General features: G+C 72.2%; 435 protein-coding genes, 4 tRNA genes and 2 pseudogenes (2 of these 441 cut by a window edge). 168 read left to right on the top strand and 273 right to left on the bottom strand.

All coding sequences use genetic code 11. The features are described 5' to 3' along the window. The 6 genes from HD601_RS14160 to HD601_RS14135 form a co-directional block, all read right to left on the bottom strand. A protein-coding gene (locus HD601_RS14160) for an ATP-binding cassette domain-containing protein (protein WP_184822829.1) crosses the window boundary here: on the bottom strand, window positions 1-1621 show its 5' portion. 56 nt of this gene lie to the left of the window's left edge; the window shows 1621 of its 1677 coding nt (coding positions 1-1621); it begins with the start codon at window positions 1619-1621; its stop codon lies beyond the left edge, outside the window. Between the two features lie 94 nt (window positions 1622-1715). Further along, a complete protein-coding gene (locus tag HD601_RS14155; protein ID WP_184822827.1) occupies window positions 1716-2831 on the bottom strand; it encodes a BMP family lipoprotein in 1116 nt (371 codons plus the stop codon). A 188-nt stretch (window positions 2832-3019) separates the two neighbouring features. After that, window positions 3020-4078 carry a hypothetical protein gene (locus HD601_RS14150; protein ID WP_184822825.1) on the bottom strand — a complete coding sequence of 353 codons (1059 nt, stop codon included), beginning with the start codon at window positions 4076-4078 and terminating at the stop codon, window positions 3020-3022. 87 nt (window positions 4079-4165) lie between these two features. Next, window positions 4166-4846, bottom strand: coding sequence for a hypothetical protein (locus HD601_RS14145; RefSeq protein WP_184822823.1), 681 nt, complete (start codon window positions 4844-4846; stop codon window positions 4166-4168). Window positions 4847-4917: 71 nt separating this feature from the next. Beyond that, the gene (locus HD601_RS14140; protein ID WP_184822821.1) at window positions 4918-6495 is read right to left on the bottom strand and encodes an acyl-CoA mutase large subunit family protein; all 1578 of its coding nucleotides are present in this window, start codon (window positions 6493-6495) and stop codon (window positions 4918-4920) included. A 130-nt stretch (window positions 6496-6625) separates the two neighbouring features. Then, the gene (locus tag HD601_RS14135; RefSeq protein WP_184822819.1) at window positions 6626-7201 is read right to left on the bottom strand and encodes a hypothetical protein; all 576 of its coding nucleotides are present in this window, start codon (window positions 7199-7201) and stop codon (window positions 6626-6628) included. A gap of 234 nt (window positions 7202-7435) precedes the next feature. On the opposite strand from HD601_RS14135, the gene HD601_RS14130 reads away from it, so the two are divergent. The 5 genes from HD601_RS14130 (at window position 7436) to HD601_RS14110 (ending at window position 12109) form a co-directional block, all read left to right on the top strand. Beyond that, a complete protein-coding gene (locus HD601_RS14130) occupies window positions 7436-8566 on the top strand; it encodes a glycosyltransferase family 4 protein (protein ID WP_184822817.1) in 1131 nt (376 codons plus the stop codon). Window positions 8567-8737: 171 nt separating this feature from the next. After that, window positions 8738-9115: a succinate dehydrogenase, cytochrome b556 subunit gene (gene sdhC / locus HD601_RS14125; RefSeq protein WP_184822815.1), complete on the top strand. Its 378-nt coding sequence runs from the start codon at window positions 8738-8740 to the stop codon at window positions 9113-9115. Window positions 9116-9119: 4 nt separating this feature from the next. Then, a complete protein-coding gene (locus tag HD601_RS14120; protein ID WP_131987843.1) occupies window positions 9120-9563 on the top strand; it encodes a succinate dehydrogenase hydrophobic membrane anchor subunit in 444 nt (147 codons plus the stop codon). A 33-nt stretch (window positions 9564-9596) separates the two neighbouring features. Then, window positions 9597-11348: a succinate dehydrogenase flavoprotein subunit gene (gene sdhA / locus HD601_RS14115; protein WP_184822812.1), complete on the top strand. Its 1752-nt coding sequence runs from the start codon at window positions 9597-9599 to the stop codon at window positions 11346-11348. Next, window positions 11348-12109 carry a succinate dehydrogenase iron-sulfur subunit gene (locus HD601_RS14110; RefSeq protein ID WP_184822810.1) on the top strand — a complete coding sequence of 254 codons (762 nt, stop codon included), beginning with the start codon at window positions 11348-11350 and terminating at the stop codon, window positions 12107-12109. The genes sdhA and HD601_RS14110 overlap by 1 nt, the downstream gene beginning before the upstream one ends. A gap of 174 nt (window positions 12110-12283) precedes the next feature. On the opposite strand, the gene HD601_RS14105 is transcribed toward HD601_RS14110, so the two are convergent. After that, on the bottom strand, window positions 12284-13225 hold the full coding sequence (locus HD601_RS14105) for a PDDEXK family nuclease (RefSeq protein WP_184822808.1): 942 nt from the start codon (window positions 13223-13225) through the stop codon (window positions 12284-12286). Window positions 13226-13357: 132 nt separating this feature from the next. Between HD601_RS14105 and HD601_RS14100 the strand changes: the two genes are divergently transcribed. Genes HD601_RS14100 through HD601_RS14090 form a run of 3 tightly spaced genes read left to right on the top strand, consistent with a single transcriptional unit; the run spans window position 13358 to window position 15188 of the window. Continuing rightward, window positions 13358-14032 (top strand): class I SAM-dependent methyltransferase, encoded by a 675-nt coding sequence (locus HD601_RS14100; RefSeq protein ID WP_184822806.1) that lies wholly within the window; start codon window positions 13358-13360, stop codon window positions 14030-14032. A 59-nt stretch (window positions 14033-14091) separates the two neighbouring features. Beyond that, entirely contained in the window at window positions 14092-14433 is a 342-nt protein-coding gene (locus HD601_RS14095) for a PadR family transcriptional regulator (protein ID WP_184822804.1), read from the top strand. A gap of 5 nt (window positions 14434-14438) precedes the next feature. Further along, entirely contained in the window at window positions 14439-15188 is a 750-nt protein-coding gene (locus tag HD601_RS14090) for a DUF1700 domain-containing protein (protein WP_184822802.1), read from the top strand. On the opposite strand, the gene pcrA is transcribed toward HD601_RS14090, so the two are convergent. The 6 genes from pcrA to HD601_RS14060 all read right to left on the bottom strand — a co-directional run bounded on the left by pcrA (window position 15164) and on the right by HD601_RS14060 (window position 21989). Continuing rightward, window positions 15164-17473 (bottom strand): DNA helicase PcrA, encoded by a 2310-nt coding sequence (gene pcrA, locus HD601_RS14085; protein WP_184822800.1) that lies wholly within the window; start codon window positions 17471-17473, stop codon window positions 15164-15166. The two genes, HD601_RS14090 and pcrA, sit on opposite strands and share 25 nt — an antisense overlap. Window positions 17474-17931: 458 nt before the next feature. Beyond that, a complete protein-coding gene (locus HD601_RS14080; RefSeq protein WP_184822798.1) occupies window positions 17932-18831 on the bottom strand; it encodes a hypothetical protein in 900 nt (299 codons plus the stop codon). A gap of 26 nt (window positions 18832-18857) precedes the next feature. Then, a complete protein-coding gene (locus HD601_RS14075) occupies window positions 18858-19280 on the bottom strand; it encodes a peptidase inhibitor family I36 protein (protein ID WP_184822796.1) in 423 nt (140 codons plus the stop codon). Window positions 19281-19355: 75 nt separating this feature from the next. After that, complete coding sequence (locus HD601_RS14070) at window positions 19356-19712, bottom strand: hypothetical protein (protein WP_184822794.1); 357 nt, start codon at window positions 19710-19712, stop codon at window positions 19356-19358. Between the two features lie 46 nt (window positions 19713-19758). Next, window positions 19759-20442, bottom strand: a complete 684-nt coding sequence (locus tag HD601_RS35695) for a LuxR C-terminal-related transcriptional regulator (RefSeq protein ID WP_343076413.1) — start codon at window positions 20440-20442, stop codon at window positions 19759-19761. After that, the gene (locus HD601_RS14060; RefSeq protein WP_184822792.1) at window positions 20439-21989 is read right to left on the bottom strand and encodes an ATP-binding protein; all 1551 of its coding nucleotides are present in this window, start codon (window positions 21987-21989) and stop codon (window positions 20439-20441) included. The genes HD601_RS35695 and HD601_RS14060 overlap by 4 nt, the downstream gene beginning before the upstream one ends. 124 nt (window positions 21990-22113) lie before the next feature. On the opposite strand from HD601_RS14060, the gene HD601_RS14055 reads away from it, so the two are divergent. Continuing rightward, window positions 22114-23445, top strand: coding sequence for a PspC domain-containing protein (locus HD601_RS14055; protein ID WP_184822790.1), 1332 nt, complete (start codon window positions 22114-22116; stop codon window positions 23443-23445). 79 nt (window positions 23446-23524) lie between these two features. On the opposite strand, the gene HD601_RS14050 is transcribed toward HD601_RS14055, so the two are convergent. Together HD601_RS14050 and guaA are read right to left on the bottom strand one after the other, a co-directional pair. Beyond that, window positions 23525-24646, bottom strand: coding sequence for a glycerophosphodiester phosphodiesterase family protein (locus HD601_RS14050; protein WP_184822787.1), 1122 nt, complete (start codon window positions 24644-24646; stop codon window positions 23525-23527). A gap of 179 nt (window positions 24647-24825) precedes the next feature. Beyond that, a complete protein-coding gene (gene guaA / locus HD601_RS14045; protein ID WP_184822785.1) occupies window positions 24826-26424 on the bottom strand; it encodes a glutamine-hydrolyzing GMP synthase in 1599 nt (532 codons plus the stop codon). Between the two features lie 114 nt (window positions 26425-26538). Here guaA and HD601_RS14040 point away from each other — a divergent pair, with 114 nt between their 5' ends. Together HD601_RS14040 and HD601_RS14035 are read left to right on the top strand one after the other, a co-directional pair. Next, window positions 26539-28260, top strand: a complete 1722-nt coding sequence (locus tag HD601_RS14040; protein ID WP_184822783.1) for an ABC transporter transmembrane domain-containing protein — start codon at window positions 26539-26541, stop codon at window positions 28258-28260. Beyond that, window positions 28257-30020, top strand: a complete 1764-nt coding sequence (locus HD601_RS14035) for an ABC transporter ATP-binding protein (RefSeq protein WP_184822781.1) — start codon at window positions 28257-28259, stop codon at window positions 30018-30020. Before HD601_RS14040 ends, HD601_RS14035 begins: the two co-directional genes overlap by 4 nt. A 43-nt stretch (window positions 30021-30063) precedes the next feature. Here HD601_RS14035 and HD601_RS14030 read toward each other — a convergent pair whose 3' ends face one another. The 4 genes from HD601_RS14030 to HD601_RS14015 all read right to left on the bottom strand — a co-directional run bounded on the left by HD601_RS14030 (window position 30064) and on the right by HD601_RS14015 (window position 35000). Next, window positions 30064-30813 (bottom strand): hypothetical protein, encoded by a 750-nt coding sequence (locus HD601_RS14030; protein ID WP_184822779.1) that lies wholly within the window; start codon window positions 30811-30813, stop codon window positions 30064-30066. A 348-nt stretch (window positions 30814-31161) separates the two neighbouring features. Further along, the gene (locus HD601_RS14025) at window positions 31162-32730 is read right to left on the bottom strand and encodes a succinic semialdehyde dehydrogenase (protein WP_184822777.1); all 1569 of its coding nucleotides are present in this window, start codon (window positions 32728-32730) and stop codon (window positions 31162-31164) included. A gap of 187 nt (window positions 32731-32917) precedes the next feature. After that, window positions 32918-34027 carry a GuaB3 family IMP dehydrogenase-related protein gene (locus HD601_RS14020; protein ID WP_184822775.1) on the bottom strand — a complete coding sequence of 370 codons (1110 nt, stop codon included), beginning with the start codon at window positions 34025-34027 and terminating at the stop codon, window positions 32918-32920. Between the two features lie 25 nt (window positions 34028-34052). Next, window positions 34053-35000 (bottom strand): NAD(P)-dependent alcohol dehydrogenase, encoded by a 948-nt coding sequence (locus tag HD601_RS14015; protein WP_184822773.1) that lies wholly within the window; start codon window positions 34998-35000, stop codon window positions 34053-34055. A gap of 86 nt (window positions 35001-35086) precedes the next feature. Here HD601_RS14015 and HD601_RS14010 point away from each other — a divergent pair, with 86 nt between their 5' ends. Next, on the top strand, window positions 35087-35746 hold the full coding sequence (locus tag HD601_RS14010) for a TetR/AcrR family transcriptional regulator (protein WP_184822771.1): 660 nt from the start codon (window positions 35087-35089) through the stop codon (window positions 35744-35746). Here the strand turns inward: HD601_RS14010 and guaB are convergent. Beyond that, window positions 35728-37227, bottom strand: a complete 1500-nt coding sequence (gene guaB, locus HD601_RS14005; protein ID WP_184822769.1) for an IMP dehydrogenase — start codon at window positions 37225-37227, stop codon at window positions 35728-35730. The genes HD601_RS14010 and guaB overlap by 19 nt on opposite strands. Before the next feature lie 181 nt (window positions 37228-37408). Here guaB and HD601_RS14000 point away from each other — a divergent pair, with 181 nt between their 5' ends. Next, window positions 37409-37960, top strand: a complete 552-nt coding sequence (locus HD601_RS14000) for a DUF2269 family protein (RefSeq protein ID WP_184822767.1) — start codon at window positions 37409-37411, stop codon at window positions 37958-37960. 40 nt (window positions 37961-38000) lie between these two features. Next, a complete protein-coding gene (locus HD601_RS13995) occupies window positions 38001-38507 on the top strand; it encodes a TetR/AcrR family transcriptional regulator (protein WP_184829844.1) in 507 nt (168 codons plus the stop codon). 16 nt (window positions 38508-38523) lie between these two features. On the opposite strand, the gene HD601_RS13990 is transcribed toward HD601_RS13995, so the two are convergent. Then, window positions 38524-39699: a pyridoxal phosphate-dependent aminotransferase gene (locus tag HD601_RS13990; RefSeq protein ID WP_221440969.1), complete on the bottom strand. Its 1176-nt coding sequence runs from the start codon at window positions 39697-39699 to the stop codon at window positions 38524-38526. Between the two features lie 19 nt (window positions 39700-39718). Between HD601_RS13990 and HD601_RS13985 the strand changes: the two genes are divergently transcribed. The 4 genes from HD601_RS13985 to HD601_RS13970 all read left to right on the top strand — a co-directional run bounded on the left by HD601_RS13985 (window position 39719) and on the right by HD601_RS13970 (window position 43613). Next, window positions 39719-40540 carry a nucleoside hydrolase gene (locus HD601_RS13985; protein ID WP_184822763.1) on the top strand — a complete coding sequence of 274 codons (822 nt, stop codon included), beginning with the start codon at window positions 39719-39721 and terminating at the stop codon, window positions 40538-40540. Between the two features lie 168 nt (window positions 40541-40708). Then, the gene (locus HD601_RS13980; RefSeq protein ID WP_184822761.1) at window positions 40709-41737 is read left to right on the top strand and encodes a putative F420-0 ABC transporter substrate-binding protein; all 1029 of its coding nucleotides are present in this window, start codon (window positions 40709-40711) and stop codon (window positions 41735-41737) included. Then, window positions 41734-42807, top strand: a complete 1074-nt coding sequence (locus HD601_RS13975; RefSeq protein ID WP_221440968.1) for a putative F420-0 ABC transporter permease subunit — start codon at window positions 41734-41736, stop codon at window positions 42805-42807. The genes HD601_RS13980 and HD601_RS13975 overlap by 4 nt, the downstream gene beginning before the upstream one ends. Then, window positions 42804-43613 carry an ABC transporter ATP-binding protein gene (locus tag HD601_RS13970; RefSeq protein ID WP_184822759.1) on the top strand — a complete coding sequence of 270 codons (810 nt, stop codon included), beginning with the start codon at window positions 42804-42806 and terminating at the stop codon, window positions 43611-43613. Before HD601_RS13975 ends, HD601_RS13970 begins: the two co-directional genes overlap by 4 nt. Before the next feature lie 109 nt (window positions 43614-43722). Here HD601_RS13970 and HD601_RS13965 read toward each other — a convergent pair whose 3' ends face one another. Genes HD601_RS13965 through HD601_RS13955 form a run of 4 tightly spaced genes read right to left on the bottom strand, consistent with a single transcriptional unit; the run spans window position 43723 to window position 47390 of the window. Continuing rightward, entirely contained in the window at window positions 43723-44712 is a 990-nt protein-coding gene (locus HD601_RS13965) for a TIGR03557 family F420-dependent LLM class oxidoreductase (RefSeq protein ID WP_184822758.1), read from the bottom strand. A 9-nt stretch (window positions 44713-44721) separates the two neighbouring features. Continuing rightward, window positions 44722-45543, bottom strand: a complete 822-nt coding sequence (locus tag HD601_RS13960; RefSeq protein ID WP_184822757.1) for a hypothetical protein — start codon at window positions 45541-45543, stop codon at window positions 44722-44724. A 12-nt stretch (window positions 45544-45555) separates the two neighbouring features. After that, the gene (locus HD601_RS33090) at window positions 45556-45837 is read right to left on the bottom strand and encodes a LamG-like jellyroll fold domain-containing protein (RefSeq protein WP_343076412.1); all 282 of its coding nucleotides are present in this window, start codon (window positions 45835-45837) and stop codon (window positions 45556-45558) included. Between the two features lie 38 nt (window positions 45838-45875). Next, window positions 45876-47390, bottom strand: coding sequence for a sialidase family protein (locus HD601_RS13955; RefSeq protein WP_221440966.1), 1515 nt, complete (start codon window positions 47388-47390; stop codon window positions 45876-45878). A 98-nt stretch (window positions 47391-47488) separates the two neighbouring features. Between HD601_RS13955 and HD601_RS13950 the strand changes: the two genes are divergently transcribed. Then, window positions 47489-48721 carry a galactose oxidase gene (locus HD601_RS13950; RefSeq protein ID WP_184822756.1) on the top strand — a complete coding sequence of 411 codons (1233 nt, stop codon included), beginning with the start codon at window positions 47489-47491 and terminating at the stop codon, window positions 48719-48721. Window positions 48722-48781: 60 nt separating this feature from the next. Here HD601_RS13950 and HD601_RS13945 read toward each other — a convergent pair whose 3' ends face one another. From HD601_RS13945 to groES, 5 genes are all read right to left on the bottom strand, one after another. Continuing rightward, window positions 48782-48949 carry a hypothetical protein gene (locus tag HD601_RS13945; RefSeq protein ID WP_184822755.1) on the bottom strand — a complete coding sequence of 56 codons (168 nt, stop codon included), beginning with the start codon at window positions 48947-48949 and terminating at the stop codon, window positions 48782-48784. Window positions 48950-49201: 252 nt separating this feature from the next. Continuing rightward, window positions 49202-50233 (bottom strand): DUF2891 domain-containing protein, encoded by a 1032-nt coding sequence (locus tag HD601_RS13940; protein ID WP_184822754.1) that lies wholly within the window; start codon window positions 50231-50233, stop codon window positions 49202-49204. Beyond that, the gene (locus HD601_RS13935; protein WP_184822753.1) at window positions 50230-50766 is read right to left on the bottom strand and encodes a hypothetical protein; all 537 of its coding nucleotides are present in this window, start codon (window positions 50764-50766) and stop codon (window positions 50230-50232) included. The genes HD601_RS13940 and HD601_RS13935 overlap by 4 nt, the downstream gene beginning before the upstream one ends. 78 nt (window positions 50767-50844) lie before the next feature. Further along, window positions 50845-52458, bottom strand: coding sequence for a chaperonin GroEL (groL, locus tag HD601_RS13930; protein WP_184822752.1), 1614 nt, complete (start codon window positions 52456-52458; stop codon window positions 50845-50847). A 97-nt stretch (window positions 52459-52555) separates the two neighbouring features. After that, window positions 52556-52855 carry a co-chaperone GroES gene (groES, locus tag HD601_RS13925; RefSeq protein WP_111255010.1) on the bottom strand — a complete coding sequence of 100 codons (300 nt, stop codon included), beginning with the start codon at window positions 52853-52855 and terminating at the stop codon, window positions 52556-52558. A 180-nt stretch (window positions 52856-53035) separates the two neighbouring features. On the opposite strand from groES, the gene HD601_RS35690 reads away from it, so the two are divergent. Next, entirely contained in the window at window positions 53036-54229 is a 1194-nt protein-coding gene (locus HD601_RS35690) for a THUMP-like domain-containing protein (RefSeq protein WP_184822750.1), read from the top strand. Between the two features lie 14 nt (window positions 54230-54243). Beyond that, window positions 54244-54708 (top strand): NUDIX hydrolase, encoded by a 465-nt coding sequence (locus HD601_RS13915; RefSeq protein WP_184822748.1) that lies wholly within the window; start codon window positions 54244-54246, stop codon window positions 54706-54708. Here the strand turns inward: HD601_RS13915 and HD601_RS13910 are convergent. After that, window positions 54701-55399 carry a glycerophosphodiester phosphodiesterase gene (locus HD601_RS13910; protein ID WP_184822746.1) on the bottom strand — a complete coding sequence of 233 codons (699 nt, stop codon included), beginning with the start codon at window positions 55397-55399 and terminating at the stop codon, window positions 54701-54703. The genes HD601_RS13915 and HD601_RS13910 overlap by 8 nt on opposite strands. Window positions 55400-55671: 272 nt before the next feature. On the opposite strand from HD601_RS13910, the gene HD601_RS13905 reads away from it, so the two are divergent. From HD601_RS13905 to HD601_RS13860, 10 genes are all read left to right on the top strand, one after another. Further along, entirely contained in the window at window positions 55672-56802 is a 1131-nt protein-coding gene (locus tag HD601_RS13905; protein ID WP_184822744.1) for a glutamate--cysteine ligase, read from the top strand. A gap of 4 nt (window positions 56803-56806) precedes the next feature. Beyond that, entirely contained in the window at window positions 56807-57979 is a 1173-nt protein-coding gene (locus HD601_RS13900; protein ID WP_221440964.1) for an amidohydrolase, read from the top strand. Window positions 57980-58073: 94 nt separating this feature from the next. Continuing rightward, window positions 58074-58769 (top strand): FadR/GntR family transcriptional regulator, encoded by a 696-nt coding sequence (locus HD601_RS13895; protein ID WP_184822742.1) that lies wholly within the window; start codon window positions 58074-58076, stop codon window positions 58767-58769. Window positions 58770-59245: 476 nt separating this feature from the next. Next, a complete protein-coding gene (locus HD601_RS13890) occupies window positions 59246-61402 on the top strand; it encodes a four-carbon acid sugar kinase family protein (RefSeq protein WP_184822740.1) in 2157 nt (718 codons plus the stop codon). A gap of 5 nt (window positions 61403-61407) precedes the next feature. Next, window positions 61408-62304 (top strand): NAD(P)-dependent oxidoreductase, encoded by an 897-nt coding sequence (locus HD601_RS13885; protein ID WP_184822738.1) that lies wholly within the window; start codon window positions 61408-61410, stop codon window positions 62302-62304. 2 nt (window positions 62305-62306) lie between these two features. Continuing rightward, complete coding sequence (locus HD601_RS13880) at window positions 62307-63341, top strand: aldo/keto reductase (RefSeq protein ID WP_184822736.1); 1035 nt, start codon at window positions 62307-62309, stop codon at window positions 63339-63341. Window positions 63342-63390: 49 nt separating this feature from the next. Continuing rightward, window positions 63391-64686 (top strand): ABC transporter substrate-binding protein, encoded by a 1296-nt coding sequence (locus tag HD601_RS13875; protein WP_184822734.1) that lies wholly within the window; start codon window positions 63391-63393, stop codon window positions 64684-64686. 121 nt (window positions 64687-64807) lie between these two features. Then, window positions 64808-65659, top strand: coding sequence for an ABC transporter permease subunit (locus HD601_RS13870; protein ID WP_221440963.1), 852 nt, complete (start codon window positions 64808-64810; stop codon window positions 65657-65659). 14 nt (window positions 65660-65673) lie between these two features. Continuing rightward, window positions 65674-66501: a carbohydrate ABC transporter permease gene (locus tag HD601_RS13865; protein WP_184822730.1), complete on the top strand. Its 828-nt coding sequence runs from the start codon at window positions 65674-65676 to the stop codon at window positions 66499-66501. A gap of 26 nt (window positions 66502-66527) precedes the next feature. Then, window positions 66528-68519, top strand: coding sequence for a beta-L-arabinofuranosidase domain-containing protein (locus HD601_RS13860; RefSeq protein WP_221440962.1), 1992 nt, complete (start codon window positions 66528-66530; stop codon window positions 68517-68519). 241 nt (window positions 68520-68760) lie between these two features. Here HD601_RS13860 and HD601_RS13855 read toward each other — a convergent pair whose 3' ends face one another. After that, window positions 68761-70398, bottom strand: a complete 1638-nt coding sequence (locus tag HD601_RS13855) for a glycoside hydrolase family 3 protein (RefSeq protein ID WP_221440961.1) — start codon at window positions 70396-70398, stop codon at window positions 68761-68763. 82 nt (window positions 70399-70480) lie between these two features. Here HD601_RS13855 and HD601_RS13850 point away from each other — a divergent pair, with 82 nt between their 5' ends. After that, the gene (locus HD601_RS13850; RefSeq protein ID WP_184822728.1) at window positions 70481-71821 is read left to right on the top strand and encodes a cytochrome P450; all 1341 of its coding nucleotides are present in this window, start codon (window positions 70481-70483) and stop codon (window positions 71819-71821) included. 21 nt (window positions 71822-71842) lie between these two features. Then, window positions 71843-72490, top strand: coding sequence for an HAD family hydrolase (locus tag HD601_RS13845; RefSeq protein WP_184822726.1), 648 nt, complete (start codon window positions 71843-71845; stop codon window positions 72488-72490). A 97-nt stretch (window positions 72491-72587) separates the two neighbouring features. On the opposite strand, the gene tsaD is transcribed toward HD601_RS13845, so the two are convergent. Genes tsaD through tsaB form a run of 3 tightly spaced genes read right to left on the bottom strand, consistent with a single transcriptional unit; the run spans window position 72588 to window position 74802 of the window. Next, window positions 72588-73637: a tRNA (adenosine(37)-N6)-threonylcarbamoyltransferase complex transferase subunit TsaD gene (tsaD, locus tag HD601_RS13840; RefSeq protein ID WP_184822724.1), complete on the bottom strand. Its 1050-nt coding sequence runs from the start codon at window positions 73635-73637 to the stop codon at window positions 72588-72590. Between the two features lie 8 nt (window positions 73638-73645). Continuing rightward, window positions 73646-74128 (bottom strand): ribosomal protein S18-alanine N-acetyltransferase, encoded by a 483-nt coding sequence (rimI, locus tag HD601_RS13835; RefSeq protein ID WP_221440960.1) that lies wholly within the window; start codon window positions 74126-74128, stop codon window positions 73646-73648. Next, complete coding sequence (tsaB, locus tag HD601_RS13830; protein ID WP_184822722.1) at window positions 74125-74802, bottom strand: tRNA (adenosine(37)-N6)-threonylcarbamoyltransferase complex dimerization subunit type 1 TsaB; 678 nt, start codon at window positions 74800-74802, stop codon at window positions 74125-74127. Before tsaB ends, rimI begins: the two co-directional genes overlap by 4 nt. A gap of 83 nt (window positions 74803-74885) precedes the next feature. Between tsaB and HD601_RS13825 the strand changes: the two genes are divergently transcribed. Then, window positions 74886-76469, top strand: coding sequence for an MFS transporter (locus HD601_RS13825; RefSeq protein WP_221440959.1), 1584 nt, complete (start codon window positions 74886-74888; stop codon window positions 76467-76469). Between the two features lie 19 nt (window positions 76470-76488). Beyond that, on the top strand, window positions 76489-77091 hold the full coding sequence (locus HD601_RS13820; RefSeq protein WP_221440958.1) for a Uma2 family endonuclease: 603 nt from the start codon (window positions 76489-76491) through the stop codon (window positions 77089-77091). 6 nt (window positions 77092-77097) lie between these two features. On the opposite strand, the gene HD601_RS13815 is transcribed toward HD601_RS13820, so the two are convergent. Genes HD601_RS13815 through HD601_RS34790 form a run of 6 tightly spaced genes read right to left on the bottom strand, consistent with a single transcriptional unit; the run spans window position 77098 to window position 82476 of the window. Then, window positions 77098-77832 carry a pentapeptide repeat-containing protein gene (locus HD601_RS13815; RefSeq protein ID WP_221440957.1) on the bottom strand — a complete coding sequence of 245 codons (735 nt, stop codon included), beginning with the start codon at window positions 77830-77832 and terminating at the stop codon, window positions 77098-77100. Next, window positions 77829-78341, bottom strand: a complete 513-nt coding sequence (gene tsaE / locus HD601_RS13810; protein WP_281386686.1) for a tRNA (adenosine(37)-N6)-threonylcarbamoyltransferase complex ATPase subunit type 1 TsaE — start codon at window positions 78339-78341, stop codon at window positions 77829-77831. Before tsaE ends, HD601_RS13815 begins: the two co-directional genes overlap by 4 nt. Next, window positions 78338-79468, bottom strand: a complete 1131-nt coding sequence (locus HD601_RS13805) for an alpha/beta fold hydrolase (protein ID WP_221440955.1) — start codon at window positions 79466-79468, stop codon at window positions 78338-78340. Before HD601_RS13805 ends, tsaE begins: the two co-directional genes overlap by 4 nt. Then, window positions 79465-80637 (bottom strand): alanine racemase, encoded by a 1173-nt coding sequence (gene alr / locus HD601_RS13800; protein WP_184829821.1) that lies wholly within the window; start codon window positions 80635-80637, stop codon window positions 79465-79467. The genes HD601_RS13805 and alr overlap by 4 nt, the downstream gene beginning before the upstream one ends. A gap of 16 nt (window positions 80638-80653) precedes the next feature. Further along, window positions 80654-82120 (bottom strand): NAD(P)H-hydrate dehydratase, encoded by a 1467-nt coding sequence (locus HD601_RS13795; RefSeq protein WP_184822719.1) that lies wholly within the window; start codon window positions 82118-82120, stop codon window positions 80654-80656. Beyond that, complete coding sequence (locus HD601_RS34790) at window positions 82117-82476, bottom strand: holo-ACP synthase (protein WP_184822717.1); 360 nt, start codon at window positions 82474-82476, stop codon at window positions 82117-82119. The genes HD601_RS13795 and HD601_RS34790 overlap by 4 nt, the downstream gene beginning before the upstream one ends. A 75-nt stretch (window positions 82477-82551) precedes the next feature. Between HD601_RS34790 and HD601_RS13785 the strand changes: the two genes are divergently transcribed. Next, window positions 82552-83043, top strand: a complete 492-nt coding sequence (locus HD601_RS13785; protein ID WP_184822715.1) for a GNAT family N-acetyltransferase — start codon at window positions 82552-82554, stop codon at window positions 83041-83043. Between the two features lie 211 nt (window positions 83044-83254). On the opposite strand, the gene glmS is transcribed toward HD601_RS13785, so the two are convergent. After that, window positions 83255-85102 carry a glutamine--fructose-6-phosphate transaminase (isomerizing) gene (glmS, locus tag HD601_RS13780; protein ID WP_184822713.1) on the bottom strand — a complete coding sequence of 616 codons (1848 nt, stop codon included), beginning with the start codon at window positions 85100-85102 and terminating at the stop codon, window positions 83255-83257. A 72-nt stretch (window positions 85103-85174) separates the two neighbouring features. Here glmS and coaA point away from each other — a divergent pair, with 72 nt between their 5' ends. Further along, window positions 85175-86122, top strand: coding sequence for a type I pantothenate kinase (gene coaA / locus HD601_RS13775; protein WP_221440950.1), 948 nt, complete (start codon window positions 85175-85177; stop codon window positions 86120-86122). A gap of 13 nt (window positions 86123-86135) precedes the next feature. Here coaA and HD601_RS13770 read toward each other — a convergent pair whose 3' ends face one another. The 6 genes from HD601_RS13770 to HD601_RS13745 all read right to left on the bottom strand — a co-directional run bounded on the left by HD601_RS13770 (window position 86136) and on the right by HD601_RS13745 (window position 91792). After that, window positions 86136-87134, bottom strand: coding sequence for a GNAT family N-acetyltransferase (locus tag HD601_RS13770; protein ID WP_184822708.1), 999 nt, complete (start codon window positions 87132-87134; stop codon window positions 86136-86138). Between the two features lie 19 nt (window positions 87135-87153). Continuing rightward, window positions 87154-88146, bottom strand: a complete 993-nt coding sequence (locus HD601_RS13765; protein WP_184822705.1) for a GNAT family N-acetyltransferase — start codon at window positions 88144-88146, stop codon at window positions 87154-87156. A 260-nt stretch (window positions 88147-88406) separates the two neighbouring features. After that, window positions 88407-89756 (bottom strand): phosphoglucosamine mutase, encoded by a 1350-nt coding sequence (glmM, locus tag HD601_RS13760; RefSeq protein WP_184822703.1) that lies wholly within the window; start codon window positions 89754-89756, stop codon window positions 88407-88409. A gap of 104 nt (window positions 89757-89860) precedes the next feature. Then, window positions 89861-90340, bottom strand: coding sequence for a 30S ribosomal protein S9 (gene rpsI / locus HD601_RS13755; protein ID WP_184822702.1), 480 nt, complete (start codon window positions 90338-90340; stop codon window positions 89861-89863). Between the two features lie 8 nt (window positions 90341-90348). Then, complete coding sequence (rplM, locus tag HD601_RS13750; RefSeq protein ID WP_184822701.1) at window positions 90349-90792, bottom strand: 50S ribosomal protein L13; 444 nt, start codon at window positions 90790-90792, stop codon at window positions 90349-90351. A gap of 109 nt (window positions 90793-90901) precedes the next feature. Next, the gene (locus HD601_RS13745) at window positions 90902-91792 is read right to left on the bottom strand and encodes a GNAT family N-acetyltransferase (protein WP_184822700.1); all 891 of its coding nucleotides are present in this window, start codon (window positions 91790-91792) and stop codon (window positions 90902-90904) included. Between the two features lie 75 nt (window positions 91793-91867). Here HD601_RS13745 and HD601_RS13740 point away from each other — a divergent pair, with 75 nt between their 5' ends. Both HD601_RS13740 and HD601_RS13735 read left to right on the top strand, forming a co-directional pair. Then, the gene (locus HD601_RS13740) at window positions 91868-93499 is read left to right on the top strand and encodes a helix-turn-helix transcriptional regulator (RefSeq protein WP_184822699.1); all 1632 of its coding nucleotides are present in this window, start codon (window positions 91868-91870) and stop codon (window positions 93497-93499) included. Window positions 93500-93840: 341 nt separating this feature from the next. Next, the gene (locus HD601_RS13735; protein WP_184822698.1) at window positions 93841-94965 is read left to right on the top strand and encodes a flavin-containing monooxygenase; all 1125 of its coding nucleotides are present in this window, start codon (window positions 93841-93843) and stop codon (window positions 94963-94965) included. Here HD601_RS13735 and pulA read toward each other — a convergent pair. Continuing rightward, window positions 94922-100693, bottom strand: coding sequence for a pullulanase-type alpha-1,6-glucosidase (pulA, locus tag HD601_RS13730; protein ID WP_184822697.1), 5772 nt, complete (start codon window positions 100691-100693; stop codon window positions 94922-94924). The two genes, HD601_RS13735 and pulA, sit on opposite strands and share 44 nt — an antisense overlap. A gap of 156 nt (window positions 100694-100849) precedes the next feature. Between pulA and HD601_RS13725 the strand changes: the two genes are divergently transcribed. Both HD601_RS13725 and HD601_RS13720 read left to right on the top strand, forming a co-directional pair. Next, a complete protein-coding gene (locus HD601_RS13725) occupies window positions 100850-101410 on the top strand; it encodes a hypothetical protein (protein ID WP_184822696.1) in 561 nt (186 codons plus the stop codon). Window positions 101411-101412: 2 nt separating this feature from the next. Then, window positions 101413-102309 carry a hypothetical protein gene (locus HD601_RS13720; RefSeq protein ID WP_184822694.1) on the top strand — a complete coding sequence of 299 codons (897 nt, stop codon included), beginning with the start codon at window positions 101413-101415 and terminating at the stop codon, window positions 102307-102309. Window positions 102310-102348: 39 nt separating this feature from the next. Here the strand turns inward: HD601_RS13720 and HD601_RS13715 are convergent, their stop codons facing one another. Continuing rightward, window positions 102349-103500: a citrate synthase/methylcitrate synthase gene (locus HD601_RS13715; protein WP_184822692.1), complete on the bottom strand. Its 1152-nt coding sequence runs from the start codon at window positions 103498-103500 to the stop codon at window positions 102349-102351. Window positions 103501-103579: 79 nt separating this feature from the next. On the opposite strand from HD601_RS13715, the gene HD601_RS13710 reads away from it, so the two are divergent. Next, on the top strand, window positions 103580-104863 hold the full coding sequence (locus HD601_RS13710; protein WP_221440947.1) for a citrate/2-methylcitrate synthase: 1284 nt from the start codon (window positions 103580-103582) through the stop codon (window positions 104861-104863). Here HD601_RS13710 and HD601_RS13705 read toward each other — a convergent pair. Further along, window positions 104852-105232, bottom strand: a complete 381-nt coding sequence (locus HD601_RS13705; RefSeq protein ID WP_184822688.1) for a winged helix-turn-helix transcriptional regulator — start codon at window positions 105230-105232, stop codon at window positions 104852-104854. The two genes, HD601_RS13710 and HD601_RS13705, sit on opposite strands and share 12 nt — an antisense overlap. An 88-nt stretch (window positions 105233-105320) precedes the next feature. Here HD601_RS13705 and HD601_RS13700 point away from each other — a divergent pair, with 88 nt between their 5' ends. The 3 genes from HD601_RS13700 (at window position 105321) to HD601_RS13690 (ending at window position 107141) form a co-directional block, all read left to right on the top strand. Continuing rightward, window positions 105321-106430 (top strand): FAD-dependent oxidoreductase, encoded by a 1110-nt coding sequence (locus HD601_RS13700; RefSeq protein ID WP_184822686.1) that lies wholly within the window; start codon window positions 105321-105323, stop codon window positions 106428-106430. A gap of 82 nt (window positions 106431-106512) precedes the next feature. Then, the gene (locus tag HD601_RS13695) at window positions 106513-106746 is read left to right on the top strand and encodes a hypothetical protein (protein WP_184822684.1); all 234 of its coding nucleotides are present in this window, start codon (window positions 106513-106515) and stop codon (window positions 106744-106746) included. Beyond that, the gene (locus HD601_RS13690; RefSeq protein ID WP_184822682.1) at window positions 106743-107141 is read left to right on the top strand and encodes a type II toxin-antitoxin system VapC family toxin; all 399 of its coding nucleotides are present in this window, start codon (window positions 106743-106745) and stop codon (window positions 107139-107141) included. The genes HD601_RS13695 and HD601_RS13690 overlap by 4 nt, the downstream gene beginning before the upstream one ends. Before the next feature lie 6 nt (window positions 107142-107147). On the opposite strand, the gene HD601_RS13685 is transcribed toward HD601_RS13690, so the two are convergent. The 12 genes from HD601_RS13685 to HD601_RS13630 all read right to left on the bottom strand — a co-directional run bounded on the left by HD601_RS13685 (window position 107148) and on the right by HD601_RS13630 (window position 125122). Then, a complete protein-coding gene (locus tag HD601_RS13685) occupies window positions 107148-108002 on the bottom strand; it encodes a GNAT family N-acetyltransferase (RefSeq protein WP_184822680.1) in 855 nt (284 codons plus the stop codon). Next, entirely contained in the window at window positions 108002-109678 is a 1677-nt protein-coding gene (locus HD601_RS35685) for an ATP-binding cassette domain-containing protein (protein WP_184822678.1), read from the bottom strand. The genes HD601_RS13685 and HD601_RS35685 overlap by 1 nt, the downstream gene beginning before the upstream one ends. Window positions 109679-109727: 49 nt before the next feature. Continuing rightward, the gene (locus HD601_RS13675) at window positions 109728-110147 is read right to left on the bottom strand and encodes a response regulator (RefSeq protein WP_184822676.1); all 420 of its coding nucleotides are present in this window, start codon (window positions 110145-110147) and stop codon (window positions 109728-109730) included. 618 nt (window positions 110148-110765) lie between these two features. Next, window positions 110766-111482 carry a response regulator transcription factor gene (locus tag HD601_RS13670; RefSeq protein ID WP_184822674.1) on the bottom strand — a complete coding sequence of 239 codons (717 nt, stop codon included), beginning with the start codon at window positions 111480-111482 and terminating at the stop codon, window positions 110766-110768. Beyond that, on the bottom strand, window positions 111479-113530 hold the full coding sequence (locus HD601_RS13665; protein WP_184822672.1) for a sensor histidine kinase: 2052 nt from the start codon (window positions 113528-113530) through the stop codon (window positions 111479-111481). Before HD601_RS13665 ends, HD601_RS13670 begins: the two co-directional genes overlap by 4 nt. Next, on the bottom strand, window positions 113527-115134 hold the full coding sequence (locus tag HD601_RS13660) for a sensor histidine kinase (protein ID WP_184822670.1): 1608 nt from the start codon (window positions 115132-115134) through the stop codon (window positions 113527-113529). The genes HD601_RS13665 and HD601_RS13660 overlap by 4 nt, the downstream gene beginning before the upstream one ends. Window positions 115135-115147: 13 nt before the next feature. Beyond that, on the bottom strand, window positions 115148-117532 hold the full coding sequence (locus tag HD601_RS13655) for an ABC transporter permease (RefSeq protein ID WP_184822668.1): 2385 nt from the start codon (window positions 117530-117532) through the stop codon (window positions 115148-115150). Further along, on the bottom strand, window positions 117532-119904 hold the full coding sequence (locus HD601_RS13650; protein WP_184822666.1) for an FtsX-like permease family protein: 2373 nt from the start codon (window positions 119902-119904) through the stop codon (window positions 117532-117534). Before HD601_RS13650 ends, HD601_RS13655 begins: the two co-directional genes overlap by 1 nt. Further along, window positions 119904-122357 (bottom strand): ABC transporter permease, encoded by a 2454-nt coding sequence (locus HD601_RS13645; RefSeq protein ID WP_184822664.1) that lies wholly within the window; start codon window positions 122355-122357, stop codon window positions 119904-119906. The genes HD601_RS13650 and HD601_RS13645 overlap by 1 nt, the downstream gene beginning before the upstream one ends. Next, window positions 122354-123091 carry an ABC transporter ATP-binding protein gene (locus tag HD601_RS13640; protein ID WP_184822662.1) on the bottom strand — a complete coding sequence of 246 codons (738 nt, stop codon included), beginning with the start codon at window positions 123089-123091 and terminating at the stop codon, window positions 122354-122356. Before HD601_RS13640 ends, HD601_RS13645 begins: the two co-directional genes overlap by 4 nt. Further along, window positions 123088-124443, bottom strand: coding sequence for an adenylate/guanylate cyclase domain-containing protein (locus HD601_RS13635; RefSeq protein ID WP_184822660.1), 1356 nt, complete (start codon window positions 124441-124443; stop codon window positions 123088-123090). Before HD601_RS13635 ends, HD601_RS13640 begins: the two co-directional genes overlap by 4 nt. 196 nt (window positions 124444-124639) lie before the next feature. After that, window positions 124640-125122 carry a hypothetical protein gene (locus HD601_RS13630; RefSeq protein WP_184822658.1) on the bottom strand — a complete coding sequence of 161 codons (483 nt, stop codon included), beginning with the start codon at window positions 125120-125122 and terminating at the stop codon, window positions 124640-124642. Between the two features lie 142 nt (window positions 125123-125264). Between HD601_RS13630 and HD601_RS13625 the strand changes: the two genes are divergently transcribed. Both HD601_RS13625 and HD601_RS13620 read left to right on the top strand, forming a co-directional pair. Beyond that, entirely contained in the window at window positions 125265-126287 is a 1023-nt protein-coding gene (locus HD601_RS13625) for a cyclic nucleotide-binding domain-containing protein (protein ID WP_184822655.1), read from the top strand. Then, complete coding sequence (locus tag HD601_RS13620) at window positions 126284-127114, top strand: MBL fold metallo-hydrolase (protein WP_184822653.1); 831 nt, start codon at window positions 126284-126286, stop codon at window positions 127112-127114. The genes HD601_RS13625 and HD601_RS13620 overlap by 4 nt, the downstream gene beginning before the upstream one ends. 268 nt (window positions 127115-127382) lie before the next feature. On the opposite strand, the gene HD601_RS13615 is transcribed toward HD601_RS13620, so the two are convergent. The 10 genes from HD601_RS13615 to HD601_RS13570 all read right to left on the bottom strand — a co-directional run bounded on the left by HD601_RS13615 (window position 127383) and on the right by HD601_RS13570 (window position 133531). Next, the gene (locus HD601_RS13615) at window positions 127383-127805 is read right to left on the bottom strand and encodes a hypothetical protein (RefSeq protein ID WP_184822651.1); all 423 of its coding nucleotides are present in this window, start codon (window positions 127803-127805) and stop codon (window positions 127383-127385) included. 320 nt (window positions 127806-128125) lie between these two features. Beyond that, a complete protein-coding gene (truA, locus tag HD601_RS13610; RefSeq protein WP_184822649.1) occupies window positions 128126-128995 on the bottom strand; it encodes a tRNA pseudouridine(38-40) synthase TruA in 870 nt (289 codons plus the stop codon). A 26-nt stretch (window positions 128996-129021) separates the two neighbouring features. Then, complete coding sequence (gene rplQ, locus HD601_RS35680) at window positions 129022-129621, bottom strand: 50S ribosomal protein L17 (RefSeq protein ID WP_184822647.1); 600 nt, start codon at window positions 129619-129621, stop codon at window positions 129022-129024. A gap of 46 nt (window positions 129622-129667) precedes the next feature. After that, a complete protein-coding gene (locus HD601_RS13600) occupies window positions 129668-130681 on the bottom strand; it encodes a DNA-directed RNA polymerase subunit alpha (RefSeq protein WP_184822645.1) in 1014 nt (337 codons plus the stop codon). A gap of 90 nt (window positions 130682-130771) precedes the next feature. Further along, a complete protein-coding gene (rpsD, locus tag HD601_RS13595; RefSeq protein WP_184822643.1) occupies window positions 130772-131377 on the bottom strand; it encodes a 30S ribosomal protein S4 in 606 nt (201 codons plus the stop codon). A 32-nt stretch (window positions 131378-131409) separates the two neighbouring features. Beyond that, window positions 131410-131808 (bottom strand): 30S ribosomal protein S11, encoded by a 399-nt coding sequence (rpsK, locus tag HD601_RS13590; RefSeq protein ID WP_026877472.1) that lies wholly within the window; start codon window positions 131806-131808, stop codon window positions 131410-131412. Window positions 131809-131888: 80 nt separating this feature from the next. Beyond that, window positions 131889-132266 (bottom strand): 30S ribosomal protein S13, encoded by a 378-nt coding sequence (rpsM, locus tag HD601_RS13585; RefSeq protein ID WP_069110663.1) that lies wholly within the window; start codon window positions 132264-132266, stop codon window positions 131889-131891. Between the two features lie 167 nt (window positions 132267-132433). Continuing rightward, window positions 132434-132547: a 50S ribosomal protein L36 gene (rpmJ, locus tag HD601_RS13580; protein WP_015883600.1), complete on the bottom strand. Its 114-nt coding sequence runs from the start codon at window positions 132545-132547 to the stop codon at window positions 132434-132436. 67 nt (window positions 132548-132614) lie between these two features. Then, window positions 132615-132836, bottom strand: coding sequence for a translation initiation factor IF-1 (infA, locus tag HD601_RS13575; RefSeq protein ID WP_026877474.1), 222 nt, complete (start codon window positions 132834-132836; stop codon window positions 132615-132617). A 221-nt stretch (window positions 132837-133057) separates the two neighbouring features. Next, window positions 133058-133531 (bottom strand): DUF1707 SHOCT-like domain-containing protein, encoded by a 474-nt coding sequence (locus tag HD601_RS13570; protein ID WP_221440941.1) that lies wholly within the window; start codon window positions 133529-133531, stop codon window positions 133058-133060. Window positions 133532-134077: 546 nt separating this feature from the next. Between HD601_RS13570 and HD601_RS13565 the strand changes: the two genes are divergently transcribed. Genes HD601_RS13565 through HD601_RS13540 form a run of 6 tightly spaced genes read left to right on the top strand, consistent with a single transcriptional unit; the run spans window position 134078 to window position 141160 of the window. Then, complete coding sequence (locus tag HD601_RS13565) at window positions 134078-135145, top strand: ABC transporter substrate-binding protein (RefSeq protein WP_184822641.1); 1068 nt, start codon at window positions 134078-134080, stop codon at window positions 135143-135145. A 50-nt stretch (window positions 135146-135195) separates the two neighbouring features. Then, window positions 135196-136251: a cupin domain-containing protein gene (locus HD601_RS13560; protein ID WP_184822639.1), complete on the top strand. Its 1056-nt coding sequence runs from the start codon at window positions 135196-135198 to the stop codon at window positions 136249-136251. 13 nt (window positions 136252-136264) lie between these two features. Next, a complete protein-coding gene (locus HD601_RS13555; RefSeq protein ID WP_184822637.1) occupies window positions 136265-137314 on the top strand; it encodes a cupin domain-containing protein in 1050 nt (349 codons plus the stop codon). Window positions 137315-137317: 3 nt separating this feature from the next. After that, window positions 137318-138181, top strand: a complete 864-nt coding sequence (locus HD601_RS13550) for an alpha/beta fold hydrolase (protein WP_184822635.1) — start codon at window positions 137318-137320, stop codon at window positions 138179-138181. Between the two features lie 10 nt (window positions 138182-138191). After that, window positions 138192-139412 carry an ABC transporter ATP-binding protein gene (locus tag HD601_RS13545; RefSeq protein WP_184822633.1) on the top strand — a complete coding sequence of 407 codons (1221 nt, stop codon included), beginning with the start codon at window positions 138192-138194 and terminating at the stop codon, window positions 139410-139412. Then, window positions 139409-141160 carry an ABC transporter permease gene (locus HD601_RS13540; RefSeq protein ID WP_184822630.1) on the top strand — a complete coding sequence of 584 codons (1752 nt, stop codon included), beginning with the start codon at window positions 139409-139411 and terminating at the stop codon, window positions 141158-141160. Before HD601_RS13545 ends, HD601_RS13540 begins: the two co-directional genes overlap by 4 nt. Window positions 141161-141336: 176 nt before the next feature. Here HD601_RS13540 and map read toward each other — a convergent pair whose 3' ends face one another. The 29 genes from map to HD601_RS13395 form a co-directional block, all read right to left on the bottom strand. After that, complete coding sequence (gene map / locus HD601_RS13535) at window positions 141337-142146, bottom strand: type I methionyl aminopeptidase (protein WP_184822628.1); 810 nt, start codon at window positions 142144-142146, stop codon at window positions 141337-141339. A 13-nt stretch (window positions 142147-142159) separates the two neighbouring features. Continuing rightward, window positions 142160-142741: an adenylate kinase gene (locus HD601_RS13530; protein ID WP_343076411.1), complete on the bottom strand. Its 582-nt coding sequence runs from the start codon at window positions 142739-142741 to the stop codon at window positions 142160-142162. Then, on the bottom strand, window positions 142738-144042 hold the full coding sequence (gene secY / locus HD601_RS13525; protein WP_184822626.1) for a preprotein translocase subunit SecY: 1305 nt from the start codon (window positions 144040-144042) through the stop codon (window positions 142738-142740). The genes HD601_RS13530 and secY overlap by 4 nt, the downstream gene beginning before the upstream one ends. A gap of 169 nt (window positions 144043-144211) precedes the next feature. Further along, entirely contained in the window at window positions 144212-144661 is a 450-nt protein-coding gene (rplO, locus tag HD601_RS13520; protein WP_184822625.1) for a 50S ribosomal protein L15, read from the bottom strand. Between the two features lie 3 nt (window positions 144662-144664). Next, on the bottom strand, window positions 144665-144847 hold the full coding sequence (rpmD, locus tag HD601_RS13515) for a 50S ribosomal protein L30 (RefSeq protein WP_184822623.1): 183 nt from the start codon (window positions 144845-144847) through the stop codon (window positions 144665-144667). Next, on the bottom strand, window positions 144844-145464 hold the full coding sequence (gene rpsE / locus HD601_RS13510) for a 30S ribosomal protein S5 (protein ID WP_184822621.1): 621 nt from the start codon (window positions 145462-145464) through the stop codon (window positions 144844-144846). The genes rpmD and rpsE overlap by 4 nt, the downstream gene beginning before the upstream one ends. 36 nt (window positions 145465-145500) lie before the next feature. Beyond that, a complete protein-coding gene (gene rplR, locus HD601_RS13505) occupies window positions 145501-145884 on the bottom strand; it encodes a 50S ribosomal protein L18 (RefSeq protein WP_184822619.1) in 384 nt (127 codons plus the stop codon). Between the two features lie 3 nt (window positions 145885-145887). Beyond that, window positions 145888-146427, bottom strand: a complete 540-nt coding sequence (gene rplF / locus HD601_RS13500; RefSeq protein ID WP_184822617.1) for a 50S ribosomal protein L6 — start codon at window positions 146425-146427, stop codon at window positions 145888-145890. Window positions 146428-146447: 20 nt separating this feature from the next. Beyond that, complete coding sequence (gene rpsH, locus HD601_RS13495) at window positions 146448-146855, bottom strand: 30S ribosomal protein S8 (RefSeq protein ID WP_184822615.1); 408 nt, start codon at window positions 146853-146855, stop codon at window positions 146448-146450. Window positions 146856-146932: 77 nt separating this feature from the next. Then, entirely contained in the window at window positions 146933-147118 is a 186-nt protein-coding gene (locus HD601_RS13490) for a type Z 30S ribosomal protein S14 (RefSeq protein ID WP_069110671.1), read from the bottom strand. 1 nt (window position 147119) lies between these two features. Continuing rightward, on the bottom strand, window positions 147120-147689 hold the full coding sequence (gene rplE / locus HD601_RS13485; protein ID WP_184822613.1) for a 50S ribosomal protein L5: 570 nt from the start codon (window positions 147687-147689) through the stop codon (window positions 147120-147122). Beyond that, window positions 147689-148033: a 50S ribosomal protein L24 gene (gene rplX / locus HD601_RS13480; protein WP_343076410.1), complete on the bottom strand. Its 345-nt coding sequence runs from the start codon at window positions 148031-148033 to the stop codon at window positions 147689-147691. Before rplX ends, rplE begins: the two co-directional genes overlap by 1 nt. After that, window positions 148030-148398, bottom strand: coding sequence for a 50S ribosomal protein L14 (rplN, locus tag HD601_RS13475; RefSeq protein WP_046772624.1), 369 nt, complete (start codon window positions 148396-148398; stop codon window positions 148030-148032). Before rplN ends, rplX begins: the two co-directional genes overlap by 4 nt. 7 nt (window positions 148399-148405) lie before the next feature. Continuing rightward, entirely contained in the window at window positions 148406-148723 is a 318-nt protein-coding gene (gene rpsQ, locus HD601_RS33085) for a 30S ribosomal protein S17 (RefSeq protein ID WP_184822609.1), read from the bottom strand. Next, window positions 148720-149145 carry a 50S ribosomal protein L29 gene (rpmC, locus tag HD601_RS35675; RefSeq protein WP_184822607.1) on the bottom strand — a complete coding sequence of 142 codons (426 nt, stop codon included), beginning with the start codon at window positions 149143-149145 and terminating at the stop codon, window positions 148720-148722. The genes rpsQ and rpmC overlap by 4 nt, the downstream gene beginning before the upstream one ends. After that, window positions 149145-149564, bottom strand: a complete 420-nt coding sequence (gene rplP, locus HD601_RS13460; RefSeq protein ID WP_184822605.1) for a 50S ribosomal protein L16 — start codon at window positions 149562-149564, stop codon at window positions 149145-149147. The genes rpmC and rplP overlap by 1 nt, the downstream gene beginning before the upstream one ends. Before the next feature lie 4 nt (window positions 149565-149568). Next, complete coding sequence (gene rpsC, locus HD601_RS13455) at window positions 149569-150432, bottom strand: 30S ribosomal protein S3 (RefSeq protein WP_184822604.1); 864 nt, start codon at window positions 150430-150432, stop codon at window positions 149569-149571. Continuing rightward, on the bottom strand, window positions 150432-150797 hold the full coding sequence (gene rplV, locus HD601_RS13450) for a 50S ribosomal protein L22 (RefSeq protein ID WP_184822602.1): 366 nt from the start codon (window positions 150795-150797) through the stop codon (window positions 150432-150434). Before rplV ends, rpsC begins: the two co-directional genes overlap by 1 nt. A 30-nt stretch (window positions 150798-150827) precedes the next feature. Further along, complete coding sequence (gene rpsS / locus HD601_RS13445) at window positions 150828-151109, bottom strand: 30S ribosomal protein S19 (RefSeq protein ID WP_046772620.1); 282 nt, start codon at window positions 151107-151109, stop codon at window positions 150828-150830. A 17-nt stretch (window positions 151110-151126) separates the two neighbouring features. After that, window positions 151127-151963, bottom strand: a complete 837-nt coding sequence (rplB, locus tag HD601_RS13440) for a 50S ribosomal protein L2 (protein ID WP_046772619.1) — start codon at window positions 151961-151963, stop codon at window positions 151127-151129. Window positions 151964-151998: 35 nt separating this feature from the next. Continuing rightward, the gene (gene rplW, locus HD601_RS13435) at window positions 151999-152304 is read right to left on the bottom strand and encodes a 50S ribosomal protein L23 (RefSeq protein ID WP_069110679.1); all 306 of its coding nucleotides are present in this window, start codon (window positions 152302-152304) and stop codon (window positions 151999-152001) included. Further along, the gene (gene rplD / locus HD601_RS13430; protein ID WP_184822600.1) at window positions 152301-152954 is read right to left on the bottom strand and encodes a 50S ribosomal protein L4; all 654 of its coding nucleotides are present in this window, start codon (window positions 152952-152954) and stop codon (window positions 152301-152303) included. The genes rplW and rplD overlap by 4 nt, the downstream gene beginning before the upstream one ends. Then, a complete protein-coding gene (gene rplC / locus HD601_RS13425; RefSeq protein ID WP_184822598.1) occupies window positions 152951-153625 on the bottom strand; it encodes a 50S ribosomal protein L3 in 675 nt (224 codons plus the stop codon). Before rplC ends, rplD begins: the two co-directional genes overlap by 4 nt. Before the next feature lie 13 nt (window positions 153626-153638). Continuing rightward, entirely contained in the window at window positions 153639-153947 is a 309-nt protein-coding gene (rpsJ, locus tag HD601_RS13420; RefSeq protein ID WP_026877498.1) for a 30S ribosomal protein S10, read from the bottom strand. A gap of 323 nt (window positions 153948-154270) precedes the next feature. Next, window positions 154271-155467 carry an elongation factor Tu gene (gene tuf / locus HD601_RS13415; protein ID WP_184822596.1) on the bottom strand — a complete coding sequence of 399 codons (1197 nt, stop codon included), beginning with the start codon at window positions 155465-155467 and terminating at the stop codon, window positions 154271-154273. Between the two features lie 118 nt (window positions 155468-155585). Further along, window positions 155586-157691 (bottom strand): elongation factor G, encoded by a 2106-nt coding sequence (fusA, locus tag HD601_RS13410; RefSeq protein ID WP_184822594.1) that lies wholly within the window; start codon window positions 157689-157691, stop codon window positions 155586-155588. A 48-nt stretch (window positions 157692-157739) separates the two neighbouring features. After that, window positions 157740-158210 carry a 30S ribosomal protein S7 gene (rpsG, locus tag HD601_RS13405; RefSeq protein ID WP_092614269.1) on the bottom strand — a complete coding sequence of 157 codons (471 nt, stop codon included), beginning with the start codon at window positions 158208-158210 and terminating at the stop codon, window positions 157740-157742. Beyond that, on the bottom strand, window positions 158210-158584 hold the full coding sequence (gene rpsL, locus HD601_RS13400) for a 30S ribosomal protein S12 (protein ID WP_026877502.1): 375 nt from the start codon (window positions 158582-158584) through the stop codon (window positions 158210-158212). The genes rpsG and rpsL overlap by 1 nt, the downstream gene beginning before the upstream one ends. Window positions 158585-158969: 385 nt before the next feature. Next, window positions 158970-159689: a hypothetical protein gene (locus HD601_RS13395; RefSeq protein WP_184822592.1), complete on the bottom strand. Its 720-nt coding sequence runs from the start codon at window positions 159687-159689 to the stop codon at window positions 158970-158972. Between the two features lie 58 nt (window positions 159690-159747). Here HD601_RS13395 and HD601_RS13390 point away from each other — a divergent pair, with 58 nt between their 5' ends. Both HD601_RS13390 and HD601_RS13385 read left to right on the top strand, forming a co-directional pair. Further along, a complete protein-coding gene (locus tag HD601_RS13390; RefSeq protein WP_184822590.1) occupies window positions 159748-160587 on the top strand; it encodes an ADP-ribosyltransferase domain-containing protein in 840 nt (279 codons plus the stop codon). Next, window positions 160554-160724 carry a hypothetical protein gene (locus HD601_RS13385; RefSeq protein ID WP_184822588.1) on the top strand — a complete coding sequence of 57 codons (171 nt, stop codon included), beginning with the start codon at window positions 160554-160556 and terminating at the stop codon, window positions 160722-160724. The genes HD601_RS13390 and HD601_RS13385 overlap by 34 nt, the downstream gene beginning before the upstream one ends. A gap of 58 nt (window positions 160725-160782) precedes the next feature. Here the strand turns inward: HD601_RS13385 and HD601_RS13380 are convergent, their stop codons facing one another. From HD601_RS13380 to HD601_RS13335, 10 genes are all read right to left on the bottom strand, one after another. Then, the gene (locus HD601_RS13380; protein WP_184822585.1) at window positions 160783-164694 is read right to left on the bottom strand and encodes a DNA-directed RNA polymerase subunit beta'; all 3912 of its coding nucleotides are present in this window, start codon (window positions 164692-164694) and stop codon (window positions 160783-160785) included. Between the two features lie 88 nt (window positions 164695-164782). Continuing rightward, window positions 164783-168253: a DNA-directed RNA polymerase subunit beta gene (gene rpoB, locus HD601_RS13375; protein WP_184829815.1), complete on the bottom strand. Its 3471-nt coding sequence runs from the start codon at window positions 168251-168253 to the stop codon at window positions 164783-164785. 645 nt (window positions 168254-168898) lie between these two features. After that, window positions 168899-169291 carry a 50S ribosomal protein L7/L12 gene (gene rplL, locus HD601_RS13370; protein WP_184822583.1) on the bottom strand — a complete coding sequence of 131 codons (393 nt, stop codon included), beginning with the start codon at window positions 169289-169291 and terminating at the stop codon, window positions 168899-168901. Window positions 169292-169369: 78 nt separating this feature from the next. Beyond that, window positions 169370-170050 (bottom strand): 50S ribosomal protein L10, encoded by a 681-nt coding sequence (gene rplJ / locus HD601_RS13365; RefSeq protein WP_184822581.1) that lies wholly within the window; start codon window positions 170048-170050, stop codon window positions 169370-169372. 246 nt (window positions 170051-170296) lie between these two features. After that, complete coding sequence (locus tag HD601_RS13360) at window positions 170297-171976, bottom strand: alpha/beta-hydrolase family protein (RefSeq protein ID WP_184822579.1); 1680 nt, start codon at window positions 171974-171976, stop codon at window positions 170297-170299. A 109-nt stretch (window positions 171977-172085) separates the two neighbouring features. Then, window positions 172086-172796 carry a 50S ribosomal protein L1 gene (rplA, locus tag HD601_RS13355; RefSeq protein ID WP_184822577.1) on the bottom strand — a complete coding sequence of 237 codons (711 nt, stop codon included), beginning with the start codon at window positions 172794-172796 and terminating at the stop codon, window positions 172086-172088. 89 nt (window positions 172797-172885) lie between these two features. Continuing rightward, window positions 172886-173317 (bottom strand): 50S ribosomal protein L11, encoded by a 432-nt coding sequence (gene rplK, locus HD601_RS13350; protein WP_184822575.1) that lies wholly within the window; start codon window positions 173315-173317, stop codon window positions 172886-172888. 66 nt (window positions 173318-173383) lie between these two features. Beyond that, on the bottom strand, window positions 173384-174139 hold the full coding sequence (gene nusG, locus HD601_RS33080) for a transcription termination/antitermination protein NusG (RefSeq protein WP_343076408.1): 756 nt from the start codon (window positions 174137-174139) through the stop codon (window positions 173384-173386). A 44-nt stretch (window positions 174140-174183) separates the two neighbouring features. After that, window positions 174184-174432: a preprotein translocase subunit SecE gene (gene secE, locus HD601_RS34775; RefSeq protein ID WP_184822573.1), complete on the bottom strand. Its 249-nt coding sequence runs from the start codon at window positions 174430-174432 to the stop codon at window positions 174184-174186. 54 nt (window positions 174433-174486) lie between these two features. After that, a tRNA-Trp gene (locus tag HD601_RS13335) sits at window positions 174487-174559 on the bottom strand. Between the two features lie 209 nt (window positions 174560-174768). Here HD601_RS13335 and HD601_RS13330 point away from each other — a divergent pair. From HD601_RS13330 to HD601_RS13315, 4 genes are all read left to right on the top strand, one after another. Next, complete coding sequence (locus HD601_RS13330) at window positions 174769-175242, top strand: hypothetical protein (protein WP_184822571.1); 474 nt, start codon at window positions 174769-174771, stop codon at window positions 175240-175242. 45 nt (window positions 175243-175287) lie between these two features. Continuing rightward, entirely contained in the window at window positions 175288-175923 is a 636-nt protein-coding gene (locus tag HD601_RS13325) for a hypothetical protein (protein ID WP_184822569.1), read from the top strand. 61 nt (window positions 175924-175984) lie between these two features. Continuing rightward, window positions 175985-177211: a pyridoxal phosphate-dependent aminotransferase gene (locus HD601_RS13320; protein WP_425503410.1), complete on the top strand. Its 1227-nt coding sequence runs from the start codon at window positions 175985-175987 to the stop codon at window positions 177209-177211. A 10-nt stretch (window positions 177212-177221) separates the two neighbouring features. Beyond that, window positions 177222-178250, top strand: coding sequence for an adenosine deaminase (locus tag HD601_RS13315; protein ID WP_184822565.1), 1029 nt, complete (start codon window positions 177222-177224; stop codon window positions 178248-178250). Window positions 178251-178402: 152 nt separating this feature from the next. On the opposite strand, the gene HD601_RS13310 is transcribed toward HD601_RS13315, so the two are convergent. Further along, complete coding sequence (locus HD601_RS13310; protein WP_184822563.1) at window positions 178403-179206, bottom strand: PIG-L deacetylase family protein; 804 nt, start codon at window positions 179204-179206, stop codon at window positions 178403-178405. A 196-nt stretch (window positions 179207-179402) separates the two neighbouring features. Then, window positions 179403-179846 (bottom strand): winged helix-turn-helix transcriptional regulator, encoded by a 444-nt coding sequence (locus tag HD601_RS13305; RefSeq protein ID WP_184822562.1) that lies wholly within the window; start codon window positions 179844-179846, stop codon window positions 179403-179405. Window positions 179847-179927: 81 nt separating this feature from the next. Between HD601_RS13305 and HD601_RS13300 the strand changes: the two genes are divergently transcribed. Next, window positions 179928-181343 carry an MFS transporter gene (locus tag HD601_RS13300; protein WP_184822560.1) on the top strand — a complete coding sequence of 472 codons (1416 nt, stop codon included), beginning with the start codon at window positions 179928-179930 and terminating at the stop codon, window positions 181341-181343. On the opposite strand, the gene HD601_RS13295 is transcribed toward HD601_RS13300, so the two are convergent. The 7 genes from HD601_RS13295 to HD601_RS13265 form a co-directional block, all read right to left on the bottom strand. Next, the gene (locus HD601_RS13295; RefSeq protein ID WP_184822557.1) at window positions 181340-182407 is read right to left on the bottom strand and encodes a UDP-N-acetylmuramate dehydrogenase; all 1068 of its coding nucleotides are present in this window, start codon (window positions 182405-182407) and stop codon (window positions 181340-181342) included. The two genes, HD601_RS13300 and HD601_RS13295, sit on opposite strands and share 4 nt — an antisense overlap. 17 nt (window positions 182408-182424) lie before the next feature. Beyond that, window positions 182425-182871: a MaoC/PaaZ C-terminal domain-containing protein gene (locus HD601_RS13290; protein WP_184822555.1), complete on the bottom strand. Its 447-nt coding sequence runs from the start codon at window positions 182869-182871 to the stop codon at window positions 182425-182427. Next, window positions 182864-183325: an FAS1-like dehydratase domain-containing protein gene (locus tag HD601_RS13285; protein ID WP_184822554.1), complete on the bottom strand. Its 462-nt coding sequence runs from the start codon at window positions 183323-183325 to the stop codon at window positions 182864-182866. Before HD601_RS13285 ends, HD601_RS13290 begins: the two co-directional genes overlap by 8 nt. Before the next feature lie 71 nt (window positions 183326-183396). Further along, window positions 183397-183567, bottom strand: coding sequence for a 50S ribosomal protein L33 (gene rpmG, locus HD601_RS13280; protein WP_026877526.1), 171 nt, complete (start codon window positions 183565-183567; stop codon window positions 183397-183399). Between the two features lie 100 nt (window positions 183568-183667). Next, window positions 183668-183744: transfer RNA gene (locus tag HD601_RS13275), tRNA-Met, on the bottom strand. Window positions 183745-183788: 44 nt separating this feature from the next. After that, window positions 183789-183861, bottom strand: a tRNA-Thr gene (locus HD601_RS13270). A 117-nt stretch (window positions 183862-183978) separates the two neighbouring features. Further along, a tRNA-Tyr gene (locus HD601_RS13265) sits at window positions 183979-184060 on the bottom strand. Window positions 184061-184158: 98 nt separating this feature from the next. Between HD601_RS13265 and HD601_RS13260 the strand changes: the two genes are divergently transcribed. The 3 genes from HD601_RS13260 to HD601_RS13250 all read left to right on the top strand — a co-directional run bounded on the left by HD601_RS13260 (window position 184159) and on the right by HD601_RS13250 (window position 187878). Then, window positions 184159-184653: a YajQ family cyclic di-GMP-binding protein gene (locus HD601_RS13260; RefSeq protein ID WP_184822552.1), complete on the top strand. Its 495-nt coding sequence runs from the start codon at window positions 184159-184161 to the stop codon at window positions 184651-184653. Window positions 184654-184812: 159 nt separating this feature from the next. Then, window positions 184813-185544 (top strand): dienelactone hydrolase family protein, encoded by a 732-nt coding sequence (locus HD601_RS13255; RefSeq protein WP_184822550.1) that lies wholly within the window; start codon window positions 184813-184815, stop codon window positions 185542-185544. A gap of 90 nt (window positions 185545-185634) precedes the next feature. Further along, window positions 185635-187878 carry an esterase-like activity of phytase family protein gene (locus tag HD601_RS13250; protein WP_184822548.1) on the top strand — a complete coding sequence of 748 codons (2244 nt, stop codon included), beginning with the start codon at window positions 185635-185637 and terminating at the stop codon, window positions 187876-187878. 531 nt (window positions 187879-188409) lie between these two features. Here the strand turns inward: HD601_RS13250 and HD601_RS13245 are convergent. The 4 genes from HD601_RS13245 to HD601_RS13230 form a co-directional block, all read right to left on the bottom strand. Next, window positions 188410-189123 (bottom strand): SDR family oxidoreductase, encoded by a 714-nt coding sequence (locus HD601_RS13245; protein ID WP_184822546.1) that lies wholly within the window; start codon window positions 189121-189123, stop codon window positions 188410-188412. Between the two features lie 38 nt (window positions 189124-189161). Continuing rightward, a complete protein-coding gene (locus HD601_RS13240) occupies window positions 189162-190010 on the bottom strand; it encodes a M48 family metalloprotease (protein WP_184829810.1) in 849 nt (282 codons plus the stop codon). A 96-nt stretch (window positions 190011-190106) separates the two neighbouring features. Continuing rightward, complete coding sequence (locus HD601_RS35670; protein WP_184822544.1) at window positions 190107-190310, bottom strand: CstA-like transporter-associated (seleno)protein; 204 nt, start codon at window positions 190308-190310, stop codon at window positions 190107-190109. Beyond that, window positions 190307-192493 carry a carbon starvation CstA family protein gene (locus tag HD601_RS13230; RefSeq protein ID WP_184822542.1) on the bottom strand — a complete coding sequence of 729 codons (2187 nt, stop codon included), beginning with the start codon at window positions 192491-192493 and terminating at the stop codon, window positions 190307-190309. The genes HD601_RS35670 and HD601_RS13230 overlap by 4 nt, the downstream gene beginning before the upstream one ends. Window positions 192494-192633: 140 nt before the next feature. On the opposite strand from HD601_RS13230, the gene HD601_RS13225 reads away from it, so the two are divergent. From HD601_RS13225 to rarD, 3 genes are read left to right on the top strand one after another with little or no spacing between them, the layout of a single operon-like run. Next, a complete protein-coding gene (locus tag HD601_RS13225) occupies window positions 192634-194562 on the top strand; it encodes a 2-oxoacid:acceptor oxidoreductase subunit alpha (protein WP_184822540.1) in 1929 nt (642 codons plus the stop codon). A 14-nt stretch (window positions 194563-194576) separates the two neighbouring features. Beyond that, window positions 194577-195617 carry a 2-oxoacid:ferredoxin oxidoreductase subunit beta gene (locus HD601_RS13220; RefSeq protein ID WP_221441587.1) on the top strand — a complete coding sequence of 347 codons (1041 nt, stop codon included), beginning with the start codon at window positions 194577-194579 and terminating at the stop codon, window positions 195615-195617. A 60-nt stretch (window positions 195618-195677) separates the two neighbouring features. Beyond that, window positions 195678-196604: an EamA family transporter RarD gene (rarD, locus tag HD601_RS13215; protein ID WP_221440921.1), complete on the top strand. Its 927-nt coding sequence runs from the start codon at window positions 195678-195680 to the stop codon at window positions 196602-196604. A gap of 32 nt (window positions 196605-196636) precedes the next feature. Here rarD and HD601_RS13210 read toward each other — a convergent pair whose 3' ends face one another. Further along, window positions 196637-196888 (bottom strand): GntR family transcriptional regulator, encoded by a 252-nt coding sequence (locus tag HD601_RS13210; RefSeq protein WP_184822536.1) that lies wholly within the window; start codon window positions 196886-196888, stop codon window positions 196637-196639. 82 nt (window positions 196889-196970) lie between these two features. Between HD601_RS13210 and HD601_RS13205 the strand changes: the two genes are divergently transcribed. Next, window positions 196971-197240, top strand: a complete 270-nt coding sequence (locus HD601_RS13205) for a hypothetical protein (RefSeq protein WP_184822534.1) — start codon at window positions 196971-196973, stop codon at window positions 197238-197240. 21 nt (window positions 197241-197261) lie between these two features. On the opposite strand, the gene HD601_RS13200 is transcribed toward HD601_RS13205, so the two are convergent. The 19 genes from HD601_RS13200 to HD601_RS13110 all read right to left on the bottom strand — a co-directional run bounded on the left by HD601_RS13200 (window position 197262) and on the right by HD601_RS13110 (window position 217910). Beyond that, window positions 197262-198302, bottom strand: coding sequence for a polyprenyl synthetase family protein (locus HD601_RS13200; RefSeq protein ID WP_184822532.1), 1041 nt, complete (start codon window positions 198300-198302; stop codon window positions 197262-197264). A 5-nt stretch (window positions 198303-198307) separates the two neighbouring features. After that, on the bottom strand, window positions 198308-199834 hold the full coding sequence (gene nuoN, locus HD601_RS13195) for an NADH-quinone oxidoreductase subunit NuoN (protein ID WP_184822530.1): 1527 nt from the start codon (window positions 199832-199834) through the stop codon (window positions 198308-198310). Further along, complete coding sequence (locus HD601_RS13190) at window positions 199831-201357, bottom strand: NADH-quinone oxidoreductase subunit M (RefSeq protein WP_221440918.1); 1527 nt, start codon at window positions 201355-201357, stop codon at window positions 199831-199833. The genes nuoN and HD601_RS13190 overlap by 4 nt, the downstream gene beginning before the upstream one ends. 11 nt (window positions 201358-201368) lie before the next feature. Then, entirely contained in the window at window positions 201369-203231 is a 1863-nt protein-coding gene (gene nuoL / locus HD601_RS13185; protein ID WP_184829806.1) for an NADH-quinone oxidoreductase subunit L, read from the bottom strand. 112 nt (window positions 203232-203343) lie between these two features. After that, a complete protein-coding gene (gene nuoK, locus HD601_RS13180) occupies window positions 203344-203643 on the bottom strand; it encodes an NADH-quinone oxidoreductase subunit NuoK (RefSeq protein ID WP_184822526.1) in 300 nt (99 codons plus the stop codon). Continuing rightward, window positions 203640-204464, bottom strand: a complete 825-nt coding sequence (locus tag HD601_RS13175) for an NADH-quinone oxidoreductase subunit J (RefSeq protein ID WP_184822524.1) — start codon at window positions 204462-204464, stop codon at window positions 203640-203642. The genes nuoK and HD601_RS13175 overlap by 4 nt, the downstream gene beginning before the upstream one ends. Next, on the bottom strand, window positions 204464-205018 hold the full coding sequence (nuoI, locus tag HD601_RS13170; protein ID WP_184829802.1) for an NADH-quinone oxidoreductase subunit NuoI: 555 nt from the start codon (window positions 205016-205018) through the stop codon (window positions 204464-204466). Before nuoI ends, HD601_RS13175 begins: the two co-directional genes overlap by 1 nt. Further along, the gene (nuoH, locus tag HD601_RS13165) at window positions 204984-206288 is read right to left on the bottom strand and encodes an NADH-quinone oxidoreductase subunit NuoH (protein ID WP_184829804.1); all 1305 of its coding nucleotides are present in this window, start codon (window positions 206286-206288) and stop codon (window positions 204984-204986) included. Before nuoH ends, nuoI begins: the two co-directional genes overlap by 35 nt. Window positions 206289-206293: 5 nt before the next feature. Continuing rightward, complete coding sequence (locus HD601_RS13160; protein ID WP_184822522.1) at window positions 206294-208750, bottom strand: NADH-quinone oxidoreductase subunit G; 2457 nt, start codon at window positions 208748-208750, stop codon at window positions 206294-206296. Next, complete coding sequence (nuoF, locus tag HD601_RS13155; protein WP_184822520.1) at window positions 208750-210060, bottom strand: NADH-quinone oxidoreductase subunit NuoF; 1311 nt, start codon at window positions 210058-210060, stop codon at window positions 208750-208752. Before nuoF ends, HD601_RS13160 begins: the two co-directional genes overlap by 1 nt. Beyond that, a complete protein-coding gene (gene nuoE, locus HD601_RS13150; protein ID WP_184822518.1) occupies window positions 210057-210761 on the bottom strand; it encodes an NADH-quinone oxidoreductase subunit NuoE in 705 nt (234 codons plus the stop codon). Before nuoE ends, nuoF begins: the two co-directional genes overlap by 4 nt. After that, a complete protein-coding gene (locus tag HD601_RS13145) occupies window positions 210758-212119 on the bottom strand; it encodes an NADH-quinone oxidoreductase subunit D (RefSeq protein ID WP_184822516.1) in 1362 nt (453 codons plus the stop codon). Before HD601_RS13145 ends, nuoE begins: the two co-directional genes overlap by 4 nt. Continuing rightward, entirely contained in the window at window positions 212119-213030 is a 912-nt protein-coding gene (locus tag HD601_RS13140) for an NADH-quinone oxidoreductase subunit C (protein ID WP_221440913.1), read from the bottom strand. The genes HD601_RS13145 and HD601_RS13140 overlap by 1 nt, the downstream gene beginning before the upstream one ends. Then, a complete protein-coding gene (locus HD601_RS13135; protein ID WP_184822514.1) occupies window positions 213027-213581 on the bottom strand; it encodes a NuoB/complex I 20 kDa subunit family protein in 555 nt (184 codons plus the stop codon). The genes HD601_RS13140 and HD601_RS13135 overlap by 4 nt, the downstream gene beginning before the upstream one ends. 9 nt (window positions 213582-213590) lie before the next feature. Beyond that, window positions 213591-213950, bottom strand: coding sequence for an NADH-quinone oxidoreductase subunit A (locus HD601_RS13130; RefSeq protein ID WP_131984514.1), 360 nt, complete (start codon window positions 213948-213950; stop codon window positions 213591-213593). A 49-nt stretch (window positions 213951-213999) separates the two neighbouring features. Next, entirely contained in the window at window positions 214000-215325 is a 1326-nt protein-coding gene (locus HD601_RS13125; RefSeq protein ID WP_184822512.1) for a geranylgeranyl reductase family protein, read from the bottom strand. Between the two features lie 175 nt (window positions 215326-215500). Next, the gene (locus HD601_RS13120; RefSeq protein ID WP_184822510.1) at window positions 215501-216376 is read right to left on the bottom strand and encodes a DUF1707 domain-containing protein; all 876 of its coding nucleotides are present in this window, start codon (window positions 216374-216376) and stop codon (window positions 215501-215503) included. Next, the gene (locus HD601_RS13115; protein ID WP_184822508.1) at window positions 216373-217197 is read right to left on the bottom strand and encodes a DUF1707 SHOCT-like domain-containing protein; all 825 of its coding nucleotides are present in this window, start codon (window positions 217195-217197) and stop codon (window positions 216373-216375) included. The genes HD601_RS13120 and HD601_RS13115 overlap by 4 nt, the downstream gene beginning before the upstream one ends. A gap of 20 nt (window positions 217198-217217) precedes the next feature. Beyond that, complete coding sequence (locus HD601_RS13110; protein WP_184822506.1) at window positions 217218-217910, bottom strand: demethylmenaquinone methyltransferase; 693 nt, start codon at window positions 217908-217910, stop codon at window positions 217218-217220. A 60-nt stretch (window positions 217911-217970) separates the two neighbouring features. Between HD601_RS13110 and HD601_RS13105 the strand changes: the two genes are divergently transcribed. Next, on the top strand, window positions 217971-219224 hold the full coding sequence (locus HD601_RS13105) for an isochorismate synthase (RefSeq protein ID WP_221440911.1): 1254 nt from the start codon (window positions 217971-217973) through the stop codon (window positions 219222-219224). A gap of 13 nt (window positions 219225-219237) precedes the next feature. On the opposite strand, the gene menD is transcribed toward HD601_RS13105, so the two are convergent. Together menD and HD601_RS13095 are read right to left on the bottom strand one after the other, a co-directional pair. Then, window positions 219238-220905 carry a 2-succinyl-5-enolpyruvyl-6-hydroxy-3-cyclohexene-1-carboxylic-acid synthase gene (gene menD, locus HD601_RS13100; protein ID WP_184822505.1) on the bottom strand — a complete coding sequence of 556 codons (1668 nt, stop codon included), beginning with the start codon at window positions 220903-220905 and terminating at the stop codon, window positions 219238-219240. Then, entirely contained in the window at window positions 220902-221465 is a 564-nt protein-coding gene (locus HD601_RS13095; protein ID WP_184822502.1) for a CGNR zinc finger domain-containing protein, read from the bottom strand. The genes menD and HD601_RS13095 overlap by 4 nt, the downstream gene beginning before the upstream one ends. Window positions 221466-221522: 57 nt before the next feature. Here HD601_RS13095 and HD601_RS13090 point away from each other — a divergent pair, with 57 nt between their 5' ends. Then, entirely contained in the window at window positions 221523-222815 is a 1293-nt protein-coding gene (locus HD601_RS13090; protein WP_184822500.1) for an MFS transporter, read from the top strand. Window positions 222816-222836: 21 nt separating this feature from the next. Here HD601_RS13090 and HD601_RS13085 read toward each other — a convergent pair whose 3' ends face one another. The 4 genes from HD601_RS13085 to HD601_RS13070 all read right to left on the bottom strand — a co-directional run bounded on the left by HD601_RS13085 (window position 222837) and on the right by HD601_RS13070 (window position 226789). After that, window positions 222837-223976 carry a hypothetical protein gene (locus HD601_RS13085; RefSeq protein ID WP_184822498.1) on the bottom strand — a complete coding sequence of 380 codons (1140 nt, stop codon included), beginning with the start codon at window positions 223974-223976 and terminating at the stop codon, window positions 222837-222839. 97 nt (window positions 223977-224073) lie between these two features. Continuing rightward, window positions 224074-225129, bottom strand: a complete 1056-nt coding sequence (locus tag HD601_RS13080) for a hypothetical protein (protein ID WP_184822496.1) — start codon at window positions 225127-225129, stop codon at window positions 224074-224076. Window positions 225130-225158: 29 nt separating this feature from the next. Beyond that, complete coding sequence (locus HD601_RS13075) at window positions 225159-226169, bottom strand: hypothetical protein (RefSeq protein ID WP_184822494.1); 1011 nt, start codon at window positions 226167-226169, stop codon at window positions 225159-225161. Then, window positions 226166-226789 (bottom strand): hypothetical protein, encoded by a 624-nt coding sequence (locus tag HD601_RS13070; protein ID WP_184830332.1) that lies wholly within the window; start codon window positions 226787-226789, stop codon window positions 226166-226168. The genes HD601_RS13075 and HD601_RS13070 overlap by 4 nt, the downstream gene beginning before the upstream one ends. A gap of 145 nt (window positions 226790-226934) precedes the next feature. Here HD601_RS13070 and HD601_RS13065 point away from each other — a divergent pair, with 145 nt between their 5' ends. Next, a complete protein-coding gene (locus HD601_RS13065) occupies window positions 226935-227846 on the top strand; it encodes a 1,4-dihydroxy-2-naphthoyl-CoA synthase (protein ID WP_221440910.1) in 912 nt (303 codons plus the stop codon). 241 nt (window positions 227847-228087) lie between these two features. Here the strand turns inward: HD601_RS13065 and HD601_RS13060 are convergent, their stop codons facing one another. Both HD601_RS13060 and HD601_RS13055 read right to left on the bottom strand, forming a co-directional pair. Further along, a complete protein-coding gene (locus HD601_RS13060; RefSeq protein ID WP_184822492.1) occupies window positions 228088-228231 on the bottom strand; it encodes a hypothetical protein in 144 nt (47 codons plus the stop codon). A 15-nt stretch (window positions 228232-228246) separates the two neighbouring features. Next, window positions 228247-229290 (bottom strand): hypothetical protein, encoded by a 1044-nt coding sequence (locus HD601_RS13055; protein WP_184822491.1) that lies wholly within the window; start codon window positions 229288-229290, stop codon window positions 228247-228249. An 83-nt stretch (window positions 229291-229373) separates the two neighbouring features. Between HD601_RS13055 and menE the strand changes: the two genes are divergently transcribed. Together menE and HD601_RS13045 are read left to right on the top strand one after the other, a co-directional pair. Then, the gene (gene menE, locus HD601_RS13050; RefSeq protein WP_184822490.1) at window positions 229374-230582 is read left to right on the top strand and encodes an o-succinylbenzoate--CoA ligase; all 1209 of its coding nucleotides are present in this window, start codon (window positions 229374-229376) and stop codon (window positions 230580-230582) included. Beyond that, the gene (locus HD601_RS13045) at window positions 230582-231457 is read left to right on the top strand and encodes a 1,4-dihydroxy-2-naphthoate polyprenyltransferase (RefSeq protein WP_184822489.1); all 876 of its coding nucleotides are present in this window, start codon (window positions 230582-230584) and stop codon (window positions 231455-231457) included. The genes menE and HD601_RS13045 overlap by 1 nt, the downstream gene beginning before the upstream one ends. Before the next feature lie 123 nt (window positions 231458-231580). On the opposite strand, the gene HD601_RS13040 is transcribed toward HD601_RS13045, so the two are convergent. From HD601_RS13040 to HD601_RS13030, 3 genes are all read right to left on the bottom strand, one after another. Beyond that, a complete protein-coding gene (locus HD601_RS13040) occupies window positions 231581-231754 on the bottom strand; it encodes a hypothetical protein (RefSeq protein WP_184822488.1) in 174 nt (57 codons plus the stop codon). Window positions 231755-231860: 106 nt separating this feature from the next. Further along, a complete protein-coding gene (locus tag HD601_RS13035) occupies window positions 231861-232091 on the bottom strand; it encodes a hypothetical protein (protein WP_184822487.1) in 231 nt (76 codons plus the stop codon). Window positions 232092-232139: 48 nt separating this feature from the next. Next, window positions 232140-232409, bottom strand: coding sequence for a DUF4229 domain-containing protein (locus HD601_RS13030; RefSeq protein ID WP_184822486.1), 270 nt, complete (start codon window positions 232407-232409; stop codon window positions 232140-232142). A 298-nt stretch (window positions 232410-232707) separates the two neighbouring features. Between HD601_RS13030 and HD601_RS13025 the strand changes: the two genes are divergently transcribed. Genes HD601_RS13025 through HD601_RS13015 form a run of 3 tightly spaced genes read left to right on the top strand, consistent with a single transcriptional unit; the run spans window position 232708 to window position 234928 of the window. Next, the gene (locus tag HD601_RS13025; RefSeq protein WP_184822484.1) at window positions 232708-233331 is read left to right on the top strand and encodes a dihydrofolate reductase family protein; all 624 of its coding nucleotides are present in this window, start codon (window positions 232708-232710) and stop codon (window positions 233329-233331) included. A gap of 20 nt (window positions 233332-233351) precedes the next feature. Further along, window positions 233352-233681, top strand: a complete 330-nt coding sequence (locus HD601_RS13020; protein ID WP_184822482.1) for a YciI family protein — start codon at window positions 233352-233354, stop codon at window positions 233679-233681. Continuing rightward, the gene (locus HD601_RS13015; RefSeq protein WP_184822480.1) at window positions 233678-234928 is read left to right on the top strand and encodes a DUF6596 domain-containing protein; all 1251 of its coding nucleotides are present in this window, start codon (window positions 233678-233680) and stop codon (window positions 234926-234928) included. The genes HD601_RS13020 and HD601_RS13015 overlap by 4 nt, the downstream gene beginning before the upstream one ends. Window positions 234929-234935: 7 nt before the next feature. Here the strand turns inward: HD601_RS13015 and HD601_RS13010 are convergent, their stop codons facing one another. From HD601_RS13010 to HD601_RS13000, 3 genes are read right to left on the bottom strand one after another with little or no spacing between them, the layout of a single operon-like run. Further along, window positions 234936-235343, bottom strand: a complete 408-nt coding sequence (locus HD601_RS13010; RefSeq protein ID WP_221440909.1) for a cytidine deaminase family protein — start codon at window positions 235341-235343, stop codon at window positions 234936-234938. Further along, on the bottom strand, window positions 235340-235801 hold the full coding sequence (locus HD601_RS13005; protein ID WP_184822478.1) for a DUF3806 domain-containing protein: 462 nt from the start codon (window positions 235799-235801) through the stop codon (window positions 235340-235342). Before HD601_RS13005 ends, HD601_RS13010 begins: the two co-directional genes overlap by 4 nt. Before the next feature lie 55 nt (window positions 235802-235856). Continuing rightward, a complete protein-coding gene (locus HD601_RS13000) occupies window positions 235857-236081 on the bottom strand; it encodes a hypothetical protein (protein WP_184822476.1) in 225 nt (74 codons plus the stop codon). 273 nt (window positions 236082-236354) lie between these two features. On the opposite strand from HD601_RS13000, the gene HD601_RS12995 reads away from it, so the two are divergent. The 4 genes from HD601_RS12995 (at window position 236355) to HD601_RS12980 (ending at window position 239054) form a co-directional block, all read left to right on the top strand. Then, entirely contained in the window at window positions 236355-236600 is a 246-nt protein-coding gene (locus HD601_RS12995) for a hypothetical protein (protein WP_184829792.1), read from the top strand. After that, window positions 236597-237100 carry a DUF6879 family protein gene (locus HD601_RS12990; protein WP_184822474.1) on the top strand — a complete coding sequence of 168 codons (504 nt, stop codon included), beginning with the start codon at window positions 236597-236599 and terminating at the stop codon, window positions 237098-237100. Before HD601_RS12995 ends, HD601_RS12990 begins: the two co-directional genes overlap by 4 nt. 3 nt (window positions 237101-237103) lie before the next feature. Next, window positions 237104-237967, top strand: coding sequence for a helix-turn-helix domain-containing protein (locus HD601_RS12985; protein ID WP_184822472.1), 864 nt, complete (start codon window positions 237104-237106; stop codon window positions 237965-237967). 64 nt (window positions 237968-238031) lie between these two features. Beyond that, window positions 238032-239054, top strand: coding sequence for a TIGR03560 family F420-dependent LLM class oxidoreductase (locus tag HD601_RS12980; RefSeq protein ID WP_184829790.1), 1023 nt, complete (start codon window positions 238032-238034; stop codon window positions 239052-239054). 2 nt (window positions 239055-239056) lie between these two features. Here HD601_RS12980 and HD601_RS12975 read toward each other — a convergent pair whose 3' ends face one another. Both HD601_RS12975 and HD601_RS35665 read right to left on the bottom strand, forming a co-directional pair. After that, on the bottom strand, window positions 239057-239986 hold the full coding sequence (locus HD601_RS12975; RefSeq protein ID WP_184822471.1) for a TIGR04222 domain-containing membrane protein: 930 nt from the start codon (window positions 239984-239986) through the stop codon (window positions 239057-239059). Between the two features lie 17 nt (window positions 239987-240003). Further along, window positions 240004-240468: a winged helix-turn-helix transcriptional regulator gene (locus HD601_RS35665; protein WP_184822469.1), complete on the bottom strand. Its 465-nt coding sequence runs from the start codon at window positions 240466-240468 to the stop codon at window positions 240004-240006. A gap of 93 nt (window positions 240469-240561) precedes the next feature. On the opposite strand from HD601_RS35665, the gene HD601_RS12965 reads away from it, so the two are divergent. After that, complete coding sequence (locus HD601_RS12965) at window positions 240562-240954, top strand: rhodanese-like domain-containing protein (RefSeq protein ID WP_184822467.1); 393 nt, start codon at window positions 240562-240564, stop codon at window positions 240952-240954. Here the strand turns inward: HD601_RS12965 and HD601_RS12960 are convergent. Both HD601_RS12960 and HD601_RS12955 read right to left on the bottom strand, forming a co-directional pair. Further along, window positions 240935-241894 (bottom strand): threonine ammonia-lyase, encoded by a 960-nt coding sequence (locus tag HD601_RS12960; protein WP_184822465.1) that lies wholly within the window; start codon window positions 241892-241894, stop codon window positions 240935-240937. The two genes, HD601_RS12965 and HD601_RS12960, sit on opposite strands and share 20 nt — an antisense overlap. Continuing rightward, window positions 241894-242361, bottom strand: a complete 468-nt coding sequence (locus tag HD601_RS12955; protein ID WP_184822463.1) for an Lrp/AsnC family transcriptional regulator — start codon at window positions 242359-242361, stop codon at window positions 241894-241896. The genes HD601_RS12960 and HD601_RS12955 overlap by 1 nt, the downstream gene beginning before the upstream one ends. A gap of 487 nt (window positions 242362-242848) precedes the next feature. On the opposite strand from HD601_RS12955, the gene HD601_RS12950 reads away from it, so the two are divergent. Beyond that, complete coding sequence (locus HD601_RS12950) at window positions 242849-243286, top strand: PLDc N-terminal domain-containing protein (RefSeq protein ID WP_221440906.1); 438 nt, start codon at window positions 242849-242851, stop codon at window positions 243284-243286. A 145-nt stretch (window positions 243287-243431) separates the two neighbouring features. Here the strand turns inward: HD601_RS12950 and ccsB are convergent, their stop codons facing one another. The 17 genes from ccsB to HD601_RS12865 all read right to left on the bottom strand — a co-directional run bounded on the left by ccsB (window position 243432) and on the right by HD601_RS12865 (window position 260900). Next, window positions 243432-244451, bottom strand: a complete 1020-nt coding sequence (gene ccsB / locus HD601_RS12945; protein WP_184822460.1) for a c-type cytochrome biogenesis protein CcsB — start codon at window positions 244449-244451, stop codon at window positions 243432-243434. Further along, window positions 244451-246070: a cytochrome c biogenesis protein ResB gene (gene resB / locus HD601_RS12940; RefSeq protein WP_184822459.1), complete on the bottom strand. Its 1620-nt coding sequence runs from the start codon at window positions 246068-246070 to the stop codon at window positions 244451-244453. Before resB ends, ccsB begins: the two co-directional genes overlap by 1 nt. A 13-nt stretch (window positions 246071-246083) precedes the next feature. Further along, on the bottom strand, window positions 246084-246830 hold the full coding sequence (locus HD601_RS12935; protein ID WP_425503481.1) for a cytochrome c biogenesis CcdA family protein: 747 nt from the start codon (window positions 246828-246830) through the stop codon (window positions 246084-246086). Then, window positions 246824-247387: a redoxin domain-containing protein gene (locus HD601_RS12930; RefSeq protein ID WP_221440905.1), complete on the bottom strand. Its 564-nt coding sequence runs from the start codon at window positions 247385-247387 to the stop codon at window positions 246824-246826. Before HD601_RS12930 ends, HD601_RS12935 begins: the two co-directional genes overlap by 7 nt. A gap of 26 nt (window positions 247388-247413) precedes the next feature. Further along, the gene (locus HD601_RS12925; protein WP_221440904.1) at window positions 247414-248061 is read right to left on the bottom strand and encodes a histidine phosphatase family protein; all 648 of its coding nucleotides are present in this window, start codon (window positions 248059-248061) and stop codon (window positions 247414-247416) included. Continuing rightward, window positions 248058-249380 carry a glutamate-1-semialdehyde 2,1-aminomutase gene (gene hemL, locus HD601_RS12920; RefSeq protein ID WP_184822453.1) on the bottom strand — a complete coding sequence of 441 codons (1323 nt, stop codon included), beginning with the start codon at window positions 249378-249380 and terminating at the stop codon, window positions 248058-248060. Before hemL ends, HD601_RS12925 begins: the two co-directional genes overlap by 4 nt. 78 nt (window positions 249381-249458) lie before the next feature. Further along, complete coding sequence (locus tag HD601_RS12915; RefSeq protein ID WP_184822451.1) at window positions 249459-250994, bottom strand: M28 family peptidase; 1536 nt, start codon at window positions 250992-250994, stop codon at window positions 249459-249461. 138 nt (window positions 250995-251132) lie between these two features. Next, on the bottom strand, window positions 251133-252581 hold the full coding sequence (locus HD601_RS12910; RefSeq protein ID WP_184822449.1) for a catalase: 1449 nt from the start codon (window positions 252579-252581) through the stop codon (window positions 251133-251135). Between the two features lie 58 nt (window positions 252582-252639). Next, window positions 252640-253065: a Fur family transcriptional regulator gene (locus HD601_RS12905; protein WP_343076406.1), complete on the bottom strand. Its 426-nt coding sequence runs from the start codon at window positions 253063-253065 to the stop codon at window positions 252640-252642. Between the two features lie 67 nt (window positions 253066-253132). Then, window positions 253133-253252: a methionine/alanine import family NSS transporter small subunit gene (locus HD601_RS12900; RefSeq protein WP_184822447.1), complete on the bottom strand. Its 120-nt coding sequence runs from the start codon at window positions 253250-253252 to the stop codon at window positions 253133-253135. Beyond that, window positions 253249-254778: a sodium-dependent transporter gene (locus HD601_RS12895; RefSeq protein WP_184822444.1), complete on the bottom strand. Its 1530-nt coding sequence runs from the start codon at window positions 254776-254778 to the stop codon at window positions 253249-253251. Before HD601_RS12895 ends, HD601_RS12900 begins: the two co-directional genes overlap by 4 nt. A gap of 60 nt (window positions 254779-254838) precedes the next feature. Beyond that, complete coding sequence (hemB, locus tag HD601_RS12890; protein WP_184822443.1) at window positions 254839-255822, bottom strand: porphobilinogen synthase; 984 nt, start codon at window positions 255820-255822, stop codon at window positions 254839-254841. Window positions 255823-255835: 13 nt separating this feature from the next. Further along, the gene (locus HD601_RS35660) at window positions 255836-257446 is read right to left on the bottom strand and encodes a uroporphyrinogen-III synthase (RefSeq protein WP_184822441.1); all 1611 of its coding nucleotides are present in this window, start codon (window positions 257444-257446) and stop codon (window positions 255836-255838) included. A gap of 4 nt (window positions 257447-257450) precedes the next feature. Further along, entirely contained in the window at window positions 257451-258404 is a 954-nt protein-coding gene (gene hemC, locus HD601_RS12880) for a hydroxymethylbilane synthase (RefSeq protein WP_184822439.1), read from the bottom strand. Next, window positions 258401-259765 (bottom strand): glutamyl-tRNA reductase, encoded by a 1365-nt coding sequence (locus tag HD601_RS12875; RefSeq protein ID WP_184822437.1) that lies wholly within the window; start codon window positions 259763-259765, stop codon window positions 258401-258403. The genes hemC and HD601_RS12875 overlap by 4 nt, the downstream gene beginning before the upstream one ends. Beyond that, window positions 259762-260496, bottom strand: coding sequence for a redox-sensing transcriptional repressor Rex (locus HD601_RS12870; RefSeq protein ID WP_131987134.1), 735 nt, complete (start codon window positions 260494-260496; stop codon window positions 259762-259764). The genes HD601_RS12875 and HD601_RS12870 overlap by 4 nt, the downstream gene beginning before the upstream one ends. Before the next feature lie 137 nt (window positions 260497-260633). Continuing rightward, the gene (locus tag HD601_RS12865) at window positions 260634-260900 is read right to left on the bottom strand and encodes a glutaredoxin family protein (protein WP_221440903.1); all 267 of its coding nucleotides are present in this window, start codon (window positions 260898-260900) and stop codon (window positions 260634-260636) included. A 46-nt stretch (window positions 260901-260946) separates the two neighbouring features. Here HD601_RS12865 and HD601_RS12860 point away from each other — a divergent pair, with 46 nt between their 5' ends. After that, a complete protein-coding gene (locus HD601_RS12860) occupies window positions 260947-261816 on the top strand; it encodes an HAD family hydrolase (RefSeq protein ID WP_184822433.1) in 870 nt (289 codons plus the stop codon). Between the two features lie 15 nt (window positions 261817-261831). Here HD601_RS12860 and HD601_RS12855 read toward each other — a convergent pair whose 3' ends face one another. From HD601_RS12855 to HD601_RS12810, 10 genes are all read right to left on the bottom strand, one after another. Beyond that, a complete protein-coding gene (locus HD601_RS12855) occupies window positions 261832-262689 on the bottom strand; it encodes a lysophospholipid acyltransferase family protein (protein ID WP_425503480.1) in 858 nt (285 codons plus the stop codon). A gap of 46 nt (window positions 262690-262735) precedes the next feature. Beyond that, the gene (locus tag HD601_RS12850; RefSeq protein WP_221440901.1) at window positions 262736-263770 is read right to left on the bottom strand and encodes an NAD-dependent epimerase/dehydratase family protein; all 1035 of its coding nucleotides are present in this window, start codon (window positions 263768-263770) and stop codon (window positions 262736-262738) included. 68 nt (window positions 263771-263838) lie between these two features. Continuing rightward, window positions 263839-263940, bottom strand: a complete 102-nt coding sequence (locus HD601_RS12845) for a 30S ribosomal protein bS22 (protein WP_074946526.1) — start codon at window positions 263938-263940, stop codon at window positions 263839-263841. A 105-nt stretch (window positions 263941-264045) separates the two neighbouring features. After that, window positions 264046-264264 carry a helix-turn-helix domain-containing protein gene (locus tag HD601_RS12840; protein ID WP_026874627.1) on the bottom strand — a complete coding sequence of 73 codons (219 nt, stop codon included), beginning with the start codon at window positions 264262-264264 and terminating at the stop codon, window positions 264046-264048. A 222-nt stretch (window positions 264265-264486) separates the two neighbouring features. After that, the gene (locus HD601_RS12835; protein ID WP_184822429.1) at window positions 264487-265665 is read right to left on the bottom strand and encodes an acetoin utilization protein AcuC; all 1179 of its coding nucleotides are present in this window, start codon (window positions 265663-265665) and stop codon (window positions 264487-264489) included. A gap of 9 nt (window positions 265666-265674) precedes the next feature. Further along, window positions 265675-266481 (bottom strand): pyrroline-5-carboxylate reductase, encoded by an 807-nt coding sequence (gene proC / locus HD601_RS12830; protein WP_184822427.1) that lies wholly within the window; start codon window positions 266479-266481, stop codon window positions 265675-265677. Beyond that, the gene (locus HD601_RS12825; protein WP_184829780.1) at window positions 266478-267407 is read right to left on the bottom strand and encodes a proline dehydrogenase family protein; all 930 of its coding nucleotides are present in this window, start codon (window positions 267405-267407) and stop codon (window positions 266478-266480) included. Before HD601_RS12825 ends, proC begins: the two co-directional genes overlap by 4 nt. Window positions 267408-267520: 113 nt before the next feature. Next, entirely contained in the window at window positions 267521-268249 is a 729-nt protein-coding gene (locus HD601_RS12820) for an ABC transporter permease (RefSeq protein WP_184822425.1), read from the bottom strand. After that, window positions 268246-268998: an ABC transporter ATP-binding protein gene (locus HD601_RS12815; RefSeq protein WP_184822423.1), complete on the bottom strand. Its 753-nt coding sequence runs from the start codon at window positions 268996-268998 to the stop codon at window positions 268246-268248. Before HD601_RS12815 ends, HD601_RS12820 begins: the two co-directional genes overlap by 4 nt. 58 nt (window positions 268999-269056) lie before the next feature. Beyond that, window positions 269057-269653 (bottom strand): TetR/AcrR family transcriptional regulator, encoded by a 597-nt coding sequence (locus tag HD601_RS12810; protein WP_184829778.1) that lies wholly within the window; start codon window positions 269651-269653, stop codon window positions 269057-269059. A 316-nt stretch (window positions 269654-269969) separates the two neighbouring features. Here HD601_RS12810 and HD601_RS12805 point away from each other — a divergent pair, with 316 nt between their 5' ends. Then, window positions 269970-270446, top strand: a complete 477-nt coding sequence (locus HD601_RS12805; RefSeq protein WP_184822421.1) for a hypothetical protein — start codon at window positions 269970-269972, stop codon at window positions 270444-270446. A gap of 179 nt (window positions 270447-270625) precedes the next feature. On the opposite strand, the gene HD601_RS12800 is transcribed toward HD601_RS12805, so the two are convergent. The 3 genes from HD601_RS12800 to HD601_RS12790 all read right to left on the bottom strand — a co-directional run bounded on the left by HD601_RS12800 (window position 270626) and on the right by HD601_RS12790 (window position 273399). Continuing rightward, on the bottom strand, window positions 270626-271519 hold the full coding sequence (locus tag HD601_RS12800) for a TIM barrel protein (RefSeq protein WP_221440896.1): 894 nt from the start codon (window positions 271517-271519) through the stop codon (window positions 270626-270628). Between the two features lie 41 nt (window positions 271520-271560). Next, the gene (locus HD601_RS12795) at window positions 271561-272307 is read right to left on the bottom strand and encodes a M15 family metallopeptidase (RefSeq protein WP_221440895.1); all 747 of its coding nucleotides are present in this window, start codon (window positions 272305-272307) and stop codon (window positions 271561-271563) included. A 132-nt stretch (window positions 272308-272439) separates the two neighbouring features. Beyond that, window positions 272440-273399, bottom strand: a complete 960-nt coding sequence (locus tag HD601_RS12790) for a Ppx/GppA phosphatase family protein (protein ID WP_184822419.1) — start codon at window positions 273397-273399, stop codon at window positions 272440-272442. On the opposite strand from HD601_RS12790, the gene HD601_RS12785 reads away from it, so the two are divergent. Then, window positions 273337-274176 carry a DUF3109 family protein gene (locus HD601_RS12785; protein ID WP_425503409.1) on the top strand — a complete coding sequence of 280 codons (840 nt, stop codon included), beginning with the start codon at window positions 273337-273339 and terminating at the stop codon, window positions 274174-274176. The genes HD601_RS12790 and HD601_RS12785 overlap by 63 nt on opposite strands. Before the next feature lie 79 nt (window positions 274177-274255). Here HD601_RS12785 and HD601_RS36255 read toward each other — a convergent pair whose 3' ends face one another. Then, window positions 274256-274363, bottom strand: coding sequence for an LPXTG cell wall anchor domain-containing protein (locus tag HD601_RS36255; RefSeq protein ID WP_425503479.1), 108 nt, complete (start codon window positions 274361-274363; stop codon window positions 274256-274258). Between HD601_RS36255 and HD601_RS36250 the strand changes: the two genes are divergently transcribed. From HD601_RS36250 to disA, 4 genes are all read left to right on the top strand, one after another. After that, on the top strand, window positions 274337-275932 hold the full coding sequence (locus HD601_RS36250; RefSeq protein ID WP_425503478.1) for a pentapeptide repeat-containing protein: 1596 nt from the start codon (window positions 274337-274339) through the stop codon (window positions 275930-275932). The genes HD601_RS36255 and HD601_RS36250 overlap by 27 nt on opposite strands. Window positions 275933-276003: 71 nt before the next feature. Further along, window positions 276004-276708: a methyltransferase domain-containing protein gene (locus HD601_RS12775; protein WP_221440894.1), complete on the top strand. Its 705-nt coding sequence runs from the start codon at window positions 276004-276006 to the stop codon at window positions 276706-276708. Window positions 276709-276754: 46 nt separating this feature from the next. Continuing rightward, window positions 276755-278158 carry a DNA repair protein RadA gene (gene radA / locus HD601_RS12770; RefSeq protein WP_184822413.1) on the top strand — a complete coding sequence of 468 codons (1404 nt, stop codon included), beginning with the start codon at window positions 276755-276757 and terminating at the stop codon, window positions 278156-278158. A gap of 157 nt (window positions 278159-278315) precedes the next feature. Then, window positions 278316-279410 carry a DNA integrity scanning diadenylate cyclase DisA gene (disA, locus tag HD601_RS12765; protein ID WP_141711408.1) on the top strand — a complete coding sequence of 365 codons (1095 nt, stop codon included), beginning with the start codon at window positions 278316-278318 and terminating at the stop codon, window positions 279408-279410. 756 nt (window positions 279411-280166) lie between these two features. Here the strand turns inward: disA and HD601_RS12760 are convergent. Beyond that, window positions 280167-281396, bottom strand: coding sequence for a hypothetical protein (locus tag HD601_RS12760; protein WP_184822410.1), 1230 nt, complete (start codon window positions 281394-281396; stop codon window positions 280167-280169). Between the two features lie 234 nt (window positions 281397-281630). Between HD601_RS12760 and HD601_RS12755 the strand changes: the two genes are divergently transcribed. The 4 genes from HD601_RS12755 to HD601_RS12740 all read left to right on the top strand — a co-directional run bounded on the left by HD601_RS12755 (window position 281631) and on the right by HD601_RS12740 (window position 287484). After that, window positions 281631-282500, top strand: a complete 870-nt coding sequence (locus HD601_RS12755) for an HhH-GPD family protein (RefSeq protein ID WP_221440893.1) — start codon at window positions 281631-281633, stop codon at window positions 282498-282500. A gap of 90 nt (window positions 282501-282590) precedes the next feature. Next, a complete protein-coding gene (locus HD601_RS12750) occupies window positions 282591-284411 on the top strand; it encodes a glycoside hydrolase family 3 protein (protein ID WP_184822409.1) in 1821 nt (606 codons plus the stop codon). Window positions 284412-284440: 29 nt separating this feature from the next. After that, window positions 284441-285748, top strand: a complete 1308-nt coding sequence (locus HD601_RS12745; RefSeq protein WP_184822407.1) for an exo-beta-N-acetylmuramidase NamZ family protein — start codon at window positions 284441-284443, stop codon at window positions 285746-285748. A 20-nt stretch (window positions 285749-285768) separates the two neighbouring features. Beyond that, entirely contained in the window at window positions 285769-287484 is a 1716-nt protein-coding gene (locus tag HD601_RS12740; RefSeq protein WP_221440892.1) for a serine hydrolase, read from the top strand. Here HD601_RS12740 and HD601_RS12735 read toward each other — a convergent pair. Further along, window positions 287468-288208, bottom strand: a complete 741-nt coding sequence (locus HD601_RS12735) for an HAD-IIA family hydrolase (RefSeq protein ID WP_184829768.1) — start codon at window positions 288206-288208, stop codon at window positions 287468-287470. The genes HD601_RS12740 and HD601_RS12735 overlap by 17 nt on opposite strands. A gap of 163 nt (window positions 288209-288371) precedes the next feature. Here HD601_RS12735 and HD601_RS12730 point away from each other — a divergent pair, with 163 nt between their 5' ends. Then, window positions 288372-288743, top strand: a complete 372-nt coding sequence (locus HD601_RS12730; protein ID WP_184822403.1) for a hypothetical protein — start codon at window positions 288372-288374, stop codon at window positions 288741-288743. Window positions 288744-288808: 65 nt separating this feature from the next. Here HD601_RS12730 and HD601_RS12725 read toward each other — a convergent pair whose 3' ends face one another. After that, window positions 288809-291355 carry an ATP-dependent Clp protease ATP-binding subunit gene (locus HD601_RS12725; protein WP_184822401.1) on the bottom strand — a complete coding sequence of 849 codons (2547 nt, stop codon included), beginning with the start codon at window positions 291353-291355 and terminating at the stop codon, window positions 288809-288811. 237 nt (window positions 291356-291592) lie between these two features. Here HD601_RS12725 and HD601_RS12720 point away from each other — a divergent pair, with 237 nt between their 5' ends. Continuing rightward, on the top strand, window positions 291593-292684 hold the full coding sequence (locus HD601_RS12720; protein WP_184822399.1) for a serine hydrolase: 1092 nt from the start codon (window positions 291593-291595) through the stop codon (window positions 292682-292684). Here HD601_RS12720 and HD601_RS12715 read toward each other — a convergent pair. The 4 genes from HD601_RS12715 to HD601_RS12700 form a co-directional block, all read right to left on the bottom strand. Then, entirely contained in the window at window positions 292669-293007 is a 339-nt protein-coding gene (locus HD601_RS12715; RefSeq protein ID WP_184822397.1) for a DUF2516 family protein, read from the bottom strand. The genes HD601_RS12720 and HD601_RS12715 overlap by 16 nt on opposite strands. Window positions 293008-293078: 71 nt before the next feature. Further along, window positions 293079-293558, bottom strand: a complete 480-nt coding sequence (locus HD601_RS12710) for a hypothetical protein (protein ID WP_184822395.1) — start codon at window positions 293556-293558, stop codon at window positions 293079-293081. Window positions 293559-293563: 5 nt separating this feature from the next. After that, window positions 293564-293923 (bottom strand): helix-turn-helix domain-containing protein, encoded by a 360-nt coding sequence (locus HD601_RS12705; RefSeq protein ID WP_184822393.1) that lies wholly within the window; start codon window positions 293921-293923, stop codon window positions 293564-293566. Window positions 293924-294333: 410 nt separating this feature from the next. Further along, a complete protein-coding gene (locus HD601_RS12700; protein ID WP_184822391.1) occupies window positions 294334-295653 on the bottom strand; it encodes a glycoside hydrolase family 15 protein in 1320 nt (439 codons plus the stop codon). A gap of 104 nt (window positions 295654-295757) precedes the next feature. Between HD601_RS12700 and HD601_RS12695 the strand changes: the two genes are divergently transcribed. Continuing rightward, complete coding sequence (locus HD601_RS12695) at window positions 295758-297020, top strand: APC family permease (RefSeq protein ID WP_343076404.1); 1263 nt, start codon at window positions 295758-295760, stop codon at window positions 297018-297020. A gap of 94 nt (window positions 297021-297114) precedes the next feature. Here the strand turns inward: HD601_RS12695 and HD601_RS12690 are convergent, their stop codons facing one another. From HD601_RS12690 to HD601_RS12680, 3 genes are all read right to left on the bottom strand, one after another. Beyond that, on the bottom strand, window positions 297115-297423 hold the full coding sequence (locus tag HD601_RS12690) for a DUF6247 family protein (protein WP_184822389.1): 309 nt from the start codon (window positions 297421-297423) through the stop codon (window positions 297115-297117). Window positions 297424-297479: 56 nt separating this feature from the next. Beyond that, window positions 297480-298439 (bottom strand): asparaginase, encoded by a 960-nt coding sequence (locus HD601_RS12685; RefSeq protein WP_184822387.1) that lies wholly within the window; start codon window positions 298437-298439, stop codon window positions 297480-297482. Between the two features lie 70 nt (window positions 298440-298509). Then, window positions 298510-299265, bottom strand: a complete 756-nt coding sequence (locus HD601_RS12680; protein ID WP_184822386.1) for an SDR family NAD(P)-dependent oxidoreductase — start codon at window positions 299263-299265, stop codon at window positions 298510-298512. Between the two features lie 89 nt (window positions 299266-299354). On the opposite strand from HD601_RS12680, the gene dtd reads away from it, so the two are divergent. Beyond that, window positions 299355-299801: a D-aminoacyl-tRNA deacylase gene (gene dtd, locus HD601_RS12675; protein WP_184822385.1), complete on the top strand. Its 447-nt coding sequence runs from the start codon at window positions 299355-299357 to the stop codon at window positions 299799-299801. A gap of 19 nt (window positions 299802-299820) precedes the next feature. Further along, on the top strand, window positions 299821-300666 hold the full coding sequence (locus tag HD601_RS12670; RefSeq protein ID WP_184822384.1) for an NAD-dependent epimerase/dehydratase family protein: 846 nt from the start codon (window positions 299821-299823) through the stop codon (window positions 300664-300666). A gap of 10 nt (window positions 300667-300676) precedes the next feature. On the opposite strand, the gene ygfZ is transcribed toward HD601_RS12670, so the two are convergent. The 3 genes from ygfZ to HD601_RS12655 form a co-directional block, all read right to left on the bottom strand. Then, window positions 300677-301657 carry a CAF17-like 4Fe-4S cluster assembly/insertion protein YgfZ gene (ygfZ, locus tag HD601_RS12665; RefSeq protein WP_184822383.1) on the bottom strand — a complete coding sequence of 327 codons (981 nt, stop codon included), beginning with the start codon at window positions 301655-301657 and terminating at the stop codon, window positions 300677-300679. Window positions 301658-301686: 29 nt separating this feature from the next. Further along, window positions 301687-302205: a heme-binding beta-barrel domain-containing protein gene (locus tag HD601_RS12660; RefSeq protein ID WP_184822382.1), complete on the bottom strand. Its 519-nt coding sequence runs from the start codon at window positions 302203-302205 to the stop codon at window positions 301687-301689. Window positions 302206-302323: 118 nt separating this feature from the next. Continuing rightward, entirely contained in the window at window positions 302324-302752 is a 429-nt protein-coding gene (locus HD601_RS12655) for a YybH family protein (RefSeq protein ID WP_184822381.1), read from the bottom strand. Window positions 302753-302795: 43 nt separating this feature from the next. Here HD601_RS12655 and HD601_RS12650 point away from each other — a divergent pair, with 43 nt between their 5' ends. Continuing rightward, the gene (locus HD601_RS12650) at window positions 302796-303158 is read left to right on the top strand and encodes a DsrE family protein (RefSeq protein ID WP_184822378.1); all 363 of its coding nucleotides are present in this window, start codon (window positions 302796-302798) and stop codon (window positions 303156-303158) included. 198 nt (window positions 303159-303356) lie between these two features. Here the strand turns inward: HD601_RS12650 and HD601_RS12645 are convergent, their stop codons facing one another. The 5 genes from HD601_RS12645 to HD601_RS12625 form a co-directional block, all read right to left on the bottom strand. Then, window positions 303357-303653 carry a DUF1416 domain-containing protein gene (locus HD601_RS12645; RefSeq protein ID WP_184822376.1) on the bottom strand — a complete coding sequence of 99 codons (297 nt, stop codon included), beginning with the start codon at window positions 303651-303653 and terminating at the stop codon, window positions 303357-303359. 6 nt (window positions 303654-303659) lie between these two features. Next, window positions 303660-304508 (bottom strand): sulfurtransferase, encoded by an 849-nt coding sequence (locus HD601_RS12640; RefSeq protein ID WP_184822374.1) that lies wholly within the window; start codon window positions 304506-304508, stop codon window positions 303660-303662. Further along, complete coding sequence (locus HD601_RS12635) at window positions 304505-304948, bottom strand: DUF4395 domain-containing protein (RefSeq protein ID WP_184822372.1); 444 nt, start codon at window positions 304946-304948, stop codon at window positions 304505-304507. The genes HD601_RS12640 and HD601_RS12635 overlap by 4 nt, the downstream gene beginning before the upstream one ends. Window positions 304949-305221: 273 nt before the next feature. Further along, entirely contained in the window at window positions 305222-305626 is a 405-nt protein-coding gene (locus HD601_RS12630) for a thioredoxin domain-containing protein (protein ID WP_184822369.1), read from the bottom strand. A 53-nt stretch (window positions 305627-305679) separates the two neighbouring features. Then, a complete protein-coding gene (locus tag HD601_RS12625; RefSeq protein WP_184822367.1) occupies window positions 305680-306522 on the bottom strand; it encodes a hypothetical protein in 843 nt (280 codons plus the stop codon). 193 nt (window positions 306523-306715) lie between these two features. On the opposite strand from HD601_RS12625, the gene HD601_RS12620 reads away from it, so the two are divergent. Then, complete coding sequence (locus HD601_RS12620) at window positions 306716-308131, top strand: PQQ-binding-like beta-propeller repeat protein (protein ID WP_184822365.1); 1416 nt, start codon at window positions 306716-306718, stop codon at window positions 308129-308131. A gap of 4 nt (window positions 308132-308135) precedes the next feature. Here the strand turns inward: HD601_RS12620 and HD601_RS12615 are convergent, their stop codons facing one another. Continuing rightward, the gene (locus HD601_RS12615; protein ID WP_184822363.1) at window positions 308136-308408 is read right to left on the bottom strand and encodes a MoaD/ThiS family protein; all 273 of its coding nucleotides are present in this window, start codon (window positions 308406-308408) and stop codon (window positions 308136-308138) included. Window positions 308409-308415: 7 nt separating this feature from the next. Then, on the bottom strand, window positions 308416-309258 hold the full coding sequence (locus tag HD601_RS12610; protein WP_221440891.1) for an alpha/beta hydrolase: 843 nt from the start codon (window positions 309256-309258) through the stop codon (window positions 308416-308418). A gap of 93 nt (window positions 309259-309351) precedes the next feature. Between HD601_RS12610 and HD601_RS12605 the strand changes: the two genes are divergently transcribed. From HD601_RS12605 to mshD, 3 genes are read left to right on the top strand one after another with little or no spacing between them, the layout of a single operon-like run. After that, entirely contained in the window at window positions 309352-310134 is a 783-nt protein-coding gene (locus HD601_RS12605; protein WP_184822361.1) for a response regulator transcription factor, read from the top strand. A gap of 22 nt (window positions 310135-310156) precedes the next feature. Beyond that, window positions 310157-310930 carry an alpha/beta fold hydrolase gene (locus HD601_RS12600; protein WP_184822359.1) on the top strand — a complete coding sequence of 258 codons (774 nt, stop codon included), beginning with the start codon at window positions 310157-310159 and terminating at the stop codon, window positions 310928-310930. A 2-nt stretch (window positions 310931-310932) separates the two neighbouring features. Continuing rightward, window positions 310933-311844: a mycothiol synthase gene (gene mshD / locus HD601_RS12595; RefSeq protein ID WP_184822358.1), complete on the top strand. Its 912-nt coding sequence runs from the start codon at window positions 310933-310935 to the stop codon at window positions 311842-311844. 5 nt (window positions 311845-311849) lie between these two features. On the opposite strand, the gene HD601_RS12590 is transcribed toward mshD, so the two are convergent. Both HD601_RS12590 and HD601_RS12585 read right to left on the bottom strand, forming a co-directional pair. Then, window positions 311850-314390, bottom strand: a complete 2541-nt coding sequence (locus tag HD601_RS12590; RefSeq protein WP_184829761.1) for an ABC transporter permease — start codon at window positions 314388-314390, stop codon at window positions 311850-311852. 2 nt (window positions 314391-314392) lie between these two features. Beyond that, window positions 314393-315133 carry an ABC transporter ATP-binding protein gene (locus HD601_RS12585; protein WP_221440887.1) on the bottom strand — a complete coding sequence of 247 codons (741 nt, stop codon included), beginning with the start codon at window positions 315131-315133 and terminating at the stop codon, window positions 314393-314395. 132 nt (window positions 315134-315265) lie between these two features. Here HD601_RS12585 and HD601_RS12580 point away from each other — a divergent pair, with 132 nt between their 5' ends. From HD601_RS12580 to pstB, 9 genes are all read left to right on the top strand, one after another. Further along, window positions 315266-316525: a sensor histidine kinase gene (locus HD601_RS12580; RefSeq protein WP_184822355.1), complete on the top strand. Its 1260-nt coding sequence runs from the start codon at window positions 315266-315268 to the stop codon at window positions 316523-316525. Beyond that, complete coding sequence (locus HD601_RS12575) at window positions 316513-317157, top strand: response regulator (protein WP_184822353.1); 645 nt, start codon at window positions 316513-316515, stop codon at window positions 317155-317157. Before HD601_RS12580 ends, HD601_RS12575 begins: the two co-directional genes overlap by 13 nt. Window positions 317158-317207: 50 nt before the next feature. Beyond that, complete coding sequence (locus HD601_RS12570; protein ID WP_184822351.1) at window positions 317208-319286, top strand: RNA degradosome polyphosphate kinase; 2079 nt, start codon at window positions 317208-317210, stop codon at window positions 319284-319286. After that, window positions 319283-320920 (top strand): CHAD domain-containing protein, encoded by a 1638-nt coding sequence (locus tag HD601_RS12565; protein WP_184822349.1) that lies wholly within the window; start codon window positions 319283-319285, stop codon window positions 320918-320920. The genes HD601_RS12570 and HD601_RS12565 overlap by 4 nt, the downstream gene beginning before the upstream one ends. Next, complete coding sequence (locus tag HD601_RS12560; RefSeq protein ID WP_184822347.1) at window positions 320920-321837, top strand: NUDIX hydrolase; 918 nt, start codon at window positions 320920-320922, stop codon at window positions 321835-321837. Before HD601_RS12565 ends, HD601_RS12560 begins: the two co-directional genes overlap by 1 nt. Window positions 321838-322041: 204 nt before the next feature. After that, window positions 322042-323187, top strand: a complete 1146-nt coding sequence (gene pstS / locus HD601_RS12555) for a phosphate ABC transporter substrate-binding protein PstS (RefSeq protein ID WP_221440886.1) — start codon at window positions 322042-322044, stop codon at window positions 323185-323187. 210 nt (window positions 323188-323397) lie between these two features. Next, entirely contained in the window at window positions 323398-324276 is an 879-nt protein-coding gene (gene pstC, locus HD601_RS12550; RefSeq protein WP_343076500.1) for a phosphate ABC transporter permease subunit PstC, read from the top strand. Further along, window positions 324276-325388 carry a phosphate ABC transporter permease PstA gene (gene pstA / locus HD601_RS12545; protein WP_184822341.1) on the top strand — a complete coding sequence of 371 codons (1113 nt, stop codon included), beginning with the start codon at window positions 324276-324278 and terminating at the stop codon, window positions 325386-325388. Before pstC ends, pstA begins: the two co-directional genes overlap by 1 nt. A gap of 18 nt (window positions 325389-325406) precedes the next feature. Beyond that, the gene (gene pstB / locus HD601_RS12540) at window positions 325407-326186 is read left to right on the top strand and encodes a phosphate ABC transporter ATP-binding protein PstB (protein ID WP_184822338.1); all 780 of its coding nucleotides are present in this window, start codon (window positions 325407-325409) and stop codon (window positions 326184-326186) included. A 63-nt stretch (window positions 326187-326249) separates the two neighbouring features. Here the strand turns inward: pstB and HD601_RS12535 are convergent, their stop codons facing one another. The 4 genes from HD601_RS12535 to HD601_RS12520 form a co-directional block, all read right to left on the bottom strand. Beyond that, window positions 326250-330902 carry a ThuA domain-containing protein gene (locus tag HD601_RS12535; protein WP_184822336.1) on the bottom strand — a complete coding sequence of 1551 codons (4653 nt, stop codon included), beginning with the start codon at window positions 330900-330902 and terminating at the stop codon, window positions 326250-326252. A gap of 466 nt (window positions 330903-331368) precedes the next feature. Then, a complete protein-coding gene (locus HD601_RS12530; RefSeq protein ID WP_184822334.1) occupies window positions 331369-332376 on the bottom strand; it encodes an inorganic phosphate transporter in 1008 nt (335 codons plus the stop codon). Window positions 332377-332380: 4 nt separating this feature from the next. Continuing rightward, complete coding sequence (locus HD601_RS12525) at window positions 332381-332992, bottom strand: DUF47 family protein (RefSeq protein WP_184822332.1); 612 nt, start codon at window positions 332990-332992, stop codon at window positions 332381-332383. A gap of 93 nt (window positions 332993-333085) precedes the next feature. After that, window positions 333086-334810, bottom strand: coding sequence for a protein kinase domain-containing protein (locus tag HD601_RS12520; RefSeq protein ID WP_184822330.1), 1725 nt, complete (start codon window positions 334808-334810; stop codon window positions 333086-333088). 164 nt (window positions 334811-334974) lie between these two features. Between HD601_RS12520 and HD601_RS12515 the strand changes: the two genes are divergently transcribed. Beyond that, on the top strand, window positions 334975-335799 hold the full coding sequence (locus HD601_RS12515) for a helix-turn-helix transcriptional regulator (protein ID WP_184822328.1): 825 nt from the start codon (window positions 334975-334977) through the stop codon (window positions 335797-335799). A 7-nt stretch (window positions 335800-335806) separates the two neighbouring features. Here HD601_RS12515 and HD601_RS12510 read toward each other — a convergent pair whose 3' ends face one another. The 3 genes from HD601_RS12510 to HD601_RS12500 form a co-directional block, all read right to left on the bottom strand. After that, a complete protein-coding gene (locus HD601_RS12510; RefSeq protein ID WP_184822326.1) occupies window positions 335807-336181 on the bottom strand; it encodes a nuclear transport factor 2 family protein in 375 nt (124 codons plus the stop codon). Window positions 336182-336201: 20 nt separating this feature from the next. Then, window positions 336202-336807, bottom strand: a complete 606-nt coding sequence (locus HD601_RS12505) for an isochorismatase family protein (protein ID WP_184822324.1) — start codon at window positions 336805-336807, stop codon at window positions 336202-336204. Window positions 336808-336917: 110 nt separating this feature from the next. Next, complete coding sequence (locus HD601_RS12500) at window positions 336918-337970, bottom strand: IS110 family RNA-guided transposase (RefSeq protein WP_184822322.1); 1053 nt, start codon at window positions 337968-337970, stop codon at window positions 336918-336920. 403 nt (window positions 337971-338373) lie between these two features. On the opposite strand from HD601_RS12500, the gene HD601_RS35655 reads away from it, so the two are divergent. The 6 genes from HD601_RS35655 to HD601_RS12470 all read left to right on the top strand — a co-directional run bounded on the left by HD601_RS35655 (window position 338374) and on the right by HD601_RS12470 (window position 344326). After that, window positions 338374-339339, top strand: coding sequence for a DUF559 domain-containing protein (locus HD601_RS35655; protein ID WP_184822320.1), 966 nt, complete (start codon window positions 338374-338376; stop codon window positions 339337-339339). Window positions 339340-339375: 36 nt separating this feature from the next. Further along, window positions 339376-340977 carry a peptide chain release factor 3 gene (locus HD601_RS12490; RefSeq protein ID WP_184822318.1) on the top strand — a complete coding sequence of 534 codons (1602 nt, stop codon included), beginning with the start codon at window positions 339376-339378 and terminating at the stop codon, window positions 340975-340977. Window positions 340978-341031: 54 nt separating this feature from the next. Further along, on the top strand, window positions 341032-341709 hold the full coding sequence (locus HD601_RS12485) for a uracil-DNA glycosylase (RefSeq protein WP_184822316.1): 678 nt from the start codon (window positions 341032-341034) through the stop codon (window positions 341707-341709). Between the two features lie 261 nt (window positions 341710-341970). Continuing rightward, complete coding sequence (locus HD601_RS12480; RefSeq protein WP_069109710.1) at window positions 341971-342174, top strand: cold-shock protein; 204 nt, start codon at window positions 341971-341973, stop codon at window positions 342172-342174. 374 nt (window positions 342175-342548) lie between these two features. After that, entirely contained in the window at window positions 342549-343376 is an 828-nt protein-coding gene (locus tag HD601_RS12475; RefSeq protein ID WP_221440885.1) for a SigB/SigF/SigG family RNA polymerase sigma factor, read from the top strand. A gap of 95 nt (window positions 343377-343471) precedes the next feature. Further along, window positions 343472-344326 (top strand): aldo/keto reductase, encoded by an 855-nt coding sequence (locus HD601_RS12470; protein ID WP_184822314.1) that lies wholly within the window; start codon window positions 343472-343474, stop codon window positions 344324-344326. A gap of 399 nt (window positions 344327-344725) precedes the next feature. Here HD601_RS12470 and HD601_RS12465 read toward each other — a convergent pair whose 3' ends face one another. After that, complete coding sequence (locus HD601_RS12465; protein ID WP_184822312.1) at window positions 344726-345136, bottom strand: STAS domain-containing protein; 411 nt, start codon at window positions 345134-345136, stop codon at window positions 344726-344728. Between the two features lie 420 nt (window positions 345137-345556). On the opposite strand from HD601_RS12465, the gene HD601_RS12460 reads away from it, so the two are divergent. The 3 genes from HD601_RS12460 (at window position 345557) to HD601_RS12450 (ending at window position 348156) form a co-directional block, all read left to right on the top strand. Then, on the top strand, window positions 345557-346243 hold the full coding sequence (locus tag HD601_RS12460; protein WP_184822310.1) for a PadR family transcriptional regulator: 687 nt from the start codon (window positions 345557-345559) through the stop codon (window positions 346241-346243). 165 nt (window positions 346244-346408) lie between these two features. After that, complete coding sequence (locus HD601_RS12455) at window positions 346409-347389, top strand: ABC transporter ATP-binding protein (RefSeq protein ID WP_184822308.1); 981 nt, start codon at window positions 346409-346411, stop codon at window positions 347387-347389. Continuing rightward, window positions 347386-348156 carry an ABC transporter permease gene (locus tag HD601_RS12450; RefSeq protein WP_184822306.1) on the top strand — a complete coding sequence of 257 codons (771 nt, stop codon included), beginning with the start codon at window positions 347386-347388 and terminating at the stop codon, window positions 348154-348156. The genes HD601_RS12455 and HD601_RS12450 overlap by 4 nt, the downstream gene beginning before the upstream one ends. 3 nt (window positions 348157-348159) lie before the next feature. Here HD601_RS12450 and HD601_RS12445 read toward each other — a convergent pair whose 3' ends face one another. The 4 genes from HD601_RS12445 to HD601_RS12430 all read right to left on the bottom strand — a co-directional run bounded on the left by HD601_RS12445 (window position 348160) and on the right by HD601_RS12430 (window position 351825). Then, window positions 348160-349671, bottom strand: coding sequence for a CehA/McbA family metallohydrolase domain-containing protein (locus HD601_RS12445; RefSeq protein ID WP_184822304.1), 1512 nt, complete (start codon window positions 349669-349671; stop codon window positions 348160-348162). A gap of 119 nt (window positions 349672-349790) precedes the next feature. Continuing rightward, the gene (locus HD601_RS12440) at window positions 349791-350312 is read right to left on the bottom strand and encodes a hypothetical protein (protein WP_184822302.1); all 522 of its coding nucleotides are present in this window, start codon (window positions 350310-350312) and stop codon (window positions 349791-349793) included. 160 nt (window positions 350313-350472) lie between these two features. After that, on the bottom strand, window positions 350473-351273 hold the full coding sequence (locus HD601_RS12435; protein ID WP_184822300.1) for a prolipoprotein diacylglyceryl transferase: 801 nt from the start codon (window positions 351271-351273) through the stop codon (window positions 350473-350475). 42 nt (window positions 351274-351315) lie between these two features. After that, entirely contained in the window at window positions 351316-351825 is a 510-nt protein-coding gene (locus HD601_RS12430) for a sigma-70 family RNA polymerase sigma factor (RefSeq protein ID WP_184822298.1), read from the bottom strand. Between the two features lie 149 nt (window positions 351826-351974). Here HD601_RS12430 and HD601_RS12425 point away from each other — a divergent pair, with 149 nt between their 5' ends. Next, complete coding sequence (locus HD601_RS12425) at window positions 351975-352367, top strand: YjbQ family protein (protein WP_246401050.1); 393 nt, start codon at window positions 351975-351977, stop codon at window positions 352365-352367. A gap of 1 nt (window position 352368) precedes the next feature. Here HD601_RS12425 and HD601_RS12420 read toward each other — a convergent pair whose 3' ends face one another. Both HD601_RS12420 and HD601_RS12415 read right to left on the bottom strand, forming a co-directional pair. Further along, the gene (locus HD601_RS12420) at window positions 352369-352560 is read right to left on the bottom strand and encodes a hypothetical protein (protein WP_184822294.1); all 192 of its coding nucleotides are present in this window, start codon (window positions 352558-352560) and stop codon (window positions 352369-352371) included. Window positions 352561-352633: 73 nt separating this feature from the next. After that, entirely contained in the window at window positions 352634-353587 is a 954-nt protein-coding gene (locus HD601_RS12415; protein ID WP_221440883.1) for a sigma-70 family RNA polymerase sigma factor, read from the bottom strand. A gap of 267 nt (window positions 353588-353854) precedes the next feature. Between HD601_RS12415 and ligD the strand changes: the two genes are divergently transcribed. Together ligD and HD601_RS12405 are read left to right on the top strand one after the other, a co-directional pair. Further along, window positions 353855-355318, top strand: a complete 1464-nt coding sequence (gene ligD, locus HD601_RS12410) for a non-homologous end-joining DNA ligase (protein ID WP_184822290.1) — start codon at window positions 353855-353857, stop codon at window positions 355316-355318. Window positions 355319-355388: 70 nt separating this feature from the next. Further along, the gene (locus HD601_RS12405) at window positions 355389-355868 is read left to right on the top strand and encodes a hypothetical protein (RefSeq protein WP_184822288.1); all 480 of its coding nucleotides are present in this window, start codon (window positions 355389-355391) and stop codon (window positions 355866-355868) included. A gap of 14 nt (window positions 355869-355882) precedes the next feature. Here the strand turns inward: HD601_RS12405 and HD601_RS12400 are convergent, their stop codons facing one another. Beyond that, on the bottom strand, window positions 355883-356224 hold the full coding sequence (locus HD601_RS12400; RefSeq protein ID WP_184822286.1) for a WhiB family transcriptional regulator: 342 nt from the start codon (window positions 356222-356224) through the stop codon (window positions 355883-355885). A gap of 55 nt (window positions 356225-356279) precedes the next feature. Next, window positions 356280-356963, bottom strand: coding sequence for a GAF and ANTAR domain-containing protein (locus tag HD601_RS12395; RefSeq protein WP_184822284.1), 684 nt, complete (start codon window positions 356961-356963; stop codon window positions 356280-356282). Window positions 356964-357116: 153 nt separating this feature from the next. Between HD601_RS12395 and HD601_RS12390 the strand changes: the two genes are divergently transcribed. Together HD601_RS12390 and HD601_RS12385 are read left to right on the top strand one after the other, a co-directional pair. Further along, on the top strand, window positions 357117-358088 hold the full coding sequence (locus tag HD601_RS12390; RefSeq protein ID WP_184822282.1) for an NAD-dependent epimerase/dehydratase family protein: 972 nt from the start codon (window positions 357117-357119) through the stop codon (window positions 358086-358088). After that, entirely contained in the window at window positions 358081-358731 is a 651-nt protein-coding gene (locus tag HD601_RS12385) for a UdgX family uracil-DNA binding protein (protein ID WP_184822280.1), read from the top strand. The genes HD601_RS12390 and HD601_RS12385 overlap by 8 nt, the downstream gene beginning before the upstream one ends. Window positions 358732-358742: 11 nt before the next feature. Here the strand turns inward: HD601_RS12385 and HD601_RS12380 are convergent, their stop codons facing one another. Then, window positions 358743-359003 carry a GlsB/YeaQ/YmgE family stress response membrane protein gene (locus HD601_RS12380; protein ID WP_184822278.1) on the bottom strand — a complete coding sequence of 87 codons (261 nt, stop codon included), beginning with the start codon at window positions 359001-359003 and terminating at the stop codon, window positions 358743-358745. Window positions 359004-359137: 134 nt separating this feature from the next. On the opposite strand from HD601_RS12380, the gene HD601_RS12375 reads away from it, so the two are divergent. After that, window positions 359138-360154, top strand: a complete 1017-nt coding sequence (locus tag HD601_RS12375; RefSeq protein WP_184822276.1) for a 1-phosphofructokinase family hexose kinase — start codon at window positions 359138-359140, stop codon at window positions 360152-360154. Next, window positions 360151-360969, top strand: coding sequence for a 5'/3'-nucleotidase SurE (gene surE / locus HD601_RS12370; protein WP_184822274.1), 819 nt, complete (start codon window positions 360151-360153; stop codon window positions 360967-360969). The genes HD601_RS12375 and surE overlap by 4 nt, the downstream gene beginning before the upstream one ends. Here surE and HD601_RS12365 read toward each other — a convergent pair. Beyond that, window positions 360950-361687 carry a class I SAM-dependent methyltransferase gene (locus tag HD601_RS12365; protein ID WP_184822272.1) on the bottom strand — a complete coding sequence of 246 codons (738 nt, stop codon included), beginning with the start codon at window positions 361685-361687 and terminating at the stop codon, window positions 360950-360952. The two genes, surE and HD601_RS12365, sit on opposite strands and share 20 nt — an antisense overlap. A gap of 121 nt (window positions 361688-361808) precedes the next feature. Here HD601_RS12365 and HD601_RS12360 point away from each other — a divergent pair, with 121 nt between their 5' ends. Then, window positions 361809-364355 carry an FAD-dependent oxidoreductase gene (locus HD601_RS12360; protein WP_184822269.1) on the top strand — a complete coding sequence of 849 codons (2547 nt, stop codon included), beginning with the start codon at window positions 361809-361811 and terminating at the stop codon, window positions 364353-364355. Window positions 364356-364761: 406 nt separating this feature from the next. On the opposite strand, the gene HD601_RS12355 is transcribed toward HD601_RS12360, so the two are convergent. Beyond that, a complete protein-coding gene (locus tag HD601_RS12355) occupies window positions 364762-365712 on the bottom strand; it encodes an endonuclease/exonuclease/phosphatase family protein (RefSeq protein WP_184822267.1) in 951 nt (316 codons plus the stop codon). Window positions 365713-365831: 119 nt separating this feature from the next. Here HD601_RS12355 and HD601_RS12350 point away from each other — a divergent pair, with 119 nt between their 5' ends. Genes HD601_RS12350 through HD601_RS12325 form a run of 6 tightly spaced genes read left to right on the top strand, consistent with a single transcriptional unit; the run spans window position 365832 to window position 372925 of the window. Further along, window positions 365832-366077 (top strand): DUF2630 family protein, encoded by a 246-nt coding sequence (locus HD601_RS12350; RefSeq protein WP_184822264.1) that lies wholly within the window; start codon window positions 365832-365834, stop codon window positions 366075-366077. Between the two features lie 19 nt (window positions 366078-366096). Continuing rightward, window positions 366097-367038 carry a hypothetical protein gene (locus HD601_RS12345; RefSeq protein WP_184822262.1) on the top strand — a complete coding sequence of 314 codons (942 nt, stop codon included), beginning with the start codon at window positions 366097-366099 and terminating at the stop codon, window positions 367036-367038. 41 nt (window positions 367039-367079) lie between these two features. Continuing rightward, window positions 367080-368966, top strand: a complete 1887-nt coding sequence (nhaA, locus tag HD601_RS12340) for a Na+/H+ antiporter NhaA (protein ID WP_184822260.1) — start codon at window positions 367080-367082, stop codon at window positions 368964-368966. A gap of 31 nt (window positions 368967-368997) precedes the next feature. Next, window positions 368998-369798: an alpha/beta fold hydrolase gene (locus tag HD601_RS12335; protein WP_184822258.1), complete on the top strand. Its 801-nt coding sequence runs from the start codon at window positions 368998-369000 to the stop codon at window positions 369796-369798. A 47-nt stretch (window positions 369799-369845) separates the two neighbouring features. Then, window positions 369846-371507 (top strand): FAD-dependent oxidoreductase, encoded by a 1662-nt coding sequence (locus HD601_RS12330; protein WP_184822256.1) that lies wholly within the window; start codon window positions 369846-369848, stop codon window positions 371505-371507. After that, window positions 371504-372925, top strand: coding sequence for an ATP-binding protein (locus HD601_RS12325; protein WP_221440880.1), 1422 nt, complete (start codon window positions 371504-371506; stop codon window positions 372923-372925). The genes HD601_RS12330 and HD601_RS12325 overlap by 4 nt, the downstream gene beginning before the upstream one ends. Window positions 372926-372935: 10 nt before the next feature. Here HD601_RS12325 and HD601_RS12320 read toward each other — a convergent pair whose 3' ends face one another. After that, on the bottom strand, window positions 372936-373514 hold the full coding sequence (locus HD601_RS12320; RefSeq protein ID WP_184822254.1) for a dihydrofolate reductase family protein: 579 nt from the start codon (window positions 373512-373514) through the stop codon (window positions 372936-372938). Window positions 373515-373652: 138 nt separating this feature from the next. On the opposite strand from HD601_RS12320, the pseudogene HD601_RS35650 reads away from it, so the two are divergent. Further along, window positions 373653-373883, top strand: a pseudogene (locus tag HD601_RS35650) (PhoD-like phosphatase N-terminal domain-containing protein); the annotation flags it as partial. Between the two features lie 163 nt (window positions 373884-374046). Here HD601_RS35650 and HD601_RS12310 read toward each other — a convergent pair. The 3 genes from HD601_RS12310 to HD601_RS12300 all read right to left on the bottom strand — a co-directional run bounded on the left by HD601_RS12310 (window position 374047) and on the right by HD601_RS12300 (window position 379079). Then, on the bottom strand, window positions 374047-375312 hold the full coding sequence (locus tag HD601_RS12310) for an ATP-grasp domain-containing protein (RefSeq protein WP_184822251.1): 1266 nt from the start codon (window positions 375310-375312) through the stop codon (window positions 374047-374049). A gap of 1 nt (window position 375313) precedes the next feature. Then, window positions 375314-376183, bottom strand: a complete 870-nt coding sequence (locus HD601_RS12305; RefSeq protein ID WP_184822249.1) for a nicotianamine synthase family protein — start codon at window positions 376181-376183, stop codon at window positions 375314-375316. A gap of 130 nt (window positions 376184-376313) precedes the next feature. Further along, the gene (locus HD601_RS12300; RefSeq protein WP_184822247.1) at window positions 376314-379079 is read right to left on the bottom strand and encodes a DUF5107 domain-containing protein; all 2766 of its coding nucleotides are present in this window, start codon (window positions 379077-379079) and stop codon (window positions 376314-376316) included. A 170-nt stretch (window positions 379080-379249) separates the two neighbouring features. Here HD601_RS12300 and HD601_RS12295 point away from each other — a divergent pair, with 170 nt between their 5' ends. The 3 genes from HD601_RS12295 to HD601_RS12285 all read left to right on the top strand — a co-directional run bounded on the left by HD601_RS12295 (window position 379250) and on the right by HD601_RS12285 (window position 381926). Further along, window positions 379250-380014, top strand: a complete 765-nt coding sequence (locus HD601_RS12295) for an IclR family transcriptional regulator (protein ID WP_184822245.1) — start codon at window positions 379250-379252, stop codon at window positions 380012-380014. A gap of 186 nt (window positions 380015-380200) precedes the next feature. Then, window positions 380201-381301 carry an Ldh family oxidoreductase gene (locus tag HD601_RS12290; protein WP_184822243.1) on the top strand — a complete coding sequence of 367 codons (1101 nt, stop codon included), beginning with the start codon at window positions 380201-380203 and terminating at the stop codon, window positions 381299-381301. Between the two features lie 4 nt (window positions 381302-381305). Next, window positions 381306-381926, top strand: a complete 621-nt coding sequence (locus tag HD601_RS12285; RefSeq protein ID WP_184822242.1) for a DJ-1/PfpI family protein — start codon at window positions 381306-381308, stop codon at window positions 381924-381926. Window positions 381927-381930: 4 nt separating this feature from the next. Here HD601_RS12285 and HD601_RS12280 read toward each other — a convergent pair whose 3' ends face one another. Next, window positions 381931-382686, bottom strand: a complete 756-nt coding sequence (locus HD601_RS12280) for an SDR family oxidoreductase (RefSeq protein ID WP_184822240.1) — start codon at window positions 382684-382686, stop codon at window positions 381931-381933. A 115-nt stretch (window positions 382687-382801) separates the two neighbouring features. Between HD601_RS12280 and HD601_RS12275 the strand changes: the two genes are divergently transcribed. Beyond that, a complete protein-coding gene (locus HD601_RS12275; protein WP_184822238.1) occupies window positions 382802-383680 on the top strand; it encodes a helix-turn-helix transcriptional regulator in 879 nt (292 codons plus the stop codon). Window positions 383681-383683: 3 nt separating this feature from the next. On the opposite strand, the gene HD601_RS12270 is transcribed toward HD601_RS12275, so the two are convergent. From HD601_RS12270 to HD601_RS12255, 4 genes are all read right to left on the bottom strand, one after another. Then, window positions 383684-384664: an FKBP-type peptidyl-prolyl cis-trans isomerase gene (locus HD601_RS12270; protein ID WP_184822236.1), complete on the bottom strand. Its 981-nt coding sequence runs from the start codon at window positions 384662-384664 to the stop codon at window positions 383684-383686. A gap of 14 nt (window positions 384665-384678) precedes the next feature. Next, entirely contained in the window at window positions 384679-385626 is a 948-nt protein-coding gene (locus HD601_RS12265; protein ID WP_184822234.1) for an FKBP-type peptidyl-prolyl cis-trans isomerase, read from the bottom strand. A gap of 132 nt (window positions 385627-385758) precedes the next feature. Next, window positions 385759-387969 carry a COG1361 family protein gene (locus HD601_RS12260; RefSeq protein WP_184822232.1) on the bottom strand — a complete coding sequence of 737 codons (2211 nt, stop codon included), beginning with the start codon at window positions 387967-387969 and terminating at the stop codon, window positions 385759-385761. A 125-nt stretch (window positions 387970-388094) separates the two neighbouring features. After that, entirely contained in the window at window positions 388095-389309 is a 1215-nt protein-coding gene (locus HD601_RS12255; protein ID WP_184822230.1) for a sugar ABC transporter substrate-binding protein, read from the bottom strand. Window positions 389310-389471: 162 nt separating this feature from the next. Between HD601_RS12255 and HD601_RS12250 the strand changes: the two genes are divergently transcribed. Genes HD601_RS12250 through HD601_RS12230 form a run of 5 tightly spaced genes read left to right on the top strand, consistent with a single transcriptional unit; the run spans window position 389472 to window position 395156 of the window. Then, window positions 389472-390875 (top strand): aldehyde dehydrogenase family protein, encoded by a 1404-nt coding sequence (locus HD601_RS12250; RefSeq protein WP_184822228.1) that lies wholly within the window; start codon window positions 389472-389474, stop codon window positions 390873-390875. Continuing rightward, entirely contained in the window at window positions 390872-392359 is a 1488-nt protein-coding gene (locus HD601_RS12245) for an ATP-binding cassette domain-containing protein (protein WP_184822226.1), read from the top strand. Before HD601_RS12250 ends, HD601_RS12245 begins: the two co-directional genes overlap by 4 nt. After that, on the top strand, window positions 392356-393360 hold the full coding sequence (locus tag HD601_RS12240; RefSeq protein WP_184822224.1) for an ABC transporter permease: 1005 nt from the start codon (window positions 392356-392358) through the stop codon (window positions 393358-393360). The genes HD601_RS12245 and HD601_RS12240 overlap by 4 nt, the downstream gene beginning before the upstream one ends. Before the next feature lie 53 nt (window positions 393361-393413). After that, window positions 393414-394424, top strand: coding sequence for a substrate-binding domain-containing protein (locus tag HD601_RS12235; protein WP_184822223.1), 1011 nt, complete (start codon window positions 393414-393416; stop codon window positions 394422-394424). Window positions 394425-394466: 42 nt separating this feature from the next. Beyond that, window positions 394467-395156, top strand: a complete 690-nt coding sequence (locus HD601_RS12230; RefSeq protein ID WP_184822220.1) for a class I SAM-dependent methyltransferase — start codon at window positions 394467-394469, stop codon at window positions 395154-395156. Window positions 395157-395554: 398 nt separating this feature from the next. Here the strand turns inward: HD601_RS12230 and HD601_RS12225 are convergent, their stop codons facing one another. Genes HD601_RS12225 through HD601_RS12210 form a run of 4 tightly spaced genes read right to left on the bottom strand, consistent with a single transcriptional unit; the run spans window position 395555 to window position 398734 of the window. Next, on the bottom strand, window positions 395555-396463 hold the full coding sequence (locus tag HD601_RS12225) for a hypothetical protein (RefSeq protein ID WP_184822218.1): 909 nt from the start codon (window positions 396461-396463) through the stop codon (window positions 395555-395557). A 49-nt stretch (window positions 396464-396512) separates the two neighbouring features. After that, window positions 396513-397781, bottom strand: a complete 1269-nt coding sequence (locus tag HD601_RS12220; RefSeq protein ID WP_184822216.1) for an MFS transporter — start codon at window positions 397779-397781, stop codon at window positions 396513-396515. A 39-nt stretch (window positions 397782-397820) separates the two neighbouring features. Continuing rightward, window positions 397821-398084, bottom strand: a complete 264-nt coding sequence (locus HD601_RS12215; protein WP_221440879.1) for a zf-HC2 domain-containing protein — start codon at window positions 398082-398084, stop codon at window positions 397821-397823. Then, the gene (locus HD601_RS12210) at window positions 398081-398734 is read right to left on the bottom strand and encodes an RNA polymerase sigma factor (protein WP_343076403.1); all 654 of its coding nucleotides are present in this window, start codon (window positions 398732-398734) and stop codon (window positions 398081-398083) included. The genes HD601_RS12215 and HD601_RS12210 overlap by 4 nt, the downstream gene beginning before the upstream one ends. A gap of 84 nt (window positions 398735-398818) precedes the next feature. Here HD601_RS12210 and HD601_RS12205 point away from each other — a divergent pair, with 84 nt between their 5' ends. From HD601_RS12205 to HD601_RS12195, 3 genes are all read left to right on the top strand, one after another. Continuing rightward, a complete protein-coding gene (locus HD601_RS12205; RefSeq protein WP_184822214.1) occupies window positions 398819-399781 on the top strand; it encodes an ATP-binding cassette domain-containing protein in 963 nt (320 codons plus the stop codon). A gap of 77 nt (window positions 399782-399858) precedes the next feature. Next, a complete protein-coding gene (locus HD601_RS12200; protein ID WP_343076499.1) occupies window positions 399859-400623 on the top strand; it encodes an ABC transporter permease in 765 nt (254 codons plus the stop codon). Between the two features lie 130 nt (window positions 400624-400753). Next, on the top strand, window positions 400754-404503 hold the full coding sequence (locus tag HD601_RS12195) for a S8 family peptidase (protein ID WP_184822211.1): 3750 nt from the start codon (window positions 400754-400756) through the stop codon (window positions 404501-404503). 348 nt (window positions 404504-404851) lie between these two features. On the opposite strand, the gene HD601_RS12190 is transcribed toward HD601_RS12195, so the two are convergent. Both HD601_RS12190 and HD601_RS12185 read right to left on the bottom strand, forming a co-directional pair. Next, window positions 404852-405862, bottom strand: coding sequence for a helix-turn-helix transcriptional regulator (locus HD601_RS12190; RefSeq protein ID WP_184822209.1), 1011 nt, complete (start codon window positions 405860-405862; stop codon window positions 404852-404854). A 22-nt stretch (window positions 405863-405884) separates the two neighbouring features. After that, window positions 405885-406814, bottom strand: a complete 930-nt coding sequence (locus HD601_RS12185; protein WP_184822207.1) for a dihydrodipicolinate synthase family protein — start codon at window positions 406812-406814, stop codon at window positions 405885-405887. Between the two features lie 45 nt (window positions 406815-406859). Here HD601_RS12185 and HD601_RS12180 point away from each other — a divergent pair, with 45 nt between their 5' ends. Continuing rightward, window positions 406860-407825 (top strand): NAD-dependent epimerase/dehydratase family protein, encoded by a 966-nt coding sequence (locus tag HD601_RS12180; protein WP_184822205.1) that lies wholly within the window; start codon window positions 406860-406862, stop codon window positions 407823-407825. A 13-nt stretch (window positions 407826-407838) separates the two neighbouring features. Here HD601_RS12180 and HD601_RS12175 read toward each other — a convergent pair whose 3' ends face one another. Beyond that, window positions 407839-408324, bottom strand: coding sequence for an anthrone oxygenase family protein (locus HD601_RS12175; RefSeq protein ID WP_184822203.1), 486 nt, complete (start codon window positions 408322-408324; stop codon window positions 407839-407841). Between the two features lie 38 nt (window positions 408325-408362). Next, window positions 408363-409184, bottom strand: a complete 822-nt coding sequence (locus tag HD601_RS12170) for an NAD(P)H-binding protein (protein ID WP_184822201.1) — start codon at window positions 409182-409184, stop codon at window positions 408363-408365. Window positions 409185-409338: 154 nt separating this feature from the next. Between HD601_RS12170 and HD601_RS12165 the strand changes: the two genes are divergently transcribed. The 3 genes from HD601_RS12165 to HD601_RS12155 all read left to right on the top strand — a co-directional run bounded on the left by HD601_RS12165 (window position 409339) and on the right by HD601_RS12155 (window position 411119). Next, entirely contained in the window at window positions 409339-410313 is a 975-nt protein-coding gene (locus HD601_RS12165; protein ID WP_184829749.1) for an AraC family transcriptional regulator, read from the top strand. Between the two features lie 102 nt (window positions 410314-410415). After that, window positions 410416-410769 carry a type II toxin-antitoxin system RelE/ParE family toxin gene (locus HD601_RS12160; protein WP_221440875.1) on the top strand — a complete coding sequence of 118 codons (354 nt, stop codon included), beginning with the start codon at window positions 410416-410418 and terminating at the stop codon, window positions 410767-410769. After that, on the top strand, window positions 410766-411119 hold the full coding sequence (locus HD601_RS12155; protein WP_221440873.1) for a helix-turn-helix domain-containing protein: 354 nt from the start codon (window positions 410766-410768) through the stop codon (window positions 411117-411119). The genes HD601_RS12160 and HD601_RS12155 overlap by 4 nt, the downstream gene beginning before the upstream one ends. A 51-nt stretch (window positions 411120-411170) precedes the next feature. Here HD601_RS12155 and HD601_RS12150 read toward each other — a convergent pair whose 3' ends face one another. From HD601_RS12150 to HD601_RS12115, 8 genes are all read right to left on the bottom strand, one after another. After that, window positions 411171-413282, bottom strand: a complete 2112-nt coding sequence (locus HD601_RS12150; protein ID WP_184822199.1) for a right-handed parallel beta-helix repeat-containing protein — start codon at window positions 413280-413282, stop codon at window positions 411171-411173. A gap of 147 nt (window positions 413283-413429) precedes the next feature. Next, on the bottom strand, window positions 413430-414311 hold the full coding sequence (locus HD601_RS34745; RefSeq protein WP_184829743.1) for a carbohydrate ABC transporter permease: 882 nt from the start codon (window positions 414309-414311) through the stop codon (window positions 413430-413432). 56 nt (window positions 414312-414367) lie between these two features. After that, window positions 414368-415357, bottom strand: coding sequence for an ABC transporter permease (locus HD601_RS12140; RefSeq protein WP_184822197.1), 990 nt, complete (start codon window positions 415355-415357; stop codon window positions 414368-414370). Window positions 415358-415409: 52 nt separating this feature from the next. Next, entirely contained in the window at window positions 415410-417035 is a 1626-nt protein-coding gene (locus tag HD601_RS12135) for an extracellular solute-binding protein (protein ID WP_184822195.1), read from the bottom strand. Further along, on the bottom strand, window positions 417032-418369 hold the full coding sequence (locus tag HD601_RS12130) for a GDSL-type esterase/lipase family protein (protein WP_221440869.1): 1338 nt from the start codon (window positions 418367-418369) through the stop codon (window positions 417032-417034). Before HD601_RS12130 ends, HD601_RS12135 begins: the two co-directional genes overlap by 4 nt. Further along, window positions 418366-421803, bottom strand: a complete 3438-nt coding sequence (locus HD601_RS12125) for a glycoside hydrolase family 38 N-terminal domain-containing protein (RefSeq protein WP_184822193.1) — start codon at window positions 421801-421803, stop codon at window positions 418366-418368. Before HD601_RS12125 ends, HD601_RS12130 begins: the two co-directional genes overlap by 4 nt. Further along, window positions 421800-423392 carry an FAD-dependent oxidoreductase gene (locus HD601_RS12120; RefSeq protein WP_184822191.1) on the bottom strand — a complete coding sequence of 531 codons (1593 nt, stop codon included), beginning with the start codon at window positions 423390-423392 and terminating at the stop codon, window positions 421800-421802. Before HD601_RS12120 ends, HD601_RS12125 begins: the two co-directional genes overlap by 4 nt. Then, window positions 423385-425049: an FAD-dependent oxidoreductase gene (locus HD601_RS12115; RefSeq protein ID WP_184822189.1), complete on the bottom strand. Its 1665-nt coding sequence runs from the start codon at window positions 425047-425049 to the stop codon at window positions 423385-423387. Before HD601_RS12115 ends, HD601_RS12120 begins: the two co-directional genes overlap by 8 nt. Before the next feature lie 214 nt (window positions 425050-425263). Between HD601_RS12115 and HD601_RS12110 the strand changes: the two genes are divergently transcribed. From HD601_RS12110 to HD601_RS12100, 3 genes and pseudogenes are all read left to right on the top strand, one after another. Beyond that, a complete protein-coding gene (locus HD601_RS12110) occupies window positions 425264-426805 on the top strand; it encodes an FAD-dependent oxidoreductase (protein ID WP_184822187.1) in 1542 nt (513 codons plus the stop codon). 19 nt (window positions 426806-426824) lie between these two features. Beyond that, window positions 426825-427919, top strand: coding sequence for a substrate-binding domain-containing protein (locus HD601_RS12105; protein ID WP_184822185.1), 1095 nt, complete (start codon window positions 426825-426827; stop codon window positions 427917-427919). Window positions 427920-427946: 27 nt separating this feature from the next. Then, window positions 427947-429030 (top strand): annotated as a pseudogene (locus tag HD601_RS12100) (IS630 family transposase). Here the strand turns inward: HD601_RS12100 and HD601_RS12095 are convergent. Continuing rightward, window positions 429027-429599 carry a dihydrofolate reductase family protein gene (locus HD601_RS12095; protein WP_184822183.1) on the bottom strand — a complete coding sequence of 191 codons (573 nt, stop codon included), beginning with the start codon at window positions 429597-429599 and terminating at the stop codon, window positions 429027-429029. The pseudogene HD601_RS12100 and the gene HD601_RS12095 sit on opposite strands and share 4 nt — an antisense overlap. 59 nt (window positions 429600-429658) lie before the next feature. Here HD601_RS12095 and HD601_RS12090 point away from each other — a divergent pair, with 59 nt between their 5' ends. Further along, on the top strand, window positions 429659-429988 hold the full coding sequence (locus tag HD601_RS12090; RefSeq protein WP_184822180.1) for a TfoX/Sxy family protein: 330 nt from the start codon (window positions 429659-429661) through the stop codon (window positions 429986-429988). Between the two features lie 12 nt (window positions 429989-430000). Here the strand turns inward: HD601_RS12090 and HD601_RS12085 are convergent, their stop codons facing one another. From HD601_RS12085 to HD601_RS12060, 6 genes are read right to left on the bottom strand one after another with little or no spacing between them, the layout of a single operon-like run. Then, entirely contained in the window at window positions 430001-431305 is a 1305-nt protein-coding gene (locus tag HD601_RS12085; RefSeq protein ID WP_184822178.1) for a DegT/DnrJ/EryC1/StrS family aminotransferase, read from the bottom strand. Beyond that, entirely contained in the window at window positions 431302-432453 is a 1152-nt protein-coding gene (locus tag HD601_RS12080; protein ID WP_184822176.1) for a mandelate racemase/muconate lactonizing enzyme family protein, read from the bottom strand. The genes HD601_RS12085 and HD601_RS12080 overlap by 4 nt, the downstream gene beginning before the upstream one ends. Continuing rightward, entirely contained in the window at window positions 432440-435334 is a 2895-nt protein-coding gene (locus tag HD601_RS12075; RefSeq protein WP_184822174.1) for a neutral/alkaline non-lysosomal ceramidase N-terminal domain-containing protein, read from the bottom strand. The genes HD601_RS12080 and HD601_RS12075 overlap by 14 nt, the downstream gene beginning before the upstream one ends. Window positions 435335-435342: 8 nt before the next feature. Further along, a complete protein-coding gene (locus HD601_RS12070) occupies window positions 435343-436182 on the bottom strand; it encodes a carbohydrate ABC transporter permease (protein WP_184822172.1) in 840 nt (279 codons plus the stop codon). Beyond that, complete coding sequence (locus tag HD601_RS12065; RefSeq protein ID WP_184822170.1) at window positions 436182-437153, bottom strand: carbohydrate ABC transporter permease; 972 nt, start codon at window positions 437151-437153, stop codon at window positions 436182-436184. The genes HD601_RS12070 and HD601_RS12065 overlap by 1 nt, the downstream gene beginning before the upstream one ends. Then, window positions 437150-438514, bottom strand: coding sequence for an ABC transporter substrate-binding protein (locus HD601_RS12060; RefSeq protein ID WP_184822168.1), 1365 nt, complete (start codon window positions 438512-438514; stop codon window positions 437150-437152). Before HD601_RS12060 ends, HD601_RS12065 begins: the two co-directional genes overlap by 4 nt. Before the next feature lie 141 nt (window positions 438515-438655). On the opposite strand from HD601_RS12060, the gene HD601_RS12055 reads away from it, so the two are divergent. The 4 genes from HD601_RS12055 to HD601_RS12040 are packed head-to-tail and all read left to right on the top strand — an operon-like array spanning window position 438656 to window position 441403. Further along, on the top strand, window positions 438656-439330 hold the full coding sequence (locus HD601_RS12055; RefSeq protein WP_184822166.1) for a GntR family transcriptional regulator: 675 nt from the start codon (window positions 438656-438658) through the stop codon (window positions 439328-439330). Further along, on the top strand, window positions 439320-440093 hold the full coding sequence (locus HD601_RS12050) for an SDR family NAD(P)-dependent oxidoreductase (protein WP_184822164.1): 774 nt from the start codon (window positions 439320-439322) through the stop codon (window positions 440091-440093). The genes HD601_RS12055 and HD601_RS12050 overlap by 11 nt, the downstream gene beginning before the upstream one ends. A gap of 21 nt (window positions 440094-440114) precedes the next feature. After that, on the top strand, window positions 440115-440477 hold the full coding sequence (locus HD601_RS12045) for a sensory rhodopsin transducer (RefSeq protein ID WP_184822162.1): 363 nt from the start codon (window positions 440115-440117) through the stop codon (window positions 440475-440477). 5 nt (window positions 440478-440482) lie between these two features. Next, window positions 440483-441403, top strand: coding sequence for a zinc-binding dehydrogenase (locus HD601_RS12040; protein ID WP_184822160.1), 921 nt, complete (start codon window positions 440483-440485; stop codon window positions 441401-441403). Window positions 441404-441495: 92 nt separating this feature from the next. On the opposite strand, the gene HD601_RS12035 is transcribed toward HD601_RS12040, so the two are convergent. Further along, window positions 441496-442389 carry a LysR substrate-binding domain-containing protein gene (locus HD601_RS12035; RefSeq protein WP_184822158.1) on the bottom strand — a complete coding sequence of 298 codons (894 nt, stop codon included), beginning with the start codon at window positions 442387-442389 and terminating at the stop codon, window positions 441496-441498. 134 nt (window positions 442390-442523) lie between these two features. Here HD601_RS12035 and HD601_RS12030 point away from each other — a divergent pair, with 134 nt between their 5' ends. Next, the gene (locus HD601_RS12030; protein WP_184822156.1) at window positions 442524-444071 is read left to right on the top strand and encodes an MFS transporter; all 1548 of its coding nucleotides are present in this window, start codon (window positions 442524-442526) and stop codon (window positions 444069-444071) included. 21 nt (window positions 444072-444092) lie between these two features. On the opposite strand, the gene HD601_RS12025 is transcribed toward HD601_RS12030, so the two are convergent. The 3 genes from HD601_RS12025 to HD601_RS12015 form a co-directional block, all read right to left on the bottom strand. Continuing rightward, entirely contained in the window at window positions 444093-444743 is a 651-nt protein-coding gene (locus tag HD601_RS12025) for a G5 domain-containing protein (RefSeq protein WP_221440868.1), read from the bottom strand. Between the two features lie 75 nt (window positions 444744-444818). After that, window positions 444819-445196, bottom strand: coding sequence for a DUF1304 domain-containing protein (locus HD601_RS12020; RefSeq protein ID WP_184822154.1), 378 nt, complete (start codon window positions 445194-445196; stop codon window positions 444819-444821). Between the two features lie 97 nt (window positions 445197-445293). Then, window positions 445294-445620: a plasmid stabilization protein gene (locus tag HD601_RS12015; protein ID WP_184822152.1), complete on the bottom strand. Its 327-nt coding sequence runs from the start codon at window positions 445618-445620 to the stop codon at window positions 445294-445296. A 116-nt stretch (window positions 445621-445736) separates the two neighbouring features. Here HD601_RS12015 and HD601_RS12010 point away from each other — a divergent pair, with 116 nt between their 5' ends. Further along, entirely contained in the window at window positions 445737-445934 is a 198-nt protein-coding gene (locus HD601_RS12010; RefSeq protein WP_184822150.1) for a hypothetical protein, read from the top strand. Between the two features lie 30 nt (window positions 445935-445964). Here the strand turns inward: HD601_RS12010 and HD601_RS12005 are convergent, their stop codons facing one another. Next, window positions 445965-446642 (bottom strand): GAF and ANTAR domain-containing protein, encoded by a 678-nt coding sequence (locus HD601_RS12005; RefSeq protein ID WP_184822149.1) that lies wholly within the window; start codon window positions 446640-446642, stop codon window positions 445965-445967. 105 nt (window positions 446643-446747) lie between these two features. Between HD601_RS12005 and HD601_RS12000 the strand changes: the two genes are divergently transcribed. From HD601_RS12000 to HD601_RS11985, 4 genes are all read left to right on the top strand, one after another. Beyond that, window positions 446748-447329 carry a TetR/AcrR family transcriptional regulator gene (locus HD601_RS12000; protein ID WP_184822147.1) on the top strand — a complete coding sequence of 194 codons (582 nt, stop codon included), beginning with the start codon at window positions 446748-446750 and terminating at the stop codon, window positions 447327-447329. 40 nt (window positions 447330-447369) lie between these two features. Then, complete coding sequence (locus tag HD601_RS11995; RefSeq protein ID WP_221440866.1) at window positions 447370-448179, top strand: ANTAR domain-containing protein; 810 nt, start codon at window positions 447370-447372, stop codon at window positions 448177-448179. Window positions 448180-448361: 182 nt separating this feature from the next. Beyond that, window positions 448362-449168 carry a GAF and ANTAR domain-containing protein gene (locus HD601_RS11990; protein ID WP_184822145.1) on the top strand — a complete coding sequence of 269 codons (807 nt, stop codon included), beginning with the start codon at window positions 448362-448364 and terminating at the stop codon, window positions 449166-449168. Between the two features lie 100 nt (window positions 449169-449268). Next, window positions 449269-450000: an ANTAR domain-containing protein gene (locus tag HD601_RS11985; protein WP_184822143.1), complete on the top strand. Its 732-nt coding sequence runs from the start codon at window positions 449269-449271 to the stop codon at window positions 449998-450000. 187 nt (window positions 450001-450187) lie between these two features. Here HD601_RS11985 and HD601_RS11980 read toward each other — a convergent pair whose 3' ends face one another. Beyond that, window positions 450188-452962, bottom strand: a complete 2775-nt coding sequence (locus HD601_RS11980; protein ID WP_184822141.1) for an AAA family ATPase — start codon at window positions 452960-452962, stop codon at window positions 450188-450190. A gap of 198 nt (window positions 452963-453160) precedes the next feature. On the opposite strand from HD601_RS11980, the gene HD601_RS11975 reads away from it, so the two are divergent. Further along, window positions 453161-455668 carry a LuxR C-terminal-related transcriptional regulator gene (locus HD601_RS11975; RefSeq protein WP_184822139.1) on the top strand — a complete coding sequence of 836 codons (2508 nt, stop codon included), beginning with the start codon at window positions 453161-453163 and terminating at the stop codon, window positions 455666-455668. A gap of 99 nt (window positions 455669-455767) precedes the next feature. Beyond that, window positions 455768-455995, top strand: the 5' portion of a protein-coding gene (locus HD601_RS11970; RefSeq protein ID WP_184822137.1) for an RNA polymerase sigma factor. Its footprint extends 333 nt past the window's final position; 228 of the gene's 561 nt are visible here — the first part of the coding sequence; its start codon is at window positions 455768-455770; its stop codon lies beyond the right edge, outside the window.

The raw sequence follows: 455995 nt of genomic DNA, 5'->3' as shown, positions 1-455995 counted from the left end.
CGGCGTCAGCGGTGCGGTCCCCGACGGGGTCAGCAGTGCGGTCCTCGACGGGGTCGGCCGCCGCGCCGTCGCCCGCGAGCGTCACCTCCGTCGGGTGCGCCTCGGCCTCGGCGCGCGCCTCGCCCGGCGCGATGCCGGCCATCATGAGGCCCAGCACGTCGCGGTCGGTGTCGCCCGGGACGATGCCGACGATGTGGCCGCGGTACATGACGGCGATGCGGTCGGCCAGGGCGCTGATCTCGTCGAGCTCCGTGGAGACGATGATGACCGGCGTGCCGTTGTCGCGCTCGCGGACGATGCGCTTGTGCACGAACTCGATGGAGCCGACGTCGAGGCCGCGGGTGGGCTGGGCGGCGATGAACAGCTTCAGCGGGCGGGACAGCTCGCGGGCGACGACCACCTTCTGCTGGTTGCCGCCGGAGAGCGTGCCGGCCGGGGTCTCGATGCTGCTGGTGCGGATGTCGAACTCCTCGACCCGCTGCGTCGCGTTGCGCGCGAGCTCCGGCCCGCGCAGCGACAGCCCGCGGGCGAACGGCGCGCGCTTGTAGAGGTCGAGGACGAGGTTCTCGGCGACGGTGAAGCTGGAGACGATGCCGTCGACGGTGCGGTCCTCGGGCACGAACCCGACGCCGGACTCGAGCACCTCGTCGATGCTCCGGCCGAGCAGCTCTTTGCCGCCGAGCGTGACGGACCCGGTGACGTGCTCCTGTGCGCCGAGGATGGCCTCGACCAGCTCCGTCTGCCCGTTGCCCTGGACGCCGCCGACCGCGAGGATCTCGCCGGCGCGCACATCGAACGAGACGTGGTCGACGACGGCGGTGCCGCGCTCGTCGACCACGCTGAGGTCGGTGACGGAGAACTCGACGTCGCCGGGCTCGGCCGGCGCCTTGTCGACGGTGAGGCTGACGGCGCGGCCGACCATCATCGAGGCCAGGTCGGTCTCGGACGCGGACGGCGACGCCTCGCCGACGACGGCGCCGCGGCGGATGACCGTGATGCGGTCGGCGATGGCCTTGACCTCGCGCAGCTTGTGCGTGATGAAGACGATGGACGTGCCGTCGGCCTTGAGCTGGCGCATGATGGCGATCAGCTCGTCGGTCTCCTGCGGCGTCAGCACCGCGGTCGGCTCGTCGAGGATGAGCACGTCGGCCTTGCGGACCAGCGCCTTGATGATCTCGACCCGTTGCTGGACGCCGACAGCAAGGTCCTCGACGTAGGCGTCGGGGTCGACGTTGAAGCCGTAGCGGTCGGAGATCTCGCGGACGTCGCGGCGGGCGGCGTCCATGTCGAGCAGCCGGCCCCTGCCCACGTGCTCCTGGCCGAGCATGACGTTCTCGGCCACGGTGAACACCGGGACCAGCATGAAGTGCTGGTGGACCATGCCGATGCCGGCGGCCATGGCGTCGCCCGGTCCCGAGAAGGCGACCTTCTGGTCGTCGACGACGATCTGGCCGTCGTCGGGCTGGTACAGGCCATAGAGCACGTTCATGAGCGTGCTCTTGCCGGCGCCGTTCTCGCCGAGCAGGCAGTGGATCTCGCCCGGCTCGACCACCAGGTCGATGGAATCGTTGGCCACCAGGCTGCCGAAGCGCTTGGTGATGCCCCGCAGTTCGAGCTTCACCTTCGGGACCGCCTCCCTCGTACGAGCGAAGTGAGCACGACGGTACCCCGAACGGCCCGTGAACCGGGCCGTCCGGGGTACTCGTGACCAACTGTCAGGAGAAGGCCGCGTCAGACTCGACCGTCAGCTCACCGGAGATGATCTGCTCCTGGATGGCTGCCAGCTCGTCCTTCGTCTCCTGCGTGACCGTGGAGTCGAAGTCGTGGAACGGCGCGATGCCGACGCCGCCGTTCTCGAGCGTGCCGATGTACGGCTCGTTCGTGAACGCGCCGTCCGCGGCCTCCTGCGTCGCCGCGAGAACGGCCTGGTCCATGCCCTTGAGCACCGACGTCAGGATGACGTCGCCGTAGTCGGGCGCGGACTCGAAGCCGTCGGAGTCGGCCCACACGACCGCCACGTTGCCGGCCGCCTGAGCCGCGATGGCCGCGCTCTCGGCCAGCGGGCCGGCGACCGGGTGCAGCACGTCGGCGCCCTGGCTGATCAGGTTGTCGCTGATCTGGCGGGCCAGGCCCGTGTTGGCGAAGTCGCCGACGAACTGGCCCTCCTGGGTCGCCTTGTCCCAGCCGAGCACCTGGACCTGGGCGCCCTTCTGCTGGTTGTAGTACTGGACGCCGTCGTAGAAGCCGTCCATGAAGATGGTGACCGTCGGGATCTTCGCGCCGCCCCAGGTGCCGACGATGCCGGTCGTGGAGTGCGCGGCCGACGCGTAGCCGGCCAGGAACGCCGCCTCCTGCGTGTTGAACACCAGCGGCTTGACGTTGTCGATCGGCGTCGGCGCGCCGGTCTCGTCGGCGTACTGGAAGTCGACGATCGCGAAGTGCTCGTCCGGGTTGGCCTCGGCCGCCTCGCGGGTCGCGTCGGCCAGCAGGAAGCCGACCGTCACGATGATGCCGCAGTCGTCCTGGACCATGGCGTCGACGTTGGGGCCGTAGTCCGCGTCGGTCTGCGACTCGGCGAACTTCGGCTCCGGGATGATGCCCTCCTCCTGGGCGAGCACCAGACCGTTGTAGGACGTCTCGTTGAACGAGCGGTCGTTGATACCGCCCTGGTCAGAGACCATGCAGGCGGTGAAGTCGGCAGCGCCGTCGCCCCCCGCGGTCGACGTGCCGGTGGCGCCGTCGCCACCCTCCTCGTCGGGAGCCTCACCACAGGCCGCCACCGCGAGCGCGACCGCGCTCAGCGCAGCGGCGAGCCGAAACCTCTTGTTCATCTGCCCCTCCAGGCCCCAGATGCTTCATCGGCCGTGCCACTCGTATCCGGTGGGGCCGAAATCGGAACGAATCCAAGGCGTAGGCTAACTGCCGATATCGCCATTCGACCGCACGCTGAGCAGCCGAGATATACCTGTGACCAACTCGCTGTCGAACCGCCGCACAGGAAATCTTCCCGGAATGCCTCTCAGTTGCCGCCCTTGACGACGGTCTGGACCTCGGCCACCGGGACGTTCACCGGCCATTCCCGCTGCAGCGGATCGAGGTCCCCCCCGACCGCGGTTCCGTCCTCCTCCTGGCCCTCCCAGGTCGCGGTCCACGCCGTCGTCGCGGTGACGGGGTACCCCTCGGGATAGGCGACGGAGGCGCGGGTGAACTGGACGGTGCAGCCGTCGGCGTCGGAGGCGCCGGACGCCCACGCGACCTGCGCGCGCTCGGGGTCGCACTGCCGCGCGCCGTTGGGCGAGGCGATGGAGAGTCCGTCGGTGGTGGCCGTGACCTCGGCCCACACGTCCGAGCCCTCGACGTCGGCGCGGATGGTCCGGGTGCCGGTGTCGCCGCCGACCGTCTCGGGATCGACGACCCAGAACCAGGTGTGCAGGTTGACGAACGTCGCGTCGCCGAGGCCGGTCAGCTTCGGGTTGCGGTCGACGACGGGCTCGTCGATCTCCATGAGGTCGCGGGCCTCGACGGCGAGCGTCTCGGGGTCGACCGCCGGCGCCGGCGGGTCACCCGCCGCGAACGGCGCGTACCGCTGGGCGACCTCGCCGCCGTGCTCCTCGGGGACCTGGGTGATGTTCGGCGAGCAGACCTTGACGTCGGGCGAGTCGGTGGAGATGGCGTACCAGGTCATGTCGTTCCCCGCCTCTTCCTGGGCGATGGCCCAGAGGAAGACGTCCTCCGACGGGAACTCGTACCGGCCGGCCGTAGCGTGACCGCTGAGGAAGGGCCGGATCTCCTGGAACCACTCCCACACCGCCGCAGGATCGCCGCTGTCGACGGGCGAGCCGTCCATCATGGTCGGCGACACCGACTCCCACCAGCAGACGGGCGGGATGGACACCGTGACCGTGCCACCGCCGCCGGGTGCGCCGTCGCCGGTGAACGTCACCTCGACCCCGACCTCGTAGCCCGAGCCGGTCTCGTCGCCGCCGGAGCCGCCGCGCGCCGCCGCGGCATCGGGAACGGCCAGCACCAGGACGGCGCCGGCCGCGGCGACGAGCAGGCCCTTCACGACAGCCTTCATGACGCACTCACATCCGGTGGACATACATGGTCACAACGGTGGAAACGTGACCTTATCACCGGGTGGCGACGGCGTCAGCCGTCCGTCTCACGCGCAGGGCTCGGGGTCGGCCTGAGCGGTGTCGGAGGCCCGCCAGCCGTCGCCGTCGCGGGTCATGGTGAGCAGCAGCCGCTCGACCTCGGGCTGCGGCTCGGGCGTACCGCCGGTGTACTGCACCCAGTGGCGCATGACGGTGCAGATGTCGACCTCGGCGGTCTCTGCGGTGACGGAGACGCTGCGCAGTTCGATGACCGTCGGCTCGCCGACGATGACGCGCTGCTTCGAGACCGACTCGACCAGGTAGTTGAGCAGCCGGCCGAGCTGCGGTTCGACGGACGTGGCGAAGATGTCGGACTGCTCGTCGCCGGCGCCGAACAGGATGGCGTCCCAGCTGGCCATGAACCGGCCCGCCGCGACCAGCACCGCGCGCTCGTCGTCGGTGGCGTCGTCGGGCGGCTCGATGACCAGTTCGGCGGGGAGGTCGATGACGCTCTGCTCGTCCGGCGGCAGGAACGGCTGGGTGAACGTGGGGCTGGGCCGCGGCTCGTCCTGCGGTGCCGGCGAGGTGTCGGGATCGTCCGAGGGCGTCGGCTCGTCCGTCGCCCCGGCCGGGGCGGAAGCGGACGCCGTCGTCGCCGGCTCGGACAGCCCCTCGGGCGCGTCACCCCCGGCCGAGCAGCCGGCGAGCGCGGCCGTGGCGGCCACGAGCGCGAGCAGTCGGCGGCTCATGCGTCCCTCCATCGCCTCAATGGGTCCGCACATCGTACGATCCACCCCGACAGGGAGTTCCCCGGCTCGGGTCAGAAGCCCGCCGGAGGCGCGTACGTGCCCCAGACCTCGCGCAACGCGTCGCAGACCTCGCCGACGGTGGCCCGCCCGGCCAGGGCCGCGCGCATCGGGACCAGCACGTTGTCCGTCCCCGCGGCGGCCGCCCGCAGCTCGTCGAGGGCCCGGCCGACGGTGTCGCCGTCGCGCGCCGAGCGCAACGCCGTCAGTCGATCGGCCTGCGCCTCTTCGATGGCCGGGTCGACTCGCAGCGGCTCGTACGGCTCGTCGTCGTTCGTGACGTACCGGTTCACGCCGACGACGGTGCGCTCGCCGCCGTCGATCTGCTTGGCGACGTCGTAGGCGGAGTGCTCGATCTGGTCCTTCTGGAAGCCGCGCTCGATGGCCGCGACGGCGCCGCCCATGTCCTCGACCCGGGTCATCAGCTCGACGGCGGCCGCTTCCAGCTCGTCGGTCAGCGACTCGACGGCGTACGAGCCGGCGAACGGGTCGACGGTGCGGGTGACGTCGGTCTCGTAGGCGAGCACCTGCTGGGTGCGCAGCGCGAGCCGGGCCGCCTTCTCGGTCGGCAGCGCGATGGCCTCGTCGTAGGAGTTCGTGTGCAGCGACTGCGTGCCGCCCAGCACCGCGGCCAGCGCCTGCACGGCCACCCGGACCATGTTGACCTCGGGCTGCTGCGCCGTCAGCTGCACGCCGGCGGTCTGCGTGTGGAAGCGCAGCATCTGCGACTTCGGGTTCGTCGCGCCGAACTCGTCGCGCATGACGCGGGCCCAGATGCGCCGCGCCGCCCGGAACTTCGCGACCTCCTCGAGCAGCGTCGTCCGCGACACGAAGAAGAAGGACAGCCGCGGCGCGAACTCGTCGACGTCGAGCCCCGCGCTCAGGGCGGCGCGGACGTACTCGCGGGCGTTGGCCAGCGTGAACGCGACCTCCTGCACGGGCGTCGCGCCGGCCTCGGCCATGTGGTAGCCGGAGATCGAGATGGTGTTCCACCGCGGCAGCTCGCGCCGGCAGTAGCCGAAGATGTCGCTGGTCAGCCGCAGCGACTCCGCGGGCGGGTAGATGTAGGTGCCGCGGGCGATGTACTCCTTGAGGACGTCGTTCTGGATCGTCCCCGTGAGCCGCGTGCCGTCGACACCCTGCTCCTGGCCGACCAGCTGGTAGAGCAGCAACAGCAGCGACGCCGGCGCGTTGATCGTCATCGACGTCGACACCTCGCCCAGCGGGATGCCGTCGAACAGCACGCGCATGTCCTCGATGGAGTCGATGGCCACGCCCACCTTGCCGACCTCGCCCGCCGCCACCGGCGCGTCGGAGTCGTACCCCATCTGTGTCGGCAGGTCGAACGCGACCGACAGCCCGCCGGTGCCGGCCTCGACCAGCTGGTGGTAGCGCCGGTTCGACTCCGCCGCGGTGCCGAACCCGGCGTACTGCCGCATGGTCCACGGCCGGCCCGTGTACATGGTCGGGTAGACGCCGCGGGTGAACGGGTACCCGCCCGGCTCGCCCAGCCGCTCCTCCGCCGGCCAGCCGTCGAGCGCCTCGGACCCGTAGACGGGCTCGATGGGCAGCCCGGACTCCGTCGTGCTCATGGCCACGCCCCTCACCTCCGTCTGCTGGATCTCTTCACGGTAGTGACCCAGCAGGTGATGTGGGGGGTGACTTTGTCCACACGGTCCGGACGACGGCGACCCCTTGGCACGCCGGAGAGTTCGCCGTCGCTCAGCCGAGCGGGTGCACCGTCGTCTCATCGTCGGCCTCGACGACGAGGAAGCGCTCGCCGCGCCCGACCCGGCGGCCGAGTGGCAGCCGCTGCCGGCCGCGGTCGAGCGGGCCGGTGTAGACGTCGGTCTCGTGCACCCGGTACAGCGGGTCGAGGCGGTGAAGGGTGACGTCGAGGTGGGCGGGCCGGCGCAGGACCAGCACGATGCTGTTGTCGCCGGACTCGTAGGCGGCCGCGCCGACGACGCGGGTGTCGCGGTTGGGCGCCGTCACCACCTCGCGGATCTGCGCCAGGATGATCGACGGGATCGGGGCGAGGCCGTCGACCACTCGCAGGGCCGGGTTCGCGGCCTTCAGCGTCGCGATCATCCGGTCGCGCTTCGGCCCGGTGAAGGCCCGGCCGAGGGCGAGGATGTCGATGCTGGAGCCGTCGACGCCGTAACGGACGCGGTCGGCGTCGGTCTCCTCGCGGACGACCATGCCGGCTTCGCGCAACGCCCGGCCCAGCTCGTCGAGGACGCGAACCCGCTTCCCGACGAGCAACACGCGTGCAGGAGTTCCGATGTCGATCGTCACTCGCTACTCCCCAGTCGCCTGGCAGTACCGAGACACCCGAGCCCCGTCAGGCCCTTGGGCGCACCCGTAGTATCGATCTTGCTGGCTGTCATCACTCAGCGTCACCATGCGTCTCTCATAGTGAGAACCTTGTGCTGCGAACGGCCGCGTCACGCCTGACCGGACGCCAGAGCGTCAACCCCCGTTCATGCGGCCATCCCCCTTGCGCCACACGGCGCCCACATCGTTGCAGGCATGAGGGTAGCGATCGTCGCAGAGTCGTTCCTCCCCCAGATCAACGGCGTGACGAACTCCGTCTGCCGCGTGGTGGAGCATCTCACGCGGCACGGTCACACGGCGCTCGTGATCGCCCCCGGCGAGGGTGTGTCGGAGCACGACGGCCAGCAGGTGGTGCGGGTCCCGTCGTTCGCTCTGCCGGGCAACGACGACAGCATCGTCGGCATCTCCACCCGGCGGCGCATCAGCAGGATCCTGCGTGACTTCGACCCCGACGTGGTGCACCTGGCGGCGCCGGTGTGGCTGGGCAAGGCGGGCATGAACGCGGCGGCCCGGCTGGGCCTGCCGACGGTCGCCGTCTACCAGACCGACCTCGCCGGGTTCGCCCGCGGCTACCGGCTGTGGCGCACTCTCGGCGACGAGGCGATCTGGTCCTGGATGCGCCGCATCCACGACCAGGCCGACGTCACGCTGGCGCCGTCGACCGCGAGCATGCGGCAGCTGGCCGCGCACGGCTTCTCGCGGCTGGCCCGCTGGGGCCGCGGCGTCGACCTCGTCCGCTTCCACCCGGCCCACCGCGACGACGAGCTGCGCCGCGAGCTGGCGCCCAACGGAGAGGTCATCGTCGGCTACATCGGCCGGCTCGCGCCGGAGAAGCACGTCGCGTCGCTGACGGCGCTGGCCGGCCTGCCGGGCGTCAAGCTGGCCATCGTCGGCGGCGGGCCCAGCGAGCAGTCGCTGCGCGCCGCCCTGCCCGACGCCGCGTTCCTCGGCTTCCGCACCGGCCGAGAGCTGTCCAAGGCCTACGCCAGCCTCGACGTCTTCGTGCACACGGGCCCGGCCGAAACGTTCTGCCAGGCCGTCCAGGAGGCGCTGGCCTCGGGCGTCCCCGTCGTGGCCCCGAACTCCGGCGGCCCCATCGACCTCGTCGACCACGGCTGGTCCGGGTACCTCATCGACACCGGTGACGGCGAGCAGCTGCGCGCCGCCGTGGGCCGGATCGCCGCCGACCCGGTCCGCCGGGTCCGCATGGCCGCCGCCGCCCGCGAGTCGGTGTACGGGCGGTCCTGGGAGGCGATCTGCGACCAGCTGCTCGAGCACTACGCGACGGCGATCGTGCGACGGCGTCAGGCTGCGCCCGCGGCGTAGGATCTTCGGTGACTTAGGTTACCCTTAGTGAGAGATGTCACCGCCGAAACAGGGCTCTGAACAGGCCAGACGTGAGATTGGCCACGGATTTCCCGCCGCCTTCCGGATTAGCATGACCGACGGCCGAGCGCGTCGCCCGGCGTCCCCTCGCAATCGGAAGGCAGCACGTTCGTGCCCAAGGCGCCTGCTGGCACGCTCTATCGCGGCCGTGAAGGCATGTGGTCGTGGGTGGCCCATCGGGTCACCGGGATCGGCATCTTCTTCTTCCTCTTCGCGCACATCCTCGACACCGCGCTCGTCCGCGTGTCGCCGGAGGCGTACAACGAGGTCATCGCCACCTACAAGAACCCGATCGTCGGGATCATGGAGGTGGGGCTCGTCGGCGCGATCGTGTTCCACGCGTTCAACGGCCTGCGCATCGTCCTCGTCGACTTCTGGTCCAAGGGCCCGCGCTTCCAGAAGCAGATGTTCGCCGGCGTGCTGATCCTCTGGGTGCTGCTGATGGTGCCGTTCATGATCCGCCACCTCACCCACGTGTTCGGGGGCTGACGCGATGACCAGCACCATTCCCGCCCCGCGCACCCCGCGCCGGCTGCGTGGGCGCACCAACACCGAGCTGTACGCGTGGATGTTCATGCGTGCGTCCGGCGTGCTGCTGGTGGTCCTGATCTTCGGGCACCTGTTCGTCAACCTGGTCACCGGCGACGGCATCAACGCGCTCGACTTCGCCTTCGTCGCCGGCAAGTGGGCCGACCCGCTCTGGCAGGTGTGGGACCTGCTGATGCTGTGGCTGGCCATGCTCCACGGCACCAACGGGCTGCGCACCGTCATCAACGACTACGCCGAGCGCGACCAGCTGCGGCTGTGGCTGAAGGTCGGCCTCTACACGGCCACGACCATCACCATCGTGCTCGGGACGCTGGTGATCTTCACGTTCGACCCGTGCCCGCCGGACGCGGCAGCCGAGCTGCTGCCGTCGTTCTGCCCGGTGCCGTAGTACTTCGTTTCGAGAGGCAAGGCGAGATCTCCCATGCAGACCCACCAGTACGACGTGGTGATCGTCGGCGCCGGCGGCGCCGGGATGCGCGCGGCGCTCGAGTCCGGCGAGCGGGTCCGCACCGCGGTGCTGACCAAGCTCTACCCGACCCGGTCGCACACCGGCGCGGCCCAGGGCGGCATGTGCGCCGCGCTGGCCAACGTCGAGGAGGACAACTGGGAGTGGCACACCTTCGACACCGTCAAGGGCGGTGACTTCCTGGTCGACCAGGACGCCGCCGAGGTGATGGCGAAGGAGGCCATCGACGCCGTCCTCGACCTGGAGAAGATGGGGCTGCCGTTCAACCGGACCCCCGACGGCCTGATCGACCAGCGCCGCTTCGGCGGGCACACCCGCAAGCACGGCGAGGCCGCCGTCCGCCGGTCCTGCTACGCCGCCGACCGCACCGGCCACATGATCCTGCAGACGCTGTACCAGCAGTGCCTCAAGCGCGACGTCGAGTTCTTCAACGAGTTCTACGTGCTCGACCTGCTGTTCACCGAGGTCGACGGCGTTCGCAGGACCGCCGGTGTGGTCGCCTACGAGCTGGCCACCGGCGAGATCCACGTGTTCCGCGCCAAGGCCGTCGTGTTCGCGACCGGCGGCGCCGGCAAGGTCTACAAGACCACCTCGAACGCGCACACGCTGACCGGCGACGGCATGGCCATCGCCTTCCGGCGCGGGCTGCCGCTGGAGGACATGGAGTTCTTCCAGTTCCACCCGACGGGCCTGGCCGGCCTGGGCATCCTGCTGTCCGAGGCGGCCCGCGGCGAGGGCGCGATCCTGCGCAACAGCGAGGGCGAGCGGTTCATGGAGCGCTACGCCCCGACGCTGAAGGATCTCGCGCCGCGCGACGTCGTCGCCCGGGCCATGGCCAACGAGGTCCGCGAGGGCCGCGGCTCCGGCCCGAACAAGGACTACGTGCTGCTCGACCTCACCCACCTCGAGCCGGCGCACATCGACGCCAAGCTGCCCGACATCACCGAGTTCGCCCGCACCTACCTGGGCGTCGAGCCCTACACCGAGCCGGTGCCGGTCTTCCCGACGGCGCACTACGCCATGGGCGGCATGCCGACGACGATCGACGCCGAGGTGCTCGCCGACAACACCCACGTCCTGCCCGGGCTGTACGCCGCGGGCGAGGTGGCCTGCGTCAGCGTCCACGGCGCGAACCGGCTGGGCACGAACTCGCTGCTGGACATCAACGTGTTCGGCCGGCGGGCCGGCATCGCGGCGGCGGAGTTCGCCGCTCGTGCTCCACTGGTGGAGCTGCCGGCGGAACCGGAAGCTGCCACCGTCGCCCTGTTGGAGGAGATCCGCGACCGCGCCGACGGCGAGCGGGTCGCCGTCCTGCGCCGCGAGCTGCAGGAGACGATGGACGCCAACGCGCAGGTCTTCCGGTCCGAGGCGACGCTGAAGCAGGCGCTCTCGGACATCCACGCGCTGAAGGCCCGCTACGCGACGGTGTCGGTGCAGGACAAGGGCCGGCGGTTCAACACCGACCTGCTCGAGGCCGTCGAGCTCGGTTTCCTGCTCGACCTCGCCGAGGTCATCGTCGTTGGCGCGCTGGAGCGCAAGGAGTCGCGCGGCGGACACTTCCGCGAGGACTACCAGAACCGCGACGACGTCAACTACATGCGCCACACCATGGCGTACCGCTCGTCGGGCGACGACGAGGCCGGTGTGCGCCTCGATTTCAAGCCCGTCGTCGTCACCCGCTACCAGCCGATGGAGCGCAAGTTCTGATGACTGCTGCTGTTGCCGATGTCGCCGGCGCGCCGGCCGCCGGCGCCGTCCCGTCCTTCCAGGTCACGCTGCGGCTGCGCCGGTTCAACCCGGAGAACGACACCCAGCCGCGCTGGGAGGAGCACACGGTCACCATGCACGGCACCGACCGGGTGCTCGACGCGCTGCACAAGATCAAGTGGGAGATCGACGGGTCGCTGACGTTCCGCCGTTCGTGCGCCCACGGCATCTGCGGCTCCGACGCCATGCGCATCAACGGGCGCAACCGGCTGGCCTGCAAGACGCTGCTCAAGGACCTGCCGCTGGACAAGCCGGTCACCGTCGAGCCGATCAAGGGCCTGGCGGTGCTCAAGGACCTCGTGGTCGACATGGACCCGTTCTTCGAGGCCTACAAGTCGATCATGCCGTTCCTCATCACGACCGGCAACGACCCGTCCCGCGAGCGCCGTCAGTCCCCCGAGGACCGCGCCCGCTACGACGACACCACGAAGTGCATCATGTGCGCCGCCTGCACGTCGTCCTGCCCGGTCTACTGGTCCGACGGCCAGTATTTCGGCCCGCAGGCGATCGTCGGCGCGCACCGGTTCATCTTCGACTCCCGCGACGAAGGCGCCGAGCAGCGGCTCGAGATCCTCAACGACCGCGACGGCGTGTGGCGCTGCCGGACGACCTTCAACTGCACCGACGCCTGCCCGCGCGGCATCGAGGTGACGAAGGCGATCCAGGAGGTCAAGCGCGCCCTCCTCTTCCGCCGCGTCTGACAGGTTCTTTTGCGGCGGGCCCGCTTCGTCACCTGATCATCTTCCCGAAGACGATCAGGTGACGAAGCGGCCCGAGCGCCGGACGTTGTGTCACCTGATCATCTCCAGCATGCGGACAGTAAACGATCAGGTGACACAACGGGCGGGCTGGGGTGGCGTTGGGTCACCTGATCGTCAGACGGCGGTATGCCCGTCCCAGCCTCGGGCGATCAAGGCGCGCATCAGCGTCTCCCCCACCGAGTCGGGCCGGTGCCTGACGGCGTACGACGTGAAGCGGAGCAGGGTCCGGCCGTCGATCACGATGTCGTTGGCCCGATCCAGGTCGGAGTCCCAGGCGATGACGTCGAGGTGCCCGCGGCCGTCGACCTCGACCGCCAGGCCGAACTCCGCCCAGTCGGCGTCGAGGTAGTAGCGCCCGTCCGGTCGTTCAAGGATGCGCTGGCGCGCGGGTTCGGGCAGGTGGAAGGCCCGGACGATGAGGGCGAACTCACGCTCCGGCACCGACGCGATGCCGCCGGCGGCGTCGTCAATGGTCTCCGCGATCAGGGCATGGCGCAGGCACGGGCCGCGTCGGGACAGGGCGTCGTGCAGCTGATCGGGCGTCACCAAGCGCTGCTGCACCGCGGCGAGCACGATCGCTCGTGCTCGATCATCGCGGGACGCCCACGCCGCGGCGTCGACGATGCTCCGCGGCGGTCGGCACCGTCGCGGTGTCCTCAGCGGATGCACGTCGGCCTCGTCGAGGAACCTGGAGTAGTGCACGACGACACCGGGCAGTCGAGGATGACGGGTCCCGCAGGGCTGGGTCACGAAGATGTCGCTCGTCGAGAACCCCTGCAGTCCGTCGAGCTCCGCGGCGGTCGGCCCGGCGAGCGCCGAGCCGCGCGGCGATGCTTTCACCGCCGCCTGCAGCCGCTGACCGTAACCGAGCGCGCCGTTGTGGCTGACGAAGACGTCCCGCCCTACTCGCTGCCATCGACGAGCGTGCAGTTCACGGCGCACGTGGCGGATGAGCTCGGGCGGCACCTCGCTGCGGTGGAGGACACCCGCCTGCGATTCGAGCAGCCGCGTGAGCATCCCGCCGTCGCACGTCGCCGGCACCAGTTCCGCTGTCATGGTGACCAGCCCAGCCACCAATCGGGGCCGCCGCCAGCGCCGGAACCGGATTTGTGGACGACCACGGAAACGCGCACGGCCTGTGGATGACCACCTTGCCCGGAGCCGACGTGTATCCATTATCTTCGAGGTATGACGAACGACAGGGTGATCGCCTCGTGGTCGGAGTCCGGATACGCGGCTCAGTGGCAGCAGGCCGACGGGATGTCGGCGATGCTGCGCCTGCCGTGGGCCATCGCGACGACGCTGGTCGGGCAGGAACGTGAGCCGAAGCTCGTCGTCGATGTCGGGAGCGGGCCGGGGACGTTCCTCGCCGCACTGCTCGAGGCGTATCCGGAGGCGCGCGGAGTCTGGATCGACGCGTCGCCGGACATGAAGGAGCGCGCGGCCGAGACGCTGGCCCCGTACGCCGGCCGGGTCGAGTACGTCGTAGGCGACGCGGCCGAGCTCAGCACCATGGAGCCCGCCCGCAACGCCGACGTCGTGCTGAACTCGCGGGTCGCGCACCACTTCGACCGGCCGGGGCTCGAGGCGTTCTACCGCGACGCGGCCGGCCTGCTGGTGCCGGGCGGCTGGCTGGTGACGCTCGACCACATCCTGCCGCCGGGCGACTGGGACCGCCGCTACCGCGACGTGCTGCCGATCTTCGCCGGGCCGAACGCGGGCAAGCCGTCGCACCCGCACTACTTCCCGTTCCCGAGCATGACCGACCACCTCGACGCGCTGGCGGGAGCCGGACTGACCGACGCCGACCTGGCCTGGCGCGCGTTCTACACCTGCCTGTACGTCGCCCGTAAGGCGAGCTGACACCGTCGCCCCCGGAGGAGCCTTCCGAGGGCCTCGCGCGGGCTGGTATCTTGTCTCGCATGGTACCTGGCGAGGGTCAGATCATGACCAACCTCCGGCGCGGAGCGCTGGAGTACTGCATCCTCGCCCTGGTCCGCGACGGCGAGCGGTACGGGCTGGACATCGCCCGCGAGCTGACCGACGGCGTGCTCATGGCCGGCGAGGGCACGCTCTACCCGCTCCTCTCGCGGCTGCGCAAGGGCGGGCTGGTCGCGTCGTCGTGGCAGGAGTCCGAGTCCGGGCCGCCGCGGCGGTACTACCGGCTCACCCCGGACGGGCGGGCCGCACTGGACACGTTCGAGAAGACCTGGCAGCCGTTCCGCGACGCCGTCGACCGCGTCCTCGCGACCGGCCGAGGGTGACCGCCATGGAGGAGCCCATGCTCACCGCGACCCAGCACCTGCGCATCGACCGCTACCTGGGCGAGCTCGACGGCGCTCTCGGCGCGCTGCCCGAGACCGAGCGGGCCGACGTCGTCGCCGGGGTGCGCGAGCACATCCAGGCCGCCCTGGCCGACCGGGGCGAGGTCACCGACGCCGACGTCGACGAGGTGCTGCGCGCCCTCGGCGACCCGCTCACCATCGCGGCCGAGGCGACCGGCGACGACGGCGTCAGCGGCGGTCCCGCGGTGGCAGCGCCCGGGTCCGGCCCGCGTCAGCTGCCGCTGACCAGCAGGGACAGGACGCCCGGGCTGGTGGTCGCGCTGCTGGGGGCGGCGCCGGTGGTGCTGACGCTGTTCGCGATGCTCGGCGGCTTCTTCCTGCTGCCGGTCGCGCTGATCGGCGGCTGGACGCTGCTGTGGCTGTCGCCGCTGTGGGGCGTGGGCGAGAAGCTTGCCGGGACGTTCCTGCTGCCGTCGTTCGGCCTGGTGCTCTTCTCGTTCACGTTCCTGGTGACGGGCGGCGGCAGCGAGGTGTGCGTCAGCGACAGCCCGTCAGACGGCCCGGAGTCCGCGCCGGTGTGCACGAGCAACAACGACGCGATCCTGACCCCGCTGGCCGCGTGGATCATCCTGGGTGTGCTGGCGATCGCGGCCGTGGTCACCGCCGTCGTGCTGGTGCGTCACGGCCGGCGGCGGTCGGCGGAGCTGGCTCAGAGCTTCTCGACCGGGGCGTAGCGCAGCAGCAGCGTCTTCAGGCCGTTGTCGCCGAAGTCGACGGTGGCCTTGGCGTGCTCGCCCTGCCCCGCGGTGGCGACGACGGTGCCCAGGCCGAACGCGTCGTGGGTGACGCGGTCGCCGGCGGACAGCGCGATGACCGGGCGGTTGCCCGCACCCGCGGGCCGGCCGCTGACCGGCTGCCGGCGCGGGGGCGGCGGGGTGTTCCACTTGACCTGGTCGGCCTCGGTGCGGCGCCAGTCGATGAGCTCGTCGGGGATCTCGGCGAGGAACCGCGAGGCCGGGTTGTGCGCCGGCGACCCCCACGCGCTGCGCAGCAACGCCCGCGACAGGTAGAGCCGCTCGCGCGCCCGGGTGATGCCGACGTAGGCGAGCCGGCGCTCCTCCTCGAGCTCCTGCGAGTTGCCGCCGAGCGAGCGCTGGTGCGGGAAGACGCCGTCCTCGAGGCCGGTGAGGAACACGACCGGGAACTCGAGGCCCTTGGCGGTGTGCAGGGTCATGAGCGTGACCATGCCGTCGTGGTCGTCGCCTTCGGGGATCTCGTCGGCGTCGGCGACCAGGCTGACCTGCTCGAGGAACCCGGACAGCGAGCCGTCGGAGTCTTCGCCCGCCTCGTACTCGCCGGCGACGGCGACCAGCTCGCGCAGGTTGTCGAGGCGGGTCTCGTCCTGCGGGTCCTCGGACTCGGACAGCTCGGCGACGTAGCCGGTGCGGTCGAGTGTCGCCTCGAGGATGGCCGCCGGGCCGACGCCGTCGTCGATGAGGGCCCGAAGCTCGTCGGTGAGCGTGACGAACCCCTCGATGGAGTTGACCGAGCGGGTCGCGATACCGGGGGCGTCGGCGGCGTGGCGCAGTGCCTGGAAGAACGTGCTGCGCTCGCGCTGGGCCAGCGCCTCGACCATGGCCTCGGCGCGGTCGCCGATGCCGCGCTTGGGGACGTTGAGGATGCGCCGCAGCGACACGGAGTCTTCGGGATTGGCCAGGAACCGCAGGTAGGCCAGGGCGTCGCGGATCTCGCGCCGCTCGTAGAACCGGGTGCCGCCGACGACGCGGTACGGCAGGCCGACCCGGACGAAGATCTCTTCCAGCACACGGGACTGGGCGTTGGTGCGGTAGAACACCGCGACGTCGCCGGTGCGGGCCGCCCCTTCGTCGGAGAGGCGGTCGATCTCGTCGGCGACGAACTGCGCCTCGGCGTGCTCGTCGTCGGCGACGTACCCGACGATCTTGGCGCCGTCGCCGCTGTCGCTCCACAACCGCTTCGGCTTGCGGCCGGAGTTGCGGGCGATGACGGCGTTGGCCGCGGACAGAATGGTCTGCGTGGAGCGGTAGTTCTGCTCGAGCAGGATGACCCGGGTGTCGGGGTAGTCCTCTTCGAACTGCAGGATGTTGCGGATGGTGGCGCCGCGGAAGGCATAGATGGACTGGTCGGCGTCGCCCACCACACACAGCTCGGCCGGCGGCACGGCGGGCTCGTCCTCGCCGGAGATGACGCCGGTGCCGACGAGCTCGCGCACCAGCACGTACTGGGCGTGGTTGGTGTCCTGGTACTCGTCGACCAGGATGTGCCGGAACCGGCGGCGGTAGGTCTCGGCGACGTCCGGGAACGCCTGCAGCAGGTGCACCGTCGTCATGATGAGGTCGTCGAAGTCGAACGCGTTGGCCTCGGTGAGCCGGCGCTGGTACAGCTCGTACGCCTCGGCGACCATCTTCTCCTGATGGGTGTCGGCCCGGGCGAGCGCGGTCTCGTAGTCGATGAGCTCGTTCTTGAAGTTGCTGACGGTGTAGCTGAACTGCCGCGGCTGGTAGCGGCGCGGGTCGAGGTCGAGCTCGCGGCAGACCATGGCCATGAGCCGGTGGGAGTCGGCCTGGTCGTAGATGGAGAACGACGACGTGTAGCCGAAGACCTTGGCCTCGCGGCGCAGGATGCGCACGCACGCCGCGTGGAACGTGGACACCCACATGATGTCCGACCGCTTCCCGACGAGGTCGGCGACGCGCTCCTTCATCTCGCCGGCGGCCTTGTTGGTGAACGTGATGGCCAGAATGGAGCCCGGGTGCGCGTTGCGCTCGCCCAGCAGATAGGCGATGCGCCGCGTCAGCACCCTCGTCTTCCCCGACCCCGCGCCCGCGACGATGAGCAGCGGCGCCCCCTGATGAGTGACGGCGTCGCGCTGCGGCCCGTTGAGGCCGTCGAGCAGCGCCTCGGGGTCGCGCGAACGCCGCTTGGCCTTCTGCGGAGCGGCCGCCGCGGTCAGGGTGAGGTCGTCGAAAAGGGCACTCATTGCCGGCGGGTCACACTCGCCTTCTCACTCGCTTGGCGCTGGCGGACCCAGCCTATGCCCGTCCGCCGACAGACTCCGCCCGAACACGCTTACGAACGCCCGTTCGATGGTTCTGAGGTTCTGATGGGGGGATGAGGTCAACGATCCCCTACACCACCACGATTACCCGAGCCCCAACACGATTGCAGGCGTGTCGAGGCTCGGGTAATCGTGGTGGCGGCCCAGCAACACCCCGAAAGGTGCGGGCCCGCCGACCACCCACCCGTCGCCAGACTCCCCCCGTCCCCCTGATAGCTGCCCGTTCTTAGGCCGCGAGCGGGCGGGTCAAGTACGCGCGCCCCACCTCGACGGCACCCAAACACAGAGCGCGCGGACTTGAGGCGACCGTTCGCGGCTAAGAGAATGGGCAGCAGGGGGACGGGAGAATCCCGCACAACCACACGGGCCCCCGCCGAACCTCAACCCGCGAAGCGGGCCGCCTCAGCCACCTGCTCATCGAGCACCACACGGTACGCATCCAACTCAGCCTGGTGCGCCGCGATCAGCGTCTCCTGGTGCTCGGCCTCGACGGCGGACCAGACCGGGATGAGCCCGGTGGACTGCTTGCAGGCGACGTCGGCCACGGCCGTCTCGATCTCCAGCGGCCCGGCCACCTCCGACGTCCACCAGCGCGGATCGTCGTTGGCCTCCATGGGTGCGGCGTAGTCGAATCCGGCGGCAGCCAGGCAGGAGGACCACGCCGCGAACGCGTCGACCACGCGAGGGTCGGCCATGGCGGCGTGCCAGGCGCTCGCCTGGACCTCCGACACCAGCTCCGCACCCGAGACCGAGGCCGAGCCCGCAGCCGACGAGACCGCCGCCGCCTCGCTCAGGCACCCGACCAGGACCTCGAGCTCCGCGTCGGTGTGCGCCTCGTAGAACTCGCGGCGGACATCTGCGGTGACCGGCGGGTGGTAGCCGTACGTGGCCGCGACCTCGGGGTCGGCGACGGAGTAGCGACGGTCGTGGCGGGCGGCGACGGCGGCGGACGACTCGGCCGCGGTGCCGAACGGGAGCGGATCGATCTGGTCCTCGGTGAGGCCGGCCGCGGCGGCGCACTCGCGCACCTGGTCCTCGGCGGCCCGGCCGAGCGCCCGGTCCTCGGCGGCGCTCAACGCATAGGCGTCGAGCGGCAGGGTCAGGCCGCCGGTCCGCGGCGCCACGGATCCCGCCGACCGCACCTGCACCCCGTCGGCACCGGCGCCGGAACCAGAGGACGAGACGGCGACATCGACGTCGCCACCACCGCCGGCACAGCCGAACAGGACGACGGGAAGGACGAGAACGACGGCGGTACGGACGAGACGTGCGGCGGTCATGCCAGTGGCCTTTCGGATGCCACCGATCAGCCGCACACCAGGGGCTGCTTGTGGCACCAGTTGAACGATGCGTTGTCGTTGTACGTGTCGCCGAGATTGCGTCGAGTGAGCGGCGTCACGTCATCAGCGGGCCCAGCATAACCAGAATTGAAGTAGATGCGCGCGGTGAAGTATCCGTCGAGGTTCCAGGCCGATGCGGCGTGGTTCTTCACCGACTGCCCGGCACCCGCGCTGCTTCCGAGAAACGCGTAAGGCCCGAAATCAGGGACCTTGTACCGGAAATCGTGACTCGCTCCGCGCTGGCCGGAGTTGTAGAAGAGACACAGCTCCAGGCCCTGGCAACCTCCGTCGTGCTCGGCGGAGGACGCGGCCGGAGCAGCCCCATTGACCAGCGAGAACGACAACATGCCAGTCACGACGGCGGCGAGAACACGGCGGATCGAGGGCACTGACGGGACCTCCCGGGTCGGGCTCGGCTGTCCCGCCACCCTAACCGACCCGCCGCCGGAGGAATCAGCCGGAGGTCAGGTCCAGAAGACGGCGATCACGACATTCGCGGCGGACAACCCGAACAGGGCGAAGAACACGCCGTCGGCGATGGACGTGCGCTTGCGATAGGCGAAGCAGAGCGCAGTCACGATCAGCACGACTACGAGTTTCACGCCGATCTTGGCCTGGTTGACGTCCTTGCCGAGGGAGTCGACCGCCTCGCCCATGCCGACCAGCGCGACGCCGGTGACGAGCTGCGTCAGGGCGCCGTGCAGCATGGCCAGGTTGACGACGCGGCCGCCGCGCGCGCTGAGCTGGACCATGATCCCGCCGAGCAGGCTGGCCAGACCGAAGAAGTGCAGCACGAGCACGAGGTCGTAGACGAACTCCATGATCGGGCATCCTACTACGCCCTGTCGTACAAACCCGCAGCGACCCTCAGACGAGTCGCCGGTCCGTCGCCCACCGCGTCAGCTCGTACCGGTTCGAGAGCTGCAGCTTGCGCAGGACGGCGGACACGTGCGTCTCGACCGTCTTGACGGAGATGAACAGCTCCTTAGCGATCTCCTTGTACGCGTAACCACGCGCGATGAGCCGCAGCACCTCGCGCTCGCGCTGCGTCAGCCGGTCGAGGTCGTCGTCGACCGACGGCGCCTCAGTCCCGGCGAACGCGTCGAGCACGAACCCGGCCAGCCGCGGCGAGAAGACGGCGTCGCCGTCGGCCACCCGGCCGATGGCGGAGACGAGGTCGTCGCCGGTGATGGACTTGGTGACGTAGCCGCGGGCGCCGGCGCGGATGGTGCCGATGACGTCCTCGGCGGCGTCGGACACCGACAGCGCCAGGAACCGCACGGCGGGCTCCTTGGGGTGCACCTGGCGGATCACCTCGCCGCCACCGCCGCCGGGCAGGTGCACGTCGAGCAGCACGACCTCGGGCTTCACCCGCAGCACGACGGCCACCGCCTCAGCGGTGTCGGCGGCCTCGCCGACGACGTCGACGGACGGCGCCTGCGCGAGCTCGGCGCGGACGCCGGTGCGGAACATGGCGTGGTCGTCGACGAGGACGACCGTCACCGGGCCGGCGTCGGCGGGCCTGGTCTCGTCTGGCTTGGTCTCGCTCACGAGCTTCTCCTGGTCGACAGTCGTACTTCGGTGCCTTCGCCGGGCGCGGACCGGATGGTGGCCTCGCCTCCGTGCCGTTCCATGCGCCCGATGACCGAGCGTCGCACACCCAGCCGGTCCTCGGGGACGGAGTCCGGGTCGAATCCCGCTCCGCGGTCGCGGACGAAGACCTCGACGCCGTCGTCGCCGGCCTCGACGAAGATGTCGATCTTGTCCGCGCCCGAGTGCTTGGCGGCGTTGACGGTGGCCTCGCGGGCGGCCTTGAGGACGGCCCGGGCGACGTCGTCGATCTCGGCGTCGCCGACGGTGACCACCTCGACCGGCGTGCCGAACGCGTCCTCGACCTCGGCGGCCATCTTCGTCAGCGCGGCCGCGAGCGAGGACCCGTCGTCGACGAGGTCGCTGTAGAGCCACCCGCGCAGATCGCGCTCCTGGCTGCGGGCCAGCCGGACGACGGCGCGCGGGTCGTTGGCCTGCTTCTGGATGAGCGCCAGCGTCTGCAGCACGGAGTCGTGCAGGTGGGAGGCCATGTCGGCGCGCTCCTGCGAGACGATGCGGGCGCGCCGCTCGGTCTCGAGGTTGCGCCACAGCTTCCACAGCCACGGCCCGGTGATGAGCCCGACGCCCACCAGGATGACCAGCACGCCGCCCAGCGCGTCCATGGTCGCGTCGAACTGCCCCTGGCCGACCAGGAAGACCACGACGCCGGCCACGACGACCCCGGCCCCGGCGACGACGCGCATGGCCGCGATCCAGCCGCCCTTGCCGGTCAGCGCCGCCAGCCACGGCAGCCGCGGCGAGATGGCCGACAGCCGACTGCGCTCCTGCTCGTCGGCGGCCCGCCAGACCAGCGTCAGGCCCGCGGCGGCGAGCAGCAGCGGGAAGAACACGGCCGGGCTGACACCGAGCGGGGTCTGCTGCACCAACAGCCACACGCCCGCGCCGAGCACGACCAGCGCGGCCAGCTGACCGAGGTCGCCGGTGCGCTGCACGAACGTGCGCCGCTTGCGCTTGCCGGTGCGGGTGGCGGCCGCGATGCCCGCGGGCGCCGCCTCCTCCTCGGCCTCGCGCGCGACCGTCTGGTCGAGCGGGGTGAAGATCCACAGGGCGAGGTAGAGCACGACGCCGAACCCGGAGACGGCGCTGAGCAGGCTGAACGCGATGCGCACGGCCAGCGGCTGCACCTTGAACTGCGCGGCCAGCGCGACGGCGACACCGGCGACCATGCGACCGTCGGATGACCGGGCGAACCGCGGCGGCGCGCCCGGGTCGGCGGCGGCGTCGGGCGTGCGGGCGCCGGTCTTGCCCGCCGGCGGCTCACCGGGCGGCAGCGCCCGCGGGCCCCGCTCCGTCGCCGCGGCCGCCTCGGTCTCGGGCACGGGATCGTCATCGACGACGGCGTCAGCGGTGCGGTCCTCGACGGGGTCGGCCGTGCGGTCCTCGACGGGGTCGGCCGTGCGGTCCTCGACGGGGTCGTCGGCGTCGTCGGGGCGCGCCGGACCGCGCGCCGCCGGACCGGCAGCACGGGGTGTCGGCACAGTGCTCATGACATCGATGGTCACACGCGCGAGCGTGCGCCGCCATGAGGGACCTCCCGGAGATCGCGACTCGGGGGCCGTTCCGGGTCATCCCCGATGCATTCGGGGTCGCCTGCTCGGCATCATCGTTGCCATGAGTGATCTGCCTCCTGCCTCCGCCGGCACCACGCCGCGCGTCACCGACGAGTTCCGGTCGCTGCGCCGCAGCCGCTCGGACCGTGTCGTCGCGGGCGTGCTCGGCGGGCTGGGCCGGCGGCTCGGCATCGACCCCGTCGTTCTCCGCGTCGCCACCGTGGTCCTCGCGATCTTCGGCGGCGTCGGCGTCCTGCTGTACGCCGTCGCCTGGCTGATGGTCCCGGCCGAGGACGAGGAGCGCTCGGTCCTCGACCAGGCGCTCGGCCGCGGCGAGGACCGCCGCTCGGGCACCGTCCCGCTGGCGCTGCTGCTGGCGACCGTGGGCCTCGTCTCCGGCATCGGCATCATCGCCGGCACCTGGGACGGCGGCGTCCTGCTGCTGCTCGCGATCATGGGCGTCTACCTGCTGCTGCGCCGCCGCGACGACGAGGACGAGCGCGCCCGCGCCGACGCGCCGCAGGAGGCCTGGTTCGACTCCCCGTACGTCTACGACCCGACCGTCGCCGCGCAGTCGCGAGCCGACGCCGTCGGCGACACGACCGCGACCGCCACCGGCACCGCCGACGCGGCCACCGGTACCGGCACCGCGACCAAGGACAGCACCGCGACGACGCCCGGCCCGGCCGGACCGACCAGTGGCTGGCCCGAGGGCCCCGACTGGGGTCCGCCGCCCGCGCCGCCGGCCCCGGCGCCGGTGCCGCCGCCCGCGCGGCCTGAGAAGCAGCGCTCGGTGCTCGGCCTGATCACGTTCTGCGTGGCGATCGTGTCGGTCGGCGTGCTGGCCGTCAACGACGCCGCCTGGGCGAACTACCCGCCGGCCATCTACATCGCCGTGCCGCTGGGCATCGTCGCCCTCGGGCTGCTCGTCGGCGCCTGGTACGGACGGTCGCGCGGCCTGATCTTCCTCGGTTTCCTGTTGTCGCTCGCGCTGGTCCCGGCCACCTGGCTGTCGCAGTGGGACCTGCAGGACGTCGGCGACGCCACCTACACGTACACGACGGCGGCCGCGGTGCCGACCGAGCACCGCGACCACGGCGTCGGCGACAACGTCTACGACCTGTCCGGGCTGACCCTCACCGACGACCAGACGGTCCGGCTCAGCGTCGAGCAGGGCGTCGGCGAGCTCACGATCCTCGTTCCCCCGAACGCCGACGTCACCGTGGAGCGGGCGTCCCTGGGCGCCGGCGACATGTCGATCCTCGGCGAGTCCCGCGACGGCGCCGGGCAGGAGTTCACCGACCTGACCGACAACGGCCCCGACGGTCCCGGAGGCGGGCGCATCGTGCTCGACCTCGACATGGGCCTCGGCAGCCTGGAGGTGAACCGATGAAGCGCCATGACACCGACGTGGTCTCCCTGATCTTCGGACTTCTCTTCCTAGGAGTGAGCGCGATGTGGCCGTTCGTGCACTACGACGTCCTGGGCCTGTCGGGCCTGGAGGTCGCCATGCCGGTGCTGCTGGTCTCGATCGGGCTGGCCGGGCTCATGGCGTCGCTGAGCAAGCTGCGCCGCGAGCGTGACCCGAAGGCCTGATCCCTGGCCGTGACGGCGGTGTCGGGGTGGTCGGTGATGACACCGTCCACCCCGGCGCCGTAGTACACGGCGAACTCCCCCAGCGCGTCGCCGTGACCGGCCGCCTCCCAGCCCCGTCGCCGATCGGCCGGCAGGAACGAGTTCTCGTTCCGGAACGTCCAGGCGTGCACCGCCATCCCGAGGTCGTGGGCGTCGGACACCAGCCGGCCGGGGTGGCCCAGCCGGCCCTCGGGGCCGCGCGGCACCACCAGCGACTTGTGCGCCCCCAGCACCGCCGCGTACGCCGACACCTCGCGCAGCCCCGTCGGGGTAAGCATGTCGACGAACCGGCGCCCGTCCCCGGCCTGCTCCCAGTCGTAGGGCCGGCCGGTGATGTCGACCAGCTGCACCAGCGGCACCGACGTGCGCGCGGCCAGCCGGCGCAGCACGGACGGCTCGTAGGACTGCACGAACACCGGGATGCCGGCCCGCTCGAGGCGGAAGCCGCGCAGCACCTCCAGGAGCGCGTCCTCCGGCGACAGCCCGCGCTCGGCGAAGTAGGTCGGGTGCTTGAGCTCCGGGTACAGGCCGACGGGCCGCCCGCGGCGCCGTCCGCCCTCGACGGCGAGCGTGATGATCTCGTCGAACGTCGGCACCCGAAGCCGGCCGTCGTAGGCCTGGTTGGCCGGACGGAGCTCGGGGATCCGCTCGCGCGCGAACAGCGTCCTGAGCTCGGCGAGCGAGAAGTCGTCGATGAACCAGCCGGTCAGCTCGCGGCCGTCGACGAGGCCGCGGCGGCGCCGGTGCGCGAACTCCGGCCGCTCGGCGACGTCGGTCGACGTGGACAGCTCGGCGTCGTGCCGGGCGACCAGGACGCCGTCGCGCGTCAGCAGCAGGTCGGTCTCGAGGAAGTCGGCGCCGAGGTCGGCGGCGAGCTGGTAGCTGGCCAGCGTGTGCTCGGGGCGATAGCCACACGCGCCACGGTGCGCGATGACGAGGGGCCCGACGGTGTCCGACATGTGGTCAGGCTAGGGACCGACCGTGTCACGCCGACCACACCAGTTCGAACTGGGCGTGACGCGCTGCCCAACGCACACGCACATTCGGGCCTCGCACCCAAACCTCTCCCATGATCATCAATCACCGCGCGATGATCAAGGGCACGTGGCCGGGATCACGTGGACGATTGCTGACGCGGTCACTCCCACTCGATGGTGCCCGGCGGCTTGCTGGTGACGTCGAGCACGACGCGGTTCACCTCGCGGACCTCGTTGGTGATACGGGTGGAGATGCGTTCGACCACGTCGTAGGGCAGCCGCGACCAGTCCGCCGTCATGGCGTCCTCGCTGGACACCGGGCGCAGCACGATGGGATGGCCGTAGGTGCGGCCGTCGCCCTGCACGCCCACCGACCGCACGTTGGCCAGCAGCACGACAGGGAACTGCCAGACGTCGCGGTCGAGGCCGGCCGCCGTCAGCTCCGCGCGGGCGATGGCGTCGGCCTTGCGCAGGATCGCCAGCCGTTCGGCGTCGACGGCGCCGACGATGCGGATGCCCAGGCCAGGGCCGGGGAACGGCTGGCGCCAGACGATCTCGGCCGGCAGGCCCAGCTGCTCGCCGACCGCGCGCACCTCGTCCTTGAACAGCGTGCGCAGCGGCTCGATGAGGCTGAACTGGAGGTCGTCGGGCAGGCCGCCGACGTTGTGGTGGCTCTTGATGTTGGCCGTGCCCTCGCCGCCGCCGGACTCGACGACGTCGGGGTAGAGCGTGCCCTGGACCAGGAACTCCACCTCGGTGCCCTCTTCGCCGGCCTGGGCGACGATGTCGCGCGCCGCCTGCTCGAAGACCCGGATGAACTCGCGGCCGATGATCTTCCGCTTCTCCTCGGGGTCCTCGACGCCCTTGAGCTGGGTGAGGAAGCGGTCGGCGGCCTCGACGACGTGGAGGTCGACGCCGGTGGCGGCCACGTAGTCGCGCTCGACCTGCTCGGACTCGCCCTCGCGCATGAGCCCGTGGTCGACGTAGACGCAGGTCAGCTGGTCACCGACGGCCCGCTGCACGAGCGCCGCGGCCACGGCGGAGTCGACGCCGCCGGAGAGCCCGCAGATGACCCGCTTGGTGCCGACCTTCTCGCGGACGGCTGTGACCGTCTCGTCGACGATGTTGGCCATGGTCCAGGTGGGTGCGGCGCCGGCGATGTCGTAGAGGAAGTGCTGCAGGACCGCCTGGCCGTGCTCGGAGTGCAGCACCTCGGGGTGCCACTGGACTCCGGCCAGCCCGCGGGCGGTGTCCTCGAACGCCGCGACCGGGGTGTCGGGCGTGCCGGCCAGCACCTGGAACCCGGCGGGCGCCTCGGTGACGGAGTCGCCGTGGCTCATCCACACCTTGGTGCCGGTGTCGACGCCCTGCAGGAGGGTGCCGGTCTGCGCGACGGCGAGGTCGGTGCGGCCGAACTCGGACTTCCCGGTGTGCGCGACGGTGCCGCCGAGCGCCCGCGCCATGGCCTGGAAGCCGTAGCAGATGCCGAACGCCGGGACCCCGGCCTGGAAGAGGGCGGGGTCGACGGCGGGCGCGCCCTCGGCGTACACGCTGGACGGCCCGCCGGACAGGATGATCGCCTTCGGCTGCTTCGCCAGCATGTCCGCCACCGGCATGGTGTGCGGGACGATCTCGGAGTAGACCCGCGCCTCACGCACGCGCCGCGCGATCAGCTGGGCGTACTGGGCGCCGAAGTCGACGACGAGAACGGTGTCATGGGAGGTCTCGGCCACCCGCCCAGGGTAGTCGAGAGTGGCCATCGACGCTGCCGGCGCCAGGCCGCCGAAGGCTCCGATGTCACAGCCCTGGGAACGCTCCCACCCGCGGGAAAACCAGGTGCGACGCGACCTTGACACTTCGTACTGTGGTTGGTCGTGCGCGCTCTTCCCTACGCCGACCCCGGCGTCCCCGACACCCGCTCCCGCACCAGGTTCCTGGCCTGGCTGGCGCGGGCACAGTGGCGCACCCTCGTCGTGGGCGCCTTCTTCGGGGTCCTGTGGATGGTCTCGCAGGCGCTCATGCCCTGGGCCATCGGTCACGGCATCGACGGCATCATCGCCGACGACTCCCGCAGCACGGCCCGCTGGGCGGCGTTCGTCGCCGGGCTCGGACTCATCCAGGCGCTGGCCGGCGTCATGCGGCACCGGGCGTCGGTGGCCAACTGGCTCTACTCGGCGTTCCGGGTCATCCAGCTGGTCTCGCGGCACGCCGCGCGCACCGGTCCCGCCGTCCCCAGGTCCATGTCCACCGGCGAGGTCGTGGCCACCGTGTCCAGCGACTCCATGCACATCGGGCACGCCATGGAGGTCACGCCGCGCTTCGCCGGCGCCATCGTGTCCTACGTCGTGGTGTCGGTCATCGTGCTCGACACATCGGTGCCGCTGGGCCTCATGGTGCTCATCGGCGTCCCGCTGCTGGTCATCGCCATGGGCCCGCTCATCCGGCCGCTGCAGGAACGGCAGCGCCGGCAGCGCGAGGCCCTCGGCGACCTCACCGCGCTGGGGGCCGACACCGTGGCCGGCCTGCGGGTGCTGCGCGGCATCGGCGGCGAGAAGGTCTTCGTCAGCCGCTACGCCGAGCGCTCCGAGACCGTCCGCGCGGCCGGCGTCCGGCTGGCCGGCACCCAGGCGCTGCTCGACGCCGTCCTCGTGCTGCTGCCGGGCGTGTTCCTGGTGCTGCTGACCTGGGTCGGGGCGCGGCTGGTGCTCAGCGGCGACATCGAGCCCGGCGCGCTGGTGGCGCTGTACGGCTACGCGTTCTTCCTGCTCATGCCGGTCCGCACGGCCGGAGAGATGGCGTTCGTCGCCACGCGGGCCATGGTCGCCGCCAAGCGCGTCCTGGCCGTGCTGGCCATCGAGCGCGACGTCCGCGACGACGGGGCCACCGCGGAAGGTGAGCCGACGCCGTCGTCGGCCGAAGAGGTGCTGGTCGACGAGGCGACGGGGCTGCGGGTGCGGCCCGGGTCGCTGACCATGCTGGTCTCCGACGAGCCGGCGTTCACCGCGGCGGTCGCCGACCGGCTGGGCCGGTTGGTGCCGGGCAACGGCGTGCGGCTCGGCGACGTGCCGCTCGACCGGCTGCCGGTCGCCGAGGTGCGCCGCAGGGTCGTCGTCAGCGACCCCGAGCCGACGCTGTTCACCGGATCGCTGCGCAGCGGGCTCGACCCCCACGGCCGGCACGACGACGCCGAGCTGACGGCGGCCATGGGCACGGCGTCGGCGGGCGACGTGCTCGAGACCCTGCGCGACGGCCTCGACTCCATGGTCGAGGAGCGCGGCCGGTCGCTGTCCGGCGGGCAGCGGCAGCGGGTCGCGCTGGCGCGGGTGCTGGTCCGCGAGCCCGAGGTGCTGGTGCTGGTCGAGCCGACCAGCGCCGTCGACGCGCACACCGAGGCGGCCATCGCCGGCCGGCTGCGCGACGCGCGGGCCGGACGCACCACCGTCGTCGTCACGGCCAGTCCGCTCATGCTGGCCAAGGCCGACACCGTCGCCTGGTTCGACGACGGCCGCCTGGTCGCCACCGGCAGCCACGACGAGCTCATGAGCACCACCCCCGCCTACCGACGCACCGTGACCCGAGAGGAGGACCCGGAATGAGCACGGCGCTGCCAGTCGCCACCCCCGCCGAGGTCCGCCGCGAGGGCGGCCGGCTGTTCCGCCGGCACCGCGGCACGCTGACCGTCGCGCTGGTCGTCCACGTCCTGGCCGCCGGCGCGGGCCTGGCCGGTCCGTTCCTGCTGGGCCAGATGGTCGACGTCGTGACGGGATCCCGGTCCACCGCGCGGGTCGACGTGCTGGCGGCCGTCCTGGCCGGCTGCATCGTCGTCCAGGCGCTACTGACGCGCGTGGCCATCCAGCGGTCGCTGGTGCTCGGCGAGCGGGTGTTCGCGGAGCTGCGCGAGACGTTCCTCACCCGGGTGCTCGGCCTGCCGTTGTCCACCGTCGAGCGAGCCGGCACCGGCGACCTCGTCGCACGCACCACCGGCGACATCGACGCCCTGTCGCGGACCGTGCGGTTCGCGGTGCCCGAGATCCTCGTCGCGGTGGTCACGACGGTGCTCACGCTGACGGCGGCCGTGCTCGCGGGGCCGCTGGTCGCACTGGGCGCCATCGTCGGCGCGCCGCTGCTCATCGCCGGCACCCGCTGGTACCTCAAGCGGGCGCGGGCGGGCTACCTGTGGGAGCGGGCGTCGTACGCGACCATCAACGGCACCATCACCGAGACCGTCGACGGCGCGCGCACCATCGAGGCGCTGGGGCTCGGCGACGTCCGCGTCACCCGCGCCGACGACGACCTGCGCGAGGCGTTCGCGGCCGAGAAGCGCACGCTGCTCCTGCGCAGCGTCTGGTTCCCCACGGCCGAGATGGCCTACGTGCTGCCGGTCGTGGCCACGCTGGCCTGGGGCGCCTGGCTGGCGTCGGCCGGGCACGCCACCGTCGGCCAGGTCACCGCCGTCGTCCTCTACATGGTCCAGATCGTCGACCCCGTCGACCGCCTCGTGTCGTGGCTCGACGAGCTGCAGGTCGGGCTGACGTCGTTCGCCCGGGTCGTCGGCATCGCCAACGTGCCGCCGGACCGGCAGCCCTCGGGCGCGGTTCCGGACGGCGAGGACATCGCGGCGACGGACGTGCGCTATGCCTACGTCGAGGGGCAGGACGTCCTGCACGGGGTGTCGCTGGACCTCGCGCACGGCGAGCGGCTGGCGATGGTCGGGCCGTCGGGCGCGGGCAAGTCGACGCTCGGGCGGCTGCTGGCCGGCATCCACCCGCCGCGGCTGGGCCGGGTCGACGTCGGCGGCGTTCCACTGGTCGACCTCGAGGTCGACCAGCTGCGCCGCGAGGTCGTGCTGGTCACCCAGGAGCACCACGTGTTCGTGGGCACGCTGCGCGACAACCTGCTGCTGGCCGCGCCGTCGGCCTCCGACGACGACCTGCGCCGCGTGCTGGCCGCCGTCGACGCGCTGGAGCTGGCCGAGGCGCTGCCCGAGGGCCTCGACACCGTGGTCGGCTCGGGCGGGCATCCGGTCGGGCCGGCGTTCGCGCAGCAGATCGCCCTGGCCCGCATCGTCCTCGCCGACCCGCACACACTGGTCCTCGACGAGGCGACGTCGCTGCTCGACCCGCGCGCGGCCCGCCACCTCGAGCGGTCGCTGTCGGCGGTGCTGTCGGGACGGACGGTCATCGCGATCGCCCACCGCCTGCACACCGCCCACGACGCCGACCGCGTCGCCGTCGTCGAGGGCGGCCAGATCGCCGAGCTCGGCTCGCACGACGAGCTGGTCGCCGAAGGCGGCGCCTACGCCGCCCTCTGGGAGTCCTGGCACGGCACCCCCGCTTCGAGCCAACCCTCGTCGTGATCATGTTCCCTGGCGGTCGCTGACACGCCGTCAGGGAACATGATCATCGGATCGTGCACGTGGCGCCGCAGCGCCGCGGCCGGCCGGTCCAGCCGCGGTCGCACAGGACCCGGGCCTGCTCCTGTGCGACCCGGCATGGCTCGCCGAACACCTCGGTGTGCCCGTACCGCAGGGTCCAGGCGCCGGCGACGGTCCCCGCGTTGTCGCGGCGCCGGTCGCGGAACCGCCCATCCCCCTCGTGCCCGACGCGCCCGTCCAGCTCGACCCTGGTGTGGTAGCGCTCGTAGTCGACGTCGATCCAGATGACACGGTTCCCGGCCCGGCGACTCTGGCGGCAGCCCTTCGGCAGGCGGTGAGCCCGTTCGACGGCGCGAAGGTGCTGGAGCTCGAGCGGCGACTGCGCACCGTCGGCGACGTCGACGAGCATGGACTCGACCATGGCCCGCCAGCGGATCTTCTTGCGCCGCATCAGCGCTGCCGCGAGCCGTGTCGACGTGGTCAGCCGCTTCTGGACCGCCATCGTGACGAAGGACTCGACGTCGCGGGGGCGGGCGGCGACGTCGACGAGGTCGAGGACGGTGTCCTCGATGCGCGTGCGGGGCGGGTTCGCCGTCGGGTGCCGGGACTCCGGTAGCCGATGCGCGTAGTGGACCACCACCCCGTCGGCCCGGCCGCGCGCCCGCCGGCTGACCGGGGCGGTGACGTGCATACGATCGTCGATGCGACCTGTGAGGCCGTCGAGCTCGGCAGCGGTCGCATGGCTCGCCACCGCCTCGGCCGACACCCAGAGCACGGCGGCCCAGATGCGCGCGGCGCGGTCGAGTGACCCGCTGAACGCGGCGAAGACACCTCGGTGCGGCCGCTGCCAGCGCCCCGTTGCGACCCACCGCCGCGCGACCCGGGTGTCGAGGCCCAGCGCGCCGAGCTGGGCGGCGCCGACGAGGCCCGCCTACCGCTCGAGCAGCTCATGCAGGCCCGCGATGTCGAACTGCGGCGGCACGTCCATGGACGTGATCCTGCGTCGCCCGGCGCTCGGGCGCGAGGGGGTGCGGGAGATCTGTGGACAACTCGCCCCTCATCGCCATGATCATGTTCCCTGGCGGTCGCTCACACGCCGTCAGGGAACATGATCATGGGGTGGTCAGGGGCGGCCGAGGCGGCGCATGACGCGCAGGGACCTGGTCAGCGCGTCGGAGAAGGTGTCGTAGGACATGGCGGCCGGCGGGGCGATGTTGTGGGCCCGCTGGACGGCGATGGCCTGCTGGTCGGTGTAGCGCAGGATGCCCTCGCGGCCGTGTCGCCGCCCCAGCCCCGACGCGCCCATGCCGCCGATCGGGAGGTCGTGGCTACCCCACGCCGCCGAGTAGCCCTCGTTGACGTTGACCACGCCGGAGCGCAGCCGCCGGGCGACGGCGACCCCCCGCCGCAGGTCCGACGTCCAGACGCTGGCGTTGAGGCCGAACGGGGTGTCGTTGGCCAGCTCGACCGCCTCGTCGTCGGAGCCGACGGGGTAGACCGACACGAGCGGGCCGAACGTCTCGAGGTCGGCCGCGAGCATGCCGGGCCGGACGCCGTCGAGCACCGTCGGCTCGTGGAACCAGGGCCCGAGGTCGGGCCGGGCGTTCCCGCCGGTCAGCACCCGCGCGCCCTTCCCCACCGCGTCGTCGACGTGGGCGCGGACCTTGTCGAGCTGGGCCTGCGACATCAGCGAGCCCATGTCGCAGGAGTAGTCGAAGGCCGCGCCGAGCCGCATGGACTCGACCCGGCCGAGGAACCGCTCGAGGAACGGCTCGCGCACCCGAGCGGCCACGTACAGCCGCTCCATGGACATGCAGAGCTGGCCGGCGTTGGAGAAGCAGGCCCGGACGGCGGCCTCGGCGGCGCGGTCGAGGTCGGCGTCGTCGAGGACGAGCATGGGGTTCTTGCCGCCGAGCTCGAGCGAGGCGCCGACCAGCCGCTCGCCCAGGCGCGCCGCGATGAGCCGGCCGGTCGCGGTGGAGCCGGTGAACGAGACGTAGTCGGCGTGCTCGACGACGGCGCCGCCGATGACCGGGCCGTCGCCGGACACGATCTGCCAGAGCGCCTCGGGCAGCCCCGCCTCGATGGCGATGGACCGGGCCAGCAGCGCCGTCAGCACGGCCTGCGAGTCGGGCTTGTGCACGACGGCGTTGCCGGCGACGAACGCGGGCAGGCAGTCGGAGATGGCCAGCGTCAGCGGGTAGTTCCACGGCGAGACGACCCCGACGACGCCCTTGGGGCGGTAGCCCTCGATGGCGCGGGTCAGCCCCGGCAGCGCTCCCAGACGACGGCGCTCGCGCAGCACCCGCGGGCCGCGGGCGGACACGTACCGCGCCGCCAGCGCGACGTCGGCGACCTCTTCGAACGCGTCGCGCCGGGCCTTGCCCGCCTCGGCCTGGACGAGGTCGGCGATGTCGGCGCGGCGGTCGAGCACGAGGTCGTGGACGCGGCCGATGATGCGCGCCCGCTCGGCGACCGGCCGGGCCGCCCACCAGTGCTGGGCGTCGCGGGCCGCGTCGAACGCCGCGGCGACGTCGTCGGTGGTGGACAGCGGCACCTCGGCCAGCGTGGCGCCGCTGAACGGCGCGACGGTGGCCAGCCGCTCGGCGCGCGGGCGGGCGACCACCCGGTCGGTGAGGCGGTCGAGGAGGGCGCGGTCGACGACGGCGTCGACACTGACTGTGCTGCTCATCGACGCCAGCCTACGGCGGTGGAAGGACAGCGCGCCGCCGGATATCGGCCCGCCGGCGGACGAACCGGCTCGATGTCCGTTGCGGACGCGTTGATCGCCTGAGAACAAGCAGTTGGCGTCAGCGTCTACACGTTCGACGAGGACTCTGCCGCCCCTCGCCCGGCCGGCGGCCGGGCGGCGGCCCCGATCAGCGCAGGACGGTGACCTCGACCCGCTGGAACTCCTTGACCTCGGTGTAGCCGGTGGTGGCCATGGCCCGGCGCAGGGCGCCGACGAGGTTCATGGAGCCGTCGGCGAGGTAGGACGGCCCGTTCAGGATCTCGGCCAGCGGGCCGATGCTCCCGACGTGCACCCTTTCGCCCCGCGGCAGGTCGGCATGGTGGGCCTCGGAGCCCCAGTGCCAGCCGCGCCCCGGCGCCTCGGTGGCCCGCGCCAGCGGCGACCCGACCATGACGGCGTCGGCCCCGCAGGCGATGGCCTTGGCGATGTCGCCGGACCGGCCGATGGAGCCGTCGGCGATGACGTGCACGTACCGGCCGCCGGACTCGTCGAGGTAGTCGCGCCGCGCGGCCGCGACGTCGGCCACGGCCGTGGCCATGGGAACCGTCAGCCCCAGCACGGAGCGCGTGGTGTGCGACGACCCGCCGCCGAAGCCGACCAGGACGCCTGCCGCGCCGGTGCGCATGAGGTGCAGCGCGGCCTGGTACGTGGCGCAGCCGCCGACGACGACCGGGACGTCGAGCTCGTAGATGAACTGCTTGAGGTTCAGCGGCTCGGCCCGGCCGGACACGTGCTCGGCGGACACCGTCGTGCCGCGGATGACCATGATGTCGACACCGGCGTCGATGACGGCCTGGTGGTAGCGCTTCACGCGCGGCGGCGACAGCGCGCCGGCCACCGTGACGCCGGCGTCGCGGATCTCGCGCAGGCGGTCGGCGATGAGGTCCTCGCGCACCGGGGCGGCGTAGATCTCCTGCAGCCGGTTGAGCGCCTTGCCCTCCTCGAGCCCGGCGATCTCCTCGAGCAGCGGCTCGGGGTCCTCGTACCGGGTCCACAGCCCCTCGAGGTCGAGCACGCCGAGCCCGCCGGCCTGCCCCAGCTCGATGGCCATGGACGGCGACATCACGGAGTCCATGGGCGCCGCGAGCAGCGGGATCTCGAACCGGTAGGCGTCGATCTGCCAGTGCGTCGACACCTCCTCGGGATCGCGGGTGCGACGCGACGGCACGATGGCCACGTCGTCGAAGGCATACGCTTGGCGGCCGCGCTTTCCACGGCCGATCTCGATCTCCGCCACCCGCAGAGGATATCGGAGCGCCTCGTCAGGGATGTAACAGGACGTTGCCGACCTTGTGACCGGTGTCGACGCGGGCGTGCGCCTCGGCGGCGTCGGCGAGGTCGTAGACCTGGTCGACGACGACGGTGAGCTCGCCGGCCGCGACCAGCCCGAGCAGGAACTCGTAGTCGGCGCGGCGCTCGGGCGCGACGCCGGCGACGACGTTGCCCCGCGCGCGGAGGGTGTCGCCGAAGCTCCCGACGGCGAGCAGCAGCCGGCCCGACGGGGTGAGCAGCGGCCGCCCCACCTTGATCGAGAGGTTGCCGACGGTGTCGAGCACGAGGTCGTAGCGCTCGGCGGTGCGGGTGACGTCATGGCGGGTGTGGTCGACGACGTGGGCGGCGCCCAGCCGGGTGACCAGCTCGGCGTTCGCGCCGCTGGTGACGCCGGTGACCGTGGCCCCGAAGTGCCGCGCCAGCTGGACGGCGCTGGTGCCGATGGCGCCGGACGCGCCGTTGACCAGCACCGACTGCCCGGCCGCCACGTGTCCCTTGTCGCGTAGGAAGAACAGCGCCGTCGTGCCGCCGAACAGCACGCCGGCGGCGTCGTCGTGGCTCACGCCGTCCGGCATGACGGCGACCTTCTCGGCCGGCATGGCGACGTACTCGGCGTGTGCGCCCATGCGCGCGCCGGCCATGCCGCAGACGCGGTCGCCGGGCCGCAACCGGGTGACGGCGGAGCCGACGGCCTCGACCACCCCGGAGTAGGCGCTGCCCAGGACCTTCCGCCGCGGCCGGACCACGCCGAACGCCAGCCGCGCGAACGGCGCGAAGCCGGCCGGGAACCGCGCGGCCCGCAGCCGGGCGTCGCCCGAGGTGACCGCCGCCGTGTGCACCCGGACCAGCACCTGGTCCGCCTTCGGCTCCGGCCGCGGGACGTCGGCCACGCGGACGACGTCGGGCGGGCCGTACCGGTCGTTCACCGCTGCCTTCATCATGTGCCCCCTTACACCTGTAAGTCTCAGGAGCACGATAGCCTTACACCCGTAAGGACACAAGACCCGGCGTGAGGAGCCTGCCGTTGACCACGCGCCCCGCCCTGTCCCGCGAACGCATCGTCGAGGCCGCCGTCCAGGTGGCCGACCGCGGCGGGCTCGCGCAGGTGAGCATGCGCAACGTGGGCAAGGAGCTGGGCGTCGAGGCGATGTCGCTCTACCACCACATCAAGGGCAAGGACGACCTGCTCGACGCCCTGGCGGACTGGATCTTCACCCGCATCGCGCTGCCCGGCCTGGACGATCCCTGGCGGCCGGCCATGACGGAGCGGGCGGCGTCGGCGCGCGCCACGCTGGGCGGACACCCATGGGCGCTGGGGCTGATCGAGTCACGGCGCGACGGCGGGCCGGCGCTGCTGCGTCACCACGACACGGTGCTGGGCTGCCTGCGCCGCAACGGGTTCTCGGTCGCGCTGGCAGCGCACGCGTTCTCGGCCCTCGACGCCTACGTGTACGGGTTCGTGCTCACGGAGCTGAACCTGCCGTTCGACGCCCCTTCCGGCGCCGAGGAGCTGGCCGGCGAGCTACGGCAGGCACTGCCCGTCGACGAGTTCCCCTACCTGATCGAGATGATCGAGGAGAAGGTGATCGGCCGCGACTACACCTACGGGTCGGAGTTCGAGTACGGCCTCGACCTGATCCTGGACGGCCTGGCCGACCGGCTGGCTCAGCGGCGCGAGGAGTAGTTCGGCGCCTCGACCGTCATCTGGATGTCGTGCGGGTGCGACTCCTTGAGCCCGGCCGACGTGATGCGGACGAACTGGCCGCGCTCCTTCAGCTCGGGGACCGTGCGCGCGCCGGTGTAGAACATCGACTGCCGCAGCCCGCCGACGAGCTGGTGGGTGACTCCGCCCAGCGGCCCGCGGAACGGCACCTGGCCCTCGATGCCCTCCGGGATCAGCTGGTCGTCGCTGGTGACATCGGCCTGGAAGTAGCGGTCGCGCGAGCCGGTGGTCTCGGCACCGCGCTTGCGCAGTGCGCCGAGCGAGCCCATGCCGCGGTAGGACTTGAACTGCTTGCCGTTGATGAAGATCAGCTCGCCCGGGCTCTCGGCGACGCCGGCCAGCAGGGAGCCGAGCATGACGGTGTCGGCACCGGCCACCAGGGCCTTGGCGATGTCGCCGGAGTACTGCAGACCGCCGTCGCCGATGACGGGGATGCCGGCCGGCCTCGCCGCGAGCGACGCCTCATGGATGGCGGTGACCTGCGGGACTCCCACGCCGGCGACGACGCGGGTGGTGCAGATGGAGCCCGGGCCGATGCCGACCTTGATGCCGTCGGCGCCGGCGTCGACCAGTGCCTGCGCACCGGCGCGCGTGGCGACGTTGCCGCCGATGACGTCGACGCCGCGGGCGGCGGGGTCGGACTTGAGCCGGCGCACCATCTCGAGCAGCAGGCTGGTGTGGCCGTGCGCGGTGTCGACGACGAGCACGTCGACGCCGGCCTCGACCAGCGACATGGCCCGCTCCCACGCGTCGCCGAAGAACCCGACGGCGGCGGCCGCGACCAGCCGGCCCTCGGCGTCCTTGGTGGCGTTGGGGTACTCCTCGGACTTCACGAAGTCCTTGACGGTGATGAGCCCCTTGAGCCGGCCGGCGTCGTCGACCAGCGGCAGCTTCTCGATCTTGTGCTTGGCCAGCAGTGCGAACGCGTCGTCGGACTTGATGCCCACGGGGCCGGTGACCAGCGGCATGCGCGTCATGACCTCGCTGACGCGGCGCTCGTCGAACTCGGCCGACGGGATGAACCGGATGTCGCGGTTGGTGATGATGCCGAGCAGGACGCCGTCGTCGTGGGTGACCGGCAGGCCGGAGATGCGGTACTGGCCGCACATGCGGTCCATCTCGGCCAGCGTGGCCTCGGGGCCGATGGTGACGGGGTCGGTGACCATGCCCGACTCGGACCGCTTGACGAGGTCGACGTGGTGCGCCTGGTCGTCGATGGAGAGGCTGCGGTGCAGGACGCCCAGGCCGCCCTGGCGGGCCATGGCGATGGCCATGCGCGACTCGGTGACGGTGTCCATGGCGCTGGACAGCAGGGGGATGCTGACCGAGATGTTCCGCGAGACCCGCGAGGTGGTGTCGACCTCGCTCGGGATCACGTCGGACTCACCGGGGAGCAGCAGGACGTCGTCGAAGGTCAGGGCGAGGGGCGCGAGCGAGTCCATGACACTTTCCTGGGTCGGCAGCCGGGGTTGGTCCCAGGGTAGTCCCGCACCCCGGCCGCGTGCCCCCTAGTCCGGCGTGCTCGTCGACACACCGTCGTCGTCCCGGTACGCAGGCGGGCGTAGCCGCGAATACGCAGCATGGGCGACGACGGCGACGGCTGCGGCCGACAAGGTGGACGGCATGACGATCACGACACGCACCGAGACGCCGTCGGCGACCAGCAGGCCCTGGCGGCTGACCGGCCGCCCGCGCAAGGCCGTGCTGGTCACGCACATCCTGTCCGCCGGCACCTGGTTCGGCATGGACATCGTCATGGCGGTGCTCGTCTTCACGGCCATCCGCACGGACTCCGACGAGACCCGCGCGATGACCTACCAGGCGGTGGAGCTGTTCGCCGTCTGGCCCATGGCCACCGCCGGCCTGGTGTGCCTGGCCAGCGGGGTCCTGCTGGGCCTGGGCAGCAAGTACGGGCTGGTGCGGTTCTGGTGGGTGGCGATCAAGCTGTGCCTCAACGTGCTGCTGTCGACGCTGGTGCTGCTGGCGCTGCGGCCGGGCGTGCAGGAGGCGGCCGAGCAGGGCCGGCTGCTGGGGAGCGGGGGCACGCTGCCGGACCCCGGCGGCATGGTCTACCCGCCCATCGTGTCGACGTCGCTGCTGCTGGTGGCCTACCTGCTGTCCGTCTTCAAGCCCTGGGGCCGGGTGCGCCGCGCGGCCCCGCAGCACACGCCGTAACCCTGTTATGACGAACCGGCAGGGTGTTACGGTGAGGACCATGCAGGAGTGGATCCCGGTCCCTGGGTCTGCGAAGGCCCGGCTGATCGAGGCCGCCATGCACCACTTCGAGCAGGCGGGCTACGAGGCGGCCACCGTCACCGAGCTGGCGTCGAAGGCCGGCGTCACCACGGGCTCGCTCTACCACCACTTCGGCTCCAAGCTCGGGCTGTACACCGTCGTCCGCGACGACCTCGAGAAGCGCATCACCGACCGCATGGAGGGCGCGGCCGAGACCATCGGCGCGCCGGGCCGCGAGGCCGCCCGGGTCGCGCTGCTGGTCGCGTTCGACGCGACGGCCCGCTTCGGCGTCTGCCGACTACTCGGCGAGACCGCGCCCAGCGACCACCCGGACCGCGTGCGGGCCACCCTCGCCGCGCTGCTGCCCGACGGCGTCCAGCTCGCCTCGGTCCTGCTGGTCGCGACCTGGCGCTCGGCCCTGCTCGAGGTCGCCGACGGCACCCCGGCGGCCACCGTCCGGGCCGCGCTGGAGTTCGCCCTCGACTGATCTGCCCATGACGCCGCTATACGAGCGACGAGAGCCGGCCCAGCCGCTCGACGGCGTCGTGCAGCACCTCGTCGCGCTTGCAGAACGCGAACCGGACCAGCGACGGCGCCGCCGACGGGTCGGAGTAGAAGACCGACACCGGGACCGCCGCGACCCCGACCAGCTCGGGCAGCCGCTGGCACAGCTCGACGCCGTCGGCGAACCCGAGGGGCGCGGCGTCGGCGATGACGAAGTACGTCCCGCCCGGCACCGACACCGGGAACCCGGCCGCGCGCAAGCCGTCAACCAGGAGATCGCGCTTGGCCTGCAGCCCGTCGCGGAGCCCGGCGTAGAAGTCGTCGTCCAGGCCGAGTCCGGTCGCCACGGCCGGCTGCAGCGGGCCGGCGCTGACGAAGGTGAGGAACTGCTTGACGGCGCGCGCGGCGGCGACGAGCTCGGCCGGGCCGTGCAGCCAGCCGACCTTCCAGCCGGTGACGGAGAACGTCTTGCCGGCCGACGAGATGGTGACCGTGCGCTCCGCCATGCCCGGCAGCGTCGCGATCGGCACGTGGACGCCGTCGTCGAACACCATGTGCTCGTAGACCTCGTCGGTGACGACGACGGCGTCGTGCTCGATCGCCAGCCGGCCGATGAGCTCGAGCTCGGCGCGGTCGAACACCTTGCCGGTCGGGTTCTGCGGTGTGTTCAGCAGCACGACGCGCGTGCGCGGCCCGAACGCGGCCCGCAGCTCGGCCTCGTCGAGCCCGAAGTCCGGCCAGCGAAGCGTGACAGTGCGCTTGACGGCGCCGGCCAGCGCGATGGACGCGGCATAGGAGTCGTAGACGGGGTCGAACGTGACGACCTCGTCGCCCGGCTCGCACAGCGCCATGATCGTGGCCGCGATGGCCTCGGTGGCGCCGGCCGTGACGAGCACCTCGGTGTCGGGGTCGGCGTCGAGGCCGTAGAACCGCTTCTGGTGCTGAGCGACCGCCTCGCGCAGCACCGGCAGGCCGGGTCCGGGCGGGTACTGGTTCAGCCCGCCGTGAATGGCATTGCTGGCGGCCTCCAACAGGACGTCGGGGCCGTCGGTGTCCGGGAAGCCCTGCCCCAGGTTGATGGCGCCGGTGCGGGTGGCGAGTGCGGTGATCTCGGCGAAGATGGTCGACGTGAACGGTCGCATCCGCTCGACGAGCGCGGGTCGGCGTGGTGGCACGGGTTCACGGTACTCGCGGGTGGTGATCGACACCGACTGCGGCATCGACGATGCGCTGGCCCTGCTCTACCTGGCCGGGCGGCCGCGGGACTGTGAGCCGGCCGCCGTCACCACGGTGTTCGGCAACGCGCCCGTCGCGGCGGTCGTCGCGAACGTCGGGCACGTGCTCGGACTGGCAGGGCTGGCGGACGTGCCGGTCGCGGTCGGCGCGGACGGGCCGGTGGACCCTGCGGGCCACCACGGTTCGGACGGTCTGGGCGACCTCGTCGCGGACAAGACGCCGCCGCACACCGTCGTCGACGAGGATGCCGCACGGTTCCTGGCCGGTCTCGCCCGCGACCGGCCCGGCCACTACGACCTGCTGGCGCTCGGCCCGCTGACCAACGTCGCGCGGGCGCTGGACCTCGAGCCGGACCTGCTGACGCTGTTCCGGTCGGTCGTGGTCATGGGCGGATCCGCGGACGACACGAACGTCCGCCGCGACCCCGAGGCGGCCCGGCGGGTGCTGACCGCGCCGCGGACCCGGCTGGTCCTGGTCGGGGTGGACGTCACCTCGACCGTGGTCGTCGGCGACGACGCCGTGCGGCGGCTGCGGGCGGCGGGGACCGCGCGGGCCGAGTTCGCCGCGGCCCTCGTCGAGCGGTACATCGACGCGTACGAGGGCAGGTGGGGCCGCCGGGTCGCTCCCGTCCACGACGCACTGGCCGCGGCGCTGCTGCTGCGGCCCGACTGGATCACCACCGCCCGCACGGAATCGCCGCCCGGCACCGTCGTCGCCCTGAAGTTGGACGGCGAGGCGTTCGTCGCCGATCTGCTCGGCGCTCTCGTTGTGGATTTTTGATAAAAGTTGGCTCGGAGGGATGATTTCCGCGGGTTCGACTGCTTAGGATGGCAGGAGCCCCGGAGCACCGCTTGTGCTCTGCTGCGTCTGCCCGGTTAGTGGGCAGCTGGTTCGGCGGTCGCCTTGGACCGTCTCCCACGAACCCTGCCTTCGCATGTGGAGACCCCTGTGGCGCTTTCCCCTACCCGATCCCTGCGCGCCGCCCTGCTGGGCGTCGCCGCTGGTGCGTTCGTCCTGGCCGGTTGCGGCTCCGACGACGGCGCCGGCCCCGGTGACGACGCGACCGAGGCGGCGTCGACCGGCGCCCCCGGCTCCGGCGAGTTCACGCCGGTCAGCGTCGACAACTGCGGCTTCGACGTCACCGTCGACAGCCCTCCGGAGCGCGTCGTCACCATCAAGTCGACCGCGACCGAGATGATGCTCGCCCTCGGACTGGCCGACAAGCTCGTGGGCACGGCGTTCGCCGACGGCCCGGTGCCCGACGCCTACGCGTCCGACCTCGACGGCGTCCCCGTCCTGTCCGACAACGTGCCCGGTCAGGAGGCCCTCCTCGACGTCGAGCCGGACTTCGTCTACGGCGGCTGGGAGAGCAACTTCGGCGTCGACACCGCCGGCGAGCGGTCGTCGCTGGCCGACTTCGGCATCACGACCTACGTGTCGCCGGCTGCCTGCCAGGAGCCGGCGTACCAGCCGGACCCGATGACCTTCGACGAGCTGTTCGCCGAGATCCACGAGGTCGCCTCGTTCTTCGGCGTCACCGAGGCCGCCGACTCGCTGGTGGCCGAGCAGCAGGCGCTGCTCGACCAGGTCGAGTCGCCCGGCGACGGACTGACGGCGCTCTGGTACTCCTCGGGCGAGGACGCGCCGTTCGTCGGCGGCGACATCGGCGCCCCGGCCATGATGATGCGCGAGCTCGGCGTCGAGAACATCTTCGCCGACGTCGACGCGACCTGGTCGAACGTCAGCTGGGAGCAGATCATCGACCGGAACCCGGACGTGATCATCCTGGTCGACGCGGCCTGGAACACCGCCGACAGCAAGATCGAGCGGCTCACGAACAACCCCGCGACCGCCGCGCTGCCCGCCGTCGCCGAGGAGCGGTACCTGACGCTGCCGTTCCCCGCCGCCGAGGCGGGCGTGCGCAACGCGCAGGCCGTCGTCGACCTCGCCGGGCAGCTGGAGGAGCTGGGCCTGTGACGACGACCGCTTCCCCGCCCACCGTGCCCGGCGGCGCTTCGGCGCCCCAGGTGCGGCGGGCGGGGGCGCGCACGACCGGCTGGATCGCCGTCATGACGGCGGTCCTGGCGGCGTCGATCACGCTGGCCGTCACCATCGGCTCCGCCGACCTGCATCCCCTGGACGTGTGGCGCTCGATCGGCGACCACCTGGGGCTGTCCTCGTCGTCGCTGTCGCAGCTGCGCGACGGCATCGTGTGGGAGCTGCGGCTGCCCCGGGTGCTGACGGCGGCCGCCGTCGGCGCCGCGCTGGCGGTCTGCGGCGCCGTCATGCAGACCCTGACCCGCAACCCGCTGGCCGACCCGTACCTGCTGGGGCTGTCGTCCGGCGCGTCGGTGGGCGCGGTGGCCGTGCTGATCCTCGGCGTCGGCTGGCTGGGCCTGCCGGTGGCCGCGTTCGCGGGCGCGCTGCTGGCGTTGGTGGTGACGTTCGCGCTGGCCAACCGGCGCGGCGAGCTGGCGCCGACGCGGACCGTGCTGGCCGGGCTCGCGGTGTCGTACCTGTGCTCCGCCGCGACGTCGTTCATCATCTTCTGGTCCGCGACCGGCGACTCCTACCGCGAGATCCTCAGCTGGCTGCTGGGTTCGCTCGGCGGAGCGTCCTGGTCAGACGCGGCGATCGTCTGGGTCGCCGTCGTCGTGGTCGGGGCGGTGCTGGTGTCGCGGAGCCGGGTGCTCGACGCGTTCGCGTTCGGCGACTCGACGGCGCTGTCGCTCGGCATCGAGGTCAACCGGACCCGGTGGACGCTGCTCACGCTGGTCGCGCTGCTCACGGGCGCTGCCGTCGCCGTCAGCGGCGCCATCGGCTTCGTCGGGCTCATGCTCCCGCACGCCGTCCGGTTCGTCGTCGGCTCCGGGCACCGCGCGGTGCTGCCGTTGTCGGCACTGGCCGGCGCCAGCTTCATGATCTGGGCCGACACCCTGGCCCGCACCCTGTTCGACCCGCGCGAGCTGCCGGTGGGCGTCGTCACCGCCTTCCTCGGTGCTCCCGCGTTCGCCGTCCTGCTACGCCGCCGGAGGGTTGGCCGATGACCGTTCTCGACACTCCCGTTCTGCTCCAGCCGCCGGCCGGTCGTGCGGAGGCTGCGCCCGCACTGTCGGTCGCCGACGTCTCCTGGTCCGCCGACGGGCGCCTCATCGTCGACGGCGTCCGCCTGTCGGTCGCGCCGGGCACGATGACCGGGCTGCTGGGACCCAACGGCTCCGGCAAGTCCAGCCTGCTGCGCACGGTGGCGGGCACCTACCGTCCCGACGGCGGCCAGGTGCTGCTGGGCGGTTCCGACCTGGGCGCGATGCGCCGCCGCGACCGCGCCCGCCGCGTCGCCGTCGTCGAGCAGGAGTCGTCGACGGACGTGCCGCTGCAGGTGCTCGACGTGGTCCTGCTGGGCCGGACGCCGCACCGCGCTTCTGCTGCTGACGAGGGGTTGGCGCTGGCTGCGTTGGAGACGGTCGGCATGCACGACCTCGCCGACCGCGACTGGCACACCCTGTCCGGCGGCGAGCGGCAGCGGGTGCACCTGGCCCGGGCGATCACGCAGCAGCCGGAGTTGCTGCTGCTCGACGAGCCGACCAACCACCTCGACATCCACTACCAGCTGGCGCTGCTGACGTTCGTCCGCTCGCTGGGGGTGACGACGCTGGCGGCGCTGCACGACCTCAACCTGGCGGCCGCCTACTGCGACCAGGTGGTCGTGCTGGCCGGCGGCCGGGTGGCTGCCGCCGGCGCGCCGTCGGAGGTCCTGGTCCCGGAGGTCGTACGGTCCGTCTTCGGCGTTGACGCCGACATCCACCTCAACCCCCGCACCGGCCGCCCGGTACTCACCTTCTCGCCCCTCTGATTCGGCTTGGCACGCCTGGGGTGACCCCTTGGCACGCCGGAGGCGACCAATCGCGTCCGACTTGCCCTGGTTTGTGGAACGCTCCGGCGTGCCAAGCCGGTCGCGTGGGTCAGGCGGTGAGCTTGGGGAGCACCTCGCGCCCGAACACGTCGATCCAGGTGCGTTGGTCGGGGCCGGCGTCGTGCAGGTAGACGTGGGTGGCGCCGGCGTCGAGGTAGCGCTGGATCTCGCGACGGTGCACCTCGAGGTCGGCGGAGATGAGCACCCGGCCCTCGAAGTCCTCGACCCGGACCATGCGTGCGATCTGGTCGAAGTCGTAGGGCGAGCGGATGTCGGCCTTCGAGAACCGCATGGCGCCGTTGGGCCACTCGCGCAGCGCCTGGGCGGCCGCCTCGGCGGGGTCGGGGGCCCACGAGAGGTGGACCTGCACGATCTTCGCCAGCGTCGACGGGTCCTTGCCGGCCGAGCGGGCGCCCTCGTCGAAGCGGCCGAAGAGGGACGCCACCTTGTCCGGCGTGCTGGCCACGGTGATCATGCCGTCGCAGGAGGCGCCGGCCCGGCGGGCGGTGATGGGCCCGGACGTCGCGATGTAGACCGGCGGCGGCGCGGCGGGCATGGTCCACAGGCGGGTGCGCTCGAGCGTGAAGAACCGGCCGTCGTGGCGGACGTCGCGGCCGGTGAAGAGCTTCTGGATGATCTCGACCGCCTCGAACATGCGGGCGATCCGCTGCGGCGCCTCGGGCCAGTACCCGCCGACGACGTGCTCGCTGATGGCCTCGCCGGACCCGATGCCCAGCCAGTGCCGGCCCGGGTACAGCTGCTCCAGCGTGGCCGCCGCCTGCGCGACGACGGCGGGATGCCACCGGAACGACGGGCAGGTCGCGCCGACGCCGACCAGGCCGCGGGTGCGCTCGGCCATGGCCGTCATGACGTTCCAGACGAACCCGGCCTGCCCCTGCTGCGGCGTCCACGGCTGGAAGTGGTCGTCGGCCATGACGCCGTCGAACCCCGCGGCCTCGGCCGCCACCGCCAGCTGCACGACCTCGGACGGCGCGAACCGCTCCAGCATGGCGGCGTAGCCCACCCGTGCCAGCGTCATCGTGCCAACCTAACGGTCGGACCCGCGGGCGGGCCACCAGACGATCCGGTCGGCCACGGCGGGGTCGCGGAAGACGGCGACGGACTCGTCGTAGCGCCGCCACCAGTCGCCCTCGCGCTCCGCGGCCATCAACAGCAGCGGCCGGCCGTCGACGGTCAGCTCCACCTCGGTGAGCACGCAGCGCTCGTGCCGGCCGGCCGCCCGGAGCCCGTCGTCGATCGTGAGCGCGACCCGTTCGATCCGTCCGTGCGGCAGCCCCAGGTCGGTGTGCAGCCGCACGTACGCGGTGTCGACGGCGGCCGGGTCGGCGGGGCACTCCGAGCTCAGGCACAGACCGGAGACGTCGTCGTCCTGGTAGGTGTCGGCCACGACCTCGCCGGCGTCGAGCACCAGCCGCAGCCAGTGCAGGCACCGCGCGCCCTCGGCCTCCTCGGAGTAGCGCGTGGGCCGGCCGTCCGGCGTCTCGCCGAGCGGCCACTCGGGCCCCTCCCACCGGACGACGTACCGCCCGGCCAGCTGGAGCCAGAGCGGCAGCGTGCCGAGCAGCCAGTCGATGCCGTCGGGCCGGAGCAGCGGACCGACGAGGTCGGGGACGGCCGCCTCGGTGAACCGGCGCACCAGGTGCCGCGGGACCGCGACCTCGCCGGCCGTCGCCGAGAGCACCGGCAGCGCGCCGCCGTCCTCGCGGAACACCTCGAACACCCCCGTGCGGCCGGCGTCGCCGCGGTGCTCGACGAGCTCCCAGCCGCTGCCGCCGCGGCGCCGGACATCGCCGGCCACCACGGCACGGAAGTCGCGACCGTCCGTCGCCCAGTCCCCCCGCACGTCCATGCCGTCATGATCTCAGGTCGCGCGGCTCACCTCGTCGAGCGGGAGGTGGACGAGCGGGTCGCCGACGGCGTCACCTGCGGCCAGCGCCGCGATCTCGGCCGCCGACGCCGCGCGGCCGAGCAGCCAGACGTCGTCGAGGTCGCCGAGGAGCTGGTTGGCGCCGTCCGGCCGCTGGCCCAGGTGCAGGCCGACGGCGGCGTCGGTGGTGACCGAGCCGGGCACGGGCGCCCCGGACGCGACCGCGACGCCGTCGACGTAGAGGACCACCCCGTCGGCGCCCCGCGTCAGCGCCACGTGGTGCCACCCGCCGTCGGCGAAGGACCCCGGCGCGATCAGCGTCCGGTTCCGAGCGACGTGTCGATCAGCGCCCGGATCCGGTTCGCCCCGGGCTCGAGCCGGATCCACCACTGGTCCCGTCCGCTGCCGGAGTTGTACGCCCACAGCAACGCCTGGTCGGCGGCGACGTCCGTGCGGAACCAGCCGGCCGCGGTGAACGGCCCGTCGCCGACGTCGACGTGAGCGCTCCGCGGCACCTCGACATGGTCGCCGGCCGCCCCCAGCCGCAGCGCCCCGTCGACGGCGCCGTCGGCCACCACCGTCGGCGAGCCGCTCACCACACCGTCGGACCCGCCACTCCCCGACGAGTCCGGAGTGGTCGCGACGGCGGGCAGCCCGCGGTCCAGCGCGACGAACGGCACGCGGGCGAAGGTGATGCGCTCGTAGGTCCCGGTGTCGCCGTTCTCGTACAGCACGCCGAGCGTCCGCCCACCGGCCTCGACCACGTCCGAGTAGGCCGCCGGGCCGTCGTGCAGCACCGGCCCACCGGTCCACGTCGCGCCCTGGTCGAAGCTGTACCGCAGCTGCAGCGTCCGCCGCGCCGTCGGGTTCGCCGGACCGGAGTACACGAGCCGGTCGCCGGCGCGCGGCAGCCGCAGCACCGAGCCCTGCACGACCGGCGTGACGATGCCCGGTTCCAGCGCGTACGGCGCGTCGAACGTCTCGCCGCCGTCGCTGCTGGTGGTGGTCGCGCGGGTGCCGACACCGGTGCCGTTCTGGTCGCGCGCGTTGAAGTAGAGCGTGCCGTCGGCGAGCTCGGTGACGGTGTTCTCGTTCGGGTTCACGACGCCGGTCAGCGGGGTGTCGATGTCGCCGAGCTGCCAGGTCAGGCCGCCGTCGTCGCTGTAGAGGGAGTGCGCACCGTAGTACTTCGCCTCCTGCCCGGTGTCGGCCGAACCGGGCGCCGGGCTGGTCGAGTGGTTCGCCGGCGCGACCAGCCGGCCGCGGTGCTCGCCGTGCTCGAGCGCGATGGCGTGCACCGGCCCGGTCGCGTACCAGCGCCACTCAGGCAGCTTGGTGTCAGCGGTGATGTCGCGCGCGGCGGACCAGCTGGCGCCGTCGTCGCTGCTGCGTTGGACGAACACGCGGCGGCTCTGCTCGGGGGTGACCTCGCCGCGCATGATCTCGGCCTCGGTGGCGTCGCCGGCGTTGTGGGTGCTGAGCAGGACGACGTCGCCGGTCGCGGGGTCGACGACGGGCGTCGGGTTGCCGAAGACGTTCAGGCCGTTGTCGCCGACCACCTGCAGCGGCCCCCACGTGCGGCCGTTGTCGTGCGAGCGGCGCAGCACGAGGTCGATGTCACCGGTGTCGCCCCCGCCGCCGACCCGGCCCTCGGCGAACGCGAGCAGCGTGCCCTCGTCGGAGCGGACGATCGCGGGGATGCGGAACGTGTCGTAGCCCTCGGTGCCGGACTCGAAGACGACGGTCTGCCGGATCGGCGGCGCGGCGTGGGCCGTGAGGGCACCCGCCGACAGAGCGAGCGTCAGGGCAAGGACGACGGGCAGGCGCATGGAGGTCCTCCTTCGTCGGGAAGATCCATCCCACATCACATATGGGATATGTGTCAAGAACGTTGACGAACGGTCGCCTCTTTGGTCGGATATCCGACATGACGGACCTCACACGACGGGCAGCACTCACCCTGGCGGCGGCCGGCTCGGCCGGTGCGGTCGCCTCTCTATCGACGACGGCGTCAGCTGCGGCCCCCGCGGGCGGCCCGGCCGGCGGCGCCAGCTGGACGCGGCTCCCCGACGTCCCGGCGAACACCACGGACTGGCACGAGGCGATACCGGTCGGTGAGGCGTACTGGACCCAGCTCGGGCTGGCCGGGCCGATCGCCGGCGCGCACGGCGACCACCTGATCGTCGCCGGTGGAGCGAACTTCCCGGAGCCGGCGCTGACCGCGACCAGGGCGAACACGCTCGGCAAGGTGTACTGGACCGACGCGTTCGTGTACTCGCGGCGTACGCGGCGTTGGCATGCCGCGGGGCAGCTGCCGGACGCCGTCGGCTATGCGGCGACGCTGAGCACCGGCGACGGCGTGCTGGTCATCGGCGGCGAGGGCTATCGCGGCGGACCCGGCGGCACACTGCAGCGCCCGGTCGAGAAGTTCGCCGACGTGTACCGGTTGCGCTGGGACGAGCGGCGGGCGCGGCTCGAGCGGGCCGAGCTGCCGCCGCTCCCCCGGCCCTTGTCCTACGCCGTCGCCGGCATCGTCGACGGGGTCGTGTACGTCGCCGAGGGCGGCGACTTCTACGGGCTGGACCTGTCCCGGCCCGAGCGTGGCTGGGCGACGCTGCCGCGCTGGCCGGGCGACCCGCGCACCGTCGCCGTCGGGGCCGCCCAGGACGGCCGGTTCTTCCTGCTCAGCGGCCGCTCGCAGGGTGCGGACAAGGCCTGGACGTTCCACCGCGACGCGTACGCCTACTCGCCGCGGCGCCGTCGCTGGGACCGGATCGCCGACCTGCCGTGGTGCGTCACCGCCGGCCTCGCCCACCCCGTCGGCCGGACCGGGCTCGTCGTCGTCGGCGGCGACAAGGACATCGACCGCTGGAACCTCATCGAGCACCACGTCGCGCTGCGGGCCGCCGCGCCGCCCGGGTCGGCGGAGTGGCAGCGGCAGAACGACATCGTGACCTGGATCTACGACCACCACACCGGCTTCAACGGCGAACTGCTGCGCTACGACACTCGCCGCGACCGCTGGAGCGTCGACGGCTGGTTCCCCGGCCCGCCGCCGGCCACCACCCCGGCTGTCGACTGGGACGGCGACCTGGTCGTCGCGAGCGGCGAGGTCGGCCCCGGCATCCGCACCCCGCGCGTCTGGCGGGCGGAGTTCTAGCCGGTGGCGCACGACGGGGCCGGCTCGCGCCAGCCCCGTTCGCTCCCTGCGGCTCGCCCGCTACCTCAGCAGCGCGACGAACTGGTGCAAGGTGACACCCAGAATCGAGAACGCTCCAATGATCAACGGGCGCAGATCCCTGAGGATCTGGCCGATGACCTCGGTGTGCTGACGCAGCTTTCGTAGCCTGGTCAGCCTCGATCGCTCTCGCCTGTAGGTGCGTGTCATGCGATTGCCTCCTGAGTGCTGAGGGCACCGGATGAGCCGCTCCTACAGCCCGCCCGGTAGCCCATCTCTGGACTACGCCGGGCGGATTCCCGATGTAGTTAGCCCATCAGGATGACAGCTGGTCAGCCAGAACGTCAACCGCTACTCTGGTCATGGCTGGGGGAGGTGCTCCTACACCCGTGATCCTGGCCGAGGCCCCGGCCGCGTCATGCGATTGCCTCCGCGCGCCGGGGCTTCTTCTCGCTTCCAGCCTCAGGCGGTCAGGTAGCCGACGGCGTAAGCGGCGAGCCAGTGCTCGACCATGTAGTCGCCGCCGACGACGTACGGCAGGCCGGCCTCGGCGTGGACCGCAGCGGACGCCGTCAGCGCACCCGCCGCGGGCGATGCGGCCGGAAGCGCCGATGCCACCGCCACCATCGACCAGGCGCGGCTGAGGTTCAGCCCGGCCAGGTGCGCCAGCTGACCGTCCGAGGGGTCGGAGACGGTCACCGGCGCGAACAGGACCGCCGGCTCCGACGACGCGGCGCCGGGCAGGAACCGCCCGAACCAGGCCGCGAACTCGTCGGCGGGCAGGACCCGCGCCACCAGCTCGGCCTCGGCCAGGGCGGGCGAGAGGAAGTCGCTGCCGGACGGCTCGTAGTGGGCCGGATAGTCGGTGTCGGCGAGGTACCAGCGGCGGACCGCGTCGTCGATGGCGGCCCGCAGCTCACCGTCCGACGCCGCCGCCCAGTCGTACGAGCGCAACAGTCCGAACGCGGAGTTCGGGTGCAGCCCGCCGCGCACCGGATAGGTCTGCGCCGGCAGCCAGCCGAGCAGGTTCGCCGTCAGCACGTCCGCCAGCGGCCGCACCGCCGCAGCCCACGCCCGCCCGTCCGCGTCACCCGACCACAGCGAGAGCTCGTGCGCCAGCGTCAACAGCCAGCCCCAGCCGTACGGGCGCTCGCGGGTCCGGCCGATCCCGGACGCGAAGAACTCCGCCTCCCGCTCCAGGTTCGACGGGGTCAGGTGCGCGCCCAGCGCCTCCCGCACCGTCGACGCCGACGACGGCGGCAGCGCGGCCTCCGCCAGCCGCAGCAGCCGCACGAGGACCCAGTGCATCTCGACCGCGGAGTGCCAGTCGAGCGAGCCGAAGAACGCCGGGTGCTGGTCGCGGTGCTGCGGGTACGGCCCGGGCTCGACGGCATAGATCATCGGCAGATGCGGGTACTCGCGGTCGATGCAGGCCAGCGCCGTCCGGGCGTAGTCCGCGGCATTCGACTGCAGCAACGACAGCCGCTCGCTCATCCGGCCGCGCCCTCGGGATCGAGCGGCGCACCATCGCCCTCGGCCGGCAGGTCGCCGCGCTCCACCGGCGAGCCGCCGTCACCACCGTCGACCGAGGCGAACAGCGCGTCCAGCTCGTCCGACGACGGCGGATGCGCGTCCTCGACCGCGGCCCGCAGCGTCTCTTCGTCGGCCACGCCCGCCGGCGCGGTCAACGTCACCGCGACACCGTCGTGCACCGCGACACACTCCTGCTGGTCACCGGCGGCGACGCAGCCGGGGTCGGTCCCGCCGCGCGGGTCGGTGGTGAGCATCACCATGCCGCCCGCCGCCGACACGTACGCCGTGCTGAAGCCGGCCTCGCCGGAGACGCCGACGGACTGCGAGGCCGGCTCGAACCCGTCCAGCGAGACCGCGTAGACGACGTCCGGGTCGACGCCGATCGAGCTCGCCCGGGAGGACAGCTCGTCGTCGGACGCGGGCTCGGCCGACTCCGATCCACACGCGGCCATCATCAACACACCCAGCGGAACGACCCAGCGCAACACCGTCACGCCCGCCATGCTCTCAAAGCGAACGGCCCGGGCCCCCACGCAGGGGACCCGGGCCGCCGTCGTACCGGAAGCAGAACCTCAGTGGCCGTGACCGTGGCCGTGGCCGCCCTCGGCCACGGGCTCCTCGGGCTTGTCGGCCACGAGAACCTCGGTGGTGAGCAGCAGGCTGGCGATCGACGCCGCGTTGGCGACCGCGGAGCGGGTCACCTTGACGGGGTCGAGGACGCCCTGGGCGATGAGGTCGCCGTACTCGCCGGTGGCCGCGTTGTAGCCGTGGCCGGGTGTGCCGTTCTCGACGTTGGCCACGATGACGTAGCCGTTCTCGCCGGCGTTCTCGGCGATCCACCGCAGCGGCTCGACCAGCGCGCCGCGCACGATGGCGGCACCCGTGGCCTCGTCGCCGGAGAGCTCGAGCCCGTCGATGGCCGACCGGGCGTGCACCAGGGCCGCGCCGCCGCCGGAGACGATGCCCTCCTCGATGGCCGCGCGCGTCGCAGACACGGCGTCCTCGATGCGGTGCTTGCGCTCCTTGAGCTCGACCTCGGTGGCCGCGCCGACCTTGATGACGCCGACGCCGCCGGCCAGCTTGGCCAGCCGCTCCTGCAGCTTCTCGCGGTCCCAGTCGGAGTCGGTGTTGTCGATCTCGGCCCGGATCTGCGTGACCCGGCCGTCGATGTCGGCCTGCGCGCCGCCGCCGTCGACGACGGTGGTGTCGTCCTTGGTGACGACGATCCGGCGGGCCGAGCCGAGCACGTCGAGCCCGACCTGGTCGAGCTTGAGGCCGACCTCCTCGGCGACGACCTGGCCGCCGGTGAGCACGGCGAGGTCCTGCAGGATCGCCTTGCGGCGGTCGCCGAAGCCCGGCGCCTTGACGGCGACCGAGGTGAACGTGCCGCGGATCTTGTTGACGACGAGCGTGGACAGCGCCTCGCCGTCGACGTCCTCGGCCACGATCAGCAGCGGCTTGCCGGCCTGGACGACCTTCTCGAGCAGCGGCAGCAGGTCGCTCACCGACGAGATCTTGTTCTGGTGGATCAGGATGTAGGCGTCCTCGAGGACGGCCTCCTGACGCTCCTGGTCGGTGACGAAGTACGGGCTGAGGTAGCCCTTGTCGAACTGCATGCCCTCGGTGAACTCGAGCTCGGTGCCGAAGGTCTGCGACTCGTCGACCGTGATGACGCCGTCCTTGCCGACCTTGTCGAACGCGTCGGCGATGACCTCGCCGATGGTCGGGTCCTGCGCGGAGATGGCGGCGACCGCGGCGATCTCGGACTTCTCGTCGACCGGGCGCGCGGACTCGACCAGGCGGGCGCGGACGGCCTCGACGGCCGCGTCGATGCCGCGCTTGATGCCCAGCGGGGACGCGCCGGCGGCGACGGACTTCAGGCCGCGCTGCACCATGGCCTGCGCGAGCACCGTCGCCGTCGTGGTGCCGTCACCAGCGACGTCGTTGGTCTTCGTGGCGACTTCCTTGGCGAGCTGAGCGCCGAGGTTCTCGTGCGGGTCCTCCAGCTCCACCTCGCGGGCGATGGTGACGCCGTCGTTCGTGATGGTGGGAGAACCGAACTTCTTGTCGAGGACGACGTTGCGGCCCTTGGGGCCGAGCGTCACCTTGACCGTGTTCGCGAGGGCGTCGACACCGCGCTCCAGGCGCCGGCGGGCGTCCTCGTCGAACTCGAGGATCTTGGGCATGGGGAACCGGTCCCTTTCAGAGGGTCGTGCTGAAACGTGAAAAACGCCCCGACCCGAGCCGGCGACGAGGCCGGGTTCGGGTCGGGGCGTCAGCGCGTCACTTCTGGACGATCGCCAGAACGTCGCGGCCGGAGAGGATGAGCAGCTCCTCGCCGCCGTACTTCACCTCGGTGCCGCCGTACTTCGAGTAGAGCACCACGTCGCCGACCTTGACGTCGAGCGGGATGCGCTTCTCGCCCTCGTCGTCCCAGCGGCCCTCGCCGACGGCGACGACCTCGCCCTCCTGGGGCTTCTCCTTGGCGGTGTCAGGGATGACGAGCCCGGACGCCGTGGTCTGCTCCGCTTCGAGCGGCTTGACCACGATGCGGTCCTCGAGTGGCTTGATGGAGACCGACACTTGTCTGACCTCCCCTTTCGCGGGATGTCACGAACGCTTCTGTGGACCGGCCGCACGTCGCCGTCGTCGCGGGTGCCGGCGACCTCGACCGTTGGCACTCTCATGGTGAGGGTGCCAACGCCCAACTTAGCACTCGGTCAAGGTGAGTGCTAGTCCGCGTCGGGTGAGAGGCTGAGCGCCGTGCAGACGGCCACGTTCGACGCGCTCAGGACGCCCGCCGGCGCCGCGCTGCTGGCCGACGCGACGGCCGCGTACGGGCGCGAGGACGAGTTCGCGCTGGGAACCCGGCTGAGGCGGTCGGCCGGCCCGGACCTGGTCGCCGCGGCGCTGACGCAGGCCCGGCTGCGCGCCCGTGCGGTCGACAAGTTCGACCCCGCCGACGCGGCCCGGATGTTCTTCACCGTCGACGGCTACGAGCAGGCGACCCGGGTGGCGGTGGCCCGGCACCGGGCGGCGCGGCTGGCTGCGTTGCTTCGGCCCGGCGCGGCCGTCGCCGACCTCTGCTGCGGCATCGGCGGCGACCTCGTCGAGCTGGCCCGGGCCGGGCTGACGGTGACGGGAGTCGAGGCGGACCCGGTGACGGCGGCCGTGGCGGCGGCGAACGTGGCGGCGCTGGGCCTCGGTGGCGCTGCGCGCGTGAAGCACGGCGACGCGACGGCGACCGACCGGACGGCGTACGCGGCGGTCGTGTGCGACCCGGCCCGGCGGGGCAGCCGCGGCCGCGTCTTCGACCCCGACGCCTACCGGCCGCCCTGGTCGTTCGCGCTGGAGCTGCTGACGGCGACGGCGTGCGTGAAGGTCGCGCCCGGCATCCCGCACGACCTGCTGCCCGGCGCCGTCGAGGCCGAGTGGGTCTCCGAGCGCGGCGAGGTCAAGGAGGCGGCGCTCTGGTCCGGCGGGCTGGCGCGGACGGGCGACGACGGGGTGAGCGTGCGGCGGCGGGCGACGCTGCTGCCGTCGGGCGCGACCCTGACCGACCTGGACGACCCCGGCCCGTCGGTGCGTCCGCTGGGCGGATTCCTCTACGAGCCCGACGGCGCCGTCATCCGGGCCGGACTGGTGACGGCGGCGGCCGCGATGGTCGGCGGCGGGCTGCTGGACCCCTCGATCGCCTACGTGACCGCGGACGACGCCGTCGGCACCCCGTTCGCCCGCGGCTACCGCGTCGTCGAGACGCTGCCCTATGACGTGAAGGCGCTGCGCGCGTACGTCCGCTCGCGAGGCATCGGGATCCTCACCGTCAAGAAGCGCGGCGTCGGCGTCGAGCCGGAGAAGCTGCGCGCTGCCGTCCGCCCGTCCGGCGACGCCGCCGCGACCTTCGTCGTCACGCGGGTGGCCGGGAAGGCGACCGTGATCGTCGCCGACCCGCTCTGACAGACTCGGCGTCCATGGCGGGCAAGCAGAGTGCGGGCATCCTGCTGCACCGGGACGGCGCGGACGGCGTCGAGGTGCTGCTCGGGCACATGGGCGGGCCGTTCTGGGCGAAGAAGGACGCCGGCGCGTGGTCGCTGCCGAAGGGCGAGTACGAGCCCGACGAGGCGCCGGCCGACGCCGCGCGACGCGAGTTCACCGAGGAGCTGGGCCTCCCCGTGCCCGACGGCGACCTGGTCGAGCTGGGCACGGTGAAGCAGTCCGGTGGCAAGACGGTGACGGCGTGGGCCCTGCGCGGCGACCTCGACCCGGACGCCGTCGTGCCCGGGACCTTCGAGCTGGAGTGGCCGCCGCGCTCCGGCCGGACGCAGGAGTTCCCCGAGGTCGACCGGGTCGAGTGGTTCACCCTCGACGCCGCCCGCGAGAAGATCGTCAAGGCCCAGGCCGCCTTCCTCGACCGGCTGGCGGACGTCCTCAGTTGAGCCGGGCGGCCGCCGCGACCAGGCGGTCGACGTGGTTGCCGTAGACGGCGTCGACGCCCGTCGCGAGGAGGCGGTCGAGGACCTTCGGCGTCTGGGCGTCCCAGCCGAAGGCGTGCACGCCGGCCTCGTGGAACAGGTCGACGTAGATCGGGGTCCAGTCCTGCCAGTGGAAGTTGACCGCGTCGATCCCGCGCGCCGCGAGCGTGCGGGCCCGGCCGCGGACGCCGTCCTGCAGGCGGCTCACCCGGGTGGAGTCGACCAGCCGGACGTCCCCCGCCTCCTCGCGCCAACGAGAGACGACGGACAGCGACGGATGGCACAGCCAGGTCCGCGGCGGCACACCCGCGGCCCGGACCACCGACACGACCGGGCCGAACGCCGCCGGGTCCTTGACGTCCAGGGACAGCTCGAAGTCGGTCCCGCACGCCGCGTACAGCTCCTCCAGCGACGGCACGTGCGCCGGCAGCTCCGCCCGCGGGACCGCCGAGATGGGCCGGCGGCGGAAGCGCGGCCCGACGACGCCGTCGTGGTCGAGGACGACGACGCCGTCGGCGCTGACCCAGGCGTCGCTCTCGAGACCGGTCGCGCCGAGCCGCAGGGCCAGCTCGAACGACGGCAGCGTGTTCTCGGGCTCGCGCGCCATGGCGCCGCGATGCGCGAACAGGACGGGCGGGCCTCCGGTGAGGGTCATCACACGCATCATCCCAGCCACGACACCGGCCCGCCCTTGTCAGCACGCGGGCCGGCTGCGAAAATTGGATCTTGAGCCAGCCCGCTCACCGCATGACCCTGCCCGACGCTGGCCGCGCCGGGTGCGAGTCGACCCCCGAAGGGCCGAAGTGCTCTTGACTCGCATCCGTTGGCGAAGCGATGCCACTTGTCAAGAACTGCGTCGTTTCATTTCGCAAATGCCATGAGACGGGGCATTCCGAAAATACCGGGAGACGTGTAACACTTCCGGACATGCAGATCCCGTTCTCGCCCTCCGCCCGGAGCAGCCTGGGCGTGGAATGGGAGCTCCAATTGGTCGATCCCGAGACGCGCGAACTCACCTCGGGCGCCGTCGAGATCCTCGACGAACTGCGCCCGGCCGGCGCCACGGAGCACCCGAAGGCCAAGCACGAGCTGCTGCAGTCGACCATCGAGGTGGTCACGGGCGTGTGCACCACGGTGGGCGAGGCGCGCGCCGACCTCGCCGAGACCGTCGCCACCGTCGCGAAAGCAGCCGACCGGCGCGGACTCGCGCTCATGTGCGCCGGCACGCACCCGATCACCAACTGGAACAGCCAGAAGATCAGCCCGAAGCCGCGCTACGAGCAGCTCGTCGAGAACCTCCAGTGGCTGGCCCGGCGGCTGCAGATCTTCGGCGTCCACGTGCACGTCGGCGTCCGGTCGCCGGCGAAAGTCATCCCGATTGTCAACGCCCTGACGTCGTACGTCCCGCATTTCCTGGCGCTGTCCGCGTCGTCGCCCTTCTGGGTGGGCCACGACACCGGCCTCGCGTCGTCGCGCAGCAAGGTCTTCGAGGCGCTGCCGACGGCCGGCCTGCCGTACCAGCTGTCCGGCTGGGACCAGTTCGAGGCGTACATGGGCACCCTCATCTCGACCCGGACCATCGACTCCGTCCGCGAGGTGTGGTGGGACATCCGCCCGCACCCGGACTTCGGCACCGTCGAGCTGCGCATCTGCGACGGCCTGCCCACGCTCGACGAGGTGTGCACCGTCGCCGCCCTGGCGCAGTGCCTGGTCGAGCGGCTGGACCGCGAGATCGACCGCGGGTACATCCTGCCGTCGCCGAAGAACTGGGTGGTCCGCGAGAACAAGTGGCGCGCGGCCCGGTTCGGCCTCGACGCCGAGATCATCGTGGACGATCAGGACAATGTGGTCCCGCTACGCAGAGCGTTGCTCGATTTGGCCGACGAACTCATGCCCATTGCCCGTAGACTGTCCTGCGCCGACGAGCTCGCCGGTATCGAGCGCATTCTTGCGCGCGGAGCGAGCTACCAGCGGCAACGGACAATTGCAGAGGCGAACGGCGGTGATTTGACCAAGGTCGTCGACAGCCTCTTGGAAGAGATGGCAACGGGGTTGTGACCGAGTGACCTACGACTGGCTTGCGAGCTGGCTCGATCTGCATACCGACGAACTGACGGCGCTGCGACGCATGCTGCACGCGCGGCCCGAGCTCGGCCTGAACGAGCATCAGACCACCGACCTCCTGGTCCGGCAGCTGCGGATGTCCGGCCTCGAGCCGCGGGTCCTGCCGCGCGGCACCGGCGTGGTCGTCGACATCGGCACCGGATCGCGCACCGTCGCGCTGCGCGCCGACATCGACGCCCTGCCGCTCCCGGATCTCAAGGACGTCCCCTACCGCTCCACCGTCGACGGCGTCTGCCACGCCTGCGGCCACGACGCGCACACCGTCATGGCGCTCGGGGCGGCCATGGCGCTGGCCAAGGTGCCGCAGCTGCCCGGCCGGGTGCGCGTCATCTTCCAGCCGGGCGAGGAGATCATGGCCGGCGCCCGCGAGGTCATCGCCGCCGGCGCGCTCGAGGGCATCGAGCGGGCGTTCGCGCTGCACTGCGACCCGCGGCTGCCGGTCGGCCAGATCGGCATGCGGTCCGGGCCCATCACGGCGGCCTGCGACCTCGTCGAGGTGCGCGTGTCCGGTCCCGGCGGCCACACCGCCCGCCCGCAGCTGACCGTCGACACCATCGACACCATCTCGCGCATCGCCGTCGACGCCCCGGCCATCCTGGCCCGCCAGATCGACGTCCGCGCCGGGTTCTCGCTGGTCTGGGGGTCGGTGCAGGCCGGCGGCCCGCCCAACGCCATCCCGTCCGAGGGCGTGCTGCGCGGCACCGTCCGGGTGCTCGACCACGCCGCCTGGGCCGACGCGGAGAAGTACGTCCGCGCCGTCGTCCGCGACATCGCGCACCCCAGCGGCGCCCGGGTCGAGATCGACTACGAGCGCGGCGTGCCGCCCGTCGTGAACGACGAGGCCACCGTCGCGCTGATGCGCCAGGCCGTCGCCACGGAGCTGGGCCCGCACGCCGTCGCCGGCACCGAGACCAGCATGGGCGGCGAGGACTTCGCCTGGTACGGCGAGCACGTGCCGCTGGCCCTGGCCCGCATCGGCGTCCATGGCAGCGCGCTGCCGAAGATGGGCGACCTGCACCAGGGCGACTTCGACATCGACGAGAAGGCGCTCGCCTACGGCGTCCGGGTCTTCGTCAGCACGGCGCTGACGGCGCTCGCCTCGTCGCGCTGACCTCGCGCCCGGGAAGTCCGGGGTGTCGCGGTTACGATGATCGGGTGACGGATCGGACGGCGGACGGGGCGGCGGCCAGGCCGGTGGCGTTGCCATGACCATGGCCGAGGACATCGCCGAGCTGATCCTGCAGTCGATCGTCGACGGCGCGCTGCCGCCCGGCGCCACGCTGCCGCCCGAGGCCGACCTCGCCGAGAAGTTCGGCGCCAGCCGGCTCACGGTGCGCGAGGCGATCCGGATCCTGCGCACGCAGAACGTCGTGCGCATCAACCGCGGCCGCGGCACCCAGGTCAACCCGACCGAGGACTGGACCTCGCTCGACGCGATCATGCGGGTGTCCGCGGGCGGCCTGGGGTCGACGGCGTTCGTGGCGGCCCGGCTGCTCGAGGCGCGCCGCATGATCGAGGTCGGCGCCGTCCAGCTGGCCGCCGACCGCCGCACCGACGACGACCTCGCCGAGCTCGAGGCCACCATCGCCCGCATGCGCGAGGCCGGCGACCGCGACGACCTCGAGGCCGTCGTCGACGCCGACCTGCGCTTCCACGCCGTCGTCATGCGGGCCAGCGGCAACCCGTTCGTGCCGCTGCTGTTCGACAGCATCGGCCCGCTGCTCGTGCAGACGCGCCGCCAGACATCGTCCGTCCCGGGCATCCGGCGCGCGGCGCTGCGCCACCACCAGGCCATCCTCGACGCGCTGCGCCACGGCGACGCCCAGGAGGCGCGGCTGGCCATGGAGCGCCACCTCAGCCAGATGGACGACGACCTGCGCGGCGCCGCTCCCGCGATGTGAGATCACGCCGCGTTCGGGCGAGCCATCGCCAGGCATGTCCGCTCGGTACAGTGTGAGCACCTCAACCTGATCATTTCCGGCTCTTCTGCTGTTTCCGTAGGTGTTGGCCGAGGATTCCTCACCGACCTCAGGTGGATTCGATGGCGGGCGGTTCGGTGGGGCCAGGGTGCCACCAATCCGCCCGCCATCGGCCCGGTCGCCGGCGAAGGGCCGGGGCTATCAGGTGACCAACGCATCCCGATGCGCGCGGGCTGTGTCACCTGATCATTCCGGTGCCCTGCCGGCCCGACCTACCCGCGGAACGGGTCGAAGAGCCTCGTTCACGGCCGGCCGGCCTGGCCAGCCAACGTCCCGACCGGCCGGCGGCGGCCGAGCGACAACCAACTGGACGCACCGCGCTCCCTCGACTATGGTCTGCATCTGACAACAGACGTCAGACGTCAGTACTCAAGACACTCAACGAGGAGCGAGCGCGCGTGGCATTGGCGGACCAGATCGCCGAACGGCTGCTCCAGTCGATCATCGACCAGGAGTTCCCGCCGGGGTCGTCGCTGCCGGCCGAGGCCGAGCTGGCCGAGCGGTTCGGCGCGAGCCGGCTCACGGTCCGCGAGGCGATCCGCGCGCTGCGCACCCAGAACGTCGTCCGCATCCAGCGCGGCCGCGGCACCCTGGTCAACACGCCCGAGCAGTGGACGTCGCTGACGGCGCTGGTCCAGGCGGCGAACGGGGCGACGACGGCGACGGGAGCCACCGGACAGGCGGCCGAGCGGCTGCTCGAGGCGCGCCGGATGATCGAGGTCGGCGCCGCCCAGCTGGCCGCCGACCGGCGCGACGACGCCGACCTGGCCCGGCTGGCCGAGCACATCGACGGCATGCGGCGTGCGGCCGCGGCCGGCGACGTCGAGCGCTTCGTCGCCGACGACATCGCCTTCCACGACGTGATCATGCAGGCCAGCGGCAACCTGTTCGTCCCGGCGCTGTTCGGCACGTTCGGCCCGCTGCTCATCGAGGCGCGCCGGCAGACGTCGGCGGTGCCGGAGATCCGGGTCAACGCCATCGGCCACCACGTCGAGATCCTCGCCGCCCTGACCGGCCACGATCCCGAGGCGGCGCGCGCGGCCATGGAGCGGCACATGGACCAGACCCTGCGCGACCTGCGCACCCACGTCACCCGAACCCCGGGCCGCGACCCTGCCGACGTCCTCGCGCCGTTCCCGCCGGTCCGCCCGGCCGACCTCGTGCTGCTGCGCGACCGGGTCCGGCACGGGCGCACCGTCGTGGTGCTCGACGACGACCCCACCGGCACCCAGGCGGTCGCGGACGTCCCGGTGCTGAGCAGCTGGTCCGCCGACGACGTCCGCTGGGCGCTGCGCCAGTCCGCCGGCGGGTTCTTCGTGCTGACGAACACCCGCAGCCTGTCCCCCGACGACGCCGCTGCCGTCACCCGCGAGGTCGTCGACGTCTGCCTCGAGGTCGCGCGGGCCGACGGCGTCGACGTCGCCTTCGCCAGCCGCAGCGACTCGACGCTGCGCGGGCACTTCCCGCTGGAACCGGACGTCATCGCGGAGCGCTCGGCGGCCGCGGGCCGGCCAGTCGACGCCGTGCTGGTGGTACCGGCCTACGTCGACGCGGGCCGGCTGACCGCCGGCTCGGTGCACTGGGTCCGCCAGGGCGACCAGCTGGTCCCGGCCGCGCGGACCGAGTTCGCCGCCGACGCGACCTTCGGCTACCGCGAGTCCGACCTGCGCCGCTGGGTCGAGGAGAAGACCGGCGGGCGGATCGCCGCGAGCGCCGTCCCCGCCGTCACCCTGACCGACCTGCGCGACGGCGGCCCCGAGGCGGTCGCGAAGCAGCTCGCGGGCCTGACCGGCGGCCGGGTGGTCGTGGTCGACGCCGCGACGGACGACGACCTGCGGTTGCTGGCGCTGGCCGTTCTGGAGGCCGAGGCGGCCGGCAAGCGGTTCGTCTACCGCGTCGGGCCGTCGTTCGTCCGGGCCCGGCTGGGCCAGGAGGCGACGGCGCCGCTGACCGCCAGCCGGCTCGCCCCGCTCCTCTCCGGCGCAGCCGGCGACGACGGCGGCCACGGACTGGTCGTCGTCGGCTCGCACACCGCCGTCACCACCCGCCAGCTCGACCGGCTCCGTGAGCGGCTCCCCGTCACCGCGCTCGAGCTCGACGTGGCGGCCCTGCGCGACCGCGACGCCGGCACCGCGGGCCGGCACGTCGCCGCCGTCGCCGACCGCGTCGCGGCCGCCCTGCGCACCGGCACCGTCGTCGTCAGCACCAGCCGGGCCGTCGTCACCGGCGCCGACGGCGCCGCGAGCCTGGCCCTCGCCCGCACCGTCAGCGCGAGCGTCGTCGACCTGGTCCGCCGCGTCACCGAGCGGACCCGGCCCGCGTTCGTCGTCGCCAAGGGCGGCATCACGTCGCACGACGTCGCGACGAAGGCGCTGCGCATCGGCCGGGCCCGGGCCGCCGGGACGCTGCTGCCGGGGATCGTCTCGCTCTGGGAGCCGCTGGACGGCCCGGCGCGCGGCGTCCCGTACGTGGTGTTCGCCGGCAACGTCGGCGACGACGACTCGCTCGCCGCCGTCGTGACCGCACTCACCGAAGCCCCGCACCAGGAGAGGTGACCTCGATGTCCCGAGACCCGCAGCGCGTGGCCGTCATCGGCCTCGGCGCGATGGGCCTGCCAATGGCGACGCGGCTGGCCGAGGCGTTCGCCGTCACGGCGTACGAACCGGTCGACGAGCGCGCGAAGCAGGCGGCCGGCCAGGGCGTGACCACCGCCGGCACCCCCGCCGAGGCGGCCCTCGGCGCCGACGTCGTCGTGCTCGCCGTCCGCGACCAGGCCCAGCTGGAGGCGGCGGTGTTCGGTCCAGGCGGCGTCGACGAGACGATCGTCGCCGGCCGGGTCGTCGTCGTCACCAGCACCATCGGCCCAGACGCGGCCAGGGAGGTCGCCACCCGGCTGGACCAGCGCGGTGTGCTCGTCGTCGACGCGCCGGTCTCGGGCGGCCCGGTGCGGGCCGGCAGCGGCGACCTGCTGGTCGTCGTCGGCGCGGCTCCCGAGGCGCTCGCCGCGGCCCGCCCCGTGCTCGACCACCTCGGCTCGACGGTGACCGTCGTCGGCCCGAACCCGGGCGACGGCCAGGTGCTCAAGGCGATCAACCAGCTGCTCGCGGGCGTGCACATCGCCGCCGCGGCCGAGGCGATCGCCCTGGCCCGCGGCGTCGGGCTGGACCCGCGGACGGCGCTCGCCGCACTGACCGCCGGGGCGGCGAGCTCGTTCATGCTCGGCGACCGCGGCCCGCGCATGGTCGAGGCCTACGAGGGTGGCACCGACGAGATCAAGTCGCGGCTGGACATCTTCGTCAAGGACATGGACATCGTCACCTCGATGGCCGCGCGGGCGCACGTACCGATCCCTCTCGGCGTCGCGGCGCAGCAGCTGTACCTGGTGGCCGAGCGGGCCGGGCTGGGCGCGAGCGACGACTCCACCGTCGTCACCGTCCTCTCCCCGGCGGGTGAATGACCATGGAGCACACCACCCTCGGGCCCACCGGCACGTCCGTCTCGCGGTTCGCGCTCGGCACCATGACGTTCGGCCGCGAGTCCTCGGAGGAGGAGGCGCGGGCCCAGCTCGACCTGTTCCTCGAGCACGGCGGCACCCTCGTCGACACCGCCAACGCCTACGGGGCCGGTGCCAGCGAGGAGATCATCGGCCGCTGGTTCGCCGACCGGCCCACCAGTACCCGCGAGCACGTCGTGCTGGCCACCAAGGCCAGGTTCCCCACCGGGCCCGGCCCCAACGACCTGGGACTGTCGCGCAAGCACCTCACCGCGGCGCTCGACGCGTCGCTGCGGCGGCTGCGCACGCACTGGATCGACCTGTACCAGGTGCACGCGTTCGACCCGCACACGCCGCTGGAGGAGACGCTCGGCTTCCTCGACGACGCCGTCACCGCGGGGAAGATCCACTACGTCGGGCTGTCGAACTACACCGGCTGGCAGATCCAGCGGGCCGTCGACATCGCCCGGTACACCGGCCTGACCGCGCCGGTGAGCATCCAGCCCCAGTACAACCTGCTCGCCCGCGAGGTCGAATGGGAGATCCTCCCGGCCGCGCGCGCGAACGGGCTGGGCATCCTGCCCTGGTCGCCGCTCGGCGGCGGCTGGCTGACCGGCAAGTACAGCCGAGACAAGACGCCCGGCAGTGGCACCCGGGTCGGCGAGAACCCGGGCCGCGGCGTCGAGGCGTTCGACCGGCGCGGCGTGCGCGAACAGACCTGGGAGGTCATCGAGACCCTCCGCAAGGTCGCCGACGCGCGCGCCGAGCCGATGTCGCGCATCGCCCTCGCCTGGGTCCTCGCCCGGCCCGGCGTCACCTCGGTGATCCTCGGCGCCCGCACCGTCGACCACCTGCTCGACAACCTGCGGGCCGGCGAGCTGCGCCTCAGCGACGACGAGCTCGACCAGCTGAGCGCCGTCAGCACCCCGGATACCGGCGACTACCCCTACGGACCGGTCGGCGAGGAGCAGCGCACCCGGCGCCTCGCCGGCGGCCGCTGAACTCCCGCAACTTTCCTCTCAGCAGAGCAGATGACGAAGGAGTCATGACATGACCACACGCACGGTGCGCCGGCTCGTCCCCGCCGTGGGCGCGACGCTGGCGCTGCTCCTGGCCGCCGGCTGCGGCGGCGGGGACGACGAGTCCGGCACCAGCGGCGGCCCGACGACGGTGACTCTGTGGGTCGCGTCGCCGACCGAGGCGTTCAGCCAGCGCCTCGTCGACGAGTACAACGCCACCCACGAGGACGTCCAGGTCGAGCTGACCGCGATCCCGGACGACGGCTTCCTCCAGAAGGTCGGGACCGCCGCGGGCGCCCGGTCGCTGCCGGACATCCTGGTGTCCGACGTCGTCTACATGCCGAACTACGCCAGCCAGGGCATCCTGCTCGACATCAGCGACCGCATCGAGGCGCTGCCCTTCGCCGACGACCTCGCGCCGTCGCACCTCGAGGCCAGCACCTGGGACGGCAAGACCTACGGCGTGCCGCACAAGCTGGCGTCGTCGGTGTTCTTCTACAACAAGGACCTGTTCACCCAGGCCGGCCTCGACCCGGAGGCGCCGCCCACGGACTTCGCCGGCGTGCTGGCGGCCGCCCGGGCCATCGGGGCGCTCGGCGACGACGTGCACGGCTTCGACTTCGGCGGCAACTGCGGCGGCTGCTCGGTCTACACGATGCTGCCCTACCTCTGGGCCGCCGGCGTCGACCCGCTGGCCGACCAGGGCACCAAGGCCGACTTCGACAACGACGCCGTACGCGAGGTCTTCGGCCTCTACAAGTCCCTGTGGGACGAGGGCCTGACCCCGCCGAACGCCAACACCCAGGACGGCTCCACCTGGGCCGACGGGTTCCTGTCCGGCACCGTCGGCATGATGGCGCAGGGCTCGGCCATGGTCGGGCGGCTGCAGACCGAGGCGACGTTCGAGTGGGGCGTCACCCGCATCATGTCGCCCGACGGTTCCGGCACCTCGACGTTCGTCGGCGGCGACAGCGCCGGCATCACCGCGACGTCGGAGCACGCCGACGAGGCCTGGGACTTCATCCAGTGGACCCTCGAGGACGACGCGCAGACGGAGATCATCGCCAAGAACGGCGACCTGCCCGACCGCACCGACCTCGCGGACAACCAGTACACCGCCGCCGACCCGCGGCTGCAGTTCATCGTCGACGGTGTCGCCGACGGCCGCACGCCGCTCGCCGTCCCGTTCGGTGAGCTGTTCAACGACCCGAGCGGCCCGTGGATCGCGATGGTCCGCGGCGCGGTGTTCGGCGACGACGCGGACGCGGCGATCGCCGACGGCCAGGCGGCCATCCAGCAGGGCCTGGACGACGCGGCGGACGACTGACGAGCCACCCCGGGGCGCCGTGAATCCTGGGCCGGCGCCCCGGGGGACCGCCAGACCGCAGTTGACGCCGTCGCCGACAGAAAGGATGCGACCGTTGTTGTCGAGAAGGGCCCGTGCGGCCGTGACGGGCCAGTTGTTCGTCGCACCGGCGGCGCTGACCACGCTGGTGCTGTTCCTGATCCCGCTCGGGATGCTGGTGTGGATGTCCTTCACGGACTATCCACTGCTCGGCGAGCCGACGTGGACCGGGCTGGACAACTACGCGGCCATCCCGGGCGACGAGATGTTCACCGGCGCCATCCGGTTCACGCTCGTGTACACGGCCGTGACCACGGTCGTCATGTTCGGGGTGTCGTTCCTGCTGGTCGCGATCGCCAACAGCAACCGGCGCGGGTCGAAGTTCTACCGGACGGCGTACTTCCTGCCCTACGTCGTGGGCACGGCCGCGGCGACGCTGCTCTGGTTCGTCGACTCCGACACCGTCCTCGGCGTGTTCAACCAGCTGCCGATGACCCTCGGACTGACCGACGAGCCGATCCAGTTCCTGGCGACGCCGCGGCTGGCGTTCTGGACGACGATCGCGCTGGTGGTGTGGAAGTTCATCGGCTTCCAGGTGATCATCCTGCTGATGGGGCTGCAGTCGATCCCCCGCGAGCTGTACGAGGCGGCCCGGGTCGACGGCGCGCGGCCGATCCAGCAGCTGCGCTACATCACGATCCCGTTCCTGCGCCCGATCCTGGCGCTGCTGTTCATCCTGTCGGTCACCGGCTCGCTGCTGGCGTTCGACCAGTTCCTCATCCTGACCAAGGGCGGCCCCGACAACAGCACCACCAGCGTCGTGTTCGCCGTCTACAACAAGGCCTTCGTGTCCTTCGACATGGGCCGGGCGGCCGCGCTGTCGGTCGTGCTGCTCGTGGTCCTGCTGCTGATCAGCGCGATCCAGCTGCCGCTGCTGCGCCGGAACGACACGTAGGAGTGACGACGTCCATGAACAAGACCCGCACCTCGCTGTTCCACCTGGTGAGCGTGGCCGCGGCCATCCTCTTCCTGTTCCCCCTGGCGTGGGCCGTGGTGTCGTCGCTGCGCTCGCCCGAGGACGCGCGCTCGGGCGACCTGCTGCCGGCGGCGTTCTCGTTCGGCAACTACACGCGGCTCGCGGAGTACGGCATCGGCCTGCTCGGCTACTCGTGGAACAGCCTGTTCACGGCCGTGCTGACGGTGGCCGGGACGGTCGTCGTGTGCACGCTGGCCGGCTACGGGTTCTCGCGCTACACGTTCCGCGGCAAGAAGCCGCTGTTCGTCGTGATCCTGGCGATCCTCATGGTGCCGTACGCGACCATGCTGCTGCCGCTGTACATCCTGCTGCGCAACCTCGGCCTGCAGGACTCGCTGGTCGGGCTCGCACTGGTCATGATCATGTTCCAGCTGCCGTTCGGCATCCTCATCATGCGCAACGCGTTCGACTCGGTGCCGGTCGAGCTCGAGGAGGCGGCGCTGCTCGACGGCTGCGGCCCGGTCAAGGCGCTGCGGCACGTGTCGCTGCGCATCGTGACGCCGGGCATCGTCACCATCGCGCTGTTCGCGTTCCTGGCGTCGTGGAACGAGTTCCTGGCGCCGCTGATCTTCCTCAACGACGGCGACAAGTACACACTGCCGATCATGCTGGTCAACGTCCGGTCCGGGACGTTCGGCGAGATCGACTACGGCGCCCTGCAGGCCGGCGTCGTGGTCGCCATGATCCCGTGCCTGGTGCTGTACCTCGTGCTGCAGCGCTACTACGTCAGCGGGCTGCTCAACGGCGCCCTGCGCGGCTGACCGTCTCTCCGTCTCACGATCCGAAGGTGGACACCACGATGCACGACTCGTCCGGTCCGGCCCAGCGCCAGGTCGTCGCGACCTGCTCCCCGCTCGCGCAGGAGCAGCTCGCGCTGCGGCCGCTCGCCGTCACCGACGTCCGCCTCACCGGCGGGCCGTGGGCGCGGTGGCAGCAGGCGAACCGCGCGGCCACCATCCCGCACGGGCTGCACTGGCTGGAGAAGGACGGCGTCATCGACAACTTCCGCCGGCTGTGGGGCGAGTCCGACGCCCCGCGCAAGGGCTGGGTGTTCTGCGACTCCGACCTGTACAAGACGCTCGAGGCGATCGGCTGGGACCTCGCGCACGGCGCGCACGCGCCCTGGGACGAGGCGGTCACGGACGCCGTCGGCCTGCTCACGAAGACCCAGGAGGGCGACGGCTACCTCAACACGTTCGTCCAGGCCGGGCTGGCCGGGCGCTGGGCGGACCTGCCGCGCGGGCACGAGCTGTACGTCGGCGGCCACCTGATACAGGCCGGGATCGCGCACGCCCGGGTCACCGGCGACGAGCGGCTGCTGGACATCGGGCGCGCCTTCGCCGACCTCCTGGTCACCGAGTTCGGCCGCGACGGACGGCTGACCGGCACCGACGGCCACCCGGAGATCGAGACCGCGCTGGTCGAGCTCTACCGGTACACCGGCGTGCGGGCCTACCTCGACCTCGCGGAGCACCTGCTCGACGTGCGCGGGCACGGGCTGCTGGGCAACGGGCTGTTCGGGCCGGCGTACTTCCAGGACGACGTGCCGGTGCGCTCGCGGACCGAGATCGTGGGGCACTCCGTCCGCGCGCTGTACCTGCTGGCCGGCGTCGTGGACGTGTACCTCGAGACCGGCGAGGCGGCGCTGCTCGAGGCCGCCGAGGCCCAGTGGCGGTCCATGGTGGCTGGCAAGACGTACCTCACCGGCGCCGTCGGCTCGCGGTTCGAGGGCGAGGCGTTCGGCGACGCGTACGAGCTGCCGCCGGACCTCGTCTACGGCGAGACCTGCGCGGCGATCGCCAGCGTCATGGTGTCGTGGCGGCTGCTGCTGGCCACCGGCGACGGGAAGTACGCCGACCTCATCGAGCGGATCCTCCACAACGCGTTCGCGGCGTCGACCTCGGCGGACCGGACCGCGTTCTTCTACGTCAACCCGATGCAACGGCGGAAGGCCCGGCCGGCGCCCGCGCGCGGGACGAAGCCGCTGCGCACCGACGCGCCGGGCACCCGGGCCGACTGGTTCGACGTCGCCTGCTGCCCGCCCAACATCATGCGGACGGTCGCCTCGCTGACCGGCTACGTCGCGACGGTGGACGACGGCGGCGTGCAGCTGCACCAGTACCTGCCCGCGACGGTGGCCTGGGACGCCGGCGCCGTGGTCCGCGTCCAGACCGAGTACCCGCGGACCGGCACCGTCACGGTCGTCGTCGACGAGGCGCCGGGCGGGTCGTGGGCGCTGTCGCTGCGAGTCCCGTCGTGGGCGCGCGGGGGTGCAACGGTGACGGTGGCCGGCGGCGAGACGACGGCGGCAGCTCCGGACGCCCGCGGCTACCACGTGGTGACCCGCGACTGGGCCGCCGGTGACACCGTCGTGCTGGAGCTGCCGGTCGAGCCGCGGCTGACCGTCCCCCACCCCGGCGTCGACGCGGTCCGCGGCTGCGTCGCGATCGAGCGCGGCCCGGTCGTCTACTGCCTGGAGAAGCCGGCCGACGCCGCCGCGGCCCTGCCCGGCGAGCTGGTCGACCTGACGACCGTCGCGATCGACCCGGGATCGGAGCTGGTCGTCGTGCCGGCGCCGCAGCTCGGCGAGGACGTGCTGTCCATCCAGGTCGACGGCGTCGAGGGCGCGGATCCCGCGTGGGACGGCGCCGGCTGGGCCACGCTGGACGAGGCGCCCGGCCCGGCCGGCCGACCGGTCACGCTGACCGCGATCCCGTACGCCGTCTGGGCCAACCGCGGACCGTCGGAGCTGCGGGTGTGGGTGCCGCTCGCGTTCTGAGCCGACATTTCAACGGTGTGAGATCACTGCGCTGAGTGGGTGAGGAAACTGTTGCCACAGCGACAGCAGCGCCACCCAGATCACGCAGAGATCTCACATCGACCTGGCCGACTTGCCCCTCGATGATCACGAAGAGGTGCGGGGCCTCGTTGTCCTTCTCCGTGATCATCCCGGCTTCCGGCGGGAGCGACACGAGACCGGGGTGATCGACGACGTCCTGCGGACGATCCGTCAGACACCCCTAACCGGGGCAGCCCTGCTGCTCAACGCCGTCGACGGTGACCGGGAGCGTTCCTGTCGCCGCCGATGTGCCGGCCAGCACCTCGGCGAGCGCCCGGAACGCCCCGGGCGTGCGTCCGTACAGCGCGATTTTCACCGGAGCCTCGCTGCGGCCCAGCGCGTAGGGCCGGTCCAGCGCCACGACGACGTCGCCGGAGCCGGGGTCGGTGCCGCCGAGCAGCCGCACGGTGGTCGGGGCGTTCGCGTCCGTGGTCAGCCCGGCGGCCGCGGCGGCCGCGTCGAAGCGGACGCGGTCGGCCTCCTCGCCGCCGACCACGCGGATGACGCCGTCGACCAGCGGCCCCTCGCAGGCGCCGGCGACCACCGTCAGGCCGCCCAGGGACTCCTCGTAGGAGAGGTCCTCGTGGGTGCCGACAACGGCCGGGTCGGGTGCCGGCCCGGATGCCTCGTGCAGCATGAGCGCGACACCGCGGGTGGCGGCCTCGGCCAGCCGGTCCGCGGGCAGCTCACCGGTGGCGACGGCGTCGACGATGGCGGTGTGCGCGGACTCGACGTCGGCCGGCATCAGCACGATGTCGGCGCCCGCGGCCAGGGCCTTGACGGCGGCCGCGCCGGAGCCGTAGCCCTCGCTGATCGCGGCCATGTCCTGGGCGTCGGTGACGACCGCGCCCTCGAATCCGAGCTCGTCCCGGAGCAGCCCGATGACCTCGGGCGACAGCGACGAGGGCACGCCCGGGTCGACCGCCTCGACGTCGATGTGCGCGACCATGATCGCCTCGGCGCCCGCCTCGACCGCCGCCTGGAACGGCACGAAGTCGCGGGCGCGCAGCTCGTCGAGGCTCGCCGTCTGCACCGGCAGCTCCTCGTGGCTGTCGGCGGGGACCGAGCCGTGGCCCGGGAAGTGCTTCGACACCGCGAGGATGCCGGACTCCGCGTAGCCCCGCAGCGACGCCTGCACCGTCTCGGCCACCACCTGCGGGTCCGACGACGCCGACCGCGTGCCGATGGTGGGGTCGTCCGGGCCGGTGGTGACGTCGGCGTCGGGCGCGAACACCATGGTCAGCCCCATGCCGCGCAGCTCCTCGCCGCTGGCCTGCGCGACCTCGGCGGCCATGGCGGTGTCGCGGGACGCGCCGAGGGTCATGTAGGCGGGGAACTCCGTCGCCGGCTCCTTGATGCGCGCGACGGTGCCGCCCTCCTGGTCGATGCCGATGATGACGGGGTAGCCGCGGTCGCCGCCCGCCTCCTGGATCGCGGCGGTCGCGCTGGTGACCTGGTCCGGCGACTCGACGTTGTCGCCCATGAGGATGACGCCGCCGAGGCCGAGCTCGGCGATCTGGCTGGTCGGCGGCTCGAGGCCGCTGTAGCGGGCGACGATGACCTGCCCGGCCTGCCGCTCGACCGGCATGTCCACGACCAGCGCGGCCGCCTGGTCGTACTCGTCCTGGGTCGGTCCCCAGGCCAGCGGTGGCGGGGTGGTCGGCGTCGGCGACGGGGTGGGCGTCGGGTTGGTCGTGGGTACGCCCGTGTCGGTGGCCGAGGAGTCGCCGTCGTCGTTGCCGCCGGTGTCACCGTCGTCGCCGGACCCGCACGAGGCCAGCAGCAGTGCGCCGGCGAGGAGGAAGAGCAGTCGCCGCATTTCCGCCAGTCTGCCACGCCGGCCGTCCGGCCCGTGAGCGAACGGGTGGCGGCGTGGGCCGGGTCACTCGTAGCGTCGGGGTATGCGCCGTTCGCTGCCGGTCGTCGGTGACCTGCTCGCGTTCCAGTCCGACCGGCTCCGCTTCATCACGTCGATGCACCGCGACCAGGGCGACGTCGCCCGGTTCCGGCTCGGCCCGTTCCCCGTCTGGCAGCTGGCGCACCCCGACCACGTCCGGTCCGTGCTGGTCACGGACGCGGCCGGGTTCCGGAAGGGCATGGTGCTGCAGCGCGCCAAGATCGTGCTCGGCGACGGCCTGCTCACCGCCGAGGGCGACGTGCACCGCCACCACCGCGACCTCGTGCAGCCGGCGTTCCACTCGCGGCGCATCGCCGGGTACTCGTCGGTGATGATCGACCGGTTCGCCGACGTGTCGTCGACGTGGACGCCGCGCGAGCCCCTCGACGTGCACGCGTCGACGGTCCGGATGACGGTCGAGACCGCGGCGTCGACCCTGCTCGGCACCTCCGTCGACGTCGGCACCGTCGAGGGGGCGCTGGCCGACTTCCTCAGCGCGTACAAGCTGGCGTTCCTGCCGTTCAGCCAGAAGCTGCAGGGGCTGCCGGTCGGGCCGCTGCGGCGGCTACAGCGGGGGAAGTCCCGGCTGCACGGGCTGGTCGACACCGTCGTGGCCGAGCGCGCCTCGTCGGGTCACGACGGCGGCGACCTGCTGTCCGCGCTGGTCCTGGGGCCCGACGGCGACGGCGCGGCCCTGTCGTCGCAGGAGCTGCGCGACGAGGCGACGACGCTGCTGCTGGCCGGCCACGAGACGACGGCGAACACGCTGGCCTATGCGCTGCACCTGCTCGCGGTGCACCCGTCCGTGCAGGCGGCGGTCCAGGACGAGGTCGACGCGGTCTGCGGTGGCGGCGGTTCCGGCGGCGCCGGGGTGCCCGCGCCGGGCGACGCCGATCGGCTGCCGCTGTGCCGCGCCGTCGTCTCCGAGGCGCTGCGCCTGTACCCGCCGTCGTGGATGATGGGCCGCCAGGCGCTGGTCGAGCACCCGGTCGGCCCGCACGTCATCCAGCCCGGCGACCTCGTCCTGCTGCCACAGTGGATCGTCCACCACGATGCGCGCTGGTGGCCGCACCCCTACTCGTTCGACCCGTCGCGCTGGCTGTCCGACGGCGCCGGCGGCGGCTCGGGCTCGTCCGATCGGCCGCGGTGGGCGTTCTTCCCGTTCGGCGCCGGCCTGCGCCGCTGCATCGGCGAGGGCTTCGCCTGGACCGAGGCCGTGCTCGGCCTCGCGACCATCGCCGGGCGCTGGCGGCTGCGTCCCGTCCCCGGCCGGCCGCTGCGGCTGGAGCCGCTGATCACCCTGCGGCCTCGTGGCGGGCTCTGGCTCATCCCCGAGCCCCGCTGACCGCCCGGTAGCGTGGCGGGCATGGATGCGGTGGTCTTCGATCTCGACGGCGTGCTGGTCGACTCCGAGCGGGCGTGGGACGAGGTGCGCCGGGCGGTCGTCGCCGAGCACGGGGGCGCCTGGACGGACGAGGCGACCCGGGCGATGCAGGGCATGAGCACGCCCGAGTGGGCCCGCTACCTCGTGGACGCGCTCGGAGCGCGACTCACCGCGGAACAGGCTGCTGCCACCGTCGTCGACGAGATGGCCCGCCGCTACGCCGACGCACCGCCGGTCATCGACGGCGCGGTCGACGCGGTGCGGGCGGTGGCCGTGCGGTGCCCCGTCGGCATCGCCAGCTCGTCGCCGCCGGTGCTGATCACGTCGTTCCTCGACGTCGCCGGGCTCGGCGACCTCGTGCTCGTCGCGGTGTCGAGCGAGGAGGTCCGCGCCGGCAAGCCCGCCCCGGACGTCTACCTGGAGGCCGCCCGCCGCCTCGACGTCGACCCGCGCCGCAGCGCCGCCGTCGAGGACTCCACCAACGGGCTGCGCTCCGCCCACGCTGCGGGCATGACCGTCGTCGCCGTGCCGAACCCGCACTTCCCGCCCGACCCGGACGCGCTGGCCGACACCGCCGCCGTCGTCATCGGCGACCTCAGCGAGCTCCCCGCCGCCCTCGAACGCCTCTAACGCCCCTCAGATCATTGTTGATCATGGAGAAAAGCGGGTTCTGAGTGACCCGGAACCCGCTCTTCTCCATGATCAACACCGGCTGCCACCTCCAGCACTACCCGACCAGGACCTGGGTGACGGGGAGGGAGGAGTCCGACGCGAAGTCGAGCGACGACGGCGGGAGGTCCCGCTCGACCACGGCGGCGCCGAGGGCGGCGATCATGGCACCGTTGTCGGTGCACAGCGAGAACCGCGGCTGCCGCAGCTCGATGCCCGCGTCGGCACATCGCGACTGCGTCAGCTCGCGCAGCCGGGCGTTCGCCGCCACGCCGCCGGCCAGGACCATGGTCGAGATGCCGCGCTCCTGACACGCCAGAACGGCCTTGCGCGTCAGGACGTCGGCCACCGCCTCCTGGAAGCCCGCGGCAACGTCGGCGACGGGCACCGGGTCGCCGGCCCGCTCGGCCGTCTCGACCCAGCGGGCGACCGCGGTCTTGAGGCCGGAGAAGGAGAAGTCGTAACGGTGCCGCTCGAGGTCGCGCTGGCTGGTGAGCCCGCGCGGGAACCGGATCGCCGCCGGGTCACCCTCGAGAGCCGCGCGCTGGATGTTCGGCCCGCCCGGGTACTTGAGCCCGATGAGCCGGGCGACCTTGTCGAACGCCTCGCCGGCGGCGTCGTCCAAGGTCTGGCCGAGCAGCGTCGCCGAGGTCGCGATGTCCTCGACCAGCAGGATCTCGGTGTGGCCGCCGGACACCAGCAGCGCCACCACCGGCTCGGTCAGCGGCCCGTTCTCGAGCTGCTCGGCTGCCACGTGCCCGACGAGGTGATTCACGCCGTAGAGCGGCTTGTCGAGCGCGACGGCGAGCGCCTTGGCCGCCGACACCCCGACCATGAGCGCGCCGGCCAGGCCCGGACCTGCGGTGACGGCGACGGCGTCGATGTCGCCCAGGGTGACCCCGGCCTCGGCCAGGGCCCGTTGCAGCGTCGGCACCATGGCCTCGAGGTGCGCGCGACTGGCCACCTCGGGGACGACGCCGCCGAAGCGGACGTGCTCGTCGACGGAGCTGGCGACGGCGTTGGCGAGCAGCGTGGTGCCGCGCACCAGGCCGACGCCGGTCTCGTCACAGGAGGTCTCGATGCCGAGGATCAGGGGCTGGTCGCTCACGTCGCCGATTATCCCTCCGCCGCCGGGGCGGCTCGCAGCCACTTGCGCAGGACGAGCCCGTCGCGGCCGCCGCCGTAGTACCGGCGCCGGACGGCGATGCGCTCGAACCCGTGCCGCGTGTAGAAGGCCAGCGCCGGATCGTTGTCGGCGCGGACCTCGAGCAGCAGCTCGCCGGCGCCACGGCGGCGCGCCTCCGCCTCGAGCGCCGTCATCAGCAGCGTCCCCACACCACCCCGCTGCGACGACGGCGCGACGGCGATGGTCAGGACGTCGGCGGGGTCGCCGGTGTAGGCCGGCGCCTGCAGCCCGGCATAGCCGACGACGGCGCCGGCGGACTCCGCGACGACGTACCAGCGCGACTCCGGGACGCCGGCCAGCTCGGACCAGAACTGCTCCGCGGACCAGGCCGGGTCGCCGGCGAACAGCTCCTGCTCCAGCGGGACGACGACGTCGAGGTCCTGCCAGCGCATGGGCCGCAGGACGGCCGTCACCGGGTGAGGACGCTCTTGCGCGCGCTCGGCGGGGTGGCGTCGGGGCGGCGCAGGTAGAGCGGGTCGGGCGGCAGGATCTCGACGGCCTTCGCGGCGACGGCGGCGGCCAGGTGGGCGGCCGACGGATACTCGGGGTCGAGCGCGCGGGCGAACGCGTCGGGGTAGAGCCGCGGCCCCGCCCCGGCGGCGGGCAGCGCGGACGCACCCGCGGACGCACCGGCGGATGTGCCGGCGACGTCGGCGGCTGGGCCCACGTCGGGACCGGCGGTGCGCACGCCGTCGCCGTCGTAGACCGCCCAGTAGACCTCACGGCGGCGCGCATCGGTGGCGACGGCGAACGGCTCGCCCGGCGGGTCGGTCGCGAGCACGCCGTACGCGACGATGTCGAGGCTGCAGACGCCGCGGACCGGGAGGTCGAGGACGGCGCCCATGGTGCGCGCCGCGGCCAGGCCGACGCGCAGGCCGGTGAACGGCCCGGGTCCGACGCCGACGGCGATCTCGGTGAGGTCGCGACGGGTGGCGCCCGCCTCGGCGAGCACCGTGGTGACCAGCGGCATGAGCAGCTCGGTGTGCCGACGGGGGTCGACGGTGGTGGCGTCGGCCAGCACCCGCTCGCCGTCGTGCAGCGCCACCGTCACCGCGGGGGTCGACGTGTCCAGGGCCAGCAACAGCACCCGCCCACCCTACGTCCGCGGCGCGCACCTCACCCAGTTCGGGTGACCTGGGCGCGGCGGACCCGGACCGAGGCTGGATGGTCATGACCGTTTCGACGCCCACCGCCCGGATGTCGCCGCTCGTGATGGTGTCGATGATCCTCGCGGTCTCCATGTCGTTCATCGACCAGACGATCGTCGCGATCGCCTCGCCGGACCTGCAGAACGACCTCGGCCTCACCAGCAACCAGGGCGAATGGGTGATCAACGCCTACCTGGTCGCGCTGGCCGCGACGTTCGCCCTCGGCGGCCGGATCGCCGACGCCTGGGGGCCGCGGCGGATGGTCCTGGTCGGCGTCGCCGGGTTCGCGATCACGTCGGCGCTGTGCGGCGCCACCCCGGACACGTCGTGGGCGGAGGCGTGGCTGATCACGGCGCGGGCGGCGCAGGGCGTGTTCGCCGCCGTCCTGCTGCCCGCGGCGATCTCGATCGTCTACGGCAGCGCGGCGCCGGAGCGGCGCGGCCGGTCGATGGCGATGTTCTTCGGCCTCACCGGCGCGTTCACGGCGCTCGGCCCGATCCTGGGCAGCTACCTGCTGGAGTGGTCGTGGCGGGTCATCTTCTGGATCAACCTGCCGGTCGCGGCGGCCGCGCTGATCACCGTCACACTGGCGCCGATCACCCGCGAGCGGCGCCCGGGCCGGATCGACTGGGTGGGCGCGGTGCTGGTGGCGGCCGGCATGGCGCTGAGCGTCATCGGCTTCTCGCAGTCGGCGGTGTGGGGCTGGGACAGCGTCCGGACCTGGGCCTGCCTGGTGGCGGGCGCGCTGGTGCTGGTGGTGTTCGTGCTGGTCGAGCGACGCCGGCAGCCGCCGCTGATCCGGCTGGACATCTTCCGGCTGCGCGGCTTCCGGGTCGACTCCGGCGTGCTGTTCTTCGCGATGGTCGGGTTCGTGCCGGTGTCGTACTTCCTCAGCGTGTACGGGGCGGTCTCGCTGGGCCTGGACGCGAACGGCGTGAGCATCCTGCTGCTGCTGTACTTCCTCGGCTTCCTGCTGGCGGCGCAGGTCGGCGGGCGCATCTTCGACGCGCGCGGCGCGAAGCCGACGATCCTGCTCGGCTGCCTGGTGGGCGTCGCCGGCTACGTGTGGTGGGCGACGCAGGTGACGACGCTGAACGCCTCGGACCAGCACCACCCGCTGCTGCTGGCCGGCGCCGGCATCGGCTTCCTGCTCGGGCCGTCCAGCGCCGACGCGGTCAGCCGCACCCACGACGCGTCCTACGGCGAGGTCACCGGCATCAACCAGACGATCCGCAACTACGGGTCGGCGCTCGGGTTCGCGGTGCTCGGCACGATCGCGACGCACGTGTTCACCGACCGGTTCGCGTCGTCGCTGGTCGGGCTGGGTGTCGGCCGAGGGACGGCGGACGACCTGGCGCGGCGGGCCGCGGCCAGCGGCGGCGGCGAGCGCGACCTGAGCCAGGTGCCGGCCTCGGCTCGCCGCGCGGTCGAGCAGGCGGTCGCGGCCGACTTCGCGCAGGGCATGCGGGCGGTGCTGATCGGCATGGCGGTGGCCCTGGGGGTCGCGTTCCTGATCGCCTTGCGTCACCCCGGCGACCGCCCGGCCCAGGAGGACGCGGCGGCCGAGCGCGACGCCGCGACCAGCACCCCTGCCGAACAGGCCTGACGTTGCTACCGTCGGCCGGGTGGTCGACGAGACGCACGCACCGTTCATGGAGCCGGTGCCGGCCTGGGTCTACCCATCCGGCGGCTTCACGGCGGAGACGTTCCTGAGGCTCAGAGGACTGCCGAAGCGCACGCAACTGATCGACGGCGGCCTCGTGTTCACGGGACCCCAGACGAGCTGGCACAGCCGGGTCGTCAGCCTGCTCGTGTACGAGCTCGACCGGCAGGCGCCGGCGGAGCTGCGCGCGGCTCGCGAGATGGCGGTCCGGCTCGATGACCGGCAGGTACCCACACCCGACGTCATCGTGCTGAGCAGCGAGGCGTTCGACCGCGACGACCAGGCGAACCACTTCGAGGCCGACGAGGTCGTGCTCGCGGTCGAGGCCGTATCGGCCGACTCGGCCGATCGCGACCGCGACACCAAGCCGCACCTGTACGCGCGCGCAGGCATCGAGCACTTCTGGCGCATCGAGGACGACGACGGTCGCGCGGTCGTGTACACCTATACCCGCAATCCCGCCGGACAGTACGCCATCACCGGGATCCACCACGACCGGCTGGTGCTCTCGGTCCCGTACGACGTGGAGATCGATCTGACGAAGGTCGGCGCCCGGCGGAGCTGACGCCGTCTAATCGACAACGATGCCGAGTTGAGCGAGCAGGGCCGTCGCCTGCTCGGCGGAGATGGTCGCGCCGGACAGGAGCTGCGCCTCCTGCCAGGAGAAGTCGCCGAGGTCGGCGCCGCGCAGGTCGGCGCCGTCGAGCTCTGCCGCCCGCAGCACCGCGCCGCGCAGCCGCGAGTCGGTCCAGACGGTGTCGCGCAGGTCCGCGCCCGACAGCACGGCGTCGTCCATGCGCAGGCCGTCGAGTTCCTGGCCACGCAGGCTGATGCCGGACAGACCGGCCAGCATGAGGTTGCAGCGCCGGAAGGTGGCGCCCAGCCCGCGGGACTCGTCGAAGCGGGCGCCGACCAACCGGCAGCCGGTGAACGCCGTGCCCGCGATCAGCGTGTCGCGCCAGACGGTGTTGGCGAGGTCGACGCCGTCGAACGTGGCGTCGGAGACATCGGCGCGCGAGAACACCGCCTTGGCCGCCGAGCCGCCCTTCCAGACCGAGCCATCGAGGTCGGCCTGGCCGAAGCCGGCGCCGTCCATGACGCAGGCCTCGAACGTCGCCCCGATGAGCGCGCCCCGGGTGAGCCGGGCGTCGGTGAGGTCGCAGCGGCGGAACACCCGCGGCACCGGCCCGGCCGCCTCGAGCAGCTCGGAGAGGTCGCGCCCGGCGAGATCGGCATCGACGACGGCGTCACCTGCGGCCAGGAGGGCCGCCAGCTCGTCGTCGTCGAGGGGCACTCGCTCCGTCACGACCGCACCGGCCGCACCGCAGCCGCCAGGGCCGACTCGTCCCAGCGGCCGCCGACGGCGCGAACGTGCACGTGCCGCACCTCGCTCGCCACCGAGCTGTCGCCGTCGTCGCCGCCGTGCCAGCGGTCGATGTGGATCTCGAGGCGGTCGCCGGCCAGCCCTTCGGCGACGCCCTCACCCCACTCGACCAGCGTGACGGCCTCGTCGAGCGTGGCCTCGAGGTCGATGTCCTCGAGCTCGTCCCAGCCACCCAGCCGGTAGGCGTCGACGTGTACCAGCGGCGGGCCGTCGACCAGCGACGGGTGCACGCGCGCGATGACGAACGTCGGCGACGTGACGGGGCCGCGCACGCCGAGCCCGGCGCCGACCCCCTGGGCGAACGTCGTCTTGCCGGCCCCCAGGTCGCCGCCGAGCAGCACCAGGTCACCGGCCCGCAGCACTGCCGCGAGCCGCTCGCCCAGCGCCGTCATGGACTCGGCGTCGGGGACGTCGAGGTCGATCACGCTCAGTCCTCCTTGGTGCGCCGTCGCCGGACCGACGCGATGCGGCTGCTCAGCCGCCGCGGCCGGCCACCGCGACGGGTCCGTTCCACCAGCGTGCGCAGCGCCTCGGTGACCACCTCGTGCCGTTCGAGCAGCACCATGTGCCCGGCGTCGGTGGCCTCGATGTACTCGACGTCGACCAGCGCGTCGGCGAGGTCGCGGCTGTGCTGCACCGGCGTCATCTGGTCGCGCTCGCCGCCGATGACGAGCACGGGGATCTTCGCCAGGACGGGGATCGCCTCGGCCGCGTCGAGCTCGCCGAAGAGCGGGAAGAACCGCGCGACGACGTCGATGGGAACGGCGGCGTTCATGATGGCGGTGAACTCGACCAGCTTCGGGGAGCCGCCCTCGGCGAAGGCGTAGCGGCGGGTGAGCACGTAGGCGAGGTCGCTGCCCATCTTGCGGCCGCGCTCGACCAGCTCGGGCTTGCGGGCCAGGATCGAGACGGCGGCCGGCGCGGCGCGTCCGGCCAGCCGGCCGAGGTAGCCGGGCAGGCCGAGCCCCGACACGTCGAGCTTCTGCCCGCTGGTCGCGATGAGCGCGGCGCCGACGATGCGCCGGCCGAACAGGTCGGGGCGGTCCTCGGCCAGCGCCTGCACCGTCATGCCGCCCATGGAGTGCCCGACGAGCACGATGGGCCCCTTGGGCACCACCTCGTCGAGCACCAGCCCGAGGTCGGCGCCGAGGCGGCGGAACGAGAGGTCGCCGTCGTCGGGCAACGGGCCGGAGCGCCCGTGCCCGCGCTGGTCGAGGAAGACCAGCCGCGCGCTGCCGCGAAGGTCGCGCCGCTGGAAGTGCCACGCGTCGGTGGTGAGGGCGAAGCCGTGGCAGAACACCAGGGTCGGCACGTCGCGGCCGGCCTCGGGCGCCTCGTCGACCTCGACGTGCAGCGCGACGCCGTCGTCGGTGAGGACCGTGCGGGCGGCGCCGCGCAGCGACCCGAACGGCTCGTCGGCGTAGGGATCGTCCTTCTTCAGGGATCTGCCCATGGCATAGCGCTCCGCAGCGAATCCGACGGCGGCGCCCGCGGTGGCCACACCGACCCAGGCGCCGATCATGCCGGCCGTGCGCCCGGCGGCGACCAGCCTGCTCACAGCTCTCCGTTGACGTAGACCCGGGGAAGCCGGGGAGCGAACCGGGTCACGATCTCGTACGAGATGGTTCCGGTGGCGTCGGCCCAGTCCTGCGCCGTGGGCTCGCCGGCCGCGGCGTCGCCGAACAGCACCACCTCGTCGCCGGCGCGGACGTCGTCGTCGCGGAGGTCGACCACGAACTGGTCCATGCAGACCCGCCCGGCGATGCGCCGGGTGACGCCGCGGATGAGCACCGGCGCGCCGGGACCAGCGGTGCCGCCGGACGCGTGCCGCGGCACGCCGTCGGCGTACCCGAGCGGGACCAGCCCGAGCGAGGACTCGCGGTCGGTGACGTAGTGGTGGCCGTACGACACGCCCTGCCCGGCCGGCACCCGCTTGACCAGGGCCAGCCGCGCCCGCACCGACATGGCCGGGCGCAGGCCGACGTCGCCCGGCGCGACCTGCCGCGGCACCGGCGACAGGCCGTACGAGGCCAGGCCGGGCCGGACGAGGTCGAAGTGGGCGCTGCGCATGGTGAGCGTGGCGGCGGAGTTGGCGAGGTGGCGGACCTCGGGGCGGACGCCGCGCGACTCGGCCAGCTCGACGGCGTCGCGGAACGCGGCCAGCTGGGAGGCGTTGGCCGGCTCCCCGGGCTCGTCGGCGCGGGCCAGGTGCGACCACAGCCCCACGACCTCGATCAGCCCCTCGGCCTGCGCCTTCAGGGCGTCGTCGACCAGCGTGGGCCAGTCGGCGAGCGGCGCCCCGGCCCGGCCCATGCCGGTGTCGGCCTTGAGGTGCACCCGCGCGGTGCGGCCCACCTCGCGCGCGGCCGCGGCGATCTCGGCGACCGCCCAGGGCGCCGACGCGGACACGTCGACCTCGGCGGCCAGAGCGTCGGCCCAGCGCTCGCCGGGCGCGTTGAGCCAGGCCATGACCCGTCCGCCGACCCCGGCGGCCCGCAGCGCCAGCGCCTCGGCCAGGGTGGCGGTGCCGAGCCAGCCGGCGCCGCCGGCTTTCGCGGCGCGCGCCGCCGGCACCAGCCCGTGTCCGTACGCGTCGCCCTTGACGACCGTCATGACCTGCGCGGGGGCGGAGCGGACGGCGAGTTCGGCGACGTTGTCGCGGATGGCGGCGAGGTCGACCCGCACCTCCGCGTGAGGTACGGGCCCCGGGCCGTACTGATCGGTCACCACGTCTCCGATTGTGTCAGCCGCCGCCGACAGGACCACGCAGGGACCGCAGGACGGCGGGCAGTGCGGCCAGGACGTCACCGGCGCTCGGGTATCCGGACCCGGCCGCCGCGCGCTGCCCCGCGAGGCCGTGCGCGAACGCCGCCACGCTGCCCGCGTCGAGCGGCGACAGCCCGCCGGCCAGCAGTGATCCGGCCAGCCCGGCCAGCACGTCGCCGGTGCCCGCGGCCGCCAGCGCCGACGTCCCGGTGGGATTCACCCGGACCCGCCCGTCGGGCGCCGCCAGCACCGTCGTCGACCCCTTGAGCAGCACGACGGCGTTCCAGCGCCGCGCCGCCTCGCGTGCGTGGTGCAACCGGCGCGCCTCGACAGCGGACCGGTCGACGTCGAGCAGCCGGGACAGCTCGCCGGCGTGCGGGGTCAGCAGGGCCGGGCCGGTGAACCGCTCCGGCAACCAGCGCAGGCCGTCGGCGTCGACCAGCACCGGCAGCCCGGCGCCCAGCGCGGCGCGGACGTCGTCCTCGCGGCCGTCGCCCAGGCCGGAGCCGATGGTCCACGCCTGCACCCGCCCGACGGCGTCCGGCGACGGCCCGGCGATCGCCTCGGGCCAGCGTTCGCGCACCTCGGTGGCGACGGCGTCGGGCCCGGCGTAGCGGACCATGCCGGCGCCGCCGTGCAGCGCACCGCCGGTGGCCAGCACCGCGGCGCCCGGGAACTGCGCCGAGCCGGCGAGCACGCCGACGACGCCGCGGGAGTACTTGTCCGACTCACGACCGGGGTCGGGCAGCAGCGCGGCGACGTCGGCGTCGTCGAGCACGGTCATCTCGGCCTCGGGCAGGAACGGCCCGAGCCCGATGTCGGCGAAGTGCAGAGTGCCGGCCGCGGCCGCCCCGGGGTCGACGACCAGGGCCGCCTTCAGCGTGCCGAAGGTGACGGTGTGATCGGCTGCGACGGCGTCACCCGGGGTCTCGCCGGTGTCGGGATCGACGCCGCTGGGGAGGTCGACGGCGACGACGGCGCCCGCCGTCCGGCCCTCGCGCAGCAGCGCCGCCAGCCGGGCGGCGTCGCCCCGCAGCCCGCCCCGCCCGCCGATGCCCAGGATGCCGTCGAGCACGAGGTCGGCCTGCGCCAGCGCGGACCGCAGCCCGACGCCGTCGTCGACGGACACCACCCGCCCGCCGGCCGAGCGGAACGCCGTCAGGCCCTCGGCGTGCGCCTTCGCGGGGTCCAGCAGGACGGCGTCGGCGTGCGCGCCGCGGCGGGCCAGCCGCGCACCGGCCCAGAGCGCGTCGCCGCCGTTGTTGCCGGCTCCGGCCAGCACGACCACGCGGGCGCCGTAGACCCCGCCGGACTCGCGCAGGAGCCGCGCGCACACCGTCACCAGCCCGGCGACCGCCCGCTGCATGAGCGCGCCGTCGGGCAGCCGGGCCATGAGCGCCTCCTCGGCGGCCCGCACCTCCTCGACGGTGTGGACGGTCTTCACCGGTTGCCGCCCTCGAGGATCACGATGGCCGACGCCACACCCGCGTCGTGCGACAAGGACAGGTGCACGGTGTCGACGTGCAGGTGCTCGCAGCGCTCCTTCACCGTGCCGCGGACCTCGAACCAGGGCCGCCCGTCGGCGTCGCTGACCACCTCGGCGTCGTGCCAGAGCAGACCCTGGGGCGCGCCGAGCGCCTTGGCCAGCGCCTCCTTGGCGGCGAACCGCGCGGCCTGCGACGCGACCGACCGGGACCGCTCGGCCGGGGTGAAGACGCGGACGGCGAGCCGCGGGGTCCGCTCCAGCGTCTCGGCGAACCGCCGCACGTCGACGACGTCGATTCCCACGCCCACGATCACGTCACCCACCCTAGACGGCCCACCCGCCGGGCGTTCCGCATGCCGATACGCCACGCTCGACCTACACTCGCGCCTATGGGCGAATTGGCACTCGTGGGCGGATTGGCCGGCGAGCACGTCGTCCTGCGCCCCGTCGCGGCCGATGACGTGCCCATGCTGCTGCACATCATCAGCACGCCCGAGGTCAAGCAGTGGTGGGATCCGGCCGGCCTCGGCGACGGCTGGCTGCTCGACGACAGCTCCACGACGCGGTACACGATCCTGGCCGGGCGGCGCATCGCCGGGCTGATCCAGTACTGGGAGGTCGACAACCCGCGCGACCGCCACGCCGGCATCGAGATCCTGCTCGACCCCGACCTGCACGGCCGCGGGCTGGGCCGCGACGCCGTCGGCACCCTGGCCCGGCACCTGTTCGACGACTGCGACCATCACCGCATCGTCGTCGAGACGGCCGCCACCAACGAGTTGGCGATCCGCTGCTGCGCAGCCGTCGGCTTCCGCCCCGTCGGCATGATCACCGGCCGCGACGGCCTGGTCATGGATCTCCTCAGCACCGACTTCGCCTAACGAAACCGCAGCAGACAACCCCGCGCAACCACCGCCCACTCACCCAGCGGGAGTTCGAGGTCGACCAGCGCAACCGCCAGCCGACGACGAGAGCCGAGCAGCACGCGGCCGGGTCGGTGGATGCCGTCAGGGGTAGGCGCGGGCGTCCGAGCGAGGAACGAGCGAGGCGGGCGGGGACGGCATCCACCGACCCGGCCGCCCAACGCAACCCCTACTCGACGGTGACCGACTTCGCGAGGTTCCGCGGCTGGTCGACGTCGAAACCGCGAGCACTCGCCATCTCACATGCGAAGACTTGAAGAGGCACCGTCGACACGACCGGCTGCAGCAGCACCGGGCATTCCGGCACGCGGATCAGGTGGTCGGCGTACGGCACGACGTCCTCGTCGCCCTCTTCGGCGATGACGATGGTGCGGGCGCCGCGGGCGCGGACCTCCTGGATGTTGCTGACGATCTTGTCGTGCAGCACGGAGCGGCCCTTGGGCGACGGGACGACGACCACGATGGGCATGCCCTCTTCGACCAGCGCGATGGGGCCGTGCTTCAGCTCGCCGGCGGCGAAGCCCTCGGCGTGCATGTAGGCGAGCTCCTTGAGCTTGAGCGCGCCCTCCAACGCCACCGGGTAGCCGACGTGGCGGCCGAGGAAGAGCACGGACGTCGCCGTGGAGAGGTTGCGGGCCAGCTCGCGGACCGGCTCCATGGTCTCGAGGACGAGGTCGACCTTGGCGGGCAGGTCGGACAGGTCGCGCACGACGGAGCGGATCTCGTCGCCCCACTTGGTGCCGCGGACCTGGCCGAGATAGAGCCCGACCAGGAAGCAGGCGATCATCTGGGTGAGGAACGCCTTGGTGGACGCGACGGCGACCTCGGGGCCGGCGTGGGTGTAGAGCACGGCGTCGGACTCGCGCGGGATGGTGGCGCCGTTGGTGTTGCAGATGGCCAGCACGCGAGCGCCCTGTTCGCGGGCGTAGCGCAGCGCCATGAGGGTGTCCATGGTCTCGCCGGACTGGCTGATGGCGATGACGAGGGTCTGCCGGTCGACGACGGGGTCGCGGTAGCGGAACTCGCTGGCCAGCTCGACCTCGCAGGGGAGCCGGGTCCAGTGCTCGATGGCGTACTTGGCGACCATGCCGGCGTGGTAGGCGGTGCCGCAGGCCACGACGACGACCTTGTCGACCTCGCGCAGCTCGTCGTCGGAGAGGCGCATCTCGTCGAGGGAGAGCAGGCCGTCCTTGCCGATGCGCCCGAGCAGGGTGTTGGCGACCGCCTTGGGCTGCTCGGCGATCTCCTTGAGCATGAAGTGGTCGTAGCCGTCCTTCTCGGCGGCCGAGGCGTCCCAGTCGACGTGGAACCGCTTCTCCTCGACGGCGTTGCCGTCGAAGTCGGTGAGGGTGACGTCGTCGGGCGTGATCTCGACGATCTGGCCGTCGCCGATCTCGAGTGCCTCGCGGGTGTGCGCGATGAAGGCGGAGACGTCGGAGGCGAGGAAGTTCTCGCCCTCGCCGACGCCGATGACCAGCGGGGAGTTGCGGCGGGCGGCGACGACGCGGTCGGGGGCGTCGGCGTGCACGGCGAGCAGCGTGAAGGCGCCGTCGAGGCGGCGGCAGACCGTGCGCATGGCGTCGACCAGCTCGGAGCCGGCGGCGACCTCGGCGGCGAGCAGGTGCGCGACGACCTCGGTGTCGGTCTCGGAGGTGAACCGGACGCCGGACTCCTCGAGCTCGGCGCGCAGCCGGGCGAAGTTCTCGATGATGCCGTTGTGGATGACGGCGACCCGGCCGGACTCGTCGAGGTGCGGGTGGGCGTTGCGGTCGGTGGGCGAGCCGTGGGTGGCCCAGCGGGTGTGCCCGAGGCCCGTGCCCGACGACGGCAGCGGCCGCTCCTCGAGCGCCTTCTCGAGGTTCACCAGCTTGCCGGCCCGCTTGGCCGAGGCGAGCGCGCCGTCGGCGACGATGGCCACGCCCGCGGAGTCGTATCCGCGGTACTCGAGCCGCCGCAGCCCCTCGACGATGACGCCGAGAGCCTCACGATGTCCTGTGTAACCCACGATCCCACACACGGCGGTCACTGTAACCGCACTCGGGCCCGGATCGCGCATCGCCAGGACAAGTCGGCCACAATGAGGGCCATCATGACTGTTGTCCACGACTCCTCACCGTTCGTCGACCTGTCCCGTGCCGACTGGGCGCGCCTGCGGGACGAGACGCCGCTGTCGCTGACGGCGGCGGAGCTCGACGAGTTGCGTGGGCTCGGGGACGCCGTCGACCTCGACGAGGTCCGCGACGTCTACCTGCCGCTGTCGCGCCTGCTCAACCTGCGGTTCCGGGCCACCGCGCGGCTGCACGAGGCCACCACGACGTTCCTCGGCGGGTTCGCCGAGCGCACGCCGTTCGTGATCGGCATCGCCGGCTCGGTCGCCGTCGGCAAGTCGACGACGGCGAGGCTGCTGCGGGTGCTGCTGGCGCGGTGGGCCGAGCACCCGCGCGTGGCGTTGGTCACGACCGACGGATTCCTGCTGCCCAACGCCGAGCTGCAACGACGGGGTCTCATGCAGCGCAAGGGGTTCCCCGAGTCCTACGACCGGCGGGCGCTGCTGCGGTTCGTGTCGGCGGTGAAGTCCGGCGAGCCGGTCGTGACGGCGCCGGTGTACTCGCACCTGACCTACGACATCATCGAGGGCGAGCAGACCACCGTCGAGCAGCCCGACATCCTGCTCATCGAGGGCCTCAACGTCTTGCAGCCGGCCCGCCCCCGCCCCGACGGCGTCTCCGGCCTCGCCGTCAGCGACTTCTTCGACTTCTCTCTGTACGTCGACGCCTCGCCCAAGGACGTCCGCCGCTGGTACGTCGAGCGGTTCCTGCGGCTGCGCGAGACGGCGTTCCAGCGGCCGGAGTCGTACTTCCGCCGCTACGGCGAGCTCGACCACGACGCCGCCGTCGCGCAGGCCGAGCAGCTGTGGGACACCATCAACGGCCCCAACCTCACCCAGAACATCCTGCCGACGCGCGGCCGGGCCACGCTGACGCTGACCAAGGGCCCGGACCACTCGGTGCAGCGCATCCGGCTGCGCAAGATCTAGCCGTCGCCGCTGGTCAGACGTCGCGCTGGTAGCCGGCCAGCCAGCCGGCGGGCACGTAGCCGAGCTGCTCGTTCACCGCGATCATGTAGGTGTTGGAGTCGGCGTTCCAGGTCCAGACGGTGCGCACGCCCGGCCGGTCGCGCAGCAGCGTGCGCAGGTTGGCGATCTTGAGCAGCAGCCCCAGCCGGTGCCCGCGGTGCCTGGGGTCGACGATGGTCTCGCCCTGCATGCCGGTGCTGTCGTCGTCGGCGGCCAGCACGATGGCGGTCTGCCCGGCGAAGGTCCCGTCGGGCGCCACCGCGGCCGCGCACCAGGCGTGCCGGCGCATGCGGGCCATGCGGGCCTCGCGCATCCGGACCCGGGCGGGATCCCAGCTCTCCTGCTCGTAGTCGAGCTCGCCGAGCGGGGCGTCGGTGCTCATGCGCGCCGTCATGCGGGCGTACTCGGCGACGTGCTCGTCGGGGACGCGGTCGCGCCAGGTGACGATGCGGTAGTCGGTGGCGTGGGCGGCGGCGTCGCGCTCGAGCCGGGCCAGCGCGTCCAGATCGAACGGCGGGCGCTGCACCCGGCTGATCTCGGTGATGCGGCGGGTGTAGCCGTGCCGTTCGGCGAACGCGGTGCCGGGCGACTCCTGCGGTCCGAGCGGTCCCTCGATGTCGGCCATGAACCGAGTGCGGCCGCGCCGGACCGCCTCGTCCTCGAGCGCCCGCAGCAGTGCGGTGCCGATGCCGCGGCGGCGGGCCTCGGGCCGGACCGCGAGGTCGACCTCGCCCAGCGTGCGGTTGTCGAGCAGCGGCATGACGACCGCGGCGGCGCCCACCACGGCGCCGTCGTCGTCCTCGGCCAGCCAGAGCGCGACGTCGAAGGCGTCGGAGCGCTCGAAGTAGACCTGGAGTTCGTGCTCGAGCCAGCGCGGCCCGCCCGGGAAGTCGTGGCCGTACCCGGCCTCGTGGGCGGCGTACCAGGCCGGGTAGGCGGGGTCACCGGTGTCGTCGAGCCGCCGGATCTTCATGGGCCGTCTCCGCGTCGGGTCAGAGGGTCCGCTGGTAGCCCGCGGACCATCCCGCGACACGGTAGCCGAGCGTCTCGTTGATCGCGATCATGTGGGCGTTGGAGTCGGCGTTCCACGTCCACACCGACTGCAGGCCGGGCCGGTCGGCCACGAGCTGGCGCAGGTTGGCCGCCTTGAGCAGCAGGCCGAGCCGATGGCCCCGGTGCCGCGGGTCGACGATGGTGGCGTCCTGGAAGCCGTGGTCGTCGCTGTCGTGCGACAACGAGATCTCGGTGACGCCGGCCATGCTGCCGTCGGATGCGATCGCCGCCGCGACCCAGGAGCCGCGGCGCATCCGCTTGCGCCGCTGCTCCGCGGAGCGGATGCGGGCGGCGTCCCACGTCTCCTCCTCGTAGTCCAGCTCGCCCAGCGGCGCGTCGGTGCTCATGCGCTGCTCGAGCCGGGCGTACTCGTCGACGAGGTGGTCGGGAGCGTGGTCGCGCCAGGTGACGATGCGGTAGTCGGCCGCGTGCGGCCGTGCGGTCTCCTCGGCCGCCGCGATGCCGTCGAGGTCGAACGGCGGCCGTTGCACCCGGCTGATCTCGGTGATGCGGCGGGTGAAGCCGTGCTTCTCGGCGAACGCCGTGCCCGACGTGTCGTCGGTTCCGGTGGGACCCTCGAGGTAGAGCATCTGGCTGGTGCGGCCCTCGGCCTTCGAGGCCTCGTCGAGCGTCGCGAGCAGCGCACTGCCGACGCCCCGCCGCGACTCCTCGGGCCGGACGAACACCTCGGGCTCGGCCAGCGTCAGGTTGTCGCGCAGCGGCAGGCCCAGCACGGCGGCGCCGACGGCCTTGCCGTCGTCCTCGGCCAGCCAGAGCCGGGCGCCGTGGTGCTCGCTGCCTTCGTAGACGACCTTCAGCTCGTGCTCGAGCCACTGCGGGCCGGTGGGGTGGTCGGCCAGCCGCGCGCTCAGGTGGACGTCGTACCAGGCGACGAAGTCGTCGTCGGTCGCGTGGATCGGTCGGATCTGCACCCCCCGAGCGTCACCCGCGAACCCAACCCCCCGCAACACATTTTCCCCGCGCCCAGCCGAGCGAGCCCGCCGTCAAGCGGCCACCCCAGGCGGAACAGGAGCCGGCGTCGAGAGCGCAAGCAGGGCGAACCAGGTGGCGGGGGCGGTGAATGCGGAGCCGGCGTCAAGAGCGCCCGCGGCATGCTTCACCGCCGCGTAGCGGAGCCGGCGCAGCATTCACCGCCCCCGCCACCGGACCCCCACCAAGGCGCGAACGAACCCTAGAGCGCGAGTTCCGCCTGGACGGTGGCGGCAAGGCGACGGGCGACCGACTCGGCCTGGTCGTGGGTGGCCGCTTCGACCATGACGCGCACGACGGGCTCGGTGCCGGAGGGGCGGAGGAGGACGCGGCCGGTGTCGCCGAGCTCGGTCTCGGCCTCGGCGACGGCGGTCTTGACGCCCTCGTCGAGGGCGACCCGGGACTTGTCGACGCCCTTGACGTTGACCAGGACCTGCGGGAGCCGCTGCACGACGGAGGCCAGCTCGGCCAGCGAGGACCCCGTCGACGCGACCTGGGCGAGCAGGTGGACCGCCGTCAGGACGCCGTCGCCGGTGGTGCCGTGGTCGAGCATGACGACGTGGCCGGACTGCTCGCCGCCGAGGTTGTAGCCGCCGGCCTTCATGGCCTCGAGGACGTAGCGGTCGCCGACGGCAGTGTCGATGACGGTGATGTCCTCGGACCGCATGGCCAGCCGGAAGCCCTCGTTCGACATGACGGTGGAGACGACGGAGTCGCGGCGCAGCGACCCCTGCGAGCGCATGGCGAGCGCGAGGATGGCCAGGATCTGGTCGCCGTCGACGATCTCGCCGGTGGCGTCGACCGCCAGGCAGCGGTCGGCGTCGCCGTCGTGCGCGATGCCGAGGTCGGCGCCGGCGGCCACGACCTCGGCCGCCACGACGTCGAGGTGGGTGGAGCCGCAGTTGTGGTTGATGTTCAGGCCGTCGGGCTCGGCGCAGACGGCGATGACGTCGGCGCCCAGCCGGCGCAGCGCCTCGGGGGCCGCGCGGAAGGCGGCGCCGTGCGCGCAGTCGACGACGACGCGCAGGCCCTCGAGCCGCGACGGGGCGGTGCCGACGATGTGCGAGATGTAGGTCTCGAGGCCCTCGGGGTGCTCCTGCACGCGGCCGACCTCGGCGCCCGTGGGCCGGTTCCAGGGCTCACGCAGCCGCGCCTCGATGGCGTCCTCGATGGCGTCGTCGAGCTTCTGCCCGCCCTTGGCGAAGAACTTGATGCCGTTGTCGGGCATCGGGTTGTGGCTGGCCGACAGCATGACGCCGAGGTCGGCGTCGAGCATGCCGGTGAGGAACGCCACGGCCGGGGTCGGCAGGACGCCGACCTTCAGCACGTCGGTGCCGGCGCTGGCGAGACCGGCCACGACCGCGGCCTCGAGGAACTCGCCGGACGCGCGCGGGTCGCGGCCCACGACCGCGACGGGGCGGCGCCCGGAACCGAAGGCGCCGATCTCGCCCAGCACGTGGGCGGCGGCGACGGACAGGTCGAGGGCCAGCTCGGCCGTGAGGTCGGAGTTCGCCAGGCCGCGAACGCCGTCGGTGCCGAAGAGTCGAGCCACGAAGGGTGCTCCTAAGTGGGACAGCGGTGGGTGGGAACGCGAACGGCCCCGGAGTTCGTGCAACCCCCCGGGGCCGTTCGCGAAAGCTCGCGCAGGTGCGCGGATCAGCGCTTGCTGTACTGAGGCGCCTTGCGGGCCTTCTTGAGTCCGGCCTTCTTCCGCTCCGTGACGCGGGCGTCGCGGGTGAGGAAGCCGGCCTTCTTCAGCGCCGGGCGGTTGTTCTCGGTGTCGGCGGCGTTGAGCGCGCGGGCGATGCCCAGCCGCAGCGCGCCGGCCTGACCGGTGACGCCGCCGCCGTCGATGCGCGCGACGACGTCGTAGCGGTCGGACAGCTCGAGCTCGACGAACGGCGAGCTGACCAGCTGCTGGTGCACCTTGTTCGGGAAGTACGTGTCGAGCGTGCGGCCGTTGATGGTCCACTGCCCGGTGCCCGGCGTGATGCGGACGCGGGCGATGGCCTGCTTGCGCCGGCCGGTGGCCGCGGCGGCCTCGATGTTCGAGATGCGCGACGGCGCGGACTCGGAGGTGTAGCTCTCGATGGGAGCCTCGTCGGTGTCGACCTCGTCGACGGTGATGTCAGTCATGTCCTCACTCACTGCGCGACCTGGCCGATCTCGAACGGCACGGGCTGCTGGGCCTGGTGCGGGTGCTCCGGACCCGCGTACACCTTCAGCTTGGACAGCATCTGCCGGCCCAGGCTGTTGTGCGGGAGCATCCCCTTGACGGCCTTCTCGATGGCGCGACGCGGGTTCTTCTCGAGGAGGTCGCGGTACGTGGTGGAGCGCAGACCGCCCGGCCGGCCGGAGTGCCGGTAGTCGATCTTCTGCTCACGCTTGTTGCCGGTCAGCGCGACCTTCTCGGCGTTCACGACGATGACGAAGTCGCCGGTGTCGATGTGCGGCGCGTACACAGGCTTGTGCTTGCCGCGCAGCAGAGTCGCGGTCTGGGTGGCGAGCCTGCCGAGCACGATGTCGGTGGCATCGATGACATGCCACTGGCGCTGGACATCGCCGGGCTTGGGGCTGTACGTGCGCACGGTCGTAGGCCTTCGCTTTGGTCGAGAGAATGGATCTGGTCGGTGGCTGGCGTGCCGCGCTCCGGTACGCACAACGACACGACAGAATACCCGCGCTGAAGCCGCATGGTCAAAACGGGTTCGCACGCACCATCTCATACTGAGCCAGGTCGGCGCGAACCCAGCCGGTCGCGGCGAAGAAGGCCGCCCCGGCGTCCTCGGGCACGATGGCCGGGACGACCCAGTTCCGGCCCGGGAATGTGGCGCGCAGCGCGCCCAGCAGCGCCCGGGCGTGCCCCTGCCGGCGCGCGGCCGGATCGGTGTGGACGGCGACCACCGACACCGCGTCCTCGGTCACGCCGACCAGCGCCGTTGCGGGCCCGAGGGCGTAGGCACGGCGTGGCGGGACGGCGGCGGCCAGCGTCTCCGGGGCCAGCTGCCAGGGCGGCTGGGCGCCGTCGAGCGAGAGCCCGCGGGCGAACCGGACGGGGTCGATCTCCGTCAATCCATGGGGTGACGGCGACAGCTGCGGTTCCGCGATGGCCGGCTCCGCGCCCGTCGGCTCCCAGCGGTAGCCGACCAGCGTGCGGGCGACGCGGAACCCGAGCTTCTCGTACAGCCCCTGCGCCGCGGCGTTGCCCACGATGACCTCGAGCGTCAGCGTCGTGGCCCCGGCCTCGGTGCAGCGGCGGACCGCGCGGTCCATGAGCGCCCGGCCCACGCCCCGGCCGCGGTAGGCCGGGGTGCAGCCGAACCCGCCGATGCGCGCCGTCGTCCCCCGCCGGGTCACCAGGCTGATGCCGACGAGCTCGCCGTCCGCGGTGTAGACCTCGCTGAGGTAGCGGTCGAGGTGCTCGGGGCCGAACCGCCGCTCGAACGCGGGCCCGTCCATGCTGATCGGCACGAGGTACCCCTCGAACGACCGGCTCATCGCGTCGGCCGCCTGGTCCGAGGTGAGGGTGGCGACCGGCAGCGCCGTCAGCACGCCGGCCCGGGTGGGGATCTCCTCGGCAACGACCATGCGGAGCATTCTCCCCCGGGCCGGGCGCGAGTAGCGTGGCTGGGAGGACGGCCCGAGCGGCTCACGGGGGCGCTCATGACGACGATCGACGTACGGGGACGGGGCCGGGCCGCGTTCGAGGCGCGGGCCTGGGCCGAGGCGTACGCGCAGCTCACGGCGGCGGACGCCGGGTCGCCGCTGCCGACGGACGACCTGGTGCTGCTGGCGGTGTCGGCGTTCCTCGCCGGCCACGACGCCGCGAGCGTGGCGGTGCAGGAGCGGGCGTACCACGCGCTCCTGCGCGAGGAACGGCCGCTGCCCGCCGTCCGGTGCGCGTTCTGGCTGGCCACGGTGCTGGCGAACGAGGGCGAGCTCGCCCGGGCGAGCGGCTGGCTGGCCCGCGCCGACCGGCTCCTGGACGAGTGCGGCCGCGACTGCGCCGAGGCGGGCTACCTGCTCGCGGCGCGGGCCCGCGAGACGGCGCCCGTCGAGCCCGCGGTGGCCGTGGAGATGTTCGCCGAGGCGGCCGCCGTCGGGCAGCGCCACCACGACCCCGACCTCGTCGTCCTCGCCCGCATGGGCCGCGGGCGCACCCTGGTCGAGCTCGGCAAGGTCGCCGACGGCGTCGGCCTGCTCGACGAGGTCATGGTCGCCGTCACCGCGGGCGAGGTGGGGCCGCTGCTCACGGGCATCGTCTACTGCACGGTCATCGACGCCTGCCGGGCGACGTTCGACGTGCGCCGGGCCCGTGAGTGGACGGCGGCGCTGAGCCGCTGGTGCGACGCGCAGCCGGACCTCGTGCAGTTCCGCGGCGAGTGCCAGGTGCACCGCCTGCACGTCCTGCGGGTCCAGGGCGCCTGGCAGGACGCTCTGGACGAGGCCGGCCGCGCCTGCACCCGGCTCTCCGACCCGCCCGGTCAGCCGGCCGCCGGCCCCGCCCACTACGAACGGGCCGAGCTGTACCGGCTACGCGGCGAGGTCGCCGCCGCCGAGGACGCATACCGGCTGGCCGGCGCGGGCGGCCTGGACCCGCAGCCCGGGCTCGGCCTGCTCCGGCTGGCGCAGGGCCGCGTGCCGGCGGCGGTCGCCGGGCTGCGGCGGGCGGTGGACGAGGCGGCGCGACCGTTGGCCCGTCCGGAACTGCTGGCGGCGCTGACGGAGGCACTGCTGGCGGCGGGCGATCTGGCAGGAGCACGGTCCGCGTGTGCTGAGCTCGCCGAGCTGGCTGGCGCGATCCGGGTGCCGGTGCTGGCCGCGATGTCGTCGTACGCGACGGCGTCGGTGCTGCTCAGCGCCGCGGACGGGGCCGGGGGGCTCGCTGCGGCGCGGCACGCGTGGGCCGGCTGGCAGGAGGCGGAGTCGCCCTACGAAGCCGCCCGGTCGCGAGTGCTGGTCGGGTTGGCCTGCCGCGAGCTCGGCGACGACGACGCCGCGCGCATGGAGCTCGACGCCGCCGCCGTCACGTTCGGCGAGCTGTCGGCGCGGCCGGACCTCGACCGGCTGGGGCGGCTCGGCGCCCGGGTGCCCGGCGCCGGGGTCGCGTTGACGCCGCGGGAGCGTGAGGTGCTGCGGCTGGTCGCGGCGGGGCGGACCAATAGAGCTGTCGCCGCAGAGCTGGTGCTGAGCGAGAAGACGGTCGCGCGGCACGTCGCGAACATCTTCACCAAGCTGAACGTCTCGTCCCGAGCTGCGGCGACGGCGTATGCGTACGAGCACGGGTTGGTGTGAGGTTCCGCCGGGGTGGTGGGGTGGGCTCCCCGTGCACGCCTCGCCATCGTCGAGGTCCTGGTCTCACGTCACGTCCTGGTTCTCCGTCACGTGTGCGGGCCCAGAGCGGCCGTTTCGCGTGACACCAGACCAGCACGTGACACCAGACCAGCAGCGACCTGGGTCCGAGGCCACCGACCCCACCCGTCGCCAGACTCCCCCGCCAACCCACGAACCCCGGCCTACACAGAACTACTCATGCGCCCGCCAGCGGAAGATGCATGGTTCGCCCGACGCGCACCACACGCCGTCAGCCCTAGCGTCGAAGGCCTGACCTGCCGGAACGGCATGGGGAGGGCGTCATGGAGCAGCACATCGAGACGATCGTGGTCGGGGGCGGGCAGGCGGGGCTGAGCGTCGGCTACCACCTGAAGCGGAGGAACCGGCCGTTCCTGATCCTGGACGACCGCGCGCGGACCGGGGACAACTGGCGGCGGCACTGGGACACGCTGCGGCTGTACAGTCCGGCGCGCTACGACGGGCTGCCGGGGATGCGGTTCCCCGGGCCCGGCGGGGCGTTCCCGACGAAGGACGAGGTCGCGGACTATCTGGAGTCCTATGCGGCCCGGTTCGAGCTGCCGATCGAGCACGACGTCCGCGTCGAGTCACTGACCAGCGGCAACGGCACTGGCGGTTACGTCGTCGACTGTGGGGAAAGGCGGTTCACCGCGGACAACGTCGTCGTCGCGACGGGGACGTTCGGCACTCGCTCCCACATTCCAGAGTTCAGCACCGAGCTGGACCCGGCCATCGCGCAGCTGCACTCCACGCAGTACCTGCGCCCGGACCAGCTGCCACCGGGCCCCGTCCTGGTCGTCGGGGCGTCGCACTCGGGGGCGGACATCGCGATCGAGGCCGCCCGCGACCACCACACCATCCTGGCCGGCCGCGGCACCGGGCAGCTCCCGGTCCCGCTGGAGTCGCGCCGGGCGCGGACCGCACTCCCGGTGCTCTGGTTCCTGGCCCAGCACGTGTTCACGCTGCGCACGCCCATCGGGCGGAAGATGCGCCCGGAGATCCGCACCCATGGCGGCCCGCTGCTGCGAGTCCGGGCCGGCGACCTCGAGGCGGCCGGGGTCGAGCGGGTCACCGAGCGCGTCGCCGGCGTGCGCGACGGGAAGCCCGTGCTCGACGGCGGCCGGGTGCTGGACGTCGCGTCGATCGTGTGGTGCACCGGGTTCCGGCAGGACTACGGCTGGATCAGGCTGCCGGCGACGGTCCTGGGCGACGACGGCTGGCCGCTCGAGGAGCGCGGCGTCGTGCCGTCGTCGCCCGGCCTGTACTTCACCGGTCTGGCGTTCCAGAGCGCGTTCAGCTCCATGCTGGTCGGCGGCGCCGGGGCCGACGCGGAGCACGTCGCCCGGCACCTCTCCGATCGCCCGGTCACGGCTGCTCGAACACCGCGACCGTCCGTGCGGGAACGGTGACCCCGCCGGCTCCCACGGAAGACGCCCGCACGACGGCGTCGGCTCCGGCGGCCTGGACGGGGTGCAGCCGCAGGCTCACGCCGTCGTCGACCGTCACCGTCTGGGCCGACGGCGTCGCGTTGAAGACGACGACCAGCCGCTCCCGGTCCGGGTCCAGGTCGGTCCCGGACCGGTCGTCGAGCTGCATGACGATCACCCCCGGCTCGGCGGCGCCGAAGGTCAGCCGCTCCTGCACCAACTCGGCCGACCCGAGCCGGAACAGCGGCGACGAGAACCTCAGCCGGAGCAGGTCCTGCGCCATCGCCGTCGCCGTCCCCATGTCCTCCGCCCCCGGCTTCACGGAAGCAGACGCCAGCAGCGGCCGCATGAAGTCCCACTTCGCCTCGTTGTCCGTCGCCGGCGGCAGCCCCGACCCGAAGGTGCTGGACTGCCCGGTCCAGTCGATCCGGTTGAACCAGTCGCCGGAGTCGTAGGAGTTGCGGTCCAGCGACTTCGACCGCAGCAGGTCCGCGCCCGCGTGCCAGAACGACGGGCCCTGGCCGAGCGCCGTCGTGGCCAGCGAGAGCACGTTCATCCGGACCCGGTCGGCCATGGGGGTGTCGGCCGGCAGCTTGTACGCCAGGGCGTCGTACAGCGTCTCGTTGTCGTGCGCGTCGACGTACGTGATGACCTCGGCCGGGTCGGCGGTGTAGCCGGCGGGCGAGCCGTTGTAGTCGACGTCGGCGCCGGTGACGGTCGCGCCGCTGCTGTCGACGAATCGGTAGTCGCGCAGGTTGCCGGTCAGCCCGACCTTGATCATGTCCTGGTGCTGCAGCAGCCGCGCGCGCTGCTCGGCCTCGGACCCGTTCACCGCCGCGCCGTTCGGGTCGGTGAACAGGCCGCTGCCGAAGCCCTGCAGCCGCGGGTCCTCGTCGAACGGGCCGCCGCCGCGGACGCCGTCGCGCAGCCGGTCGCTGAACGTGCCGATGCCGGCGCCAAACAGCTCCAGCTGCGTGGCCTGACGGAACCGGGCGTTGTCCGCGACCTCGCCGAAGTTCCAGCCCTCGCCGTAGACGTAGACCGACGACCCGTCGACGCCGTCGCGCGCCACCGTCAGCGCGTCCAGGGCGTCGCGCACGCGCTCCATGGTCGCCCGGCTGTGGTGGCCCATGAGGTCGAAGCGGAACCCGTCGACCTTGTAGTCGCGCGCCCAGGTGACGACGGAGTCGACGATCAGCTTCTCCATCATCGCGTGCTCCGACGCCGTATTGGCACAGCACGTGGACGTCTCGACCGTGCCCGTGGCGGAGAGCCGCTGGTAGTAGCCGGGCACGATCCGGTCCAGCACCGACTTCTCGTCCTGCCCGGCGGCGTGGGTGTGGTTGTAGACGACGTCCATGACGACCCGCAGCCCGGCGCCGTTGAGCGCGGCGACCATCTCGCGGAACTCGCGGGTGCGCCCGGGCCCCTCCGGGTCGGTGGCGTACGAGCCCTCCGGGACGGTGTAGTGCAGCGGGTCGTAGCCCCAGTTGAAGCCGTCCTGTCCGGCGACGGCGGTGACGCACTCCTGCTGGGCCGTCCCGGCCGGGTCGGCGGCGGTCAGCGCCTCGAGATCGCAGTCCGGGACGGCCTGGGCGGCCCGGTTCTCGTCCACCGTCGCGAGGTCGAAGACCGGCAGCAGGTGGACGGTGTTCAGTCCGGCGTCCGCGAGCGCCGACAGGTGCCGCATGCCCGCACCGTCGGCGTCGGTGAACGCGAGGTACGTGCCGCGCGACCCCTCCGCTACCGAGGGGTCGCCGATCGAGAAGTCGCGGACGTGCAGCTCGTAGATCGCGGAGTCCTCGGGCTGCGCGAGTGCCGGTTTGACCAGCGACGACCATCCCTGCGGCGCCAGCGCCGGATCGGCCAGGTCCACCACCAGCGACCGCTCCGAGTTCGTCGTCAACGCCAGGCTGTACGGGTCGGTGACGACATTGGTCTCGACGGCGTCCGTCGCCGGCACGTACACCTGCACCGCGAACGCGTACGCCGCGCCGGCCCAGCGCGGGTTGCCGCGGGCGGTCCAGACGCCGTCGCGGTCGCGGCGCATCGCGATCGTCTGCTCCGTCGCCGACCCGGGCAGCGTCAGCAGCAGATCGACGTGCTTGGCCGTCGGCGCCCAGAGCGCGATGTCCGGACGGCGGCCGTGCCAGACGACGCCCAGCTCGCGGTCGGCGGCGCCGGCGTAGACGTCGTCCAGCACGCCGGGCAGCTGGATCCCGGTAGCGTCGACCAGCCGGCCGAGGTCGTCGTACGCGGCGACGGCGACCTGCCCGGTGAGGATCTCCTCGAGGTCCTTGACGTCGCCCAGCCGAAGCGCGTCGTAGGCCGCGAGGTGCGGATACGCGTCCCGCACGTCCTCCGGCAGGCCGTCGCCGTCGAGCGTCAACGGGTACGACGTCCCGCCGGTCACCGCCTCGGCGTCGATCCCCAGCCCGCCCGACGGCGCCGCGTGCAGCCGGAAGCTCCAGTCCGCGGCGGCCGCCGGCAGGTCCCACGCGAGCAGGCCGCGCTGCAGCCAGTGCGCCTTCTGCTGGGTGAGGTCGGCCTGCGACTCCGCGGCCGACGCGGTCACCGTCAGCACGTGGGTGGCGACGTCGTAGCTGAACGTCGTGCGCGCGCCGGCCGGGACGCTGAACGGGATGTTCGCGCCATCCGGCGTGCCACCCGCGCCCCAGTTCTCGTCGAAGCTCAGGCCGTGGGTGACCTTGGCCTCGTACGAGCCCGCCGCGAGCCCCGTCGTCGACAGCGTGTAGACGCCGTCGCCGTCGGGGTCCTTGAGCCACGAGCGCATGCAGGACGGGTCCCAGTCGCCCGGGCAGCCGAGTTCGGACTGGAACGAGCCCGGCACGGTGACGATCGGGTCCTGCGCGTCGCTGGTGACCCAGTGCGTCGCGTGGTCGTAGTAGAAGGTGACGTCGCCGGCCGCGGCCAGCGGCAGCGGGATGTTCGGGCCGTCGCGGCGGGCGCCGAGGCCGTAGTTCTCCGCCCAGGAGCCGTCGATGGCGGCCTTGTACTCGAAGTCACCGGCGGGCAGTCCGAACGTGCCCTTCCAGACGTCGTCCTTGGCGTCCAGCGTGAGGCCGGCCTGCGCACAGGCCGGGTCCCAGTCGCCGGCGCAGCCCATCTCGCTGTTCAGACTGCCGGGGACGGTGACGCGGTCCGGCTGCTCGACGGGGCCGCCGCCGCCCGGCTCCTCGCCCTCGTCCTGCGGCTCGCCGACGACGCCGTACGTCGACGCCACCGACAGGTGGCCGGAGTGGTCCTTCAGCACGGCGCGGTACTCGACCAGCGTGCCGTGCGCGAGCCCGGTCACGTCGTGGAAGACCCGGTACGGGGCGTTGTCGTCGGTGCCCAGCACCTGCCAGTCCGGCGTCCCGAGCGGCCGCCACGCCAGTGTGACCTGGTTGAACCCGCCGTCGGGCACCGAGACGCCGACCTCGGCGCGGCCGCCGACGATGCCGCCGGGACCGGGTGTGCGGAAGTGCACCGCCGGGGCGTCCTTCGACTTCTTCAGCGGCTTCGGCGCCTGCCAGACGACGGCGGACAGCGGCGGGACCGTGACGGTGACCCGGCCGGTCGCGTCGGACCGCAGGCTGACGCCGTCGTCGCCCCCACTCGACCAGACCGGCTGGAACGTCGTCCGCGGGTTGAGGGTCGCGAAGCTCACCGTCTGCGCGGTCGTCGAGTTGTTGGTCGCGACGACGTACTCGACCTGCTCCTCGCGGTCGATGCGGCTGAACGCGTACACCCCGGCGTCGTCGCTCGCGTAGCGGTGGAGCTGCGCACCGTCGGCCAGCGCCGGGTGCTCGTCGCGCAGTGCGGACAGCTCGGCCAGGCGCCGGTAGATCGGGTGGTCCGGGTCGAAGTTCTCCTCGGCCGTGGTGGCGTCGGTGCCGATGAGGTCGTCGTCGTTGTAGCTGGCGACCTCGCTCGGGAACATGTCCTGGCGGGCGTCCTTGTCGCCGCCGTCGCCGGTGAAGCCCTGCTCGTCGCCGTAGTAGACGACCGGCTGGCCGCGGGTCAGGTACATGAGGTCGTGCGCGAGCAGGCTCCGGTCCAGCTGTTCGTCCGGCGCGACCCCGGTGTCCTGGACGAACATCCCGATGCGGCCCATGTCGTGGTTGCCGAGGAAGGTCGGCAGCGAGTACGCGTTGGAGTCCGGGTCGGTGTAGTAGTCGTCGCCGGCGAACAGGTCGCGCAGCTCCGTCGTCGGGCGACCGGTCGCGAAGCCCTGCGCGCGGGCCTGGAAGCCGAAGTCGATGGTGGCCTGCAGCCCGCCCTCAGTCGTGTAGCGCGACATCGCCGCCGGGTTGGCGTCGTAGACCTCGCCGAACATGAAGAAGTCGTCGGCGCCGGACTCGTGCGCGGAGTCGAGGACCTCGGGCGCGAACTTCTGCCAGAACTCCATGTTGACATGCTTGACGGTGTCGATGCGGAACCCGTCGATGCCGAACGCCGCCCAGTACCGGTAGACGTCGATCATGCCGTCGCGGACGGTGGGCTGCTCGGTGAACAGGTCGTCGAGGCCGACGAAGTCGCCGTACAGGTCGCCCTCGCTGCCGTCGAAGGCCGCGTTGCCGCGGTTGTGGTAGAGCGTCGGGTCGTTGAGCCAGGCCGGGACCTTGACCGTCTCGTCCTCGGGCGTGCGGAAGAACGGTGTGTACGGGAACGACGTCTGCGGGTCCAGCTCCGGGAACGTGTCGCCGGCCGCGTACTCGGAGTCGTCGAAGACGGTGCCGGCGGCGTCCCGGTACGGGGCCTCGCTCTTCGGGATGTAGGTGTAGGCGCCCTCCTCGTAGTCGATGACGTCGGCGGTGTGGTTGGTGATGATGTCGAAGAACACCTTGATGCCGCGCGCGTGTGCCTCGTCGACGAGCTGCCGCAGCTCCTCGTTGGTGCCCAGGTGCGGGTCGATCTGGGTGAAGTCGGTGATCCAGTAGCCGTGGTAGCCGGCGCTCACGTCGGCGCCGCTGCCCTGTACCGGCCGGTTCTTGAACGACGGCGTCATCCAGACCGCTGTGATGCCCAGGTCCTCGATGTAGTCGAGGCGGCGCAGGATCCCGGCGATGTCGCCGCCGTGGTAGAAGCCCTTGTCCGCCGGGTCGAGGCCGTGAACGAGCCGCGGCTCCGCGGTGCCGGGCGGGACGGTGTAGCCGCCGGTGTCGTTCGCCGGGTCGCCGTTGTCGAACCGGTCGGCCATGACGAAGTAGAACCGCTCGTCGGTCAGGCCGGTGCGCAGGCTGTCCCCGGCCAGCTCGCGGTCCTCGGGGGTGAGGCCGGGCTGCGGGTTCGTGGGCGCGACGGCGATCCGGTGCGACGCGTGGTCGTAGGAGAACGTCACCTCGGCCGCCGCCTCCAGCACGAGCGGCAGGTTCGGGCCGTTCGCGACGCCGCCGGCGCCGTAGTTCTCGTCCCAGCCGCCGTTGAGGGCGACCTTGAACTCGTAGCTCCCGGCAGGGAGGTCGACGGCGTGCGCGTAGGTCGTGGCGCCCGGCGCGGTGAGCGTCAGCTCGGTGGCCGCGCAGGCCGGGTCCCAGTCACCTGCGCAGCCCAGCTCGCTCTGCAGGCTGCCGACCAGCGTGACGGCGCTCGGCGGCGGCGTGTGGTCGGCGACGGCGGGGGTGGCCGCCGCGGCGGTCAGGGCGGTCGCGGCGAGGCCCAGGGAGGCGGCGAGGGCGAGGAGGCGGCGGGGTGGCAGGGTCGGCATCGGGCACTCCCGGGGCGGACGGCGATGTCACGGTGCCCGAGACGCTAACGAGGACGGCCGGCTCTTGCAAGACTTGCAGTAAGCTTTCATCGGGCTCTTCGGGACTCTTCGGACACCCGAGTTGCCTTGTCGTGACGTATGGATAGGATCCGGGTCATGACGCCGAGTCGCGCCAGCCTGCCATTCCTGGCCGCGGCGGTGCTCCTGCTCGCCGCGTGCAACGGCGGTGGCGACGAACCCGAGGGCCTCGAGACCACCACCGCGCCGGGCACCGAAACCGCCGAGCCCACCCCCACCGAAGACCCCGACGCCGAGGCGGTCGCGGCCATCGAGACGCAGTACCAGGCCTACTGGGACACCGTCGTCGCCATGGAGAACGCCCAGGACGAGGCCGCGTCCTACGCGGCGCTGAAACAGGTCGCCACCGAGGTCATCGCGCAGACGCAGATCGCCAACCTCCGCGGCCTCGTCGACGCGAACGTCACGCGCGACGGCGCGCCCGTCGTCGGCCCGCCCCAGGTGACGGTCGACGGCGACACCGCGCGCCTCGAGAGCTGCGTCGACGAGGACCCCTGGAACGTGTACTACAACGGCGAGCTGGTCGAGGACCGCGAGCTGGGCGGCTCACAGCCCCGCGTCTACGACCTCGAGCTGGTCGAGGGCCAGTGGCTGATCAACGAGCTGGTCGACCAGACGGAGGCGACGATCACATGCTGACCATGGCACGCGGCCTCCTGCGGCTGCTCGTGGGTGCGGCCGTGGTCGCCGCGTCGCTGCTCGTCGCGGTGTCCACGGCGTCGGCCGACTGCGAGCTCGTCCAGGTGCCCGCCCCCGGCGGCGGCTACAGCTGGGTCGAGGACTGCAGCGACTCCGGGGGCGACGACGGCGACGGCGACGGCGGCGACAACGGCGGTGGCGGCGACGCCGAGCCGACCTGCGACCTCAGCCAGGTCGAGGACGAGGGCCCGCCCACGGCCGTGCGCTGGTGCGACGGCACCGAAGCGTGCTGGGGCAACATCCCGTCGCTCAACCCGGAGTCGGAGTGGGAGAACCTCGCCGGCGAGCCGTCGCCGGGCGAGGGTTACATCGTCACCTACGTGACCTGCTACCCGAGCAACCCCATGGGGACCTGGCAGTGGATCGAGCCGCCGGAGGATCAGGGGCCGAGCCTGTGGGACCTCGCCTGGCAGGCGTTCGGCAGCATCGCCACGCCCGACTTCACGCTGGCCTTCTCGCCGCCCACGCAGTCCTACGTCAACCTTCCCACCTGGTACTGGGCCGACGGCCCCACCGACGGTGAGGTCGTCGGCGAGTCCACCGGCGCCGTCAACGCCATCGCCACGCCCGACCGCATCGAGGTCGACCCCGGCGACGGCAGCGGCGTCATGGAGTGCCCGTTCGCCGTCGACGAGAGCGACGAGTGCCTGCACACGTACGCGCGCGCCTCCGTCGACCACTCCGACGGCTACCCGGCGCGCATGCGGCTGGTCTACAGCATCGCGTTCACCAACAACGGCGCGCCGCTCGAGCTCGACGGCCTGCCGACCACGCTCGAGAGTCCGTGGGTCGACGGCCCGCTGCCGGTCGCCGAGGTCGCCGCCATCGTCATCGAGTGACGGCGACCACCGGCTGACCTCTGCCGGGACCGCCGCCGGTCAGGCGGCGGGCACCGGGACGGGCGGAGGCGGGCCGACGTAGCGGGCGGCGGGCCGGATGATCTTGCTGTCGGCCGCCTGCTCGAGGATGTTCGCCGTCCAGCCGACCACGCGGGCGACGGCGAACGTGGGCGTGAACATCGAGCGCGGCAGCCCGCACTGCTCCATGACGACGCCGGCGAAGAACTCGACGTTGGTGTGCAGCTCGCGGCCGGGCTTGAGCTCGGCCAGGATCGCCTCGACCTGCCGTTCCACCTCGACCGCGAACTCGACCAGCTCGCCGCCGAAGCCCAGGGCGATCTCCTTGAGCATGCGCGACCGCGGGTCCTCGGTGCGGTAGACCGGGTGGCCGAAGCCCATGATCCGGTCGCCGGCGAGCACCCGCTCGCGCACCCACGACTCGATGCGGTCCGGGGTCCCGATCTCGTCCAGGGTGTCCAGCGCACGGCTCGGCGCGCCGCCGTGCAGCGGGCCGGACAACGCCGCGACGCCGCCCACCAGGCAGGCGGCGAGGTCGGCCCCCGTCGACGCGATGACGCGAGCGGTGAAGGTCGAGGCGTTGAAGCCGTGGTCGATGGTCGAGATGAGGTACCGCTCGACGGCGCGGGCGTGCTCCGGCGCGGGCTCGCGTCCGGTCAACATGTACAGGTAGTTGGCCGCGTGCCCGAGGTCGTCGCGCGGCTCGACCGGCGCCAGCCCCTGCCCGAGCCGGTACAGCGCGGCGAGCAGGGTCGGCACGACGGCGCCGGCCAGCAGCGCGTCGTCGCGGCGCTGGTCGGCGGTGAGGTCGTAGAGCGGGCCGAACCCGGCGGCCGCCCCCGTCAGCGAGAGCGCGCTGCGCAGCCCGGCCATCGGGCCCGACGACGCGCTGGCCCGGGCGACGGCGGGCAGGGCGGCCGCCACCTCCTCGGGCAGGCGGCGCAGGCCGGAGACACGGCGGGCGAACGCGGCGCTGTCGGTCGCCGACGGCAGGTCGCCGACGAGCATCAGGTGCCAGACGTCCTCGAACGTGCGGGTGGCGGCGAGCTCGACGGCGGAGTACTCGCGGTAGTGGTAGAAGCCCTCGAGGCCGCGGACGTCGCCGAGCGCCGTCTCGGTGACGACGACTCCCGCCAGCCCGCGCGGCACCTCCACCGGACCCTGTGCAGCCATGATCTCCTCCTCCGCTCAATGATTGACAACATCGTAGATATATTGATTTCCATCAATGCCGGGCGAACGGGGACGGGCGATGGCGCAGAAGCGGCGGCTGACGACCCAGCAGGTCGCCGCGCGTCTCGGGGTGAAGCCCGAGACGGTGTACGCGTACGTCAGCCGCGGGCTGCTGAGCAGCCGGCGCGGCCCGGGCGGGCGGGCCAGCACGTTCGACCCTGACCAGGTCGAGCGGCTGGCCCATCGGCGACGGGGTGAGCCCGGCGGCCCGGTGCCGCGCGCCCAGGACGCCGCCGGGCCGGTCTACAGCGCGGTCACGCTCATCGAGGACGACGCCTACCACTACCACGGGGTCGACGCGATCGCGCTGGCCCGGCGGTACCGGTTCGAGGAGGTCGCCTGGTGGCTGTGGACCGGCGCGCTCGAGCCGGGCGTGACGTTCACCGCGCCGGCCGAGGCGCTGGCCGCCGCCCGGGCCGCCGGCGCCGCGCTGCCGCCGCAGGCCGGCCTCGTCGACCGCCTCCGGGTGGCGGCGGTCGCGGCCGCCACGGTCGACCCGGTCCGGTTCGACCTGCGCCCGCGCACCGTGGCCGCGACGACCCGGGGCCTCATCGCCACCTTCGCCGACTCGCTCCCTCGCGACGACCCGCGCGTCACCGGCAGCGCTGCCGGTGACGCTGGTACGACCGGGGGCGCGGCCGGCGGCATCGCCGCCCGGCTGTGGCCGCGGCTCACCGCCCGCCCGGCCGACGCGGACGCCGTCGCGATCCTCGACACCGCGCTGGTCCTGCTCATCGACCACGGGCTGGCGGCGTCGACCGTCACGGCGCGGACGGCGGCCTCGGCGCGGGCGCATCCGTACGCCGTCGTGTCGGCGGCGCTCGGGACGCTGGAGGGTCCGTTGCACGGCGCCGCCAGCGGGCTGGCCCACCGCATGCTCACCGACGTGCTCGAGCGCGGGGCCGGGACGGTGGTCGCCGAGCACCTGCGCGCCGGGCGGCGCATCCCCGGCCTGGGCCACCGGCTCTACCGCGAGACCGATCCCCGCGCAGAGCTGCTGTTCGACCTGCTCGCGGCCGTCCCCGAGGCCGAGCCCGTGCTGGCCGCGGCGCGCGCCGTCACCGAGACCGCCGCCACGCACCTGCCGCTGCCGGCCAACATCGACCTCGCGCTGGCGACGCTCTCCGTCGCGACCGCGATGCCGCCCGAGGCGGGCGAGACGATCCTCGCCGTCGCGCGGACCGCCGGCTGGATCGCGCACGCGCTCGAGGAGTACGACGAGCGCGCGCTGCGGGTCCGCGTCACCGGGCGGTACGAGGGCCCGCCACCGCCCCAGCCGCTGCCGGAGCCGTCAGCCGGCTGACACCTCGGCGCCTTCGGCGGCCTCGGACGGCAGGTGCTGCACGGCCCAGGCGGAGATGGCGCCGAGGGCGGGCATGAGCGCCTCACCGCGCTCGGTGAGCGCGTACGACACCGACACCGGCGGCCCTTCGTCGACGCGGCGGCGCACGAGGTCGTGCTGCGTGAGCTCGGCCAGCCGGTCGGCCAGCACGGAGTCGCTGACGCCGTCGATGGCGCGGGACAGCTCGCGGAACCCGGCCGGGCCGGTCTGCAGGCTGCCCAGGACCAGGGCGTTCCAGCGCTTGCCGAGGATCTGGAAGGCGCGGGTGAGTGCCTCGTCGCTGCGCAGGCAGGCGTCCACATCGGGAGTGGTGCGAACGCTCGCGGCCATGCCTGGAATACTAGCGCGCGCATCATTGCTTCGATTTTCGAAGCTGCTACGAGACAGCTCGTAGCTTCGACTCTCCAAGGAGCTTTCCGTGTCCGAGAACAACGGCTCGCGCCCCTCCGTCGTCATCGTCGGCGGCGGGTTCGCCGGCATCAATGCCGCCAAGGCGCTCGACGACGTGGCCGAGGTGACCCTGGTCGACCCGTCCGACACGTTCCTGCACAACCTCGCGTCGTGGCGCGCACTGGTGGAGCCGGAGTGGCTGGACCGGATCTTCCTGCCGTACGACCGGCTGCTGCGGCACGGCCGGTTCGTCCGCGACCGCGCCGTCGACGTCGACGGCACCGCCGTCACGCTGGCGTCCGGCGAGGTGCTCCGGCCGGAGTACATCGTGCTCGCGACCGGCTCCTCCTACCCGTTCCCGGCCAAGACCGACGAGCCCGACGTCACGGCGGCGCGGGCGAAGTTCCTCGACGCGCACCACGCGCTCCTGGGGGCCGGCAGCGCGCTGGTCGTGGGCGCGGGCGCGGCCGGGCTCGAGCTGGCCGGCGAGATCAAGACCTCCTTCCCGGAGAAGGCCGTGACCATCGTCGACATGGGCGACGACATCCTCCCCGGCCCGTACGACCAGGAGCTGCGCGAGGAGCTGCGCCGCCAGCTCGACAAGCTCGGCGTCGAGCTGGTGCTCGGCAGCCCGCTCCACGCGCTGCCGGACACCCCGGCGGCGACGGCGGCGTCGGTCACCGTGAGCACCGAGGCGGGCGAGGAGCTCAGCGCCGACATCTGGTTCCGCGCGTTCGGCGTCACACCGGCGACCGGCTTCCTGAGCGGCACGCTGGCCGGGGCGCGCGACCACCTGGGCTACCTGAGCGTCGACGACCAGCTCCGGGTCGCCGGCCACGAGAACGTCTTCGCGATCGGCGACATCGCCGACGCCGACCGCAACATGGCGGCGACCGCCAAGATGCAGGCCGACCTGCTGGCGGCGAACCTGCGCGCGCGGATCAACGGCGAGGGCGAGGCGGCGAGCTACCAGAAGCTGCCGCCGGTGGTCGCCATCCCGCTCGGCCCCGAGGGCGGCGCCGGCCAGCTCCCTGGCATCGACGGCGTGGCCGGTCCGGACGTGATCGCGCAGGTCAAGGGCCGCGCTCTGCTCATGGAGTCCTACGCCGAGCTCTTCGACGTCGAGCCCGCGGCCTGATCCTCGACGGGCGCCGGCCAACCCTTCAGGGAAGCGCTGGCGCCCGTCGACAGCATGCATGCAGATTGCTATCATTGCATGCATGGAGACCAAGCCCATTCAGATCCGAGACGTCCCGGTCGACGCTCTCGATGTGATGCGGATTCGCGCCGCGGCCGAGGGCATGAGCCTGGCGTCCTACCTCAGGCGCATGGTCATCGAAGCCGCGGCGCAGCCGACCGTGGCCGAGGTACTTGCTCGTGCCGCTCAACGCCCGGCAGCAGGATTGACGATGGCGGACATCGTCGCGGCGACCCGCGCCGGGAGAGGTGAATGAGCGCGATAGTCGTCGACACCTCGCTGGTCCTCTACGCCCTGGGAGAGGCACAGCACGACGAGATCCTGCGCCAGCGCCTGTCGGAGCCTCGTGTTCTGCACGCGCCCCATCTCATCGACTTCGAGGTCGCCAACGCCCTGCGCGGCCTCACGTTAGGACACAAATTGTCGCCGTCCCAGGCCGACGAGATCAGGGCCGACTTCGCCGACCTGCACATCGAGCGCATCCCAGGGTCGGCGCTGGCCGGGCGCATGTGGGAGCTACGGCACAACTACACCGCCTACGACGCCGCATACATCGCACTCGCCGAGCTTCTCGCCTGTCCCCTTCTCACCGGCGACGCGAAACTGCTGGGCACCCACCAGGCCGACATCGAGCTGTATCCGAGCCCATGACCCTCCTCAGCGGGTGAACACGTGGGCCGTCACGTCGGCGATGGGGCGGTAGCCCAGCGCGGTGTAGACCTTGTTCGAAGTGGGGTTGGCCAGGTCGGTGAAGAGGGCGGCACGGTGCGCACCCGCATCGAGCACGGCCTGGCTGACCGCCGCCACCAGCACCGATGCGTACCCGCGGCGGCGCCGCGCGGGCGGGGTGTACACGGGCGCGATGCGGGCGACGCCGGCGACGGTGCGCGAGACGCCCACGAAGCAGGCCGGGCCGCCGTCGTCCCAGAGCCAGGCGCGCTGTTCGGCGAGCAGCAGGTCGACGACGCGCTCGGCGACGCTCGCGCCGGGCGCGGCGTTGGACTCCACCTCGAACGCCAGCGTCCATTCGACCAGCAGGTCGCGGTCGCCGGGCCCGGCGAGCCGCGCGGCTCCGGGCGCCGGCCGCGGCGGCACGACGGTGTCGAGCTCGAACAGCCGCTGGTCCATGGCGACGGCGACGGTGCCGCCGGTGTGTCCCGCCCACGCCCGCGCGTACGCCGCGGCCTGGTCGGCGACGCCCGTGACGCCGTCGACGCCGGGGTGCTCCGCGAGCATGGCCAGCGCCAGCAGCTCGGCCCCCACCGGTGGCGCGGACACGTACGCCCGGAACGGCGGCGTCCACACCGCCACCCCGGCGACACCCCCGCCACCGCCGTCGTCGGAGGAGGACGACAGGACCGCGAACACGCCGCCCGGCCCGGACCCCGCACCCCGGCGCACGCGGTCGACCGTGGTGAGCAGCACCGAGTGGACGACGGGCGACCGTTCCAGCCACCCACCCGCCCGCTGCCAGAACTCCTCGGCGTCGGTGCCGATCGTGACCGACGGCATCAGCGCACCCGGGTGACGCGGCCCTCGTCCCAGACCGGCTCCGGCGACTCGTAGACCGAGCCGTTGGCACCGAACACGAGGAAGCGGTCGAAGTCGCGGGCGAACCAGCGGTCGTGGGTGACGGCGAGCACCGTCCCGTCGAACACCTCGAGCCCGTCCTGCAGCGCCTCGGCCGACACGAGGTCGAGGTTGTCGGTGGGCTCGTCGAGCAGCAGCAGCGTGGCGCCGGACAGCTCGAGCAGCAGGATCTGCAGCCGCGCCTGCTGCCCGCCGGACAGCGACTCGAACGCCTGCTCGCCGGCGTGCGCGAGCTCGTACCGGTCGAGCACGCGGCTGGCCTGCTCGCGCGGCATGCCGGCGCGGCGGCCGTCGCCGCGGTGCAGGATCTCGAGCAGCGTGCGGCCGACCAGCTCGGGATGCTCGTGCGTCTGCGCGAACCAGCCCGGCCGCACCCGCGCGCCCAGCCGTCCCACGCCGGTGTGCGCCACGGGAGCGATGGGCACGTCGTCGACGGGCTCGTGCTCGGGTTCGGGGTCGGAGCCGCCGGCCGCCAGCAGCCGCAGGAAGTGCGACTTGCCGGAGCCGTTGGAGCCGAGGACGGCGACCCGCTCGCCGTACCAGACCTCGAGGTCGAACGGCTTCATGAGCCCCGTCAGCTCCAGGGACTCGCAGACGACGGCGCGCTTGCCGGTGCGCCCGCCCTGCAGCCGCATGCGCACGTTCTGCTCGCGCGGGATGGCCTGCGGCGGCCCGGCCTCCTCGAACTTGCGCAGCCGGGTCTGCGCCGCCTGGTACCGCGAGGCGAGGCCGTCGTTGTAGGCGGCCTTCTGCTTGTACATGAGCACGAGCGCCTTGAGCTTCGCGTGCTCCTCGTCCCAGCGCCGGCCCAGTTCCTCGAACCGGGCGAACCGCTCGCGCCGCGCCTCGTGGTAGCTGCCGAACCCGGCCGGGTGCACCCACGTGGTGTTGCCGGCCGCGCCCAGCTCGACGGTGACGACGCGCGTGGCCGTGCGGTGCAGCAGCTCGCGGTCGTGGCTGACGTAGAGGACGGTCTTCTGCGACTCGACCAGCCGGTCCTCGAGCCAGCGCTTGGCCGGGACGTCGAGGAAGTTGTCGGGCTCGTCGAGCAGCAACACCTCGTCGGGGCCGCGCAGCAGCGCCTCGAGCACCAGCCGCTTCTGCTCGCCGCCGGACAGCGTGGACACCTCGCGCCAGCGGCACCGCTCGAACGGGATGCCCAGCGCGGCCGTGGTGCAGACGTCCCACAGGACCTCGGTCTCGTAGCCGCCGGCGTCGGCCCACTCGGCCAGCGCGGTGGCGTACGTCATCTGCGTCGGCTCGTCGTCGCGGTCCATCATGGCCAGCTCGGCGGCGTCGACGGCGGCAGCGGCGGCCCGCACGCGGGGCGGCGCCACCGACAGCAGCAGGTCGCGCACGTCCTGGGCGTCGCGGGCCACGAACTGGCGCATGACGCCCAGCCCGCCGCTGCGCGTGACGGCGCCGCCGTGCGCGGCGAGGTCGCCGGCCACGATGCGCAGCAGCGTCGTCTTGCCCGACCCGTTCGCCCCGACCAGCGCGACCTTGGCGCCGTCGCCGACCCGGAACGAGACGTCGTCGAGCAGCACCCGCCCGTCGGGCAGGGTGAACGAGACGGCGTTGAGGTCGACGTGGCCCATGCCCTCAGTCTCACCGAGCCGGCGGCACCGGTCGAGGCATTTTCCCGGCTCAGAATCCGGGCGGCAGCTCCCCCGACATGACGGCCACCAGCACGTCGGGCGCGAGATCCTCTTTGTGGACGTACGCGCGCGCCCCGCTGGTGCTGGCGTCCTGCGGCAGGTCCGATGCGGGGTAGGTCGACATCAGCAGGACGACGGCGCCGGGGTGCGCCGCGACCAGGCGGCGGGTGGCCTCGATGCCGGAGATGCCGGGCAGGTTGATGTCCATGAGCACCAGCCCCGGGCGCAGCGCGGCCGCCTGCGTGACCGCGTCCTCGCCGCTGGTGGCCTCGCCGGCGACCCGGAAGCCGGGCGTGGAGCCGACGACGAACCGGGCGACGGACAGGTACAGCTCCTGGTCGTCGACCACGAGGACGTCGACGACGGCGGTCGGCGCCTCGACGTGGGGGGTGTGCGGACTACCGGCCATACCACCATGATCGGCCCGCCCACGGCCCTCGTGCCACCCGGTCACCACCCGTCTCACGAGGGGTGCCAGCACCCCCGCCGACGAACCGCCTCGTGGTGACGCTCGGGAAACCGGCGGTTGGAGGGCCGGCGAGGCCCGTATCCGTCGGTTTCCCGAGCGTGAGCCGGTTTCGCAGGCGGGCGTTCCCCCAGTGGTCGGCGGCGCCGCACCTTGGCAAGGCTGGTCACCGCCACGGCGCCCGAAATGCCCGCTCCCGCGCGACGACCAGGCCAGCCAAGCGCTCGAGCGTCGCAGCCGGACGGGTGACGCTCGGGAAACCGGCGGACGCTCGGGAAACCGGCGGTTGGAGGGCCGGCCGGGCCCGTGTCCGTCGGTTTCCCGAGCGTGAGCCGGTTTCGCAGGCGGGCGTGCCCCCAGTGGTCGGCGGCGCCGCACCTTGGCAAGGCTGGTCACCGCCACGGCGCCCGAAATGCCCGCTCCCGCGCGACGACCAGGCCAGCCAAGGCGCTCGCGGTTGGACGCCCGGCCGAGCCCGTGTTCGTCGGTTTCCCGAGCGTGAGCCGGTTTCGCAGGCGGGGCCGCTGCGGTGGATCGACGGCCGGCACCCTCGCCGGGCCGTCAGCGCAGGGACGCCAGGTAGAGCAGGACGGCGCTGACCCGGCGGTGCACCTCGGGCTCGGCGGTGAGCCCGAGCTTGGCGAACAGCGCGTTGATGTGCTTCTCGACGGCGCGCTCGGTGAGCACGAGGCTGGCGGCGACGCCGGCGTTGCTCTTGCCCTGGGCGATCTGCTCCAACACCTCGAGCTCGCGCCGGGTCAGGCCGGCGAGGGGGTCACCGGCCGGGCGCGCGCCCGCGACCAGCACCTCGACGACGGCGGGGTCGACGACGCTGCCGCCGCGGGCGACCTCGCGGACGGCCTCGGCCAGCTGGTCGGGCTCGCTGATGCGCTCCTTGAGCAGGTACGCGCGCCGCTGCGAGCCACCCGACAGCAGCTCGAGCGCGTACCCGGGCGCGGCGTACTGCGACAGCACGACGACGCCGGTATCGGGTGCCGTCCGGCGCAGCTGCGTGGCCGCGCGGATGCCCTCGTCGCTCGACGTGGGCGGCATGCGGATGTCGGTGACGACGACGTCGGGCCGGTGCTGCTCGACGGCGGCCAGCAGCTCGTCGAGGTCGCCGGCCACCGCCACCACCTCGAGGTCCGGGTACAGCCCGAGGACGCGCTGGACGCCCTCGCGCACCAGCAGCGCGTCGTCGGCGACGACGACGCGGACCCGCCCACCTGTGGTCACGGGTGGGAGCGTACCGGGTGCGGCCAGCGCGGACGGCGTCATACCGGCAGGGTCCCGCGCACGACGGTGCCACGGCCCGGCCCGCTGTCGACGGTGAGCCGGCCGCCGAGCGAGCCCAGCCGGTCGCGCATGTTCACGAACCCGTGGCTCTCGCCGGCGACGGCGGGGTCGAAGCCGGCGCCGTCGTCGGACACCTCGAACTCGACGCCCGCATCGGTCTCGCCGACGTGCACCGTCACCGACGCACCGTCGCCGGCGTGCTTGCCGGCGTTCTGCATGGCCTCGAGGCAGCAGAAGTAGACGGCCGCCTCGGCGCCGGGAGCGAACCGGCGGGCGGTGGCGACGTCGACCGTGGTGGGGCGGACGGCGCGGGCGGCGGCCGTGCGCAGGGCCTCGCCCAGGCCGTGCTCGCGCAGCAGCGGCGGGTAGATGCCGTGCGCCAGCTCGCGCAGCTGGGTGAGCGTCTCCTGCACGTCGGTGCGCAGCTCGTCGAGCAGGGCCGCGGTGTCGCCGTCGGCCAGCCGCCGCGCGAGCCCGAGCTTCACCGCCAGCGCGACGAGGTGCTGCTGGGCGCCGTCGTGCAGGTTGCGCTCGATCTCGCGGCGCGACGCGTCGGCGGCGGACACGATGCGGGCCCGCGACTCGCGCACCTCGACCAGCTGCAGCGCGACGGCGGCCCGCAGCCCGGCGTTGTCCAGCTCGGGCCGGGCCTCGGTGACGACGGCGCGCAGCAGGCCGGGCGGCACCTCGGGCCCGGCGCCGACCCGCGCGATGGTGCGGTCGTGACCGGCCAGCACCACGTCGTCAGCACCGAGCTCCGCCGCCGGCCGCCCGTCGCCGGAGACCCACTCGCGCCGGCCGTCGACCCAGTAGGCCACCCGCAGCGACGGGTCGCCGGCCGCCTGGCGCAGCACGTCCTCGACGCTCACGCCCGGCTCGGGAGCGCGCACGAAATGCCGGACCATGCGGACGGCGTCGAATCGGCGCCGGTTGAAGCGGCGGTCGACGGCGTCCTGCAGCCGGCGGCGGGCCGCTCCGGCGACGCTCACCGCGGCCAGGGTGGCGACGACGGCGGACAGCTGCGACCCGCCCGCGGCGGCCCCGACGGCGACCACCACGACCACGTAGACGATCGCCAGGACCGCGGTGAGCAGCGCGTACGTCAGCGCCCGGCTGAGGATCCGGTCGACGTCGAACAGGTGGTACTGCGTGATGGCCAGCGCGGTCGCGATCGGCAGCAGCACCACGAACAGCCCGGCCACGACGTCCAGCACGGCCTGCGAGCGCAGGTACGACGCGACGAACGACGCCGCCACCAGCACCGGGATCAGCACGGCCGCCGGCGCCAGCCAGAGGAGCTGCTGGCGGGCCGTCCCGCGCGCCCGCCGGAACCGCACCAGCAGCGATACCGCCGCGACGACCAGGCCGGCGCCGGTGAGGATGACCGCGACGCTGCGGGCGATGTCGAGCACGTCGGCGACGGCGCCACCGGCGGCCAGCGGGTTGTCCAGACCCTCCAGTGGCGGCTCCGCGTGCGACGGCGTGAGGAACACCAGCGCGACGCTGAGCAGGCCGGCGCCGACGGTGGCCCGCGCGGCCCACGCCCACCGCGGCGACAGCGCCCGACCGTCCGGCGTCAGGTGGAACACCAGGGCGATGCTGACGAACCAGAGCACGAACACCGAGTCGGCGAAGAGCCCGGCCATGGTGGCCAGCGGCAGCGAGCCGGGCCGGGCGATGGCGCCGTAGGCCGCATAGCCGGTCAGCGCGGGCCCGACGGCCTGCAGCGTCCCGAGCCCGAGGAACAGCCAGCCGACGGGGTGCCGCGGGCGGTGCAGGACCAGCCCGGCGCCCACGACGGACGCGCTGACCATCGCGAGGACGTAGACGACCCCGCTGGTCAGGCCCTGGGTCAGGTCGGGCCGGCCGGCGTCGCGCAGCAGCTCGTCGAAGACGACGACCAGCGCGATGCACGCGGGCACGACCGCCACCGCGAGCGCGACGACGGTGCGCAGCAGCCGCCGCCGGCCCACCGGCCCCAGCCGGACCGGCGACCGTCCCCGCAGTGCTCGCGGCACCGTCGCGGTCATGGCCGCCCGGTCTCCGCCGGTTCGCGTGGCGCCAGCGCGGCCGCCGGCAGCGTCCCGTGGATCGTCGTGCCGGCGCCGGGTGCGCTGTCGACGCTCAGCTCGCCGCCGAACGCGCCCAGCCGGTCGCGCATGTTCACGAACCCGTGGCTCTCGCCGACGGTCGCGGGGTCGAAGCCGGCGCCGTCGTCGGCCACCTCGAACTCCACGCCCGCGCCGTCGCCGGACACCCGCACCGTCACCGACGCCCCCGGACCGGCGTGCTTGCCGGCGTTCTGGATGGCCTCGAGGCAGCAGAAGTAGACCGCGGCCTCGGCCTCCGGCGGGTAGCGCAGGTCGGTGCCGGCCACGACGCGCGTGGGCACCGCGGCGCGGTTCGCGGCGTTGCGCAGCGCCTCGCCGAGCCCGTGCTCGCGCAGCAGCGGCGGGTAGATGCCGTGGGCCAGCTCGCGCAGCTGGGTCAGTGTCTCCTGGACGTCCGTGCGCAGCTCGTCGAGCAGGGCTGCCGCGTCGCCGTCGGCCAGCCGCTTCGCCAGCCCCAGCTTCACGGCCAGCGCGACGAGATGCTGCTGCGCGCCGTCGTGCAGGTTGCGCTCGATCTCGCGGCGCGACGCGTCGGCGGCGGACACGATGCGGGCCCGCGACGCCTGCAGCTCGGCGTTGCGCCGGCGCAGCTCCTCGAGCGACGCCTGCAGCGCGGAGTCGAGGCGGACGTTGTGCAGCGCCAGCCCGACCTGCCGGGCGAGGTCGGCAAGCACGCGGTCGTCGTCGTCGCTGAACGGCCGGTCGTCGGCCGAGCGCACGACCACGAGCAGCCCGAGCAGCCGGCCCAGGTGCGTGACCGACGCGATGCGCAGCGACCGCCGGCCGGGTTCGCCGGCGCCGGCCAGCACCGCCGGCAGCCACATCGCGGCCCACGCGTTGCCGGAGACCCGGGCCCGGGCGACGGCGGCCAGCTCGGCTCCGGCGAGGGTCAGCCGGCCGGGGCCGCGCTCGGGCACCGACACCGTCCGATCCAGGACACCGTCCTCGCCGGTCCACACCTCCGCACCCAGCGGCCCCAGGGTCGAGCGCAGCGTCTCGGCCAGCTGGAGCAGCAGCTCGTCCATGGGGACGGCGCGGGTCATCCGCGAGCCGAAGGTCTCGAGCGCCGACGACGCGGGCCGCTGCCTCGGCCCGGCCCACTGCTCGGCCAGCTCGCGCAGCCGTGCCCGCACCGGCTCGGCCAGCACGACGGCGGTCAGCGCGGCGACCATCGAGAACGCCAGCACGCCCTGGCCGTCGTCGTCGACCTCCTCGCCGAGCCCGATGACGACCACCAGATAGACGGCCAGCACCATGAGCACCAGCCCGCAGAACACCAGGGACGGGCCGGCGACGGCGCCCGCTCGGCGCCGCAGCCGGGGCAGCACCGACGCCACGACGGCGACCGGCACCGCGACCAGCCCGAGCAGCGCCCATGGGAGCAGCGCGCCGGGCACGTCGATCAGCGTCCGCAGCGCCCACACGGCCAGCGCGACGGTGACCGTCACCAGCACCGCCCAGCCGGCCCAGAGTGCCACGTCGCGCCGGTTCCGCGCGCGGGCCGCGACGAGGGTCCCGTTCAAGCCGCCCACCTCCTCATTCCGCCCTCAGGGCCTGCCAGACGGGGAACGACCCGGCCCGGCGGGCCGGCCAGGCCGCCAGCAGCACCGCGGCCGCGAGCGCGGCCGGGACCACGGCGAGCAGGGCCGGGAGCGCCGGTGGCGGGACGTAGTACGTCATGGTCGCGTCGGTGACGTAGCGCCACAGCCAGCGGCCGATCGCCACACCGAGCGGCGCGCCGACCGCCAGCCCGGCCAGCACGATCACCACGGCCTGCGTGATCACCGCGGCGACGCACTGCCCGCCGGTCAGCCCGACGGCGCGCAGCACGGCGAGGTCGTGCCGGCGCCGCCGGACCGCCACGGCCAGCGTGTGCCCGACAGCGGCCAGCGCGAGCACCGCGAGGAACAGCGCGAGGTACAGCGGGAGCTCCTGGATCACCCGCAGCTCGACCGAGTGGTCGCGCTGCAGCGTCGGCCGCACGTCCACGTCGCCGGCCACGGCGCCCACGGCCCGCTCCAGCCGCTCTGCCACGACCCCGGGGTCGGCGCCGTCGCGCAGCGCGATGTGCGCGAGGTGGGACGAGGCGCCGGTGAACAGCGCGTCGAACCCGGCCCCGCTCACCCAGGCGCCGTCGACGTTGTAGTTGCCCGGTCCCTCCGGGAGGAAGGCCGCGCCGGTGACCGTCAGCCGGCGGGTCACCCGCGTTCCGGTGAGGTCGACGGTGTCGCCGACGCGGACGCCCAGGGTCTGGGCGAGGTACGGCCCCAGAGCGACCTCGTCGGCCGCGGCGGGCAGCCGCCCCTCGTCGACGACGACGGGGAGCGGCGCGGCCACCGGCTGGAGCGAGTAGACCACCGGGCTGCCGGCGCCGGCCTGCGCCACCGCCGACCGGCTGTCGTTGACGGCGGTGACGTCGGGGTCGGCCGCCAGCACCGGCAGCACCCTGCCGGCCGACGCGGCGTCGACGTCCAGCGTGGCCTCCAGATCGTGCACCTGGCCGTATCGGGCCGGCGTGGTCGCGGCGTCGTCGACGCCGGCGGCCAGGGTCAGCGCGGCCACCGTCCCCGCCACCCCGGCGACCGCACCCACCAGCGCGGGCCGCACCGGAACCGCTCGCCGCCCGCGGCCGGGCTCGAGCGCCAGCCGGGTCCCGAGCACCATCGGCAGCGGCAGCGCGCTGCGGGCCACGGCCGCCGCGGCCGGGGAGCGCCGCGGCGAGCCGGTCGCGCGCGACGCGTGCAGGGCGGCGACGGCGCTCAGCGCGGCACCCGCCGCGACCGCGAGTACGACCGCGCCCCCGCCCACGCCCAGCACGGCCCAGTCGGCGTCGATGCCCGGCGCCGGCTCGCGCTGCGCGGCCGTCCCGACGGGGAACCAGGCCGACGCGAGGACGGCCAGGCCGGTCCCGGCCGTGGCTCCGGCGGCGCCGGCCAGGGCCGGCCCGGCGGTGGCGGCGGCGATCTGCTGCCGCGGCGTCAGGCCGAGCGTGCCGAGCACCCGCAGCTCGCCGATGGTCGCGGCGGCGTGCCGGGCGATCGCCTGGCCCAGCAGCACGACGGCCGCGGCCGCAGCGGCGAGCGCGAACGCCCTGACGGCAGCGGCCTCGATGTCGACGATCCGCTGGACGAAGAGCGTGGCGGCAGCCTCGCTCCACATGGTGAGGTCGGTCCGGCCGCTCGAGTCCGTCAGCGCCGCCTTGAAGGCCGCGTAGCCGCTGCCGCCGTCGTCCAGCCGCACCATCGCGCCGGTCGCGCCGTCGGCGCCGAGCAGGTGGGAGGAGTACGCCGTGAAGAACGCCACGGTCGGCACCAGCCAGCCCGGGGCGCCCGGCGCGTCGGTGAACAGCGACGAGCGGACGACGCCGACGATGCGCAGCGGCACCTCCGGTCCGTCCGCGGGCGGCGGCGCGGTCTCGTCGACCGGGCCACGCCAGTCCGTCACGGTGGCCGGCCGGGTCTCCGGCCGGTAGAGGCGGACGGTGACGGTGTCGCCGACGCCGTGGCCGTAGGTCCGGACGAAGCGGGGCGTCACGACGGCCTCGTCGGCCCGGTCCGGGTCGGCGAGCCGGCCCTCGAGGACCACGGGCCGCTCCACGGTCCGCAGCACCTCACGGTCGGCGGGGACCGGGCCGTCCACCGGCGCACCGTCCAGCTCGTAGCTGCCGAAGGCCACCTCGCCCACGGCCGCGACGCCCGGCAGTGCCCGCACCGCGGCCCAGTCGAAGTCCGGGTCGCCGGGCAGGACCTGGGCCGTGGCGGCCAGCGTCGCGGTGTCGAGCCGGTGCACCGCCGCGGCGCCCCGCCGGGCGCCGGCCACCGCCGTCAGCACCGTCGCCACGGCGAAGGCCACCAGCAGCGCCAGCACCAGCAACGACCGCCAGCGCCGCCGCAGGTCCAGGAGCAGCCAGGCCGCCGTCATCACTCGGCCCTCAGCACGTGGCCGACCCGCATCGACGCCGCCCGCTGCGACGGCCAGGCCGCCAGCAGGTTCGCCGCCACCAGCGCCACCGGCACCACGAGCAGCAGCGCCGTCGCGGCCACCGGCGGCACGTAGAGGATCGGCGTCGTCTCGGCGACGTAGCGCCACACCACGCGTCCCAGCGCCACGCCCAGCGGGATGCCGATCAACAGGCCGGCCAGCGCGAGCACACTCGCCTGGGTCGCCACGATGCCGCGCGCCTGCGGCCTGGACAGCCCGACGGCGCGCAGCACGGCCAGCTCGTGCCGGCGCCGCCGCACGGCCGTGGCCAGCGCGTGGCCGACGGCGCCCAGCGCGAGCACCGCCAGGAACGCGGCCAGCACGACCGGCAACGTGCGGATCTGCCGGATCTCCGCGACCGGCGTGGGCGGCTCGGGCCGTTCCAGGCCCAGCCCCGTCGTCTCGGCCACCCGCGCGACGACGGCGTCGGCGTCGGCCCCCGGACGCAGCGCGACGTGCGCCTCGTGGAACTTGAACGCGTCGCCGAACAGCGCGTCGTAGCCGTCTCGGGTCACCCAGCCGCCGGTCGCGTAGTCGTTGTGGGCGCCGTCGGGCACGAACGCGATCCCGGTGACGGTGACCGCGGCGGTCCCGCCCGCGTCGACCCGGTCGCCGACGGCGGCACCGGCGGCGTCCGCCGTCACAGGCGCCAGCGCGATCTCGTCCGGCCGCGACGGCATCCGGCCCGACAGCACGACGACGTCCAGGCCGCCGTCGCCGACCGGCGCGTAGGCGTAGACCGCCGCGGACACCCCGTCGACGTCGGCGGACCCGATGCGGGAGTCGTTCACCGCCTCGACATCGGGGTCGGCGGCGACGGCGGCCAGCAGCGCCGGCAGCTGGTCCTCGGGCAGGAAGTGCTCGCCGTTCTCGCCGATCCAGGCGCTCAGCTGGTGGGTCTGGCCGAAGCGGCGCAGGTCGCCCGCCGCGCCGTCGACGCCGGTGGAGAAGGTGAACGCCGCGAGCACGCCGAGCACGCCGGTGACGGCGCCCAGCAGCGCGGGCCGCACCGGCACCGCCTGCCGTCCGCGGCCGGGCTCGAGGGCGAACCGGGTGCCGACGACGACGGGCACCGGCAGTCCGGCCGCTGCGACGGCGCCCGCCACGGACGAGCGACGCCGGTGCGACCCCGCCCGGGCCGCGCGCAGGGCCAGTGCGGCCGACGCCGCGGCGGCCAGCGCCACCAGCGCCGGCACCACGACCACCCCGGTGAGCAGCACCGGCGCGTCGACGTCCGCGCCGGGTGACGGCTCCACCGTCGCCGCGAGACCGGTCGGGAACCAGCGCGACGCCGCGACCGCGGCCGCCGCCCCCGCCACGACACCGAGGACCGCGGCCAGCACCGGGCCGAGCACGGCCGTCAGCACCACCTGCCGCGGCAGCATGCCGACGGCCCGCAGCGCCTGCAGGTCGGCCACCGTGGCCGTGGCGTACCGGGCGACCGGCTGCCCCACCAGGAACATCGCCGCGGCGGCCGCGGCCAGCGCGAACACCAGCAGCGCGTCGGCCTCGAACCCGGTGACCTCGCGCCCGTGGGTGCGCAGCATCTCGACCAGGTCGAACACGTCGATCTGCCGTCCGGCGAGCCGCTCGACGTCGGCCAGGAACCCCGGGATGGCGGCCTCGCCACCGTGCAGCCGGACGATCGCGTTGTGCACCGCGACCGGCGACTCCGGGCCGACCTCGTCCGGATACGCCGCGGCCAGGCCGGGCGAGAAGATCAGCTGACCCGGCGACCCGAGCGTCTCGCCGTACCAGAACGACTGGATCACGCCGACGATCCGCGCCTCGACCACCGGGCCGTCGGGCGGCACCGCCGGGTCGTCGCGGAAGGCCAGCGCGGAGTCCGGCCCGAACAGCCGGATCGTCACGCCGTCGCCGACTCCCCTCCCGAAGCTCTCCTCGAACGACGACGTGATCGCGACCTCGTCGGGCCGCAGCGGGTCCGGCAGCCGGCCGGCCAGGACGACCGGCCGTTCCAGCGCGCTCATCGCGTCCTCGCCGCTGATGACGCCGGTGACGGCCTCGCCGGGGATGCCGTCGACGACGTAGGCGGCGCCGCCGAACGTCGACAGCGCCGCCACCTCGGGCAGGTCCCGCACCGGGGCCCAGTCGAAGCCGGGCTCATTCGGCAGGACGGCGACGTCGGCCGGCAGCGTCCGCTCCGCCAGCCGGTCGACGGCGCTCGCGCCACGCCGAGCCCCCGCGACCGCCGTCATCACCGTCCCCGCGGCCAGCGCGACCAGCAGCGCCAGCACCAGCAGCGAGCGCCACCGGCGCCGCAGCTCCAGCCGCAGCCAGGCCGCCGTCATCACTCGGCCCTCAGCACGCTGCCCACGCGCATCGACGCCGCCCTGTGCGACGGCCAGGCCGCCAGCAGGTTCGCCGCCACCAGCGCCAGCGGGACCACCAGCAGCAGCGCCAGCGCGGCGAGCGGGGCGACGTAGAGCAGCGGCGTGGTCTCGGCGACGTAGCGCCAGACCGTGCGGCCCAGGGCCAGGCCGAGCGGCACCCCGACGGCCAGCCCGATGAGCGCGAGCAGGCTGGCCTGCGTGACCACGACCCAGCGCGACTGCCAGCGGGTCATGCCCAGTGCCCGCAGCACCGCGACCTCGTGCCGGCGCCGTCGCACCGCCGTGGCCAGCGCGTGCCCGACGGCGCCCAGGGCCAGCACCGCGAGGAACCCGGCCAGGAACACCGGCAGCGTCCGGACCTGGCGGATCTCGGCGAGCCGGCTGGGCGGGTCGACGGGCATGACGACATCGGTGATCGACTCCGCGGGCGCGCCGGTGGCCGCGGCGATGATCGGGACCACGCTCCCCTCGACCCGCTCGGTCACCGCCGCCGGGTCCGCGCCGGGCTCGAGGCCGAGCAGCACCATGTGGTACTTGAACGCCGGCGAGACCGTGCTGGCCGGGTCGAACAGCGTGTCGTAGCCGGGGCCGGTGACCCAGCCGCCGGTGACGTAGTTGTTGTGCGGGCCCTCGGGGACGAACGCCAGCCCGGTGACGGTGAACCGTCGCTCCTCGCCACCGGTGCCGGACATCGACACGACGTCGCCGACGCCCACCCCCATGCCGTCGGCGCTGCCCGGCGCCAGGGCGACCTCGTCCGGCTCGACCGGCGCCCGGCCGTCCACGACCACGGGCCGCAACGGCTCGCGTCCTGCCTGCTCGAGCGTGAACAGCGTGACCGGCCGGTTGCCGACCACCGCCACCGCGATCCGGGTGTCGTTGACCGTCCGCACGTCGGGGTCGGCGGCCATGGCCGGGAGCAGCTGGTCGACGGGGCCGAAGTCCTGTCCGGCGTCGCCGACGAACGACATCAGCTGGTACACCTGCCCGAACCGGGCCGGGTTCTCGGCCGCGTCCTCGACGCCGTCGCTGAAGGTGAACGCGGCGATGACGCCGAGCACCCCGACCACAGCGCCGACCAGCGCCGGGCGCACCGGCACCGCCTGCCGGCCGCTGCCGGGCTCGAGCGCGAACCGGGTGCCTACGACCACCGGCACCGGGGCGCCGGCCCGCCGGGCCACGGCCGCCAGCGCCGACGGACGGCCCCGGCGCGCGGCCGAGCGCAACGCCAGCCGGGCCGCGGCCAGCGCGCCCACGGCGGCCAGCAGCGGCGTCACCAGCCCGACCGCCGTCAGGACGAGCGGGTCGACGGCGATCCCCGGGTCCGGCTCGTACAGCGCGGCCGTCCCGATGGGGAACCACTGCGACGCGACCACCGCCCCGGCCGCCCCGAGCAGCGAGCCGGCCACCGCCGCGCCCACCGGACCGGCCGCCGCGGCCAGCCCCGCCTGCCCCGTTGTCAGGCCGAGGCCGCGCACCACCTGCAGCTCCGTCGCCGACGACGCCGCGTACCGGGCCACGGCCTGGCCGACCAGGAAGATCGCCGCCGCACCCGCCGCCAGGGCGAACGCCTGCAGCGCCTCGGCCTCGAACGCCGTGACGTCGCGGGAGTGCCGGCCGTCCTCGGCGAGGTCCATGAAGTCGATGTCGGCGCGGCCGCTGACCTCCTGCAGCCCCGCCTTGAACGCCGGCAGGTCCGCCTCGCCGCCGCGAAGCCGGACCAGCGCGTTCAGCTCGCCCTGCCCGGAGGCGCCCATGAGGTTGTCGCGGTACTGCACGAACAGTCCCGGCGACGGCGACAGCCCGCCCTCTCGGTCGCCGACGAGGTCGCTGAACCACGGCGAGCGGATGATGCCGACGATCGTCGCCTCGATCACCGGGCCGTCCGGCTCCGGCAGCGTCGAGGCGAACTTCAGGCCGTCCTGCGTCTCGGGCGTGAACAGCCGCATCGTGACGCCGTCGCCGACCCCCAGTCCCCAGGTCCGCTCGAACCGCCGGCTGACGACGACCTCGTCGGCCCGCGTGGGGTCGGGCAGCCGGCCGTCGAGCACGACCGGCCGCTCGATGGTCCGGAAGACCTCGTCGTCGCCGGGCGGGAACCCGGCGGCGAAGGAGCCCTCCGGCAGCTCGTCGACCACGTACGAGCCGGTCAGCACGAACGTCGTCAGCGACTCCACCTCGGGCAGCGCGCGGACGGCGTCCCAGTCGAAGCCGGGCTGGTTGGGCAGGACGGCGAGGGTGGCCGGCAGCGTCCTCTCGACCAGGCGGTCGACGGCGGTGGACCCGCGCCGTGCGCCGGACAGCGCCGTCATGACCGTACCGGCGGCGAGCGCCACCAGCAGCGCCATCACCAGCAGCGAGCGCCACCGGCGCCGGGTGTCGAGGCGCAGCCACGCGGCGACTGCGCTCATGGGGCGCGCTTCTCCGCGAGCTCCACCGGCATGTCCGCCGCGACCGGGGTGATGCTGACGCCGTCGTCGCCCGCGATGCGCCCGTCGCGCATGCGCACGACACGGGAGGCGCCGGCCGCGACGTCGGCGGAGTGCGTGACCATGAGGATCGTCTGGCCGTCGCCGTGCAGCCGGCGGAACAGCTCGAGGATCTCGGCGCCGCCCTCGCTGTCGAGCGCGCCGGTGGGCTCGTCGGCCAGCAGCACCGCCGGCTCGTTGACCAGCGCGCGGGCGATGGCCAGCCGCTGGCGCTGCCCGCCCGAGAGCACCGACGGCACCTGCTCGGTGCGGTCGCCGAGGCCCAGCAGGTCGAGCAGATCGCGGGCGCGCGACTCGGCGGCCTTGCGGCGCAGCCCACCCAGGATCGCCGGCAGCGCGATGTTGTCCAGCGCCGAGACACCCTCGAGCAGGTTGAAGAACTGGAAGACGATGCCGACGTGGTGCCGGCGGAACCGGGCCAGCCAGTTCTCGTCGCGGCCGCTGACGACGAGCCCGTCGACCACGACCTCGCCCTCGTCGGCCTGGTCGAGCCCGGCGAAGATGTTCAGCAGGGTCGACTTGCCGCAGCCCGACGGGCCCATGAGCGCGACGAACTCGCCGCGCTCCACCTGCAGGTCGACGCCGCGCAGGGCGCGGACGGGCGCGAGCTCCGCCTCGAATGTGCGGCGGACTCCCCGGGCCAGCAGTGCGGTCATCGGCTGTACTCCTCCACGTCGTTCGCTGTGTCGGCGCCAGCCGGGGCGAGCACCCGGCACGCCGTCACCGCGGCGTCGCGGCCCTTGACCCGGACCGGGTCGAGCCGCTGGAACGTCCAGGCCGGCGCGGCCGCCGCGGTCGCCTCGCTGACCACCGTCGAGCCGGCGGGTCGGGCGAGGTCCTGCAGGCGCTGCGCCATGTTCACGGTGTCGCCGACGAGCGTGTACTCCAGCCGCTCGTCGCTGCCGAGCAGGGCGGCCGCGACCTCACCGGTGGACAGGCCGATGCCCATGCCGAACGGCTCCAGCCCCTCGGTCGTCCACTGCGCGTCGACGCCGGTCTGCCGCCGGTGCATGTCGGCGGCGGCCCGCAGCGCCCGCTCGGCGTGGTCCACCTGCGGGAACGGTGCTCCGAAGACGGCCATGACGGCGTCCCCCACGTACTGCATCACGGTGCCCCCCTGGTCGAGGATGGCACCGTTCATGGCCCTTCGGTGCGCATTCAGCTGTCTCGCCAGCGTCGACGGGTCGGTCCGCTCGGCGATGCCGGAGTAGCCGCGCACGTCCGACATCAGCACCGTGACGACGAGCCGCTCGGTGCGGGCGACCGCACCGGGGTCGTCGCGCAGCTTCTCCGCCAGCCCCGACGGCAGCAGCCGGGTCAGTGTCTCGCCCTGCTCCTCGCGCTCGAGGATGGCGGTGTGCAGCTTGCGCAGCCGCTCGAGCGCGCCGCGCACGCCGGAGCTGGCGTCGCGGGCGAGGTGCAGGAACAGCTCCTCGACGGCGTGGTCGACGGCCTCGGGCGTGCTCTGCAGGCTCGCGGCGATCGCCTTCACGGCCCGCCCCTCGGCCACCATGGTGAGCAGCTGCTCCTCGTCGGCCGAGAGCCCGGTGCCGCCCCGCGCCGGGGTGACCAGTGCCTGGACGATCTCAGGGTCGAGCATGGATCCCCCCGCCGCGACCTCGCGGACCGCCCGGGCCAGCCGGTCGCCGTCCGCCACCCGCTCCTTGAGCAAGTATGCGTAGCCGGCCGCCCCCTGGGCCAGCAGTGCGACCGCGTACTCCGGGTCGTCGTACTGCGACAGCACCACGATCCCCGTGCCCGGAAGCCGCTTGCGGACCTCCTTGGCGGCCTCGATGCCCTCGTTCGCGAACCGCGGCGGCATCCTGATGTCGGTGACGACGACCTGCGGCCGGTGCTCCTGCGCCTGGGTCACCAGGCTGTCGTAGTCCTCGGCCATCGCGACGACGTCGAGGTCGCCCGCCACCCGCAGCAACGCCCGCACGCCCTCACGGACGAGCAGGTTGTCGTCCGCGAGGAGCACGGTGATGCGTGCGTCGGCCGAGGTCATGCGGCAATGACACTCCTACCGGCGCCGTTGCACCAGTGCTGCAGCCACCTCAATGCGACGGGGTGCCAGCATCCCCTGGGCGCTCGTGCCGCCCTCCCTCGTGCTGCTGGCGCGCTTCCCGCCCGGGTCCGGGCGTGCGAGCGCCCCTCACTCGGGGGGCGGGTGAGGGGCGCTCGCGGAGGGCGCGACCGGGGGGTCAGCCGCGCCGGCCGGGGCTCCCGAACGTGGCGAGCCCGACGATCCAACCGGTGAACAGCCCGTACGCCGCGCCGGCGGCGGCCGCCTGGAACGCGCCCAGCGTCGACGGGTTGCTCTGGATGATCGCGGTGAGCAGGCCGGCAGAGGCGCCGGCGAAGATGTACGCCGCCCAGCCGGAGAGCAGCTGGCCGGCAGAGTTCCGGGCGGTCTGCCCGGCGAGGACGGCCAGGAACACCGCGGTGAAGACCACCACGAGGATCGCGCGGAGCATGATCGCGAAGATGTCCCGGACCGGGAGGTCGGCGTCGAAGTTCCACGACGGCCAGGTGAGGAGGGTGAGGAACCAGTCGAGGGCGCCACCGCCATTGGCGTTGTCGCGGGCCCAGTCGACGTACGGCGGACTGCCGAACACGAGGACCAGTACGAACGCCGCGATCACGCCGGCGGCGGTCGTCGTCCGATGCTTGGTCAAGACTCCCATACCGCCTGAAATACCCCACTTGATCAATGTCAAACGGCGTGCCAGCACCCCCTCCACCTCGCCTGCCTGCACCCTGCCGGCCCACGACGGCGCTCCCTAGCGTGGGGAGCAGCATCGACCCGTCCGACCTGGGGGCAGAGACATGACCACCCGCATCGAGGCCACCGCCACCACGCTGTCGTGGATCCCGTCCGAGGCCGTCACCGGGCTCACGAAGGCCGCGTTCGAGACCGGCTTCACCCACTACGACCCGCCGCCGCCCGGCGACCTCGGTGACGCCACCGGCCTCGAGCAGCTGCGCGCCGACGACCGCTTCCGCTATGCCAACGTGCTGGCCGGCTGGGCGGAGGTCGAGAACGGCCGGGTCGTCCGGGCCGGCTACACCGGCGCGTCGGGCGTGCGCATGGGATCGACGACGGTGCGCATCGGCAAGCTGGGCGCCACGTTCGCCGCCGTCGCGCTACCGGACCTGCGCCGCGAGCCCGAGTACCTGGCCGACGGCAGCGTGCGGCTGACGCAGACCTGCGGCGGCCGGACGGCGTTGCCGGCGCCCCGCGCGGTGCCGCACCCGCCGTTCGTCAAGCTGCAGTCGCCGCTGGTATGGACGACGCTGTCGCTGGTCATCCACCCGGACGGCCGGTCCGTCGTCGAGCTGCCCGGAGCCAGCGCGTTCCCGCGGCACTGGGTGTACGACGGCGGCGGCGCGCTCACGCTGAAGAGCGGCCTCACCGACTACTCGGGCTGGGCGGCGCACTCGTTCGGCTCGCGCACGCCGTGGGGCGACGAGGACTCACCGGCGCTGACCGTCGAGGTCGAGAGTGCTGCCGAGCGGGTGATGTCGCGGCTGCTCATGGGCGGCGCACAGAAGCCGCGCATCCGGACCCTCGCCGCCGAGGACATGCTGACGCTGCAGGGCGAGCCCGGCGACGAGCTCTACCTGCTGCTCGACGGCGTCCTGCGGGTCGAGGTCGACGGGCGGCGGCTGGCCGAGGTCGGGCCGGGCGCGGTGCTGGGCGAGCGCGCCGTCCTGGAGGGCGGACGGCGCACCTCGACCCTGATCGCCGCCACCCCGGTGCGGGTCGCGGTGGCGCCGTCGACGGCCGTCGACCGCGACCGGCTGGCCGAGCTGGCCGGCTCGCACCGCCGGGAGGACGTGACGGCGTGAGGGTCACCCTGCACGGTGTCCGGGGCTCCACGCCCGCCCCCGGCGCCGCGTTCGTGCGGACCGGCGGGCACACGTCGTGCGTCTCGGTCACCGTGCGGGGCGAGACCGCGCCCGGGCTCGTGCTCGACGCCGGCACCGGTCTCGCGAACCTGACGGCGCTGCTGGGGGGCGCGCCGTACCGCGGCGACCTGGTGCTGAGCCACCTGCACTGGGACCACGTGCAGGGGCTGCCGTTCTTCCGCTCCGGCGACGTCGACGGCGCCGACGTGCGGCTGTGGCTGCCCGCCCAGTCCGTCGCGGCGCCGGACGTGCCGGGGTCGGCGGCGACGCTGCTGCGCCGGGCGATGTCGCCGCCGCACTTCCCCATCGGCCCCGAAGGACTGGCCGGACGGTGGCGGTTCGGCGCCCGCGATGCCGGCTGGTTCGAGGCCGGCGGCGCCCGGGTCCGGCTGGCCGACATCGCGCACAAGGGCGGGCGCACGTTCGGCATCCGGGTGGAGGCCGACGGCGTCAGCCTCGCCTACCTGCCCGACCACGACGCCGCGGCGGACGACGGAGCGGCCGCCGACCTGGCCGACGGAGTCGACGTGCTCCTGCACGACGCGCAGTTCACCGACGGCGAGCGCTACTGGGCCACGGCCTACGGACACGCGACCGCCGGCGACGCCATCGCGCTGGCGGTACAGGCCCGCGTGGGCCGGCTGGTGCTCATCCACCACGCCCCCACCCGCCCGGACGACGAGGCGGACGAGTTGGCCTCGAAGCACGCGGCGGCCGCACCCCTGCCCGTCGTCGTCGGCCGCGAGAACGACGTCCTGGAGCTGTGAGTTCGAGGTGTGGCCGGGTGGGCGAGGTGGGCTCCGCCTCGCCGTCGCCTTTCGGTCCGGCGGGGCTGTGGACAGCGATGATCATCAAGGATCCAGTACATCACCAGGCTTTCACCCACACCAATAGGCCTGCAGGCCTCGTGGAGTGGGAGAAATCATGGTGGGCAGCCCAGAAACCGCCGGCAAATCCCACATCGCGGACACCGCAGCCCGCCAGGACGCCCCACCCGTCGCCAGACTCCCCCGCCCCGCCAGGCGAAACCCAGCTCTACTGGATGCCGTGGCGGCGGAGGATGGCCTCGATGTCGTCGAGCTCCGGGTCGCCGGAGGATGCCTGCTGCTTCTTGCCGCGCTTGGGGGCGGCGTCGACCGCGCCCTTGGGCGCCGGCCCGGACTCGCCGACGGCGTCGGCGGCCTTTGCGGAGCCCCTGGGCACCTCGAGCTTCTGGCCCGTCACGAAGAGCAGGCCGGCCACCGCCAGCAGCCCGACCCCGACCCAGGCGACCGGCGAGAAGACCAGGCCCGCGACGAAGCCGACGAAGCCGATGGCGGAGGCACCCATGAGCAGGAACCCGCCCGCCGCCATCTGCAGCGAGGCCGCCCAGCCCTTGGCCCGTGCCTGCCGCACGGACAGTACGACAAGCCCGAGCCCCAGTGCGGCTACGGCAATCTCGATCGCGTCGGTGAACACTCCTCCAGGCTACGCGCCCGGGCCGCGTTTGCCCTCAGGGATTCCCCCGACCTACCCCCTGGACACGATTGTCGTCGCCCCGGGCAAGCCCGCGACCGGTCCCGCCGTGGTCGGGTTCCGCCGGCCGCTCACGACCCGCGCCCCAGGCCATGATCATCAACCTTTTGCGTCGCCAGGACAGCACAAACGGTTGATGATCATGGAGAAGGTCGGGTCTAGAGCGACATGGAGGGCGCCTTCCTCCATGATCAACAGTGAGCGGCCGACGCAACCCGACACCGGCGGGTCTGAGGGCCCGGCGCTCCTGGGGCGCGAGGGGATCAGCCCAGCGTCCGCACGTTGCGCGCGGCCGCGGCGCGGGCCGCGAGCCGATCGTCGGGCGGGTAGCCGACGGCCTCGAGGGTCAGCCCGTGCGGCGGGATGACGGTGACGCCGGAGTCGCGCCGGCCCGCGGCGAGCACCGTCGCCGGCCAGTCGACCGGGCGCCGGCCGTCGCCGACCAGCAACAGCGCGCCGATCATGGCCCGCACCTGGTTGTGGCAGAACGCGTCGGCCTCGACGGTGGCGACGGCGAGCCCGTCGGCCGTGCGCTCCCACGACAGCACCCGCAGCTCGCGGATGGTCGTCGCGCCCTCGCGCGGGCGGCAGTAGGCCGCGAAGTCGTGCTCGCCGAGCAGCCCCAGGGCCGCGGCGTTCATCGCCTCGACGTCGAGCGGGCGGTCGTGCCAGAGCACGAAGGCGCGCAGCAGCGGGTCGGCGCCGTACGCGGTGTCGGCGACGCGGTAGCGGTAGCGGCGCCAGACGGCGGAGAACCGGGCGTCGAACCCGGCCGGCGCCTCGGCGACGCCGTGCACCCGGACGTCGCCGGGCAGGACCCCGGCCAGCCGCCGCAGCAGCGCCACTGCCGGCGGCCGGTCCGAGCGGCCGGGCGCCGCCGCCCACGCCGTCGCCGGGACGTCGACGTGGCAGACCTGGCCGCGGGCGTGCACGCCGGCGTCGGTGCGCCCGGCGACCGTGAGCCGCGGCGGGTCGATGCGCAGCACCCGGCCCAGGGCCTCCTCGAGCACCCCCTGCACGGTCCGCAGACCCGGCTGCGTGGCCCAGCCGGAGAACGCCGTCCCGTCGTAGGCGAGGTCGAGCCGGACACGCAGCAGCCCGCCGCCACCGGGTGCGGGGTCGGCGGGCTGCATGACGGTGCTGTGCTGCGACGCGGAGGTCAGGCCTTCTCGGCCTTGTCCTCGTCGTCGCCCTTCGCCTCGGCGGCGTCGTCGGCCGCGGCCTCGGGGGCCTCGTCAGCCGTGGCCTCGGCAGCCTCCGTGGTCTCCTCGGCCGGAGCCTCGGTCGCCTTGTCGGCAGGAGCCTCGGTGGCCTCAGCAGCCGAAGCCGCGGCGGCGGCCGGAGCCGCCGTCTGCGCCGCGCGCCGGGTGGCGCTCGTCGCCTCGGTCACGACCTGCTCGGCCAGGGGCTCGACCAGCTCGATGACCGCCATCGGAGCGTTGTCACCCTTCCGCGGACCGATCTTGACGATCCGGGTGTAGCCGCCGTTGCGGTTCTCGTAGCGCGGGCCGATCTCGGCGAACAGCACGTGCACGACGTCCTTGTCGCGGATCGTGCTGAGCACCTGGCGCCGCGCGTGCAGGTCGCCGCGCTTGGCCTTGCTGATCAGACGCTCGGCGACCGGACGCAGGCGGCGGGCCTTGGCCTCGGTGGTGGTGATGCGGCCGTGCTCGAACAGCGCGGTCGCCAGGTTGGCGAGGATCGCGCGCTGGTGAGCCGGCGAACCGCCCAGGCGAGCACCCTTGGTTGGGGTGGGCATGGTGATCTACTCCTGTGTGGTGGCGACCGCTACCGGCCGCGCTCGGTCAGTACTGCTCGTCCTCGGCGTAGGACTGGTCGTCGTCGCCGTAGCTGTCGACGGCCGCGGCCGGGTCGAAGCCGGGCGCGCTGTCCTTGAGGCCGAGGCCCATGGTGGCCAGCTTCGCCTTGACCTCGTCGATCGACTTCTGGCCGAAGTTGCGGATGTCGAGGAGGTCGGCCTCGCTGCGGGAGACGAGCTCACCCACGGAGTGGATGCCCTCACGCTTGAGGCAGTTGTACGAACGGACGGTCAGCTGCAGGTCCTCGATCGGCAGCGCGAGGTCGGCGGCCAGCTGGGCGTCGACCGGCGACGGGCCGATCTCGATGCCCTCGGCCTCGATGTTCAGCTCGCGGGCGAGCCCGAACAGCTCGACGAGCGTGCTGCCGGCCGACGCGAGCGCGTCCCGCGGCCGGATCGACTGCTTGGTCTCGACGTCGACGATGAGCCGGTCGAAGTCGGTGCGGCCCTCGACGCGGGTCGCCTCGACCTTGTAGGTGACCTTGAGGACCGGCGAGTAGATGGAGTCGACCGGGATGCGGCCGATCTCGGCGTCGGCGCGCTTGTTCTGCACGGCCGACACGTAGCCGCGGCCGCGCTCGACCGTCAGCTCCATCTCCAGCTTGCCCTTGCCGTTCAGCGTCGCGATGTGCAGGTCCGGGTTGTGCACCTCGACCCCGGCGGGCGGCGCGATGTCGGCGGCGGTGACGGCGCCGGGACCCTGCTTGCGCAGGTACATCACGACGGGCTCGTCGTGCTCGGATGAGACGACGAGGCCCTTGAGGTTCAGGATGACGTCGGTGACGTCCTCCTTCACCCCGGGGATGGTGGTGAACTCGTGCAGCACACCGTCGATGCGGATCGACGTGATGGCCGCGCCGGGGATGCTCGAGAGCAGGGTCCGGCGCAGCGAGTTACCGAGCGTGTAGCCGAAACCCGGCTCGAGCGGCTCGATGGTGAACCGGGCGCGGTAGTCGTTCAGCGACTCTTCGCTGAGACTGGGACGCTGGGTGATGAGCACTTCTGACTTCCTCTCCGCGACGCCCGCTATTTGACTGTCGCGATCAGGAGCCGTGGCCGGCGGGAGTGCCGGCCACGGCCGTGGTGCGGGTTACTTCGAGTAGAACTCGACGATGAGCTGCTCCTGGACCGGCGTGTCGATCTGCTGCCGGGTCGGGAGCTGGTGGACCAGCACGCGCAGCTGGTTCGGGATGACCTCGAGCCACGCGGGGACCGGGCGGTCGCCGTGGGTCTCGCGGGCGATGATGAACGGGGTCGTCTCCTTGGACTTGTCCCGCACGTCGATGACGTCGTGCAGGGCCACCTGGTAGGAGGGCACGTTCACCTTGCGGCCGTTGACCGTGAAGTGGCCGTGGACGACCAGCTGGCGGGCGTGCCGCCGCGTGCGGGCCAGGCCGGCGCGGTAGACGACGTTGTCGAGGCGCGACTCCAGCAGCTGCAGGAGGACGTCACCCGTGCGCCCCTGGCGCCGGTTGGCCTCTTCGTAGTAGCGGCGGAACTGCTTCTCGAGGACGCCGTAGGTGTAGCGCGCCTTCTGCTTCTCGTGCAGCTGGAGGCGGTACTCGCTCTCCTTCTGCCGGCCGCGGCCGTGCTGGCCGGGCGGGTAAGGACGGCGCTCGTAGGCCTTGTCCTCACCGATCAGGTCGACGCCCAGGCGGCGCGACTTCTTCGTGAGTGGGCCGGTGTAACGGGCCATGGTGGATCAGGTCTCCTCGGGGTCTCGGCGGGTCAGACGCGGCGGCGCTTCGGCGGACGGCAGCCGTTGTGCGCCTGCGGGGTCACGTCCGAAATCGAACCGACCTCGAGGCCGACGGCCTGCAGCGAGCGAATCGCGGTCTCCCGGCCCGAGCCCGGGCCCTTGACGAACACGTCGACCTTGCGCATGCCGTGCTCCTGGGCACGGCGGGCGGCCGCCTCGGCGGCCATCTGCGCGGCGAACGGCGTCGACTTGCGCGAGCCCTTGAAGCCCACCTGGCCGGCGCTGGCCCACGCGATCACGTTGCCCTGAGGGTCGGTGATCGAGACGATCGTGTTGTTGAACGTGCTCTTGATGTGCGCGACACCATGAGCGACGTTCTTCTTCTCCTTGCGGCGCACCTTGGTCTGGCGGCCCTTGGCGGGTGGCATGTGTGCGGTACTCCTGTCCGAAAGCTTCGTAGGTCAGCGGTTCGCTGCGCGCGACGGCGAAGAGGTCGCCGTCGCGGCACTCACTTGCCGGCCTTCTTCTTGCCGGCGACGGTCTTCTTCCGACCCTTGCGGGTACGGGCATTCGTGTGAGTGCGCTGACCACGGACGGGGAGCCCGCGGCGGTGCCGGATGCCCTGATAGCTACCGATCTCGATCTTGCGGCGGATGTCGCTCTGCACCTCGCGGCGCAGGTCACCCTCGATCTGGTAGTTGGCCTCGATCCAGTCGCGGAGCTTGACCAGCTCCTCGTCACCGAGGTCCTTGACGCGGATGTCCGGGCTGACGCCCGTCTCCTTCAGAGTCTCCAGCGCTCGGGTACGCCCGATGCCGAAGATGTACGTGAGTGCTACCTCCAGGCGCTTGTCGCGCGGGAGGTCGACGCCGACGAGGCGTGCCATGCGGTTGTTCCTCACTGGTTCGTTCGGAGGTGTCTGGCGCACCGCGTCCCGGCGATCCGTTGCCGCCGAGCCCCGGCCTCCGCCCGGGGGTGGTCCCTGCCTGGGGCAGGGGTGCAGGTGCGTTGTCCTGGGTATTCAGTTGTGTCCGGGCGACGAGGCGCCGGTGATCAGCCCTGACGCTGCTTGTGACGCAGGTTCTCGCAGATCACCATGACCCGGCCGTGGCGGCGGATCACCTTGCACTTGTCGCAGATCGGCTTGACGCTCGGCTTGACCTTCATCGAGGGACTCTTTCGTGGACGTGAAGAGAGAGTCGGACGAGCCGCGCCCTCAACAGGTGTCGTCGGGTTACTTGTAGCGGTAGACGATGCGACCGCGGGTCAAGTCGTACGGGCTGAGCTCCACCACCACGCGGTCCTCGGGGAGGATCCGGATGTAGTGCTGGCGCATCTTGCCGGAAATGTGGGCAAGCACCTTGTGACCGTTCGAGAGCTCCACCCGGAACATCGCGTTCGGGAGAGCCTCGGTCACGGTGCCCTCGATCTCGATGACCCCGTCCTTCTTCGGCATGTCCTCCGCACTTCTTCGTCGTCGTCTTCCGCCTCGGCACACCGACACCGCCTGAGTCCAGGGGGACGGGCGGCGAGCTGTCACGAATGGCCCTTGTCCTCGATCGAGAACGACCGCGGACCAGCCGCAGGGCACAACGAAACAGACCACAGTGGGCCGACCAAGAATTGTACGGCAAGCGGCCTACCAGAGGCCAATCGGAGCAGCAAGCCGACCCGCGGTCAGCGCTGTGAGGGCGTCTCGCCGGACCGGTACGCCATTTCGAGGCCGCCGAGCAGCACGCCCCAGGGCCCGGCCACCCAGACGGGCCAGAAGTACTCGGGACCGCCGCCACCGATGCTGACCAGCAGCCAGATCATGAGGTTGACGGCGACGGCGATGCCGTAGACCCACCACGAGAACGTGAGCAGGCCGCGCGCGATGCGCCGGCCGGTACGCCGCCTCGGGGGCCGCGGCGCGGACAGCGGAGTGGCCAGCGGGCGGGGCACGAGGCCTGCGGCGGGCTGGCGGCGCACCGGCAGGTCGGCGATCAGGCGGTCGAGGTCCTGGTAGGTCTTGGCGACGTAGGTGGCCTCGACCCGGCTCAGCAGCTCGTCCTGACCCAGCCGGCCCTCACCGTGCGCGTCGCGCAGGATCTCGGCGACGCGGTCGCGATCGGCGTCGCTGGCGCGCATCTCGAACCGCTCGGCTCCCATGCGTTCCAGTATCCGCCCGCTCGGGGCACCCGCCTATCGGGGTAACCCCCCAGTTCTCCCCCGAGACCACCCCCGGTTCGGGCGGGCGGCGCGCAGTGCGCCGAACGGGCCGCGGCGGCGACGGGCGCAGCCTTATCCTGGCCGGGCCGCGGGATCGAACCGGTCGTATCAAGAAACGGTGACGTTACAGTGACCCCCTTGACTCCGGCATTGTATCCATTATCTTATCGCCAATAGCACGGCCGAGCGCGAGCTCTCAACTCGGCCCCATAGCGAAGCCCTGCGAGCAAGCATGGTGATCGCGGTCGCCGCGACGCCCCAGCACTGTCCCACTCAGAGGAACGCTCGACACCCATCCGGGGGGCACATCGGATTCACGAGCCGGCCGCACCCAGCCTGACCCAGACCCGGAGTCCTCGCGGGCGGACGCTTCCGACAGCCGAATCCCGGCAGCCGCATCCGCACAGAGCTTCTCCGGCAGGCAGCCGGCTTTCGGCACGTGCAAGGTCGATCGGCATCCCATCACGGGAACATGGAGGACGCGTCATGACCAGCAGAAGGATCCGCCCGGCGTTGGTTGCCGGAGGCCTCGCACTCAGCCTCGGGGTCCTTGCGGCCTGCGGGGGCGGAGACGACGACACGACGGAGGCGGGCTCGGCCGGCTTCCCCGAGGCGACGAACATCGACGACGTCTGTGCGGCGGGCGCCGAAGAGGGTGTCGTCAACGTCCGCAAGACCACCGATGCCGAGGTCTTCGCCCAGGAGATCGTGCCGTTCCAGGAGAAGTACCCGGACATCGAGGTCGAGTTCGTCTCGCAGCGGCCCGAGGACGTCATCCAGCAGGTGGTCACGTCGACGCAGGCCGGTCGCGGCAGCGACACCGACGTCGTCGACCTCGCACTCGACGACGCCAAGCCGCTCTTCGACCGCGACCTGGTCGCGAACGTCGAGTGGACGAACCTCGGGATCCCCGAGGAGAACACCGTCGACATCAACGACATCAACGTCTACCGCAGCCAGCGCGAGATCTGGGGCCTGGTCTACAACAGCGACCGCACCTCGCCGGACGACCTGCCCGACACCTGGGCGGAGCTGACCGACCCGAAGTACAAGGGTCAGATCGTCATCGACCCGCGCGCCAACAGCACCGGCTACCTGGCCGTCGCCTGGGGCGAGGACGAGACCAAGTCCTGGTACGAGGACCTGCTGGCCAACGAGCCGCTGGTCGTCGAGGGCGAGACCGCCGGTCTGCTGAAGGTCGGCGCCGGTGAGGGCGTCATGGCCACCAACTCCTACGACGCGACCGTCCGCGAGCAGCAGAGCAACGGCGTCCCCGTCGACATCAAGTACCTCGACGACGTCGTCGGCGCCAAGGACCACTACGCCGTCATCATCAGCGAGACCGAGCACCCGAACGCCGCCATGTGCTTCCTGGCCTGGTACGGCAGCGAGGAGGGCCAGGCCGCGCAGCTGGAGTACGAGTTCAAGGACAACATCGCCAAGCCGGACTTCGTCCCGGAGCACGCCGACTTCGCGATCATCGACTCCTTCGAGGACATGGAGATGGTGTCCGGGGTCACGCAGGAGCTCTCCGCGATGACCGTCGGCGGCTGACCCGCCCGCTTCACCCCGTCCGGCGTCCGGTTCCAAGGGAGGAGTCCAGCATGGCGCAGATGAAGACCGAGGGTGCCTCGCACTACGACATCCAGAACGAGCGCAGGGATGCGCAGAAACAGTTGTGGCGCAAGCACCAGACGGCCCTCATCAAAGGCGACAGCGTCGCCATGCTGGACTCCCCCCACCGCCGGACCCGGCGCGGCATCTACAAGGGACCCGAGGGCGAGAGCACCTCGGTCCTGATGGACGCGTCGGTCCACGAGATCTCCCCCGGCATCACCACGACCACGCACCGGCACTCGTGGGACGCCATCATGTTCGTCATCGGCGGCTCCGGCTGGACCGAGATCGGCGGGCAGCGCATCGAGTTCAAGCCGTGGGACACCATCCACATCCCGGCCTGGGAGTGGCACCGGCACGGCAACACCGGGACCAAGGACGTCCGCTACTTCACCTGGTCCATGGAGCCCATGCTCGAGTGGTTCGGCCTGGCCACCCTCGAGGACGCCGGCGACGAGGCGCCCGCCGACCTGCCTCCGCCACCCACCAGCGGCGCCCTGAGCGACCTGTTCGGCCTCGACGGCGGCGACCCGTACACCCGCCGCCTCACGCGCCTGGTCACCAGCGACGAGCAGGCCACGTCCCGCCGGCTGCACACCGCCTGGGACGACGTCACGCAGCGCGTCTCGCGCCGCGGCGCCCGCTCCAGCTTCCTCGTCGACTCCTCGCTCGGCTACCAGACCAGCGGGCTGTCCGCCGTCATGCACGAGCTGGCGCCCGGGCTCTGGCAGGCCCAGCACCGCCACGGCGGCGAGGCCCACCTCTACATCGTCTCCGGCAACGGCCACACCAAGGTCGACGGCGTGCCCCACCACTGGACCAGCGGCGACCTCGCCGTCGTCGACCACTGGTGCTGGCACCAGCACTGCAACGACGACCCCGACAAGACCGCCCGCGTCATCCGCGTCCACAGCACCTTCGGCACGCTCATGCGGGCCCTGATGCACCCGCTCCCGATCCTCGAGGAGGACCCCGACCGCGACCGCCCGGATCTCTCGAACGTCGTGTGGCCCGATCCGAACATCGACCGCCCCGAGGCGTGAGGAGACCGACGACATGGCGCAGATGAAGACCGAAGGTGCCTCGCACTACGACATCCAGAAGGAGCGCCGCGAGAACCAGGCGGCGCTGTGGCGGTCGCACCAGGTCCCGGTCGTCAAGGGCGACGCGGTGAAGCTCGAGGACGTGCCCAGCCGGCGGACACGGCGCGGGGTCTACAAGGGACCCGAGGGCGAGAGCATCTCCGTCCTGATGGACGCCTCGGTGCACGAGATCTCGCCCGGCGTGACGACCACGGCGCACCGGCACTCGTGGGACGCCATCATGTTCGTCATCGGCGGGTCCGGGACGACGGAGATCGGCGGGCAGCGCATCGAGTTCAAGCCCTGGGACACCATCCACATCCCCGCGTGGGAGTGGCACCGCCACACCAACACCGGTGGCAAGGACGTCCGCTACTTCACCTGGTCGATGGAGCCGATGCTCGAGTGGTTCGGCCTGGCGTATCTGGAGGACGCCGGCGACGAGGCGCCGTCGACCCTGCCGCCGCCGCCCACCAGCAAGGCCGCCGCGGCCCTCGTCGAGACCGACGACCCGTACGTGCGCCGGCTGCAGCGCCTCATCGGCAACGACCAGGAGGCCGGGAGCCGACGGCTGCACACGGCCTGGGACGACGTCACGCAGCGTGTCTCGCCCCGCGGCGCCCGCTCCAGCTTCCTCGTCGACTCCTCGCTCGGCTACCAGACCAGCGGGCTGACCGCCGTCATGCACGAGATCGCGCCCGGGCTCTGGCAGGCCAGGCACCGCCACGGCGGCGAGGCGCACCTGTTCGTGGTGTCCGGCAACGGGCACACCAAGGTCGACGAGGAGCCGCAGTACTGGACCAGCGGCGACCTCGTGGTCGTCGACCACTGGTGCTGGCACCAGCACTGCAACGACGACCCGGACAAGACCGCCCGCGTCATCCGCGTGCACAGCACGTTCGGCGACATCGTCGACGCGCTGCTCGACCCGGTGCCGACGCTGGAGGAGGACCCGGTCCGCGACCGGCCCGACCTGTCCGGGCTGGTCTGGCCGGACCCGAACGACGACCGCCCGGAGGCATGACACGTGACCGCCACCGCCACCCACACCGAGCGCTGGTTCGACGTCGACGGCCTGCGGCTGCACGGCGTCGAGTGGGGCGACCCCGACGGCGTCCCGCTCCTCATGCTGCACGGGGTCGGCAGCAACGCCCACTTCTTCAACTCGCTGGGCCCGCGCCTCGAGGACCGGATGCCGGGCCGGTACCGGATCCTGTCGCTGGACCACCGCGGCTCCGGCGACAGCGACAAGCCGGAGACCGGCTACGGCATCGAGCGGGCCGCGCAGGACGTCATCGACATCCACGACCAGCTCGGCGGCGCGCCGATGGTGATCGTCGGCCACTCGCGCGGCGGCTGGCTCGGGCCGTACATCGCCGGGCGCTGGCCGTCGCGGGTGTCCGAGCTGGTGCTGATCGACCCGGCCCGGATCTTCTTCGCGACCACGGAGGACGCGGACGACTTCTACGGCGCCGTCGCGGCCGGCATGGGCCCGTTCGACACCCTCGACGACGCCCTCGCCGCGGCCCGCGAGAAGGACACGACCATGAGGTGGACGGCGGACCGCGAGGCCGCCGTGCGCGCCGGCCTGGAGGAGCTGCCCGACGGCCGCTGGCAGGCCAAGATGCCGCGCAGCGTGCTCCAGGCGATGCGAGCGGCCCGCGAGGACACCGACCGCGTCGGGCCCGTGCTGCCGGACGTGACGGCGCGGGTGCTCATGTTCGTGTCGTCGCGCTCCAACGACTGGCGGCAGCAGCAGAAGCTCGAGTACGCCCGCAGGTTGCCCGACGGAGTCCGGGTCGAGATGGTGGACGCCACGCATGCGATCCACCAGGACGAGCCGGACCTCGTCGCGGACACCATCACCGAGTTCCTCCGACCGGAAGCGTGAGGTCAGCATGATGAACGAGACACGTGAGGCCGACGAGCTCGAAGTGGAGGAGACCGGCGGGCCGCGGAAGCACGCCATCCACGTCCGCGAGCTCGAGCACGTCTACGGCACCGGCAAGAAGAAGTTCACCGCCGTCGACCACATCTCCTTCTCCGTCGAGGAGAGCCGGTTCTACACGCTGCTCGGCCCCAGTGGCTGCGGGAAGTCGACGACCCTGCACTGCATCGCCGGGCTGGAGCGGCCCACGTCGGGCGAGATCGAGCTCGGCGACACCGTGGTGGTGTCGTCGCGCCGGTTCGTGCCGACGCACCGCCGCGACATCGGCATGGTCTTCCAGGACTACGCCGTCTGGCCGCACATGACGGTGTTCGAGAACGTCGCGTTCCCGCTGCGGGTCGGCCGGACGAAGGTCCGCGACATCAAGGACCGCGTCATGAAGGTCCTCGAGACCGTCGGCATGGCGCACCTGTCGGAGCGGCGGCCCTCGGAGCTCTCCGGCGGCCAGCAGCAGCGCGTGTCGCTGGCCCGGGCGCTGGTCCGCGAGCCCAGCGTGCTGCTGCTGGACGAGCCGCTGTCGAACCTCGACGCCACGCTGCGCGAGCAGATGCGCGCCGAGCTGCGCCAGATCCAGCGCCGGCTCAAGGTTACGACGATCTTCGTCACGCACGACCAGTACGAGGCGCTGGCGATGTCGAACCGCATCGCCGTCATGCGCAACGGCACCATTGTGCAGGAGGGCACCCCGCGCGAGATCTACCGCGAGCCGAAGGACGCCTTCGTGGCCTCGTTCATCGGCGTCTCCAGCTTCCTCGAGGGGACGGTCGCCTCGGTCGGCGACGACGGCTTCGGCTGGGTCGACGCCAACGTCGGCCGCATGCGCACCCGGGTGTCGCCCGACGTCGTCGCCGGCGACCGCGTCCTGGTGGTCGTCCGGCCCGAGGGCGTCGTCCTCGAGCCGCTGGGCACCGAGGGCCAGGAGAACCACTTCCCGGCCGTGGTCGACTACCGGCTGTACCTGGGCGGCGGCTACGACTACCGGCTCCAGGTGGGCGGCGTCCCCGTCCGCGCCACGCGCCCGGCCAACGAGCCATACCGCAACAAGGACAAGGCCGTGGCGCACCTGCCGGCCGAGGAGTGCATCGCGATCCCCGCCGGCGACGAGAAGCACGCGCCCCCGCCCGGCACCATCATGGAGGACCCGCGCGACCAGGTCCCGGGTGGTCTGACATGACGCTGCTCAACGACCGGCCGGCCGCCGCGGCACCGCCGCCCGCCGCCCGGCCCCAGAAGCGGACCTGGCGCCCCAGCGGCAAGGCCGTGCTCACCGTCGGCGTGGTCGCGATCCTGCTCTACCTGGTGGCCGGCCCGCTGGTCATGCTCATCGGCAGCAGCTTCCAGGACTCCTCGACCGGGCTGCCACTGTCGGCCAGTGCCGAGTGGACGCTGGAGAACTACTCGCGGGTCTTCGGCAACGAGCAGACCTACACGGCGCTGGGCAACACGCTGATCTTCGCCGGCGGCGCGCTGGCCATCGCGTTCACCCTGGCCGTGTTGTTCGCCTGGCTCATCGAACGCACCGACATCCCGTTCCCGAACGCCGCGTTCGTACTGCTGGTGGCGCCGTCGGGCATGCCCTTCCTGATCGTCTCGATCGCGTGGTCCCTGCTGCTCAACCCCACCAACGGGCTGATCAACCAGGTGCTCGACAGCGCCTTCGGGTTCACGGTGAACATCTACTCGATGCCGGGCATGATCTTCGTGCAGGGCATCGGCATGGTGCCCATCACGTTCCTGCTGGTCTCCGCGGCCATCAAGGGCATGAGCAGCAGCCTCGAGGACGCCGCCAGCACCTCCGGCGCGACCCTGCCGCAGACGCTGCGCCGCGTGACCGTCCCGATGATGACGCCGGCCCTGCTCGGCGCGTTCGTCTACCTCATCGTCAACGTGGTCGACACGCTGGACGTGCCGCTGGTGCTGGGCCTGCCCGGTCACGAGATCGTGCTGAGCTCGCAGGTCTACCTGACGTCGCGGCCGCCGGCCGGCCTGCCCGACTACGGCGCGGCCAGCGTCTACGGCATCCTGATGATCGGCATGGTCATCATCCCGCTGCTCATCTACAACCGCCTCATCGGCCGGGCCAACGCCTACACCACCATCAGCAGCCGGGCGCGGCACCCGAAGAAGATCCAGCTCGGCGTCTGGCGCTACCCGGCGCTCGGCCTGCTGGGCCTCTACGTCCTGGTCGGCTTCGTGCTGCCGTTCCTGATCCTCGTCTGGGTGAGCATCCAGCCGTTCTACGAGGGCATCTCGCAGGCCGCGTTCGACCGGATCACCTTCGACGGCTACAAGGACATCTTCAGCAGCGGCGCCGTCGGCGAGGCGTTCCTCAACACGCTGATCCTCGGCACCGCCGCCGGCACCGCAGCCGTGGCGCTGGCGACGCTGACGTCCTGGCTGATCGTGCGGTCGCGGTCGCGGGCCACCTGGATGCTCGACCTGCTGGCGTTCATGCCGCACGCCTTCCCCGGCGTCGCCATCGGTCTGAGCATCTCGCTGATCTACCTGGTGCTGCCGATCCCGATCTACGGCACCATCTGGATCGTCGTCATCGCCATGGCCACGCAGTACGTCAGCCTCGGCACCCGCCTCACCACCAGCGGCATCGTGCAAATCCAGGAGACCCTGGAGAAGGCCGGCGCCACCAGCGGGGCGGCCATGCGGACCATCTGGCGCCGGATCCTGGTGCCGCTGCTCCGCCCGGCGTTCGTCAACGCGTTCCTGCTGGTGTTCCTGGCCAGCATCCAGAACCTGACGCTGCCGCTGATGCTGCAGTCGCCGGACAACATCGTCGCCTCGACCCTGCTGTGGGGCCACTGGGACCGCGGCAACGTCACCAGCGCGGCCGTGCTGAGCGTCGTGATGACGATCATCACCGTCCTGGCGGCGGGCTTCCTGCGCAACACGACTCGAAAGATGTAGCGGCGATCGACGGGGCGGGGTCGGTGCGGCTCGGGTGGGTGCCGCACCGGCCCCGTCGTCGCGTCCACCCCCGACCCGAGTTGATCATGGGGAAAAGCGGGTTCCCAGCGACCTGGAAGCCGACCTACTCCATGATCAACAAGGACCGCGGGGGCGGCTGGTCGACGACGGACCGGTCAGGCGCGGTGGGCGGCGGCGGCCGGGACCCCGAGCTCGGCGAGCCGGGCGGCGCCGCCGTCGAGCGCGGTGAGGACCCAGGGGCCCTCGGGGGTGACGGCGATGCTGTGCTCGAAGTGAGCCGCCCAGGAGCCGTCGTCGGTCTTGACCGTCCACTCGTCGGCGAGGACGTGGGTCTCGGGGCCGCCCATGGTGATCATCGGCTCGACCGCGAGGCACAGGCCGGGCACGAGCTTCGGGCCGCGCTGGCGGCTGCGGTAGTTCATGACGTGCGGGTCCTGGTGCATGGCGGTGCCGATGCCGTGCCCGCCGTACTCCTCGACGATGCCGTAGGGGCCGCGCTCGACGATGGTCTTCTCGATGGCGGTGCCGATGTCGCGCACCCGGCGGCCGGCCGTCATGGCGGCGATGCCGGACCACAGTGCGTCGTCACAGTCGGTGAGGAGCTTGGCGACCTCGGCCGGCACGGAGCCGACCGGCACCGTCACAGCGGAGTCGCCGTGCCAGCCGTGCAGGACGGCGCCGAAGTCGAGCGAGACGATGTCGCCGTCGGCGAACGGGGTGGCGTCGGGGATGCCGTGGACGACAACGTCGTTGACCGAGACGCACACCGTCGCCGGGAAGCCGCCGTAGCCCAGGAAGTTCGACGTGGCGCCGCGGGCGGCCAGCTCGCGCCGGGCGATCGCGTCGAGGTCCAGCGGGGTGGCGCACGGCACGATGGCCGCGCGCATCACCTCGTGGATCTCGGCCACGACCAGCCCGGCCGCGCGCATGCCGGCCAGCTGCTCCGGCGACTTGATCTCGATCATGGGGACGACGGGGTCAGTGCGGCTGCGGCGGCTGCTCGATCGCCTCGGCCACCCGGCGCTGGACGTCGTCGACGCTGCCGAGGCCGTCGACCTCGAAGACCAGGCCACGGTCGCGGTAGACGGCGATCAGCGGCGCCGTCTGCTCGAGGTAGAGCTCCTGCCGGCTCCGGATGGTCTCGGGGGTGTCGTCCTCGCGACCTTCCTTGATGGCCCGCTCGTGCAGCCGCTTGACGACCTCGTCGACGTCGACGTTGAGGACGATGACGTGGTCGAGCTCGCTCCCCTGCTCGGCCAGCACCTTGTCGAGGAACTCGACCTGGGCGAGCGTGCGCGGGTAGCCGTCGAGCAGGAAGCCGTCGGCGACGTCGGACTGCGAGAGGCGGTCGCGGACGACCTCGTTGGTCAGCTCGTCCGGCACGTAACGCCCGGAGTCGAGGATGTCCTTCACCTGACGGCCGAGGTCGGTCTCATTGGCGATGTTGGACCGGAAGATGTCGCCCGTCGAGATGGCCGGCACCGCGAAGCGCTTGGCCACCAGCTCGGCCTGTGTGCCCTTGCCCGCGCCCGGCGGGCCCATGATGAGCAGTCGCGTCACCGCAGGAACCCCTCGTAGTTGCGCTGCTGCAGCTGGCTCTCGATCTGCTGCACGGTCTGCAGACCGACACCCACCATGATGAGGATCGACGTGCCGCCGAACATGTTGTTGAACGACTGCCCGCCGTCGGCGGGGTTCAGCACGTTGAACGCCAGGAGTGGCAGCAGTGCCACGAGAGCCAGGTAGATGGCGCCGGCCGAGGTGATGCGGTTGAGCACGTAGGCGAGGTACTCCTCGGTGGCCCGGCCGGCACGGATGCCCGGCACGAAGCCGCCGTAGCGCTTCATGTTGTCGGAGATGTCCTTCGGGTTGAACGTGATGGACACGTAGAAGAACGCGAACCCGACGATGAGCAGGAAGTACGCCGCGATGTAGGCGGGGTGGTTGCCGCGGGTGAAGTTGTCCTGGATCCACAGCGCCCAGCTGGACGTCTGGTTGAACTGTGCCGCCAGCAGCGGGATGTACAGCAGCGACGAGGCGAAGATGACCGGGATGACGCCCGCCTGGTTGATCTTCAGGGGGATGTACGTGGCCGAGCCGCCGTACATGCGCCTGCCGACCATGCGCTTGGCGTACTGGACGGGGATGCGCCGCTGTGCCTGTTCGACGAAGACGATGAGCGCGACGACGATGAGCGCGACCACGACGACCAGGCCGAAGACGCCCCAGCCGCGGCTGGTCTGGATGCTCCAGAACATGCTCGGCACGCTGGCCACGATCTGCGTGAAGATCAGCAGCGACATGCCGTTGCCGACGCCGCGGTCGGTGATGAGCTCGCCCAGCCACATGACCAGACCGGTGCCGGCGGTCATCACGATGATCATGATGGCGGCGGTGGTGAGCGAGTCGTCCTGCAGGACCTCTTCGGGGCAGTTCGGGAAGAACTGCCCGCGGCGGGCGAGCGTGACGATGGTCGTCGCCTGCAGCAGCGCCAGGCCGATGGTGAGGTAGCGGGTGTACTGCGTGATCTGTGCCTGCCCCGACGCGCCCTCCTTGCGGAGTGCCTCGATGCGAGGGATGACCACCGTCAGCAGCTGCAGGATGATGCTGGCGGTGATGTACGGGATGATGCCGAGCGCGAAGACCGCGAGCTGCAGCATCGCGCCACCGGAGAACAGGTTGAGCATCCCGTAGATGCCCTCGTTGCCCGCGAGGTCCACACAGGTGCGTACCGCCGGCACGTCGACGCCGGGTGTGGGCAGCACCGAGCCGACGCGGAAGATCGCGATGATGCCCAGCGTGAACAACAACTTCTGGCGCAGGTCAGGTGTACGGAACGCCTGCGCGAACACTCTGAGCACTTCAGGGCCTCCTGCGGGGCCGACGGCGGAGACGACGGGGTCGTGGCCGACGCGGTGGTACGGACGGAACAGACGGTAACACCGCCGGGTCCGAACGACCGAAAGCGCCTGTCGTCCGTAAGACGGCAGGACGCTCTCGGAACCGTTCGTACACGCCGGTGCGGGGCGCCTACACCTCGGTGGCGGTGCCCCCAGCAGCGGTGATCTTCTCCTTGGCGCTGGTCGAGAACGCGTTGGCGTTCACTCGCAGCGCAACGGAGATCTCACCGGTGCCCAGAACCTTGACCGGCTTGCCGGCTCGCACGGCGCCCTTGGTGACGAGGTCGTCGACGGTGACGTCCCCACCCTCCGGGTACAGCGCCGCCAGCTTGTCCAGGTTCACGACCTGGAACTCGACGCGGAACGGGTTCTTGAACCCCTTCAGCTTCGGCAGGCGCATGTGCAGCGGCATCTGCCCACCCTCGAAGCGGGCCGGCACCTGGTAGCGGGCCTTCGTGCCCTTGGTGCCGCGACCCGCGGTCTTGCCCTTCGACGCCTCACCGCGACCCACACGGGTCTTCGGGGTCTTGGCGCCGGGGGCCGGCCGCAGGTGGTGCGGCTTCAGCGGCGAGTTGCTCATGCCTCAGACCTCCTCGACGGTGACCAGGTGCGCCACCGTCTTGACCATGCCCCGGATCTCGGGGCGGTCGTCCTTGATGACCTCGTGTCCGATCCGCTTCAGGCCGAGCGAGCGCAGGGTGTTGCGCTGGGACGACGTCCCGCCGATCGGGCTCTTGACCTGACGGACCTTCAGCTGCCCGCTCATGCGGACGCTCCCGCGGCCTGGGCGCGCAGCAGCGCGGCCGGGGCGACGTCCTCGAGCGGCAGGCCGCGGCGCGCCGCCACCTGCTCCGGACGCTCGAGCGAGCGCAGCGCCTCCACCGTGGCGTGCACGATGTTGATGGCGTTGGACGAGCCGAGCGACTTGCTCAGGACGTCGTGGACGCCCGCGGCCTCCAGGACGGCGCGCACCGGGCCACCGGCGATGACGCCGGTACCGGGCGACGCCGGGCGAAGCAGCACGACGCCGGCGGCCTTCTCACCCTGGACGGGGTGGGGGATGGTCCCCTGGATCCGCGGCACCTTGAAGAACTGCTTCTTGGCCTCCTCGACACCCTTGGCGATGGCCGAGGGCACCTCCTTGGCCTTGCCGTAGCCGACGCCCACGGTGCCCTCGCCGTCGCCGACGACGACCAGAGCGGTGAAGCTGAAGCGACGGCCACCCTGCACGACCTTGGCGACGCGGTTGATGGCGACCACGGTCTCGATGTAGTTGGTCTTGTCCGCACCGCCGTCGCCGCGACGATTGTCGCGATCGCGACGGTCACGACGATCGCGGCGCTCGCCACCGGCACCGCCACCGCGGCGCTGGGGTTCAGCCATGATGTCCCTCTATCCTTCTCGAGATTGTGATCGCTGTCAGAGCGTCAGGCCGCCCTCGCGGGCGCCCTCCGCCACCGCGGCCACACGGCCGTGGTACTGGTTGCCGCCACGGTCGAAGACCACGGCCTCGACGCCGGCCGCCTTGGCCCGGTCGGCGAGGAGCTCGCCCACCCGGCGCGCCTTGGCGGTCTTGTCGCCGTCGAGCGTGCGCAGGTCGGCCTCCATGCTGGTGGCCGAGGCCAGGGTGCGGCCGGTGGCGTCGTCGACGACCTGGGCCACCATGTGCCGCAGCGACCGGGTGACGACCAGGCGCGGCCGCTCGGCCGTGCCCGTGACCTTCTTCCGGACCCGCAGGTGCCGGCGGTCGCGGGCCACCCGCTTGTCGCCCTTCTTGATGTGGCGATTGATCGCGATGCCCATGTGTTACTTCCCAGCCTTTCCGACCTTGCGCCGGACGCGCTCGCCCTCGTAGCGCACGCCCTTGCCCTTGTACGGCTCGGGCTTGCGGATCTTGCGGATGTTCGCCGCGATCTCGCCGACCTTCTGCTTGTCGATGCCCTGCACCGAGAACTTGGTCGGGGACTCGACGGCGAACGTGATGCCCTCGGGCGGCTCGATGACGACCGGGTGGCTGAAGCCGAGGGCGAACTCGAGGTTCTGGCCCTTGGCGGTGACGCGGTAGCCGACGCCGACGATCTCGAGCTTCTTCACGTAGCCCTCGGTGACGCCGGTGACCATGTTGGACACCAGCGTGCGGGTGAGGCCGTGCAGCGCCTTGCTCTCACGCTCGTCGTCGGGACGCAGGACCTGCAGAGTGCCGTCCTCGCCCTGCTCGACGCCGATGACCTCGGGCAGCGTGTGGTTCAGCGTGCCCTTGGGGCCCGTGACCGTGAGCGCGCGGCCGGAGATGTCGACCTTGACGCCCGAGGGAACGGGGATCGGGAGCTTGCCGATACGCGACATGAGTGTCCGCTCCTTTCCCGTTACCAGACGTAGGCGAGGACTTCCCCGCCCACACCCTGCTTGGATGCCGCCTGGCCCGTGAGCAGGCCCTGCGACGTGGAGATGATGGCGATGCCCAGCCCGCCGAGCACGCGCGGCATGTTGGTGGCCTTCGCGTAGACCCGCAGACCCGGCTTGCTGACGCGGCGGATGCCGGCGATCGAGCGCTCGCGGGACGGGCCGTACTTCAGGGTGAGCTCGAGCGACTTGCCCACGGCACCCTCAGCCGGCTCCTGCACGGAGAAACCCGCGATGTAGCCCTGCTGCTTGAGGATCTCGGCGATGTGCACCTTGATCTTGCTGTGCGGCATCGCCACGGTGTCGTGGTGGGCCGTGTTGGCGTTGCGCAGACGGGTGAGCATGTCTGCGATCGGGTCGGTCATGGTCATGTGTGGTTGCCGCTTTCCCGTCGTGGTTTCCGCTGGGCGGACCTGTGACGATCAGATGGGTCGGGCTGCTGGGTCACTTACCAGCTGGACTTGGTCACGCCCGGCAGCTCGCCGCGGTGCGCCATCTCGCGAAGGCACACACGGCACAGCCCGAACTTGCGGTACACCGAGTGCGGACGACCGCACTTCTGGCACCGGGTGTACGCGCGCACCGCGAACTTGGGCTTGCGCGCAGCCTTGATGACAAGAGCCTTCTTCGCCACGTCAGTTCTCCTTGAACGGGAAACCGAGCAGCTTGAGCAGCGCCCGACCCTGGTCGTCGTTGGTCGCGGTCGTGACGACCGTGATGTCCATGCCGCGGACCCGGTCGATCCTGTCCTGGTCGATCTCGTGGAACATCGACTGCTCGTTCAGGCCGAAGGTGTAGTTCCCGTTGCCGTCGAACTGCTTGCCCGACAGGCCGCGGAAGTCCCGGATGCGGGGCAGCGCGATGGTCACCAGGCGGTCCAGGAACTCCCACATGCGGTCGCCACGCAGCGTGGCGTGCGCACCGATGGGCATGCCCTCGCGCAGCTTGAACTGCGCGATGGACTTGCGCGCCTTGGTGACCGACGGCCGCTGACCGGTGATGGCCGCGAGGTCGGCGACGGCGCCCTCGATGAGCTTCGCGTCGCGGGCGGCCTCGCCGACACCCATGTTGACGACGACCTTGGTGACGGTCGGCACCTGCATGACGTTCGCGATCTGGAACTGCTCGCGCAGCGCCGCGATGATCTCCTCGCGGTAGCGCTGCTTGAGCCGCGGCAGCGCACGGGTCTCAGTGGTGGTGGTCATCAGATGTCCTCACCGGTGCGCTTCGCGAACCGGACCTTGTTGCCGTTGTCGTCGATGCGGTACCCGACGCGGGTCCCGACCGTCTTCTTCTTGCCGTCCACGTCCGCCTCGACGGCGATCTGCACGTTCGAGACGTGGATCGGCGCTTCCTGGTGCACGATCCCGCCGGACTGCTGCGTACCGCGGGCGGTCTGGGTCGGCTTCGTGTGCTTGGTGATGCGGTTGACGCCCTCGACGAGGACACGATCCTGGCGCGGGTAGGCCGCGATGACCTTGCCCACCAGGCCCTTGTCCTTGCCGGCGATGACGACGACCTTGTCACCCTTCTTGATCTTCATGTTCACAACACCTCCGGGGCGAGCGAGATGATGCGCATGAAGCGCTTGTCTCGCAGCTCGCGGCCGACGGGCCCGAAGATACGGGTACCCCGCGGGTCGCCACCGTCCCTGATGATCACAGCCGCGTTCTCGTCGAAGCGGATGTAGGAGCCGTCCGGACGGCGGCGCTCCTTGACGGTCCGCACGACCACGGCCTTGACGACGTCACCCTTCTTGACCGCGCCGCCGGGGATGGCGTCCTTGACGGTGGCCACGATGACATCACCGATGCCGGCGTATCGCCGACCGGAGCCACCGAGAACACGGATGCACAAGAGCTCCTTGGCACCGGTGTTGTCGGCGACGCGCAGTCGCGACTCCTGCTGAATCATCTCGCTCCTACTTCGCCTTCTCGATGATCTCCACGACGCGCCAGCGCTTCGTGGCCGACAGCGGACGGGTCTCCATGAGCAGGACGCGGTCGCCGATGCCGGCGGTGTTCTGCTCGTCGTGGGCCTTCAGCTTGCTCGACCGACGGACGACCTTGCCGTAGAGCGGGTGCTTGAAGCGGTCCTCGACGGTGACGACGACGGTCTTGTCCATCTTGTCGCTGACCACCACGCCCTGGCGGGTCTTGCGGTAGCCACGGCCGCCCGGGGCACTCCCGGCGGTCTTCGGGCTCTCGGTCACGTTCTCTTCCTTGTTCGCGGGGCTCACTCGGCACCGTCCTCAGCAGAAGCGGCGGCCTTCTTGGTCGTCCGCTTGCGCGGCGCGGCCTTCTTCGGCGCCTCGGCGTCGTCGTCGGCCTTGACCTCGGCCTTGGCTGCGGTCTTCTTCGCCGCGGCCTTCTTCGGCTCGGCCTTGGCCTCAGCCTTCTCGGCCTTCACCGCCGCCTTCGTCGACTCGGCCGGCGCCACGACGGCGACGATGCCGAGCTCGCGCTCTCGCATGATCGTGTAGATGCGCGCGATGTCGCGACGGACGGCCTTCAGCCGGCCGTGGCTCTCGAGCTGGCCGGTGGCACCCTGGAACCGCAGGTTGAACAGCGACTCCTTGGCCTTCTGCAGCTCCTCGACCAGCTCGTCGTCCGAGCGGTCGCGCAGCGACACGGCGTCGAGGTTCTTCGAACCGATCGCCATCAGAATTCACCTGCCTCGCGCTTGATGATGCGCGCCTTCATGGGGAGCTTGTGGATCGCACGGGTCAGCGCCTCGCGAGCCACCGTCTCGTTCGGGAACGAGAGCTCGAACATGACGCGGCCCGGCTTGACGTTCGCGATCCACCACTCCGGCGAACCCTTGCCGGAACCCATGCGGGTCTCGGCCGGCTTCTTCGTCAGCGGACGGTCCGGGTAGATGTTGATCCACACCTTGCCGCCACGACGGATGTGCCGGGTGATGGCGATACGAGCGGCCTCGATCTGGCGGTTGGTCACGTAGTGGCCCTCGACCGCCTGGATGCCGTACTCACCGAAGGCGAGCGACGTGCCGCCCTTGGCCATGCCGCGACGCTTCGGGTGGTGCTGCTTGCGGTGCTTGACCTTGCGAGGGATCAGCATGGTCTCAGCCCTCCTGGCCCGTCGTGGTCGCGGCGTCCGCGGCCGGCGCCTGGGGCGCGGTCGACTCGGCCGGAGCAGCCTGGGTGGCGGGCGCGTTGTCGCGGTCGCCGCGGCCACCCGGCCGACGACGCTCGGGACGGCCGCCGCGGCGGTCGTCGCGGCCGCCGCCGCCACGCTGCTGCTGAGCGCGGGCCTGCGCGGCCTGCTCAGCGGCGCGCTCGGCGCGGGAGCCGCTCACGTCACCCTTGTAGATCCACACCTTCACGCCGATGCGGCCGAAGGTGGTGCGGGCCTCGTAGAAGCCGTAGTCGACGTCGGCGCGCAGCGTGTGCAGCGGAACCCGGCCCTCGCGGTAGAACTCCGAGCGGCTCATCTCGGCGCCGCCGAGACGGCCCGAGCACTGGATCCGGACACCCTTGGCACCGGCACGCATGGTGGTCTGCAGCGCCTTGCGCATCGCGCGGCGGAACGCCACACGAGCCGAGAGCTGCTCGGCCACGCCCTGCGCGACCAGCTGAGCGTCGATCTCGGGCTGCTTCACCTCGAGGACGTTCATCTGGACCTGCTTGCCCGTGAGCTTCTCGAGCTCCGAGCGCAGGCGGTCCGCGCCCACGCCGCGGCGGCCGATGACGATGCCCGGCCGGGCGGTGTGGATGTCGACGCGCACACGGTCACGGGTGCGCTCGATGTCGACGTGCGAGATGCCGGCGCGCTCCATGCCGTCCGTCATCAGCTTGCGGATGGCGACGTCCTCGGCGATGTAGTCGCGATAGCGCTGACCCTGCGTCGTGCTGTCGGCGAACCACCGGCTCTTGTGGTCGGTGGAGATGCCCAGCCGGAACCCGTGCGGGTTGATCTTCTGACCCACTAGCGGGCCCCTCCCTTCGATGCAGCGATCGACGCCTTGTCGTCGACGATCACCGTGATGTGGCACGTCCGCTTGTTGATGCGGCTCGCGCGGCCATGGGCGCGCGGGCGGAACCGCTTCATGGTCGGGCCGTCATCGACGTACGCCTGCGCGATGACCAGCGTCTCGCGCGGCGTGCCGGCGAGGTCGTCGGCGTTCGCGATGGCGCTCTCGATCACCTTGCGCACCGGCTCGGCGGCCGCCTGCGGGGCGAACCGCAGCAGCGCCGAGGCCTCGTCCGCGTCCATTCCACGGATCAGGTCCACCACGCGGCGCGCCTTCATGGGCGTGACGCGGACGAACCGCGCCTGAGCCCTGGCTTCCATGGTTACTCCTCTGTCACTTCGTGGTGGACGTCACCGGCGCCGGGCGCGGCGGTCGTCCTTCTCGTGGCCCTTGAACGTGCGCGTCGGGGCGAACTCGCCGAGCTTGTGCCCGACCATCGCCTCGGTCACGAACACCGGGACGTGCTTGCGGCCGTCGTGCACCGCGATGGTGTGGCCGATCATGTCCGGCACGATCATCGAGCGACGGGACCAGGTCTTGATGACGTTCTTGGTGCCCTTCTCGTTCTGAGCATCGACCTTCTTGGCCAGGTGCTCGTCGACGAAGGGGCCCTTCTTCAGGCTGCGCGGCATCTGTTCCTACTCCCGACTCAGCGCTTCTTGCCGGTCTTGCGACGGCGGACGATCTGACGGTCGCTGGGCTTGTTCTTCCGGCGGGTGCGCCCCTCGGGACGACCGTTCGGGTTGACCGGGTGACGACCACCGGAGGTCTTGCCCTCGCCACCACCGTGCGGGTGGTCGACCGGGTTCATGGCGACACCGCGGACCGTCGGACGCTTGCCCTTCCAGCGCATGCGGCCGGCCTTGCCCCAGTTGATGTTCGACTGCTCGGCGTTGCCGACCTCGCCGACGGTGGCGCGGCAGCGCACGTCGACGTTGCGGATCTCGCCGGACGGCATGCGCAGCTGCGCCCAGGTGCCCTCCTTGGCCACCAGCTGCACGCTGGCGCCCGCGGAGCGGGCGATCTTGGCGCCGCCGCCGGGCCGCAGCTCGATGGCGTGGACGACCGTACCGACCGGGATGTTGCGCAGCGGCAGGTTGTTGCCGGGCTTGATGTCGGCACCGGGGCCGGCCTCGACCGTCGCACCCTGGGCCAGGCGGTACGGCGCCAGGATGTAGCGCTTCTCGCCGTCGGCGTAGTGCAGCAGCGCGATGCGCGACGTGCGGTTCGGGTCGTACTCGATGTGCGCGACCTTCGCGGGCACGCCGTCCTTGTCGGCCCGGCGGAAGTCGACGACCCGGTACTGGCGCTTGTGGCCGCCGCCCTGGTGGCGCGTCGTGATCTTGCCGGAGTTGTTACGGCCGCCCTTCTTGGGCAGCGGCCGCACCAGCGACTTCTCGGGCGTGGACCGGGTGACCTCGACGAAGTCGGCGACGCTGGAGCCGCGTCGGCCCGGCGTCGTCGGCTTGTACTTACGGATTCCCATTCGTCGTTACCTCAGTAGCTCGTGTCCTGGCCGGCTCAGCCGACCGGGCCGGAGAAGATGTCGATGCGCTGGCCTTCGGCGACCGTCACGATCGCGCGCTTGGTGTCGGGGCGCTTGCCCACGCCGAAGCGGGTGCGGCGGCGCTTGCCCTGGCGGTTCTGGGTGTTGACACCGGTGACCTTGACGTTGAACACCTTCTCGACCGCGATCTTGATCTCGGTCTTGTTCGCGTCGGGCGCGACGACGAAGGTGTACTTGTTCTCGTCGAGAAGGCTGTAGCTCTTCTCGGACACGACCGGCACGATGAGGATGTCGCGCGGGTCCCTGCGGTTGACGGTCACTTGGTGTCCTCCTCAGCGGCCGCCGTGCTGCCAGCGCCGAGGAACGCGTCGAGCGCGCCCTTGGTGAAGACGATGTCGTCGGCGCAGAGCACGTCGTAGGTGTTCAGCTGGTCGGCCACGAGCAGGTGCACCTGCGGCGCGTTGCGCAGGCTCTTCAGCGTCAGCTCGTCGCCGCGCTCGACCACGACCAGCACGCTGCGCCGCTCGGTGAGCGACTGCAGGGTCTTCAGCGCGGTCTTGGTGCTGGGGGCGTCGCCGTCGACGAAGCCGGTGACCACGTGCACGCGGCCGTGGCTCGCCCGGTCGGACAGCGCGCCACGCAGCGCGGCGGCCTTCATCTTCTTGGGCGTCCGCTGCGAGTAGTCGCGCGGCTGCGGGCCGTGCACGATGCCACCGCCGGTGAACTGCGGCGCACGGATCGAGCCCTGGCGGGCGCGGCCGGTGCCCTTCTGGCGGTACGGCTTGGAGCCACCGCCGGAGACGTCGGCGCGGGTCTTCGTGGCGTGCGTGCCCTGGCGGGCCGCGGCCAGCTGGGCCACCACGACCTGGTGGATCAGCGGGACGTTGACCTGGACCTCGAAGATCTCGGCGGGCAGGTCGACGGTGCCGGACTTCTTGCCGGCGGCGTCGAGAACCGTCACGGTGCTCACTTGATGGCTCCCTTCGCGGCCGTGCGGATGAAGACCAGCGCGCCGTTGGGGCCGGGGACGGCGCCCTTGAGGAGCAGCAGGCCGTTCTCGGCGTCGACGGCCTGGACCTCGATGTTCTGGGTGGTCATGCGCTCGCCGCCCATGCGGCCGGCCATCTTCATGCCCTTGAACACGCGACCCGGGGTGGCGCAGCCGCCGATGGAGCCCGGCGAGCGGTGCTTGCGCTGCACACCGTGCGACGCGCGCAGGCCGTGGAAGCCGTGGCGCTTCATGACACCGGCGAAGCCCTTGCCCTTGGTGGTGCCCGTGACGTCGACGTCCTGGCCGGCCTCGAACAGCTCCACCGTCAGCTCCTGGCCGAGGGTGTACTCGGAGGCGTCGGCGGTGCGCAGCTCGGCGACGTACTTGCGCGGCGTGACGCCGGCGCGGTCGAAGTGACCCTGGGCCGGCTTGGTGACCTTGCGCAGGTTCGGCGCGCCGAACCCGAGCTGGACCGCGTCGTAGCCGTCCTTCTCGGGCGTGCGGACCTGCGTGACGACGCACGGCCCGGCCTTGATGACGGTGACGGGCACGATGCGGTTGTTCTCGTCCCACACCTGGGTCATGCCGAGCTTCTCGCCCAGCAGGCCCTTGCGCACCGTGGTGGCGGCCTCGGAAGACTGAATACTCATCGTCGGCGGTCCCTCAGAGCTTGATCTCGATGTCGACGCCGGCCGGCAGGTCGAGACGCATGAGCGAGTCGACGGTCTTCGGCGTGGGGTCGATGATGTCGATGAGCCGCTTGTGCGTACGCATCTCGAAGTGCTCGCGGCTGTCCTTGTACTTGTGCGGCGACCGGATGACGCAGTACACGTTCTTCTCGGTAGGCAGCGGCACCGGGCCTGCGACCTGCGCACCCGTGCGCGTCACCGTGTCGACGATCTTGCGCGCCGACGTGTCGATGACCTCGTGGTCATAGGCCTTGAGCCGGATGCGGATCTTCTGTCCCGCCATGGCTGCTTGTCGTCCTCACTCTTCGTACTGCTAAGACCCGATCTGAACCAACACTGAGCTGCTGCTTCGCCGACCCCCGCGGTCGGGCGTGTCGCGCCTTGCGGCACACCATGCCGCAACGAACACGCTGGTCATCGGGGTGTCACGGCCGAACCAGCCACGCCTGAGGGCGTGGGGCCAGCCCCATCGGAGTTCTTCGTCGTGAGCGCACAGCGCTGACGTCGCCCTCCGCCGAGCAACCTGAACAGTATGCCAGATCAGATTGGCTGAGGCCAATCGCGGTACGAGGGGCGGCCGAGACGGCCGCCCCTCGCAATGTCGAACTACTTGAGGATCTTGGTGACGTTGCCGGCACCAACGGTCCGGCCACCCTCGCGGATGGCGAACTTCAGGCCCTCTTCCATGGCCACCGGCTGGATCAGCACGACGGACATGCTCGTGTTGTCGCCCGGCATGACCATCTCGGTGCCCTCGGGCAGCGTGACGACGCCGGTGACGTCCGTGGTCCGGAAGTAGAACTGCGGACGGTAGTTGTTGAAGAACGGCGTGTGCCGGCCACCCTCGTCCTTGGACAGGATGTAGACCTGCGCCTCGAAGTCGGTGTGGGGCGTGTTGCTGCCGGGCTTCACGGCGACCATGCCGCGCTCGACGTCCTCGCGCTTGGTGCCGCGGAGGAGCAGGCCGACGTTCTCACCGGCGCGCGCCTCGTCGAGGGTCTTGCGGAACATCTCGACGGCGGTGACGGTGGTCTTCTGGGCCGGGCCGGGACGGATGCCGACGAGCTCGACCTCCTCGTTGGCCTTCAGCACACCGCGCTCGACGCGGCCGGTGACGACCGTGCCACGACCGGTGATGGTGAAGACGTCCTCGATCGGCATGAGGAAGGGCTTCTCGATGTCGCGCACCGGGTCCGGCACGTTCTCGTCGACGGCCTCCATGAGGTCCTCGACCGTCTTGACCCACGCCGCGTCGCCCTCGAGCGCCTTGAGCGCCGATACCTTGACGACCGGGACGTCGTCGCCCGGGAACTCGTACTCGGAGAGCAGCTCGCGCACCTCGAGCTCGACCAGCTCGAGGATCTCCTCGTCGTCGACCATGTCGGCCTTGTTCAGCGCGACCAGGATGTACGGCACGCCGACCTGGCGGGCCAGCAGCACGTGCTCCTTGGTCTGCGGCATCGGGCCGTCGGTGGCCGCGACCACCAGGATGGCGCCGTCCATCTGCGCCGCACCGGTGATCATGTTCTTGATGTAGTCGGCGTGACCCGGAGCGTCGACGTGCGCGTAGTGACGCTTGTCGGTCTGGTACTCGACGTGCGCGATGTTGATCGTGATACCGCGCTGCTTCTCCTCCGGCGCCTTGTCGATGTCGTCGAACGGAGTGGCCTCGTTCAGCTCCGGGTACTTGTCGTGCAGCACCTTGGTGATGGCAGCCGTGAGCGTGGTCTTGCCGTGGTCGACGTGACCGATGGTGCCGATGTTGACGTGCGGCTTGGTCCGCTCGAACTTCGCCTTAGCCACTGTGGGGTCCTCCTGTGGACTTCGTACGTTGCCGATCCCCCGCCGGTGCGGTGTGTTCGGCTAGCTGTTCTGGTCGGGATTGCTCGTGTGTTTCAGGCCGGGTGAAGACCCGGAGAGATTACTCTCCCCGGACCTTCTTGATGATCTCTTCCGCGACGTTCCGAGGAACCTCGGCGTAAGAGTCGAACTGCATCGAATAACTCGCCCGGCCCTGGGTCTTGCTGCGGAGGTCACCGACGTAGCCGAACATCTCCGACAGCGGGACCAGCGCCTTGACGATGCGCTGGCCGGCACGCTCCTCCATGGCCTGGATCTGGCCACGGCGGGAGTTGAGGTCGCCGATGACCTCGCCCATGTAGTCCTCGGGCGTGGACACCTCGACCTCGAAAATCGGCTCGAGCAGCACCGGGTCGGCGCGCCGAGCAGCTTCTTTGAACGCCATGGAACCGGCGATCTTGAAGGCCAGCTCCGAGGAGTCGACCTCGTGGTACGCACCGTCCTGCAGCGTCACCTTGACGTCGACCAGCGGGTAGCCGGCGACGACACCGAACTCCATGGCCTCCTGCGCACCCGCGTCGACCGACGGGATGTACTCGCGCGGGATGCGACCGCCGGTGACCGAGTTCACGAACTCGTAGCCGCCGTCGCCCTCGCCACCCGTCGGCTCGATGTCGATGATGACGCGAGCGAACTGGCCGGAGCCACCGGTCTGCTTCTTGTGCGTGTACTCGACCTTCTCGACCTTGCGGCGGATGGTCTCGCGGTAGGCGACCTGCGGCTTGCCGACGTTCGCCTCGACCTTGAACTCCCGCTTCATGCGGTCGACCAGGATCTCGAGGTGGAGCTCGCCCATGCCCGAGATGATCGTCTGGCCGGTGTCGTCGTCGGTGCGGACCTGGAAGGTCGGGTCCTCGTCGGCGAGACGCTGGATCGCGGTGCCCAGCTTCTCCTGGTCGCTCTTGGTCTTCGGCTCGATGGCCACCGAGATGACCGGCGCCGGGAACTTCATCGACTCGAGGATGACCGGCTGGCCGGAGTCGGACAGCGTGTCGCCCGTCGTGGTGTTCTTCAGCCCCATGACGGCGACGATCTGGCCGGCGCCGGCCTTCTCGATCTCCTCACGCTTGTTCGCGTGCATCCGGTAGATCTTGCCGATGCGCTCCTTGTTGCCCTTGGTGCTGTTCAGCACCATGGTGCCCGTCGTGAGCGTGCCGGAGTAGACCCGGACGAACGTGAGCTTGCCGAGGTGCGGGTCGGCCATGATCTTGAACGCCAGCGACGACAGCGGCGCGTCCTCTTCGGGCTCGCGCGTGAGGATCTCGTCCTCGTTGTCGACCGCGTGGCCCTCGACCGCGCCGACGTCGACCGGCGACGGCAGGTAGCGCACGACGGCGTCGAGCATGGGCTGCACGCCCTTGTTCTTGAACGCCGAGCCGGTGAGCACGGGGGTGAGGTTTCCCGCGATGGTGGCGCGGCGGATCGCGGCGATGAGCTCGTCGCGGCCCGGCTCCTTGCCCTCGAGGTACAGCTCCATCATCGCCTCGTCGTTCTCGGCGAGGGTCTCGAGCAGGCGGTCGCGCCATTCCTGGGCGGCCTCGGTGTGGGTGTCCGGGATGTCGACGGTGTCGTACATCTCGCCCAGCGGCGTCTCGGCCGACCAGACCAGGGCCTTCATGTCGACGAGGTCGACGAGGCCGCGGAAGTCCGCCTCGGCGCCGATCGGGAGCTGCAGCACCAGCGGGGTCGCCTTCAGCCGCGTCACGATCATGTCGACGCAGCGGTGGAACTCGGCACCGGTGCGGTCGAGCTTGTTGACGAAGCAGATGCGCGGGACACCGTACTTGTTGGCCTGGTGCCAGACGGTCTCCGACTGCGGCTCCACGCCGGCGACGCCGTCGAACACGGCCACCGCACCGTCGAGGACGCGCAGCGACCGCTCGACCTCGACCGTGAAGTCGACGTGGCCGGGCGTGTCGATGATGTTGATGGTGTGGCCGTCCCACTCGGCGGTGGTCGCCGCCGACGTGATGGTGATGCCGCGTTCCTGCTCCTGCTCCATCCAGTCCATGGTGGCTGCGCCATCGTGGACCTCACCGATCTTGTAGTTGATACCGGTGTAGTACAGGATCCGCTCGGTGGTGGTCGTCTTGCCGGCGTCGATGTGGGCCATGATGCCGATGTTGCGGACCTTGGCCAGATCGAGCTTGCGGAGGTCGGTCGCCATGTGCGTGCGTTCGCTTCCTTATAGCGGTCTCGTCGACTCGGCCTGCGACTACCAGCGGTAGTGCGCGAACGCCTTGTTCGACTCGGCCATCTTGTGGGTGTCCTCGCGACGCTTCACGCTGGCACCGAGGCCGTTGGAGGCGTCGAGGATCTCGTTCATCAGACGCTCCGTCATGGTCTTCTCACGACGGGCGCGGGAGTAGCTGACCAGCCAGCGCAGGGCCAGCGTGGTGCTGCGGCCGGCGCGCACCTCGATGGGCACCTGGTAGGTCGCTCCACCGACGCGGCGGCTGCGGACCTCGAGGGTCGGCTTGACGTTGTCGAGCGCGCGCTTCAGCGTGACGACGGGGTCGGTGCCGGTCTTCTCGCGGCAGCCCTCGAGGGCGCCGTGGACGATGCCCTCGGCGATCGACTTCTTGCCGTCCTCGAGCACCTTGTTGACCAGCTGGGTGACCAGCGGCGACCCGTAGACGGGGTCGACGACGACCGGTCGCTTGGGTGCAGGACCCTTGCGCGGCATCAGCTCTTCTCCTTCTTCGCGCCGTAGCGGCTGCGCGCCTGCTTACGGTTCTTGACGCCCTGGGTGTCGAGCGAGCCACGGATGATCTTGTACCGGACGCCCGGGAGGTCCTTCACACGGCCGCCGCGCACGAGCACCATCGAGTGCTCCTGCAGGTTGTGGCCGACACCGGGGATGTACGCGGTGACCTCGATCTGGCTGGTCAGCTTGACACGGGCGACCTTGCGAAGAGCCGAGTTCGGCTTCTTCGGCGTCGTGGTGTACACACGCGTGCACACGCCGCGACGCTGCGGGCTGCCCTTGAGCGCCGGGGTCTTGTTCTTGGCGACCTTGTCCTGGCGGCCCTTGCGGACCAACTGCTGGATCGTAGGCACTACGTCTCCGTGTCCTCTGCTTCGTCGAACTGCCTCGACTGGTCTGGTTTCCGGGGATCACACCGCTCGCTCCCCTGGCGTCTGCGCAGGTCGCGGGTGCCTTACGGCGACCCCCGCGGTCGGGCGTGTCGGCCCGGCCCCACGCCGCACGATCAGGCTCCCGATCGGTGTGGTCGGTAGATCCGTCCGGTATGCGCTGGCTTCAACCGCCGGGCGCGCCGGATTGCCCGGAGCAGTCCAGGCACGGAGATTGAGGTTACCCGGAAGAGGGTACCCAGGTCAAAGTGGATGCCGCTGCTCGACGGGAGAGGTCCGCCGACCATAACGCACCGGTCACGCGCACGTCACGCCTCCACGCCGCGCCGCCCGCCAGGAGTCACCGCGGTCAGCAGCGGTAGCCGCCGTCGGCCAGTCCGGCCTCGCGTTCCAGCGGGTGCTCGCACGGCTTGCGGGGGTCGTGCCGGATGACGTACTCCCAGATGAACCGCGTGTAGCCGAAGCGCGCCCACTGCTCGGAGTGCACCCGCTCGTGGCGCAGCAGCCGGGCCAGGCTCGGCGCGCCGGACCCGGGCGGCCGGCGGCCGGACTCCACCGTCGTCCGCAGCACGCCGGCGGGGTCGGGATGCGAGCCGTTGACGACGTAGATCTCGCCCCAGGTGGTGCCGCCGCGGGCGGTGAACCAGTCGACGGGGTTCGGCACGGCTCGCACGGCCTTGGGCCCGGCGACCGCCATCATCGTGCCCTCGGGCGTGGCCACCAAGGCGCCGCGCTTCACGGCGGTGCCGGCGTCGCCCGCGTTGAGCCCGAACAGCCCGGAGTACGACCACCGGTTGCGGTCGCGGCGTGCGTCCGTGACGCTCGGCCGGCCGCCGTTGAGGAGCTCGGTCAGCCGGGCCAGCTCGCGGGCCTTCCGGGCGTCGTCGACCCGCACGTACGGCCGGCCGTCGGGGTCGCGCCAGATCGTCCGTCCGGCGAGCGGCCGGAACGTCTCTGCGGTGACACCCTCCTCGCGCGCGCGGTCGGGCACCTGGTCCGGGGTGAGTCCGGACGCCAGTGTCCACCGCACCCACTCCTGGTACAGCTCGTCCAGCTCGGTGCTCGACACGGGCGTCAATCTAGCGGGCGCTGTCACATTCGGGGCGCGGGAACCACCCATAGGAAGTGTGGTCCTTTCCTCCTCCGCGCGACCGGTACGGACCGCCGCCCGCGGGCTGGCGGAGCTGTCCGGTCCGGTTCACGACGGCGCCGGCGCGCTCGCCGCGGCGGTGCTGTCCCGCGTCGACGGCGTGGCCCGCGCCGCCGGCCCGGCGCTGTCACCGTCGCGCCACCACGCCCTTCGCTCGGCCGCCGCCGCCATGGCGCACACCCTCGCCACCACCGCCGAGACCCTCACCCTGGCCCTCGACTCGACCATCGACGAGCTGGGCACCCTCCTCCAGCCGGAGCGGGCGGGGCCGGCGTCCCCGGACCCCCACCCCGACCAGGTTCAGCCGCTCACCGCGGCCCAGATCCGAGCGCTGCACTTCTACACGACGGTCGAAGGGGTCGAAGAGATCAACCGGCACCTGCGCAGGCCCCAGCAGACCCCCGCGGAGCGGCGCGACGACCTGCAGCGCCTGGTCGACGACGCCGTCGCCGGGCTGGCGGCGCTGCCGCGGTTCGACGGCGTCTCCTTCCGCGGCACGACGCTGCCGGCGGCCGACCTCCCCCGCTGGCGGCCGGGCGCCGTCGTCGCCGACCGGGGGTTCGCCAGCTCGTCGGCCAGCGCGCCGGTGGCCGAGGCATTCCGGCGCGGCGGGAACGCGTTCCTCACCATCGCCGGGCGCACGGGCGCCGACATCCGGTCGCTGTCGTTCTTCGCGCACGAGGCGGAGGTCCTGTTCGCGCCCGGCACACGGTTCCGGGTGGTCGGGCGGTCGTGGGACCATCGGCGCGAGTGCTGGAGCTTCCAGCTCGAGGAGGTGGTCCCGTGCGTTTCGACCGCGACACCTACGACGGCCTGACCGACGAGCAGAAGGACCTCTACCTGCAGGCGGTCCGCGACGCGCAGCAGGACGTCGATCCGCCCACGGGCGAGATCGCGCCCGAGAAGGGCGACGGCCACGAGGGCTTCGAGGTCGTCGACGACGACCGGGAATGACGACGGCGCCGCCACCCGCGAGGGGTGACGGCGCCGTCGTTCGGTGACGTCCGGTTCGTCAGTTGTACGAGCCGAAGTCGTAGTCCTCGAGGCGCACGGCCTCGCCGGACCCCTGGCCGAACTCGTAGTCGGAGTAGTCGGCGCCGTAGTCGACCATGGAGTACATGGCGGCCTTGGCCTCCTCGGTCGGCTCGACCCGCAGGTTGCGGTAGCGGGGCAGGCCCGTACCGGCCGGGATCAGCTTGCCGAGGATGACGTTCTCCTTCAGGCCGATCAGCGGGTCGGACTTGGCGTTGATGGCCGCCTCCGTGAGCACCCGCGTGGTCTCCTGGAACGACGCCGCCGACAGCCACGAGTCCGTGGCCAGCGACGCCTTGGTGATGCCCATCAGCTGCGGGCGACCCGACGCCGGCTGGCCGCTCTCGGCCACCGCACGACGGTTCTCCTCCTCGAACCGCGACCGCTCGACCAGCTCGCCGGGGAGCAGGTCGGTGGTGCCGCTCTCGAGCACCGTGATCCGGCGCAGCATCTGCCGCACGATGATCTCGATGTGCTTGTCGTGGATGGAGACACCCTGCGACCGGTAGACCTCCTGGACCTGGTCGGTCAGGAAGACCTGGACCGCCCGCTGGCCCTGGACCCGCAGCACGTCGTGCGGGTCGGCCGTACCGGAGTGCAGCAGCTCGCCGACCTCGACGTGGTCGGCGTCCTGGACACGCCACTGGGCGATGCCGGGAGCGCGCCGGTTGGTCCACTCGAACACACGCCGCGACAGCGGGAACGACTGCTCCTCGCCGCCGTCGTCGGGGACGATGACCGCGTGGGCGCCCTTGGCGTCCTCTTCGATGCGGACCCGGCCGGCGGTCTCCGCGAGCGGAGCCTTGCCCTTCGGGGCCCGCGCCTCGAAGAGCTCGACCACACGCGGCAGACCGTGCGTGATGTCCTCGCCGGCGACACCGCCGGTGTGGAACGTCCGCATGGTCAGCTGGGTGCCGGGCTCACCGATGGACTGGGCGGCGATGATGCCGACCGCCTCGCCCACGTCGACGAGCTTGCCGGAGGCCAACGACCGGCCGTAGCACATGGCGCAGACGCCGGTCTTGCTCTCGCAGGTCAGGACGCTGCGGACACGGACGTTCTCCACACCCGCGGCCACCAGGCGGCCGATCTCGACGTCGCCGAGGTCGTCACCCGCCGACGCCACCTTGGTGCCGTCGGGCGACACGACGTCCTCGACCAGCGAGCGCGCGTAGACCGAGGTCTCGACGTGCTCGTCGGTGACGAGGCGCCCGTCGGCGCCGGCCGCGGCGATCGGCAGCAGCAGACCACGCTCGGTCCCGCAGTCGACCTCGCGGATGATGACGTCCTGGGAGACGTCGACCAGACGACGGGTCAGGTAACCGGAGTCGGCGGTCCGCAGCGCGGTGTCGGCCAGACCCTTCCGGGCGCCGTGCGTCGAGATGAAGAACTCGACGACGGACAGACCCTCGCGGAAGCTCGCCTTGATGGGCCGCGGGATGGTCTCACCCTTGGGGTTGGCGACCAGGCCGCGCATGCCCGCCAGCTGGCGGATCTGCATCCAGTTACCACGGGCACCGGAGGTGACCATGATGTTGATGGCGTTCTCGGAGGCGAACGACGCCCGCATGGCCTCGTCGACCGCGTTGGTCGCGTCGGTCCAGATGTCGATGAGCTCCTCGCGCCGCTCGCCGTCGGAGATGACGCCGCGGGCGAAGTTGCGCTCGACCTTCTCGGCCTTGGCCTCGAAGCCCTCGAGGATGTTGGCCTTGGTGGGCGGCGCCATGACGTCGTCGAACGAGACCGTGACACCGGACCGGGTGGCCCAGTGGAAGCCGATCTCCTTCAGCGCGTCGAGCGTGGCCGCCACCTGGATCTTCGGGTAGCGCTCGGCGAGGTCGTTGACGATGCTGCCGAGGCGCTTCTTGTCCACGACGGCGTCGACGAACGGGTAGTCGAGCGGCAGCGCCTCGTTGAACAGCGCCCGGCCCAGGGTCGTGCGCAGCGTCAGCGGCTGGCCCGCCTCCCAGTCCTCCGGCGTCTCGTAGCCGGCCGGCGGCACGACGTCGTTCACCCGCAGGGTGATCGGCGCCTGCAGCGACAGCTCACCGCGGTCGAACGCGGCGATGCCCTCGGCGATGGACGAGAACGCGCGGCCCTCGCCCGTCTGCTCCGGACGGTCGGAGGTGAGGAAGAAGATGCCCAGCACCATGTCCTGCGTCGGCATGGTGACCGGCCGGCCGTCGGCCGGCTTGAGGATGTTGTTGCTGGACAGCATCAGGACCCGGGCCTCGGCCTGGGCCTCGGCCGACAGCGGAAGGTGCACGGCCATCTGGTCGCCGTCGAAGTCGGCGTTGAACGCCGTGCAGACGAGCGGGTGGATCTGGATGGCCTTGCCCTCGATGAGCTGCGGCTCGAACGCCTGGATGCCGAGACGGTGCAGCGTCGGCGCCCGGTTCAGCAGGACCGGGTGCTCGGCGATGACCTCCTCGAGGACGTCCCAGACGACCGGGCGGGCGCGCTCGACCATGCGCTTCGCGCTCTTGATGTTCTGCGCGTGCGACAGGTCGACCAGACGCTTCATGACGAACGGCTTGAACAGCTCGATCGCCATGCCCTTCGGCAGGCCGCACTGGTGCAGCTTGAGCTGCGGGCCGACGACGATGACCGAACGGCCCGAGTAGTCGACGCGCTTGCCCAGCAGGTTCTGGCGGAACCGGCCCTGCTTGCCCTTGAGCATGTCGGAGATCGACTTCAGCGGGCGGTTGCCGGGACCCGTGACGGGACGGCCGCGGCGGCCGTTGTCGAACAGCGCGTCCACGGACTCCTGGAGCATCCGCTTCTCGTTGTTGACGATGATCTCGGGCGCGCCGAGGTCGAGCAGCCGCTTGAGGCGGTTGTTCCGGTTGATGACCCGGCGGTAGAGGTCGTTCAGGTCGCTGGTCGCGAACCGGCCACCGTCGAGCTGCACCATGGGGCGCAGGTCCGGCGGGATGACCGGGACGGCGTCGAGCACCATGCCGCGGGGGTCGTTCTTCGTCGTCAGGAACGGCGAGACGACCTTGAGCCGCTTCAGCGCACGGGTCTTCTTCTGGCCCTTGCCGGTGCGGATGAGGTCGCGCAGCTTCTCGGCCTCGGCCTCGAGGTCGAAGCCGTCGATGCGCTCCTTGATGGCCTGCGCGCCCATGCCGCCGCGGAAGTACTGACCGAAGCGGTCGCGCATCTCGCGGTAGAGCAGCTCGTCGCCCTCGAGGTCCTGGACCTTGAGGTTGCGGAAGCGGTCCCACACGGCGTTCAGGCGGTCGATCTCGGCCTCGGCGCGCTTGCGCAGCTGGCTCATCTCGCGCTCGGCCGACTCCTTGACCTTGCGGCGCGCGTCGCCCTTGGCACCCTCGGCCTCGAGCTCGGCGAGGTCGGCCTCGAGCTTCTTCGCCCGCGTCTCGATGTCGGCGTCGCGGCGCTGCTCGATCTGCTTGCGCTCGACGTCGATCTGGCCCTCGAGCGAGGAGAGGTCGCGGTGCCGCGCCTCCTCGTCGACCCAGGTGATCATGTAGGCGGCGAAGTAGATGACCTTCTCGAGGTCCTTCGGGGCGAGGTCGAGCAGGTAGCCCAGCCGCGACGGCACACCCTTGAAGTACCAGATGTGCGTGACGGGGGCGGCCAGCTCGATGTGGCCCATCCGCTCGCGGCGCACCTTGGCGCGCGTGACCTCGACGCCACAGCGCTCACAGATGATGCCCTTGAAGCGGACGCGCTTGTACTTGCCGCAGTAGCACTCCCAGTCGCGGGTGGGACCGAAGATCTTCTCGCAGAAGAGCCCGTCCTTCTCCGGCTTGAGGGTGCGGTAGTTGATGGTCTCAGGCTTCTTGACCTCACCGTGCGACCACTCGCGGATGTTGTCGGCGGTCGCGAGGCCGATGCGTAGCTCGTCGAAGAAATTGACGTCGAGCACGTGTGTCCTTCTCTCGCTCAGATGTTTCAGGTCTGTGGTGGCCGGCGGAAATGGGAGGCCGGCTCAGCGGACCGGCCTCCCACCACCGTCAGACCTCTTCGACGCTGCTCGGCTCGCGCCGGGACAGGTCGATTCCGAGTTCTTCAGCCGCGCGGAACACGTCCTCGTCGGTCTCGCGCATCTCGATCTGGGACCCGTCGCTGGAGAGGACCTCGACGTTGAGGCACAACGCCTGCATCTCCTTGAAGAGCACCTTGAACGACTCGGGGATACCGGACTCGGGGATGTTCTCGCCCTTGACGATGGCCTCGTAGACCTTGACCCGGCCCGGGACGTCGTCGGACTTGATGGTGAGCAGCTCCTGCAGCGCGTAGGCGGCGCCGTAGGCCTGGAGCGCCCAGACCTCCATCTCGCCGAAACGCTGGCCGCCGAACTGCGCCTTGCCACCCAGCGGCTGCTGCGTGACCATCGAGTACGGACCGGTCGACCGGGCGTGGATCTTGTCGTCGACGTGGTGGTTGAGCTTCAGGATGTACATGTAGCCCACCGCCACCGGCTTCGGGAACGGCTCACCGGACCGGCCGTCGTACAGCTGGGCCTTGCCGTCGCCACCCACCAGGCGGACGCCGTCGCGGGTCTTGAGCGTCGACCCGAGCAGGCCGGCGATCTCGTCCTCGCGCGCACCGTCGAAGACCGGCGTGGCGACCTTGGTGTCGGCCGGAGCCTCGCCGGCGCCGATGCCGCGCAGCCGCGTCTTCCACTCCTCGTCGTCGCCCTCGACCTCCCAGCCGGTCTTGGCCACCCACCCGAGGTGGGTCTCCATGACCTGGCCGAGGTTCATGCGGCTCGGGACGCCCAGCGGGTTCAGCACCATGTCGACCGGCGTGCCGTCCTCGAGGAACGGCATGTCCTCGACCGGCAGGATCTTGGAGATGACGCCCTTGTTGCCGTGACGGCCGGCGAGCTTGTCGCCGTCCTGGATCTTGCGCATCTGAGCGATGTAGACGCGGACCAGCTGGTTGACGCCCGGCGGGAGCTCGTCGCCCTCGTCGCGGTCGAACACCCGGACGCCGATGACCTTGCCGGACTCGCCGTGCGGCACCTTCAGCGAGGTGTCGCGGACCTCGCGCGCCTTCTCGCCGAAGATCGCGCGGAGCAGCCGCTCCTCGGGGGTCAGCTCGGTCTCGCCCTTGGGCGTGACCTTGCCGACGAGGATGTCGCCGTTGGTGACCTCGGCGCCGATGCGGATGATGCCGCGCTCGTCGAGGTCGGCCAGCACCTCGTCGGAGACGTTCGGGATGTCCCGCGTGATCTCCTCGGGGCCCAGCTTGGTGTCGCGGGCGTCGACCTCGTGCTCCTCGATCTTGATCGAGGTGAGGACGTCGTCCTGGATGAGCCGCTGCGAGATGACGATGGCGTCCTCGTAGTTGTGGCCCTCCCACGACATGAACGCGACCAGCATGTTCTTGCCCAGCGCCATCTCACCGAGCTCGGTGGACGGGCCGTCGGCGATGACCTGGCCGGCCAGGACCCGCTGGCCCTCGTCGACGATCGGCTTCTGGTTGATGCACGACCCGGCGTTGGACCGGCGGAACTTCGCCAGCTGGTACGTCTGGTACGTGCCGTCGTCGGCCATGACGGTGATGTAGTCGGCCGAGAGCTCGGTGACCACACCGTCCTTCTCGGCCAGGATGACGTCGCCGGCGTCCTCGGCCGCGTGCGACTCCATGCCGGTGCCGACCAGCGGCGACTCGGAACGGAGCAGCGGCACGGCCTGGCGCTGCATGTTGGAGCCCATGAGCGCGCGGTTGGCGTCGTCGTGCTCGAGGAACGGGATCATGGCGGTGGCGACGGACACCATCTGCCGCGGCGACACGTCCATGTAGTCGACCTGCTCGCCCGGGACGGTCTCGATCTCGCCGCCACGCTTGCGGACCAGCACCTTGTCCTCGGCGAAGCCGTTGTCCTCGGTCAGCTGCGCATTGGCCTGCGCGATGATGCTGCGGTCTTCCTCGTCAGCGCTGAGGTACTCGATCTCGTCGGTGACCCGCGAGTCGACGACCTTGCGGTACGGCGTCTCGATGAACCCGAACGCGTTGATGCGCCCGTAGGTGGCCAGCGAGCCGATGAGGCCGATGTTCGGGCCCTCAGGGGTCTCGATGGGGCACATGCGGCCGTAGTGCGACGGGTGGACGTCGCGGACCTCCATGCCGGCGCGCTCGCGGGACAGACCGCCCGGGCCCAGGGCCGAGAGGCGACGCTTGTGCGTCAGGCCGGCCAGCGGGTTGGTCTGGTCCATGAACTGCGACAGCTGCGAGGTGCCGAAGAACTCCTTGATCGCCGCCACGACGGGACGGATGTTGATCAGGGTCTGCGGCGTGATGGCCTCGACGTCCTGCGTGGTCATGCGCTCGCGGACGACGCGCTCCATGCGCGACAGACCGGTGCGGACCTGGTTCTGGATGAGCTCGCCGACGGTGCGCAGGCGGCGGTTGCCGAAGTGGTCGATGTCGTCGACCTCGACCGGGACCGTGAGGTCGCCGTTCGTCAGCTCCGTCTCGCTCGCGTGCAGCCGCACCAGGTAGCGCAGCGTGCCGATGATGTCGTCGATGGTCAGCGTGCTCTGGTCGAGCGGGAGGTCCAGGCCGAGCTTCTTGCCCAGCTTGTACCGGCCGACCTTGGCGAGGTCGTAGCGCTTCGGGTTGAAGTACGCGTTCTCGAGCAGCTGCTGCGCGGCCTCGCGCGTGGGCGGCTCGCCCGGGCGCATCTTGCGGTAGATGTCGAGCAGCGCCTCGTCCTGGGTGGTGGTGTGGTCCTTCTCCAGGGTGGCGCGCATCGACTCGTAGTCGCCGAACTCCTCGAGGATCTGCTCGTTGGTCCAGCCCATGGCCTTGAGCAGCACGGTGACGTTCTGCTTGCGCTTGCGGTCGAGACGCACGCCGACCATGTCGCGCTTGTCGATCTCGAACTCGAGCCACGCACCCCGCGACGGGATGACCTTGGCCGTGTAGATGTCCTTGTCAGAGGTCTTGTCGAGCGACCGCTCGAAGTAGACGCCCGGCGAGCGCACCAGCTGCGACACGACGACACGCTCGGTGCCGTTGACGATGAACGTCCCCTTGGGGGTCATGAGCGGGAAGTCGCCCATGAACACCGTCTGGGACTTGATCTCGCCGGTCTCGTTGTTGATGAACTCGGCGGTGACGAACAGCGGCGCGGAGTACGTGAAGTCGCGCATCTTGCACTCGTCGATGCTGTTCTTGGGGTCCTCGAAGCGAGGGTTCGAGAACGACAGCGACATGGTCGCCGAGAAGTCCTCGATGGGGCTGATCTCGTCGAGGATCTCCTGCAGACCCGACGTGGTGTTGACGTCGGTACGCCCCTCCGCCTCGGCGGCGGCGACACGCGCCTGCCAGCGCTCGTTGCCGAGCAACCAGTCGAAGCTGTCTATCTGAAGGGCGAGGAGGTTCGGAACGTCAAGAGGTTCGCGAATCTTGGCAAAGGAGATGCGACGCGAGACATTGGGGCCAGCAGTGGTGGTGGGCGTGACGGCCAACAGGGGTCCTTCCGAGGGCACACGGTCGGAATGCACGCGCGGTCCTCAACCCAAGCGGGCAGCATCGGCGAAGGGCAGCGCAAAGCTGCAGTCTAACCCAAAGGGCACACTGCTGTCGAGTGGTCAGCCACTCCGCGCTTCCTTCTGTCTCGCATCCCCCACCCCACTGCCCGATCAGCATCTCGTCACGAGGTCGCTCTCGTCAAGCACCGACGCTCCCGGAATCCCGGAAGAGTCCCCTGTTTTGCCGCATTCGCGGTGCTCAGAGGCTGATCAACAACTCATCCGAACGTACGATCCAGTGGCGCGGCGGGTGGGTTGCCGGGGGCCGGGCGCTGCGGCGGGGCAGACCGAGGGGTCCTCGCGACGGCTGCCGGATTTCACTGTGGGCGAACAGATGCGTGCTCGTTCCCACGTTTCGGACGCCCGCTGGCCGTTCTCGGAGGCGTCGGCCGATGTCACCGATACGCCCGGCCCGATGTCACCGATGGCCTTGGCACGCCGTGGCGTTCCACATACGCGACATTCCGGGCGCGCTGGGTCACGTCCAGCGTGTCAAGGCGCGGTGTCACCGATCCGGACATGCGAACGGGCCCGGCACCCCCGTGAAGGGGTACCGGGCCCGCCGGATGCCAGTGGGTCAGAGACTCACTTGACGGAGACGGTGGCGCCGGCGGCCTCGAGGGCCTCCTTGGCCTTGTCCGCGGCCTCCTTGTTGACCTTCTCGAGCAGCGGCTTCGGTGCGGCCTCGACCAGGTCCTTGGCCTCCTTCAGGCCGAGGGAGGTCAGCGCGCGGACCTCCTTGATGACCTGGATCTTCTTGTCGCCGGCGGACTCGAGAATGACGTCGAACTCGTCCTTCTCCTCCTCGGCCGGAGCGGCGGCACCCGCGCCACCGGCGCCCGGAGCGGCGGCGACGGCGACCGGAGCGGCCGCGGTGACCTCGAAGGTCTCCTCGAACTTCTTCACGAACTCGGAGAGCTCGATCAGAGTCATCTCCTTGAACGCGTCGAGGAGCTCCTCGGTGTTGAGCTTCGCCATGGTGGCGGTTCCTTTCTGTGGTCGGCTGAATGCCGGGTTGTCGTACGGGCTCGGGGTCGAGTGACGACCCCCGGGCGTTCAGCCCTCGTTCTGCTCCGTCGCCTCGGCCGCCTCAGCGGTCTCGGCGGCGGGTGCCTCGTCGGCAGGTGCCTCGTCGGCGGCCGCCTCGGCAGCGGGCGCCTCCTCGGCCGGCGCTTCGTCGGCGACGGCCGGCGTGCCGGCGCCTCCGGCGAGGATGCTCGGGTCGGCCTCGGCCTTCTGCCGCAGCGCCTCGACGACGCGAGCGGTCTGCGCCAGCGGGGCGGCGAACAGCGACACCGCGTTATGCAGCGACGCCTTCATCGCACCGGCCAGCTTGGCCAGCAGGACCTCACGCGACTCGAGGTCGGCGAGCTTGTTGATCTCCTCACCGGTGAGCGGGGCGCCGTCGAGCAGGCCACCCTTCACGACGAGGACGGGATTCGCCTTGGCGAAGTCACGCAGGCCCTTCGCGGCCTCGACCGGGTCGCCCTTGACGAAGGCGATGGCCGACGGGCCGGAGAGGTAGTCGTCGAGCCCCGAGACCCCGGCTTCGCGCGCCGCGATCTTGGTCAGCGTGTTCTTCACCACGGCGTAGGACGCGTTCCCACCGAGCGACCGACGCAGTTCCGTCAGCTGCTTGACGGTGAGGCCGCGGTACTCGGTCAGCACGACCGCGTTGCTGGCGCGGAACTCGTCCGCGAGCTCGGCGACCGCGGCTGCCTTGTCAGGCCTCGCCATGGGGCTCCTTCTTCCGGATGGTGGTGCCGGAGGGACCCACAGACATGAAAAACGCCCCGGCGCAGGCGCGGGGCGGAGGAAACCGACGGCACACGGCCGACGACGGACCTTCGTCTCTCACCTGCGCGGGCCGACCACATCACTGCGGGACCTTCGTCACGATCGGCGGGCGATCGTGAGACCGGCGGTCTTTGGCAGCGTCAATGGTACGGGGTGCGGCCCCCGCCCACCAAATCGGTCACCACGTCAGCCGAAGGGGCCCGTCTTCTGGTCCTGGAACGAGTGCACCATGTCGCGCAGCTCCTCGGTGCGCCCGTCCGGCCAGTCGTCGGGCGGCGCGACCGCGAGCCAGGCGTCGACGAGCTCGCCGCCGTAGTTGTGCCCGTGCCCGGCCGGCACTGTCGCCGACAGCGCCATGTCGGCAGTGACCTGCCAGAACGTGACGAACGGATACCAGTCGAGGGTGGGCAGGACGTCGGGGCCGTGCTCCTCGTCGATCCACTCGGGCCGCTCGAGCAGCAGGTCCCACGACCACAGCGTGACAGGGTCGGAGGCGTGCTGCAGGAACACCACCGGCGGGCCCTCCTCGAACTCGAGGTCCAGCGGCTCCTGCCAGCCGCCCCAGAACTTGACCTCGCGGCCGCCGTCGTACACGGGCAGTCGCGCCGGCGAGCCGGGATCGCGGTCCGCGGTCAGCTCACGGCGCAGCGAGTGCCGGCTGGGCGAGCCGACCCACAGCGCGCCGTCGACCTTGGACCGCAGGTCGCCCAGGGAGTCGAACGCGGCCGCGCTGCCCATGGCGCCGAGGCTCTCGCCGTAGACGATCAGCTTGGGGCGCTCCGACGGCGGGCGCTCCAGCCAGGCGTCGTGGACGGCGTCGAACAGCGCGCGGCCGGCCAGGCGCACCTGCTCCTGGTCGGCGACGAAGGAGATCCAGCTGGGCAGGTACGAGTACTGCAGCGCGACGATCGCGGAGTCGCCGTTGTAGAGGTACTCGAGCGCGTCGGCCGCCGCCCCGTCGACCCAGCCGGTCCCCGTCGTCGTCACCACCACGAGCACCTGCCGGTCGAAGCCGCCGGCCCGTTCCAGCTCGCGGACGGCGAGCGAGGCCAGCCCCGCGGGCGTCTCGGCGGAGTCCATGCCGACGTAGGCGCGGACCGGGTCCAGCGCCCGGCTGCCGCTGAACGCCGTCAGCTCCTCGACCGTAGGGCCGGACGACACGAACTCGCGGCCCTTGCGGCCCAGCGAGTCCCAGGTGACCAGCGAGCCCGGCCCGCCCGAGTGGGTCGCCGACGACGGCGCGTTGTTGCCGGCCTCGGTCTCCATGTTGACCGCGGCGAACGCGTCGTTGGCGACGTCGAGCAGGCTCGGGTACAGCAGGCCGGTCCAGGACCAGAACGCCAGCCCGCCCACGCACAGCACCGACGCGACCAGCGCCACGACGGGCGGCACCCAGCGGGCGAAGAACCGCCGCAGCCGCCGCGACGCGCCGCGCAGCAGCCGGGCCAGCGCCAGGAAGACGACGAAGATCGCGCCCGCGACCAGCAGGATCAGCAGGTAGTGGTTGGGCCCCGGACTCTCGACGTCCATCAGCGTGCGCAACTCGGTCTGCCAGGCCGCGTTCGACGCCAGGTACCACGCCACCGCAGCTGCCGCCGTCACCCCCAGGCCCCACCAGGCGATCAGCCGGGTCCGCGGCGACGGCGTGAGCCAGGCGGGCCGCGCGCGGCGCAGCACCAGGCGCACCAGCCAGGCCAGCAGCACACCGAGCGCGTAACCGATGGTGGCCGTCAGCCCGCTCACCATGGCCTGGTAGACCCAGGTGCGCGGCAGCAGCGTCGGCGTCAGCGACCAGCAGAAGAAGCAGGCCGCGCCGATCAGCCCGCCGTAGTCGGGGCGGAGCCAGGCCAGGAACCGGCCCAGCACCGGCACCTCCCGGATCCGGGCAGCGAAACGCGACCGCCGCGAGCCATCGGACTGGTTCGCGGCGGTCGCGGAGCGGTGAGTCGTCAGCGAACGGCTCACCGGGCGGAACTCATGCCTCGGCAGCCTCCGCCGCACGCACCTTCGACGGGTCGAGCGGGATGCTCGGGCCCATGGTGGTGGTGAGCGTCGCCTTGCGGATGTAGCGGCCCTTCGATGCCGACGGCTTGAGCCGGTTGATCTCGTCGAGGGCGGCCGCGTAGTTCTCGGCCAGGGCCTGCTCGGTGAACGACGTCTTGCCGATGATGAAGTGGAGGTTCGCGTGCCGGTCGACCCGGAACTCGATCTTGCCGCCCTTGATGTCGGAGACGGCCTTCTCGACGTCCATGGTGACGGTGCCCGTCTTCGGGTTCGGCATCAGGCCGCGCGGGCCGAGCACGCGGCCCAGCCGGCCGACCTTGCCCATGAGGTCCGGCGTCGCGACGACGGCGTCGAAGTCGAGCCGGCCGCCCTGGACCTCTTCGACCAGCTCGTCGCCGCCGACGATGTCGGCACCCGCCGCCTTGGCCTCCTCGGCCTTCGGGCCGACGGCGAAGACCAGGACCCGAGCGGTCTTGCCGGTGCCGTGCGGGAGGTTGACGGTGCCGCGGACCATCTGGTCGGCCTTGCGGGGGTCGACGCCCAGCCGCAGGGCCACCTCGACGGTGGAGTCGTACTTGGTGGTCGACGTCTCGCGGGCGAGCTTGACGGCCTCGGCCGGGTTGTACAGGCGCTCGCGGTCGATCTTGTCGGCCGCGGCGCGGTAGGACTTGCTGCGCTTCATGTCATCTCCTCGTGGATCTGTGGAGTCGTGGTGCGGGCCCAGCGCTGGGACCCTCCCACTGGCCGGCTCGTGATGACCGAGCCGGGTTGTCAGTCGGCGACCGTGACGCCCATCTGCCGGGCGGTGCCCGCGATGATCTTCTCGGCGGCCTCGATGTCGTTGGCGTTGAGGTCGGGCATCTTCGTCTCGGCGATCGAGCGAAGCTGCTCGCGGCTGATCGAGGCGACCTTCGTCTTCTGCGGCTCGCCCGAGCCCTTCTCGACGCCGGCGGCCTTGAGGATCAGCTTCGCGGCCGGCGGGGTCTTCGTGACGAAGGTGAAGGAACGGTCCTCGTAGACCGTGATCTCCACCGGGACCACGTCGCCCCGCTGCGACTCGGTGGCCGCGTTGTACGCCTTGCAGAACTCCATGATGTTGACACCGTGCTGGCCCAGCGCGGGGCCGACTGGCGGTGCCGGGGTCGCCTGGCCGGCCTTGATCTGGAGCTTGATCAGGCCTGCGACCTTCTTCTTCGCTGGCATTCCTCGGGTCCTTGTCGTGATGGTGCTGCTGTCCCGTGCGCACCGGACGGCGCGCGCGGGGGTCCGTCAGAGCTTCTGGATCTGGTTGAACGAGAGCTCGACGGGGGTCTCGCGGCCGAAGATCTCGACGAGTCCCTTGATCTTCTGGGAGTCGGCGTTGATCTCGTTGATGGTCGCGTGCAGAGTGGCGAACGGTCCGTCGACGACCATGACGGAGTCACCGACCTCGAAGTCCACGACCTCGACCTGCTTCTTCTCCTCCGCCGGCTTGGCCTGCTCGGCCACCTGCGGAGCGAGCCAGCGCTCGACCTCGTCGAGGTCCAGCGGGATGGGCTGGTGCGCGTGCCCGACGAACCCCGTGACGGCAGGGGTGTTGCGGACCGCGGACCACGACTCGTCGGTCATGTCCATACGCACCAGCACGTAGCCGGGGAAGCGGTTGCGCTTCACCATGCGGCGCTGGCCGTTCTTGATCTCGGCGACCTCTTCGGTGGGGACCTCGATCTCGAAGATGAAGTCCTCCATGTTGAGGCTGCCGATGCGGTTCTCGAGGTTGGCCCGGACCCGGTTCTCCATACCGGAGTAGGTCTGGACCACGAACCACTCGCCAGGCTTGGCGCGCAGTGCCCGGCGGAACTCCGCCAGCGGGTCGGACTCCTCGGACTCGACGCTGCCGGCGGCCTCGTCCTCGGCGGCCTCGTCCTCAGCGGACTCGTCCGCCTCGGTGGGCTCCGCCTCGGGGGCAGCCTCAGCCGGACCGGGCTCGCCCGTGGGCGACTCCTCGGTCTCGACGTCCTCGATGGTCGACTCGTGCTCGGACACGGTGTGCGCTTCTTCCTCCTGGGTGCGGCTGACCACGGACCGGCTCAGCCGAAGATCTCGAACATCGCCCAGCCCAGGCCGAGATCGAGCAACGAGACGACCGCGATCATGATCGCCACGAAGACGAGCACGACCGCCGTGTACGTCACCAGCTGCTTGCGGGTCGGGTAGACGACCTTGCGCAGCTCGGCCACGACCTGGCGGGTCCAGAGCGACAGGCGGGCGAACGGGCCGCGGCGCCGGGGCGAACGCGGACGCTCGGGTGTAGCGGTCTTGCCGCTGGTCTCCGTCACGTGCTACCTCGCTGACTCTGGAACAACGTCAGGCCGCTGAGTTGTGCGACCTCGCAGGGCAGGAGGGACTTGAACCCCCAACCGCCGGTTTTGGAGACCGGTGCTCTACCAATTGAGCTACTGCCCTTCGGGCGGACGTGGTGATCCCCTGCCAAAGATGTGTGGGCACGCTTCGGCTGGGGGTCGGACGACCACCCAAGAGTGAGAGTGTACGGGGTGAGGGGCGTCCTGGTCGAACTCGCTGCGGAGGAGGTTCTTCGCCGCTCGATCGGTGGCGCTCCGGCCCGGTGATCTCTAGTGTCGATGGTACGTGCTGGCGACCCGACGGAGACCGACATGAGCGCCACGGTGCCGGGGAACGACGGCGTGAGCGTCCTGCGCCCGCCGGGCGAGATCCTGACCGCCGTGCGCCTCATGTATCTGGGTGCGGCACTGACGGCACTGATGGGTGTGCTGCGGGCGCTCGACCCCGACGCCTTCGAGGACGCGCTCGCCGACTCCGCGGGCACGGAGGTGTCCGGCGCCAGCATGCGCGGCACGTACCTGTTCTTCCTGCTCGTCGTGGCCGGCCTGTGGCTGCTGGTGGCGCGCGGCTGCCGTCGCGGCAGGGGCCGGTACCGGGTCCTGGCGACGGTGTTCGCGGCGGTGTACGTGCTGGCGACGCTCGCCACGCTGGTGAGTGCGCCGCGATTCGACGCCTACAACGTCGTCAGCGGACTCGTCGCCGTGGTGGCCGTCGCCGTCACCTGGCTGTTGTACCGCCCGGAGGCACGGCGCTGGTTCGCCTCACGGACGCCTCCGACCAGCTAGGGTGCCTTGCCTACAGGTACCCGTCCAGACGATGGAGATTCGACCATGAGCGGCACCACCCCTCCGCCGGGCTCCGGTCCAGGCGAGGAAGAGAACCCCTACGCGCAGTCCGGCCAGGGCCGGCCGCCGGAGCAGCCGTGGCAGCAGTCCGCGCCGCCGCCCCAGGGCCCGCCCGCGTGGACCGGCCCCGTCGACGGCGGCAGCGCCGGCTGGGGCGACCCAGCCGTGCCGGCAGAGCCGCCGCAGACGCTGCAGCGCGCGGCCATCCTCATGTACGTGGGCGCGGCCATCTCGGCCGTCACGGCGCTGATCCCGCTGCTGTTCCGCGACTCGATCCGTGACGCGATCGCCGACGCCGACAGCAGCCTGAGCGCCGACGAGATCGACTCCGCCGCCAACGTCAGCGTCGGCATCGCCGTGGTCGTCGGCCTCATCGGCGTCGCGCTGTGGCTGTGGATGGCGTCGGCGAACAAGGCCGGCAAGTCCTGGGCCCGCGTCGTCGCCACCGTGCTCGGTGGCCTGAACATCCTGTTCACGGTGCTCTCTCTGGGCACCGGGGGCGGCGGCATCGGGCTGGTCGTCAACCTGGTGTCGATCGCACTGGCCGGGTACATCTTGTACCTGCTCTACCGGCCCGAGTCGAGCGCGTACTACGCGGCACGGAGCGGCAAGCAGCGCTGACCTCGTGTCCGGCGGCTGAAACGCTCAACCCCTTGGCGCGGCGCGGCGAGATGATGCCAGGATGGACCGCATGATCTCGCCTGCGCCCGCCGGCGCCGCCACCCGCGTCTCTGCCCGCATCGCCGCCATCACCGAGTCGGCAACTCTTGCGGTCGATGCGAAGGCGAAGGCGCTCAAGGCGGCGGGCCGGCCGGTCATCGGCTTCGGGGCCGGCGAGCCCGACTTCCCGACGCCCGACTACATCGTCGAGGCCGCCGTCGAGGCCTGCCGCGACCCCCGCAACCACCGCTACACCCCAGCCGGCGGCCTGCCGGAGCTGAAGGAGGCCGTCGCCGCGAAGACCGCGCGCGACTCCGGCTTCCAGGTCGAGGCCGGCCAGGTGCTCATCACCAACGGCGGCAAGCAGGCCGTCTACCAGACCTTCGCCGCCCTGCTCGACCCGGGCGACGAGGTGCTCATGCCGACGCCGTTCTGGACCACGTACCCCGAGTCCATCGCGCTGGCCGGCGGCGTCCCCGTCGAGGTCCTGGCCGACGAGACCACCGGCTACCGCGTCAGCGTCGAGCAGCTCGAGGCGGCCCGCACCCCGCGCACCAAGGTGCTGCTGTTCGTGTCGCCGTCGAACCCCACAGGTGCCGTGTACTCGCCCGAGGCGGTCCGCGAGATCGGCCGGTGGGCGCACGCCAACGGCCTGTGGGTCGTCACCGACGAGATCTACGAGCACCTCGTCTACGGCGACGCGACGTTCTCGTCCATCGTCACCGAGGTGCCCGAGCTGGCCGACACCTGCGTCGTCGTCAACGGCGTCGCCAAGACCTACGCCATGACCGGCTGGCGGGTCGGCTGGATGATCGGCCCCAAGGACGTCATCAAGGCCGCCGCCAACCTGCAGTCGCACGCCACGTCCAACGTGTCGAACGTGTCGCAGCGGGCCGCGCTGGCCGCCGTCGCCGGCGACCTCTCCGCCGTCGCCGACATGCGCGCGGCGTTCGACCGGCGCCGTCGCACCATGGTCAGCATGCTCAACGAGATCGACGGCGTGTTCTGCCCGGTGCCCGAGGGCGCCTTCTACGCCTACCCGTCGGTCAAGGACGTGCTCGGCCGGACCATCGCTGGGCGCACGCCGAAGACCAGCGCCGAGCTCGCCGAGCTGATCCTCGAGGAGGCCGAGGTCGCGGTGGTGCCGGGCGAGGCGTTCGGCCCCAGCGGCTACCTGCGGCTGTCGTACGCACTGGGCGACGACGACCTCGCCGAGGGCGTCGGCCGGATCCAGCGGCTGCTCGGCTGAGCCCCGTCGCGTGACCGAACCGGCTCCTCGCGACCTGCGGGCCCTGCCCAAGGCGCACCTGCACCTGCACTTCACCGGGTCGATGCGGCACTCCACGCTGCTCGACCTCGCCGACGAGCACGGCGTGCGGCTGCCCGACTCGCTGCGCGAGGACTGGCCGCCGCTGCTGTCGGCCGCCGACGAGAAGGGCTGGTTCCGGTTCCAGCGCCTCTACGACGTCGCGCGGTCGGTGCTGCGGACGGAGTCGGACGTGCGCCGGCTCGTGCTCGAGGCCGCTCAGGACGAGGCGGCCGAGGGCTCGGGCTGGCTCGAGATCCAGGTCGACCCGTCCGGGTACGGGGGCCGGTTCGGCGGCATCACGGCGTTCACGGACCTCGTGCTCGACGCGGCGCGCGTGTCGTCGACGACGACGGGAGTCGGCATCGCCGTGGTCATCGCGGCCAACCGCACCCGGCACCCGCTCGACGCGCGCACGCTGGCCCGGCTGGCCGGGCAGTACGCGGGGCGCGGCGTGGTGGGCTTCGGCCTCTCCAACGACGAGCGCCGCGGCGTCATCGCCGAGTTCGCGCCGGCCTTCGCCATCGCCGCGCGCGCCGACCTGATCTCGGCGCCGCACGGCGGCGAGCTGCGTGGCCCCGACAGCGCCCGGGCCTGCCTCGACGACCTCGGCGCGGCCCGGCTGGGCCACGGCATCCGGTCGACGGAGGACCCGGCGCTGCTCGAGCGCATCGTCGAGTCGCAGATCACCCTCGAGGTCTGCCCGGCCTCGAACGTCGCGCTCGGGGTGTACTCGACGCCCGAGGACGTCCCGCTGCGGGTCCTTTCCGACGCCGGCGCCAGGGTTGCGCTCGGCGCGGACGACCCGCTGCTGTTCGGGTCGCGCCTGCTCGACCAGTACGAGACGGCGCGGCACGTGCACGGCCTGAGCGACACCCAGCTGGCGGCGCTGGCGCGCGGCTCCATCGAGGGCTCGGCCGCGCCGTCGGACGTGCGTAAGGAGTTGTTGGAAGGCGTTGACGCCTGGTTGGCCGGGGTTTGAGGTTCTGCCGGGGTTGAGGTCGGCTCCGCTGCGGCACCGTCCTGGTCTGATGTCACGTCCTGGTCCCCAGTCACGCGTTGGGGCCGAATTCGACCGTTTCGCGTGACGCCAGACCAGCACGTGACGGCAGACCATGACGCAACCCCACGAACCTACGCCGGGGCACCGACCACGGCCGGCACGGCCAGCTCGTCCAAGATCCCAGAACCAGCGCCCGATCGCAGGTACCACTCGTAGCCGTAGGCCTCGTCGAAGCCGGCGTGGCCGAGGGAGTCGGGGCTGACCTGGCTGGCGTGCACGCCGATGGCGGCCCGCTTGACCTTCACCTCGGCGGCGGAGCCGTCGATGCGCAGCGCGACCTCGCCGGACGGCACCCCGAACGGCAGACCGGTCGCCTCGGCGGCGGCGTGGATGAGGTGGGAGCGGGTGGCGCGGTCGTGCAGGTGGTCGCGGTCGACCGTGGACTCGTAGGCCACGACGCCGGTCAGCCGGGCGGCCGCGGCGCCGATGCGGTGCGCGGCCAGGTGGTCGGGGTGGCCGTAGATGCCGCGGCCGTCGTCGTGGACGAGAGCCTCGGCGCCCTCGGACTCGATCAGGGCGGCGATGCGCCGCGCCACGCGCGCGGGGTCGGCCGCGGCCAGCGCGTCGGGGTGGACGTTGTCGGCGGCGCCGGGCAGCCCGGAGTCGCGCGCGCCCAGCAGGACCAGCCGCGACACGCCCAGCAAGGAAGCCGCGGCCTCCAGCTCGGCGACCCGGCGCTGCGCCATGGTCTCGCCGGGCGCCAGCGGCACGTGCACCTCGCCCAGCTCGCCCAGCGTGGCCGTGACCAGCACGACCCGCGCGCCGGCGTCGGCCAGGCGGCGCAGCGTCACGCCGGTGAAGATGGCCTCGTCGTCGGGGTGCGCGTGGAGGACGAGGACGGTGCGCCCGCTGAGGGACGAGTGGTTCGAGAACATTCCTGCCTGCTGTGGGAAGAGGGCGGCCGGCCTGACAGCCTGGCCCGCCGGAGGGTCGGGTCGCGGGAGAGGTTCAGCGACAGCGACAACAGCAGGGCATGCCGACGACCGCCGGGACGGCGGTGCGGAGCGGCATGCTGATCACGAGCGCAGAGTCTGCCACATCCCCGCTCCCTTGTGCACCCGGAATTCGCGCTCAGGCGTCGACGAGCTCTCCGGCAGCGGCAGCGGCGCGGCGGTCGTAGTCGTCGCGGGCGGAAGCGATCTCCTGCCGGTGCGCCTCGGTCCAGTTGACCAGCGCCTCGATGGTGTCGTGCAGCGTGGCGCCCAGCGGAGTCAGCTCGTAGTCGACACGGGGCGGCACGACGGGGTGAACGGTGCGGCGCACGAGGCCGTCGCGCTCGAGCTGGCGCAGGGTGACCGTCAGCATGCGCTGGCTGATGCCGTCGATCTCGCGTCGCAGCTCGGTGAACCGCAGGCTGCGCAGGTCGAGCAGGGCGATGACCAGCAGCGACCACTTGTCGGCGATGCGGTCGAGGATCTGCCGGACCTCGCAGTCCTCGCGCGGGTCCCACTTCTGGCAGTACTCGGGGTCGGTTACCGCCGTGTACCCGGGTGACTTCGAAGTGCCTTCTTCCATGGTCAGCCATGGTGCCGGAAGATGCGATCAGGCACAAGAAGTAACCGACCCTCTGTTCGATAACCATGAAGGAGTCCGCCCGTGGCACCCCCACCGGCCCCGTCCGACCGGCTCACCTCCCGAGGCTGGGCCGTCCTGATCGTGCTGAGCAGCGCGATCTTCCTCGAGGGCATCGACGTCTCGATGATGGGCGTCGCCCTCCCCTCGATCCGCGCCGACCTCGGCATGTCCACGTCGTCCCTGCAGTGGGTGGTGAGCGCCTACGTGCTCGGCTACGGCGGGTTCGTGCTGCTCGGCGGGCGCGCGGCCGACCTGCTGGGACGGCGGCGGATGTTCGTTCTCTGGCTCGTCGTCTTCCTGCTCTTCTCCGGCCTCGGCGGCCTGGCGACCGACGGCTGGATGCTGATCGCCGCCCGGTTCGTCACCGGCATCGCGGCGGCGTTCATGACGCCGGCCGGGCTGTCGATCATCACGACGACGTTCCCCGAGGGACCGCAGCGCAACCGCGCGCTGCTGATCTACGCCGGCATCGCGGCCGGCGGCTTCTCGCTCGGCATGGTCACCGGCGGCCTGCTGACGGCGATCGACTGGCGCTGGGTGTTCTTCGCCCCCGTCATCATGGCGGCGCTCATCCTGGTCGCGGCGGTGCGGCTGATCCCGCACGACGTGCCGGCCGCGCGGACCGCCGGCGGGTACGACCTCGGCGGCACGCTGAGCCTCACCGGCGCGATGCTGCTGCTCGTCTACACCGTCGTCATGCTGCCGGAGGTGCCGATCGGCTCGACGGCGACGACGGCGGCAGCGGGGGTCGCGCTGCTGGTGGCGTTCGTGGCGATCGAGCGCCGGTCGCGGACCCCGCTGCTGCGCCTCGGCCTGCTGCGCTCCGCTCCCCTGGTCCGGGCCAACATCGGCGCGATGATGCTGGTCGGCGGGTTCGTCGGGTTCCAGTTCATCGCCGTGCTGTACCTGCAGGAGTTCCGCGGCTGGTCGGAGACGGAGACCGGGCTCGCGCTGATGGTCCTCGGCCTGGACGCGATCCTGGCGCCGACGCTGACGCCGATCCTGGTTCGCCGGTTCGGCAACGCGACGGTGATCGTCGGCGGGCTGGTCCTCGCCGCCGTCGCCTACACCCTGTTCCTGCGCGTGGGCGCGGACTGGACGTACGCGGCCATGCTCCCGGCGTTCCTCGTGCTCAGCCTGGCGTTCGCGCTCGCCTACGGACCACTCACCATCGCCGCCACCGACGGCGTCGCCGAGGAGGAGCAGGGCCTGGCCAGCGGTGTGCTGACGTCGTCGTTCCAGTTCGGCGGCGCGCTCGGGCTGGCTGTCGTGACGGCGGCCGTGGTGGCCGGGAGCGGCCCGGGCGGCTCGGACCTGAACACCTTCCGGACCGCGCTGCTCGTCCCGCTGACCGGCGCGGTCATCGGCGTGCTGGTCACCGGCTCGGGCCTGCGTCGCCGACGGCGCTCGCCGGCGCCCGCGCTGGAGCGGGTCTAGAGGGTGCAGCCGACGAGCGTGGGCTCCGGCGCCAGCTCGACGCCGAAGGCGGAGCGCACGCCGTCGCGCACCTCGCGGGCGAGGCCGAGCAGGTCGGCGGTGCTGGCCTCGCCCCGGTTGGTCAGGGCCAGCGTGTGCTTGGTCGAGAGCGAGACGCCGCCACGGCCGCCGGAGTAGCCGCGGCCGAACCCGGCCCGCTCGATCAGCCAGGCCGCGCTGGACTTGACCAGGCCGTCGCCGGCCGGGAACCGCGGTGCGTCCGCGGGCAGGGCGGCGGCCTGGGCCTCGGTGAGGACCGGGTTGGTGAAGAACGACCCGGCGCTCCAGGTGTCGTGGTCGCCGGCGTCGAGGACCATGCCCTTGCCGGCGCGCAGGGCCAGCACGGCCGCCCGCACCGAGGCCAGCGGGGCCCGCCCACCCACCTCGACGCCCAGCCGGCGAGCCAGCTCGGCGTAGGCCACCGGCATGCCGAGGCTCCCCTCGCGCAGCTGGTAGCTGACGGTCAGGATCACATAGCGGTCGGTGCCCTTGAACCGGCTGTCGCGGTAGGCGAAGCCGCAGTCGGCGTTGGCGAAAGTGCGGACACGGCGGTCCTGGCGGTCGTACGTGCGCACCTGCCAGACCGTCTGGCGCACCTCTTGCCCGTAGGCGCCGACGTTCTGCATGGGGGTGGCGCCGACCAGGCCTGGGATGCCGGAGAGCGCCTCGAGGCCGGGCCACTCGTTCGCGACGGTGTAGGCGACGAGGTCGTCCCACGGCTCGCCGGCGGCCGCCGTCAGCAGCACGCCGCCGCAGGCCGCCAGGGCGTCGCTGTCGCAGGAGGCGCTGGCGTCGACGTCGATGCCGCGGGTGGCGACCCGCACCGCCGTCCCGTCGAACCCGGAGTCGCCGATGACGAGGTTCGAGCCGCCGCCGACCAGCAGCACCGGCTCACCGCGCTCGTCGCCGTCGCGGACCAGGGCGATGAGCTCGGCCTCGGTGGTCGCCTCGACGACACGCTTCGCCGGGCCGCCGAGCCGCAGGGTGGTGAGGCCGGCGAGGGGGACGTCGAAGGTCTCGCGCACCGACTGGACCCCCGCGTTCACGACGGCGCGGGCCGGTCGGCCGGGAGCCGGCACAGGGCCCGGGCCTGCGTCAGCACCTTCTGGTCGTCGACCTTGACGGTGAGCTCGAGTGCCACCAGGCCGTCGTCGCGGACCTCGGTGACGGCGGCGGCCACGCGGACGGCCACGCCGATGTCGTCGTCGGGGACCACCACGGGGCGGGCGAAGCGGGCGCCGTACTCGACGACGGCGGCGGGGTCGCCCAGCCAGTCGGTGAGGAGGCGCCCGGCCAGGCCCATGGTCAGCATGCCGTGGGCGATGACGTTGGGCAGCCCGACGGACGTGGCCACCCGCTCGTTCCAGTGGATCGGGTTGAAGTCGCCGGAGGCCCCGGCGTACCGGATCAGGTTCTCGCGAGTGATCCAGTACGTGTGGTCGGCGACGACGTCACCGACGGCCAGCTGCTCGGTCACCCGCTCAGTCACTGGCGTCTCCCCCGTCGAAATCCTCGGGCCGCACCAGCAGGGTCGCCTCGGAGAGACAGACGTCCGTGTCGTCCTCGTCCCGAACCTCGGTGCGGATCTTGAGCAGGTCGTTGCCGGCGACGGCACGGACCCCGTCGAGCCGGGTGGTCGCCTCGACCCGCGTGCCGACCGGCAGCGACCGCGCGTAGGTGAAGCGCTGGTCGACGTGCACGACCCGGGCGAACTCGATGCCCAGGTCCTTCATCAGCAGGTCGAAGCCGTTCATCACGATGATCATCATGAACGTGGGCGGCGCGACGACGTCGTCGTGCCCGTAGCCGCGAGCCGCCGCTGTGTCGACGTACGCCGGATTCGCGTCGCCGATCGCTTCCGCGAACTCGCGGATCTTCTCCCGGCTCACTTCATAGAACTGGGGAGGGTAGACCCGTCCGACGACCGAGGGATCAATGGGCATGCGCTGACGTTACCGTCACCAGGGCCGGGCTCCGACGGGAGACCCTGGCCACGAGCCTGCGCGCGAACGCGTCAGCGGGTCTCGCGGTGGACGGTGTGGGTGCGGCAGCGCGGGCAGAACTTCTTCAAGTCGAGCCGGTCGGGGTCGTTGCGCCGGTTCTTCTTGGTGATGTAGTTGCGCTCCTTGCACTCCGTGCAGGCCATGGTGATCTTGGGACGGATGTCAGCGCTCTTGGCGGCCACGGGTGCCTCTTTCGGGGACGTCTGGATCGTCGGAACCGTGCAAGGGTACCCGACCTGGTCACGACTCACCCAATCGAGCAGTGTGTGACGGACGGGCAGGTGGTAGCGGGGGCGGGATTCGAACCCGCGACACAACGATTATGAGCCGTTTGCTCTAACCACCTGAGCTACCCCGCCGAGGGGAGTCGGCGCCGCCGCAGATGGCGGCGCATCCTCACCAGAGCCCCAATACGGAATCGAACCGTAGACCTTCTCCTTACCATGGAGACGCTCTGCCGACTGAGCTATTGGGGCGTGCGCCAGACGAGGGTATACGACCTCGGGCCGTGGTGCGAAATCGGCCCTCCGGCTCGGAGTTCACGTCCCGAACCGGCTGGTACCGGGACGTGCTCTCACTGTCCTCGAGAGGCGTGGCAGGTGCAGGATTCGAACCTGCGTAGGCTGTGCCGGCTGATTTACAGTCAGCTCCCTTTGGCCGCTCGGGCAACCTGCCGCGGTTCCGGGCCTTCGGCTCGGACCGGTGAGAGAATACATCAGTGCGGAGGGCGCCGGACAATCGGTTCGCGCCCGAGACATCCCGAAGGAGCCGTCGTGGCTAGCGAGTCCTCGTTCGACGTGGTGAGCAAGGTCGACCGGCAGGAGGTGGACAACGCGCTGAACCAGGCGTCCAAGGAGATCTCGCAGCGGTTCGACTTCCGCGGCACCGGCGCCTCGATCCGCTGGCTGGGCGAGCTCGGCATCGAGATGGAGGCCTCCGCCGAGGACCGCGTCAACGCCGTCCTCGACGTCTTCAAGGACAAGCTCGTCAAGCGCAAGGTGTCGCTCAAGGCGCTCGACGCCGGCGACCCCCGCGCCTCCGGAACTGTGTACAAGATCACTGCCACCCTGCAGGACGGCCTCGACCAGGACCAGGCCAAGAAGATCACCAAGGCCATCCGCGAAGAGGCTCCCAAGGGCGTGAAGACCCAGGTGCAGGGCGACGAGGTCCGGGTGTCGTCGAAGAGCAAGGACGACCTGCAGGCAGTCATGACGCTGCTGCGCGAGCAGGACTTCGACTTCGCCGTGCAGTTCATCAACTACCGCTGACGGGCGGGCCGGCTGCTAGTCTGCGGGAGGCCGTGCGAGAGAACGAGGAGGTGGTACCCCGTGAACGCAGTATCGACATGGGTGCTCCCCTCCGGGGTCACGGTCGGGCGATAGGTCGTCCGGGAGCGCCGTCCACGCGCACTCCCGAAAGGCACGACCATGCGATTCACTTCCGAACACCGCCTCGACGACGCCGTCCTCGAGCGCGAGTTCACCCTCGGCGAGATCCCCGGCCTCCTGTGGACGCCCGGCCCCGCCTCCGCGCCTGCCCCGCTGATCCTGCTCGGCCATCCCGGCGGGCTGCGGAAGATGTACCCCCGGCTGGTGGACCGGGCCAGGCACTGCGCGGAGCAGGGCTACGCCGCGGCCACCATCGAGCTCCCCGGGAGCGGCGACCGGCCCCGTTCCGCCGCCGCCGAGCAGGCCCGCGCCGACCTGCAGCGCGCGGTGCGAGCCGGTGAAGGGGTCGACGCCGAGATCGTCGACCGGCTCGTCCTCCCGCTGGTCGACCGGGCAGCGCCGGAATGGCAGGGCGCCCTGGACGCCCTCCTCGCGCTGCCCGAGATCGGCGGCCCGGTCGGGTACGCGGGAGGGGTGATCTCCATCGGCGTCCGGCTGGCGGTGGTCGAGCCGCGCATCTCGGCCGCCGTGCTGTTCGCCGGGAGTTTCGTCCCCCGTGCCATGGTCGAGGAGGCCCGGCAGGTCACCATTCCGCTCCTGGTCCTGCTGCAGTGGGACGACGAAAGCAACGACCGGCAGCAGGCCCTGGAGCTGTTCGACGCCCTCGGCAGCAAGGAGAAGACGCTGCACGCCAACATGGGCGGGCACACCGGCGTCCCGTCGTTCGAGGGTGACGACGGCAACCGGTTCTTCGCGCGGCACCTGACCTGACGCGGCCGTTCGTGGGGACTTCGGCCGCACGCCGGGCTGCGTTCACGACGACGTCGCATGAGCGTCGTCGGACGCCGTTGGGATCGGGCGATGAGAACTCCACTCGCGCGTTCCGTCGCGGCCGCCGTCGCCGCGACCCTGCTGCTCCCGGCAGCCGCGGCCGCCGGAGAAGACCACGACCGCGGGAACTCCTCGCGCGGTCAGGTCACCCACCCCGTCCTCGAGGGCCGCGCCACGCTGTCCGCGGACTACCTGGCCGAGGGCCCGCCGTCGGGCGCCCTGGCGTCGCCGGCCAACGGCCGCCAGGGCCCCTGGGACGGCCAGGTCATCCCCGGCTTCTCGGCCATGGTCGACAACGGCGACGGCACCTTCTGGGCCCAGCCCGACAACGGGTTCGGCTCGAAGGGCAACTCGGCGGACTTCCTGCTGCGCAACTACCTGGTCCGGCCGGACTGGAACACCGGCGACGGCGGCTCGGGTGAGATCGAGGTCGAGCGGTTCGTCTCCTACAACGACCGCAACCACGTGCTCGACTTCCCGATCGTCAACGAGACGACGCCCGAGCGCCTGCTCACCGGCGCCGACTTCGACATCGAGTCGGTCGTGCGGGCCGGCGACGGCACGTTCTGGGTGGGCGAGGAGTTCGGTCCGTTCATCCTGCACTTCGACCGCAACGGCACGCTGCTCGAGTCGCCGGTCCCGCTGCCGCGCGACCTGAAGTCGCCGCAGAGCCCGTACCTGCAGCCGGGCGAGACCCCGCAGGTGCGCTCCAGCCGCGGCTTCGAGGCCATGGCCGCCTCGCCCGACGGCCGCTACCTCTACCCCATCGTCGAGGGCGCCTACGCCAACGACCCCGACCAGCGCCGCCGCGAGATCCACGAGTTCGACACCCGCCGCGACCGCTACACCGGGCGCACCTGGAGCTACCAGACCGACCAGGAGCCCAACGTCATCGGTGACGCGTTCACCGTCGGGCGCGGCACGTTCTGGATCATCGAGCGCGACGACTTCGAGGGCGACCAGTCGGTCACGAAGCGCATCTACGAGATCGACCTGCAGCGCCGCGACCGCGACGGCTACGTCGGCAAGACGCTGATCCTCGACGCGCTGCGCATCGACAACCCCGAGGGCATCGACGCCGGCGAGGGCTACGGCCTCGGCGACACCTTCGCGCTGCCGGTGCAGTCGTTCGAGACGGTGCTGCGGCTGAAGGACGGCCGCATGCTCATCGGCAACGACAACAACTACCCGGGCAACGACGCGCGCAACACCGGCATCCCGGACGACACCGAGATGGCGATCGTCGACCTGCGCAGGGCCCGCCCCACGGACGACGGCATCACCGTCGTCGGGCACCGCGGCGCCTCGGGCTACCGGCCGGAGCACACACTGGCCGCGTACGAGACCGCGATCCTGCAGTGCGCGGACTTCATCGAGCCCGACCTCGTCTCGACCAAGGACGGCGTGCTCGTCGCCCGGCACGAGAACGAGATCGGCGGCACCACCGACGTCTCGACGCGCACGGAGTTCTCCGGCCGCCGCACCACCAAGGTCATCGACGGCGTGAGCATCACCGGCTGGTTCACCGAGGACTTCACGCTCGCCGAGCTGCGCACGCTGCGGGCCAAGGAGCGCATCCCGGCGACCCGGCCGGCCAACGCCGCGTTCGACGGGCTCTACATGATCCCGACCCTCGACGGGGTGCTCGACCTCGCCCGCAACTCGCGCACCTGCGACGGGCAGCCGGTCGGCGTCTACCCCGAGACCAAGCACCCGACCTACTTCGACTCCATCGGGCTGTCGCTCGAGGAGCCGCTGGTCGCGCAGCTGAAGGCCAACGGGATGAACCACAAGGACGCTCCGGTCATCCTGCAGTCGTTCGAGACGGGCAACCTGAAGCAGCTCGACCGCATGACGCCGGTGCGGATCGCCCAGCTGATCAGCTCCAGCGGTGCGCCGTACGACCTCGTCGCAGCCGGTGACCCGCGCACCTACGCCGACCTCGCGACGGCGTCGGGCCTGCGGGCGGTCTCGCGCTACGCCGACGGCGTCGGCCTGGAGAAGAACGTCATGATCCCGCGGACCGCCGCCGGCACGCTGGGTTCGCCCACCCCCGTCATCCGCGACGCCCATCGCGCCGGGCTCGAGGTGCACGGGTGGACGTTCCGCCGCGAGAACCAGTTCCTGCCCGCGGAGTTCCGCTCCTCCGCCGACCCGAACGGGATCGGCGACCTCGAGGGTGAGATCCAGGTCTTCCTCGAGGCCGGCATGGACGGCTTCTTCACCGACAACCCCGACCGCGGCGACGCCGCCGTCGAGGAGTTCGAGGACTGACGGCCTCAGCTGAGCCCGTCCGGCGCCCGGTCCGTGCACCCGCACGGGCCGGGCGCCGTCCTTCGCCTTGGCAGGGTCGCCTGGCGGAGCGTAAAGTGGGTTGTGCCAGGGCAGTAGCCCGCGGAAGTGAGCCCCGCAGTCGTCCGGACGGTCGGTGAGCGGGGCTTCGCGCTGTCTAGGCCCTGATCACCGTGCTGTACGCCGATACCCGATCTCGCCACCGGCCGCCCTTCGTGTAGCACCAGGCGACGGCATCGGCCACACACAGCAACACGTCCTCGCGAGCACGTAGGTGCCGGTACTCCATGTCGCCGGCAAGGATCTGCCCCTGGCGGGCGTTGCTCTCCTTCTTGAAGTGATACGCGCCTGGCCGGGTGCGAGCAGGCGGCGCACGGCGGCGCGACCGGCCTTCACGTCGCCTGCGGGAACGATGGCAGCTGCGACGATGTAGTCGCCCGCGAACGACTCGTCGACGAACGCGTGCAGCGTCACTGGCCGATCCGGAGACAAACGACCTGGATGGCGACGGGGTCAGCGCAGGCCGCCGTCAACGTCCAGGGTGATGCCGGTGGTGTAGGTGCTCTCCAGCAGGAAGAGGGCCGCGTGCGCCACCTCGTCGGCGGTCCCGATGCGGCCCAGCGTGGCCTCGCGGCCGGCCATGGCGACGTACTCGCGCCGGGCGTCGGACGGCATCGGGTCGCCGCCGCCGAGGGTGTCGATGCGGCCGGGCGAGAGGGCGTTGACCCGCACCGGCGCCGCCTCGACGGCCAGGGCCTTCACCAGGCCCTCGATCGCGCCGTTGACGGCCGCGAAGGCCGACAGACCGACGGCGGGCTTGCGGTAGAGGAAGCCGGAGAACAGCAGCACCGAGCCGTCGGGCGCCATTCGAGGCAGAGCGGCCCGCACGGCGCGGTACTGCCCCCAGAACTTGGTCTCGAAGAGGTCGCGGACGGCGTCCTCGGGCACGTCCGCGAACGGGCCGGCCACGCCGCCGGCGGCGGCCGTCACCAGGTGGTCCAGCGGCCCGGCCTGCTCCAGCGCGTCCGCGAGCGCCTCGCCGTCGCGGACGTCGGCCACGAGGTACGAGACCGCCGGGCCGAGGTCCGCCGCCACGGACTTCAGCCGGGCCTCCGTGCGCCCGATCAGGACCACCGACGCGCCGCGCCCGGCCGCCGCACGCGCCGTCGCCGCCCCGATGCCGCCGCTCCCGCCGGTGATCACGACCCGCTTGCCCGCCAGCGTCATCCGCCGTCTCCTCGTCTCGTGTGGAAGCCCCGAGGAGGTCAGCGGCGGTAGCCCGCCCGTTGTTCCAGCCGCGCCACCCGCTCGGCCATGGGCGGGTGCGAGGCGAACAGCTTGGCGATGCCGGTCTGCTGCAGCGGACTGGCGATCATCAGGTGGCTGGTGGCGACGATGTCGCGCTCCGGCGGCAGGACCAGCGTGCGGGTGCTGGCGTCGAGCTTGCGCAGGGCGGCGGCCAGGCCGAGCGGGTCGCCGGTGATGCGGCTGGCCTCGGCGTCGGCGGCGTACTCGCGGTCCTCGCTGACGGTGGCGCGCACGACGGCGGCGGCCACCGGTCCGAGCACGGCCAGCAGTGCCCGCCCGACGGGGCCGGCGTGGTCGCGGTCGCGGCGGCCGAACATCCGCAGCCCGGCCGCCACCATGACGACGCTGGCGACGGCGCCCGCCGTGGACGAGACGACGATGTCGCCACGGCGGATGTGGGCGAGCTCGTGGCCGACGACGGCGCGCAGCTCACGCTCGTCGAGCAGGTCGAGGATGCCCTCGGTGCAGCAGACGGCCGCGTGGCCGGGGTCGCGGCCGGTGGCGAACGCGTTCACGGCGCGGGTCGGGCTGACGTAGAGCCGCGGCATGGGCACCCTGGCGGGCGCCGTCAGCTCGCGCACGACCCGGTGCAGCACGGGCTGCTCGGCCTCGCTGACGGGGTAGGCGCGCATGGCGCGCAGTGCGATGGCGTCGGAGCGCAGCACGATGTAGGCGTCGAGCGCGACGACGACCACCGCGGCCACGGCCAGACCGGCCGAGCCGAACCACGAGCCGGCCAGCAGGCCGAGCACCGACAGCCCGGCCAGCAGCACCACGGCCTTCACACGATTGCGTTGCACGTCCACCTCTCGGGGCACCGGTCCACCGAGTCACGGCGCCCTGCGGGTCAACGCGCGGTGGACCTGCGGGGTTCCTCGCGGACCGCCCGCCCGCCCCGAGCCTCAGCAGCAGCGCTGCTGGGGCGACCGGTCGCGGTCGTCCTGCCGGCGGCGCTCGAACTCGCGCCGCGACAGCACCCGCACGTCGGCGTCGTGCCGGCGACAGTGCTCGACGTAACGATCGTAGGCGGTCTCGCCGCTGACCTCGCGCAGGTACCACCACACCCCCGCGGCGGCGCGTCCGACCACGCCGAGAACGGCGCTCACCTGCCGCCGTCCCGGTCGCCGCCGGAACGGCTCGCCGCGGCCATGAGCTCGCGCTCCTGGCGGGTCGGGATCAGCCCGGACGGCGCGACGATCGTGGACTCGACGTACGGCGCCTCGGTGCTGGTGGCCTTCGACGGGTCGCGCAGCGCCTTGACGCACACGCGGGCTGCGTCGGCGATGATGATCACGACCAGCAGCGCGAAGAACGCCGCCAGGATCCCGTCGACGGTGGAGTTCGTCACCACCTGCTCCATGTCGTCCAGGGAGCGCGCCGGCGGCAGCACCTCGCCGTTGGCCAGCGCCTCGGAGAACCGCTCGCGCTGGGCGAAGAAGCCGAGCACGGGATCGTCGGAGAACACCTTCTGCCAGCTCGCCGTCAACGTGACGGCGGCGTCCCACAACAAGGGGATGCCGGTGACCCAGGCCCACTTGAGCCGGCCGGACTTGATGAGGATCGTCGTCGCCACCGTCAGTGCGATGGCCGCGAGCAGCTGGTTGGCGATGCCGAACAGCGGGAACAGCTGGTTGATGCCGCCGAGCGGGTCGGTGACGCCGGCCCAGAGGAAGTAGCCCCAGGCGGCCACGACGACGGCGCTGGTGAGCCAGAGTCCCGGCTTCCACGACACGTCGCGCATCGGCTTCCAGACGTTGCCGAGGGTGTCCTGCAGCATGAACCGCCCGACGCGGGTGCCGGCGTCGACCGTCGTCAGGATGAACAGTGCCTCGAACATGATCGCGAAGTGGTACCAGAACGCCTGCGCGCCGACGCCGAAGCCGTCGGTGAAGATCTGCGACATGCCGACGGCGAGCGTGGGCGCGCCACCGGTGCGGGCCACCAGGGTCGACTCCTCGACCGAGGCGGCCGCGGCGGCCAGCTGGTCCGGTGAGATCGAGAAGCCCAGCCCGGCCACCGCTTGTGACGCCGATTCCAGCGTGTCGCCGAGGAAGCCGGCCGGGGCGTTCATGGCGTAGTACAGGCCGGGGTCGATGACCGACGCGGCGATCAGCGCGCTGATGGCGACGAACGACTCCATGAGCATGCCGCCGTAGCCGATCATCCGGACCTGCGACTCCTTCTCGATCAGCTTCGGCGTGGTGCCGGAGGCGATCAACGCGTGGAAGCCGGAGAGCGCACCGCAGGCGATGGTGATGAAGACGAACGGGAACAGCGAGCCCGCGAAGACCGGCCCGTCCCCCGTCGACGCGAACTCGGTGATCGCCTCGTTCTGCAGCATCGGCCGGGCCAGCAGCAGCCCGACGGCCAGCAGCACGATGGTGCCGATCTTCATGAACGTCGACAGGTAGTCGCGCGGTGCGAGCAGCATCCACACCGGCAGCACCGACGCCACGAAGCCGTAGATGACCAGCGCGAGCACGAGCGCCTCGGGCGACAGCGTGAACGTGTCGGCCCAGCTGGAGTCCTGGACCCAGCCGCCGCCGACGATGGCCAGCAGCAGCAGCGCCACGCCGATGAGGCTGGTCTCGATGACCCGCCCCGGCCGCAGCGTGCGCAGGTAGAACCCCATGAACAGCGCGATCGGGATCGTCATCGCGATCGAGAAGGTGCCCCACGCGGAGTCGGCCAGCGCGTTCACGACCACCAGCGCCAGCACGGCCAGCAGGATGATCATGATGGTGAACACGCCGACCAGCGCGGCGACACCGCCGACGACGCCGATCTCCTCGCGCGCCATCTGGCCGAGGCTCTTGCCGTTGCGGCGCATCGAGAAGAACAGGACGACCATGTCCTGGACGGCGCCGGCGAAGATCACCCCCACCACGATCCAGAGCGTGCCGGGCAGGTATCCCATCTGCGCCGCGAGCACAGGGCCGACCAGTGGGCCGGCGCCGGCGATGGCGGCGAAGTGGTGCCCGAACAGCACCCGGCGGTCGGTCGGCTGGAAGTCGGTGTCGTTGCGCAGCGTCTCGGCCGGGGTGGCCCGGGTGTCGTCGACCTTCAGCACCCGCCGGGTGATGAACCGCGCGTAGAAGCGGTAGGCGATGGCGTACGAGCCCAGGGCCGCGGCCAGCAGCCACAACGCCGAGATCTCCTCGCCGCGGACCAGCGCGACGACGGCCCAGGAGACCGCGCCCACGACGGCGACCAGCGTCCAGATCACGATCGATCTGAGCGGAGGACGTCCCCGGGACGGGGCGGGCTCGGTGTGGACGGTGTCGACCATGACGACCTCCGAACTGATCTAGACCAGTGGCATGACCGTAGAGATTACGCGCAGATGTCCGTTCGGTCGAGAGATGCGACGCCCGAGAGATCTCTCACGCTTCGGACGCCGGGACGGTTCCTGTGGAAAGTCGCCGTAGCATGGATGGTCGTGATCCGAGCCGGGGACACCCCGGAGACACGCACATCGTAGGGAGGCGTCGACACACGGTGACGGTGAAGCACGTACGCGAGCTCGACCGTGTCGTGATCCGATTCGCTGGCGACTCCGGTGACGGAATGCAGCTGACCGGCGACAGATTCACTGCCGAGACCGCCTCCTTCGGCAACGACCTCTCGACACTGCCCAACTTCCCGGCCGAGATCCGCGCTCCGGCCGGCACCCTGCCCGGCGTGTCCAGCTTCCAGCTGCACTTCGCCAACTACGACATCCTGACCCCGGGCGACGCGCCCGACGTGCTGGTGGCCATGAACCCGGCCGCACTCAAGGCGAACCTGCCCGACGTGCCCAAGGGCGCCACCATCATCGTCGACACCGGCGACTTCACGCCGCGCGCGCTGAAGAAGGTCGGCTGGGACGCCAACCCGCTCGAGGACAACACCCTCAGCGCCTACAAGGTGCACGCGCTGGACCTCTCCGGCATCACCATGGAGGCCCTGGCGCCGTTCGGCCTCTCGCGCAAGGACGCCTCGCGGTCGAAGAACATGTTCGCGCTCGGCCTGCTGTCCTGGATGTACGGACGGTCCATCGACGGCACCGTCAAGTTCCTGCGCGAGAAGTTCGCCTCGCGCGAGGCCATCCGCGACGCCAACATCGCCGCGCTCCAGGCCGGCTGGAACTACGGCGAGACCACCGAGGACTTCGCGGTCTCGTACGAGGTCAAGCCCGCCGCCATGCCGGCCGGCACCTACCGGAACATCACCGGCAACCTCGCGCTGTCGTACGGCCTCGTCGCGGCGGCGCGCCAGTCCGGGCTGCCGCTGTTCCTGGGGTCCTACCCCATCACCCCGGCGTCGGACATCCTGCACGAGCTGTCCAAGCACAAGCGGTTCGGCGTGCGCACGTTCCAGGCCGAGGACGAGGTCGCGGCCATCGGCGCCGCGCTGGGCGCGTCGTTCGGCGGTGCCCTGGGCGTCACCACCACGTCCGGCCCCGGCGTCGCGCTCAAGGGCGAGACCGTCGGCCTGGCCGTGTCGCTCGAGCTGCCACTGGTCATCGTCGACGTCCAGCGCGGCGGGCCGTCCACCGGCCTGCCCACGAAGACCGAGCAGGCCGACCTGCTGCAGGTGCTCTACGGCCGCAACGGCGAGTCGCCGGTCCCGGTGGTCGCCGCGTCGTCGCCGTCGGACTGCTTCCACGCCGCCATCGAGGCCGTGCGCATCGCCGTCACGTACCGCACGCCGGTGTTCCTGCTGTCCGACGGCTACCTCGCCAACGGCTCCGAGCCCTGGCACGTGCCCGACGTCGAGTCACTGCCGGTCATCCACCCGAACTTCGCCACCGAGCTCAACCACGACGGCGAGGGCGAGCGCGACTTCTGGCCGTACCTGCGCGACCCCGAGACACTGGCCCGCCCGTGGGCCGTGCCCGGCACGCCCGGCCTCGAGCACCGCATCGGCGGCATCGAGAAGCTCGACGGCCCGGGCACCATCTCGTACGACCCCAACAACCACGAGCGCATGGTGCGCCTGCGCCAGGCCAAGGTCGACGGCATCGCCGGCGTCCCGGACCTCGAGGTCGAGGACCCCAGCGGCGCGGCCCGCCTGCTGGTGGTCGGCTGGGGGTCCACCTACGGGCCCATCGGCGCGGCGGTGCGGCGGGCCCGCAAGGCCGGCCACAACGTGGCCCAGGCGCACCTGCGTCATCTCAACCCGATGCCCGCCAACACCGGCGACGTGCTGCGCGCCTACGACCGCGTGCTGGTGCCGGAGATGAACCTCGGACAGCTCGCCCTGCTACTGCGCGGCAAGTACCTCGTCGACGTCGTCGGGTACAACCGCGTGCGCGGGCTGCCGTTCAAGGCCGAAGAACTGGCCGACGTGATCATGGAGGAGGTGGGTGCGCTGTGACCGCACCCGTCGAACTGGGCCTGCCCGGGCTCGCCGGCGTCCCGACCACGGACGTCAAGCAGACGAAGAAGGACTTCACCAGCGACCAGGAGGTCCGCTGGTGCCCGGGCTGCGGCGACTACGCCGTGCTCGCGGCCGTCCAGGGCTTCCTGCCCGACCTCGGCCTGGCGCGCGAGAACATCGTCTTCGTCTCGGGCATCGGCTGCTCCTCGCGCTTCCCGTACTACATGAACACCTACGGGATGCACTCCATCCACGGCCGCGCGCCGGCCATCGCGACCGGCCTGGCCGCGTCGCGCCCCGATCTCTCGGTGTGGGTCATCACCGGCGACGGCGACGCGCTCTCCATCGGCGGCAACCACCTGATCCACGCGCTGCGCCGCAACGTCAACCTGACGATCCTGCTGTTCAACAATCGCATCTACGGGCTGACCAAGGGCCAGTACTCGCCGACCAGCGAGCAGGGCAAGGTCACCAAGTCCACGCCCATGGGCTCGCTCGAGGCGCCGTTCAACCCGGTGTCGCTGGCGCTGGGCGCCGAGGCCACCTTCGTCGCGCGCACCATCGACTCCGACCGCCAGCACCTCACGTCGGTGCTGTCGGCCGCGGCGGCGCACCGCGGCACGTCGCTGGTCGAGATCTACCAGAACTGCAACATCTTCAACGACGGCGCGTTCGAGATTCTCAAGAACAAGGACAGCCGCGACGAGGTTCTCATCCGGCTCGAGCACGGCGAGCCGGTGCGCTTCGGCACCGACGGCCAGCACGGCGTGCGCCGCAACCCCGCCACGGGCTCGCTCGAGGTGTGCGACGGCGACGACCCCGGCCTGGTGGTCCACGACGCCACCGCCGACGACCCCACCCAGGCGTTCGCGCTCTCGCGGCTGGCCGACCCGGGCACACTGGCGCGCAGCCCCATCGGCATCTTCCGCCGGGTCGAGCGGCCGGCCTACGGCGACCTCATGAGCGCCCAGGTCGACGAGGCCGCGCTGAAGCAGGGCGAGGGCGACCTGCAGGCCCTGCTGCGCGGCAACGACGCGTGGACGGTGGGCTGACGCCGTCTCGCGTCATGAGCTAATCGAGCAGTGGTTGCTGGCAGGTCGTAGCATGCCCTGGTGAGCAGCCCCCGGTCCGGCGTCCTGTACGGCGTCACGGCGTACGCGCTCTGGGGCATGTTCCCGCTGTACATCAAGCTGCTGCAAGAGACCGGCGCCGTCGAGATCCTGGCGCACCGGGTGGTCTGGTCGCTGGTGCTGGTGCTCGGGCTGCTGGCCGTGGCCCGCAACCTCGGCCGGCTGCGGACGCTCGGACGGCGCGCGTACGGCCTGCTGACGCTGGCGGCGCTGCTCATCTGCGTCAACTGGGGCGTCTACATCTGGGCGGTCAACAACGACCACGTCGTCGAGACCGCACTCGGGTACTTCATCAACCCGCTGGTGACGGTGCTGCTCGGCGTCCTCGTGTTCGGCGAGCGGCTGCGCTGGCTGCAGTGGTCCGCGCTCGGACTGGCCGCCGTCGCCGTCGTCGTCCTCACCGTCGACTACGGCCGCCCGCCGTGGATCGCGCTGGCACTGGCGTTCTCGTTCGGCACCTACGGCCTGGTCAAGAAGAAGGCCGGCGTCGACGCCGTCGAGAGCCTCGCCGTCGAGACCGCCGTCCTCTTCCCGCCGGCCCTCGCGTACCTGCTGGTGCTGGGCGCGACGGGCTCCGGCGACTTCGTCTCGGCCGGCTGGGGCACGACGCTGCTGCTGGCCGGCTGCGGCATCGTCACCGCCGTGCCGTTGCTCTGCTTCGGCGCGGCGGCCGTGCGGGTGCCGCTGACGACGCTCGGGACGCTGCAGTACCTGACGCCGACGCTGCAGTTCCTGCTCGGCGTACTCGTCTACCACGAGACGGTGCCGCCGGTGCGCTGGTTCGGGTTCGCGCTGATCTGGCTCGCGCTGATCGTCCTGACGACCGAGGTCCTGGTCCGCCGGCGGCGCGATCGCCGGGCCGCGCTGGACCGGCTGGTCCTCGACCCCGCCGCCACCGCCTCCCGCTGACCCGCTCGCGCTTCGCATACCGGCGGAGCCGGTCAGGCGTCGGGAGAGGGCTGGTCGGGGGCGACGAAGGTGCCCTTGCCGTGCACGGTGAGGATGCGGCCGCGCTCGCGCAGCTCGACCATGGCCCGCCGGACGGTGAGGTAGGCGACGGCGAGGTCGCGCTCGGGGGCGAGGCGGGCGCCGGGCTTGAGCTCGCCGGCCTCGATGCGGGCGGTGATGTGGTCGGCGATGGCGACGTAGAGCAGCTCGTGGCCCTGTGGCCGGAACTCCGGGGCGTCACCCATGCCGTCCACCATAGAAGCTCTGCTGACCTGCACAAAGACACTGAGCTATACAAAGGTCTGTAGTGCCACTTAAAGTCATCCCATGCAGGAGGAGACCTTGACCGGCTGGCTGCTCTGGAGCCGGCCACCCGTGCGCCAGCTCGACGTGATCGTCGTCACCGATCAGGACGGTGCCACGCTCGCCAACCGGCCACTGCCCTACGGCACCGTCGGCACGCGCGGCTGGGATGTCACGCTGCGCCAGCTCGGCTTCGAACGGCTCGGCGCATGGATGACCACGTCGGGCGGCTACTGCTGCCGCGTCCAGCGCATCGGCGCGCCGCCCGCCGCCGTCCTGGCCCGGACGGCGTGATCCTTGAACCGGGAACGGGGCTCAGGACATCCGGGTGACGACGGAGTCGCAGAGCGCGTGCAGCGCGACCCGGGCCGGAACGTCCGGCAGGGCGGCCAGCGCGGCCCGGGCGTCGTCGGCCCAGCGGCGGACGTCGGCCGAGGCCTCGTCCATGGCCGGGTGGGCGCGCAGCAGCTCGAGGGCCTCGGCGTGGTCGGCGTCGTCGACCACGGGGCCGGAGATGAGCGAGAGCAGCCGCTCGTCGCCGGGCCGGGCGGCCCGCCGGGCGTACAGCACGGGCAGGGTGGCCACGCCCTCGCGCAGGTCGGTGCCGGGCGTCTTGCCCGACAGCCGCTCGGAGCCGACGATGTCGAGGAGGTCGTCGGCGAGCTGGAAGGCCATGCCGATGCGCTCGCCGAACTGGCCCAGCACCTCGACCTGCGATGGGTCGACACCGGCGTGCAGCGAGCCCAGGCGCGTCGACGCCGCGATGAGGGAGGCCGTCTTGTCCGACAGCACCGACAGGTAGTGCGCGACGGGGTCCTCGCCGTCGCGCGGGCCCAGGGTCTCGTGCAGCTGGCCGTGCACCAGCCGCTGGAAGGTGCGGGCCTGGATGCGCACAGACTCGGGCCCGAGGTCGGCCAGCAGGTCCGACGCGCAGGCGAACAGGAAGTCGCCGGTGAGGATGGCGACGCTGTTGCCCCAGCGCGCGTTCGCGCTGACCGCGCCCCGCCGCAGCTGCGCCTCGTCCATGACGTCGTCGTGGTAGAGCGTGCCGACGTGGGTGAGCTCGACGACCACGGCGGCCGGCACGACCTTGGGTGCGTCGATGTCGCCGAAGCCGCCCGCCAGCAGGGTCAGCATGGGCCGGAACCGCTTGCCCCCGGCCTGGGCCAGATGCCGGGAGCTCTCGCTGAGCATGGCGTCGTCGGTCTTCACCGCCGCCAGCAGCCGCGCCTCGACGTCGTCGAGGCCCGCGCTGATGGCCGCCTCGAGGGCCGCGTCGACGGACGGAATGCCCAGACCGTTGCTCAACGCCGGCCCCTCCCCAGTCAGCCGGGCACGATCACCCGGCAGGAGCATCCACTCTAACGAACGAACTGCGACGCCTGCTGCGCCAGGTCCAGCAGCGGTCCGGGCACGATGCCCAGCAGCAGCGTCGCGGCGGCCCCCAGCGTGATCCCGACCGCGGTCCACAGGCTCGGCACGGCCACCGTCGGGCCCTCCGGCGCGGGGTCGCTGAAGAACATCAGCACGATGACCCGCACGTAGAAGAACGCCGCGATGGCGCTGGCGATGACGCCGACCACGACCAGCGGCGCGGCGCCGCCGTCGATGGCCGCCGTGAACACCGACAGCTTGCCGACGAAGCCGCTCGTGAGCGGGATGCCGGCGAACGCGAGCAGGAACAGCGCGAAGGTCGCCGCCAGCACCGGCGAGCGGCGGCCGAGCCCGGCCCACTTGGCCAGGTGCGTCGCCTCGCCGCCGGAGTCGCGGACCAGCGTCACGACGGCGAACGCGCCGAGCGTCGAGATGCCGTAGGTGGCCAGGTAGAACAGGATCGCCGCAGTGGCCGACGAGTCCGCCGCGACCATGGCCGTCAGGACGAACCCGGCGTGCGCGATGGACGAGTAGGCCAGCATCCGCTTGATGTCGGTCTGCGTCAGGGCGACGACGGCGCCGACCAGCATGGTGGCGATGGCGACGGCCCACAGCATGGGCTGCCAGTCGGTACGCATGCCGCCGAATGCGACGTAGAACAGCCGCACCATGGCGCCGAAAGCGGCCAGCTTGGTGCAGGCGGCCATGAACCCGGTGACGGGAGTCGGCGCGCCCTGGTACACGTCGGGCGTCCACGAGTGGAACGGCACGGCGCCGACCTTGAACAGCAGGCCCACCGCCATCAGCCCGATGCCGGCCAGCAGGATGCCGTCCTGGCCGACGTTGGCCGTCAGCGCCTCGGAGATCTCACCGAAGCGCAGCGTGCCCGCGTAGCCGTAGACGAACGCCATGCCGAACAGGAAGATCGCCGACGAGAACGCGCCCAGCAGGAAGTACTTGAGCGCGGCCTCCTGCGAGAGCAGCCGGCGCCGGCGGGCCATGCCGCACAGCAGGTACAGCGGCAGCGACATGACCTCGAGCGCGATGAACAGCATCAGCAGGTCGTTGGCGGCTGGGAAGAGCATCATGCCGCCGACGGCGAACAGCGCCAGCGGGTAGACCTCGGTCTGCAGCATCCGCTCGCGGACGAGGACCCGCTCCTCCTCGCTGCCCGGCAGCGACGAGGCGGCGGGGGCGAACGCGTCGCCACCGGCCTCGAGCCGCCGCTCGGCGAAGAACCCGATGCTGATGATCGCGAGCACCAGGATGGTGCCCTGCAGGAACAGGGCCGGGCCGTCGATGGCGACGGCGCCGACCGCGGCGACGATGTCGGTGCCGGCCAGCAGGATCACCTGGACCAGCGCGGCCACGAGGGCCAGCAGCGCCACCGCGACCTGGACCGGGTGCCGGACCTTGCGCGGGACGAACGCCTCGATCAGCACGCCGATGACGGCGGCGCCGAAGATCGTGATGAGCGGCGCCAGTTCGGCGTACTCGATGGTCGGGGCGTTCACCGGCCAGTCCCTTCCTCGACGTGTTCAGCGACGGGAGCCAGCGGCTCGGGTTGTTCGACGCCGACTTCGACGAGCGTCGGGCCGACGGCCTCGTCGATGGCGTCGGTCAGCGGCTTCGGGAAGAAGCCGACGACCAGCAGCAGCGCCAGCAGCGGGGTGATGACGGCGACCTCGCGGGTGCGCAGGTCGGGCATGCCCTCGACGGCCGGGCGCACGGGTCCGGTCATGGTCCGCTGGTAGAGCCAGAGGATGTACAGCGCGGACAGCACGATGCCCAGCGTCGCGATGATCGCGGCCGGCCGGTACCGCAGGAACGTCCCCGAGATGACCAGGAACTCCGACAGGAACGTCGCCAGCGGCGGCAGCGCCAGCCCGGAGAGGCCGGCGAACAGGAACACGCCGGCGAGCTTCGGCGCCGGCTTCTGCACGCCGCCGAAGTCGTCGACCTGGCGCGACCCGCGCCGGCTGATGAGGAAGCCGATGACGATGAACAGCGCGATGGTCGACAGGCCGTGGTTCACCATGTAGAACGTCGCGCCGGTCGCGGCCTGGCTGGTCAGTGCGAAGATGCCCAGCACGATGAAGCCGAAGTGCGAGATCGACGTGTAGCCGATGAGCCGCTTCATGTCGGTCTGGCCGATGGCCAGCAGCGCGCCGTAGATGATGCTGACGACCGCGAGCACGACGATGACCGGTGCGGCATCGCGCGACGCGTCCGGGAACAGCGGCAGCACCAGCGCGATCATGCCGTAGGTGCCGACCTTGTCGGCCACGCCGGACAGGAACGCCGCGTTCGACGGCGTCGCCTCGGCCGCCGCGTCGGGCAGCCAGGTGTGGAACGGCCACAGCGGCGCCTTGATGGCGAACGCCAGCATGAAGCCGATGAACAGCCACCACTGGGTGGTGGTGTCGATGTCCAGGGCGACGAGGTCGGGCAGGAAGAACGACGGGTTGCCGGCGTCGACGGACTGCACGTACAGCCCGATGACGGCGGCCAGCATGGCCAGCCCGCCGACCAGGTTGTAGAGCAGGAACTTCACCGCGGCGTAGCGACGCTGCGGGCCACCGTACATGCCGATCATGAAGTACAGCGGGATCAGCATGGCCTCGAACACGACGTAGAACAGCAGCACGTCCTGCGCGAGGAACGCCGTCAGCGTCAGTGCCTCGACCGCGAGCAGCAGCGCGAAGAACGCCTTGGGGTCGCGCTGCTCCTCCTCGGCCTCGTGCCACATGGCCACGGCCACGATCGGCGTCGCCAGCACGGTCAGGGCGACCAGCGCGAGGCTGATGCCGGTGACGTCCAGCGCCCACGAGGCCCCGAACTCGGGGATCCACTCGTAGGTCTCCTCCTGGACGCCCATGTCGACGTCGAAGAGGAACTGGATGCTGATCAGCGCGCCGATGACGAGCGTCACCAGCGCGGCGCCCGTCGCGACCTGCTTGGCGAGCGTGCCCCGCCCGGACGGCACGAGGGCGGTGAGCACCGCCCCCAGCGCCGGCAGGGCGATGAGCGTGGTCAACCAGGGAAAGGTCACGGCAGCCTCACCAACAGCATGGCCAGCACGACGACGCCGACGCCGCCGAGCATCGTCACGGCATAGGAACGGACGAACCCGGTCTGCAGGCGCCTCAGCCGCGACGACAGGCCGCCGACGGCGGTCGCCGTGCCGACCACGGCGCCGTCGACGCCCCGGTTCTCGAAGTAGACGAGCGAGCGGGTCAGGTACTGCCCCGGACGCATGAACACCGCCTCGTTGAAGGCGTCGCCGTACAGGTCGTTGCGGGCGGCGACGGTGAGCGGGTTGCCGGCCGGGACGTCCTCGCGGACGGCGCGGCGGCCGTACATGACCCAGGCGATGGCGACGCCGACGACGACGGTGGCCAGGGTGATCGCGATCAGCAGCCACAGCGGCATGGGCAGGTCGTGGTGCGCCTCACCGGTGACCGGCGCGAGCCAGTCGACGATGCCGGCGCCCAGGTAGAGCAGCGCGAACCCCCCGACCACCGACAGGAAGGCCAGCACCCAGAGCGGGGTGGTCATGACCGGCGGCGACTCGTGCGGCGGCTGGTCCTGCTTCCAGCGCCGGTTGCCGAAGAACGTCATCAGCATGAGGCGGGTCATGTAGAACGCGGTGATGCCGGCGCCGAGCAGCGTGGCCAGGCCGGTGATCCAGTTGTCCGCGAACGCGGCCTCGATGATCTTGTCCTTGGAGAAGTACCCGGCGAACGGCGGGATGCCGATGATGGCCAGGTAGCCCATGGCGAACGTGATGAACGTGACCGGCATGACGATGCGCAGGCCGCCGTAGCGGCGCATGTTCACCTCGTCGTGCATGCCGTGCATCACCGAGCCGGCGCCGAGGAACATGTTGGCCTTGAAGAAGCCGTGCGTCAGCAGGTGGAAGATCGCGAACGCGTACCCGGCCGGGCCGAGACCCGCCGCGAGCGTCATGTAGCCGATCTGGCTCATGGTCGAGCCGGCCAGCGCCTTCTTGATGTCGTCCTTGGCGCAACCGATGATCGCACCCATCAGCAGCGTGATGGCGCCGACGATGACGACGGCGGTCCGCGCGTCGGGAGCGAGGTCGTAGATGGCCGCCGACCGCACGATCAGGTAGACGCCGGCGGTGACCATGGTCGCGGCGTGGATGAGCGCCGACACCGGGGTCGGGCCCTCCATGGCGTCCAGGAGCCAGGACTGCAGCGGGAACTGCGCGGACTTGCCGCAGGCGCCGAGCAGCAGGAACAGGCCGATGACGGTGACCCAGCCGGTCGACGCGCCCTCGGCCGACGCGAACACCACGTCGAACGCCGTCGAGCCGAAGACCAGGATCATCGACGACATCGCGAGCACCATGCCCATGTCGCCGACGCGGTTGACCACGAACGCCTTCTTGGCCGCGACCGCCGCCGAGTCCTTGTGCTGCCAGAACCCGATGAGCAGGTACGACGCCAGGCCGACGCCCTCCCACCCGATGAACAGCACCAGGTAGTCCGCGGCCAGCACCAGCAGCAGCATCGCCGCGACGAACAGGTTCAGGTAGCCGAAGAACCGGCGCCGCCGCTCGTCGCGCTCCATGTAGCCGATCGAGTAGACGTGGATCAGCGACCCGACGCCGGTGATCAGCAGCACGAACGAGATGGACAGCTGGTCCAGCAGCAGGCTCACGTCGACGGAGTAGCCGCCCGCGTTGACGTACTCCCAGAGCTGCGAGGTGAACGCGCGGCCGTCCGAGGGCTCGCCGAGCATGGCGAAGAACAGCACCACGCCCATGACGAACGAGGCGATGGACGCCGCGCAGCCGATGAGGTGGCCGACCTTGTCGGTGCGCCGCCCGCCGAGCAGCAGGATCGCGGCGCCCAGCAGCGGGAACGCGATGAGCAGCCAGGTCAGGTCGAAGACGCCGGTGGCCTCGGCGACCGCCTGGCCGCCGCCGTGCCCGCCCTCGGTGGCGACAGCCGTCGCCAGCGCGCTGAGTGTGGAAGTCACTGGTTCCTCACGCCCGTCAGAGCTTCAGCAGGCTGGCGTCGTCGACCGACGCGGACCTGCGAGTTCGGAAGATCGTCACGATGATCGCGAGCCCGACGACGACCTCGGCCGCGGCCACGACCATGACGAAGAACGCCACGATCTGGCCGTCGAGGTCGCCGTGCATCCGGGCGAAGGTGACGAACGCGAGATTGGCCGCGTTGAGCATGAGCTCCACGGACATGAACGCCACCAGCGCGTTGCGCCGGATGAGCACGCCGGCGGCGCCGATCGAGAACAGGATGATCGACAGCACCAGGTAGTTGGTCGGGTTCATGCGCGCTCACCTCCGGATGCGCCGTCGTCGGTACCGATCTCGCCGGCCGGCTCGTCGGCGTCACCCTCGGCAGCGGCCTCGATGTCGGCCGGGGTGGGATGGTGCCGGAACTCCTCGGTGGACCGGGCGGCGCCGCGGGCGACCAGCACCCGGTTGATCGACGCCTCGCTCGGGGTGCCGTCGGGCAGCAGGGCCGGGGTGTCGACGGCGTTGTGCCGCGCGTACACGCCCGGGACCGGCAGGCCCGCGGCCTCTCCGGGGGGACCCTCGGAGAACCGCTTGATCGACAGTTCCTTCTGCGTCGGCCGGTTGAAGATCCGCTCGCGGTGGGTCAGCGTCATGGCGCCGACGGCGGCGGTGATCAGCAGCGCGGCCACGATCTCGAAGGCCCAGACGTAGGTGCCGAAGATGAGGTCGGCGATGGCCGCCACATTGCCGTCCGGCGTCGCCTGCGCGAGGCCCGCGGGCTCCTCGGGGAGCGTGGCCCGCACCGTCACCGACGTCAGCAGGACGATGACGCCGAGGACCGCCAGCACGGCCGCGACCCGCTGGCCCCGGATCGTCTCGACCCGGGAGTCCGAGGAGTCGACGCCGACCAGCATGATGACGAACAGGAACAGCATCATGATGGCGCCGGTGTAGACGACGATCTGCACGACGCCGAGGAACGGCGCCTCCTGGGCGATGTAGAACAGCGCCAGCGAGATCATCGTGACGGCGAGGCTCAGGGCGCCGTGGACGGCCTTGCGCGAGAACACCAGGCCCAGCGCGCCCAGGACGGCGATCGGCGCCATGATCCAGAACAGGGCTGCCTCGCCCATCACGACCCCTCACCGGTGGAGCGGCCGATGCCCGCGCCGAGGTAGTAGTCGCGCTCGTCGTCGCCGAGCCGCATGGGGTGCGGCGGCTCCTCCATGCCGGGCAGCAGCGGCGCGAGGAGGTCCTTCTTCTCGTAGATGAGGCTCTCGCGCGTGTGGTCGGCCAGCTCGTACTCGTTGGTCATCGTGAGCGCACGTGTCGGGCACGCCTCGATGCAGAGTCCGCAGAGGATGCAGCGCAGGTAGTTGATCTGGTAGACGCGGCCGTACCGCTCACCGGGCGAGAAGCGCTCGTCGTCGGTGTTGGAGGCGCCCTCGACGTAGATGGCGTCGGCGGGACACGCCCAGGCGCACAGCTCGCACCCGACGCACTTCTCCAGGCCGTCGGGGTGCCGGTTGAGCTGGTGCCGCCCGTGGAACCGCGGCGCCACGGGGTGCGGCTGCTCCGGGTACTGCTCGGTGACCGGCTTTCGGAACACGTTGCGGAACGTGACCCCGAAGCCCGCCACCGGGTCGAGGAACTTAGGCACGACTGCTCTCCTCGGTACGGTCGTCAGTCTGGGTGGTGGCCGCGGGAATGCGGGCCGCCACGAACTCCTGGCCCGGCATCGGCGGCACCGGGTGGCCGCCCGCGAACGCGTCGAACTCGCGTTCCTCGGGCTCCGGCTCGGCCGGCTTCTTCTTCTCCGGGATCAGCAGGCTGCCGATCAGCAGCACCGCGACCGCGATGCCGCCGTACAGGAGGATCTGGTTGCGCTCGAGGCCCTCGTTGAACGCCAGCCGCATGCCGGCCACCGCGACGATCCAGACCAGCGAGATCGGCAGCAGCACCTTCCAGCAGAAGTGCATGAACTGGTCGTACCGGAGCCGCGGCAGCGTGCCGCGCAGCCAGATGAAGATGAAGATCAGCAGGATGACCTTGCCGAGGAACCAGAGCAGCGGCCACCAGCCGGTGTTGAACATGCCGTCGTTGATGGCCGAGATGGGCCACGGTGCGCGCCAGCCGCCCAGGAACAGCGTGGTCGCGATGGCCGAGACGTTGACCATGTTGAAGTACTCGGCCTGGAAGAACATGGCGTACTTGAACGACGAGTACTCCGTGCCCCAGCCGGCGACGAGCTCGCCCTCGGCCTCGGGTAGGTCGAACGGCGCCCGGTTGGTCTCGCCGACCATGGCGATGAGGTAGATGAGGAACGACGGCAGCAGGATGATGCCGTACCAGAGCCGCTCCTGCTCCTCGACGATGCCCGAGGTCGACATGGTGCCGGCGAACAGGAACACGCCGACGAACGACAGCCCCATGACCAGCTCGTACGAGATGACCTGGGCGGTCGAGCGCAGCCCGCCGAGCAGCGGGTAGGTCGAGCCGCTGGACCAGCCGGCCAGCATGAGGCCGTAGACGCCGACCGACGCGATGGCCAGCGTGAACAGCACGGCGACCGGGAGGTCGGTGAGCTGCAGCCGGGTCTCGGTGCCGAAGATCGAGACCTCGGGGCCCATGGGGATGACCGCGAGGATGAGGAACGACGGCACCAGCGCGACGATGGGCGCGAGGACGTAGACGACCTTGTCGGCCGCCTTCGGGATGATGTCCTCCTTGAACATCAGCTTCGTGCCGTCGGCCAGGCTCTGCAGCCAGCCGCCGGGGCCCGTGCGGTTCGGGCCGAGGCGGTGCTGCATGCGCGCCACGACCTTGCGCTCGAAGACGATGTTGAACAGCGTCAGCAGGATCAGCAGCACGAAGATCGCGACGACCTTGATGGCGATGATCCACCACGGGTCGTTGCCGAAGCCGGCGACCTGGTCCGACGTCGTCTCTGCGGCGATGGCGATCACGACGGGGTCCCTCCCCCTGCGAGCTTGACCACGGAACCGGCGCCGACGCCCAGCGACCGCTGCAGCGTCGAGCCGTTCGAGTTCTCCGGCAGCCAGACCACGCGGTCGGGCATGTCCGTCACCCGCACCGGGACGCTGACCTGGCCGGTCCCCGTCCGGACGGTGAGCCAGTCACCGTCGGCGACCCCGACCTCGGCGGCGGTGCCGGCCGAGATGCGCGCCTCGGCCTTCTTCGCCGTCGCCGCGAGGTGCGGCTCGCCGTCCTGGCCGCGGCCGCCGTCGAGCAGCAGTCGCCAGCCGGCCAGCACCGCCTCGCGCTCACCGGGCCGCGGCGGGCCGGCGGGCGGGGTGTCGGTGGACTCCGGCCGCGCGCCGTCCCAGACGCCGAGCTCGGCGATCTCGGCGCGGGCGTCGTCGACGTCGCGCACGCCCAGGTCGATGCCCAGCTCGCCGGCGATGGCGTCGAGCACGGCGGCGTCGCTGAGCGAGTTCGTGTTCGCGAGCACCGCCGGGAACGGCCGGGCCCGGCCCTCCCAGTTGACGAACGTGCCGGCCTTCTCGACCGGCGGCGCCACCGGCAGCACGATGTCGGCGAGCTCGGTGACCTCGCTGCGGCGGACCTCGAGGCTGACGACGAAGCCGGCGGTCTCGAGCGCGCGCTTCGCGGCGGCCGGGTCCGGCAGGTCGGCCAGCTCGACGCCGCCCACCAGCGCGCCGGCCAGCATCCCGCTGCTCAGCGCGGACAGGATGCCGGTGGTGTCGCGTCCGGGCAGCGACGGCAGGGTCGCGACGGACCAGGCGGCGGCGACGTCGACCCGGGCCTCCGGGTCGGCGACCGGGCGGCCGCCGGGCAGCAGGTTCGGCAGCGCGCCGGCCTCGAGCGCACCGCGCTCGCCGGCCCGCCGCGGCACCCAGGCCAGCCGGGCGCCGGTGACGGTGGCGACGCGGGCGGCCGCGGACAGCGCGCCCGGGATGGTCGCGAGCCGGGAGCCGACGAGGATGACGGCGCCCTTCTCGCGCAGCGCGTCACCCAGGTAGGCGACGCGGTCGTCGCCCAGCGTGATGGCGTTGAGGATCTCGGGCTCGGTGCCCGGCGCGGCCGGCAGCAGCGTGCCACCGGTCTTCGTCAGGCCGCGGGTGGCGAACGGCGCGATGGCGTGCACCTGCGTGCCGTTCTTGCGGTTGGCCTTGCGCAGCCGCAGGAACAGCGCGCCGGCCTCCTCCTCGGGCTCGAGCCCGACCAGCAGGACCGCCGGCGCCTTCTCGACGTCGGTGAACGTCACGCCCAGCCCGGAGCCGGCCAGCGCCGCCAGGAACCCGGCCTCCTCGGCCGAGTGCGCCCGCGCGCGGAAGTCGACGTCGTTGGTGTCCAGCGCCACCCGGGCGAACTTCGCGTACGCGTAGGCGTCCTCGTGCGTGAGCCGGCCGCCGGTGAGCACGCCGACACCGCCGGCGTCGCGCGAGCGGGCCAGCCCCTGCGACGCCAGCGTCAGCGCCTCGGGCCACGACGCCGGGACCAGCTCGCCGGTCTCCTCGTCACGCACGAGCGGGTGCGTGATGCGGTCGTCCAGCGTGGACCAGCGGAACGCGAAGCGGTCCTTGTCGGTGATCCACTCCTCGTTGACCTCGGGGTCGTCACCGGCCAGCCGGCGCATGACCGTGCCGCGGCGGTGGTCGACGCGGATCGCGCTGCCGCACGCGTCGTGCTCGGCGACCGACGGGACCGACACCAGGTCGAACGGGCGGGACCGGAACCGGTACGCCGCGCTGGTCAGCGCGCCGACCGGGCAGATCTGGATGGTGTTGCCGGAGAAGTAGCTCTCGAACGGCTCCTTCTCGTAGATGCCGACCTGCTGCAGCGAGCCGCGCTCGAGCAGCTCGATGAACGGGTCGCCGGCGATCTCCTTGGAGAACCGGGTGCACCGGGCGCACAGGACGCAGCGCTCGCGGTCGAGCAGCACCTGCGCGGAGATGTTGATGGGCTTCGGGTAGGTCCGCTTCTTGCCCTCGTAACGGGAGTCGCCGCGGCCGTTGCTCATGGCCTGGTTCTGCAGCGGGCACTCGCCGCCCTTGTCGCAGACCGGGCAGTCGAGCGGGTGGTTGATCAGCAGGAACTCCATGATCCCCTGCTGTGCCTTGTCGGCGACCGGCGAGGAGAACTGGGTGTTGATCACCATGCCCGGAGCGACGGTGAGCGTGCAGGACGCCTGCGGCTTGGGCATACCGCGGCCGTTGCCCATGTCGGGCACCTCGACCATGCACTGGCGGCAGGCGCCGACGGGCTCGAGCAGCGGGTGGTCGCAGAACCGCGGGATCTGGATGCCGATGAGCTCGGCGGCGCGGATGACCAGCGTGCCCTCGGGCACGCTCACCTCGAAGCCGTCGATGGTGACCGTCACCAGGTTCGGCTGCGGCTCCACGGCGTCGGACGTGGAGTTGGTCGTCACGGTCATCAGGCCTTGGCCCCCAGTTCCTGCGCGAAGAGCGTCGAGGCGGCCGGGTCGAACGGGCAGCCGCCGTGCTCGAAGTGGGCGATGTACTCGTCGCGGAAGTGCTGGATGGACGAGATCACCGGCGCCACCCCGCCGTCGGCGAGTGCACAGAACGAGCGGCCAGCGATGTTATCGCTCATGTCCAGCAGCTTGTCCAGGTCGGCTTCGGTGCCGTCGCCCTTCTCGAGGCGCTCGAGGATCTGCACCATCCACCAGAAGCCCTCGCGGCAGGGCGTGCACTTGCCGCAGGACTCGTGCTTGTAGAACTCGATCCACCGCTCCGTGGCGCGCACGACGCAGGTGGTGTCGTCGAAGATCTGCAGCGCCCGGGTGCCGAGCAGGCTGCCGACCCCGGCCATGCCCTCGAAGTCCAGCGGGACGTCGATGTGCTCGGCCGTCAGCATGGGCGTCGACGAGCCGCCGGGCGTCCAGAACTTCAGCTCGTGGCCGGCCCGGATGCCGCCGGCCATGTCGAGCAGCTCGCGCAGCGTGATGCCGAGCGGGGCCTCGTACTGGCCGGGCTTCGTGACGTGGCCGGACAGCGAGAAGATGCCGTAGCCGGGCGACTTCTCGTTGCCCATGCTGCGGAACCACTCGGCGCCGCCGGCGACGATCGACGGAACCGAGGCGATGGTCTCGACGTTGTTGATGACAGTGGGCGAGGCGTACAGTCCGGCGACCGCGGGGAAGGGGGGCTTGAGCCGGGGCTGGCCCCGTCGGCCCTCCAGCGAGTCCAGCAGCGCGGTCTCCTCGCCGCAGATGTACGCGCCGGCGCCGGCGTGCACCACGACGTCGAGGTCGAACCCGGAGCCGAGGATGTTCTCGCCCAGGTAGCCGGCCTCGTACGCCTCGGCGACGGCGTTCAGCACGCGGCGGAACACGTGCAGCACCTCGCCGCGCACGTAGATGAACGCGTGCTTCGCGCCGATGGCGTACGCGGTGATGATGACGCCCTCGACCAGCACGTGCGGGTCCGCCATCATCAGCGGGATGTCCTTGCACGTGCCCGGCTCGGACTCGTCGGCGTTCACCACGAGGTAGGTCGGCTTGGGCGAGTCCTTCGGGATGAAGCTCCACTTCATGCCCGTCGGGAAGCCCGCGCCGCCGCGGCCGCGCAGGCCGGAGTCCTGCACGATCTGCGTGATGTCGCCGGGCGTGCGCTGCAGCGCGCGGCGCAGCGCCTTGTAGCCGTCGGCCTTCTCGTAGTTGCGCCGGGTGAACGCGTCGGACTGGTCCCAGCGGGCGGTGAGGACGGGGGTGAGCGTGGTCACTTGGTGCTGCCTCCCAGCTCGCGCTGACCGCCCTCGGGCGCCGTCCAGCCGTTCTCGTTCGCCAGCTCCAGGCCCACCAGCGAGGCCGGGCCGGCGGCGACGCCGTCATTGGCCAGGCCGTCGGGGAACCCGGCCAGCACGCGCTCGGCCTGCTTCCAGGTGCAGATGCGCGGGCCGCGGGTGGAGTTCACGGCCTCACCGGCGCGGAGGCGGTCGACCAGCTCGCGCGCGGACTGCGGCGTCTGGTTGTCCATGAACTCCCAGTTGACCATCATGACCGGGGCGTAGTCGCACGCCGCGTTGCACTCGACGCGCTCGAGCGACACCTTGCCGTCGTCGGTGGTCTCGTCGTGGCCGACGCCCAGGTACTCGGACAGGTCGTCCCAGATGGCGTCGCCGCCCATGATCGCGCAGAGCGTGTTGGTGCAGACGCCGACGTGGTAGTCGCCGACGGGGCGGCGCTTGTACATCGTGTAGAACGTGGCGACCGCCGCGACCTCGGCCTCGGTGATGTCGAGGACCTCGGCGCACAGCTCGATGCCCTCAGGGGTGACGTACCCCTGGTGCGCCTGCACGAGGTGCAGCATCGGCAGCAGCGCCGAGCGCGGCTCCGGGTACCGGGCGATGATCTCTGCCATCTCGGCCCGGACGGTGTCGTCGAGCGCGGCGGGAGCAGCCTGTGTGTCGTTCACGTCGGTCATCGGTCACATCCACCCATCACCGGGTCGATGCTCGCGACGGCCACGATGACGTCGGCCACCATGGAACCCTCGCACATCGCCGGTACGGCCTGCAGGTTGTTGAAGGACGGGTCGCGGAAGTGCGTCCGCCAGGGCCGGGTGCCGCCGTCGGACACCACGTGCGCGCCGAGCTCGCCGCGCGGGCTCTCGATGGGCATGTACACCTCGCCGGCCGGGACCCGGAAGCCCTCGGTGACCAGCTTGAAGTGGTGGATCAGCGCCTCCATCGACTCACCCATGATGTGGCGGATGTGGTCGAGGGAGTTGCCCATGCCGTCGCTGCCGATGGCCAGCTGGGCCGGCCAGGCGATCTTCTTGTCGCCGACCATGACGGGGCCCGGCTCGAGCCGGTCGAGGCACTGCTCGACGATCTTCAGCGACTCCTTCATCTCCTCGATGCGCACGCGGAAGCGCCCGTAGGAGTCGCTGGTGTCCCAGGTGGGCACCTCGAAGTCGTAGGTCTCGTAGCCGCTGTAGGGCTGCGACTTGCGCAGGTCCCACGGCAGGCCGGTCGAGCGCAGCACCGGGCCGGTGATGCCCAGCGCCATGCACCCGGCGAGGTCGAGGTACCCGACGCCGACGGTGCGGCCCTTGAAGATCGGGTTCTCGTTGCAGAACGCCTCGTACTCGCCGATGTGGTCCCACATCCAGCGCAGGTACTCGCGGACGCTCTCGACCGCTCCCGGCGGGAGGTCCTGCGCGACGCCGCCCGGGCGGATGTACGCGCTGTTCATGCGCAGCCCGGTGATCAGCTCGAACAGGTCGAGGGTGCGCTCGCGCTCGCGGAACCCGTTGGTCATGACGGTGAGCGCGCCCATCTCCATGCCACCGGTCGCGATGCAGACCAGGTGCGACGAGATGCGGTTGAGCTCCATCATCATGACGCGGATGACGTTGGCGCGGTCCGGGATGTCGTCGGTGATGCCGAGCAGCTTCTCGACGCCCAGCACGTACGCGGCCTCGTTGAAGAACGGGGACAGGTAGTCCATGCGGGTCACGAACGTGACCCCCTGGGTCCACGTCCGATACTCCATGTTCTTCTCGATGCCGGTGTGCAGGTAGCCGATGCCGCAGCGGGCCTCGGTGACCGTCTCGCCGTCGAGCTCGAGGATGAGCCGGAGCACGCCGTGCGTCGACGGGTGCTGCGGGCCCATGTTGACGACGATGCGCTCCTCGCCCGCGGCGGCCGCGCCGACCACGTCGTCCCAGTCCTGACCGGTGACGGTGTAGACGGGGCCCTCGGTGGTCTCGCGCACGCCCGCGTACGGGTCGTCGGTGTCGTCGCCGGCCGGTGTGAAGGTGACGTCCTGCTGGCTCATCAGTTGTACGCCCTCCGCTCGTCGGGCGGCGCGATGGTCGCGCCCTTGTACTCCACGGGGATGCCTCCGAGCGGGTAGTCCTTGCGCTGCGGGTGCCCCGGCCAGTCGTCCGGCATCTGGATGCGGGTGAGGGACGGGTGGCCGTCGAACAGGATCCCGAAGAAGTCGTACGTCTCGCGCTCGTGCCAGTTGGCCGACGGGTACGTGTGGACGATCGACGGGACGTGCGGGTCGGTCTCGGGGCAGGTGACCTCGAGGTTGACCCGGCGGTTGTGCGTGATCGAGAGCAGCTGGATGTGGACGTGCAGCTCGCGCCCGGTCTCCTCCGGGTAGTGCACGCCGTTGACGCCCATGCACATCTCGAACCGCAGCAGCGGGTCGTCGCGGAACGTGCGCGCGACCTCGGCGAGCTTCTCGCGCTTCACGAAGAACGTGACCTGGCCGCGGTCGACGAGCACCTTGTCGAACACGTCGGCGTCGGTGTCGCCGGCCTCCTGCAGGGCGGCGGTGACGTCGTCGCCGAGCTTCTCGAGGTCCTCGGGCCACGGCCGCGGGGTCGAGCCGCCGCGGACCGGGTTGGTGTCGCGGACCACCAGCCGGCCGTAGCCGGAGGTGTCGCCGCTGCCGCCGTAGGCGCCGAACATGCCGCGGCGCGACGGGTGCTCCGGCGGCAGGGCCGGGCCCTCGGGCTCGGCGGGGAGGGACTCCTCCTCGGGCTCCGCCGGCTCCTCGGCGACGGCCTCGGGCTCGTCCGCCGGCGCCTCGGCCGCCTTCTGGTCCTCGGTCGGGCTGGACTCCGAGCGGGTCTCCGCGGCCTCCGCGACGTCGTCGGGGTGCTGCGTGCCGCTGGTCATGCCCTGCGCGTCGTCCGCGCTGTCGGCGGCGTCGGTCCGCTTCTCGTCGTCGCTCACCGGAGCAGGCCCTTCATCTCGTGCGTGGCCTCGGCCCGCAGCGCCAGCCGCTCGGCCTCGGCGTCGGCCGCGACCTTGTGCGCGCCCAGCTTGGTGTGCTGGATCTGGTCGTGCAGCTTGAGGATGGCGTCGATCAGCATCTCGGGCCGGGGCGGGCAGCCGGGCAGGTAGACGTCGACGGGCACGACGTGGTCGACGCCCTGCACGATGGCGTAGTTGTTGAACATGCCGCCGGACGAGGCGCAGACGCCCATCGACAGCACCCACTTCGGGTTGGCCATCTGGTCGTAGATCTGCCGCAGCACCGGGGCCATCTTCTGGCTCACCCGGCCGGCGACGATCATCAGGTCGGCCTGCCGCGGCGAGGCCCGGAAGACCTCCATGCCGAAGCGCGCGGAGTCGTGGCGGGGACCGCCGAACGCCATCATCTCGATGGCGCAGCAGGCCAGGCCGAACGTGGCCGGCCAGACCGAGCCCTTGCGCAGGTAGCCGAGCAGGTTCTCCATGGTGGCCAGGAGGACCCCGGACGGCAGCTTCTCTTCAACACCCATGATTCGCCTCTAGTCCCAGTCGAGCCCGCCGCGCCGCCACTCGTAGATGAACGGCACGGTGATCAGGAAGATGAACGTCACCATCGCGACGAAGCCGAAGACCCCCAGGTGGTCGAACCGGACCGCCCACGGGTACAGGAAGATGATCTCGATGTCGAAGATGATGAAGGTCATCGCGGTCAGGTAGTACTTGACCGGGAACCGGCCACCACCCACCGGCTGCGGCGTCGGCTCGATGCCGCACTCGTAGGAGTCCAGGCGCGCGCGGTTGAACCGCTTCGGGCCGGCCACCACGGAGAAGGCCACCGAGCCCACCGCGAAGACCGCGGCGAGCAGGATGAGGCCGAGGATCGGTGCGTAGGCGTTCACGCCGGGCCACTCCTCTGCACGGGGTTCTTGACGTCCTGCATGGGGCTCCTCACGCCGCCGGAGCGAGTCGGGTCATCGCGTTGATGACGCGGTCGTACGCGTCGCCGTCGCGGTGGTCGGTCAGATTGGCCAGCAGCTTCAGGGTGAACTTCATCAACCAGGGGCGCGGCAGGCCGTGGTTCCGGGCGATTCTCATGATCCGTGGGTCACCGATCAATCTGACGAAGATGCGGCCGAGCGTGAAGTAGCCACCGTGTTCGTGCTTCAGCGCCGCAGGATAGCCCTGCAGCACCCGCTCCCGACCGGCGGCGTCCCGTGACAGCGCGTCGGCGATCACGGTGGCGGCGAGGTTGGCCGCCTCCATCGCATAGTCGATGCCTTCGCCGTTGAAGGGGTTGACCATGCCGCCGGCGTCACCGACCAGGAGCAGGCCACGACTGTAGTGGGGCTGACGGTTGAATCCCATCGGCAACGCCGCACTGCGGATGTCACCGATCTGGTTCTCCTCGGTGAAGCCCCATTCAGGCGGGGTCTGCGCGGCCCAGCGGCGCAGCATGTCCTTGTAGTCGACCCGGCCGAACGCCTTCGAGGTGTTCGTGATGCCGAGGCCGACGTTGCTGGTGCCGTTGCCGGTGCCGAAGATCCAGCCGTAGCCCGGCAGCAGGTCGCGCCCGCCGGACGGGTTCTCGGCCCACAGCTCCAGCCACGACTCCATCCAGTCGTCGTCGTGGCGCGGGGTCTTGTAGTACGTGCGGACGGCGACGGCCATGGGCCGGTCCTCGCGCTTGTGGATGCCCATGGCGGTCGAGAGCCGCGACGACGTGCCGTCGGCGGCGACCACGAGCGGCGCACGGTAGGTGACGGCCTCGCCGACGGCCCGGCCGCGCTCGTCCAGCGGCTTCGCGGTGACGCCTGTGATGTGGCCGGTGCGCTCGTCGACCACGGGGCCGGTGACGTTGGTGCGCTCGTGCAGCCGGGCGCCCGCGGTGGCGGCGTGCCGGGCGAGCAGCTCGTCGAAGTCGGTGCGGGTGCGGACCAGTCCGTAGTCGGGGTAGCTGGCCAGCTCGGGCCACGGCAGGTGCAGGCGCATGCCGCCGCCGATGATGCGCAGGCCCCTGTTCTTGATCCAGCCGGGGGCGCTGGTGTCGATGCCCATGCGGACCAGCTGGCGCACCGCGCGCGGGGTCAGGCCGTCGCCGCAGACCTTGTCGCGCGGGAACGACGCCTTCTCGAGGAGCAGCACGTCCAGCCCGGCTCTCGCCAGGTAGTACGCGGTGGTCGAGCCGGCCGGTCCGGCGCCGACGACGATGACGTCGGCCTCGCCGGCGGTGCGGCTCGGGGCGCTCGGTCGCTCAGGACCAGTGCGCTGGCTCATCGAAGGGTCCTCGGGTGCGTGTCACTGTTCGGTTCGGGCATGGGCGCTCGTGAATCCGTTCACGAGCGCACACTCGGACCCAAGTGTAGGGGTTCCCCCTCCTGTCACTCACCCCGGGTCACCTGCTCTGACCTGCGGATTTACGCAGCAACATCGTTGCGTAATTCTGCCGGTGTCAGTAGGTGCGGATGAGCTGCCCGCTCGCATCGAACTTGACGTATCCGATGCCGGTGTCACCCTCGGGATAGACGTTGATGGTGACGCCGTCGGCGTCCTCGTCGACGCTGATGTGCGCGACGGTGACATCTGGCAGTCCGGTGACGGCCGGCATCGCGTCGTGGGCCGCCATCACCGCCTCCGGCGTGACGTCGCCCCAGGAGAAGAACGTCTCCGCGTCCGTCTCGTAGTCGCCGAGGTCGCGATACGGCTCCGCCGGCATGGCCAGCCCGCCCTGGTAGTCGAACCGGGCCAGCGCCCGATGCGACGAGTCGGCCCGCACGACGAGATAGGCCCGGTCGGCGAAGATCGTCATGCTCTCGACGTCGGTGTGACCGGCCGCGGGTACCGCCGTCCAGAGCTCACGCAGGCCCTCGACGGTGAACAGCCCGAGCTGATCGGTGGCGATGTCCGGCAGGTCGGCGGGGTCCGGGGCCGGCGGCTCGGGCGGTTCGAGCGGCTCGGGCAGCGGAGCGGCGACGGCGGGTGGCGGCGGCTCGGGGCTGTCGGTGCCGCTGGTGATCGTGCTGAGCACCGCGAACATGACCACCAGCACGATCGCGACGGCCCCGATGACCCAGCCGACGCCGATGCCGGACGACCTCGTCGCGGAGTGCTGCACCGCCGGGGCCGGCGTGGCGGCGGGTGCGGGCGCCGGCATGTCCTCGACCAGGGCGTCGAGGTCGGCGATCGACGTCGCCTCGTAGACCAGGGCGGTCCGGCTCTCCATGTCGGTGGCGTCGATGCGGCCCTCGGCGAACGCCTGCGAGATGGCGCCGGCGTAGCGGTCACGGTCGGCGTCGGACGGGCGCCACCGGCGGTCCGGGCGGCTCACGCGTCGCTCCCGTCGTCGAGCAGGTGCTGTCCGCTGGCGTCCCAGGTGAGCGACGGGCTGACCCCGTAGGCGTCGGCCTCGAGGTGCACGCGGATCGTCACGATGTCGCCGTAGAAGACGTCGCGCTCGACGACGATGAGGGAGATCGGGCGCCCCGCGTATCCCGCGACGTCGTCGGCGCGGTCCGCGACGGCGGCGACGACGGCCGGGTCGACGGCGTCGAGGGGGAAGAACTCGGCCTCCGGCTCGCCGGAGACCTGGCCGCCGGGTTCGAACGGCTGGAGCTCGCCGTCGTACTCGGCCTCGTCGTAGAACGGCACCCCGGGGTCGGCCTGGACGTCGAGGTCGGCCCACTCGGAGTGGAGGTAGACGCTGAGCACGCCGGGGACCTGCGCCGTGCCGAGCGCGTCCCACATCGCCGTCAGGTCGGCGAGGGAGTACATGTCGGGAGGGGCGGCCTCCTCTTCGGCGACCGGCGGCGGATCGACCACCTCGACCTGGCCGCCGGCCGGGGTGTCGTCCTCACCCTCGCCGTCACGGGCGCCGACGACGATGCCGATGACCACCGCCGCGGCCACCGCGATCCCGGCCAGCGCCCACGTCAGCGGCGACCGCCCGGCCGCAGCTGCCGCCGTCGGCCCCGGAAGGTCGTCGACGACGGCGTCGAGCTCGCCCATGGTCTGCGCGTAGCGGACGGTGAACGAGCGGCGGGACAGCTCGGCGTCGTCGATGCGGCCCTCGGCGCGGGCGGCGTCGAGCACCGTCGTGTAACGGGCGCGGTCGTCGTCGCCCGGCGGCCGCGCCGCTCGCCCCCCAGCCATGCGGCGATCGTAGCGGGCGGCTACGGCTTGACGGCGTGGTGCAGCGCGACGATGCCGCCGCTGAGGTTGCGCCAGCGGACGTCGCCCCAGCCGGCCTCGCGCAGCCGGTCGGCCAGACCGCGCTGGTCGGGCCAGGCGCGGATCGACTCGGCCAGGTAGACGTAGGCGTCGGGGCTGCTGGACACCCGGCGGGCGACCGGTGGCAGCGCCCGCATGAGGTACTCGACGTAGACCTTGCGGAACGGCGCGAACGTCGGGTGGCTGAACTCGCAGACCACGAGCCGGCCGCCGGGACGGGTGACCCGCAGCATCTCGCGCAGCCCGGCGACCGGGTCGTTCACGTTGCGCAGGCCGAAGGAGATGGTGACGGCGTCGAACACGTCGTCGGCGAACGGCAGCCGGGTGGCGTCGCCGGCCACGAACGGCAGGTCCGCATGCGTCCGCCATCCGGTCCGGAGCATGCCGAGGGAGAAGTCGCACGGCACGACGAACGCGCCGCGGGCCCGGAACGGCTCGCTCGAGGTGCCGGTGCCGGCGGCGAGGTCGAGCACCCGCTCCCCCGGCGCGACGTCGATGGCCGCGGTGACCTGGCGCCGCCAGGCGCGGTCCTGGCCGAGCGAGAGCACGTCGTTGGTGCGGTCGTACTTCTCGGCGACGTCGTCGAACATCGCCGCCACCTCGTGCGGTTGCTTGTCCAGGGAGGCGCGAGTCACGCCGATCACTGTAACCGCGGCCACTGCCGTCCCGGTGACTCGGCCTTACGCTTGGAGATCGTGACGACGCTGCCCGTTTCCGCGCCGATGGTCGTGCGCACCACGGAGGTCCCCGACCCGGGGCCGCTGCTGGAGCTGCTGCCCGAGGACCACCCCATGGCGTGGGTCCGCCGCGGCGAGGGCATCGTGGGCTGGGGGCAGGCGGCGCGGTTCGACACCATCGGCGCCAACCGGTTCGTCGCCGCCGACCGCTGGTGGCGGCGCATGGTCGGCACCGCCGTCGTCCGCGACGAGGTGCGGCTGCCGGGCACGGGCCCGGTCGCGTTCGGCTCCTTCGCCTTCGACGACGTCCCGGGCTCGTCCTCGCTGGTCCTACCGGACACCGTCGTGGGGCACCGGTCCGGGCGCTGGTGGGTCACCACCATCGACGTCACGGGCAACCTGCCCGGCGGGGCGGCGCTGCCCGCGGTGTCGCCGGCCCGGCGGCCGCTCTCGGTCGTCTACGGCGACGGGTCGCGCTCGGGCACCGAGTGGCAGGGCATCGTCGCCGAGGCGGTCCGCCGCATCACCGCCGGCGAGCTCGAGAAGGTCGTGCTCGCGCGCGACCTCGTCGCCGAGTGCCCCGAGCCCGTCGACATCCGCTGGCCGCTGCAGCGGCTCTCGGCCGGCTATCCGCACTGCTGGACCTTCAGCGTCGACGGCATGATCGGCGCGACGCCGGAGCTGCTGATCCGGCGCGAGCGCGGTCTCATCACGTCGCGCGTCCTGGCCGGCACCATCCGCCGCACCGGCGACGACGAGCACGACCTCGCGCTGGCCGCCTCGCTGGCCCGGTCGAGCAAGGACCTCGAGGAGCACGAGTACGCCGTCCGCTCCGTCGCCGACGCGCTGGCGCCGTTCTGCTCCAGCATGAACGTGCCCGAGGCGCCGTTCGTGCTGCACCTGCCCAACGTCATGCACCTGGCGACCGACCTCGCGGGCGTCACCGACGCGGCCGGCGACGGCGCCACCGCGCTGGCCATGGCCGCCGCGCTGCACCCGTCGGCGGCAGTCGGCGGCACCCCGACGGCCGTGGCCCTGGACGTCATCCGCGAGATCGAGGGCCTCGACCGCGCCCGCTACGCCGGCCCCGTCGGCTGGATGGACGCCCGCGGCGACGGCGAGTGGGGCATCGCGCTGCGCTCGGCCGAGGTGTCGGGCGACCGTCTGCGGCTCTTCGCCGGCTGCGGCATCGTGGCCGGCTCCGACCCCGCCGCCGAGCTGGCCGAGAGCGTCGCCAAGCTGGTCCCCATGCGCGACGCGCTGTCGTCCTGAGCCCCTCCGGCGGCTAGCCGAGGGCGGTGGTGACGGCCTCGCGGATGCGGCCGTGCAGCTGGCGCAGGTCGGCCCGGGCGACCGGGACCTCGAGCACGCTGCGGCCGGCGACCGGCTCGGCCAGCGCCTCACGAAGCGACGCCAGGTCGTCCACCCGGCGGTGGGCGACCCCGTAGCCCGCGCAGAGGGCGGCGAGGTCGGCGCCGTGCGGGGTGCCGAAGACGCGCTCGAACCGCTCGGCGTGGTCCGGGTCGCCGTGCTCGAGCAGCGCGAAGATGCCGCCGCCGTCGTCGTTGACGACCACGATCTGCAGGTCGGGGCGGTCCTCGAGCGGGCCGACCAGCAGGCCGCCCACGTCGTGGAGGAAGGTGAGGTCGCCGACCAGCACCCGCACCGGCGCGCCCGAGGCCAGCGCCACGCCGGCCGCCGTCGACAGGGTGCCGTCGATGCCGGCCAGGCCGCGGTTGGCGAGCACGCGGCCGTCGGCTCCGGCGGCGCCGTCACCCACCGGAGGGGCGGCCGCGAGGTCGGCGTCGCGGATCGGGTTCGACGAGCCGATCACCAGGGACTCGCCGGGCCGGCGGGCGGCCCAGACCAGCGCGGCGACCGCGGGCCCCGAGGCCGGGCCGGTCGCGAGCACGTCGTCGACGGCGTCCTGGGCGGCCTTCGCGGCCCGCTGCCAGGACGCCAGCCACTCGCCGTCGCCCGGCTCCGATGCGGCGACCGCGGACACCACGCGGGCGGCGCGGCTTCCGGGGTCGAGCCAGTCCGGAATGCGGCCGGCGACGGCGACCACCTCGACGCCGTCGCGCACGAGCAAGGCGCTGACCTGCCGCGACAGCGTCGCGTGCCCGAACACGACCACCCGCTCGATCCGTCCGCCCAAGGACGGCTGGTCGAGCAGCAGCCGATAGGGGCCGACGGCGTTCGCTCCGGCCCGCGTGCCCGACGACGGCTCGGCGAGCAGCGGGACACCGGCCGCCTCGGCGTAGACACGTGCGGCGACACCGGCCCCGTCGCCGGCCACGACGACCGTTCGCGGCCCGGGGCCGAGCAGTACCGGAGCCGGCTCCGTCACGGCGTCGACCACGTCGGGCGCTCCGTCACCGGGCGGAGGCCAGTCGGCGTCGCCGTCGGGGACCAGCGGCTCTCGGAAGGCGAGGTCGAGGTGGACGGGGCCCGGGTCGCCCGACCGGGTGCCGGCGGCGGCCGCCAGCGCGCGGGTCAGCAGCGCCCGCAGGTCGGCCTCCTCGCCGGGGCGCCCGTACGGGGCGGGGACGTCGGCGAAGAACCGGACCGCGGACCCGAACAGCCGCACCTGGTCCGTGGTCTGGTTGGCGCCGGTCCCGCGGACCTCGTGCGGCCGGTCGGCGGTGAGCAGCAGCAACGGCGCCCCGGAGTGCGACGCCTCGAGCACGGCCGGGTGCAGGTTCGCCGCGGCCGTCCCGGAGGTGGTCACGACGGCGACCGGTCCGGCCACGCGGGCCAGCCCCAGCGCGGTGAACGCGGCGACCCGCTCGTCGATGCGCACGTGCAGGCGCAGGTCGCCCCGCGCGGACGCCGTCGCCAGGGCGTGCGCCAGCGGCGCCGACCGCGACCCGGGCGCCAGCACCACGTGCCGGACGCCGCGCCGGACCAGCTCGGCGACCACCGTGCGGGCCGCCGACGTCGAGGGGTTCACGTGGTCGATTCTGCCCTGCGGTCGCGCCAGGCCTGCTGCTTGGCCCGGTTGCCGCACACCTGCATGGAGCACCACTTGCCCGACCGCGCCCGCGACTCGTCGTAGAACGCCCACCGGCAGGTGTCGTTGACGCACACCTTCAGCCGTGACCACGTGCCGTCGGCCATGGCGTCGCCGACCAGCGCGAGCAACCCGCCCAGCGCGCCGTCGACGCCGTCGGCCGCGGGGCGGGGACGCCAGCCGTCGCTCGCGGTCAGGGTCGCCGTCAGCCGGGAGCGGGCGGCGGCATCGTTGAGGACGGCGAGCGCGCCGGCCGGGATCGGGTCGCCGCCGTGGTTGGCGGCCAAGGCGTCGCGCAGCGCCTCGCGGACGGCGACGGCCCGGCCGAGGTCGTCCGGCCCGGCTTCCGAGCCTCCGGCCAGCAACGACGCCGACGCGAGCCAGGCCGTGAGGTCGGCCGGCGTCGTCAGCGCGTCCGTCGCCGACTCGATGTCGAGGGTGTTGACGAAGCGCCGGACGGTGTCGAGACGGCCGGGCGCGGGCGTGCTGGCTCCGGACATATCACCGAGCATAACCCTCTTGTGCGCTTCATTGGTTACTGCCTAACCTATGAATTCATGACAGCGGTTACGGAGCCGACGACCCGAGCCTGGGCGAGCCGCGACTTCCGGCGGCTCTGGGCCGGCTCCGCGGTGTCGACGTTCGGGTCGGAGGTCGCCGAGCTGGCCGTGCCGCTGCTGGCCATCGGCGTCCTGGCCGCCACGCCCGGCGAGCTCGGGGCGCTGCGCACGGCGCAGTTCCTGCCGTTCCTGCTGGCGACGCTGCCGCTCGGGATGCTGGTCGACCGGCGGCGGAGGCTGCCCCTCATGGTCGGCGCCGACGTCGGGCGGTTCGCGCTGATCCTGGTGATCCCGCTGGCGGTCTGGGCCGGGTTCGCGGAGATCGAGCTGCTGTACGTCGTGATGTTCCTGGCCGGCGTGCTGACGGTGCTGTACCAGGTGGCCGACTTCGCGTTCGTCCCCGAGGTCGTCACGCCGCACCAGCTGGTCGACGCCAACGGCAAGCTGGCCGCCGCGCAGTCGGCGAACGAGATCGGCGCCCGCGGCTTCGGCGGGCTGCTGGTCCAGGCGGCGTCGGCACCGGTCGCGATGCTGGTCAACGCCGTCACGTACCTGGTGTCGGCGTTCAGTCTGCGCGGCATCTCGGTCGTCGAGACGACGCGCCCGACGGCGTCCGCCCGGCCGTCGTGGGCCGAGGTGACGGCCGGGCTGCGCGAGGCGCTGCGCAACCGCTACGTCCGCGCCCTGCTCGGCGAGGCGACGACGTTCAACCTGTTCAACGAGGTCTTCATCCTGGGGCTGATGCTGTTCACGGTGCGCGAGGTCGGGCTGAGCCCGATCCAGATCGGCATCGTGTTCACCGCGGGCGGCGTCGGCTCGTTCCTCGGCGCCTGGTTCGGGGCGCGGGTGACGGGCCGGTTCGGCTACGGCCGGGTGCTGCTGGTCACGCTGATCCTCGGCAACACCGCGCCGGTGCTGGTCGCGCTGGCCGGCACGGACGCCGTCGGCACCCTGGTGCTGTTCTGCTCGGTGTTCGTGGTCATGGGCGTGGGCATCGGGATCGCCAACGTGCACGCGGTGAGCCTGCGGCAGGCGGCGCTGCCCGAGGAGCTGCGCGGCCGGGTCAACGCGGCCTACCGGCTGATCTCGTGGGGCGCGATCCCCGTGGGCGCGACGCTCGGCGGCGTGCTGGCCGCGGTCACCGACGCCCGGACGGCGATGGTCGCGGGCGCGAGCGGCATGGTGCTGGCGACGCTGTGGGTGGCGTTCTCGCCGGTGCGCCGGCTGGCGTCGATCGACGAGGCGGCCCGCTTGTCCCGCGCGGGCGACCCGCCCCGGACCGCAGGCTGACGCCGTCGCCGATCGAGAGGGTCAGGTCTGCGGTGGCTCTTCGCCCTCGGAGCTCTTGCGCAGCCAGGTGAAGCCGGTGTTGCTGCCCTGGCAGGTCTGCAGGACGATGTCGCACTCGTCGCCGCAGGTCCAGTTGGACGCGGAGCCGAGCGCGGAGCCGCGGCCCTGGGCGATGACGCGGTCGACCACCTCGTACAGGCCGGTGAACTCGCCCTCGAGCTGCACGATGGTGCCCGTCGGGATGGAGTTCCACCACGAGTTGCCGAGGTAGTCGTGCGCGACGACGAACGTGCCGGACTCGACCGGCGTGTAGTGGCAGCCGACGCCGCGGCCGAGGTTGTCGATGTCGACGTCGTCGTCGCAGGTCTCGACCGGGATGGTGCGGACGTCGTCGCCGAGCGCGATGGCCTCTTCGCTGACGACGGCGCCGAAGCGGCTGCCGCCGGCGTAACTGAACCGGAACCGGGTGGTGTGCTCGGCGGTGGCCTCGGCGACGGCGGTGCCCTCGGCCGTAGTGGTGACGGCGGAGACCGGCGCCCAGTCGGCGTCCTCGGACTGCTGCTCGAGGCCGATGTCGCCGACGATGGGGACCCCGCCCTCGGTGGTCCAGGCAGCGGTGACGCCGACGCCGTCGTCGGACTTCTCGGCGGTGGCGGTGATGCGCGAGACCAGCGGCGTGCCGGCTGTGACGACGATCTCGTGCGATGCGACCGCCTCGACCTCGGGGCCGCCGCCGTAGGCGAGCCGGTAGATGCCCGACGACTGCACCTGCACCTCGACCTCGCCGTGGCCGCCCTCGACCGGGACCGTGGTGACGGTGGCCCAGGAGTTGCCCTCGATACGCTGCAGGTCGACCTCGCCGCTGATGGCCTCGCCGGCCGCGGTGGCCCAGCCGGCGCCGAACGTGACCGAGCCGCCCGGACGCACGTCGGCCGGGGCGGTGAGCGTGAGCGGCAGCACCTCGGCTTCGGCCGGGGGCTCGGCGGCGATGGGACCGGCGACCTGCTCGGGCGCCGGCGACGCGGCGGCCTGGACGATGGTCGCCTCGGGCCCGCCGTCACTCGCCGTCGGCTCGTCGCCGCCCGTCGCCTGGAGAATGGCGAACACGGCCGCCACGAGGAGGGCGAGGACACCGGCCACAGCCGTCACGCGGTACTTCATGCGTCTATTTTCCATGATCACCGACGCATGTCGGCCCCTATCCGGCGCACCCACGCAGATTTGGACGCTCGGACCACCCGATTCGTTCCCTCCGATCTCAGGGAAGGACGACAGAAGCGGCGACCTGCTCCAGACGCTCCTCTGCGAACGAGCGATAGCTGTGGTGTGCGGCGACCACGAGGGTCAGCACATGGTCCTCGACCGGGACGACCCGCACGAGATAGAGCGCATCACCCGCCCGGATCTCACCTTCGAGACCGGGGTAGCCGAACAGCTCGGCGGACCACGAATCCTGCACCGTGCCGTCGACACGCGGTGCCATGGCGGCGAGCGCGGCGTCGAGGCCGGCCTCGTCCAGCCAGCCGTCGGCGACTTCGAACCCAGCGGATGGGGTGGGCGTGTAGTACTCGCGGACGCTTCCGGACCAGTCGCGCGGTTCCGGCTCCGCCGGCAGGTCGACCACGATGCCGGACGGTTCGTCGATGACCTGCACCCAGTCCGTCGCCTGCTCGAGATCGGCCGAGATGGTGAGCCGCGCGAACTCCGACTCGAGCCGCTCGCGGTCCGTGGCCGGCCCTCCGACGAACCCGTTCCAGACGTCCCGGTTCTCGTTCAGCACCAGGATGCGGAACAGCATCAGGTGGTCGTCACCGTAGCGGATCTCGCCGTCGATGCCCGCCGCGCCGCCGGCCTCGACCTCCTCGACTGCGCCGACGTTGCCGTCCACGCTGCCCGCGAGGAACTCGGCCAGCTTCCGCAGGTCGTCGAGCGTCGCGACCTCCTCGATGACCTCGAACCCGAGCACCCCCTCGGCGTGCTCGAACACGTACCCCCGGGACTGGAAGATCGTGCCGTCGGGGCCGGGGATCGCGTTCTCGATCGGCTCGGCTCCCTCCGGTAGCGCCGCGCTGGTGCCGGTCGGCTCGTCGACGAACTCGGCCCACTCGTAGCGCGCCGCCTGCGGGCTGGCGGTCGTGGCCGGTCGGAGTCCGGCCGGCGGCTTGGGCCCGCCGAGCAGCGCGGAGGTCGGCGTCGGCGTCGCTGTCTGCGCGGCCGGCTCCGTCGGCTCGTCGCCACCCGCGCACGCTGCCGCCGTCATCGATGACAGCGCGATCAGGATGCCCAGCAACCATCGCCTGCTCGATCTGCTCATTCGTCCTCCACACACTCGCTCGGCCGGTCTCAAGGAAGGACGACCGCGTCGCTCACCGTCGCCACGAAGTCCCGGACGCCGACCAGGTCCTGCGCGACGTTGCCCGAATAGATCACCACGATGTGCTCGTCCAGCAGGACGACACGATTGACCCACGTCCAGCCGCGGCGGTCGACCAGGGCCTCCACCGCTTCGCGGCCCGCGACCTCACTCGGCTCGATGCTCCGCAGCGTGGAGTACTGATCGCCGGACCGCAGGGCGATCGCGTCATCGATGCTGGAGGAGTCCGTCACTGTGTCGATCACGATGAGGCCGTGCCTCGAACCGAGGTCGTAGTAGGACCGACCCACGGCCGTCGAGCCATCGAGGAGAGTCACCGTCAATCCACGAGGCCCGACTGCTGTCCGGAACGGCACGACTACCCCGCTGGGCTCGTCGGTGATGGGCACCCAGTCGAGAGCGTCGCGGAGGTCGAGCGAGAGGGTGAGCCGGGCGAACTCGGACTCCAGCCGGTCGCGGTCCGCTACCGGCCCGCCGACGAAGCCGTTCCAGACGTCGCCTCGCTCGTTCAGGACGACGACGCGGAAGAGCATGATCTCGTCGTCGCCGTAGACGATCTCGCCGTCCACGGCGCTGGCTTGCGCGAGGTCGACCGGTGCGGTCGACCGCACCGTCCCGCCGACACTCCTGGCCAGGAGCTCAGCCAGCTTGCGGAAGTCGTCGACGGTCGCGAACCCGTCGATCAACTCGAACCCGATGACGCCGCCCGGATGCTCGTAGACGTGGCCGCGCGAGGTGATGGTCGCACTGTCCGGACCCTCGATGCTGTTGGCGATCGGCTCCGCACCTTCCGGCAACGCCGCACTGACCGGGCTCGTCTCGTCCTCCAACTTCACCCAGTCGAACAGGTCGCCGCTCGCCGTCGGGGTCGCGGTCTGCGCGGCGGGCTCCGTCGGCTCGTCGCCTCCCGAGCATGCTGCCGCCGTCGTCGATGACAGCACGATCAGGGCGACGGCTAGTGCTGAGCGCCCGCGTCTCATGCGAAGAACGTGCCGATGGTGAGGCGGGCGAACTCCGACTCGAGCCGCTCGCGCTCCGTGCTGGGCCCGATGGTGTCGACGACCAGCACCTCGTGGTCGCCGTCCAGGGGCAGGACCCGGAGCAGCATCAGAACTCCGTCGCCGAGCACGAGTTCGGCGTCCACACCCGCCCGCCCGCCGACCTCGACGGGGCGCACGGTGGAGTTCTCGATGTCGACCCCGCCCTGCTCCAGGAGCATGTCGAGGTACCACTCGACGCCATCCCGTGGCGACGGAGCCGTGGCGATCTCGAAGGCGATGGCGCCCTCGTCGTCGGATACGGCGTAGCCCGTGACCGCGATCTCGCTGCCGTCGTTCAGGGTGACCGTGGACTCGAAGGCCTCGGCGCCGGCGGGCAGACCGACGCTGACCCGCTCGGACGCGTCCCAGATGGGCGCCCATTCGAGAACGGGACCCGCGGTGGCCGCCGGGCTGTGGGTGACCGGTGGAGGTACCGTCCCGTCGGGTGCGGTCGGCGTGTCCAACGTCGGGCTCGGTGTCGATGCGGCCTCCGCCGCCCCGTCACCGCCGGCGCACGCCGTCGCCGTCATCGATGACAGCACCACCAGGGTGGCGAGCATCCACCGCATGCCGGACCCGCGCATTCCGTCCCCCCGAACGTCTCTCGGCGCGCCGGGATCGGTGACCCAGGTCGGCATCCGAGCCGGATGCTATCCGAGCGCCCGGACACATGCCTCCCGAGCGCGACCGGCTAGTTTGACCAGGGTGACGACCGCACCGTTCGACCCGGCCCGCTGGCGCCCCGTCGAGGGCTTCGAGCTCACCGACATCACCTACCACCGCCATGTCGAGGACGGGCGCGACCGCGGCACCGTCCGCATCGCGTTCGACCGGCCCGAGGTGCGCAACGCGTTCCGCCCGCTCACCGTCGACGAGCTGTACCGGGTGCTCGACCACGCCCGCATGACCCCCGACGTGGGGTGCGTGCTGCTCACCGGCAACGGGCCGTCCCCCAAGGACGGCGGCTGGGCCTTCTGCTCCGGCGGCGACCAGCGCATCCGCGGCCGCTCGGGCTACCAGTACGCCAGCGGCGAGACCGCCGAATCCGTCGACCCCGCGCGGGCGGGCCGGCTGCACATCCTCGAGGTGCAGCGGCTGATCCGGTTCATGCCGAAGGTCGTCATCGCGGTCGTGCCCGGCTGGGCGGCCGGCGGCGGCCACAGCCTCCACGTCGTCTGCGACCTCAGCCTGGCCAGCGCCGAGCACGCCCGCTTCAAGCAGACCGACGCCGACGTCGGCTCGTTCGACGGCGGCTACGGGTCGGCGTACCTGGCGCGGCAGGTCGGGCAGAAGTTCGCCCGCGAGATCTTCTTCCTCGGCTCGGAGTACTCGGCAGAGGACGCGCACCGCATGGGCATGGTCAACGCCGTCGTCCCGCACGCCGCGCTGGAGGAGGTGGCGCTGGAGTGGGCGGAGAAGATCAACGGCAAGAGCCCGACGGCGCAGCGGATGCTGAAGTTCGCCTTCAACGCGGTCGACGACGGGATGGTGGGCCAGCAGGTGTTCGCGGGGGAAGCGACGCGGCTCGCCTACATGACCGACGAGGCGGTCGAGGGCCGGGACGCCTTCCTCGAGAAGCGCCCGCCGGACTGGTCGCCCTTCCCCTGGTATTACTGACGCCGCCGACCAGGGTTCCTGTTGATCATGGAGAAGAGCGGCATCCGAGTGACCTGAAACCCCCATTTCCCCATGATCATCAAGGATGCGACCCCTTATGGCGGGGTGAATCCTTGATGATCATGGGCGCCGGCTGCCGACCGTCCTGTCGACGAACTCGCCTGCGGCTCCGGCGTCGCGGCCACGGGCGCTGACGCGCACGCGATACGCGCCCTGCGGCAGGTCGAGCCGCCCGCCCTCCTCACTTGCCTGCGCCGGCCAGCCCGTTGACCTGACCTGCGAAGAACCGGTCGAAGTCGCCGTCGAACCCGAGGTCGTCGGACCAGGTGAGGTCGAACTGCCCGTAGTCGGTGCGGACGATCCCATCGAACAGGACTCTCGCCATGCCGCCGAGTCTCCCTCAGCCGGTGAGGTGCCGGACCCGGGACCACGCCGGATCGGGCGCCGCTTCGACGGTGACCCCGCGGCCCGACGCCCAGGCGGCCAGCTCGGCGTCGGCGTTCTGGTCCTCGCCGTCGGTGTAGGCGTGGAAGGTCCGCAGGCCGCGGTGCGACTCGTGGCCGATGAGGATGCCGCGCGACCCGAGCGCCGCCTCGAGCTGGGACTCGAGCTCGCGCAGCAGGTCGAGGGCGCCGGAGTCGGCCGGCAGGCCGTTCGGCTGGGCGACGTAGTGGGCGGTGACGCTCTGGTGCCGGTCGAGCGTCGGGTGGTCGAGCCAGCGCAGCCCGTTGCGGTAGATCGCCAGGCCGGGCATCCCCTCGTCGTCCTGCCACTGGCCGAGCACCCAGGCGTCGGGGTCGCGCTGGGACGCGATCGAGGCGACGGCGGCCCGGACGGCGTCGCCGGACTCGCGCGCGGACCCGACCGGGGCGACCGGCAGCGGCTCGATCCGGCCGAGCCAGCGCTCGACGGCGTCCTCGCCGAGCAGCCAGTCGAGGACCAGGAACGTGACCTGCCCCTGGACGTTCTCGGGTAGCTCGGCGAAGGCCGGATGGTGCACCCCGATGTGGACGCGGAACTCGTCGGCGGCCACCTCGATCCGGAACGTGGTCGCCGCCAGCTCGAGCCGATGCCCGCCGATCTCCAGCGCATTCGTCAGCGCGGCCGGATCGGCCTGCTGGCTGGGGCTGAACTCCCAGGTCGCGTCGGGGGCGGGTGCGGCGCGGAACCATCGCTCGGCGCTCGGCCGCACCTCGGCGGCGCCGCCGGCCGACACCGTCAGCCGGTGCTCGGCCTCCGAACCGGCGCCGAAGTGCCAGGTGAGATCGGGATGGATCGCCCGGACCAGGCGGGTCAGCTCGTCCGTCGCCGGCGACAGCCCATGCGGGTCGATCCGGTGCCCCTCGTCCGCCCACCACGCCCAGAACGCCGTGACCGGGTGCGGCGCGGCCGGCTCGGCCGCCGCCGGCTCGGCCTCGCGCGAGGCTCTGCGAAACAACGCCATCCCGGCATCGTTCCACCCACCCCGGACATCTCCGTCCGGGTCGCAGTCGGCACCGTCGCGCCGGCATCTAGGGTGGAGGGGCGATGCAGACGCAGACCCCGCCCTCCGGATCTCCGGCCCGCCGCGCCCTGACCACGGTCGAGGTGCCGTTGCGGCCCGCGGTCGTCCCGCGGCTGATGCCCGCGGTGGCGGCCGCCCTGGCCGGCAGGTCCGCACTGCTGCCGTTGCCGACGGCGCCCACCGCGGTCCGGGACGAGCTCCTCAGCGAGTTCGCCCCGCGCAAGCCGCTGGAGAAGGATGTCGCGTTCATCGTGCCGACGTCGGGGTCGACGGGGCGGCCGAAGGGTGCGTTGCTGAGCGCGACGGCCGTCGAAGCCGCCGCCACCGCCACCCTGGAGCGGCTCGGCGGGCCCGGGCGGTGGCTGCTTGCGCTGCCCGCGACGCACATCGCCGGGCTCATGGTGCTGGCCCGGTCGGTGGTCGCGGGGACGGAGCCGGTCGCCGTCGACCTCACCGGCGGGTTCGATCCGGAGCTGTTCGCGGCCGCGAGCGTCCAGGTCTTCGCCGGCGCGGGACGGCGCTACACCGCGCTGGTCCCCCGGCAGCTCAGCGCGCTGCTCGACGCCGGCGGCGCCCCGCTCTCGGCGCTGACGGGGTACGACGCGGTGCTCGTCGGGGGCGCGGCGGCCGACGGCGCCCTGCTCGACCGCGCGCGCAAGGCCGGCGTCGAGGTCGTCACCACCTACGGCATGACCGAGACCTGCGGCGGCTGCGTGTACGACGGCGTCCCGCTCGACGGCGTCCGGGTCGCGCTGGCCGACGACGGCCGCATCCGGCTGGCCGGGCCCATGCTGGCCCACGGCTACCGCCTGCGCCCGGACCTCGACGACGCCTTCGCCGACGGCTGGTTCACCACGTCCGACCTGGGCCGGCTCGGCGACGACGGAACACTGACCGTACTGGGAAGGGCCGACGACGTCGCGGTGTCCGGCGGCGAGAACGTCCCGCTGGCCGCCGTCGACCAGGCCGTCGCCTCGCATCCGGACGTGGCCGAGGCGCTCAGCGTCGCCGTCCCCGATGCCGAGTGGGGCGAGCGGGTCGTCGTCGCCGTCGTGCCCACTGATCCAGGCCGCCCGCCGACCCTCGACGACGTCCGCGCCCACGTGCGCGAGCGGCACCCCGTCGCCTATGCCCCCAAGGAGCTGCACGTGCTCGACGCCCTGCCCACCCTGCCGGGAGGCAAGACCGACCGCCGCGCGCTGGCGGCCCGCCTCGGCCTGGCGCAGGCCTGATGGCCACCGTCGGGCAGTGGGTCGAGGGCGCCCGGCCGCGGACCCTGCCGGCCGCCGTCGCCCCCGTATTGGTGGGGACGGGGGCAGCTGCGGCCGCCGACGCGGCTCACCTCGGCAAGGCGGCGCTGGCGCTGCTGGTGGCGCTGGCCCTGCAGGTGGGCGTCAACTACGCGAACGACTACTCCGACGGCATCCGCGGCACCGACGAGGACCGGGTCGGGCCGTTCCGGCTGGTGGGCTCGGGATCGGCGCGGCCGGCGGCGGTCAAGGCGGCGGCGCTGTGGAGCTTCGCGGCGGCGGGCGTGGCGGGCGCGGCGCTGGTGGCGTGGTCGGGGCACTGGTGGCTGTTCGCCGTCGGCGCGCTGGCCATCGCGGCGGCGTGGTTCTACACCGGCGGGCGCAACCCGTACGGCTACCGCGGGCTGGGCGAGATCTCGGTGTTCGTGTTCTTCGGCCTGGTGGCGGTGGCGGGCACGACGTACGTGCAGGCGGACCGGCTGACGGCCGTGTCGCTGGTGTCGGCCGTGGCGATCGGCTGCCTGGCCTGCGCGCTGCTGCTGGTCAACAACATCCGCGACGTCCCGACGGACGCGGCGAGCGGCAAGCGGACGCTGGCGGTGACGCTCGGCGAGCAGCGCAGCCGCATGCTCTACGTGCTGCTGATGGCGGCGCCGTTCCTGATCGTGGCGGCGCTGGCCGTCACCGGACGGCCGTGGGGCGCCCTCACGCTGCTGTGCGCCCCACTGGCCGTGGTGACCGCCCTGCCGGTGGTGCGGCGGGCGACGGGCCGGGACCTGATCCCGGTGTTGAAGCGGACCGGCATGACCGAGCTGGTCTTCGCGGTGTTGCTAACGGTCGGCCTGGCGGTGGGCTGAGGGGTTCGCCCACGCGCCGGGCCGGGATCGTGGACCGGCTGGCTGCCGACCCGGAGTCGGGCGGGACCGCTGGCTGCGGCCGTCCGCACGGTGGTCGGAAGGGAGGGATCTCCCGCCCGCACCTCAGGCGTGCCGGCGGGCGCGGCGGGGACCGGTGTAGCCGCGGTCCTCTGCGGGGATGCGCGCGATGAGCACGGCCCGGAGGTCCTGCAGCAGCGACTGGCTCTCGCCGCGGTGCCGCCCCCGCTTGGCCTGCTTCTCGTCCTCGGCGTGGCGCTCGTATTCGTCGGTCATCATGTGAACCTCCTGTGTGAGGACGGCACCTCGCGATGCCATCTGACCCACAAGACAGGGGGACGGCCGGATCATGACGCGCCCTGTCAAGATTTTTCTCGTGACGTGGTCAGCTCTCGTCTCGCAGCTTGGGCACGTCGGCCGCATCGTCGAGTTCGTGCAGGTCGTGGCCTGGTGCGTCCGAGCTGAGGCCCTGTTCGCCGGTGCTGGACTGGGGGTGGACGACGCCTTCGTAGCCGTCCATCTCTTCGAGCGCGGCGTCGCCGAGGCGCTCTTCGTCGATCTCGCGCGGGTCCTCGCCGGGCGTGGCCCCGGGCTTGGTTCGCCGGTCGTCGGTCATGCCGCCGACGTACCCAGCGGAGCGGGTCGCACGCCCGGGGGCGGGCGGTCAGGCGTCTTTGGGGCCCTCAGTGCGAGCGCGCTGCTCGTCGTCCCAAGCGTCCTCGGCGTTGGTGCGCTCGCGGATGGTCCGCAGCCGCCGGTCCCAGGCGATGGACACCTTGTCGCGACTGCCGCGCAGCACGAAGTAGCTGAGCAGACCGGAGACGAGCAGCGCCACCACCACGAGCACCAGCCCGCGGAAGCCGACGAGGAACAGCAGCGCGGCGACGACGGCGAAGACCAGCGCGCGCAGGAGGGTGTATCGGACGACAGCCATGACGCCACGCATTCTACGCCGGCAATCGACAGGGGCCGCCGCCGCGGGACGGGGAAGCCCGGCGGCGGCCCCTGCCGATCACCCCGGGGAGGGTGGTGGCCTGGAGGGGCGGCTCGGCTGCTGCCCGGAGCCGGCCGCCGGTGTGATGTGCGGAAGGACCATGTCGGAGACTCTATCGAACAGGTGTTCGAGCGTCAAGAAGTTCCTAACGCGGTGTCGAAACCGGGCCGCGGCGTTCGTTGCAGGGGTGAGAGGCCGCCCACGAGGGGCGTCCCGAGCGCCAGAAGGAACCGCGATCATGAAGCTGACCGCCACCATCCAGGTCACCGTCGACGGCGTCATGCAGGCCAACGGCGGCGCGCACCCCGACCTCGACCCCGGCTACGACCGCGGCGGCTGGGCCCTGCCCCTGTTCGACGACGAGTCCTTCGCCCACGTCGAGGAGACCTACGAGCGCGCCGACGCGTTCCTCTTCGGCCGCAGGACCTACGACTTCTTCGCCCACACCTGGGGCGCGATCCCCGACATGATGGACAGCCGGATCGGCCGCGCCCTGAACGAGAAGCCCAAGTACGTCGCCTCCACCACCCTCACCCGCCCGCACTGGGCGCCCGGAACCGTCCTGCCCGGCGGCGGCGACGGGGGCGACCTCGCGGCAGCCGCACAGGAGCTGAAGGCCGCACCGGGTGGGGAGCTGCAGGTCCACGGCTCCGGCGACCTCACCCGCTGGCTGCTCGCCCAGAACCTCCTCGACGAGCTCCACCTGCTCACCGTCCCCGTCATCGTCGGACGGGGCATCCGCCTCTTCCCCCACGACGGCCCCGACCACGCACTCGACCTGACCGAGTTCCGCGCTTTTCCGAAGGGCATCACCCTGCAGACCTACCGCCTCGCCAGGCGACCCCAGTACGCCGCCCACTGAGCACAGGAGATGATGCCGAGATGAAGTACATGGTTTCCGTCATCGACGACAGGACGGGCTCGGCCACCGAGGACGAGATGACCGCCATCCACGCGTTCAACGAGACACTCCAGGCCGACGGTCACTGGGTCTTCGCCGGCGGCCTCGCGGCACCCGAGGCGTCCACCGTCGTCGACAACCGCGGCGGCGAGCCGCTGATCACCGACGGCCCGTTCCTGGAGACGAAGGAGTACTTCGCCGGCTTCTGGATCATGGAGGCGCCCGACCTCGACGTCATGCTGAAGCTCGCCACCGCGGCGTCGAAGGCCTGCAACCGCAAGCTCGAGGTGCGCCCGCTCCTGGTCCTGTGAGCGCCGTCGACGTCCGCGAGGCGATCACCCGGACCCACCAGCAGGAATGGGCGCGGGTGGTCGCCTCCCTGACCAAGCGTTTCGGCGATCTCGACATCGCCGAGGAGGCCGCCGCCGAGGCGTTCGCGACCGCCGTCGAACGATGGCCGGCCGACGGCGTCCCACCCAACCCGGGCGCCTGGCTGACCACCACCGCCAACCGCCGGGCCATCGACCGGCTCCGGCGCGAGAGCAAGCGCGACGACAAGCAGAAGGAGGCGCAGCTGATGCTCGGCGACGACCCGCCCGAACCTCTCGGCGCCATCGACGACGAGCGACTCCGGCTGATCTTCACCTGCTGCCACCCGGCGCTGGCCATGGAGACCCGCGTGGCGCTGACGCTGCGCATGGTCGGCGGGCTCACCGTGCCGGAGATCTCGCGGGCCTTCCTGGTGCAGGAGACCACCATGGGGCAGCGGATCAGCCGAGCGAAGGCCAAGATCAAGGCCGCGCGCATCCCCTACCGGGTGCCGGCCGCGGAGGACCTGCCCGCGCGCGTCTCCGGCGTCCTCGCCGTCCTGTTCCTCGTCTTCAACGAGGGCTACCTGGCGACCGGTCCCGAGAGCGACCCCGTCCGACACGACCTCACGGCCGAGGCCATCCGGCTCACCCGCCTGATCCGCTCCCTCCTGCCCGACGACGGTGAGGTGGCCGGCCTGCTGGCGCTGATGCTGCTCACCGAGGCCCGCCGCGCGGCCCGAGTCTCGGCCACCGGCGAGCTGGTCTCCCTCGACGAGCAGGACCGCGGCGCCTGGGACAGGGCGCTGATCGCCGAGGGCCACCGGCTGGTGCGCGAGCGCCTCGCCGCTGCCGCCGCCGGGGTGGCGCCGGGTCGCTACCAGATCCTCGCCGCCATCAACGCCGTCCACACCTCCGCCCGCGACGTCCGCGACACCGACTGGTCGCAGGTGGTCGCGCTCTACGACCAGCTCGCCCGCCTCGACCCGTCGCCGATCGTGGTGCTCAACCGCGCCGTCGCCGTCGCCGAGACCGACGGCCCCGACGTGGCCCTGGCCGCCGTCGACCGGCTCGAGGACCGCCTGGCCGGCTACCACGCCTACCACGCGACCCGGGCCGAGCTGCTGCGCCGGCTGGGCCGCAGCGAATCGGCGTACGCGGCCTACGACCACGCCATCGAGCTGGCCGGCAACACCGCCGAGACCGCCTACCTCACCCGCCGGCGCGACCAGCTCGGATGGCGCCCCTGACACGTCCTCATGGGTCCAGCGGGGCGGGCCACTCGTGTGCCGGCAGCAGCTCGCGCAGCGGGACGGCGCGGTCGCGACCCAGGACGACCCGGGTGTCGAGGTTGTCCGGGTGCAGCTGCCGGATGAACTCGCGGCACCGCCCGCACGGCGGCAGCACGAAGAGGGCGCCGTCGTCGTCACGCCACACCGCGACGATGGCCGCGATGCGCTCCTCGCCGCCGGTGACCATGGCGGCGATCGCGCTGTGCTCGGCGCAGAACCCGGTGCCGCTCGCGGTGTCGATGCAGACCCCGTGGAAGGTCGTGCCCCGGTCGGTGACCAGCGTCGACGCGACGTCGCCGACGAGCCGCCCCTGCACCTCGCGCGGGTTCAGGTGCGACGCCGCCGACGCGATCAACTCACCGTCGTCCATCATCCGCCCCGCACCTGCGCGACCCGCCCGATCAGCTCGGCCGCGAGGCCGGGCAGCACTCCGGTCTCGCCCGCGACCCAGCGCTTGGCGACGAGGTTCGCCGGATACAGCTCGACGTCGCCCGGCTGCCCGTGCAGCGCCAGCTCGGTGCCGTACTCGTCGCTCGCGACCACCCAGGCCAGCCCGGCGTTCAAGCGCAGGTGCTCGCCGAACCCGATGCCGAACCGGTTGATGGCGTCGTTGGGGCCGGGCCGCTCCTCGGGCGGCAGCGCCAGCCACCCGCCGAGCGCACCGTCGTACGCCGCCCCCAAGGCGACGATATCGCCGTCGGCCACGCCGCCCGCGCGCTGCGCCGCCAGCGACTCGGCCACCCACGCCCGCTCGGCGTCGTTCAGCTCCGTGATCGCCGGGCCTGACGGCGACGGCGGTGGCTCCGGTGCGGATCGCCTGAACCAGCCCATCGCCGCAGCCTAGCTCGCGGTCGGACAGCAGCCGGTCAGCGCTGACAGTGCCCAGTCACGACTCCTCGCCGCCGGGACGCCGGACCGAGCCGACGACTCGCAGGCCGTACTGGTCGATCACATGCGTGACGTGGCCGTACTTGTCGGCGCGCCCCTGGGCGGCCTGCTCGGCGCTGCCGTACGACGAGAACGTGCGACCGGACCATTTGCACCCCGGACAGTGCGCTCGGTAGGCCGGCGCCCAGCGCGTCGCCGCCGTCTCCTGCTCCTGGGCGGTCACTGCCGGCTCCGGACCACCCGCGCGCGACGGCGAGCAGCGACCAGGCAGCCGAGCCAGAGCACGGGAATGCTCGCGACGGCCAGCGCGCCGGTCACGCTCACGATCGATCGCCGCGGCGGATGGTGAACATGGCGGCAAGGTAGAGCCCTGCGGCGACCGCTGCGAAGGCTCTTTGCACGACCTTGCACGAGTCAGCCTCCGCCCTTGACCGGGCGTTCGGCCGGCCGTCAGGCTCGGTGCAAGCTCATGCAATCGATGACGAAGGGCGGCGTCATGACACTCAAGTTCCTCGGGATCATCCCGGACACGCCAGGGAACAACTCACCCACGATCTGGCTCGAGGAGGAGACCGGCGACCTGGTGATCCAGAGTTATACCGCCGACAGTGCGACCGTGCAGGAGGCGCAGCGAGTGGGGTCGATCCCGGGCCACGGGACCGACATTCCTCCGCACGAGTCGATGATCCGGCTCCCAGCAGTCATGCGGCAGTTCCTCCTCGGACCTGGCGAGAGCGCGTGACCGAGTTCCAGGATGTCTTGGCCTCGGCCAGGCGCTCCGCGGTGCACCTCGAGATGCGCGACTCGTACATGCTGGACGATCCGGCGTTCGTCGCCTGGCAACGTGGCGAAGGCGTCGATCCGGTCGTGCAGTGGCGGCCGTGGGTCGATCTGATCCGGGAGACGGTGGCCCGCGGCGTGGTCGTGCGCCGCGCACGGATCGTCTCGGAGCCGGTGAGCGAGTACATCCGCTGGGAACACTGGACCACGGCGATGAACGTGGCTGCCGGCGAGCAGGTGCGCTGGCTGCCACGCCGGCAAGCGACCGGCCTCGCACTGCCCGGAAACGACTACTGGCTGTTCGATGACGAGACCGTCATGGTCAACTACTTCGACGGCAACGGACAGAAGCCCGAGCACGGCTACGACGTGCTCACCGACCAGCAGGTCGCCAAGCTCTGCAGTTCCGCCTTCGAGTCCGTCTGGGAGCGCGCGATCCCACATGAGGAGTACCAGCCGTAGGGAATGACCGCCACGTACTCCAGCGTCCAGCAGGCCCGTCAGGTTCTCGCCGACCGACTCCGTGACATGCGGGTCGACGCGCGCCTGACGGGCCAGGAGCACGCCCGGCGGTGTGGCTGGCACGCGGCGAAGACGAGCCGTATCGAGCGCGGCAAGACCGCTCCTGCCGCCGACGACATACGCACCTGGTGCCGGATCTGTGGAGCTGACGACCAGGCTGCCGACCTTGTCGCCTCGTTGCGCGCCGCCGAAGGAATGTTCATCGAGTGGCGGCGCATGGAGCGTGACGGGCTACGGCACGCTCAGGAAGCCATCCGGCCGCTGTACGAGCGAACGAGGCGGTTCCGGGCGTACTCGTCCTGGGTGATGCCCGGCATCATTCAGACGCCCGGCTATACCGAGCAGGTCTTGCGGGCGGTCCAGCGGTGGCGCGCCCTGCCCGATGACGTCGAGCAGGCGCTGGAGTCACGGGTCGAGCGACAGCGCCTGTTGGCCCGAGCGGACAAGGTGTTCGCCTTCGTCCTGGAAGAGACCGTCCTCCGCGCCACGGTCGTCGACGCCGAAGCGATGGCCGCGCAGCTGGGCCACCTCCTGGAAGTGGCATCCCTGCCCAACATCAGTCTCGGTGTCGTTCCAGCCGCGACGGGCCGCGAGCATTGGCCTGTCGAGGACTTCTGGTTGTACGACGATGCGCAGGTCAACGTCGAGCTGGTGTCGGGCTATCTCACCGTGACGCAACCGCGCGAGATCCTGATGTACGCCAAGACCTTCGCCCGCCTCGCAGAGGCGGCGGTCTACGGACGTGACGCCCGAGCCCTGATCCGCGCCGCCGCCGACGGGCTCAGCGGCCCCGGCAAGGAGCCCTAAGCGGAGGCCTGTCTCCGGCCGTTCACATCTTTCATCTAACGTGCGTGGTATGACCTCTACCCCCATGAAGTTCGGACTCTTCGTCCCGCAGGGCTGGCGCCTCGATCTCGTCGACATCGCGCCCGAGAACCATTGGGCGACGATGCTCGATCTCGCCAAGCACGCCGACGCCGGCCCGTGGGAGTCCATCTGGGTCTACGACCACTTCCACACCGTCCCGGTGCCCACCGAGGAGGCCACCCACGAGGCGTGGTCGCTGATGGCGGCGTTCGGGGCCGCCACCGAGCGGGTGCGGCTGGGCCAGATGTGCACCTGCATGGCCTACCGCAACCCGGCCTACCTGGCCAAGGTCGCCGCGACCATCGACGCCGTGTCTGGCGGGCGGGTCGAGATGGGCATCGGCGGCGGCTGGTACGAGCACGAGTGGCGCGCCTACGGGTTCGGCTTCCCGCGCGCGGGAGTGCGGCTGGGCATGCTCGACGAGGGCGTCGACATCATGCGGCAGGCGTGGACCAACGGCATCGCGACCCTCGACGGCGAGCACTACCAGGTCGACGGGGCCATCGTCCGGCCGCTGCCGCTCCAGCCGGACGGCATCCCGCTGTGGATCGCCGGCGGCGGCGAGAAGGTGACGCTGCGCATCGCGGCCAAGCACGCCCGCGGCGCGGAGTACACCGGCTCGCGCAGCTATACCGCGTACACGAACTTCAGCGGCACGCCCGAGGGCTTCGCGCACAAGTCCGAAGTCCTCGCCGGGCACTGCCGCGACCTGGGCACCGACTACGACTCCATCACCCGGTCGATGAACTTCAACGTCGTCATCGGCACGACGGAGGCCGAGGCGCAGTCGAAGATCGCCCGCGTCGAGGAGATCTACAGCCGGTTCATGACTCCCGACGTCGTCGCCGAGAAGATCAAGCCGTACCGCGAGAGTCCCACCGTCGGCACGCCCGAGCAGGTCGCCGAGGCGATCCGCAGCTTCCAGGACGTCGGCATGAGCTACGCCATCAACTACTTCCCCGAGGCCGCGTACGACCGCAGCGGCATCGAGCTGTTCGAGAAGGAGGTCGTGCCGGCGCTCGGTTGAGGCTAGTCCCCGCCTCCGCCGTCACCGCCTCCGTCACCGTCGCCGCCGTCGCTGGTCATGCCCGCGTCGGCGGCGACGATCGCGTTCACGCCGTGGCGGTCGCTGCCGCGGCCGTGCGGAACGCTCCACCGGGACTCGACGGCGTTCCCCTGGACCGCGCGGCGCAGCGCGTCGTCCGTCATGGCGGCGAACCCGCCGACGGCGACCCGCTGCGCCTGCGGGTCGTCCGCGGGCAGTTCGGCCTGCAGCAGCTCGACGATGTCGCGGCCGAGCGCCGTCCGCGGGTCGGAGCCGTGATAGCCGGGGCGTCGGCTCCAGATGAACGCGGTCAGGATCGTGATCGGCGCCCAGGCGAAGACGGTGATCGCGGCGGGGATCTCGCCCTGCTCGTCGAACGGGTCGATCGAGGTCATGAGGCCGATCGAGCAGAGGAACATGCCGATCAGCGTCGGCGCCCACACGATCGCCGGACCCCACTGCCGGCCCAGCGGCGTCACCAGGAAGCCGCGGTCGGCCAGCGTGCGCAGCCGGGTGCGCAGCCGCATCTTCAGGACGTCGCGGCGGACGGCGTCCAGCCCCTGCCGGCCCTTGGCCCGCACCGATACCAGGATCCAGCCCTCGTCGGTGGCGTAGGGCGGCTGGTACTCGGGACTGTCCATCGGGGTGTCGAGCATCCGGTCGACCTCGTCGCTGACGGTGAGCTTCCCGTCGTCGGCGAGCACCAGCCCGCGTCCGACGAGCTCCAGCACCGTCACGTCGATAGCCCGCGCGACGCCGCCGCTGAGCAGCGCGGTGTCGGTGCGGTCGAAGCTGCGGCCGATCTCGTAGCGCGCCACGTCGGGGCGGCGCCGGCGGTCGTTCAGCACCACGGCGACCGCCGATCCGATGCCGCCCACCACGACCAGGACGAAGAGCACCAGCAGGCCCGTCACCGTTCGACGCTGGCAGCTCAGGGTTGCGGCTGGGTGATCACCCGCGAAACCAGTGGCGACGAGTACACGACCGAGGTGGTGACGCTGCCGAGCGTGGCCAGCCGGCCGGCGATCTCCTCGAGGTGGCGCATGGACCGCGCCGCCACCTTGAGCACGAAGCAGTCGTCGCCCGTGACGTGGTGGCACTCCAGCAGCTCCTGGGTGCGCTCCAGCTCGGCGTGCAGCGCGCGGTAGTTGCCGGACGGGTAGGCCAGCCGCACGAAGGCGACGACGGTGTAGCCGACCCGCTCGAGGTCGACATCGGCCCGGAAGCCGGCGATGACGCCGAGGTCGGTGAGCCGGCGGATGCGGTCGGCCGTGGCCGTGGGGCCGAGGTTCACCCGGCGGGCCAGCTCGGCGACGGTGATGCGGCCGTCGCGCTGCAGGTGCTCGAGCAGCCGCCAGTCGAGGCGGTCGAGGGCTGGTGCGGAATCATCGGCCACATGCGCAGAATACCGGCCGATCACCGTTCGATCGCCGCTGAGACCGCCGGTCACCACTCCTCACGCCACCCTGACCGCCGTAGCGTCGTCGGCATGACGACCCTCACCTCCGTGGCGCCCGCGCCGCCCGCCGACGCCGTCGCCCACTTCTCGTCCCTGCTCGCCTTCGAGACCGACTGCTGGGACGTCCACGAAGCCTTGACGACGGGGACGGCGGACTTCGTGCTGCTCGACGTCCGCGGTCCGGACCTCTACGCCGCCGGCCACGTGCCCGGCGCCGTCAACCTGCCGCACGGGCGCATCGTCGAGCGCAACCTCGCCGACTACCCCGCCGGCACCGTCTTCGTCGCCTACTGCGCCGGGCCGCACTGCAACGGCGCCGACAAGGCCGCGCTGCGGCTGGCCAGGCTCGGCCGGCCGGTCAAGAAGATGATCGGCGGCGTCACCGGCTGGCTGGACGAGGGCTTCACGCTGCGGACGACGTGAGCACCCGGGCCAGCAGTCCGGGGTCGGCGTTGCCTCCGGACACCACGGCCACCGTCCGGCCGAACCGCTCCGGCGCGGCCAGGAACGCCGCCGTCGTGAGCGCCCCCGTCGGCTCGGAGACGATGCGCCCGCGCACCGCCAGCAGCCGCATGGCGGCCAGGATGGCGTCCTCCGGGACCGTCACGATCTCGTCGACGTGGCGGCGGATGTGCTCCCAGGTCAGCTCGCCGATCACGGGGAGCCGGACGCCGTCGGCGATGGTGCGGTAGGTGTCGGCGGGGTCCCAGGCGACGCGCTCGCCGCGGGCCAGGCTGTCGCGGGCGTCGGCGGCGAGCTCGGGTTCGACGCCGACGACGCGGACCGACGGCGCCAGCGCCTTCACCGCGACGCCGATGCCGGAGATCAGCCCGCCGCCGCCCACGGGGACGAGGACGGTGGCGGCGTCGGGGCGGTCGGCAGCGATCTCGAGGCCGACGGTGCCCGCGCCGGCGATGACCCGGGCGTCGTCGAACGGCGAGACGAACGTCAGGCCGCGCTCGGCGACCAGCTCGCGGACCCGGCTGTCGCGCTCCGCCGGCGCCACCATGACCACCTCGGCGCCGAGCGCGCGGGTCGCCTCGACCTTCACCGGTGCGGCGGCGTCGGGCATGACGACGGTGGCGGCGATGCCCTGCGCGCGGGCGGCCCAGGCCAGCGCCTGTGCGTGGTTGCCGCTGGAGTGGGTGACGACGCCGCGCGAGCGGGCGCCGTCGTCGAGCAGCGCCACGGCGTTGAACGCGCCGCGCAGCTTGAACGCGCCGGTGGCCTGCAGACCCTCGGGCTTCAGCCACAGCTCGCCGCCGGCCCACGCCGCCTGGATCAGCGGCGTCCGGACGGCGACGCCGTCGAGCCGCCGGGCCGCCGCACGCACGTCGCCGAGACCGACCAGACCCTGGGCCATCAGCTGCCGACCAGTTCCGACGGGGTCCGCTCGACCTGGCGGTCCTCGAACCGGGTGGAGATGACGAGGGTGGTGCGCGTACGGGCGACGCCCTCGATGCGGACCAGCCGGCCCAGCAGCCGCTCAAGCCCCTCGACGTCGGCGACCCGCACCTTCAGCATGTAGGCCTCGTCGCCGGCGATGAACCAGCAGTCCTCGACCTCGGGAACGTCCTCCAGGCGGGCGCCGACGTCCTCGTGCCCCGCGGAGTCGGACAGCACCAGCCCGATCAGCGCCGTCAGACCCAGGCCCAGCGCTGAGGGGTTGACGGTGGCGCGGTAGCCGGTGATCACTCCGCGCTCCTCGAGCCGGCGCACCCGTTCCTGGATGCTCGGCCCGGACAGCCCCACCAGCCGTCCCAGCTCGGCGTACGACGCGCGGCCATTGGCCCTCAGCGCCGCGACAAGACTCGCATCGACGGTGTCCATGGCGTTCCATCCTCGCAGTGCCCGCGGCGGCGTCGGCAACGTGGTGGGGATCACCCCGTTCGAGATGGATTCGTTACGCCGTCGTGACTTAGAATCATAGGCAGAAGGTCGATGTTGACCTTCGATCTCGTTGGTATTCTTGCATATGGAGTGACGTTGTACAGCCTCGAGTACGCCCAGACCCGCATCGACGACCTGCGTCGGGAGGCGGAGAGGGCGCGCCAGGCAGCTGCCGTTCGCGCCGGCCACCGTCCGCGTCGTCGCCTCTTCTCCTGATCACCGACCACGCGTCCGGCCCCGCCCGGCCGGACGCCTTCCAGGGCTAGCCCCCCAGCCCCTGGTCGTGGCGCCCCCGGATCCGCGTGACGCTTGCCCAGACAAGCGGAATGCGGTCCGGGGTGCGTCACGCCCGGCACACCACCTAGGCTGGTGGAAAGGCACACAGCTCGACCGGGGAGGTCTCACGGTGGGTCGGGTACTACCAATCGTGGTCGCGATTGCGCTGCTGGTCTATGCGCTCATCGACTGCCTGCAGACCGACTCCGCCCGGTTCCGGTCGCTCAACCGCGTCGCCTGGGTCGCGATCATCGTGCTCATCCCGCTGATCGGCCCCATTCTCTGGCTGGCCGTCGGCAAGGTGCGCCAGCGTCCGCAGCGCCGCCCCGCCGCTCCGCCGGCCCGGCCGCTCGCGCCCGACGACGACCCCGAGTTCCTGCGGCACCTGCGCGACATCGACACCAAGCACGAGCAGATGCTGAACCAGTGGGAGGCCGACCTCCGCAAGCGCGAGGCCGAGATCAAGGCCAAGAAGGACGCCGAGGACCGCGCCGCCGCCGAAGAGCTCGAGCGCCGTCGCCAGGCCGAGGCCCGCAAGCGCGAGGACGAGGCCCGTCACCACACCGACGACGAGGACGAGTCCCGCTAGTCCTCGCCGCGGCGGTCGCTCCGGGTCAGGTCCCGGAATCCGGCTCACGCTCGGGAAACCGACGCTTGGGCGCCCGATCCGCCCCGCAAGCGCCGGTTTCCCGAGCGTCCGCCGGATTCCGCAGCGTCACGACCGGCCTACCGGGTCAGAGGCCGCCGTAGGAGTGCAGGCCGTTGAAGAGGATGTTCACCCCGAAGTAGCTGAACAGCACCGTCGCGTACCCGACGAGCGCCACCACGGACGCCTTCGAGCCCTTCCAACCGGCCGTGGCGCGCGCGTGCAGGTACGCCGCGTAGGCGAGCCAGGTGATGAGGGCCCAGACCTCCTTGGGGTCCCAGCCCCAGTAGCGGCCCCACGAGACCTCGGCCCAGATGGCGCCGAGGATGAGGGGCCCGAAGGTCCAGATGGGGAACCCGATGGCGGTCAGCCGGTAGGCCAGCCGGTCCAGCGCGCCGGAGTCCGGCAGCGAGGCGCCGAAGCCCGACGTCCTGCCGCGGTCGGCGGCCCGCTCGGAGACGATCTGCAGAGCGCTGACCACGGCGGAGACGGTGAACAGGCCGAACGCCAGCACCGCGCAGCCGACGTGGATGACCAGCCAGTACGACTGCAGCGCCGGCTGCAGCGGGCCCGGCGGCACGTACAGGAACGTCGCCGCCAGCCCGACGGTGACGAAGATCAGCAGGACGGCCCAGACGGCGACGACCTTGCCGACGACGGTGCGGGCGAGGACGAGGAAGACGATCGAGGCGACGAGCGCGCCGGTGATGGAGAACTCGTACATGTTGGCCCACGGCGTGCGCCCGGTGCCGACACCGCGCATGACGACGCCCGCGGCCAGGACCAGCGTGGCCAGGCCGAACAGCACGCGGCCGTTGCGGCCGAGCCGGTCGGCCCGCTCCTCGATCTCGGCGTCGCCCGGCCCGGCCTCGGAAGCACCGGCACCGGCACCGGCGCTCGCTCCGGACACCGTCGACGACGACCCGCCGACGGCGATCAGCTCGTTCAAGCGGTCGGCCGAGCGCTCGGCCGCGGCCACCTCGGCAGAGCGGCGCAGGCGGCTGCGCAGACCACCCTCGGCGCAGAAGGCCAGCCAGGCCGCCAGGTAGACGAGGACCGCGACGACAACGACGTAGCGGCTCCACTCGGCGACGGCGTCGAGGTCCATCAGTCTTCCCTCTTCTCTTCCGCGCCTCCGAGGCGCAACAGCAGCCCGTCGGTGATGGCACCGACCTCGTCGACGAGGCGGTCGCCCGCCGAGCCCTCGGCCCGGTGCAGCCCCGCGACCTCGACCACGGTACGCCCCTCGGGTCCGACGGTGGCACGCACCCAGGCCCGGCGCCGGCGCACGTACAGCGAGCCCATGAGCCCGACGACCGCGAGCACCGCGCCGACGAGCGCCAGCTCGCGCCCGGAGTTCCGCCCGATCTGCAGGTTCACCCAGGTCACATAGCCGTCGAAGGTGATGAAGCGGCCGTCGGGCAGTTCGACGGTGTCGCCGACGACCAACTGGCGACGGTACGGCTCGCCGTTCTCCTGGAACTGCTCCATGTCGTCGGTGTCGAGCCGGTACACCGACTGCGGCTGGCCGTCGTCGAGGCCGAGGTCGCCGTGCCAGGCGGTCAGGAACACCGCCGGGTTGCGGGCACCGGGGAAGATCGAGCGCGGTCCGTTCTGGTCCAGCACGGCGGTGGGCAGGAAGTTGGCCTGGATGCCGATGTCGTCGCCGAACTCCGGCGGCACCTCGACCTTGACCACGCCGGTGGAGGTGAAGCTGGAGTCCTCGGGCAGGAACGGCACCGGGCCCTCGGCGAGGACGGTCTCGCGGTCGGCGGCCCGGATGGTGAACGCGGGCGCGTAGCCGGGGTTGATGATGTGCACCGACGTGCCGTCGATGTCGAGCGGCTCGTTGACCCGGATGGTGTGCGTCTCGGGCTCCGCGCCGGGCTCGCGCACCAGGCGCACCGTCGCCTCGTAGTGCGACGGCTGGCCGATCTGGTTGCCAGCGTCGACGAACTCCATGGTGAACGACTCGACGTCCATGGAGAACGGCGGCAGGTCCGACGAGTCGAACAGCGCGCCCGCGGAGAGGCTGTCGAACTGGATGACCTGGTTCGAGAAGCCCGAGCCCTCGGGCACCAGCACCGTCGCCCGGTAGCTGAACAGCCCGCCCAGGGCGACGGCCAGCAGCACGACCACGACGGACAGGTGGAAGAGCAGGTTGCCGGTCTCGCGCAGGTGCCCGATCTCGGCGGCGACGGCGTCGTCCTCGCCCGCCGAGCCCTCCGCCGCGGGCTTGCGCAGGCGGAACCGCCGGGAGCGCAGCTCGGCCCGGGCGACGGCGAGCACCTCGGCCGGCGTGGCGTCGACCTCGACCGTCCGGTACGCGGGCAGCCGCGACAGCCGCTTCGGCGCCTTCGGCGGCTGCGCCCGGACCGCCTTCCAGTGCTGCCAGCAGCGCGGCAGGATGCAGCCGACCAGCGACACCAGCAGCGCCAGGTAGATGGCGGCGAACCAGGGCGCGGAGTAGACGTCGAACAGGCCGAGGCGGTCGTACCACTCCGACAGCGTGGGGTTGCGGGCGCGGAAGTCGCGCACGTTGAGCGGGTTGACGTCGCTCTGGGGGATGACCGAGCCGGGGATGGCGGCGACGGCGAGCAGGAACAGCAGGATCAGCGCCACCCGCATGGAGGTGAGCTGCCGCCAGGCCCACCGCGCCAGCTCGCGGCCGTGCAGCGGCGGCGGCCGGTCGTCGACCGGCGGGCGGGTGTCCATCTGCGTCGTCATCGTGTGCCCATTCCTACACCGCCACCTCGAAGCCGCCGATCCAGCCTTGCATCGACGACATCAGCTCGCCCCACAGCCCCGTGACCAGCAGGACGCCGAGCACGATCAGCATGATGCCGCCGGCCCGCATGACCGCCACCTGGTGCCGTCGCACCCACTGGAACCACCGCGTCGCGCGCTGGTAGGCCAGCGCCGCCACCAGGAACGGCAGGCCCAGCCCCAGGCAGTACGCGAACGACAGCAGCGCGCCTCGGCCCGCGCTGGCCTCGGTGAACGCCAGAGTCTGCACGGCTGCCAGCGTCGGCCCCATGCACGGCGTCCAGCCGAGGCCGAACACCACGCCCAGCAGCGGCGCCCCGGCCAGCCCCACGGCCGGGTTCATCCCGGTATGCCAGTCGCGCGACAGCCCCGGCAGCCAGCCGGCGAACAGCAGGCCCAGGACGATCGTCACGACGCCCATCACCCGCATGATCGTCTCGCCGTGCTCCTGCAGCACGGCCCCCAGGCCGCCGAAGAGCAGCCCGTACGACACGAACACCACGCTGAACCCGAGCACGAACAGCAGCACGCCCAGCAGCAGCCGGCCCCGTCGTCCCGACGCCAGCTCCGCCCCCGACAGCCCGGTGACGTAGCCCAGATAGCCCGGGACCAGCGGCAGCACGCACGGCGACAGGAAGGAGACGAGCCCGGCCAGCGCCGCCACCGGCACGGCCAGTGCCAGCGAACCGGTCAGGACGGTGTCGCCGAAGGAGCTCACGATGTCTCAGCGGTGCCCTCCGCCGCGACCTCGCGGACGATGTCGGTCAGCGTCGTCTCGCCCAGCGGCCCGAGCACGCGCGCGGCGATGCGGCCCTCGCGGTCGATGACCAGCGTGCTCGGGATCGCCGCCGGCGGGATGGTGTCGCGGAAGGCGAGCAGCGCGTCGGACTTGGGGTCGTAGATGCTCGGATAGGTGATGCCGAACTCGTCCTCGAACTGCTGCGGCGCCCGGGTGCCGGGGTCGCGGACGTTGACGCCGACGAACTGCACGCCGTCGGGGCTCAGCGCCTCGTACGCCGACTGCAGGTCCGGCGCCTCCTTGCGGCACGGGGGGCACCACGAGCCCCAGACGTTGAGCACGACGACGTCGCCCACGGCGTCGGCCAGCTGGAACTCACCGCCGTCGAGCAGCTCGCCGCCGAACTCCGGCGCCGTCTGGCGCTCGGCCGGGTCGTAGACGCTGATGGTGCCGTCGCCGGCGATGTAGCCGGCCTGGTTCGCGTTGTCGTTGCGCTCGACCTGGCCGTCGGAGCACCCGGCGAGGACGAGCACGCCCACACCGAGGAGAAGAGCCAGCCGTCGCATCACGCACCCGCCGAGAACGGCTTGCCGATCTGGGGCAGCAGGTCGCCGGCCGGCTCGCTGTAGGCGACGGACACGATGGTCTCGCCGTCGTAGGTGACGGTGGTGAGGCTGGCCAGCGCGCACTCGCGCCGGCGCGGGTCGTGCCACAGGCGCCGGCCCTCGATGAAGCTGCGCACCGTCCAGATGGGCAGCTGGTGCGAGACGAGCAGCGCCTCGTGCCCGGCGGCGTCGCGGCGGGCGTCGTCCATGGCGGCCAGCATGCGCGCGGCGATGTCGCGGTACGGCTCGCCCCACGACGGCTTGAACGGGTTGCGCAGGTTGCGCCAGTGCTTGGGGTGGCGCATGGAGCCGTCGCCGACGCCGAACGTGAGGCCCTCGAAGACGTTGAGCGCCTCGAGAAGGCGGTCGTCGATACGGACGTCGAGCTCCAGCGCATCGGCGACGGGGGCGGCGGTCTCGCGCGCCCGCTCGAGCGGCGAGCTGACCAGCAGCGTGATGTCGCGGTCGGCGACGGACTCGGCCACGCGCTTGGCCATGGCGGTGCCGAGGTCGGACAGGTGGTAGCCCGCGAGGCGGCCGTAGAGCACCTTGGACGGGTTGTGCACCTCGCCGTGGCGGAGCAGGTGCACGCGGGTCAGCTCACTCACTCGCCCTCCCCCTCGGTGTCGACGGCGGCAGCTGCGGCCGCGGCGGCCGGCAGCGCCTGCGCGATGCGGTCGACGGCGCGGCCGTCGTGCGCGGCGCTGACGAACCAGGCCTCGAACGCCGACGGCGGCAGGTACACGCCGGACTCGAGCATGGAGTGGAAGAACGCCCCGAACCGGGCCGTGCTGGTCCGCTTCGCCGTCGCGAAGTCGGTGACCGGGGCGCCGTCGGGTGTGAAGAACACGCTGAACAGGTTGCCCGCGTACTGGACCCGATGCGCTACGCCAGCGGCGGTCAGGGCCTCGCCGACCAGCCCGCCGAGGCGCTGCGCCGTGGCGTCGAGGTGCGCGTAGACCTGCGAGTCGGCCAGCTTCAGCGTCGTCAGCCCGGCCGTGGTCGCGACGGGGTTCCCGGACAGCGTGCCGGCCTGGTAGACGGGGCCGGCGGGGGCCAGCAGCTCCATGACCGCCGCCGAGCCGCCGAACGCCGCCGCCGGGAAGCCGCCGCCCATGACCTTGCCGAACGTCGTGAGGTCCGGGGTGACGCCGTCGAGGCCGTGCCAGCCGGAGCGCGAGACGCGGAACCCCGTCATGACCTCGTCGAGGACCAGCAGTGCGCCGTGCTCGTGCGCGGTGTCGCGGAGGAACGCGTTGAAGCCGTCGGCCGGTGCGACGGCGCCCATGTTGCCCGCGGCGGCCTCGGCGATGACGCAGGCGATCTGCTCGCCGTGCTCGGCGAACGCCGCCTTGACCGCGCCGGTGTCGTTGTACGGCAGCACGAGGGTGTCGCCGGCCGACGCGCCCGTGACGCCCGGGGTGTCCGGCAGGGCGAACGTGGCGACCCCGCTGCCCGCCTGGGCCAGCAGCGCGTCGACATGCCCGTGGTAGTGGCCGGCGAACTTCACGACCTTGGTGCGGCCGGTGGCGCCGCGGGCCAGCCGGATGGCGCTCATGGTCGCCTCGGTGCCGCTGGAGACCAGCCGCACCTGCTCGACGCTGGTGCGGCGCACGATCTCCTCGGCCAGCTCGACCTCGGGCTGTGTGGGGGTGCCGTACGACGTGCCGCGCCCGACCTGCGAGCGGACGGCCTCGACGACCGCCGGGTGGGCGTGGCCGAGGATCATCGGCCCCCACGAGCCGACGAGGTCGAGGTACTCGTTGCCGTCGGCGTCGTAGAGGTACGGGCCGCTGGCGCGCTGCATGAACCTGGGGGTGCCGCCGACGGCGCGGAACGCCCGCACCGGCGAGTTGACTCCGCCGGGCGTGACGGCCCGCGCACGGTCGAACAGCTCCGCACTGCGGGGCACGTCGTCGTTGGTCACCGCGTCATTCTCGCAAGCCGCCCGAGCAGCCCGAACGCCACCCCCGGAGCGTTCGGGCCGCTCGCGCCGCGACCCCCGTCAGCGCAGCAGGTGCGACCCGCGGAAGTCCGCCGTGGACTGCCCGGTCGCCTCGCCCTTGCCGGTGCCCTCGATGGCCGACGTCGTCATGGCGAACGTCAGCGTGGCGTGCGCCGCCGCGTCGGACATCTCGTCCAGCGCCTGCTCCGACAGGTTGGTGATGTCGTCGCACTCCTGGTGGTAGCAGGGGTCGTAGGCCAGGCCCGCCGTGCCGCCGTAGATCGCCGCCTCTTCGGCCGTCTTCACGCCCTCGGCGCCGGTGAACAGGCCGCCGGCCGGGATGCCGGCGGTGATGAACGCGTCGTAGTCCGACCGCCCGTCGAACGCCGTCGGCTCGGTCTCGAGGCCCTGACTGCCGAAGTAGTCGACGAACACGTCCTCGACGACGCCGGACCCGGTGGACCCGAGCGAGGCGGTGTCGGAGGCGTCGCCGTCGTACACGAACCGCACGTAGTTCGGCGAGCCGACCATGTCGAAGTTGAGGTTGACGGCGGTGTTCTTGACCTGCCGCGGGGTGAGCGAGTCGACGTAGAACTGCGAGCCGATCAGCCCGGACTCCTCGGCACCCCACCAGGCGAACACGACCTGGTTGCGCGGCGTGACGTCGAGCGCGGCCAGCTGCAGCGCGATCTCGAGGTTCTGCGCCGAGCCGGAGCCGTTGTCGTTGATGCCCTCGCCGGCGGCGACGGAGTCGAGGTGCGCGCCGACGACGACCTGCCGGTCGCTACGGCCCTCGCCCGTGGTCGCGAGCAGGTTCGCCGTCGGTACGTCGTGGGTGATCAGCGTCGACGTCTCGACGTGCACGGTCACCGGGCCCGCCTGCGTGCGGGCGTACAGGTCCGCGCCGACGGCGAAGCTGGTGCCGATGACCGGGATCGTCGCCTGCGTGTCCGCGCCGAGCGTGCCGGCCAGGGTCTCGGTCCGGCCCTCCTGGCCCTCGTTGAAGATCACGACCGCGTCGTAGCCGGCGCTCTGCGCGTTCTCGGCCTTGACGGTGAAGTCGCAGGTGCCGCGCTGGACGAGCGCCACCTGCGGCTCGGTGGCCGAGGCCGGGACGAAGTCGGCCGGCTCGCAGCCGCTGCTCGACCCGGGCTGGGCCGGCGGCGGGACCAGGATGTCGGTGGTCGGCACCAACGTGCCGGTGACGTCGCCGCTGCCGGAGTACTCCATGGTGAGGAAGTCGTCGGCCTCGGTATAGGTGACGGGCTCGGGCGACACGCGCTCGAAGGCCGGCGCGGCGAGCTCCTCGAACACGTCGAACAGGAACGGCTGCACCGTCGTCTGATAGCCGGCGGCCTCGAGCTGCGCCTTCACGTACTGCAGCGAGGCGTCGTACCCCGGCGTGCCGGACGCCCGGGTGCCGCCGTTGGCGTCGGCGATGTCCTGGAACGCCTCGAGGTGCTCCAGGATGCCGGCCGAGGTGACGGCGTTGCGGAGGTCGGTGCTGTCGGCCGGCTTCGCGGCCGACGCCAGTGGTGCCACGGCGAGGATCAGTGCGCCGGTCGTGCCCAGTGCCCATGCTGCGCTGCGTTTCATGGTCCGCTCCCAGTGACAGAGACATCGTCCTGGTGGCGCCTGCGGACACCCCCGATTGCGGGCACGACGCTACGCCCGACGTCGCGGGCGCGGAACCCCTTCCGGCGCACTGATCCTTTCGTTCTGCGGAGCGCCGCGTCAGCGGCCGACGGCCTCCTCGACCCGCTTGCCGAGGGTCTCGTCGACGCTGCGCCAGTAGGCGTACACCCGCTGCCGCAGCTCGTCGGTCGTCACGTTGCCGACGTGACCGGCGATGTTGCCCACCAGGCGGTCGCGGGCGGCCTCGTCGAGCACCTCGCGGACCAGCGTGCCGGCCTGGCCGAAGTCGTCGTCCTCGGCGTGCAGGGTGGCGGCGGCGCGCACGAGCTCGCCGTCGGACTCCCAGCCCGCGTCGCCGACCAGCGACGGCTCGGCCGCCGGGCCGCCGTGGCTGTTCGGCGCGTAGACGGGACGGTCGGCGGCGGCGAAGTCGAACCGCATGGCGCCGTCCTTGGAGTACGAGTGGACCTCGTTCTTCGGGGCGTTGACCGGCAGCTGGTTGTAGTTGGTGCCGATGCGGTACCGGTGCGCGTCGGCGTAGGAGAAGATGCGCCCGAGCAGCATCTTGTCCGGGCTGGCGGCGATGCCGGGGACGAAGTTGCTCGGCTCGAACGCGGCCTGCTCGATCTGCGCGAAGTAGTTCTCCGGGTTGCGGTCCAGCCGCAGCGAGCCGACCTTGATCAGCGGGTAGTCGCCCTTGGGCCACACCTTGGTGAGGTCGAACGGGTTGAACCGGTAGCTCGCGGCGTCGGCGTACGGCATGACCTGCACGTACACCGTCCACGACGGGTGGTCGGCGCGCTGGATGGCCTCGTAGAGGTCGCGGATGTGGTGGTCGGCGTCCTCACCGGCGATGCGGTCGGCGTCGGCCTGCGTCAGGAACTCGTGACCCTGGTCGGTGCGGAAGTGGTACTTGACCCAGAACCGCTCGCCACCGGCGTTGATCCACTGGTACGTGTGCGAGCCGAAGCCGTCCATGTTGCGCCAGGTGCGCGGCAGGCCGCGGTCGCCCATGAGCCAGGTGACCTGGTGCGCGCTCTCGGGCGACAGCGTCCAGAAGTCCCACTGCATGTCGTGGTTGCGCAGGTTGGAGCCCGGCAGCCGCTTCTGCGAGCGGATGAAGTCGGGGAACTTGATGGTGTCGCGCAGGAAGAAGACCGGGGTGTTGTTGCCGACGATGTCGTAGTTGCCCTCGGTCGAGTAGAACTTCAGCGCGAAGCCGCGCGGGTCGCGCCAGGTGTCGGGGCTGCCCTGCTCGCCGGCGACGGACGAGAAGCGCGCCAGCGCCTCGGTGCGGGCGCCGGGCTGGAACAACGCCGCCTTGGTGAACTGGCTGACGTCCTCGGTGACCTCGAGGACGCCGAACGCGCCGCCGCCCTTGGCGTGCACCACGCGCTCCGGCACGCGCTCGCGGTTGAACTGGGCCAGCTTCTCGACCAGGTAGTGGTCGTGCAGGACGATGGGGCCGTCGGGACCCACCGTCTGGGAGTGGGCGTCGCTGGCCACCGGTGCGCCGGAATTGGTGGTCGTGTGCGGCGTCGAGCTCATGCAGTCTCCTCGTTGGGGGTGGTAGCTGACCGCGAGGTCTCGCGCCAGCGGGGGTGTATCAGCGGCAGTCGGGGCAGAGCCCCCAGAAGGTCACCTCGGCCTCGTCGAGCACGAAGCCGTGCGTGTGTGCCGGCGCCAGGCACGGCGCCTCTCCGGAGCAGTCGACGTCGACGATGACGCCGCAGCCCCGGCAGATCATGTGGTGGTGGTTGTCGCCGACACGCGTCTCGTAGCGCGCGGCGGACCCGGCCGGCTCGATGCGGCGCAGCAGCCTCGCCTCGGTGAGGGCGTGCAGCACGTCGTAGACGGCCTGGGTGGAGACGGCCCCGAGCGAGGACCGGACGTGCTTGGCGACGGTATCGGCGTCGGCGTGCGACTCGCGCTCGAGCGCGACGAGGACGCCCACCCGGGGAGCGGTCACCCGGAGCCCCGCGGCCTGCAGCCGCGCCGCGGCGTCGTCGCGGAGCTGCACGTCGGTGGGCACGAACCGATCCTCGGCCCTTTTCTGGAACGAGTCAAGTAAGCGTCTGAATCCAGACGAAATGTCCGAGTCAGTCGGCTTCGGGCGGGCCCACGTCGGGGTGCCGGCGCAGGTGCACGACGCTGGCCACCAGGCCGCCCCACACGATGACGACGGCCACGATCAGCATGACGACGGCTCCGGCACTCATGCCCGCTCCCTTCCGCCGACGGTCTCGAGTTCGGCGGGGACGAAGGTGTCGCGGCCGCGCCAGGGGAACAGCGACAGCAGCACGCCCAGCACCGCGGCGCCGACCGCGACGCCCCAGCCCGCGGCGAGCAGGAAGCCGTCGGAGTAGCCCGCGTAGTTCTGGTCGAACTCCTGGCGCAGGCTGTCCCAGAGCATCCAGCCGAGCATGACCGGCGTGACCACGCCGAGCGCCACCTGCCACCAGGTGCCGAGCCGGACCGTGGAGGTGAGGTTGGCGTGCGCGCGCAGCGACGGGAGCAGCCGCAGCCCCCAGGCGACGACGACCACGACGACGAAGGCGGCGAGGACGATGCCGTACTGGTTGATGAAGTGGTCGGCGGCGTCGAGGTAGTGCAGCCCCTGGGCGGTCGGGAAGATCAGGATCGACACCAGCGCGATGGCGCCGCCGACCGTCATGACCGCCGGGACGCGGCGCATGCCGGTGCGGTCCTGGGCCGCCGACACGACCACTTGCACAATGCTGATCAGCGACGTGACGCCGGCGATGACCAGCGACGCGAAGAACAGCACGCCGAACAGCCCGGCACCGCTGGTCAGTGTCGAGATGATCTGCGGGAAGGCGATGAACGCGAGCCCGACGCCCGACTGCGCCACCTCGTCGACGGCGACACCCGCGGACGCCGCCATGAAGCCCAGCGTGGCGAACACCCCGATGCCGGCCAGGATCTCGAACGAGCTGTTCGCGAACCCCGCCACCAGCGCGGAGCCGGTGAGGTCGGACCGGCGGTGCAGGTGCGAAGCGTAGGTGATCATGATGCCGAACCCGACCGACAGCGAGAAGAAGATCTGGCCGTACGCGGCGACCCACACGCTGCCGTCGGTGATGGCGCCCCAGTCGGGCGAGAACAACGCGTCGAGGCCCTGCGCCGCCCCGTCGAGGAAGAGCGCCCGAACCACCAGCACGAGGAACAGCGCGACCAGCAGCGGGATGAACACCCGGTTGGCCCGCTCGATGCCGCGACGCACGCCCAGCGCGAGTACCACCAGCACGAACGCCCAGACCGCGACGAGAGGCCACAGAACGCCGGAGACGTACGACGTGATGGCACCCGGCTCGCCGACCTCGAGGAACTCGCCCAGCAGGAACGCCTCGGGGTCGTCGCCCCAGTCCTGGCCGACCGAGAAGCCCATGTACCGGACCGCCCAGGCGATGATGACGGCGTAGTAGGCGGCGATGACCACGCAGATGCCGACCTGCCACCAACCGAGGACGGTGGCCCGCCGGTGGATGCGCCGGAAGGCGAGCGGCGGCGAGCCGTGGTAGCGGTGGCCGATGGCGTACTCGAGTACCAGCAGCGGGATTCCCGCGGTCAGCAGCGCCACCAGGTACGGCAGCAGGAAGGCGCCGCCGCCGTTGTCGTAGGCGACGTAGGGGAACCGCCAGATGTTGCCCAGGCCGACCGCCGAACCGATCGCCGCGAGCAGGAAACCGGCGCGGGTGCCCCATTGCTCCCGTTCGTGCTGCATGTCCCTCCTCGGACCACTTGTAACAGCCGACCTTACCGGCTGGGTCCGACAGGGTGAAGATCAGCGGGCGGCGCGCAACCAGTGGGCGGCCTCGACCGCCCAGTAGGAGAGGACGATGTCGGCACCCGCGCGCCGGATCGACGTCAGCGTCTCGAGGACGGCCTTGTCGCGGTCGATCCAGCCGCGTTCGGCGGCGGCCTGGATCATCGCGTACTCGCCGGAGATCTGGTACGCCGCGACGGGAACGTCGACGAGGTCGCGGACCCGGGCCACCACGTCGAGGTAGGACATGGCCGGCTTGACCATGACCATGTCGGCGCCCTCGTCGATGTCGAGGGCGGTCTCGCGCAGCGCCTCGAGGCCGTTGGCGTGGTCCTGCTGGTAGGTCTTGCGGTCGCCGGTCAGCGACGACTCGACGGCCTCGCGGAACGGGCCGTAGAAGGCCGAGGAGTACTTGGCCGCGTACGCCAGGATCGCGACGTCGGTGTGGCCGGCGGCGTCGAGTGCCGTCCGCGCGGCCGCGACCTGGCCGTCCATCATGCCGCTGGGCCCGACCACGTGGACACCGGCGTCGGCCTGGGCGACCGCCATGCGGCCGTAGACCTCGAGCGTGGCGTCGTTGTCGACGGTGCCGTCGGGCGCCAGCACGCCGCAGTGGCCGTGGTCGGTGAACTCGTCGAGGCAGAGGTCGGCCATGACGACGGTGGCGTCGCCCACCTCGGCGACGACCTCGCGGATGGCGGCATTGAGCGGCCCCTTGGGATCGACGCCGCCGGAGCCCACGGCGTCCTTCCGCTCCGGGATGGCGAACAGCATGAGCCCGCCGACGCCGGCCTCGACCGCCTCGAGCGACGCCTTGCGCAGCGACTCCATGGTGTGCTGCACGACGCCCGGCATGGACGCGATGGGCCGCGGCTCCGTGGCGCCCTCGCGGACGAACATCGGCAGCACGAGGTGCCGCGGCTCGAGCGACGTCTCGGCGACCAGCCGCCGCATGGCTGGCGTACGGCGCAACCGCCGCGGCCGGATCTCCGGGTACCCCATGCTGCTCGTCCCCCTACTGGGCGTTCTTGCGCCGCGCGGACGCCCGGCGGCGCTGCGACGGCTTGAGCACCGGCTCGCCGGCCTCGACCATGGCCAGCCGCCGCGACAGCCCGAACTGCGCGAGCGCCTCGGCCAGCGCCTCGACCGACGGCTCAGGCGCCAGGACGTCGACCCGAAGGCCGTGCTCCTCGGCGGTCTTCGCGGTCTGCGGGCCGATGCAGGCGACGACGGTGGACGCGTGCGGCTTGCCGGCGATGCCGACGAGGTTGCGCACCGTCGAGGACGACGTGAAAGCGACGGCGTCGAACTTGCCGGTCTTGATGGCGTCGCGGGTCTCGGCGGGCGGCGGCGCGGCGCGCACCGTGCGGTACGCCGTGACGTCGTCGACCTCCCAGCCCATGTCGGTCAGTCCGGCGGCCAGCGTCTCGGTCGCGATGTCGGCGCGCGGCAGGAACACCCGGTTGATCGGGTCGAGCACCTCGTCGTAGGGCGGCCAGTCGTTCAGCAGCCCGACGGCGGACTGCTCGCCCGACGGGACGAGGTCGGGCTCGATGCCCCACGAGCGCAGCGCGTCGGCGGTCTTCTCGCCGACGGCGGCGACCTTCAGCCCGGACAGCGCGCGGGCGTCGAGGCCGTACGCCGTGAGCTTCTCCTTGACCGCACGCAGCGCGTTGACCGAGGTGAACGCGATCCACTCGTAGCGGCCCTCGACCATGCCGCGAACGGCCTTGTCGATCTGCTGCGGGTTGCGCGGCGGCTCGACGGAGATGGTCGGGACCTCTTCGGGCACCGCACCCGAGCGACGCAGCGCCACGGACAGCTGGCCGGCCTGCTCCTTGGTGCGCGGCACCAGGACCCGCCAGCCGAACAGCGCCTTGGTCTCGAACCACGAGAGCGTGTCGCGGTGCTCGATGGTGTCGCCGACGATGACGACGAACGGCCCCTCGACCTTCGCCGCGCGGGCGTCGGCGGCCACCGAGGCCAGCGTCGACACGACGGTCTGCTGCTCGACGGTGCTGCCCGAGGTGACGACGGCGACCGGCGTGGACGGCACCCGGCCGGCGTCGACGAGCGCCTCGGCGAGGTGGCCGAGCTGCTCGGTGACCCCGGTCAGGAGGACGGTGTCGGCCGTACAGGACTTGAGGTCGATCTTGCCGCCGACGTCGAAGATCTCGACGCTGCGGCGGCGGCCGGTGACCAGCGGGATGCCGGCGTACGCGGCCACGGAGGTCGCCGTGGCGACGCCCGCGACCACCTCGAACGGGACGCCGGCCTTGGCGCAGGCGAGCGCCTCGTCGGCGCCGGTGGCGTGGGTGAACGGGTCGCCGCCGAGCAGTCGCACGACTCGCCGGCCCCCCTTGGCGGCCTGGACCAGACGGCGCCCACGCACCGCCGGGGTCAGGGTGACGCCTTCGTCGTCGATGCTGACGTCGACGACCTCGATGATGCTGGGCGCGTAGGCGAGCATCGCGCGGTGCGCCGGCTCGTCGATGACGACGACGTCGGCCCCTCCGAGCACCTCGACCGCCCGTAGTGTGAGCAGCCCCGGATCGCCGGGACCGGCGCCGACGAACGCGACGCCACCTTCATCGGTGCGCTGCTTCGCACCTCGCGGAGTGGTCACGACTCTATTCCTCCTTCGACGCCGGTCCGCCGGCGTCGACGACTGCCCCGGCCCCGTCGGCGAGAAGCTCGAGCGCGAGGTCGCGCCCGATCTGCTCCGCCCCCCCGAGGGGTCCGGTGGCTGACTTGCGGATACTCAGCGAGCCGTCGCGTGAAGCCACGACGGCCCGGATGTACAGCTCGAGGCCGTCTTCACCCTCTGCCGCCTCAGCGTAGGCGCCCACGGGCGCCGTACAACCGGCCTCGAGCACGGCGAGGAGGGTCCGTTCAGCGGTGACCGCCGCCCTGGTGGCGGCGTCGTCGAGCGCGCCGAGCGCCTCGACCAGCGAGGTGTCGGCGCGACGGCACTCGATCGCGAGGGCGCCCTGGCCCGGCGCGGGGAGCACCTGCATGGGATCGAGCACCTCGGTGACGGAGTCGAGGCGGCCCAGCCGGGAGAGCCCGGCCCGGGCCAGCACGACGGCGTCGAGCGTGCCGTCGGCGACCTTGCCCAGCCGGGTGTCGACGTTGCCCCGCAGACCGACGATCTCGATGCCCAGGCCCAGCGCGTGCAGCTGCGCCTCGCGCCGCGGCGACCCGGTGCCGACCCGCGCCCCGGCGGGGAGGTCGGACAGCTTGAGGCCGTCGCGGGCGCACAACGCGTCGCGCGGGTCCTCGCGCTCCGGGACGGCGGCCACGACGAGGTCGTCGGCCGGGGTCGTCGGGAGGTCCTTGAGGGAGTGGGCGGCGAGGTCGACGCGGCCGTCGAGCAGCGCCTCGCGCAGTGCCGTCACGAAGACGCCGGTGCCGCCGATCTGGGCCAGTGGCGCCGTCGACACGTCGCCCTTGGTGGTGATCTGGACCAGCTCGACGTCGTGGCCGAGCGCCTGCAGCCGCTGCTGCACGTAGCGCGCCTGGACCATGGCGAGGGCGCTGCCCCGCGTGCCCAGCCGCAGCGGCGTGGTCGATGCCGCGGTCATGGCGCCACCGTCCCGTCGGGCTTGGCGACCGCGTCGATGGAGCGGCGGTCGAGGGCGAACAGCTCGCGCAGCGCGGCCTCGTAGGTGGCGCCGTCGGGCTGGGCGGCCAGTTCCTTGACCCGCACCGTCGGCTGGTGCAGCAGCTTGTCGACGACGCGGCGGACGGTGCGCGCGACCTCGGCGCGGGTGCGCTCGTCGAGGTCGGGCAGCCGGCCGGCCATGCGGGTGAGCTCGGCATCGACGACGTCGTCGGCCATGCTGCGCAGCGCGACGACGGTGGGCGCCACCTGGGCGGCCCGGCGCGCGGTGGCGAACGCGGCGACCTCGTCGGTGACGATGGAACGGACGGCGGAGACGTCGTCGGCCATGGTGCGAGCGTCGGCGACGTCGTCGTCGGCGGCCACGCTGAGGCGGGCGAGGTCGGCCAGGACCACGCCGGGAAGGTCGGCCACGCCGGCGTCGACGTCGCGCGGGAGGGCGAGGTCCACGATGCCCAGCGGCCGGCCGCCGCGGCGCGCCACGGCGGCTTCGACGAGGTCGTAGGGCAGCACGACGCCGGCCGCGCCGGTGCACGAGACCACGATGTCGACGGTGCGCAGCGCCGCTGGGAGGTCGGTCATGGCGACGGCGACGCCGCCGATGGCCTCGGCGACGCGGGCGCCGTTCTCAGGAGTGCGGTTGGCGACGACGACCTCGACGCCTTCGCGCTGCAGCGTGGCCGCGGCCAGCGAGGCCATGGACCCGGCGCCGACCACCAGGGCCGACGTGCCGGGCAGCAGCTCGCGCCAGGACGCGCCGCCGACCTGGCCGGACGACCAGCCCTCGGCCGCGACCGCCGGCAGCACCCGGGCCAGGCCCAGCGTGACCAGCGAGCGGCCGGCGGCGTCGATGCCGGTCTCGGCGTGCGCGCGCTTGCCGACCCGCAGCGCGTTCTGGAAGAGCTCGGTGAGCACTCGCCCGGTGGCGCCGGACGTCTGCGCGAGCCGGAACGCGTCGCGGACCTGGCCGAGGATCTGCGTCTCGCCGACGACCATGGAGTCGAGGCCGCTGACGACGTGGAACAGGTGCGAGACCGCGCGGTCGCCGTAGTGCACGTAGAGGTACGGCGTCAGCAGCTCGATGGGTGCGCCGGTGTACAGCGACAGCAGCGCGCTGGCCTCTTCGATGCCGCCGTGGAACGTGGCGGTGTCCATGTACAGCTCGAGCCGGTTACACGTCGCGATGACGACGGCCTCGGCGATCTGGTCCGACGACGGGACCTCGTCGAGCAGCTTCCCGACGGCGGCGCGGTCGAGCGCGACGCTCTCGAGCACCTCGACGGGGGCGCTGCGGTGCGACACCCCGATGGCGAGCACGCTCATCCGTTCACCGCCTCGGCCAGCTCGGCCGCCTGCTCGGCGGTCAGGGCCAGCGCGGCGCCGTTCTTGCGCTGCTCGTGGTAAGCGAGGATCTGCAGTTCGGTGGAGAGGTCGACCTTGCGGAGGTCGACGCCCTCGGGCACCTGCACGATGGCCGGTGCGAAGTTGAGGATGCTGGTGACGCCGGCGGCGACGAGGCGGTCGCAGACCAGCTGCGCGGCCCGGGCCGGCGTGGCGACGACGCCGATGGCGATGCCGAGGTCCTGGACGATCTGCTCGAGCTCGTCGGCGTGGCGGACGTTGAGGCCGGCCACCTCTTCGCCCAGGCGGCTGGGGTCGGCGTCGACCAGCGCCGCGATGCGGAACCCGCGGGACGCGAACCCGCCGTAGTTGGCCAGCGCGTGGCCGAGGTTGCCGATGCCGACGATGACGACGGCCCAGTCCTGGGTCAGGCCGATCTCGCGGGTGATCTGGTGGCGCAGGAAGTCGACCTCGTAGCCGACGCCGCGGGTGCCGTAGGAACCCAGGTAGGAGAGGTCCTTGCGCAGCTTGGCGGAGTTGACCCCGGCCGACGCGGCCAGCTCTTCGGAGGAGACCGTGGCGACGCCGCGCTCGGCGAGATTGGTGAGCGCACGCAGGTAGAGCGGCAACCGCGCGACCGTCGCCTCCGGCACGCCGCGCGGCGGTGCTGCGGCTGGTGTCGGTGTGGACGACGGACGGCTGTTTCGGGTCACGACACTCCCCGGTCGGCCGGCGCGGAAGGCGACATCCGGGGGCCGGGTGACGGACCCGAACCGGCAGGCTTTACGATGCGCCCCAGCCTAGACGCTTGTGAACGTATGCACAAAGTTGCTGTTCCGGCGTGGATGTTCTATAAGGCGCCGGTCAGAGCCCGGCGCAGCCGGTCGGCGTCGACCCGCCAGAAGTCGTGCTGAGCACCGTCGACGAACGTGACGGGGATCTGCTCGCCGTAGCGCTTCTCGAGCTCGGGGTCGCCGACGATGCTGCGTTCCTCCCAGCCGACGCCGAGCTCGGCGCAGACCGCGTCGACCACTGCACGTGCATCGTCGCAGAGGTGGCAGCCGGGCTTCCCGAGCAGCAGGACGCGCGCTCCGGGACCCTGATTCACGTCGGTCACGGAGTCAACCGTACGCAAGTCCGGCGCGCCGCTACTCTTGGCGACCATGCCGGGTTTGCGCTTGCGCAGGGAACGGACCGGGGCCGCGTCGGAACGGGCGCGGGCCGACGTGGCGGCCAGCACCGCCGAGGCGATCGCCGGCATCGAGCTGCCCTCGGACGCCCGGGCTGCGGCCTTCTTCGACCTCGACAACACGGTGCTGCGCGGCGCCTCGCTCTTCTACCTGGCCCGCGGCATGCACCAGCGCGGGCTGCTGCGCACCAGCGACATCCTCCGGTTCGGACGCCAGCAGCTGCAGTTCGCGTTCGGCGCCGAGGACCCCGACCACATCGTCGAGGCGCGAGCCGCGGCGCTGTCGTTCATCGCCGGCCGCTCGGTCGAGGAGCTCTCGCGCGTCGGCGAGGAGATCTTCGAGGAGCTCATGGCCGACAAGCTCTGGCCGGGCACCCAGGCGATCGCACAGCTGCACATCGACCAGGGGCAGCGGGTCTGGCTGGTCACGGCGGCGCCGGTCGAGGTGGCGACGATCATCGCCCGGCGGCTCGGGCTGACCGGCGCGCTGGGCACCGTCGCCGAGCACGTCGACGGCGAGTACACCGGCCGGCTGGTCGGCGACCTGCTGCACGGCGAGGACAAGGCGGCCGCCGTCCGGTCGCTGGCCGAGCGCGAGGGCCTCGACCTCGGCCGGTGCTCGGCCTACAGCGACTCCGCCAACGACATCCCGATGCTCTCGCTGGTCGGCTTCCCGTGCGCGGTGAACCCGGACCGGAAGCTGCGCCGTCATGCCCGCAAGCGCGGCTGGCGCATCCGCGACTACCGCGCCCGCCGCCGGAACACCACGCTCGGCCTGGCCGCCGGGACGGGCGCCGTCGCCGGTGCCGCCGTCGGCATCATCGCCGCGCGCAAGAAGCGCTGACCGCAGCTGACGCCGTCACCCGAAGGCGGGGCCGCGCAGCTCGAGCAGCTCGGTGAGCGTGGCCTGGATGGTGTCGCGCACCTGGTCGGTCAGCTCGAACACGACCATGGGGTCGTCGGCGGCGCCGGGCGGGTAGTCGTCGGTGCGGATCGGCTCGCCGAACTCGATGATCCACTTCGACGGCAGCGGCACGAGGCCCAGCGGCCCGAGCCATGGGAACGTCGGCGTCAGCGGGAAGTACGGCAGGCCGAGCAGCCGCGCCAGCGACTCGGCGTTGCCGATCATGGGGTAGATCTCCTCAGCCCCGACGATGGAGCACGGGATGATCGGCGCGCCGGTGCGCAGCGCCGCCGACACGAACCCGCCGCGGCCGAAGCGCTGCAGCTTGTAGCGCTGCGAGAACGGCTTGCCGACGCCCTTGAATCCCTCGGGCCAGACGCCGACCAGCTCGCCGTTGCCCAGCAGCGCCTCGACGTCCTCGTTGCAGGCCAGCGTGGTGCCGCTGCGGCGCGCGAGATCGGAGACGAACGGCAGCTGGAAGACCAGCGTGGCGCCGAGCGCGCGCAGGTGCCGGGCCTTCGGGTGGGTGTCGTGGACGGCCAGCTGCGTCATGAGGGAGTCGACCGGCAGCGTGCCCGAGTGGTTGGCCGCGACCAGCGCCGCGCCGGAGTCGGGGACGTTCTCGATGCCGCGCACCTCGACCCGGAACCAGTGCTGGTACCAGGGGCGCAGCAGCGGCAGCAGCACCGTCTCGGTGAGCTCGGGGTCGAAGCCGAAGGGGTCGACCTCGAACTCGCCGGTCAGCCGCCGCCCGGCGAACGCGACCAGCTTGTCCAGCTGCTCGCCGTCGACGCCGAGGCGGTCACGCACCACCCGGCCGGCCGCGGCGGCGACGCGGTCGAACAGACCGGGCAGCGGGCTATCGGCCACGGCTGTCCTCCCCGGTCAGGACGCCGCGGACGGTGTGCTCGACGGCGCGGATGCGGTCGCGGTCGAGCAGGCCGCCGTGGGTGCGGGCGCCGGCGAACGCGTCGAACGTGGCGACCGTGCTGTAGACGGGGTCGAACTTCAGCTGCGTGCGCATACGGGTGGTGTCGACGCCGCGGCCGTAGGTGAGGAACCGCACCATGGCGGAGTCCATGTCGACGACGCCGGTGCGCCGCAGCAGGCCCCCGACGAACGGCGAGCCGAGCGTCGGCAGCGGCACGATGGGCCGGCCGGCCCGGCGCAGCGCCTGGCTCAACACCAGGAAGCCGTCGCCGGCCACGTTGAAGATGCCCGGGCGGTGCTCGACCGTCGCCAGCCGCAGCGCGTCGACGCAGTCGTCCTCGTGGACCAGCTGGAAGCGCGGATCGCGGCCCAGCACCACCGGCACGACCGGCAGCACGAAGTACTCCGACAGCCCCGTGCGGATGTCAGGGCCCAGCACGTTCGCGAACCGCAGGATCGTCACGCCCACGTCGGGACGGCGGCGCGAGAACCCGCGCACGTACGCCTCGACCTCGCCCGCGTCCTTCTCATAACCGCGCCGCGTCGTGGCACCGGACACCATGTCCTCGGCGAACAACGCCGGCGCCTGCGGACCCGAGCCGTACACCGTCGTCGACGACTTCACGACCACCTTGCGCACCGACGCCGACCGCTGGCACGCCGCCAGCAGCTGCATGGTGCCGATGACGTTGATCTCCTTCTGCGGCGTCCGGCCACCCGCATCGGCCCGCGTCGCCAGGATGTTCATGTGCACGACGGTGTCGGGAGCGGCGCGGTCGATGACCCGGCCGATGTCGGACGTGCGGATGTCGGCACGCACGAACTCCGCCCCGCCGATGCTCTCGGCAGGCTCGACCAGATCGACCCCGACGACGCGACTCACACCGGGCTCGGCCGCGAGGCGCTCAGCCAGCCGGGCGCCCAGATGCCGGGCGACACCGACGACCATCACAACCCTGGACACTGCTGTCCCGCTCTCCCCGTCGAGCCCGGCCGCGCGAGACACCACCCCCGCGCGGCCGCGAAAACTACCTACTTGCCCATGCGGCGACGCTGCACCCGCGTGCGACGCAGGAGCTTACGGTGCTTCTTCTTCGCCATCCGCTTGCGGCGCTTCTTGATCACAGAGCCCACAGGGCACCCTCACTCGCACGTATGGTTGACGCGCGCCAGCCGCGCGACCGGCCAAGCCTACCCGGCTGACCGGGGGCAGCGTCCAATCCGGGTCGCTCGCAGGCGTCAGCCGGCCTGCATGCCCCGGACGTACGACTCGCGCAGGTACTCGTGCACCGCGCTCTCCGGGATACGGAACGAGCGGCCCACCTGCACCGCTGGCAACGTACCCGCGTGGACGAGGCGATACACCGTCATCTTCGACACCCTCATCGCCGTCGCCACCTCGGCGACGGTGAGGAAGCGCACCTCTCCAAGAGGTGCCTCGGGTCCGTTGGTCGTCATCGCTCCTCCACGTCGTGTGGGATGAATCGTAGTGGCGGATGTGACTCATGGGAAAGGGGGATCGAGAAGTGAATCGATCCGGCGCCCGGATTGATCCGTTCTCGTGACGTTTGGGCGACGTTCTACCGTGATCATCAAGGATTGGTGGGGTTATAGCGCCACGGATCCTGGACGATCTTCATCGTCCACAGGGAGCGCCCGCGGACGCAGGTCCACGCCGGCTCAGTAGGAGGGGTCCAGGCCGTGGAGGGGGAAGACGGCGGTGCGGGTGGCGTGGATGGCTTGGTCGAGCCGGTCGGCGGGGTCGTAGCCGTCGGACCAGTCGGCGTACGCGACGGAGCCGCCGTCGGTCATGCGCTGGGGCGGGGTGCGGTCGAAGCGCGCCGACACGTGCGCCCGCCACCCGGACGGTGTCGGCGTCGCCGGGTCGAGAGGGCGTTCCGCGGCGATGGCCAGCAGGTGCGTCCATGCCCGCGGCACGACCTCGATCAGGGCGTATCCGCCGCCGCCGGTCGCGACCCAGCGGCCGTCGCACAACTCGTGCGCCAGTTCGTGCAGGATCCGGTAGGACTCGCGCTGCCCGTCGATGGTCAACGCCAGGTGCGCCAGCGGATCCTCGAGGTGGGAGTCGCACCCGTGCTGCGTGAACAGCACCTCCGGTTTCCAGGCGCGCAGCAGCGGCGGCACGACGGCGTGGAAGGCGCGCAGCCAGCCGGCGTCACCGGTGCCGGGCGGGAGGGCGACGTTGACGGCGCTGCCCTCGGCGCCGGCACCACCGACCTCGGACGGGAACCCGGTCCCCGGGAACAGCGTCCGGGGCGTCTCGTGCAGGCTGATGGTCAGCACCCGGGGGTCGTCGTAGAAGACGGCCTGGACACCGTCGCCGTGGTGGACGTCGACGTCGACGTAGGCGACCCGCGTCGCCCCCGCGTCGAGCAGGGCCCGGATCGCCAGCGCGGGGTCGTTGTAGACGCAGAACCCGGAAGCGCTGGCGGGCATGGCGTGGTGCAGCCCGCCCGCCACGTTGACGCCGTGCGCCGCGGCACCCGACCACACCGCCCGCGCCGCCGCCACCGTCCCGCCGGCCACCAGCGCGCTCGCCTCGTGCATGCCGGCGAAGCAGGGATCGTCGGTGGTGCCCAGACCGTGTTCCAGATCGACGGTGGACGGGTCGGCCGACGCGGCCTTGACGGCGTCGAGGTACGCGGCCGTGTGCACCGTCCGCAGCAGGTCGTCGCCGGCCGGGGCCGGGGCCTCGACGCGGACACCGTCGGCGCCGAGGATGCCCAGCTCGCGGGCCAGCCGGATGGTGAGGTCGACGCGGACCGGGTTGAGCGGGTGCCCGGGGCCGAAGTCGTAGCCGATCAGGGCGTCGGACCAGGCCACGTGCACGGTATCCATGCCGAACCGTCAGACCGGCTCGCCGGACGACAGCGCGCGGGACCGGTCGCGGGCGGCCTCGAGCGCCACTAGGAAGTCGGCCCGGAGCCCGCCCTCCTCGAGCTTGCGCAGGGCCGCCGCCGTCGTGCCGCCCGGAGACGTGACCCGTTCGCGCAGGACGGTGGGGTGCTCGCCGGTCTCGCGCAGCAGCGCGGCCGAGCCGGTCAGCGTCTGCACGACGAGCTCGGTGGCGGTGACGCGGGTCAGGCCCAGGTGGACGCCGGCCTCGATCATGGCCTCGGCCACCATGAACACGTACGCCGGGCCGGACCCGGAGACGGCCGTGACGGCGTCCTGCTGCTTCTCGGGGACCCGGACCGACCGGCCGGTCGAGCGCAGCAGGTCCTCGGCCTCGGCGAGGTGCTCGTCGCCGCTGAACGAGCCGGGCGAGATGGCGGCCATGCCCTCGCCGACCAGCGCCGGGGTGTTCGGCATGACCCGCACGACGGCGACGCCGCCGGGCAGCCGCGCCTCGACGAACGACGTGGTGATGCCGGCGGCGAGCGACACGAACAGCTGGCCGGGACGAGCGGACGCCGCGACCTCGTCGAGCACCGGCCCGACGTCGTACGGCTTCACCACCAGCAGGACGGTGTCGGCGCGCTTCACGGCCTCGGCGTTGTCGACGACCTCGATGCCGTAGCGCTCGGTCAGCTCGGCGGCGCGCTCGGGCCGCTTCTCGGCCGCCAGCACCTCGGACACGGGCCGGCCGCCCTGCAGGATGCCGGCGAGCAGTGCCTCGCCCATGACGCCGACACCGAGGATCGCCACCGTCATTTCGAGCTCGCCACCGATCGCAGGAGGAAGGCCAGGTCGGCCGGCCGCTCGGCCAGCCGCCGCACCAGGTACGCGTACCACTGCGGGCCGTAGGGGACGTAGACGCGGACCCGCTCGCCGGCGCGGACCAGCCGGCGCTGCTCGCGCGGGCGGATGCCGTAGAGCATCTGGTACTCGTAGCTGCCCTGCTCGCGGCGGTGCCGGGCGGCCAGCGAGCCGGCGATCTCGACCAGGCGGGGGTCGTGCGTGGCGATCATGGGGTAGCCGTCGCCGGCGAACAGCACCTTCATGCAGCGCACGTAGGAGCGGTCGACCTCGCCGCGGTCGCGGAACGCCACGCTCTCGGGCTCGTCGTACGCGCCCTTGCACAGCCGGACCCGCGAGCCCGACTGGGCGAGGTCGCGGCAGTCGGCCTCGGTGCGCTTGAGCCGGGCCTGCAGGACGGCGCCGACGTCCGGGAAGTCCTGGCGCAGCTCGCGCAGGACGTCGAGCGTGGAGTCGACGGTGGTGTGCTCTTCCATGTCCAGCGTGACGGTGGTGCCGGCGTCGGCCGCGGCCTGGCAGATCTGCCGCGCGTTCTCGAGCGCGATGGCCTCGCCGTCGGCCGGCAGCGACCGCCCGAGGGCGGAGAGGCGCACCGACACCTCGACGTCGGGGGTGAGCTCGGCCTTGTGCAGCGCCTCGAGCAGGGACACGTAGGCCTGGGCGACGGTGGTGGCCTGCGAGCGGTCGTGGGTGTCCTCGGCCAGATGGTCGACGGTGACCGCGAGGCCCTCGCCGGTGAGCTCGCCGGCGACCCGGACCGCGTCGCTCTGCTCCGCCCCGGCGACGTACCGGGAGACGACGGTGCGGGTCAGCGGCAGACGCTCAACGGTGTGCCGCAGCCGATCGCTCCGCGATGCGCCCAGCAACGCCGAACGCACCATCACCCTCGGGGCTGTCGCCAGACCATGCGGTCGGCCGCCAGCCGTCCTGTGAGCCAAGGCGGTGCCCTTCTCCTTCGCGCTAGCCGGACTCCGCCAGGGTACGGCACCGGAGGTCAGGCGGTGCGGCGACGCAACGTGGCCGCGCCGAGCGCCAGCAGCGCGATCGAGAACCCCAGCACGACGCCGATCTGGCCCCACACGGCCGGGTCGGTGTTCTGCTGGACCTCGCTCATGGCGTCGACGGCGTACGACAGCGGCAGCACGCCGGAGACGGCCTCGAGGAACGGCGGCAGCTGGTCGCGCGGCACCAGCAGGCCGCACAGCAGGAACTGGGGCAGGATCAGCGCCGGCATGAACTGCACCACCTGGAACTCCGTCGACGCGAACGCACTCACGAACAGCCCGAGCGCCACGCCCAGCAGCGCGTCGAACACCGCCACGGCGATCAGCAGCCAGGCCGGCCCGGCGGTGTCCATGTCGAGCAGGCCAACGGCCACCGATGCCGTGATCAGCGCCTGCACCAGCGCGACCGCGCCGAACGCCAGCGCGTAGCCGAGCAGGAAGTCGAGCTTGCCGGTGGGCATCGACAGCAGCCGCTCCAGCGTGCCCGACGTCCGCTCGCGCAGCGTGGCGATGGACGTGACCAGGAACATCACCAGGAACGGGAAGATCGCCAGCAGCGCCGGCCCGATGCCGTCGAAGATGGGGCCGCCGTCGTAGATCCACCACAGCAGCGTCAGCAGCAGGCTGGGCACCACCAGCATGAGCGCGATGGTGCGCGGGTCGTGCCGCAGCTGGGTCAGGACGCGGGCCGCGGTGGCCAGCGTGATGCGCGGCGTCATGACGACACCTCCGAGTCCGCCTTCTCGATCAGTTCCAGGAACGCGCCCTCGGCATCGGCCGCACCGGTGCGGGCCAGCAGCGCGGGCAGGGTGTCGTCGGCGAGCAGCGCGCCGTCGCGCAGCAGCACCAGCCGCTCGCACCGCTCGGCCTCGTCCATGACGTGGCTCGACACCAGCAGGGTGACGCCGTCGGCCGCGAGCCGGTGGAACAGCTCCCACAGCTGCACCCGCAGCACGGGGTCCAGCCCGACCGTCGGCTCGTCCAGCACCAGGACCTCGGGCGTTCCGAGCAGCGCCGTCGCCAGCGAGACCCTCGACCGCTGCCCGCCGGACAGCCGCCCGACGAGGTGGTCGGCGTGCGACCCGAGGTCGACCTGCTCGACCACGCGGTCGACGTCGGTCATCGGCGCGCCCAGCACGCGGGCGTAGTAGCGCAGGTTCTGCCGCACCGTGATGTCGGCGTAGACGCTGGGCGCCTGGGTCACGTAGCCCACGCGGTCGCGCAGCTCCTTGGCGCCGGCGGGCCGGCCGAGCACGTCGACGGTCCCGCCGGCCACCCGCTGCACGCCGACGATGGCGCGCATCAGCGTCGACTTCCCGGAGCCCGACGGGCCGAGCAGCCCGGTCAGGCTTCCCCGCCGCACGTCCAGGTCGAAGTCGTCGAGGACGGTCACCGTGCCGCGGACGACGCGCAGACCGCGGATCGAGATGGCCGGCGGGCCGTCGCCGTCCGGCGCAGAATTCATCATGTGTTGAATAATGCTGGCGCGAGTGGTCCCCGTCAAGGGCGTACGGGGTCCGGACCGGCTACTCGAGGGCGCCGTCGTAGTACTGCTGCAGCACCGGGGCGACCAGCGCGACCAGTTCCTCGTCCGGCACCGAGGCGATCGGCTCGAGCTTCACCACGTAGCGGACGATGGCCAGGCCGATGAGGTGCGACACCATGGCCTCGGCGCGCAGGGCGCCGTTGGGCACGTCCTGGAAGGCCGCCAGCACCCGGCCGAGGATGGCCCGGGTGACGAACTGGCGCAGCAGCCGGGCGGCGGCCTCGTGCTGCATGGCCGAGCGGAGCAGCGCGAGGATCGGCGCGCGGCCGACGGGGTCGCCCCAGACACCGATGAACGTGCGGATGGCCCGCTCGCCGATGCCGGCGTCGGCGGTGTGGTCGGCGATGGCGTCGGCGATGACCGACGGGTCCCAGGGGATCTCCATCGCGGCCAGGAACAGCTTCTCCTTGGACCCGAAGTAGTGGTGCACGAGCGCGGGGTCGACGAACGCGGCGGCCGCGATGGCGCGCATCGTGGCGCCGTCGTAGCCGCGCTCGCCGAAGACGGCGCGCGCGGCGGCGAGGATCTCGCCCTTGGTGTCCGGTGCGCCGCGACGCCGCCCGGACCTCCCCTTCAGAACCTTCCCCACAATTCCGGCATCCTATCCGCCGCCCGCCGCAACGGTGGACCCCGTCATCGCCGCAGGGACGAGTAATCCCTTGTCGCACTCTTTTCCCCGATGTCGAGGAATTGCCGATAACCCGTCTTAGATCGGACATAATCGGCACGAAACGCCTGCCCAGACGGCCTGTGGAGATGAGAGTCACACCGATCGGGTGACTCTCCGACAACACGCTTGACATATACGGCTCATCCGTCAAAGCTTTCGTGCTGATGCGCATCAAGCACCACCCGACCGCAACACAACGCGTGACCATTCAAGGAGTATTCTGGTGAAGAACGTACTGCGCGGCGCCCTCGTCGCTGGTGTGGCGTTCGCTGCCTCCATGGGCCTCGGGGCTTCGGCTCAGGCCACGGAGGTCCGGGCCGCCGACTCCCTCCCGGAGATCGACGTCCTGAACAACGCCTGCATCCTGCCGTGGTTCTGGCAGGGCCCGTTCAACGTGATGGTCGAGGACCAGTACGGCTCGTACTCGGCGTGCAACGGCGCGTCCGAGGACGACGGTGAGGGCAGCAGCATCGGCAACAACGCCTGCATCCTCCCCTGGTTCTGGCAGGGCCCGTTCAACGTCCTGCTGGGCTCGCAGGCCGGCGACTACGCGGCGTGCAACGGCTCGGAGGAGATCCCGGCCGACGTCCAGGAGCAGCTCGAGAGCCTGCTCCCCGAGGGCACCGCTCTCGAGGACCTCACCCAGGACCAGCTCCTGGAGCTGCTCCCCGAGGGCACGCAGCTGCTGCCGCAGGGCTGATTCCGGACGCCGTCGCCGTCAGGGCGACCGGTGTTCTGAGCTGAGGGCACGGGGCGGAGATTGTCAGATTCTCCTGCGGCAGTCTCCCCCGTGCTGCTCGGTGTGCACGACGACTCGCGTCGAGGGCGCCCGCCCTCGGCGCCTTTCGCATGTCCGGAGCAGACGAGGGAACGACGGCGTCAGCCCGCGGACCCGCCGCGGGCGACCACCTCGGCCGTCCCGTCGGCGCCCACCGCGAACGCCGTCTCGACCGACGCCGCCAGGTTGAGCCGGGTGAACGCGAGCGCCTCGGCGAGGTCGGCCTCGCGCTCGGCGGTGTTGCGCGCCCGCCGCGTGCTGACCTCGAGGATCACCGTCCCGGACCATTCGACCCTGGCCAGCCGCTCGAGCACCGCCGAGCAGGGCTGATTGCCGCGGCCGGGGATCAGGTGCTCGTCGCGGGCCGAGCCGGTGCCGTCGGTCATGTGCACGTGGGCCAGGCGGTCGCCGATGTCCTCGGACATCTTCAGGGAGTCCATGCCGGCCACCGCGGCGTGCGAGAGGTCGAGCGTGATGTGCTCGTACGCCTCGTCCGTGGGGTCCCAGTCGGGCGCGTAGGCGGCCACCTCGCGGCCGGCCGCGCGCCACGGGTACATGTTCTCGACGGCGACGGCGATGCCGAACTCGTCCTCGAGCCGGGGCACGAGCTCGACGAAGTTGCGCGCATAGTCGCGCTGCCAGCGAAAGGGCGGGTGCACGACGACGGTGGAGGCGCCCAGTCGCCGCGCGGCCTCGAGCGACTTCGTCAGCCGGACGGTGGGGTCGGGCGACCAGACCCGCTGGGTGATGAGCAGGCACGGCGCGTGCACGGACAGCACCGGCATGCCGTAGCGCTCGGACAGCCGCTCGATCTGGTCGATGTCCTGGCTGACCGGATCGGTCCACACCATGACCTCGACGCCGTCGTAGCCGAGCGACGCGGCCATCTCGAACGCCGTCGCCGCGCCCTGGGGATAGGTGGCGGCGGTGGACAGCCCCACGGGCGCCTCGGGGACACGCAGTACCCCGGAGGCACTCTGGCGCAGTTCGGACACGCTCCCAAGGGTAAGCGTCCCGTGTGTCGGCGGTGTGGCGGTCACGGCACGGATTCGGGGTCGAACTCCCAGTGCCAGGGCTCCGGTGTGCTGCCGCCGGGACGGGCCCAGTCCGGGTTGTCCCAGCCGTAGTCGTCGGCGTTGTCGTCGAGCCACTCGTAGAGGGCGCCGCCGAACGAGTTCGCGCCGCAGCCGATGTCGAGCGCCAGCCCCCAGCCGTGCTCGCTGGTGCCGGGGTACGCCGCCAGGCCGGGCTTGCGGTCGTAGACGTCGACCTGGGCGTCGTAGCTGCGGTAGGAGTCGGTGACACAGGCGATGAGGCCCTCGCCGGTCTCGGCGCGGTAGACGGCGTCGAGGGCGACGAACGAGGCAGCGGCGTCGGGGCGCAGCAGGTGGCCCTCGCCGATGGCGCACAGGTGCTCGTCGCCGAGCTCGCCGTTGTCGACGCCGTCGCCCGGGATGGTGGCCGTGCACCCCTCGACCGGCGGGAAGCCGGTGGGGGTCGGCGTGGGTGTCGGTGTCGGTGTCGGCGTTGCCGCCGGCGGCGGTGTGACCGCGGCCGCTGTGGGCGTGCCGGCGCCGGCCAGCGGGGACGGTGTGCCGGTGTCGCCGGCGCCCCCGTCGTCGCCACGGGCCGGCCCGCCGGCGGCGTCCTCGCGCTCGGCGTCGACGTCGAACGGCACCGGGCTCACGGGCGAGACGGCCGCCGTCGGCGAGTCACCCGGCGACATCGCGGTGACGGCGACGGCGGCGCTGGCCGCGGCGCCCGCACCCGCGACCGGGATCATGATGCTGAGGAGACGGGAGGGGCGACGGCGCTTGTGTCTTGAGGTCGAACCGCTTCGGCGTACGGCGTGGCGGGCTCTGCTCACGTGCGGCGGTCCTCCGTCAGGTCACGGGTCGATAACGGCCAGAAGACTCTAACCCGATTCGTCCGTTTCGCCGAAACCGGCCCCCTCGATCTGGTCGAGCCGGCGCAGGATGACCCCCTCGCGCAGCGCCCATGGGCAGATGTCGACCTCGTCGACCTCGAACAGGTCGATGGCGGCGTCGGCGACGACGGCACCGGCCAGCAGCTGCCCGGCCCGGCCGGCCGAGACGCCGGGCAGCTTCGAGCGTTCCGACGCCGTCATGCCCGCCAGCTTCTTGACCAGATCCTGCACGTCGGAGCGGCTGAGCGTGCGCCGGACGTACGGCCCGTCGCCCGACGGCGCGGCGCCGGCCACACGGGCCAGCGACCGGAACGTCTTGCTGGAGGCGACCGCGCGGTCGGGCGCGCCGTAGCGGTTGATGCTGCCGACGATGGAGGCGATCTCGGCGCGGACGTGCCGGCGCAGCGCCCGCAGCTCGTCCTTCGACGGCGGGTCGTCGCTGAACCAGGCGCGGGTGAGCCGGGCGGCGCCCAGCGGCAGCGAGACGGCGACATCGGGATCCTCGTCGCCGCCGGCCGCCAGCTCGAGCGAGCCGCCGCCGATGTCGAAGCTCAGCAGCCGGCCCGCCGACCACCCGTACCAGCGCCGCACCGCCAGGAACGTGAGCCGGGCCTCGTCCTGGCCGGACAGGATCTGCAGGTCGACGCCGGCCTCCTCGCGCACGCGGTCGAGGACGGCGGTGCCGTTGACGGCCTCGCGCAGCGCCGACGTCGCGAACGCCAGCATCGAGGTCGCGCCCTTGTCCTCGGCGACCTGGACCGCCTCGCGGCAGCTCTCGAGCAGCCGCTCGGCGCCGTCCTTGCTGATGGAGCCGGAGTCGTCGAGCAGCTCGACCAGGCGCAACTCGGTCTTGCGCTTGTACGCCGGGAGGGGCCGGGCGCCGCGATGGGCGTCGACCAAAAGCAGATGGACGGTGTTGGAACCGACGTCGAGCACACCCATGCGCACGGAAAGGACGATACTCGTGGAGTGGAGCTGCCGACACGCGGAGCGCGAGCCTGGGTCGAGTTCACCGACCCCGCCGACGACGGCCAGGTGCTGCGTTGCGACCTGACCTGGCTGACGTCGCGGTGGACGTGCATCTTCGGCCAGGGCTGCCCGGGCATCTACGCCGAGCGGCCCGACGACGGCTGCTGCACGCACGGCGCCCATTTCTCCGACGAGGACGACGAGAAGCGCGTGCGCGGCTACGCGAACCGGCTGGGCCCCGACGTCTGGCAGCTGCGCGACGAGGGCCTGCGCGGCGGCGTCATCGAGGTCGACGACGAGGGCGAGCGCAAGACCCGCGTCGTCGACGGCGCCTGCGTGTTCCTCAACCGGCCCGGGTTCGAGGGCGGCACGGGCTGCGCGCTGCACGCCTACGCGCTCACCGTCGGGCAGCACCCGCTCGAGACCAAGCCCGACGTCTGCTGGCAGCTGCCCATCCGGCGCACCTACCGCGACGCGGAGCGCCCCGACGGGTCCACGTACCTCGAGATCAGCATCGGCGAGTACGACCGCGCCGGCTGGGGTCCCGGCGGGCACGACATGACCTGGTACTGCACCACCGCCACCGAGGCGCACGTGGGCCGCGAGCCGGTGTACCGGTCCAACGAGCCCGAGCTGCGCGCGCTCGTCGGCGACAAGGCCTACGAGGAGCTGGCCCGGCACTGCGAGGCGTTCCTCGCCGCCCAGCTGCCGCTGCTGGTGCATCCGGCCACGGCGGCGCGGCAGCAGGAGCACTGACACAGAGAGACCGCCGGTCCCGAACCTCATTGGTCGGGGCCGGCGGCCTCTGCAGGAGACTTACTGTGGAGCTGACCTCTTACTGCTGGACCTGACGGCGGTTCACCGCGAACGCGGCGGCCGCGCCGGCGAGCAGCAGGCCCGCGCCGACGAACACCAGCTGGCTCGACGCACCGGTGTCCGGCAGCGACTCGCCGTCACCGGAGCCGTCGTCGGCCCCGCTGGCGGTGCCGTCGTCCGAGCCGTCCTCCGACCCGTCGGCCGAGCCGTCGTCCGACCCGTCCTCGGAGCCGTCGTCCGACCCGTCGGTCTCGGTGCCGTCGGTCTCGGTGCCGTCGACCTCGGTGCCGTCGACCTCGGTCCCGTCGACCTCAGTGCCGTCGACCTCAGTGCCGTCGACCTCAGTGCCGTCGACCTCGGTCCCGTCGACCTCAGTGCCGTCGACCTCAGTGCCGTCGACCTCAGTGCCGTCGACCTCAGTGCCGTCGACCTCGGTCCCGTCGACCTCAGTGCCGTCGACCTCGGTCCCGTCGACCTCAGTGCCGTCGACCTCGGTCCCGTCGACCTCAGTGCCGTCGACCTCGGTGCCGTCGACCTCAGTGCCGTCGGTCTCGGTCTCCGCCTCGGCGCGCATGTCGCAGGCCTGGTAGTAGGCCTCCTGGCTGCCGATGACGGCGTTGACCGGGCCCTGCCACAGCCACGGCGCGGCGCACGCGTCGTTGAGGATGTCGATGCTGCCACCGTCACCCTCGAGGACCGCGGCGACGCTGCTGAGCAGGTCGTTCGAGGTCGGCGTGCTGGCACCGCTGCAGGCGGTGTAGTGGGCCGACTGCTCGCCCAGGACCGCGTTGACCGGACCCTGCCACATCCACGGAGCGGCGCAGGCGCCGTTCAGCAGGTTGGCACCGTCGCCGGTCAGCGTGCCGTCGTTGTTGCAGGCCGCGTAGTGCGCGGACTGACCGTCGCTGAACCCGTTGACCGGGCCCTGCCACAGCCACGGCAGCGCGCAGGCGTTGTTGCCCACGTTGAGGCCGTCGCCGTAGGTGGTGCCGTTGCTGTTGCAGGCGACGTAGGTCGCCTCCTGGCCCTCGACGAACACGTTCGCCGGGCCCTGCCACAGCCACGGGAGGGCGCAGGCACCGTTGAGCACGTTGATGCCGTCGCCGTAGGTGGTCTCCTCGGTGTTGCAGACCACGTAGTAGGCGGACTGGTCCTCGACGGCGCCGTTGGCCGGGCCCTGCCAGAGCCACGGAGCGGCGCAGGCGTTGTTGAGGACGTTGATGCCGTCACCGTAGGAGTCGGCGTTGTTGTTCAGGACGTTGATGCCGTCACCGATGGCGATGCCGGTGTTGCCGTTGCAGGCCTCGTAGAAGGCCTCCTGGCCGCCGACGAAGATGTTGAACGGGCCCTGCCACAGCCAAGGCAGCGCGCAGAGGCTGTTGCCGACCTCGATGTCGCCGAGGCCGAGGGTGTCCAGGAGGCCGTTGGCCTCGTCGACACTTGTGATCTCGGTGGGGAAGTCGAGAGCCTTCCCCTCCGCGGCCGTGGCCGCCGGAACGCTCAGGGCGAAACAGGCGGCGAGCGCAGCGCCGGCCACAACGGCGCCACGCAGCACTGTCTTCAGCACAATTCTCCTCAAATCATTCGAAAGAAGTTTCCCAGGCAACCTGATTACCCGGATGCCCGCCAGGGAGTACATTCGACCCCCTGTCCAAGGGTGTCAAGGTACTCTACAAAAGGTCATTCAACTAGGTGACATACCGGTGACACGACATTCCTGCATCCTTTCTGTCCGAATTCGGCGAAAGGGTCTGCAATGATTGGTCTGTGCGCCGCGACGTGATCCCGAGTCCGAACATCTGGCACTACCCGGACGTCTATGAACTGGAGAACCGCGGGGTCGACCCCGGCGGTGTCATCGAGGCCGCCATGCTGCGGCTGCACGACTGGTCCGGGCTCGACGCGCTCGACGTCGGCTGCGGGTCCGGGTTCCACCTCCCCCGCTTCGCCGCGTCGGCCCGGCGTGTCGTCGGCGTCGAGCCGCACAAGCCGCTGGTGCAGCAGGCCGAGGCGCGGGTCGCCGCGCTGCCGGCCGCCGTCCGCTCCCGCATCACCGTTCTGCGCGGCAAGGCCCAGCAGCTGCCGCTCCCGCCGGCGTCGGTCGACGTCGCGCACGCCCGCTGGGCCTACTTCTTCGGGCCGGGCTGCGAGCCGGGGCTGACGGAGCTCGGCCGCGTCATGCGCCACGGAGGCACCGCGTTCGTCATCGACAACGACGCCACCCGGTCGACCTTCGGCCGCTGGTTCCGCACCGGGCTGCCGCAGTACGACCCCGAGGCCGTCGAGCGGTTCTGGGCCCGGCAGGGCTGGCACCGCGAGCAGCTGACCATGCGCTGGGAGCAGCCCGACCGCGCGTCGTTCGAGGCGGTCGTGCGGATCGAGTTCGACCCGAAGACCGCCGACGCCGTCCTGGCCGAGCACGCCGGCACCTCGGTCGACTACGCCGTCAACCTGTTCTGGCGGCGGTTCTAGCCTCGTTTCCGGTGGCCTGTCGGAGCCGGCGGCTACCGTTCTGGGCATGGCGAAGGCGAAGACGGCGGCCCCGTCGTTCCGGTGCTCCGAGTGCGGCTGGACCACGGCCAAGTGGGTCGGGCGGTGCGGCGAGTGCCAGGCGTGGGGCACGGTCGAGCAGGCCGGGGTGGCGAAGGCCGGTGTCACCGCGGCCGGCCCGGTCACCGAGGCCGCGCGGCCCATCGGCTCGGTCGCCATCGAGGCCGCCCGCTCGCGACCCACCGGGGTCGGCGAGTTCGACCGCGCGCTGGGCGGCGGGCTGGTGCAGGGTGCGGTCATCCTGCTGGCCGGCGAGCCCGGTGTCGGCAAGTCGACCCTGCTGCTCGACGTCACGGCGCGCTGGGCGCACGAGGCCGGCCGCGCCCTCTATGTCACCGGCGAGGAGTCCGCGGCCCAGGTGCGGCTGCGGGCCGAGCGCACCGGCGCCGTCGCCGACCACCTCTACCTCGCGGCCGAGACCGACCTGTCCGCCGTCATCGGGCACATCGAGGAGGTGCAGCCGTCGCTGGTGGTGCTCGACTCCGTCCAGACGGTGTCCAGCCAGGCGGTCGACGGCGCGGCCGGCGGCGTGACCCAGGTGCGCGAGGTCGCGGCGTCGCTCATCCGCGTGGCCAAGGACCGCGGCATCGCCACCATCCTCGTCGGGCACGTCACCAAGGACGGCAGCATCGCCGGCCCGCGCGTGCTCGAGCACCTGGTCGACGTCGTGCTGCACTTCGAGGGCGACCGGCACTCGCGGCTGCGACTGGTCCGGACCGTCAAGAACCGGTTCGGCCCGGCCGACGAGGTGGGCTGCTTCGACCTCACCGACACCGGGATCAGCTCCCTCGCCGACCCCACCGGCCTGTTCCTCTCGCGGCACTCCACCCCCGTGCCAGGCACCTGCATCACCGTCACGCTCGAGGGCCGGCGCCCGCTGCTGGGCGAGGTGCAGGCGCTGGTGGCCACGTCGGCGCTGGCCACGCCGCGGCGGGCCAACAGCGGGCTCGACTCCTCGCGGGTGGCCATGGTGCTGGCGGTGCTGGAACGACGGGGTCAGGTCCGGCTCAGCAACAGCGACGTCTACACCTCCACCGTCGGCGGCGCCAAGCTGTCCGAGCCGTCGGCCGACCTCGCGCTGCTGCTCGCGGTGGCCAGCGCGGCCTCGGGCACGCCGCTGCCGGCCGGGCTGACGGCGCTCGGCGAGGTCGGCCTCGCGGGCGAGATCCGCCGGGTCAGCGGGCTGTCGCGGCGGCTGGCCGAGGCCGGGCGCATGGGGTTCACCACCGCACTGGTGCCGGCCGACCCCGGGCCGGTGCCCGACGGCATCCGCGTCGTCGAGGTGGCCGACGTCGGGCAGGCGCTCGCGGCGGCCCGCGACAGCGCCGGCCGGAACGCCGGTTTGGCCGCGGATTCGCCGCAACACACCTGAATCGTTGCGTGGTATTGACGCGATCGTCGTCTCACGACGGCACATGACGCCCTAGACTGTTCAATCCAGCGTCGTCTGCCGTCCCTCGCCGGGCCGCACGGGGCGCGACCGTACACTGTTCATCACGACAAGCCGTCCGGGTCACGACAGGGGTCACGTGCAAGGCATCGATCGAGCCGGCGCCGACGCGAAACTGCGCCTGGCTCTCGCAGCCGTCGCGCCCGGCACCAACCTGCGCGAAGGGCTGGAGCGGATCCTGCGCGGGCGCACCGGCGCCCTGGTCGTGCTGGGCTACGACAAGACCATCGAGGCCATGTCCACCGGCGGGTTCAGCCTCGACGTCGAGTTCAGCGCCACCCGGCTGCGCGAGCTGGCCAAGATGGACGGCGCCATCGTCGTCGACCGCGACTGCACCAAGATCCTCAAGTGCGCCACCCAGCTCGTACCCGATCCCTCCATCCCGACCACCGAGTCCGGCACCCGGCACCGCACGGCCGAGCGGGTGGCCAAGCAGACCGGGTTCCCGGTCATCTCGGTCAGCCAGTCCATGCGCATCGTCGCCATCTACGTCGACGACATCCGCTACGTGCTCGAGGACGCCGGCCAGATCCTGTCCCGCGCCAACCAGGCGCTGGCCACCCTCGAGCGCTACAAGCTGCGCCTCGACGAGGTGTCGGGCACGCTGTCGGCGCTCGAGATCGAGGACCTCGTCACCGTCCGCGACGTCGTCTCGGTGGCGCAGCGCCTCGAGATGGTGCGGCGCATCTCGGTCGAGATCGACGGCTACGTCGTCGAGCTCGGCACCGACGGCCGCCTGCTCAGCCTGCAGCTCGACGAGCTCGTCGCCGGCGTCGACTCCGACCGCGAACTGGTCATCCGCGACTACCTGCCGGCGCCGTCCGGCCGGCGCAAGCGCAGCCTCGGCGAGGCCATCAGCGCCCTCGACACCCTGTCCGGCACCGAGCTGCTCGACCTCGGCGCGGTCGCCCGGTCCCTCGGCTTCCCCGGCGGCGGCGAGCAGCTCGACGCGGCAGTGAGCCCGCGCGGCTTCCGGCTGCTGGCGCGTGTGCCGCGCCTGCCCGACAGCGTCATCGACCGCCTGGTCGAGCACTTCGGCGGGCTGCAGAAGCTGCTGGCCGCCAGCGTCGACGACCTCCAGGCCGTCGAGGGCGTGGGCGAGTCCCGCGCCCGCAGCGTCCGCGAGGGCCTCTCCCGGCTGGCCGAGTCCAGCATCCTCGAACGCTACGTCTGACGGGACCTTCCATCGAGGCTGGTCGCCGGGGTCTCGGCGCGTGGTTGCGTGGGGTTCCCCCGTCCCCCTGCTGCCCATTTTCTTAGCCGCGAACGGTCGCCTCAAGTCCGCGCGCTCTGTGCTTGCGTGCCGCTGGTGTTGGGGCGCTTGGACTTGACCCGCCCGCTCGCGGCCTAAGAACGGGCAGCTATCAGGGGGACGGGGGAGTCTGGCGACGGGTGCGCTCTCGGGAGGCCCTTGGCGGTCCACGATGTGGGATTTCGGGGGCGTTTGCTGGGCCGCCCACCACGATTACCCGAGCCTCATCACGCCTGCAATCGTGTTGAGGCTCGGGTAATCGTGGTGATGTAGCGGATCGTTGATGATCATCGCTGTCCACAGCCCGGCAAACGGGGCGAAACGGGCGCGCACGACGGCGAGGCGTGCCCAGGGCCTCCCCGTCCCCCTGATAGCTGCCAGGTTCTTGGCCGGGTGCGTGCGGGTCAAGTCGAAGCCCCCCGACCACAGCAGCGACCCAACACCAGAGGGCGCCGACTTGAGGTGTGCGTGCGCGGCTAAGACACTGGGCAGCAGGGGGACGGGGAGCCACCTCACCACCCCCGCAGAACCTCTGCCCCGCCCAGCCCGGGAACGACTCGTGGGCCCGGCCGCCTCTGGCGAGGTGACCGGACCCACGAGCACTCATTCATTCATTTCTCATCACGGCGGCGGGTGGAGCCGCCGTGCTCGATCGCCGGCACAGGGGCCCGGCGAGTCTCAGAGGGACTTCGCCGCCTGCGCCTCGATGGCCGGCTCGGCGATGCCGCCCTGCGGGACCTCGACGCTCAGCTCGGGGAAGCTCAGCAGCCCGATCTCGGCGCTGGCCACCTCGACGTCACCCACGACGGGGACCGGGACGCTCAGCGTGACGCGGACCGCGAGGCCGCCGCCCGACGCCGACGCGACGGTGCCGTCCTCGGCCAGGACGGTGTCGTCCTCGCGGTAGTCGGCGAAGTTCAGGTTGACCGACACGCCGCCCAGGTCGAAGGTCTGGTCGAAGCCCGGCTCGACGTCGATGACCTCGTCGTCACCGACGTGCAGCTCCAGGGCCGGCAGCTCGTAGTCGAACGTCGCGCCACCCGGCTCGCCGGTCGCCTCGAGACGGCCCCACGCGTTCGGGGTCTCGCCGTCGTCGGAGCCCGCGAAGCCGAGCGAGATGCCGCCCTCGGCCGCCCCGCCCAGGACGCTCAGGTCGGCGAACCGGCCGCTGACCTCGACGTAGCCGCCCAGGCTGCCGTCGTCCTTCGGGAAGGTCCCGGTCTCCTGGAGCAGCTGGCCGGCGCCGACGGTGACCAGCGGGCCGCCGACGGGCAGCTCGATCGGCAGCAGGTCCGCAACCGCGCCCAGGTCCGCGACGTCGACCAGGTCGACCTCGCCGACGCCCGAGTACAGCGACGTGAGCACGCCACCCTCCGCGTCCTTGGTGATGAGGTCCTGGTTCCAGTTCGCCTTGACCTCACCGGAGATCGCGTCCAGGTCGCCGACGATCGGCACCTCGAGGCCGTGCAGGCCGTAGGTGGCCGACTCGGGCTCCTCGGGCAGCGCGACCTGCTCGACGAGGTAGGGAACGTCGAACTCGGCACCGGCGCCACCGATGCTGGCGATCGTGCCGAACGCGCGGGAGAAGACGCCCTCGTCCTCGCCCTCGACGCCCGCGGAGTTCGCCTCGGACTCGATCTGCCCGACGGTGACGTGCGCGTCGAGCGCCGGCACTTCGATCGGGAGCGGCGCGTCTGCCCCGGTCCGCACCTGTGCGGTGGCGTAGTAGCCGTCCGCGGCGATCCTGAACTCGCCGGAGCGCTGGTCCGGCCCGGCGGCCTGGCCGGACTCGGCGGCTTGTGCCTGCAGTCCGGCGGCCGTGCACGCCAGTGCCGCGCCTGCGACCCCCGCGACCACCTTGACCGCACCACGACGCACACGCCGCCCGTCAGTCGCTTCCAGTGTCATCCGCTGCTCCTTCTCCATGCGCTTTGTTCTCCCGATTCCGGACCCATTGGACGAAGAAGTCCGAATTGATCGGTGCGTGAAAGTTGATCACGCGTCAATGACGCTAACTACGAGACTCATGACCAGTCAATGAAGATCACGAATAATCGTCATCGACAACTGGAGAATTCAACTCCGCCCGCCCCGATGACGGCGAACGTCCGCATTCGTCCGGTGCGTAGAATCGGGAGCCTGATGCACGCAGATGTCCTGTCCTGGTACGCCGCCAACGCGCGCGACCTTCCGTGGCGCGCGCCGGACCGGACGCCGTGGGGCGTGCTCGTCAGCGAGATCATGCTGCAGCAGACGCCGGTCGTCCGGGTCGAGCCGGTGTGGCACGAGTGGATGCGCCGCTGGCCGAGCCCGGCCGACCTCGCCGCCGAGGATCCTGGCGAGGCGATCCGCGCCTGGGGCCGGCTGGGCTACCCCCGCCGGGCGCTGCGGCTGCACGCGGCCGCCACCGCCATCGTCGAGCGGCACGACGGCGCCGTCCCCGCCACCTACGACGAGTTGATCGCACTCCCGGGCATCGGCGACTACACCGCGGCGGCCGTCGCGTCGTTCGCGTTCGGCGCGCGGCACGCCGTCCTCGACACCAACGTGCGCCGCGTGTTCGCCCGCGCCGTCGCCGGTACCCAGTACCCGCCCACCGCCCCCACCGCCGCGGAACGCCGGACGGCGACCGAGCTGCTCCCCGACGCCGCCACGGCGCCGACGTGGGCCGTCGCCGTCATGGAACTCGGGGCGCTGGTCTGCACGGCCCGGTCGCCGCGCTGCGCGGCCTGCCCCATCGCCGCCGAGTGCGCCTGGCGGCTGGCCGGCTCGCCTCCCGACGACGGCCCGCCGCGCCGGGGCCAGGCCTGGCACGGCACCGACCGCCAGGTGCGCGGGCGGCTCATGGCCGTCCTCCGCGAGGCCGTCGACCCGGTCCCGAAGCGGCTGCTCGACGCCACGTGGGCCGAGCCGGTGCAGCGCGAGCGGGCCCTGGACGGCCTGGTCGCCGACGGCCTGGTCGAGCCGCTCGACGGTGACCTGTTCCGTTTGCCGTCGTCACGCCCGACGTGACCACTCTTGACCACTGGTAATCATTTCGCTACGGTCCGCCCCAAGCTGGCTCGCTGAAAACGGCAACCGTCCATGCTCGGGAGGCCCCGCATGTCCCGGATCCACCGTCGCAGCCTGGTCCGCGCCGCCGCGGCCGCCGGCGCCGTCCTGCTCCTCGCCCCGCCGGCGCTGGCAGCACCGGCGACCGCCGGCACCGACACCGCCGACACCACCTGGGTCACGCAGCAGCTCGCCGACATGACCCTCGAGGAGAAGGTCGGCCAGCTGTTCGTCGTGCAGGTGTACGGCGCCGACGCGCACACCGTGACCGCCGCGCAGCAGGCCAGCAACCAGGCCGCGTACGGCGTCGACACCCCCGCCGAGGTGGTCGAGAAGTACCACCTGGGCGGCGTCATCTACTTCGCGTGGTCGGGCAACGTGAACAGCCCGGAGCAGATCGCGCAGCTCTCCAACGGCCTGCAGGCGACGGCCACGGCCGACGGCGGGCCGCCGCTGATCATCTCGACCGACCAGGAGACCGGCATCGTCGCCCGCATGCCGGCCCCGGCGACGCAGTTCCCGGGCGCGCAGGCGCTGGCCGCGGCGGGCAGCACGAACGCCGCCCGCGAAGCCGCCAAGATCACCGCACGCGAGCTGCGCGCGGTCGGCATCAACCAGAACTTCGCGCCGGTCGCCGACGTCAACGTCAACGCCGAGAACCCGGTCATCGGGGTGCGCAGCTTCAGCTCCGACCCGGCCATGGCCTCGGAGTACGTGGCCGCCCAGGTGGCCGGCTACCAGCACGGCCAGGGCGTGGCGGCCGCCGCCAAGCACTTCCCCGGGCACGGCGACACGTCGACCGACAGCCACTACGGCGTGCCGGAGATCGACCACACCCGCGCGGAGTGGGAGGCCATCGACGCGCCGCCGTTCCAGGCCGCGATCGACGCCGGCATCGACGTCATCATGACCGCGCACATCGTCGTCGACAGCCTCGACCCGACCGGCGTCCCGGCGACGCTGTCACAGCCGATCATCACCGGCCTGCTCCGCGGCGAGCTGGGCTACGACGGCGTCGTCGTCACCGACGCGCTGAACATGGAGGGCGTGCGCCAGGGCTTCGGTCCCGAGCGCGTCCCGGTGCTCGCCCTGCAGGCCGGCGTCGACCAGCTGCTGGTGCCGAAGGACGGCGACATGGACGTCATGTACCAGGCCGTGCTGCAGGCGGTCCGCGACGGCGAGATCAGCGAGGAGCGGCTGGACCAGAGCGTGGAGCGGATCCTCGAGCTCAAGCGGGACCGCGGCATCACCGGCGACGAGCAGGTCGACGTCGACCGCGTCGCCCGCACGGTCGGCGTCCGCGCCCACCAGGCCGCCGCCCAGCGGATCACCGACCCCACGGTCACCGTGCTGCGCAACACCGGGGCCGACGGCGCCGCCGTCCTCCCCGTCGCGCCCACCAGCAGCGTCAACGTCGTCACCGCCATCACGGCCGCGGGCAACGACCTCGCCGCGGCCCTGCAGGCGGGCGGCGCGACGGCGACCGTTCAGGCCGTCGGGACCCGGCCCAGCGACGCCGCGATCGCCGCCGCCGTCCAGGCCGCGCCCGCGCACGACCTCACCGTCGTCGTCACCTCGAACGCCTGGGACACCACGACGACCGACCCGCAGGGACGGCAGCGCCGACTGGTGGCCGAGCTCGCCGCCACCGGGCACCCCGTCGTCGCGGTCGCCGCCCGCAACGCCTACGACGTCGCGTACGTCCCGGAGTCGGCCGGCTTCCTGGCCGCGTACTCGTCGACGACGGTGTCGATGCGCAGCGTCGCGAAGATCCTGACCGGCGCCATCTCCCCCGCCGGCCGGCTGCCCGTCGTCGTCCCCGCCGCCGACGGCAGCGTGCTCTACCCGATCGGCCACGGCCTCACCTGGTGACCCCTGCCCGCACACACCGAGGAGCCCCCATGGACCGCCGCCGCTTCATCGCCTCCGCCGGACTGGCAGCCGGACTGGGCGCCGCCGGCGCCGTCGCAGCCCCTTCAGCCGCCTTCGCCACCCGCGGCGGGTCGGGCCCCGACGACCCCGCCCGGGCCGTGCTCACCGGCGCGCAGAGGCTGGCCGACGACGACTGGACGGCGCTGTCCGGGCATCGGGTCGGCGTCATCTCGAACCCGACCGGCATCCTGCGCGACGCCTCGCACATCGTCGACAGCATGGTGGCCTCCGGCAACGTGGACATCGCCGGCGTGTTCGGCCCGGAGCACGGGTTCCGCGGCTCGGCGCAGGCCGGCGAGGCGGAGGAGACGACGATCGACCCGCGCACCGGCGTCACGGTCTACGACGCGTACGGCGCGCAGGAGGCCGGCTTCATGCGGATGTTCGCCGAGGCCGGCGTCGAGGTCGTCGTCTTCGACATCCAGGACGTCGGCGCGCGGTTCTACACCTACATCTGGACCATGTGGTCGGCCATGCGCGCGGCTGCCCGCATGGGCCTGAAGTTCGTGGTGCTCGACCGGCCGAACCCCGTCGGCGGCACCGCGGCCGGCCCCATGCTGTTCCCCGGCTTCGAGTCCGGCATCGGACAGCGCTACATCGTCCAGCAGCACGGCATGACCGTCGGCGAGCTGGCCCGGTTCTTCAACGCCGAGTTCCTGCCCGACGACGCCGGCGCCTCCGTCGAGGACCTCGAGATCGTGACGATGCGCCGCTGGCGGCCGGGCTCGCGCTACGCCGACACCGGCCTGCCGTGGGTGCTGCCCAGCCCGAACATGCCGACGCCGGACACCGCGCAGGTCTACGTGGGCAGCTGCCTGTTCGAGGGGACGGCGGCATCGGAGGGCCGCGGCTCGACCCGTCCGTTCGAGCTGATCGGCGCGCCGTACGGCACCTACCACTGGTCCGACGCGCTCAACGAGGCCGGGTTGCCGGGCGTCGACTTCCGCGAGGCCTACTTCGTGCCCACGTTCAGCAAGCACGTCGGCAAGGTCTGCGGCGGCGTCCAGCTGCACGTCACCGACCCGTACGCGTTCGAGCCCGTCCGCACCGGCGTCGAGATGGTCGTCGCCGCGAAGCGCCTCTACCCGGACGCGTTCTCGTGGCGCGGCGGCGGCACCAGCGACGGCTTCATCCACCTGCTGCACGGGTCGGACCGGCTGCGGATCATGGTCGACGCGGGCGCCACGGCCGACGAGATCGTCGCCTCGTGGCAGGACGAGCTGGCCGAGTTCGACCGGCGCCGCCAGCAGTACCTGCTGTACCGGGGCCGGCGATGAGAGGGCGCAGAATCGTCCTCGTGACCGTTCTCGCCGCCTTGCTCGGCTCCGGTGCCGCCGCGCCGGCGAGCGCCGACGGCGACGCCGGCCGGTTCGACGACCGGCACGACGACTTCATGTCCGCGCGCACGACGCTGCGCCCGGCCGACCCCGCCGACCTGGGCCTCGACCCGGACCGGATCGGGGCGCTGGTCGAGCGCGCCGCGTCGTACACCGAGACGCCGCCCGGCCAGACCCATCCGCTCTACTCGGGCATGACGGTACTGGCCGCGCACGACGGCAGGGTCGTCGCCGAGGACGCCGCCGGCTGGGCGCTGCGCTTCGCCGACGGCGCCGGCGCCGAGCTGCCGCGGGACCAGTGGATCCCGGCCGCCACCGACACGATCTACGACCTGGCCTCGGTGTCGAAGCTGTTCACGACGATCGTCATCATGCAGCAGGTCGAGGCGGGCCGCGTCGACCTGGACGCGCCCGTCGTCGACTACCTGCCGGCGTTCGCCGCGAACGGCAAGGGCGAGATCACCGTCGAGCAGCTGCTGACGCACACCAGCGGGCTGGTGTCGTGGCTGCCGCTGTGGAGCCGCTGGCCCACCCCTGAGGCGCGGCTGGCGGCCGTGATGGAGACGACGCCGGCCAACCCGCCCGGCACCACGTACCTCTACTCCGACCTCAACATGATCACCGCCGGGATGATCGCCGAGGAGGTCACCGGCCGGCCGCTCGACGCGCTGGTCCGCGACGGCGTCACCGGGCCGCTCGGCATGACCGACACCGGGTACAACCCGCCGGCGGCGAAGCGGGACCGGATCGCGGCGACGGAGTTCCAGTCCGCACCGCCGCGCGGCATCGTCCACGGCGAGGTGCACGACGAGAACGCCTGGTCGCTGAACGGCGTCGCCGGGCACGCCGGGCTGTTCGGCACCGCGCAGGACCTCGCCCGGCTGGCGCAGGCGATCCTCAACGGGGGCGCCTACGGCGGCGAGCGGATCCTGCGGCCGGAGTCGGTCGAGGCGTTGATCACCGACGTGAACACCGAGTTCCCCGGCAACGCGCACGGCATGGGCTTCGAGCTGAACCAGCGTTGGCTCATGGACGCGCTGACGGCGCCGAAGACGGCCGGGCACACCGGGTTCACCGGAACGAGCCTGGTCATCGATCCGCAGTCGCGCTCGTTCGTCATCCTGCTGACCAACCGCGTGCACCCGTCGCGCAACTGGGGCACCATCAACCCGGCCCGGCGCGCCGTGGCACACGAGCTGGCCTACGCGCTCGCCGTCGAGCCACGCGCCGGCGACGACGCCTGGCGGGCGCACGAGGGCGACGCGACCACGTCGACACTGAGCCTGCCCCTCGAGCTCTCCGGCAGCTCGACGCTGCTGTTCGACCTGTTCGTCGACACCGAGTCGACCGATCGGCTCACCCTGGAGATGTCCGCCGACGACGGCGCCACCTGGACGCCGGTGCCCTTCACCGCCCGGGCCGGACGCGACCGCGTCGAGGCCGCCGACGGCGTCATCAGCGGCTACCAGGGCCGGCAGTGGTGGACCGTGCGCGCCGGCGTCCGCGGCGACGGCGACACCGTCCTGCGCTGGCGCTACGTCACGGATGCGCTCTACGAGGGCCGCGGCGTCTACGTCGACGGCGTCAAGGTGCGCACGCGCGGCAAGCCGGTGTTCGACGGCGAGCGGCACCCCGAGCGGTTCGAGGCCGAGGGCTGGGTCAGATCAGGTCGATGAGGTCGGCCACCGAGTTCATGACGTGGTTGGGCTGGAACGGGAAGCGGCCGATGTCGGCGCGGGACGTGGAGCCGGTCAGCACCAGGTAGGTGCGCAGGCCGGCCTCCATGCCCGCGACGACGTCGGTGTCCATGCGGTCGCCGACCATGGCCGTCATCTCGGAGTGCGCCTCGATGCGGTTCATGGCGCTGCGAAACATCATCGGGTTCGGCTTGCCCACGTAGTACGGGTCGCGGCCGGTCGCCCGGGTGATCATGGCGGCGACGGCGCCCGTGGCCGGCAGCGGCCCGTCCTGCGAGGGGCCGGTGGAGTCGGGGTTGGTGGCGATGAACCGCGCACCCTCGCCGATGAGCCGGATCGCCTTGGTGATCGCCTCGAACGAGTACGTGCGGGTCTCGCCCAGCACCACGTAGTCGGGCTTGGTGTCGGTGAGCACGTAGCCGATCTCGTGCAGCGCCGTCGTCAGCCCGGCCTCGCCGATGACGTACGCCGTGCCGCCGGGGTGCTGGTCGTCGAGGAACTGCGCCGTCGCCAGCGCCGAGGTCCAGATGGCCCCCTCGGGCAGCTCGAGGCCGCTGCGCGCCAGCCGTGCGGCGAGGTCGCGCGGGGTGTAGATGGAGTTGTTGGTCAGCACCAGGAAGCGGCGCTCACGGTCGGCGAGGCGGCGCAGGAAGTCCGCCGCCCCGGGGATCGCGCGGTCCTCGTGCACGAGGACGCCGTCCATGTCGGTCAGCCAGCACTCGATCTCACGGTCGCTCACGGGTCCACCCTAGGGAGCGAACGCCCTGTCGGTCACACCCTGTCCGAATCGCCGACGGCCGGAGCCGCCGATCGGGTACTGTCGCCGGGGTTTGCCCGAATACGACACCACTCAGGAGTACATAGCCATGACCCGTACCACCAGGACCGTTCCGATGCTCGGCGCGGCGGCCGCCCTCGTGCTGGCGCTGACGGCGTGCAGCAGCGACAGCGGTTCGGAGTACTGCGACCTCATCTCGGGCGCCGAGGAGAACAGCAGCCTGACCGAGGCCGACCCCACCGACCCGGAGGCGATGGACGAGATCACGTCCACGTTCCGCGACATCACCGATGCCGCTCCCGACGACATCAAGGGCGACTGGGAGACCCTGACCTCGGCATTCGAGTCGTTCGCCGCCGGCGAGGCGCCGACCGACCCGGAGTCGACCGCGGACATGGACACCGCGCTGGAGAACATCGAGCAGCACGTCCAGGACGAGTGCGACATCGAGCTGAGCTGAGTTCGACCCGCACGCGAAACGGCCCCGGAGCGCTCGCTCCGGGGCCGTTCTGCGTCAGGCGCGTCTCACGACGACGTCTTGTCGCCCTTCGTGGCCGCCGCCGTGCCGCTGGCGGCGCCGGCGCCGACCGGCGTGGCCACCTCGGCCAGCTCGGACTTCGGGCTGCCGGTGAAGGTGAACTTCGCCTCGGTGCCCTCGCCCTCGACGTCGACCAGGACGAGCTCGCCCGCCTTGAGGTCGCCGAAGAGGATCTTCTCCGACAGGGTGTCCTCGATCTCGCGCTGGATGGTCCGGCGCAGCGGCCGGGCGCCCAGCACGGGGTCGAAGCCCTTCTTCGCCAGCAGCTCCTTGGCCGCCTGCGTGAGCTCGAGGCCCATGTCCTTGTCGCGCAGCCGCTCGTCCAGCTCGGCGATCCGCAGGTCGACGATGCGCAGCACCTCGTCCTGGGTCAGCTGGTGGAACACGACGATGTCGTCGACACGGTTGAGGAACTCGGGCCGGAAGTGCTGCTTGAGCTCCTCGGTGACCTTGGCCTTCATGCGGTCGTAGCTGCCGCCGGTGTCGTCGGCCGCGGAGAAGCCGAGGTTGACGCCCTTGGCGATGTCGCGGGTCCCCAGGTTCGTGGTCATGATGATCACGGTGTTCTTGAAGTCCACGACCCGGCCCTGCGCGTCGGTGAGCCGGCCGTCCTCGAGCACCTGCAACAGCGAGTTGAAGATGTCGGGGTGGGCCTTCTCGACCTCATCGAAGAGCACGACCGAGAACGGACGCCGGCGCACCTTCTCGGTCAGCTGGCCGCCCTCTTCGTACCCGACGTAGCCGGGCGGGGAGCCGAACAGTCGCGAGACGGTGTGCTTCTCGGAGAACTCGCTCATGTCGAGCTGGATGAGCGCGGACTCGTCGCCGAACAGGAACTCGGCCAGCGTCTTGGACAGCTCGGTCTTACCGACACCGGACGGGCCGGCGAAGATGAACGAGCCACCGGGACGCTTCGGGTCCTTGAGGCCGGCGCGCGTACGGCGGATCGACTTGGACAGCGCCGAGATGGCGTCCTCCTGGCCGATGATCCGCTTGTGCAGCTCGTCCTCCATGTGGAGCAGGCGGGAGGTCTCTTCCTCGGTGAGCTTGAAGACCGGGATGCCGGTCGAGAACGCCAGCACCTCGGCGATCAGCTCGTCGTCGACCTCGGCGACGACGTCGAGGTCGCCGGCCTTCCACTGCTTCTCGCGCTCGATCTTCTGCGCGATGAGCTGCTTCTCCTTGTCGCGCAGCGACGCGGCCTTCTCGAAGTCCTGCGAGTCGATCGCGGACTCCTTCTCGCGCCGCACCTCGGCGATGCGCTCGTCGAACTCGCGCAGGTCCGGCGGCGCCGTCATGCGACGGATGCGCAGCCGCGCCCCGGCCTCGTCGATGAGGTCGATCGCCTTGTCCGGCAGGTACCGGTCGGAGATGTAGCGGTCGGCCAGCTGCGCCGCCGCCACCAGGGCGCCGTCGGTGATGGAGACCCGGTGGTGCGCCTCGTAGCGGTCGCGCAGACCCTTGAGGATCTCGATGGTGTGCGCGAGGGTCGGCTCCTGCACCTGGATGGGCTGGAACCGGCGCTCGAGGGCGGCGTCCTTCTCGACGTACTTGCGGTACTCGTCGAGCGTGGTGGCGCCGATGGTCTGCAGCTCGCCCCGGGCCAGCATGGGCTTGAGGATCGACGCGGCGTCGATGGCGCCCTCGGCGGCACCCGCCCCGACGAGGGTGTGGATCTCGTCGATGAACAGGATGATGTCGCCGCGGGTGCGGATCTCCTTCAGGACCTTCTTCAGCCGCTCCTCGAAGTCACCGCGGTAGCGGGAGCCCGCCACCAGCGCGCCGAGGTCGAGCGTGTAGACGTGCCGGTCCTTCAGGGTCTCGGGCACCTCGCCCTTGACGATGGCCTGCGACAGACCCTCGACGACGGCGGTCTTGCCGACGCCGGGCTCGCCGATGAGCACGGGGTTGTTCTTGGTACGGCGGGACAGCACCTGCATGACCCGCTCGATCTCCTTCTCGCGGCCGATGACCGGGTCGAGCTTGCCCTCGCGGGCGGCCTGGGTCAGGTTGCGGCCGAACTGGTCGAGAACGAGCGAGCTGGACGGCGCCTCGCCCTGGGGGCCGGCACCGGCGGTGGCCGCCTCCTTGCCGCCCTGGTAGCCCGACAGCAGCTGGATGACCTGCTGGCGGACGCGGTTGAGGTCGGCGCCGAGCTTCACCAGGACCTGGGCTGCGACGCCCTCGCCCTCGCGGATGAGGCCGAGCAGGATGTGCTCGGTGCCGATGTAGTTGTGGCCGAGCTGCAGCGCCTCGCGCAGGCTCAGCTCGAGCACCTTCTTGGCCCGCGGCGTGAACGGGATGTGCCCGCTCGGCGCCTGCTGGCCCTGGCCGATGATCTCTTCGACCTGTTGACGCACGGCCTCGAGCGAGATGCCGAGACTCTCGAGCGCCTTCGCCGCCACACCCTCGCCCTCGTGGATGAGGCCCAGGAGGATGTGCTCGGTGCCGATGTAGTTGTGGTTGAGCATCCGGGCCTCTTCTTGGGCCAGGACGACAACACGCCTCGCGCGGTCGGTAAACCTCTCGAACATCAGTGGCGCTCCTTGCCGAGCGGTCGGCTGTGGAGACGGGGACTCCACATCTGACCATTCGATGCTATATCCGCCGGCCGGTTCCCTCTGCGCGGTGCTCTGTGAGCGAGACGGCGGCGGCGGATCCTTCTGTCCTTACTGTGCCTGCAAGAACACCACGCCGGGTACCCGATGTTCCACTCGATAGCCGCCTTGGCCCCTGAGTTCGCTGCGGGCGAAGTTCCGTAGAGTGGCCCGATGCGCCGGACGGTGGTCTTCCTCGCCGTGACGGCGGCAGTGGCGGCGGGTTGCGGGAGCAGCGCCGATCCCGTCCCGGAAGAGAGCCCGTCGCCGTCCGGCATCGCCCAGGTGGGGCCCACGGTGGCGCAGCCCACGCCGTCGCCGGCCCCCACGCCGGCCGGGTCGTGGGACGAGCTCCGCGGCCGGCTCGAGGCGCTGGACGCCGACGTCGGCATGCTGGCGGCACGGGTCGCTGACGACGGCACGTGCGTCCCGGTGGCGGAGCTCGACCCCGGGACGCCGCGGCCGCTCGCGTCGATCTTCAAGCTGTACGTGCTGGGCGCGGTGGCGGCCGCCGCCGACGCCGGCGAGCTGGGCTGGGACGACGAGCTCACCATGAGCGGGAGTCTGCGCAGCCTGCCGTCCGGCGAGCTGCAGGACCTGCCCGACGGGTCCGAGGTGCCGGTGTCGCTGGCGGCGGCCAAGATGATCTCCGTCAGCGACAACACCGCTGCCGACCTGCTCATCGACCACGTCGGCCGGCGGGCCGTCGAGGAGGCGATGACGGCGCTGGGGCACGCCCGCCCCGGGCTGAACGAGCCGTTCCTCACCACGCGCGAGTTCTTCACCCTCGGCTGGGGCGCACAGGACCTGCGCGACGACTGGGCCCGGGCGGGGGCGGCGGCGCGGCTGCGGATCCTGACGGCGCTGCCCGGCGGACCGCTGCGGGTGAGCGGCCGCGACATCGAGGACCCGGCGTGGGAATCCGGGATCGACTGGTTCGGCTCGGCGGGCGACGTCTGCTCGGCGCTGGCGGCGCTGCACGGCCCCGGCTGGTCCACCGGGACGACGCAGGTGCTGCGGTCGGTGCTGGGCCACAACCGGGGCGTGACGATCGACCGCGAGGCCTGGCCGTACGTCGCCTTCAAGGGCGGCAGCGCACCAGGGGTGCTGACGGCGTCGTGGTTCGGGGAGCGGGCCGACGGCGAGCGCTACGTCTTCGTCATGCAGGCGGCGTCGCCGGACGCGGACGCGCTGTCCGACAGCGAGGCGTACTTCCGGCTGGGCGAGGACGCGTTCGACCTACTGGAAGATCACCAGGGGCCGTAGGGGCCGTCGTGGGTGTTGGAGCCGCGCCGGCCGCCGCGGTACTGGCGCACCGCCGGGCGGACGTCAACGAGGTAGACGGCCGCGCCGACCACGCCGAGCAGGTTCACGAAGAACAGCGGCGACGGGAAGAGCGCGATCTCGACCAGCGTGGCCACGCCGAGGATGCACAGCCAGATGGTCTTGCTCCACTTGCCCGCGGCGGGGAAGGCCTGCTGCGGCACGCGGAGCGCGTCGACGAAGGCGAACCCCTTCAGCCCCAGTGCGCCGACGCCCAGCAGCACCAGGATCCAGGACTGGAAGTCACCGAAAGCGTTGGGGCCCATGGCGCCACTCTACGTGATCGACCGGGAGTCACCACCGTCGGAACGGCGGCGACTCCCGGTGTGCGCCGAGGTCAGCGCTTGGTCTTGAGGTCGTCGGCGGCCTTCTCGGTGATCCCGGCGACCTCGTCGGCGGCGTCGGCGACCTTGCCGCGCAGGTTCGCGACGGCGGTCTCGACCGACGGGCCGTACTCGGCGCGGAGCTTGGTGACGACGCCCTCGCCGCGGGTGGCGAAGCCGTCGTAGGCCTTGCCGGCCTCGCGACCGGCCTCGGTCAGCAGCTCGCGGACCTTCTGCGGGAGGTCGGCGGCCTTGGCCTGCGCCGTGAGCAGCAGGTCCGGCAGGCCCTCGCGGAACGCCTTGACGTCGGCGGGGAGGTCGGCGAAGCGGGTGCGGAACTCGGCACGCAGCTTCTCGTCGTTGACGGCCTCGGCGACGCGACCCGGCAGGTGGCGCAGCGCCTCGACGGCCGCGTCGGCAGCACCGGCGGCCGCGAAGAGCGGCTTGCGGTCGGCGTTGGCCTCGGTGGTCTCGTTGGTCTCGGTGGCAGACATCTCCATCAACCTTCTCTCTCGGTGCCGTGCCGCGCGCTGGTGGCGGCGCGGAACGACGCGTACACGTCGAGCAGCGCACGCTTCTGCTGCTCGTCGAGGTGCGGGTCGGCCAGGACGGCGTCCTCGACGCTGTGGTCACCGCTGGGTTCGTCCAGCAGGCCGGCCCGGACGTAGAGCGCCTCGGAGGAGATCCGCAGCGCCTTGGCGATCTGCTGGAGCACCTCGGCCGACGGCTTGCGCAGGCCGCGCTCGATCTGGCTCAGGTACGGGTTGCTGACGCCGGCGAGGTCGGACAGCTGCCGCAGCGACAGCTGCGCGGTGCGCCGCTGCTCGCGGAGGAACTCGCCGATCCCGGCCTTCGTCATGTACTCGACGGTAGCTAACTTTTGCAAGCAAATGCAAGCGCTATGCTAACTCGGCGCTAGCGAGCCTCGTCACGTTCGATGGCGGCGACGATCGACGACGGCGTCAGCGGCAGGTCCCGTACGCGGACCCCGACCGCCCGGGCCACGGCGGCCGGTAACGGCCCATGCCGCGCGGGGTGCCCACCGCCGTCGCGCTGATCATGGCGAGCAGCATGCAGGCGCTGCGGTACAAGGTGACCCTCCAGGCCCGCCACGTGCGCCTGTGATCCCGGACAGGCCCGCATTTCCAGGCTCCTGCCCGCGAACCGGCGGACACCCCGGAATCCGGCGCATAGCTGCCAGATCCGGACCGCAAGCGTCGGATTCCCGGGCGTGCGCCGGATTGCGAGGCGTCGCCACGTGAGCGTCGGCTAGGGAGCGGCGGGGACGACCGGGAGGCCGCGCTCGAGCTCGGCCAGCGTGAGCAGGACCAGCGACGACGTCCAGGCCAGCGGTGCGACGGAGGCCGGTGTGGCCTCGGCGTCGACCTTCTCGGGCAGCGAGCCGAGCGGCGTGCGGTAGGTGTCGAGGAAGGTCAGCAGCCGGTCGGCGTCGGCGGAGTCGCCGTTGCCGGCCATGGCCAGCGCGAGCAGCGCGGTCTCGGGGGTCCACGCGACGTCGACGTCCTTGCGCCAGGCCTCGCCGGGGCGGTGGCCGCCGTTGGGTACCCGCAGCGCGATCTCCGTCGCCCGCACGGCATCGGTGACCTGCGGCGTCGCCGGGGCGAACGGCGGGGCGAGGAAGGTGACCGCGGCGTCGGCGCCGCCGTCGGGCAGGGTGCGCGGGTAGCCGTGCCGGCCGAACTCGCGCTCGATGGCGTCGTCGAGGCGGCGGGCGGCGTTGTCCCACACGAACGGGTCCTCGACACCCATGAGCGGGGCGAGGGCCAGGGCCGCGCGCAGGCCGAGCGAGACCGGCGCGGCCACGCCGAGCGTGAGGTCGGACTCGTCCTTCTCCCAGTAGTCCGACGACGGCTCCGGCAGCCCGTCGTCGTCGAGGGACCGGACCAGGGCGTTGGCCGAAACGATGACCGCGGGGCGCAGCTCCTCGAGGATCTCGGCCGCGACGTCGGGCTCGACCTCGCGCGACACCAGCCACACGGCCCAGAGCACCCAGCCGGCGCTGTCGAGCTGCTTCGGGCGGTCGTCGGGCGGGCCGGAGCCGTCGGCGAGGTAGCGGGCCTCCCACTCGCCGTCCCACGGGGCCACGCGGGCAAGGAATCCGAGCACGTCGGCGGCCTCGCGGTCGTGGCCGGTGACGGCGTACGCGGCGGCCGCGAACGACGCGTCGCGCGGCCAGACGTGCTTCCAGGCGGTGACCGGCGCGGCCATGAGCGCGCCCGTCGGCGAGGTCAGCGCGCGGAGGTCGAGCAGCGCCCGCTCGGACATGGCGTGGTAGCGGGTGCCGTGGCCGGGGATGACGCCGTCGGCCAGCCAGTCGCGGTCGGCGTCGATGCGGGCGGCGGTGGCGGGATCGGCCCGGTTCGCGCTGCTGAGCACGCTGGTGCCGGGGATGAACGCCGCGCCGGAGTCGGCCGGCACCGTCGCCACGCCACCGTCCGGCTCGACCATGACGCCGTCGGCGCGCAGCTGCAGAACCGTCCCACGGGTCGGGGCCATGCTGAGTGCGGCGATGACGAGGATCACCGCCGGGAGCCCAATGCGCCACGCGAGGCGGCGGGACGATCGCACGACACCAGCGTACGTGGTCCAGACCTCTCGGACGTTTGCTGCCGGGTCACGGTTCGGACGCCCTTCGTTCGCCCGACGTTGGGGCTGGTGTCGATGATGGTGCCGTGAGCCCATCGACCCCACCGCCGGACTCGCGACTGGCCCGCCGCCTCGGCACCCGCGACGCCGTCGCCGTCGGCCTCGGCGCCATGATCGGCACCGGCGTCTTCGTCGCCTGGCAGCCGGCGGCCGAGGCCGCGGGCGCCTGGCTGCTGACCGGGCTGGCGATCGCCGCGTTCGTCGCCTTCTGCAACGCCACGTCGACGGCGCAGCTCGCGGCGGTGCACCCGCAGGCCGGCGGCGCCTACCACTTCGGGCGGCTGCGGCTGGGCGAGGTCTGGGGCGCGCTGGCCGGCTACGCGTTCGTGCTGGGCAAGTCCGCGTCGTGCGCGACGGCGGCGCTCGCGGCCGGGGCGTACCTGTGGCCGTCGCAGGACCTGGCGGTCGCGCTGGCGGCGGTCGTGGCGGTGACGGCGGTCAACCTGGCGGGCGTGACGAAGACGGCGCGGGTGGGCGCGGTGCTGGTCGGCGTGGTCGTGGTGGTGCTGGCGGTGGTCGTAGTCACCGGGCTGGGCGGCGCGGGGGTGGCGTCGGGCTGGTCGTCCGGCGTCTCGTCGGGCGGCCTGCTGGGCGTGCTGGGCTCGGCGGCGGTGCTGTTCTACGCATTCGCCGGCTACGCCCGCATCACGACCCTGGGCGAGGAGGTCCGCGAGCCGGCCTCGATCCCCCGCGCCGTCGTCGTCACGCTGGCGGCGGTGCTGGTGCTGTATGCGGTGGTCGGGCTGACGGTGCTGCTGGTGCTCGGCGCCTCGGGGACGGCGGCAGCCGCGGACCCGCTGCGCGCGGTCGCGGCGGCCGCGGGGGCCGGCTGGCTGGAACCGGTGGTCGTGGCCGCGGCCGCGGTGGCGGCACTCGGCGCGCTGCTGTCGCTGCAGGCCGGCGTCGGGCGGACGGCGTTCGCCATGGCCTCGTCCGGCGATCTGCCCCGGGCGCTGGCGGCCGTGCATGCGCGGCGCCGGGTGCCGCACCGCGCCGAGCTCGCCTCCGCGGTCGTGACGGTGCTGTTCGTGCTGGTCGGCGACCTCGCGACGACGCTCGCGGCCAGCGCCTTCGCGGTGCTCGTCTACTACGCGGTGGCCAACGCGGCCGCCTGGCGGCTGGCGGCGGCCGAACGACGCTGGCCGCGTTGGCTGTCGGCGATCGGGCTGGTCTCGTGCGTGCTGCTCGCGCTGTCGCTCCCCTGGCGGACCGTCGCGATCGGCGCCGCCGTCCTCGCCGTCGTCATGCTCCTGTGGCGGCTCCTGCGGCGCCGCTCCGCACCGGCGTGAACGGTCAGCCCAGCCAGAGCACCCCGGCAGTACGCCCTTCGGCAGGGCGGCGATCTGATCCAGGACCTCGCCGACCGTCTCTACGGCGTACACGTCAGAGGCACAGCCGCGCCTTCGTCGTCTCCCACGGCTCGGTGGGAACGTCCTGGCCCCTGGACAGCCGGTCGGCGTGATCGAGCATGCGCCGATGGGATTGGGGGTCCTGAGCGGACCACACCACGCGCTGCCAGCGCCGGAGCATTGTCAGAACGCCCGTGAGGTCGAGCGACTCGGTCGCTTCGGCCATGGCGCGGCGGTACTCGCGGTCGAACTCGCCCGCCTCCTGGGGTGGGAGCGCGGCACGGATGGCACTGGGCGCGACCGGCCCGGGCAGCTCGCCCCAGGATTCAGCGGTCGCGGTCATGACACCACCATAGCGAGACTGGGCCGGTCCGGCCCGAGGACTGACCCGCGCGTCGATCAGTTCCAGTCGATGGCGACGCGGAGGTCGCCGACGGGGACACCGCCGCCGAGGACGGGGGCGGTGGCGAGCTTGTCGAGCACCGGGGCGTCGACGCCGAGGCGCTGGAGGGCGGCGACCATGACGACCGTGCGGGCGCGGAAGCCGCCGTCGTCGATCTTCAGGGCGAACGCGCGGCCGTCGTCGAGGGCGCCCGCCAGCACGGCCTCGGCGCCGGCCTTGCAGAACAGGCCGGGCACGCCGCCGATCAGCTCGGCCTCGTCGCGGGTGCTGCCGCTGGTGTACTCGGGGTGCGCCTGGATCGCGTCGACGACGCGACGTTCCGGGGTCCCCGGCTCCGCCAGCGCGAGCGAGCGGAACATCCGCGCCAGCCCGGTGAGGGTGACGGCGAACAGGGGCGCGCCACAGCCGTCGACCCCCGTGCGGGCGACCGCCTCGCCGGCCAGCTCCGCCACGGTCGCACCGATCGCGGCCTGCAGCGGGTGGGCCGGATCGAGGTACCCGTCGGTCGGCCACGAGTTGACGACGCAGGTGAGCAGCATGGCGGCGTGCTTGCCGGAGCAGTCGGCCGTCAGCGACGACGGCTCGCCGCCTTGGCGGACGTACGCGACCATGGTCTCGGGGTCGATCGGGTAGCCCGGCGTGTTCCGCAGCGCCGGCACGTCGAGGCCGCCGAGGGCCAGGATGCGACGCACGCCGTCGAGGTGGAACGGCTCGCCGGAGTGGCTCGCCGCCGCCAGCGCGAGCAGCTCGCCGTCGAGCGGCAGCCCGAGCCGGAGCATGGCGGCGGCCTGGGCCGGCTTGTTCGACGACCGCGGGTACATGGGTGCTTCGGTGGCCCCGACGGCGAATGCGGCGGTCCCGTCGGCGTTCAGACCCACGACGGATCCCCGGTGCCGGGACTCGACGAGCCCCGATCGGACCACTTCTGCCACCAGGACGGCGTCGCCCGCGTGCATGTCGCTCCCTCGCCTTCACGTCGCCATTCGGTGCGACGATCCTGTCACGAGGGAGCGACCGCCCGCGCCGTCAGACCGTGAAACCGCCGTCCACCAGCACCGACGTCCCGGTGATGAAGCGGCCCTCGTCGCCGGCGAGGTGCGCGACGGTGGCGGCGATCTCGTCCGGGCCGGCGTATCGGCCGAGCGCCGTGTGCGACCGGATGACGTCCGAGTACGGCCCGTCCGCAGGGTTGAGGTCGGTGTCCGTGGGCCCGGGGTGCACCAGGGTGGCCCGGATGCCCCGGCCGCCGAGGTCGCGGGCCAGCCCCTTGGTCAGCCCGACCAGAGCCGTCTTGCTCATCGAGTAGAGCCCGTAGCCGGGGAACACCGTCCGGTCGGCGACGAGGCTGCCGATGGTGACGATGCTGCCGCCGCCGGTCATGTGCCGCGCGGCCGCCGTCGACGCCACGAACGGCGCCCGGACGTTGACCGCGACGGTGCGGTCGAACTCCTCGACGCCGAGCTCGTCGATCGGCCCGACGGGGTAGAGCGCGGCGCTGTTGACCAGGATGTCCAGCCGGCCGAACCGATCCGCGACGGCGTCGACGGCGGCAGCCAGCGCCTCGGCGTCGGCGCTGTCGACGGGCAGGGCGAGCGCCCGCCGTCCGGCCGCCTCGACCGCCTTCACCACCGTCTCCGCCGCGGCGGAGTCGCGCAGGTAGGTGAAGCCGACGTCGGCGCCGTCGCGGGCCAGCCGGCGGACGACCGCCGCGCCGATGCCGCGGCTGCCGCCGACGACCATCGCGACCCGGCCGTCCAAGGGGGTGTGCGTGTGCGTGTTCATGCCCTCGATGCTCCGGCGGCCCGACGGCGGATGCTGGCGGCAATCGGCCGCCGCGTTGGCGTGAACCCGGGCGTGCGACGATTCGGGACATGCGAGCGGTCGTGCAGCGGGTGACGTCGGCCTCGGTGTCGGTCGACGGGACCGTCGTCGGCGCGATCGACCCCGACGGCCGGGGCCCGGCCGGGCAGGGCCTGCTGGTCCTCGTCGGCGTGACCCACGACGACGACGGCGACACCGCGGCCCGGCTGGCCCGCAAGGTCTGGGGCCTGCGGATCCTCGCCGACGAGAGGTCCGCGTCCGACGTCGGCGCGCCGATCCTCGTCGTCAGCCAGTTCACGCTCTACGCCGACACCGCGAAGGGCCGCCGTCCTTCCTGGGGCGCCGCCGCGCCGGGACCGGTGTCCGAGCCGCTCGTGGCCGAGTTCGTCGCAGCGTTGCGCGGGCTCGGCGCGTCTGTCGAGACCGGCGTCTTCGGCGCCGACATGCGGGTCAGCCTGGTCAACGACGGCCCGGTGACCCTGATCCTCGACGCCTGACCCTCGAAAGGACACGCACATGATCATCGTCACCGGTGGCAGCGGCCAGGCCGGACGCGCCTGCGTCGCGGACCTGACGGCGCACGGCTACGACGTCGTCTCGGTCGACCTGGCGCCGCCGGCCGACCCGTCGGTCCGGCACAGCCGCGTCGACCTCACCGACTACGGGCAGACGGTGGCCGCGTTCGCCGGCATCGACGACCGGATCTCCGACGTGACGGGCATCGTGCACCTGGCCGCGATCCGCGCGCCGGGGCTGGCGCCGAACCCCGTCACGTTCTCGGTGAACACGCTGAGCACGTACAACGTGTTCGAGGCGGCCCGCCGGCTCGGCATCAAGAACGTCGTGTGGGCGTCCAGCGAGACGGTGCTCGGGCTGCCGTTCGACACCCCGCCGCCGTACGTCCCCGTCGACGAGGAGTACCCGGGCCGGCCCGAGACCGCGTACTCGCTGTCGAAACTGGTCGGCGAGACCATGGCCGAGCAGTTCTGCCGGTGGGACCCGGAGCAGAAGATGATCGGGCTGCGGCTGTCGAACGTCATGGACCCCGAGGACTACGCCCGGTTCGCCTCGTTCCAGGACGACGCGCTGCGGCGCAAGTGGAACCTGTGGGGCTACATCGACGCCCGCGACGCCGCGCAGGCGATCCGGCTCGCACTCGAGGCCCCGCTGACCGGCGCCGACGTGTTCGTCATCGCCAACGCCGACACAGTCATGGAACGGCCCAACGGCGAGCTGCTCGACGAGGTCTTCCCCGGCGTCGAGCGCCGCCGCGAGTTCGGCGACCACGAGACGCTGCTGTCGATCGAGAAGGCCCGCCGGGTACTCGGCTACGAGCCCCAGTTCGGCTGGCGCACCGCCTGACGGGCGAGCGTCAGCGCAGCTGGGTCCGGACGTGCAGGCCGACCTCGGGGTCGACGACGACCTCCTGGGCGGCCGCCACGCCGCCGGCCAGCAGCTCGGCGTCGACGGGCGTGCTCCGCTTGACGACGGCGAGCGCGACCGGGCCCAGCTCGTGGTGGCGGGCGGCCGAGCCGACGGTGCCGACGGTGCGCCCGTCGAGCTCGACGGGGGCGCCGTGCTCGGGGAGCGTGTCGACCGAGCCGTCGAGGTGCAGCAGCACCAGGCGGCGCGGCGGCCGTCCCAGCGTGTGCACCCGGGCGACGGTCTCCTGGCCGCGGTAGCAGCCCTTGTCGAGGTGGACGGCGGTGCCGATCCAGCCGACCTCGTGCGGGATGGTGCGGTCGTCGGTGTCGAGGCCGGCCCGCGGCTCGTGCGCCTCGATGCGCAGCGCCTCGTACGCCCACACGCCGGCGAGCTCGGTGCCGGCGGCGTACGCGGCCAGCTCGGCCCGCGGGACGAAGACGTCGCGGCCGCGCTCGGTGACCCGGCTCAGGTGACTGTCCGCGGCGGTGGCGACCGGCTCCCACACGACGGCGTACTCATCGGTCACGTCGGCGATCTCGACCTGGGACCAGAACTTCATCTTCTCGAGGTACTCGCGCAGCGGCTCGGCCGACGCCGGCTCGGTGTGGAACCAGAAGCTCTCGCCGTCGTCGACCCCGTACAGCGCGTGCTCGACCCGGCCGTTGGCGTCGAGGACCAGCGCGGAGGTCGCCTGGCGCGGTGCCAGGCGCTCCAGGTGCTGGGTGAGCAGCTGGTGCAGCCAGGTCAGCCGGTCGGGCCCGCCCACCCGCATGACGGCCCGGTGCGAGAGGTCGACCGTGCCCTCGCCCGCGGCCAGCCGGCGCTGCTCGCGGAACGGGTCGCCGTAGTGCCCCGCCACGCCCTCGTCGGGCTCGGTGGCCGCGACGGCTCCGGGCGTGGCCAGCAGCGGGCTGCGGTAGGCGTCCATGTCTCTATCGAACACCCGGAAGGGCGGAATCAGTCCCGGGCGTCCAGCGCGCCGGTGACGCGCTTGAGCTCGGCCGACAGGTGCGGCTGCAGCTCGTGGCCCATGGCCGACATCTGATAGACGTACATGAGCGCGCCGTTGACCAGGCCGTACAGCCGGTGACCGGTGCGGTAGTCCTTCGCGGTCTCGGTCTTCAGCACGCCGCGGGTGGAGATCTCGACCCGGGCCGGCTCCGTCTGACCGATGTAGATCTCGACGAATCCCGTCGGGTGCGTGAGCAGGACCTCGATCTCGTCGTTCTCCTGCGGCCGCCAGTACCCGGTCTCGCGCGCCGCGGGCCGCACCAGGTTGCCGTCCTCGTCGAGGATCCAGCTGCGGCTGCGGTAGGACAGGAACGGCTTGTCCGGGACGTACGTGAACTCGACCTCCTGGCCGAACCGGAACGCCTCGATGGTCGGGTAGTCGCCGAGGCCGGCGCCCTCCCAGCGGCCGAGCAGCCAGGCGACCGGCAGACAGGCCGGATGGAGGTCGTCGGGGATCTCGATCACGACGGACTCAGGCCTGACCCTTGAAGAGCTTGTAGACCACGAGGACGCCCATGAGGCCGGCAGCGGCCGTGACCAGGACGAGGATGCTGGTGAAGACGAGTTCGAGCACGCCCGGAGTCTATCGGGTCGGTTTCAGGTCCATTGCCGCCGTCCCGGCGGGGAACTCGACCGGCAGCGAGACGTGCTCGTGCGCGATCGCCCAGCCGCCCGCCGCCCGCCGCAGGACGTCGGTCGCCCGGACCCAGTAGCCGACCTCCGGGCCGGCGGCCAGAGTGCCGCTGGTCCGGATCAGCATGTGCGCCGCGGCGACGTCGCCGCCCGCCTCGACGTGCAAATCGCGGACGTCCTGGCCGATCGGCCCCGCCCAGCGGGCGAACCAGTCCGCGAACCGGCCACGCATCGCCTCGATTCCGGCGTAGTACAACGGCGGCACGACGTCGAAGTAGACGATGTCCGGAGCGTAGAAGGAGAGCAGCCGGTCCAGGTCGCGGGAGCGGATCGCCTCGGAGCGGTCCTCCAGGAAGGTAGCGATCTCAGTGGTGTCCATACCCCTCTGACGACACTGCCCGTCGGGATGTCAGGCTGACCCCATGGAGCGCACCCTCGTGGTCAAGGTCACCGCCGGCGCCGACGCCCCGGAGCGGTGCTCGCAGGCGTTCACTGTCGCGACGACGGCGCTCGCGGCGGGCGCGACGGTGTCGCTCTGGCTGACCGGCGAGTCGGCCTGGTTCGCCCTGCCCGGCAAGGCCGCCGAGTTCGAGCTGCCGCACGCCGCGCCGCTGCCCGACCTGCTGGACGCCCTGCTGGCCGGCGGCACGGTGACGCTGTGCACCCAGTGCGCCGCCCGCCGCGACATCGGCCCGGACGACGTCCTCGAGGGCGTCCGGATCGCCGGCGCCCCCACCTTCGTCGAGGAGATCATGGCCGACGGCGTCCAGGCCCTCGTCTACTGACGGTCGAGCAGCAGAAACCCCGGCCCGGAGAGGCCCGTTCTACCTGCTCTTCTCCATGATCATCAACGATTCGACCCCCTATGGTGTGGTGAATCGTTGATGATCATGGAAAGCGGCCGGTGGATCGAGCAGCAGCATACGAACGGGGCCGGCGAGAGCCGGCCCCGTTCGTGCGTGATCATTCAGAGAGTGAGTACCTCAGCCGACGCGCACCTCGACATCGGTGACGCCGACGTCGGCGACGACGGCGCGGTCGACGGTCTCGGCGCCCGGCGCGAGGGTGCGCACCGTCCAGCGGCCCGGGGCGGCGAAGAACCGGAACTGGCCCGTGGCGCTGGTCGGGACCTCGGCGGTGAACTCGCCGGTCGAGTCGAGCAGCCGCACGTACGCGCCCGCGAGGGGCGCGTCGTCACGCTGGACGACGCCCTGGATGACGGTCTGGGTGGTCACATCGACTCCGTCCAGCGAGACTCCGCCCGCAGTGGCTCCGCACATGGGTGATCAGGCCGTTCCGGGCTCGTCGCCGAGAGCGACCGGCACGCCGACCAGCGAGCCGTACTCGGTCCAGGAGCCGTCGTAGTTCTTGACGTTCTGCACGCCGAGGATCTCGCGCAGCACGAACCAGGTGTGCGAGGAGCGCTCGCCGATCCGGCACAGGGCGATGGTGTCCTTGTCGAAGTCGAAGCCGACCTCGCCGTACAGGGCGCGCAGCTCGTCGTCGGAGCGGAAGGTGCCGTCGTCGTTGGCCGCCTTGCTCCACGGGACGTTCACCGACGTCGGGATGTGGCCGGGCACCTGCGAGACCTCCTGCGGCAGGTGCGCCGGGGCGAGCAGCCGGCCGGCGTACTCGTCGGGCGAGCGGACGTCGACCAGGTTCTGGTTGCCGATGGCGGCGACGACCTCGTCGCGGAACGCGCGGATCGAGTTGTCCGGGGCCTGGGCCGTGTAGGTGGTGGCCTCGCGCGCCGGGACGGCGTCGACGAGCTCGCGGCTCTCGAGCTCCCAGATCTTGCGGCCGCCGTCGAGCAGGCGGACGTCGGCGTGGCCGTAGACCTTGAAGTACCAGAACGCGTACGCGGCGAACCAGTTGTTGTTGCCGCCGTAGAGCACGACGGTGTCGTCGTTGCCGATGCCGTGGCTGCCGAGGAGGGCCTCGAACTGCTCCTTGTTCACGAAGTCGCGGCGGACCGGGTCGCGCAGGTCGGTCGACCAGTTGAGCTTCACGGCGCCGCGGATGTGGTTCTTGTCGTAGGCGGCGGTGTCCTCGTCGACCTCGACGAGCACCACCTTCGGGTTGTCGAGGTTCTGCTCGACCCAGTCGGCCGAGACGAGGCTGGACTCGCGGCTCATGACGCGACCTCCGTGGTGTGTGGTGTGGATGGGAACAGACGCCGGAAGGCGAGGTAGATCTCACAGCCCAGGCAGAAGCCGAAGGCGGCGTTCAGGAAGGCCGCGGCCAGGGCGGCCCCTACGGCGACGTACGCGACAGTGGTCAGCCCGGCCGCGAGGGCGATGACGCCGGCGACGGCGAACACCAGCCCGACGGCCTGGGCGAACCGCGGCGGCGTGGCGTCCTCGAGCTCTCCGGGCGGACCGAGCCGGGGCCGGACGAGCGTCGCGTAGAGCAGGCCGTACGGCGCCCGCTGCAGTCCGAGGACCGCGCCGGCCGCGAACACCAGGCCTTGCAGCGCCAGCAGCCAGACGCTGCCGGTGACCAGCACGATCGCGAGCACGACGGTGGTGAGGGTGGCCGCGAACCGGGGACCGCGGGGGTCGATGCGAGTCGGCATGGTCCTCCTGACGTGGACGGAACGGGATGTGATCGTCAGGAACGGCGGCGCGGCGTGAGGCGGCGCGAAGGCGGCCGTGCGCGCGGAGCGGGGCCGTTCCCCGTCAGGGAAGGCGACAGAGCATGGACGCGGCGCGACCGAAGTCGATCGCGCGACGCTTCCAGAGCTCTGTGCGGAACATGGAGACGAGCGTACGGTCACGCAACCTCTACGTCACCGTCCGTATCAAATGACGAGATATGTCGTCTCGCGATCCGGCCAAATCGGGCGTGGTCACGCGGGAAGCGCGGCTCGGACGTCCGCCAGCCGCGGCGCGCCGGTGGCCCGCCGGACGATGCGGCCGTCGCCGTCGAGGACCAGCGTGGTGGGCGTGCGCAGGATGTTCAAGCGCCGGACGAGGTCGAGATGGTGCTCGGCGTCGATCTCGACGTGGACGACGCCGTCGGTGTCTGCGGCGACGTGCGCCAGCGTGGCGCGGGCCGCCCGGCACGGCTGGCAGAACGCCGTCGAGAACTGCACCAGCGTGGCCCTGGAGCCCAGCGGCGCCCCGAGGACGTCCGGGCCCAGCAACTCGTCGCTCACCTTCGCCTCCACCACCCGGCCGTCGCGGGACCGCCGCCACAGCCCGAACGCCGTGGCGGCCGCGAGCACGGCGACGACGACCACCAGTCCTGTCACGCCGTGCACAACGCGCGGATCGTCGCGGCGGATTCCCCGTGGAACAGCCGGATTCAGCTGACGAAGATGCGGCCCAAAACGTAGGCGGCCGGGGCCGCGGCGATGAACGGCAGGCTGACCCGCAGCGGCAGGAAGGCCGCGGCGCCGCGCGGCACGGCCGCGACCTGGGCGCCGTCGCCGGTGCCGGTCTCGGCGGCCGCGGGCGCTCCCACGGGGACGGCGACGGCGACCGGCTGCGGCGTGTACTCGTCGGCGAGGCGGTCGACGGCGGCGAACGCGACGGCCGCCATGAGCCCGGTGAAGGTCGCGATGACGACGGCGCTGACGGCGGGCACGGCGTCGGCCATCCAGTCGGTGGTGAGCACCAGCGCGCCGGCGCCGAGCGCGGCCACGAGCACGCCGACCAGCCGCCGGACCGCACGCGACACCGGCAGCGACTCCGTCAGCCCCACCGCCCCCACGCCCAGCAGCGCCAGCCCGACGGGGTACTGCCCGTCGCTGGACTCGCGCAGCGCCAGCCAGGTGACCGGCAGGACCGCCAGCACCGACGCGGTGACCGCGACGGCCAGCGACGTCGTGAGCCCGGAGCGGCCGTCGCGCCGCCAGAGCTGGACCACGATCGACAGCACCAGAGTGGGGCCCAGCAGGGCGGCGATGGGCGTGAGGTCGGACGTGCCCTCGGCCCAGGTCCAGCCGAGCGCGCCGCCGGCGGCCAGCAGCGCGACAGCGGCCGACCACCGGGCGGAGTGCACGCGCGCCGCGGCGACCGCTCCGAGCGTGAAGATCAGGACGACCAGGGCGATGCCACCGGCCAGAAGGGTGCTCCCGGAAGCCGACGCGAGGGCCAGGACGCCGGCGAGGGCGGCGACGGCCAGCGAGGCTTGGACGGAGGGCACCTTTGAATGCTTGCAGACCCGGACCGCCCACCCGCGCCGAAATGACAACAAGTCCACAACAGTCCGGCTGCTGGACGGGCGCAGCGTGATGTCGGTCTCGCCTGCTGGACGGCCGCCCGTCATCTACGGTATATGGCACAACGTTTCACGTGATGACGAACGGGCACATGTCGACCGAAAGGATCCACTGGACATGTCCACCACCCGCGGCCGGATCGCGGCGCTCCTGGCCGTCGCAGCGGTCGCACTGACGGCGTGCGGCGACGACTCCGACCCCTCCGCCTCCGAGACCAGCACCGACGCGCCCAGCGAGGCGCCGTCGGACGAACCGTCCACCCCTGAGGAGACCGGCCTGGAGTACGCCTGCCCGCCGGAACTGCGTCAGTCGCTGCCCGAGGGCCTCGACCCGGAGTCCTGCTGGGCACTTCCCGACCTCGAACGGCCCACGATGACCGACGGCACGGTGTTCGCCCTCGAGCCCGACGCCACCGACCCCACGACGGCGCGGCACATCATCGCGCTGGACGCCGAGACCGGTGAGCGGCTGTGGAAGTCCGAGGTGCTGCCCGGCCAGGTATCGGCGCTGCGGGCCACCGAGGTCGACGGCGCTCCTGGCGTCGCCGTCCTGGTCACCGAGAACGACGCCGGCGACGCGCTGACCGAGGCGTCGACGGCGTGGGGCTACCTGGCCTGGCCGGCCGACGCGGGTGGGGACGAGGGCGGCAACGCGGGCAGCGAGGACCCCTCCTTCGAGGCGGCGGTGCACATCACCGTGCCGCAGGGCGAGAACCCGCACACCGAGGTCTACTGGACCGACCAGGGCGTGCTGGCCGGCGACTTCGTCCTGAAGCCGGGGGCCACCGAGTTCGTCCCCGTGAACCGGGATCCGGAGCCGATGATCGTCGGTGACTACGACCTGGACGAGTTCTTCGCGGGCGTCTCCGGCGACCTGATGATCTCCTACGTCCGCGGCATCGCCTACGAAGTGTCGGAGGACGGCGACACCTACGTCGGCTGGCTGGCCCGCACGTTCGACGGCGCCGAGGCGTGGAACAACGTCACGTCGACGCCGAACGAGGAGGACCTGCTGTTCGCCGTGGGGCCGAACCAGATGACGATCCTGGTCGGCGAGTACCTGCTGACCATCAGCGCGACGGACGAGAACGCCACCGCCTTCGAGGTCGCCTGGCTGGACGCCGCCACGCACGAGCCGGCCACGCCGTCGGCCGCCGACCTCGCCGGCGTGCAGCCGGTCATCGCCGACTCCGGCAACCTGGAAGGCACCGGCGCGCTGCTCTCCCCCGACGGACGGCGCCTGTTCACGGGCTGGTCGAATGGCGCGCTGATCCTGGACGTCGAGGCCGGCACGGTCACCCCGGTCGCGACGGACTTCGCGATCCAGGGGGCCGCGATCGACGACTCCACGGTCTACGGCGGCACCGAGAACGGCACGCTGACCGTCGACCTCGCCAGTGCGGAGGCGACGGCGATCGACCCGCCGCACGAGAGCTTCGACATCGTCGACGGCGAGTTCGGCCTGGCCACCCTGGACGGTGCCGTGGGCGAGACGTCCTACGTGGTCGGCGGGCGTCGCACGGACGCGGGCTAGCCGATCAGAGCGGGCTGCTCCCGCCCGCGAACGGCGGGAGCAGCTCGACGGCGGACCCGTCGTGCAGCGCGATGGTGGCGTGATCGCGCGAGCCGGCGGGTGTGCCGTCGACCACGACGGCGCAGATGTCGAGCACGGGGGCGAACCGCGGGCTTCCCGCGTGTGCCGCCCGGGCCGCGGCCAGCGCCTCGGCGAGCGTGCCGGCGTCGACGACCTCTTCGGGGATGCCGGCCGCGGCGCGGATCGCCGCCCAGTAGTGCAGGGTCACCTTCGCCATGGGGCCATCATGCCCGGACGGCGTCGACCGCGCGCGTGTGCAGGTCGAGCCAGGCGCCGATGCGCGACACCAGCGACTCCGTGGCGCCGGCCTCGGCGTGCCCGAAGCCGCGCTCGAGCCAGAGCGTGGCCTCGGGGGCGGCGGCGTGGACCTGCCAGGCGTGGTGGACCGGGAAGTAGTCGTCCTGGTCGCCGTGCACCACCAGCAGCGGCACGTCGAGCTCGGCGGCCGCGGCCCGGGCGTCGATGGGGTCGGGCGTGGACCAGCCGGCCGGCGACACCCTGGTGCGCCGGGCCAGCCGCAGCAGCAGCCGGCCGGGCTTGGTGAGGATGAGCCGCAGCAGCGTGCGCATGGCCGCGGTGCCGCGGTAGTGCCACTCGCCGGGGACGCTGACGGCGGCCACGGCGCCGACGCCGCGGTGCAGCGCGCCGTGGCGGACCGCCACCGCGGAGCCGAGCGAGAACCCGAGGGTGGCGACCCGCCGGTAGCCCAGGGCCCGCGCCCAGCTCACTGCGGCGTCCATGTCGAGCACCTCGCGCCAGCCCAGGGTGGAGTGGCCGCGGGAGCGGCCGTGGCCGCGCAGGTCGAGCAGGACCACCGACGCGTGCTCGCTGAGCCAGCCGGAGATGCGCTTCATCTGCGGGCTGCGCGAGCTCTGGGTGAATCCGTGCGCGACGACGACGGCGAGATCGCGGTCGCCGCCGTCGTGATCGGCGCCGCGGCGCGGGAAGTAGCGGGCGTGCAGCAGCGTCCCGTCGGCCGCGAGCAGGCGGCGCGAGTGTCCGGAACGTTGCGTGCGAGCGTCCGGCCGGGGTTCTGTGTACGCCCCGGACATGTCGAGGTCCGGCATATCAGCTATTCTCTCTCACCAAGGGACCTGGGCGATGACGCCGGCAGGTCCCTTGTGCGTTCGTGGGGCACCTGGCCGACTGGAGGTCCAGACATGGCAACCATCGTCCTGCTGACCAACTCGCTGCAACCCTCGGCCGAGGTGCTGCCGGCGCTGGGCTTCCTCCTGCACGACGTCCGGGTCCTCCCGGCGGAGGCGTCCGCCCTGGTCGACGCGCCCACGGGTGACGTCGTCGCCGTCGACGCGCGCCGCGACCTCTCCCAGGCCCGCGGCCTCACCCGGCTCATCCGCACCACCGGCGTCGACGTGCCGCTCATGGCCATCGTCACCGAGGGCGGGCTGGCCGCCGTCACCGCCGAATGGGGTATCGACGACGTCCTCCTCGACTCCGCCGGGCCGGCCGAGGTCGAGGCGCGGCTGCGGCTCGCGCAGGGCCGGCTGGCCGCGGCCGGCGACGACGCGCCCGACGAGATCCGCTCCGGCGACCTCGTCATCGACGAGGCCACGTACACCGCGAAGGTGGCCCGCCGCACGCTCGACCTCACGTACAAGGAGTTCGAGCTGCTCAAGTTCCTGGCGCAGCATCCCGGCCGCGTGTTCACCCGCGCTCAGCTCCTCCAGGAGGTGTGGGGGTACGACTACTTCGGTGGTACCCGCACGGTCGACGTCCATGTGCGGCGGCTGCGGGCCAAGCTCGGCGCCGACCACGAGTCGCTCATCGGCACGGTCCGCAACGTCGGGTACCGCTTCGTCCCCCCTCAGCAGGGCCGGTCGGGGCGCTCGGCGACCAGCGTCCCGCTCCCTGACGACGACCTGCCGCCCGCACGGGTCGAGCGGGCCGACCGCGGTGCCATGAGCATCACGCTGCCCGACTGACCCCGGCCGGTAGGGTCGGCCCATGGCTGACTACGTGACCGTGGGCCCGGCCCGCACCTGGTACGAGCAGCAGGGCGACGGCGATCCGCTGGTGCTGCTGCACGGCGGCATGGTCGACTCGCGCTGGTTCGAGCCGAACGTCGGGCCGCTGGCCGAACGGTTCCGCGTCTACACGCCCGACCTGCGCGGACACGGGCGCACGGCCGACGTCGAGGGGCCGATCACGTTCCAGGCCATGGCCGACGACATGATCGTGTTCCTCGAGCAGGCGGTCGGCCGGCCCGCCGACGTCCTGGGGCACAGCGTCGGCGCGTTCGTCTGGCTGCTCGTCGCGCTGCAGCGCCCCGAGCTGGTGAACCGCATGGTGCTGATCAGCGGCGGGTTCAGCAAGGACGGCGAGGCGGTGCCCGACGCGCCGTGGGACGTCGACCTGCTCGAGCAGTTCCTCGGCCCGTCCTACGCCGAGGTGTCGCCCGACGGCGCCGCCCACTTCCGCGTGGTGGCCGAGAAGATCGGCGAGATGTCGCGGCGCGAGCCGTACCTGCCGGTCGCCGAGCTGGCGAAGGTCCCGCACCGCACGCTGCTCATGCTCGCCGACGACGACATCGTCACGCTGGCGCACCTGGTCGAGATGTACGACGCCATGCCGAACGCGGAGCTGGCCGTCGTGCCCGGCACGTCGCACTTCCTGACGCAGGAGAAGCCGGACCTCGTCAACCGGCTGGTGCTCGGCTTCCTCACCGAGGACCCGGTGCCGACGGTCGCGCCGCTGCGCCGCGCCCCGGCCGCCGGGTGAGCATGGCGACCACGTTCACCGCGGCCGAGATCGCGGAGCTGGAGGTGCTGGCGGCGCGGGCGCGCGAGGCCGACGGCGCCGCCCCGTTCAGCGACGACCTGTTCCCGGCGGCCCGCGACGGGTCGTCGACGGCGGCCCTGGCCGTCCGGGCCGGCGACCGCCTCGCGGGCGCGGCCTACGCGGCCGTCCAGGGCGACCGGCTGGCCGCCGAGCTGGTCGTCGACCCCGATCACCGCGGACGCGGGCTGGGCGGCGCGCTGCTCAACGACCTGCTCGACTTCATCCCCGGCGAGCTCTGGATCTGGTCGCACGGCGACCACCCCGCCGCCGTCGCCCTGGCCCGGCGGCACGGGCTGGTCCGGGCCCGCGAGCTGCTGCAGCTGCGCCGCCGTGTCGACCCGGGGTCGCTGCCGGAGCCCGAGTGGCCCGACGGCGTCCGGCTGCGGCCGTTCGAGCCCGGCGGCGACGAGGCCGCCTGGCTCGAGGTCAACAACGCCGCGTTCAGCTGGCACCCCGAGCAGGGCGGCCAGACCCTCGACGACATCAGGTCCGCCGAGGCCGCGGCCGACTTCGACCCGGCCGGCTTCCTGCTCGCCGTCGACGAGGACGACCGCCTGCTCGGCTACCACTGGACGAAGGTGCACGAGCACGACCCCAACCCCGGCCCCGGCGGTGTCGACGAGGCGATCGGCGAGGTCTACGTGCTGGGCGTGGCGCCGGCCGCGCACGGGCGCGGGTTGGGTGGAGCGCTGACCACCGCCGGACTGCGCTACCTGGCCGACGTGGCCGGCGTCCGCACCGTCACCCTCTACGTCGAGGGCGACAACACCGCCGCCGTGCACCTGTACGAGCGCGAGGGCTTCACCCGCCACGCCGTCGACGTCGCCTACCGCCGCGACCCGGCCCAGCCGTAGCCGCGTCACTCGCGCAGGCCGATCGCGTCGACCGGGCGCAGCCGCAGGGCTGCCCGAGCCGGCACGCCCACGGCCAGGAATCCGAGCGACGCCGTCGCCAGCACGATGCCGAGGAACCCGGCCGGCGAGATCGACGGCAGGAACGACTCCGTGAGGCCCACGCTGATCCCGACCAGCGGCGGCAGCGCGACCAGCAGGCCGACGACGACCGACACCGCGACGATCACCGCCGCCTCGACCCGCATCATCGCCAGCACGTGCCGCCGTCCCGCCCCGGCCAGACGTAGCAGGGCGAACTCGCGGGTCCGCTCCGACGTGGCCATGACCAGCGTGTTCACCACCGACACCGCAAGGTACGCGAGCAGCGCGAGGATCGCGACCAGGCTGGTGGACGACTCCGCCGACCGCTCGGCCGAGCCGGCCGCGGACAGCCCGGCGCCGGTGCCGGCGACCAGGCCCGGGTGCTCCGCGGCCACCCGGGCGACGGCGTCGCCGACGGCATCGGTGTCGCCGCCGCCGATCAGCACCCAGCTGTCCTGCCCGGTCGTCGTGTGCGCCGCCAGCTGGTCGTGCGGCAGCGTGAGATCGCCGAAACCGAGGCCACGGCCGTAGACCGCGACCACCGCCGGCTCGATGGTGGTGCCGTCGCCGAGCACGATCTCGACGGTCTCGCCGACGGAGGCGCCGAACGTGGCCGAGGCGTTGCGGCTCAGCGCCACGGTGCCGTCGCGCAGGTCGCCGAGGTCGCCGTCGCGGACCTCGAGGTCGAGCGTGCGGTCGAGTCCGGCGGCGTCCAGCCCCTGCGCGGCGAACGTCTCCTGAGCCGGGTCGCCCAGCTCGGTGTACCGGACGACGACCTGGCTGTGCACGACCGGCGTCACCGTGACGTCGCCGCCCAGCTCGCGTCGCAGCTCGTCCGTGACCGCCGCGCCGACGCCGCCGTCGCTCCCGGTGACGACGTGGTCGGCCACGACGCCGTCGACGGTCTGCCGGCCGGCCGCGGCCGCCAGCGTGCTCTGGCTGAACAGCTGGACGGAGACGACCGCGACCGCCAGCACGATCGGCGTCACGGCCGCCGCCAGCCGGCGCGAGTTGGCCCGCATGTTCGCCGTCGCCAGATACCCGTGCACGGGCGAGAGCCGCCGCACCGGAGCGGCCAGCAGCCCGGCCGCCGCGCCGAGCACCCGCGGCCCCAGCAGCGCCACGCCGATGGACAGCAGGAGCGCCCCGCCCGCCGCACCGGCCACGGCCACCGTGCCGGGCACCAGCATCGGGATGCCCGACGCCGCCAGCCCCAGCAGGATCAGCACCACGCCGGCGACGACCCGCCCGGTGCCCAGCCGCGGCTGCTCGACCGCGCTCTCGCCCAGCGCCTCGACGGGGTTCAGCCGTGCCGGTCGCCGGGCGGCCACCCAGCCCGCAAGCCGCGCCGTCACCAGGCACAGCACGACGGCCGCGAGCCCCGGCACCGGGCTCATCGCGAGCCGGAAGTCGGCCGGCAGCAGTCCGGAACCGGCGAACCCGCGGACCAGCAGGACCGCGACCAGGTACCCGGGCACCGCGCCGAGCACCGCCGCCGTGCTCGCCAGCAGCATGACCTCGGCGCCGACCAGCCGCCGGACCTGCCCGCGCTTCGCGCCGACCGCTCGCAGCAGCGCGAACTCGCGCCGCCGCTGCTGGATCGACAGCGCCAGCGTGCTCGCCACGACGAACATCGCGATCAGCACCGTGGTGCCGGCCAGCGACAGCGCCAGGAACGTCAGCTCGCTGCGGGCCCGCCCGATGTCGAAGAACTCCACGTGACCGCGGGCGTCGCCGGTGTGGGTGCGCACGCCGGGCACGGCGTCGGCGATCCGGGCGGCCAGGTCGTCCGCGGCCACCCCGTCGGCCGCGACCACGCCGACGGCGTCCCACCGCCCGTCCGCGCCGGCCAGGTCGCCGGCCCGTTCGTCGGTGAGGAACACGGCCGACTCCCGCGCGTCGGCGCCGGCGGGCCGGGTCACGACGGCCGTCACCGTGTACGACGACGCGACCCCGCCGACGGCCAGCTCGACGCGGTCGCCGATCCCGGAGCCCAGGGTCGACGCGAGGTCGTCCTCGAGCGCCACCTCGTCGTCGCGCTCGGGCGCGGATCCGCCGTCGGCGACGGTGAACGGCGTGAGCGCCGCCGCCGACCAGCCGTGCCCGGTGACCGGCCGGGGCAGCTCGGCCACCGCGCCGTCCGTCACCACGCTCACCGGCGCGCTGACGTCGCCGGCCGCCTCGGCCACCCCCGGCACGGCGGCGACGGCGTCGACGGCGTCGGCCGGCAGCCGGACCCGTTCGGACAGCGGGAGGTCGGTGTCCTCGACGACCGGCAGCGCCTGCACGCCGCCCACCACGACGTCGGCGCCGGCGTAGCGCTGGGGCGGCAGCCCGCCCCGCACGCCGGACTCCACCAGCACCCCCAGCGCCGTCACCAGCGTCGAGGCCAGCAGGACGGCGAGGAACGCACCGACGAACCCGGCCTTGCGGCCCTTGATGGTCTTGCGGGCGATGTCACGCATGATCACCACGCCCCGAGCTTCGTCATGCGCTCGGCGACCAGCTCGGCCGTCGGCGCGTCCACGACTCCGGTGATCCGGCCGTCGGCGAGGAACAGCACGCGGTCGGCGAAGGACGCCGCGACCGGGTCGTGCGTCACCATGATCACCGTCTGGCCGCTCTCGTCGACGACGCGGCGCAGCAGCTCGAGCACCTGCCGGCCGGTGCGGGTGTCGAGCGCGCCGGTGGGCTCGTCGGCGAACACCGCGTCGGGCCGGGTGACCAGCGCGCGGGCGATGGCCACCCGCTGCTGCTGGCCGCCGGAGAGCTGGGCCGGACGCCGCTGCAGGTGCTCGGCCAGTCCGACCGACCCGGCCACCTGGGCGATCCAGGCGGGGTCGATCGTGCGGCCTGCCAGCCGCAGTGGCAGCGACACGTTGTCCTCGACGCTCAGCGAGGACAGCAGGTTGTAGGTCTGGAAGACGAAGCCGATGCGGTCGCGGCGGACCACGGTCAGCTCGTTGTCCGACAGCTCGGACAGTTCGGTGTCGCCCAGCCGGACCGAGCCCGACGTCGGCCGGTCCAGCCCGGCGGCGCACTGCAGGAAGGTGCTCTTGCCGGACCCGGACGGGCCCATGATCGCGGTGAAGGTGCCGGTGGCGAGGTCCGCGCCGACCTCGCGCAGCGCCGTCACCCGGTGGTCGCCGCTCCCGTAGATCTTGGTCACGGCGTCGAGCCGGACCGCCGGTGCCGTCATGGTGTGCACGTCGTTCCTCCTTGTTGGGCCTGGTCACGACGCTATGGAGCGGACGCGGCGGGAACGATCCGGCTGCCGCCCCGATCGATGGTGGTGCTGGGTATACCGACTCGCGGGGGGTCGCTCGGGCATGCTGAGGTGATGGGCAGGGTGCGAGCGGCGACCAGGGCGACGCGACGGGCGCTGCCGTTCCTGCTGCGCGGCGTCGTCAGCGCGGCGGTCGCGCTGGTCCTGCTGATCCGGGTGCTGCTGGTGGCCGTGTTCACGCTGATCGGCGTGGGCTGGCTGGCCATCCCGTCGACGGTGCGGGCGGTGCGCCGGTGGGCCGGCGACGAGCGCCGCCGCGTCACGGCGTTCACCTGCCGCCCGGTCCCCGCGCCGTACGACACCTCGCCCGACGCACCCGCCGTCCGGACCAAGGTCCTGCTCGGCGACCCGGCCACCCGGCGCGACGTCGGCTGGGTCCTGATCCACGGCCTCACCGGCCTGGTCGTCGGCATCGGGGCGCTGCTGCTGCCGCTGAGCGCGGTGAACGCCGCCCTGGCGCTGGTGTACTGGCGCGCGATGCCGGCGGACGATCCGGTCGAGGCGCCGTACGCGGTGACGTCCTGGCTCGGCGCGCTGGGCCTGGTGCCCATCGGCGCCGGCTGGCTCGTGCTGACGCTGCTCCTGGTGCCGCTGCTGGGACGGTGGCAGGCCTGGGCGGCACGCGGGCTGCTGCGGCCGGCCAAGGGCGCCCAGCTGAGCGAGCGGGTCACCGAGCTGACGGCGACCCGCGCTGCCGCGCTGGAGGCGCACGGTGCCGAGCTGCGGCGCATCGAGCGCGACCTGCACGACGGCACCCAGAACCGGCTGGTCGGCGTCATCATGCACCTCGGCATCGCCGAGCGGGCGCTGCGCCGCGACCCCGCCTCGGCGCTGCCGCTGCTGCTCAAGGCGCAGGACCAGGCGGCCGACGCCCTGGGCGAGCTGCGCGACGTCGTCCGCAGCATCTACCCGCCGATCCTCTCCGAGCGCGGGCTCGACGGCGCGCTGGCGGCGCTCGCCGCCGGCTGCGCGATACCGTGCACGCTGCGCGCCGACGGGCTGCGCCGGCTGCCCGCCGCGCTCGAGGCCACCGCCTACTTCGTCGTCGCCGAGGCGCTGACCAACACCGTCAAGCACAGCGGCGCCGAGCATGCCGAGGTCATGGCGACGGTGCGGCCCCCGGCCGCCCCGGGCGAGGAGGAGACGCTGGTGATCGAGGTGCGCGACGACGGCCACGGCGGCGCCGACGAGTCCGGCGGCAGTGGGCTGGCCGGCATCCGCCGGCGGGTGGCCGGGTTCGACGGCCGCACCGAGGTGACCAGCCCGCCCGGCGGCCCCACGCTCGTGCGGGCGGTGATCCCGTGCGCGTCGTGATCGCCGAGGACGACACCCTGCTCCGCGAGGGCCTGGCGCTACTGCTGGCCAGTGAGGGCATCGCGGTGGTCGCCGCCGTCGACAACGCCGACGACTTCCTCGCCGCTCTGGCCGCACAGACGCCCGACGCCGCCGTCGTCGACGTCCGGCTGCCGCCCGGCTTCACCGACGAGGGCATCGCCGCCGCGGCCGCCGCCCGGCGCGAGCGGCCCGGCTTCCCCGTCCTCGTGCTGTCGGCCTACGTCGAGGACAGCTATGCCACCGAGCTGCTGGCCGGGGGCGCCGACGGCGTCGGCTACCTGCTCAAGGAGCGGGTCGGCAAGGTCGGCGAGTTCCTCGATGCGCTGCACCGCGTGGCCGGCGGCGGCACCGTCATGGACCCCGAGGTCGTGTCCCAGCTCATGGTCCGCCGCCGCGCCGACGACCCCATCCGCACGCTCACGCCGCGCGAGCGCGAGGTGCTGGCGCTCATGGCCGAGGGCCTGGCCAACCCCGACATCGCCGCCCGCCTGGTGGTCACCGAGACCGCCGTCAGCAAGCACATCCGCAACATCTTCGCCAAGCTCGGGCTGGCCCAGGGCGACGCCGGTCACCGGCGCGTGCGGGCGGTCCTGGCATATCTCGAATCATGAGGCCCCTCCCGAGCTACCCACTGTTCACTCGCCCGTGTCAGCATTGAGCCATGGCCGAGTCGACGAAGCCGGAAGAGCGCTACCTCGACCGTGAGTTGTCGTGGCTGGCCTTCAACACCCGGGTACTGGAACTGGCCGAGGACCCCGACATCCCGCTGCTCGAGCGAGCCCGGTTCCTCGCCATCTTCTCCAGCAACCTCGACGAGTTCTACATGATCCGCGTCGCCGGGCTGAAGCGGCGCCTGGCCGCCGGCGTCGCGTTCCCCTCGGTCAGCGGCATGATGCCGCGCGAAGTGCACGAACGCACCCTCGAGCGCACCCGCGAGCTCATGGCCCGGCAGACCAAGTGCTTCCGCAGCGACGTGCTGCCGGCGCTGGTCAAAGAGGGCATCGACATCGCCCGCTGGGACGACCTCGACGACGCCGAGCACGCCCTGCTGCGGCGGCTGTTCAGCGAGCGCATCTTCCCGGTGCTGACGCCGCTGGCGGTCGACCCCGCCCACCCGTTCCCGTACATCTCCGGGCTGTCGCTGAACCTCGCCGTCGTGGTCCGCAACCCGCGCAACGGCACCGAGCACTTCGCCCGGGTCAAGGTCCCGCCCAACTTCCCCCGCTTCCTGCCGGTCGCCGACCAGCGCTTCGTCCCGCTCGAGGACGTCATCGCCGCGCACCTGTCGCAGCTGTTCCCCGGCATGGACGTCCTGCAGCACCACACCTTCCGGGTCACCCGCAACGAGGACGTCGAGGTCGAGGAGGACGACGCCGAGAACCTGCTGACCGCCATGGAGCGCGAGCTCATGCGGCGGCGGTTCGGCCCGGCGGTCCGGCTCGAGGTCGAAGAGACCGTCGACCCGCACGTCCTCGACCTGCTCCAGCGCGAGCTGGGCGTCAGCGACGGCGAGACGTTCTCGCTGCCCGGCCCGCTCGACCTCACCGGCCTCACCGCCATCGCCGACCTCGACCGCGCCGAGCTGCGCTACCGGCCGTTCCTGCCGGCCACCCACCGCGACCTGCGCGACGTCGAGTCCGCGTCGCCCGCCGACATGTTCGCCGCCATCTCGAAGTCCGACGTGCTCGTGCACCACCCGTACGACTCCTTCTCGACCAGCGTGCAGCGCTTCGTCGAGCAGGCCGCCGCCGACCCGCGCGTGCTGGGCATCAAGCAGACGCTCTACCGCACCAGCGGCGACTCCCCCATCGTCGACGCGCTCATCGACGCCGCCGAGGCCGGCAAGCAGGTGCTCGCCGTCGTCGAGATCAAGGCCCGGTTCGACGAGCAGGCCAACATCAGCTGGGCGCGCAAGCTCGAGCAGGCCGGCGTCCACGTCGTCTACGGCCTGGTCGGGCTCAAGACCCACTGCAAGCTCTGCCTGGTCGTGCGCGACGAGGCCGGCGGCGGCATCCGCCGCTACAGCCACATCGGCACCGGCAACTACCACCCGCGCACGGCCCGCATCTACGAGGACATGGGCCTGCTGACGGCCGACCCCGAGGTGGCCGAGGACCTCAACCACCTCTTCAACACGCTGTCCGGGTACTCGCTCGAGTCCGACTACCAGCGGCTCCTGGTGGCGCCGCACTCGCTGCGCACCGGCATCATCGACCGCATCGACCGCGAGATCGAGCACCACCGCGCCGGCCGCCCGGCGCGCATCCGGTTCAAGGCCAACAGCTTCGTCGACGAGGCCATCATCGACTCCCTGTACGAGGCGTCGGCGGCGGGCGTGCCGGTCGACATCTGGGTGCGCGGCATCTGCAGCATCCGCGCCGGCGTCGAAGGGCTGTCCGAGAACATCCGGGTGCGCAGCATCCTCGGCCGCTTCCTCGAGCACTCCCGCATCTACTCCTTCGAGAACGGCGGCGACGTCGAACACTGGATCGGCTCCGGCGACCTCATGCACCGCAACCTCGACCGCCGCGTCGAGGCGCTGGTGAAGCTGCGCCGGCCCGAGCACCTGCAAGAGATCGACGGCCTGTACGACCTCGCCTTCGATCCCGGCACGGCCTCCTGGCACCTGCGGCCCGACGGCACCTGGGACCGCGTGCACTTCGGTCCCGACGGCGAGCCGCTCGCCGACATGCAGCAGGTCCTCATCGAACGCAAGCAGCGCCGGAGGTCCACCACGTGAGCCGTGCGGAGCAGACGGCTCGACCACACACCGCCCGTGAGGTCGAGCAGAAGTTCCGCGTCCACGGGCTGTTCCGCATTCCCGACCTCTCCACGCTGGCCGGCGTCTCCGCCGTCGACGACCTCGGCGTGGTCGAGCTCGAGTCGGCCTACTACGACACCCCCGACCTCCGCCTCGCCCGCGAGGGCATCACGCTGCGCCGAAGGGTCACCCGTGCCCTCGGCGGAGAGGCGAACCTCGGGCAAGGAGGCTACGACGAGGGCTGGCACCTCAAGGTCCCGGCCGGCCTCAACGCCCGCGACGAGATCCGGCTGCCGCTCGAGCCGAGCCCGTCGGCCGACGGCGCCGAGCCCGTCCCCTCGTCCGACGGCGACAGGCCGGCTCCCGGCCCGCGCACGCCGCCCGCCGAGCTGGCCGTCCTCGTCCGGGTCATCACCCGCACCGAGCCGCTGGTCCTGGTCTCCACGCTGCGCACCACCCGCGCCCGCCAGGTCATCCGCTCCGACGACGGCGACGTCGGCGAGCTCGTCGACGACACCGTCCACGTGGTCGGCTCCGACGGCACCGTCGCCGCCCGGTTCCGCGAGATCGAGCTCGAAGAGATCGGCGGCGGCCCGCTCATCGCGTCCGTGGCCGAGGCACTGGGCGAGGCCGGCGCCGTCGGCGGCGAGTTCGTCGCCAAGGCGGTCCGTGCGCTCGGGCCCAACGCCGCCGCGCCGCCCGAGGTGCCCGAGCTCCCCGTCCCCAAGCCAAAGGATCCGGCCCGCGACACCCTGGTCGCGTACCTGTCCACGCACGTGCGGGCGCTGCGCGCGGCCGACGTCGCGTTCCGCCGCGAGCCGGCCGACCCCGAGGCCGTGCACCAGCTCCGGGTCGCCGCCCGGCGGCTGCGTAGCGGACTGCGCACGTTCCGGCCGCTGCTCGACAAGCCGTGGGCCGAGGAGCTGCGCGCCGAGCTGGGCTGGTTCGCCCGCAGCCTCGGCGAGCTGCGCGAGGGCGACGTCCTGCGCGAGCGGCTGGACCGGCACTGCGCCGACCTTCCGTCCGACCTCCCCGCGACCGAGGTGAAGCAGCTGCTCGCCGAGGTCCTGGGCGGCACGGTCGCCGACGCCCGGGCCCGGGTGGGCGAGCTGCTCGACGACGACCGCTACCTCGCCCTGCACGACCGCCTGGTCCGTGCGGTCGCCCGGCCGCTGGCCGGCCCCGACGTCGAGCGCCCGTCGCGCGACGTGCTGCCGCCGCTGGTCGAGAAGGCGTGGGCGAAGCTCGACCAGGCCGCCGACGGCCTCACCGACGCCGCCCCCGACGAGGAGTGGCACGACGCCCGGCTGGCCGCCAAGCGCACCCGCTACGCCGCCGAGGCCGTCGCCCCGACCCTCGGCGGCGACGCCAAGGCGTTCGCCAGGCAGATCGAGAAGGTCACCGAGATCCTCGGCGAGCACCAGGACGCCGCCATGGCCGCGGCGAAGGCCCGCGAGCTGGCCCACTCCGATCTCGCGTCCGCCGACGTCGCGTTCGCGCTCGGGGTCCTGGCCTCGAACGAGCGGGCCCACGTGCACGCCGCCCGGGCCGCCTTCGCCGAGTCCTGGCCGCAGGTGCGCCGGCCCAAGTGGCGGCGGTGGCTCGAGCCGTGATGGCCAGGCGAGATCCCGTCCTCGCCGCCGGAACGGTGCTGTGGCGGAACCAGGAGGACGCGCCCGAGGGGCGGGTCGAGATCTGCCTCGTGCACCGGCCCAAGTACGACGACTGGTCGCTGCCCAAGGGCAAGCTCGACGACGGCGAGCACATCATGACGTGCGCGGTCCGCGAGGTGTTCGAGGAGACCGGGCACCGCGTCACACTGGGCCGGCCGCTGCCGTCGCAGCACTACGTGGCCACCGGCCGGCCGAAGGTGGTCCGGTACTGGCTGGCCGAGGCCGACCCGCACCCGGTGCCGCGGCTGCCCGACCACGAGGTCGACGACGTCGTGTTCCTGCCGGCGGGCGAGGCGGTCCGGCGGCTCAGCTACGAGCGCGACGCCGAGCTCGTCCGCACCGCCCTGCGCGGGCCGCTGCGGACCACGCCGCTGGTGCTGCTGCGCCACGCCCACGCCGTCCACCGCACCGACTGGACCGGCCCCGACATCGAGCGGCCGCTGAGCGCCGAGGGGACCGCCGACCTCGGGCCGCTCGGCGAGGCGCTGAGCACGCTCGGGCTGCGCCGGGTGCTCTCCAGCGACTCCGTGCGCTGTGCCGAGACCGTGCGGCCGTTCGCCCGCAAGCAGGGCCTGGTGGTCGAGCTGGAGCCGCACCTGTCCGAAGAGAGCCTGCGCGCCGGCGACGGCCGGCATCCCGCCGTCGCGATCCTGCGGACGCTGCTGCGCGACGACGCCGCGCTGGTGTGTTCGCACCGGCCGATCCTGCCCATGCTCTTCGAGGCCGCCGGCGTCGATCCCGGCGACGGTCTCGAGCCAGGCGGGTTCGCCGTCCTGCACCACGAGCACGGGCACGTGACCGCCGTCGAGCGACACCTGCCGCAGGGGGCCGGTCCACCGCCGGTTATCGACCTGTGACCACGCTCAACGGCGGGTCGTGATCATCCCGAAACCGACCACTCGGCCCGTTCACGTGACGGCCATCACACGGTCAGAGACATGTCGTCTGCTCTGCGCCAGCCGTTCATTCCCCGTTCACTCTCAGCGGGGAACGGCGTCACCTCCGAAATCTACGTTCTAGGCGATACGCAAGGACGAATAGGTCCAGGAAGGACACCAGACGTGAACCTCAGCATCGTGCGCCGCACGCTGGCACCCGTTGCGGTCGCCAGCGCGGCCGCCCTCGTGCTGGCTGCTTGTGGCTCGGACCCCGAGACCGACACCTCCAACGAGGACACGCCGGACGACTCCAGCAGCGAGACGGCCGGGGGCGAGGAGCCCGCGAGCGAGCTCTCCGGCACCCTGAACGGCGCGGGCGCCAGCTCGCAGGAGTCCGCGGTCCAGGCGTGGATCGCCGGCTTCCAGGGCTCGAACCCCGACGTGACCATCAACTACGCTCCCGAGGGCTCCGGCGCCGGCCGTGAGCAGTTCACCTCGGGCGCCGTCGCGTTCGCCGGCTCCGACGCCGCGCTGGACGAGGAGGAGCTCGCCGCGGCCGAGACCGCGTGTGGCGCTCCCGCCGTCGACCTCCCGCTGTTCATCGACCCCATCGCCATCCCGTACAACCTGCCGGGTGTCGACAACCTGCAGCTGGGCCCGGTGACGCTGGCCAACATCTTCAACGGCACCATCACCACCTGGAACGACCCGGCCATCGCGGCGGACAACCCCGACGCGACGCTGCCGGACACCGCTATCACCCCGGTGCACCGCTCGGACGACTCCGGCACCACGGAGAACTTCGTCGAGTACCTGATCGCCGCCGCTCCCGACGCCTGGACCCACGAGGCCGACGGCGTCTTCCCGCCTGACCTCGGTGGCGAGGCCGGCGCCCAGACCGCCGGTGTCATCGCGGCCGTCCAGGCCGCCGAGGGCACCATCGGCTACGCCAGCGCCGCCGCCGTGGGCGACCTCCAGACCGCCGCCATCGGCGTCGGCTCGGAGTTCGTCGAGTACTCGGCCGAGGCCGCTGCCGCCGTCGTCGACGCCTCGCCGCGCGCCGAGGGCCGGGCCGAGAACGACCTCGCGCTCGAGCTGGCCCGCGACACCACCGAGTCCGGCGCCTACCCGATCGTGCTGGTCTCGTACACCATCGTCTGCACCGCGTACTCCGACCCGGCGGTCGGCGACCTGGTGAAGGCGTACGTCGGCTACGTCGCGAGCGACGAGGGCCAGCAGGCCGCGGCCGACGCCGCGGGCTCGGCCCCGATCTCGCCCGAGCTGCAGGCCGAGGTCCAGGCCGTCGTCGAGTCCATCGAGGTCGGCTGACGGTTTTATCCTGTGCGCAGGACGTTCCATGTCGCCGGGCGGCCCGTCCCCAGTCGGGGGCGGACCGCCCGGCGTCCGCACGACCACCGGTTGACCCCGCGAGACCTCCACTGAGCCGGAGCTGACGCCGTGACCACCACCGCGAACCCACCACCCACCCAGAAGCCCGCACCAGCCGCGCCGCGGGTCCGGACCCGGGCCGGTGACCGCATCTTCTCCCGGTCCACGCTGGTGGCGGGTGTCCTGATCCTGCTCATCCTGGCCGGCGTGGCCGTCTTCCTCATCAGCGAGGCGCTGCCCACGTTCACGGCCGACCCGTCCGAGATCGACGGCGGCGAGGGCTTCTTCTCCTACGTCTGGCCGCTGGTCTTCGGCACGCTCGCCGCGGCGATCATCGCGCTCGTCGTCGCGACCCCGCTGGCGCTGGGCATCGCGCTGTTCATCTCGCACTACGCGCCGCGCCGGCTGGCCCAGAGCCTCGGCTACGTCGTCGACCTGCTGGCCGCCATCCCCAGCGTCGTGTTCGGCCTCTGGGGCATCCAGTGGCTGGCGCCGCAGGTGCAGCCGGCCTGGGCCTGGCTCGCCGACAACCTCGGCTTCATCCCGATCTTCTCCGGCCAGGCCTCGGCCACCGGGCGCACGATGCTCACCGCCGGCCTGGTGCTGGCGGTCATGATCCTGCCGATCATCACGGCCATCTCCCGCGAGGTCTTCCTGCAGACGCCCACCCTGCACGAGGAAGCCGCGCTGGCGCTCGGCGCCACCCGCTGGGAGATGATCCGCATGGCGGTCATCCCGTTCGGCCGGCCCGGCATCATCTCCGGCATCATGCTCGGCCTCGGCCGCGCGCTGGGCGAGACCATGGCCGTCGCCATGGTGCTCTCGACCGGCGGCTTCACCTGGTCCATGGTCACCGCCGGCAACAGCACCATCGCCGCGGAGATCGCGCTCGACTTCCCCGAGTCGTCGGGGCTCAAGACGAACACGCTCATCGCCGCGGGCCTGGTGCTGTTCGTCATCACGCTCGCCGTCAACATGTTCGCCCGCTGGATCGTGTCGCGCCGCAGTGAGTTCTCGGGGGCCAACTGATGTCCGTCGCCACCAAGCCGCCCGCCAGCCCGGCCCCGAGCTCGCTGGCCCACAACCAGCTGCCCCGCTACACCACCCAGGTCGTCCTGGCCGCGTCCATCGCGGCCGGCGCCGGCCTGTCGGTCGTGTTCGGCGGGTTCTCGCCGGTCCGGTTCGCCGTCCTGTCGGTGCTGGTCTTCATCGTCGTCAACACCGTGCTCTCCGCCGTGGTCGAGGGCCGGCGCAAGGCCGTCGACAAGCTCGTCACCTCGCTGGTCTACGCCGCGTTCGGCATCGCGCTGGTCCCGCTGATCTCGGTCATCTGGTCGGTGCTCGACAACGGCCTCGAGCGGTTCAGCCTCGACTTCCTCCAGACGTCGATGCGCAACGTCACCGGCCTCAACGACCAGCAGGCGCTCGAGGGCGCGGCCCCGTACATCGGCGGCGCCTACCACGCCATCGTCGGCACGTTCCTCATCACGGCGCTGGCCTCGATCATCTCGGTGCCCATCGGCCTGCTCACCTCGATCTACCTGGTCGAGTACGGCCGCGGCCGGCTGGCCCGGGCCATCACGTTCTTCGTCGACGTCATGACCGGCATCCCGTCCATCGTGGCCGGCCTCTTCGCCGCCGCGCTGTTCGCGGTGCTGTTCGGCGTCGGCACCCGCAACGGCTTCGCCGGCGCCGTCGCGCTGTCGGTGCTGATGATCCCGGTGGTCGTGCGCTCGAGCGAAGAGATGCTGCGCATCGTCCCGAACGAGCTGCGCGAGGCCGCCTACGCGCTGGGCGTGCCCAAGTGGCGCACCATCGTGCGGGTGGTCGTCCCCACGGCCATCTCCGGCATCGCCTCCGGCGCCACGCTGGCCATCGCCCGCGTCGTCGGCGAGACCGCGCCGCTGATCGTCACCGCGGGCTTCACGGCGTCGATCAACACCAACCCGTTCTCCGACTGGATGATGTCGCTGCCCGCGTACGTTTACAGCCAAGCGATGCGACCGCTGTCGGGTTCGTCACCGCAGCCGAGCTTCGACCGGGCGTGGGCCGCGGCACTGACCCTGATCCTCATCGTCATGCTGCTCAACCTCGTCGCCCGACTCATCGCCCGCCTGTTCGCCCCGAAGACCGGCCGCTAGAGCAAGGAAACCGCCACCATGTCCAAGCGCATCGACGTCGGCGATCTGAACGTCTACTACGGCAGCTTCCTGGCCGTCGAGGGCGTGTCGATGGCCATCGAACCCCGCTCGGTCACGGCCTTCATCGGGCCGTCCGGCTGCGGCAAGTCCACCTTCATCCGCACCCTCAACCGCATGCACGAGGTCATCCCCGGCGCGCGGGTGCAGGGCAAGGTCCTGCTCGACGGCGAGGACCTCTACGGGTCCAACGTCGACCCCGTCACGGTCCGGCGCCAGGTCGGCATGGTCTTCCAGCGGCCCAACCCGTTCCCGACCATGTCCATCCGCGACAACGTGCTGGCCGGCATCAAGCTCAACAGCAGCCGCATGAGCAAGAGCCAGGCCAACGAGACCGTCGAGAAGTCGCTGCAGGGCGCGAACCTGTGGAACGAGGTCAAGGACCGCCTCGACAAGCCGGGCTCCGGCCTCTCGGGCGGTCAGCAGCAGCGCCTGTGCATCGCCCGCGCCATCGCCATCCAGCCCGACGTCCTGCTGATGGACGAGCCCTGCTCGGCGCTCGACCCCATCTCGACGCTGGCCATCGAGGATCTCATCGGCGAGCTGAAGCAGAGCTACACGATCGTCATCGTCACCCACAACATGCAGCAGGCCGCCCGGGTCAGCGACCGCACCGCGTTCTTCAACATCGCGGGCACCGGCAAACCCGGCAAGCTGATCGAGATGGACGACACCACGAAGATCTTCACCAACCCCAGCGTGAAGGCCACCGAGGACTACGTCTCCGGCCGCTTCGGCTGACGAGGCACCACCCGGCACGCGACCGCGCCCGCCACGAGCTCCTCGTGGCGGGCGCGACGCGTTCTAGCCCCGGCCCACGCCCGACGTCAGCGCGGCACGCCGGATGGCCCCGGCCTCACGTGCGTCGACGAGACCATCGGCCAGCAGCTGGTCCAGGACCTCCTCGACGTGGCGCACGAACGCCCCGGCGGACTCCCACTCCCCGTCGTCGTCGATGAGGTCGTTGATCGTGCAGCCGTCGGCGGCGGCCCGGTTCGGCACGCCGCTGTCGACGCTGCCGACCACCACCGTCGCCCGGGCGTCGGGTTGCGGGCAGGTGGCGTCGACCGCCGCGATCCAGACGTCGCGGAACTCGACGTCGGAGCCGTCGTGGTGGTTCTGGAAGCCGATGTGCCCCTCGAGCGCCCGGCTCCCGTCACCGGTGTAGGTGTTCACGAGCTCGCCGTTCAGCCAGACGGTGTAGGTCTGCCCGACCGCGCGGATCTCGTAGGTGTTCCACTCCCCGATCGGGTTCGCCAGGACGTCGGTGATGGTGGCGAAGTTGTAGATCGAGCCGGTCTTCTGCGGGTCGCCGCCGCCCGGGTCGTCGTGGACCTGCGCCTCGTAGCCCCGCACGCTGTCGTCGGGCTGGCGGACCCAGGGGCCCTCCCAGTCCAGCGGCGCCGGGAAGCGCAGGAACACCCCGGAGTTGTCGGAGGCGTTGTTCATCCGGTACTCCAGCCTCAGGTGGAAGTCGCCGAAGGCCTGCGGCGTGTACCAGAGCAGGCCGCCGGAGCCCCGGCTCAGCAGCGTGCAGTCCGACGTCACGGTGAACGACCCGTTGCCCACCATCTCCCAGTCCTCCAGCGTCTTCCCGTCCCACAGGGCGGTGAAGCCGTCGGCCGGCTCGGGGTCGGGGCAGACCTGCGGCTCGGACTCGGCCAGCTCGAACCGGTCGAACGCGACGTCGACGACGGGGATGGCCGGGTCGCCGTTGCCGCCGGACAGCGCCAGCACGCCGACGTTCCAGGTCGCCGCGCCCAGGCCGTAGGGCCGGCCCACGGGCAGCCAGCTCTCGCCGTCGGCCGAGTACTCCGCCGTCACCTCGAGTCCGTCGCTGACCAGCCGCAGCTCGAAGGTGTCCGGGAAGTCCGCCTGCAGCGCGACGTAGTCGGCCGAGGTGTTGCGCTCCTGCCCGCCGGCGACGGTGAAGAAGGACATCCGCCGGGTGCCATCGGGCCGGGCCATGACGACGAGCTTCGCGAAGTCCGCGTCGCCGCCGTGCAGCACCAGCCCGGCCTGCTGGAACGCCGTCCCCACGTCGGCGGTGACCCGCGTGGTGGCGGTCCAGCCGTCCTCGGGCGCCGGCCGCATGACGAGGTTCGTCGCGTCGGCCTGGGCCGAGGTCAGCTCGCCGTGCGCCGTCGGCAGCACCAGGCTCCCGTCGGCCACGTGGTAACCGGCCGGGTCGTGGCGCACGATCGAGGACCAGCAGGACAGGTCCAGGGCGTCGCCGTCGAACTCGTCGACACCCCCGTCCGCGCACGGCGGCGCCGGCACGCTGACGCCGTCGCCGTTGAAGCGCACCCAGTCCAGTGCGAGCAGGTCCGCGGTGACACCCTCGTTGCGGAAGACCAGGTAGACGTCGAACGTCTCGCCGGGGTCGACAAGGTCCGTCGTCCGCTCGACGACGGTGTCCGCGCTGCCGGTGACCGGCACGTCCACCGAGCCCAGTAGCTCGCCGCCGGGGGCGTCGCGACGCACCTCGACGGTGCCGCCGTGGGCCGACGCGGAGGCGCCGACGGTGAGCGACTCGATGTTGGCCAGGTGGACGGTGTCGAACCGGATCCAGTCGCCGTGCGAGATGCTGCCCACCCGGGCCCGGGCGCTGGCCAGCGGCCGCTCGAACACCTGGACCCCCTCGGCGGCGGAGAAGTGCTCGGCCTCGCGCCGCTTCGGGTTGAGCCGGACCGAGTCGCCGCCGGTCAGCGGCTCGACCCCGGGCGCGCCGGCGTCGGTGAAGCTCGACTCCAGCACGTAGTAGAGGTTGGTCTCCTGCCCGTGCCCGCCGTCGGTGATGGTCGGGACGGTCCCGGTGCAGTGCGGGTAGTTGTCCAGCGGGTGCGCGTGCTGGTCGTGTCCCAGCAGCGCCCCGACGGTGACGGCGCCGCACTCGATCTCGCCACCGGCGATGCTGCCGTCCTCGGCGTCGTCGACCGTGACGTCGTAGGCGACCTCGTCGCCCCAGTCGAAGAAGCCGCCGTGCGGCGGCCAGCTGAACGCGACCTCGGGCCGGGTGTTGCCGGCGGCGATCCGCACCGCGGCCACCGAGCTGCGGTCGCGGCTGTCGGTGACGGTGAGCAGCGCGGTGTAGTTGCCCGCCTCGGTGTACGTGTGTGACGGGTTCGGCTCGTCCGAGGTGGCGCCGTCGCCGAAGGACCAGTGGTAGGTCATCGGCAGCCCCGCGGAGTGCTCCGTGCCCTCGCTGGAGAACTCGACGGTGAGCGGGAGCTGCCCCGACGTCGGAGTGCCGGCCGCCTTCGGGGTCGGCGGCCGGTCGCCGCCCACGTAGTCGATGCGGTAGATGCCGGCGCCGTCGTTGACGTCGCCGCGCCCGGCGCCGCTGCCGGAGCCGAAGTCGATGACGTACATCGAGCCGTCCGGGCCGAACGCCGCATCGAACGGGCCGCGGAACGTCGTCGAGCCGAAGACCGGGTTGATCGAGAGCAGGTCGCCGGACTCCTCGGCCCGCGTGATCGTCTTGTACCAGTTCCGGGAGTACTCGAAGACGAACCACGTGCCGTCGTAGTACTCGGGGAACTTGGTGTCGGACTCCAGGTCCGGGTCGTAGTCGTAGACCGGGCCGCTCATCGGGGCCGCGCCGCCGCTGCCCAGCTCCGGGAACTGCGGTGACGTCGCGTAGCTGTACCAGACGTAGGCCTCCTGCACCGGCGGCAGCTGCTGCAGCCCGGTGTTGTGCGGCGAGTCGTTGACCGGGCCGCCGGCGCAGTCGAACGGCTCGCCGGACTGGCCGGTGGCGAAGTCGTAGTCGATGTAGGGGATGTTGTTCCCGACGCAGTGCGGCCAGCCGTAGTTGCCCGCCTCGCTGACGACGTTCCACTCGACGATGCCCTCGGGCCCGCGGGCCGGGTTCGGCTGGGTGGCGTCCGGCCCGTAGTCGGCGACCAGGACGTCACCGGTCTGCTGGTCGACGGTGATGCGGAACGGGTTGCGGAAGCCCATCGCGAAGATCTCCGGGCGGGTCCTGTCCTCGGTGTCGTCGGACTCCGGGAACAGGTTGCCCTCGGGGATCGTGTAGCCGCCGTCGTCGGTCGGCTGGATCCGGATCACCTTGCCGCGCAGGTCGTTGGTGTTGGCCGACGTCGCCTGCGCGTCCCAGGCGGCCCGGCCCTCGCGCTCGTCGATCGGCGCGTAGTTGTTCGACTGCGAGAAGTCGGTGTTGTCGCCCATCGACGCGTACAGCGTGCCGTCGGGGCCGAACTCCACCGCCCCGCCCATGTGCACGTTCGCCAGGCCGACGTCGCGCCAGGTCGGGAAGTCCAGCAGCCGGCTCTCGGACTCCATGTCCAGCTGCGACGTCTCGAAGTCGAACGTGAACCGCGAGATGTTGATCCGCGCGACCTCGGGGTCGGAGTACATCGCGTACAGCCAGCCGTTCGTCGCGAAGTCCGGGTCGAGGGCGAACCCCGTCAGGCCGTCGGAGTGCCGCGCCGTGCTCAGGCCCAGCTCCAGGTCACCGGCGGTGGTGACCTCGAGCGTCGTCTGGTCGATCAGCCGGAACTGCCCGGTGCGCTGGATGTACATGACCCGGCGGTCCGGCAGCACCTCCAGCTCGAACGGGTCGGCCAGCTCGTCGGTGAGCTGCGTGACGGCGAAGCTCTCGTCGTCGGTGGCGCCGCAGTCTCCGGGCTCCGCGCCGGCCGCCCAGCTCAGGCCGCCGAGCAGGTGCCCGGCGAACTCGGGTTCCGCGAACGCGGCGGCGTCGTGCCCGCCGGCGGTGTACCAGGAGCGGCCCCCGTCGTACACCTGGCACCACGAGAACGGGTGGTTGAGCCCGGAGTCCAGGCCGGGGATGCCGTCGCGCAGCTTCAGCTCGGCCAGCACGTGCACGTCGCCGGTCGGGTCCGGCGCCAGGTTGACCCAGCCCTCCGAGCGCTCCCACAGCTGCGGCAGGTCGCGGGTCGACGGGTGCACCCGGTCCAGCACCTCGATGCGGCCGGGGTGGGTGCCGGTCTCGCCGACGTCCGCGTGGCCGGTGACCGTCGTGCCGACCAGGCCGGCGTACCAGTCCCAGCCAGGCTCGGACTGCGCCGCGGAGTGCAGCCCGACGTAGCCGCCGCCGGCCTGGATGTAGCGGGTGAACGCGGCCCGCTCCTCCTCGCCGAGCAGCGCGGCGTCCGCCGTCGACGACGTGTTGTTGAAGACGACGACGTCGAAGCCGGCCAGCCCCTCGTCGGTGAACAGCGCGGTGGAGTCGTCGGCCACCACCTCGAAGTCGTGCTCGGCGCCGAGGTCCTGGATGAGCTCCGTGCCGGCGGCGGCCGACTCGTGCGGCTCCCCGGTGACCTTGGTGAAGACGAGGGCGCGGAACCGCGGGTCCTCGGCCGCGGCCGCCGTCGGCGGGGACTCCGCGGCCAGTGCCACCGGTGGGACGCCGGCGGCGGTGAGTGCCAGGGCGCTGGCGCACAGGGTTGCGAGCAGGCTGGATCGGCGCATTCGGGACTCCGTCCATGCGGGGGTCAGGACGTACGGAAAGCGCTTACCGCGATCAAGAGTGTCGGTGCCGGGTGCCTCCTGTCAAGACATGCGCCGCCTGGCGTGCGCCCCCGGCCACCCCGCCCATGATCATCAAGGATCGACCACGTCATAGCGCGGCCGATCCTTGATGATCATGGAGAAGGTCGGCTCAACGGCGCCGCAGAAACCGACCTTCCCCATGATCAACAGTGAGCGGCCAGCGGAACAGGAGCACGGCGGGTCTGAGGGCCGGGTCCATTCCGGGGAGGGGGCGCTGGTGCTGTGAAAGGCGAGGGCGCGGCGGCGCGGGTCAAGTCAAGCGCCCCCACCACAGCGGCGAAGCAACCACAACCGCGTGCAGACTTGAGGCGCGCCGCCGCGCCCTCGACAATCGAGACAGCAGGGCCCGACCCACGTCAGCACCCCACCGCCGAGCGTGGACGCGTCAGAGGGAGCGCAGGCCCGGCAGCAGATGCAGGAGCCCGTAGCAGATCGCCGCCGCCAGCCCGGCCATCGGGATGGTCAGCACCCAGGCGGTGACGATGTTCCCGGCGACACCCCAGCGCACGGCCGAGAGCCGCTTCGTCGAGCCCACGCCGATGACGGCGGACGTGATGGTCTGGGTGGTCGAGATCGGCGCGTGGTAGGCGAACGCCGTCGTGTACAGGACGCTGGCCGCGACCGACTCGGCCGCGAAGCCCATGGGCGGGTCGAGGTGGACGATGCGCCGGCCCAGCGTCCGCATGATCCGCCAGCCGCCGGCGTACGTGCCCGCGGCGAGCGCCGTCGCCGCCAGCACGATGACCCACCACTGCACCTCGAAGCCGGTCTGGTACTGCCCGACGACCAGGGCGAGCGTGATGACGCCCATGGTCTTCTGCGCGTCCTGCAGGCCGTGCCCCAGCGCCATGGCCGCGGCGCTGAACGTCTGTGCCATGCGGAAGCCGCGGTTGACCCGGCCGGGGTTGGCCCGCCGGAAGATCCACTGGATCGCCAGCATGACCAGGAACGCGAGGAGGAACCCCACGATCGGCGAGAGCACCATCGGGATGACGACCTTCTCGAAGATCCCCATCCACTGCACCGTGTTCGCCGACGCGATGGCCGCGCCGACGAGGCCGCCGATGAGCGCGTGCGACGAGGACGACGGCAGCCCGAACCACCAGGTGATGAGGTTCCAGACGATGGCGCCGACCAGGGCCGCGAGCACGACGAGCAGTCCGCTGTCGCCCGTCGGCGCCACGATGATGCCGGAGCCGACGGTCTCGGCCACGCCGGTGCCGAGGAAGGCGCCAATGAGGTTCATCGACGCGGCCATGAGCAGCGCCGCGCGGGGCGTCAGCGCGCGGGTCGACACCGAGGTCGCGATGGCGTTGGCGGCGTCATGGAACCCGTTGGTGTAGTCGAACGACAGCGCGACGACGATCACCGTCAGGATGAGCGCGAGCTCCACTCGCTCACGACTCCTTGATGGCGATCTGTTCGACGATGTTCGCGACCGTCTCGAACCCGTCGACGGCGGACTCGAGGGTGTCGACGACGTCCTTGAGCTTGTGCACCGTCAGCGCGTCGTACTCGCCGGAGAAGATCCGCGCGAGCAGCCGCCGGTAGACCTGGTCGGCCTGGTTCTCCAGCCGGTTGACCTCGATCCAGTAGTCGGTCAGCTCCGACGCCGACCGCAGCCGCGGCATCGCCTCGGCGGTCAGCTCGGCCGCGCGGTCGAGGACGTCGACCATGTCGCCCACGCCCGACGGCAGGTCGCCCACGCGGTACAGCACCATGAGGTCCACCGCGGCGTCGACGTCGTCGAGGACGTCGTCGAGCGCACTGGCCAGCCGGTAGATGTCCTCGCGGTCGAACGGCGTGACGAACGTGGAGTTGACCCGCCGGATGATGTCGTGGGTGTGCTCGTCGCCCTGGTGTTCGACCTCTTTGAGCGCGACGGCGAGCGCTGCCCGGTCCGCGTCGGACGCGAGCGCCTCGGACAGCAGCCGAACGCCGTCGCGCAGGTTGTGTGCGTCGGCGGCGAACAGGTCGAAGAAGGCGTTGTCTCGCGGAGAAAAGCGCACGAAACTCCTCAGTCGGACGTAGGCGAACGCTCGAATGCTAAACGGTGAACAGTCTGTGACGCGTCACACGCACCCCTGTTCACCAGTGGATCTTCAGCCGCGCCAGCGGTTCAGGTCGGTGAAGGAGTAGTCGGCGGGCCACCAACCGGCTCCGAAGGAGTCGAAGACCAGCGCCGCACCGCACACCAGGATGAACAGCGCCCCGAGCACCACCCAGGCGAGATCGCGCGAGCGGTCCAGCGGCGCCAGCATGGACCGGATGCCGTGGCGGCTGCGCACCGTCCCGGGCCCCCGCCAGATGAGCCACGTCGCCACGACCGCCGCTCCGATGGACGGCGTCCGCGCCCCGCCGGCGTCGAGCAGGTCGAGGATGCCGCCCACCAGCGCGGCACCCACGGCCGCCACCAGCAGCTGGGCCAGGCACGGGACGGCCGCGGCGAGCACGTCCCACGGCGCGGCCAGGGCCGCCACGACCGAGTCGTTGCGCTGGGCGCCGCGCGCCTCGCGCCGCTCGAACAGCCGCCTTTGGATGCGCCAGACGATGCGGCCGGTCAGCAGGATCATGAGGGCTGCGACGGCGCCCGCGTACGGCGCGGATGCGATGAGGAAGAACAGCAGCAGCCCGCCCAGTCCGATGGCCACCCGCGACCGCCAGCTGCCCGGGGCGATCGACTCTCCACCCGGGCGCGGCGGCGGCACGGCCAGCGGCGACGGCTTCGGCGGCTGCTGGGGCTGGTGCTGGCGGGCCCGCTGCTCGCGGTTGCGCTGCTCGTAGCCGGGCAGTGGCGGCGGGAACCCCTGCCGCAACGGCGGCTGGACGCGAGTGGGCGCGACGTAGGCCGGCGGGGTGGGCGGCTCGGCCAGCGGGGGCGGCGGGACGGGCGCGATGACGGCGGTGTCGTCGAGGGCCGGCGCCAATCGCGCGGCGGGGCCGGCAGGCGCGGCGACGGTGGGGGCGGCGTGCGGCGGGACGGCGACGGTCGGAGCGGTGACGGCGGGCGGCGTGGCGACCGTCGGCGGCTCGACCGGGCCGATCGAGCGCATGACGCCGTCGACGCCCGGCCGGCGGGCCGGATCGGGGTGCAGGGCCGCGTCGAGCACCGTCGCCAGCCAGGGCGCGACGCCGGTGAGGTCGTGCTCGCCGCGCCGGATGCGGTCGACGAGGGCGAGGTCGGGGCCGCTGCCGTAGGGCGCGCGGCCGGTGGCGGCGTAGGTCAGCGTGGCCGCCCACGCGTGGACGTCGGTCGCCGAGGTCGGGTCGCGGCCGAGGATGGTCTCAGGGGCGAAGTAGCCGGGCGTGCCGGAGATCAGGCCGGTGGCGGTGAGCCGGGTGTCGTCGGTGGCGTGCGCGATGCCGAAGTCGATGAGCACCGGCCCGCCCGGCGCCAGCATGACGTTGCCGGGCTTGATGTCGCGGTGCACGACGCCGGCCGCGTGCACCGAGGTCAGCGCCTCGAGCAGGCCGTGCGCCAGGATCTTCAGGTCGCCGTCGGCCAGCGGTCCGTGCTCGGCCACCCACGTGCTCAAGGGGACGCCGTCGACGAACCGGGTGACGATGTAGGGCGGGTCCGCCGCCACGTCGGCGTCGAGGACCTCGGCCACCCGCGCGCCGCGGACCCGGGTGAGCGTGGTGACCTCGCGCTCGAACCGGCGCCGGCCGTCGGTGCCTCCGACGAGCCACGGCCGGAGGGTCTTGACCGCCACCGGCCGCCCGTCGGGAGCCGTCGCCAGATAGACCACCCCCATGCCGCCCTCACCGATCTGCCGGAGCACTCGGTATGGGCCGATGTGGGTGAGTTCGGCCGGCCTCGCATCCACAGGTAGACGGTAACCGACGACGGCCTGGTGAGGCATTCGCGAGCCACGCCGGGCGAGCACCACGCCAACGGGCCTGCGGCGTGCTTTGCTATGACCCAACACGATCACTATGGATCATGGGGGTGCGGCCGGGCCGAAGGGACCGGCCTCGGGGAGGACCGGCGATGGGCAGCCAGGGCCAGGCGACGGCTCAGCACGACACCACCGACGTGCCGTCCCGGCTGCCGCGCATGCGCCGGCCGGGCTCGGCCGAGACCCCGACCCCGGCGGGTGACCCCGCCAGTGGCCGGACCAACCGCACCAGCCGCCTCGACCACCTCGCCCGCGAGCTGCACGCCGCGGGGCGCCAGGGCCGCACGTCGTCCTGGCTGGCCGAGCGGCTCGGCGTCTCCGCCCGCACCGTCAAGCGCGACGTCATCGCGCTGCAGCAGTCGGGCGTGCCGATCCGGGCCTCCAGCGGGCCGCAGGGCGGCTACGTCATCGACCAGACCGGGCAGCGCTCGCTGAGCCTCACGCCCGACGAGGCGCTGGCCATCGTCATCGGGCTGCAGTCCGTGCCCGACCAGCCCTACGCCGCCGCCGCGTCGTCCGCCGCCGCGAAGGTGCTGCGGGCTGTCGCCACCGACCGCCGGGCCGACGTCACCGCCGTCGCCGACCGCATCTGGATCCGTCCGGGCGAGCCGGTGCCGCCGCACGACGACGCCGTCCGCACCGCCCTCACCGACGCCATCCGCGACCACCGCGTCGTCCTGCTCGACTACGCGCCCGCCGACGGTCCGGCCATCACCGAGCAGGTCGAGCCGCTGGGGTTCGCGCACTCGCGCGGCGTCTGGTTCTTCCTCGCGTGGAGCCGCGAGACCGACACCGGGCGCTGGTTCCAGCTCGACCACGTGTCGGCCGCGCAGCCCACGCACGAGACCTTCGACCCGCGCGACGTGCGCGAGATCTTCCGCCCCGGCCCGATCGAGGACGCCGCTGCGGAGGACTAGTGGGGGCTCAGTCGCGGCGGCGGGGCGGGGCGAACGGCCACTCCTCGAACCAGGTGCAGCGCCCGCCGTCGTCCAGGCGGACGATCCACAGGTCGCGGTACTCCTGCCTCACGGGGTCGCCGTACCAGACCTCGGCCCGCACGACCGCGGTGTCGCCGTCGACCGCGACCACCTCGGTGTCCATGCGGAACACCTCTTCAGGGCCGGCCCGCTCGGCCTCCCACATGCGCCCGATCGCCGGCAGGCCGACGACGGGGTCGCGGTAGGGACCCTGCGAGTAGCTCGCGCCGTCGGCGAACAGGTCGCCGAGCGCCTCGACGCCGGGCGTGCGCCACGCGAGCTCGTAGGCCTCGATCCACGCTTCGACCCGTGCTCTGTCCATGGCCGCCAGCCTGGCACGTCTCAGACCGTCACGGCGGTTCGTGCCTCGCCCACGACGTCGGCCACGCGCACGACCGTCGCGAACCGGCCGGCCAGGGCATACTCGGTCCGCGTCAGGACGTCGGCCACCTGGAGCGTGCGCGGGTCGGCGACGATCTCGGCGTTGTCGCGCCCGGCCGGCGCCTCCGGGTGCTCGATCGGGTTGGTCGCCGTCGCGTCGATCACGAACGTCACCCGGTAGCCGAGGTCACTGGCCAGGCGGGCGGTGGTCTCGCAGCACTGCTCGGTCCTGATGCCGCTGACCACCACCTCGCGGATACCCCGCTCGGTCAGCAGCTGCTGCAGGTTGGTGGTGGTGAACGCGTTGTGCGAGGTCTTGGTCAGCACCGGCTCGCCGGGCGCGGGGTCCAGACCGGGCTGCAGCCGGACATGCCCCAGCTCGGGATCGAAGACGGTGCCGGTGCCGGGCTCGCTGTGCAGGACCCAGACGACCAGGTCGCCGTTCGCGCGGGCGTGCCCGACCAACGCGGCCGCCTTCCCCGCGACGTCGGGGTCGGAGATCAGCTCCCAGCTGGCCCGCTGCCGGAACGACTCCTGGATGTCGATGACGAGAAGTGCTCTGCTCATGTCACCGATGCTGCGCCGCCCGGCTGCCGTTGCCCAGGCGCGATCGCGCCGACCTACCTCCACATCCCGTCACCGCCCCGCCCTCCCCCATCCGAGTTGACGCTTCTATGTCAAGCTGCTGATGGTTGGCAGGTCGTGGGTGGGATGTCGTGGCGGAGTGCGCGGTGGATGACGTTGGTGAGGTGGCGTTTGAGCACTCGTATCGCGCCGCGTTTGCCCTTCGTGTCCTGGTGTTTGGCGATCAATGCTTGAGCCGGGCGGTGGCTTCGGGCTTGGGTTCTGGCGATGGTGTGGAGGGCTCTGTTCAGGCGTCGGTTGCCGCCGCGGTCCAGGCGGTGTCGTTCGGTGTCGGAGCTCCAGACCGGGATCGGGGCGGTGCCGGCCAGGCGGGCCAGCGCGGCGCCGTTGCGGATGCGGGTGGGGTCGCCGAGCTCGGCCAGGATGGTTGCTGCCACGACGGGCCCGACGCCGGGGATGGCGAGCAGGTTCGGGCAGACGCGGCGGGTGTGTTCGCCTAGTTCGCGGGTGAGTTCGTTGATGTCGCTGGTGAGGGTCTCGAGGCGGTGGCAGTTGGCCAGCAGTACTCGCCGCAGCGGGGTGTCGGGGAACTCCTCGAGCCGGGCGGCCAGCTCGCGGGGCGCCTTGAGGGTGGTCAGCGTCGTCGGTTCCAGGCCCGGGGCGAGTTGGTGCAGCCGCCAGCGCATGGTGTTGATCAGCCGGGTCCGTTCGCCGACCAGCTGGTCGCGGTGCTCGACCAGCGGCGCCAGCTGTGCGCCGGGGTCGTCGACACGGTGGGTGGCCAGGTAGCGGGCGTTGTCCGGGTTCAGTGCGGCCTTGGCGACGGCGAGCGCGTCGAGCGGGTCGGACTTGCCCCGCGGGCCGGTGTGGTGGCGTTCGGCGACCATCAACCGGACCGGCACCCACACCACCACCTGCCCGGCCGCAACCAGCGCCGACGCCAGGCGCCGCGCCAGGGCGCGGCCGTCCTCGATCGCCCACGTCACCGCCCGGCCGGCGGCGCGCCGCCCGGCCCAGGCCAGCAGTTTCGCGACCGAAGACGGATCATCGTCGACGGTCAGCGGCGTCCCGACCCGCCGGCCCGCTTCGTCGATGATCACCGCGGTGTGGGTCTGCTTGTGCGGGTCGATCCCCACTGTCACCATGAGGTGTCCGTTTCTGCTCGCAAGCCTGTGACGGGCAACGTGTCGCGAGGACCCGGACCGGGTGGACATACCTCTCTTGGGGCCGTGAACCCCAGGCTTCTATCAAGTCACTCCCGGCCGGGCCCTCGCCCCCTTGTGAGCACCATGGACAGGTCAACACCAAGCCACCGGCCACCAGCCGGGACAGATCATGGATGAGTCACCCAGCGCCCACACCGGCACACCGCCCCGTCGAGCAGCACCCCGGCACAACCGATCCTGACAGAGAGATCATGGAGGAATCGGCCTTCTGGTCGCCTCGGAAGCCCGATTTCTCCATGATCAACCGGGGGTGGAGCGGGCGACGGGGAGGGGCTGTGGATAACCTTCAGGGTGGTTCGCCGGTTCGGGCGATGATCGGGCGGTGCCACGCCGACCCGTCATCCCAGAGCCGTTCTGCTCGCGGCCGTTCCGCGTCGCCGACGCGACCGCCGCCGGGCTGCCGGTCGACGTGCTCGACGGGCCGCGGTTCCGGCGGCCGTTTCATGGCGTGCGGATCCCGGCGGACCTGCCAGATGCGCTCGTGACCCGGTGCCGGGCGGTCCGGCTGGTCCTGCCCCGCGTCGTCGCGTTCTCCCACGAGACCGCCGCCCTGCTCTGCGACCTGCCCGTACCCAGCTTCGACGACGACCTCGACGTCATCGTCCCGCCCGGCGCCGTCGTTCCCCAACCGGCCGGGACCGACGGTCACGTCGGCCTGGACCCCGACACCGTCATCGAGGTCCACGGCCTGCCCGTCGTCGCGCCGGAACGCACCTTCGTCCACCTCGCCGCCACCTGGCGACGCGACGACCTCGTCACCCTCGGCGACGCCATGCTGCGCCGCTGGACCACCCCCGAACGCCTGCACGACGAAATCGCCGCAGCCACCCGCCGCCGCGGCATCGTCACTGCCCGCAACGCCCTCCGGCTGATCCGCCCCGGCGTCGACTCGCCCATGGAGACCCGCGTCCGGCTGCTCCTCATCGACGCCGGACTCCCCTGCCCCGAGGTCGGCGTCAACGTCACCGACCACACCGGCACCTGGCTCGCCCGCCCCGACCTCGCCTACCCCGACCTGAAGATCGCCATCGAGTACGACGGCGACCACCACCGCACCGACCAACGCCAATGGCAACGCGACCGCTACCGCGACGAACAACTCCGCGACGCCGGCTGGATCGTCATCCCCCTCACCGCCGACGACATCCTCCGCCACCCCCAACGCACCATCGACCGCATCCGCCGCTACCTCCACCTCCGCTCCACCCTCCCCGCCCCAGTTCATCATGGAGAAATCGGCCTTCCGGGCACCTCGGAAGCCCGATCTCTCCATGATCGACTCGGGTGAGGGGTGGGAGGCGGCGGCGCCGGTAGAATCGTGGGCATGCCCCCCACCTCTGCCGCGTCGCCGGCTGCTGCCTCCGGCGTCGCCGCCGAGGCGGCGCGGCGGCGGACGTTCGCCGTCATCAGCCACCCCGATGCCGGCAAGTCGACCCTCACCGAGGCGCTGGCGCTGCACGCGCGGGTCATCGGCGAGGCGGGCGCGGTGCACGGCAAGGCCGGGCGGCGCGGCACCATCTCCGACTGGATGACGATGGAGCAGGAGCGCGGCATCTCCGTCACGTCGGCGGCGCTGCAGTTCGAGTATCACGGGCACGTCGTCAACCTGCTCGACACCCCGGGGCACGCCGACTTCTCCGAGGACACCTACCGGGTGCTGGCCGCCGTCGACTGTGCGGTCATGCTGCTCGACGCCGCGAAGGGGCTCGAGCCGCAGACGCTGAAGCTGTTCGACGTGTGCCGGCACCGGGGCGTCCCGGTCGTGACGTTCGTGAACAAGTGGGACCGCCCCGGCATGCACGTCCTCGACCTCGTCGACGAGCTGGACCAGCGCATCGGGCTCAAGGCCACGCCGCTGAACTGGCCGGTCGGCGAGGCAGGCTCGTTCCACGGGCTGCTGAACCGCGACGACGAGACCATGACGACGTTCGAGCGGGCACCCGGCGGCACGCGCATCGCCGAGGAGCGCACGCTCACCGCCGCCGAGGCGAAGGAGCAGCACGCCGACGCCTGGGGGACGGCGCTCGACGAGGTGTCGCTGCTCGACGGCGTCGACATGGAGTCGTTCCTGGCCGGACGGTCGACGCCCATGATGTTCGGGGCCGCGGTGGTCAACGTCGGCGTGCGCCAGCTGCTCGACACCATCGTCGCGCTGGCCCCGGCGCCCAGCGCGCGGCCCGACGCCGGCGGCGAGCCGCGGCCGGTCGACGCCCCGTTCTCGGGGCTGGTGTTCAAGGTGCAGGCCGGCATGGACAAGGCCCACCGCGACCGCCTGGCCTTCGTGCGCGTCTGCTCGGGCCGGTTCGAGCGCGGCGCCGTCGTCACCCATGCCGCCACCGGCCGGCCGTTCGCCACCAAGTACGCCCGCACCATGCTCGGCCGCGAGCGTGAGACCATCGACATCGCCTACCCCGGCGACATCGTCGGCCTGGTGAACGCCAACGCGCTCACCGTCGGCGACACTCTGCACGCCGAGGGCTCCCCCGTCGCGTTCCCGCCCATGCCGTCGTTCGCGCCAGAGCACTTCGTCACCGCGCGCACCACCGACACCGGCAAGGCCAAGCAGTTCCGCCGCGGCATCGAGCAGCTCGCCGAAGAGGGCGTCGTGCAGATCCTGACGTCCAACCGGCGCGGCGACGGCGCCCCGATCCTCGCCGCCGTCGGCCCCCTGCAGTTCGAGGTCGCCACCGCCCGGCTCGGCCAGGAGTTCGGGGTGCCCATCGCGCTCGACTCCCTGCCGTACGGGCTGGCCCGGCGCACGGACGCCGACGGCGTGCCGGTGCTCGACGCCGAGGCCGGGGTCGAGGTCGCCGAGCGCCGCGACGGCGCCCTGCTGGCGTTGTTCCCGGACAAGTGGCGGCTCGCCTCGGTCGAGCGGCGCCACCCCGACGTCACCCTCACCCCGCTCGTCGCCGGCGCCGACTGACGCCGCTGCGCGCCGGTCCTGACGGGCGTCCGCACCTTCTATAAGGTGTGCGCCATGACTGCTCGGCCGCTCTCTGAACTCGTCGATCCGGGCTGGGCGAAGGCCCTCGAGCCGGTCGCCCCGCGCATCGCCGCCATGGGCGAGTTCCTGCGGGCGGAGATCGCCGCCGGCCGCACCTACCTCCCGGCCGGGCAGCACGTGCTGCGCGCCTTCACGCAGCCGTTCGACGCCGTCCGGGTGCTGATCGTGGGGCAGGATCCCTACCCGACCCCGGGGCACGCCGTCGGGCTCAGCTTCTCCGTCGCGCCCGATGTGCGGCCCCTGCCGCCGAGTCTGGTGAACATCTTCCAGGAATACTCCGCCGATCTCGGAAATCCCACTCCCAGCACGGGTGATCTCTCTCCCTGGGCCGATCACGGAATCCTGCTGCTCAACCGGGCTCTGACCGTCGCACCGAGAAATCCCGGCGCGCACCGGGGAAAGGGCTGGGAAGAAGTCACCGAGCAAGCCATCCGGGCGCTCGTGGCGCGCGGAACGCCAATGGTGGCCATCTTGTGGGGTCGCGATGCGAGAAATCTCCGGCCACTACTTGGTAACGTTCCATGTATTGAATCGGCCCACCCGAGCCCCATGTCAGCACGCAACGGATTCTTCGGGTCACGGCCGTTCAGTAGGGCGAACGAGCTCCTTCAGGGCCTGGGCACCGAGCCGGTCGACTGGAAGCTGCCCTGACGTACTCCGTTCACAAAGTGGGACACACACTTGTGCAACTAGCGTTCGATCATCGTATGCTTCCCCGCGCGGGCCCAAGGTGGTACTGTTTCCGCGGTTGCAGTAACAGTTCCTCGCACGTCCTTGAACGCCCGTGGGATGTTATCGCGGGCGTTTTTCGCTTCTCTGTGCCTCCAGCACTGTGGTAGCGGGAGACGGCGGCAGCAACCCGGGGGTCGCACGGTGCGGCCCTCGTCACCGTCCCGTAGGAGGACACGGCACATGGCACAGGGAACCGTCAAGTGGTTCAACGCCGAGAAGGGCTTCGGCTTCATCGCACAGGACAACGGCGAGCCGGACGTCTTCGTGCACTACTCGGCGATTCAGTCCGACGGCTACCGCACGCTGGACGAGAACCAGCGGGTGGAGTTCGAGATCACCCAGGGCCCCAAGGGCCCGCAGGCTGACGCGGTCCGTCCGGTCTGATCAACCTGTCACTCCGCTGCCCCCGTGCCTGCCCGCAGGCACGGGGGCAGCGGTGCGTCCGGGGCCGGACGCAGCGGACCGGCCGGCGTAGTGGTCCGTACCACTAAGGATTTCTTCGACCGTCCGTCCCACCCGCCGACTGCCTGCAACATCCTTGGTTACCGACGGGTTTAGCCGCACGTCACGCCGCGCCTCCGCGAGTACTCGATCGCCTCGCGAGAGCCGCCGCGAACGCCGTCGAGCCACACCCTCCAGGGGGCAGACGGACCGTTCTGTTCAGAAGGGGCTTGATAACGAACGGGCCGCTGTGATTCGGTAGTCGGCACGTGGTCAAGCAATCGCCACATCCGCTTCATTCTGGAGAGGTGTAGGCCGTGCAGACCCACGTTCTCGCAACGACGGACGACCATCAGCACCAGCACCAGAACGCTGACCGTCACGAACTGACCAGCGACCTCCTCCGCCAGGCGGCCAAGGCCACCGGCGCGGACCGGCAGCGTCTCATCGAAGAGGTCGTACTCCTTCATCTACGTCTCGCCGAGTCGATCGCCCGGCGGTACTACGGACGAGGCATCGAGCGCGACGACCTGGTCCAGGTCGCCAACCTCGGCCTGGTCAACGCCGCCAAGCGGTTCGACCCCGATATGGGCAAGGACTTCATCTCCTTCGCCGTCCCCACCATCACCGGTGAGGTCAAGCGCTACTTCCGCGACCACGGCTGGACGGTCCGCCCGCCCCGCCGGGTCCAGGAGCTGCACGCGCAGATCACCGCCGCCACGGCGGAGATCTCGCAGTCCAAGGGCACGGCGCCGACGCCGTCGGACCTCGCCGAGCACCTCGGCGTCGAGGTCTCCGACGTCCTCGAGGCCAGCGCGTCGCACGAGTGCTTCACGGTGGCCTCCATCGACTACCGCGGCACCGGCGGCGACGAGACCCCGCTCGCCGAGTCCCTCGGTGAGGAGGAGGACGGCTTCGACCGCGCGGAGGCGGTGGTGGCGCTGGCCCCGGCCTGCCGCGACCTCAAGCCCCGCGACCGGCAGATCCTGTACCTGCGCTTCTTCAAGGGCTGGACACAGCAGGAGATCGCGCAGGAACTGGGCGTGACCCAGATGCAGGTGTCGCGCCTGCTGGCCCGCATCCTCGGCCAGCTGCGCACCAAGGTGGGCGTCACCGAGGCTGCTGGGAGCACCCCGGCCGCCTGAGCCTGGCATCAGCACACGAACCGCCCCGGAGCCGGGTCTCCGGGGCGGTTCGCGCGTGTGACAAGCTCGGCAGCAGCCCACCCCCGGAGGTCCCCATGCAGTACCGCCGCATCGGCGAGGTTCAGGTCAGCGCCATCGGACTGGGCGGCATGCCCATGTCCATCGAGGGCCGGCCGGACGAGGCGCGCTCGATCGCGACCGTCCACGCGGCGCTCGACGCGGGCATCACGCTCATCGACACCGCCGACGCCTATCACCTGCTCGCCGGCGAGGTCGGCCACAACGAGACGCTCATCGCCAAGGCGCTGGCGAGCTACGGCGGCGACACGTCCGGCGTGCTGGTCGCGACCAAGGGCGGGCACCTGCGTCCCGGCGACGGCTCGTGGACGAAGAACGGCTCGCCGGACTACCTCAAGCGGGCCTGCGAGGCGTCGCTGAAGCGCCTGGGCGTCGACGCGATCGGCCTCTACCAGTTCCACCGGCCCGACCCCACGGTCGCCTACGCGGACTCCGTCGGCGCCATCCGCGACCTGCTCGACGAGGGCAAGATCCGCATGGCCGGCATCTCCAACGCGAACCCGGAGCAGATCCTGCTCGCGAACGAGATCCTGGGCGGCCGGCTGGTGTCGGTGCAGAACCAGTTCTCGCCGCGGTTCCGCAGCAGCGAGCCCGAGCTGGACCTGTGCGACCGCCTCGGGATCGCGTTCCTGCCGTGGAGCCCGCTGGGCGGCATCTCGCGGGCCGCCGACCTCGGGTCGGCGCACGGCGAGTTCACGCGCGTCGCCGAAGCGCACGGCGTCAGCCCGCAGCAGGTGTGCCTCGCCTGGATGCTGGCGAAGAGCGAGCACGTCGTCCCGATCCCGGGCTCGAGCCGGCCCGAGACGATCCGCGACTCCGCCGCCGCGGCCGACCTCGTGCTGACCGCCGAGGAGCTCGCCTCGCTCGACTGAGCTCCGGTCGCGGACGCCCCGACCCGTGGACGCTGCGTCGGCATCGCAACGGTGTGAGATCACTGCGCCGATGGTGTGAAGGAACTGTGGTCCGAACGACATCATCGCCACACCGACGACGCATGTGGGAGGCACCTCGCCCGCCTGAGAGCCGGATGGCGAGCCGAACCGGCCGCCATTCGGTCATTCGGCGGGTGAGGTGCTACCGATGCAAGTGAGGCCCGATGGTGCGCGCATCAGCCGGTCGATGTGAGATCTCTGCGTGATCTGGGTGGCGCTGCTGTCGCTGTGGCAACAGTTTCCTCACCCACTCAGCGCAGTGATCTCACACCGTTGCGAGGCCGTCAGCGCCCGAAAGGGCAGGAAGCCGCACCCCGCGACGGTCGCGCCGGCGCGGCGCTAGGCCAGGTCGGCCAGCGCCGGGCCGGCCAGCGCCGCACCACCGAGGCCGGTGAGCGCCGCGTCGCGGTCGGACATGGACGCCTCGAGGGCGTCGCCGATCTGGTCGTAGCAGCGCAGCGCCGAGCCCGGCACCAGGCGCTCGAGCTGGGCGCGCACGCCGATCTCGCGCGTGACCACGCAGACGCCGCCGCCCCGGGCCCGCACGCGCTCGTGCAGGCCCACCAGCGCCGTGGCCGCCGACGGGTCGACCGAGCCGGCGCGGCCGAGATCGACCACGACGTGACGGCTGTCGACGGAGTTGGCGGCCCAGCCGATCTCGTCGGCCGACGCCGCATCGAGGTCGCCGGGGACGGTCAGGATCGTGCAGCCACCGAAGTCGCGGGTCTGCACGGCGACGTCGTTGCTCACGGACGCTTCACCACCATCTGTTCGCGAAGCCGGGAACTCCACCCTGGTTCCCGCCTGGCTCCTTGGGGTCGGCACCGGAGTGCCGGTTGTCATCCGACGCCTACCTTTACTGAGCGTCGTTAGAGCTGTCAAGGTCCCCGTGGATCATGACGCGGACGCCACTCTGGCATGCCGGCCCGCGGGAAGCAAGATCCTTTGTGCCGGGGAAGGGACGGTACCACGCGGGATGCAACCCTGGGGGTCGTTCGGGCGTCTTGTCCTACGGCGAGCCGCTGCGTCACCGCCTCGCTGCCCGCCGTCGTCGTGACGATCACGCAGTCGCTGGACACGACCGTAGCCTAACCCCGTCGCCGCCGAGGTTGACACCGTCCACTCGGAAGCGAATACTCGAAGTCGAGTAATCGACATCGAGGAGTCACCATGGCCGCCACCCGCCCGTCCAACCCGCTGGCGCTGGCCGTCCTCGTGCTGCTCTGGGAACGGCCCATGCACCCGTACGAGATGTCGGCCACCCTGCGCGAACGGCGCAAGGAGGACAGCATCAAGGTCAACTACGGCTCGCTGTACTCCGTCGTCGAGTCGCTGATGAAGCGGGGCCTCATCGAGGCCACCGAGACGGTGCGCGAGGGCCGGCGGCCCGAGCGCACGGTCTACGCCATCACCGAGACCGGCGGGCGGGTCATGGTCGACTGGCTGGTCGAGCTGCTGAGCACGCCGAAGAAGGAGTTCACGCAGTTCGAGGCGGCGCTCTCGCTGGCCGGCGCTCTGCCGCCCGACCAGGTCACCGAGCTGCTCGGGCAGCGGCTGCGCAACCTGCGCTTCCAGCAGAAGGCCGTCGAGGCGATGTTCGAGGAGGCGCGGTCGGTCGGCCTGCCGCGGCTGTTCATGATCGAGTCGGAGTTCACAGCCGCGCTCCAGGCGGCCGAGATCGCCTTCGTCGAGCAGCTTCTCACCGAGTTGCGCGACGAGACCCTCGGCGGGTTCGCCATGTGGCGGCGCATGCACGAGCTGCGGGCCGACGGCGTCGCGCCGGACGAGATCGAGGCGAAGATCGCCGCGGAGTTCCCCGACGAGCTCGCCTTCGCCCAGCCCGACCGCAAACCCTAGAAGCCGCGACTCCCGGCCACGGCGCTGCAACACCACGGCCGGGAGCCCATCGGAAACCAGGAGCCGGAGACTCACCGGACGGATCGCCCCGACCCGGGATCCTGCACTCCCAAGGATACGGGCGACGCCGTGCGGCACCGGTTCCTTCCCATCGGAAGGAGCACCATGCACCACGCCATCGAGGCCGAGGGTCTCGTGAAGACCTACGGCAAGGGCGCCAGGTCCGTCCGGGCCCTCGACGGGGTCGGCTTCTCGGTCCCCGGCGGCACCGTGTTCGGCCTGCTCGGGCCGAATGGCGCCGGCAAGTCCACCACCACCAAGATCCTCACGACGCTGGCCACGCCCGACAGCGGCACCGCCGTCGTCGCCGGGCTGGACGTCGCGGCGGAGCCCGGCCGGGTGCGCCACGCCATCGGCTACGTGCCGCAGAAGCCGTGCTTCGACCCCACCGCCACCGGCCGCGAGAACCTCACCCTGCAGGGCCACGTCTACGGCATGGCGCGCGCGGACATCCGCAGCCGCGGCGACCAGCTGCTCGAGCGGTTCGGGCTCGCCGAGGCCGCGGGCCGGGTCACGAAGACCTGGTCCGGCGGCATGCAGCGCAAGCTCGACGTCGCGCTGGCACTGATGCACCGGCCGCGGGTGCTCTTCCTCGACGAGCCCACCACCGGGCTGGACCCGGAGGCGCGTGCGGACATGTGGGCGGAGATCTCCGGGGTGACGGCGGCCGACGGCGTCACCGTCCTGCTGACGACGCACTACCTCGAGGAGGCCGACCAGCTGGCCGACCGCCTGGTCATCATCGACCGTGGCCGCGTGGTCGCCGAGGGCACTCCCGAAGAGCTCAAGGGCGGTCTGCACGGCGACGCGGTCCAGGTCGAGCTGGCCGACGCGGGGCAGCAGGACGCCGCCCGGCGGGCCGTCGGCTCGGTGCCCGGCGTCGGCGAGATCACGGTCGACGGCGCCCGGCTGCACGCCCGCGTGGGCGACGGCGCCGCGACCCTGCCCGCCTTGCTGGCCGCACTGGAGGGCTCCGGTGTGCCGCTGGCCGCGGTGACCGTCGCCCGCCCGTCGCTCGACGACGTGTACCTGCGCCACGCCGGCCGGTCCTTCCACTCCGCCGACCGGACGGAGGTGGCGGCATGAGCGCGACCCACGCCCTGTATCTGACCGGACGGTCGCTGCGGATCCTGCGCCGCGAGCCCGTGTACCTGGCGTTCACGCTGATCCAGCCGATGGTCTGGCTGCTGCTGTTCGGCGCCCTGTTCGAGCGGGTCGCCGACCTGCCCGGCTTCGGCGACATCTCCTACCTGGAATACCTCACCCCCGGGGTGGTCGTCATGACGGCGATGATGTCGGCCGGGTGGGCCGGCACCGGGTTCATCGACGACATGAACCGCGGCGTCATGGACCGCAACCTCACCTCTCCGGTCAGCCGTGGCGCGCTGATCACGGGCGCGCTGGCCTACCAGGCGGTCGTGACGGTGGTGCAGTCGCTCATCGTGTTCGGCGTAGGGCTGCTGGCCGGGGCGCGCTACGACGGCGGTGTGGCCGGTGTGCTGGTGGTGCTGCTCTGCGCCGTCCTGCTCGCGGTGATCTTCGCGGCGCTGTCCTGCGCGGTGGCGCTGACGCTGCGGTCGCAGGAGTCGCTCATCGGGGTGTCGCAGTTCCTGGCGCTGCCGCTGGCCTTCCTGTCGACGGTGATGATGGCGCCGGCGCTGCTACCCGGCTGGGTCGGCAGCATCGCCCGCTACAACCCGGTCGACTGGGCCGCGCGGGCCGGCCGGGACGCGCTGCTCGGCGACCCGGACTGGTCCGCGGTGTTCGGCCGGGCCGGCCTGCTGCTGGCCCTGACCCTCGTCATGGCGTGGCTGGCGACCCGGGCCTTCCGGGCCTACCAGCGGTCGGTGTAACCGTCAGTGCGCGTGCCCCCACCAGGCCAGGTCGTGAGCGCTCATGCGCCGGGTCCGGTGGGCGCCGCGCGCGACGGTGGCGGCGGCCGGGCGCCGGGCGCCGCCGAGCCACCACGGGCTGCTGTAGGCCAGGCCGCGGTCGTTGCACGGGTGCTCGAACGGCGCCGGTGCGTCGTTCGGGTGGGACGGGTCGGAGACGCGGAGCACCACCCAGTCGCCGTCGGCCGGGTCCAGCGGCACGCTGAACCGGATCGGCTCCGGCCCGCCGGCCGTGGCGCTGACGATGTCGGCGACGGCGGGCACCTGCGGCCCGGGGCGCAGCACCTGGATGGTCACCGGCGTGCCGGCGAGGTCCGGGCCGAGGTCGAGGTCCACCTCGAACGTCACATCGCCCGTGGGCTCCGGCACCGGCTGCCCCATGGGGACGCCGTCGGCCGTCGCGGCGAGCGCCAGGCCGGCCTCGCGGGTGGCGAAGAGCCGCCGCGACAGCAGCGCCTCGCGGACGCCGAGGCGGGTCAGGGTGCGCAGCCAAATGCCGGCGCGGCCCTTGCCGGCCGCCGAGCCCCAGTTCGGATCGTGCTCGTCGGTGACCCCGATGATGCCGACCCGCCAGCCCGCGTTCAGGCAGGCCACGAGCGGCGACGCCATGCCGTCGCGGACGCCCTCGAACAGGTAGTCGTCGCGGCGGTTGAACAGCTCGAGGCTGACGACGCGGTCGGCGACCCGCTCGTCGTAGCGGAAGCCGTCGAACACGTCCGGCTCGCGGTTGGGGTGGTTGAAGCCGACCAGTGCGTCGGAGCCGCCGCCCTGCGCGTGTCCGGGGCGGCGCAGCATCCAGTCGTACAGGCGGCGCATGCCGGCGGGCTCCTGGTCGCGGACCGACGCGAGGAACCCGGCGATCTCGGCCTCGGTGAGCAGGGCGCCGAACTCGGTGCGCAGCAGCACGGCCAGCAGCTCCACCGGCAGCCCGATGCTCGCCAGGCCGTCCGCCGTCAGCCCGCCGGTGCGCAGCGGATCGACCCACTCCTCGCTGAACCAGACGTTCATGTGCCCGAGGTAGGGGCTGGACCACTCGAACCCGGACAGCGCCGTGTACCGGGCCGGGGCGTCGGCGTCGTCGGCCAGCGACCGCACCAGCTGCCAGCCGTCCTCGCCGAGGCCGAACAGTTCGCGGCACGGATTGCGCTCGCCGACGGTGCTCGGCACGGGCGCGCACACGTCACGGTCGAACGCCGACGCGCCCACCGTGTGGTCGGTCAGCGCCGCGACGTCGATGCCGGCCGCGCGCAGCGTCGTGTACAGCTGCGTGGGGTCGCCCATGCCGTCGGAGAGGTGGCTGTGGTTGTGCAGGTCGCCGTGGACCAGGTGCACGCCCGGGAACAGCGCCGAGCGCCGGGACGCGCCGGCGGCCCGGCCGGTCCAGAGCGGCTGGGCGAACGTCTGCGCCGGCTGCAGTGCGAGCACGGCGCCGGCGGCGAGGCCTCCTGCGAGCAGCGTGCGTCGGTCGATCCTCATGGCGTGCCCCCGGTATCCGAAATGTGAGGATCCAGGATGCGACGGTCGCGTGACCGGATGGCGACGCCCGGGCGAGCAGGACCCGTCGGGCAGATGACCGCGTCGGGCAGGTGACCGCGTCAGGCAGGCACGCCGAAGACGCGCGCGGCGGCCCGGATCCGCAGCGTCTCGACCAGAGCGGCCTGCGAGGTCGCCCGGTCGATGAGGCGGTCCAGCCGGCCGGGGTCGGGCCGGCCGCGGGCGGCCCCCACAGCGCGCAGCGTGCGCCAGCCGCTGGCCTTGCCCTCGATGCCCAGGCGCAGCATCTCGAGCTCGACCACAGTGCTCAGCGGCGAGCGGGTCAGCAGGTGGCCGTTGAACTTGAGCCGCCCGGCCAGCTCGGCGGCCGCGGCGGTGTAGAGCTTGTAGCGGCGGATCGGCACGTCCAGCTCGCCCATGATCGCGAGCAGGTCCGCGCGGTCGGCTCCGATCTCGTCGGCCAGCCCCGCCAGTGGCTCCTCCAGCGGCGTGCCGCGCAGGCCGCGGGCGAGCCGGCGGACCAGCTGCACTCCCGCCGTCGAGCCGGCCAGGTGGTCGTTGAGGTAGATGCCGAGCAGCTGGGGCTCCGGCCGGATGGGATCGTCTGCTGCGGACTCGGACACCGCGTCTCCTCCCGGTGGACGACGTGCGTCCGATTACCCGGTCCGGCGGTGCGCACACACCGGCAGGAGGAGATTGAAGGTTGCGACCCCGGCCTCCGCAGCGAACCGGGGCCGCAACCTGCACCCGACGTCGTCGTGGTACGTCGGGCGTTCTGGGGCCCTAACGGCCTGAACCGTCAGGGCGATTCTCGTTGTCGTTTCCGTTGCCGTTGCCGCCGCTCCCGTTGCCCTGGGAACCGCCGGCGCCGTTGGAGTTCTCGGAGTTGCCCGGGGCGTCGGTGCCGTCGTTCGGCTTCTCGGGCTTGTCCGGCTTCGCGGGCCTGTCCTCCTGCCCCGGGGGCGAGTCGGGTTTGCCCGGCGGCTCGTCGGGCTTGCCCTCGGGCTTGTCCGGGTTGCCCGGCTCGTCGGGCTTCCCGGGAGGTGTCTCCGGCTTACCGGGCGGCTTGGTCACCGGCGAGCCGGGGTCTTCGGTGGTGCCCGAGTCGTCCGGCTCGGTGGTGGCGGAGTCGCCGCGGCCGGAGCCGGGATCGCGGACGTCCTCGATGTCGGCGGGCTCCGGGGCGGGGTCGTCGCGCTGGAAGCTGATGGGCGTCACCGTCTCGATGAACGACTCCATGTGCGCCTGGGCGCCGCCGGGCAGCGCACCCGTGGCGGTGGCGGCGGTGAGGCCGGTGAACACGATCACCGCGCCGGTGACGACGCGGGCCCGAGGGCTGACGCCCGCGAGCCAGGATCGCAGCCGGTGCGGGGCCGGCTCCGGGAGGAGCGGGGCGGGCGAGATGCCGCTGAAGTCACCGCTGGCCATGCGCTGCGCGAGCTCGGCCGACGGCCGGACCGGCTGGCGCGCGGCAGCCCGCAGCTCCCCGACGGCGCCGGCCAGCGGCGCGAGTCCGGGCGTGACCGGGCGGCCGGCCAGCAGGGCCTCGACGGTGTCCTCGTCGAGCAGGTGGAGTGGAAGCATCTCGTCCCTGTGATCGCCGTGGTGCCCCGGAGGGGTACGGGGTCAGTCGATTTTTTTTCGCAGCGCCGCCAGGCCGCGTCGCTGCAGCGCCTTCACGGCCCCGACGGAGCGGCCGACGGTGCGGGCGACCTGCTCGACGGTGAGGTCGCCGACGATGCGCAGCAGCAGGACCTCGCGCTGGTCCGGCGAGAGCGTGGCGCACAGCTCGTACACCCGGCGCAGGCCCAGGGCGTCGAGGGCCTCCGCCTCGGCGTCGCCGCCCGGCCCGTCCAGCGTGCCGGGGTCGCCGGTCGGCTCGGTCGGGCGCCGCACCGCCCGCCGCCGCTCGTCGACGAGCCGGCGGTGCGCGATGGTGAACACCCAGGACCGGAACTGCTGCTCGGACCCGGTGAACGACGACAGGCCGGCGAACACGCCGAGGAAGACCTCGCTGGTCAGATCGTCGGGCTCGGCAGAGCCCTGCAGCCGCACGTAGCCGGTGACGACGGGCGCGAGGTCGGTGTAGAGGCGCTCGAAGGCCCACGGCGCGCCCGCGCGCGCCGCTTCGAGCACGATCTCGAAGTCTTCCCCGATGACCGTTCGCCTCCCATTGGCGCCTGCCTCACAGTGTGATCACCTCGCTGGCCAGAAGGTTACGGGCACACCGACCGCATCCGGAACGTGAACGGACGCCGAGCGGTCACAATGGACGGGTGGACAGCCTGATCATCGACCTGCGCACCGGCACCGACCTGGTCACCGACGTGACCCGCGAGGTACTCGAGTTCTGCCGCGGACGCGGCGACGGGCTGTGTCATCTGTTCGTGCCGCACGCGACGGCCGGCCTCGCGCTCATCGAGACCGGCTCCGGCACCGAGCCCGACCTCGCCGGCGCCGTCGACCGGCTGCTCCCCCGCGAGGACGTCTACCGGCACCGCCACGGCAGCCTCGGCCACGGCCGCGACCACGTCCTGCCCGCGTTCATCGCGCCGTCGCTGACCCTGCCGGTGCTGGCCGGCGCACCGGCGCTGGGCACCTGGCAGAGCGTCGTCCTCGTCGACTCCAACGTCGACAACCGCGACCGCAGGCTGCGGCTGTCGTTCCTCGAGGGCTGAGTCAGTCCTCGTCGTTCCCGGGCTCCGGCTCCGGCACCCGCAGGTCGCCGTTGGCGCCCACCACCCGCTCGGTCTCGTCGGCGTCGCCGTGAACGCGGGTCTCGTCGTCGACGGAGTGCACGGCCATGGCGCGGTCGCGCTCCTCCTGTGTGGTGTGCCGCACGCCGTCGGTGTGCTCGGTGGGCTCGGTCATCGCTGCCTCCAGATACGCCGAAGGGCCCAGGCTAGCCCTGGACCCTTCGACGGGTACCCCGAAGCGGGCGGACTCAGCCGGCCCACTCGAGCAGCGGCCGGTGCCGCGCCGGGTCGCGGAGCTCGGCGAGCGCCAGCTTCTCCAGCTGCCGCACCCGCTCCTTGGTGAGGCCGACCCGCTCGGCGACCTCCTGCAGCGTGTGCTGCTCGCCGTCCTCGAGGCCGAAGCGCATCGACACGATCAGCGCCTCGCGCGGCGCCAGCGTGTTGACCAGGCCACGGACCTGCTCGCCCAGCGCCTGGAACTCGATGACGTCGGTGGCCTGCGGCGTCTCGGTGTCCTCGATGAGGTCGCCGATGCTGGCGCTGCCCTCGTCGCCGACTGGGGTGTCGAGGCTCAGCGTGTCGCGCGAGATGCGCCGCAGCTCGATCACCCGGGCGGGGGCGAGGTCGGTCTCGGCGGCCAGCTCCTCGGCCGTGGGCTCGCGGCCCAGGCTGACGGCCAGCTTGCGCTCGGCCTTGCCGATCTTGGACAGGGTCTCGAGCACGTGCACCGGCAGCCGGATGGTCCGGGCCCGCTCGGCCTTGCCGCGCTCGATGGCCTGGCGGATCCACCACATCGCGTAGGTCGAGAACTTGAAGCCCTTGGTGTAGTCGAACTTCTCGACCGCACGGATCAGGCCCAGGTTCCCCTCCTGCACGACGTCCAGGAACGGCAGGCCGCTGTTGCGGTAGTACTTGCGCGCCGCCGACACGACCAGGCGCAGGTTGGCCCGGATCATGTGGTCCTTGGCCTGCTCGCCGTCGCGCACCAGCGCCTCGAGCTCCTCGCGCCGGCGCTTGGACTTCTCCGTCTCCAGCAGCGAGGCCGCGAACACGCCCGCCTCGATGCGCCGCGCCAGCTCGACCTCCTCGGCCGCCGACAGCAGCGGCGTCGCGCTGATCTGCTTCAGGTACTGCCCGACCAGGTCGTAGTCGGCCTCGCCCGCCCGGTCCGGGGCGCGCACCTGCTCCTCCACCATCGTCATCCCGTTCGTTCTCCTCTGCTCGTCGACCATGTCTGTGACACCCCACAGCACGCCGACGCGGCAGCATCGCTCGCACGGGCGCGAACGACGGCACGGACCGCCGATGCGTGTAGTGGGTTTGCCTTGCGGGAGCCGTGAACCGTCTCCCAGTCCCGGGGCCGGTGTCGGCCCGCCAGGAACTTCCGTGTAGTGGAACGCCACGGTTCCACCAGCTATTCCAGTGTGCCCTGCTTGTCGCCGGGACGCGACCCGACGACGATGGAACGGATGAGCGGCGACGACGGTTCCGGCGGCCTCGCGGAGTACCAGCGCAAGCGGTCCTTCGACAAGACCCCGGAGCCGCGCGGGCGCCGTCGTTCCTCGAAGGAGCCGGCCGAGCCGCGCTTCGTGGTCCAGGAGCACCACGCCCGCCGGCTGCACTGGGACCTGCGCCTCGAGCACGACGGCGTGCTGGCGTCGTGGGCGCTGCCCCGCGGCTTCCCGCGCACGCCCGACGACAACCACCTCGCCGTCCACACCGAGGACCACCCGCTCGAGTACCTGGACTTCGACGGCGAGATCCCGGCCGGCGAGTACGGCGGCGGCAGCATGACCATCTGGGACCACGGCACGTACGAGGCGGAGAAGTTCCAGGACGACAAGGTCGTGGTCCGGCTGCACGGCGAGCAGGTCGAGGGCCGGTTCGCGCTGTTCCGGACCAAGGGCGACGACTGGATGATCCACCGCATGGACGGCCCGGCCGACGACGGCGAGCCGCTGCCGGACGACCTCGTCCCCATGGCCGCGACGCTGTCGACGCTGCCGCCGGACCAGGACGCGTGGGCGTTCGAGATCAAGTGGGACGGCGTGCGCGCCCTGGCCTACGGCGAACCCGGCCGGCTCCGCCTGGTGGGGCGCAACCTGCGCGAGTTCACCCGGCAGTACCCCGAGTTGCGGCCGCTGATGAACGCCGTCGGCGCCCACCGCCTGGTGCTCGACGGCGAGATCGTCGCGTTCGACGACGCCGGCCGGCCCAGCTTCCAGCGGATCCAGCCCCGCATCCACCTGGCGTCCGAGGCCGACATCCGCCGTCAGTCGCAGCTCACCCCCGTCGTGTACGTGATCTTCGACCTGCTGTACCTCGACGGGCGGTCGCTGCTGCGCGAGCCGTACGAGGAGCGGCGCCGCCTACTGTCCGGGCTGGAGCTGGCCGGGCCGTACTGGCAGGTCCCCGACTACCAGCGCGGCGACGGCGACGTCCTGCTCGACGCCACCCGCTCGCAGGGCCTCGAGGGCGTCGTCGCCAAGCGGCTGGCCAGTCCGTACCAGCCGGGCAAGCGCAGCCGCGACTGGCTGAAGATCAAGAACGTCCGCCGCCAGGAGGTCGTCGTCGGCGGGTGGGTGGCCGGCCAGGGGCGGCTGTCCGGCGGCTTCGGCGCCCTGCTGGTGGGCTACTACGACGACGACGGCAACCTGCGGTTCGCGGGCAAGGTGGGCACGGGGTTCGACCGGCGCACCCGCGACGACCTGCAGCGACGCCTCGACGACCTCCGCGCCGACGACAGCCCGTTCACCGGCCGCCAGCCGCAGAAGGACGCCGTCTTCGTCCGGCCCGAGCTGGTCGCCGAGGTCGAGTTCGCCGAGTGGACCGGCGGCGGCACCCTGCGCCACCCCTCCTACGAGGGGCTGCGCGAGGACAAGCCGGCCCGCGACGTCGTCCGTGAGGAGCCGGAGCCGCCACCCGAGAGCTGAACCCGGACATTTCGGGTACGGACCCAGCGCCGCGGCCGCCGTTGGCCGGGGTGAAGAGGAGGTGCCCGACATGAGTACCGAGCTCGTCATCGTGCTGATCGTGCTGGTGGTGCTGATCGCGATCGCCGCCTGGGTCATCGCGCAGCGGCGCCGCCACGGGGAGCAGGCGCGCCGCGAGGCCGCCGTCCAGGAGCGCCGCGAGGCCGAGGCGGCCGAACGCACCGCCGCGCTGCACCGCTCGGAGGCCGACGAACTGGCCGCCCGGGCCCGGCGCCAGCAGGTCGAGGCGGAGGAGCGCGCGGCCGAGGCCGAGCGCATGCGTGCCGCCGCCGACGAGGAGGCCGCCGCGGCCGCGGAGCGCCGGCGCACCGCCGACGCGCTGCATCCCGGCGACGACGACCGGGTGGACGATCGCCTGGACGACCGAGTCGACGACCGGGTCGACGATCGCGACGGCGTGGTGGACGACCGCCGCGACGTGCGGGCCGACGACACCGTGCGCACGGACGACACCGTCGACGACCGCGACACCGGCCGCCGGGGCTGGTGAGCCGTACGGACGGGTCAGCTGGAGCGGCGCAGGCCCTGCCGGCTCCGCTCCAGCGCCCGCCGCTCCTCGGCGTCGAGCCCGCCCCAGACGCCGTACTGCTCGCCGCGGGCCATCGCCTCGTCCAGGCAGCGCTCGCGCACCGGGCAGGTCCGGCAGATGCCCTTCGCCTTGGTCTCCTGCGCCCGCTTCCGGCTGGGCGCGACACCGTCGGGCACACAGAACAGGTCGGCGTCCCAGGCCCGGCACAGCGCGAACTCCCACCACGAGGTGGCGTCGACGCGTGCTCCGGGCTCGTCCGGACTGGGGACCACCACACCGGTGCGGTGGTCGGCGTCGTTCCTCCGGACGATGCGCATCAACCCGACTGTCATGCCCCGGGGTTACCCAGGGCCTCAGCGGGCAAACCGGCCGTCAGGGCTCTTCGGGGAGCCGTCCGGTGGCGATGACGCGCTCGGCGACGGCGCGCAGTTTGACGTTGGTGTGGCGGGAGTACCGGCGCAGGACGGCGAAGGCGCGGTCGGCGTCGAGGCCGTACCGCTCCATGAGGATGCCCTGCGCCAGTCCGATGAGGTGCCGGGCGCCGATGGCCTGCCGCAGGCCGTCCTCTTCGCGGGCGGACGCGAGCGCGATGGAGGCGTGCCGGCCGAAGATCTCGGCCACGTCGACGTCGTCGTCGTCGAACATGCCGGGACGGGTGCCGTAGAGGTTGAGCGCCCCTAGGGTGGTGTGTGCGGTGTGCAGCCGCACCGACAGGACGCTGCGCAGCCCGAGCTCGGCGGCGCGCGGGCCCCACCGCGACCAGCGCGGGTCGTCGGCGGTGTCGGTGACGAGCACGGACGACTGCCCGTCGAGGGCCAGCATGCACGGCCCCTCGTCGAGCTCCGTCTGCAGCTCGTCGGCCTTGCGCACCCGCGGATCGGTGGCGACGGCGGTCTCGACCCGCCCCTGGCCGTGCTGCAGGACCAACCCGGCGTCGTCGCACACGGTGGCCTGCTGCGCGTACTCGACGACCCGCTCGAGCGTCTGCTCGACATCGGGCTCCTCGTGCAGCGCCAGTGCCATCTCGGCGAAGTCGCTCGCATCAGGCTCGGTCATGCCCGCCCCTTCGACCACGTCGAGCACCGTACTCGTCGGCTCCATCATCCTCGTCACCGGACCGCCGTGTCGATCCCGTCTCATCGGGTACGCCTCCGGTGCAAGGGTCAGCCGCCAGTGGGGGGCCGCAGACGTCTGCCGGGAGTCATGATCATGGAGAACGGGTCTGGGGAGGAACGTCATTCGGTCGTCACGGGCGGTGCGGGGTTTCTCGGCTCCCACCTGTGCGATGCCCTGATCCGGGCTGGTCAGCGCGTCACGTGCATCGACAACTTCGAAACCGGGCGGTCGGCCAACCTGCGGCACCTGCGCGACGAGCCCCGCTTCACCCTGGTGCGCCGCGATCTCAACGACCAGATCGACGGCGAGGTCCCCGGGCCCGTCGACGTCGTCTTCCACCTGGCGGCGCCGGCCGCGCCGAGCGACTACCTGCTCGACCCCGTCGCGACCATGCGCATCGCCAGCGTCGGCACGCTCAACGCGCTGGACCTCGCCCGTGACCGATCGGCCCGGTTCGTGCTCGCGTCGACGTCGGAGGTCTACGGGACGGCGGGCGACGAGCCGCACCGCGAGGACGACACCGGCCAGGTCAACCCGGCCGACGGCTACGGCGCCTACTACGAGTCACGCCGCTTCGCCGAGGCGCTGACGACGGCCTACCGCTCGACGTACAACCTGCGCACGGCGATCGCCCGCATCTTCAACACCTATGGCCCGCGCATGCGCCTCGACGACGGGCGCGTGCTGTCGCGGTTCATCCGGCAGGTGCTCTCCGGCGCGCCGCTGACGGTGCCCGGCCCCGGCACCCAGACCCGCTCGCTCTGCTACGTCGACGACGCCGTCGCCGGCCTGCGCGCGCTCTCCGAGGGCGGCTATCCCGGCCCCGTCAACATCGGCAGCCCCGACGAGATCTCCGTCTTCGCGATCGCGCAGGAGGTCGCCGAGATCGCCGGCCCGAACGCCGAGATCGTCTTCGTCGAGCCGCCGCCCGCCGAGACGCACGCGCGCCGGCCCGACATCTCCCTCGCCGGGCAGCTGCTGGACTGGCAGCCCCGGACCACCGTGCAGACGGGCCTGGCGACGACGCTGGCCTGGTTCCAGGGAGCCGGCGCCCGGCATGCCTGAGGCCGCGGTCCCGCCGACGCGGTCGCTCACCCGGCTGCGCAGCGCGGCAGCGGACTGCCGGGCCTGCGACCTGTACCGCGACGCCACCCAGACGGTGTTCGGCGAGGGTCCGCGCGACGCCGCGGTGATGCTGGTCGGCGAGACGCCGGGCGACGTCGAGGACCGCGAGGGCCGGCCGTTCGCCGGACCGGCCGGCCGGCTCCTCGACCGCGCGCTCGAGGAGGCGGGCCTCGACCGTGACCGGGCCTACGTCTCCAACGCCGTCAAGCACTTCCGGTTCCACCGCGAGGGCAAGCGGCGCATCCACGAGAAGCCCGACGCGGGCCAGATCGCCGCCTGCAGGCCCTGGCTGCGGGCCGAGCTGGCCGCCGTCCGGCCGCGGGTGCTGGTGGTGCTGGGCGCCACGGCGGCCGCGACGATCCTGGGCCGGTCGTTCCGCGTCACGAAGCAGCACGGCGAGGCGCTGGAGTGGGCCGACTACGCCGCGGGCTCGCCGCTCACGACCGACGACGGACCGCCGATCGACGACGCGGTGGTGGTCGCCACCGTCCACCCGTCGGCGGTGCTGCGCTCCCGCGAGCGGGACGCGGCGTACGCCGGCTTCGTCGCCGACCTCGGGACCGTCGCGCGCGTGCTGGCCTAGACGAAGCTCCGTCAGGTGCGCTTCGACCGCATGGACGTCGCCAGCAGGACGCCCACGGCGGCGAGGGCCACCTGCACGATGATCTCGATCCAGTCGATGCCGTCGGTGTCGCGCAGCGGGCCGACGATGGCCGAGCCGATGAGCGCGGCGACGATGCCGATGGCCACCGTCAGCCAGATCGGGATCGACTGCTTTCCGGGCACGGCGAGCCGGCCCAGGATGCCGATGACGGCGCCGACGATGAGCGCCGAGATGATGCCGTCGACCTCCACGATGCCCTCCTGAACGGCGGCGGTGCCGCCTCACGTCCGATCCTGCCCGATGGCGTACCCCCGCGGCGCGGATTCGAACGCATCGATGCTGGGTACGTGCCGCGGAACAGCCACGCCCACGCGGAGGGAGTCCCATGGCGCAGAGCGACGTCGCGTTGTTCGCCCCGTTGCCCGTGCTGACACTGACCGTCGAGGACCAGGCCGGCCGGCCCGACATCCACGTACACGCCGGCAGCCAGGGCGTCTGGCAGGCGCGGATGCTGGTCACGCTCGGGTCGTCGGTCACCATGTGCTGCGTGCTGGCCGGCGAGACCGGCCTGGTGCTGCGGCACCTGCTCGAGGACGAGGGCGTCACGGTCAAGGCCGTCCAGGGCGTCGGCCGCAACGGCGCCTACGTGCACGACCGCCGCGGCGGCGAGCGGGTCGAGGTCGCCGAGGCGCCGTCGGACTCGCTCACCCGGCACGAGCTGGACGAGCTCTACGGCATCACGCTCAGCGCGGCGCTCGACGCCGGTGCGGTGCTGCTCAGCGGGCCGTCGGACCACCAGACCGACGAGGACGCCGTCCCGGCCGACGCGTACCGGCGGCTGGCGGCCGACCTGCGTGCCGTCGGCAAGCCGGTCATCGCCGACCTCGCCGGCGACCGGCTGAGCGCCGTGCTGGAGAGCGGGCTGACGGTGGTCAAGGTCAGCCACGAGGAGCTGCTGGCCGACGGCCGGGCCGCCGACGGCGACCAGGACTCGCTGGTCAAGGCGATGCACCAGGTGCACGAGCAGGGCGCCGAGTACGTCATCGTCACGCGCGCGCACGACCCGCTGCTGCTGCTCGCCGACGGCGTCGTCCGCATCGTCCGGATGCCGCGGCTGCAGGCCGCCGACACCAAGGGCGCCGGCGACTCGCTCACCGCGGGCGTCACGGCGACGCTGGCCCGCGGCGGGGACGTCGAGGACGCGATCCGGCTCGGCGCGGCGGCCGGCATGCTCAACGTCACCCGGCACGGCCTGGGCACCGGCGACGTCGAGGCGGTGCTGAAGCTGCGCGAGCTGGTGACGGTGGAGCGGCTGGAGCCGGGCGCCGACGACACCGGAGCGGCCGGGCGGGAGGCGAAGGTCACCCCGCGCGACCTGGCGGAACGGACCCAGGGATCGTGAGCGGCCCGAAGCGCACCCTCGTCACCAACGACGACGGTGTCGACGCACCGGGCCTGCGCGTGCTGGCCGGCGTCGCCCGCGACCTCGGGCTCGAGGTCGTCGTGGCGGCGCCGGCGGTCCAGTTCAGCGGCAGCAGCGCGTCCATCGTCGCCGGGCTCGAGGACCGCGACCGCATCGCGCTGGACCGGCGCCGGCTGGAGGGCCTGGACGACGTGCTCACCTATGCCGTCGGCGCCGCCCCCGGGCTGATCTCGCTGATCGCGGCGTACGGCGCCTTCGGCGACCCGCCCGACGTCGTGCTGTCCGGGGTCAACCACGGCGCCAACGTGGGCCGCGCGATCCTGCACTCGGGCACCGTCGGCGCCGCGCTCACGGCCGGCATCAACGGCGCGCGCGGCCTGGCCGTCTCGCTCGACGTCGGGCTGGCCGCCGAGTTCGGGCTGGAGCGTCCCGACCACGAGCCGCACTGGGCGACGGCAGCCGACCTGGCCGGGCGGATGCTGCCGTTCCTGCTGGACCAGCGGCCGGGGACGGTGCTCAACCTCAACGTCCCCGACCGCGACCCCGGCGACGTGGCCGCCCTGCGGACCGCGCCGCTGGCGGAGTTCGGCATCGTCCAGACGACCATGACCGAGCACGCCGACGACCACATCCGCCTCACCGTCACCGACATGTCCGATCCACCCGCGCCCGGCACCGACGCCGCGCTGCTGGCCGACGGGCACGCCGTCGTCACCGCCGTCCGCTCGGTCACCGAGGCCGACTCGCCCGCGCTGGCGGAGCTGGTCGACGGTCTCACTGCCGCGCGCGAGTGAGCTCGACGGCGTAGACGTGGCCGTCGCGCTCCCACCGGCCGACGGTCCACGGCGAGCCGGCGACCAGGGCGCGCAGTTCCGCCTCCGACACGAACAGGTAGTCGAACCAGTCCGTCGCCAGCCGGCCGTGGCGCACCCGGATCCGGCACTGCCCGGGCAGCCGGCCGCGCTCGCGGTTCCACCGGTGGTAGCCGAGGTGCTCGGCGTCGTCGGTGTCGAACGGGTCGATGCCCGACACCAGCAGCCGGCCGCCGGGCACGGTGACCCGGGCCAGCTCGGCCAGCACCACGGGGGCGGTCTGCGCCGACCCGAGCAGGCCGACGTTGTTGCCGAGCAGCAGCACGGTGTCGAAGGGCTCGAGGCCCGCGGGCAACGCCGTCGCCGACCCGATCCGCGCGTCGACACCGCGCTCGCAGGCGACGGCGACCGCGCCCGGCGAGGTGTCGACCCCGACGACCTCGAGGCCGTCGGCCGCCAGCGGCACCGCGTGCCGGCCGGCCCCGCACCCGACGTCGAGCACCCGCCCGGTCGCGCTGGTGCAGATGCGCCGCTCGACGTCCGGCCAGCTCTCCCGCTCGGCGAAGTAGGCCGCCGCGTCGTGGACGTCGACGTGGCCGTCGTCGCGCTCGATGACCGTGAACTCGGTGCCGGGCCGGGCGCCGGCGGCGTGGCACCGCTCGAGCACCCGGCCGAACGCGTCGCCGGTGATCGTCTCCATGGGTCCAGCACACCGCCCGCGCCCACGCCGGCGCCACCGAATTTCCGCACGGGGTTCCGCTCGAACGGGATGATCGTTACGATCCGGGCAAACGCTTTCCAGCCCTCGGATGGTGATGCGCATGTCCGCCCCCGAACCCACCCGACGGACCGTCCTCGGCGCGGCCGGAGCCGGTGCCTTCCTGATCGCCAGCGGAGCCGGCGCGACCCTTTCCGGCGCGTCCACGGCGGCGGCCGCAGCGGACGCCGTCGTCGGGCCCGATCAGCACCCCGGGCTGCGCTACTGGTACCCGGTCCCGCGCGACCCGGGCGTCGTGCGCACGGACGTGTGCGTCTACGGCGGCACGTCGGCGGGGGTGACGGCGGCAGTGCGCGCCGCGCAGGCCGGCCGCAGCGTCGCGCTCGTGGTGTTCGGCCGGCACCTGGGCGGCCTCAGCTCGGCCGGGCTGGGCGCGACCGACACCGGGCGGATCGAGTCGATCGGCGGGCTGAGCCGCGAGTTCTACCGGCGCCTCGGCGCGCACTACGGCCGCCCGGAGTCGTTCACGTTCGAGCCGCACGTCGCCGAGCAGACCTTCGACGCGTGGGTCGAGGAGGCCGGAGTCCAGGTCTACCGCGACCACCGGCTCGAGGACGTCCGCATGCTCGGCGACCGGATCCACTCGCTGCGCGCCGAGAACGGCAAGGTCTTCATCGCCGACGCGTTCATCGACGCGAGCTACGAGGGCGACCTGATGGCGACGGCCGGCGTGAGCTACACCGTCGGCCGCGAGGCGAACGCGACCTACGGCGAGACGCTCAACGGCGTCCAGTTCCGCACCGGCCACCAGTTCCAGCGCCAGATCGACCCGTACGTCGTCCCCGGCGACCCGTCCAGCGGCCTCCTCCAGGGCGTGATGCCGGACGAACCCGGCACGACCGGGCAGGGCGACGACCGCATCCAGGCGTTCAACTTCCGCATCTGCCTGACCCGCGCGGCCGACCGGCGCCCGTTCCCGCGGCCGCCCGGCTATGACGCGGGCCGGTACGAGCTGCTGTTGCGCTACCTGCGGGCCGGCGTCTGGGACGCGATGCGGCTGAACACGCCGATGCCGAACGGCAAGACCGATATGAACAACAACGGCGCCGTGAGCACGGACAACATCGGCCGCAACTACGCCTGGCCCGACGGCGACCACGCCACCCGCGAGGCGATCTTCCAGGACCACGTGACCTACCAGCAGGGGATGCTCTGGTTCCTGGCCAACGACCCGCGGGTGCCCGACGCGATCCGGGCCGAGGTCAACGCCTGGGGCCTGACGAACGACGAGTTCACCGGCACCGGCGGCTGGTCGCATGAGCTGTACATCCGCGAGGCGCGGCGCATGCTCGGCGACTACGTCATCACCGAGCACGACTGCCGGTGGACGGTGGCCGCGCCGGACTCGATCGCGCTGGCGTCGTACACGATGGACTCGCACAACTGTGCGCGCGTGGTGGTCGGCGGGTTCGCCCGCAACGAGGGCGACGTGCAGGTGCCGCCGGCCGGGCCGTACGGTATCTCCTACCGCGCCATCGTCCCCCAGCGCGGCGAGTGCACGAACCTGCTGGTCGCGTGCGCGATCTCGGCCTCGCACATCGCGTTCGGGTCGGCCCGCATGGAGCCGGTGTTCATGGCGACGGGGCACGCGGCGGCGGTCGCGGCGGACCTCGCGCTGTCCGGCGGCGTCGCCGTCCAGGACGTGCACTACCCGACGCTGCGGCAGCGGCTGCGCGCGGACGGCATGGTCATCACCTGGCCGCCGAACGCCGGCGTGCTCGCCTTCGACGCGCCGGCCGAGCTGCACCCCGGCGTTGCGGGCGACGTCACCGTCACCTTCACCAACGAGGAGGTGACGACGGTGTCAGCGGTGCGGCTGATGCTGACCGCCCCCTCCGGCTGGACGGTGACGCCGTCGACCCCCGTGGAGGCCGAGGCGGTCGAGCCGGGCGCGGAGTTCGCGGCGACCTGGCGGGTGACGGCGGCGGCCCCGGCCGAGCCGGTGTCGCAGGCGGCGCTGGACGCGACGGTCACGTACTCCGGGGACGTGAGTCACAGCGCGACGCAGGCGGTCGCCGTCGCCGAACCCGTGCAGGCGCCGCTGGAGACCGCCGCGTCGACGCGGGCGCACTTCGGGCAGCGCGGGTCGCGGCTGGCGATCCTGAGCAACGGCGCCGACCTGTGGGACGGCATCGACCAGTACGGCGCGATCTTCCACGACGGCGCCGCCGGCCCCACGACGACGGCCACGGTCACCGTCGTGTCGCAGGAGGCCACCGACCCCAACGCGCGCGCCGGCCTGGTGTTCCGCAACGACCTGCGCGCCGCGGGGACGTCGACCGGCTACGTGGCGCTGGTGGTCAAGCCCGAGAACGGCCTGCTGCTGCTCTGGGACGCCGACGGCAGCGGGACGGTCGAGTCGGTGCTGCGCGCGGTGCTGACGCCGTCGCCGTCCCCCGTCCACCTGCGGCTGGTCCGGTCGCAGCAGCGGTTCACCGGTTCCTACAGCCTCGACGGGACGACGTGGCAGCCGGTCGGCTCGATCGACCTGCCGACGGCGGCCGCGACGCAGGACGTGGGCGTGCTCTCCTGCGCCCACGTCCAGGACCGGCTCGGCCTCGCCGTGTTCGAGAACCTCGTGGTCGGCTGAGCGCGTCACCACCCGCTGTCCGCCCTGCAATGAGCACCAATACGCACCACTCGGGCGCCTGGCGGGACGACGCGGCGCATCCGCGGCGGGCGTTTCGATGGTCCGGGGCGACATCTGGATTGCCAGGAGGGACTTTCACCCGCTGGAGCGGGGAGAACTCCCTCCCGGCGTGCGCCGTGGGCGAGTTACCGCTGCTAGGGCGGTGGTAACTCGCCCACGACGACCTGTGGTGCTCCACGATGCGGGATTTTCAGCGTGGTCCTGGGTGGCCCACCAGGCGTTCCCCTGCGTTACCAGGCATGCATGCCTGGAGGAGCGCAAGAACGCCTCGTGATGTAGTCGATCCTTGATGATCTTCACTGCCCATACCCCGTCGAAGTGCGGACGCGCCGACGGACCGCGGTGGTCAGTCCCTGAAGGTCGCGACGATCGGGGCGTGGTCGGAGTCCTCGGCGGCGGCGCGGACGCGCGGGTCGTCGGTGACGGAGGGAAGGCCGCGGTCGACCAGGCTGTCGACCTTCTCGATCCGCCGCAGCAGCTCGTGCGAGACGAGGATGTGGTCGATCAGCTCGCCGCGGCCACGGTAGATGCGGCTGTAGCGGCGGGGCTCGGCGATGAGCGGCGCGGTGTTCCAGAGCCGCCAGGCGTCGCCCTTGTCGGGCTGGTTCTCGCCGGCCGTCCCGATCTCGGAGCCGCCGGGGCCGAGCAGGATCTGCGTCGTCGCGGCGGCGGGCTCGTCGTTGAGGTCGCCGCAGACGACCAGCGAGCGGCCCTGACCGTCGCCGTCGAGCAGGGTGTTCGCCCATTCACGGACGGTGGCCGCCTCGGCCGCGCGGCGGTACAGGGCGAAGGCGCCGTAGCGGGCCCGCTCGGACTCGTCGCGCGGGTTGAACCGGCCGCCCGGGTAGCTCAGCAGCTTGGACTTGAGGTGGCAGGTGACGACGTCGACGGTGTCGCCGCCGGCCGTGCGCACCCGCACCCGCAGCGCGCCGCGGCCCATCTCCGTCGACAGCGCTCCGCCGTCGGACGCGCGGACCGGGCCGACGCCGTCGGCGAACGCGGCCAGGTCCTCGGACTCCTCGACCGGGAGCCGGGAGATGACGGCGTTGCGGATGCCGCGGGCGTCCGGGTTCGCCGACACGTGCGTCGTCCAGTCGCCCGCGAGCCGCGCGACGAGGTCGTCCAGCGCGGCCGCTTCGCCGATCTCCTGCACGCCGAGCACGTCGGGCGCCATGCGGTCGATGGTGCCGGCCAGCGCGTCCAGCTTGGCCTCGTAGGTCGCCTGGTCCGGCGGCCGGCCGTCCGCGTCTCCGGGTCGGAACAGGTTCTCCAGGTTCCACGTGCCGATGACGACCATGCCGGACCCCCCGAGTCTCCGCGCCTGCCTGCATGATCGACGCTAGCGGAGCCGGCCGGGCGCCACCAGAGCCTATGCTCGGGTGGGTCACCGCACGGACCGACGGCGTGGGAGCAGTCATGCAGGACGACGACATCAGGGCCCGGATCAGCGCACTCGTCGAGGACGAGCACGACCTGCGGCAGCGCCTGCAGTCCGGCGAGATCTCCACCGACGAGGAGCACGCCCGGCTCCGACAGGTCGAGGAGCAGCTCGACCAGTGCTGGGACCTGCTGCGCCAGCGCCGCGCCCGGGTCGAGGCCGGCCAGAACCCCGACGAGGCCGCCGCGCGTCCCGTCGGCGAGGTCGAGGGCTACCTGCAGTAGCGGGTGGCAAGCTGGACCCATGGATCTCGACGACGCGGCGGACGAGCTGTACGCCCTCCCGCCCGAAGAGTTCGTCGAAGCCCGCAACGCGCTGGCGAAACGGGTCAAGAGCGAGGGCGCGGCCGACGTCGCCGCCCGCATCAAGGCGCTGCGCAAGCCCACCCTGGCCGCCTGGCTGACCAACCAGCTGGTCCGGCAGCACGCCGACGAGATCGCCGCGCTGGCCGAGCTCGGTGAGCGCATGCGCAAGGCGATGTCCGGCATGGACGGCGCCGCCCTGCGCGAGCTGACCGGCGAGCGGAAGAAGCAGGTCGACGCGCTGCTCAAGGCCGCCCGGACGATCGCCAAGGACGCCGGGCAGAAGGCCGGCCCGGACCTCGTCGAGACCATCGCCGGCTCGTTGGAGGCGGCCATCGCCGACCCCCGCGCCGCCGAGCAGCTGCTGGCCGCGCGGCTGTCGCACGGCCTGCAGCACGTCGGCTTCGGCTCCGTCGAGGACGACGGCGAGCCTGCCGAGGTCATCTCGCTCACCGAGGCCCGGGTCGCCCGCGGCCAGCGGCTCGAGACGACCCGCCGGTCACGCTCGGCCAAGGGCGACGAGGCGGCAGTCGAGGACGAGGCGGAGCCTGAGGAAACCGAGGAGGAGGCCGGCGACGGCGACGGCGACGAGGTAGCCGCCGCTGAGCGCGAGCTCGAACAGGCCGAGACCGCCGTCGACGACGCCGAAGAGCAGGTCGACGACGCCGAGGCGGCGCTGGACGAGCAGCGGCGCCGACTCGAGGAGGCGCAGGCCACCGCCGAGCGGCTCACCGAGGAACTGGCCGCCGCCCGGCGCGAGCTCGAGCAGGCCCGCGACGACGTCGAGTCCGCCGAGGACGACGTCGAGAACGCCCGCAAGGCCTCCGAGGCGGCCCGCCGCCGGCGCCGCGAGGCCAAGCAGAAGCTCACCCGCCTCTCCTGATCCGAAACGTGCGCGACTCGCGGCGCGCCTAGGATCGCCGCATGGCCACAGGGCAGACGCTGCGGTCCCGCCGCCTGGCGTCGCCGATCCGCGAGTTCATCTCGACGCAGAGCTCGGGCGCCGTGGTGCTGCTGGCCGCCACGGTGGTGGCGCTGGCCTGGGCGAACTCACCGTGGTCGGACACCTACGAGGAGTTCTGGCACACCGAGCTCGCGATCCGGCTCGGCGGCGCGGAGCTGTCGCTGGACCTGCGGCACTGGGTCAACGACGGACTGATGGCGCTGTTCTTCTTCGTCGTCGGGCTGGAGATCCGGCGCGAGTTCGACATGGGCGAGCTGCGCGAGCGCAGCCGGGTCGCCACGCCGGTGCTGGCCGCGCTGGGCGGCATGGCCGTCCCGGCGCTGCTGTACCTGGCCGTCAACGCCGGAGACTCCGCGGTGCACGGCTGGGCCATCGTCATGGGCACCGACACCGCGTTCGCTCTCGGGGTGCTGGCTCTGGCCGGCGACCGCGCGTCGCCGCGGACCCGGACGTTCGTGCTGACGCTGGTGATCGTCGACGACATCGTGGCGCTGACGATCATCGCGATCGCCTACTCCGACGACGTGTCCCTGGCCGCGCTCGCCGTCGCCGTCGCCCTGTTCGGCGTCGTGCTCGCGCTCAAGCACGGCGGGGTCCGCCACGGCGTCCCGTACTTCCTGGTCGGCTCCGGCGTCTGGCTGGCCACGCTGATCTCCGGGGTGCACGCGACGCTGGCCGGCATCGCCCTCGGCCTGCTCGCGTCGGCCTTCCCGCCGTCGCGCGAGGCCCTCGAGCGGGTCGGCGCGGTGTGGCGGCTCTTCCGCGAGCAGCCGGTGCCGGAGTACGCGCGGTCGGCCAGCCGCACGCTCGCGACCGCGATCTCGCCGAACGAGCGGCTGCAGCACCTGTTCCACCCGTGGACCAACTACCTCATCGTGCCGGTGTTCGCGCTGGCCAACGCCGGCATGGTCATCAACGGCGAGGTGCTGCGCGAGGCGGCGACGTCACCGATCACGCTGGGCATCGTGCTCGGGCTGGTGGTCGGCAAGCCGGTCGGCATCATCGGCGTGACCTGGCTGGCGAGCCGGTTCGGGTTCCCGCTGACGGTGTCCTGGCCCCAGCTGATCGGGGCCGGGACCATCGGCGGCGTCGGGTTCACGGTCTCGCTGCTCATCGCCGGCATCGCGTTCGAGGGGCACGAGCTCGACGACGCCAAGCTCGGCATCCTGGCCGCGTCGCTGATCGCCACGCTGCTCGCGCTGCTGGTGTTCCGGGTCGTCGGCCGGCTGCCGCAGCGGACCCGGGCGGCCGGGCAGGACCGGCTGGTGGCGCCGATCGTCGACCTCGCCGACCCGGTCGACCCCGACGTCGACCACATCCGCGGCCCCGTCGACGCCCGGGTCACGCTGGTCGAGTACGGCGACTTCGAATGCCCCTACTGCGGCCGGGCCGAGCCGGTGCTGCGCGAGCTGACGCAGGCGTTCGGCGACGACCTCACGTTCGTCTTCCGGCACCTGCCGCTCACCGACGTCCACGAGCACGCCCAGCTCGCCGCCGAAGCCGCGGAAGCCGCCGGCAAGCAGGGGAAGTTCTGGGAGATGCACGACCTCCTGCTCACCCACCAGGACGCCCTCACCTACGAGGACCTGCTGCGTTACGCCGCCGACCTGGAGCTGGACGCGCAACGGTTCGCCCGCACGCTCTCGTCGCGGCACTTCGCGCTGCGCATCACCCGCGACGTCGAGAGCGCCGAGCAGAGCGGCGTCGCCGGCACGCCCACGTTCTTCGTCAACGGCCAGCGCCACCACGGCGCCTACGACCTCGAGTCGCTGCGGGCGGCCATCACCCGAGAACTCGGAAACACCACGGGTGTGACTCACCTCCAGGGCGACGATCCGGGCAGATGATTCGGCGTATACGCCAACCCGAGGAGGACCCGTGACCACCGATCGTCTTCCCGTCGTCTTCGTCCACGGCCTCTGGCTGCACGCCGAGTCATGGGAGCCGTGGGTCGAGCTGTTCCGCGAGTCCGGCTACGAGCCCCGGGCCCCCGGCTGGCCGGGCGACTCGGCGACCGCCGACGAGACCCGCGCCAACCCCGAGCGGGTCGCCGGGTTCGGCATCGACGACGTCGTCGAGCACTACGCCGAGATCGTCCGCGGCCTCGACCGCCCGCCGGTCCTCGTCGGCCACTCGTTCGGCGGGCTGATCGTGCAGCGGCTGCTCGGCGAGAACCTCGGCGCCGCGGCCGTCGCCATCGACCCGGCGCCGATCAAGGGCGTCATGTACCTGCCGCCGTCGTCGCTGCGGGTGGCGTCGATCGCGCTGCGCAACCCGGCCAACCGCAAGAGAGCCGTCGCGCTGGACCGCGCGCAGTTCCGGTACGGGTTCGGCAACGCACTCACCGAGCAGGAGTCCGACGAGCTGTACGAGCGCTGTGCGACCCCGTCGCCCGGCCGGCCGCTGTTCGAGGCCGCGTTCGCCAACTTCACCCGGTCGTCGCCGGCGAAGGTCGACGTCCGCAACGCCACCCGCGGTCCGCTGCTGCTGACGCTCGGCGGCAAGGATCACACCGTCGCGCCGGCGATCGTGCGCACCACCGCCCGGCTGTACCGGAAGTCGTCGGCCTCGACCGAGCTGCGCCAGTACCCCGACCGCGGCCACAGCCTGACCATCGACAGCGGCTGGCGGGTCGTCGCCGACGACGTTCTCGCCTGGCTGAAAGCGCGTGGCTTCTGACGCCTTACGCTTGGGGCACCGACCGCTAGGCACTTCATGGAGGGCACGTGCCACGACAGGGACCTGTGCTGCTGACCGTCGAGGACGACCCGGCGGTGAGCCGGGCCATCGCCCGCGACCTGCGCCGCCGCTACGGGTCGGATCACCGGGTGGTGCGCTCCGAGACGGGGGCCGGCGCGCTCGAGGTGCTGCGCGAGCTGACCCTGCGCGGTGAGGCGACGGCGCTCATCCTGGCCGACTACCGCATGCCCGGCATGAACGGCATCGACTTCCTCGAGCAGGCCATGGACGTCGTGCCGCAGGCCAAGCGGGTGCTGCTGACGGCGTACGCCGACACCCAGGCGGCCATTCGCGCCGTCAACGACATCGACCTCGACCACTACCTGGTCAAGCCGTGGGACCCGCCCGAGGAGCACCTCTACCCGGTGCTCGACGAGCTGCTGGACACCTGGGCGCGCGACAGCCGGCCGGGCTTCGAGGGCGTCACGCTGCTGGGCCACCAGTGGGCGTCCGAGACCCAGGACCTCAAGGAGTTCCTGACCAGCAACCAGGTCCCGTACCGGCACCTGCGCGGTCCCGAGGGCGCGGCGCTGCAGGGCACCGCGGCCATCCCCGACGAGTCGCTGCCGGCGGTCATCATGCCCGACGGCGTCGTGCTCACCTGCCCGCCGCTGCGCGAGGTCGCCGAGCGGCTGGGCCTGGCCACCACCGCCGGCAGCCCGCTCTACGACCTCGTCGTCATCGGCAGCGGGCCGGCCGGCCTGGGCGCCGCGGTCTACGGCGCCAGCGAGGGCCTGCGCACGCTGCTGGTCGACCGCGCCGGGGTCGGCGGCCAGGCCGCGCGCAGCAGCCTGATCGAGAACTACCTGGGCTTCCCGCAGGGCGTCTCCGGCGCCGAGCTGGCCCAGCGCGCCCGCGACCAGGCCGTCCGCTTCGACGTCGAGATGCTGACCGCGGCCGCCGCCGTCGACGTCGTCGCCCAGGGCGAGGGCCGGGTGGTCCGCTTCGACGACGGCCACGAGGTGACGGCGCACGCCGTCGTCATCGCCACCGGCGTGTGGTGGAGCCGGCTGCCGGCCGAGGGCGCCGACGACTACGCCGGCCGCGGCATCTACTACGGCGCGTCCGCGCACGAGGCGCCCGGCTGCAAGGGCGAGGACGTGTTCATCGTCGGCGCGGCCAACTCCGCCGGCCAGGCGGCGCTGCACTTCGCCCAGTACGCCAACCGCGTCGTCATGCTGGTGCGCGGCCCCGACCTGCGGCTGCGCATGTCGGAGTACCTGGTCGGGCGCATCGAGGCCGACTCCCGCATCGAGGTGCGCACCTGCACCGAGGTCACCGCCGCCCACGGCGACGGCCGGCTCGAGAGCATCACCGTCACCGACACCCGCGACGCCGGCACCGAGTCGCTGCCGGCCACCCGGCTGTTCGTGTTCATCGGCGCCGAGCCGCCCACGTCGTGGCTCAGCCCGGAATTCGCGCGCAACGAACGGGGTTTCCTCCTGACGGGGCCCGCCCTGCTCGACGCCGACGGCCGTCCGCCGCGCGAGTGGCCGCTGGCCCGCACCCCGTACCACCTCGAGTCCAGCGTCCCGGGCGTGTTCGTGGCCGGCGACGTGCGCGCGGAGTCCGTGAAGCGCGTGGCGTCCGCCGTCGGCGAGGGCGCCATGGCCGTCACGCTGGTGCACCGCTACCTGGAGGCGACGTGACCACCGGTACGCCCATCGACGTCGAGGAACTGCGCACGCTGTTCCTGTTCGAAGGCATGACCCCTGAGCAGCTGGCCGAGGTGGCCGCGGTCTGCGAGGTGCGTGCGTACCCCGCCGGCGGCACCGTCTACCGCGCCGGCGAGCCGTCGGTGGCGCTGTGGGTGCTGCTCGACGGCACGCTGCGGCTGGTCCGGCACGCCGACGGCGAAGAGGTCATCGTCAACGAGACCGACTACCGCGGCGCCTACGCCGGCGCCGTCCGCGCCTTCGCCACGTCCGCCGAGGCGTCCGCCTACCCGACGTCGCTGCACGCCGTCACCGACTGCCGGTTCCTCCGCTTCCCCGCCGACGCGTTCGCGGCGTTCGTGCGCAAGTGGTTCCCCATGGCGGTGCACCTGTTCGACGGGCTCTACCTCGGCATCCGCACCACCGAGGCGACGGTCCGCCAGCGCGAGCACCTGGCCCAGCTCGGCACGCTGTCGGCCAACCTCGCGCACGAGCTGAACAACCCCGCCGCGGCCACCGTCCGGGCGGCCGGGCAGCTGCGCGACCGCGTGGGGCACATGCGCCGCAAGCTCGGCATGATCGCGTCGGGCACCCTCGACCCGGCGATGATCGCCCGGCTCATCGTCATCCAGGAGCGCGCGGTCGAGATCGCCTCGAAGCGCCGCGACCCGCTCACCCCGCTGCAGGAGAGCGACCTCGAGGACGAGATGGTCGACCACCTCGAGGACCTCGGCTTCGAGTACGCCGTCGACGTCGCCCCGGTCTTCGTCGCCGCCGGCCTCGACACCACCTTCTTCGACGACGTCGCCGCCGAGATCGGCGACGCCCTCCCCTCCGCCGTCGCGTGGCTCGGCTACACGCTCGAGACCGAGGCGCTCATGGACGAGATCGAGGACGCGTCCAACCGCATCTCGACCCTCGTCGCCTCGATCAAGCAGTACACGCACCTCGACCAGGCCGCCCACCAGGAGGTCGACCTCCACCCCGGCATCGACAGCACCCTCGTCATGCTGGGCCACAAGCTCGGCGAGATCGAGGTGAAGCGCGACTACGACACCTCCCTGCCGCAGGTGCCCGCCTTCGCCGCCGAGCTCAACCAGGTCTGGACCAACCTCATCGACAACGCCGTCGACGCCATGAAGGGCCACGGCACCCTGACGCTGCGCACCCGCCGCGACGGCGACCACGCCGCCGTCGACGTCGCCGACACCGGCCACGGCGTCCCCGACGAGGTCAAGGGCCGGCTGTTCGAGGCGTTCGTCACCACCAAGCCCATGGGCGAGGGCAGCGGGCTGGGCCTCGACAACGCCAAGCGCATCGTCGAGAAGCGCCACCGGGGCACCATCGACTACACGACGAGCCCGGCCGGGACGACCTTCACCGTCCGGCTCCCGCTCTCCCCCGCCACCTGACCGCGGCGGCTCAGCCGTGCAGGGTGGGCCGGTAGACGAGCTCCTGGATGCGGCCGTCGAGGGTCCGGCTCTCGATCAGCTCGAGGTCGAAGTCGGCCGCGCCTCCGAAGACCGGCTCCGTTCCGGTCCGGCCGGTGATGACCGGGAAGACCGTCACCTGGACGCGGTCGACCAGGCCGGCGGCCATCAGCGCGCGGTTCAGCGACAGGCTGCCGTGCGAGCGCAACGGCACGGCGGACTCCTCCTTGAGCCGGGCGACGACGTCGACGGCGTCGCCGCTCGCCACCGTCGCGTCGGGCCAGTCGAGCGGTCCCCGCAGCGTGCTCGACACCACCGTCGCCGGCAGGTTCCGCATCCGGGTGACCCAGGGGTCGCGGACCTCGGACTCCTCGGTGCTCTCGGCCAGCATCTGCGCGAACGCCCGGTAGGTGGTCGCGCCGAAGACCATCCGCTGCTCCTCGGCGTAGAGGTCGAGGCGGTGCTGGAGCAGCTCGGGGCCCTGCTTGCCCCAGTAGCCGGTCCAGTCGCCGCCGGCGGTGCCGAAGCCGTCGAGGCTGCTGAAGACGTCGAAGGTGTAGGTCGCGGTCATGATGCTCTCCTCGTTCCGTGGGGGTTCTTCACCCCCGCTACGAAGACCTCTGCCTCGATTCGACACCCACCCGTGGATTTCTTTCGCCGTCACCTGTAGGACAGATTTCCGTCACCTGGGTTCGATGGGGTCGACGACGTGACCGAGCCCCGGCTGAACAGACGCACGTTCCTGCAGCTCAGCGGTGTCAGCTCGGCCGCGCTCGCGTGGGGCATCGCCGCACCCGCCACCGACGCGAGCTTCCGCCAGGTCGTCCGGCGAGGCGCCGCACTGGCCTCGCCGGAGCTCGCTCATGCCGTGCACCCCTACGTTGACGGGCTGGAGGCAGGACGGGAGTACTTCTACCGCTTCCACGTCGGCCGCCAGGTCAGCCCCGACGGGGCTCGCGCGGCTGGCGGCCGCGATCCCGGCGATGATCATCCAGGATCGGTGGTGCCATCACACCCCAAATCCTGGATGATCATGAATGGCGATGGTGTCGCTCCGACCGCAGTTCCTTCACACACTCAGCGCAGAGATCTCACACCGGTGGTCAGCCGAGCGGGGCCGGGGCGACCACGGAGCCGTCGGCCAGGCGCAGCCGGAGCGAGGCGACGGCGTCCGCCGCGAGCTCACCGGCCCGGTCGCCCGACGGGTCGACGGCGAGGACGTGGCCGGCGCGGTCGTTGTTGTCGCGCGGCACCCGCACCGCCCCCGGCAGGTCGAGCCGCCAGCGGGCGACCGCCGGGTTCGCGTCCAGCGCCTCGTGCCCCTCGACGCCGGTGACGACGCCGTCGACCGGGGACAGCACGAACGCGACCGCAGCGGACCCCGTCGACGACACGTCGCCGCCGAGACCCTGCCCCAGAGCGAGCGAGACCAGCAGCTCCAGCGGATGCACGCCCGTCACCCGATGCACCAGGTCGAACACGAAACCGCCGGCCTGACGCGGGTTGATCTCGACGATCCGGGGGCCCGACGGCGTCAGCTTCAGCTCCGTGTGGCTCAGCCCGTGCGAGAACCCGATCGCGGTCAGCGCGGCCCGGACGTGCGCCTCGACGTCGCGCGCGACGGCGGGCGGGAGCGGTGCGGGGAACACGTGCCCGGCCTCGACGAAGGTGGGCGTCACGCTCTTGCCGGTGATGCCGAGGATCCTGGTCTCGCCGGCGACGGTGACCGCCTCGACGCTGACCTCGGGCCCGGTGAGGACCTCCTCGAGCAGCAGCCGGCGCACCAGCGGCTGGTCCCGGGTGTTCCGTTTGACGCCGGTGACCTCGTAGAACGCGTCCTTCAGCCCGGCCTCGTCGGTCACCAGGTGCACCGACGTGCCGGAGTTGAGGTCGACCGGCTTCGCGACCAGCGGGAAGCCGATCTCCGCCGCGCCGGCCAGCGCGTCGTCCCACGTCGCGGCGACGGCGAAGCGCGGGCCGGGCAGCCCGGCACGCTTCAGGACCGTCCGGACCGCGTCCTTGCGTACCGCCCGCCGGGTGATGTCCGGCGACGCGCCGGCCAGCCCGAGCATCTTCGCCAGCTCGGCCACAGCGTCGAGGTAGTAGTCGCAGGTCGTCAGCACGCCGTCGATGCGCCGCCGGCAGACGATCCCGATGACCGCGCCGGTCATGGCCGCGCGGTCGTTGGTGTCGACGACGATCACCTCGTCGGCGTCGCGCACCACCGGGTGCGGCGCGCCGTCGACGTCGGGGTACAGCGCGGGGTCGCGGGTGAACAGGATGTAGTCGTGCCCCAGCTCGCGCAGTAGCGGCGGCAGCGCGAGCCCCGTCGACTGCACCCAGCTCTCGACCATGAGCAGCGTCGCCACGTCAGCCCCCCGCCCGGGCCAGGATCGCCGAGTTGATGACGTCGTTCACCGGGTGCACCTCCGTCAGGGGCTCGAAACCGTCGAGCGCGGTCCGGTCGATCGGCGGGTAGAGCAGGGTGCGCAGGCCGCGGGCGCTGCGGGCGAGCAGGATCGCGCCCGGCCGCATCGTCGCGGCGAGCCGCGCGAGGATCCGCCGCTTCGCCTCGAACGTGTCGCCGACCAGCGCTGCCAGCACGACCACGTCGTAGCCGGACAGGTCCGCGTCCAGCACGTCGGCCTCGCGGAAGCAGAGCGCGCCGTGGCCGAGCGCCGCCGCCACCCGGGCGCCGGCCGCCAGTGCCACCGGGTCGCGGTCGAAGTTGTCGACGTGGACCTCCAGCTCGGCGGCGAGGAACAGCGAGCTCAGCGGCAGCGGCCCGGAGCCGACGAACGCCAGCGAGCGAACCCGCGACGGCAGCGCCGACGCCAGCAGGCCGATCTCCATGCGGCTGAGCTGCCGGTAGTTGCCGAAATAGGGGAACCGCAGCAGTTCGTCGCGCGCCGAGCCGGCGGCGAGGATCCGGTTCGCCCAGGCGTGCTCCAGCTCGCCCTCGCCTCGGGCGCACAGGGCGCGCAGCCGAGGCGCGAGGTGCTGGATCTCGACGTCATTGAGGACCGCCGGCACCGTCTCGGCCGGGGCGGTGAGGACGAGCCGCACCAGCCGGTCGAACAGGCCGTCGGTCTCAGGGCCGGGACGAAGATCGTCGCGGGCTGCCAGTTCGCGGTACACGTCGCTCACCGACGCAGTAATGTCCTCGGGCGTGGGCCGGCCCAGTGGGTCGGCCAGCTCGGTCAGGTCGGTTTGACCGAAAATGTTGCTAGTGAGACTCATGTTCATCACGGCCGATGATGGCACACCTCAGCGGGCCGCCGCTGCGGAATACGCGAAGAGGCCGCACCCCTGAGAACGCTGTGGACGTCCCCGGGAGTGCGGCCTCTCACCGCTTCGGCGGGCTACGAGGTCAGCGGCTCTCCTCCGCGGTCAGCAGCTCCTGCCGGCCGCCGGACACCCGCTCCAGCACCAGCCGGACCGTGGTGGCGTCGCCCGCGTCGGCCGTGAGCTTGGCCGACTCGTACTCGTCGCTGCGGAACGTCTCGCGCGCCAGCACGTCACCGGTGGCGACGTCGACCAGCGAGGCGCGGAAGACCGCCGTCCGGCCGAGGTCGGTCGGGAACACGTGGCCGCTCACGGTGCCGTCGTCGCCGAACGCGACCAGGGCCGCGCCGTGCTCGTTGGCGTTCGTGATGCTGTACATGTCCTGGGTCGGCATGAACGTCTCGGTCCACGACTTCGTCTCGCCCGGGCCGAGCGTGTCCGGCAGGAAGAACCGGTCGGTCACGCCGCCCCACGGCTCGACGTAGGGCCGGCCCGAGTTGCCCTTCGAGTACGGGTTGGTGTCGAAGGAGCTGTTGAAGCCCCAGGTCCAGAACTTCATCCCCGTGGTGATGTCGTTCTCGGAGACCCGGACCACGCCCTCCTCGTTCTCGTGGTTGACCGCGCCCCACCAGTCGCCCTGCGGGTTCTCGGGCAGGTCGAGGCCGTAGGCGATGCCGTTGCCGCCCAGCCACCTCGACAGGTACCGCATGTTGTCGAAGTAGAGCTCGCGACCGGCCTCGCTGTTCGCCGGTGCGTCCGGGTTCACCCGGCGCTCGACGTCGGCCATCCAGGTGTACGACGAGTCGCGGCGCACCTTCTCGAGCGGGGTCAGGTGCTCCACCGTCGGCGAGCCCTCGTGCAGCGGCCGGCCCGGGCCGAGCGTCGTCAGGGTCCAGTACTCGTACTCCTTGGCGACGGCGTTCGGGTTGTGCAGCGACACGTCGAGGTCGACGACCGGCTTGTCCTTGTAGACGGTGTACGTGGCCGAGATCTCCATGCCGGTGGCGCCGTAGCGGAACCGGCCGTCCTGGCGGTGGTTGATCGTGTCGGTCTTGGTCATGACGATCGAGATCTGGTCGTCGGTCTCGACGATCTCGTAGTCCCACGGCAGGAACCAGTACTTGCCGTGCTCGGCCTCGGAGAACGTCGGCGCGATGCCGCCCCAGACCATCAGCCAGTTCGCGTAGAACGGCGAGTTGCCGCCGTGCCCGTACGGGGTGCCGACGGGGTTGGCGTACAGCAGGTCGTTCCCGGTCGGCTTGTAGATCAGCGACAGCAGCCGCGCGCCGTAGTCGGGGGTGAACGTCGCCTTGATGTACTTGTTCTCGACGACGATCGCGTCGACCTCCTCCTCGACCACGCGGTCGCTCACGTTGGCCTGGTCGACCCGGTAGTTCGGTGTCGCCGTGCCCTCGGTGAACTCGAAGTCGTAGTGCGTGAACGTGGTCGTGGCGTTCTCGTCGATGGTCAGGTAGTCGCGGTCGCGCGGGTCGTAGTCCGCGCCGCGCTCGGGCAGGTCGCCGGTCGGAGCGGTGAACGCCAGCGTCTCGGCGGCCGCGTTGGTGACCCCCGCGACGTCCTTGACGCTGCCGGCCAGCAGCGTGACCGAACCCTCGGAGCCGCGCCGGAAGACGCTGCCCTCGGCCAGGCTGACCACGATGGTGCGCCGGTCGGCGAAGTAGGCGGCGGTGTGGCGCAGGTCCTCGCTGAGGTCCGACGGCGCCGGGCCGCTGCCGTGCGGGTCGGCGTCGTCGTCGACGGCGGTGCCGCTGACCTGCAGGACGGTGGCCAGCTCGGCGGCGCTCAGGCTGTCGCCCGTGGTGCCGGTGCGCGGGCTCTCGACGACGGGCCGGTCGCCGATGCCGTTGGGCCGCCAGGTCGGCAGCTGGGCCAGCTCGGCGAGCTTGTGGTCGAAGGTGACGGTGAGCTGGCGGCGGTCGGCGCCCACCTCGACGCTCTGCAGCCCGGTGGCCTGCGGCGTCGCGGAGCCGGTGAACGTCGTGGCGCCGGCGACCGGTGCGGCGGGGTCGACCCGGCCGGCGCTGGTGCGCAGCGCGGAGTTCGCCTGCGTGCCGGTCGGATTGCCCAGCAGCTGCAGCGTGTGCTGCTGGCCGGCGGCGAGGTCGGCGCCCAGGTAGACGTCGTAGACGCGCGCGTCGGAGCCGGCCACCTTCTGCACGTACGTGGCCGCGACCCCGCCGACGGTGATGCGGCTCGGGTTGGTGGTGTACGTGTGCGCGGGCATCCCGGCCAGGATCGGCTGGGCGAACGTCACGCGGACCAGCCGCGACGTGATCGGCTCGACGCTCGCGATCGAGGCCAGCGCGGCCGCAGTGCCGGTGCCGGCGAACCCGAACCGCTCGGTCTCGTCGCCGGCCAGCGCGCTGCCGTCGGCGGCCCGGATCCGCAGCTCGTCGAAGCCGACGCCGTCGCCGTCGAGCCAGAGCTCGTAGTCGCCGCCGGCGGTCAGGGTGGTCGAGGCCGGCAGGACGATCCGCAGCGTGTCCTGCCCGGCGGTGTCGCCGGGGAAGACCTCGGCGCCGAGCGTCTGCAGGTCGGCGCCGTTCAGGGCCGCGTCGGGCTGACCCTCGGTGCCGCCGCCGACGTGGATGAAGCCGCGGACGGCGTTCGCGTTGGCCTCGACGTACTGGCGCAAGCCCTCGTCGAGCGCGCGGTCGAAGTCGATCTCGATGGTCTTGGTGTCGGGGGCGCTGACGCCCTCGATGGACAGGCCCTCGTCGGCGCCTGCGGTCCGCGGGCTCGTGAGCGGGATCAGCGCCGCCAGCACGAGCAGGAGCGCGAGGCCGATCGACATGGACCGGTATCTGTGCAGCCGTACACCCGTGTTCATCGGGCAACCTCCTACGTAGGACGTCGTCGTCGTGCGAGCGATGGAGTGAAGCCTGAGGGAGGGCATTCCCAAATACGAACAAAGTTCGTTATTATGGACGTGAATATACTGCGATCATTCAGCCCTGATCAAGACTCGGAACTGGTCCACCGCGGGGAGAGGAAGGCCGGATGCCTGGCTCGAAGGTGGTGCGCTCGGTCGACCGCGCACTCGAGATCGTCGAACACCTGGCCCGCTGCGAGAAGCCGCAGACCCTGGCCGACCTGTCGGTCACCCTCGACATCCCGAAGAGCACGCTGCACGCCCTCCTCTGGACCCTGACCGGCCGCGGCTGGATCGAATCCGACGAGGCCAGCGGGCGGTTCCGCATCGGCCTGCACGCACTGCTGGTCGGCCGGTCGTACGTCGAGTCCGACAGCCTGGTGGCGCTGGCGGCGCCGGCGCTGGACCAGCTGGCCGCCGAGACCGGCGAGACCGTCCACCTCGGCCGGCTCGACGGCACGTCGATCGTCTACCTCGACAAGCGCGAGTCGGTGCATCCGCTGCGGCTGTTCTCGGCCATCGGCCGGCACCTGCCCGCGTTCACGACGGCGCTGGGCAAGTCGATCCTCGCCGAGCTGCCCGACGACCAAATGCTCGAGCACCTCTCCCAGCCGCTCGATCGCCTGACCCCGCACACGAAGACCGATCTCGCGGAGCTGCGGGCCGACCTCGCGCTGACGCGCGAGCGGGGATACGCCGTCGACAACGAGGAGAACAGCGAGGGGATCAAGGGGTTCGCCGTGGCGTTGCGGACGTCCGAGCCGCCGCACGACGCCCTCAGCTGCGCCATCCCGGTGGCCCGCCTCCACGACGACACCGAGGAGACAGTGGTCGCGCGGCTGCGCGAGGCCGCCGCCTCGATCACCGCCCTGGTGTCCGGCCGGGCGTTCTGACCCTCCCCTTCCCACCGCCCGGCCGACCTTGACGGGTCGTCCGGGCGGTTGTAACGTCGCCGTGCAGTATTTGGAACATTGTTCCCATTTGGGAACGTATGAGCGGGCTGGGCTCCGCACGACGACCACGTTCGCCGCTCCTGCGCCGGTGCCCGGTCACGACCTCCGAGCCTCGTAGGAGCCCCGTTGAGCGACCAGCCCCGGCACTTCGACTACGCCGATCTGACGGCGTTCACCACCGCGGTCCTGCAGGCGGTCGGGTGTTCCGCGACCGAGGCCCACCGCGTCTCGGAGTGCCTGGTCGAGGCGGACGCGCGCGGCCTGCCGTCCCACGGCCTGCTGCGGCTGCCGCTGTACGTGTCGTCGGTCGAGGCGGGAGGGATCGTGCCGGACGCGCCGATGACGTGGGCGCACGAACGGGGCGCGACGGCGACGCTGGACGCGGGCTTCGGCTTCGGGCACACGGCCATCGCGCTCGCCACCGACCGGGCCGGCGACCTGGCCGAACAGCACGGCTGCGCCGTCGTCGGAGTGCGGCGGAGCACGCACTTCGGCATGGCCGCTCCGTGGGTGGAGCGGCTGGCCGCACGCGGTATCGTGACGTTCGTGCTGTCGAACACCGGCCCGTCGATGGCACCGTACGGCTCGGCCGAGCCGCTGCTGGGCACCAACCCCATCTCCATCGGTTTCCCGGTCGACGGCAAGCCGCCGGTGGTGCTCGACATGGCCACCTCCGCCGGGGCGTTCGGGCGCATCGTGTCCGCGGCGAAGAACGGCGGCGACATCCCCGAGGGCTGGGCCCTCGACGCCGCGGGCGCACCGACCACGGACCCCGAGGCGGCGCTCAAGGGCGTCCTGCTCCCCTTCGGCGAGCACAAGGGCTCGGGCCTGGCCATCGCCATCGAGCTGCTGGCCGCGGCGGTGCCGGGTGCGCTGCTCAGCCACCAGATCACCGACATCTGGGTCGACCCGGGGTCGCGCATGGGCACCGGGCACCTCGTCATCGCGATCCACCCGGGCAGCCTGACCGGCACCGATACCTACACCGAGCGCGCCACCGAGCTCGTCGACCGCGTGTCGGGCAGCACCCTGGCCGCGGGCCACCCGGCGGTCCGGCTGCCGGGCGACGTCGAGCGGCACCAGTCCGAGGCGGCGCACCAGGGCGGCGTCGCCCTGGCCGAGAGCACGACGGCCGACCTCGACAAGCTCGCGAGCCGGTTCTCGCTCACCCGCATCCAGCCCGTCGGCACCACCGACACCACTCATCGCACCGGAGCAAAGGAGTAGTCCCGTGGGCGCCCTGGAAGGCAGCAGCATCCTCTTCATCACCGCGCACGAGTTCGAAGACGTCGAGGTCCTGTATCCGCTGCTCAGGTTCAGCGAAGAGGGCGCCGGCATCACCATCACGCATCCGCCGAAGGACATGCCCGGGCACTTCTCGCCCCGCTCCTACGCCCCGGACAAGCCGATCACCGGCCGGTTCGGCACCACCATCCCGTTCGTGGTGCTCGAGGAGGGCAAGCGCTGGCGGCAGGCGGTCCCGGCCGGCATCGACATCGCGGCCTTCGACGCCGTCTACCTGCCCGGCGGGTTCGGGCCCGACGCCGTCCGGCTGCACGGGCCGTCGCGGCGGCTGGTGGCCGAGGCGCACCGGGCCGGCAAGGTGGTCGCGTCCATCTGCCACGGGCCGCAGGTCATGATCTCGACCGACCTGCACGAGGGCACCGACCTCATCCGCGGCCGCCGCTGCACCGCGTACGCCGCCGTCCAGGACGACCTGAGGAACGCCGGCGGCATCTTCGTCGACGAGCCGGCGGTGGTCGACGGGAACGTCGTCACCGGACGCGTCCCCGACGACCTGCCGGAGTTCTGCAAGGCGGCCATCGAGCTCATCGCGAAGACGAGGGGCTGAGGGTTCAGCCCTGCTCGACCGGGACGACGACCAGCTCGGCGACGTTGACCCGCGGCGGTGCGGCGACGGCGTAGGCGATCGCGTCGGCGATGTCCTCGGGTACGAGGATCTCCATCGACTCGCGCCACTGCACCAACTGCTCGCGGTTGCCGTCGTGGCGCATGCCGGCACCGAGCTCGGTGCCGACGAAGCCGGGTTCGACGTTCTTGACCCGGACCTTGCGCGGGCCGAGCTCGGCGCGCAGGTTCCGGGTCAGGTGGGCCACGGCCGCCTTGGTGGCGCAGTAGACGGCGTAGTCGGTGAAGACCAGGTGCCCGCCGACGGAGCCGACGTGGACCAGGTCGGCCGCGCCACCGTCGGCCGCGGCGGCGATGAGGTCGTCGGCGAACGCGCGGCCGGTGTGCAGCAGGCCGGTGATGTTCGTGCCGATCATCTGGTTCCACTCGCGGGTGTCGGCGGACTCGAACGGCGCGGCCAGCATGACGCCGGCGTTGGCGACGACGAGGTCGACGCGGCCCAGCTCGGCCCGCACGCTCCCGGCCGCGGCGGCGACGGCGTCCTGGTCGGTGATGTCGACCGGCACGGCAAGAGCGCCGATCTCGGTGGCGAGCGCCTTCAGGCGGTCCTCGCGCCGGCCCACGACGGCGACGGCGGCTCCGTCGGCGGCGAGCCGGCGGGCCGTGGCGCCGCCGATCCCGCTCGTGGCTCCGGTGACGACCGCGACGCGGCCGGTCAGGGGTGTGTCAGTCGTGGTGTTCATGCCTCCACGGTCGCCGCCGCGGCGAGGGCCAACCAGATCGCGTGACGACCAGGAGACCGGACCCTGGGAGTCGCACACCCACCCAGCCGGCACGCCGACGACCTAGGCTCGGGGCATGGCGGACGGCGACACCCGCAGCGACAACCGGCTGGGCGAGTACCTGCGCGCCCGGCGCGAGCTCGCCCAGCCCGCCGACGTCGGCCTGCCCGAGGGATACGGCCGCCGCCGGGTGCCGGGGCTGCGCCGCGAAGAGGTGGCCATGCTCGCCGGCGTCAGCGCCGACTACTACGTCCGCCTCGAGCAGGGCCGCGACAAGCACCCGTCCGAGCAGGTCATCGAGGCCCTGGCCGGCGTGCTCGGACTCGACGACGACGCCGTCGCCCACGTGCGCGAGCTGGCCCGCCCGGCGAGCCGCCGCCGTCGGCCGCACCCCCGTCCCGAGCGGGTGAGCCCTGGGGCCGCGCGGCTGATCCAGAGCTGGGCGTTCACGCCGGCCCTCGTCGTCGGCCGCTATCTGGACGTGCTCGCGGCCAACCCGCTGGCGACCGCCCTGAACACGTGCCTGCGCAGCGGCACCAACCAGGTGCGCTCGTTCTTCCTCGACCCCGTCGCCCGCGACATCTACCCCGACTGGGACACCGTCGCCGTCGACACCGTGGCCAGCCTGCGCGCCACCGCGGGCGCCGACCTCGACGACCCGCGGCTCACCGAGCTGGTCGGCGAGCTCTCGCTGAAGAGCGAGGAGTTCCGCCGGCTCTGGGCCCGCCACGACGTGCGGGTGAAGGTGTCCGGCACGAAGCGGTTCCGGCACCCGATGGTCGGCGACCTCACGCTCGACTACGAGACGCTGGCCGTCAACGGGGCGCCCGGCCAGCTGGTCATCGCCTACCACGCCGAGCCGGGCAGCCCGTCCGAGCAGGGCCTGGCGCTGCTCAGCAGCACCGTCGCCTCCCAGAACGAGGGCGCGGACGCGCCGCCCGTCCGGTCGCTCTGACCGTCACATGCCGGCCAGGATGTCGACGACGACCACCACGGTCGAGTTCGCGGGGACCCGGTCGGTCGCCTCGGCGCCGAAGGCCTTGCCAGGGGGAACCACGAGCTGCACCCGGCTGCCGATCGGCTGCCCCGCCAGCCCCTCCTGCCAGCCGACGATCGCGTCGGACAGCCGCATGACCGTCGTCTGGCCGTCCTTCCAGGTCGAGACCACCTCGGTGCCGTCCCACAGCCAGGTGCTGTAGTTCACGACCAGCCAGGAGTCCGCGGTGACGGGGTCGCCCGTGCCCGTGATCAGCGGCTGCACCACCAGCTCGCCCGGCGGATCGCCCTCGGCCGGCGCCATCGCCGGCGTGCCGTCGGCGGCGAAGGTGAGGACCGGCAGGCCGGACTGCGGTGTCACCGCCGTGCCCTCGGCCTGCTCGAAGACGGGTCCGGTCCCGAGGATCTCGAACGAGTAGATCGTGGTCAGGCCGTCGACCGGAGCGCCGAACAGGACCCGGGAGCCGACGGGCGCGCCCACCATCGCCCCGAGCAGCTCCTCCGGCAGGCCGCCCGGTTCGGCCACGAGCAGCTCGGGGCCCTGCTCGTAGGAACTGGCCTCGATGGTCTCGGTCTGGGGGTTGAAGGACGCGACGTGGACCGCCACGGCGTCACCCGCCTCGACGGCCGGGCCCGTGCCGACGTCGGCCACCCGGGCGACCTCTCCGGTCAGGGCGAGCGGCGGCTCGACGTTGAAGAACGGCATGGTGCCCGGGTTCCCGGTCAGCGTGACGCCCTCGAGTGCCGCGACGTCGGCCTCGTGGTCGGCGGGAGGAGCCGACGCCGGCGGGCCGGGCGGGGACGGCTCGGCCGGCGCGGACGGATCGGTGGTCGCCGGCTGGTCGTCGGCGGCCGGGTCAGCCTGATCCTCCCCGGAACACCCCACCAGCAGGAGAACGGTCAGGGCCGCGCAGGCCGCGGTGACGGAGCCGCGTCGTCGCATGGGTGCCATCCGTCCTAGATCCCGGCCAAGATGTCGATGACGTACACGAGGGTCGACCCGGCGGGGATGAGGTCCCCCCGGCCCTCGTCCCCGTAGGCCAGCTCGGGCGGCACGACCAGCATCACCCGGCTGCCGATGGTCTGGCCCACCAGCCCCTGCCGCCAGCCCTCGATGGCACCGCTGAGGACGATGGGCTTCCCGGCGCCCTCCTCCCAGGTGTTCTGGAACTGGGTGCCGTCCCAGAGCGCGCCGGTGACCTGGACGACCAGGCTGGAGTCGGCCGTGACCGGCGCACCGGCCCCGACGAGCAGCGGCTGGACGACCAGCTCCTCCGGCGGCGGGCCGTCGGAGGGAACGATCACCGGCATCTGGACGTCGGTCGTGCCGCTGTCGGCGTGGTCGACGAGCGGCAGTCCGGGTTGCAGTCTCGCCTCGGTGCCCTCGGCCTGGGCGGGGACGTCCAGCACGGACTCGATCTCGAACGCCCACAGCGTCGTCCGGTCCTCGGCCACCGGCGCGGCCAGCAGGACCCGGGCACCCACCTGGGCGCCGACCAGCACGTCCAGCAGGGCGGCCGGCATGTTGGCCTCGTCGGTCATCAGGATCTGCGGAGCGGCGTCATAGGTGTTGCCCTCCTCGGTCCCGTCGGAGCCGTCGACGGTCACGACGTCGGCCACCACGGCGCGGTTCACCTCGATGACCGCGCCCGCACCCGGCTGCACGACCCGGGCGACGGGCCCGGTGACGCTGAGGGGCGGGGTGAAGTCCACCACCGGCGCGGTGCCGGGTTGCGCCGTCTGTGTCACCGTGGCCAGCGCCGCCGCGTCCGCCTCCGCGTCGATCGACGGGAGCGCCGACGGGACGGCCGACGAGTCGCCCCCGCCGTCCTCCCCGGAACACCCGGTGAGCAGGACGCCGGCCAGGGTCACGCAGGCGGCGGTGAACAAGGTGGTTCGGCGCATGGGTCAGTCCTCATCGTCGGGTCGTGCCGTGACCTCCGGCAGAGTGGCCGCCGCTGCGGCACGGCCACTCTCGTCCGTGGGCGGGGAGCCGTGCCGCCGGGTTGCCCCGGCGGCACGGCCTTGGACGAGCGACTAGTCGTCGCAGGCGAATGGAGCAGCCGTGTACTGGTACTCCACGTCCTTCGTGAACGGATACTCGACCGGGTCGCCGCCGGCGGTGGCCGCGACCGTGAACGTGCCTTCCGGAACCGTGTCGGAACGGGTCCCGATGGAGACGTTCACCGTGGCGCCGGGCGCGATGGACGGGAAGGTCCTCGTGCCCTGCGGCGTCGTGACGGTGACGTCCTCGGCCGCGACGTCATCGGTGTTGGTCACCTTGTAATCCATCCGCGCCCGGTCGGCGTAGCACTTGCCCGACACCTCGGTCGTCAGCTGCAGCGAGTCGATGCCCTCGTACGGCACCTCGATCGTGTGCGTCTGATCGCCCTTGGTCGCGGTCACCGTGGCCACGCCGTCGGGAATCGGCCCGTTGACCTTGAACCTGGCGTTCGGGTGCGCGTCCGGACGGACGTTCGTGAACGTCTGGGTGCCGTAGTCGGTCGTCACCGTGATGTCGACGTTCGGCACCGTCTCCTCGAGGTTGATCACCTCGATGTCGAGCTGCGGCTGCTGTCCGTGCCAGTTGTCGACACGGCCCTTGCCGAGGATGGACACCGCCGGCCGGTTGTCGGCGGGCTCGTACATGCGGACGTCGTCGAACTGCAGCCAGCCCTCGGTCGAGTTGGTGTACTCGATGCCCATCATCACGAAGTCCGGGTAGGCCGAGTTGGCGTGCCACATGTCCGGCCACGTGCGCTTGGTCGAGTTCCCCTGCCGCGTGCCGTCCGGGTTGAACTGGTTGGTCGTCGACCGCGCGTAGCCGTTGTAGCGGCCGTCGTAGTGGTCGCCCGGGTAGGCGTTGTAGCGCCACACCGGGTTGTTGTTCAGGATGAAGGGGCGGTAGTAGCGGTAGGTGTGCCAGCCCACGTCCTGGAACATGCCGCTCCACTCGAGCGTGTAGCCCAGCTCGGAGCGCTCGACCGCGAAGGTGTACGGGATGTACGGGAAGAACCGCGGGTCCGACTGCGCCATGGCCCGCGGCGCGTTGGTCGTGGTGTCCTCGTAGATCATGCGGCCGGGGTGGTCGGGGTCCGGGACGGAGTTGTTGCAGTCGGAGAAGAACCGCTGCGACTGCCCCGCCATGCGGCCGACCTCGTAGTAGCCGCCGGCGCTGTTGAAGCCGTTCATGCGACCGCTGACCCACGGGTTGACGCCGTTGCGGTGCGTCTCCTGCATCCGCGTCAGCGTGCCGGTCTCGGAGTTGCAGACGGCGCCGTTGTTGTTGCGGTCCGGGTCGGTGGCGAACTGGTCCATCAGCACCTTGCGGTGGTAGTGCCAGAAGTGCAGGTTGCGCGGCATCGGGTTCTGGACGTCCGTGACCGTCAGCGCGTGCAGTCCGTTGTAGCCGGCGCCGCCGTAGTTGAGCGGGTTCCAGTTACCGCGGCCGCACTGCGGAACGGTGTAGGCGTTGGTCTGGCTGTCCGGCCACGGATACTGGTTCTTGCAGTTCTCACGGCCGAGCGCGTCGGTCACGGTGAAGCCGTTCCACCGCGGGGTGCCCGGCGCGATGCTGTACTCGCCGTCGTCGCCGTACTCGAATCCGGGGTGCTCGGTCCACATGGACCATTCCCCGGTCTCCGGGTCGTACCGCTCGCCACCCATCTCGTAGCGGGTGACCGTGTACTCCATGCGGTACTCGGCGGGCATCGGCCGGGTGTTGCGGATCATCGCGCCGGCAGTCGGGTCGTCGGACCTGAGCTCGGCGACGATGTTGCCCGTCTCCGGCTGCCTGATGACGTGGAAGACACCCGGACGCTCGGGCTGGTTCTTGCCCGACGTGAGGTCCTGCTGGCGACCCGTCAGCGCGACGGTGATCCAGTTGTCCTCACCGATCTCCTTGGTCTTCTCCCAGGTCCGGAACGACCTGATGGCCTGGCCGAAGCCCATGCCCATCTCGCCCCAGTAGGCGTCGCCGTCGTCGTCGCTGATCGTGTCGTAGACGTTCTCGTAGTTGTCGAGCTTCCACGGGATCTCGTCCATGTCGATGTCGAGATCCTCTTCGTCGAACAGCTCGCGGTACTTCAACTCCCAGCCGGGCCGGAAGGTCTCGTCGACGGAGGCATCCGCCCCGCCGTCCGCGCTGTCGCTGGCCGACGCAGCCGACGGGCCTGTGGTCAGCGTCAGGACGACCGCCAGCCCCACCCCCAACCCCAGCGCTGGGGTCAGTTCACGTCTTCTTCGCACTTGTTCTACCCTCTTTCCTTCGGGTGCGTTCGAAAGAGCTAGTGCCGACCTCATCCCTTCTGTTGAGTCGATTCGATGGGATACTGACTTCGCTTGTCGGCTTGGTGGCGCGCCTCCGTGGGCGCTCAGTAATCGCTGGTCGCGTCGAGGTACTCGGTCGCGTTTCCCGACCGGACCAGCGGCGAAGGCACGAAGGAGTTCCTGGCGAAGTCCTCGCGCCTGAAGATGGTCGCCATCAGGTTGACGCCCTGGACGCCGATCTCATCGGGGTCGACCAGGGACGTGGCGTTGAAGCTGGAGCCGTCCATGATGGCCTCGAACGCCCGCCGGGTTCCGCCCACGCCGACGAAGATCATCTCCTCGGAGCGTCCCGCGTCGGCCGCGGCCTTCTGCGCCCCCAGGCACATGGCGTCGTTCTGGCAGAACACGGCCACGATGTCGCCGTGACTCGCCAGGAGCGAGTTCATGACACGCTCGCCGCCCGCCTCGGTCCAGTCGCCGAACTCACCGGAGTCGACCACCGACATCTCGGGCAGGGTCTCGGCGAAGCATCGCGCGAAGCTCTCGTCCAGGAGCAGCCCGATCGGATGAGTGGCCGAGCCGCCCTTGATGGTGGCGACCTTGCCCCTGCCGCCGAGCGCGCTGCCGATGTAGTCGCACGAGTCCCAGCCGACCGTCGCGTAGTCCGGCCCGACCCACGCGTTGTAGAAGCCGGAGTCGAAGAGGCGGTCGACGAAGACGAGCGAGACCTGCGAGTCCTTCATCGCCAGGGACACGCCCGGAGCGTTGACCAGGTCACCGCCCGAGACGATGATGCCGTCGACCTCCTGGGCCAGCAGGCCGGTGACGTCGGCGGCGAGCTGGGCGGAGTCGCCGCCCGCGTCCGTGCTGATGGCGGTGATGCCGACCTCGGCCGCCCGCTCCTCCATGGCCGTGTTCAAGGCGGCCAGGTAGGGAGTCGCCAGTGAGTAGTTGGCGATGCCGATCGTGAAGCCGTCGGCCTGGAAGGCATCGACGGACGGGGCGGCCGAGGGCGCGCTGACCGGCGTCTGCGACTCCTCGACCTCCGACGCCTGATCGGCAGCTTGGCAGGCCCCGAGGCCGAGTGCGATCAGGGTCGCGCCTGTCAGTGCCACAAGGGATCGAGTCGACCGCAGCATGGACGTCACTGTCCTTCTCTGGTGATGGGAAGTGCGTTCTGACATCGGGCGGGCCACCCGGCCCTGGCGCGGCTCCGCCCGGAACGAGACCCATACTCGCCTGTTCCCATATACGAACCACGTTCTCATACGCGACGCCACCATATTGTCGGCATCGTCCAGCGTCAAGAGGGCGGCCATGCCCGCCGGGTGGCCGCCGGTGGCCGGACGAGACCTTGACGGCGCATGACGCTCGCTGTACCGTCCCGTCCAGAAATACGAACCATGTTCCTAATCGCGAACATGTCACCGGCCCTTGCCGGGTGCACCTGACGCCATCGACGAAGCTGGAGAAGTTGCGGGATGCCTGAACAAGCGGCGTACACCGACGTGACCAACCCCGGCACCGGGGAGGTGCTCGGCCGGCTGCCCCTCATGACGGCCGCCGAGGTCGACGCGGTCATCGCGAACGCCGCGGCCGGGCAGGCCGCCATGGCCGCTCTTCCCGCGCACGCCCGCGCCGCGCTGCTGCTCGACGTCGCCGCCCGCCTCGAGGCCGAGCGCGACTCGCTGGCCGCCCTGCTGGCCGCCGAGAACGGCAAGCCGATCGAGCAGACCGAGGGCGAGGTCGACGCGGCCGTCCGCATCTTCCGCGGCAGCGCCGGCGAGGCCACGCGGCTGTTCGGCACCCAGTACCCGCTCGACGCCGTGCCCGGGCTGGAGCACCACCTCGCGGTCACCGTCCGCGAGCCGCTCGGCGTCGTCGCCGCGATCGTCCCGTTCAACTACCCCGTCGAGCTCTACGCGCACAAGGCGGCCGGGGCGCTGGCCGCGGGCAACGCCGTCGTCGTCCAGCCGCCGCTGCGCTGCCCGCTCTCGCTGCTGCGCGTGCACGAGCTGTTCGCCGAGGCCGGCGCGCCGGAGTTCGCGCACCAGCTGGTCACCGGCGGCGTCCCGGTCTCGCAGCAGCTCGCCGACCACCCCGGCATCGCCGCCATCGGCCTCACCGGCAGCACCGTCGCCGGCCGCGAGATCGGCCGCCGGGGCGCCGGCACCTTCAAGAAGGTGCTGCTCGAGCTGGGCGGCAACGACGCGCTCATCGTCTGCGCCGACGCCGACCTCGACGCCGCCACCGACGCCGTCGTGCTCGGCCGGCTCGCCCGCGGCAACGGCCAGATCTGCTGTGCGGTGAAGCGCGTCTACGTCGACGCGTCGGTGCACGACGAGTTCGTCGAGTCGCTGACCGCGAAGGCCGCCGCGCTCACCGTCGGCGACCAGCTGCAGCGCACGACCGAGGTCGGCCCGCTCATCGCCGAGTCCGCGGCACAGGCCGTCGAGGGCGCCGTCAAGCAGCTCATCGACGACGGCGCCCGGCTCACGGTGGGCGGCGTGCGCGACGGCGCGTTCTACACCCCCGCCGTGCTCACCGACGTGCCGGCGAGCAGCCCGGCGCTGGCCGAGGAGATCTTCGGCCCGGTCGCGCCGGTCGTGGGGTTCACCGACCCGGCCGAGGCGGTCGCCATGGCCAACGCCTCGCCGTACGGCCTGCAGGCGGCCGTCTTCACCCGCGACGTCTCGCGCGCGTTCGGCATCGCCAAGCAGCTCGACGTCGGCGGCGTGGTCATCAACGGCTCGACGGCGCTGCGCGCCGAGAATCTGCCGTTCGGCGGCACCAAGGACACCGGCGGCCACCGCGAGGGCTACCACCACACCGTCCGCGACCTGACCCGCGAGAAGACGGTGATCGTGATGGAGGCGTTCGGGTGACGCTCCGGATCCGCGGTGTCCGCAAGTCCTTCGGGCCGGTCGAGGTCCTGCACGGCATCGACCTCGAGGCCGGGAAGGGCGAGGTGCTCGCCGTCGTCGGGGCCAACGGCGCCGGCAAGTCGACGCTGATCAAGATCCTGGCCGGCGCCCAGCCGGCGTCCGAGGGCGAGCTGTGGCTCGACGGCGACCGCCTCGACCTGCGCTCGCCGCACGACGCGCACGAGGCCGGCATCCGCACCGTCTACCAGGAGCTCACGCTGGTGCCGGAGCTGACGGTCACGGAGAACCTGCTGATCGGCAGCCTGCCGAAGCGGGCCGGGCTGATCGACTGGGCCGCCGCGCACCGGCGGGCGCAGGCGCTGCTCGACGAGCTCGGCTTTGGCGCGGTGAAGGCGACGACGAAGGCGGGCCGGCTCAGCGTCGCCCGCCAGCAGATGGTCGAGATCGCGAAGGCGCTGGTCAGTGAGCCGAAGGTGCTGGTGCTCGACGAGCCTTCGGCGGTCCTGGCCGGCGGCGACCTCGACTCGCTGTTCGCGCTGATCCGCCGGCTGCAGGAGCGCGGCGTCATCGTCATCTACATCTCGCACCGGCTGGCCGAGGTGGCGGCGCTGGCGAACTCGATCGTCGTCATCCGCGACGGCACCGTCGTCGCCACGACCACCCCGGCCGAGACCGACGAGTCCGAGCTGATCGCGCTCATGGCCGGTCGACGGCTCGAGCGCATCTACCCCGACCGCCGCCCGGCTGCCGGCGACACCGTCCTCGCGGTGCACGGACTGAGCCGCGACGGCGAGTTCAGCGACGTCAGCTTCGAGCTGCGGGCCGGCGAGATCGTCGGGCTGTTCGGCCTGGTCGGCGCCGGGCGCAGCGAGCTGGCGCACTGCCTGTTCGGCGACACTCGGCCCGACGGCGGCAGCGTGCGGCTGGACGGCGCGGACCTGCGGCCCTCCGGACCCGGCGCGGCCATTCGCTCCGGCTTGGCGCTGGTGACCGAGGACCGCAAGCGCACCGGCATCGTCGCGTCGATGACCGTCCGCGACAACATCGCGATGGCCACCATGCGGGCATCGATGCGCGGACCGCTCATCGACCGCCCGGCGCAGGGGGCTCGCGTCGCAGGCATGGTCGAGCGCTTCGACATCCGCCCCGCGCACAGCGCCGGCATGCGCATCGACCGGCTCAGCGGCGGCAACCAGCAGAAGGCGATCCTCGCGAAGTGGCTGCTGGCCGGGCCGCGGGTGCTCATCCTCGACGAGCCCACCCGCGGTGTCGACATGGCCACCCGCGTCGACATCTACCGCACCGTCGACGAGCTGGCCCGGGCCGGCTGCACGGTCCTGCTGATCTCGTCGGACCTGACGGAGGTCATCGGCGCGACCGACCGGGTGCTCGTCATGCACGAGGGGCGGATCGCCGGCGAGCTGGACTCGGCCGGCGCCACGGAGGACCAGGTGCTCGCGCGTTCGATCGGAGAGGCAGCATGACATCCCAGACCGCACCACCGCCCGTCGAGGACGACCGCCGGACCTCCCGGCGGCAGCTGCCTCGGCTCGTGGTCGGCGGCCGCGACGTCACCAGCGGCGTCGGTTTCGTCGTCGCTCTGGTGCTGCTGGTGGTCCTGGCCGCCGTCACCACCGAGAACTTCCTGACCGAGCAGAACCTCACCAACCTGCTGCGGCAGATGGTGACGGTCGGCCTGCTCGCCTACGGGATGCTCGTCGTCATCCTCACCGCCGGCATCGACCTCTCGGTCGGCTCGGTGGTCGCGTTCTCCGGCATCGTCAGCGCCGGGCTGGTCGCCGACCTGCCCATCCCGCTGGCGCTCACCGTCGGCGTGCTCGCCGGCGTGGGCTTCGGCCTCGTCAACGGGTTGCTGATCGCCGGGTTCGACCTCGCGCCGTTCGTCGTCACGCTGGCCGCGCTCACCACCATCCGCGGCCTGGCGTTCGTGTACTCCGAAGTGCCGATCGCACCGGAGGACCCGGGCTTCTTCACCCTCGGCACGGCGCTGGCCGGGCCGATCCCGGTGCCCACGCTGATCATGGTCGGCGTGTTCCTGGTCGGCGGGATCTTCCTGACCCGCACCCCGGCCGGTCGAGCCATCGTCGCCATCGGCGGCAACCGCGAGACCGTGCGGCTGGCCGGCATCAGCGTCAAGAAGCACCTGGTGCTGGCCTACACCATCAGCGGCACCTGCGCCGGCCTCGCGGGCGTGATCCTCGCCAGCCGGGTCGGCATCGCGCAGCCCAGCGTCGGTGTCGCGTTCGAGCTCGATGCGATCGCCGCCTGCGTCATCGGCGGCGCCAGCCTCGCGGGCGGACGGGGGTCCGTGCGGGCGACGCTCGGCGGCGTCCTCGTCCTCTCACTGATCAACAACCTGCTGAACCTGCACGGCGTCCAGAGCTTCTGGCAGCAGGTCCTCAAGGGCTTGATCATCATCGCCGTGATCATCGTCCAGCGCCGCTCGATGGGCGAGCGCGCCTGAGATCCGGCAGCACCATTCACCAGCGTGACACCACCAGAACAGGAGCAACGGACATGAAGGCTTCCCGGATCGGTGCCACCGTGGTCGCCGGCCTGCTCGCCCTCGGGCTCGCGGGCTGCGGCGGCTCGGACGACTCCGACGACACCAGCGGCGGCGGTGGCGGCGAGGAGACGAGCGAGGGCGGCGACTACACGATCGGCGTCGCGAACTTCACCCTCGGCGGCCCGTACTTCAACGGCATGGACACCGCCATCCGCGCCCAGGCCGAGGACCGCGGCGTCGAGGCCATCAGCACCGACGCCAACGGCGACGCCGCCAAGCTCGCCTCCGACGTCGAGGACCTGATCAGCCGCGGGGTCGACGCCGTCATCATCTCCGGCGGCCCGCTGGAGTCGGCGCCCGCCGTGCTCAACTCGCTGAGCGCCGCGGGCATCCCCGTCGTGCTGGTCGACCGGCAGTTCCAGACCGGCGAGTACACCAGCTGGCTGGGCCCGGACAACGAGCGCATCGGCGTCCAGGACGGCGAGTTCATCGCCGAGTACCTGCCCGACGGCGGCAAGGTCGGCATCATCAAGGGCGGCCCGGCCGACAACAGCATCGGGCTGGCCCGGACCGAGGGCTTCACGTCGGTCATCGGCAGCAACCCTGCCTTCGAGGTCGTCGAGGCACCGGACTTCGGCGGCTGGGGCTCCGACGGCGGCCTGACCGTCATGGAGAACCTGCTCGCGTCGCACCCGGACATGGCCGCGGTCTTCTGCGAGAACGACGCCATGTGCCTGGGCGCGCAGCGGGCCATCGAGAACGCCGGCCTGACCGACCAGATCGTCCTCGCCGGCGTTGACGGGCAGCTGGAGGCACTGGAGGCCATCGCCACCGGCGGCAACTACGTCGTCACCGGCCTGAACAGCGCCGACGAGATCGGCCGGCTCGGCCTGGACCGTGCGCTGGACATCCTGGACGGCGAGGACGTCGAGAAGGACACCGTCGTCGACTCCCCGCAGATCACCCAGGACAACGCGCAGGAGCACATCGACCGGCTGAACGAGATCACCAGCGGCTCGTAATCCGCTCGCACCGCAGGTCGGTGGCATGTGACGATCGAGCGCATGCCACCGACCTGGATGCTCGACGAGACCGCCCACGCCGGCCCGGAACACCTCGACCCCGCGTTCGTGGCCGGCTTCGACCGCAAGCAGGGCTACCCGGACCCGGTCTCGGACATCGAGCTGCTGGCGTCGCACGGGGTGCGCTCGGTGGTCGACCTCGGCGCCGGCACCGGCCAGTTCGCCGTCCCTGCCGCGGCCCGGTTCGACCGCGTGGTGGCCGTCGACGTGTCGCCGGCCATGCTGGCGTACCTGGGGTCGCGGGCCGCGGCGGCAGGAGTCACGGTCGAGCTCGTGCAGGCCGGCTTCCTCGGTTACGCACACTCTGGGCCGCCGGCCGACGCCGTCTACACACGGCACGCGCTGCACCAGCTGCCGGACTTCTGGAAGGTCGTCGCGCTGCACCGCATCGCGCGGGTGCTGCGGCCGGGCGGCGTGCTCCGGCTTCGCGACCTGGTCTACGACTTCCCGTCGTCGACGACCGAGCAGGTCATGGACGGCTGGGTGGCCGGCGGTGTCGACGACCCCGCCCAGGGCTACACCGGCGCCGACTACGCCGAGCACGTCCGCACCGAGCACAGCACGTTCCGCTGGCTGCTCGAGCCGATGCTCGACCATGCCGGGTTCGACATCGCCGACGTCTCCTACGACGACGGCGGCCTGTTCGGCGCCTACACCTGCATCAGGCGCTGACCCCCTCCGTCGGCCGCACTCTCCTCCACCCCTGCTCCCCCCTCAGAACGTGTGGCGCTGCTGCCGGACGTGGGTGAGCCGAGCGAACGGCACGCGTGCGTGGGGCGACGGGCAGTTCTGGGTCACCGTGCGGCGATCGCTGTGGCATTGCTGCGGAAACCCTGCGGCATCAGTGTCGCGTCCACGACGGCGATCTCACATCGTCGGCGCAGCAATCCCACACCGTTCACCCGCGCGACACGACACGACTGATCAGGGGCGTGTCGATTGAACCGCCCCGTCACTCGGGCGCGCCGCCGCACCACTTTCCCAACACGCGCTCTGAGACCGAGTTGGTATTGGAAAAGGCGGGCGACTGCTGGGCGGAATACCCGATCGATACCGCCGAACCTCCACGATCAGCTCGAGGCCGGCTGCACGGCCGGGTGGCGGCCGTGGGCGAGCAGCGTCCGCACCGCCCACACCGTCTGGTAGCCGCGCCATTCCAGTGCCCCGGCCGCCGACGACGAGTCGAAGTCGACGACCCAGCCGCCGTCGTCCTGCTGCAGCGCCTCGAGCCGGTCGAGGTCCTTCTCGACGGCGGCCGGGTCGAGCAGCGTGCGCAGCGGCCGGCCGGGCTCCGGCGACAGGTCGAGCAGGTGCATCGCCTCACCCTCGATGCCGCCCTCGACGGGGATGCCGCCGTCCGACGGGACCAGCCCACCCAGCCGGTCGAGCAGCGCTGGCGCCTCGGGCCGGGTGTCGTGGACGGCGTCGAGGAACACCAGCGAGAACATCAGCTCGTGGGCGCGCGGCCGCTCGGTCGCGGCGATGGTGCGCAGGCAGAAGTCGGTGGCACGCTCCAGCCACGGATGGCCGGCGACGACGGGGTCGAGCCGGGCCGCGCGGTGGGCCTGGCCGGCGACGGCGCTGGTGATCTGCAGCGACGACTCCGCCGGGTCGGCGCCGATCCACCAGTGCGACGTGCCGGCCGGGACCGTCACCGGCAGCGCGAACGGCAGCCCGCCGTCGGGCAGCGTCACGCCGGCGAGCCAGTCACAGAGCGGGCCGGCCAGGGCGCCGTCACCGGGGCCGGTCTCGGCCAGCACCTCGAACGCGTGCAGCGCGGCCGGCGGCTGGCTCTCCGGGGAGCGCAGGTCCGGCTCGAGGCCCCAGCCGAAGCCGCCGTCGGCGTTGCGGTAGCCGGCCAGGGCGGCGAGCGCCCCCGTCGCCGTCGACACCGGGTCGCCGATCAGCAGGCCGAGCCTCTGCCGGTCCAGCTGACGGGCGTGGCCGGCCATGAACGCGGAAGCAGCGGTGAGATCCATACCGCCATGCTCCCGCGCCCGGCCGTGCGGCGCTTGAAGGTTTCGGACGTCAGCGGGCGCCGACGAGCTCCGGCTCGCTGACGCACTCGTGCGTCACGGCCGCGCTCACCACCGCCGGCCGGCCGCCGCGCGTCGAGCGCCGGGCCAGCCCCACCAGCAGGACGCCGGTCAGGACCGCGGTCGCGACGACCAGCCAGCCGGCCGACCGGACGCCACCGCCGTCGATCACCGCGCCCATGACCAGCGCGACCGGCAGGAACGCCATCCAGGAGAGCGCGCTCACGCCGGACGCCACGCCCGAGCGGACGGTCGAGGGCACCGCGTCGTGCAGCAGCTTCGAGAGGTGGATGCCGGCGAGGATCGTCAGCACCGCCATCAGGACCTGCGCCGGCACGATCAGCGCGGCCGTGGCGCCCGTGGTCAGGACCAGCCCGGTCGCCGCCAGCAGCACCGTCGCGGCCGCCGTCACGCGCGGGGAGTCCAGCCGGACCCGTCCCGCCAGCACGCCGGCGAACCCGAACGCCGCGGTCAGCGCCGCCCAGTAGGGCCCGAACGCGACCGCCGGCACGGCCAGCGCGACCAGCCAGAGCGGCCCGAACTCGAACAGCATCGACGTGGTGCCGGCGGCCAGCACGATCGCCGCCACGATCGGCAGCACCTGGCCGCGGTCGCCGAGGATCCGGGCGGTCTGGGCCAGATGGCAGCGCAGCGACTCCGGCCGGCCGGTCTCGTGCAGCCGCGGCTCGCGGAACCACAGCAGCGCCAGCGCCGCCAGCACCATGAACGGGACCGTCAGGTAGTAGGTCGCCCGCAGCGAGAGCACGCCCGCCAGCCAGCCGCCGGCCAGCGAGCTGGAGACCAGCGAGACGCTCTCGACCAGCCGGACCCGGCCGACCGTGCGCTCGAACAGGTCGCTGCTGCCGGTCTCTTCGAGCACGGTGTCGTAGACGACGGCGTCGAGCGTGCCGGTCGACATCGCGAAGTAGACGCCGAGCGACATCGCACTCACCAGGTACAGCGGGACGCCCGTGCTCAGGCCGCCCAGCAGCGCCGCGCCCGCCAGCCCGGCGGTGCCGACCAGCAGCACGGACCGCCGGCTCCACCGGTCGGCCAGCACGCCGGACGGGATCTCGATCAGCGGCACCATGGCGGCATAGACGGCGGTCATGATGCCGATCGTCATCGGGTCGAAGCCGATCTCGTCGAGGAACAGCTTCTCGATCGGCACCCACAGCAGGATGGCCTGCAGGGCGACGGCCACCTGCAGCGGACGCAGGCGGCGGCGCAACGCGGTGTGACCAGTCGGTGGTGTCGGCATGCCCGTGCAGTGTCAGCGGGGCCGCCGGACGTTACGCCGTCAGGCGGAGGAATCTCGGAACGCCGCCAGCAGCCGGTCGCGGTCGGCGGGCGACAGCGGCGCGCCGCCGGACAGCCCGGCCAGCACGTCGGTGGTCTGGCGCACCTGGTCGACGTAGAGCTCGCAGCCGTCGCAGAGCGAGATGTGGTCGACCACGCGCCGCTCCGTCGCGGGGTCGAGGTCGCCCTCGAGGAACGCGGTGACCAGTTCGACCAGCTCGGTGCAGGCGAGGTGGTCGACGGGGTCGTTCAGCGACTCGGTCACGACGCCTCCTCTCCGTCGGCGAGGTACCGCTCCAGGCAGCTCCGGACCGCGGCCCGGGCCCGGTGCAGCAGCACCCGCTGGTTGGCCGCCGAGATCTCCAGTATCGAACACACCTCGTCGGAGTCGTAACCGTGCACGTCGCGCAGGGTGATGACGACCCGCTGGCGGGCCGGCAGCCCGGCGACGGCTGCGGCCACCTGGGCCCGCACCTCGGCCGCGAGCAGCGCCTGCTCGGGCCACGGCGACGGCGGCCGCTGCCAGTGCCCGGCGTGCGGATGACCGGGCGGGGCGAACCGGGCGGGGTCGACGGTGGGACCCTGGGCGTCGCCGCCGCCGTCGCCGGCGCCCAGGCTGCTGGCCGGGACCGAGCGCGCCTCGCGGCCGCCGCGGCGCTGCGCGGTGTTGGCGACGATGCGGTAGACCCAAGTGCGCAGCGAGGACCGGCCGGCGAACGTGGCGATGCCGCGGACGACGGCGAGCCAGGCCTCCTGCACCACCTCGGCGGCGGAGTCCTCGGTGGACACGTAGACCCGGGCCAGGCGCACCATGCCCGGCGACCACGCGTCGACCACCTGGGCGAACGCCGCCTCGTCGCCGGCCAGGAGGAGGCCGGCGAGCTGGTCGTCGGGCGGCAGCTCGGAGGGCGGCACCGGATCAGCATCGCATCGGCCACCGACATTGTCGGTCCGGCACGGCATGCTGGTCACTTGCCAGGCGGAACAAGGAGGTTCCCCATGGACCACGCCATCCAGGCCGACGGTCTCGTCAAGCGCTTCGGCGAGACCACCGCGCTCGACGGCGTCAGCCTCGCGGTGCGCTCGGGCACGGTGCTCGGGCTGCTCGGGCCCAACGGCGCCGGCAAGACCACCGCCGTCCGCATCTTCGCCACCCTGCTGCGCCCCGACGACGGCCATGCCACCGTCGGCGGCTGCGACGTCGTCCGCCAGGCCCACCAGGTGCGCCAGCTCGTCGGCCTCACCGGCCAGTACGCCGCCGTCGACGAGATGCTCACCGGCACCGAGAACCTGCTGCTCATCGGGCGATTGCTGGGCATGCCGAAGCCCGACGCCAAGGCCCGGGCGCGCGAGCTGCTGTCCGACTTCGACCTCACCGACGCCGCCGACCGCGCGGCCAAGACCTACTCCGGCGGCATGCGCCGGCGCCTCGACCTCGCCGCCAGCCTGGTGGGGCGCCCGTCCATCCTGTTCCTCGACGAGCCCACCACCGGCCTCGACCCACGCGCCCGCGACGAGCTGTGGACGCGCATCCGCCGGCTGGTGTCCGGCGGTGTCACGGTGCTGCTGACCACGCAGTACCTCGACGAGGCCGACGCGCTGGCCGACGAGATCACCGTCATCGACCACGGCCGGGTCATCGCGGCCGGCACGCCCGACGAGCTCAAGGCCAAGACCGGCACCCAGACGCTGGTCGTCCGGCCCGAGGACGACGCGCACCTCCCGGTCGTGGTCGGCGTGGTCGAGGACCTCACCCGGGCCACGCCCGAGCTCGACGGCGTCCGGGTCACCGCACAGGTCACCGACCCCGCCGTCCTGCCCGCGGTGGTCCGGCGCCTCGACGACGCCGGCGTGCTGGTCACCGAGCTGACGCTGCGCGGCGCCAGCCTCAACGAGGTGTTCCTCTCGCTCACCGGGCGACCGGTCGAGGACGAGACCGAGTCCGAAGGGAGGCCGGCATGAGCACCGCCACCGCGGCCCGCCCCGCACCGGCCGAGCTGAGCCCGCGCGTCGGCGTGGGCGAGGGCATCCGGCAGACCATGACGCTGGCCTGGCGCACCATCGTGCAGGTCCGGCACAACCCGTGGGAGCTGGGCGACTTCAGCATCCAGCCGATCATGTTCGTGCTGCTGTTCACGTACGTGTTCGGCGGCGCCATCGCGGGCACCACCGGCGACTACCTCACGTTCGCGCTGCCCGGCATCATCGTCATGAACATGCTGTTCATCACCATGTATGTCGGCACCGGCCTGAACATCGACCTCACCAAGGGCGTCTTCGACCGGCTGCGCTCGCTGCCCATCGCGCGCTGGGCGCCCATGGCCGGGCGCATCATCGCCGACCAGGTCAAGCAGGCGTGGTCGATCTTCCTGCTGCTGGCCATCGGCATGCTGCTGGGCTTCCGCATCGGCACCGACATCTGGTCGCTGCTGGCCGCCGTGGGGCTCATGCTGGTGTTCGCGCTGGCGTTCTCGTGGGTGTCGGTGCTGGTGGGCGTGCTGGCGAAGGACCCCGAGAAGGTGCAGCTGTTCGGGTTCACCGCACTGTTCCCGGTGACGTTCGTGAGCAACGTGTTCGTCCCGACCAACACCATGCCCAGTTGGCTGCAGCCCGTCGTCGACGCCAACCCGGTCACCATCCTGTCCGACGCCTGCCGGGCGCTCATGGTGGGCGACGACACCGCCGGCACCGAGTGGTACGTCGCGTCGGCCACCACCCCGGCCGTCCAGTCGCTGCTCTGGGCGGCCGGCATCGCGCTCGTGTTCGCGCCGCTGTCGGTGTGGGCGCTGCGGCGGCGCGTGTGAGCGGGGTGGGCGTGGCGGGTTTCTGACATGGCGGCCATCGGCCACCGCTGACCTCTCGGCGGGTGGGGTGGGCGGCCCCTAGGCTCCGGGGCATCTGCGCCGATATCGGCGCCTGTGCCCGGGAGGTCCCATGCGCCGGTCCCTCACCCTGCTCGCCACCTGCGTCGCCGGAGTGCTGATCGTCGGCGCGGGTGTGCCGGGCGCCTCCAGTCCGGCGCCGTCCGCCGCCGGGCTCCCCCGTCCCGCGGCGGACGGCGTCATGGCCACGTCGACGGTCACGCTGGTCACCGGGCACCGGCTGCGGGTCGACACCATGGGCGACGGCCGGCACGCCGTCACCGCCCTGCCCGCACCCGACGCCGTCCGGGCGAACCTCAAGGTGGTCGAGCGCCCTGAGGGCCTCTACGCCATCCCGGCCGAGGCCGAGCCGTACCTCGCCGCCGGCTCGCTGGACCGCGAGCTGTTCAACGTCACCGGCCTGATCGCGCAGGGGTACGACGGCGACACGCTGCCGCTGATCGTGACGTACGCGGCCGGCGCCGCTTCCCGGTCCGCCCCGCCCGCTCCCGCGCACGCCGTCGTCACCGCCACCCTCGAGAGCGTCGGCGCCCTCGCCGTCGCGGCACCGGCCGACGGACTCGCGGCGTTCTGGCGCGACATCACCGCCGACCTCCCGAGCGCCGGTGACGCGGGCCGGGCGGCGGCCGCGCCGATCGAGAAGGTCTGGCTCGACGCCCGGGTCCGGCCCACGCTGTCCGAGAGCGTGCCGCAGATCGGCGCGCCGGCGGCGTGGGCGGCCGGGTACGACGGCACCGGCGTCACCGTCGCGGTCCTCGACACCGGCTACGACCCCGCGCACCCGGACCTCGCCGGCCGGGTGACGCAGGCCGCGGACTTCTCCGGCACCAGCGTCCAGGACGTCAACGGCCACGGCACGCACGTCGCGGCCACGGTCGCCGGCACGGGCGCGGCCTCGGACGGCGCCCGCCGCGGGGTCGCTCCCGGCGCGGACCTGCTGGTCGGCAAGGTCATCGGCGACGACGGCACCGGTCAGAACTCCTGGCTCATCGACGGCATGGAGTGGGCGGTCGCGCAGGGCGCCGACATCGTCAGCATGAGCCTGTCCAGCGAGGTCACCGACGGCACCGACCCGCTCAGCCAGGCGGTCAACGACCTGACGGCGGACAGCGGGACGCTGTTCGTGGCGGCCGCCGGCAACGAGGGGCCGGGCGCGACCAGCGTGCGGGCTCCGGGCGTGGCCGACGCGGCACTGAGCGTAGGCGCCGTCGACAAGTCCGACGTGCTGGCCGGGTTCTCCAGCCGCGGCCCGCGATTCCGCGACAACGCGATCAAGCCGGAGATCACCGCGCCGGGCGTGGCGATCGTCGCGGCCCGTGCGGCCGGCACCTCGCTCGGTGAGCCCGTCGACGCCCACTACACCAGCCTGAACGGCACCTCGATGGCGACGCCGCACGTCTCCGGCGCGGCCGCGCTCCTGCTGCAGCGCCACCCGGACTGGTCGGCGGACGAGCTGAAGCGGGCGCTCATGCAGTCGGCCCGGCAGCTCGACGACTACACCGTCCACGAGCAGGGCGCCGGCCGCCTCGACGCCGCCCGCGCCGTCACCCAGACCACGTTCGCCGACACCGCGGCGCTGAACCTCGGCACCTACGACTGGCCGCACGACGGCACGGACCCGCAGGTCACCCGAACGATCACCTACGCCAACGACGGCGACGCCCCGATCACGCTGGCCGTCGACGCCACCCTGACGGCGGGCGGCACCGGGGCGCCGGCGCCGGCCGGCATGCTCACGCTGAGCAGCCCGTCGGTGACGGTCCCGGCCGGCGGCTCGGCCACCGTCGACGTGACCCTCGACCCGAATCTCGGCGACCCCGCGGTCTACGGCGGCCGCATCACCGCCCGCTCGGCCGACGGCGGCACCGTCGTGCACACCGTCGTCGGCGTCGCCAAGGAGCCGCGCACCATCGAGGTGACCATCGAGGGCCTCGACCACTCCGGCGCGCCCGCGGCCGGCACCAGCTCGGCGGAGCTCTGGAACCTCGACACCGACTGGTGGGGCACCGGGTTCTTCGGCAGCAAGGGCGGCGGCAGCCAGCCGGTGGTGTTCCGCGTGGCGCCGGGCACGTACAGCCTGCTCGGCATCGTGTTCACGCCGGACGAGTCCGGCGAGCAGGCCCGCGAGGTGACCTTCCTCGGCCGGACCGAGCTCGAGCTGACCGAGGACACCCGCATCGTGCTCGACGGCCGCACGGCCACGCGGGTCGCCGTCGACACCCCGGAGCCGACGGAGCACCAGGGCCTGACGCTCGGCTGGTACCGCAGCTCCGAGCAGCACATGTTCAACCTCAAGTACATGCTCGACGAGTACATCGACGTCGCCTACGCCACCCCGACCGAACCGGTCGAGCGGGGAACGTTCGAGTTCAGCAGCCTGTGGGAGCTGTTCGCGCCGGAGCTGTCGCTGCGCGTCGGGTCCGACGATGTCGAGACCGAGTACGCCATCGGCTCGCCCAGGATCGACGGGCGGCACACGTACCCCGTCGCCGATGCCGGCACCGGGACCCCCGCCGAGCTGGCGGGCCGTTCCCTCTCCGGCACGGTGGCGCTGATCCGCCGCTCCGACGGGACCAGCGTGAGTGATCAGGTCGCCGCCGCGGCCGCGGCGGGTGCCTCGGCGGTCATCGTCCACCACGACCGGCCCGGCTGGCTGCTGGAGCGCGTCGGGACGGGGTCGCCGATCCCGTCGGTGACCATCTCGCAGGCCGACGGCGCCGCGATCCTCGACCGGCTCGCCGCCGGCGACACCGTCGCGGCGCGGTTCGACGGCGTCGCCGTCAGCCCGTATCTGTACGACCTCATGCAGGCCGAGGCCGGCCACATCCCGGCGTCCATGGAGTACCGGGTGCGCCCGCGCGACCTCGCCGAGCTCGACACCACGTACGTCGCGACCGGCCCGGAGCACCTGGGCAACGAGGCGCGGCACGCGTTCCGGCCCTACGACAACTACTCGATCCGCAGCCCGCGCGAGATGCCGCTGCCGTCGCACCGCGACGAGTGGGTCTCGCCCGGCGACACCCGCTGGCAGCAGTTCGTCTGGGCGGAGCGGCTGCTGGTGGGCGGCATGATCGAGGGCGAGCGGACCTATGCGGCCGGGGAGTCCGACCCGCGGTCCTGGTTCGGCCCGGTGGTGCGTCCCGGCGTGCCGCTCGACACCGACCACTACGGCCAGTTCGGCATGCCCGGCTTCCGCGAGGCCGACCAGTTCACCGTCCTCGTGCGCTCGTTCCTCGACGGCAGCGACCGCAACGGCGACGAGACCGCGTACGACACGACGGCGGCCCGGCTGTACCGCGACGGCACGCTGGTGGCGCAGCGCGACGCGGTGTACGGGACGTGGCCCGCTGCGTCGGGCGATGCGACCTACCGGCTGGAGCTGGACGTCGATCGCGACGCGCCGTGGTGGGAGCGCTCCACGTCGACCCGCACGGCCTGGACGTTCACGTCGTCGCGGCCCTCTGGCGGTGAGCGGGCCATGCTGCCGCTGCTGCAGGTCGACTACTCGGTGCCGTTCGACGCCGCCGGGACGGTGAGCTCTCGTGCCCGCACTCGGGTCGAGCTGACCGTCCACCGCCAGGCCGTCGCGCAGCCGGTGGACGGTGGCGGGCTGCGGCTCTGGACCTCCTACGACGACGGCGTCAGCTGGCAGCCCGCACGGGTCACCCGCCGCGGCGCGACGTACACCGCGATGCTCGACCCGGTGCGAGGCGCCGATGCCGTGAGCCTGCGGGTCGAGGCCTGGGACGGCGACGGCAACCGGCTGGAGCAGACGGTCGTGCGGGCCTACGGACTGCGCTGAGGCGCCGGTTGTCGCTGTCGGTTGTCGGTGCCCGCCCGTAGGGTGGGCCTCCCACCCGACCGGGCGGGGTCCAGGTCCAGCGCGAGCCGCGGCGAGTCCGCCACACCCCTGTCCGCCACCCTGTCCGCCGCCCGCGGCGGCGGGGATGGTTGGCGGTTCGGTGGTGCCATGGCCCCACCAGACCGCCAACCATTCCGTGAGCGACCACGCTCGGCGCCTACTCTGTCGCCGATTTTCGGCGGGCGCTGTCAGTGCCCGCCCGTAGGGTGGGCGCCCTCCCAAGCGGGCGGGGACCGGACCCGACGCGAGCGCGGCGAAACCGCCGCCCACGTCCGGCAGTGGCGCGGGCTAATCCGCGCCGCGGGGGCCGGCCGGGCCATAGCCGTCGAGCCAGCCGTGCTGGGCAGCGTGCCAGCCCAGCTGCATGCGGGTCGACACCTGGGCCCGTTCGAGCAGCGCGCTGATGCGGCGGTGGACGGTGCGGATGCTCAGGCCGAGCTGGCCGGCGATCGCCTTGTCGGTCAGGCCGGCCAGCAGCAGCGAGATCAGCTGGGCGTCGGCCGGCGGCAGTGGTGAGGGGCGGCCGTCCGGGCTGCGCACCGTCAGCGCCGACAGGTCGAACGCCCGCTCCCAGAGCGACTCGAACAGCGCGATCAGCGCCGCCAGCAGGCCGCTGCGGTGCACGACCATGAACGTCGGCTCTGTCTCGGGGTCGTCCGGGGTCAGCGGCACGAACGCCTCGGACCCGTCGATGAGCGCGAACTTCACCGGCAGCTCGTCGACCACCCGGGCCTGCTCGCCGGCGGCGACGTACCGCGCGATGGCCGCGCTGCCGCCGTCGGACTCCAGCACGGAGCGCTCGTAGACCGCGCGGGCGGTGACGCCCCGCGCGAGCAGGTCCAGCTCGGTGTCGTTGGCCTCGTGCGGGATCGCGAACGGCGGCTTGACCAGCACCAGCACCTCTCGCTCGGCCCGGCGCTGCAACTGCTGGAACCGCTGCGCGACCGCCGGCCGGCCGACGACCACCTCGACCAGCTCGGCGGCCTCGCGCGGGCGGCGGCTGGCGCGGTAGCGGCGCAGCAGCTCGTCGACCGCCCGCCTGGTCTCGTGCAGCTCGGCCTGACGCTGCAGGATCAGCGGCTCGATGGCGATGTCGGGTGGCGTGGCGAGGAACCGGGGCGTGCGGTCGGCCGTCCGGCTCATCAGCCCTTTGGCCTCGAGCGACAGCAGGACGGCGAGGGTCTCGTCGAGCGAGAGCCCGAGCCGGGTCGCGATGGCGGCCGCGGTGTCGGCGGGCGAGTCGACGAGGGCGCCGTACACCTGCTCCTCGACGGCGGTGACGCCCGCGGCTTCCAGCATCTCGCCAAGGTAGCCGCTCGGGTCAGGCCGGGAACAGCTCCGGCAGCAGGCGATGGGCGTCGGCCCGGGCCGGTGCGACGGCGGCGTCCGGCGCGGACGACGCGGGCCAGCGCAGCCGTGTGCCGATGTCGGCCCAGTCGCCGACGGTCGCGAGGAACTTGTCCAGCGCCGGGTTGGACAAGCCGGCGGCCTGCAGCGGGGCGATGTGGCGGCGGAAGAACTCGGCGATGCGCGCCTCGAGGTCGAGCGCGTCCTCCGGGTCGGTCGTCATGAGCCGGTACCAGGCGACGGCGCCGCGCGGCGACATCGCGGCCACGTTGGAGTAACTGCCGTGCGCGCCGCGGGCGATCCCCGTGGCCAGCAAGTGACCGGGCACGAAGATGGACAGGTCGCCGACCGACTCGGTCATCGCGGTGTACCAGTCCTCGTCGCCGCCGGCCATCTTCACCCCGATGAGCGACGGCGTGGCTCCGGCGGCGCGGGCGAGCAGCTCCGGCCTGACGTGCGTCTTGGCGTGCGGCGGGTTGTAGAGGATCAGTGGCACCGGCCCGGCGGCCTCGGCCGCACCCGCGAGGAACCGCACGACCTCGTCGTCGTTCAGCGGCACCCAGTCGGGCAGGATCACCTGGATCGCACCCGGCTCCAGCGCCGTGGCCCGGCGGATCCGGTCCATCATCACCGGCGTGGCCGGGTGCGACGCCCCGAGCTGGAACGGCAGCCCCGCTCGTTCACAGCGGGTGGCGAGCACGTCGTTGACCCGGTCGAACTCGTCCTCGGTGAGCGCGTGGAACTCTCCCGCCGTCCCGTGCGCGTACACGCCGTCGACGCCGCTGGCGACCAGCGTCTCGACCTGCGCGGCCAGCCGCTCCCAGCCGATGCTGCCGCCGTCGTCGATCGGCAGCAGCACCGTCCCCCACACGCCCCTGACATCGACCGCCCGCAGCGCCTTCATGGGCACGACCTTACGGTCGGCGCGCCGGCACGCCATGATGCCCCCATGCGCATCGTGGTCATCGGCGGAACCGGTCATGTCGGCACGTACCTGATCCCTCGGCTGGTGGCCGCGGGACACGAGGTGGTGGTCCTCAGCCGCGGCACCCGCCGTCCGTACACGGAGCACCCGGCCTGGGCGTCCGTTCAGCAGCTGGTGGTCGACCGGGAGGCCGAGGATGCCGCCGGCACGTTCCCCGGCCGGATCGCCGACCTCGAGCCGGAGGTCGTCGTCGACATGGTCTGCTTCACCGAGGAGTCCGCGCGCCGGCTGGTCGAAGGGCTGCGGGGCCGGGTGGCGCACCTGGTGCACTGCGGGTCCATCTGGATGCACGGGCCGAGCCTGTCGATCCCGCTGCACGAGGACAGCCGGACGGTGCCGTTCGGCGAGTACGGCGTGCAGAAGGCGGCCATCGCACGGCTGCTGCTCGACGAGACCGCGCGCGGCGGGCTGGTGACGACGTCGCTGCACCCGGGACACATCAGCGGGCCGGGCTGGCACCCGATCGGCCCGCTCGGCAACCTCGACCCGTCGGTGTGGACGACACTGGCCTCGGGCGCGCCGCTCGCCGTCCCGGGCATCGGCGCCGAGCTGATGCACCACGTTCATGCCGACGACGTGGCGCAGGGCTTCGAGCTGGCGATCTCGCAGCGCGACGCCGCGGCCGGGCAGGCGTTCCACGTCACGGCGGCCTCGGCGATGACGGTGCGCGGGTTCGCCGGGTACGCGGCCTCCTGGTTCGGGCGCGAGGCGGCGCTGGAGTTCGTGAACTGGGACGAGTTCCGGTCGCGCACCCCCGAGCCGTACGCGGAGCAGAGCTGGGACCACCTGTCGCGCAGCCAGTTCGCGTCGATCGACAAGGCGGCCCGGACGCTCGGCTACGCCCCGCGGTACGCCCCGGAGGAGGCGGTCCGCGAGGCGGTCGAGTGGCTCGCACGCAACGGCGAGCTCGACGTCGAGCTCAGTGCCTGATTCAGCGCCGGGTTCAGCGCCGGATGAGGTACAGGGCGAACAGCACCACCGACGCCGTCGAGCTGAGGACCCGGACGTTGTTCCAGGGGATCCAGCGGGTTCGGTAGCGCTCCCAGACCTCCGCCCCGGCCGCGCTCTCCGGGTCGACGGCGGCCAGCTCGTCGTTGAGCGGGACGTTTGCGGCCATGGTCACGACGAACATGCCGACGAAGTACACGATGGACGCGGCCAGCAGCAGGCCCGACGCCGGCCGGTCCAGCCGGAAGAGCGTGCTGACGGTCAGGCCGAGCGAGAGCAGCGAGCTCCCGCCGAACACCAGTCCGAAGACCGGGTTGAGGATCACGACGTTGGTCCTCTGGATCAGGGCGATCGCCTCAGTGACCGGGCGCTGCGCCAAGGCCGGCATCAGGGTGTTGGAGTAGAAGAACGTGATGCCCGCCAGGAGGGCACTGCCGGTGATCATGACGACGGTGGCGATGGTCTCGAGGCTGTCCGACATGGCCGGCTCCTTCGTTCGTCTCGGGCTGACGGGGGTGGTCAGGCGTCCCACACGCCGCGGGCGGCGGCGTCGCGGGCGTAGTCGGCGAAGTCCTTGGGCTCGCGGCCCAGGGCCCGCTGGACGCCGTCGCTCAGGTGCGCGTTGCGGCCCTTGTGCAGCTCGGCGAAGAGCGAGCCGATCAGCCAGGCGATGTCCGCCGGCACGTCCTCGGCCGCCATCGCCGCCTTGTAGTCGTCCAGCGAGACGGGGACGTAGGCGATCTCGCGGCCGGTGGCCTTGGAGATCTCGGCGACCGTCTCGGCGAACGTCATCAGCCGCGGCCCGGTCAGCTCGTACACCTCGCCGACGTGGCTGTCCTCCGCCAGCGCCGCCACGGCGACGTCGGCGATGTCGTCGGTGTCGAGGAACGGCTCCGGCATGTCGCCGGCCGGCAGCACGACCTCGCCGGCGAGGATCGGGTCGAGCAGGTAGCCCTCGTCGAAGTTCTGGTTGAACCAGGCACAGCGGACGATCGTCCACTCAAGCCCGGATGCCTGCACGAGCCGCTCGGCGGCCTGCGCGGCCTCCTCGCCGCGGCCGGACAGCAGGACCAGCCGCTCGACGCCGGCCGTGCGGGCCGCCTCGATCAGCGCGGCGATCGCGTCGAGGGCGCCCGGCACGATGATGTCGGGGTAGTACGAGATGTAGACCCGGCGGGCCCCGGCCAGCGCGGCCGGCCAGGTCGAGCGGTCGGCCCAGTCGAACGGGATCGCGGACGACCGCGACCCGATACGGACGTCGGCGCCGCTGGCCGTCAGTCGCTCGACGATCCGGCCGCCGGTCTTGCCCTTGCCGCCGATGACGAGGGTGGTGGCGTTCATGGTGTGCTCCCTGGTGTCGTTGGTGTTGACCTGACGTCCAGTGAAGCAGCACCGATCCGGCGGATCTATGACTGCTGAACCGTCGTTCATGCCCGATCGTCCAGGAGGTCTGGATGTCCGGGCATGACGGGCGGATACTCGTGCCATGACGACGATGCCGGACCACTGGGCGCCCACCGACCCGCTCGGCGAGGCGCTGCACCAGATGCGCATGAACGGCGCGTTCTACTGCCGTTCCGAGCTGAGCGCCCCGTGGGGCATGACGATGCCGGCCATGCCGGGGCACATCTGGTTCCACATCGTGACGTCGGGGCCGGCCTGGCTGCAGCCCGAGGACGGCCCGCCGCGGCCGTTGCACCCGGGCGAGCTGGCGCTCGTCCCGCACGGCCGCGGGCACCTGATCCTCGGCGCTCCCGGTGCCTCGGCACCGAACGTCATGGACCTCGAGCGCGAGTTCAGCAGCGACCGGTACGAACTCATCCGCCACGGCGGTGGCGGCGACCCGACGACGCTCATCTGCGGCGCCGTCCGGTTCGACCACCCGGCCGCGCGCAAACTCGTCGAGGCGCTGCCCGAGACCATCCACGTCGAGGTCGGCGGGTTGCCGCACCAGGAGTGGATGCACAGCACGCTGCGGCTCATGGCGGTCGAGGCGCAGCAGCTACGCCCCGGCGGTGAAGAAGTCATCACCCGGCTCGGCGACATCCTGGTCATCCAGGCCATCCGCGCCTGGATCGAGACCGACCCCGCCGCCCGCACCGGCTGGCTCGGCGCCCTGCACGACGAGCAGATCGGCCGCGCCATCTCGCTCATCCACAAGCAGCCCGACCGCGACTGGTCGGTGGCGAGCCTCGCGACCGAGCTCGCGATGTCCCGCTCCGCCTTCGCCGACCGCTTCACCAAGGTCGTCGGCGAGCCCGTCATGCAGTACCTGACGACGTGGCGCATGAACCTCGCCCTCGACGCCCTGAAGTCCGAGCAGGCGACGGCGGCACAGCTGGCCAGACGCCTCGGGTACCGCTCCGAGGCCGCCTTCGCCCGCGCCTTCAAACGCGTCGTCGGCCTCCCGCCCGGCGCCGTCAAACGCGGCGCGACCCCGGCCGTCCACAGCCCCGCGACGGCGAGTTGAGACGGCGCTCCTGATCGGCGAGACTCGACCTCGCCCGGCCACGGCACTGAGCGCACGGCGTCACTACAACGCTTGCGTTCTAGAACAGTAGAGGTATACGCTGTGGACCGATGGACGATCATTCAGCACCCCGACGTCGTGGCCTGGCGGAAGGGTCTGAACGAAGCCCAAGCCGCGCTGGTGGCTGACGCACTCGATCGCCTCTCCCAGGACGGGCCCGGCCTGGGACGACCGCTCGTCGACACCATCAGGGGCAGCCGGCATCACCACCTGAAGGAGCTGCGAGCCCGCACGATCCGGGTGCTGTTCGCGTTCGACCCGCAGCGGCGCGCCGTCCTCCTGGTCGGCGGCGACAAACGAGGCGAGTGGAGTCGCTGGTACGACACCGCCGTCGCGACGGCGGACGCACGCTACGACGAATGGCTCGACGCGATGACGAAGGAGGAGCGACCGTGACCTCGAACCCCGCGGACATCACCGCCCGGACCGCCGACGGCCGGCCCTGGGTCGTCTACGACCACGACGAGGCGAAGCGGTCCATCAGCCCGGCGGCCCTGGCCGAGGCCCGGGCGCAGCTCGACACCGACGTCGCCGCCTACCAGCTCGCCGAGATCCGCAAGGCCCAGGGCCGCACCCAGACCGAGGTCGCCGCGGACATGGGTGTCAGCCAGAAGCGGGTCAGCGCCATCGAGTCCGCCGACCTGGCGAAGACCGAGGTCGACACCATCGCCCGCTACGTCGAGGCACTCGGCGGCCGGGTGCGGGTCGTGGCCGACTTCCCCGAGGGCAGCATCACCATCCGCTGACGTTCGGGCGGTTCGTGCGGCCACGACGCCGCCGAACCGCCCGCCCGGTGGTCAGCTGACCAGTTGGTAGCCGAACTGGACCTCGAGGTCCTGGGCGCCGCTGGCGTTGAGCACCCGGACCTGCAGCCGCTTCGGTGCGCTGACACCGTCGACGGCGAAGGGGGAGGTCAGCGCTGTGGACTGCAGCGTCGTGGTGGTGGCGGACTGGGTGCCGGCCGTTGCGCCGCCGGCCTCGAGGCGGACGTTGCAGCTGCCGGCCCCGAGCACCCTGGTGACCCGCGTGACCCGGATCCGCTGGCCGTCCAGGTAGAGCAGGGTGCTGAAGTCGTACAGGCCGTCGGCGACGGGGCCGGCGACGCGGGCGGTGAGGCGGCCGTCGATCTGCTCGAGGCCCTTGTTGCCGACGATGCGGCTCTGCGCGTTCTGCGTCCCGGTCAGCAGGTACGGCCCGACGAGGTTGCCGACGAGGTCGTTGCCGCTGATCAGCACATCGCTGGCGGCGTTGATGAGGCCGTAGTCCTGCCGGTGCAGACCCTCGGGCAGCCGGCCGAGGAGGTTGCCGGCGACGATCACCTTCTCGGCCCCGGCCCGCAGGTTGATGCCGGTGGCGGTGCGGATGGCCCGCCCGCCGCCACTGTAGGCGCCCCCGAGCGCGGCCCCTTCCAGGTCGAACCGGGTGTCGTCGACGACGGTGACGGGCCAGGTGCCGTTGGCGCCGACCGCGCCGTTGACCTGCTCGACGCGGATGCGGTCGCCGGTCTCCCAGCCGTGCGCGGCGTCGACGGTGACGCGGACACCGCCGGCGCCGTTGTCGGCCAGTGCGGTGACGGCCCGGGAGAAGGCCTCGTGCGCCATGCGGGCGTTGTTGCCGATGACGTTGCCGGTGATGGTGATGTGGCTGGACGCGATGTCCATCCCGTGCCGCCCGGCGCCGCGGATGACGCAGCCGGTGAACGTGGCCATGCCGGTGAACGTGTCGTGGATGCGGACGTTGTCGTCGGCGCCGTCGGAGGAGATGTAGGTGTTGGTGAAGAGCGCCTGCGCGCCGTCCTCGAGCAGGACGGGGACGCCGTGGCCGTTCTCGAAGCCGCCGCCCTCGAAGTAGAGGAACTTCGGCAGCCCGGTGCCGGTCGTGTTGCGCATCCAGATGCCGTGGTGCCCGAAGAGCACGGCCGTGGCGATGAACTTGATCGAGCCGCCCTGCCCGTCGATGATCACGTTGTCGGTGCCGCGGTTCGCGGTGCCGGCCGCGATGGCGCACTCGACGAACTCGACGGGGTCGGCGCGCGACGTATCGGACTCGCCGTTGAGCAGGATCACCTGCTCGCCATGGAACTCGTTCCAGACGCAGTTGAGGAACCGGATGGTGTTGGCCGAGCGCAGCAGGACACCGTTGTAGCCGAGCCGGAACCGGACGTTCTGGACGGTGATCATGTAGTTGCCGTCGTTCTGCTCCATGCCGATGCGCTCGGTGCGGATCATGTACCCGCCGGTGAGGTCCTCGCCCTGGAACTGCAGGTCGCGGAAGCCGCCGCCGTGGCAGCCCGAGAGCACGAAGCCGTCGGCGTCGCCGGTGGCGATGACGAACTGCGTCGCGGTGTCGAGGCTGTCGGTGGGCCCGACGCCGCGGAACGTGATGGGCGAGCGCTCGATCCGGATCGTCGTCTCGATGCGCACCTTGCCCGGCCCGTGCTCGATGACGCCGCCCAGCGGCAGCGCGTCGACGGCCGCCTGGACCCGCTCCGAGTCGTCGACGTCGCCGGCGCCGCGCCAACCGAACCAGGCGAGGTCGATGGTCGTCGACGTCTCGCGGCGCCAGCGGCCGGTCGCGGTGCCCGTGACGGCGAAGACGGTGCCGCCGTCGTCAGAGTCGGTCGCGTCGGCGTCCCAGAACAGCGCGCCGCCGCCGACACCGGGCAGGTCGGCCCAGTAGCCGAGCAGGTAGACCTGCGCTCCGCCGGCCCCGCCGGGCACCGCGCGCAGGTCGTCGACACTGGCGATGGTCTCGATGCCGGCCAGCCGGCCGGGCAGCGCCGGGCGCAGCGGACCGGTCGGGGCGGCGGCGGCCGGCGGCGCCAGGGCGGCACCACCGGCGGCGGCCAGCCCGGCGACTCCGAGGGCGGACAGGCCGCGGCGGCTGATCGTGCGGTCACCTGTGCTCATGGCGATCACTCCTTCGTGAGGGCGTGCGGCGACGACCGGGGCGCGCGGGGGTACACGCCGGCCGAGGTACGTTGTCCAGCCGAGGACGGAGATGTACAGCGGGGTGTGACCAGATCCGAGCGGGGGAACGGACGGCGGCGGGGCGGCTCAGCCCTTGACGGCGCCGATGAGCATTCCCTTGGCGAAGTGGCGTTGCAGGAACGGGTAGACGAGCGCGATGGGGACCAGGCTGATGACGAGGATCGCCATCTGCAGCGACTGCGCCGGCGGCATGACGGTGCCGGCGATGTCGGCGGTGTCGACGCCGAGCGCGGCGTTGTCGACCACGTAGGTGCGCAGCACCAGCTGCAGCGGCCATTTCTCGGTGTCGTTGATGTAGAGGACCGCGTTGAAGAACGCGTTCCAGTAGGCGACGGCGTTGAACAGCCCGATGACTGCGATGACCGCCTTGGACAGCGGCAGCACGATGCGGGTGAGGATCTGCAGCTCGTTGGCGCCGTCGATGCGGGCGGCGTCGATCAGCTCGCCGGGGATCTCCTGGAAGAACGCCCGCATGATGATGACCTGGAACGCCCCCACCATGGTCGGCAGGATCAGCGACCAGTAGGAGTCGAGCAGCCCGAGCTGGCGCACCGTCAGGTAGGTCGGGATCATGCCGGGCGTGAAGAACAGCGTGAACAGGACCGTGAGCAGCACCGGCTTGTGCAGGAAGCTGCCCGGCCGGCTCAGCGAGTAGGCGAGCAGGGTGACGCAGGTGAGCGACAGCAGGGTGCCGACGACGGTGATGCCGACGGAGACCGTGAGCGCCCGGGTGACGACGCCTCCGGACAGGATCGCCCGGTAGGAGTCGAGGTTGGGGCGGTCGGGCCAGAGCACGTAGCCGCCGGACTCGGTGACCTGCTGCTGATCGGCGAGGCTGGTCGAGACGACGGCCAGGAACGGCAGGATCACCAGGGCGCACGCGATCAGCAGCACGATGCCCTTGAGCCCGCGGACCGGGAGCCCGGGCCGCGGCGCGCCGCCGACCATGCGCGTGCGCCCGGTGCCGCCGCGGGCGCGGCGCTCGTCGCGGATGACGGTGTCGGTCACTTGGAGTACACCCCTCTCTCGCCGAGCAGGTGCGCGACCTTGTTGGCGCCCAGCACCAGGACCACGCCGACCAGCCCCTTGACCAGGCCGACCGCCGCGGACACGCCCCAGTTGCCGCCGATGACGCCGTTGAAGTAGACGTAGGTGTCGAGCACCTCGGAGGCGTCGGCACCGACCTGTTGCTGCTGCAGGATGATCTGCTCGAAGCCGACGGTCAGGACGTCGCCGAGCTTGAGGATGAGCAGCAGCACGATGACACCGCGGATGCTCGGAAGCGTCACGTGCCACAGCTGGCGCAGCCGCGACGCGCCGTCGACCGCGCTGGCCTCGTACAGCTCGACGTCGACCCGCGAGAGCGCGGCCAGGAAGATGATCGTCCCCCAGCCGGCGTCCTTCCAGATGACCTGCGACGTGATGAGCGTGAGGAACATGTCGGGGTTGCCGAAGATCGACACCGTCGCCCAGTCGTGCGCGCGCAGGAAGTTGTTCAGCAGGCCGGCGTTGCCCAGCATGTGCTGGAAGATCGCGACGACGACCACCCACGACATGAAGTGCGGGAGGTACAGGATCGACTGCACCACCCGCTTCACCCGCTCGCTGAGCAGCGAGTTCAGCACCAGCGCGAGCGCGATGGGCACCGGGAACACGACCACGATCTGCACGAACGAGATGACCAGCGTGTTGGTGAGCGCGTTGACGAAGGCGGGGTCGCCGTTGATGATCACGTCGAAGTTGCGGAACCCGACCCACGGCGAGTCGTAGATGCCGATGTAGGGCTGGTAGTCCTTGAACGCGATGACGTTGCCCAGCAGCGGCACGTAGTTGAACAGCAGCACGACCAGCAGCCCCGGCAGGCCGAGCAGCAGCAGGAAGCGGTCGCGGCCGAACCGGGCCCACCGCGACGCCCGCGGGCGAGATGCGCTCGCGCGGGGCGGCCCGGCCCCACCGGCGGGTGCCGCCGGTGGGGTCTCTACCTCTGTGGCCATGCTGCTGCCTTCCTGCGCGACGTCACGAGCGGCCGGTTCGCCGAGTCCGGGGTCAGTGTGTCTCAGCGAACGCGGCCTCGAGCTCGGAGCGGATCTGGTCGCCGCCCTGCCGCCGCCAGTTGTCGACCGTGGTGTCCCAGTAGTCGATCGGCTGGCGGCCGGAGAGGATCTCGAGCTCGGCGTCGTCGAGGATCTTCGTCAGCTGACCGCCCTTGTTGATGGACGCGGGCGAGTACAGGCCCTCGGCCGGGTTGCGGACGATGTTCGGAACGACCTGCTCCTGGTAGGCGCGCTGCGCGTCGACGCGGGTGCGGTCGCGCGGGCCGAGCACGTGCGGGGAGTCGGCGACGTACTCGAGCGGCAGCTTGACCTCGGTGTTGCCCTGCTCGGTGCGGACCGGGGCGCCGTTCTCCATGGTGTAGTGGGTGCCCTCGATGCCGAACTTGCGGAACATGAATTCGCTGGTCCCGAGCGGCGCGGCCAGCCAGTTGCACAGCGCCAGCAGCTCCTTGATGCGCTCGGGCTCGGCCTTCTTGAACGCCGTGTAGCCGAAGCTCGTGGCGCCGGCGCGGACCACGCCGGAGTCGCCGCCGCCGAACGAGGGGGCGGGCATGGCGCCGACCTCGACCGGATAGGTGTCGGCCAGGATGTCCCAGGCCGCGTAGCCGTCGGACTGGAACGCCAGGGTCCCGTTGCCGAACAGCTCGCGCAGCTGCAGCTTGCCGCCGATGGCGTCGGGGTGGAACACCCCGGCTTGCACCAGCTCGGCCGTGCGGGCGATGGCCTCTTTGCGCTCCTCGGTCTCGTGCTCGGAGGTGAACGAGCCGCCCTCCTCGCGCCAGACGTTCGGCACGCCGAGCATGTTGCCGACGAACGTGATGACGCTCTTGCCGGCGCCGAACGCCCACCGGTTGCCGGCCGCGTCGGTGACACCCTCGGCGACCTCGCGGAACTCCTCGTAGCTGGCCGGCGCCGGGTTGAGGCTGCGCTCGGCGATGAGGTCGGCGCGGGTGAAGAAGATGGTGCCGACGACGGCGCGCGGGATCGGCAGCGCGTAGATGCCGCCGTTGTAGACCATGGCCGGCCAGGAGTCGACCGGGATGTTGGCCAGGAACGGGTACTCGTTCACGGCGTCGCCGGACAGGAACTCCGTCAGGTCGGCGCACAGCCGGGTCAGCACGTCGGCGCGGTTCGCCAGCGTCGTCGTGATGAGCATGATGTCGGGCAGGTCGCCGCCGGCGAACACCGTCGCCAGCTTGTTCGGGTACTCGGCCTGCGGCGTCATGGTGAGGTCGATCTCGGTGCCGACGCGGGCGTTGAGCTCTTGCCAGTACGCGTTGTCGCCCACCGCGGGCGGCAGCGGGTTGAGCATGTTGGTGAGGATCTGGACGGGCTCGGCGCCGGACAGCGGCGGCGAGCTGAACCCGTCGACCGGCGTCGGGTAGCCGTAGTAGCCGGCCATGACGCCCTCGGGCGTGGGCGGGAGGTCGGGGCTGACCTGGTCCCACGGTACGTAGGTGGGCAGCTGCACCGCGCGGTTGGCCGACGCGGCGTCGGACGGGCTGACACCGCCGCCGTCGCCACCGCACGCCGAGAGCAGGCCGGGAGCGGCCACCACGGCGGCCAGGCCACCGGTGTACTCGAGGAACCGCCGTCTGCTGAAACGCATGTCACTCATGGGCCTACTCCGATCATGCTTCGGGTGGGGGTCCGGGCCGGGTCGAGCAGGGCGAGGTCGACGGCGTCGGCCATGGCCCGGTAACCGGCCGGGGTGAGGTGCACGCCGCCGCCGGAGTCGTACTCGGCGCGCAGCCGCCTGGGGTCGTCCGGGTCGCGGACGGCGAGGTCGAAGTCGACACCACCGGCGGCGCGGACGGCGGCGTTGACCTCCTGACGGATGGCTTCCTTGGCTTCGGTCCAGCTGGCCGAGCCCAGCCACGGCGTGACGGTGCCGCAGAGGAACCGGATGCCGTGCAGGCCGAGGCGCTCGCCGATCTGGCGGTAGCCGGCGAGCAGGTCGCCGGCGCGGGCGGCCTTGCCGCTGGCGATGTCGTTGATGCCCTCGACCAGCACCACCGCGTGGACGCCGGGGTGCGAGAGCACGTCGCGGTCGAGCCGGGCCTGGCTGTTGGGCGAGGCTCCGTCCCACAGCACGCGGTTGCCGGAGATGCCGGCGTTGACCACGCCGGCGGCGCCCAGCGTGCCGCCCGCGGCGAGCAGCCGCCGGGCCAGGAAGTCGGGCCAGCGCTGGTTGGTGCCCGACACCGAGCCCACGCCGTCGGTGATGGAGTCGCCGAGGCAGACGACGGTGCCGCCGGCCGCACCGGTCTCGACCGTGAGCTCGTCGATCAGGTACCACTGCGAGGTCGGCGTGACGTACGAGGTGGCGGACTCGTCGGCGCCGTGGTCGCCGTCGGTGCTCAGGTAGGAGCGCTGCGCGGCGATGCTGTGCCCCGTGACGCCGGCCACCGGCGTCGCGAGGTGGACGCTGACGGCGAGGTCGGCCTGGTCCGGGAGCGTGAGGTCGACCGGGTCGCCCAGGACGACGGCGCCGGCGGCGATGGTGACGGTGGTCGCGCCGCCGAAGGTGACGGGCCGGTTGGTGCCGGCGACGACCGCGCCGTCGCCGGCGTGCAGGCCCAGGTGGACCGGGCCGACGGTGATCGGCTCGGCGCCCGCCACGTTGGACAGCCGGAGACGCGGGAGGGTGCCGCCGACGCTGGTGCGAACGACGAAGCGCCCGGTGCGCCCGCCGAAGGTGACGCCGTCGAGGCCGTAGGCCCCGGCGCCCCAGGTGCCGACCCGAACTCGCGCCGCGCCGCCGCTGGGGCGTGCCGCCGGTCCGGCGGCAGGTCCGACAGTGGCCGGTCCGACAGTGGCCGGTCCGACAGTGGCCGGTCCGACCGCTGCCGGGACGGCCGCCGTCGCCGAGGCCGTCGTGGCCAGCGGAGCCGCCATGGCACCTCCCGCCGCGAGCGCCGTCGTCGCGCCGAGGAAGCTGCGCCGTCTCATCGCCCACCCTCCCCACCGCGCACGAGCACGGACACGACCTGCCAAGGCCGCAGCTCGACGACCGCCGCGCCGGAGTCGTCGACCGGCAGCGGGCCGGCCTCGCGCTCGTCGGCGTGACACCGTACGACGGGGCCGGCGACCGGCAGCCGGACGGTCCCGCCGTCGCCCGCGAGATCCTGCAGCCGCAGCAGCAGCCCGGCACGGTCGCGGGGTTCGGCGACCGTGGCGTGCGCCCAGGGCGGCAGCCCCAGGTCGAGCAGTGACGCGGCGGCGGCCGGCAGCGGCCGCGCGCCGGTGTCGAACTTGTCGAGCCGGCTGACCTCGGAGACCACCGCGGGGGCCCGGACCTCGCGGCCGAACCGGCCCGCCGCCCCGGGATCGAACGCCGGCAGCGGAGTGAATGCGTACCGCAGCGTCAGCTCGCCATCCTGCTCGGGCGGGGTGTTGGTGGGCCAGTAGTTGTTCATGACCCAGGACAGGATGCTGCCGCTCGCCGGCTCGAACCGCTCGGGCCAGGCACCGCGGACGATGTCGCCGGCCGTGAACAGCGGGGCGTCGGCGCTGGTCCAGGCGACGGCCGGGCCGCCGGGGGCGGACTCGACGACGACGCCGTACTGGGTGGTGAACCACTCGTGGCAGGCGCCGGGGGCGTGGTCGGCGGCGGGGTCGATCCAGCCCTGCTGGCGGTCGTAGCGGAACCGCGGCGCGTCGGCGGCGAACGGGAACGCGACGTAGACCGACTCCTTGACCAGCTCGCGCTCCTTGGTCAGCCGGACCGTGACGTCGACGCGGTCGCTGTGGTCGCGCAGCAGCACGTCGGCCTCGATGACCGGCAGGCTCGGCGCGGACCCGACGGCGCGCAGCCGCCAGCCGTCGGGGGTGCGGCGCAGGCCGACCGGGCGCATGGCCGCGGCGGTGACCGTCAGCTCGGGCGGGTCGGCGACCGGGCGGCGGCCGGACAGCGTGCTGCGCGGTGCCGGCGGGTGCACGTGCGGCGTCCCCGAGTGCGCCGGGACCGCGACGGCGGCGTGCGGGTCGTCGCCGCGGGTCAGCGCATCGGGACCGTTCAGGACGTACAGGACCTGGCCGAGCCGCCAGGGCGCGGCGTCGTCGAGCAGCGATCGCCCGGTGGGCCGGTGGGTCAGCGCCGTCACCGTCCCGGTGACAGGGTCGAGCTCCACCTGCCACCGGGCCGTCTCGAGGTGGGGCGGGACCGGTGCCCAGCCGTCGCGCGTGTCGTCGGACCCGGGCTCCTCCGCAGGGCCGGACCCGCCCTCCTCGCCCGGAGCCAGCGTGCGCGCTGCGCCCAGCGGGACGGTGCGGTAGCCGAAGGGCGGCACGTCGGGCACGGTGAGCCGGTAACGGAGCAGGCCGTTGCAGTCGGCGAGCACCTCGCCGTCGAGCGTGCCGGCCGGCGCCTCGACCTCGATCTCGACGTCGCGGGCCCAGCCGAGCGGGTTGCAGGTGAGCAGCGTCGGGCCGGCCGTGGTGACCAGCTCGCCGAGCTGGCTGAGCGCCCGGCGGGTCTCGTCGACGGCCGTGCGGAACCCGGTGTGCACCTGGTGGCGCTTCCAGTCGAGCTGGTCGCCGACCTGCTCGCCGTGCGGGTGCGCGTTGGCGTGCGACCACGTCCAGGTGTGCTCGCTGCCGTAGAGCACGCCCTCCCAGGCGGCGTCGAGGGCGGCGCGGTTGGGCCGGTAGGTGTCGTCGGCCCGGGCCACCAGCGCGGCCAGCGCCTCGGCCATCGGCAGCGCGACCTGGGCCCGCCGGTGCTCGGCGATGACGACGGCGCCGGTGCCGACGCCGTCCTCCCAGTAGCTGCCGCCGTCGCCGCGCCAGACCGGCAGCCGGTCGGCCAGCGGACGGACGGAGTCGAGATAGCCGGCCATGGTCGACACCGCGACCCTCGGCCAGGCGTAGACGGCGTTCCAGCGGGTGGCGAACGCGGCGTCGCCGTCGGCGAGGTCCTCGTTGTCGGCGTGGGTGCCGATGACGGCGAGGTCGTGTGGCAGGTAGTCGTCGCGCTCGTACCGGTCGAGCAGCCGGACCAGCGCGTGCGCGCCACCGGCCACCGTCTGCGGGTCTCCGGCCATGAACCGCAGCTGCGAGTAGGTGTCGGAGAAGTGCGTGAGTACTCGCGAGCCGTCGACGCCCTCCCACTGGACCGGGCTGGCCAGATGCTGGAGGTCGCTGTCGGCGTTGCCGCCGCGGTGGTGGTTCTCGATGCCGACGAACGCGTCGATGCCCAGCGCCGTCAGCATGGACGGCACCGCCGCGCTGTACGACGGCACGTCGGTGAGGTTGGCATAGCCGACCGGGACGCCGTAGTCGTCGCGGAGCCGGGCCGCCAGGTAGGCCGCGCGGTAGACCTCTTCCAGGCTCGCGACGCCGGACAGGAACAGGCTGTGGAACGCGTTGACCGACAGCCGCCCCGAGCGCAGCGCGTCGAGCACCCGCTGCGAGCGCTTCTCGGACCGCGTGGCGAGGTACTGCCCGACCACCAGCGAGCCGTCGACCGAGAACGCGAACGCGTCGTCGCCGTCGAGCGCGTCGAGGGCGCGGTCGAGGTTGCGGCTGTGCAGTTCGAGCACCTTGCCCTGCACGTCGGTGTAGCCGACGTCGAGGTGTACGTGCGGGACGAGGTGCACCGTCCACTTCCGCTGCGGCGTGAGGGTGAACGTCGCGGGCGGGGAGTCGTCGACGGCGACCGTGGCGGTGAGGGGCGCGGTGAGCTCGGCGATCGGGAACCGGACCCGGACCTGCCCGAAGTCGCGGTCGTGGCGAGCCAGCTCGAGCGTGTGCACGTCGGCGCCGAGGGACACCGTCGCCAGCGCCGGCCACGGCGAACCCGCCGGCACGCCGACCGTCAGCTCGGCCAGCTGGCCGCCGGCCAGCGGGTACAGCGGCGTCGCCCGCAGCCGGACGGCCACCGTCGCATCGTCCGGAGCAGGCGGCTCCAGCGTCAGGCTCCGCCAGGTGAGACCGCTGCCGAAGTGGTGCCCGAACTGCTCGCGGTGCCGCCCGCCGCGCGCGTCGGCCGGGATGTCGACCGGTCCGGTGGCGGCCACGGCGTCGAGGGTCGTGGTGAGCGCGAGCACGTGCTCACCCACGCCGAGCCATGCCGCGGGCAGCGCGACCTCGACCACGCACGCACCCGCGATGGGCCCGTGCCGGTACACCTCGGCACGGTCCTCGCGGACCACCGCCGGGTGCACCAGGCCGCGGTGCACGCCGTCGAGCTCGATGAGGAGGTCGGGGCAGGGCCCGTGGCCGGCGTCGAACTCGAGCCGCAGCACCCGGTCGGCCGCCCCGTCGAGCGAGAACCGCAGCTCGGCCCGGTGGTCCTGCCAGCCGGCCGCGGCGTCGAGCGGTCCGGGCTGGAACGCCGGCAGCTCCACGCCGGGGGTGGCGAGCGTCAGCGCCCCGGCCGTCATGGCGCGGCCTCGAGCTCGGGGAGCTCCAGCACCGTGCCGTGCTCGGCCAGCGCCGCGGCGAGCGCGGAGTACTGGTAGTCCTGCACGGGCCGTCCGGAGCGCAGCGACTGCGCGGCCAGCTCGCCGGCGGCCTCGCCGAGCATGCCGTAGGTGGGCTCCATGCGCGGGGACAGGATGCCGACGTGGCTGGCCGAGAAGCAGACCGGCACGGCGAGGTTCTGGATGCTCCCCCGCGCCGGGAACAGCACCTCGGCCGGCAGCTGGTAGAGGTCGACCGGGGCGTTGACGAAGCTGCCGGTCGTGCTGCCCTCGCCGACGATGGTGTCGTCGCCGTCGGGGTAGTACTGCACGACGTGGCAGTCGAGGCCGTACTTCCAGCAGCACACCGCGGTGGACTTGGTGTGGTGGGGCGCCTGGGTGTCGTGCTCGGTGAAGACGTGCGCGCCGACCATGCGGCGTGCCTCGCGCACGTAGAGGGCGTGCGGGAAGCCGGCGCCGTAGGGGCTGTCGGTGAACTCGTCGGGCGGTAGTCCGAACGTCTGGGCGTCGGCGCGGAAGGCCTCGGGCAGGGACGGGTCGTGGGCGAGGAAGTACAGCATGCCCTGGTGCCAGCGGACCTGTTCGGCGATGACCTCGTCGCGCCGCTTCCAGCTGCCGTCGGGGTAGTCCCAGTTGACGCCGGGCAGGTCGAAGCCGATGAACAGCGCCTGGTTGGTCTGGAACTTGCCGTGCGGGAGCGCGGCGGTGTGCGTGACGATGGACGACAGCCCCGGGATGCCGCGGTGGGCCAGCAGGCTGCCCAGGTGGCGGTAGAGGCCGGCGTCGTAGCCGTCGGGCTTGGGGAACGGCAGGCGGTCGGCCTGCCGGGTCAGCACACCGCGGAAGTTGTAGGCCTGCACCTTGGCATCGCCCTCGCCGGGCGCGGTGTCGGGGACCGGGCCGACCGGGAAGCCGGTGTTCGGCCGGAACGACTGGATGCGGTGTGCGCGGGCCGGTTGGAACCCGGCGTACGCCTCGCCGTACTGCGATGCCGGCTCGCGGCCGACGGCGTACGGCACGCCCGCCGCGGCCATGAGGTCGCCCTCGTACGACGCGTCGATGAAGAAGGACGCGCGATGCCAGCTGCCGTCGGTGTGGACGGCGACGATGCGCCCGCCCCGGACCTCGACGTCGGCGGCGTCGTGGATGCGCGCGTTCAGCAGGACCGTCGCGCCGGCCTCGTCGAGCAGCCGCCGGGCGACCCGCTCGGCCACCTTGGGCTCGAACAGGTACTGGGCCTTGGGGTCGTCGAGGCCTTCGGCCGCGTACTCGGCGCCGATGCCGGCGAAGAACCGGTCCTGCGTCAGCCCGGCCAGCGCCGCCGCCACGTTGGGGGTGTCGGACTTCACCAGCCCGCCGGCGACGATGCCGCCCACGTGCCCCGTCGGCTCGAGCACCAGGCTGCGGTAGCCGCGCAGGTGCAGCCGCAGCACCGCCATGATGCCGGCGAGGGTGGCGCCGTAGACGACGGCGTCGTAGCCGGCACCGCCGTCGGCGCCCACAGCGGCGCCGGCCGCCGTGGCGTGGGGAGCGTACGAGGACTCAGACACCGGACACCCGCTTCTCCGGCAGTGCCAGCACCGGGGTCGCGCTCCTCACCGTCTGCGACGGGCGCGTGCGCCGGATGTCGTCGGGCCAGCGGACCGGCGCGCCCACGGTGCCGGTGAGCAGGCGCTGCAGGTCTTCGACGCGGGCCGGTGTGTCGGCGACGGCGTGCGGCTCGGTGCCGTCGGCCCGGCAGAGCGCCGCCAGCGCGCCGACGGCCTCGCCGATGCTCCACTCGACCGGGTGCAGGCGGTAGCAGCCGTTGGTGATGTGGGTGGTGCCGATGTTCTTGCCGGCCGGCAGCAGGTTGCGCACGCGCACCGGCAGCAGCGCGCCGAGCGGGATCTGGAACGGGTAGGTCTCGAGGTTGACGTAGTTGACGCCGGCCGCGCTGGGGTGCAGGTCGATGTTGTAGTGCCCGACCCCGACGGAGTCGGCGAACTGCTCGGCGCCCTCGCCGTCGGGCCGGTCGACCACGGCGACGTGCTGCTCGAGGATGGTGAAGCGGGCCTGGATGCGGCGTGCCTCGCGGATGTAGGCGTACTTGGCGAGGCCGTCGTCGGTGCCGGTGAGGTCGGGCCGGAGCGTGAGGCCCGGGTAGCCGGTGCCGCCGTCGGGACGGGGCGCGTCGGTCTGCATCCAGTGCAGGTACGACAGCGACAGCTCCTTGCAGCGCTGCAGTGCCTTCCGGCGGGCGGTTTCGTCGACGCCGGGGCCCAGCAGCGGGGCCTCCCAGTAGTCGATGTTCGGCCAGTTCACCAGCGAGATGTCGGTGTCGATGACGTCGCGGCGGAACTGCGTGCGGGCGCGGATGCGGCGGAAGTGCCAGAGGTCGGGCAGCCGGACGGCGTCGAGGTCGCCCTCGAAGATGCGGTTGGTCTTGCCGGACATCGTGTGGATGTCGATCTTCTCCCAGGACAGCTGCGGCCCCGGCCAGAACGGGTCGACGTGCGTGGCCCAGTGGTCGTACGACGCCGGCTTCGCGACCGTGTGGTCCTCGCCCGGGCGGTACTCGAGCGGGAAGCACCAGGTGATGGCCTGCTGGTCGGTGGGATCGGGCTGGGGGGCGGCGTACGGCTCGCCGGTCTGCGCGTGCGACTCGGCGCCCACGACGTGCTCGACGCCGGCCAGCTCGAGGAGATCGCCCAGCTCGGTGGCGTCGACGACCAGCGGCGCGCTGGCCGTCAGGGTGTCGCCGCTGCCGGTGTGCCGCAGGGTGACGGCGGTGACCACGTCGCCGTCGACCTCGGCCGCCACCGGCACGTACCGGTAGTGGATGCTGATGCGACCGGCCGAGACCCAGCCGGCCAGCAGCTCGTCGATGACGGCGACCGCCACGCGCGGCTCGGCGCAGAGCTTGCTGACGTTGCCCAGGCCCGGGTTGAGGGTGGGGTCGGCCGCGGCCTCGGGGGTGAGCGGGTAGGTGCGGCGGTAGTAGTCGCGGATGCGGGTGCGGAGCTCGCCGTAGCCAGAGGAGACGTGCGGGGTCTCGATCCACGGGTGCTCGTCGGACGGCACCGCCTGTGCGGTGAGCTGCCCGCCGAGCCAGTCGGTCTCTTCGGTCAGCACCACGCGCAGGCCCAGCTTCGCCGCCGTCAGAGCGGCCGCCACGCCGCCGAGGCCGCCGCCCACGACCAGCAGATCGGTTCTCAGTTCCGTCACAGCTGACCCTCACTCCGCGTGCCGGCCAGGAGGCCGATGGTTGCTAATATTTGTTGATGTGGCGCCTGCCGCAATGTTTCGGTCACGCTACATCCACGTCCCCGGCCGGTGTCAAGGCGTGAGTGCCAGGCAATCTCCGCCACCGACGTCCGATGATCCCGATGCTGATATCAGCGATGGACAACTCGTATCTGCTGATGCTAGAACCGGAGTCATGACGTCCGAACCTGCCCTGCCCGGCCTGCGCTACTACCTCCCGCCTTCCGGCCCGCCCGAGGACGCGGAGGCCGACGTCGTCGTCTACGGCGCCACCTCCGGCGGCGTCACGGCGGCCGTGCGGGCGGCCCGCGACGGGCTGTCGGTCGTGCTGCTGGTCTTCGGCGACCACGTCGGCGGCATGACCACGGGCGGGCTCGGCACCACCGACGTCGGCGACGCGCGCACGGTCGGCGGTCTGGCTCGGGCGTTCTACGACGACGTCGCGGCCGCCTACAGGGCGCCGGCGCCGCACTGGGACGTCGAGGCGCACGTGGGCGAAGAGGTCCTCGAGGGCTGGCTGGCCGAGGCCGGCGTCGCGGTGCACCGCCGCCGGCACCTCGAGTCGGTCCGCAGCGACGGCGGCCGGCTCACCGAGCTGCGCACCGACGACGGCAGCACGTACCGCGCCAAGGTCTACGTCGACGCCTCCTACGAGGGCGACCTGCTGGCGGCGGCAGGAGTCACCTACCGGCTGGGCCGCGAGGCGTCGACGGTCCACGACGAGTCGGTGGCCGGCGTCCAGCACAGCATCAACCACCAGTTCCGGTACGCGGTCGACCCCTACGTCGTCCCCGGCCGGCCGTCGTCCGGGCTGCTGCCGGGCATCTCGGCCGACCCCTACGGCACGGTCGGCGACGGTGACCGGCGCATCCAGGCGTACAACTTCCGGCTGCACGTCACCACGTCCGCGAAGCGGCTGCCGTTCCCCCGGCCCGACGGCTACGACCCCGCCCGTTACGAGCTCCTGCGCCGCTACGTCGAGGCCGGCGGCTACGAGCTGTACGGGCGCACCACGCGGGTCCGCGGCGACGTCCACGACATGAACAACCACGGCGCGTTCTCCTCGGACCACATCGGCGCCAACTACGACTGGCCCGAGGCCGGCTACGCCCGCCGTGAGGAGATCTTCCAGGACCACGTGCGCTACCAGGCGGGGCTGCTGCACTTCCTGGCCACCGACCCGCGCCTGCCCGCCGCCGTGCGCGACGACACCAACGCCTTCGGCCTCGCGCCGGGCGAGTTCGCCGACACCTCGCATTGGCCGGCGCAGCTCTACATCCGCGAGGCCCGGCGCATGGTGTCCGACTACGTCATCACCCAGCACGACGCCACCGGAGCGGCCCGGGCCACCGACCCGGTGGCGCTGGCCTCGTACGTCATGGACTCCCACAACGCCAAGCGCGTCCTCGTCGACGGGCAGCCGCGCAACGAGGGCAACGTGCAACAGCCGCTGACCAGGCCGTTCGGCGTCTCGTACCGCGCGCTGGCGCCCAAGGCCGGCGAGGCCCCGAACCTGCTGGTGGCCTCCGCCATCTCCGCCTCGCACGTCGCGTTCGCGTCGGCCCGCATGGAGCCGGTGTTCATGATGCTCGGCGAGGTCGTGGGAGCCGCCGCGGGACAGGCGATCACCGATAAGGTCGCGGTCCAGGACATCGAGTACGCCGCGCTCCGGCGCGAGCTCGAGCTCGGTGGCGCCATCCTGCCGGCCGGCCATTGATCACGGGGGTGACGAAGCGGTGACGAACTCCGAAGGCACTGAGGTGACCCGCCGGTCGCGCCAGGCCGACGTCGCCCGCGAGGCCGGCGTCTCGCAGTCGACGGTGTCCATGGTGCTGGGCGGCGCGGCTGAACACGCCCGCATCTCACCCGAGACCCAGCGCCGCGTCGTCGAGGCGGCCCGCCGGCTGAACTACGTCGCACCCCTGCAGCCGCGCTCCCTGGGCTGGTTGCAGGGGCGGCCGGTGGCGGCGCCGCTGCTGCTCGGCGTCCACACCTTCGAGCCGATCTTCCCGACCAGCGCGCGCGACTACTACTTCGAGTTCCTGCGCGGCATCGAGGAGCAGTCCGGTGTCGAGGGCTGCAACCTCGTGCTGTTCACCGCCGCACCCGACGAGGACGGCGTCCGGCGCATCTACCACGGCAGCACCAACAGCCTGCGGCAGGCGACCGGCAGCCTGCTGCTCGGCTACCACCCGCACCGCGACGACCTCGCCCGGCTGGCCCAGGACGGTTACCCGTTCGTCTACATCGGCCACCGCGAGGTCCCCGGTACTGAGATCAGCTACGTCGGCGGCGACTACCGCTCCGGTACCGGCCGCATCGTCGACGAGCTGGTCGCCATGGGCCACCGCACGTTCGCCTACCTCGGCGACCCTGCCCGCGACGAGCCCCAGGTCGACCGGTGGGACGGCTTCAGCAGCGCGCTCGGCCGGTTCGGGCTCCCAGTGCCCGAACCCGCCTACGACCGGCCCGACGAGCTGACCGCCCAGTGGCTCGACGGCGTGGTCGACGCCGGCGCGACGGTCGTGGTGGTCGAGTCGGTCGGGCTGCTGCGAGTGCTGACGGCCATGGCCGGCCTGCGCGGGCTCTCCATCCCCGACGACCTCTCCGTCGTGCTGTTGGTCGACGATCCCGGCGGCGAGATCGGCGGGCGCTCGTGGGCGTCGCTGCAGGTGCCGCGCAACGCCATGGGGCGGCGTGCGGTCCGGCTGCTGACCTCGCTGATCACCGATCCGGGCGGCGACTACGAGCGGCAGATCCTGCTGCCCTGCGCGCAGACGCTCGAAGGCACGGTCGCCCCGCCGCGCCCGGCTAGTGTCGTGAGTCAATAGTTCGTATTTAGTGGGTAGGCTTTGCGGGTGCCGAGTCCGGTTGCCCCTGTTGTGACGTTGACTGATGAGGAGCGGTCGCAGCTGTTGACGTGGTCGCGGCGGCCGACGAGCGCGAATGCGTTGGCGGTGCGGTCGCGGATCGTGCTGGCCGCTGGTGACGGGCTGGGGAACACCGCGATCGCGCAGAAGCTCGGGATCGCGGTGTCGAGTGCGCGTAAGTGGCGCTCGCGGTTCGTCGCCGACCGACTCGATGGCCTGCTTGATGAACCGCGCCCTGGCCGGCCCCGCACGGTTGGTGACGAGCAGGTCGAGGCGGTGATCACCCGGACGCTGGAGACGACGCCGAAGGATGCGACGCACTGGTCGACTCGGTCGCTGGCGGCCGAGCTGGGCCTGTCGCAGTCCGCGGTCTCGCGGATCTGGCGGGCCTTCGGCCTGCAGCCGCACCGGCAGGAGTCGTGGAAGCTGTCCAAGGACCCGCTGTTCGTCGACAAGGTCAAAGACGTCGTGGGTCTCTACCTCGACCCGCCCGAGCGGGCCGTGGTGCTGTGCGTGGACGAGAAGTCCCAGATCCAGGCCCTGGACCGCACGGCCCCGATCCTGCCCATGCTCCCGGGCACCCCGCAGCGCGCCACCCATGACTACAAGCGCTACGGCACGTCCAGCCTCTACGCCGCCCTCGACCTCGCCACCGGCCAGGTCATCGGCTCGCTGCACGCCCGCCACCGAGCGATCGAGTTCAAGAAGTTCCTGGCCAAGATCGACGCCGAGGTGCCCGGAACTCGACGTGCACGTCGTGCTCGACAACGCCTCGACCCACAAGACACCGGCCGTGAAGCGATGGCTGATCGAACACCCCCGCTTCACGCTCCACTTCACCCCGACCAGCTCCTCATGGCTCAACCTGGTCGAACGCTGGTTCGGCGAGCTGACCACGAAGAAACTCCAACGCGGCACCCACCGGTCAGTCCGCGAACTCAACACCGACATCCGCGCCTGGATCGACACCTGGAACGACAACCCCAGGCCCTACGTGTGGACCAAGACCGCCGACCAGATCCTCGAATCCATCGCCAGATACTGCACGCGAATTAACGACTCAGGACACTAGGCCTTGAGCACTCGGTAGCGCAGGACGGTGCCGGTCGCCTCGACGAGCTCGAGGTCGACCCGCTCGCGGCCCGGGCCGCCGTAGAGCCGCACGCCGTCGCCGAGGAGGAGCGGAGCGAGGTCGACCAGCAGCTCGTCGACCAGCCCGGCCTCGAGGCACTGCAGCGCCACGTCGGCTCCGAGCACCAGCAGGTCGCCGTCGCCGGCGGCGGCCATGGCCGTCGAGACCGCGGCGCCGATGTCACCGGACAGGAACGTCCGCGCCCCAGCCGACCCGGCCGACCCGGCCGACCCGGCCGCCCCGCTGTCCGCCTCGGCCGGCGGATGCGTCGTCAGCACGAACTCCGGGCCGGACCACTCGCCCTCGAACGCCTCGCCGCTGCCCTTCCCGACGTCGCGCTGCCCGACGTCGTAGGTGTGCCGGCCGCAGAGGATCGCGCCCACCCGCGGCACCACGTCGGTCGAGGCCTCCGGCGCCGCGGGCCGCTCGAACACCCAGTCCATGTCGTGGTCCGGCCCGGCGATGAACCCGTCGACCGACATCGTCACGTGCCACAGCACCCTGCCCATCCCCCGAACCTATCGGCGCGGACCCGCCGAGGACCGGCGCCGTGCGGCAGGCTGGGGACATGGCGTACGACGAAGGGCTCGCCGCCCGCATCCGCGATCTGATGGCCGACCGCCTCGACGTCGCAGAGAAGCGTATGTTCGGCGGCCTCGCGTTCCTGGTCAACGGCAACATGGCGGTCGGTGTCCACCACGACGACCTCATGGTGCGGCTGCCCGCCGACGAGCACGAGGCGGCCCTCGGCGAGCCCGGCGCGAAGCCGTTCGACATGACCGGCCGGCCGATGAAGGGCTGGCTGGTGGTCGACGCCGCCGCGCTCGCCGAGGACGACGACCTGCGTCGCTGGGTCGGGCGGGGCGTCGACTTCGCCGGCTCCCTCCCGCCCAAGTAACGCGGGCAGCGCTCACCAGACCGGCTCGGGCCGCCCGTCCCCGATCCCCCGCAGCCGGTCGCGATGCGCGACCACGCGCCGGAGGATCTCGGCCAGCACGTCGGGGAACCGCGGGTCGCGCAGGAACTTGGTGTGCACGAACACCGCCCGCTCGACCACCCGCGCCGACGTGTCGTACGACAGCGGCACCCCGTCGGCCCACTGCTTCCAGGCCGGGTCCTGGTGCGTCGGCGTGAACCCGGCCTCGGCCCACACGCCCTCGGCGGCCAGCGTCACCCGCAGGTCCTTCGGCGTCAGGCCGAGCGACGACTCCAGCGCGTCGGTGCAGGACAGGTAGAGCGAGAAGAACGGCGGGTACTCCGCGTCCGGCGGCGGGTTCCAGAGCACCGGCTCCGGGAACACCGAGCGATCGTCGATCAACGAACGGATCAGCCGCCGGTTCTCCCGCATCTGCAGCCGTGCGTGCAGCGCGCGCAGCCACTGCACCAGCAGCAGGGCGGCCGGTTGCTCGCCCATGCGCTGGTTGCCGGCCATCATCGGCCCGACCTCGGCGTACGGGATCGGGTCGAGGCGGCCGGGCCCGGTGCCGCAGTCGGTGTCGGCGCGCAGCAGCGCCGCCAGCTCCGGGTCCGAGGTCACCGTCAGACCGCCCTCGCACGACGGCGCCGCCTTGCCGCCGCCCTGTCCGGAGATCGACGCCGTCGGCGCACCCTCGCCGTCGTACCGGGCCGCGCCGCCCAGCGCGTTGTCGTGGTGGACGACGACGTCGTACTCGCGGCCCAGCGCGGCGATCCGGTCGATCGCGCCGAAGTTGCCGTACATGGTCGCCGGGACGACGGCCAGGACGCGGCCGGCATGCGACGCCAGGTACGACGCCACCACCTCCTCGTCCATCGTCGCGTCGAGCTTCGCCGGGACCGGGACCAGTCGCGGCGCCCGGCCCAGCTGAGCCGCCACCCCGAGCACGACGCCGTGGTGCGCCGACGCGTGCGTCAGATCGGCCACCAGCACCTCGGACCGTCCTTCCGCCCACGAAGAGCCCCGGGCGAACAGCTGCGCCCGCAGGCCGCTCGCGATCGCCAGCGTCCCGTTGGGCTGGCCGACGCCGTACCGGTAGCCGCTGGTGTCGGCGACGACCTGCTCGAGCACCGCCCGCCACTTGGCCGGGTGGTTGGCGTAGCCGACCCACTGCCCGCCGTCGGTGATCTCGCCCAGGATCGCGCTCTCCACGGCGCCGACCTCCGGCCAGACCGGGTCGGTCTCCGGCGTGATGACGGGCGAACCGCCCAGGACGGCCGGCAGCGCGACGGCGCTCATCGCGCACCCCCGGCCGCATCGAACAGCGAATGGCCCGGGGCATATCTCTCCAGCGCGTCCGGATCCACCCGCAACCCCAGCCCCGGCGACGACGGCACCGCCAGCAGCCCGTCGGCGTCCAGGGCGAACCCATCCGCCGCCAGCTCGTCGATGTAGGCCGACCCGGTCTTGTACTCCACCAGCTCCGTGCCCGGCAGCGCCGCCGCCAGCTGCAGGTCGGCGGCCAGCCCGACGGCGGTGTTCCAGCCGTGCGGCACGAACGCGACCCCGAACTCGGCGGCCAGCCAGGCCACGCGGCGCGACTCCGAGAGCCCCCCGCCCTTGGTGGTGTCCGGCTGCACGATGTCGAACGCGCCCGCGGTGAGGAAGCTGTGGAAGTCCTGCCGGCGGGTCAGCACCTCGCCGCCGGAGATCGGCACCCGCGAGCGCTGCCTCAGCGACGCGAAGCCCTCGACGTCGTCGGGGCGCAGCGCCTCCTCGAACCACGCGACGTCGTACCCGGCCAGCATGTCCGCCGTCCGCACCGCCCACGACAGCCCGCGCGACCAGAACGCGTCGGATCCGCCGGCGTCGACGGCGAGCAGCGCGTCCGGCCCGACGGTCTCGCGCGCGGCCCGCACGATCTCCTCGTCGACGGCGTCGCTCACCCGGCCGAACGCCCCCCAGCCGATCTTGAACGCGGTGAACCCCTGCGCCACCAGCCGCGCGAGGTCGTCCTTCAGCACCGGCGGGTCGTCCATCAGCACCGAGGCGTACGGCCGGACCCGCTCGCGGTACCGCCCGCCCAGCAGCGTGCTCACCGGCAGCCCGGTGACCTGCCCGAGGATGTCCCACAGCGCGATGTCGATGCCGCTGACGGTGTGCGTGACCGCGCCGCCGCGGCCCAGCCAGAAGGTGTTCTCGTGCAGGATCTGGCTGACGCGGTCCGGCTCGCGCGGGTCGGCGCCGACGGCGAGCGGGCGCAGCGTGTCCAGCGCCGCCCGCACCAGTGTCTCGCTGGAGAACACGCTGCCGATGCCCACCACGCCCTCGTCGGTGTGCACCGCGACGAGCGTATGGACGTTGTCGTCCGGGTCCAGCTCGCGCGCCCAGCCGCCCTTCGGCGTCGCGCCGCGCAGCCCGGCCGCTCTGATGTCAGTGATCCGCATGGTCCCTCTCCACGTCGATGACGACCGCCTCGCCGGCGGCCAGCTCGAACTCCTCGGCAACGACCCGCCGCATCGGAGCGCCGGCCGCCGACACCGTCGACAGCAGCACCCGCCCGGTCACCGCGACCGGCACCGACGCCGGCCGGTCGGTGAGGTTGAGCAGCACGAGCTTCTGGTCGTTCCCGTGCGCACGCCGGTACGCGAGTACCGCCTCGGTCCCGCCGTCCGGGATGTCGAACGCGATCGACCCGCGCCGCAGCGCCGGCGACGCGTGCCGCAGCCGGGTCAGCGCCCGGTACAGCCGCAGCATCGACTCCGGGTCGGCCAGCTGCGCCACCACGTTCAGCCGCTCCACGTCGTGCGACACCGGCAGCCACAGCGACGCCTCCGGAGCCGACGAGAACCCGCCGTTGACGCCGTCGGTCCAGGGCATCGGGGTGCGCGACGGGTCCCGGCTCACGCCGCCGTGGGTGCGGGCGAAGTAGTCGCGCTGCCGCTCCACCGGCACCGGCTGGTCGGTCATGCCCAGCTCGTCGGCGTAGAGCAGGCACGGCGTCGCGGCCAGCGTGAGCAGCAGGACGGCGGCCACCCGCGCCTGCGCGGGACCGAGCCGGGTGGCCAGCCGCACCCGGTCGTGGTTGCCCAGCGCGACGATCGGCCAGGCGCCGTCGGGGAGCGCCGCGTACAGGGCGGCCAGCTCCGAGCGCAGCAGGTCGGCCCGCCAGTGCGTCTCGAGCAGCCGGAACGGGAACGGCAGGTGCATGCCGGCGGAGTAGTACTCGGCCCAGTCGGCCCACGGCATCGCTTCGATCTCGGCGATCGTCAGGCGCGACCCGGCGTACTCGTCGGCGACGGCGCGGATCTCGGCCAGCGCCGTGAACGTGTCCGGGTGCCGGCGGTCGTGCACGTGCAGCTGGGTGCCGAAGTCGGGGTGCTGCAGGTCGAAGGCGTTGTGGTTCCCACCGGGCGCCGCCGGGTTGTCGCGGAACTCTGGGTCCTTCAGCAGCATGTGCGCGACGTCGATACGCACGCCGTCGGCGCCGCGGTCCAGCCAGAACCGCAGCACGTCCAGCAGGGCCTTGCGCACCTCGGCGTTGCGCCAGTTGAGGTCGGGCTGCTCCACCAGGTGCGAGTGCAGGTAGTACTGCCCGGTCGGCTCGTCGTACTCCCACACCGACCCGCCGGCCTCGCTGGTCCAGTTGTTCGGCACGCCGCCGCCGGGCGCCGGGTCACGCCACACGTACCAGTCCCGCATCGGGTCGTCCCGCGACGACCGCGACGCGACGAACCACGGGTGCCGGTCCGAGGTGTGGTTCGGGATGTAGTCGACGATCACCCTGATGCCCCGCTCATGCGCGGCCGCGACCAGCCGGTCGAACTTCTCCAGGGAACCGAACACCGGCTCGACGTCGAGGTAGTCCGACACGTCGAAGCCCTGGTCCAGCAGCGGCGAGCGGTAGAACGGCCCGGTCCAGACGGCGTCGACGCCCAGGTCGCGCAGGTAGTCCAGGCCCTCGATCAGCCCCTCGAGGTCGCCGATGCCGTCGCCGGACCCGTCGCGGAAGCTCGGCAGGTGGCACTCGTAGACCACGGCGCCGCGCCACCAGTCCTCGTCCGAGCCCGCCCCGCCGACCAGGCCGGCCGCCCGCACCCCGGCGGCCACCAGGTCGTCCTCGATGTCGGGCCGGAACGGCAGATGGCAGGCGATGATCGGCACCTCGTACGCCGGGTACGGGTCGGCCGGCGGCTCGTACGCGTCGTGCGTCGGCGCGTAGCCGAGCCAGCCGTTCGTCGTCGACAGCACCAGGCAGTTCTCGCCCACCGCCTCCTGCAGCCGGCGCTTGATGCCGTGGAACACCTCGACGTTGTAGCCGAGCAGGGTCAGCGGGCCCAGCCGCAGCGCGTGCATCCACAGCGGGCGGCGCACGTCCTCCCCGGCCTCCAGCGCGGCGACGGTCCGCCCCAACGACACAGCGGTGACCTCGTCGCCCTCGTCCCGCCGCCGGCGCAGCTCGTCGAGGTCGTACGGCGCCAGCTCGTACGGGATCTCCTGTTTGACGACGGCGACGGCGTCACCGTCCGTGGGGAGCGGCTCGGCGGACGCCAGCCCCGCGGACACCGCGTCGGCGAACCGGCCCGCGAACAGCTCGAGCGCGACCATGGACTCGTCCGCCGGGCCGTGCGCGTAGAGCGGGTTGATGTCGCCGAGCGCGCCCTGCAGGAAGACGCCGGTCGCCCCGGGGTGCGCCGCCTCGACGATCCGCAGCGCCTCGCCGGGGTAGTCGCCGTGCACCGCGGACGTCTCCTCGCAGCAGATCACCGGGTGGCACGAGTAGGAGGCGACGAACCCGGCCAGCTCGCCGCCGTGGTCGACCCGCAGCACGTGCACGCCGGAGTCGATCAGCGACGGGTCGCGCGACGGCAGCATGCGGTTGTGCGCGAACTCCTCCAGCGGGACGACGGCGTGCCGCACGGTCGACGGCGCCAGCGCGGCGATCGCCTCGACACACGCGCGGGCGATCAGCTCCGCCACCCCCGCGACGTACCGCTCGTCGGGCTCACCCCAGCCGACGTTCTCGACGGTCGCCGGGCCCGAGTGGTTGTGGGTGGCGTGCACGACCACCTCGCCGGGGTGCCAGCCGGTCGCATCCGCCACCCGCGCGACGACGTCGTCGACGATGGCGGCCGAGACACCGAGCAGGTCGCAGCTCACCAGCACCCAGCGCCCGCCGTCGACACCTGAGGCCACCGCGATCGCCCGGGCGTACAACGGAGCGTGCACCGACGTCGCGCGCCGGCCCAGGAACGGGCCGAACCCGGCCAGCTCGACGCCGAGGGGCGGAGTGAGGTCTGTCCGGCCGAAGCCGATCCGCACGGTCATGGGTCTACTCATCCTTTCGAGACACCGGCCAGCAGGCCGCGGACGAAGTGCCGCTGCAGGGCGACGAAGACGGCCATCGGCACCAGCACCGACAGCACGGCGGCGGACGTGAGGATCTCCCAGCCGTCGCCGCGCGAGGCGACCAGCTGCGACACCGCGACCGTCATCGGCGCGACGTCGCGGAAGCCGCCCATGAAGATCAGCGCGACCAGCAGGTCGTTCCAGGTCCACACGAAGTCGAAGATCGCCAGCGCCGCCAGCGCCGGGCGGGCCACCGGCAGCACGATCGAGAAGAAGATCTGGCCGCGGCCGGCGCCGTCCATCTCGGCGGCCTCGAACAGCTCCCTCGGGATCGCGGCGAAGAAGTTGTGCAGCAGGTAGATCGCGAAGGGCAGCCCGAACCCCAGGTGCACCAGCCAGATGCCGAGGAAGCTGCCGGTGAGGTCGAGCGTGCTGAACATCCGCAGCAGCGGCACCAGCGTGATCTGGATCGGCACGATGATCAGCGCGACCGTCGTCAGCAGCACCGCCGAGCGCAGCCGGAACCGCATACCGGCCAGCGTGTACGCCGCGGCAGCGCCGACGGCCACCGTCAGCAGCGTCGCCGGCACCACCACCGCGAGGCTGTTGAACAGGCTCAGCGCCATGCCGTCGCGGTCGAGCACGCGCCGGTAGTTCTCCAGCGTGTAGTCGCCGGGCAGCGCGAACGACTCCCACCAGGCCGACGACAGCACCGCCCAGGACGGCCGGAACGCGCTGACCGCCAGCCCGAGCAGCGGGATCACCCAGACCGCGGCCACGCCCATCACGACCACGTGCACCGGGATCCGCCGCAGCGCCGCCGCCATCACGCGGCCCCGGTCTCGCGGCGGAACTGCCGCACGTTGGCGATCATGATCGGCGCGACGGTGAGCATGAGGATCGTCGCGACGGCGCCGGCCAGCCCGTTGTCCTTGGCGGTGAACAGCGCGCGGTACATGACGGTCGACAGCACGTCGGTGCCGTAGTTGCCGTTGGTCATCACGTAGACGATGTCGAACGCCTTGAGCGCGACCACCGTCATCGTCGTCGCCACGACCACCACCGTCGGCATCAGGAACGGCAGCGTGACGTGCCGGAACGCCGCCCACTCCGAGGCGCCGTCCAGCCGGGCCGCCTCGAGCAGCTCGCCCGGCACCGACCGCAGTGCCGCGTCGAAGATCACCATGGCGAACCCGGCCTGGGTCCACAGCGTCGCGCCGATCAGCGCGTAGTTGTTGGTGGCGGTGTCGATGATCCACGAGACCGGCTCGCCGCCGAGCGCCGTCACGACGGCGTTCAGGGTGCCGGTCTGCGCGGCGCCCGGCGGCTGGTAGTCGTACATGAAGCTCCAGATCACCCCGGCCGCGACGGCCGAGATCGCGATCGGCAGGAACAGCGCCGCCTTCACCAGCGCGCCGTAGCGGACCCGGTCGGCCAGCACCGCGATCGCCAGCCCGACCAGCACCGCGAGCGTCGGCAGCAGCACCACCCAGAGCACGGTGTTGCGCAGCGCGATGCGGGTGACCTCGTCGGACAGTGTCTGCGCGTAGTTGGCGAGGCCCTCGAACCCGCCGTCGGCGCCGAAGAAGCTCCAGACCACGGTGATGAGGGCCGGCGCGGCGAGCGTGAGCAGCACCATCGCGACCGCCGGGGCGGCGAACAGCCAGGGCACGAGCCTCCGGTACGCCCCGTGGGGCAGCGCGGCCAGGGCGCGGTCGCCGAGGCGCAGGTAGGCCCAACCGGCGACGACGATCACGGCCGTCGCCGCCAGCGTGAGGAGGATCCGATCGGCGATCATCCCCGGGCGTCCTCGATGCCCTGCAGGATCGCGTCCAGGTCGCCCGGGTTCTGCGCGAACGCCAGCCCGGACTGCCAGAACGCGTCCACCTCGGACTGCGGCATCAGCGAGTTGCCCAGCGGATACGTCCCCTCCGCCTCGGTCAGGACCTCCTGAGCCCGGCGCAGGAACGGGTCCTCGTAGGCGTCAGCGGCGACGGTGACGTTCGGCGAGAGCCAGCGCCCGGTCGCCGCGATCAGCGTGCCGGCCTCGGTCGACGCGAGATAGCGGGTCAGCGCGGCCGACTGCGGCGTCTCGGTGATCATGCCGAGGATCTCGCCGGAGATGGAAGCGATGCCCGGATGTTCCGGATTGAAGTCGGGTGCGGGGAAGAAGTCGAGGTCCTCGCCGGGCACCAGGTCCGGGAAGGCGTCGGTGATGATCCCGCCCATGAACGTGGCCTGCTGGATCAGGGAGCAGCCGGGCTCGTCGGCGAACATGGGGTTGGCGGCCTGCGAGAAGTCGGTGCTGAGCACCGTCGTCGTCCCGCCGTAGACCATGCCGTCGGCGATCATCTCGCCGTACGTCTCGAAGGCCTGCTTCACCTGTGGCGACGTCCACGGCTCGGCGCCCTCGCGCCAGGCGCGGTGGAACTCCGGGCCGGCCTGGCGGAGCAGGATCTCGTCGATGAAGTCCGCGGCCGGCCAGCCGCTCGCGGCGCCGCTCTCGAGGCCGACGCACCAGGGCGTCTCGCCCTGCGCCGCCTTGTCGCGCGCCCACGCCTGCAGCTCGTCCCAGCTGGCCGGTTCGGTGGGGCCGTCGTAGCGGCTCGGGTCGTACCAGATCAGCCCGCCCAGGTTGACGGTGTTGTACAGGCCGAACAGCTCGCCGCCGGCGGTGCCGGTCTCGAGCATGCTGGCCGGGTAGTTCGCGCTGAGCACGGCGGCGTCGACGACGCCGTTCAGGTCGACCAGCTCGCCCTGCTCGGCCAGCGCCGACATCTCGCCGATGGCCGGTGTCGCGACGAGATCCGGCGGGTTGCCGCCGTCGACCCGGGTCTGCAGGACGGCGGCGAAGTCGCGGGTGCCCTCGTACTGCACCTCGATGCCGGTGGCGTCCTCGAACGGCGCGACGACGCTGAGGAACGCGTCGAGCTCCTCGCCGCCCAGCACGCCGAGCATCGTCACGCTGCCGCCGAGCTCCTCGCCGCCGGCGGCTTCTCGTGCCGCATCCTGCGCGGCGGCGACGGCGGCGTCGTCGGCCGCGGGTTCCTCCGCGGGCCGGGCGGACTCGCTCGTGCTGCACGCGGCGAGGACGGTGACGACGGCGATGGCTGCGGCACCGGGCGCGACAAGCGCGGTCGCACGGTGACGGAGGTTCATGGTCGGCTCCTCGGTTCGTCGGGATGACCGGGGTCGGTGTGTAGTGCGGGACCGTAACAGAGTCGACGGCCGATTGTCGACAGTCGCTCATATGCTCTAGGATCATCGCCATCCGCTCGTCACACACCGCTGGAGGGCCATATGACCGGGCTGGGCTTGCGACGGGTACCGAGCCTGTCGCGGCGCGAGCACGTCGCCGAGATCCTGCGCGAGGCGATCACCAGTGGCCGGCTCAAGCCCGGCGACCGGCTGATCGAGCTCGACCTCGCCGCGGAGCTCGGCACCAGCCGCGCCCCCATCCGCGAGGCGCTGCGCCAGCTCGAGCAGGAGGGGCTGGTCGCGTCCTACCCGTACCGCGGCAGCGAGGTGCTGGGCGTCTCGCAGGACGAGGTCGAGCAGGTCCTGGTGCCGATCCGGATCACGCTCGAGCGGTTCGCGTTCGGCAAGGCACTGGACAAGCTCGCCCCCGGCGACCTCGACGAGCTGCAGGGAATGGTCGACGACATGCTGGTGGCGGCGTCCGGCGGCGAGGCCGAACGGCTGGCCGACCTCGACATCCGCTTCCACGAACTGGTCATCACCCGCTCCGAGCAGCGGCACTGCCTGCAGATGTGGAAGACCATCCAGCCGCGGGTGCGCGCCTACTTCCGCCGCGACGCGCCGGCGCACTCCGACCCCGCCGAGGTGGCACGGCAGCACCAGGAGCTGCTCGACGTCATCCGCGCCGGCGACCGCGAGGCCGTGCTGGACGCCGTCGAGCGGCACATCCACATCCACCTCGCGCCCGGCGGTTCGGACGGCGACGATGTGGCCTGAGACGGTCGCCGTCACCGGCGCGGGCTCCGGCATCGGCCGGGCGGTCCTGCTGGCGGCAGCTTCCCGCGGAGCCCGGGTGGCGGCCCTCGACGTGGACGAATCGGCGGCGACGGCGGCAGCTGCGGCCGCGCGGGCGGCAGGTGCGCCCGACGCCGTGGCGGTCGCATGTGACGTCTCGTCGGAGGCATCGGTGGCGACGGCGTTCGCGGCGGTGGCCGACGCCGTCGGCGACCCGAGTGCGGTGTTCGCCAACGCCGGCATCGAGGTCAACGGCTCCTTGCACGAGTTCCCGGCCGCGGACTGGGAGCGCGTCGTCGCCGTCAACCTGGTCGGCGTGTTCCTGACCTGCCGCGAGGCGCTGCGCCGGCTGGTCGCGGCCGGCCGCGGCGGCTCCGTCGTCTGCACGTCGTCGCCGGCCGCGTTCGTCGGTCACTCCGGCGGCGGCAACAGCGCCTACGCGGCGTCGAAGGGCGGGGTGTCGGCGTTCGTCCGGTCCGCGGCGCTGGACTACGCGCCGCACGGCATCCGCGTCAACGCCGTCGTGCCCGGCGCCACCGAGACGGCGATGCTGACCGCCGGCGGCGCGGACCTGGACCGGATCCGGGCCGCCGCCGCGACGCAGGTCCCCCTCGGGCGGCTCGGCCGGCCCGACGAGGTGGCCGCGGCGGTGCTGTGGCTGCTGTCCGACGAGTCGTCGTACGTCACCGGGTCCCACCTGGTCTGCGACGGCGGCCTGATGGCGAAGAGCGCCAACGACTTCTGACTTCTTCTGAGGAGGGTTCGAGTGGAGCCGATCGGTTCGACGGTCTGGGTGGTCGCCGACGGGTACATCCCGCCCGGCAGCAGCGGCGACGACCCGGCTCTGGCCAGTCACGAGAGCGTCTGCATCCTCAACGCGGGGGCGGCCGACGCGACGGTGGAGCTCTGGGTCTACTTCACCGACCGTGAGCCGGACGGCCCGCACGTCCTGCCGGTCCCGGCGCGGCGGGCGTACCACCAGCAGCTCGGCGCGCTGGGCGTTCCGGCGGGCGTCGACTACAGCGTCGTGCTGCACAGTGACGTGCCGGTGGTGGTGCAGCACACGCGGCTGGACTCGCGGCAGGCCGCGAACGCCCTGATGTCGACCATCGCGTATCCGGCCCGGTGAGTCCGATGGTGAGGACGCGGCGGAGTGAGCTGACCGGGCCGCGGACGTCGGCCGTGCGGTCCGTGGAGCTGCCGGAGCCCGGGTACGGCGAGGTCCTGCTGAAGGTCCTGGTCAGCGGGGTATGTGCGAGCGAGGTCGCCGACTGGACGGCCGGCGAGCCTGCGGTCTTGGGGCACGAGCCGGTGGGCGAGGTCGTCGCCGTCGGGCCCGATGTGACGGCGTTCGCGGCGGGCGACCTCGTCACCGGCCGCGTCGACGCCGCGTTCGCCGACCACGCCACCGGCGACGTGCGCGACCTCGTCCCGGTGCCGCCCGGCCTGGACCCGGCCGAGGCCATCGGCGAGCCGCTCGGCTGCGTCGTCGAGGCGCTGCGCCGGACCCGCCTCGACACCGGCGACCGGGTCGCCGTCGTCGGGACCGGGTTCATGGGGCTGGTGCTGCTGCAGCTCCTGCGGCACGCGGGGACCCGGCAGGTCGTGGCGATCGACCCGCGGCCGGACGCGCGCGAGCTGGCCCTGGTGCACGGCGCGGACGCCGCGGTGGCGCCTGGCGAGGCCGCGGGTACTGCGCACGACGACGCCTTCGACGTCGTCGTCGAGGCGTCCGGCACCGCACCCGGCCTCGACCTCGCGACGACACTGGTCCGCCCGCACGGCGTGCTGTCGATCATGGGCTACCACCAGGAGCCGCGCACCGTCGACCTGCGAACGTGGAACTGGAAGGCCATCGACGTCGTCAACGCCCACGTCCGCGACCGCGACCGCCTACGCGAGAGCGTCCGGCGCGGCCTCGACCTCGTGGCCGCCGGCCGCATCGACGTCGGCGCGCTGGTCACTCACCGCTTCGCCCTCGACCAGGTGGACGCCGCCTTCGAGGCGCTGGTCGCCAAGGAGCCCGGCTTCGTCAAGGCCGCCATCGCCTGGTGACGCTTGCGCTCGCGCCCCGCCGAAAGTTGATCTTGGAGTTCTTCGCTGACTGCGGGCCGAAATGTCCGATAGATGGCCGAAGAACTCCAAGATCAACTTTGAGTGGGTGGGGGCGTGGGAGCGGCGGGAGCGGCCGAGCGCCCGGCGAAGGGCTGGCCGAGGATCGCCGACGTCAGCGCCTCGACCGGCTCGACGGGTGAGCGAGGGTTGGACAGCAGCGTGAAGTCGATGTCGCCGAGCTCGGGCAGCCCCACCGAGGCGGGCAGCGCCTGCAGGTCCGCCGGCACCAGGCTGCTCGGGAACACCGCCACCCCGATGCCCGCCCGCGCCGCCGCCAGGACGCCGTTGACCTCCAGCGTCTTGCACGTGATCTTCCACGACCGCCCGGACTCCGCGAGCACCCGCAGCGCCGTCACGCGGCTGACCGAGGGCGCGGTGTAGGTGATGAGCGGGATCGGCTCGTCGGGGCGGACCTGGGTGCCGGGCAGGCCGATCCACACCAGCCGGTCGCGGCGGACGACGCGGCCGACGGTCTCGTCGGGGAACTCCTTGATGAAGACGAGGTCGAGCTGGTTGGCCTCGAGCCGGCGCATGAGCGTGCGCGTCTGCGTGACGGTGAGTTCCAGGTTGATGCGCGGGTGCAACTGCCGGAACGCCCGCAGGACGGCGGGCAGCTGGGCCAGCGCGAGGTCGTCGGCGGCGCCGAAACGGAGCCGGCCGCGCATGGCGGTGCCGGTGAAGTAGCTGGCCGCCTCGTCGTGGGCGGCGAGGATCGAGCGGGCGAAGCCGGCCATCGCCTCGCCGTTGTCGGTGAGAGCGGTAGCCCGGGTGTCGCGCAGCAGCAGCTGCCGCCCGGCCGCCTCCTCGAGCCGCCGGACGTGCTGGCTGACGCTGGGCTGGCTGATGCCGAGCTGCTGCGCCGCCTGGGTGAAGCTCAGCGTCGACGCCACCGCCAGGAATGTCCGCAGATGCACCGGATCGAACACGGGCCGTTCACCGCCATCGGGAGTCGTCATTGGATTTCTTGATGACATTTATAGCCCTTATCGGCTTCGTGAATCGGCAGTTCAGCACCTAACGTTGACCACGGTCCTGCCAATCCGACACAAGGAACCACACCGTGAGACCGGCGCCCGTCGCCCTTCACCCGTCCTCACAAGCCCACTCAGATACCCGCCCGGTCGCGCCGCCCCTCGCGGACGACCAGCAGCACCGGTCGCACTGGCGCGACACCTTCGCCTCGCTTCGGGTACGCAACTACCGTCTCTACGTCACCTCTCAGGTCCTGACCAACACGTGCGGCTGGATGCAGCGCGTCGCGCAGGACTGGCTCATCCTCAGCCTGACCGGCAACGTCGCCTGGGTCGGGCTCACCGTCAGCCTCCAGCTCGCCCCGATGCTCGTGTTCGGCCTCTGGGGCGGCGTCGTCGCCGACCGCTTCGACAAGCGCAGGCTGCTGATGATCACGCAGTCGCTGATCGCGCTGTCCGCCCTGGTGCTCGGGACGCTCACGCTGCTCGGCGCCATCGAGCCGTGGCACGTCCTGGCCGCGGCCGCCTTCACCGGCCTCGCGATCGTCATCGACAACCCGGCGCGGCAGGCGTTCGTGCCGGAGGTCGCCGGGCATCAGCACCTGCGCAACGCCATCAGCATCAACTCGACGGTGTTCCAGATCGGCGCGCTCGTCGGCCCGGCCCTGGCCGCCGTCGGCATCGCGCTGGTCGGCGAGGGCTGGTCGTTCATCGTCAACGCCATGGCCGGGGTCACCGCCGTCGTGCTGCTGGTGATGATGCGCGCGTCCGAGCTCTCGGCCGCGCCCGCCATCGCCCGCACCCGCGGCCAGCTGCGAGAGGGCCTGCGCTACGTCGGCGAGAAGCCGGCCATCCTGTGGTCGACCGTGCTGGTCGGCTTCGTCGCGATCACCGGCATCAACCTCGCCACCGTCCTGGCCGCCTACGCCGACGACGTGTTCGACATCGGGTCCGCGGGCTACGGCCTGCTCAACTCGTGTCTGGCCGCCGGCGCCGTGGCGGGCGCGCTCGCCTCGACCCGGCGCAGGAGCCTGCGGCTTCGCACGCTCGTCTACACCTCGGGCGTGCTCGGCGTCCTGCTGATGGTCGCCGGGGTGATCGCCTGGCTGCCGCTGTTCTGCGTGGTGCTGGTCGCCGTCGGCGCGACGTCGCTGCTGTACCTCACCGGCGGCAACACCCTGGTCCAGACGTCGGTCACGGCCACCATGCGCGGGCGGGTCATGGCGCTGTACATCCTGGTGCTGTTCGGCGCGCAGGCCGGCTCCGGCACGCTCATCGGCTGGCTGGCGCACGAGTTCGGCGCCCACCTCGCCATGATCGTCAGCGGCGCCGGGCCGCTGCTGGGCGCCGTCGTGGTCGGGACGGTCCTCGCCCGGAAGGGACGCCTCACCACGCGGCTCATCCTGCGCGACCGGCCCGGCCGCGGCGTGCTGTACGTCGTCCCGCGCGACTCGGTGCCGGCGGCGTCCGCGTCGCTGACCCCGGGGCTGCTCAGCCGGGGCCTGCGGGACCGCTCCCGCTCGACGCATCCGGCCGAACGACGGCGACGGCGGCAGTCCCGCGTCGTGCCCGGCCGGACGCACACCCGGCAGCACACCGACCGGTCGTGGACCCGGACCGGACGCCGTCCGCGCTGATCCGCACGACGACGGGGCCGGCTACTCGCAGCCGACCCCGTCGTCGTCGGCGTCCAGGCCGTAGATGTCCTCACCGACGACGGTCACCTGACCGGTGTACGCCGGCCCGTTGCCGCTGCCGCCCGCGCAGTCGACGTCGGACGCGATCGGCACGCAACCGGTGTAGTTCGGGTCGCAGCCCTCGTCCTGCGTCGGCGCGTCGACGAGACCCTGCGCCTGCTCCTCCGGCTCGGGCTCGGGCGGCGGTGGCGGCGGCTCGTAGGTCCCCACCGACGTCACCTCGTCGACCGGCGCCGTCGTGACCTCGTCGCTCACCAGCACCCGGCCGGTCTCGACGCCGTCCGTGAGCGTCACCTCGTAGACCAGCGTCCGCACGCCCGCGACCCCGGCCGTGGTGACGGCGGACGTGCCGAGGTCCATGGTGTCGTCCTCGACGCTGACCCGCTCGAACGGGACCGCCTCGGTCTCCGTCACCGTCTCGACGGTGACCACCGGCGTGGGCGACGGTGTCGGCGTCGGGCTCGCCGGCGCACCGGCCAGCGGCGCCACCCGCAACTCCTCGTCGCCGCCGGAACCGCCGCCGGCATCGGCCGAGCCGCAGCCCGAACCGGCCGCCGCGACGAGGAGAAGAACAGGAATCAGCGCACGCAGGCGCGATCGATCGATAGTCATGGCCCCCCGGCCCCCTGCACCCATGATCAGGAAAGCCGTGACGGTAGACCCTGCGCCCGGCCGCGTCAACAGCCGTCAGGTGGCGAGCGTCGCCACGATCGCGATCGCCGGCGGCACGGCCTGGCCGAGCGCGGACTGCCAGAGCCGTCGCTGCGACGCCAGCAGCACGATCCCGGCGAGCACCATGGCGGCGCAACTGAAGACGATCAGCGTCCTGCCGACCGTCTCGTGGTCCGCCGCCCAGGTGATGACGCCGACCAGCGCGCCGGCCGCGAGCGCCAGGTTGTAGAAGCCCTGGTTGAACGCCCACGGCCCGACGCCGGCGGCCGAGGCGGCGTCGACGCCGAAGCGCCGCTGCACGGCCGGCCGGTCGAACAGGATGCTCTCCATCACGAACGCCGCGAGGTGGAAGATCCCGGCCACCACCGCGAAGACCCACGCGACAACCGTCATGGCGGCAGTATGGCGGCGCGACCGGCCCCGGACAGGGTGCCGGGCCGGTGAGACCCTCATCACCGGCCCGACAGGCTCTTCTCTCAGCGGCGCGGCGTCAGCGGCCGACCGCCTTCTCCAGTTCCTTCTTGGTCATCTTCGAGCGGCCCTTGATGCCCTTGTCCTTGGCCTCGTTGTAGAGCTGCTGCTTCGTGCGGCCGCCGGGGCCCTTGCCGGAGCGCAGACCGCCACGGCGCCCGGACGAGATGTCGTCGACGGACGAGCGGCTCTTCTCCTTGGCCTCGCCGGAACGCGCCCGCTCCTTGTTCACGGTGCGCGCGGCGATCTCCTCGGCCCGGTCCTCGCTGTAGTCGCGGTCCTCGAGGCCTTCCTTGATGTGCTCGTACTGCCGCTCGCGCTTGTTGCTCCACTGCCCTCTCGGCATCCGGCTCACCTCCGTGCTCCCTCTCCCTGTACCCGGGCGATGCGAAACCAACCGCGTCGTTTGCGGCGGATCGCACCGGGTAGCCGACCCAGGGAGGCCTCACGGAGGAGGACGTCATGAGCGAACCCGACTACGGCTCGTTCCACGTCGAGGACGAGGAGACGCTCGACGAGCGGCTGGCCGAGGAGCAGCCCGATCCCGCCCAGGACCCGGAGCTGTTCGCCACCGAGGACGAGGACGACCCGCTCGCCGGCCTGCCCGAGCCGGACGAGGCCGGGCTGGAGCTCGACCCCGACCGGGAACCCGGCACCTGAGGGCGCCCGGCCCGAGGTCGGCTGGGGGGTTCAGCCGACCTCGGCCGGCCGCGACGCGACGATCTGCTCGGCTCGCTCGCCGAGCTTCACACCGTGGTCGCGGGCACTGTTGCGCAGCATGGCGAACGCCTGCTCGGCGTCGAGCCCGTGTCGCTCCATGAGCACGCCCTGGGCCTGCCCGATGACGTGTCGTGCGTTCATGGCCCGCCGCAGCCCGGACTCGTGCCGCGCCGACACCAGCGCGACCGACGCGTGCCGGGCGTACAGCCGGGCCAGCTGGGCGCGGTCGTCGGCGAACGCGCCCACCCTGGCGGAGTAGACGCTCAGCGCGCCGAGCGCCGAGCGGTTGGTGCCGAGCCCGAGGGACAGGACGCTCTGGAAGCCCATCTCGGTGACCGAGCCACTCCAGCTGCGCCAGCGGTCGTCCGCCGACACGTCGTCGACGACGACGGCGTCGCGGGCGCACATGGCCTCGAGGCTCGGGCCCTCGGCGCACTGGATCTGGAAGAGGTCGGCCTTGGCCGCCTCGGGACTGGTGGCGCTCATGACCGCGGGGCGGCCGCCCTGACGGATCATGACGGCGACGCCGTCGGCCCCCGTGAGGGCGCGGGCGTGCTGCAGGACGGACTGGACGGTGCTCTCGACGTCCGGCTCGCTGTGCAGGTCAGCGGCGGCCGCGGCAAGTTCCGACGACGGACTGAGGTCCATTGCTCTCGCTCACCCTTCGCGGGCGCAGGTCTCCACCATCGAGCGAACAGACGGTTCTGTCTACCCCGCGACAGCGGGCAGTGTCAACATGTATCGTCGATCGTCATGCAGGTCCCGGAGGCCGCCGGCGGCGCGCCCAACGCGCGTGAACGCATCCTGGCGGCCAGCTATCGGCTGTTCGCCCGGCGAGGCATCATCGGGGTGGGCGTCGACGAGGTCATCGAGCGCTCGCACGTCGCCAAGGCCACCTTCTACAAGCATTTCCCGTCCAAGAACGACCTCGTCCTGGCCTACCTCGACCGCCGCGAGAGCGAGTGGACCATCGGCCTGGTCGAGGCCGGGTCCGAGAAGCGCGGCGACACCCCCGAGGAACGGCTGCTCGCCATCTTCGACGTGTTCGACGAGTGGTTCGCCAGCGACGACTTCGACGGCATCGCCTTCATCACCGTCCTGCTCGAGATGGGCAAGTCGCACCCGCTGGGACAGGCCAGCATCCAGCACCTGGCCAACCTGCGCGCCATCGTCAGCGCCCGTGCCGCCGACGCCGGGCTGCGCGAGCCCGAGGAGTTCGCCCGGTCCTGGCAGATCCTCATGAAGGGCTCCATCATCGCCGCGCTCGAGGGTGACCCCGGCGCCGCGCAGCGGGCCAAGGCCATGGCGGCCAGCCTCATCGATCAGTACCGCTGACCGTTCGGCGTCGCCCGCCCCGCGGCGTACAGTGGCGAGGGTGGCGGACGAGGGGACACCAGTGGGCCGCGACCTGGCCGAGCTGCTGGGCGCGGTACAGAACCTGCTGCTCAACGCCCCGAAGGTCGAAGAGTTCCTCACCGACCTCGCCAAGCTCGCCGCCGACCTCGTCGAGCCGCCGGCGTCGTGCGGCATCACCACCAGCTACGACGGCCAGCCGCGCACCGTCGTCAGCAGCGACCCCCGGGCCGCGCAGGTCGACGAGGGTCAGTACACCGGCGGCTGGGGGCCGTGCGTGCACTCACTGGCCACTGGCGAGGTGGTCGAGATCGCCGACCAGGAGTCCGACCCGCGCTGGCCGGAGTACCGGGTGCACGCCGTCGCGCTGGGCGTGCGCTCCTCGCTGAGCCTGCCGCTGGTCGTGAACGGCGACGTCATCGGCGCCATGAACCTCTACGACTTCGACGAGCCCGAGGCGTTCGACATCCAGAACCGCCGCCGCGCCGAGACGTTCGCCGCCCAGGCGTCCACCGCGCTGGCCCTCGCGCTGCGCCAGGTGCACGACGCCGAGCTCACCGACCAGCTCGAGCAGGCGCTGGCCACCCGCAGCGTCATCGACCAGGCCATCGGCATCCTCATGGCGCAGCAGCGGTGCTCCGCCGAGACCGCGTTCTCGATGCTGCGCAAGCACTCCCAGAACAACAACCTCAAGCTGCGCACCGTCGCCGAGCGCATGGTCGCCAAGGTGTCCGGCCAGGCGGCGCAGCAGCCGGCCCCGTTCCGGCGCCGTCCCACTGCGACCGGCATCGAGTCCGCGCCCGGCCTGAGCGACGGCGTCCCGGACGCCTGACGTCCGGCGCGTCGCGCGACCGGAATTTGTCATTCGCCCGCGCCGTATGTACGTTGACGGTCTCCGGTTGAGACGCCAGCCGGCGGCAGTTCCGCCGCACCCGGCTCATCTCCCGAGGTCTTCATGTCGTACTGCCTCGATCTCGGAATCACCGGATTCCGCCCGGCGCCCTGTTCCCGCCCATGACCGGCGAACCGTTGACGCCCTCCGACGCGGAACCCGAACCGGACCCGGAGCCCGAGCCGGCCTCCGGCCCGGAGTGCGGGGGCGAGCTCGGCGAACGGCGTCTCATCGAGCCCGACAACGTCGCCCAGCTGCTGTCCGCGGCCGCGCCGCACCTCTACCTGCAGCCCGACGTCGAGTCGACGGTGAACGCCGTCGTCCACCAGGGCGTCGAGGTCATCGGAGGCGACGCCGCGGGGGCGACGCTTCTGCGGCCTCGGGGCCGGCGCGAGGTCGCGGCCGCCACCACCGACCGCGCCGAGGAGGCCGACCGCGTCCAGTTCGAGCTCAGCGAGGGGCCGTCGCTCACGGCGCTGACCGAGCAGGTGCCGATCCTCGTCACCGACAGCACGACGGAGCCGCGCTGGCCGCGGTGGACCGCCGTCATCGCCGAGATCGGCTACCGCAGCATGCTGGCGATGCCGCTGGACCTCGGCCCACACTACTCCGGCACGGTCATCGTGTTCTGGGAGCTCGCCGAGCAGCCGGCGGAACGGCACGTGGCGGTCGCCAAGCTGCTGCTGCGCCACGCCGCCATCGCCATCACCGACGCCCGCCGGTCGTCGACGCTGCGCGAGGCGATCGACGCCCGCTACCAGATCGGGCTGGCGCAGGGCATCCTCATGGAGCGCTACGGGCTCGACGCCACCCAGTCGTTCGAGGTGCTGCGCCGCTACTCCCGCGACAACAACGTCAAGCTCAGCCGGGTGGCGGGCGACGTCGTCCGGACCCGGTCACTGCCCGACGCGTACAACACCGGCGAATGACCGCGCGCCTGTCGTCCGGGACGCCCGCTCCGCCCGATCCAGTAGGGTGGGCGGCGCCGGGGGCCGGATCCGTATGCCGGCCGCCGAGGAGGAGCGGCGGTTGACCACACGAGCCGAGGTGACGTCGCGACTCGCCGCAGCGGTCGCCGACGCGGGGTCCGCTGCGCCGCTGGCCCAGCGCCTCGGCGAGACCTGCCGGTCCATTCTCGACGGCGACGGCGCCGCCATCACCTTGGCCTACACGCTGCCGCAGCGGCTCACCGTCTGCTCCACCGACGCCGTTGCCGGCACCCTCGAGGACCCGCAGGACGTGCTGGGCGAGGGACCCGGCGTCGACGCCTACCGCACGGCCGGCACCGTCGTCGCCCGCCTCGGCAGCGACGGGTCCGGACCGGTCTGGCCGCTGTTCACCGAGGCCGCCCGCCGCGAGGTCGGCCGTGCCACCGTGGTCGCCATCCCGGTGCCCATGGGCTCCGACGTGCTCGGCGTCCTGACGGCGTACCGCTGCGGCCCCGGCCATCCCGAGCCCGAGGCCGCCCTCACCGCGCACCTGGCCGCCGCCGTCGGCGCGGCGCTGCTGCGCGACCCGGACCTCGCCGAACCGCCCGGCGAGTTCACCGGCGCGTGGGCCGGCCGCGCCGAGGTGCACCAGGCCACCGGTTTCCTGGTGGCCCAGCTCGGCATCTCGCCCGACGACGCGCTCGCGCTGCTGCGGGCCCGCGCCTACGCCGACGACGTCACCGTCGCCGACGTCGCCCGGCAGGTGCTGGAGCGCACCCTCGACCTCTCGGCCCAGGCCCGCGATCGCCGCAGGCCCCCGACCGGACGCTGAACGGGGTTGTCCGGCACTCCGCTCCCGAGAAGGGGGGCTTCACGGGGAGCGGAGTGGCGGATCCCCCGTTGGACGAGTGGGCCGGCCGGCCCTGCACCTCCACCCGTCATCAAGTAGGAGGCGCCGGACCGCCGGATCAGCACGCGCGACTTCCGAGAATTTTCGAACCGGTTCGGGCCGGGCCGGATCAGGCCTGGCCGGCGCCCACGCCGTCGTCGTCCAGACCGGCGACCACGATGCCGGTGAGCTCGGTCCGCGACCGGATGCCGAGCTTGCGGAAGATGCGCCCGAGGTGCGCCTCGACCGTGCGGACCGAGACGAACAGCTCCGCCGCGATCTCGCGGTTGCGCCGGCCGCTGGCGACCAGGGTCGCGATGCGCTGCTCCGCGTCGGTGAGGTCGGCCAGCCGGGTGGTCGGCGGGACGGGACCGCCGGCGGCGCCGAGCTCCTGACCAGCCCGACCGGCCAGCGCGATGGCGCCGCTCTCCTGCGCCAGCACCACCGTGCGCTGCAGCCAGGAGCGCGCGTCGGTGCGCCGGCCCAGCCGGCGCAGCCGCTCGCCGAAGCAGAGCAGCGTCCGTGCCTGCTCGACCGGCGAGACGGTGTCGGCGGCCGTCTCGACCGCCTCGCGGAACAGCGTCAGCGCCTCATCGCCCTCGCTGACCAGGGCACGGCAGCGGGCGACGGTGTGCCGCGCCCACGCCGTCGGGACGCGGTCGGCGCGCAGCTCGAACTCGGCCAGCGCCACGCGGGCCCGGGCGAGCTCGCCGTTGCGCACGCACGCCTCGACGTAGTCGGGCTCGACGGCGAGGATCGACGGGTCGGCGTGCTCGAGGGCGTGCCGCCGGGCGTGGTCGAGCACCGACATCGCCTCGTCGAACCGGCCGAGCAGCAGCAGGAACGCGCCGGTCTCGGCCTGCATGACGGCGGTCGCCCACGAGTCGCCGTGCCGCCGCGACCCCTCGATCGACTGACGGCGGCGCTCCCAGGCGGCCTCGTCCTCGCCGAGGAAGGCGTTGACCCGGATCATGCACGCCGGCACGAGCGCCCGGTGTGCGCTGTCGGCGTCGACGCGGTCCCACCCGGTGGCGGCCTCGGCGGCCTCGCGCAGGCGGCCGGCCCGCGCCTCCAGCTGGACCAGGCCGGCCAGCGCGGCCCGCAGCAACAGCGGCGAGTCGCCGAACTGCCCGCTGATGACCGCCCGCAGCAGCCGCCGCGCCTGACCGTACCGCTCCGCCCGCACCAGCACCGTCGCCTGCAGCAGGTGCGACTCGGCCTCGCCGAAGAGGTCCTCGGCGCCCCCCGCTCCGGCCTCGGCCAGCTCGACGGCGCGGTCCAGCTCGCCGCTGACCGACGCCAGCAGCGCCGCCGTCCGCCGGTGCGCCGCGCGGGTGGTGTCGTCGAAGTCGTCGGTGAACCGCTCGGCCAGCGCGAGGAACCGGGCGGCCTCGGCCTGCTCCATGCGCCCGGCCAGCCCGTGCGCGGCGGCGAGGTCCAGGGCGGCCGCGCGGGCCGGGTCGATCGGCGCGACCTCCTCGACGTGCCGGCTGACCAGGCCGGTCGCGACCTCGCCGTCGAGCAGGTTGCGGGCGCGCACCTCGAGCAGCGCGAAGTCGGCCCGCTGCTCGGCCGTGGTGTCGAGCCGGAACCGCTCGCGGGCGATGTGCACCGCCTCGTCCAGCCGGCCGGCGAGGACGGCGAACCGCCCGGCCTGCAGCAGCCGCTCGATCCGCTCGCCGGGCTTGGACGTGAGCCGGACCGCCTCGCGCGCGAACGACAGCGACCGCTCCACCTCGCCGCGGGCCAGCGACTCGCTGGCGGCCCGGTGCAGCCGTGTGGCCAACTCGTCGTCGTGGTCGTGCCGGGTCTGCGCCAGGTGCCAGAGCTGCCGGCCGGGGTCGGAGTCGGCGTACGCACCGGCCAGCGCCTGGTGGGCGGCGTCGCGCTCGGCCATGGTCGCGGCCTGCCAGATGATCGAGCGCACGGCCGGCCGCTGCAGCGTGTACGTGCCGTCGGAGCGGTTCAGGTGCTCGCCGAAGAGCCAGGCGACGTGCGGGGCGTCCGGCGAGCCTAGCGCGTTGAGCACCGGCGCCAGCCGATGGTCCTCGCTGCCGGTCGCGACCAGCAGGGCGAAGCGCTGATCGTCGTCGAGCGTGCCCAGCTCCGGCAGCTGCAGCGCCTGCAGGACCGGCGAGTGCGGCAGGTGCCGGTCCAACTCGACCTGCCCCAGCAGCTGCACGTCCGGGATGCGCCCGACGACGTCGAGCAGCGCCCGCGGGTTGCCGCCGACGCGCGCGGCGATGCGGGCCGCCACGCTGTGCAGGGTGTGCGACCCGGCCGCCCGGCGGACCAGCTCGGTCGCGTCGGTGGGCGCCAGCTCGCCGAGCCGGACCACCGGCAGCCCGCGCAGCGGCGGCACCCGCTCGGCCGCGTCGACGACGACCAGCAGCACCAGCGGCGACGTTCCGACCCGGCGGGCGACGAACCCGAGCACCTCCAGCGACTGCGGGTCCAGGCGGTGCGCGTTGTCCATGACGACGACCAGCGGCCGCCGCAGCCGGCTGATGAGGGACTGGACCTGGACGGCGATCTCGTAGGCGGTGGTGCTGGCCTGGTCGAGGCGGCGGGTGAGGTCGTCGACCAGCCGGGCCGCGAGCTGCTGCTGTTCCGGCTCGAGCGAGCCCACGACGGCGGACAGCACGAGGTGCAGGCCCGAGAACGGCCAGCCGCGCTCGGCCTCGGCGCCGACGACCGATGACACCGTCACCTCGTCGAGCCCCGTCAGCCGCCCCGCGCGCGCGTCGTCGGCCACGGCGCGCACGAGCGCGCTCTTGCCGACGCCCGCGGCGCCCTCCACGACGACCGCGCCCCCCTCGCCGGCCGTCAGCCTCAGCAGGACCTCGCGGATCCTCGACTGTTCACCATCGCGACCGATCAGCTCGTCGCGTACGTCCTTGTCCACCCGTTCCCCTCACCCTGCGATCACCCACCATCGCCGGGCCCCCCTTCGCGATCTTCATCCCCAAGCATCGCGGTCCGGCACCCTGTCATGACGTGAGAACCCGACACTGCTGACGGGTGATCGGGGGTGGAACCTGGGGTGAGGCGAGGGGTGAGACTAAGATCGTCATCCGGGTGGGCAGGACGGGGAGACGACACGATGTGGGGTGCCGAGAGCGACCGGCGACGGTCGGGGCCGCGCGCCGTCGTGCCCAGGCCACGCCTCGCCGACCCGCTGACCAGGCCCGACGCCGCGCCGATCCTCGTCGTGCAGGGACCGCCGGGGCTCGGGAAGTCGTTGCTGCTCGACGAGGTCGCCCGGCGGCTGGGCGCCGGGCGGGTGGCCCGCGTCGATCCCGCCCTCGGTGACGCCATCGGTCCGGCCGTCGACGACATCCTCTGCCGTGCGGTGGGCGACGCCGCGGGCGACCCGCCGGCCATCCTGCTCGACGGCGTCCCCGATCCCGACGGCGACGGCGTGCGCTCGGCGCTGCGCGCGGCCCGCGACCACGACACCCGGGTCCTCCTGAGCACCCGCACACAGCCCGCCTGGGCCACCGCCGACCGGCAGCTCGACGGCACCATCCAGCTGGTGGGCCTGGCGGACCTGCTGTTCGACGCCGCCGAGATCCACCATCTGGCCACCCGGTTCCGGGTCGCGCTGAGCCCCGACGACCTCGCCGAGCTCGACCAGACGACCGACGGCTGGCCGGCGCTCGTGGTGGCGGCGCTGCGCGCGCGGCGGCCCGACGCCGCGCTGTCCGAGCGGCGCCTGCGCGACCTCGTCGACCAGTTCGTCCGCAACGAGCTGCTCGGCGACCTCGACCCCGCCGACCACACGCTGCTCACCGACGTCGCCGCGGCGCCCCGGTTCGACGCCTCGGTGCTGGCGCTGCTGCTCGAGGACCACGCCGCCGCGCCCGACGACCCCGCCGCGCTGATCGACCGGTGGGCGACGGCGGGCCGGCTGGTCCCCGTCGCCGACGACGCGCAGTGGCGGCTGCCGCACCCGGTCCGCCGCGCGCTGCTGGCCCGGCTCGACGTCGAGCAGCCCGGCCGCCGCACCGAGCTGGTGACGCGCACCGTCCGGCTGCTGGTGGCGCACGGCCGCACCACCGACGCGCTGCCGCTGGTGGTCGACACCGCGCTCGACAAGGCGACCGCCGGCAGCGTGGTCCGGGCCAGCTGGGAGCCGGCGGTCGCCCGCGGTCAGTTCGACGACCTGCTGCCGGCGGTCAACACGCTGCCCGACGACGTCATCGCCGCCGACCCCGTGCTGCTGCTGCTCGCGGCCATCGCCGCCGTCGCTCCGCCGCCGGACCTGCAGACCTTCGCCCGCCGCGTCGCGCAGGCCGACCGCCTGGTCGACCCGTACACGCTGAGCGGGACGCTGCTGACCATCCGCTGCTTCCAGATGGTGCTGGCCCGGGCCCGTGGCGACGCCGCCGCCGCGCTCGCCGTCGAGCGGGCCGGGCAGGCGCTGATCCGGGCGGCCACCGACGACGAGCGGCGCGAGCACCTCGACCGCGTCGTCTACTTCGAGTGGCAGACCGGCGCCAACCGGCTGGCCGCCGGCGACCTCGACGCCGCCGAGGCCATCCTGGGCCGCACGGCCACGCAGGCCCGCCACCACGGCATCGCCTGGCACGAGGCGAACAGCGAGGCGCTGCGGTCCTACACGTCGTTCCTGCGCGGCGACCTCGCCGGCGCGGCCCGGCAGGCGCGCTCGGCGGCCGAGATCGCCCGGCGGCACGGCTGGGCCGACAACCAGTTCACCGACCACGTCCACCTCACCCGCGGGGCGCTCGACCTCGAGCACGGCCGCACCGCCGGCGTGGCCGAGCGGCTGCACGGCGCCCAGCGCCGGCTCGACCGCGACGTCGTCCCGCCCGCAGCCCGGCTGGCCCTGGCGTGGTCGGTGCTGGCGCTGCTGGGCGGCGACCGCACGGCCGCCGGGCACGCCGAGCTGCTCAGCGGCGAGGACCAGCCGACCAACCGGCTGCCGCTGAACCGGCTGCTGGCGACGATCGCCCGGGCGCACGCCCTGATCGCCCGCGACGACCCCGAAGCGGCGACAGCGCTGCTCGCGACCACCGCCGCGCCGCCGGGGCACGCGGCGCTGCTCGCGGTGGCCCGGGCCCGGGCGCTGCTGGCGGCCGGCGACCCCCTGGCCGCCGGGCGCGAGCTGACGCCGTTGGGCGACCTCGGCACCGTCCCCCGGACCGTGCGCGCCGACGTCTACGCGCTGCTCGTCGAGTCCGCCCTGCGCCGCGGCCTCGGCCCCGGCGCGCACCTGCACCAGCTGTTCGCGCTGATCGAGCGCACGGGCGCCCGCCGGCCGCTCCTGCTGCTGCCGGCGCTGCGGACGGCCGTCATCGGCGGCGAGCTTCCGCTGCCGCCGTCGGGCCCCCTGAGCAGCCTGCCGGTCGAGCTGGCCGCGCTGCACCGCGCCAACACCGGAGCCGCTCCCGCGCTGTCCGAGCGCGAGACCGAGGTGCTGCTGTCGCTCGACGGACCCGAGACGCTCAGCGACATCGCGAAGTCGATGTACATCTCCGGCAACACACTGAAGACCACCGCGCGCTCGCTCTACCGCAAGCTCGGCGCGGCCGACCGCTACGAGGCGGTCGTCGTGGCCAGGGCGCTGGCCATCCTGCCCGCGCAGTGACCCGATTGCGGCGATATGCCGCAAGATCGTGAATCCCCCTAGTGAGGTCTGCGGGGACCGCCGACGCGCGGAACACCGCACTGCCACGAGGTTCTTTTCATGATCGACGAGTGGGACCACCACGAGTTCGCGATCCTGCTGGACCGGGCTCACGACGGCGACGACGACGCCTTCGGGATCCTGTACGAGAAGACGGCCCCCATGGCGCACCGCGCGGCACAGCACATCGTCCGCGACCAACACGCCGCCGACGACCTCGTCCAGGAGACCTTCTGCCTCGTGCTGAACGCCGTCCGCGCAGGTCGCGGGCCGCGCTCGTCGTTCCCC

The organism is Jiangella mangrovi (assembly GCF_014204975.1).
In the GTDB taxonomy this organism is placed as follows: domain Bacteria; phylum Actinomycetota; class Actinomycetes; order Jiangellales; family Jiangellaceae; genus Jiangella; species Jiangella mangrovi.
The sequence above is the reverse complement of the archived record's forward strand: the minus strand, read 5'-3'. Positions and strand labels throughout refer to the sequence as shown.

Coding starts and splice junctions, on each gene's coding strand:
- HD601_RS14155 (WP_184822827.1), bottom strand. CDS start 2,831: ATGAACAAGAGGTTTCGGCTCGCCGCTGCGCTGAGCGCGGTCGCGCTC.
- HD601_RS14150 (WP_184822825.1), bottom strand. CDS start 4,078: ATGAAGGCTGTCGTGAAGGGCCTGCTCGTCGCCGCGGCCGGCGCCGTC.
- HD601_RS14145 (WP_184822823.1), bottom strand. CDS start 4,846: ATGAGCCGCCGACTGCTCGCGCTCGTGGCCGCCACGGCCGCGCTCGCC.
- HD601_RS14140 (WP_184822821.1), bottom strand. CDS start 6,495: ATGAGCACGACGGAGTCCGGGCTGCCCATCGAGCCCGTCTACGGGTCC.
- HD601_RS14130 (WP_184822817.1), top strand. CDS start 7,436: ATGAGGGTAGCGATCGTCGCAGAGTCGTTCCTCCCCCAGATCAACGGC.
- HD601_RS14120 (WP_131987843.1), top strand. CDS start 9,120: ATGACCAGCACCATTCCCGCCCCGCGCACCCCGCGCCGGCTGCGTGGG.
- sdhA (WP_184822812.1), top strand. CDS start 9,597: ATGCAGACCCACCAGTACGACGTGGTGATCGTCGGCGCCGGCGGCGCC.
- HD601_RS14110 (WP_184822810.1), top strand. CDS start 11,348: ATGACTGCTGCTGTTGCCGATGTCGCCGGCGCGCCGGCCGCCGGCGCC.
- HD601_RS14105 (WP_184822808.1), bottom strand. CDS start 13,225: ATGACAGCGGAACTGGTGCCGGCGACGTGCGACGGCGGGATGCTCACG.
- HD601_RS14100 (WP_184822806.1), top strand. CDS start 13,358: ATGACGAACGACAGGGTGATCGCCTCGTGGTCGGAGTCCGGATACGCG.
- HD601_RS14095 (WP_184822804.1), top strand. CDS start 14,092: ATGGTACCTGGCGAGGGTCAGATCATGACCAACCTCCGGCGCGGAGCG.
- HD601_RS14090 (WP_184822802.1), top strand. CDS start 14,439: ATGGAGGAGCCCATGCTCACCGCGACCCAGCACCTGCGCATCGACCGC.
- pcrA (WP_184822800.1), bottom strand. CDS start 17,473: ATGAGTGCCCTTTTCGACGACCTCACCCTGACCGCGGCGGCCGCTCCG.
- HD601_RS14080 (WP_184822798.1), bottom strand. CDS start 18,831: ATGACCGCCGCACGTCTCGTCCGTACCGCCGTCGTTCTCGTCCTTCCC.
- HD601_RS14070 (WP_184822794.1), bottom strand. CDS start 19,712: ATGGAGTTCGTCTACGACCTCGTGCTCGTGCTGCACTTCTTCGGTCTG.
- HD601_RS14060 (WP_184822792.1), bottom strand. CDS start 21,989: ATGAGCACTGTGCCGACACCCCGTGCTGCCGGTCCGGCGGCGCGCGGT.
- HD601_RS14055 (WP_184822790.1), top strand. CDS start 22,114: ATGAGTGATCTGCCTCCTGCCTCCGCCGGCACCACGCCGCGCGTCACC.
- HD601_RS14050 (WP_184822787.1), bottom strand. CDS start 24,646: ATGTCGGACACCGTCGGGCCCCTCGTCATCGCGCACCGTGGCGCGTGT.
- guaA (WP_184822785.1), bottom strand. CDS start 26,424: ATGGCCACTCTCGACTACCCTGGGCGGGTGGCCGAGACCTCCCATGAC.
- HD601_RS14035 (WP_184822781.1), top strand. CDS start 28,257: ATGAGCACGGCGCTGCCAGTCGCCACCCCCGCCGAGGTCCGCCGCGAG.
- HD601_RS14025 (WP_184822777.1), bottom strand. CDS start 32,730: ATGAGCAGCACAGTCAGTGTCGACGCCGTCGTCGACCGCGCCCTCCTC.
- HD601_RS14015 (WP_184822773.1), bottom strand. CDS start 35,000: ATGAAGGCAGCGGTGAACGACCGGTACGGCCCGCCCGACGTCGTCCGC.
- guaB (WP_184822769.1), bottom strand. CDS start 37,227: ATGGACTCGCTCGCGCCCCTCGCCCTGACCTTCGACGACGTCCTGCTG.
- HD601_RS14000 (WP_184822767.1), top strand. CDS start 37,409: ATGACGATCACGACACGCACCGAGACGCCGTCGGCGACCAGCAGGCCC.
- HD601_RS13995 (WP_184829844.1), top strand. CDS start 38,001: ATGCAGGAGTGGATCCCGGTCCCTGGGTCTGCGAAGGCCCGGCTGATC.
- HD601_RS13970 (WP_184822759.1), top strand. CDS start 42,804: ATGACCGTTCTCGACACTCCCGTTCTGCTCCAGCCGCCGGCCGGTCGT.
- HD601_RS13965 (WP_184822758.1), bottom strand. CDS start 44,712: ATGACGCTGGCACGGGTGGGCTACGCCGCCATGCTGGAGCGGTTCGCG.
- HD601_RS13960 (WP_184822757.1), bottom strand. CDS start 45,543: ATGGACGTGCGGGGGGACTGGGCGACGGACGGTCGCGACTTCCGTGCC.
- HD601_RS13955 (WP_221440966.1), bottom strand. CDS start 47,390: ATGCGCCTGCCCGTCGTCCTTGCCCTGACGCTCGCTCTGTCGGCGGGT.
- HD601_RS13950 (WP_184822756.1), top strand. CDS start 47,489: ATGACGGACCTCACACGACGGGCAGCACTCACCCTGGCGGCGGCCGGC.
- HD601_RS13945 (WP_184822755.1), bottom strand. CDS start 48,949: ATGACACGCACCTACAGGCGAGAGCGATCGAGGCTGACCAGGCTACGA.
- HD601_RS13940 (WP_184822754.1), bottom strand. CDS start 50,233: ATGAGCGAGCGGCTGTCGTTGCTGCAGTCGAATGCCGCGGACTACGCC.
- groL (WP_184822752.1), bottom strand. CDS start 52,458: ATGCCCAAGATCCTCGAGTTCGACGAGGACGCCCGCCGGCGCCTGGAG.
- HD601_RS13915 (WP_184822748.1), top strand. CDS start 54,244: ATGGCGGGCAAGCAGAGTGCGGGCATCCTGCTGCACCGGGACGGCGCG.
- HD601_RS13910 (WP_184822746.1), bottom strand. CDS start 55,399: ATGACCCTCACCGGAGGCCCGCCCGTCCTGTTCGCGCATCGCGGCGCC.
- HD601_RS13905 (WP_184822744.1), top strand. CDS start 55,672: ATGCAGATCCCGTTCTCGCCCTCCGCCCGGAGCAGCCTGGGCGTGGAA.
- HD601_RS13895 (WP_184822742.1), top strand. CDS start 58,074: ATGACCATGGCCGAGGACATCGCCGAGCTGATCCTGCAGTCGATCGTC.
- HD601_RS13885 (WP_184822738.1), top strand. CDS start 61,408: ATGTCCCGAGACCCGCAGCGCGTGGCCGTCATCGGCCTCGGCGCGATG.
- HD601_RS13880 (WP_184822736.1), top strand. CDS start 62,307: ATGGAGCACACCACCCTCGGGCCCACCGGCACGTCCGTCTCGCGGTTC.
- HD601_RS13875 (WP_184822734.1), top strand. CDS start 63,391: ATGACCACACGCACGGTGCGCCGGCTCGTCCCCGCCGTGGGCGCGACG.
- HD601_RS13865 (WP_184822730.1), top strand. CDS start 65,674: ATGAACAAGACCCGCACCTCGCTGTTCCACCTGGTGAGCGTGGCCGCG.
- HD601_RS13855 (WP_221440961.1), bottom strand. CDS start 70,398: ATGCGGCGACTGCTCTTCCTCCTCGCCGGCGCACTGCTGCTGGCCTCG.
- HD601_RS13850 (WP_184822728.1), top strand. CDS start 70,481: ATGCGCCGTTCGCTGCCGGTCGTCGGTGACCTGCTCGCGTTCCAGTCC.
- HD601_RS13845 (WP_184822726.1), top strand. CDS start 71,843: ATGGATGCGGTGGTCTTCGATCTCGACGGCGTGCTGGTCGACTCCGAG.
- HD601_RS13825 (WP_221440959.1), top strand. CDS start 74,886: ATGACCGTTTCGACGCCCACCGCCCGGATGTCGCCGCTCGTGATGGTG.
- HD601_RS13785 (WP_184822715.1), top strand. CDS start 82,552: ATGGGCGAATTGGCACTCGTGGGCGGATTGGCCGGCGAGCACGTCGTC.
- coaA (WP_221440950.1), top strand. CDS start 85,175: ATGACTGTTGTCCACGACTCCTCACCGTTCGTCGACCTGTCCCGTGCC.
- HD601_RS13770 (WP_184822708.1), bottom strand. CDS start 87,134: ATGAAGATCCGGCGGCTCGACGACACCGGTGACCCCGCCTACCCGGCC.
- rpsI (WP_184822702.1), bottom strand. CDS start 90,340: ATGACTGACATCACCGTCGACGAGGTCGACACCGACGAGGCTCCCATC.
- HD601_RS13745 (WP_184822700.1), bottom strand. CDS start 91,792: ATGGTCGTTGCCGAGGAGATCCCCACCCGGGCCGGCGTGCTGACGGCG.
- HD601_RS13740 (WP_184822699.1), top strand. CDS start 91,868: ATGACGACGATCGACGTACGGGGACGGGGCCGGGCCGCGTTCGAGGCG.
- HD601_RS13735 (WP_184822698.1), top strand. CDS start 93,841: ATGGAGCAGCACATCGAGACGATCGTGGTCGGGGGCGGGCAGGCGGGG.
- pulA (WP_184822697.1), bottom strand. CDS start 100,693: ATGCCGACCCTGCCACCCCGCCGCCTCCTCGCCCTCGCCGCCTCCCTG.
- HD601_RS13725 (WP_184822696.1), top strand. CDS start 100,850: ATGACGCCGAGTCGCGCCAGCCTGCCATTCCTGGCCGCGGCGGTGCTC.
- HD601_RS13720 (WP_184822694.1), top strand. CDS start 101,413: ATGGCACGCGGCCTCCTGCGGCTGCTCGTGGGTGCGGCCGTGGTCGCC.
- HD601_RS13715 (WP_184822692.1), bottom strand. CDS start 103,500: ATGGCTGCACAGGGTCCGGTGGAGGTGCCGCGCGGGCTGGCGGGAGTC.
- HD601_RS13710 (WP_221440947.1), top strand. CDS start 103,580: ATGGCGCAGAAGCGGCGGCTGACGACCCAGCAGGTCGCCGCGCGTCTC.
- HD601_RS13705 (WP_184822688.1), bottom strand. CDS start 105,232: ATGGCCGCGAGCGTTCGCACCACTCCCGATGTGGACGCCTGCCTGCGC.
- HD601_RS13695 (WP_184822684.1), top strand. CDS start 106,513: ATGGAGACCAAGCCCATTCAGATCCGAGACGTCCCGGTCGACGCTCTC.
- HD601_RS13690 (WP_184822682.1), top strand. CDS start 106,743: ATGAGCGCGATAGTCGTCGACACCTCGCTGGTCCTCTACGCCCTGGGA.
- HD601_RS13685 (WP_184822680.1), bottom strand. CDS start 108,002: ATGCCGTCGGTCACGATCGGCACCGACGCCGAGGAGTTCTGGCAGCGG.
- HD601_RS35685 (WP_184822678.1), bottom strand. CDS start 109,678: ATGGGCCACGTCGACCTCAACGCCGTCTCGTTCACCCTGCCCGACGGG.
- HD601_RS13675 (WP_184822676.1), bottom strand. CDS start 110,147: ATGGCCGGTAGTCCGCACACCCCCCACGTCGAGGCGCCGACCGCCGTC.
- HD601_RS13670 (WP_184822674.1), bottom strand. CDS start 111,482: ATGACGCCGTCCGCGCTGGCCGCACCCGGTACGCTCCCACCCGTGACC.
- HD601_RS13665 (WP_184822672.1), bottom strand. CDS start 113,530: ATGACCGCGACGGTGCCGCGAGCACTGCGGGGACGGTCGCCGGTCCGG.
- HD601_RS13655 (WP_184822668.1), bottom strand. CDS start 117,532: ATGACGGCGGCCTGGCTGCTCCTGGACCTGCGGCGGCGCTGGCGGTCG.
- HD601_RS13650 (WP_184822666.1), bottom strand. CDS start 119,904: ATGACGGCGGCCTGGCTGCGGCTGGAGCTGCGGCGCCGGTGGCGCTCG.
- HD601_RS13645 (WP_184822664.1), bottom strand. CDS start 122,357: ATGAGCGCAGTCGCCGCGTGGCTGCGCCTCGACACCCGGCGCCGGTGG.
- HD601_RS13640 (WP_184822662.1), bottom strand. CDS start 123,091: ATGACCGCACTGCTGGCCCGGGGAGTCCGCCGCACATTCGAGGCGGAG.
- HD601_RS13635 (WP_184822660.1), bottom strand. CDS start 124,443: ATGACCTCGGCCGACGCACGCATCACCGTGCTCCTCGCGGACGACAAC.
- HD601_RS13630 (WP_184822658.1), bottom strand. CDS start 125,122: ATGGGAGTCTTGACCAAGCATCGGACGACGACCGCCGCCGGCGTGATC.
- HD601_RS13625 (WP_184822655.1), top strand. CDS start 125,265: ATGACCACCCGCATCGAGGCCACCGCCACCACGCTGTCGTGGATCCCG.
- truA (WP_184822649.1), bottom strand. CDS start 128,995: ATGCAGCCCGCCGACCCCGCACCCGGTGGCGGCGGGCTGCTGCGTGTC.
- rplQ (WP_184822647.1), bottom strand. CDS start 129,621: ATGCCCACCCCAACCAAGGGTGCTCGCCTGGGCGGTTCGCCGGCTCAC.
- rpsD (WP_184822643.1), bottom strand. CDS start 131,377: ATGGCCCGTTACACCGGCCCACTCACGAAGAAGTCGCGCCGCCTGGGC.
- rpsK (WP_026877472.1), bottom strand. CDS start 131,808: ATGCCACCCGCCAAGGGCCGCCAGACCAAGGTGCGCCGCAAGGAGAAG.
- rpsM (WP_069110663.1), bottom strand. CDS start 132,266: ATGGCACGCCTCGTCGGCGTCGACCTCCCGCGCGACAAGCGCCTGGAG.
- rpmJ (WP_015883600.1), bottom strand. CDS start 132,547: ATGAAGGTCAAGCCGAGCGTCAAGCCGATCTGCGACAAGTGCAAGGTG.
- infA (WP_026877474.1), bottom strand. CDS start 132,836: ATGCCGAAGAAGGACGGGGTCATCGAGATCGAGGGCACCGTGACCGAG.
- HD601_RS13570 (WP_221440941.1), bottom strand. CDS start 133,531: ATGGGAGCCGAGCGGTTCGAGATGCGCGCCAGCGACGCCGATCGCGAC.
- HD601_RS13565 (WP_184822641.1), top strand. CDS start 134,078: ATGACCAGCAGAAGGATCCGCCCGGCGTTGGTTGCCGGAGGCCTCGCA.
- HD601_RS13560 (WP_184822639.1), top strand. CDS start 135,196: ATGGCGCAGATGAAGACCGAGGGTGCCTCGCACTACGACATCCAGAAC.
- HD601_RS13555 (WP_184822637.1), top strand. CDS start 136,265: ATGGCGCAGATGAAGACCGAAGGTGCCTCGCACTACGACATCCAGAAG.
- HD601_RS13545 (WP_184822633.1), top strand. CDS start 138,192: ATGAACGAGACACGTGAGGCCGACGAGCTCGAAGTGGAGGAGACCGGC.
- HD601_RS13540 (WP_184822630.1), top strand. CDS start 139,409: ATGACGCTGCTCAACGACCGGCCGGCCGCCGCGGCACCGCCGCCCGCC.
- map (WP_184822628.1), bottom strand. CDS start 142,146: ATGATCGAGATCAAGTCGCCGGAGCAGCTGGCCGGCATGCGCGCGGCC.
- rplO (WP_184822625.1), bottom strand. CDS start 144,661: ATGAGCAACTCGCCGCTGAAGCCGCACCACCTGCGGCCGGCCCCCGGC.
- rpmD (WP_184822623.1), bottom strand. CDS start 144,847: ATGAGCGGGCAGCTGAAGGTCCGTCAGGTCAAGAGCCCGATCGGCGGG.
- rpsE (WP_184822621.1), bottom strand. CDS start 145,464: ATGGCTGAACCCCAGCGCCGCGGTGGCGGTGCCGGTGGCGAGCGCCGC.
- rplR (WP_184822619.1), bottom strand. CDS start 145,884: ATGGGCATCGCGATCAATCGCCACATCAAGAAGGGCGACAAGCGGGTG.
- rplF (WP_184822617.1), bottom strand. CDS start 146,427: ATGTCGCGTATCGGCAAGCTCCCGATCCCCGTTCCCTCGGGCGTCAAG.
- rpsH (WP_184822615.1), bottom strand. CDS start 146,855: ATGACCATGACCGACCCGATCGCAGACATGCTCACCCGTCTGCGCAAC.
- rplE (WP_184822613.1), bottom strand. CDS start 147,689: ATGACCACCACCACTGAGACCCGTGCGCTGCCGCGGCTCAAGCAGCGC.
- rplN (WP_046772624.1), bottom strand. CDS start 148,398: ATGATTCAGCAGGAGTCGCGACTGCGCGTCGCCGACAACACCGGTGCC.
- rpmC (WP_184822607.1), bottom strand. CDS start 149,145: ATGGCGATCGGTTCGAAGAACCTCGACGCCGTGTCGCTGCGCGACCGC.
- rplP (WP_184822605.1), bottom strand. CDS start 149,564: ATGCTGATCCCTCGCAAGGTCAAGCACCGCAAGCAGCACCACCCGAAG.
- rplV (WP_184822602.1), bottom strand. CDS start 150,797: ATGGAAGCCAGGGCTCAGGCGCGGTTCGTCCGCGTCACGCCCATGAAG.
- rpsS (WP_046772620.1), bottom strand. CDS start 151,109: ATGCCGCGCAGCCTGAAGAAGGGCCCCTTCGTCGACGAGCACCTGGCC.
- rplB (WP_046772619.1), bottom strand. CDS start 151,963: ATGGGAATCCGTAAGTACAAGCCGACGACGCCGGGCCGACGCGGCTCC.
- rplC (WP_184822598.1), bottom strand. CDS start 153,625: ATGAGTATTCAGTCTTCCGAGGCCGCCACCACGGTGCGCAAGGGCCTG.
- rpsJ (WP_026877498.1), bottom strand. CDS start 153,947: ATGGCGGGACAGAAGATCCGCATCCGGCTCAAGGCCTATGACCACGAG.
- fusA (WP_184822594.1), bottom strand. CDS start 157,691: ATGGCGACCGACCTCCGCAAGCTCGATCTGGCCAAGGTCCGCAACATC.
- rpsG (WP_092614269.1), bottom strand. CDS start 158,210: ATGCCGCGCAAGGGTCCTGCACCCAAGCGACCGGTCGTCGTCGACCCC.
- rplL (WP_184822583.1), bottom strand. CDS start 169,291: ATGGCGAAGCTCAACACCGAGGAGCTCCTCGACGCGTTCAAGGAGATG.
- rplJ (WP_184822581.1), bottom strand. CDS start 170,050: ATGGCGAGGCCTGACAAGGCAGCCGCGGTCGCCGAGCTCGCGGACGAG.
- rplA (WP_184822577.1), bottom strand. CDS start 172,796: ATGAAGCGCAGCAAGTCCTACCGCGCCGCGGCCGACAAGATCGACCGC.
- rplK (WP_184822575.1), bottom strand. CDS start 173,317: ATGCCAGCGAAGAAGAAGGTCGCAGGCCTGATCAAGCTCCAGATCAAG.
- HD601_RS13330 (WP_184822571.1), top strand. CDS start 174,769: ATGAGCGCCACGGTGCCGGGGAACGACGGCGTGAGCGTCCTGCGCCCG.
- HD601_RS13325 (WP_184822569.1), top strand. CDS start 175,288: ATGAGCGGCACCACCCCTCCGCCGGGCTCCGGTCCAGGCGAGGAAGAG.
- HD601_RS13320 (WP_425503410.1), top strand. CDS start 175,985: ATGGACCGCATGATCTCGCCTGCGCCCGCCGGCGCCGCCACCCGCGTC.
- HD601_RS13310 (WP_184822563.1), bottom strand. CDS start 179,206: ATGTTCTCGAACCACTCGTCCCTCAGCGGGCGCACCGTCCTCGTCCTC.
- HD601_RS13305 (WP_184822562.1), bottom strand. CDS start 179,846: ATGGAAGAAGGCACTTCGAAGTCACCCGGGTACACGGCGGTAACCGAC.
- HD601_RS13285 (WP_184822554.1), bottom strand. CDS start 183,325: ATGCCCATTGATCCCTCGGTCGTCGGACGGGTCTACCCTCCCCAGTTC.
- HD601_RS13255 (WP_184822550.1), top strand. CDS start 184,813: ATGCGATTCACTTCCGAACACCGCCTCGACGACGCCGTCCTCGAGCGC.
- HD601_RS13250 (WP_184822548.1), top strand. CDS start 185,635: ATGAGAACTCCACTCGCGCGTTCCGTCGCGGCCGCCGTCGCCGCGACC.
- HD601_RS13245 (WP_184822546.1), bottom strand. CDS start 189,123: ATGACGCTGGCGGGCAAGCGGGTCGTGATCACCGGCGGGAGCGGCGGC.
- HD601_RS13230 (WP_184822542.1), bottom strand. CDS start 192,493: ATGGTCGACACCGTCCACACCGAGCCCGCCCCGTCCCGGGGACGTCCT.
- HD601_RS13225 (WP_184822540.1), top strand. CDS start 192,634: ATGGATGGTCGTGATCCGAGCCGGGGACACCCCGGAGACACGCACATC.
- HD601_RS13210 (WP_184822536.1), bottom strand. CDS start 196,888: ATGGGTGACGCCCCGGAGTTCCGGCCACAGGGCCACGAGCTGCTCTAC.
- HD601_RS13205 (WP_184822534.1), top strand. CDS start 196,971: ATGCAGGAGGAGACCTTGACCGGCTGGCTGCTCTGGAGCCGGCCACCC.
- HD601_RS13200 (WP_184822532.1), bottom strand. CDS start 198,302: ATGCTCCTGCCGGGTGATCGTGCCCGGCTGACTGGGGAGGGGCCGGCG.
- nuoK (WP_184822526.1), bottom strand. CDS start 203,643: ATGAACCCGACCAACTACCTGGTGCTGTCGATCATCCTGTTCTCGATC.
- HD601_RS13175 (WP_184822524.1), bottom strand. CDS start 204,464: ATGGGCGAGGCAGCCCTGTTCTGGATCATGGCGCCGATCGCCGTCCTG.
- HD601_RS13160 (WP_184822522.1), bottom strand. CDS start 208,750: ATGACCGTGACGACCAACTCCACGTCCGACGCCGTGGAGCCGCAGCCG.
- nuoE (WP_184822518.1), bottom strand. CDS start 210,761: ATGACCGACGTGAACGACACACAGGCTGCTCCCGCCGCGCTCGACGAC.
- HD601_RS13145 (WP_184822516.1), bottom strand. CDS start 212,119: ATGAGCCAGCAGGACGTCACCTTCACACCGGCCGGCGACGACACCGAC.
- HD601_RS13135 (WP_184822514.1), bottom strand. CDS start 213,581: ATGGGTGTTGAAGAGAAGCTGCCGTCCGGGGTCCTCCTGGCCACCATG.
- HD601_RS13125 (WP_184822512.1), bottom strand. CDS start 215,325: ATGAGCCAGCGCACTGGTCCTGAGCGACCGAGCGCCCCGAGCCGCACC.
- HD601_RS13115 (WP_184822508.1), bottom strand. CDS start 217,197: ATGGCTGGGGGGCGAGCGGCGCGGCCGCCGGGCGACGACGACCGCGCC.
- HD601_RS13095 (WP_184822502.1), bottom strand. CDS start 221,465: ATGTCCGGAGCCAGCACGCCCGCGCCCGGCCGTCTCGACACCGTCCGG.
- HD601_RS13090 (WP_184822500.1), top strand. CDS start 221,523: ATGACAGCGGTTACGGAGCCGACGACCCGAGCCTGGGCGAGCCGCGAC.
- HD601_RS13085 (WP_184822498.1), bottom strand. CDS start 223,976: ATGAAGTACCGCGTGACGGCTGTGGCCGGTGTCCTCGCCCTCCTCGTG.
- HD601_RS13080 (WP_184822496.1), bottom strand. CDS start 225,129: ATGAGCAGATCGAGCAGGCGATGGTTGCTGGGCATCCTGATCGCGCTG.
- HD601_RS13075 (WP_184822494.1), bottom strand. CDS start 226,169: ATGAGACGCGGGCGCTCAGCACTAGCCGTCGCCCTGATCGTGCTGTCA.
- HD601_RS13070 (WP_184830332.1), bottom strand. CDS start 226,789: ATGCTCGCCACCCTGGTGGTGCTGTCATCGATGACGGCGACGGCGTGC.
- HD601_RS13060 (WP_184822492.1), bottom strand. CDS start 228,231: ATGGCGAGAGTCCTGTTCGATGGGATCGTCCGCACCGACTACGGGCAG.
- HD601_RS13055 (WP_184822491.1), bottom strand. CDS start 229,290: ATGGCGTTGTTTCGCAGAGCCTCGCGCGAGGCCGAGCCGGCGGCGGCC.
- menE (WP_184822490.1), top strand. CDS start 229,374: ATGCAGACGCAGACCCCGCCCTCCGGATCTCCGGCCCGCCGCGCCCTG.
- HD601_RS13045 (WP_184822489.1), top strand. CDS start 230,582: ATGGCCACCGTCGGGCAGTGGGTCGAGGGCGCCCGGCCGCGGACCCTG.
- HD601_RS13040 (WP_184822488.1), bottom strand. CDS start 231,754: ATGATGACCGACGAATACGAGCGCCACGCCGAGGACGAGAAGCAGGCC.
- HD601_RS13035 (WP_184822487.1), bottom strand. CDS start 232,091: ATGACCGACGACCGGCGAACCAAGCCCGGGGCCACGCCCGGCGAGGAC.
- HD601_RS13030 (WP_184822486.1), bottom strand. CDS start 232,409: ATGGCTGTCGTCCGATACACCCTCCTGCGCGCGCTGGTCTTCGCCGTC.
- HD601_RS13025 (WP_184822484.1), top strand. CDS start 232,708: ATGAAGCTGACCGCCACCATCCAGGTCACCGTCGACGGCGTCATGCAG.
- HD601_RS13020 (WP_184822482.1), top strand. CDS start 233,352: ATGAAGTACATGGTTTCCGTCATCGACGACAGGACGGGCTCGGCCACC.
- HD601_RS13010 (WP_221440909.1), bottom strand. CDS start 235,343: ATGATGGACGACGGTGAGTTGATCGCGTCGGCGGCGTCGCACCTGAAC.
- HD601_RS13005 (WP_184822478.1), bottom strand. CDS start 235,801: ATGGGCTGGTTCAGGCGATCCGCACCGGAGCCACCGCCGTCGCCGTCA.
- HD601_RS12995 (WP_184829792.1), top strand. CDS start 236,355: ATGACACTCAAGTTCCTCGGGATCATCCCGGACACGCCAGGGAACAAC.
- HD601_RS12985 (WP_184822472.1), top strand. CDS start 237,104: ATGACCGCCACGTACTCCAGCGTCCAGCAGGCCCGTCAGGTTCTCGCC.
- HD601_RS12980 (WP_184829790.1), top strand. CDS start 238,032: ATGAAGTTCGGACTCTTCGTCCCGCAGGGCTGGCGCCTCGATCTCGTC.
- HD601_RS12965 (WP_184822467.1), top strand. CDS start 240,562: ATGACGACCCTCACCTCCGTGGCGCCCGCGCCGCCCGCCGACGCCGTC.
- HD601_RS12960 (WP_184822465.1), bottom strand. CDS start 241,894: ATGGCCCAGGGTCTGGTCGGTCTCGGCGACGTGCGTGCGGCGGCCCGG.
- HD601_RS12955 (WP_184822463.1), bottom strand. CDS start 242,361: ATGGACACCGTCGATGCGAGTCTTGTCGCGGCGCTGAGGGCCAATGGC.
- ccsB (WP_184822460.1), bottom strand. CDS start 244,451: ATGGACCTCGACGCCGTCGCCGAGTGGAGCCGCTACGTCGTTGTCGTC.
- resB (WP_184822459.1), bottom strand. CDS start 246,070: ATGACGACGCAGATGGACACCCGCCCGCCGGTCGACGACCGGCCGCCG.
- HD601_RS12915 (WP_184822451.1), bottom strand. CDS start 250,994: ATGAAACGCAGCGCAGCATGGGCACTGGGCACGACCGGCGCACTGATC.
- HD601_RS12910 (WP_184822449.1), bottom strand. CDS start 252,581: ATGAGCTCGACGCCGCACACGACCACCAATTCCGGCGCACCGGTGGCC.
- HD601_RS12900 (WP_184822447.1), bottom strand. CDS start 253,252: ATGAGTGCCGGAGCCGTCGTCATGCTGATCGTGGCCGTCGTCATCGTG.
- HD601_RS12895 (WP_184822444.1), bottom strand. CDS start 254,778: ATGCAGCACGAACGGGAGCAATGGGGCACCCGCGCCGGTTTCCTGCTC.
- hemB (WP_184822443.1), bottom strand. CDS start 255,822: ATGGGGTACCCGGAGATCCGGCCGCGGCGGTTGCGCCGTACGCCAGCC.
- hemC (WP_184822439.1), bottom strand. CDS start 258,404: ATGACCGCGGCATCGACCACGCCGCTGCGGCTGGGCACGCGGGGCAGC.
- HD601_RS12875 (WP_184822437.1), bottom strand. CDS start 259,765: ATGAGCGTGCTCGCCATCGGGGTGTCGCACCGCAGCGCCCCCGTCGAG.
- HD601_RS12860 (WP_184822433.1), top strand. CDS start 260,947: ATGCCGGGTTTGCGCTTGCGCAGGGAACGGACCGGGGCCGCGTCGGAA.
- HD601_RS12840 (WP_026874627.1), bottom strand. CDS start 264,264: ATGACGACCAACGGACCCGAGGCACCTCTTGGAGAGGTGCGCTTCCTC.
- HD601_RS12835 (WP_184822429.1), bottom strand. CDS start 265,665: ATGGATACCGTGCACGTGGCCTGGTCCGACGCCCTGATCGGCTACGAC.
- proC (WP_184822427.1), bottom strand. CDS start 266,481: ATGACGGTGGCGATCCTCGGTGTCGGCGTCATGGGCGAGGCACTGCTC.
- HD601_RS12825 (WP_184829780.1), bottom strand. CDS start 267,407: ATGGTGCGTTCGGCGTTGCTGGGCGCATCGCGGAGCGATCGGCTGCGG.
- HD601_RS12820 (WP_184822425.1), bottom strand. CDS start 268,249: ATGACGCCGCGCATCACGCTGGCCACCGCGGCCCGCGTCCTGACCCAG.
- HD601_RS12815 (WP_184822423.1), bottom strand. CDS start 268,998: ATGATGAATTCTGCGCCGGACGGCGACGGCCCGCCGGCCATCTCGATC.
- HD601_RS12795 (WP_221440895.1), bottom strand. CDS start 272,307: ATGATCCCGGTCGCGGGTGCGGGCGCCGCGGCCAGCGCCGCCGTCGCC.
- HD601_RS12785 (WP_425503409.1), top strand. CDS start 273,337: ATGGGCGTCGACCAAAAGCAGATGGACGGTGTTGGAACCGACGTCGAG.
- radA (WP_184822413.1), top strand. CDS start 276,755: ATGGCGAAGGCGAAGACGGCGGCCCCGTCGTTCCGGTGCTCCGAGTGC.
- HD601_RS12760 (WP_184822410.1), bottom strand. CDS start 281,396: ATGACACTGGAAGCGACTGACGGGCGGCGTGTGCGTCGTGGTGCGGTC.
- HD601_RS12755 (WP_221440893.1), top strand. CDS start 281,631: ATGCACGCAGATGTCCTGTCCTGGTACGCCGCCAACGCGCGCGACCTT.
- HD601_RS12750 (WP_184822409.1), top strand. CDS start 282,591: ATGTCCCGGATCCACCGTCGCAGCCTGGTCCGCGCCGCCGCGGCCGCC.
- HD601_RS12745 (WP_184822407.1), top strand. CDS start 284,441: ATGGACCGCCGCCGCTTCATCGCCTCCGCCGGACTGGCAGCCGGACTG.
- HD601_RS12735 (WP_184829768.1), bottom strand. CDS start 288,208: ATGGACGGCGTCCTCGTGCACGAGGACCGCGCGATCCCCGGGGCGGCG.
- HD601_RS12730 (WP_184822403.1), top strand. CDS start 288,372: ATGACCCGTACCACCAGGACCGTTCCGATGCTCGGCGCGGCGGCCGCC.
- HD601_RS12725 (WP_184822401.1), bottom strand. CDS start 291,355: ATGTTCGAGAGGTTTACCGACCGCGCGAGGCGTGTTGTCGTCCTGGCC.
- HD601_RS12720 (WP_184822399.1), top strand. CDS start 291,593: ATGCGCCGGACGGTGGTCTTCCTCGCCGTGACGGCGGCAGTGGCGGCG.
- HD601_RS12715 (WP_184822397.1), bottom strand. CDS start 293,007: ATGGGCCCCAACGCTTTCGGTGACTTCCAGTCCTGGATCCTGGTGCTG.
- HD601_RS12710 (WP_184822395.1), bottom strand. CDS start 293,558: ATGTCTGCCACCGAGACCAACGAGACCACCGAGGCCAACGCCGACCGC.
- HD601_RS12705 (WP_184822393.1), bottom strand. CDS start 293,923: ATGACGAAGGCCGGGATCGGCGAGTTCCTCCGCGAGCAGCGGCGCACC.
- HD601_RS12690 (WP_184822389.1), bottom strand. CDS start 297,423: ATGACCGCGACCGCTGAATCCTGGGGCGAGCTGCCCGGGCCGGTCGCG.
- HD601_RS12685 (WP_184822387.1), bottom strand. CDS start 298,439: ATGCACGCGGGCGACGCCGTCCTGGTGGCAGAAGTGGTCCGATCGGGG.
- HD601_RS12680 (WP_184822386.1), bottom strand. CDS start 299,265: ATGAACACGCACACGCACACCCCCTTGGACGGCCGGGTCGCGATGGTC.
- dtd (WP_184822385.1), top strand. CDS start 299,355: ATGCGAGCGGTCGTGCAGCGGGTGACGTCGGCCTCGGTGTCGGTCGAC.
- HD601_RS12670 (WP_184822384.1), top strand. CDS start 299,821: ATGATCATCGTCACCGGTGGCAGCGGCCAGGCCGGACGCGCCTGCGTC.
- ygfZ (WP_184822383.1), bottom strand. CDS start 301,657: ATGGACGCCTACCGCAGCCCGCTGCTGGCCACGCCCGGAGCCGTCGCG.
- HD601_RS12655 (WP_184822381.1), bottom strand. CDS start 302,752: ATGGACACCACTGAGATCGCTACCTTCCTGGAGGACCGCTCCGAGGCG.
- HD601_RS12650 (WP_184822378.1), top strand. CDS start 302,796: ATGGAGCGCACCCTCGTGGTCAAGGTCACCGCCGGCGCCGACGCCCCG.
- HD601_RS12645 (WP_184822376.1), bottom strand. CDS start 303,653: ATGTGCGGAGCCACTGCGGGCGGAGTCTCGCTGGACGGAGTCGATGTG.
- HD601_RS12640 (WP_184822374.1), bottom strand. CDS start 304,508: ATGAGCCGCGAGTCCAGCCTCGTCTCGGCCGACTGGGTCGAGCAGAAC.
- HD601_RS12635 (WP_184822372.1), bottom strand. CDS start 304,948: ATGCCGACTCGCATCGACCCCCGCGGTCCCCGGTTCGCGGCCACCCTC.
- HD601_RS12620 (WP_184822365.1), top strand. CDS start 306,716: ATGTCCACCACCCGCGGCCGGATCGCGGCGCTCCTGGCCGTCGCAGCG.
- HD601_RS12615 (WP_184822363.1), bottom strand. CDS start 308,408: ATGGCGAAGGTGACCCTGCACTACTGGGCGGCGATCCGCGCCGCGGCC.
- HD601_RS12610 (WP_221440891.1), bottom strand. CDS start 309,258: ATGCCGGACCTCGACATGTCCGGGGCGTACACAGAACCCCGGCCGGAC.
- HD601_RS12605 (WP_184822361.1), top strand. CDS start 309,352: ATGGCAACCATCGTCCTGCTGACCAACTCGCTGCAACCCTCGGCCGAG.
- HD601_RS12600 (WP_184822359.1), top strand. CDS start 310,157: ATGGCTGACTACGTGACCGTGGGCCCGGCCCGCACCTGGTACGAGCAG.
- mshD (WP_184822358.1), top strand. CDS start 310,933: ATGGCGACCACGTTCACCGCGGCCGAGATCGCGGAGCTGGAGGTGCTG.
- HD601_RS12590 (WP_184829761.1), bottom strand. CDS start 314,390: ATGCGTGACATCGCCCGCAAGACCATCAAGGGCCGCAAGGCCGGGTTC.
- HD601_RS12580 (WP_184822355.1), top strand. CDS start 315,266: ATGGGCAGGGTGCGAGCGGCGACCAGGGCGACGCGACGGGCGCTGCCG.
- HD601_RS12570 (WP_184822351.1), top strand. CDS start 317,208: ATGGCCGAGTCGACGAAGCCGGAAGAGCGCTACCTCGACCGTGAGTTG.
- HD601_RS12560 (WP_184822347.1), top strand. CDS start 320,920: ATGGCCAGGCGAGATCCCGTCCTCGCCGCCGGAACGGTGCTGTGGCGG.
- pstA (WP_184822341.1), top strand. CDS start 324,276: ATGTCCGTCGCCACCAAGCCGCCCGCCAGCCCGGCCCCGAGCTCGCTG.
- pstB (WP_184822338.1), top strand. CDS start 325,407: ATGTCCAAGCGCATCGACGTCGGCGATCTGAACGTCTACTACGGCAGC.
- HD601_RS12535 (WP_184822336.1), bottom strand. CDS start 330,902: ATGCGCCGATCCAGCCTGCTCGCAACCCTGTGCGCCAGCGCCCTGGCA.
- HD601_RS12515 (WP_184822328.1), top strand. CDS start 334,975: ATGGGCAGCCAGGGCCAGGCGACGGCTCAGCACGACACCACCGACGTG.
- HD601_RS12510 (WP_184822326.1), bottom strand. CDS start 336,181: ATGGACAGAGCACGGGTCGAAGCGTGGATCGAGGCCTACGAGCTCGCG.
- HD601_RS12505 (WP_184822324.1), bottom strand. CDS start 336,807: ATGAGCAGAGCACTTCTCGTCATCGACATCCAGGAGTCGTTCCGGCAG.
- HD601_RS12500 (WP_184822322.1), bottom strand. CDS start 337,970: ATGGTGACAGTGGGGATCGACCCGCACAAGCAGACCCACACCGCGGTG.
- HD601_RS12490 (WP_184822318.1), top strand. CDS start 339,376: ATGCCCCCCACCTCTGCCGCGTCGCCGGCTGCTGCCTCCGGCGTCGCC.
- HD601_RS12485 (WP_184822316.1), top strand. CDS start 341,032: ATGACTGCTCGGCCGCTCTCTGAACTCGTCGATCCGGGCTGGGCGAAG.
- HD601_RS12480 (WP_069109710.1), top strand. CDS start 341,971: ATGGCACAGGGAACCGTCAAGTGGTTCAACGCCGAGAAGGGCTTCGGC.
- HD601_RS12470 (WP_184822314.1), top strand. CDS start 343,472: ATGCAGTACCGCCGCATCGGCGAGGTTCAGGTCAGCGCCATCGGACTG.
- HD601_RS12460 (WP_184822310.1), top strand. CDS start 345,557: ATGGCCGCCACCCGCCCGTCCAACCCGCTGGCGCTGGCCGTCCTCGTG.
- HD601_RS12455 (WP_184822308.1), top strand. CDS start 346,409: ATGCACCACGCCATCGAGGCCGAGGGTCTCGTGAAGACCTACGGCAAG.
- HD601_RS12450 (WP_184822306.1), top strand. CDS start 347,386: ATGAGCGCGACCCACGCCCTGTATCTGACCGGACGGTCGCTGCGGATC.
- HD601_RS12445 (WP_184822304.1), bottom strand. CDS start 349,671: ATGAGGATCGACCGACGCACGCTGCTCGCAGGAGGCCTCGCCGCCGGC.
- HD601_RS12435 (WP_184822300.1), bottom strand. CDS start 351,273: ATGCTTCCACTCCACCTGCTCGACGAGGACACCGTCGAGGCCCTGCTG.
- HD601_RS12420 (WP_184822294.1), bottom strand. CDS start 352,560: ATGACCGAGCCCACCGAGCACACCGACGGCGTGCGGCACACCACACAG.
- HD601_RS12415 (WP_221440883.1), bottom strand. CDS start 353,587: ATGACGATGGTGGAGGAGCAGGTGCGCGCCCCGGACCGGGCGGGCGAG.
- ligD (WP_184822290.1), top strand. CDS start 353,855: ATGAGCGGCGACGACGGTTCCGGCGGCCTCGCGGAGTACCAGCGCAAG.
- HD601_RS12405 (WP_184822288.1), top strand. CDS start 355,389: ATGAGTACCGAGCTCGTCATCGTGCTGATCGTGCTGGTGGTGCTGATC.
- HD601_RS12400 (WP_184822286.1), bottom strand. CDS start 356,224: ATGCGCATCGTCCGGAGGAACGACGCCGACCACCGCACCGGTGTGGTG.
- HD601_RS12395 (WP_184822284.1), bottom strand. CDS start 356,963: ATGACCGAGCCTGATGCGAGCGACTTCGCCGAGATGGCACTGGCGCTG.
- HD601_RS12390 (WP_184822282.1), top strand. CDS start 357,117: ATGGAGAACGGGTCTGGGGAGGAACGTCATTCGGTCGTCACGGGCGGT.
- HD601_RS12385 (WP_184822280.1), top strand. CDS start 358,081: ATGCCTGAGGCCGCGGTCCCGCCGACGCGGTCGCTCACCCGGCTGCGC.
- HD601_RS12375 (WP_184822276.1), top strand. CDS start 359,138: ATGGCGCAGAGCGACGTCGCGTTGTTCGCCCCGTTGCCCGTGCTGACA.
- HD601_RS12365 (WP_184822272.1), bottom strand. CDS start 361,687: ATGGAGACGATCACCGGCGACGCGTTCGGCCGGGTGCTCGAGCGGTGC.
- HD601_RS12360 (WP_184822269.1), top strand. CDS start 361,809: ATGTCCGCCCCCGAACCCACCCGACGGACCGTCCTCGGCGCGGCCGGA.
- HD601_RS12355 (WP_184822267.1), bottom strand. CDS start 365,712: ATGGTCGTCATCGGCACGTGGAACCTGGAGAACCTGTTCCGACCCGGA.
- HD601_RS12350 (WP_184822264.1), top strand. CDS start 365,832: ATGCAGGACGACGACATCAGGGCCCGGATCAGCGCACTCGTCGAGGAC.
- HD601_RS12345 (WP_184822262.1), top strand. CDS start 366,097: ATGGATCTCGACGACGCGGCGGACGAGCTGTACGCCCTCCCGCCCGAA.
- nhaA (WP_184822260.1), top strand. CDS start 367,080: ATGGCCACAGGGCAGACGCTGCGGTCCCGCCGCCTGGCGTCGCCGATC.
- HD601_RS12320 (WP_184822254.1), bottom strand. CDS start 373,514: ATGACCGCGACCTACACCTTCGACGTCTTCAGCAGCCTCGACGGCTTC.
- HD601_RS12305 (WP_184822249.1), bottom strand. CDS start 376,183: ATGAGTCTCACTAGCAACATTTTCGGTCAAACCGACCTGACCGAGCTG.
- HD601_RS12300 (WP_184822247.1), bottom strand. CDS start 379,079: ATGAACACGGGTGTACGGCTGCACAGATACCGGTCCATGTCGATCGGC.
- HD601_RS12295 (WP_184822245.1), top strand. CDS start 379,250: ATGCCTGGCTCGAAGGTGGTGCGCTCGGTCGACCGCGCACTCGAGATC.
- HD601_RS12280 (WP_184822240.1), bottom strand. CDS start 382,686: ATGAACACCACGACTGACACACCCCTGACCGGCCGCGTCGCGGTCGTC.
- HD601_RS12275 (WP_184822238.1), top strand. CDS start 382,802: ATGGCGGACGGCGACACCCGCAGCGACAACCGGCTGGGCGAGTACCTG.
- HD601_RS12270 (WP_184822236.1), bottom strand. CDS start 384,664: ATGCGACGACGCGGCTCCGTCACCGCGGCCTGCGCGGCCCTGACCGTT.
- HD601_RS12265 (WP_184822234.1), bottom strand. CDS start 385,626: ATGCGCCGAACCACCTTGTTCACCGCCGCCTGCGTGACCCTGGCCGGC.
- HD601_RS12255 (WP_184822230.1), bottom strand. CDS start 389,309: ATGGCCGCCCTCTTGACGCTGGACGATGCCGACAATATGGTGGCGTCG.
- HD601_RS12250 (WP_184822228.1), top strand. CDS start 389,472: ATGCCTGAACAAGCGGCGTACACCGACGTGACCAACCCCGGCACCGGG.
- HD601_RS12240 (WP_184822224.1), top strand. CDS start 392,356: ATGACATCCCAGACCGCACCACCGCCCGTCGAGGACGACCGCCGGACC.
- HD601_RS12235 (WP_184822223.1), top strand. CDS start 393,414: ATGAAGGCTTCCCGGATCGGTGCCACCGTGGTCGCCGGCCTGCTCGCC.
- HD601_RS12230 (WP_184822220.1), top strand. CDS start 394,467: ATGCCACCGACCTGGATGCTCGACGAGACCGCCCACGCCGGCCCGGAA.
- HD601_RS12225 (WP_184822218.1), bottom strand. CDS start 396,463: ATGGATCTCACCGCTGCTTCCGCGTTCATGGCCGGCCACGCCCGTCAG.
- HD601_RS12220 (WP_184822216.1), bottom strand. CDS start 397,781: ATGCCGACACCACCGACTGGTCACACCGCGTTGCGCCGCCGCCTGCGT.
- HD601_RS12205 (WP_184822214.1), top strand. CDS start 398,819: ATGGACCACGCCATCCAGGCCGACGGTCTCGTCAAGCGCTTCGGCGAG.
- HD601_RS12200 (WP_343076499.1), top strand. CDS start 399,859: ATGACGCTGGCCTGGCGCACCATCGTGCAGGTCCGGCACAACCCGTGG.
- HD601_RS12195 (WP_184822211.1), top strand. CDS start 400,754: ATGCGCCGGTCCCTCACCCTGCTCGCCACCTGCGTCGCCGGAGTGCTG.
- HD601_RS12190 (WP_184822209.1), bottom strand. CDS start 405,862: ATGCTGGAAGCCGCGGGCGTCACCGCCGTCGAGGAGCAGGTGTACGGC.
- HD601_RS12185 (WP_184822207.1), bottom strand. CDS start 406,814: ATGAAGGCGCTGCGGGCGGTCGATGTCAGGGGCGTGTGGGGGACGGTG.
- HD601_RS12180 (WP_184822205.1), top strand. CDS start 406,860: ATGCGCATCGTGGTCATCGGCGGAACCGGTCATGTCGGCACGTACCTG.
- HD601_RS12175 (WP_184822203.1), bottom strand. CDS start 408,324: ATGTCGGACAGCCTCGAGACCATCGCCACCGTCGTCATGATCACCGGC.
- HD601_RS12170 (WP_184822201.1), bottom strand. CDS start 409,184: ATGAACGCCACCACCCTCGTCATCGGCGGCAAGGGCAAGACCGGCGGC.
- HD601_RS12165 (WP_184829749.1), top strand. CDS start 409,339: ATGCCGGACCACTGGGCGCCCACCGACCCGCTCGGCGAGGCGCTGCAC.
- HD601_RS12150 (WP_184822199.1), bottom strand. CDS start 413,282: ATGAGCACAGGTGACCGCACGATCAGCCGCCGCGGCCTGTCCGCCCTC.
- HD601_RS34745 (WP_184829743.1), bottom strand. CDS start 414,311: ATGGTCGGCGGCGCGCCGCGGCCCGGGCTCCCGGTCCGCGGGCTCAAG.
- HD601_RS12140 (WP_184822197.1), bottom strand. CDS start 415,357: ATGGCCACAGAGGTAGAGACCCCACCGGCGGCACCCGCCGGTGGGGCC.
- HD601_RS12135 (WP_184822195.1), bottom strand. CDS start 417,035: ATGAGTGACATGCGTTTCAGCAGACGGCGGTTCCTCGAGTACACCGGT.
- HD601_RS12130 (WP_221440869.1), bottom strand. CDS start 418,369: ATGAGACGGCGCAGCTTCCTCGGCGCGACGACGGCGCTCGCGGCGGGA.
- HD601_RS12125 (WP_184822193.1), bottom strand. CDS start 421,803: ATGACGGCCGGGGCGCTGACGCTCGCCACCCCCGGCGTGGAGCTGCCG.
- HD601_RS12110 (WP_184822187.1), top strand. CDS start 425,264: ATGACGTCCGAACCTGCCCTGCCCGGCCTGCGCTACTACCTCCCGCCT.
- HD601_RS12095 (WP_184822183.1), bottom strand. CDS start 429,599: ATGGGCAGGGTGCTGTGGCACGTGACGATGTCGGTCGACGGGTTCATC.
- HD601_RS12090 (WP_184822180.1), top strand. CDS start 429,659: ATGGCGTACGACGAAGGGCTCGCCGCCCGCATCCGCGATCTGATGGCC.
- HD601_RS12085 (WP_184822178.1), bottom strand. CDS start 431,305: ATGAGCGCCGTCGCGCTGCCGGCCGTCCTGGGCGGTTCGCCCGTCATC.
- HD601_RS12080 (WP_184822176.1), bottom strand. CDS start 432,453: ATGCGGATCACTGACATCAGAGCGGCCGGGCTGCGCGGCGCGACGCCG.
- HD601_RS12075 (WP_184822174.1), bottom strand. CDS start 435,334: ATGACCGTGCGGATCGGCTTCGGCCGGACAGACCTCACTCCGCCCCTC.
- HD601_RS12070 (WP_184822172.1), bottom strand. CDS start 436,182: ATGGCGGCGGCGCTGCGGCGGATCCCGGTGCACGTGGTCGTGATGGGC.
- HD601_RS12065 (WP_184822170.1), bottom strand. CDS start 437,153: ATGATCGCCGATCGGATCCTCCTCACGCTGGCGGCGACGGCCGTGATC.
- HD601_RS12060 (WP_184822168.1), bottom strand. CDS start 438,514: ATGAACCTCCGTCACCGTGCGACCGCGCTTGTCGCGCCCGGTGCCGCA.
- HD601_RS12055 (WP_184822166.1), top strand. CDS start 438,656: ATGACCGGGCTGGGCTTGCGACGGGTACCGAGCCTGTCGCGGCGCGAG.
- HD601_RS12050 (WP_184822164.1), top strand. CDS start 439,320: ATGTGGCCTGAGACGGTCGCCGTCACCGGCGCGGGCTCCGGCATCGGC.
- HD601_RS12040 (WP_184822160.1), top strand. CDS start 440,483: ATGGTGAGGACGCGGCGGAGTGAGCTGACCGGGCCGCGGACGTCGGCC.
- HD601_RS12025 (WP_221440868.1), bottom strand. CDS start 444,743: ATGACTATCGATCGATCGCGCCTGCGTGCGCTGATTCCTGTTCTTCTC.
- HD601_RS12020 (WP_184822154.1), bottom strand. CDS start 445,196: ATGACGGTTGTCGCGTGGGTCTTCGCGGTGGTGGCCGGGATCTTCCAC.
- HD601_RS12015 (WP_184822152.1), bottom strand. CDS start 445,620: ATGCCGAGAGGGCAGTGGAGCAACAAGCGCGAGCGGCAGTACGAGCAC.
- HD601_RS12010 (WP_184822150.1), top strand. CDS start 445,737: ATGAGCGAACCCGACTACGGCTCGTTCCACGTCGAGGACGAGGAGACG.
- HD601_RS12005 (WP_184822149.1), bottom strand. CDS start 446,642: ATGGACCTCAGTCCGTCGTCGGAACTTGCCGCGGCCGCCGCTGACCTG.
- HD601_RS12000 (WP_184822147.1), top strand. CDS start 446,748: ATGCAGGTCCCGGAGGCCGCCGGCGGCGCGCCCAACGCGCGTGAACGC.
- HD601_RS11990 (WP_184822145.1), top strand. CDS start 448,362: ATGACCGGCGAACCGTTGACGCCCTCCGACGCGGAACCCGAACCGGAC.
- HD601_RS11975 (WP_184822139.1), top strand. CDS start 453,161: ATGTGGGGTGCCGAGAGCGACCGGCGACGGTCGGGGCCGCGCGCCGTC.